The 448,727-nt window shown below is 69.4% G+C and carries 401 protein-coding genes, 1 tRNA gene, 36 pseudogenes and 1 riboswitch (2 of these 439 cut by a window edge); of the genes and pseudogenes, 216 read left to right on the forward strand and 222 right to left on the reverse strand.

What is annotated here, in order from left to right:
• From ACY0PA_RS03150 to ACY0PA_RS03160, 3 genes are all read left to right on the forward strand, one after another.
• Positions 1 to 661: the 3' portion of a maleate cis-trans isomerase family protein gene (locus ACY0PA_RS03150; protein WP_473083214.1), read on the forward strand. The gene continues 227 nt to the left of window position 1, outside the view; 661 of the gene's 888 nt are visible here — the last part of the coding sequence; its start codon lies off the left edge, out of view; the stop codon is at positions 659 to 661.
• Between the two features lie 141 nt (positions 662 to 802).
• Positions 803 to 1,573, forward strand: coding sequence for a maleate cis-trans isomerase family protein (locus tag ACY0PA_RS03155; RefSeq protein WP_473083215.1), 771 nt, complete (start codon positions 803 to 805; stop codon positions 1,571 to 1,573).
• Between the two features lie 37 nt (positions 1,574 to 1,610).
• Positions 1,611 to 2,312, forward strand: a complete 702-nt coding sequence (locus tag ACY0PA_RS03160; protein ID WP_473083216.1) for a GntR family transcriptional regulator — start codon at positions 1,611 to 1,613, stop codon at positions 2,310 to 2,312.
• A gap of 265 nt (positions 2,313 to 2,577) precedes the next feature.
• On the opposite strand, the gene ACY0PA_RS03165 is transcribed toward ACY0PA_RS03160, so the two are convergent.
• Together ACY0PA_RS03165 and ACY0PA_RS03170 are read right to left on the reverse strand one after the other, a co-directional pair.
• Positions 2,578 to 2,790, reverse strand: coding sequence for a hypothetical protein (locus tag ACY0PA_RS03165; RefSeq protein WP_473083217.1), 213 nt, complete (start codon positions 2,788 to 2,790; stop codon positions 2,578 to 2,580).
• A gap of 428 nt (positions 2,791 to 3,218) precedes the next feature.
• Positions 3,219 to 4,601 (reverse strand): NAD(P)-binding domain-containing protein, encoded by a 1,383-nt coding sequence (locus tag ACY0PA_RS03170; protein ID WP_473083218.1) that lies wholly within the window; start codon positions 4,599 to 4,601, stop codon positions 3,219 to 3,221.
• A gap of 192 nt (positions 4,602 to 4,793) precedes the next feature.
• Here ACY0PA_RS03170 and ACY0PA_RS03175 point away from each other — a divergent pair, with 192 nt between their 5' ends.
• Positions 4,794 to 5,165 (forward strand): ArsR/SmtB family transcription factor, encoded by a 372-nt coding sequence (locus tag ACY0PA_RS03175; RefSeq protein ID WP_473083219.1) that lies wholly within the window; start codon positions 4,794 to 4,796, stop codon positions 5,163 to 5,165.
• Between the two features lie 165 nt (positions 5,166 to 5,330).
• Here the strand turns inward: ACY0PA_RS03175 and arsB are convergent, their stop codons facing one another.
• Complete coding sequence (arsB, locus tag ACY0PA_RS03180; RefSeq protein ID WP_473083220.1) at positions 5,331 to 6,455, reverse strand: ACR3 family arsenite efflux transporter; 1,125 nt, start codon at positions 6,453 to 6,455, stop codon at positions 5,331 to 5,333.
• Complete coding sequence (locus tag ACY0PA_RS03185; RefSeq protein ID WP_473083221.1) at positions 6,456 to 6,767, reverse strand: ArsR/SmtB family transcription factor; 312 nt, start codon at positions 6,765 to 6,767, stop codon at positions 6,456 to 6,458. It lies immediately after the preceding gene.
• Between the two features lie 134 nt (positions 6,768 to 6,901).
• Between ACY0PA_RS03185 and ACY0PA_RS03190 the strand changes: the two genes are divergently transcribed.
• From ACY0PA_RS03190 to ACY0PA_RS03205, 4 genes are all read left to right on the forward strand, one after another.
• Positions 6,902 to 7,237 (forward strand): three-helix bundle dimerization domain-containing protein, encoded by a 336-nt coding sequence (locus ACY0PA_RS03190; protein WP_473083222.1) that lies wholly within the window; start codon positions 6,902 to 6,904, stop codon positions 7,235 to 7,237.
• Positions 7,234 to 7,545 (forward strand): arsenate-mycothiol transferase ArsC, encoded by a 312-nt coding sequence (locus tag ACY0PA_RS03195; RefSeq protein WP_473083223.1) that lies wholly within the window; start codon positions 7,234 to 7,236, stop codon positions 7,543 to 7,545. Before ACY0PA_RS03190 ends, ACY0PA_RS03195 begins: the two co-directional genes overlap by 4 nt.
• A 47-nt stretch (positions 7,546 to 7,592) precedes the next feature.
• A complete protein-coding gene (locus tag ACY0PA_RS03200; protein WP_473083224.1) occupies positions 7,593 to 8,009 on the forward strand; it encodes an arsenate reductase ArsC in 417 nt (138 codons plus the stop codon).
• A gap of 405 nt (positions 8,010 to 8,414) precedes the next feature.
• Positions 8,415 to 9,629, forward strand: coding sequence for a Gfo/Idh/MocA family protein (locus ACY0PA_RS03205; RefSeq protein WP_473083225.1), 1,215 nt, complete (start codon positions 8,415 to 8,417; stop codon positions 9,627 to 9,629).
• 49 nt (positions 9,630 to 9,678) lie between these two features.
• Here ACY0PA_RS03205 and ACY0PA_RS03210 read toward each other — a convergent pair whose 3' ends face one another.
• The 6 genes from ACY0PA_RS03210 to ACY0PA_RS03235 all read right to left on the reverse strand — a co-directional run bounded on the left by ACY0PA_RS03210 (position 9,679) and on the right by ACY0PA_RS03235 (position 15,962).
• Positions 9,679 to 11,034, reverse strand: a complete 1,356-nt coding sequence (locus ACY0PA_RS03210; protein WP_473083226.1) for a Gfo/Idh/MocA family protein — start codon at positions 11,032 to 11,034, stop codon at positions 9,679 to 9,681.
• 2 nt (positions 11,035 to 11,036) lie between these two features.
• Positions 11,037 to 12,038, reverse strand: coding sequence for a LacI family DNA-binding transcriptional regulator (locus ACY0PA_RS03215; protein ID WP_473083227.1), 1,002 nt, complete (start codon positions 12,036 to 12,038; stop codon positions 11,037 to 11,039).
• Positions 12,035 to 12,724 carry a DUF624 domain-containing protein gene (locus ACY0PA_RS03220; protein WP_473083228.1) on the reverse strand — a complete coding sequence of 230 codons (690 nt, stop codon included), beginning with the start codon at positions 12,722 to 12,724 and terminating at the stop codon, positions 12,035 to 12,037. Before ACY0PA_RS03220 ends, ACY0PA_RS03215 begins: the two co-directional genes overlap by 4 nt.
• 66 nt (positions 12,725 to 12,790) lie before the next feature.
• Complete coding sequence (locus ACY0PA_RS03225) at positions 12,791 to 13,669, reverse strand: carbohydrate ABC transporter permease (protein WP_473083229.1); 879 nt, start codon at positions 13,667 to 13,669, stop codon at positions 12,791 to 12,793.
• Between the two features lie 2 nt (positions 13,670 to 13,671).
• Complete coding sequence (locus tag ACY0PA_RS03230) at positions 13,672 to 14,640, reverse strand: carbohydrate ABC transporter permease (RefSeq protein ID WP_473083230.1); 969 nt, start codon at positions 14,638 to 14,640, stop codon at positions 13,672 to 13,674.
• A 41-nt stretch (positions 14,641 to 14,681) separates the two neighbouring features.
• The gene (locus tag ACY0PA_RS03235; protein ID WP_473083231.1) at positions 14,682 to 15,962 is read right to left on the reverse strand and encodes an ABC transporter substrate-binding protein; all 1,281 of its coding nucleotides are present in this window, start codon (positions 15,960 to 15,962) and stop codon (positions 14,682 to 14,684) included.
• Between the two features lie 340 nt (positions 15,963 to 16,302).
• On the opposite strand from ACY0PA_RS03235, the pseudogene ACY0PA_RS03240 reads away from it, so the two are divergent.
• Both ACY0PA_RS03240 and ACY0PA_RS03245 read left to right on the forward strand, forming a co-directional pair.
• A pseudogene (locus tag ACY0PA_RS03240) lies at positions 16,303 to 16,578 on the forward strand (IS3-like element IS987 family transposase); the annotation flags it as partial.
• Between the two features lie 213 nt (positions 16,579 to 16,791).
• Positions 16,792 to 18,066 carry an IS701 family transposase gene (locus ACY0PA_RS03245; protein WP_473086221.1) on the forward strand — a complete coding sequence of 425 codons (1,275 nt, stop codon included), beginning with the start codon at positions 16,792 to 16,794 and terminating at the stop codon, positions 18,064 to 18,066.
• 216 nt (positions 18,067 to 18,282) lie between these two features.
• Here the strand turns inward: ACY0PA_RS03245 and ACY0PA_RS03250 are convergent, their stop codons facing one another.
• From ACY0PA_RS03250 to ACY0PA_RS03270, 5 genes are all read right to left on the reverse strand, one after another.
• Complete coding sequence (locus ACY0PA_RS03250) at positions 18,283 to 19,476, reverse strand: N(5)-(carboxyethyl)ornithine synthase (protein WP_473086222.1); 1,194 nt, start codon at positions 19,474 to 19,476, stop codon at positions 18,283 to 18,285.
• A gap of 83 nt (positions 19,477 to 19,559) precedes the next feature.
• Positions 19,560 to 19,832, reverse strand: a complete 273-nt coding sequence (locus ACY0PA_RS03255; RefSeq protein WP_473083232.1) for a hypothetical protein — start codon at positions 19,830 to 19,832, stop codon at positions 19,560 to 19,562.
• A 981-nt stretch (positions 19,833 to 20,813) separates the two neighbouring features.
• Positions 20,814 to 22,223 carry an alpha/beta hydrolase family protein gene (locus ACY0PA_RS03260; protein WP_473083233.1) on the reverse strand — a complete coding sequence of 470 codons (1,410 nt, stop codon included), beginning with the start codon at positions 22,221 to 22,223 and terminating at the stop codon, positions 20,814 to 20,816.
• A gap of 76 nt (positions 22,224 to 22,299) precedes the next feature.
• Complete coding sequence (locus tag ACY0PA_RS03265; protein ID WP_473083234.1) at positions 22,300 to 22,908, reverse strand: TMEM175 family protein; 609 nt, start codon at positions 22,906 to 22,908, stop codon at positions 22,300 to 22,302.
• A gap of 756 nt (positions 22,909 to 23,664) precedes the next feature.
• Complete coding sequence (locus tag ACY0PA_RS03270; RefSeq protein WP_473083235.1) at positions 23,665 to 23,817, reverse strand: hypothetical protein; 153 nt, start codon at positions 23,815 to 23,817, stop codon at positions 23,665 to 23,667.
• 168 nt (positions 23,818 to 23,985) lie between these two features.
• On the opposite strand from ACY0PA_RS03270, the gene ACY0PA_RS03275 reads away from it, so the two are divergent.
• The gene (locus ACY0PA_RS03275) at positions 23,986 to 25,203 is read left to right on the forward strand and encodes an MFS transporter (RefSeq protein WP_473083236.1); all 1,218 of its coding nucleotides are present in this window, start codon (positions 23,986 to 23,988) and stop codon (positions 25,201 to 25,203) included.
• 653 nt (positions 25,204 to 25,856) lie between these two features.
• Here the strand turns inward: ACY0PA_RS03275 and ACY0PA_RS03280 are convergent.
• The gene (locus tag ACY0PA_RS03280; protein ID WP_473083237.1) at positions 25,857 to 26,408 is read right to left on the reverse strand and encodes a TetR/AcrR family transcriptional regulator; all 552 of its coding nucleotides are present in this window, start codon (positions 26,406 to 26,408) and stop codon (positions 25,857 to 25,859) included.
• A 118-nt stretch (positions 26,409 to 26,526) separates the two neighbouring features.
• On the opposite strand from ACY0PA_RS03280, the pseudogene ACY0PA_RS03285 reads away from it, so the two are divergent.
• From ACY0PA_RS03285 to ACY0PA_RS03295, 3 genes and pseudogenes are all read left to right on the forward strand, one after another.
• Positions 26,527 to 27,210 (forward strand): annotated as a pseudogene (locus ACY0PA_RS03285) (SDR family oxidoreductase).
• A gap of 90 nt (positions 27,211 to 27,300) precedes the next feature.
• Entirely contained in the window at positions 27,301 to 28,323 is a 1,023-nt protein-coding gene (locus ACY0PA_RS03290; protein ID WP_473086223.1) for an aldo/keto reductase, read from the forward strand.
• 308 nt (positions 28,324 to 28,631) lie between these two features.
• A complete protein-coding gene (locus tag ACY0PA_RS03295; protein ID WP_473083238.1) occupies positions 28,632 to 28,820 on the forward strand; it encodes a DUF6381 family protein in 189 nt (62 codons plus the stop codon).
• A gap of 143 nt (positions 28,821 to 28,963) precedes the next feature.
• Here ACY0PA_RS03295 and ACY0PA_RS03300 read toward each other — a convergent pair whose 3' ends face one another.
• From ACY0PA_RS03300 to ACY0PA_RS03310, 3 genes are all read right to left on the reverse strand, one after another.
• A complete protein-coding gene (locus ACY0PA_RS03300; protein ID WP_473083239.1) occupies positions 28,964 to 31,507 on the reverse strand; it encodes a helicase associated domain-containing protein in 2,544 nt (847 codons plus the stop codon).
• Between the two features lie 337 nt (positions 31,508 to 31,844).
• Positions 31,845 to 32,129, reverse strand: coding sequence for a hypothetical protein (locus ACY0PA_RS03305; RefSeq protein WP_473083240.1), 285 nt, complete (start codon positions 32,127 to 32,129; stop codon positions 31,845 to 31,847).
• A 122-nt stretch (positions 32,130 to 32,251) separates the two neighbouring features.
• A complete protein-coding gene (locus tag ACY0PA_RS03310) occupies positions 32,252 to 33,253 on the reverse strand; it encodes a DUF389 domain-containing protein (protein ID WP_473083241.1) in 1,002 nt (333 codons plus the stop codon).
• Positions 33,254 to 33,715: 462 nt separating this feature from the next.
• On the opposite strand from ACY0PA_RS03310, the pseudogene ACY0PA_RS03315 reads away from it, so the two are divergent.
• A pseudogene (locus ACY0PA_RS03315) lies at positions 33,716 to 33,946 on the forward strand (IS256 family transposase); the annotation flags it as partial.
• Positions 33,947 to 34,129: 183 nt separating this feature from the next.
• A complete protein-coding gene (locus ACY0PA_RS03320; protein ID WP_473086224.1) occupies positions 34,130 to 34,636 on the forward strand; it encodes an extracellular solute-binding protein in 507 nt (168 codons plus the stop codon).
• A gap of 320 nt (positions 34,637 to 34,956) precedes the next feature.
• On the opposite strand, the gene ACY0PA_RS03325 is transcribed toward ACY0PA_RS03320, so the two are convergent.
• Together ACY0PA_RS03325 and ACY0PA_RS03330 are read right to left on the reverse strand one after the other, a co-directional pair.
• Positions 34,957 to 35,790, reverse strand: a complete 834-nt coding sequence (locus ACY0PA_RS03325) for a PIG-L family deacetylase (RefSeq protein ID WP_473083242.1) — start codon at positions 35,788 to 35,790, stop codon at positions 34,957 to 34,959.
• 285 nt (positions 35,791 to 36,075) lie between these two features.
• A complete protein-coding gene (locus ACY0PA_RS03330) occupies positions 36,076 to 36,456 on the reverse strand; it encodes a MerR family transcriptional regulator (RefSeq protein WP_473083243.1) in 381 nt (126 codons plus the stop codon).
• A gap of 210 nt (positions 36,457 to 36,666) precedes the next feature.
• Between ACY0PA_RS03330 and ACY0PA_RS03335 the strand changes: the two genes are divergently transcribed.
• Positions 36,667 to 37,608, forward strand: a complete 942-nt coding sequence (locus ACY0PA_RS03335; protein WP_473083244.1) for an alpha/beta hydrolase family protein — start codon at positions 36,667 to 36,669, stop codon at positions 37,606 to 37,608.
• Positions 37,609 to 37,720: 112 nt separating this feature from the next.
• Here the strand turns inward: ACY0PA_RS03335 and ACY0PA_RS03340 are convergent.
• A pseudogene (locus ACY0PA_RS03340) lies at positions 37,721 to 37,891 on the reverse strand (site-specific integrase); the annotation flags it as partial.
• 833 nt (positions 37,892 to 38,724) lie between these two features.
• On the opposite strand from ACY0PA_RS03340, the gene ACY0PA_RS03345 reads away from it, so the two are divergent.
• The 3 genes from ACY0PA_RS03345 to ACY0PA_RS03355 all read left to right on the forward strand — a co-directional run bounded on the left by ACY0PA_RS03345 (position 38,725) and on the right by ACY0PA_RS03355 (position 43,293).
• A complete protein-coding gene (locus tag ACY0PA_RS03345) occupies positions 38,725 to 39,192 on the forward strand; it encodes a VOC family protein (protein WP_473083245.1) in 468 nt (155 codons plus the stop codon).
• A 436-nt stretch (positions 39,193 to 39,628) separates the two neighbouring features.
• Entirely contained in the window at positions 39,629 to 40,744 is a 1,116-nt protein-coding gene (locus ACY0PA_RS03350; RefSeq protein ID WP_473083246.1) for a LacI family DNA-binding transcriptional regulator, read from the forward strand.
• A 119-nt stretch (positions 40,745 to 40,863) separates the two neighbouring features.
• Positions 40,864 to 43,293, forward strand: coding sequence for a polysaccharide lyase 8 family protein (locus ACY0PA_RS03355; protein ID WP_473083247.1), 2,430 nt, complete (start codon positions 40,864 to 40,866; stop codon positions 43,291 to 43,293).
• 49 nt (positions 43,294 to 43,342) lie between these two features.
• On the opposite strand, the pseudogene ACY0PA_RS03360 reads toward ACY0PA_RS03355, so the two are convergent.
• Together ACY0PA_RS03360 and ACY0PA_RS03365 are read right to left on the reverse strand one after the other, a co-directional pair.
• Positions 43,343 to 43,789: pseudogene (locus ACY0PA_RS03360) on the reverse strand (FAD-dependent monooxygenase); the annotation flags it as partial.
• Between the two features lie 594 nt (positions 43,790 to 44,383).
• The gene (locus ACY0PA_RS03365) at positions 44,384 to 45,556 is read right to left on the reverse strand and encodes a PucR family transcriptional regulator (RefSeq protein WP_473083248.1); all 1,173 of its coding nucleotides are present in this window, start codon (positions 45,554 to 45,556) and stop codon (positions 44,384 to 44,386) included.
• Between the two features lie 4 nt (positions 45,557 to 45,560).
• Between ACY0PA_RS03365 and ACY0PA_RS03370 the strand changes: the two genes are divergently transcribed.
• The 7 genes from ACY0PA_RS03370 (at position 45,561) to ACY0PA_RS03400 (ending at position 54,182) form a co-directional block, all read left to right on the forward strand.
• Positions 45,561 to 45,836 carry an AMP-binding enzyme gene (locus ACY0PA_RS03370; protein ID WP_473083249.1) on the forward strand — a complete coding sequence of 92 codons (276 nt, stop codon included), beginning with the start codon at positions 45,561 to 45,563 and terminating at the stop codon, positions 45,834 to 45,836.
• Between the two features lie 560 nt (positions 45,837 to 46,396).
• The gene (locus ACY0PA_RS03375) at positions 46,397 to 47,923 is read left to right on the forward strand and encodes a gluconokinase, GntK/IdnK-type (RefSeq protein ID WP_473083250.1); all 1,527 of its coding nucleotides are present in this window, start codon (positions 46,397 to 46,399) and stop codon (positions 47,921 to 47,923) included.
• A gap of 32 nt (positions 47,924 to 47,955) precedes the next feature.
• Complete coding sequence (locus ACY0PA_RS03380) at positions 47,956 to 48,873, forward strand: cyclase family protein (protein WP_473083251.1); 918 nt, start codon at positions 47,956 to 47,958, stop codon at positions 48,871 to 48,873.
• Positions 48,874 to 48,998: 125 nt separating this feature from the next.
• On the forward strand, positions 48,999 to 50,603 hold the full coding sequence (locus ACY0PA_RS03385) for a GMC oxidoreductase (RefSeq protein WP_473083252.1): 1,605 nt from the start codon (positions 48,999 to 49,001) through the stop codon (positions 50,601 to 50,603).
• A gap of 163 nt (positions 50,604 to 50,766) precedes the next feature.
• On the forward strand, positions 50,767 to 51,606 hold the full coding sequence (locus tag ACY0PA_RS03390; protein WP_473083253.1) for an SDR family oxidoreductase: 840 nt from the start codon (positions 50,767 to 50,769) through the stop codon (positions 51,604 to 51,606).
• Between the two features lie 42 nt (positions 51,607 to 51,648).
• Positions 51,649 to 53,127: a cytochrome ubiquinol oxidase subunit I gene (locus tag ACY0PA_RS03395; RefSeq protein WP_473083254.1), complete on the forward strand. Its 1,479-nt coding sequence runs from the start codon at positions 51,649 to 51,651 to the stop codon at positions 53,125 to 53,127.
• The gene (locus ACY0PA_RS03400; RefSeq protein WP_473083255.1) at positions 53,124 to 54,182 is read left to right on the forward strand and encodes a cytochrome d ubiquinol oxidase subunit II; all 1,059 of its coding nucleotides are present in this window, start codon (positions 53,124 to 53,126) and stop codon (positions 54,180 to 54,182) included. Before ACY0PA_RS03395 ends, ACY0PA_RS03400 begins: the two co-directional genes overlap by 4 nt.
• 112 nt (positions 54,183 to 54,294) lie before the next feature.
• Here ACY0PA_RS03400 and ACY0PA_RS03405 read toward each other — a convergent pair whose 3' ends face one another.
• Positions 54,295 to 56,139, reverse strand: a complete 1,845-nt coding sequence (locus tag ACY0PA_RS03405) for a glycoside hydrolase family 15 protein (protein WP_473083256.1) — start codon at positions 56,137 to 56,139, stop codon at positions 54,295 to 54,297.
• A 384-nt stretch (positions 56,140 to 56,523) separates the two neighbouring features.
• Positions 56,524 to 56,736, reverse strand: a complete 213-nt coding sequence (locus ACY0PA_RS03410; protein WP_473083257.1) for a hypothetical protein — start codon at positions 56,734 to 56,736, stop codon at positions 56,524 to 56,526.
• A 603-nt stretch (positions 56,737 to 57,339) separates the two neighbouring features.
• On the opposite strand from ACY0PA_RS03410, the gene ACY0PA_RS03415 reads away from it, so the two are divergent.
• The 3 genes from ACY0PA_RS03415 (at position 57,340) to ACY0PA_RS03425 (ending at position 63,560) form a co-directional block, all read left to right on the forward strand.
• Positions 57,340 to 58,467, forward strand: coding sequence for an AI-2E family transporter (locus ACY0PA_RS03415; protein ID WP_473083258.1), 1,128 nt, complete (start codon positions 57,340 to 57,342; stop codon positions 58,465 to 58,467).
• A gap of 1,006 nt (positions 58,468 to 59,473) precedes the next feature.
• Entirely contained in the window at positions 59,474 to 61,711 is a 2,238-nt protein-coding gene (locus ACY0PA_RS03420) for a SpoIIE family protein phosphatase (RefSeq protein WP_473083259.1), read from the forward strand.
• A 412-nt stretch (positions 61,712 to 62,123) separates the two neighbouring features.
• Positions 62,124 to 63,560, forward strand: a complete 1,437-nt coding sequence (locus ACY0PA_RS03425) for a carboxylesterase family protein (RefSeq protein WP_473083260.1) — start codon at positions 62,124 to 62,126, stop codon at positions 63,558 to 63,560.
• Between the two features lie 128 nt (positions 63,561 to 63,688).
• Here the strand turns inward: ACY0PA_RS03425 and ACY0PA_RS03430 are convergent, their stop codons facing one another.
• Together ACY0PA_RS03430 and ACY0PA_RS03435 are read right to left on the reverse strand one after the other, a co-directional pair.
• Positions 63,689 to 64,279 (reverse strand): TetR/AcrR family transcriptional regulator, encoded by a 591-nt coding sequence (locus tag ACY0PA_RS03430; RefSeq protein ID WP_473083261.1) that lies wholly within the window; start codon positions 64,277 to 64,279, stop codon positions 63,689 to 63,691.
• A 70-nt stretch (positions 64,280 to 64,349) separates the two neighbouring features.
• Positions 64,350 to 64,451 (reverse strand): annotated as a pseudogene (locus tag ACY0PA_RS03435) (MmcQ/YjbR family DNA-binding protein); the annotation flags it as partial.
• A 47-nt stretch (positions 64,452 to 64,498) separates the two neighbouring features.
• On the opposite strand from ACY0PA_RS03435, the gene ACY0PA_RS03440 reads away from it, so the two are divergent.
• The 6 genes and pseudogenes from ACY0PA_RS03440 to ACY0PA_RS03465 all read left to right on the forward strand — a co-directional run bounded on the left by ACY0PA_RS03440 (position 64,499) and on the right by ACY0PA_RS03465 (position 69,054).
• Positions 64,499 to 64,867 carry an MmcQ/YjbR family DNA-binding protein gene (locus ACY0PA_RS03440; RefSeq protein WP_473083262.1) on the forward strand — a complete coding sequence of 123 codons (369 nt, stop codon included), beginning with the start codon at positions 64,499 to 64,501 and terminating at the stop codon, positions 64,865 to 64,867.
• A gap of 101 nt (positions 64,868 to 64,968) precedes the next feature.
• Complete coding sequence (locus tag ACY0PA_RS03445; RefSeq protein WP_473083263.1) at positions 64,969 to 66,279, forward strand: replication-associated recombination protein A; 1,311 nt, start codon at positions 64,969 to 64,971, stop codon at positions 66,277 to 66,279.
• Positions 66,280 to 66,445: 166 nt separating this feature from the next.
• Positions 66,446 to 66,942, forward strand: a pseudogene (locus ACY0PA_RS03450) (LLM class oxidoreductase); the annotation flags it as partial.
• 158 nt (positions 66,943 to 67,100) lie between these two features.
• A pseudogene (locus ACY0PA_RS03455) lies at positions 67,101 to 67,232 on the forward strand (plasmid stabilization protein); the annotation flags it as partial.
• 132 nt (positions 67,233 to 67,364) lie between these two features.
• Complete coding sequence (locus tag ACY0PA_RS03460) at positions 67,365 to 67,586, forward strand: hypothetical protein (protein WP_473086225.1); 222 nt, start codon at positions 67,365 to 67,367, stop codon at positions 67,584 to 67,586.
• 622 nt (positions 67,587 to 68,208) lie between these two features.
• Positions 68,209 to 69,054 (forward strand): SigB/SigF/SigG family RNA polymerase sigma factor, encoded by an 846-nt coding sequence (locus ACY0PA_RS03465; protein ID WP_473083264.1) that lies wholly within the window; start codon positions 68,209 to 68,211, stop codon positions 69,052 to 69,054.
• A 218-nt stretch (positions 69,055 to 69,272) separates the two neighbouring features.
• On the opposite strand, the gene ACY0PA_RS03470 is transcribed toward ACY0PA_RS03465, so the two are convergent.
• From ACY0PA_RS03470 to ACY0PA_RS03480, 3 genes are all read right to left on the reverse strand, one after another.
• The gene (locus tag ACY0PA_RS03470; protein WP_473083265.1) at positions 69,273 to 69,464 is read right to left on the reverse strand and encodes a CsbD family protein; all 192 of its coding nucleotides are present in this window, start codon (positions 69,462 to 69,464) and stop codon (positions 69,273 to 69,275) included.
• Between the two features lie 384 nt (positions 69,465 to 69,848).
• Positions 69,849 to 70,013, reverse strand: coding sequence for a CsbD family protein (locus tag ACY0PA_RS03475; RefSeq protein WP_473083266.1), 165 nt, complete (start codon positions 70,011 to 70,013; stop codon positions 69,849 to 69,851).
• 39 nt (positions 70,014 to 70,052) lie between these two features.
• Entirely contained in the window at positions 70,053 to 70,469 is a 417-nt protein-coding gene (locus ACY0PA_RS03480) for a CBS domain-containing protein (RefSeq protein WP_473086226.1), read from the reverse strand.
• 589 nt (positions 70,470 to 71,058) lie between these two features.
• Here ACY0PA_RS03480 and ACY0PA_RS03485 point away from each other — a divergent pair.
• The 3 genes and pseudogenes from ACY0PA_RS03485 to ACY0PA_RS03495 all read left to right on the forward strand — a co-directional run.
• Positions 71,059 to 71,721 (forward strand): annotated as a pseudogene (locus ACY0PA_RS03485) (DNA polymerase ligase N-terminal domain-containing protein); the annotation flags it as partial.
• 184 nt (positions 71,722 to 71,905) lie between these two features.
• On the forward strand, positions 71,906 to 72,322 hold the full coding sequence (locus tag ACY0PA_RS03490; protein ID WP_473083267.1) for an SseB family protein: 417 nt from the start codon (positions 71,906 to 71,908) through the stop codon (positions 72,320 to 72,322).
• Between the two features lie 740 nt (positions 72,323 to 73,062).
• Positions 73,063 to 74,124: a cation diffusion facilitator family transporter gene (locus tag ACY0PA_RS03495; protein WP_473083268.1), complete on the forward strand. Its 1,062-nt coding sequence runs from the start codon at positions 73,063 to 73,065 to the stop codon at positions 74,122 to 74,124.
• A gap of 409 nt (positions 74,125 to 74,533) precedes the next feature.
• Here the strand turns inward: ACY0PA_RS03495 and ACY0PA_RS03500 are convergent, their stop codons facing one another.
• Together ACY0PA_RS03500 and ACY0PA_RS03505 are read right to left on the reverse strand one after the other, a co-directional pair.
• Positions 74,534 to 75,259, reverse strand: a complete 726-nt coding sequence (locus tag ACY0PA_RS03500; protein WP_473083269.1) for a class I SAM-dependent methyltransferase — start codon at positions 75,257 to 75,259, stop codon at positions 74,534 to 74,536.
• Between the two features lies 1 nt (position 75,260).
• Positions 75,261 to 75,965, reverse strand: a complete 705-nt coding sequence (locus ACY0PA_RS03505; protein ID WP_473083270.1) for an HAD family hydrolase — start codon at positions 75,963 to 75,965, stop codon at positions 75,261 to 75,263.
• A 633-nt stretch (positions 75,966 to 76,598) separates the two neighbouring features.
• Here ACY0PA_RS03505 and ACY0PA_RS03510 point away from each other — a divergent pair.
• Complete coding sequence (locus ACY0PA_RS03510) at positions 76,599 to 76,940, forward strand: Rieske 2Fe-2S domain-containing protein (protein WP_473083271.1); 342 nt, start codon at positions 76,599 to 76,601, stop codon at positions 76,938 to 76,940.
• A 182-nt stretch (positions 76,941 to 77,122) separates the two neighbouring features.
• On the opposite strand, the gene ACY0PA_RS03515 is transcribed toward ACY0PA_RS03510, so the two are convergent.
• The 3 genes from ACY0PA_RS03515 to ACY0PA_RS03525 form a co-directional block, all read right to left on the reverse strand.
• Positions 77,123 to 79,243: a SpoIIE family protein phosphatase gene (locus ACY0PA_RS03515; RefSeq protein WP_473083272.1), complete on the reverse strand. Its 2,121-nt coding sequence runs from the start codon at positions 79,241 to 79,243 to the stop codon at positions 77,123 to 77,125.
• Between the two features lie 414 nt (positions 79,244 to 79,657).
• Positions 79,658 to 81,496 (reverse strand): glycoside hydrolase family 15 protein, encoded by a 1,839-nt coding sequence (locus tag ACY0PA_RS03520; protein ID WP_473083273.1) that lies wholly within the window; start codon positions 81,494 to 81,496, stop codon positions 79,658 to 79,660.
• Positions 81,497 to 81,977: 481 nt separating this feature from the next.
• Entirely contained in the window at positions 81,978 to 82,808 is an 831-nt protein-coding gene (locus tag ACY0PA_RS03525; RefSeq protein WP_473083274.1) for a hypothetical protein, read from the reverse strand.
• 579 nt (positions 82,809 to 83,387) lie between these two features.
• On the opposite strand from ACY0PA_RS03525, the gene ACY0PA_RS03530 reads away from it, so the two are divergent.
• On the forward strand, positions 83,388 to 83,606 hold the full coding sequence (locus tag ACY0PA_RS03530) for a hypothetical protein (RefSeq protein WP_473083275.1): 219 nt from the start codon (positions 83,388 to 83,390) through the stop codon (positions 83,604 to 83,606).
• 58 nt (positions 83,607 to 83,664) lie between these two features.
• On the opposite strand, the gene ACY0PA_RS03535 is transcribed toward ACY0PA_RS03530, so the two are convergent.
• The 3 genes from ACY0PA_RS03535 to ACY0PA_RS03545 form a co-directional block, all read right to left on the reverse strand.
• Positions 83,665 to 85,059, reverse strand: a complete 1,395-nt coding sequence (locus ACY0PA_RS03535) for an MFS transporter (RefSeq protein ID WP_473083276.1) — start codon at positions 85,057 to 85,059, stop codon at positions 83,665 to 83,667.
• A gap of 144 nt (positions 85,060 to 85,203) precedes the next feature.
• Complete coding sequence (locus tag ACY0PA_RS03540; RefSeq protein WP_473083277.1) at positions 85,204 to 86,496, reverse strand: glucarate dehydratase family protein; 1,293 nt, start codon at positions 86,494 to 86,496, stop codon at positions 85,204 to 85,206.
• A complete protein-coding gene (locus ACY0PA_RS03545) occupies positions 86,493 to 87,440 on the reverse strand; it encodes a 5-dehydro-4-deoxyglucarate dehydratase (protein ID WP_473083278.1) in 948 nt (315 codons plus the stop codon). The genes ACY0PA_RS03540 and ACY0PA_RS03545 overlap by 4 nt, the downstream gene beginning before the upstream one ends.
• Positions 87,441 to 87,583: 143 nt before the next feature.
• On the opposite strand from ACY0PA_RS03545, the gene ACY0PA_RS03550 reads away from it, so the two are divergent.
• Positions 87,584 to 88,405, forward strand: a complete 822-nt coding sequence (locus tag ACY0PA_RS03550) for an IclR family transcriptional regulator (protein WP_473083279.1) — start codon at positions 87,584 to 87,586, stop codon at positions 88,403 to 88,405.
• Between the two features lie 383 nt (positions 88,406 to 88,788).
• Positions 88,789 to 90,360 carry an amino acid permease gene (locus ACY0PA_RS03555; RefSeq protein WP_473083280.1) on the forward strand — a complete coding sequence of 524 codons (1,572 nt, stop codon included), beginning with the start codon at positions 88,789 to 88,791 and terminating at the stop codon, positions 90,358 to 90,360.
• 27 nt (positions 90,361 to 90,387) lie between these two features.
• Here ACY0PA_RS03555 and ACY0PA_RS03560 read toward each other — a convergent pair whose 3' ends face one another.
• On the reverse strand, positions 90,388 to 91,071 hold the full coding sequence (locus ACY0PA_RS03560; RefSeq protein WP_473083281.1) for a TetR/AcrR family transcriptional regulator: 684 nt from the start codon (positions 91,069 to 91,071) through the stop codon (positions 90,388 to 90,390).
• 238 nt (positions 91,072 to 91,309) lie between these two features.
• Here ACY0PA_RS03560 and ACY0PA_RS03565 point away from each other — a divergent pair, with 238 nt between their 5' ends.
• Genes ACY0PA_RS03565 through atzF form a run of 4 tightly spaced genes read left to right on the forward strand, consistent with a single transcriptional unit; the run spans position 91,310 to position 97,963 of the window.
• Complete coding sequence (locus tag ACY0PA_RS03565) at positions 91,310 to 92,071, forward strand: urea amidolyase associated protein UAAP1 (RefSeq protein ID WP_473083282.1); 762 nt, start codon at positions 91,310 to 91,312, stop codon at positions 92,069 to 92,071.
• A complete protein-coding gene (locus ACY0PA_RS03570; RefSeq protein ID WP_473083283.1) occupies positions 92,068 to 92,706 on the forward strand; it encodes an urea amidolyase associated protein UAAP2 in 639 nt (212 codons plus the stop codon). The genes ACY0PA_RS03565 and ACY0PA_RS03570 overlap by 4 nt, the downstream gene beginning before the upstream one ends.
• A 5-nt stretch (positions 92,707 to 92,711) precedes the next feature.
• Positions 92,712 to 96,299 (forward strand): urea carboxylase, encoded by a 3,588-nt coding sequence (uca, locus tag ACY0PA_RS03575; RefSeq protein WP_473083284.1) that lies wholly within the window; start codon positions 92,712 to 92,714, stop codon positions 96,297 to 96,299.
• Positions 96,296 to 97,963 (forward strand): allophanate hydrolase, encoded by a 1,668-nt coding sequence (gene atzF, locus ACY0PA_RS03580; protein ID WP_473083285.1) that lies wholly within the window; start codon positions 96,296 to 96,298, stop codon positions 97,961 to 97,963. Before uca ends, atzF begins: the two co-directional genes overlap by 4 nt.
• A gap of 226 nt (positions 97,964 to 98,189) precedes the next feature.
• Here the strand turns inward: atzF and ACY0PA_RS03585 are convergent, their stop codons facing one another.
• The 3 genes from ACY0PA_RS03585 to ACY0PA_RS03595 form a co-directional block, all read right to left on the reverse strand.
• Complete coding sequence (locus ACY0PA_RS03585) at positions 98,190 to 98,405, reverse strand: hypothetical protein (protein WP_473083286.1); 216 nt, start codon at positions 98,403 to 98,405, stop codon at positions 98,190 to 98,192.
• 125 nt (positions 98,406 to 98,530) lie between these two features.
• The gene (locus ACY0PA_RS03590; protein WP_473083287.1) at positions 98,531 to 99,589 is read right to left on the reverse strand and encodes a LacI family DNA-binding transcriptional regulator; all 1,059 of its coding nucleotides are present in this window, start codon (positions 99,587 to 99,589) and stop codon (positions 98,531 to 98,533) included.
• A gap of 132 nt (positions 99,590 to 99,721) precedes the next feature.
• Positions 99,722 to 100,720 carry an acetylxylan esterase gene (locus tag ACY0PA_RS03595; protein WP_473086227.1) on the reverse strand — a complete coding sequence of 333 codons (999 nt, stop codon included), beginning with the start codon at positions 100,718 to 100,720 and terminating at the stop codon, positions 99,722 to 99,724.
• Positions 100,721 to 100,893: 173 nt separating this feature from the next.
• On the opposite strand from ACY0PA_RS03595, the gene ACY0PA_RS03600 reads away from it, so the two are divergent.
• The 6 genes from ACY0PA_RS03600 to ACY0PA_RS03625 all read left to right on the forward strand — a co-directional run bounded on the left by ACY0PA_RS03600 (position 100,894) and on the right by ACY0PA_RS03625 (position 108,741).
• Positions 100,894 to 101,880 (forward strand): ABC transporter permease, encoded by a 987-nt coding sequence (locus tag ACY0PA_RS03600; RefSeq protein WP_473083288.1) that lies wholly within the window; start codon positions 100,894 to 100,896, stop codon positions 101,878 to 101,880.
• Positions 101,881 to 101,912: 32 nt separating this feature from the next.
• The gene (locus tag ACY0PA_RS03605; protein WP_473083289.1) at positions 101,913 to 102,785 is read left to right on the forward strand and encodes a carbohydrate ABC transporter permease; all 873 of its coding nucleotides are present in this window, start codon (positions 101,913 to 101,915) and stop codon (positions 102,783 to 102,785) included.
• A gap of 64 nt (positions 102,786 to 102,849) precedes the next feature.
• Positions 102,850 to 104,505, forward strand: a complete 1,656-nt coding sequence (locus ACY0PA_RS03610) for an ABC transporter substrate-binding protein (RefSeq protein ID WP_473083290.1) — start codon at positions 102,850 to 102,852, stop codon at positions 104,503 to 104,505.
• The gene (locus ACY0PA_RS03615; RefSeq protein WP_473083291.1) at positions 104,502 to 106,004 is read left to right on the forward strand and encodes a GH39 family glycosyl hydrolase; all 1,503 of its coding nucleotides are present in this window, start codon (positions 104,502 to 104,504) and stop codon (positions 106,002 to 106,004) included. The genes ACY0PA_RS03610 and ACY0PA_RS03615 overlap by 4 nt, the downstream gene beginning before the upstream one ends.
• Positions 106,001 to 106,717, forward strand: coding sequence for a hypothetical protein (locus tag ACY0PA_RS03620; RefSeq protein WP_473083292.1), 717 nt, complete (start codon positions 106,001 to 106,003; stop codon positions 106,715 to 106,717). The genes ACY0PA_RS03615 and ACY0PA_RS03620 overlap by 4 nt, the downstream gene beginning before the upstream one ends.
• Positions 106,714 to 108,741, forward strand: coding sequence for a beta-galactosidase (locus ACY0PA_RS03625; protein WP_473083293.1), 2,028 nt, complete (start codon positions 106,714 to 106,716; stop codon positions 108,739 to 108,741). The genes ACY0PA_RS03620 and ACY0PA_RS03625 overlap by 4 nt, the downstream gene beginning before the upstream one ends.
• Before the next feature lie 4 nt (positions 108,742 to 108,745).
• Here ACY0PA_RS03625 and ACY0PA_RS03630 read toward each other — a convergent pair whose 3' ends face one another.
• Together ACY0PA_RS03630 and ACY0PA_RS03635 are read right to left on the reverse strand one after the other, a co-directional pair.
• Positions 108,746 to 110,713 carry an alpha-glucuronidase gene (locus ACY0PA_RS03630; protein ID WP_473083294.1) on the reverse strand — a complete coding sequence of 656 codons (1,968 nt, stop codon included), beginning with the start codon at positions 110,711 to 110,713 and terminating at the stop codon, positions 108,746 to 108,748.
• Positions 110,710 to 113,835 carry a glycoside hydrolase family 2 TIM barrel-domain containing protein gene (locus ACY0PA_RS03635; RefSeq protein WP_473083295.1) on the reverse strand — a complete coding sequence of 1,042 codons (3,126 nt, stop codon included), beginning with the start codon at positions 113,833 to 113,835 and terminating at the stop codon, positions 110,710 to 110,712. The genes ACY0PA_RS03630 and ACY0PA_RS03635 overlap by 4 nt, the downstream gene beginning before the upstream one ends.
• A 437-nt stretch (positions 113,836 to 114,272) precedes the next feature.
• On the opposite strand from ACY0PA_RS03635, the gene ACY0PA_RS03640 reads away from it, so the two are divergent.
• The gene (locus tag ACY0PA_RS03640) at positions 114,273 to 115,007 is read left to right on the forward strand and encodes a type 1 glutamine amidotransferase (protein WP_473083296.1); all 735 of its coding nucleotides are present in this window, start codon (positions 114,273 to 114,275) and stop codon (positions 115,005 to 115,007) included.
• Here the strand turns inward: ACY0PA_RS03640 and ACY0PA_RS03645 are convergent.
• Positions 114,967 to 116,220 (reverse strand): benzoate/H(+) symporter BenE family transporter, encoded by a 1,254-nt coding sequence (locus ACY0PA_RS03645; protein ID WP_473083297.1) that lies wholly within the window; start codon positions 116,218 to 116,220, stop codon positions 114,967 to 114,969. The two genes, ACY0PA_RS03640 and ACY0PA_RS03645, sit on opposite strands and share 41 nt — an antisense overlap.
• Positions 116,221 to 116,362: 142 nt before the next feature.
• On the opposite strand from ACY0PA_RS03645, the gene ACY0PA_RS03650 reads away from it, so the two are divergent.
• Together ACY0PA_RS03650 and ACY0PA_RS03655 are read left to right on the forward strand one after the other, a co-directional pair.
• Positions 116,363 to 116,920: a helix-turn-helix domain-containing protein gene (locus ACY0PA_RS03650; RefSeq protein WP_473083298.1), complete on the forward strand. Its 558-nt coding sequence runs from the start codon at positions 116,363 to 116,365 to the stop codon at positions 116,918 to 116,920.
• Between the two features lie 141 nt (positions 116,921 to 117,061).
• On the forward strand, positions 117,062 to 117,241 hold the full coding sequence (locus ACY0PA_RS03655) for a glycoside hydrolase domain-containing protein (RefSeq protein WP_473083299.1): 180 nt from the start codon (positions 117,062 to 117,064) through the stop codon (positions 117,239 to 117,241).
• 93 nt (positions 117,242 to 117,334) lie between these two features.
• On the opposite strand, the gene ACY0PA_RS03660 is transcribed toward ACY0PA_RS03655, so the two are convergent.
• On the reverse strand, positions 117,335 to 117,541 hold the full coding sequence (locus ACY0PA_RS03660; protein ID WP_473083300.1) for a DUF5988 family protein: 207 nt from the start codon (positions 117,539 to 117,541) through the stop codon (positions 117,335 to 117,337).
• A gap of 72 nt (positions 117,542 to 117,613) precedes the next feature.
• On the opposite strand from ACY0PA_RS03660, the gene ACY0PA_RS03665 reads away from it, so the two are divergent.
• Positions 117,614 to 117,799, forward strand: coding sequence for a hypothetical protein (locus ACY0PA_RS03665; RefSeq protein WP_473083301.1), 186 nt, complete (start codon positions 117,614 to 117,616; stop codon positions 117,797 to 117,799).
• Between the two features lie 80 nt (positions 117,800 to 117,879).
• On the opposite strand, the gene ACY0PA_RS03670 is transcribed toward ACY0PA_RS03665, so the two are convergent.
• Together ACY0PA_RS03670 and ACY0PA_RS03675 are read right to left on the reverse strand one after the other, a co-directional pair.
• Positions 117,880 to 118,116, reverse strand: a complete 237-nt coding sequence (locus ACY0PA_RS03670) for a hypothetical protein (protein ID WP_473083302.1) — start codon at positions 118,114 to 118,116, stop codon at positions 117,880 to 117,882.
• Positions 118,117 to 118,232: 116 nt separating this feature from the next.
• The gene (locus ACY0PA_RS03675; protein ID WP_473083303.1) at positions 118,233 to 120,998 is read right to left on the reverse strand and encodes a SpoIIE family protein phosphatase; all 2,766 of its coding nucleotides are present in this window, start codon (positions 120,996 to 120,998) and stop codon (positions 118,233 to 118,235) included.
• 468 nt (positions 120,999 to 121,466) lie between these two features.
• Here ACY0PA_RS03675 and ACY0PA_RS03680 point away from each other — a divergent pair, with 468 nt between their 5' ends.
• Together ACY0PA_RS03680 and ACY0PA_RS03685 are read left to right on the forward strand one after the other, a co-directional pair.
• Complete coding sequence (locus ACY0PA_RS03680) at positions 121,467 to 122,021, forward strand: hypothetical protein (RefSeq protein ID WP_473083304.1); 555 nt, start codon at positions 121,467 to 121,469, stop codon at positions 122,019 to 122,021.
• 177 nt (positions 122,022 to 122,198) lie between these two features.
• Positions 122,199 to 122,426: pseudogene (locus ACY0PA_RS03685) on the forward strand (hypothetical protein); the annotation flags it as partial.
• Positions 122,427 to 122,486: 60 nt separating this feature from the next.
• Here ACY0PA_RS03685 and ACY0PA_RS03690 read toward each other — a convergent pair.
• Positions 122,487 to 123,236 carry a hypothetical protein gene (locus ACY0PA_RS03690; RefSeq protein WP_473083305.1) on the reverse strand — a complete coding sequence of 250 codons (750 nt, stop codon included), beginning with the start codon at positions 123,234 to 123,236 and terminating at the stop codon, positions 122,487 to 122,489.
• 424 nt (positions 123,237 to 123,660) lie between these two features.
• Between ACY0PA_RS03690 and ACY0PA_RS03695 the strand changes: the two genes are divergently transcribed.
• The 6 genes and pseudogenes from ACY0PA_RS03695 (at position 123,661) to ACY0PA_RS03720 (ending at position 129,793) form a co-directional block, all read left to right on the forward strand.
• Positions 123,661 to 123,906 carry a nuclear transport factor 2 family protein gene (locus tag ACY0PA_RS03695; protein ID WP_473083306.1) on the forward strand — a complete coding sequence of 82 codons (246 nt, stop codon included), beginning with the start codon at positions 123,661 to 123,663 and terminating at the stop codon, positions 123,904 to 123,906.
• 409 nt (positions 123,907 to 124,315) lie between these two features.
• A complete protein-coding gene (locus ACY0PA_RS03700; protein ID WP_473083307.1) occupies positions 124,316 to 125,053 on the forward strand; it encodes a flavodoxin family protein in 738 nt (245 codons plus the stop codon).
• 1,433 nt (positions 125,054 to 126,486) lie between these two features.
• A riboswitch (cyclic di-AMP (ydaO/yuaA leader) is annotated at positions 126,487 to 126,643 on the forward strand.
• Between the two features lie 2 nt (positions 126,644 to 126,645).
• On the forward strand, positions 126,646 to 127,386 hold the full coding sequence (locus tag ACY0PA_RS03705) for a transglycosylase SLT domain-containing protein (RefSeq protein WP_473083308.1): 741 nt from the start codon (positions 126,646 to 126,648) through the stop codon (positions 127,384 to 127,386).
• Positions 127,387 to 127,653: 267 nt separating this feature from the next.
• Positions 127,654 to 129,131 (forward strand): annotated as a pseudogene (locus ACY0PA_RS03710) (glycoside hydrolase family 43 protein).
• Positions 129,132 to 129,194: 63 nt separating this feature from the next.
• Positions 129,195 to 129,458 (forward strand): hypothetical protein, encoded by a 264-nt coding sequence (locus tag ACY0PA_RS03715; protein ID WP_473083309.1) that lies wholly within the window; start codon positions 129,195 to 129,197, stop codon positions 129,456 to 129,458.
• Positions 129,455 to 129,793: a hypothetical protein gene (locus ACY0PA_RS03720; protein WP_473083310.1), complete on the forward strand. Its 339-nt coding sequence runs from the start codon at positions 129,455 to 129,457 to the stop codon at positions 129,791 to 129,793. The genes ACY0PA_RS03715 and ACY0PA_RS03720 overlap by 4 nt, the downstream gene beginning before the upstream one ends.
• Positions 129,794 to 129,811: 18 nt before the next feature.
• Here ACY0PA_RS03720 and yicI read toward each other — a convergent pair whose 3' ends face one another.
• Together yicI and ACY0PA_RS03730 are read right to left on the reverse strand one after the other, a co-directional pair.
• Complete coding sequence (gene yicI / locus ACY0PA_RS03725) at positions 129,812 to 132,037, reverse strand: alpha-xylosidase (protein ID WP_473083311.1); 2,226 nt, start codon at positions 132,035 to 132,037, stop codon at positions 129,812 to 129,814.
• Positions 132,034 to 134,790 carry a glycoside hydrolase family 3 C-terminal domain-containing protein gene (locus ACY0PA_RS03730; protein WP_473086228.1) on the reverse strand — a complete coding sequence of 919 codons (2,757 nt, stop codon included), beginning with the start codon at positions 134,788 to 134,790 and terminating at the stop codon, positions 132,034 to 132,036. Before ACY0PA_RS03730 ends, yicI begins: the two co-directional genes overlap by 4 nt.
• Before the next feature lie 298 nt (positions 134,791 to 135,088).
• Here ACY0PA_RS03730 and ACY0PA_RS03735 point away from each other — a divergent pair, with 298 nt between their 5' ends.
• The 6 genes from ACY0PA_RS03735 to ACY0PA_RS03760 are packed head-to-tail and all read left to right on the forward strand — an operon-like array spanning position 135,089 to position 143,688.
• Positions 135,089 to 136,765, forward strand: coding sequence for an extracellular solute-binding protein (locus ACY0PA_RS03735; protein WP_473083312.1), 1,677 nt, complete (start codon positions 135,089 to 135,091; stop codon positions 136,763 to 136,765).
• Positions 136,765 to 137,805, forward strand: coding sequence for an ABC transporter permease (locus ACY0PA_RS03740; protein ID WP_473083313.1), 1,041 nt, complete (start codon positions 136,765 to 136,767; stop codon positions 137,803 to 137,805). The genes ACY0PA_RS03735 and ACY0PA_RS03740 overlap by 1 nt, the downstream gene beginning before the upstream one ends.
• Entirely contained in the window at positions 137,802 to 138,728 is a 927-nt protein-coding gene (locus ACY0PA_RS03745) for a carbohydrate ABC transporter permease (protein ID WP_473083314.1), read from the forward strand. The genes ACY0PA_RS03740 and ACY0PA_RS03745 overlap by 4 nt, the downstream gene beginning before the upstream one ends.
• Positions 138,725 to 140,722, forward strand: coding sequence for a beta-galactosidase (locus ACY0PA_RS03750; RefSeq protein WP_473083315.1), 1,998 nt, complete (start codon positions 138,725 to 138,727; stop codon positions 140,720 to 140,722). Before ACY0PA_RS03745 ends, ACY0PA_RS03750 begins: the two co-directional genes overlap by 4 nt.
• A complete protein-coding gene (locus ACY0PA_RS03755; protein WP_473083316.1) occupies positions 140,712 to 142,919 on the forward strand; it encodes a glycosyl hydrolase family 95 catalytic domain-containing protein in 2,208 nt (735 codons plus the stop codon). The genes ACY0PA_RS03750 and ACY0PA_RS03755 overlap by 11 nt, the downstream gene beginning before the upstream one ends.
• A 49-nt stretch (positions 142,920 to 142,968) precedes the next feature.
• Positions 142,969 to 143,688 (forward strand): GH12 family glycosyl hydrolase domain-containing protein, encoded by a 720-nt coding sequence (locus ACY0PA_RS03760; protein WP_473083317.1) that lies wholly within the window; start codon positions 142,969 to 142,971, stop codon positions 143,686 to 143,688.
• A gap of 25 nt (positions 143,689 to 143,713) precedes the next feature.
• Here ACY0PA_RS03760 and ACY0PA_RS03765 read toward each other — a convergent pair whose 3' ends face one another.
• The 3 genes and pseudogenes from ACY0PA_RS03765 to ACY0PA_RS03775 all read right to left on the reverse strand — a co-directional run bounded on the left by ACY0PA_RS03765 (position 143,714) and on the right by ACY0PA_RS03775 (position 146,314).
• Positions 143,714 to 144,730, reverse strand: coding sequence for a LacI family DNA-binding transcriptional regulator (locus ACY0PA_RS03765; RefSeq protein WP_473083318.1), 1,017 nt, complete (start codon positions 144,728 to 144,730; stop codon positions 143,714 to 143,716).
• 206 nt (positions 144,731 to 144,936) lie between these two features.
• Positions 144,937 to 145,286, reverse strand: a pseudogene (locus ACY0PA_RS03770) (LLM class flavin-dependent oxidoreductase); the annotation flags it as partial.
• A 149-nt stretch (positions 145,287 to 145,435) separates the two neighbouring features.
• Entirely contained in the window at positions 145,436 to 146,314 is an 879-nt protein-coding gene (locus tag ACY0PA_RS03775) for a universal stress protein (RefSeq protein ID WP_473083319.1), read from the reverse strand.
• Between the two features lie 279 nt (positions 146,315 to 146,593).
• Between ACY0PA_RS03775 and ltnD the strand changes: the two genes are divergently transcribed.
• The 7 genes from ltnD to ACY0PA_RS03810 are packed head-to-tail and all read left to right on the forward strand — an operon-like array spanning position 146,594 to position 153,515.
• On the forward strand, positions 146,594 to 147,550 hold the full coding sequence (gene ltnD / locus ACY0PA_RS03780) for an L-threonate dehydrogenase (protein WP_473083320.1): 957 nt from the start codon (positions 146,594 to 146,596) through the stop codon (positions 147,548 to 147,550).
• A gap of 1 nt (position 147,551) precedes the next feature.
• The gene (gene otnK / locus ACY0PA_RS03785) at positions 147,552 to 148,844 is read left to right on the forward strand and encodes a 3-oxo-tetronate kinase (RefSeq protein WP_473083321.1); all 1,293 of its coding nucleotides are present in this window, start codon (positions 147,552 to 147,554) and stop codon (positions 148,842 to 148,844) included.
• A complete protein-coding gene (locus ACY0PA_RS03790) occupies positions 148,841 to 149,524 on the forward strand; it encodes a class II aldolase/adducin family protein (protein WP_473083322.1) in 684 nt (227 codons plus the stop codon). Before otnK ends, ACY0PA_RS03790 begins: the two co-directional genes overlap by 4 nt.
• Positions 149,525 to 149,583: 59 nt before the next feature.
• Positions 149,584 to 150,891 (forward strand): MFS transporter, encoded by a 1,308-nt coding sequence (locus ACY0PA_RS03795; protein ID WP_473083323.1) that lies wholly within the window; start codon positions 149,584 to 149,586, stop codon positions 150,889 to 150,891.
• 31 nt (positions 150,892 to 150,922) lie between these two features.
• The gene (gene otnI, locus ACY0PA_RS03800) at positions 150,923 to 151,717 is read left to right on the forward strand and encodes a 2-oxo-tetronate isomerase (RefSeq protein ID WP_473083324.1); all 795 of its coding nucleotides are present in this window, start codon (positions 150,923 to 150,925) and stop codon (positions 151,715 to 151,717) included.
• Positions 151,714 to 152,748: a D-erythronate dehydrogenase gene (gene denD / locus ACY0PA_RS03805; RefSeq protein WP_473083325.1), complete on the forward strand. Its 1,035-nt coding sequence runs from the start codon at positions 151,714 to 151,716 to the stop codon at positions 152,746 to 152,748. Before otnI ends, denD begins: the two co-directional genes overlap by 4 nt.
• 5 nt (positions 152,749 to 152,753) lie before the next feature.
• Entirely contained in the window at positions 152,754 to 153,515 is a 762-nt protein-coding gene (locus tag ACY0PA_RS03810; protein WP_473083326.1) for a FadR/GntR family transcriptional regulator, read from the forward strand.
• A 427-nt stretch (positions 153,516 to 153,942) separates the two neighbouring features.
• Here the strand turns inward: ACY0PA_RS03810 and ACY0PA_RS03815 are convergent, their stop codons facing one another.
• Both ACY0PA_RS03815 and ACY0PA_RS03820 read right to left on the reverse strand, forming a co-directional pair.
• Positions 153,943 to 154,164, reverse strand: a complete 222-nt coding sequence (locus ACY0PA_RS03815; protein ID WP_473083327.1) for a helix-turn-helix domain-containing protein — start codon at positions 154,162 to 154,164, stop codon at positions 153,943 to 153,945.
• The gene (locus ACY0PA_RS03820; protein ID WP_473083328.1) at positions 154,164 to 154,655 is read right to left on the reverse strand and encodes a DUF2975 domain-containing protein; all 492 of its coding nucleotides are present in this window, start codon (positions 154,653 to 154,655) and stop codon (positions 154,164 to 154,166) included. The genes ACY0PA_RS03815 and ACY0PA_RS03820 overlap by 1 nt, the downstream gene beginning before the upstream one ends.
• 767 nt (positions 154,656 to 155,422) lie before the next feature.
• On the opposite strand from ACY0PA_RS03820, the gene ACY0PA_RS03825 reads away from it, so the two are divergent.
• Both ACY0PA_RS03825 and ACY0PA_RS03830 read left to right on the forward strand, forming a co-directional pair.
• The gene (locus ACY0PA_RS03825; protein WP_473083329.1) at positions 155,423 to 155,632 is read left to right on the forward strand and encodes a ferredoxin; all 210 of its coding nucleotides are present in this window, start codon (positions 155,423 to 155,425) and stop codon (positions 155,630 to 155,632) included.
• Entirely contained in the window at positions 155,622 to 156,989 is a 1,368-nt protein-coding gene (locus ACY0PA_RS03830) for an NAD(P)/FAD-dependent oxidoreductase (protein WP_473083330.1), read from the forward strand. Before ACY0PA_RS03825 ends, ACY0PA_RS03830 begins: the two co-directional genes overlap by 11 nt.
• A gap of 540 nt (positions 156,990 to 157,529) precedes the next feature.
• Here ACY0PA_RS03830 and ACY0PA_RS03835 read toward each other — a convergent pair.
• The 6 genes and pseudogenes from ACY0PA_RS03835 to ACY0PA_RS03860 form a co-directional block, all read right to left on the reverse strand.
• Positions 157,530 to 158,582 carry a type III polyketide synthase gene (locus ACY0PA_RS03835; protein WP_473083331.1) on the reverse strand — a complete coding sequence of 351 codons (1,053 nt, stop codon included), beginning with the start codon at positions 158,580 to 158,582 and terminating at the stop codon, positions 157,530 to 157,532.
• A 441-nt stretch (positions 158,583 to 159,023) separates the two neighbouring features.
• Positions 159,024 to 160,229 (reverse strand): cytochrome P450, encoded by a 1,206-nt coding sequence (locus ACY0PA_RS03840; protein ID WP_473083332.1) that lies wholly within the window; start codon positions 160,227 to 160,229, stop codon positions 159,024 to 159,026.
• A 254-nt stretch (positions 160,230 to 160,483) separates the two neighbouring features.
• Positions 160,484 to 161,935 carry an FG-GAP repeat protein gene (locus ACY0PA_RS03845; protein WP_473083333.1) on the reverse strand — a complete coding sequence of 484 codons (1,452 nt, stop codon included), beginning with the start codon at positions 161,933 to 161,935 and terminating at the stop codon, positions 160,484 to 160,486.
• A 349-nt stretch (positions 161,936 to 162,284) separates the two neighbouring features.
• Positions 162,285 to 164,045 (reverse strand): MOSC domain-containing protein, encoded by a 1,761-nt coding sequence (locus ACY0PA_RS03850; protein ID WP_473083334.1) that lies wholly within the window; start codon positions 164,043 to 164,045, stop codon positions 162,285 to 162,287.
• Positions 164,046 to 164,440: 395 nt separating this feature from the next.
• Complete coding sequence (locus tag ACY0PA_RS03855) at positions 164,441 to 165,169, reverse strand: SDR family oxidoreductase (protein WP_473083335.1); 729 nt, start codon at positions 165,167 to 165,169, stop codon at positions 164,441 to 164,443.
• Positions 165,170 to 165,605: 436 nt separating this feature from the next.
• A pseudogene (locus ACY0PA_RS03860) lies at positions 165,606 to 165,832 on the reverse strand (FCD domain-containing protein); the annotation flags it as partial.
• A 110-nt stretch (positions 165,833 to 165,942) separates the two neighbouring features.
• On the opposite strand from ACY0PA_RS03860, the gene ACY0PA_RS03865 reads away from it, so the two are divergent.
• A complete protein-coding gene (locus ACY0PA_RS03865; RefSeq protein WP_473083336.1) occupies positions 165,943 to 166,746 on the forward strand; it encodes an SAM-dependent methyltransferase in 804 nt (267 codons plus the stop codon).
• Between the two features lie 796 nt (positions 166,747 to 167,542).
• Here the strand turns inward: ACY0PA_RS03865 and ACY0PA_RS03870 are convergent.
• From ACY0PA_RS03870 to ACY0PA_RS03885, 4 genes and pseudogenes are all read right to left on the reverse strand, one after another.
• Positions 167,543 to 168,007, reverse strand: a pseudogene (locus ACY0PA_RS03870) (monooxygenase); the annotation flags it as partial.
• 393 nt (positions 168,008 to 168,400) lie between these two features.
• A complete protein-coding gene (locus ACY0PA_RS03875) occupies positions 168,401 to 170,506 on the reverse strand; it encodes an ATP-binding SpoIIE family protein phosphatase (protein ID WP_473083337.1) in 2,106 nt (701 codons plus the stop codon).
• Positions 170,507 to 170,530: 24 nt separating this feature from the next.
• A complete protein-coding gene (locus tag ACY0PA_RS03880; RefSeq protein WP_473083338.1) occupies positions 170,531 to 170,974 on the reverse strand; it encodes a DUF1254 domain-containing protein in 444 nt (147 codons plus the stop codon).
• A 280-nt stretch (positions 170,975 to 171,254) separates the two neighbouring features.
• Positions 171,255 to 172,706 (reverse strand): amidase, encoded by a 1,452-nt coding sequence (locus ACY0PA_RS03885; protein ID WP_473083339.1) that lies wholly within the window; start codon positions 172,704 to 172,706, stop codon positions 171,255 to 171,257.
• Between the two features lie 347 nt (positions 172,707 to 173,053).
• Between ACY0PA_RS03885 and ACY0PA_RS03890 the strand changes: the two genes are divergently transcribed.
• The 3 genes and pseudogenes from ACY0PA_RS03890 to ACY0PA_RS03900 all read left to right on the forward strand — a co-directional run.
• On the forward strand, positions 173,054 to 173,755 hold the full coding sequence (locus tag ACY0PA_RS03890) for a 2-phosphosulfolactate phosphatase (protein WP_473083340.1): 702 nt from the start codon (positions 173,054 to 173,056) through the stop codon (positions 173,753 to 173,755).
• Between the two features lie 507 nt (positions 173,756 to 174,262).
• Complete coding sequence (locus ACY0PA_RS03895) at positions 174,263 to 174,919, forward strand: YceI family protein (RefSeq protein ID WP_473083341.1); 657 nt, start codon at positions 174,263 to 174,265, stop codon at positions 174,917 to 174,919.
• A gap of 14 nt (positions 174,920 to 174,933) precedes the next feature.
• Positions 174,934 to 175,143 (forward strand): annotated as a pseudogene (locus ACY0PA_RS03900) (NAD(P)-dependent alcohol dehydrogenase); the annotation flags it as partial.
• An 82-nt stretch (positions 175,144 to 175,225) separates the two neighbouring features.
• Here ACY0PA_RS03900 and ACY0PA_RS03905 read toward each other — a convergent pair.
• Positions 175,226 to 175,969 (reverse strand): class I SAM-dependent DNA methyltransferase, encoded by a 744-nt coding sequence (locus ACY0PA_RS03905; RefSeq protein ID WP_473083342.1) that lies wholly within the window; start codon positions 175,967 to 175,969, stop codon positions 175,226 to 175,228.
• Positions 175,970 to 176,227: 258 nt separating this feature from the next.
• On the opposite strand from ACY0PA_RS03905, the pseudogene ACY0PA_RS03910 reads away from it, so the two are divergent.
• Positions 176,228 to 176,638 (forward strand): annotated as a pseudogene (locus ACY0PA_RS03910) (GNAT family N-acetyltransferase); the annotation flags it as partial.
• An 83-nt stretch (positions 176,639 to 176,721) separates the two neighbouring features.
• Here ACY0PA_RS03910 and ACY0PA_RS03915 read toward each other — a convergent pair.
• From ACY0PA_RS03915 to ACY0PA_RS03950, 8 genes and pseudogenes are all read right to left on the reverse strand, one after another.
• Positions 176,722 to 177,688, reverse strand: a pseudogene (locus ACY0PA_RS03915) (SDR family NAD(P)-dependent oxidoreductase).
• Between the two features lie 199 nt (positions 177,689 to 177,887).
• A complete protein-coding gene (locus tag ACY0PA_RS03920; RefSeq protein ID WP_473083343.1) occupies positions 177,888 to 178,322 on the reverse strand; it encodes a VOC family protein in 435 nt (144 codons plus the stop codon).
• A gap of 157 nt (positions 178,323 to 178,479) precedes the next feature.
• Positions 178,480 to 178,671: pseudogene (locus ACY0PA_RS03925) on the reverse strand (response regulator transcription factor); the annotation flags it as partial.
• Between the two features lie 48 nt (positions 178,672 to 178,719).
• Positions 178,720 to 179,580: an ABC-2 transporter permease gene (locus ACY0PA_RS03930; protein ID WP_473083344.1), complete on the reverse strand. Its 861-nt coding sequence runs from the start codon at positions 179,578 to 179,580 to the stop codon at positions 178,720 to 178,722.
• Complete coding sequence (locus ACY0PA_RS03935; RefSeq protein ID WP_473083345.1) at positions 179,577 to 180,515, reverse strand: ATP-binding cassette domain-containing protein; 939 nt, start codon at positions 180,513 to 180,515, stop codon at positions 179,577 to 179,579. The genes ACY0PA_RS03930 and ACY0PA_RS03935 overlap by 4 nt, the downstream gene beginning before the upstream one ends.
• Positions 180,516 to 180,706: 191 nt before the next feature.
• Complete coding sequence (locus ACY0PA_RS03940; RefSeq protein ID WP_473086229.1) at positions 180,707 to 181,786, reverse strand: bile acid:sodium symporter family protein; 1,080 nt, start codon at positions 181,784 to 181,786, stop codon at positions 180,707 to 180,709.
• 218 nt (positions 181,787 to 182,004) lie between these two features.
• The gene (locus ACY0PA_RS03945; RefSeq protein ID WP_473083346.1) at positions 182,005 to 182,841 is read right to left on the reverse strand and encodes an undecaprenyl-diphosphate phosphatase; all 837 of its coding nucleotides are present in this window, start codon (positions 182,839 to 182,841) and stop codon (positions 182,005 to 182,007) included.
• Positions 182,838 to 183,533 carry a phosphatase PAP2 family protein gene (locus tag ACY0PA_RS03950; RefSeq protein ID WP_473083347.1) on the reverse strand — a complete coding sequence of 232 codons (696 nt, stop codon included), beginning with the start codon at positions 183,531 to 183,533 and terminating at the stop codon, positions 182,838 to 182,840. Before ACY0PA_RS03950 ends, ACY0PA_RS03945 begins: the two co-directional genes overlap by 4 nt.
• Before the next feature lie 122 nt (positions 183,534 to 183,655).
• On the opposite strand from ACY0PA_RS03950, the gene ACY0PA_RS03955 reads away from it, so the two are divergent.
• Genes ACY0PA_RS03955 through ACY0PA_RS03965 form a run of 3 tightly spaced genes read left to right on the forward strand, consistent with a single transcriptional unit; the run spans position 183,656 to position 185,233 of the window.
• Positions 183,656 to 184,042, forward strand: coding sequence for a BlaI/MecI/CopY family transcriptional regulator (locus ACY0PA_RS03955; RefSeq protein ID WP_473083348.1), 387 nt, complete (start codon positions 183,656 to 183,658; stop codon positions 184,040 to 184,042).
• 15 nt (positions 184,043 to 184,057) lie between these two features.
• Positions 184,058 to 184,987, forward strand: coding sequence for a M56 family metallopeptidase (locus ACY0PA_RS03960; RefSeq protein WP_473083349.1), 930 nt, complete (start codon positions 184,058 to 184,060; stop codon positions 184,985 to 184,987).
• Positions 184,988 to 185,002: 15 nt separating this feature from the next.
• The gene (locus ACY0PA_RS03965) at positions 185,003 to 185,233 is read left to right on the forward strand and encodes a hypothetical protein (protein ID WP_473083350.1); all 231 of its coding nucleotides are present in this window, start codon (positions 185,003 to 185,005) and stop codon (positions 185,231 to 185,233) included.
• A gap of 2 nt (positions 185,234 to 185,235) precedes the next feature.
• On the opposite strand, the gene ACY0PA_RS03970 is transcribed toward ACY0PA_RS03965, so the two are convergent.
• Positions 185,236 to 186,021 (reverse strand): ABC transporter permease, encoded by a 786-nt coding sequence (locus ACY0PA_RS03970; protein ID WP_473083351.1) that lies wholly within the window; start codon positions 186,019 to 186,021, stop codon positions 185,236 to 185,238.
• A 157-nt stretch (positions 186,022 to 186,178) separates the two neighbouring features.
• Between ACY0PA_RS03970 and ACY0PA_RS03975 the strand changes: the two genes are divergently transcribed.
• The gene (locus ACY0PA_RS03975) at positions 186,179 to 186,841 is read left to right on the forward strand and encodes a response regulator transcription factor (protein WP_473083352.1); all 663 of its coding nucleotides are present in this window, start codon (positions 186,179 to 186,181) and stop codon (positions 186,839 to 186,841) included.
• On the forward strand, positions 186,838 to 188,214 hold the full coding sequence (locus ACY0PA_RS03980; protein ID WP_473083353.1) for a sensor histidine kinase: 1,377 nt from the start codon (positions 186,838 to 186,840) through the stop codon (positions 188,212 to 188,214). The genes ACY0PA_RS03975 and ACY0PA_RS03980 overlap by 4 nt, the downstream gene beginning before the upstream one ends.
• Before the next feature lie 217 nt (positions 188,215 to 188,431).
• Here the strand turns inward: ACY0PA_RS03980 and ACY0PA_RS03985 are convergent, their stop codons facing one another.
• Entirely contained in the window at positions 188,432 to 189,010 is a 579-nt protein-coding gene (locus ACY0PA_RS03985; protein WP_473083354.1) for a dihydrofolate reductase family protein, read from the reverse strand.
• Between the two features lie 395 nt (positions 189,011 to 189,405).
• Between ACY0PA_RS03985 and ACY0PA_RS03990 the strand changes: the two genes are divergently transcribed.
• The gene (locus ACY0PA_RS03990) at positions 189,406 to 190,818 is read left to right on the forward strand and encodes an MFS transporter (protein ID WP_473083355.1); all 1,413 of its coding nucleotides are present in this window, start codon (positions 189,406 to 189,408) and stop codon (positions 190,816 to 190,818) included.
• 78 nt (positions 190,819 to 190,896) lie between these two features.
• On the opposite strand, the pseudogene ACY0PA_RS03995 reads toward ACY0PA_RS03990, so the two are convergent.
• The 4 genes and pseudogenes from ACY0PA_RS03995 to ACY0PA_RS04010 form a co-directional block, all read right to left on the reverse strand.
• Positions 190,897 to 191,220: pseudogene (locus ACY0PA_RS03995) on the reverse strand (nucleotidyltransferase domain-containing protein); the annotation flags it as partial.
• Between the two features lie 222 nt (positions 191,221 to 191,442).
• A complete protein-coding gene (locus ACY0PA_RS04000) occupies positions 191,443 to 191,892 on the reverse strand; it encodes a hypothetical protein (RefSeq protein ID WP_473083356.1) in 450 nt (149 codons plus the stop codon).
• Positions 191,893 to 192,452: 560 nt separating this feature from the next.
• Positions 192,453 to 192,650: a hypothetical protein gene (locus tag ACY0PA_RS04005; protein ID WP_473083357.1), complete on the reverse strand. Its 198-nt coding sequence runs from the start codon at positions 192,648 to 192,650 to the stop codon at positions 192,453 to 192,455.
• A 4-nt stretch (positions 192,651 to 192,654) separates the two neighbouring features.
• Entirely contained in the window at positions 192,655 to 193,266 is a 612-nt protein-coding gene (locus ACY0PA_RS04010) for a helix-turn-helix domain-containing protein (protein WP_473083358.1), read from the reverse strand.
• A 100-nt stretch (positions 193,267 to 193,366) separates the two neighbouring features.
• On the opposite strand from ACY0PA_RS04010, the pseudogene ACY0PA_RS04015 reads away from it, so the two are divergent.
• Positions 193,367 to 193,528: pseudogene (locus tag ACY0PA_RS04015) on the forward strand (FAD-binding protein); the annotation flags it as partial.
• Between the two features lie 101 nt (positions 193,529 to 193,629).
• Positions 193,630 to 194,115 (forward strand): nucleoside deaminase, encoded by a 486-nt coding sequence (locus ACY0PA_RS04020; RefSeq protein WP_473083359.1) that lies wholly within the window; start codon positions 193,630 to 193,632, stop codon positions 194,113 to 194,115.
• 205 nt (positions 194,116 to 194,320) lie between these two features.
• Here ACY0PA_RS04020 and ACY0PA_RS04025 read toward each other — a convergent pair whose 3' ends face one another.
• From ACY0PA_RS04025 to ACY0PA_RS04045, 5 genes and pseudogenes are all read right to left on the reverse strand, one after another.
• Positions 194,321 to 195,580: an RNA-guided endonuclease InsQ/TnpB family protein gene (locus tag ACY0PA_RS04025; RefSeq protein WP_473083360.1), complete on the reverse strand. Its 1,260-nt coding sequence runs from the start codon at positions 195,578 to 195,580 to the stop codon at positions 194,321 to 194,323.
• Complete coding sequence (gene tnpA / locus ACY0PA_RS04030) at positions 195,577 to 196,005, reverse strand: IS200/IS605 family transposase (protein WP_473086230.1); 429 nt, start codon at positions 196,003 to 196,005, stop codon at positions 195,577 to 195,579. The genes ACY0PA_RS04025 and tnpA (ACY0PA_RS04030) overlap by 4 nt, the downstream gene beginning before the upstream one ends.
• Positions 196,006 to 196,165: 160 nt before the next feature.
• Positions 196,166 to 196,663, reverse strand: coding sequence for a GNAT family N-acetyltransferase (locus tag ACY0PA_RS04035; RefSeq protein ID WP_473083361.1), 498 nt, complete (start codon positions 196,661 to 196,663; stop codon positions 196,166 to 196,168).
• Positions 196,664 to 196,776: 113 nt separating this feature from the next.
• Positions 196,777 to 197,369: pseudogene (locus tag ACY0PA_RS04040) on the reverse strand (GNAT family N-acetyltransferase); the annotation flags it as partial.
• A 2-nt stretch (positions 197,370 to 197,371) separates the two neighbouring features.
• Complete coding sequence (locus ACY0PA_RS04045) at positions 197,372 to 197,566, reverse strand: hypothetical protein (protein WP_473086644.1); 195 nt, start codon at positions 197,564 to 197,566, stop codon at positions 197,372 to 197,374.
• A 269-nt stretch (positions 197,567 to 197,835) separates the two neighbouring features.
• On the opposite strand from ACY0PA_RS04045, the gene ACY0PA_RS04050 reads away from it, so the two are divergent.
• Together ACY0PA_RS04050 and ACY0PA_RS04055 are read left to right on the forward strand one after the other, a co-directional pair.
• Positions 197,836 to 198,150 (forward strand): hypothetical protein, encoded by a 315-nt coding sequence (locus tag ACY0PA_RS04050; RefSeq protein WP_473083362.1) that lies wholly within the window; start codon positions 197,836 to 197,838, stop codon positions 198,148 to 198,150.
• A 397-nt stretch (positions 198,151 to 198,547) separates the two neighbouring features.
• Positions 198,548 to 199,042 carry a YidB family protein gene (locus tag ACY0PA_RS04055; RefSeq protein WP_473083363.1) on the forward strand — a complete coding sequence of 165 codons (495 nt, stop codon included), beginning with the start codon at positions 198,548 to 198,550 and terminating at the stop codon, positions 199,040 to 199,042.
• A gap of 90 nt (positions 199,043 to 199,132) precedes the next feature.
• On the opposite strand, the gene ACY0PA_RS04060 is transcribed toward ACY0PA_RS04055, so the two are convergent.
• From ACY0PA_RS04060 to vdcB, 5 genes are all read right to left on the reverse strand, one after another.
• Positions 199,133 to 199,633 carry a hypothetical protein gene (locus ACY0PA_RS04060; protein WP_473083364.1) on the reverse strand — a complete coding sequence of 167 codons (501 nt, stop codon included), beginning with the start codon at positions 199,631 to 199,633 and terminating at the stop codon, positions 199,133 to 199,135.
• Between the two features lie 132 nt (positions 199,634 to 199,765).
• Positions 199,766 to 200,995 (reverse strand): MalY/PatB family protein, encoded by a 1,230-nt coding sequence (locus ACY0PA_RS04065; RefSeq protein WP_473083365.1) that lies wholly within the window; start codon positions 200,993 to 200,995, stop codon positions 199,766 to 199,768.
• 608 nt (positions 200,996 to 201,603) lie between these two features.
• Entirely contained in the window at positions 201,604 to 201,843 is a 240-nt protein-coding gene (vdcD, locus tag ACY0PA_RS04070) for a non-oxidative vanillic acid decarboxylases subunit D (protein ID WP_473083366.1), read from the reverse strand.
• 32 nt (positions 201,844 to 201,875) lie between these two features.
• The gene (gene vdcC, locus ACY0PA_RS04075; RefSeq protein ID WP_473083367.1) at positions 201,876 to 203,303 is read right to left on the reverse strand and encodes a non-oxidative vanillic acid decarboxylases subunit C; all 1,428 of its coding nucleotides are present in this window, start codon (positions 203,301 to 203,303) and stop codon (positions 201,876 to 201,878) included.
• Positions 203,304 to 203,331: 28 nt separating this feature from the next.
• Positions 203,332 to 203,934, reverse strand: a complete 603-nt coding sequence (vdcB, locus tag ACY0PA_RS04080) for a non-oxidative vanillic acid decarboxylases subunit B (RefSeq protein ID WP_473083368.1) — start codon at positions 203,932 to 203,934, stop codon at positions 203,332 to 203,334.
• A 147-nt stretch (positions 203,935 to 204,081) separates the two neighbouring features.
• Between vdcB and ACY0PA_RS04085 the strand changes: the two genes are divergently transcribed.
• A complete protein-coding gene (locus tag ACY0PA_RS04085; RefSeq protein ID WP_473083369.1) occupies positions 204,082 to 204,903 on the forward strand; it encodes a helix-turn-helix transcriptional regulator in 822 nt (273 codons plus the stop codon).
• 88 nt (positions 204,904 to 204,991) lie between these two features.
• Here ACY0PA_RS04085 and ACY0PA_RS04090 read toward each other — a convergent pair whose 3' ends face one another.
• Genes ACY0PA_RS04090 through ACY0PA_RS04100 form a run of 3 tightly spaced genes read right to left on the reverse strand, consistent with a single transcriptional unit; the run spans position 204,992 to position 207,666 of the window.
• Complete coding sequence (locus ACY0PA_RS04090) at positions 204,992 to 205,567, reverse strand: hypothetical protein (protein ID WP_473083370.1); 576 nt, start codon at positions 205,565 to 205,567, stop codon at positions 204,992 to 204,994.
• Positions 205,568 to 205,576: 9 nt separating this feature from the next.
• The gene (locus ACY0PA_RS04095; protein WP_473083371.1) at positions 205,577 to 206,656 is read right to left on the reverse strand and encodes a maleylacetate reductase; all 1,080 of its coding nucleotides are present in this window, start codon (positions 206,654 to 206,656) and stop codon (positions 205,577 to 205,579) included.
• Positions 206,657 to 206,712: 56 nt separating this feature from the next.
• Positions 206,713 to 207,666, reverse strand: a complete 954-nt coding sequence (locus ACY0PA_RS04100) for a dioxygenase family protein (RefSeq protein WP_473083372.1) — start codon at positions 207,664 to 207,666, stop codon at positions 206,713 to 206,715.
• Between ACY0PA_RS04100 and ACY0PA_RS04105 the strand changes: the two genes are divergently transcribed.
• The gene (locus ACY0PA_RS04105; protein WP_473083373.1) at positions 207,665 to 208,786 is read left to right on the forward strand and encodes an alpha/beta fold hydrolase; all 1,122 of its coding nucleotides are present in this window, start codon (positions 207,665 to 207,667) and stop codon (positions 208,784 to 208,786) included. The two genes, ACY0PA_RS04100 and ACY0PA_RS04105, sit on opposite strands and share 2 nt — an antisense overlap.
• 219 nt (positions 208,787 to 209,005) lie before the next feature.
• A complete protein-coding gene (locus tag ACY0PA_RS04110) occupies positions 209,006 to 210,919 on the forward strand; it encodes a multicopper oxidase family protein (protein WP_473083374.1) in 1,914 nt (637 codons plus the stop codon).
• 229 nt (positions 210,920 to 211,148) lie between these two features.
• Here ACY0PA_RS04110 and ACY0PA_RS04115 read toward each other — a convergent pair whose 3' ends face one another.
• Entirely contained in the window at positions 211,149 to 212,348 is a 1,200-nt protein-coding gene (locus ACY0PA_RS04115; protein ID WP_473083375.1) for an RNA-guided endonuclease InsQ/TnpB family protein, read from the reverse strand.
• A 152-nt stretch (positions 212,349 to 212,500) separates the two neighbouring features.
• Between ACY0PA_RS04115 and ACY0PA_RS04120 the strand changes: the two genes are divergently transcribed.
• Both ACY0PA_RS04120 and ACY0PA_RS04125 read left to right on the forward strand, forming a co-directional pair.
• Positions 212,501 to 213,613 (forward strand): ABC transporter substrate-binding protein, encoded by a 1,113-nt coding sequence (locus ACY0PA_RS04120; RefSeq protein WP_473083376.1) that lies wholly within the window; start codon positions 212,501 to 212,503, stop codon positions 213,611 to 213,613.
• A gap of 13 nt (positions 213,614 to 213,626) precedes the next feature.
• Positions 213,627 to 213,782 (forward strand): hypothetical protein, encoded by a 156-nt coding sequence (locus ACY0PA_RS04125; protein ID WP_473083377.1) that lies wholly within the window; start codon positions 213,627 to 213,629, stop codon positions 213,780 to 213,782.
• A gap of 231 nt (positions 213,783 to 214,013) precedes the next feature.
• On the opposite strand, the gene ACY0PA_RS04130 is transcribed toward ACY0PA_RS04125, so the two are convergent.
• Together ACY0PA_RS04130 and ACY0PA_RS04135 are read right to left on the reverse strand one after the other, a co-directional pair.
• Entirely contained in the window at positions 214,014 to 215,264 is a 1,251-nt protein-coding gene (locus ACY0PA_RS04130; RefSeq protein ID WP_473083378.1) for an MFS transporter, read from the reverse strand.
• Positions 215,265 to 215,397: 133 nt separating this feature from the next.
• The gene (locus ACY0PA_RS04135) at positions 215,398 to 216,681 is read right to left on the reverse strand and encodes a low temperature requirement protein A (protein ID WP_473083379.1); all 1,284 of its coding nucleotides are present in this window, start codon (positions 216,679 to 216,681) and stop codon (positions 215,398 to 215,400) included.
• A gap of 37 nt (positions 216,682 to 216,718) precedes the next feature.
• Here ACY0PA_RS04135 and ACY0PA_RS04140 point away from each other — a divergent pair.
• The 7 genes and pseudogenes from ACY0PA_RS04140 to ACY0PA_RS04170 all read left to right on the forward strand — a co-directional run.
• Positions 216,719 to 216,904 (forward strand): annotated as a pseudogene (locus ACY0PA_RS04140) (glycosyltransferase); the annotation flags it as partial.
• 313 nt (positions 216,905 to 217,217) lie between these two features.
• A complete protein-coding gene (locus ACY0PA_RS04145; protein WP_473083380.1) occupies positions 217,218 to 218,042 on the forward strand; it encodes a methyltransferase domain-containing protein in 825 nt (274 codons plus the stop codon).
• A 224-nt stretch (positions 218,043 to 218,266) separates the two neighbouring features.
• Positions 218,267 to 218,433 (forward strand): annotated as a pseudogene (locus ACY0PA_RS04150) (AraC family transcriptional regulator); the annotation flags it as partial.
• A pseudogene (locus ACY0PA_RS04155) lies at positions 218,421 to 218,600 on the forward strand (short-chain dehydrogenase/reductase); the annotation flags it as partial. The pseudogenes ACY0PA_RS04150 and ACY0PA_RS04155, both read left to right, overlap by 13 nt.
• 332 nt (positions 218,601 to 218,932) lie before the next feature.
• Positions 218,933 to 220,300, forward strand: coding sequence for an NADP-specific glutamate dehydrogenase (gene gdhA / locus ACY0PA_RS04160; protein ID WP_473083381.1), 1,368 nt, complete (start codon positions 218,933 to 218,935; stop codon positions 220,298 to 220,300).
• A gap of 194 nt (positions 220,301 to 220,494) precedes the next feature.
• Positions 220,495 to 221,240, forward strand: a pseudogene (locus ACY0PA_RS04165) (dienelactone hydrolase family protein).
• 239 nt (positions 221,241 to 221,479) lie between these two features.
• The gene (locus ACY0PA_RS04170) at positions 221,480 to 221,944 is read left to right on the forward strand and encodes an SAM-dependent methyltransferase (RefSeq protein ID WP_473083382.1); all 465 of its coding nucleotides are present in this window, start codon (positions 221,480 to 221,482) and stop codon (positions 221,942 to 221,944) included.
• 113 nt (positions 221,945 to 222,057) lie between these two features.
• Here ACY0PA_RS04170 and ACY0PA_RS04175 read toward each other — a convergent pair whose 3' ends face one another.
• From ACY0PA_RS04175 to ACY0PA_RS04190, 4 genes are read right to left on the reverse strand one after another with little or no spacing between them, the layout of a single operon-like run.
• Complete coding sequence (locus ACY0PA_RS04175; protein WP_473083383.1) at positions 222,058 to 222,573, reverse strand: GNAT family N-acetyltransferase; 516 nt, start codon at positions 222,571 to 222,573, stop codon at positions 222,058 to 222,060.
• Complete coding sequence (locus ACY0PA_RS04180; protein ID WP_473083384.1) at positions 222,570 to 223,826, reverse strand: IS256 family transposase; 1,257 nt, start codon at positions 223,824 to 223,826, stop codon at positions 222,570 to 222,572. Before ACY0PA_RS04180 ends, ACY0PA_RS04175 begins: the two co-directional genes overlap by 4 nt.
• Before the next feature lie 48 nt (positions 223,827 to 223,874).
• Positions 223,875 to 224,243, reverse strand: coding sequence for a branched-chain amino acid transporter permease (locus tag ACY0PA_RS04185; RefSeq protein WP_473083385.1), 369 nt, complete (start codon positions 224,241 to 224,243; stop codon positions 223,875 to 223,877).
• Positions 224,236 to 224,880 (reverse strand): AzlC family ABC transporter permease, encoded by a 645-nt coding sequence (locus tag ACY0PA_RS04190; protein ID WP_473083386.1) that lies wholly within the window; start codon positions 224,878 to 224,880, stop codon positions 224,236 to 224,238. The genes ACY0PA_RS04185 and ACY0PA_RS04190 overlap by 8 nt, the downstream gene beginning before the upstream one ends.
• Positions 224,881 to 225,098: 218 nt before the next feature.
• Between ACY0PA_RS04190 and ACY0PA_RS04195 the strand changes: the two genes are divergently transcribed.
• Positions 225,099 to 225,545, forward strand: a complete 447-nt coding sequence (locus tag ACY0PA_RS04195) for an Lrp/AsnC family transcriptional regulator (protein ID WP_473083387.1) — start codon at positions 225,099 to 225,101, stop codon at positions 225,543 to 225,545.
• Here the strand turns inward: ACY0PA_RS04195 and ACY0PA_RS04200 are convergent.
• Positions 225,529 to 226,071 carry a GNAT family N-acetyltransferase gene (locus ACY0PA_RS04200; RefSeq protein ID WP_473083388.1) on the reverse strand — a complete coding sequence of 181 codons (543 nt, stop codon included), beginning with the start codon at positions 226,069 to 226,071 and terminating at the stop codon, positions 225,529 to 225,531. The two genes, ACY0PA_RS04195 and ACY0PA_RS04200, sit on opposite strands and share 17 nt — an antisense overlap.
• A gap of 29 nt (positions 226,072 to 226,100) precedes the next feature.
• On the opposite strand from ACY0PA_RS04200, the gene ACY0PA_RS04205 reads away from it, so the two are divergent.
• A complete protein-coding gene (locus ACY0PA_RS04205; RefSeq protein WP_473083389.1) occupies positions 226,101 to 226,679 on the forward strand; it encodes a TetR/AcrR family transcriptional regulator in 579 nt (192 codons plus the stop codon).
• Between the two features lie 192 nt (positions 226,680 to 226,871).
• On the opposite strand, the gene ACY0PA_RS04210 is transcribed toward ACY0PA_RS04205, so the two are convergent.
• Together ACY0PA_RS04210 and ACY0PA_RS04215 are read right to left on the reverse strand one after the other, a co-directional pair.
• Positions 226,872 to 228,005: an IS630 family transposase gene (locus ACY0PA_RS04210; RefSeq protein WP_473082576.1), complete on the reverse strand. Its 1,134-nt coding sequence runs from the start codon at positions 228,003 to 228,005 to the stop codon at positions 226,872 to 226,874.
• 88 nt (positions 228,006 to 228,093) lie between these two features.
• Positions 228,094 to 229,296 carry an erythromycin esterase family protein gene (locus ACY0PA_RS04215; RefSeq protein ID WP_473083390.1) on the reverse strand — a complete coding sequence of 401 codons (1,203 nt, stop codon included), beginning with the start codon at positions 229,294 to 229,296 and terminating at the stop codon, positions 228,094 to 228,096.
• A 68-nt stretch (positions 229,297 to 229,364) separates the two neighbouring features.
• Between ACY0PA_RS04215 and ACY0PA_RS04220 the strand changes: the two genes are divergently transcribed.
• Positions 229,365 to 230,111: a TioE family transcriptional regulator gene (locus ACY0PA_RS04220; protein WP_473083391.1), complete on the forward strand. Its 747-nt coding sequence runs from the start codon at positions 229,365 to 229,367 to the stop codon at positions 230,109 to 230,111.
• Between the two features lie 266 nt (positions 230,112 to 230,377).
• On the opposite strand, the gene ACY0PA_RS04225 is transcribed toward ACY0PA_RS04220, so the two are convergent.
• The 3 genes from ACY0PA_RS04225 to ACY0PA_RS04235 form a co-directional block, all read right to left on the reverse strand.
• Positions 230,378 to 231,160 (reverse strand): hypothetical protein, encoded by a 783-nt coding sequence (locus ACY0PA_RS04225; RefSeq protein WP_473083392.1) that lies wholly within the window; start codon positions 231,158 to 231,160, stop codon positions 230,378 to 230,380.
• 187 nt (positions 231,161 to 231,347) lie between these two features.
• On the reverse strand, positions 231,348 to 231,542 hold the full coding sequence (locus ACY0PA_RS04230; protein ID WP_473083393.1) for a hypothetical protein: 195 nt from the start codon (positions 231,540 to 231,542) through the stop codon (positions 231,348 to 231,350).
• A 379-nt stretch (positions 231,543 to 231,921) separates the two neighbouring features.
• Positions 231,922 to 232,209 (reverse strand): hypothetical protein, encoded by a 288-nt coding sequence (locus ACY0PA_RS04235; protein WP_473083394.1) that lies wholly within the window; start codon positions 232,207 to 232,209, stop codon positions 231,922 to 231,924.
• Positions 232,210 to 232,215: 6 nt separating this feature from the next.
• On the opposite strand from ACY0PA_RS04235, the gene hutH reads away from it, so the two are divergent.
• Positions 232,216 to 233,754, forward strand: a complete 1,539-nt coding sequence (gene hutH, locus ACY0PA_RS04240) for a histidine ammonia-lyase (RefSeq protein WP_473083395.1) — start codon at positions 232,216 to 232,218, stop codon at positions 233,752 to 233,754.
• 92 nt (positions 233,755 to 233,846) lie between these two features.
• Here hutH and ACY0PA_RS04245 read toward each other — a convergent pair whose 3' ends face one another.
• On the reverse strand, positions 233,847 to 234,647 hold the full coding sequence (locus ACY0PA_RS04245; protein ID WP_473083396.1) for an IclR family transcriptional regulator: 801 nt from the start codon (positions 234,645 to 234,647) through the stop codon (positions 233,847 to 233,849).
• A 137-nt stretch (positions 234,648 to 234,784) separates the two neighbouring features.
• Between ACY0PA_RS04245 and ACY0PA_RS04250 the strand changes: the two genes are divergently transcribed.
• Both ACY0PA_RS04250 and ACY0PA_RS04255 read left to right on the forward strand, forming a co-directional pair.
• Positions 234,785 to 234,961, forward strand: coding sequence for a hypothetical protein (locus tag ACY0PA_RS04250; protein WP_473083397.1), 177 nt, complete (start codon positions 234,785 to 234,787; stop codon positions 234,959 to 234,961).
• A 218-nt stretch (positions 234,962 to 235,179) separates the two neighbouring features.
• Positions 235,180 to 236,733, forward strand: a complete 1,554-nt coding sequence (locus tag ACY0PA_RS04255) for an acetolactate synthase large subunit (RefSeq protein ID WP_473083398.1) — start codon at positions 235,180 to 235,182, stop codon at positions 236,731 to 236,733.
• A 71-nt stretch (positions 236,734 to 236,804) separates the two neighbouring features.
• Here the strand turns inward: ACY0PA_RS04255 and ACY0PA_RS04260 are convergent, their stop codons facing one another.
• Positions 236,805 to 237,476 carry a GntR family transcriptional regulator gene (locus tag ACY0PA_RS04260; RefSeq protein ID WP_473083399.1) on the reverse strand — a complete coding sequence of 224 codons (672 nt, stop codon included), beginning with the start codon at positions 237,474 to 237,476 and terminating at the stop codon, positions 236,805 to 236,807.
• A 95-nt stretch (positions 237,477 to 237,571) separates the two neighbouring features.
• Here ACY0PA_RS04260 and glyA point away from each other — a divergent pair, with 95 nt between their 5' ends.
• From glyA to purU, 6 genes are all read left to right on the forward strand, one after another.
• Positions 237,572 to 238,927 (forward strand): serine hydroxymethyltransferase, encoded by a 1,356-nt coding sequence (glyA, locus tag ACY0PA_RS04265; protein WP_473083400.1) that lies wholly within the window; start codon positions 237,572 to 237,574, stop codon positions 238,925 to 238,927.
• On the forward strand, positions 238,924 to 240,153 hold the full coding sequence (locus ACY0PA_RS04270) for a sarcosine oxidase subunit beta family protein (RefSeq protein ID WP_473083401.1): 1,230 nt from the start codon (positions 238,924 to 238,926) through the stop codon (positions 240,151 to 240,153). The genes glyA and ACY0PA_RS04270 overlap by 4 nt, the downstream gene beginning before the upstream one ends.
• 15 nt (positions 240,154 to 240,168) lie before the next feature.
• Positions 240,169 to 240,474 (forward strand): sarcosine oxidase subunit delta, encoded by a 306-nt coding sequence (locus tag ACY0PA_RS04275; RefSeq protein WP_100596798.1) that lies wholly within the window; start codon positions 240,169 to 240,171, stop codon positions 240,472 to 240,474.
• The gene (locus tag ACY0PA_RS04280; RefSeq protein ID WP_473083402.1) at positions 240,471 to 243,341 is read left to right on the forward strand and encodes a sarcosine oxidase subunit alpha family protein; all 2,871 of its coding nucleotides are present in this window, start codon (positions 240,471 to 240,473) and stop codon (positions 243,339 to 243,341) included. Before ACY0PA_RS04275 ends, ACY0PA_RS04280 begins: the two co-directional genes overlap by 4 nt.
• Positions 243,334 to 243,963: a sarcosine oxidase subunit gamma gene (locus ACY0PA_RS04285; protein WP_473083403.1), complete on the forward strand. Its 630-nt coding sequence runs from the start codon at positions 243,334 to 243,336 to the stop codon at positions 243,961 to 243,963. Before ACY0PA_RS04280 ends, ACY0PA_RS04285 begins: the two co-directional genes overlap by 8 nt.
• A gap of 302 nt (positions 243,964 to 244,265) precedes the next feature.
• On the forward strand, positions 244,266 to 245,201 hold the full coding sequence (gene purU, locus ACY0PA_RS04290; RefSeq protein WP_473083404.1) for a formyltetrahydrofolate deformylase: 936 nt from the start codon (positions 244,266 to 244,268) through the stop codon (positions 245,199 to 245,201).
• 74 nt (positions 245,202 to 245,275) lie between these two features.
• Here the strand turns inward: purU and ACY0PA_RS04295 are convergent, their stop codons facing one another.
• Complete coding sequence (locus ACY0PA_RS04295) at positions 245,276 to 246,433, reverse strand: RNA-guided endonuclease InsQ/TnpB family protein (RefSeq protein WP_473083405.1); 1,158 nt, start codon at positions 246,431 to 246,433, stop codon at positions 245,276 to 245,278.
• 23 nt (positions 246,434 to 246,456) lie between these two features.
• Between ACY0PA_RS04295 and tnpA (ACY0PA_RS04300) the strand changes: the two genes are divergently transcribed.
• On the forward strand, positions 246,457 to 246,885 hold the full coding sequence (gene tnpA / locus ACY0PA_RS04300; protein ID WP_473083406.1) for an IS200/IS605 family transposase: 429 nt from the start codon (positions 246,457 to 246,459) through the stop codon (positions 246,883 to 246,885).
• A gap of 123 nt (positions 246,886 to 247,008) precedes the next feature.
• On the opposite strand, the pseudogene ACY0PA_RS04305 reads toward tnpA (ACY0PA_RS04300), so the two are convergent.
• The 10 genes and pseudogenes from ACY0PA_RS04305 to ACY0PA_RS04350 form a co-directional block, all read right to left on the reverse strand.
• Positions 247,009 to 247,959 (reverse strand): annotated as a pseudogene (locus ACY0PA_RS04305) (LysR family transcriptional regulator).
• Between the two features lie 197 nt (positions 247,960 to 248,156).
• Complete coding sequence (locus ACY0PA_RS04310) at positions 248,157 to 248,579, reverse strand: MmcQ/YjbR family DNA-binding protein (protein WP_473083407.1); 423 nt, start codon at positions 248,577 to 248,579, stop codon at positions 248,157 to 248,159.
• Positions 248,580 to 248,699: 120 nt separating this feature from the next.
• A complete protein-coding gene (locus tag ACY0PA_RS04315; protein WP_473083408.1) occupies positions 248,700 to 249,209 on the reverse strand; it encodes a hypothetical protein in 510 nt (169 codons plus the stop codon).
• Between the two features lie 363 nt (positions 249,210 to 249,572).
• Positions 249,573 to 251,231: an acyl-CoA dehydrogenase family protein gene (locus ACY0PA_RS04320; protein WP_473083409.1), complete on the reverse strand. Its 1,659-nt coding sequence runs from the start codon at positions 251,229 to 251,231 to the stop codon at positions 249,573 to 249,575.
• Positions 251,232 to 251,313: 82 nt separating this feature from the next.
• Complete coding sequence (locus tag ACY0PA_RS04325) at positions 251,314 to 251,925, reverse strand: TetR/AcrR family transcriptional regulator (RefSeq protein ID WP_473083410.1); 612 nt, start codon at positions 251,923 to 251,925, stop codon at positions 251,314 to 251,316.
• A 200-nt stretch (positions 251,926 to 252,125) separates the two neighbouring features.
• Positions 252,126 to 253,304, reverse strand: coding sequence for an RNA polymerase sigma factor (locus ACY0PA_RS04330; RefSeq protein ID WP_473083411.1), 1,179 nt, complete (start codon positions 253,302 to 253,304; stop codon positions 252,126 to 252,128).
• An 8-nt stretch (positions 253,305 to 253,312) separates the two neighbouring features.
• Positions 253,313 to 253,723 (reverse strand): YciI family protein, encoded by a 411-nt coding sequence (locus ACY0PA_RS04335; RefSeq protein WP_473086231.1) that lies wholly within the window; start codon positions 253,721 to 253,723, stop codon positions 253,313 to 253,315.
• 178 nt (positions 253,724 to 253,901) lie between these two features.
• Positions 253,902 to 254,471, reverse strand: a complete 570-nt coding sequence (locus ACY0PA_RS04340; RefSeq protein WP_473083412.1) for a rhodanese-like domain-containing protein — start codon at positions 254,469 to 254,471, stop codon at positions 253,902 to 253,904.
• Positions 254,472 to 254,505: 34 nt separating this feature from the next.
• Entirely contained in the window at positions 254,506 to 255,249 is a 744-nt protein-coding gene (locus ACY0PA_RS04345; protein ID WP_473083413.1) for a sulfite exporter TauE/SafE family protein, read from the reverse strand.
• A 310-nt stretch (positions 255,250 to 255,559) separates the two neighbouring features.
• On the reverse strand, positions 255,560 to 256,930 hold the full coding sequence (locus ACY0PA_RS04350) for a rhodanese-like domain-containing protein (protein WP_473083414.1): 1,371 nt from the start codon (positions 256,928 to 256,930) through the stop codon (positions 255,560 to 255,562).
• 191 nt (positions 256,931 to 257,121) lie between these two features.
• Between ACY0PA_RS04350 and ACY0PA_RS04355 the strand changes: the two genes are divergently transcribed.
• The 3 genes from ACY0PA_RS04355 to ACY0PA_RS04365 all read left to right on the forward strand — a co-directional run bounded on the left by ACY0PA_RS04355 (position 257,122) and on the right by ACY0PA_RS04365 (position 259,782).
• Complete coding sequence (locus ACY0PA_RS04355; RefSeq protein ID WP_473083415.1) at positions 257,122 to 257,439, forward strand: metal-sensitive transcriptional regulator; 318 nt, start codon at positions 257,122 to 257,124, stop codon at positions 257,437 to 257,439.
• Positions 257,440 to 257,823: 384 nt separating this feature from the next.
• A complete protein-coding gene (locus tag ACY0PA_RS04360) occupies positions 257,824 to 259,035 on the forward strand; it encodes an MFS transporter (RefSeq protein WP_473083416.1) in 1,212 nt (403 codons plus the stop codon).
• Positions 259,036 to 259,101: 66 nt separating this feature from the next.
• Positions 259,102 to 259,782: a hypothetical protein gene (locus ACY0PA_RS04365; protein ID WP_473083417.1), complete on the forward strand. Its 681-nt coding sequence runs from the start codon at positions 259,102 to 259,104 to the stop codon at positions 259,780 to 259,782.
• Between the two features lie 20 nt (positions 259,783 to 259,802).
• On the opposite strand, the gene ACY0PA_RS04370 is transcribed toward ACY0PA_RS04365, so the two are convergent.
• Together ACY0PA_RS04370 and ACY0PA_RS04375 are read right to left on the reverse strand one after the other, a co-directional pair.
• A complete protein-coding gene (locus ACY0PA_RS04370; protein WP_473083418.1) occupies positions 259,803 to 260,003 on the reverse strand; it encodes a hypothetical protein in 201 nt (66 codons plus the stop codon).
• A gap of 124 nt (positions 260,004 to 260,127) precedes the next feature.
• Positions 260,128 to 260,502: a hypothetical protein gene (locus ACY0PA_RS04375; RefSeq protein WP_473083419.1), complete on the reverse strand. Its 375-nt coding sequence runs from the start codon at positions 260,500 to 260,502 to the stop codon at positions 260,128 to 260,130.
• Between the two features lie 634 nt (positions 260,503 to 261,136).
• Between ACY0PA_RS04375 and ACY0PA_RS04380 the strand changes: the two genes are divergently transcribed.
• On the forward strand, positions 261,137 to 264,511 hold the full coding sequence (locus ACY0PA_RS04380; RefSeq protein ID WP_473083420.1) for a pyruvate carboxylase: 3,375 nt from the start codon (positions 261,137 to 261,139) through the stop codon (positions 264,509 to 264,511).
• A gap of 240 nt (positions 264,512 to 264,751) precedes the next feature.
• Positions 264,752 to 265,309 carry a DinB family protein gene (locus ACY0PA_RS04385; RefSeq protein WP_473083421.1) on the forward strand — a complete coding sequence of 186 codons (558 nt, stop codon included), beginning with the start codon at positions 264,752 to 264,754 and terminating at the stop codon, positions 265,307 to 265,309.
• Here the strand turns inward: ACY0PA_RS04385 and ACY0PA_RS04390 are convergent.
• Entirely contained in the window at positions 265,246 to 265,821 is a 576-nt protein-coding gene (locus tag ACY0PA_RS04390) for a phosphotriesterase family protein (RefSeq protein WP_473083422.1), read from the reverse strand. The genes ACY0PA_RS04385 and ACY0PA_RS04390 overlap by 64 nt on opposite strands.
• 57 nt (positions 265,822 to 265,878) lie before the next feature.
• On the reverse strand, positions 265,879 to 267,120 hold the full coding sequence (locus ACY0PA_RS04395) for a 4-hydroxybenzoate 3-monooxygenase (RefSeq protein ID WP_473083423.1): 1,242 nt from the start codon (positions 267,118 to 267,120) through the stop codon (positions 265,879 to 265,881).
• A gap of 241 nt (positions 267,121 to 267,361) precedes the next feature.
• Between ACY0PA_RS04395 and ACY0PA_RS04400 the strand changes: the two genes are divergently transcribed.
• Positions 267,362 to 268,195, forward strand: coding sequence for an HAD-IIA family hydrolase (locus tag ACY0PA_RS04400; RefSeq protein ID WP_473083424.1), 834 nt, complete (start codon positions 267,362 to 267,364; stop codon positions 268,193 to 268,195).
• A 118-nt stretch (positions 268,196 to 268,313) separates the two neighbouring features.
• Here the strand turns inward: ACY0PA_RS04400 and ACY0PA_RS04405 are convergent, their stop codons facing one another.
• On the reverse strand, positions 268,314 to 269,129 hold the full coding sequence (locus tag ACY0PA_RS04405) for a DUF899 domain-containing protein (protein WP_473083425.1): 816 nt from the start codon (positions 269,127 to 269,129) through the stop codon (positions 268,314 to 268,316).
• Between the two features lie 423 nt (positions 269,130 to 269,552).
• Here ACY0PA_RS04405 and ACY0PA_RS04410 point away from each other — a divergent pair, with 423 nt between their 5' ends.
• On the forward strand, positions 269,553 to 269,678 hold the full coding sequence (locus ACY0PA_RS04410) for a hypothetical protein (protein WP_473083426.1): 126 nt from the start codon (positions 269,553 to 269,555) through the stop codon (positions 269,676 to 269,678).
• Positions 269,679 to 269,690: 12 nt separating this feature from the next.
• Here ACY0PA_RS04410 and ACY0PA_RS04415 read toward each other — a convergent pair whose 3' ends face one another.
• Together ACY0PA_RS04415 and ACY0PA_RS04420 are read right to left on the reverse strand one after the other, a co-directional pair.
• The gene (locus ACY0PA_RS04415; RefSeq protein ID WP_473083427.1) at positions 269,691 to 270,995 is read right to left on the reverse strand and encodes an alpha/beta hydrolase family protein; all 1,305 of its coding nucleotides are present in this window, start codon (positions 270,993 to 270,995) and stop codon (positions 269,691 to 269,693) included.
• An 89-nt stretch (positions 270,996 to 271,084) separates the two neighbouring features.
• A complete protein-coding gene (locus tag ACY0PA_RS04420; protein WP_473083428.1) occupies positions 271,085 to 271,771 on the reverse strand; it encodes a TetR/AcrR family transcriptional regulator in 687 nt (228 codons plus the stop codon).
• A gap of 121 nt (positions 271,772 to 271,892) precedes the next feature.
• On the opposite strand from ACY0PA_RS04420, the gene ACY0PA_RS04425 reads away from it, so the two are divergent.
• From ACY0PA_RS04425 to ACY0PA_RS04445, 5 genes are all read left to right on the forward strand, one after another.
• The gene (locus tag ACY0PA_RS04425) at positions 271,893 to 273,479 is read left to right on the forward strand and encodes an acyl-CoA mutase large subunit family protein (RefSeq protein WP_473083429.1); all 1,587 of its coding nucleotides are present in this window, start codon (positions 271,893 to 271,895) and stop codon (positions 273,477 to 273,479) included.
• 91 nt (positions 273,480 to 273,570) lie between these two features.
• Positions 273,571 to 275,151 carry an acyl-CoA carboxylase subunit beta gene (locus ACY0PA_RS04430; protein ID WP_473083430.1) on the forward strand — a complete coding sequence of 527 codons (1,581 nt, stop codon included), beginning with the start codon at positions 273,571 to 273,573 and terminating at the stop codon, positions 275,149 to 275,151.
• Between the two features lie 59 nt (positions 275,152 to 275,210).
• Positions 275,211 to 275,414 (forward strand): acyl-CoA carboxylase epsilon subunit, encoded by a 204-nt coding sequence (locus ACY0PA_RS04435; RefSeq protein ID WP_473083431.1) that lies wholly within the window; start codon positions 275,211 to 275,213, stop codon positions 275,412 to 275,414.
• A gap of 24 nt (positions 275,415 to 275,438) precedes the next feature.
• Entirely contained in the window at positions 275,439 to 275,930 is a 492-nt protein-coding gene (locus tag ACY0PA_RS04440; RefSeq protein ID WP_473083432.1) for a cobalamin B12-binding domain-containing protein, read from the forward strand.
• The gene (locus ACY0PA_RS04445; RefSeq protein WP_473086232.1) at positions 275,927 to 277,681 is read left to right on the forward strand and encodes an acetyl/propionyl/methylcrotonyl-CoA carboxylase subunit alpha; all 1,755 of its coding nucleotides are present in this window, start codon (positions 275,927 to 275,929) and stop codon (positions 277,679 to 277,681) included. Before ACY0PA_RS04440 ends, ACY0PA_RS04445 begins: the two co-directional genes overlap by 4 nt.
• A 118-nt stretch (positions 277,682 to 277,799) precedes the next feature.
• Here the strand turns inward: ACY0PA_RS04445 and ACY0PA_RS04450 are convergent, their stop codons facing one another.
• Positions 277,800 to 278,339 carry a YbhB/YbcL family Raf kinase inhibitor-like protein gene (locus ACY0PA_RS04450; protein ID WP_473083433.1) on the reverse strand — a complete coding sequence of 180 codons (540 nt, stop codon included), beginning with the start codon at positions 278,337 to 278,339 and terminating at the stop codon, positions 277,800 to 277,802.
• Between the two features lie 230 nt (positions 278,340 to 278,569).
• Between ACY0PA_RS04450 and ACY0PA_RS04455 the strand changes: the two genes are divergently transcribed.
• Both ACY0PA_RS04455 and ACY0PA_RS04460 read left to right on the forward strand, forming a co-directional pair.
• Complete coding sequence (locus ACY0PA_RS04455) at positions 278,570 to 279,043, forward strand: MarR family transcriptional regulator (protein WP_473083434.1); 474 nt, start codon at positions 278,570 to 278,572, stop codon at positions 279,041 to 279,043.
• 80 nt (positions 279,044 to 279,123) lie between these two features.
• The gene (locus ACY0PA_RS04460; RefSeq protein ID WP_473083435.1) at positions 279,124 to 280,848 is read left to right on the forward strand and encodes an MFS transporter; all 1,725 of its coding nucleotides are present in this window, start codon (positions 279,124 to 279,126) and stop codon (positions 280,846 to 280,848) included.
• A gap of 80 nt (positions 280,849 to 280,928) precedes the next feature.
• Here ACY0PA_RS04460 and ACY0PA_RS04465 read toward each other — a convergent pair whose 3' ends face one another.
• A complete protein-coding gene (locus ACY0PA_RS04465; RefSeq protein WP_473083436.1) occupies positions 280,929 to 281,786 on the reverse strand; it encodes a hypothetical protein in 858 nt (285 codons plus the stop codon).
• A gap of 146 nt (positions 281,787 to 281,932) precedes the next feature.
• On the opposite strand from ACY0PA_RS04465, the gene ACY0PA_RS04470 reads away from it, so the two are divergent.
• Entirely contained in the window at positions 281,933 to 282,520 is a 588-nt protein-coding gene (locus ACY0PA_RS04470; protein WP_473083437.1) for a TerD family protein, read from the forward strand.
• A 27-nt stretch (positions 282,521 to 282,547) separates the two neighbouring features.
• Here ACY0PA_RS04470 and ACY0PA_RS04475 read toward each other — a convergent pair whose 3' ends face one another.
• The gene (locus ACY0PA_RS04475) at positions 282,548 to 283,891 is read right to left on the reverse strand and encodes a phosphoribosyltransferase family protein (RefSeq protein ID WP_473083438.1); all 1,344 of its coding nucleotides are present in this window, start codon (positions 283,889 to 283,891) and stop codon (positions 282,548 to 282,550) included.
• A gap of 184 nt (positions 283,892 to 284,075) precedes the next feature.
• Here ACY0PA_RS04475 and ACY0PA_RS04480 point away from each other — a divergent pair, with 184 nt between their 5' ends.
• Positions 284,076 to 284,879 (forward strand): PP2C family protein-serine/threonine phosphatase, encoded by an 804-nt coding sequence (locus tag ACY0PA_RS04480; RefSeq protein ID WP_473083439.1) that lies wholly within the window; start codon positions 284,076 to 284,078, stop codon positions 284,877 to 284,879.
• Between the two features lie 47 nt (positions 284,880 to 284,926).
• Here the strand turns inward: ACY0PA_RS04480 and ACY0PA_RS04485 are convergent, their stop codons facing one another.
• The 3 genes from ACY0PA_RS04485 to ACY0PA_RS04495 form a co-directional block, all read right to left on the reverse strand.
• Positions 284,927 to 285,490 (reverse strand): dihydrofolate reductase family protein, encoded by a 564-nt coding sequence (locus tag ACY0PA_RS04485; protein ID WP_473083440.1) that lies wholly within the window; start codon positions 285,488 to 285,490, stop codon positions 284,927 to 284,929.
• A gap of 172 nt (positions 285,491 to 285,662) precedes the next feature.
• Positions 285,663 to 286,085 carry an SRPBCC family protein gene (locus ACY0PA_RS04490; RefSeq protein WP_473083441.1) on the reverse strand — a complete coding sequence of 141 codons (423 nt, stop codon included), beginning with the start codon at positions 286,083 to 286,085 and terminating at the stop codon, positions 285,663 to 285,665.
• Between the two features lie 33 nt (positions 286,086 to 286,118).
• Positions 286,119 to 287,129, reverse strand: coding sequence for an aldo/keto reductase (locus ACY0PA_RS04495; RefSeq protein WP_473083442.1), 1,011 nt, complete (start codon positions 287,127 to 287,129; stop codon positions 286,119 to 286,121).
• Between the two features lie 144 nt (positions 287,130 to 287,273).
• Between ACY0PA_RS04495 and ACY0PA_RS04500 the strand changes: the two genes are divergently transcribed.
• Positions 287,274 to 288,188, forward strand: coding sequence for a LysR substrate-binding domain-containing protein (locus ACY0PA_RS04500; RefSeq protein WP_473083443.1), 915 nt, complete (start codon positions 287,274 to 287,276; stop codon positions 288,186 to 288,188).
• Here the strand turns inward: ACY0PA_RS04500 and ACY0PA_RS04505 are convergent.
• Together ACY0PA_RS04505 and ACY0PA_RS04510 are read right to left on the reverse strand one after the other, a co-directional pair.
• A complete protein-coding gene (locus tag ACY0PA_RS04505; protein WP_473083444.1) occupies positions 288,181 to 289,428 on the reverse strand; it encodes an MFS transporter in 1,248 nt (415 codons plus the stop codon). The two genes, ACY0PA_RS04500 and ACY0PA_RS04505, sit on opposite strands and share 8 nt — an antisense overlap.
• Before the next feature lie 290 nt (positions 289,429 to 289,718).
• Complete coding sequence (locus ACY0PA_RS04510) at positions 289,719 to 290,267, reverse strand: DUF1062 domain-containing protein (protein ID WP_473083445.1); 549 nt, start codon at positions 290,265 to 290,267, stop codon at positions 289,719 to 289,721.
• 390 nt (positions 290,268 to 290,657) lie between these two features.
• On the opposite strand from ACY0PA_RS04510, the gene ACY0PA_RS04515 reads away from it, so the two are divergent.
• Positions 290,658 to 291,617, forward strand: coding sequence for an NAD(P)H-dependent flavin oxidoreductase (locus ACY0PA_RS04515; protein ID WP_473083446.1), 960 nt, complete (start codon positions 290,658 to 290,660; stop codon positions 291,615 to 291,617).
• Between the two features lie 245 nt (positions 291,618 to 291,862).
• On the opposite strand, the pseudogene ACY0PA_RS04520 reads toward ACY0PA_RS04515, so the two are convergent.
• From ACY0PA_RS04520 to ACY0PA_RS04545, 6 genes and pseudogenes are all read right to left on the reverse strand, one after another.
• Positions 291,863 to 292,033, reverse strand: a pseudogene (locus ACY0PA_RS04520) (SAM-dependent methyltransferase); the annotation flags it as partial.
• A gap of 167 nt (positions 292,034 to 292,200) precedes the next feature.
• Positions 292,201 to 292,827: a glyoxalase gene (locus ACY0PA_RS04525; RefSeq protein ID WP_473083447.1), complete on the reverse strand. Its 627-nt coding sequence runs from the start codon at positions 292,825 to 292,827 to the stop codon at positions 292,201 to 292,203.
• A gap of 5 nt (positions 292,828 to 292,832) precedes the next feature.
• Positions 292,833 to 293,279: a helix-turn-helix transcriptional regulator gene (locus ACY0PA_RS04530; protein ID WP_473083448.1), complete on the reverse strand. Its 447-nt coding sequence runs from the start codon at positions 293,277 to 293,279 to the stop codon at positions 292,833 to 292,835.
• Between the two features lie 67 nt (positions 293,280 to 293,346).
• Entirely contained in the window at positions 293,347 to 293,757 is a 411-nt protein-coding gene (locus ACY0PA_RS04535; RefSeq protein ID WP_100594364.1) for a VOC family protein, read from the reverse strand.
• A 118-nt stretch (positions 293,758 to 293,875) separates the two neighbouring features.
• Entirely contained in the window at positions 293,876 to 294,931 is a 1,056-nt protein-coding gene (locus ACY0PA_RS04540) for a chitinase (RefSeq protein WP_473083449.1), read from the reverse strand.
• A gap of 150 nt (positions 294,932 to 295,081) precedes the next feature.
• Positions 295,082 to 295,654, reverse strand: a complete 573-nt coding sequence (locus ACY0PA_RS04545) for a hypothetical protein (RefSeq protein ID WP_473083450.1) — start codon at positions 295,652 to 295,654, stop codon at positions 295,082 to 295,084.
• Here ACY0PA_RS04545 and ACY0PA_RS04550 point away from each other — a divergent pair.
• Positions 295,653 to 295,982 (forward strand): hypothetical protein, encoded by a 330-nt coding sequence (locus tag ACY0PA_RS04550; protein WP_473083451.1) that lies wholly within the window; start codon positions 295,653 to 295,655, stop codon positions 295,980 to 295,982. The two genes, ACY0PA_RS04545 and ACY0PA_RS04550, sit on opposite strands and share 2 nt — an antisense overlap.
• A gap of 72 nt (positions 295,983 to 296,054) precedes the next feature.
• On the opposite strand, the gene ACY0PA_RS04555 is transcribed toward ACY0PA_RS04550, so the two are convergent.
• The 6 genes from ACY0PA_RS04555 to ACY0PA_RS04580 form a co-directional block, all read right to left on the reverse strand.
• Positions 296,055 to 296,783: a DUF899 family protein gene (locus tag ACY0PA_RS04555; protein WP_473083452.1), complete on the reverse strand. Its 729-nt coding sequence runs from the start codon at positions 296,781 to 296,783 to the stop codon at positions 296,055 to 296,057.
• A 135-nt stretch (positions 296,784 to 296,918) separates the two neighbouring features.
• Positions 296,919 to 298,166 (reverse strand): RNA polymerase sigma factor, encoded by a 1,248-nt coding sequence (locus ACY0PA_RS04560; protein WP_473083453.1) that lies wholly within the window; start codon positions 298,164 to 298,166, stop codon positions 296,919 to 296,921.
• Entirely contained in the window at positions 298,163 to 298,498 is a 336-nt protein-coding gene (locus ACY0PA_RS04565; protein ID WP_473083454.1) for a YciI family protein, read from the reverse strand. Before ACY0PA_RS04565 ends, ACY0PA_RS04560 begins: the two co-directional genes overlap by 4 nt.
• A 189-nt stretch (positions 298,499 to 298,687) precedes the next feature.
• Positions 298,688 to 299,587 (reverse strand): calcium-binding protein, encoded by a 900-nt coding sequence (locus ACY0PA_RS04570; RefSeq protein ID WP_473083455.1) that lies wholly within the window; start codon positions 299,585 to 299,587, stop codon positions 298,688 to 298,690.
• Positions 299,588 to 299,817: 230 nt separating this feature from the next.
• Positions 299,818 to 301,122 (reverse strand): MFS transporter, encoded by a 1,305-nt coding sequence (locus tag ACY0PA_RS04575; RefSeq protein WP_473083456.1) that lies wholly within the window; start codon positions 301,120 to 301,122, stop codon positions 299,818 to 299,820.
• Positions 301,119 to 301,607 (reverse strand): MarR family winged helix-turn-helix transcriptional regulator, encoded by a 489-nt coding sequence (locus ACY0PA_RS04580; RefSeq protein WP_473083457.1) that lies wholly within the window; start codon positions 301,605 to 301,607, stop codon positions 301,119 to 301,121. Before ACY0PA_RS04580 ends, ACY0PA_RS04575 begins: the two co-directional genes overlap by 4 nt.
• A gap of 387 nt (positions 301,608 to 301,994) precedes the next feature.
• Between ACY0PA_RS04580 and ACY0PA_RS04585 the strand changes: the two genes are divergently transcribed.
• The 4 genes from ACY0PA_RS04585 to ACY0PA_RS04600 all read left to right on the forward strand — a co-directional run bounded on the left by ACY0PA_RS04585 (position 301,995) and on the right by ACY0PA_RS04600 (position 303,738).
• Positions 301,995 to 302,144 (forward strand): hypothetical protein, encoded by a 150-nt coding sequence (locus ACY0PA_RS04585; protein WP_473083458.1) that lies wholly within the window; start codon positions 301,995 to 301,997, stop codon positions 302,142 to 302,144.
• 32 nt (positions 302,145 to 302,176) lie between these two features.
• On the forward strand, positions 302,177 to 302,491 hold the full coding sequence (locus tag ACY0PA_RS04590) for an ArsR/SmtB family transcription factor (RefSeq protein WP_473083459.1): 315 nt from the start codon (positions 302,177 to 302,179) through the stop codon (positions 302,489 to 302,491).
• Complete coding sequence (locus ACY0PA_RS04595; protein WP_473083460.1) at positions 302,488 to 302,880, forward strand: VOC family protein; 393 nt, start codon at positions 302,488 to 302,490, stop codon at positions 302,878 to 302,880. Before ACY0PA_RS04590 ends, ACY0PA_RS04595 begins: the two co-directional genes overlap by 4 nt.
• Positions 302,881 to 303,036: 156 nt before the next feature.
• A complete protein-coding gene (locus tag ACY0PA_RS04600) occupies positions 303,037 to 303,738 on the forward strand; it encodes a haloacid dehalogenase type II (RefSeq protein WP_473083461.1) in 702 nt (233 codons plus the stop codon).
• A 350-nt stretch (positions 303,739 to 304,088) separates the two neighbouring features.
• On the opposite strand, the gene ACY0PA_RS04605 is transcribed toward ACY0PA_RS04600, so the two are convergent.
• The 5 genes from ACY0PA_RS04605 to ACY0PA_RS04625 form a co-directional block, all read right to left on the reverse strand.
• On the reverse strand, positions 304,089 to 304,697 hold the full coding sequence (locus ACY0PA_RS04605) for an MBL fold metallo-hydrolase (protein ID WP_473083462.1): 609 nt from the start codon (positions 304,695 to 304,697) through the stop codon (positions 304,089 to 304,091).
• 299 nt (positions 304,698 to 304,996) lie between these two features.
• The gene (locus ACY0PA_RS04610) at positions 304,997 to 305,686 is read right to left on the reverse strand and encodes an HAD family hydrolase (protein WP_473083463.1); all 690 of its coding nucleotides are present in this window, start codon (positions 305,684 to 305,686) and stop codon (positions 304,997 to 304,999) included.
• 78 nt (positions 305,687 to 305,764) lie between these two features.
• Positions 305,765 to 306,646, reverse strand: a complete 882-nt coding sequence (locus tag ACY0PA_RS04615; protein ID WP_473083464.1) for a hypothetical protein — start codon at positions 306,644 to 306,646, stop codon at positions 305,765 to 305,767.
• 176 nt (positions 306,647 to 306,822) lie between these two features.
• Positions 306,823 to 307,371, reverse strand: a complete 549-nt coding sequence (locus tag ACY0PA_RS04620; protein ID WP_473086233.1) for a YciI family protein — start codon at positions 307,369 to 307,371, stop codon at positions 306,823 to 306,825.
• A 160-nt stretch (positions 307,372 to 307,531) separates the two neighbouring features.
• Positions 307,532 to 308,005 (reverse strand): carboxymuconolactone decarboxylase family protein, encoded by a 474-nt coding sequence (locus tag ACY0PA_RS04625; protein ID WP_100594389.1) that lies wholly within the window; start codon positions 308,003 to 308,005, stop codon positions 307,532 to 307,534.
• A 179-nt stretch (positions 308,006 to 308,184) separates the two neighbouring features.
• Between ACY0PA_RS04625 and ACY0PA_RS04630 the strand changes: the two genes are divergently transcribed.
• Complete coding sequence (locus ACY0PA_RS04630) at positions 308,185 to 309,000, forward strand: hypothetical protein (RefSeq protein ID WP_473083465.1); 816 nt, start codon at positions 308,185 to 308,187, stop codon at positions 308,998 to 309,000.
• A 262-nt stretch (positions 309,001 to 309,262) separates the two neighbouring features.
• Positions 309,263 to 309,607 carry a VOC family protein gene (locus ACY0PA_RS04635; protein ID WP_473083466.1) on the forward strand — a complete coding sequence of 115 codons (345 nt, stop codon included), beginning with the start codon at positions 309,263 to 309,265 and terminating at the stop codon, positions 309,605 to 309,607.
• Positions 309,608 to 309,637: 30 nt separating this feature from the next.
• Here ACY0PA_RS04635 and ACY0PA_RS04640 read toward each other — a convergent pair whose 3' ends face one another.
• Both ACY0PA_RS04640 and ACY0PA_RS04645 read right to left on the reverse strand, forming a co-directional pair.
• On the reverse strand, positions 309,638 to 310,201 hold the full coding sequence (locus tag ACY0PA_RS04640; protein ID WP_473083467.1) for a dihydrofolate reductase family protein: 564 nt from the start codon (positions 310,199 to 310,201) through the stop codon (positions 309,638 to 309,640).
• Positions 310,202 to 310,370: 169 nt separating this feature from the next.
• Positions 310,371 to 311,336 (reverse strand): methyltransferase, encoded by a 966-nt coding sequence (locus tag ACY0PA_RS04645; protein ID WP_473083468.1) that lies wholly within the window; start codon positions 311,334 to 311,336, stop codon positions 310,371 to 310,373.
• A 342-nt stretch (positions 311,337 to 311,678) separates the two neighbouring features.
• Here ACY0PA_RS04645 and ACY0PA_RS04650 point away from each other — a divergent pair, with 342 nt between their 5' ends.
• Entirely contained in the window at positions 311,679 to 312,188 is a 510-nt protein-coding gene (locus ACY0PA_RS04650) for a hypothetical protein (RefSeq protein WP_473083469.1), read from the forward strand.
• Positions 312,189 to 312,262: 74 nt separating this feature from the next.
• Here ACY0PA_RS04650 and ACY0PA_RS04655 read toward each other — a convergent pair whose 3' ends face one another.
• Positions 312,263 to 312,523: a hypothetical protein gene (locus ACY0PA_RS04655; protein WP_473083470.1), complete on the reverse strand. Its 261-nt coding sequence runs from the start codon at positions 312,521 to 312,523 to the stop codon at positions 312,263 to 312,265.
• 126 nt (positions 312,524 to 312,649) lie between these two features.
• Here ACY0PA_RS04655 and ACY0PA_RS04660 point away from each other — a divergent pair, with 126 nt between their 5' ends.
• A complete protein-coding gene (locus ACY0PA_RS04660) occupies positions 312,650 to 313,066 on the forward strand; it encodes a cytidine/deoxycytidylate deaminase family protein (protein WP_473083471.1) in 417 nt (138 codons plus the stop codon).
• Here ACY0PA_RS04660 and ACY0PA_RS04665 read toward each other — a convergent pair.
• Positions 313,063 to 313,416, reverse strand: a complete 354-nt coding sequence (locus ACY0PA_RS04665) for a VOC family protein (protein ID WP_356290808.1) — start codon at positions 313,414 to 313,416, stop codon at positions 313,063 to 313,065. The two genes, ACY0PA_RS04660 and ACY0PA_RS04665, sit on opposite strands and share 4 nt — an antisense overlap.
• A 327-nt stretch (positions 313,417 to 313,743) precedes the next feature.
• Here ACY0PA_RS04665 and ACY0PA_RS04670 point away from each other — a divergent pair, with 327 nt between their 5' ends.
• From ACY0PA_RS04670 to ACY0PA_RS04685, 4 genes are all read left to right on the forward strand, one after another.
• Entirely contained in the window at positions 313,744 to 314,910 is a 1,167-nt protein-coding gene (locus ACY0PA_RS04670; protein ID WP_473083472.1) for an alpha/beta hydrolase, read from the forward strand.
• A gap of 173 nt (positions 314,911 to 315,083) precedes the next feature.
• A complete protein-coding gene (locus tag ACY0PA_RS04675; RefSeq protein WP_473083473.1) occupies positions 315,084 to 315,767 on the forward strand; it encodes an ABC transporter permease in 684 nt (227 codons plus the stop codon).
• A gap of 75 nt (positions 315,768 to 315,842) precedes the next feature.
• On the forward strand, positions 315,843 to 317,216 hold the full coding sequence (locus ACY0PA_RS04680) for a sensor histidine kinase (protein ID WP_473083474.1): 1,374 nt from the start codon (positions 315,843 to 315,845) through the stop codon (positions 317,214 to 317,216).
• Positions 317,217 to 317,317: 101 nt separating this feature from the next.
• Positions 317,318 to 317,962 (forward strand): response regulator, encoded by a 645-nt coding sequence (locus tag ACY0PA_RS04685; protein ID WP_473083475.1) that lies wholly within the window; start codon positions 317,318 to 317,320, stop codon positions 317,960 to 317,962.
• A 113-nt stretch (positions 317,963 to 318,075) separates the two neighbouring features.
• Here ACY0PA_RS04685 and ACY0PA_RS04690 read toward each other — a convergent pair whose 3' ends face one another.
• From ACY0PA_RS04690 to ACY0PA_RS04715, 6 genes are all read right to left on the reverse strand, one after another.
• The gene (locus tag ACY0PA_RS04690) at positions 318,076 to 318,453 is read right to left on the reverse strand and encodes a hypothetical protein (RefSeq protein ID WP_473083476.1); all 378 of its coding nucleotides are present in this window, start codon (positions 318,451 to 318,453) and stop codon (positions 318,076 to 318,078) included.
• Positions 318,450 to 319,106 carry a QcrA and Rieske domain-containing protein gene (locus ACY0PA_RS04695; protein WP_473083477.1) on the reverse strand — a complete coding sequence of 219 codons (657 nt, stop codon included), beginning with the start codon at positions 319,104 to 319,106 and terminating at the stop codon, positions 318,450 to 318,452. The genes ACY0PA_RS04690 and ACY0PA_RS04695 overlap by 4 nt, the downstream gene beginning before the upstream one ends.
• On the reverse strand, positions 319,103 to 319,705 hold the full coding sequence (locus ACY0PA_RS04700; RefSeq protein WP_100594407.1) for a 4Fe-4S dicluster domain-containing protein: 603 nt from the start codon (positions 319,703 to 319,705) through the stop codon (positions 319,103 to 319,105). The genes ACY0PA_RS04695 and ACY0PA_RS04700 overlap by 4 nt, the downstream gene beginning before the upstream one ends.
• Before the next feature lie 9 nt (positions 319,706 to 319,714).
• Complete coding sequence (locus tag ACY0PA_RS04705; protein ID WP_473083478.1) at positions 319,715 to 322,015, reverse strand: molybdopterin oxidoreductase family protein; 2,301 nt, start codon at positions 322,013 to 322,015, stop codon at positions 319,715 to 319,717.
• On the reverse strand, positions 322,012 to 323,127 hold the full coding sequence (locus ACY0PA_RS04710; protein WP_473083479.1) for an MFS transporter: 1,116 nt from the start codon (positions 323,125 to 323,127) through the stop codon (positions 322,012 to 322,014). The genes ACY0PA_RS04705 and ACY0PA_RS04710 overlap by 4 nt, the downstream gene beginning before the upstream one ends.
• A gap of 129 nt (positions 323,128 to 323,256) precedes the next feature.
• Positions 323,257 to 324,465 carry an MFS transporter gene (locus ACY0PA_RS04715; protein ID WP_473083480.1) on the reverse strand — a complete coding sequence of 403 codons (1,209 nt, stop codon included), beginning with the start codon at positions 324,463 to 324,465 and terminating at the stop codon, positions 323,257 to 323,259.
• Between the two features lie 122 nt (positions 324,466 to 324,587).
• Here ACY0PA_RS04715 and ACY0PA_RS04720 point away from each other — a divergent pair, with 122 nt between their 5' ends.
• Positions 324,588 to 324,809: a helix-turn-helix domain-containing protein gene (locus ACY0PA_RS04720; protein ID WP_100594665.1), complete on the forward strand. Its 222-nt coding sequence runs from the start codon at positions 324,588 to 324,590 to the stop codon at positions 324,807 to 324,809.
• Positions 324,806 to 325,522: a Clp protease N-terminal domain-containing protein gene (locus ACY0PA_RS04725; protein WP_473083481.1), complete on the forward strand. Its 717-nt coding sequence runs from the start codon at positions 324,806 to 324,808 to the stop codon at positions 325,520 to 325,522. Before ACY0PA_RS04720 ends, ACY0PA_RS04725 begins: the two co-directional genes overlap by 4 nt.
• A 3-nt stretch (positions 325,523 to 325,525) precedes the next feature.
• Here the strand turns inward: ACY0PA_RS04725 and ACY0PA_RS04730 are convergent, their stop codons facing one another.
• Entirely contained in the window at positions 325,526 to 325,699 is a 174-nt protein-coding gene (locus ACY0PA_RS04730) for a hypothetical protein (RefSeq protein ID WP_473083482.1), read from the reverse strand.
• Positions 325,700 to 326,061: 362 nt separating this feature from the next.
• Between ACY0PA_RS04730 and ACY0PA_RS04735 the strand changes: the two genes are divergently transcribed.
• The 3 genes from ACY0PA_RS04735 to ACY0PA_RS04745 all read left to right on the forward strand — a co-directional run bounded on the left by ACY0PA_RS04735 (position 326,062) and on the right by ACY0PA_RS04745 (position 327,960).
• Positions 326,062 to 326,460 (forward strand): response regulator, encoded by a 399-nt coding sequence (locus tag ACY0PA_RS04735; RefSeq protein ID WP_473083483.1) that lies wholly within the window; start codon positions 326,062 to 326,064, stop codon positions 326,458 to 326,460.
• On the forward strand, positions 326,453 to 327,532 hold the full coding sequence (locus ACY0PA_RS04740) for a sensor histidine kinase (RefSeq protein ID WP_473083484.1): 1,080 nt from the start codon (positions 326,453 to 326,455) through the stop codon (positions 327,530 to 327,532). Before ACY0PA_RS04735 ends, ACY0PA_RS04740 begins: the two co-directional genes overlap by 8 nt.
• Positions 327,533 to 327,711: 179 nt before the next feature.
• Complete coding sequence (locus ACY0PA_RS04745; protein ID WP_473083485.1) at positions 327,712 to 327,960, forward strand: DUF6332 family protein; 249 nt, start codon at positions 327,712 to 327,714, stop codon at positions 327,958 to 327,960.
• A 137-nt stretch (positions 327,961 to 328,097) separates the two neighbouring features.
• Here ACY0PA_RS04745 and ACY0PA_RS04750 read toward each other — a convergent pair whose 3' ends face one another.
• Positions 328,098 to 328,625, reverse strand: a complete 528-nt coding sequence (locus ACY0PA_RS04750; protein WP_473083486.1) for a hypothetical protein — start codon at positions 328,623 to 328,625, stop codon at positions 328,098 to 328,100.
• 464 nt (positions 328,626 to 329,089) lie between these two features.
• On the opposite strand from ACY0PA_RS04750, the gene helR reads away from it, so the two are divergent.
• Positions 329,090 to 331,294, forward strand: a complete 2,205-nt coding sequence (gene helR / locus ACY0PA_RS04755) for an RNA polymerase recycling motor ATPase HelR (RefSeq protein WP_473083487.1) — start codon at positions 329,090 to 329,092, stop codon at positions 331,292 to 331,294.
• A 141-nt stretch (positions 331,295 to 331,435) separates the two neighbouring features.
• On the opposite strand, the gene ACY0PA_RS04760 is transcribed toward helR, so the two are convergent.
• Positions 331,436 to 331,870: a DUF6299 family protein gene (locus tag ACY0PA_RS04760; protein WP_473083488.1), complete on the reverse strand. Its 435-nt coding sequence runs from the start codon at positions 331,868 to 331,870 to the stop codon at positions 331,436 to 331,438.
• Positions 331,871 to 332,119: 249 nt separating this feature from the next.
• Between ACY0PA_RS04760 and ACY0PA_RS04765 the strand changes: the two genes are divergently transcribed.
• The 3 genes from ACY0PA_RS04765 to ACY0PA_RS04775 all read left to right on the forward strand — a co-directional run bounded on the left by ACY0PA_RS04765 (position 332,120) and on the right by ACY0PA_RS04775 (position 335,758).
• Positions 332,120 to 332,968: an aldo/keto reductase gene (locus tag ACY0PA_RS04765; RefSeq protein ID WP_473083489.1), complete on the forward strand. Its 849-nt coding sequence runs from the start codon at positions 332,120 to 332,122 to the stop codon at positions 332,966 to 332,968.
• A gap of 88 nt (positions 332,969 to 333,056) precedes the next feature.
• A complete protein-coding gene (locus ACY0PA_RS04770) occupies positions 333,057 to 333,221 on the forward strand; it encodes a hypothetical protein (protein ID WP_473083490.1) in 165 nt (54 codons plus the stop codon).
• Positions 333,222 to 333,511: 290 nt separating this feature from the next.
• Positions 333,512 to 335,758 (forward strand): MMPL family transporter, encoded by a 2,247-nt coding sequence (locus ACY0PA_RS04775; protein ID WP_473083491.1) that lies wholly within the window; start codon positions 333,512 to 333,514, stop codon positions 335,756 to 335,758.
• Between the two features lie 137 nt (positions 335,759 to 335,895).
• Here ACY0PA_RS04775 and ACY0PA_RS04780 read toward each other — a convergent pair whose 3' ends face one another.
• The 6 genes from ACY0PA_RS04780 to ACY0PA_RS04805 all read right to left on the reverse strand — a co-directional run bounded on the left by ACY0PA_RS04780 (position 335,896) and on the right by ACY0PA_RS04805 (position 340,625).
• Positions 335,896 to 336,687: an inositol monophosphatase family protein gene (locus ACY0PA_RS04780; protein ID WP_473083492.1), complete on the reverse strand. Its 792-nt coding sequence runs from the start codon at positions 336,685 to 336,687 to the stop codon at positions 335,896 to 335,898.
• Positions 336,688 to 336,777: 90 nt separating this feature from the next.
• Positions 336,778 to 338,151 (reverse strand): NtaA/DmoA family FMN-dependent monooxygenase, encoded by a 1,374-nt coding sequence (locus tag ACY0PA_RS04785; protein WP_473083493.1) that lies wholly within the window; start codon positions 338,149 to 338,151, stop codon positions 336,778 to 336,780.
• 19 nt (positions 338,152 to 338,170) lie between these two features.
• Positions 338,171 to 339,379 (reverse strand): LLM class flavin-dependent oxidoreductase, encoded by a 1,209-nt coding sequence (locus ACY0PA_RS04790; protein ID WP_473083494.1) that lies wholly within the window; start codon positions 339,377 to 339,379, stop codon positions 338,171 to 338,173.
• A gap of 92 nt (positions 339,380 to 339,471) precedes the next feature.
• Complete coding sequence (locus ACY0PA_RS04795; RefSeq protein WP_473083495.1) at positions 339,472 to 339,588, reverse strand: putative leader peptide; 117 nt, start codon at positions 339,586 to 339,588, stop codon at positions 339,472 to 339,474.
• Positions 339,589 to 339,733: 145 nt separating this feature from the next.
• Positions 339,734 to 339,958 carry a hypothetical protein gene (locus ACY0PA_RS04800; RefSeq protein WP_473083496.1) on the reverse strand — a complete coding sequence of 75 codons (225 nt, stop codon included), beginning with the start codon at positions 339,956 to 339,958 and terminating at the stop codon, positions 339,734 to 339,736.
• A 100-nt stretch (positions 339,959 to 340,058) separates the two neighbouring features.
• On the reverse strand, positions 340,059 to 340,625 hold the full coding sequence (locus tag ACY0PA_RS04805; RefSeq protein WP_473083497.1) for a cysteine hydrolase family protein: 567 nt from the start codon (positions 340,623 to 340,625) through the stop codon (positions 340,059 to 340,061).
• A gap of 339 nt (positions 340,626 to 340,964) precedes the next feature.
• Here ACY0PA_RS04805 and ACY0PA_RS04810 point away from each other — a divergent pair, with 339 nt between their 5' ends.
• Positions 340,965 to 342,062, forward strand: a complete 1,098-nt coding sequence (locus ACY0PA_RS04810) for a hypothetical protein (protein ID WP_473083498.1) — start codon at positions 340,965 to 340,967, stop codon at positions 342,060 to 342,062.
• A gap of 3 nt (positions 342,063 to 342,065) precedes the next feature.
• Positions 342,066 to 342,371: pseudogene (locus tag ACY0PA_RS04815) on the forward strand (endonuclease/exonuclease/phosphatase family protein); the annotation flags it as partial.
• Positions 342,372 to 342,423: 52 nt separating this feature from the next.
• Here the strand turns inward: ACY0PA_RS04815 and ACY0PA_RS04820 are convergent.
• Together ACY0PA_RS04820 and ACY0PA_RS04825 are read right to left on the reverse strand one after the other, a co-directional pair.
• Complete coding sequence (locus tag ACY0PA_RS04820) at positions 342,424 to 342,720, reverse strand: YciI family protein (RefSeq protein ID WP_473083499.1); 297 nt, start codon at positions 342,718 to 342,720, stop codon at positions 342,424 to 342,426.
• A 282-nt stretch (positions 342,721 to 343,002) separates the two neighbouring features.
• Positions 343,003 to 344,088, reverse strand: coding sequence for an IS630 family transposase (locus ACY0PA_RS04825; protein ID WP_473079638.1), 1,086 nt, complete (start codon positions 344,086 to 344,088; stop codon positions 343,003 to 343,005).
• 196 nt (positions 344,089 to 344,284) lie between these two features.
• On the opposite strand from ACY0PA_RS04825, the gene ACY0PA_RS04830 reads away from it, so the two are divergent.
• Complete coding sequence (locus ACY0PA_RS04830) at positions 344,285 to 344,755, forward strand: helix-turn-helix domain-containing protein (RefSeq protein ID WP_331719947.1); 471 nt, start codon at positions 344,285 to 344,287, stop codon at positions 344,753 to 344,755.
• Entirely contained in the window at positions 344,644 to 345,426 is a 783-nt protein-coding gene (locus ACY0PA_RS04835; RefSeq protein ID WP_473082046.1) for an IS630 family transposase, read from the forward strand. Before ACY0PA_RS04830 ends, ACY0PA_RS04835 begins: the two co-directional genes overlap by 112 nt.
• Before the next feature lie 39 nt (positions 345,427 to 345,465).
• Here ACY0PA_RS04835 and ACY0PA_RS04840 read toward each other — a convergent pair whose 3' ends face one another.
• Entirely contained in the window at positions 345,466 to 346,368 is a 903-nt protein-coding gene (locus tag ACY0PA_RS04840; protein ID WP_473083500.1) for a hypothetical protein, read from the reverse strand.
• Between the two features lie 171 nt (positions 346,369 to 346,539).
• Here ACY0PA_RS04840 and ACY0PA_RS04845 point away from each other — a divergent pair.
• Both ACY0PA_RS04845 and ACY0PA_RS04850 read left to right on the forward strand, forming a co-directional pair.
• Positions 346,540 to 346,842 (forward strand): annotated as a pseudogene (locus ACY0PA_RS04845) (maleylpyruvate isomerase N-terminal domain-containing protein); the annotation flags it as partial.
• A 130-nt stretch (positions 346,843 to 346,972) separates the two neighbouring features.
• Entirely contained in the window at positions 346,973 to 347,581 is a 609-nt protein-coding gene (locus tag ACY0PA_RS04850) for an IS630 family transposase (protein ID WP_473083501.1), read from the forward strand.
• A gap of 390 nt (positions 347,582 to 347,971) precedes the next feature.
• On the opposite strand, the gene ACY0PA_RS04855 is transcribed toward ACY0PA_RS04850, so the two are convergent.
• Positions 347,972 to 349,168, reverse strand: a complete 1,197-nt coding sequence (locus ACY0PA_RS04855; protein ID WP_473083502.1) for a cytochrome P450 family protein — start codon at positions 349,166 to 349,168, stop codon at positions 347,972 to 347,974.
• A gap of 5 nt (positions 349,169 to 349,173) precedes the next feature.
• On the reverse strand, positions 349,174 to 350,052 hold the full coding sequence (locus ACY0PA_RS04860; protein ID WP_473083503.1) for a patatin-like phospholipase family protein: 879 nt from the start codon (positions 350,050 to 350,052) through the stop codon (positions 349,174 to 349,176).
• A 106-nt stretch (positions 350,053 to 350,158) separates the two neighbouring features.
• On the opposite strand from ACY0PA_RS04860, the gene ACY0PA_RS04865 reads away from it, so the two are divergent.
• The 3 genes from ACY0PA_RS04865 (at position 350,159) to ACY0PA_RS04875 (ending at position 352,731) form a co-directional block, all read left to right on the forward strand.
• Positions 350,159 to 350,914 carry a TetR/AcrR family transcriptional regulator gene (locus ACY0PA_RS04865; protein ID WP_473083504.1) on the forward strand — a complete coding sequence of 252 codons (756 nt, stop codon included), beginning with the start codon at positions 350,159 to 350,161 and terminating at the stop codon, positions 350,912 to 350,914.
• A gap of 107 nt (positions 350,915 to 351,021) precedes the next feature.
• Positions 351,022 to 351,801, forward strand: a complete 780-nt coding sequence (locus tag ACY0PA_RS04870; protein ID WP_473083505.1) for a class I SAM-dependent methyltransferase — start codon at positions 351,022 to 351,024, stop codon at positions 351,799 to 351,801.
• A 114-nt stretch (positions 351,802 to 351,915) separates the two neighbouring features.
• Complete coding sequence (locus tag ACY0PA_RS04875; RefSeq protein WP_473083506.1) at positions 351,916 to 352,731, forward strand: SAM-dependent methyltransferase; 816 nt, start codon at positions 351,916 to 351,918, stop codon at positions 352,729 to 352,731.
• Positions 352,732 to 352,759: 28 nt separating this feature from the next.
• Here the strand turns inward: ACY0PA_RS04875 and ACY0PA_RS04880 are convergent, their stop codons facing one another.
• Positions 352,760 to 352,987, reverse strand: coding sequence for a hypothetical protein (locus ACY0PA_RS04880; RefSeq protein WP_473083507.1), 228 nt, complete (start codon positions 352,985 to 352,987; stop codon positions 352,760 to 352,762).
• Between the two features lie 193 nt (positions 352,988 to 353,180).
• Between ACY0PA_RS04880 and ACY0PA_RS04885 the strand changes: the two genes are divergently transcribed.
• The 7 genes from ACY0PA_RS04885 to ACY0PA_RS04915 all read left to right on the forward strand — a co-directional run bounded on the left by ACY0PA_RS04885 (position 353,181) and on the right by ACY0PA_RS04915 (position 362,014).
• Positions 353,181 to 354,338, forward strand: a complete 1,158-nt coding sequence (locus tag ACY0PA_RS04885; protein WP_473083508.1) for a D-alanyl-D-alanine carboxypeptidase family protein — start codon at positions 353,181 to 353,183, stop codon at positions 354,336 to 354,338.
• 138 nt (positions 354,339 to 354,476) lie between these two features.
• The gene (locus ACY0PA_RS04890; protein WP_473083509.1) at positions 354,477 to 356,558 is read left to right on the forward strand and encodes a SpoIIE family protein phosphatase; all 2,082 of its coding nucleotides are present in this window, start codon (positions 354,477 to 354,479) and stop codon (positions 356,556 to 356,558) included.
• Between the two features lie 91 nt (positions 356,559 to 356,649).
• Positions 356,650 to 357,120, forward strand: a complete 471-nt coding sequence (locus tag ACY0PA_RS04895; RefSeq protein ID WP_331719947.1) for a helix-turn-helix domain-containing protein — start codon at positions 356,650 to 356,652, stop codon at positions 357,118 to 357,120.
• Complete coding sequence (locus ACY0PA_RS04900) at positions 357,009 to 357,791, forward strand: IS630 family transposase (RefSeq protein WP_473082046.1); 783 nt, start codon at positions 357,009 to 357,011, stop codon at positions 357,789 to 357,791. The genes ACY0PA_RS04895 and ACY0PA_RS04900 overlap by 112 nt, the downstream gene beginning before the upstream one ends.
• A 105-nt stretch (positions 357,792 to 357,896) precedes the next feature.
• Positions 357,897 to 359,030, forward strand: a complete 1,134-nt coding sequence (locus ACY0PA_RS04905; RefSeq protein ID WP_473081193.1) for an IS630 family transposase — start codon at positions 357,897 to 357,899, stop codon at positions 359,028 to 359,030.
• Positions 359,031 to 359,389: 359 nt separating this feature from the next.
• On the forward strand, positions 359,390 to 361,426 hold the full coding sequence (locus tag ACY0PA_RS04910; RefSeq protein ID WP_473086234.1) for an APC family permease: 2,037 nt from the start codon (positions 359,390 to 359,392) through the stop codon (positions 361,424 to 361,426).
• A gap of 111 nt (positions 361,427 to 361,537) precedes the next feature.
• Positions 361,538 to 362,014: a F0F1 ATP synthase subunit B family protein gene (locus tag ACY0PA_RS04915; protein ID WP_473083510.1), complete on the forward strand. Its 477-nt coding sequence runs from the start codon at positions 361,538 to 361,540 to the stop codon at positions 362,012 to 362,014.
• Between the two features lie 84 nt (positions 362,015 to 362,098).
• Here ACY0PA_RS04915 and ACY0PA_RS04920 read toward each other — a convergent pair.
• Both ACY0PA_RS04920 and ACY0PA_RS04925 read right to left on the reverse strand, forming a co-directional pair.
• A tRNA-Met gene (locus ACY0PA_RS04920) sits at positions 362,099 to 362,172 on the reverse strand.
• Positions 362,173 to 362,255: 83 nt separating this feature from the next.
• On the reverse strand, positions 362,256 to 363,620 hold the full coding sequence (locus ACY0PA_RS04925; RefSeq protein ID WP_473083511.1) for an FAD-dependent oxidoreductase: 1,365 nt from the start codon (positions 363,618 to 363,620) through the stop codon (positions 362,256 to 362,258).
• A gap of 301 nt (positions 363,621 to 363,921) precedes the next feature.
• On the opposite strand from ACY0PA_RS04925, the gene ACY0PA_RS04930 reads away from it, so the two are divergent.
• A complete protein-coding gene (locus ACY0PA_RS04930; protein ID WP_473083512.1) occupies positions 363,922 to 364,782 on the forward strand; it encodes an alpha/beta fold hydrolase in 861 nt (286 codons plus the stop codon).
• A 47-nt stretch (positions 364,783 to 364,829) separates the two neighbouring features.
• On the opposite strand, the gene ACY0PA_RS04935 is transcribed toward ACY0PA_RS04930, so the two are convergent.
• Together ACY0PA_RS04935 and ACY0PA_RS04940 are read right to left on the reverse strand one after the other, a co-directional pair.
• The gene (locus tag ACY0PA_RS04935) at positions 364,830 to 365,219 is read right to left on the reverse strand and encodes a hypothetical protein (protein ID WP_473083513.1); all 390 of its coding nucleotides are present in this window, start codon (positions 365,217 to 365,219) and stop codon (positions 364,830 to 364,832) included.
• A 141-nt stretch (positions 365,220 to 365,360) separates the two neighbouring features.
• A complete protein-coding gene (locus ACY0PA_RS04940; protein ID WP_473083514.1) occupies positions 365,361 to 365,816 on the reverse strand; it encodes a MarR family winged helix-turn-helix transcriptional regulator in 456 nt (151 codons plus the stop codon).
• A gap of 201 nt (positions 365,817 to 366,017) precedes the next feature.
• On the opposite strand from ACY0PA_RS04940, the gene ACY0PA_RS04945 reads away from it, so the two are divergent.
• From ACY0PA_RS04945 to ACY0PA_RS04965, 5 genes and pseudogenes are all read left to right on the forward strand, one after another.
• Positions 366,018 to 367,466, forward strand: coding sequence for an MFS transporter (locus tag ACY0PA_RS04945; RefSeq protein ID WP_473083515.1), 1,449 nt, complete (start codon positions 366,018 to 366,020; stop codon positions 367,464 to 367,466).
• 154 nt (positions 367,467 to 367,620) lie between these two features.
• Positions 367,621 to 368,391 (forward strand): SDR family NAD(P)-dependent oxidoreductase, encoded by a 771-nt coding sequence (locus tag ACY0PA_RS04950; protein ID WP_473083516.1) that lies wholly within the window; start codon positions 367,621 to 367,623, stop codon positions 368,389 to 368,391.
• A gap of 132 nt (positions 368,392 to 368,523) precedes the next feature.
• Entirely contained in the window at positions 368,524 to 369,150 is a 627-nt protein-coding gene (locus ACY0PA_RS04955) for a pyridoxamine 5'-phosphate oxidase family protein (RefSeq protein WP_473083517.1), read from the forward strand.
• Positions 369,151 to 369,251: 101 nt separating this feature from the next.
• Complete coding sequence (locus ACY0PA_RS04960) at positions 369,252 to 370,145, forward strand: RNA polymerase sigma factor SigF (protein ID WP_473083518.1); 894 nt, start codon at positions 369,252 to 369,254, stop codon at positions 370,143 to 370,145.
• A 17-nt stretch (positions 370,146 to 370,162) separates the two neighbouring features.
• Positions 370,163 to 370,473 (forward strand): annotated as a pseudogene (locus tag ACY0PA_RS04965) (hypothetical protein).
• Positions 370,474 to 370,479: 6 nt separating this feature from the next.
• Here the strand turns inward: ACY0PA_RS04965 and ACY0PA_RS04970 are convergent.
• A pseudogene (locus ACY0PA_RS04970) lies at positions 370,480 to 370,671 on the reverse strand (LacI family transcriptional regulator); the annotation flags it as partial.
• A 231-nt stretch (positions 370,672 to 370,902) separates the two neighbouring features.
• Between ACY0PA_RS04970 and ACY0PA_RS04975 the strand changes: the two are divergent.
• On the forward strand, positions 370,903 to 372,675 hold the full coding sequence (locus ACY0PA_RS04975) for a coagulation factor 5/8 type domain-containing protein (protein ID WP_473083519.1): 1,773 nt from the start codon (positions 370,903 to 370,905) through the stop codon (positions 372,673 to 372,675).
• Between the two features lie 49 nt (positions 372,676 to 372,724).
• On the opposite strand, the gene ACY0PA_RS04980 is transcribed toward ACY0PA_RS04975, so the two are convergent.
• The 5 genes from ACY0PA_RS04980 to ACY0PA_RS05000 all read right to left on the reverse strand — a co-directional run bounded on the left by ACY0PA_RS04980 (position 372,725) and on the right by ACY0PA_RS05000 (position 379,077).
• Positions 372,725 to 374,332, reverse strand: a complete 1,608-nt coding sequence (locus ACY0PA_RS04980) for a molybdopterin-dependent oxidoreductase (protein WP_473086235.1) — start codon at positions 374,330 to 374,332, stop codon at positions 372,725 to 372,727.
• Between the two features lie 129 nt (positions 374,333 to 374,461).
• Positions 374,462 to 375,835 carry a GH1 family beta-glucosidase gene (locus ACY0PA_RS04985; RefSeq protein ID WP_473083520.1) on the reverse strand — a complete coding sequence of 458 codons (1,374 nt, stop codon included), beginning with the start codon at positions 375,833 to 375,835 and terminating at the stop codon, positions 374,462 to 374,464.
• A 47-nt stretch (positions 375,836 to 375,882) separates the two neighbouring features.
• Positions 375,883 to 376,764 (reverse strand): carbohydrate ABC transporter permease, encoded by an 882-nt coding sequence (locus ACY0PA_RS04990; RefSeq protein ID WP_473083521.1) that lies wholly within the window; start codon positions 376,762 to 376,764, stop codon positions 375,883 to 375,885.
• The gene (locus ACY0PA_RS04995) at positions 376,757 to 377,752 is read right to left on the reverse strand and encodes a carbohydrate ABC transporter permease (protein WP_473083522.1); all 996 of its coding nucleotides are present in this window, start codon (positions 377,750 to 377,752) and stop codon (positions 376,757 to 376,759) included. Before ACY0PA_RS04995 ends, ACY0PA_RS04990 begins: the two co-directional genes overlap by 8 nt.
• Before the next feature lie 11 nt (positions 377,753 to 377,763).
• Entirely contained in the window at positions 377,764 to 379,077 is a 1,314-nt protein-coding gene (locus tag ACY0PA_RS05000) for an ABC transporter substrate-binding protein (protein WP_473083523.1), read from the reverse strand.
• A 189-nt stretch (positions 379,078 to 379,266) separates the two neighbouring features.
• Between ACY0PA_RS05000 and ACY0PA_RS05005 the strand changes: the two genes are divergently transcribed.
• Positions 379,267 to 380,550, forward strand: coding sequence for an ROK family protein (locus ACY0PA_RS05005; protein ID WP_473083524.1), 1,284 nt, complete (start codon positions 379,267 to 379,269; stop codon positions 380,548 to 380,550).
• Between the two features lie 15 nt (positions 380,551 to 380,565).
• On the opposite strand, the gene ACY0PA_RS05010 is transcribed toward ACY0PA_RS05005, so the two are convergent.
• The gene (locus ACY0PA_RS05010; RefSeq protein ID WP_473083525.1) at positions 380,566 to 380,970 is read right to left on the reverse strand and encodes an ACT domain-containing protein; all 405 of its coding nucleotides are present in this window, start codon (positions 380,968 to 380,970) and stop codon (positions 380,566 to 380,568) included.
• Between the two features lie 164 nt (positions 380,971 to 381,134).
• Positions 381,135 to 382,409, reverse strand: a complete 1,275-nt coding sequence (lysA, locus tag ACY0PA_RS05015) for a diaminopimelate decarboxylase (protein ID WP_473083526.1) — start codon at positions 382,407 to 382,409, stop codon at positions 381,135 to 381,137.
• A gap of 93 nt (positions 382,410 to 382,502) precedes the next feature.
• On the opposite strand from lysA, the gene ACY0PA_RS05020 reads away from it, so the two are divergent.
• On the forward strand, positions 382,503 to 384,158 hold the full coding sequence (locus ACY0PA_RS05020) for a PucR family transcriptional regulator (RefSeq protein ID WP_473083527.1): 1,656 nt from the start codon (positions 382,503 to 382,505) through the stop codon (positions 384,156 to 384,158).
• On the opposite strand, the gene ACY0PA_RS05025 is transcribed toward ACY0PA_RS05020, so the two are convergent.
• Positions 384,065 to 384,535, reverse strand: coding sequence for an amino acid permease (locus ACY0PA_RS05025; protein ID WP_473083528.1), 471 nt, complete (start codon positions 384,533 to 384,535; stop codon positions 384,065 to 384,067). The genes ACY0PA_RS05020 and ACY0PA_RS05025 overlap by 94 nt on opposite strands.
• A 359-nt stretch (positions 384,536 to 384,894) precedes the next feature.
• On the opposite strand from ACY0PA_RS05025, the gene ACY0PA_RS05030 reads away from it, so the two are divergent.
• Positions 384,895 to 385,185 (forward strand): hypothetical protein, encoded by a 291-nt coding sequence (locus tag ACY0PA_RS05030; protein ID WP_473083529.1) that lies wholly within the window; start codon positions 384,895 to 384,897, stop codon positions 385,183 to 385,185.
• Positions 385,186 to 385,221: 36 nt separating this feature from the next.
• On the opposite strand, the gene ACY0PA_RS05035 is transcribed toward ACY0PA_RS05030, so the two are convergent.
• The 3 genes from ACY0PA_RS05035 to ACY0PA_RS05045 form a co-directional block, all read right to left on the reverse strand.
• On the reverse strand, positions 385,222 to 385,698 hold the full coding sequence (locus ACY0PA_RS05035) for a GNAT family N-acetyltransferase (protein WP_473083530.1): 477 nt from the start codon (positions 385,696 to 385,698) through the stop codon (positions 385,222 to 385,224).
• Between the two features lie 130 nt (positions 385,699 to 385,828).
• Positions 385,829 to 386,011, reverse strand: a complete 183-nt coding sequence (locus ACY0PA_RS05040) for a hypothetical protein (protein ID WP_100594486.1) — start codon at positions 386,009 to 386,011, stop codon at positions 385,829 to 385,831.
• A 130-nt stretch (positions 386,012 to 386,141) separates the two neighbouring features.
• Positions 386,142 to 387,098 carry a class I SAM-dependent methyltransferase gene (locus tag ACY0PA_RS05045; protein WP_473083531.1) on the reverse strand — a complete coding sequence of 319 codons (957 nt, stop codon included), beginning with the start codon at positions 387,096 to 387,098 and terminating at the stop codon, positions 386,142 to 386,144.
• Positions 387,099 to 387,211: 113 nt separating this feature from the next.
• Between ACY0PA_RS05045 and ACY0PA_RS05050 the strand changes: the two genes are divergently transcribed.
• Positions 387,212 to 387,805, forward strand: a complete 594-nt coding sequence (locus ACY0PA_RS05050) for a helix-turn-helix domain-containing protein (RefSeq protein ID WP_473086236.1) — start codon at positions 387,212 to 387,214, stop codon at positions 387,803 to 387,805.
• Between the two features lie 648 nt (positions 387,806 to 388,453).
• Positions 388,454 to 389,653, forward strand: coding sequence for an acyl-CoA dehydrogenase family protein (locus ACY0PA_RS05055; RefSeq protein ID WP_473083532.1), 1,200 nt, complete (start codon positions 388,454 to 388,456; stop codon positions 389,651 to 389,653).
• A 5-nt stretch (positions 389,654 to 389,658) separates the two neighbouring features.
• On the opposite strand, the gene ACY0PA_RS05060 is transcribed toward ACY0PA_RS05055, so the two are convergent.
• From ACY0PA_RS05060 to ACY0PA_RS05100, 9 genes are all read right to left on the reverse strand, one after another.
• Positions 389,659 to 390,234 (reverse strand): GAF domain-containing protein, encoded by a 576-nt coding sequence (locus tag ACY0PA_RS05060; RefSeq protein ID WP_473083533.1) that lies wholly within the window; start codon positions 390,232 to 390,234, stop codon positions 389,659 to 389,661.
• On the reverse strand, positions 390,224 to 390,898 hold the full coding sequence (locus tag ACY0PA_RS05065) for a GTP-binding protein (RefSeq protein ID WP_473083534.1): 675 nt from the start codon (positions 390,896 to 390,898) through the stop codon (positions 390,224 to 390,226). Before ACY0PA_RS05065 ends, ACY0PA_RS05060 begins: the two co-directional genes overlap by 11 nt.
• Positions 390,876 to 391,253, reverse strand: a complete 378-nt coding sequence (locus ACY0PA_RS05070) for a DUF742 domain-containing protein (protein WP_473083535.1) — start codon at positions 391,251 to 391,253, stop codon at positions 390,876 to 390,878. The genes ACY0PA_RS05065 and ACY0PA_RS05070 overlap by 23 nt, the downstream gene beginning before the upstream one ends.
• Positions 391,254 to 391,255: 2 nt before the next feature.
• Positions 391,256 to 391,681 (reverse strand): roadblock/LC7 domain-containing protein, encoded by a 426-nt coding sequence (locus ACY0PA_RS05075; RefSeq protein WP_383884237.1) that lies wholly within the window; start codon positions 391,679 to 391,681, stop codon positions 391,256 to 391,258.
• Positions 391,678 to 393,348 carry a sensor histidine kinase gene (locus tag ACY0PA_RS05080; RefSeq protein WP_473083536.1) on the reverse strand — a complete coding sequence of 557 codons (1,671 nt, stop codon included), beginning with the start codon at positions 393,346 to 393,348 and terminating at the stop codon, positions 391,678 to 391,680. Before ACY0PA_RS05080 ends, ACY0PA_RS05075 begins: the two co-directional genes overlap by 4 nt.
• A 406-nt stretch (positions 393,349 to 393,754) precedes the next feature.
• Complete coding sequence (locus ACY0PA_RS05085; protein WP_473083537.1) at positions 393,755 to 395,233, reverse strand: hypothetical protein; 1,479 nt, start codon at positions 395,231 to 395,233, stop codon at positions 393,755 to 393,757.
• A 247-nt stretch (positions 395,234 to 395,480) separates the two neighbouring features.
• On the reverse strand, positions 395,481 to 395,681 hold the full coding sequence (locus tag ACY0PA_RS05090; RefSeq protein WP_473083538.1) for a hypothetical protein: 201 nt from the start codon (positions 395,679 to 395,681) through the stop codon (positions 395,481 to 395,483).
• Positions 395,682 to 395,915: 234 nt separating this feature from the next.
• Positions 395,916 to 397,103, reverse strand: coding sequence for a GDSL-type esterase/lipase family protein (locus ACY0PA_RS05095; RefSeq protein ID WP_473083539.1), 1,188 nt, complete (start codon positions 397,101 to 397,103; stop codon positions 395,916 to 395,918).
• 80 nt (positions 397,104 to 397,183) lie between these two features.
• Positions 397,184 to 397,753: a TetR/AcrR family transcriptional regulator gene (locus ACY0PA_RS05100; RefSeq protein WP_473083540.1), complete on the reverse strand. Its 570-nt coding sequence runs from the start codon at positions 397,751 to 397,753 to the stop codon at positions 397,184 to 397,186.
• A 205-nt stretch (positions 397,754 to 397,958) separates the two neighbouring features.
• On the opposite strand from ACY0PA_RS05100, the gene ACY0PA_RS05105 reads away from it, so the two are divergent.
• Together ACY0PA_RS05105 and ACY0PA_RS05110 are read left to right on the forward strand one after the other, a co-directional pair.
• Positions 397,959 to 398,102 (forward strand): 50S ribosomal protein bL37, encoded by a 144-nt coding sequence (locus ACY0PA_RS05105; protein ID WP_473083541.1) that lies wholly within the window; start codon positions 397,959 to 397,961, stop codon positions 398,100 to 398,102.
• Between the two features lie 137 nt (positions 398,103 to 398,239).
• Complete coding sequence (locus ACY0PA_RS05110) at positions 398,240 to 398,512, forward strand: hypothetical protein (RefSeq protein ID WP_473083542.1); 273 nt, start codon at positions 398,240 to 398,242, stop codon at positions 398,510 to 398,512.
• Positions 398,513 to 398,517: 5 nt separating this feature from the next.
• Here the strand turns inward: ACY0PA_RS05110 and ACY0PA_RS05115 are convergent, their stop codons facing one another.
• The gene (locus tag ACY0PA_RS05115; RefSeq protein WP_473083543.1) at positions 398,518 to 398,949 is read right to left on the reverse strand and encodes a VOC family protein; all 432 of its coding nucleotides are present in this window, start codon (positions 398,947 to 398,949) and stop codon (positions 398,518 to 398,520) included.
• Between the two features lie 121 nt (positions 398,950 to 399,070).
• Positions 399,071 to 400,300: an MFS transporter gene (locus ACY0PA_RS05120; protein WP_473083544.1), complete on the reverse strand. Its 1,230-nt coding sequence runs from the start codon at positions 400,298 to 400,300 to the stop codon at positions 399,071 to 399,073.
• Between the two features lie 113 nt (positions 400,301 to 400,413).
• Here ACY0PA_RS05120 and ACY0PA_RS05125 point away from each other — a divergent pair, with 113 nt between their 5' ends.
• Positions 400,414 to 400,746, forward strand: a complete 333-nt coding sequence (locus ACY0PA_RS05125; protein WP_473083545.1) for a DUF6233 domain-containing protein — start codon at positions 400,414 to 400,416, stop codon at positions 400,744 to 400,746.
• A gap of 385 nt (positions 400,747 to 401,131) precedes the next feature.
• A complete protein-coding gene (locus tag ACY0PA_RS05130) occupies positions 401,132 to 401,344 on the forward strand; it encodes a hypothetical protein (protein WP_473083546.1) in 213 nt (70 codons plus the stop codon).
• Positions 401,345 to 401,928: 584 nt separating this feature from the next.
• On the opposite strand, the gene ACY0PA_RS05135 is transcribed toward ACY0PA_RS05130, so the two are convergent.
• Positions 401,929 to 402,725 (reverse strand): IS5 family transposase gene (locus ACY0PA_RS05135; RefSeq protein WP_376692667.1). Its coding sequence is split into 2 segments (ribosomal slippage): positions 401,929 to 402,390 and positions 402,393 to 402,725, totalling 795 coding nucleotides; the frame shifts between segments, so codons are not numbered across the junction.
• A gap of 47 nt (positions 402,726 to 402,772) precedes the next feature.
• Positions 402,773 to 404,011, reverse strand: coding sequence for an RNA-guided endonuclease InsQ/TnpB family protein (locus tag ACY0PA_RS05140; protein WP_473083547.1), 1,239 nt, complete (start codon positions 404,009 to 404,011; stop codon positions 402,773 to 402,775).
• Positions 404,012 to 404,555: 544 nt separating this feature from the next.
• On the opposite strand from ACY0PA_RS05140, the pseudogene ACY0PA_RS05145 reads away from it, so the two are divergent.
• The 8 genes and pseudogenes from ACY0PA_RS05145 to ACY0PA_RS05180 all read left to right on the forward strand — a co-directional run bounded on the left by ACY0PA_RS05145 (position 404,556) and on the right by ACY0PA_RS05180 (position 417,309).
• A pseudogene (locus ACY0PA_RS05145) lies at positions 404,556 to 407,158 on the forward strand (PA14 domain-containing protein).
• Positions 407,159 to 407,307: 149 nt separating this feature from the next.
• Complete coding sequence (locus ACY0PA_RS05150; protein ID WP_473083548.1) at positions 407,308 to 409,707, forward strand: beta-L-arabinofuranosidase domain-containing protein; 2,400 nt, start codon at positions 407,308 to 407,310, stop codon at positions 409,705 to 409,707.
• Positions 409,708 to 409,960: 253 nt separating this feature from the next.
• A complete protein-coding gene (locus tag ACY0PA_RS05155; RefSeq protein ID WP_473083549.1) occupies positions 409,961 to 410,971 on the forward strand; it encodes a LacI family DNA-binding transcriptional regulator in 1,011 nt (336 codons plus the stop codon).
• 275 nt (positions 410,972 to 411,246) lie between these two features.
• On the forward strand, positions 411,247 to 412,362 hold the full coding sequence (locus ACY0PA_RS05160) for an aldose epimerase family protein (RefSeq protein WP_473083550.1): 1,116 nt from the start codon (positions 411,247 to 411,249) through the stop codon (positions 412,360 to 412,362).
• A gap of 193 nt (positions 412,363 to 412,555) precedes the next feature.
• A complete protein-coding gene (locus ACY0PA_RS05165; RefSeq protein WP_473083551.1) occupies positions 412,556 to 413,653 on the forward strand; it encodes an ABC transporter substrate-binding protein in 1,098 nt (365 codons plus the stop codon).
• A gap of 110 nt (positions 413,654 to 413,763) precedes the next feature.
• Entirely contained in the window at positions 413,764 to 415,317 is a 1,554-nt protein-coding gene (locus ACY0PA_RS05170) for a sugar ABC transporter ATP-binding protein (protein ID WP_473083552.1), read from the forward strand.
• Positions 415,310 to 416,272, forward strand: a complete 963-nt coding sequence (locus tag ACY0PA_RS05175) for an ABC transporter permease (RefSeq protein ID WP_473083553.1) — start codon at positions 415,310 to 415,312, stop codon at positions 416,270 to 416,272. The genes ACY0PA_RS05170 and ACY0PA_RS05175 overlap by 8 nt, the downstream gene beginning before the upstream one ends.
• The gene (locus tag ACY0PA_RS05180) at positions 416,269 to 417,309 is read left to right on the forward strand and encodes an ABC transporter permease (protein WP_473083554.1); all 1,041 of its coding nucleotides are present in this window, start codon (positions 416,269 to 416,271) and stop codon (positions 417,307 to 417,309) included. Before ACY0PA_RS05175 ends, ACY0PA_RS05180 begins: the two co-directional genes overlap by 4 nt.
• Before the next feature lie 22 nt (positions 417,310 to 417,331).
• Here ACY0PA_RS05180 and ACY0PA_RS05185 read toward each other — a convergent pair whose 3' ends face one another.
• The gene (locus ACY0PA_RS05185; protein ID WP_473083555.1) at positions 417,332 to 419,419 is read right to left on the reverse strand and encodes a SpoIIE family protein phosphatase; all 2,088 of its coding nucleotides are present in this window, start codon (positions 419,417 to 419,419) and stop codon (positions 417,332 to 417,334) included.
• A gap of 191 nt (positions 419,420 to 419,610) precedes the next feature.
• Positions 419,611 to 420,093 carry an NUDIX domain-containing protein gene (locus tag ACY0PA_RS05190; RefSeq protein ID WP_473083556.1) on the reverse strand — a complete coding sequence of 161 codons (483 nt, stop codon included), beginning with the start codon at positions 420,091 to 420,093 and terminating at the stop codon, positions 419,611 to 419,613.
• A gap of 393 nt (positions 420,094 to 420,486) precedes the next feature.
• Between ACY0PA_RS05190 and ACY0PA_RS05195 the strand changes: the two are divergent.
• Positions 420,487 to 420,813 (forward strand): annotated as a pseudogene (locus ACY0PA_RS05195) (YncE family protein); the annotation flags it as partial.
• A 33-nt stretch (positions 420,814 to 420,846) separates the two neighbouring features.
• Here ACY0PA_RS05195 and ACY0PA_RS05200 read toward each other — a convergent pair.
• Both ACY0PA_RS05200 and ACY0PA_RS05205 read right to left on the reverse strand, forming a co-directional pair.
• Entirely contained in the window at positions 420,847 to 422,079 is a 1,233-nt protein-coding gene (locus ACY0PA_RS05200) for a cytochrome P450 (protein ID WP_473083557.1), read from the reverse strand.
• 120 nt (positions 422,080 to 422,199) lie between these two features.
• Positions 422,200 to 423,078, reverse strand: a complete 879-nt coding sequence (locus tag ACY0PA_RS05205; protein WP_473083558.1) for a hypothetical protein — start codon at positions 423,076 to 423,078, stop codon at positions 422,200 to 422,202.
• A gap of 43 nt (positions 423,079 to 423,121) precedes the next feature.
• Here ACY0PA_RS05205 and ACY0PA_RS05210 point away from each other — a divergent pair.
• Positions 423,122 to 423,364 (forward strand): annotated as a pseudogene (locus ACY0PA_RS05210) (hypothetical protein); the annotation flags it as partial.
• 44 nt (positions 423,365 to 423,408) lie between these two features.
• Here ACY0PA_RS05210 and ACY0PA_RS05215 read toward each other — a convergent pair.
• Positions 423,409 to 424,548 (reverse strand): PP2C family protein-serine/threonine phosphatase, encoded by a 1,140-nt coding sequence (locus ACY0PA_RS05215; RefSeq protein ID WP_473083559.1) that lies wholly within the window; start codon positions 424,546 to 424,548, stop codon positions 423,409 to 423,411.
• Positions 424,549 to 425,059: 511 nt separating this feature from the next.
• On the opposite strand from ACY0PA_RS05215, the gene ACY0PA_RS05220 reads away from it, so the two are divergent.
• Both ACY0PA_RS05220 and ACY0PA_RS05225 read left to right on the forward strand, forming a co-directional pair.
• Positions 425,060 to 426,397 carry an MFS transporter gene (locus tag ACY0PA_RS05220; protein ID WP_473086237.1) on the forward strand — a complete coding sequence of 446 codons (1,338 nt, stop codon included), beginning with the start codon at positions 425,060 to 425,062 and terminating at the stop codon, positions 426,395 to 426,397.
• A gap of 27 nt (positions 426,398 to 426,424) precedes the next feature.
• On the forward strand, positions 426,425 to 426,913 hold the full coding sequence (locus ACY0PA_RS05225; protein ID WP_473083560.1) for a MaoC family dehydratase: 489 nt from the start codon (positions 426,425 to 426,427) through the stop codon (positions 426,911 to 426,913).
• Positions 426,914 to 426,970: 57 nt separating this feature from the next.
• Here the strand turns inward: ACY0PA_RS05225 and ACY0PA_RS05230 are convergent, their stop codons facing one another.
• Entirely contained in the window at positions 426,971 to 427,804 is an 834-nt protein-coding gene (locus tag ACY0PA_RS05230) for a VOC family protein (RefSeq protein WP_473083561.1), read from the reverse strand.
• Positions 427,805 to 428,085: 281 nt separating this feature from the next.
• On the opposite strand from ACY0PA_RS05230, the gene ACY0PA_RS05235 reads away from it, so the two are divergent.
• The 3 genes from ACY0PA_RS05235 to ACY0PA_RS05245 all read left to right on the forward strand — a co-directional run bounded on the left by ACY0PA_RS05235 (position 428,086) and on the right by ACY0PA_RS05245 (position 431,264).
• Positions 428,086 to 428,928: a SigB/SigF/SigG family RNA polymerase sigma factor gene (locus tag ACY0PA_RS05235; protein WP_473083562.1), complete on the forward strand. Its 843-nt coding sequence runs from the start codon at positions 428,086 to 428,088 to the stop codon at positions 428,926 to 428,928.
• Positions 428,929 to 429,287: 359 nt separating this feature from the next.
• Entirely contained in the window at positions 429,288 to 430,829 is a 1,542-nt protein-coding gene (locus tag ACY0PA_RS05240; protein ID WP_473086238.1) for an FAD-dependent oxidoreductase, read from the forward strand.
• A gap of 39 nt (positions 430,830 to 430,868) precedes the next feature.
• Positions 430,869 to 431,264 carry a hypothetical protein gene (locus ACY0PA_RS05245; RefSeq protein ID WP_473083563.1) on the forward strand — a complete coding sequence of 132 codons (396 nt, stop codon included), beginning with the start codon at positions 430,869 to 430,871 and terminating at the stop codon, positions 431,262 to 431,264.
• Positions 431,265 to 431,640: 376 nt separating this feature from the next.
• On the opposite strand, the gene ACY0PA_RS05250 is transcribed toward ACY0PA_RS05245, so the two are convergent.
• Positions 431,641 to 433,812, reverse strand: a complete 2,172-nt coding sequence (locus ACY0PA_RS05250; protein ID WP_473083564.1) for an ATP-binding protein — start codon at positions 433,810 to 433,812, stop codon at positions 431,641 to 431,643.
• Positions 433,813 to 434,165: 353 nt separating this feature from the next.
• Between ACY0PA_RS05250 and ACY0PA_RS05255 the strand changes: the two genes are divergently transcribed.
• The 4 genes and pseudogenes from ACY0PA_RS05255 to ACY0PA_RS05270 all read left to right on the forward strand — a co-directional run bounded on the left by ACY0PA_RS05255 (position 434,166) and on the right by ACY0PA_RS05270 (position 438,030).
• A complete protein-coding gene (locus ACY0PA_RS05255; RefSeq protein WP_100594530.1) occupies positions 434,166 to 434,516 on the forward strand; it encodes a VOC family protein in 351 nt (116 codons plus the stop codon).
• Between the two features lie 169 nt (positions 434,517 to 434,685).
• Positions 434,686 to 437,076: an ATP-binding cassette domain-containing protein gene (locus ACY0PA_RS05260; RefSeq protein ID WP_473083565.1), complete on the forward strand. Its 2,391-nt coding sequence runs from the start codon at positions 434,686 to 434,688 to the stop codon at positions 437,074 to 437,076.
• 49 nt (positions 437,077 to 437,125) lie between these two features.
• Positions 437,126 to 437,764, forward strand: a pseudogene (locus ACY0PA_RS05265) (flavin-dependent monooxygenase); the annotation flags it as partial.
• Between the two features lie 74 nt (positions 437,765 to 437,838).
• Positions 437,839 to 438,030 carry a CsbD family protein gene (locus ACY0PA_RS05270; protein WP_473083566.1) on the forward strand — a complete coding sequence of 64 codons (192 nt, stop codon included), beginning with the start codon at positions 437,839 to 437,841 and terminating at the stop codon, positions 438,028 to 438,030.
• 54 nt (positions 438,031 to 438,084) lie between these two features.
• On the opposite strand, the gene ACY0PA_RS05275 is transcribed toward ACY0PA_RS05270, so the two are convergent.
• Together ACY0PA_RS05275 and ACY0PA_RS05280 are read right to left on the reverse strand one after the other, a co-directional pair.
• On the reverse strand, positions 438,085 to 438,729 hold the full coding sequence (locus ACY0PA_RS05275) for a formylglycine-generating enzyme family protein (protein WP_473086239.1): 645 nt from the start codon (positions 438,727 to 438,729) through the stop codon (positions 438,085 to 438,087).
• A 68-nt stretch (positions 438,730 to 438,797) separates the two neighbouring features.
• Positions 438,798 to 438,938: pseudogene (locus ACY0PA_RS05280) on the reverse strand (aldo/keto reductase); the annotation flags it as partial.
• Positions 438,939 to 439,054: 116 nt separating this feature from the next.
• Between ACY0PA_RS05280 and ACY0PA_RS05285 the strand changes: the two are divergent.
• On the forward strand, positions 439,055 to 439,255 hold the full coding sequence (locus ACY0PA_RS05285) for a hypothetical protein (RefSeq protein ID WP_326714630.1): 201 nt from the start codon (positions 439,055 to 439,057) through the stop codon (positions 439,253 to 439,255).
• A 91-nt stretch (positions 439,256 to 439,346) separates the two neighbouring features.
• Here the strand turns inward: ACY0PA_RS05285 and ACY0PA_RS05290 are convergent, their stop codons facing one another.
• Genes ACY0PA_RS05290 through ACY0PA_RS05310 form a run of 5 tightly spaced genes read right to left on the reverse strand, consistent with a single transcriptional unit; the run spans position 439,347 to position 444,152 of the window.
• Positions 439,347 to 440,015, reverse strand: coding sequence for a potassium-transporting ATPase subunit C (locus ACY0PA_RS05290; protein WP_473086240.1), 669 nt, complete (start codon positions 440,013 to 440,015; stop codon positions 439,347 to 439,349).
• A gap of 24 nt (positions 440,016 to 440,039) precedes the next feature.
• Positions 440,040 to 442,133 carry a potassium-transporting ATPase subunit KdpB gene (gene kdpB, locus ACY0PA_RS05295; RefSeq protein ID WP_473086241.1) on the reverse strand — a complete coding sequence of 698 codons (2,094 nt, stop codon included), beginning with the start codon at positions 442,131 to 442,133 and terminating at the stop codon, positions 440,040 to 440,042.
• Positions 442,134 to 442,177: 44 nt separating this feature from the next.
• Positions 442,178 to 443,842, reverse strand: coding sequence for a potassium-transporting ATPase subunit KdpA (kdpA, locus tag ACY0PA_RS05300; RefSeq protein WP_473083567.1), 1,665 nt, complete (start codon positions 443,840 to 443,842; stop codon positions 442,178 to 442,180).
• Between the two features lie 8 nt (positions 443,843 to 443,850).
• Complete coding sequence (kdpF, locus tag ACY0PA_RS05305; RefSeq protein WP_018536030.1) at positions 443,851 to 443,940, reverse strand: K(+)-transporting ATPase subunit F; 90 nt, start codon at positions 443,938 to 443,940, stop codon at positions 443,851 to 443,853.
• Positions 443,937 to 444,152, reverse strand: coding sequence for a hypothetical protein (locus ACY0PA_RS05310; protein WP_473083568.1), 216 nt, complete (start codon positions 444,150 to 444,152; stop codon positions 443,937 to 443,939). The genes kdpF and ACY0PA_RS05310 overlap by 4 nt, the downstream gene beginning before the upstream one ends.
• A 283-nt stretch (positions 444,153 to 444,435) precedes the next feature.
• On the opposite strand from ACY0PA_RS05310, the gene ACY0PA_RS05315 reads away from it, so the two are divergent.
• Positions 444,436 to 445,326, forward strand: coding sequence for a glycoside hydrolase family 19 protein (locus tag ACY0PA_RS05315; RefSeq protein ID WP_473083569.1), 891 nt, complete (start codon positions 444,436 to 444,438; stop codon positions 445,324 to 445,326).
• A gap of 409 nt (positions 445,327 to 445,735) precedes the next feature.
• Positions 445,736 to 446,563 (forward strand): LolA-like protein, encoded by an 828-nt coding sequence (locus tag ACY0PA_RS05320; RefSeq protein ID WP_473083570.1) that lies wholly within the window; start codon positions 445,736 to 445,738, stop codon positions 446,561 to 446,563.
• Between the two features lie 284 nt (positions 446,564 to 446,847).
• On the opposite strand, the gene ACY0PA_RS05325 is transcribed toward ACY0PA_RS05320, so the two are convergent.
• Positions 446,848 to 447,669: a LysR family substrate-binding domain-containing protein gene (locus tag ACY0PA_RS05325; RefSeq protein ID WP_473083571.1), complete on the reverse strand. Its 822-nt coding sequence runs from the start codon at positions 447,667 to 447,669 to the stop codon at positions 446,848 to 446,850.
• Between the two features lie 58 nt (positions 447,670 to 447,727).
• Between ACY0PA_RS05325 and ACY0PA_RS05330 the strand changes: the two genes are divergently transcribed.
• Both ACY0PA_RS05330 and ACY0PA_RS05335 read left to right on the forward strand, forming a co-directional pair.
• A complete protein-coding gene (locus ACY0PA_RS05330; protein WP_356275146.1) occupies positions 447,728 to 448,132 on the forward strand; it encodes a DUF5997 family protein in 405 nt (134 codons plus the stop codon).
• 471 nt (positions 448,133 to 448,603) lie between these two features.
• Positions 448,604 to 448,727, forward strand: partial view of an RNA polymerase sigma factor gene (locus ACY0PA_RS05335; protein WP_473083572.1) — the start only. 494 nt of this gene lie beyond the right edge of the window; the window shows 124 of its 618 coding nt (coding positions 1–124); the start codon lies at positions 448,604 to 448,606; its stop codon lies off the right edge, out of view.

The raw sequence follows: 448,727 nt of genomic DNA on the forward strand, positions 1-448,727 counted from the left end.
TCCGGTCTCGTTCGCGTACGCCTGCACCTCCGGCAGCTTCGTCGGCGGCATCGCCTACGAGCGCGCCATGTGCGCCTCCATGAGCGGCTCCGGCCGCGGCATGCCCTCTGTCACCACCTCCGGCGCCCTGCTGGAGGCGCTGCAGGAGCTGGGGGCACGCCGGGTCAGCGTGATCACCCCGTACACGCAGTCACTGACGGACGCCCTGGCGGACTACCTGGCCGAGGCGGACATCGATGTCGTCGGCCGCGAGTACATGGGCCTGACCGGAGAGATCTGGCAGGTCGGCTACCGGGACGTCGTGGAGCTGGCCAGGTCCGCGGACCTCACGGACGCCGACTGCCTCTTCATCAGCTGCACCAACCTGGCCACATACGACGTGATCCCGCAGCTGGAGGCCGAGCTGCGGATCCCGGTGATCTCCGCCAACCAGGTCACCATGTGGTCGGCGCTGCGCCACGCGGGCGCGCGGCCGGCGGGCGACTACCAGTCTCTGATCGACCCCGCGGCCCGCGCCGCCCTGGCCCCGTACCGCAAGACGAGCATGAGGCCCTCCCCCGCGGCGACGGCCGCCGTCGAGCGGGGGCCGCTCGACGCCGCCCCCGAGCCCGCGGCTCCGACGCCGACGGACGAGACGGCGACAGGCCTGGATCTCGGCTGACACTCGACCGCACCGGCGGCCTCCACGCACGAGGCCGCCGGTGCGCACACTCTTCGCACGTACCGACAGCCGACCGACTGTCAACAATCTACAACCGGCCGTTTCCGCAGTAGACTGCCGGCACGAAAGGACGACTGAAGCATGAGCGAGAAGACGGCCCGCGTCGGGTTCCTCTACCCCGGCTACTCCGCCGAGGACGACTACCCGCGCCTGGAGCAGCTGATCGGCGGCGACGTCCGGCTGACCCTCGTCCACACGGACATCGGCACGGACGCCCACCGGGTGGACGACCTCCTGGAGATGGGTGCCACGCACCGCCTCAAGGCGTCCCTCGGCGAGCTCCTCGCGCAGCCGCAGGACGTGGTCATCTGGGCGTGCACCAGCGCCAGCTTCATCTTCGGCCCCGAGGGCGCCCGCAAGCAGGTCGCCGAACTCGCCGAGGCCGCAGGTCTGCCCGTGGAGCGCACCTCCTCCACCTCGTTCGCCTTCGCTCACGCCGTGCAGGCGCTCGGCGTGCGCCGCCTGGCCGTCGCCGCGACCTACCCGGACGACGTGGCCGGCTACTTCGTGCGGTTCCTGGAGCACCACGGCGCCGAGGTCGTACAGGTTTCCGGCCGCGGCATCATCACCGCCGCCGAGGTCGGTACGCTGGGCCGCGAACAGGTACTTGAGCTGGCCAGGAGCAACGACCACCCGGACGCCGAGGCGATCCTGCTCCCTGACACCGCGCTGCACAGCGCCGCCTGGCTCGACGAACTCGAAGAGGCCGTCGGCAAGCCGGTCCTGACGGCCAACCAGGTCACCGCCTGGGAAGGGCTGCGTCTCGCGGGCGACACGGAGCCGCGCGAGGGACTCGGCTCGCTCTTCCGCCTGACCCGACAGCCTGATTCACCCACCCCCGCGGCCGTGTGAGCCGACGGCCGCCCCGATCCGAGGAAACGAACTGAATATGGCCACTGCGAAACCCCTGCGACCGGTCAAGCGGGAGCCCGCGGCGACCGTCATCGCCGCCCAGCTGACCGAAGCGATCATGGACGGCAGCCTCGCCCCCGGCACCCAGCTGGGCGAGGCCGAACTGGCGGGCCAGCTCGGCGTGAGCCGGGGACCGCTGCGCGAGGCACTGCAACGCCTCGTGCAGCAGGGCATCGCCATCAGCTCCCCGCACCGCGGCGTCTTCGTGACACGGCTCGACGAGCACGATGTCCGCGACATCTACCTCGCCCGCACCGCCATGGAATCCGCCGCCTGCCGCCTCGTACTGCAGGGGAATCCGCAGCGTACGGCGGACCGCCTCGCCAGGGTCCACCGCACCATGCAGACGGCGGCCCGCCGCCGCAACTACGCGGCCTTGAGCGCGGCCGACATGGACTTCCACCAGGCCCTCGTCGAGGAGTCCGGCAGCCCGCGCCTGCAGCGGATCGCGCAGACCCTCTTCGTGGAGACCCGGATGTGTCTGTCGGCCCTCACCGAGGACCACCCGGATCCCGACGCCCTGGTCGAGGAGCACGCGGGCCTCATCGAGGCACTCCGCGACCAGGACGAGTCCCGGCTCCTCGCCCTGCTCGACGACCACATGCAGGACGCGGTCCACCGACTGACGGGCCCGGCCCTCGCGCCGGAGCCCGCCGCCTCGGACGCGGCGGCAGGCTGACACACGAGGAGGCCCCTATACGGCGGTGCCGGGGGGACCGGCACCGGGGGTCGATTCGGTCGTCTGGTACGCGGAGCGCGTCGCGCAGATGGTGGGTCTGCCAGTGGATCGGGTGAAGCCGCTTCTCGACTGCGGTAGCCGACCTCAGGTGTGGCGCAAGCACTCCGGGAAGAATCAGCAGTGGCTGGTGGTGATGTCGTTCTCGCCGTTGCCGGACTCGTGAGGCTCGTCGTCCGATTCCAGGGCGGCGGACCGCTTTTGTGCGTCACGGGGCGTCGTCGGCCGGCGGCCAGCTCCTCACGACGCGGGAGTCGTCAGCCTCGTCGGTGAGGACGATCCGGGAGTTGGGTATGCCGCTGTAGCTGCCGATCCACGAGGTGAATCTCTGCTGCGCGGCCTCGAGGTCGCCCCACCTTCCCTGCATGAGGATGGCGTCGTCGCTCGTGAGGGTGAGCCGGTACCGCTGGAGATGATCCACGGCGGTCACTCTGTCACGACGGGCGGGTGCACGGCCGGATGTGCCTTCCATCGCATCCTTGGCGGAATTGCTGGATCTCTTCTGACACGTTCCTGCACGGTTGACACGGCCCTGCACGGTTTCCTGCGCACTGCTGGGCGGCGGCCACGGTGCTGTCGGCAGAGCGTCGGTCAACCGTCGCGGACCAGCCCGGTGCCCGCGAGGCAGCCGTCGATCCACAACTCAACTACCAGGCCACCGTAGAAGCCGATTCGACGATGTGCCCACCGAGACTGAGACACCCCGCCAATTGCCCGGACTTGTTTGAGACGGCGGCTCAGGTGCGGGAGATCTTTGAGACTGCCTGGACCTACCTGAGACAGAACACCTGCCTGCGCCACTTCGGCCACTGCGACTTTTCGGGGCGTGAAGGGCCGTCATCGTGTGGGTCAGCAGCCGCCGGAGGCCGGCGCCTGGACGGTGTCGGCAGCGCCGAGCTGGATCAGAGCTGAGGTCGGGGCGCAGCAGCCGCCGTCCTGGGCCTGCTCGGCTTCGGGTGTGTCGAAGAGGCCGGCACCGCCGCAGACTCCGGTCTCGGGCAGCGTCAGTTCCACCCGGTCGGCCGCCTCCTGGTCTCCGGCCAGGGCGGCAGCGATGGAGCGGACCTGCTCGTAGCCGGTCATCGCGAGGAAGGTGGGGGCGCGGCCGTAGGACTTCATGCCGGCCAGGTAGACGTCCTGCTCCGGGTGGGAGAGCTCCTTGGCGCCGTGCGGGTAGACGGTGCCGCAGGAGTGCTGGTTGGGGTCGATGAGCGGGGCCAGTTCGACCGGCGCCTGGAGGCGCCCGTCCAGGTCCAGGCGGATCTCGGAGAGGAAGGACAGGTCGGGGCGGAAGCCGGTGAGGACGATGACCTCGTCGACCGGGTCGAGGCGGCGGCCGTCCTCGCTGACCAGGACCAGGTGCCCGCCTTCGGTGCGCTCGACGGCTTCGGTGCGGAAGCCGGTGACCGCGTCGGCGTGGCCGTCGTCGACGGCGGCCTTGGCCGCAAGGCCGAGCGCGCCGCGGGCAGGCAGCTCGTCGGCCTCGCCGCCGCCGAAGGTGGAGCCGGAGATGCCCCGGCGCAGGATCCACAGGCTCTTCGTGCCCGCGCCGTCGTCGGCCTTGGCCAGGTCGGCGAGCCCGGCGAGAGCGGTGAAGGCGGAAGCGCCGGAGCCGATCACGGCGGTGCGCTTGCCCGCGTAACGGGCACGTACGGCCGGGTCCTTGAGGTCCGGTACGCGGTAGGAGATCCGGCTGGCTGCAGCCTTCTCACCGAGTGCGGGCAGGCCGCTGCCACCGGCCGGGGAGGGCGTGGTCCAGGTGCCTGAGGCGTCGATCACGGCGCGGGCGAACAGGCGTTCCTCGCGGCCGTCAGCGTAGGTGACGTGGACGACGAAGGGCTGGGCCTCGCGGTCGGCGTCGACGATGCGGTCGCGGCCCGTGCGGGAGACACCGGTGACTGTGGCGCCGGTGCGGACCTTGTCACCGAGAACGTTGGCCAGCGGCTTCAGGTACTGCTCGGCCCAGTCGCCTCCGCTCGGGTAGGCGGCGCTGTCCGGCCGGGCCCAGCCGGTGGGCGCGAGGAGCTTCTCGGCCGCCGGGTCGACGACTTCGCCCCAGGGGGAGAACAGCCGCACATGCGCCCACTCCCGCACGGCCGCCCCGGCCTGCGCTCCGGCTTCAAGGACCAACGGTTCCAGGCCGCGCTCGACCAGGTGAGCGGCAGCGGCCAGACCAATGGGACCGGCACCGATCACGACGACGGGCAGGCGGTCGGTGGCAGTGGCGTTCACGAAGACTCCCCTTTGCTTCGACGGTTGTCGATGGCTTGCGTAGCCAGCATTACACCTGCTTCGACAAGCGTCAACATAGACATGCATCGAATCAACAAGCTCGCGGCGTGCACCTGCGAGGCGGCTTCGACCCGGGTCGGCGGAGTCGATATCGCCCCTCGCGACTGCTTCGACATGTGTCAACATAGACGTATGTCGAATGCGAAGGTGTTGCCGCTCATCGAGACCGCCGGCCCGACCACTGCGCCGTGCTGCCCGCCACTGACCGAGCGGCCGTTCACCGCCGACGAGGCCGAGACCGCCGCGCGGATGTTCAAGGCGCTCGGCGACCCCGTCCGGCTGCGCCTGTTCTCGCTCGTCGCCTCCCACGAAGGTGGGGAAGCCTGCGTCTGTGACATCTCCGACGTCGGGGTCTCCCAGCCGACCGTCTCCCACCACCTGAAGAAGCTCAAGGACGCCGGGCTGCTCACCTCCGAGCGGCGCGGCACCTGGGTCTACTACCGGGTCGAGCCGTCCGTGCTGGCCGCGATGGGGCAATTGCTGACCCTGCACCCCGCGGCCTGACCCGACTGATTGCGGTCGAGGGCGACGAAGCCCCGCCGGCGGCGGCGCAGGTAGTGGCCGGCGGAGCGCCCCGCCTGGCCGCCGCAGACCACCACCGCGCTCACGTGGCCGCCGGAGGGTCGGCCGGCCTGCGCACCTGCCGTGCGCCCACGCACAGGCGGTGCGTCAGGCGTCCTTCCCTGTGGTGACCAGTGCGGCGGGAGCGAACCCTTTGCGCCAGGCCAGGGCCACGTAGACGAGCCCGATCAGGACCGGCACCTCGATGAGCGGGCCGACGACACCCGCGAGGGCCTGGCCGCTGGTGACGCCGAAGGTCGCGATGGCGACCGCGATGGCCAGCTCGAAGTTGTTACCGGCCGCAGTGAAGGCGAGCGTCGCCGTCCGGTCGTACGCCATGCCGAGCGCCTTGCCGAGCAGGAAGCTCCCGAAGAACATCACGGCGAAGTAGACCAGCAGCGGCAGTGCGATCCGGATGACGTCGACCGGCTCGGAGGTGATCGCATCCCCCTGCAGGGCGAAGAGGATGACGATGGTGAAGAGCAGGCCGTACAGGGCCCACGGGCCGATCTTCGGCAGGAAATCGGACTCGTACCTCGCACGGCCCATCTTCTTCTCGCCGATGCGGCGCGTGAGGAATCCGGCGGCGAGCGGGATACCGAGGAAGACGATCACGTTGAGCGCGATGTGCCACACGGACACGTCCAGGCCCTGTCCGTCGCCGAGACCCAGCCACTGCGGGAGCAGGTCGAGATAGAACCAGCCGAGCAAGCTGAACGCGATGACCTGGAACACCGAGTTGAGCGCGACGAGAACAGCGGCGGCCTCGCGGTCGCCGCAGGCCAGGTCGTTCCAGATGATCACCATCGCGATACAGCGGGCCAGGCCCACGATGATCAGGCCGGTGCGGTACTCGGGCAGGTCCGGCAGGAAGATCCAGGCGAGCGCGAACATCACCGCCGGGCCGACGACCCAGTTGATGACGAGCGACGACACCATCAGCTTCCTGTCGCCGGTGACCCTGTCCAGCTTGTCGTAGCGGACCTTGGCCAGGACCGGATACATCATCACCAGCAGGCCGATCGCGATCGGCAGCGAGATGCCTCCTGTCTCGACCTTGGCGAGGGCGTCGTCCATGCCGGGGATCAGGCGGCCGAGCCCGAGGCCGACGGCCATGGCGAGCAGGATCCACACGGCGAGGTAGCGGTCGAGCGTGGAGAGTTTGGCAACGATCGAGGCGTCGTCGGCTGCGGGCGCCGCCGGGGCCTTGGTGCCGGGTTCCGTCGAGGTCATTCAGCAGGCTCGCTTCCGGCCGGTCTCGGCGGTGGTACGGGCGGTCTCGGCGAGCTCGGTGAACTGGCCGGCCAGGGCGGCGATGACGTCGGGCCGCAGGCGGTAGTAGGTGAACCGCCCGCACGGCTCGGTCTCCACGACCCCGGCCTCCCGCAGCACCTTCAGGTGGTTGGAGAGGTTGGTCTGCCTGGCTCCGGTCTCCTCGACCAGATGCGTGGTGCACAGGGTCTCGTGGGCGAGCAGGTTCACGATTTTGAGCCTGAGCGGGTCAGCCAGCACCCGGATCAGGTCAGTGTCGGCTGACGTCATCATGGGCTGATACTCTCACATCACTCTCGGCTGATACCAGTCCGGGCTGACCGGCCGGTCGGCGCGAGCGCACACGCCCCGCCGCCCAAGCCATCCCTCCTCCCATCGGATCCCGGCGGCCCGTCGAAGGGGTTCTCATGACCACGTCCCCGCCCACACCACCCGTGCTGCCCGACGAGCGCCTCGCCGCCGGCACGGCCCGCCTCGCCACCCGGCACCGCGGCCGCTTCTGCGCCGAAACCGTGCAACGCGTCATTACCGACTCCTGCGCGCGGCTCGCGGAGCACGCCCGCGTCCACACGCACCTCGTCGTGCTCGCCGAACGGTTCGCCGCCGAGTGCCTGTACGCCCTGGCCCACGTCGAGGGCGCGCCGGGCAGCGGCCTGCCGCGCGTGCTGTTCGTGTGCAACCACAACGCCGGGCGCTCCCAGATGGCGCGGCCCTGCTCGCGCGCCGTGCCCAGGGCGGCGTGACGGTGTCCTCCGCCGGGACGCAACGGGCCCAGGCGGTCGAGCCGACCGTCGCGCATGCGCCGACCGAAGTCGGGGTGAGCATCGCCGACGCGTTCCCCGAACCGCTGACCGACGAGGTCGTCCAGGCCGCCGACCTCGTGGTCACGATGGGCTGCGGCGACGCCTGCCCCGTCATGCCCGGGCGCCGCCACCTGGACTGGCCCATCACGGACCCGGAAGGCGCACCCATCGCTGTCGTGCGCACCATCCGCGACGCCATCGATGCCCACATCGGTGAACTGCTCGGCACCCTGACGCCCGGCACCTGAACTCCCCGCACGGCCAACCTGCTTGCCCACCCGCGAAGGAAGAACCCATGCCCACCACACCGCTCGCGTCCGTGCTCTTCGTCTGCGTCCACAACGCGGGCCGCTCACAGATGGCCGCCGGATTCCTCGGCCACCTCGCAGGCGACCGCATCGAGGTCCGCTCCGCCGGCTCGATCCCCGGCGATCAGGTCAATCCTGCGGCCGTCGAGGCGATGAAGGAAGTCGGCGTCGACATCTCGGCCGCCCAGCCCAAGGTGCTGACCACCGAGGCCGTCCAGGCGTCCGACTACGTCATCACCATGGGGTGCGGCGACGCCTGCCCGATCTTCCCGGGCAAGAAGTACCTCGACTGGGCTCTCGAAGACCCGGCCGGCAAGGGCGTCGACGCCGTCCGACCGATCCGCGACGAGATCAAGACCCGCATCGAGGCACTCATCGCCGAAATCGACGCTGCGCAGGCATAACCGATCACTCGAACCGACAGGGCGGGGCTGTTGCGCCCGCCCTGTCGCCGCGGTGCCAACCAGCTCGACCAAGTGTCATCAATCTCGAAAAGTCACAGCTGTGGTCGTTGTAGGTGGCACCGCTCGCCAAGTGGCGTGCTCAGCCTGCAGCGCATCGCCGCGGCATACGATCAGCCAGTCAGGCAGGGGGAAGGCGTGAGTTGGCTACCGTGGGCGATCAGCACGGGACAGGTTCCGGCCAGGTGGCCAACTGCCGGGTCACGTATGGAAGGCTGCGGCTGCAGGCCCCTTACACCAGCCGTAGGCCCGTTCCACACCTGCTCACCGTGCAGGCCGGCCTACTGGACGGCCGACTAGGAGACACATGAACGCGTTGACGTCGGACTGCAACACCGATCAAAGCCCGTGCACCCGGACGGCGATCGTCCGCCGCGCCGCACGGTGACGGCGCAGCCCGTCGCCGTCGTCCTCGTCGGCGGCCGCGGCTTCGGCCGTATCCACCGTGCGAACCTGCGACGGCTCACCGGACAAGGGCACGTCCAGGTCGTCGGAGTCTGCGACCAAAGCCCCCTCGACGCACAAGAGTTGGACGGGCTCGGACCCTTCGCGTCCATCTCGCAGTCCACGGACCTCGAGGCACTCCTGGAGCGCACCCGCCCCTCGGTGACCATCATCAGCACACCCCTGCATACGCACGTCCCACTCGCGCTGACCGCCGTACGGGCGGGATCGCACGTACTGCTCGAGAAGCCGCCCGCGTCCTCGCTGGCCGGATTTCAGCAGCTCGCCGACGAACTGCACCGGTCGGGTCGCGTGTGTCAGGTCGGATTCCAGTCCTTCGGCTCCGCGTCCGTGGCATCCGTTCGGCAATGGGTGGCGGACGGCGCAATCGGGCGGCCCGTGGGCATCGGTGCCGCCGGAGCGTGGGTGCGCGAAGCCCGGTACTACGCCCGCTCCCCGTGGGCCGGCCGCCGCCGCGTTGCCGCCGGACCCGGGGCCCAGCACACAGTGGACGTCGTGGACGGCGTACTCACCAATCCCCTCGCCCACGCCCTGGCCACCGCGTTGCGCGTGGACGGCAGCGATCGCCAGGACGACGTGGCCACCGTGGAGTTGGAGCTCTACCGGGCCCATGACATCGAGGCCGACGACACCTCGTGCGTCCGTGTGACGAGTACACACGACACGACCATCACGCTCGCCGCGACCCTGTGCGCCGAGCAGAACGCCGCACCCTACATCGTCGTGCACGGCGAACAGGGCCGCATCACTCTGCACTACACCGAGGACCGTGTACTTCTGGAACGAGGGGGTCAGGCACCCCAGGAGTACGAGCACCCACGTACGGACCTCCTGGAGAACCTGATCGCCCATCTCCGTGACGGCGACGAGCTGTTGAGCCCGCTGGAACGCAGCGGCGCCTTCACCCGGGTGGTGGAGGCCGTGCGCACTGCGCCCGAGCCCGTGCGCCTGCCCCCGGGCGTCTGGCACCCACTCGGCGAGGGTGCAGAGCAGCGTCGGTTGATCCCTGGTATCGACGCCCTGACCGCATCGAGTGCCGGTCGCCTCGCGCTGTTCTCCGAACTCGGCGCGCCCTGGGCGAAGGCGACGGAGGCCTGACCTCCCGCCTCCGCCCCGGGGCTGCTGCCGTCGAAGCTGCAGCTTGCCGTCAGCGTTTCGTCGTGTGGCGCTCCCCGAACAGGCCCGTCGTGTCCACGGGACGCCCCGTCGCAAGGGACTCGTTGCCGGCGATGCCCACCGCCAGTGCGAACGCGCCGTCGCGGGCCGTGGCACCCTTGCCCGCTGCCGGAGCCGCCCCCTCGTCGGAGCCGTCGCCGAGGGGGCCGAAGAGTTCCTTGAGCATGCGCAGATCTCCACCGCCGTGCGAGCCGGCCGCCACCTCGAAGGTCACCTCGCGCGGCTCCTCCCACAGGGGGCGCAGCAGGATGCGGGTACGGCCCGGATTGGCCATCAGCACACCGCCATGCGCAGCCTCTCCCCCAGGGGCCGCGGTACGCGGGGGCTGCCACGTGTTCTCCTCCACCTCAAGTTCCAGGCGGCCCGCGGTGCCGTTGAACATGACGCGGTAGCCCTCCCAGGGCGAGTAGGCCGTCAGGTGGTACGTCATGGTGGCGCCGGTGTCGTAGCGGACAAGGACCGCAAGGTCGTCCTCGATGTCGATGCCGTCACCGAAGACGTTGCGGTCGCGCACATAGGTGTCGCCTGCGGCCTCTGCGTCGAGGTACAGAGCGGTGAGACTTGGGTCGTCCGCCAGGTGGATCGCGTACGGGTCGTCGGCCGCCGCCGCGTCGCCGTGCGCACGCTCGTAGTCGCGGCGCAGTCCGGTCGCCTCGCCGTTGCCGTAACCGTAGAAGACGAGCCCGCCCTCGGCGTGAACGCGTGAAGGGGTCGCGTTCAACCACCAGTTGACGAGGTCGAAGTGGTGGCCCGACTTGTGCACGAGGAGGCCGCCGCTGTGCCGCTTCTCGCGGTGCCAGCGGCGGAAGTAGTCGGCGCCGTGCCGTACGTCGAGGAGCCACTCGAAGTGCACCGACCGCACCTCGCCTATCGCGCCGTCGGCGAGCAGCTGCCAGACCTTTTCGTGGGCCGGGTTGTAGCGGTAGTTGAAGCCGACCGACAGGTCGCCGCCGGTGCGCTCCAACGCGTCGAGGATCGCGCGGCACTTGGCGGCGTCGGTCGTCAGGGGCTTCTCCGTGACGACGCGGCAGCCTGCCTCCAGGGCGGTGATGATGTAGTGATCGTGGGTGGCGTCGATGGTGGTGACGACGACCTCGTCGATCCGTTCGCGCCGCAGCAGGTCCGCGAAGTCGTCGGGCGCGGTGGCGGTTGCCTCCGGGCAGCCGAGGCCGGTGAGCAGCCGGTTGTGGTGGGCGATTCGGGTGGGGCTGGGGTCGGCGAGCGCCACCACGTCGTAGTGGGCGCGGGCGCCGAGGGCCCTGGTGTACATCTGGGCACGGTGTCCGGTGCCGACGATGGCGGCGCGCCGGGTGGTGAGGGCGGTCATGGTCAGGGTTCCTTCCGTGGGGCGGGGCCGGTGGAACGGCGGACGATCAACTCGCTGTCGAGGACGACCTGCTGGGGGTCGGCCGACTGCGGTTCGCCGCCCTCGATGCGGCCCAAGAGCAGATTCACGGACTGCTCACCCAGCGCGTCGAGCGGCAGGCGCACCGAGGTGAGCGCCGGGGTGGAGGTCGCGGCGAGGAGTATGTCGTCCACGCCGACGAGGCTGAGGTCCTCGGGCACACGCACGCCGCGCTCACTCAGCCGGGACAGGATCCCCAAGGCCAGCAGGTCGTTGTGCGCCACGACGGCAGTGGCACCGGAGGCAAGGGCGAGGTCGGCGACCTGCGCGCCGGTGTGGAACTTCGGTTCGTGCGGGCCGAACTCGCTGATCTTCAGCCCCAGTTCCTCGCACGCCGCGCGCACGGCGTGACCGCGCTGCTCGCTCGACCAGGAGTGGCGGGCGCCCAGGACGAGGGCGAGGTGACGGTGCCCGAGGGCATGCAGATGCGCCACTGCCTGACGCGACCCGTCGGCTGTGGGCATGACGACCGTCGGCACTCCCGGCACGGGCCGGTTGGCAATGACGCTGGGCACCTGCTGGATGATCTCGTCGAGGCGCTCGGAGTCCATGCGCGGCGCGACGAGGAGCAGTCCGTCGACCTGGCGGGCGAGGGTGAGGGCCAACTCGTATTCGTCGTCGGGGTCTTCGTCTGTGTCGGCCAGGAACACCGCATAGTCCTTGCGGCGGGCGCGGGCCTGTACTGCCTTGGCGACCACCGCGAAGAAGGGGTTGGCGATGTCGGGCACGATCAGGCCGAGGGTCCGGGTACGGCCGAGGGCGAGCGAGCGGGCGACGCGGCTGGGTGTGTAGCCGAGCCGGGCCGCCGCTGCGAGGACCCGCTCACGGGTCTCCGGTCTCACCTGCTCCGGCGAGGCGAAGCAGCGGGAGACGGTGGAGGGGGACACCCCCGCCTCCGCGGCCACGTCCTCGGCACTTGCGGTCATGAACTCGCCCCGTCGGAAGAGCTCGACTGTGTTGTGCGCCGGACCGCCCCACCGTGACGGCGATGCTCTGTTCGTACGGCCTTCTCCTGGCGGCCGCGTCGCTCCACCGCCACCGCCGCGAGAGCGAGGACGCCCGAAACCAGCGGAAGGAGGAGCAGCAACTGCCAGGCGCAGACTGCCGTCGCGCACACCGCGGCGGCGAGTATCGCCGAGCCCACCAGATCGTCGCGGGAGCGTGCCAGGGCGACGCGCCGCCACCCGGCGAAGCCGATGGCGGGGCCCGCAAGGCCGTCATCGCCCGGCCCGCTCCAGGCGGCAGCCGCGCGCAGCTGCACGACGACGACAGCGACGGCGGCCGCAGCACACACCACGACGAGCAGGACGTGGCCGGGCAGATCGCCCGCCACGGCGGCGATCCGCAGGTCGGCCGCGAGGAATGCGAGGGCCGCGAGCCCCGCCGCACCGCGCAGGGTTCCGCCGCGCAGTGCGCGGCGCCAGTCGGCGGCGAAGCGACGCGCCGTACCCACGCTCGGCCCGTCGGGTACGCAACGGCGCACCGCCGCGCAGCCCGCCGCCATCGCTGCGGGCCAGGTCACCAGGGGCAGGGAGGCCAGCGTCACGAGCACGCCGATCCACAGGACTTCGGCGAAGAGGGTGAAGCGTTCACCGAACGGGGTCTCGCGCACTCGCCTGTCCCGGCGCCGGGAATCGCGCCCGGTCGTCATCGCGTACGTCATGACCGTGACCGCCGTTCAGCCCTTGAGCCCGGAGGTGGCTGCGCCCTCGATGAGCAGGCGCTGGAACGCGGTGAAGAAGGCGATCACCGGAAGCAGGGAGAGGACCGACATGCCCAGCATCGCGCCGTAGTCGGTGGCGCTGGAGGAGTCGACGAACAGGCGCAGGGCCAGCGGCAGCGGATAGTTCTCCGGCGACTGGAGGTAGATCAGCGGGGCGAAGAAGTCGTTCCACGACCAGATGAACGTGAAGATCGCCGTGGTGATCAGTGCGGGCCGGAGCAGCGGCAGCACGATGTGCCAGAAGATCCGGAAGTGGCCGCAGCCGTCGATCAGGGCGGCCTCGTCGAGGCTCTGCGGCAGATTGCGGATGAACTGCACCATCAGGAACACGAAGAACGCGTCGGTGGCGAGGAACTTGCCGAGCAGCAGCGGCACGAAGGTGTCGACCAGGCCGGCCCGCTGGAACATCGTGTACTGCGGGATGAGCAGCAGGTGGTGCGGGAGCAGAATCGTACCGATCATCGCGGTGAACATGACGCCGCGGCCACGGAAGCGCAGCCGTGCGAACGCATACGCCGCGATCGAGCACGACAGCACGTTGCCGATCACCGAACCCACCGAGAGAATCAGCGAGTTGGAGAAGAAGCGCCAGCTCGGCACGTCCGCGATGCCTTCGAGAGCGGTACGGAAACCGTCCCACGTGGGCCGAGAGGGAAGCAGGTCGAAACTGGAGAGGATCTCCTGGGGCGGCTTGACCGACGAGGTGAACACCCACACCACGGGGTAGAGAAGGGCGAGCAGCAGCACGGCGGCGCCACCGTGCCAGAGCAGGGCGCCCCGGTCGAAGGGCCTGCGGCGAGCCCCTTGGGCTCGGGGGATGGTCGGGGTCGTCATGGTCACTTCTCCTCGCCCGCGTAGTGGACCCAGCGGCCCGACGTCTTGAACAGGACCGCGGTCACGACGCCGATGACGATCAGCAGCACCCAGGTCAGGGCGGCCGCGTAGCCCATCCGGAAGTCGTTGAAGCCGAGTTCGTACAGGTACATCGAGTAGACGTACGTGGAGCCCGCCGGGCCGCCGGTGCCGTTGGAGAGCACGAAAGCCGAATTGAACATCTGGAAGGCGTGCACCATCTCCAGGACCAGATTGAAGAAGATCACCGGAGTGAGCATCGGCACGGTCACGGAGACGAAGCGGCGGATCGGCCCGGCGCCGTCCACCTCGGCCGCCTCGTACAGGTCCCGCGGGATCTGTTGCAGCGCGGCCAGGAAGATGACCATGGGCGCGCCGAACTGCCAGACGGAGAGGGCGACCAGGGACATCATCGACCAGTCGGGGTTGGACACCCAGCCGCCGGTGTCCAGGCCGAAGAGGGCGGCGGCTCGGTCGACGACGCTGCCGGTGGAGAAGAGCAACCGCCAGACGATGGCCGCGCCGACGCTGGCGCCGATGAGCGAGGGCAGATAGAAGGCGGCCCGGTAGAAATTGCGGCCTCTGCGTTTGGTGTGCAGGAGAAGCGCCACGCCCAGGGCCACGGCAAGTTTGAGCGGAGTGGCGATCAGTACGTACTGGAGCGTGACGAGGACCGAGTCGCGCACCTGCGGATCGTCGAAGAGGATGCGTCGGTAGTTGTCGAGGCCGATCCAGTTCGGGGTGTCGAAGAGGTTGTAGTCCGTGAAGGACATGAACAGCGAGTAGAACATCGGAGCGAGGGTCAGCAGACCCGCGCCGATCATCCAGGGAGTCAGGAAGACATAGGCCGCGCGGTCGTTGCCCCGGCGGCGCTTGCCCGGGGCGACGCCGCGGGTGTGGGGGGCTCGGCGGGCCGCCGGTATGGCGGCCTCGGTCGTCGTCGTACCGGCCATGGGTTCTCCATAGGTCGTGGGGGTTCTCGGGCCGGCAGTCGTCAGGAGAGGACGACCTTCGCCTGGTCGAAGTAGAGGTCGACGGCCTCGTCCACGGAGATGACGCCGTAGCCGAGCTTCTCGGCGATGCGCTCCAGGCGGACGTTCAGGGTGGAGCCGCCGACTCCGGGGGCGGGCGGTGTTGCCGCTGCCACGCCGGCGATCCGCTTCTCGTAGCCCTGGGTCAGGCGCACGAACGGGTCGTCGGTACTGGCCGCGCCCTCCTGGCGGGTGGTGGGCGCCATGCCGATGTTGGTGCCGAGGATCTTCGCGACGCGCCGGTCGTTGATCATGAAGTTGATGAACTGCGCGGCCTCACTGCGATACGGCGTCGCGGCCGAGGCGCTGAGCAGCATGCCGGGCTTGGCGTAGAGACCACTTGTGCCGGTGTCGGTCGGCGGGGTGGTCAGCTTCAGGCTGGTCCCGCGCGCCTCGCTGCGGCTGCCGACCTGGTTGTCCCACTCGAACATCGAGGCCGCACGGCGTGCGGTGACCGGAGCGCCCGGCTTCGCCTCCAGAATGACCCGGGCACCCGCGATGCCGCCGGCGTCCCGCCAGCGCTCGATGAATGACAGGTAGTCCTGCAAGTCGTCAGGTGTGAAGCCCAGTTGACCGGTCTCGGTCCACGCCGTCTTGCCGTGCTGCATCATCCACATCTCGACGCCCATGTAGTTCTGGCCGGGGTTGTCGACACCGACCTGTGCGCCCTTGGTGAACTTGGAGATCCTGGCGGTCTGTTCGACGAACGTGTCCCAACCCGTCTTCAGATCCGGCGGCGTGGCCCCCGCCTCGGCATAGAGCCCGGCGTCGTACATGAGCGCGATGCTGTTGCGCGACAGCGGAACGCCGACGCGGCGACCTTCGATCAGGCCGGCGGTCCGCAGCGCGGGCACGACGGTGCTCGCGTCGATCTCCTTGCCGGCACCGGTGAGTTCGGCGAGATCGGCGAGGAGGTCGTGGTGGGCGAAGGTGCGCAGCCAGGCATAGTCGACGTGCAGCAGGTCGGGCGGATTGCCGCCGGCGAGGGCGGTGGTCACCTTCTGCCAGTACGCGTCGAAGCCTACGAAGCTGGTCTTGATCCGGATACGGCGGTAATCGCGTTCGAATACCGCGATGCACTGGTTGATGAGTTCGGCCCGGCCGGCATCTCCCCAGAAGAAGTAGCGCAGCGTGGCCGTGCCGCCAGAGGCGACCGAACGCGCGCCGCTGCTGCAGCCCGTAGCGAGTGCCGCGGACAGCAGGGCTGCCAGGGCGGTACGGCGGGAGGGGGCGTCATTGCCCATGCGGCTCCTCCGCGAGGTAGGTCAACTGCGTTGCGTCAATTTCTTGTTGAGGCGCGACTCTTGCAGGCGCTCGCAGAGCCGTCAATGCTTCCAGCAAGCGCTTTCTCAGAAGAGCTGCAACGGGGTGGGCAGGGGACCTGCAGCCGCATCCGCTCTACGGATCGGTACTCTCGGCAACTCCTGCGAGCGCTCGCAGAGCAGGGTCGCCGCAAAGGCACAGGCTTAACGTCGCGGCCGCCCGGGCGCCCAACCTGGGCACAGGAGCGGTGCCGCGATGCCGGGTCGCCGCAGCAGGGAACGCGTTCTCCAGCACATGGAGCTTGCTGTCGAAGAAGCCACCGTGACCATTGCCCGCAAGTGGACTCCTTCTTCGACCGCCCAGCTCGCCGAGATTCGCACCAACTACCCCGCGGAGTGGGCTGCGATGAAGGCGGGCGCCGCGAAGCTGGACATCGGCGCCGCAGAGACCGTGCGGACCTGGGTCCGCACGGCCGAAGTCGACGCCGGCCAGCAGCCTGGCGTCACCTCGGACGAGGCTGCAGAGATCAAGCGACTCAAAGCGGAGAACGCCGGACTACGGCGGGCGAACGAGATCCTCAAGGCGGCCTCGACCTTCTTCGCGGCCGCAAGGTTTCTCGGACCTCCGGATGTGAGTGAGGTGTTGGGGTCCGGTTGGATGTATGAGCCGTGGGGATCTGACGAATGCGGAGCGTCACGGCAGGCGGCAGGCAGGCAGATCAACGTGCCCGCCTGCGACCTCGATTCGCTGTGTCCTAGTAGGACTCCGTTACGTCTTCCTCTCGGTCGTGTTCGGGAGCATGTTGGAGGGGTGGACGCACATGAAGTGAACCGTGCTCGGGCCAAGTTGGCGTTATTCGTGGCTGACGTGTTCGCGTCGGTGCCGCGCAAGGATCAGCGGGCGAAGGGTGACTGCTATCTGCGGGGACTGATGCTGGACGGGCGCCGCAAGTCCGTTCAGGCCATGGCGGAGCGGCTGCCGGACGGCAATGAGCAGAACCTGCAGCAGTTCGTGAACCAGTCGACCTGGGATCCGGGGCTGGTGCGGCGGCGGATTGCGGAGCGGATGGTGCCGCAGATCGGCCCGGACGCGTGGGCGGTCGATGACGTGTCGTTTCCCAAGGACGGGAAGATGTCGGTCGCCGTCGCGCCTCAGTACTGCGGAGCTTTGGGCAAGCAGGCCAACTGCCAGGTCGCGGTGAGTGTGCATGCTGTCTCCGACACCGCGTCCTGTCCGTTGCAGTGGCGGTTGTTCGTGCCCCAGGAGTGGGCGGACGATGCCGTCCGTCGGCGCAAGACGGGGGTCCCTGAGGAGATCGGGCACCGGGAGAAGTGGCGCCTGGCGTTGGACACCCTTGATGAGCTGGCCGGATGGGGCCTCGTTCCGCCGGTGCTGGTGGCCGACGCCGGGTACGGGCAGAACGCCGACTTCCGCGACGGGCTGGAGCGTCGGAGCATCGGCTACGTGGTGGCGGTCCGCTCGGATGTGACCGTCCACCCGCATGATGCGGTGCCCACTGCCCCGCCCTGGTCGGGCAACGGCCGCAAGCCCCAACCCCGCTACCGCGACACCCCGTCCTCGGTGGCCGCGCTCGCGGCCGGCCACGGTCGGCAGGCCTTCACCGAGGTGACCTGGCGGGCAGGCTCCCGCGGACCGATGCACTCGCACTTCCTGACACTGCGAGTGCGGCCAGCCGGGACCAAATCTCGCCGCCTCGCCCAGGCCGCCGCCCCAGACCCAGACAGCTGGGACGGTGTCCTGCCCGACGTCATGCTGCTGGTCGAATGGCCCGCCGGCGCCGAAGCACCCACCGACTACTGGCTGTCCAACCTGCCCGCCGATACCCCGCTGGCCGAACTGGTCCGCCTCGCCAAGATCCGCTGGCGCATCGAGCACGACTACCGGGAACTCAAACGCGGCCTCGGCCTGGACCACTTCGAGGGACGCTCCTGGATGGGCTGGCACCACCACGTCACCCTGGTCACCGCCGCCCACGCGTTCCTCACCGAACAGCGCCTGGCCCCAAAAGCCGATACAGCGGACTCACCCTCTACCAGATCCTCGACACCATCCAAGACCTGCTGAACTGCTGGACCGGGACCTGCACCACCTGCCACCGCCCCCTGCCCAGAACATCCCCCATCAGCCAGAACCCAAGAACCAGAGCGACCTAACGGAGTCCTACTAGTGCAGCGCCGCGAAGAGCGTCGACCACTCGGCACAGAAGCACTTCGCGGAGCTCAGGGATGACCGGTCAGTGACGCCCCGCAGGGGAAGTGACAGCCCGTGTTGTGGGATGGGTCAGGCCGGCGGCGTGGCGGAGGGCAGCACCGGAGTGGGGGCGGGCGCCGGGGCCTCGGGAGGGTGAGGGTAGGCGGCTGACCGGTTCTGGAAGGAGAGGATCTTCGGGTTCTGGACGACGCCGTCGCGGATCTCGATGGCCTTTCTGAGCGTGACGTCGGTGTCCCATGCCCTGGGGCCGCTTATGACCTTGCGCAGGTAGGGAAGGAGCGCCTCGCTGATTTCCCAGGTGGCGGAGTTCCACAGGTGGGACGGGCTGTGATCCACCGCGTAGTAGTGGCAGCCCGATCCCACCGCGGGCATGGGCTCGCCGAAGGTGGTCGGGCTGGCCCATTCGAAGCCCATGCCCTCGTCGCAGGCGACGTCGATGAAGAAGGTTCCCGGCCGGAAAAGGGCGAGTTCCTCTTCGGTGACGAACGTCAGTGGCGCGTCGGTGTCCTGCAGGACGCAGTTGACGATGATGTCGAACCCGGCGAGGTACTCGGCGAGCGGAACGGCTCCGGTCGGGGTGATGGCCCGCAGGCGCGACGGATCGTCCTCCTGCTGCGCGAAGTGGCCCATCACGACCGAGGGCATGGGCGAGGCCACCGCTGCGGCGGCGCGCTGCGTGAGCACTGTGACGTCGGAAACCCCCATGGCGCCCAGTCCCGTGACCGCTCCGCGCGCGGTCGCGCCGAAGCTGATGACCACCGCGCGCAGACGCCGTCCGTAGCTTCCGGTGAGCCCGCCGAGCTGCAGGGCGTGCAGCACCGAGCAGTAGCCGGCGAGCTCGTTGTTCTTGTGGAACACATGGACGCTGAAGGTGCCCGTGGAGGTCCAGTGGTTCATGGCCTCCCAGGCGATGAGGGTCAGGCGTCGGTCGATGGCGAGCTGGGTCAGCTTCTCGTCTTGCACGCAGTGCGGCCATCCCCACAGCACTTGGCCCTCACGCAGCGCGGCGACGTCGTCGTGCATGGGTTTGGGCATCAGCAACACGTCGCACTCGGCGATGAGCTGCTCGCGGGAGCGCAAGCCCGCCACGAGCGGTTCGAGCGCGTCGTCCGCGACGCCGAACCGTTGGCCGTAGCCCCGTTCGAGGAAGATCCTCTCGCGTATGTCAGGGGCGATCCGGTCGAGGTGAGCGGGGTGCAGTGGCAGGCGGAACTCGTTCTCCTTGCGCGAGGAGGCGAGAACTCCGAGACTCATCAGGCTCATACGCTTCCTCATCATTTCGTTCGCGGCGTTCGCGGCGTGCTCGGCGTGCTCGGCGTGCTCGGTGTGGCTGCCCGATATCCGGGTCACGAGCCGCCGGCCTGGTGTCTGCGGACACGCTCGGCCAGCGGGAGGGGTGTTTCGTCCAGGCCGTTGACCGACCCGCTCGCCATGCGTGCGCACGTCCCGTGGCAGGCGAGGAGCTGCTTGTCGTCGCGGTGGGAAACCACCACTGCCTCCGGGTCGGGTGCGTTGCGGTAGTCGGTGCCGCAGATGAGGCAGGTCAGTCCGGAGAGCGTCTCCGCCGTCGGTTCGGGACGGCCGCGGCGGCGGCCAGAGATCGAGTCCTGTGAATACATGCGTCCCGCATCCTCTTGATCGGTTCAGAGCTGTGCTGATCGGTCCAGGGCCGTGCGCGAGATGAAAGGGACGCCTCGGGGGCATCCTGAAAGCCGGGACCTGCGCTACCGCGCTGCGCGGGAACGGATCCGGTATGCGGCGTGGAAGTTCGAGCCAGGAGGCACGATGCGGCTCATTTCCGGCCGAGTCCGATGACGCCGGCCCGTGCCGTTGCCCGAGGGCGACGCCGAAACGGATGACGGCGTGCGAGGTGCGCTCGGTGCCGCAACCGTACTCCCTTCCGGGCCCCGCACGTGCCGGATGCCGACGGGCATGCAGGCCGACCAGGTCCGCCCGCTGCGGGGTACGCCGCCTCGGCGCCGGGCATAGCCGCGGTGAGGCGGCGGGACGAAGACGCCGTGGACCAGGGGCAAATGCTGTCAGATATGTTTCTGACAGAAATGTTCATCTCTCTTCGGGGGATTTAGTCGCCAAGCAGGCCGCCATTGCTGTGCTGCGGACGAACCCTGAGCGCGCGACTGCGTTCGCAGCCAAGTCGTGGTAAGCAGGTCGCCGAGCTCGGATGGTTTGTGGTTTCGGCCTGCCGGAGGATGTGTGCGGCACCGTTCTGACGTTGGCTATGAGGCCCTGCTGTTCGTCGAGTTGGGCCGGGGCCTTGTGCGCGACCTGTACTGGGGTAGACGCTTGGCGCCCGCATAGCCTTCAACGCCGGCGACAACGACCGGGCGAACAGCATCGTGGCAGGACGCGTCCCCGGCCGTTCACCCCGCAGATCGTGAACTTCGTATGGGGGCCGCGATATTGGTGACGTGCACGACCAGCTGGAAGCTTCGGCCCCCGCGCGGCCGCACAGTGACGGCATCGTAGTGCCAAGTGGTGTAGCCCAGGCCGTGGTCGAGTGGCCAGACGCGCCCCAACGACGCCCGTCGTCTGCCTGATCTCGCCGATCACCCGTTCGGCAAGCGGCTGGAACCTGGCTATCAGCGTCCCGGCAGTGTCTCCTGCAGCCAGTCGAAGACGACGTCGCAGTGCTGCTGCGGGGCCATCGGGGAACAGTGCAGTTGTGCGCCGGTGGCCGCGGTGAGCTTCACGTAGTCCTTGGGGGACGTCAGCTTGTCGAACATCGTCCGTGGCTGTCCTGGATAGAACTGCTCGTCCTCGTAGTCGAGGACCAGGGTGGGCGTCGTGATGCGGCCTACCACGCTCGTGATGGTCAGTGACTCGATGCTTTTGGCGGGGGTGTAGAAGTCCGTGAAGACCTTACCCTCGCGGGCAGCGAGCATCGCCGGGACGGAGAAGGGCTCGAAGCGCTTCTCCATCGTCGCGGCAGCGGCCGCAGGCAGCTCAGGGACGACCTCTTTGTTCCAGATGTCGTTGGTCTGCGCCTTGTTCGGGGTGAGGATCTTCCGCATCTCCGGCGGGAAGCCCAGCCACGGTTCCAGACATCCGGGCATCGCCACCAGGGCAGCGATGCGTTTCTCGAAGGCCGCGGCCCGGGGGGCCAGATTGCCCGCCATGCTCAGCCCAGTCAGGGCGATCCTGTCGGCGTCCACGTCGGAACGGGCGACCAGCCAGTCGACGAGCGGCGTGACCACCGTCTCCCAACGCGGTGTGAAAACCACCCGGTCCACAAAGAGCAATTGCCCCTGGCCTGGTCCGTCGTACACGAGGGCGTTCCAGTCACGCTCCAGGGCGGCCGAAACGCCATAGGCCCACATGTCGACGTTCTGTCCATCGCTGCCGTTCGTGAGGATCACGGTGGGGCGCTGTGTGCCGGAGTCGTCAGGGCGGAAGAACCACACCGGCAGCGGGGTCTTCCCGTAGGGGATGTCCGCCGTCACCGGCGCTGGGTCGCACAGATCACAGAACTTGTCCCAGGCGCCGCGCCCGGCCCTGTACAGCTGCTCCTCGCTCTCGGGAGTGTCGGAGCCGAGGACGTAGAACAGAGCCTGGGCGTAGTACTGCGCCGCCCGCAGAGCGCGCAGGCGCCTGGTCTGCCGGTCGGGCTTACTGCCCTCGGGCGCCCCCATCAGCTGGTCGCCGAGCTTCTTGAAGGTCTCGACGTACGTCTGCGCGGAGAGGCCGGCCTTGTTGATCGTGTTCACGGCGGTAAGCACTTCGCCCACCTCGCTGCCGCCGAACCCGGCCCCGCCGAGGGCCCAGAGGCCACTGAAGTTGAACGCCGGGTCCCGGAAGAGCGTCATCACCCCGGGCGTGGCACCCGCCGACGAGCCGGTGGCCGACGCCGTGGACCTGGGTGCGACCCCTTGTGCGGAGGTTCCGTTCGAGGAGGTGCAACCGGCAGCCAGCGCGGCCCCGGCCCCACCGACGAGCCCGGCGAGCGCGGTGCGCCGGCTCAGGTGGGATGCGTCCTGCGATTCGAGCGTCATGCCAGCTGACCGTATGGCCCGCGCCGCCTGCGCCTCCCGGCACGACACAGCTCGTTCCCCCGACTGGAACATCCGGTCAGCGACCCCGTGCCGCGATCCGGGCAGCCACCATGGAGAGAGGCACGGCGGCGGCCCAGCTGTAGATCGCAACGGCGGGCGAGACTCGTGCGATCCCCACCGAGACCAGAAACACGACGGCCTGAGCAGGGAGTGGGACGCGGCGCCAGGGCGCGCCGGCGGAGCGGCTGGTGCGCAGTTCCATCGCATAGACGAGCAATGCGGCCATGCCGATGACGGCCCCGTACAAACCGGGACCGAGGAATTGGTCGCCGTAGTCCTCAAGAACCTTGGTGGGAAAAGGAATCGACGACAACAGCAACAGGAAGATCACGTTGAGCCAGAACAGGTACGAGTCGATCGGCCCCGCGTTCCGCAGCGCCGCGTGGTGGGCCCGCCAGAACAGCGCGATCACCACCGCACTCAGCAGGAAGGCGCCCGCCTGGGACTGAACTTCCTCCAGTGCCTGGTGCAGCTCCGCGCCGCGAAGCCCCTCGGGCAGCTTGATGTCCAGCACGAGCAACGTCATGGCGATGGCCACCACGCCGTCGGTGAGAGCGAGCATCCTGCCTTTCGATACAAGGTCCGCCTCGGGTTGACCGAATGGCCGCCCTTCACTTTCGTTCATGGAGCCTGTCGTAGCACCCGCCCTCCCCAGGCGGAGGCAACCAGGCACGTGTCGTCCACTCGTCGCCCGTCGTGCACCCTGAAAACCTCTGCCGGCCCGCCCAGGATCCCCGTGATTCACTTCCTTGAATCCTTAAAGCAACTGGGGTGGCAGGAGCAGGCGTGGGGATTTCGGGGCTCTGACCGCAGTTACGGATGCTGTTGGCGATCTTCGCTCGGCGGGGTGAAACCGTTCCGACAGGCTGTTCGTGCTGGCGGTCGGTGTGCTGCTGCTGTCGAGCGGGGTGGTTCTGCCGGCCGGAGGGCCCGGGATGGCAATGGAGTGTGGTTCTGGTCGGGTGGTTCCGCCGCTGACCGTGAAGATGGCCCGGGCGCGCAATCCGCGGGGTACCGCAGCGATGCGGATGCGTGATCGCCTGGACGAGGTGTTCGTCAATGAGGACTTCTCGGCGCGGAGTTCGCTTTCTCGCCCGTTGAGTGAGGAGATCTCGGCGGGCAGAAGGCCTCGCCTTAAGGCGAAGGTCTTGAAGGACTCGCCTCCCACGACAACGACCGTGCGGACCACGGCACAAAGTGAACTCGCATTGCGGACACAGCACTTAGTGATCAACTCTGCACGGACTACGCCGCGTCGCTGTTGATCAAGAAATTGCCCCCGCGCCGGACAATGTTCTCGCGGACCTGAGCCGCGCCTTGCCCTACAGCGGCTACTCCTCGGGAGACGCGGCGCACGCGGACAACTCCCTTCCATCGACAGTCAGTTGGTGGCCGACTCCGGGGCCAGGGCGTGCTCGGTCAGGGAGATCAAGACCTCCTGGGCTGACTCCCGCTCCCGCTCGCGCACGTCGCACGGCGGGCGATAACGGGTGACGGAGGTCACTGACACGTTCTGGTCGATCTTGGAATGCACGGGTCCCTCGCACTGCTGAGCCTTGTGGGAGCACTCCTGCCCATCCCTGCTCCAAGGTGGCGCCGGACCATGGTGCTCACCACCTCAGACCACCGGGTCGGAGACCTCCCCGGTCCCCTCCACACCCATCCGCTCATGGACCACTGTCTTCGAAAGGTCTCCTGCACCATGCCGCTGGCCCTGCTGGCCCTTGCTGTTGTCGCATTTGGCATCGGCACGACCGAGTTCGCCACGATGGGGCTGCTGCCCCAGATCGCTGACGGCATCGACGTATCCGTGCCGCATGCCGGCAACCTCGTATCGGCCTACGCGCTCGGTGTCGTCGTCGGCGCCCCCGTGCTGACGGGGATCGGCGCGCGCGTTCCCCACAAGCGGCTGCTACTGCTTCTGTCCGGGCTGTTCGTGGTCGGCAACATCGCGTCCGCGCTCGCTCCCAACTTCGGACTGCTCTTCGCCGCGCGCTTTCTGGCCGGCCTGCCGCACGGAGCGCTGTTCGGTGTGGGCGCCGTCGTCGCTTCCCGGCTGGTCGCCCCCGAACGGGCTGCCCGTGCCGTCTCCAAGATGTTCCTCGGGCTCACCATTGCGAACATCATCGGTGTGCCGGCGAGTACGGCACTCGGGCAGCACCTAGGCTGGCGGTCCGCCTACTGGGCGGTCGCCGCCATCGGCCTCATCGCCCTCGCCTCGCTGGCCCTCTTCGTTCCCCACCAGCCACGCGGCCGGCAGTCCGGCATCCGGCACGAACTGCGGGCGATGGGCAACAAGCAGGTCGCGATCGGCCTGGCCACGGCCGTCGTCGGGTTCGGGGGGTTCTTCGCCGTCTACAGCTACCTGGTACCCATGCTCACGAACGTGACGGGCATCTCCGGCTCCTCCACCACAGTGGTCCTCGCGCTCTACGGCGTCGGCATGACGCTCGGCACGGTGATCGCGGGCCCGCTCACGGACCGCGCCCTGAGGCCGACGCTGTACGCGGGGCTCGCTCTGCTCGCCGCGGCGCTGGTGACGTTCTATTTCACCGTCCACAGCACCGTGCCCGCGCTGGTGACGATCGCCTTCATCGGTGCGATGGGCTCCCTCATCACCACGCCCGTCCAGATGTTGCTCATGGCCAAGGCTCAGAACGCTCCTACGATGGCGGCCGCCTCCAACCACTCCGCATTCAACCTCGCCAACGCGGGCGGTGCCTGGCTCGGTGGCCTGGCCATCTCGGCGGGCTGGGGCTGGGCCTCGCCCAACCTGGTCGGGGCAGCTCTCGCCCTGGCCGGCCTCGGCCTCGCCTTCACCGGAGGCCTCATGGACCGGAACACCCGACGCTCGGAGGTGGTCACCTCCTCCCGTGCCGAACATTCGACGGAAGCCGACCAGGTCACCGCGGCGCACTGAGCGCATGCAGCCTTGATCCCTTGGCGGCGGAACCGGTTTGCCGTCCGGGACGGGCAGGACGCGCGGCAAGGTGGCCGTCACAGCACTATTCCAGCATGTCGACGTCGGTCCACGGATCGACCCGTCGGCAGAACCGGCCGTCCACCCACAGGTGGAGGGCCACGCTTCAGTGGTGGTGCCCGCCGGGCGTGTCCCCTGCTGGCTTCCCGTGCTGCGGGTGGCCGGTGTGATCGTGGCCGGGGTCGGGTATGCACGACCTTGGGCTCCTCGCCGGCGGGCGATATCGCTCCGCGCCGAGCTCGGCGCGCGGCTACTGCAGGGATGAGCCGTAGGGGTTGAAGAAGCGGGAGATGACCCCGAGGGAATACGTACGCGCGGGTCAGGCGCGCGGGACGATCGGGAAAGACGCCGATCCGGTGGGTGCGGCAGCGGCCCTCGCCGGCATGTTGCGCGGGACGGGCCCCAGGTGCTCAATTGCCCCGGAGAGTGGCCACGAGATTCGACAAGCGTGCCTACCTCTGTACGGCACCGTCTCTGTCGCCGTGAACCGGCTCCGGCTCAGGCCGTGATCAGCCGGTCCTCAGCAAGGTGACCACGCCTCCCTCGGAAGCCAGTGGTTCCGTTCGGTGGGGCGCGCCATAGGTAGCAGTTGGTTACCTCAAGGCTGCGCGCGCGGCGGTGAGGATTTCCTCAGAGAGGGCGGAGTCCTTGGTGGCCCGGGCCAGGACGAGTGCGCCGAGCATCGTGCACAGTCGGGTGATGCCCTCCTCTTCCTGTGTGTCGAGCCATTCGGCGAAATCGCTGACCCCCCGGGCGTAGACGCGGTGGGCCTCGTGATCGCCGGATTCCCTCGCCATGTCGGTGACGAGCCCGGCGACGGGGCAGCCGTCCCCGGGGCCGTCGCGGTGCTCGACGGAGAGATAGGCGTCGATCAGCGCCTGCTGGGCGGCGTCCTGCTGCCCAGCATGGCGTTCAAGCTGCGCTGCGTGGCGCTGGGTGAGTTCGTCGAAGGCGTGGGCGGTCGCCTCGTCGATGAGCGCCTCTTTGGAAGCGAACTGCTTGTAGAAGCCTCCGTGGGTCAGGCCGGATGCCTTCATCAGGTCGGCAACGCTGACGTGCGTGCCCCGCTCCCGGAACAGCCGGGCAGCATTTTCCACGACCCGCTTGCGGTTCTCCTGTGCTTGCGCCTGCGATACGCGGCCCATGGGCCACCTCCCCGTTGGATGTCGACTGGCATCTATCCTACCGCTGTGTTTAGATTGCGTGCGTAATCTAATTTACGCACGTGAGACGTGAGCCGCCCGGGACCGCTGGGAGCAGAGCATGGAGTTGAAGGATTCGGCAGCAGTGGTCACTGGCGCCAACCGGGGGCTGGGGCGCCATCTGGCCACGCAGCTTCTCCAGCGCGGAGCGAAGGTGTACGCGGCGGCCCGCCGCTCCGAGACGGTGGACCTGCCAGGTGCAACCCCGCTCCGGCTCGATGTAACGGACGAGGAGTCGATACGGGCCGCTGCCCGCACCGCGTCCGACGCGACGCTACTGGTGAACAATGCGGGCATCGCCACCGCCACGCCGCTGATCACGGGCGGTCTGGACGCGGTGCGCCTGGAGATGGAGACGAACTTCTTCGGTCCGCTCGCCGTGACACGGGCCTTCGCCCCGGTGATCTAGGGCACCGGTGGCGGCGGCGTACTCAACGTCCTGTCCGTGCGGTCGCTGCACCCCGCCGGCCTCGGGTCCTACGCGGCGGCGAAGGCCGCGGCATGGGCGCTGACCGACGCGGCCCGGGAGGAGCTGGCGCCGCGCCGTATCACCTTCTCGGCCCTGCATGTCGGCTGGATGGACACCGACATGGCCGCCGGCGTTCCCGCCGAACAGAAGACAGACCCCGCCGATGTCGCGGCCCAAGCCCTGTACGGCATCGAGACGGGCCTGCCCGAGATCCTCGCCGACGAGAGCACCCGGTTCGTCAAGCGAAGCCTGGCCGCTTCGCCGAAAGTGGCGTGAGGTGCGTCCCGCCACGCCCCTGCGTTTCCCCCTGTTGATTCTCGAGTAAGGAGATCTCATGCGTTACACGACCTTCGGACACGGACCGGCCTGCGTGTTTCCGAGTACGCGCTCGGTACGGCGAATTTCGGCACCCGCTGGGGTGCCGGCGCTGAGCCGGACGAGGCGCGCCGGATCTTCGACCGGTTCGCCGAAGCCGGCGGTACCTTCCTGGACACCGCGGACACCTATCAGTTCGGCGAGTCGGAGGAATTGACGGGGAAGTTCGTCTCCGCCGACCGGGACCACTTCGTCCTGGCGACCAAGTTCACCCTCGGGGCCGCGCCGCAGCCGAGCATTTCCAAGACGGGCAACAGTCGCAAGAACATGGTCGCCTCGGTCGAGGCCAGCCTGAAGCGCCTGGGTACCGACTACATCGACCGGCTGTGGCTGCACTTCCCCGACGAGCTGACCCCCATGGAGGAAATCCTGCGCGGGCTCGACGACCTGGTGAGCTCCGGCAAGATCCACCACGCGGCCCTGTCCAACTTCCCCGCCTGGCGCGTCTCGCGCGCCGTGACCCTGGCGGACCTCAAGAACTGGGCGCCCATCGTGGGCATCCAGAACGAGTACAGCCTCGTCGAGCGGAGCGCCGACCGTGAGCTGCTGCCGATGGCCGAGAGCCTCGGACTCGGCGCCGCCCTGTGGTCCCCGCTCGGCGGCGGACTGCTCACCGGAAAGTACCGCCGCAGCACTGAGGGGCGCCTCAGCGACCTGGGGGCGGTCATCCACACGGAGCGCACCGACCAGAAGACCGCCGTCGTCGACACCGTCCTGGCCATCGCCGAGGAATCCGGCGTGACGGCAGCCCAGGTGTCGGTGGCCTGGGTGCGTGAACGCGCCGCCCGGGCCGCGACCTCACTCGTCCCGATCATCGGGCCGCGCAACCTCACCCAGCTCGACAGCTACCTGGGCGCCCTTGACGTCCAGCTCACCCCCGAGCAGTTCGCGCGCTTGTCCGACATCAGCGCAGTGCCGCTCGGAGTTCCCCACGAAGCGATCGCCGCGTCCCTGGGCGCCGTCCAGGCAGGCGAGCCCAGCCGCATCATCGCCCCGGCCGTACCCGTGGCATGACGCCCGGCGCCACGCCGGCGTCGAAGAACAGCGGCCCCGGCCGACGTCGGCCATCTCGTATCCGACCTTGTGGGACCGGGTCGCCATTGAGCGCGGTCCGCTACGGCCGGGGTACCTGATGCAGGGCGCAGGAGCCACGCACACAGCATCTTCAGGTGGCTGGTCGACATTCCCTGGGCGGTGCCGTCGTTGTGCGAGTGCTCTCCAACTGCGTGGATAGCAGTGGGTGACCGCTCGAGATGCAGAGAGTGGCGGGGCCTGTTTCGCTGTTGTGGCCCGCTCTTCCCCCCATCACCCAAGGAGTGATCATGAGCGCTGCAGGTGAGTCCGGTCGTGCCCAGCAGATGCGTGCTCAGGCTAAGGACCTGGAACAGGCCGCGGAACGTGCCACTGACCCGCAGGAGCGTCAGCGTCTGAAGGACAAGGCCCGCCAGCTCAAGGAGCAGAGCGAGCACGTAGGCGGTACGGGCAAGCAGGACATCGACCCGACGATGTAGCCCCGGCAGTTCCGAGCACAGACACCGGCCGGTGGCCGGCCTGCGTGGCTTTCCGGCACGCGAGAGGCCCCGGCCGGTCACTGCTGTCTCCGCTGAGTCACCCGCGCCCCGGCAGGCACGCCGGCGGACATCCAGACACGCCCCTACCAGCGCATGTCGAGGGCTTCGAGGTCGGCCCGGCGTTGTGGGGTGAGTTTGTCGGCTCGCCGCCGTGTGTTGGCGAGGAACATGCCGAGCGCGACTGGCACGTTGTCTCCCTCAATTGCCGCGCTGTGCGCGCCGCGTCCGGCCTCCGCCACCGGTACGTACTCGGTGTGTTTCCTGGGTACGTTCAGGTGTCCTTCACGGGCGTGGAAGCGGCGTGCGGCAGTCAGGTTGAGCATCCACTTGTCGTCCTGTGTGCGGCGTACCGGCCGCTCGTCTTCCCCCGCCTCCTCGATCCCGAGCACGCTCTCCAATAGCCACTGCTGTGCCGGCCCGAGCTTGTCCCATCCCAGCCGCTGCGCCTGCACCCACGCGCCGAGGTCTTCGGACTGCACGACCAGGACGCCGGGCTTGAGAGGGAGCGTGCCGCCGGCATCGATGTGGCTTTTAGTGAGGCGGAAGCAGCGTTGCCACGCGGTGTCCCACGCCGGGCACCAGCCCGGGTCGATGGCGTCCAGCGCGTCCAGACGGCTTTGGGAGAGTCCCCACCCTCCCGGTGGGACCGACTGGCCCTGTTCGTGCGCGAGCGCAGCCTCCATGGCCTGCCGGGCGGCAGCCCGCTGGTTCTTGAGCCACACTCCGACCGGGAACCCGCCCTCACTCACGGCGCTGACCGGCGCCAGCAGATGCCCGTACTCTTGCGCCCAAGCCCGGGCGACGGCGAGGCCTTCGTCGAAGGCGTTCTCGTGCACGTTCCAGACCATGCCGAGCTTGTCCAACTGCCGCACCCGCTCGGCCTCGAGCAGCTCCGCGTTGTAGTACTTACGCTGGTCCGCCAGCCACACCCCCAGCGGGAACGCGGCAGGGGACCAGTCGTCCGGGGTCACGTACCGGTACGGCACCTGCAGAGCCTGCGCGCCGGTCTCCTTCAAGTACTGGATCGCAGCCTGGATGCCGCGCCGCCAGTAGGCGTTCTCCGGATCGATGATCCGCAGGCGGATGAACTGCGCGATCAACGCCGGATCCCGCGGCGTACTGAACTTCAGCAACTCCGCAGCCGGCCCACTCACCACCGGCTCGGCACTCTCGCCACCAGCAACATCCTGGCCGCTGTCGCCCTGCTCATCAACGGCGCCTTCGACGACGTCCTCCTGGCCCTCATCCCGCACCCAACTCCCGCTGCGCACACGGGGATCAGCGAGCGCCTCGATCGTCTCCGTGTCGTGCGCCCGCAGGGCCGCAAGAACCTTACTGAGGGTGTCGTAGGAATTCGAAACCAGCATTTCCCCACCTTCTTCGCCCGGCCCGAGAAATACCGGAACGACCAAAGTGGCGAGCTTTCCCTCACCGGGCCGGATACGCAGAGCGCGCCCAACCATTTGCACGATGTCCACCATCGAACCCCGCGCATCCATAAAAGCGACCGCATCACAGCGAGCCGTATCGACCCCTTCCCCCAGCACCTTCACGGACGCCAGAACCTGAACCGCGGCCTTCACCTCGCGACCGTGCTCGCCCGGGATGAAATCCGAGGCGAACTCCTGCAGCACGGCCTGACGGTGGCCAGGGGAATGCTCGCCGTACAGCCACTGCGCCCACACCCGCCCCGGCCTCGGGAACCGGTCGGGGTCATCGGCGTGCAACCGCCCAGCAACGGCCGGCACCCCGGCCGCCATCGCCTCCGCCTCCGCAACCCGACTGTGGAAGGTCAGGATCCTGCGCAGCTTCTCCTCCACCGCCGCCGTCAACAACCCGGTCTGCAAAGCCGCCAGACGCGCACCCCGGACATGATCAGAACCCAACGGCTCGCCCTGCAGTGCCTGGTGGACGTCCTCGTCGCGGATATCCACACAGACGACCTGGTACGGCGCCACAATCCCGCGCCGGATCGCCTCGGACAGCTTCAACTCATACGCCACCGGCCCGAAGAGCTCGCTGTCCCGGTCCATGGAAGCAACCATGCGCGGCGCCTCACCGCCCGCCTCCCACACCCGCGGCGTCGCCGTCATATACAACCGACGGTGCGCCGGAATCTGCTCCTGGTCATGCACCGCCGCCCACGGCTTACCCGCATCACCACTCGTCCGGTGCGCCTCATCGACGACCACCAGGTCCCACACCCCAACCCCGGCCGCATGAGCCCGCTGCAACGTCCGCAGACCCAACGACGCATACGTCGCAAACACCGTGACCTGATCCAGCCCCCGCAGCCACAACCTCAGCTCCTCCGCACTGGTCGTACACGGCACACCCTGACTGTCCGCAGCGCCGAGCGAGCACACGCCGACGATCGCCCCACCGCGGCCGCCGGCCCGCCACGCGGCAGCCATCTGCGTCAACAGATCGAGAGTCGGCACCAGCACCAACACACGCCGCGCTTTCAGACGGCGGGCCGCCTCCACCGCCATCAGTGTCTTACCCGAGCCGGTTGCCGAGACGACCTGGGCCCGCAGCCCCTGTGCAGGCATGAGGCCGGCAGCAGGTTCCTGAAGGGCCCTCAGAATTCCGTCGACAGCCTCGATCTGATGCGGCAAGAGATTCATTGTTGCCATTGCTGACTCCCGTGAATGGGTCTGACGGGTCTCCGATGAAGTCACCGGGGGCGCCGTCATTGTTGCGGAGTGCGACGAGCATCTGCCGACCCTGCTTCTGAAGTCCTACCAGCGCATGGCGTGTTTCCCGAAACTGGAAGACGCCTCGGAGATGGTGGTGGACTTCGTGCGGCGGACGGTGGTGGCGGCATGGACCAGGACGGCGGCACGGCGTCGCGTTCCGAAACAGCAAGATCATCGAAAACACCTCCTCCTCCAGCGCCGACGGCATCTGGGCCAGCGGCACTCTGTCCCTCACCGACAGCACTGTCACTGGCAACTCGGGCAGTTACGGTGGCGTGCAGGGTTTCGGCGCAGGCGGTGGGATGAACCTCTCACCGTCCGTCGCGTCGTTTCCCGGCGACACATCCTCGACATCCGATGCCTTCGACAGGCTCGCCGGCATCTCGGCCATCACTTCGGCCACGGTCTCCCGGGCGATCCGCAACCGCTCCAGAACCTCCTGGGCACTCTCCAACCTGTCGGCCAGCTCGGACAGTTCGGTCTCGGGCTCCTCTACCCGGTCACGGACGGCAGCCTCCCGGGCCTCCAGCTCCGCGAACCGCGAACCCATCGGGCACCCCTCCCCACCACCTAGGTAGAGACGGGCCACTCCAAATGCACCCAATCAGCGTTACCCCAGCTCAGGCACACCTTGAGAGGAATTGCACTCATCGCACTTCGAGGGCGGGGGCGTCATCCCCCGACCTTTCCCGCGGTGATCTGCCGGCCGGTGGTGGCGTCGACCACGATGGGGACGCCGTCGGGGACCTGACCTTCGAGGTCACTGAGGAGGTCATCGATCGGTGGAAGGTCGCCGGGGCTGCGGACGTGCACGTACAGGGTCCTGGACTGTGAGTCGACGCTGGTGACAGCCGCCCCGGGGGTGCCCGACAGCCAACGCTGCGCGCTGCTCCTGGTCCGCGCGGTCCAGGTTTCCAGCAGCACGGTGGTTACCGTGTTGGCGGCCAGCGGGAGCAGGATCGCGGTGAACAGCAGGCCGAGCATGACGTAGGCACGGCGGGGCGCCCGCTGACGGCGCTCTTGCGCGGCATGGGTGTATCCGAGGAATGTGAAGACCATCATGCCCGCGAAGACCAGGGCGAAGAGGTTCGACAGGAAGAGCACCAGCGCGCCCAGCGCGAGCCACCACGCCGTCTGCCCGGCGCATACGCCGGTGACCACGAGTGGAGGTACCAGAGAGATCGCAATGGCCACCCCGGGCAGGACCGCGGCGACGTCCTTGCGGGCCAGTGCCACCGCGCCGGCGAAGCCGGTTGCGAGGGCGGCGATCAGGTCGAGCAGCCCGGGGGATGTCCGGCCTGAGATCTGGCTGTTCGACAGCAGGTCGTAGGCGCGGGGCACCACCAGCGAGGCCGCCGCGCCGATGAGGATCACCAGCAGACACCCCAGGGCCACGAAGGCCGCGGCTGTGGAGCGACGGCGCTGTACGGCGCCGAGCGCGATGCCCATGATGGGTGTGGACAGTGGGGCGATGATCATCGCCCCGATGACGGTGGCGGTGGAGTCCGTCAGGATCCCGCCCGCGGCGATCACCGAGGACAGCGTGAGCATGGTCCAAAAGGCCGACTGCTTCGCCTGACTGTCCCCCGACGACAGGTCCAGGTCCTGCCGGAGATCCTCAAAGGAGCGACGCTGACGGTCCGGCAGGACCCTGTCGCGGAATAGGCGGAGCATGCGCCCAGTATCCGGACCGGCGCAGTCCCACACCGCAAAGACACGACCATGCCACCCACGCCTCGGCGGCCAGGCCTCGGTCATCCCGGCAAGGTGGCGAGGAGCGCGGGCCAGCCGGCGCGGGGACGGTCACGCGGGCGCTGCCAGCGGTGTCATGCACCATGGCGGTGCTGATCAGCGCCGGACCACAAGAAGGCGGGGCGGTGCGGCCGAGGGTGGCACGGCAGGGCGTGAGGGCCGGCGCGCCAGCCAGGGCAATGTTGCGTGAGGTTGCCGAGCAGGACACGAAAGCGGCGGCGGATCTGGAGGAAGTCGGCGCCGCGGCCGCGCCCCTCCCGCCGTCCCGCGGGAGCCGTGTTCAAGTTCTGTGGATCGGCTGGGAGAGGACGTACTTCCCGGGTGATTGATGGATAGCTCACCGAACAAGACCGGTGTGCGTGGCACCGGCCAGGAAGCACGTCCGTGATCCGCGCAGTGAATGACGACGGCACGACCGCCAACGGCTCCTCCGTGATCGACGAGATCGTCCGGGAAGGCGCGGAAGGCGCCAGGCGGATACTCACCGTCACGCTGGAGGCCGAAGTCAACGCCCGCATAGCCGAGTTGGTCGACCGTCGCGATGAGGGGGGCGCCGTCTCGTGGTCCGCAACGGCTACCACCGGCTCTGGAAGGCCACCACCGCGGCCTCCTTCTCCACCGTCCGACTGCGGCGCAACGTCACCCGCGGCGCCGGCTCCCGCACCGCCCCTCACGCCCGAACGGCCTGATCAGCTTGCTGAACTGACGCGGACTCAGCTCGGTTGACGAGGCTGCCCAGCACGGCTCCGACGTCGTGATCACACCAGCCACAGAGATCATCTCATCACCGATCAGCGGATATCGGACAACCCTTGGTCAGGCGCAGCACGACGAGGCGGTCCCGTCGATACTCCGTCCCTCACCCGTCAATCGCCAAAGCCGCCCGCCGTGCAGGCCGCTCCAGGGCGTGTCACGGCGCCTGCTGGGTACGCGGCGAACCGTGTCGTGATCTACCGCACGGACCTCTTCAGGAAGGCCGGCGTCGACGCGACGTCGATCAAGACCCGCGAGAAGTGGATCGCCGCGACGCGCAAGCTCAACAAGGGGGCACAGCAAGGCATTTACCTTCCCGGCCAGAACTGGTACGCCGTGTATCTGCCGGAGCGGCCGATGTCGATCAACTTCAACCAGTGGCTGATCGACCTGGCCGGCCAGACGAGCACGAGCCCGCGCGCGTACGACCAGCAGGTGGACTATGTGCTGCACGTGAAGGACCAGGTGCTCACCCCGGCGCAGGTGACGGCGAAGCTGGCCGCCTACCGGGCAGCCGGCACCACCTTCGAGGACACGGTGCCGTCGGCTTGACGGCGCCCTGGGGAGCCCGCGCGCCCCAGGCACGCGGGCTCCCCAGGGCGGTGCTTCCCTCCCTGGCGGCCGTTGCGGGAGCGCGCGGCCGCACCCCCCCCACACGCATCACGCCCGCAGGTCTCCCATGTGCATGGCCAGGTGGTTTGGGGACGAGCGCGGTGTCGTGTCGGCGGTGCGGGCACGCGTCGACGCCGCCGGCGAGGACCCGGCAGCGGCTGCCGGAGCCGAACTCGCGTGGACAGGCCTGCGGGTGTGGGACCCACTCGATCGCGCCGTGCGGCCGATGACCTTTCCCGGGCCCCGGTCGGACGGGCGGATCAGCGCAGTCCGGCGAAGAGATCGTTCTCGGGTACGGCCGCGCCGGTGGCGTCCTGGACACGTACGAAGGTCTCCATGCCCATCAACTCGCCGAACCTCTCCTTGCCCATCCTGAGGAAGAAGATGTTCTCGCCCTGACTGGCGTGTGCGGCCAGCGCATCGAATTTCTGACCACTGAATGCGGTGGTGTCCACCCACGTGGTGATCTCGTCGTCGGGGAGGCCGATCTCGGCCATCGCGGCGGCCTCGGCAGGATCCGGCTCCGGCATGTCCTCCTGAAACTCGTGCATGGTCTCACCGAACCGCTGCATCATCGAGCGGGGCATCGTCGTCCAGTACACCTTCGGTGTCAGCGCGGTCATCTCCAGCGCCGCCATCGTGATGCGGTGGGCCTGGATGTGGTCGGGGTGGCCGTAGAAGCCGTTCTCGTCGTAAGTGACGACCACATCAGGCCGGTAGTGCCGCATAAGTTCCGCAAGTCGGGCGGCGCCTTCCTCCACCGGGGTCCGCCAGAAGGATCCGGGAGCGTCGTTGCTCGGCCAGCCCATCATCCCGGAGTCGGCATAGTCCAGCATCTCCAGATCGCTGACCTTCAGCACCTCACAGCTCGCCTCAAGTTCCTGACGGCGCATCAAGGCGACGGCCGCCGGATCGTGCCCGGGACCTCCCGGCTTGACACCCCCCGGCCCGTCACCGCAACCGCCGTCGGTACACGTCACGAGAACCGTGCGGATGCCCTCCGCCGCGTACCGCGCGAGGACCCCTCCGGTTCCGGTGGCCTCATCGTCGGGGTGGGCGTGTACTGCCATCAGCGTCAAAGGCCGGTCAGTCATGAAACAGTCCTCCTGCAGAAATACGTCTCGGTCCAAGTGTGCGGCGGGCGTACCGCGTTCCCGGCGCCCGGATCTGCCGGGCGGACGACCTTGTGGTCTCCGCGTTCGTCCACCACCACATCAACGTGCTGGGCCGCTATTCCTTCCCGCTCCCCCGAGCTGCCTGGCGGGATGCGGCCCTTGCGGGACAAGGGCGCCGCAGACGAGGCATGATCGCGAGAACCGCCGGGGCGGTCCGGGTGCGGGCGACTCTGATGCGTCGGACAGTCAGGCGGGCCGCCTGTCCTAGGCGGTGGGCTCCTGCCGGCAGGAAGTGCCGGTGAGCATGTTGCTGGTGGCGGCGGTGATCACCGAGTCGAGCCGGTCCCGGGCGTGCATGAGATCGGTGATGCGCTGGTCGACATGCTCGCGCTCCGCCGCCAACCGCTTGAGCAGGGTGGGAGTGGCGCGGCCGTCGATGACGCACGGCATGAGCTCGACGATTGTCTTGCTGGACAGCCCGGCGGCGTACAGCTGCTGGATCAGCTGTACCCGGTCGACCGCGCTCTCGGGGTAGTGGCGCTGGCCGCTGGGGCTGCGCTCGGCGGTGAGCAGACTCTGCTCCTCGTAGTAGCGCAGGGCCCGGACACTGACGCCGGCCCGGGCGGCGAGTTCTCCCACACGCATCTCGTCTCCTGTGCACATCCATCACGCTAACTTGCCTCTGACGTCAGCGTCAGGTTTTAGCGTAACTGACGTGCGTCTCACCGGGGAGGGCTTTCTCCCGGCCATCTCCTGACGCACGAGGGCTCGAACGAGAGGAGCGCGCGACACGCATCCTCCACCTCAAGACAGCCTGACCCCACCACACGCACCACACCTGGAAGAGGCACGCGCATGACCACGTACAAGACGACCGGCCTCACGGGCCCTCCGTCCACCGCGACCTTGTCGGTCAAACCGGTCGTGCTGCCCGCACCGCAGCGCGGCGAGGACCTGCACGTACGCGTCTGTGCACCAGTCACCGGCACCAATCTGCCGATCGTGCTGTTCGCGCACGGATTCGGATCGAACCTGGACGGTTACGCACCGCTGGTCGACCACTGGGCCTGCCATGGCTTCGTGGTGATCCAGGCCACTCACCTCGACTCCAAGCGCCTCAACGTCGCCGCGGACGATCCCCGCAAGCCCCACATGTGGCGCTACCGCGTGCAGGACATGAAGCGGATCCTCGACGAACTCGACACCCTGGAGGCGTCCGTGCCCGGCCTGGCAGGCCGGGTGGATCACAGTCGCATCGTCGCGGCCGGACACTCCTTCGGCGGCCAGACCGCGGGCATCCTCGTGGGGCTGCGCGTCATGGACCCGACGACCGGAAACGCTCGGGACATGTCCGACCCCCGGGTCACGGCCAGCATCCAGCTGGCCACCGCCGGCAAGGGCGGCGACGAACTGACTCCCTTCGCCCTCGAGAACGCTCCCTGGCTGCGTGACCAGGACTTCTCCGACATCACCGCCCCCGGACTCGTCGTCGCCGGCGACCAGGACGAACTCCCGCTCTCGACCCGGGGACCGCTCTGGACGACCGACCCATACACCCTCAGCCGCAGCAACAAGAGCCTGCTGACGGTCTACGGCGGCCAGCACTCCCTCGGCGGCATCTCCGGCTACGAGGCAGCAGAGACCACCGACGAAGATCCTGCCCGCGTCGCCCTCATCAAGCAGGTGACCCTCGCCTACCTGCGCCACGTCACCGGCACCGACCACGCCGACTGGGAAACGGCACAGGCCGCCTTCGCCGGTGATTCCCACCCGCTGGGACGGCTGGAGTCGAAGTAACCACCTGCGCCGAACCGCGAGAACCGCTGCCCGAACGACGTTCGGCCCAGCGACCCAGTTGAGGTCGGGACGTTTCTCAGCGACGGATGTCGCCCCCGGGCGAGCAGACTGGTCAATTCTGTTCGGAGATCGCTTCCGGGGTGGGCTTGAAGTAGTGGCGGACGTTCTCCGGCTTCTTGTGCCGGGAAGTGGCCATCGCCATCAGCCGAGAGACGCCCTGCTCGCCCAGGTAGGTCAGAGCGGTGCCCCGCACGGTCTCCGTGATCCCTCTTCCGCGTACCGCGAGCACGGTCCCGCTCGCGGTCGCCGTGGACCGGTTCCTCGACCGCTTCCGCGACGGCCCCGGCACCCGCACCATCTACGTCGAGACTCTGGCCCGGGTCCGCGCTCGTGGGCGGCCAGTTCGCCACCGGCGACCTCAGCCGCGAGATCTACGAGGCAGTGATGGCCAGCTGGGACCAGCGGGCCGCGAACATCTGGAACAAGAACCTGTTGGCGCTGAACTCGTTCGCCGCCTACGCGCGGCAGCAGGACTCGCTCACCGCCGGCCCCGGCCGACGGCTGGAGCGGCGCAAGGTGACCCGCGACCGCGACCAGGCAGGCCCTGCGGCGGCGCCCACCCGACGCGACAACTGGGCACGCAGTCTGTCCAATACCAGTCCGGCCGGCCGAATCAGGCCGCCGAAAGAACTCACGACCCGTCACGAAAAATCGGGGTCAGTGCGTTTACGAATTCTCGACATCCGGGTGGGCCCGTGCCACCGCTTCCTACGAAGTCCAGACCCCCGGCGGTGCAGCCACGGGACGCGTCCCGGGGTTCTTCCCGAGTGCGTCGTGTACCCCATCGGTCTAACGTGGAGATGTAGGTGGCACGAGGTTGACAGTGCAGCAAGCTGCCCAAGGACGGGCACTTCGCCGCCTGGGAGCAGCCTGGGAGCAGCCGGGACTCGTCGTGGAAGAGTTGCGCACGGACTTGCGCCCCTCCGGTAGACCGTGTCCGACCGACGATGCGTGCCCTCGCGCGGCGGGGCGTCGATACCGAGCCGCTCGGCCGCCCAGAGCTGCGCTGCCACGTCGTCTTCATGGATTTCTGGGCATCGGGCGCAGGAGAACGATATGAGCACTCAAGAGCAGGGCGGCGTCAAAGAGCCGACCGTGGATATGAAGATCGAGGTCCACCTTATCCCCGTCGCTGACGTCGACCGTGCCCAGCGGTTCTACCAGAGCCTGGGATGGCGGCTCGATGCGGACTTCGAGGCCGGCCCACAATTCCGGATCGTTCAGCTGACGCCGCCTGGGTCGGAATGCTCGATCATCTTCGGCCGCGGGATCATCTCTGCGGCGCCTGGATCCGCAGAGGGCTACCTCGTGGTCTTCGACCTCGACAAAGCCCGCGCTGACCTCGTCGGCCGCGGTGTTGAGGTAAGCAAGGTCTTCCACAAGGTCTACAGCACCGGCGCTGAAGTACGCGTCGACGGCCGCGATCCAGACGGCCGGAGCTACGCCTCCTACGCCTCGTTCAGCGACCCGGACGGAAACGGGTGGGAACTGCAAGAGGTGCGGGAGCGGCTACCGGGACGGTGACTTGCCTCGTCAGACGGGCCGTGCGCCGCTGGTATCGCTCCAGGACCCCGGACACCTGTTCCCGGAAAGGTGTGGCGGCAGCCGCGATCCGCTCACCCTCGTCGGCCCTCTTACTCCCAGGGGGATAAACCCGAAAACACCGTCTCCACAAGCTCGTTGACATCGTTGACGCGAATATCAACGCGTTCGTGTGCCGCGACTCTGCTTACGGCGGTCTGCAAATTCTCCGACGACGATGACGATCCCAGCGAGGATTGTTCAGGGCGTCCAGGTGGAGCGCGTCACCGTACGAACGACCTGGACGCCATGGGTCGCGTCTGCTCTGCGGTTCCTCCCACGTCCGAATGCAACGCCCACCCATTCGGTCATTAACCGGTCATGCAAGCCACGTTCTCCGGTCTATGCTCCTCGCACCTACCGTGAGCGAGGGGGAGAGATGCGGGAGAGCGTCGAGGAGCGGCACAAGCGGCTGCTGCGGATCGTGCGGGAGCGCGAGAGTGTCCGGGTGGCCGAACTCGCCGCAGAACTGGGCGCATCGGTGGAAACGGTGCGGCGGGATGTGACGGCACTGGCCGACATCGGCCGCGTCCGCAGGCTCCACGGCTCCGTGGCCTGGCCGACCGCGCCGCTCAACGCGCGCGATTCGCGGCTCGCCCGGAAGGCCCCCAACCCCTCCCCCAGCGGGCTCCTGCTGGGAATGGTGGTCCCTACGGCCAACTACTTCTACCAGTCGGTCATCCGCGGCGCCCGCGGGGCCGCCACCGCCGTCGGCGCACGCCTGCTGGTCGGCATCACGGACTACCACCGGGACCGGGATGCCACACAGATCAGGAACATGCTCGAGGCCGGCGTGAACGGCCTGCTCCTCACGCCCAGTTGGAGTATCCACGGCCCCACCGAGACGGACGCCCTCCAACTGGCGGAGCTGCCGGTGCCGACCGTACTCGTGGAACGCCGGATCCCGCTGGGACTGCCCGGGGCGAACCTCGACAGGGCGGCCTCGGACCACGCGGGCGGCGCCTCGATGGCTGTACGGCACCTGGCCGGCCTCGGGCACCGGCGCATCGCTCTGCTCTCGCGGAACACCCACACCTGGCCCCATATCCGCCGCGGCTACCAAGCTGCGATCGACACGCTCGGCCTCCCCGACGACGACATCTCCTCGACGACCGACCCCCACGGGCACTACGGCGAGTTCGACAACCACGCCGAACGGCTGACAGCCCTCATCACCTCGGGGGAGATACGGGCCGCCCTCGTCCACGACGACACCGACGCGGCCAACCTGCTCCAGTGGCTTCTGGCTCAAGGCGTCCGCGTGCCCGAGGACTTCGCGCTCGTCTGCTACAACGACGAGATCGCGGCTCTCACCGACACACCCATGACCTCGGTCTCCCCCGCGAACCACGCGCTCGGCGAGACCTCGGTGAAGCTGCTGCTGCGCCGCATCGAGGATCCTGGCGTGGAGCACTCCGCCGTCGAATGGCTCCCCCGGCTCCTGGTGAGAAAGTCCTGCGGCGCTCCGGAGTCCGCCCAACTGCCCAGCCACTGACCGATTATTGCCCGCTTCGCCTTCCAGTCTTGACGCCGGTCAAAGCCGGAACCCAAGCTGCGCAACGACACGCCGCACTCGAGTCGGCGAGATTCCCGTCTTGCACAGATTGGTTCCCCATGGCTTCTTCCGTGCGTCGCCGTGCCTTCCTCCACGCTGCCGGAGGCACCGCTCTGGCCCTCGGGCTCTCGGGTACGGCCGCGGCCGCCCCCTCGTTCGCCGCCTCCGCCGCCGAAACCGCCCTCGGTAGCGAGGAGTTCGCCACGCTGCGGGCCAAGTGGCGGGATCTCGTCCTCGGGACCGGTTTCAGTCCCACGGCCGAACCGTTCAAGACCCTGCTCGCCAACCTCGGTACGACCGCACAGAAGCACCTCTCCACCATGGCCCCGGCGAGCGGCTCCCTGTGGCCCGACGCGGTGTGGGCGGACCCGGACCCGAACACCGACGCGGCGTCGTACGCCTTCTCGGCAAAGATGAACGACAGCTACAGCAGGCTGGGCGTCATGGCCCAGGCGTGGGCGCAGCCCGGCACCGGGCTGACGGGGGACGCCGAGGTGCTGGATGCGGTCCTGACAGGCCTCGACCACGTCAACTCCGAGGTCTTCAACACGGCCACCCAGCAGTACGGCAACTGGTGGAACTTCCAGATAGGCGCGCCTCAGGCCCTGATGGACACCTGCGTGCTGGTCCATGACCATCTCACCACCGAGCAGATCGCGAAGTTCTGCGCGGCCGTCGACCACTTCGTCCCGGACTCGGTCTTCGACCACTACTCCGGCACCAGCACCGGCGCCAACCGCGTCGACCTGTGCCGCAGTGTCATCCTGCGCGGCATCGTGGGCGAGGACGGGGCGAAGGTCGAACTCGCCGCCAGGTCCCTCGCCCCGGTCTTCCCTTACGTCACCGCCGGGGACGGCTTCTACGCCGACGGATCGTTCATCCAGCACCGTAACGTCCCCTACATCGGCGGCTACGGCGCCGTGCTCCACGATGGCGTCGGCCGCCTGCTGGCCCTGCTGCGCGGCTCCGCCTGGGAGCTGAACGACCCCAACACCCAGCTCTTCCTCGACACCGTCGACAAGGCCATCGCCCCGTTCATCTACAACGGCCTGATCATGGACAACGTGTCCTCCCGCGGCATCAGCCGCTTCGGAACCTCCGAGCACACCCGCGCGATCGGCCTCCTCGGCACCCTCGTGCTGATAGGCCAGGGGGCCGGTTTGGAGGAGAACGCCCGGTGGCGAGCCATGGTCAAGGGCTGGATGCAGCGGGACTACTACGCCCCGCCGCTGAAGAACCCCGGTCTGAGCCTGAACCGGGCGGCGCAGCTCCAGTCCGTGCTGGACGACACGACGGTCAAGCCCGCCCCCGAGCCCGTCGAGCACCGGCTCTTTCACCACATGGACCGCGTCACGCACCGCCGCCGCGGCTGGGTCGCCTCGGTCTCCATGGCCTCCAGGCGCATCGCCCACTACGAGTTCGGCAACGGCGAGCACGCACGCGGCTACCACACCGGTGCGGGCTGGCTTTCCTGGTGGGGTTCCGACTTCGGCCTGGAGCAGTACTCCGACGCCTTCTGGCCCACCGTCGACCCGTACCGCCTGCCCGGCATCACCGCCTCCCGCAAGCCGCTCGCCGACGGCCAAGGCGGCAACTGGGGCCAGCCGTGTCCGGACGTCGACTGGGTCGGCGGCACCACCGACGGCGAGTTCGGCGCCACCGGCCAGCACCTCAAGGGCCTCGAGTCCACCATGAACGCGAAGAAGTCCTGGTTCTGGCTCGACGACTCCGTCGTCTGCCTCGGCGCGGGCATCACCTCCACCGACGGGTACGCGGTGGAGACCACGGTCGACAACCGCGCCCTCGGCGCCGCCGGTGCCCCCGTGCTGACGGTCGACGGCAGGTCCCAGCCGGGGCAACAGGGTTGGAGCCGGGCCTTCGAGGACGCCGAGTGGGCACACATCGAGGGCCACGCCGGGTACGTCTTCCCGTGCGGGGCCCAGCTGAGCGCGGTCCGCGAGGAGCGCACCGGCGCCTGGAAGGACATCAACACCGGCGGCCCCGCCGACCCGATCGCCCGCCGCTACCTCACCCTCTACACCGACCACGGCACCGACCCCACCGATGCCACGTACGCCTACGTTCTCCTGCCCGGCGCCAGTGCCAGGACCACGGCCCAACGCGCCGGTGACCGGGGCTGGTTGAGGATCCTCACCAACAGCGGCGACCAGCAGGGCGTACACGTCGCCGAACTCGGCCTGACCGCGGTCAACTTCTGGGCCGCGGGCACGGTGGACAAGGTCACCGCGAGCGCCCCCGCCTCCGTCCTGATCCGCGAGCACCGCGACGGCACCGCCACGGTGGTCGTCTCCGACCCGGCCCGCCGGGCCGGGTCCCTCCAGGTCACCTGGCACAAGCGGGTGTCGAAGGTGCTCTCCAGGTCGGCCGCGGTCACCGCCGCCACCACCGGCGCCTCTCTGAAGCTCACCTTCGGTGACCTCACCGGCGCCTTCGGCGCCCCCCAGAGGATCAAGGTCAAGCTCGGCTGACCTCCCCACGCCCGGGCCCGCCGACGGCGACGGGCCCGTGGGCCAGTCCCGCGCGGACGTCGAGCAGACGCTCGACGACCGGCTGTGGGATGCCCAGCAGATAGGCGTGCGCGGAATCCAGGCCCTGGGGCGCGGGTTTGGGGATGGCGGCAAAGAAACCGCCGGCTGGACGCTGTCTTCCGTGTTCGCGCATGCGATTCAGCAGTCCGCGCATTGCCATCAGCTCGAGACTGCGAATGTGCAGACCGACGATGCGGACGAACGACACGGGCTCGGTTTCCTTCTCCAGAACGAGTACCCGCACATCGTGCAGCCGCAGTTCGGCGGCCAGCATCGCGCCGGTCGGCCCGCACCCGGCAATGATCACGTCGAACATGAGGGGCGCGCGATCGGCGCCGGAGGTCGGCGACCGGAGTCCGGGGACGTCGCTCACGGTGAAGTCGCGCTCGACCGTATCGCTCGACGACGGCTCGGCGGTGAACTGCGAAGAGTTCATAGGTGTTTGCCTTTCGGGAGTGCCTTGTTGTGGAGGCGCTCCCGGCGACACCTACGTCAATCGCCGGCCGTGACGGGAAGGGGGAGCACTCACGTCGTTACTGCGTTCATGGGTCTCACCTCCTCGGGCGTCGTCACGGTTCACTGCAAGCTACGAGACCGAGCATCACCCCGTCCAATCATTTCCCAACCACGTGATCACGACTCCATGGGCCCGTGCGGTTGCAGGGCGAATCCGGCAGGGCGGCCCGGCTGGTCCCGGTCACGGTGGACGATCTGAATCTGGCCGCCCCGAGGCGGACCGGGTCTCGGAAGGCGCTGCGCGCCGGAACCGGAGGCGCTCGACGAGCGCGAGCGGCTGCGCGAGCCCACGAGCAGAATGCCCGGCCGCCCCGCGCGGCAGCTCGCGCCAGACCAAGGCGGCCTCCGCTGGTGTGAGCAGGATCCCTCGCCCCTCGAAGGGGCTGTGTCGGGGATGGCGTACTCACAGCGCGCGGGTCACCTCGCCAGGGGCGCCGGGACGTTCTGCACTGGCCCGCCCTGGTGCGCCGAAAAGTTGCCATCACCCTGAGGAGCGCACCAGAGCCGGCACCCATCACAAGTTCTGGGCGGCCGGCAGACCTCGCAGGGTGGGGAGCAGCGCAAGGGCCACCCGTAGGTCCAGGGTATGGCTGTCGATGCCGCGCCCCAGGATCTGCTTGGCCTGCTGGACGCGGTAGGTCACCGTGTTGGGGTGGATCGTGAGCCGTTCGGCAGTCCGGCCGCGGCTGCTGTTCTCGTCGAGATAGGTCGCCAGGGTCATCGCCAGCCGGAAGGTGCTCTCTTCGTCGGCCGCGAGACGACCGAGCACCCCGGTGACGAAGGTGCGGGCCTGCTCGGGGTCGACGGTGCCGAGCGCGGCGACGGCCACGTCCCGGTAGCGGGTGACCGGCGTGGCATGGGGTTCGGCGAGCGTCACCACCCGGCGGGCGTGCGTGGCCTCGATGTGCGTACGACGGAAGCCGTCCAGCCCCTGTGCCGGGTTGCCGAGTGCAACCCGGGCCCCGGCCGGAGCGGCGAGCCGGGCGCCGTCGAGGTCGGCGTCGCCGAAGGGAGTGGTGCGGCTCAGCCATGCCGCGTGTGGCTGTGGTCCGAGCGGGTGCGTCAGCGTGGAATCCGCGCCGACGGCCTGCGCGGCTGCTGCCACCACCTGCTCGACGGCGGAGTCCGCCCGTACGTCGGACGTGGCCTCGATTCCCCAGGCGATCACACCGACGTGGTGGCGGCCCAGTTCGTAGCGCAGCCGGGCCGCGGCACGGCGCTGGTCGCGCTCGCGGCCTGCCAGGATCGCCCCGATCGCCTCCGCGCGGGCCGCCGCGGCGCTGCGCACCCGCGCCTCCCGCTCGGCCGTGTACTGCCGCTCCATCTGCGTCACCGCGGCATCGACGTACGCGAACAGCCAGCTCGACGCCAGGTCGAGGGCCGCCGCCTGGTCGGCCGCGCCGGACACCCGTGCGGTGATCCGGACGAACATCCACTGCCACAGCATCTCGTGGCCGAGCCGATAGGAGCGCAGCATCGCGGCAAGTGCGAGCTGCCGTTGCACTGCTGAACGGGTCGCCGCGACGGTCGCCGTGGGCAGGTCGATCAGGTGCGGGTCGCCACCCCGCTCGAGTGCCTGGGCGATGAGCCGGAAGTGGGCCTCGTTGCTCTTGACGTGCTCGTCGGCCGACTCGGCGTCCGGGAACCACTCGGGGGCCGCGGCCCTCAGGGCCGCGGCCGCCGTCATCGGCGTGCCCCACGAGAGCCACGGCGAGGAGGTCAAGGCCTGTGTCGTCCTCAACCCCGGCGCCGACCTCGCCGAGGAACAGCTGATCGCCTGGTGCAAGCGGGCCATGGCCACCTACAAGTACCCCCGCCTGGTGGAGTTCCTGGACACCCTGCCCATGAACGCCACAGGGAAGATCCTCAAGCGGCAGCTGAGACTCACCTCCGACGGGGAACGCCGAAGTGGATCACGCGCGTCGACCCTGCCGGCGGGCCGCGGGCCACGCAGCACCGGGCTGTGACGGATGGGCGCGGGCCCCGGCCGGGCGGGGGGGCCGTTCATCTATGCGGGCATCATTCCGATGCCGGAGCAAACCCCCGGATCAGGTCGAACCCGTACACCACTTCCCTGGACGCAACCGGCCTTGCGACCCCTTTCGCTCGGCTTGGTCTTCTTCGGCTCACCACGAGCCCGGTGGGAGTCCTGCGGTGCCGACCACGTGACACTGACAGGCGGAAGTGGCCTTCCATCCGCGCTGGAGATCGCGCGACACGGCTCTTTGCGTCTCGCCGACATGCGTCGGGGGACGACGGGGGTCAGATTGGAAGTATCCGACCCGCCGGACGGAGACGCCTCGGCGGGCAGACGACAGAAGAGGCTGTCATGACGACCCACATGAGAGCACCTGGTCGGCGAGAGGAACCACACGGCAGCGGTTCACTGGTGTTCGCCGCCGTCATCATGATCTTCAGCGGGACGCTACTCGGAGGCATATCAGCCCTCGCCATCGACGCACTCGTCATCTGGGGGATTTGCGTTGCTCCCCGGCCGATGAGGGACTGACGTCCGGGACCGGGACTCGTGGCACTCGAAACAGCGACAGGGGAGCTGCCGCACATGGTGCTCGTCGTCGGTGTCGCCGGGTCAGGCAAGTCGACAGTGGGGCGTCTCCTCGCCGAGCGACTGGGCTGGGAGTACCGGGACGCGGACGAGTTCCACTCCGAGGCCAACCACGCCAAGATGGCCGCCGGTCATGCCCTCACCGACAGCGACCGGGGGCCGTGGCTCGCAGCGATCGGGGAGTGGATGGACCGGGAGATCGCGGCCGGGCGGCAGGCCGTCGTGACCTGTTCAGCGCTCAAGCGGGACTACCGGGACAAGCTGCTGGCAGGGCGCCCCGAGGTTCTTCTGGTATACCTGCATGGCTCGCACGAGCTGCTGGAGGCCCGGCTGGCCGCGCGGCACGGTCACTTCTTCCCTGCGGACCTGTTGGACAGCCAGCTCGCGGTTCTCCAGGAGCCTGAGCCCGACGAGCACCCATTGGTGGCGGAGATCGACCAGCCTCCGGAGGAGGTCGTCGCAGCGGTGCTGTCGCTGATGCCACGGGAATCCGCTGTCGGGATACCGGCGGCCGGGGCGGGCACGGAGCGGGCCTTTCACGCCGTTGTGCCCGACGGCCCTTCCGCCTCCCCCAGCCCCACGGGCGCGTCGTGGCGGTTGGTCCGGGGAGAGCAGAGCGCGGTTGTGGTCCAGCTGGGCGGCGCCCTGCGCGATTACCTCGTGAACGGCCGACCGCTGCTCGACGGGTTCTCCACGGGGTCCGCCATCACGGGCGGGCGGGGGCAACTGCTCGTCCCCTGGCCGAACCGCGTGGGCGGCGGACACTACCGCTTCGACGGCAGGAGTCTGCAACTCCCCCTGAGCGAAGTGGAGAAGGGCAACGCGATTCACGGACTGCTTCGCTGGGCCCTGTGGAAGCTGCTCGCCCGCACCGATGTCTCGGTGTTGCTCGGCACGACGCTCTGCCCCCAGCCGGGATATCCGTTCCTCCTCGATGTCCGTGTCGAGTACCGGCTGGGCCCGGACGGGCTCAGGACCGCCGTCCACGCCACCAACACCGGTACGGAGCCCGCACCTTACGGAGTGGGGCAGCATCCCTATCTGACGGTCGGCACCGACCTCGTCGACAGCGCCGTGCTGACCGTTCCCGCCCGGTACCTGCTGCGTACCGACGACAGGGGCCTGCCCATCGGCCGGGAGCCGGTCGACGGCACCCCGTACGACTTCCGCGCCGCGCGCCCCATCGGCGATCTGCGACTGAACACCGCCTTCACCGGACTCGACCGGGGCCCTGACGGGCGGGCGATCGTGCGGCTGGCGCACCCTTGCGGACTTCAAGGCGTCGAACTCTGGCTCGGCGAGGGGACCCGCTACGTGCAGGTGTGCACGGGCGACACCCTGGCCGAACCCGAACGTCGGCGGGGGGTCGCCGTGGAAGCGATGTCCTGTCCACCGGACGCCTTCCGCAGCGGCACGGACCTCACCGTCCTGCAGCCCGGCGCGACCCACGTGCTCCAGTGGGGCCTGAGCCCGTGGGGGTTCTCGTGACACCGTCCGTGGAGCCAACCACAGCCGGCGCTATGACCGCGCACGCTTTCCGGGCGCTCTACGAGCGCCTACGGGGCCAGGCGGCGCAGCCGACGGTGGACGGCCGGTGTGGCGCACTCCGCCATCTGACTCCGGCGCGGGTGGCAGCGGCTGCCGCGCAAGTCCGCGTCGGACGCACGGTGTCGCTGGCGGCTCCGATCGAAACCGTTCAGGGCCCCGACGATCCCGAGCCGACGGTGCACCGGATGACCGGACCGGGCCCGAGCGATATCGGCTCGGCCGCGCTGCACTTCGCCACGGACCGCTTCGCCATGAACGTGCACGGCGACGCGGACAGCCATCTCGATGCCCTCTGTCACGTCATCTTCGACGGAGAGCTCTACGGCGGCTTGCCCGCGAGCACCGTGACGGCCGAGGGTGCCCGTAGGCTCTCCGTGGACCTGCTCGAAAACGGCATCGTCGGCCGGGGTGTACTGCTGGACATTCCACGGCTGCGCGGCGTGCCCTGGCTGGAACCGGGCGACCATGTGACCTCGGGCGATCTGACGGCTGCTGAGGCCACGCAGGGGGTCCGCGTCGGACCGGGCGACCTGCTGTTCGTCAGGGTGGGGCATCGTCTTCGGCGCACCGAACTCGGGCCGTGGAACGCGGCCGAGGCACGGGTGGGCCTTCACCCGACCGCCGTGGAATTCCTGGCCGAGCGACAGGTCACGGCCCTGGGCGGAGACGGCAACAACGACACCGCGCCCAGCGCGGTGGAGGACGTCGCGTTCCCCGTTCACGTCCTGGCCATCCACGCCATGGGCATCCACCTCATGGACTACCTGCGGTTCGAGGACCTCCTCCCGGCCTGCGCGCAGGGCGGCCGCTGGAGTTTCCTGTGTGTGGTCGCCCCCCTGCGGCTGACCGGAGCCACAGGGTCGCCTGTGAACCCGATCGCGGTGCTGTGAGGGCCGCTCACCGGGGACGCCGCTCCGGTCGCCGTCCATGGGGAAGGTGGATATTTTCGAGGGAGGTGGGGCCGGTGGACCCCTCGCCCAGCGGGGCGCCAGGTACCTGACACCAGGTCGGGGCCATGATCCCAAGGACGGTGGTCGCCGTGGGCGACGCCCCTCACTACGACGTCATCATCATCGGCACCGGTGCCGGCGGAGGGACGCTCGCCCATCGTCTCGCCCCGGCGGGCAAACGCGTCCTCCTCGTCGAACGCGGCGGCTACCTCCCGCGTGAGCGCGACAACTGGGACTCGAATGCCGTGTTCGTCAGAGGCAAGTACCGAGCCCCGGAGTTCTGGCTCGACAAGGACGGCACCGAGTTCCCGCCCGAGGTCAACTACTACGTCGGCGGAAACACCAAGTTCTACGGGGCAGCCCTCTTCCGGCTGCGGCCCGAGGACTTCGGCGAGCTCCGTCATCACAGCGGTATCTCTCCCGCCTGGCCGATCCGGTACGAGGATCTGGAGCCGTACTACACGCAGGCCGAGCACCTCTATCTCGTCCACGGACGGCACGGCGAGGATCCTGGTGAGGGGCCCGTGAGCGCACAGTACGCCCATCCGCCCGTGGAGCACGAGCCGCGCATCCAGCAGCTGAGCGACGACCTCGAGAAGCGTGGCCTGCACCCGTTCCACCTGCCGATCGGCGTCAATCTGAGCCAGGAGAACGGGGGTCGGCCCACCCACTCCAGTGTCTGCATCCGTTGCAACCGGGTCGACGGCTTTCCGTGTCTGGTGCGCGGGAAGTCCGACGCCGAGGTGATCTGTGTCGCGCCGGCTCTGGAACACCCCAACGTCGAGATGGTCACGCACACGCGGGTGGTGCGCCTGGAGACTGATACCCGTGGACGCAGTGTCACCACGGTCGTCGGCCGGCTCCCCGACGGCTCGGAGGTCCGGTTTACGGCGGACGTGGTGGTCGTCTCCTGCGGGGCGGTCAACTCCGCGGCGCTGCTGCTGGCTTCGGCGAACGAGCACCATCCCCGTGGTCTCGCGAACAGCTCCGACGTGGTCGGCCGGTTCTACATGCGGCACAACAACCTGGCCCTGATGGCGGTGTCCAAGGAACCCAACGACACCCAGTTCCAGAAGACGCTGGCCCTGCACGACTGGTACCTCGGCGCGGACGACTGGAACTTCCCGCTGGGCGGCATCCAGATGCTGGGCAAGTCGGACGCCGAACAGATCCACGGCGAGGCCCCCCGCTGGGCCGGTGCGGTGGCACCCGACATGCCGTTCGAGGTACTGGCACATCACGCCGTCGACTTCTGGCTCTGTGCCGAGGACCTGCCGCTGGCGGACACCCGGGTCACCCTCGACCGTGACGCCCGTATCCGGCTCACTCTCGACGAGAAGAACAACATCGAGGGCCTGAAGCGCCTGAGGCACAAACTACAGGGAATGCTCGGCCACTTGGGCATGCACGAGCACCATCTGCTGTCCCACAGCATCTACCTGCACAAAGGCATGCCGATCGGAGCGACGGCGCACCAGGCGGGCACCGTACGCTTCGGAACCGATCCCGCCGACTCCGCGCTGGACGTGAACTGCAAGGCCCACGATCTCGACAACCTGTACGTCGTCGACACGAGCTTCTTTCCGAGCATCGGCGCGGTCAACCCTTCCTTGACCGCCATCGCCAACGCCCTCCGCGTCGGCGACCACCTCTTGGCCCGGCTGGGTTGAGAACGACGCCGGCCGCTGGTCCGTCCGGACGAAGATGCTGGACCCAACGGCCTAGAGGCGATTCCGAGGAGATGCCTGCCGTCCCACCGGGTGATTGCGTGATGCCGCCCGGCACAGCTGGCGCCGGACTCAGCGCAACCGCGCAGCGAGGAGGCAGGACGGCATGAATTCCCCCGTGGGAGCGCCGCAAGGTGTGATCCCGGCGCGTTTGCTGCACGGCCAGAAGGCTCTTGTCACCGGTGCCAATTCGGGCATCGGTAAGGCCACGGCCATCGGCTTGGGGCGCGCCGGCGCCGACGTGGTCGTGAACTACGTGGCGGGTCGAGAGGCCGCCGAGGAGGTGGCCGGGGAGATCGCCTCGTTCGGGGTGCGCTCGGCGGCCTACGAGGCTGACGTGTCCCAGGAGGACCAGGTCGTCGCCATGATGGACCGAATGGTCAAGGAGTTCGGCACCATCGACGTTCTCGTGGCCAACGCGGGACTGCAACGTGACGCCCGGTTCACGGAGATGACCCTCGCTCAGTGGCAGAAGGTCCTCGACGTCAACCTCACCGGTCAGTTCCTGTGTGCACGGGAGGCAGCCAAGGAGTTCCGGCGCCGGGGCGTGGTCCCCGAGGTCTCCCGCTCCGCCGGAAAGATCATCTGCATGAGTTCCGTACACCAGATCATCCCCTGGTCGGGTCACGTGAACTACGCGTCCTCCAAGGGCGGCGTGCAGATGATGATGCAGACCCTGGCCCAGGAACTTGCTCCGGAGAAGATCCGCGTCAACGCGGTCGCCCCGGGAGCGATCAAGACGCCGATCAACCGCGCCGCCTGGGAGACGCCCGAAGCACAGAAGGACCTCCTGAGGCTCATCCCGTACGACCGGATCGGGGACCCCGACGACATCTCCCACGCCGTCGTCGCACTCGCCTCCGACCTCATGGACTACGTGGTGGGAACGACCCTGTACGTCGACGGCGGCATGACCCTCTTCCCCGGCTTCGCCACCGGCGGATGACCCTCTCCCAGCCCTTCACATCCACGAACGGCGAAGGCACGTATGCCCACCTCGCTCCACCTGCTGGCTGATGCCCCGGCCCAACTCCTGCCGGCCCGGGAACTCATGGCCTTCACTCTGGCCTCCCACATCATCCTGGTGCCGCTCGGCGTGGCCTTCCCCTTCATCACCCTGGTCATGCACTACCGCGGACTGCGCCGCAAGGACGCCACGGCACTGCTCCTGGCACGACGCTGGTCGGCTGTCATGGCGGTTCAGTTCGCCCTCGGCATCGTCACCGGCACGGTGCTGTCGTTCGAGTTCGGTCTGTTGTGGCCGGGCCTGATGGGACGCTGGGGTGACGTCTTCGGCATCGGATTCGGCGTCGAGGCGTGGGCCTTCTTCCTGGAGGCCGTGCTCATCGGCATCTACCTGTACGGATGGCGGCGGCTGAAGCCGCGGACGCACTTCCTTCTCGGGCTGCCCCTGCCCTTCGCCGCGCTGCTCGGAGCCTTCGGCATCCTGGCCGCCAATTCCTGGATGAACACGCCACACGGCTTTTCGCTCGACTCCGGGGGCAACCCGGTCGACGTGGACGTCTGGAAGGCGATCTTCACGCCGATGTTCGGACCGCAGTACTGGCACTTCGTCGTAGCGACGATTCTCACCGCGGGCTTCATCGTGGCCGGTGTCTATGCCACGGGCTGGCTGCGCGGCCGCCGGGACCACTACCATCGGCTCGGCTTCGCCGTTCCGTTCACCATCGCCGCTGTCGCCGCACCGGTGCAGTTCTTCCTCGGCGATTCCATCGCCCGGTCGGTGTTCCACAAGCAGCCGGTGAAGTTCGCCGCGATGGAGATCGTCTGGAAAACCGACACCCGCGTGCCGGAATACCTCTTCGGGCGGATGAACGAGGACGGCACCGTCTCGGGCGGCATCAAGATCCCGCTGCTCGACTCGGTGCTGGCCGGATTCAGTGCGCACACCGAGGTGGTGGGGCTCACCTCCGTCCCGGCGGACCAGCGCCCCACGGCGACGCAGGCGACCATCGCCCACTGGGCCTTCGACATCATGGTCCTCATCGGGTCCGTGCTGGTACTGCTCGCACTCTGGTACGGGCTCGTCTGGCTGCGGCACCGCCGCCTGCCCGCCTCGAAATGGTTCTACCGCTCCGCGGCCTGTGCCGGTGTCGGTTCCGTCGTGGCCGTCGAGTGCGGCTGGATCGCCACCGAGGTGGGGCGCCAGCCCTGGATCGTCTACCGGAACATGCGGGTCGCCGAGGCCGTGACCTCGACTCGCTCCACCAGCCTGTGGATCATGCTCGGTGTGGTGCTGGTGGTGTACGTGTTCCTCTTCGGCTCGTTGCTCGCCGTCGTGTTGAAGATGCGCACGCGCTGGCGGCTCGCCGACGAGCAGCAGGCCATGGCAGGTACCCACACGCCGGAGGCCGACATCCCTTACGGGCCGCGGGCTTCGCTTCCCGCGGGTGACGTGCCCGCCGCCGGCCCCGGAAACGGCCGATCCGGCGGTGACGGCCCATGACCGCCGCCCTCATCGCCGTGGTGCTGCTCCTGGCCGTTACCGCGTACGCCTGCGCGGGCGGCACGGACTACGGAGCCGGCTTCTGGGACCTGACGGCCGGAGGCACGGAACGCGGTCGGCGTCCCCGGTGGCTCATCGACCACGCCATGGCCCCCGTATGGGAGGTGAACAACGTCTGGCTGATCTTCGTTCTCGTCATCATGTGGACCGGCTTCCCCGTCCTGTTCCAGACCGTGTTCTCCGCGATGTGGCTCCCTTTGGCCCTGGCAGCTGTAGGCATGGTCCTACGTGGCGCCGGTTTCGCACTGCGTAAACCCTCCCAACGGCTCGTCGGCCGACGCTTGTACGGTGCCGTGTTCGCCTTGGCCTCGGTCATCACGCCGTTCTTCCTCGGTGCCGCCGTCGGCGGAGTCGCGTCGGAACGCGTGGCTCCCGGTACCGAGGCCTCGGCGGACGTCTGGACCAGCCCGACTTCGCTCGTGTTCGGACTGGTCGCCATCGCCACCACGGCGTTCCTCGGGGCGGTGTTCCTCACCGGGGACTCGCGCAGGTTCGACGCGCCCGATCTGGTCGGCTACTTCAGGCGGCGGGCGTTGAGCAGTCTCGCCGTGCTCACCGTCCTGGCGGTGGTCACCGGGTTGGTCACCCATGAGGACGCCCCCTACGTGTGGCACGGACTCACCCACGGCCTGGGGCTGCTCTTCGTCATCGTGGCCGGAGCGGCCGCTCTCGCAACCGCCTGGCTGCTCCGGCGGACGCCGGGAACGTGGGTGCGCGTCACGGCGGTCGCAGTCGTCGCGTCCGCCGTCATCGCCTGGGGCATGGCCCAGCGCCCCTACCTGCTCCCCACCTCCCTGACCGTGGCCGACGCCGCCGGCGCGCCCTCCACGCTGACGTGGCTGGCAGTCGTCACCCTGGTGGCCCTGGTGGTCGTCGTGCCGGCCGTCGTGCTCCTCTACTGGCTGGACACCCACGGTGAGCTGGAAGAGCTCACCGACTCCGACCTGCGCGGAGGAAGCGGCACCGGCGGCGACGGAGCAGTGGGCGACAGCTGATCGCCTGACCGTGTCCAGTCCGGACATCCCCCTTCGCGACCGGCCCTCGACGGAGTAAGCCGCTGTGACCCACGACGAGATCCTTCTCGGCCTCGCCCTGACGGTGGTACGGCTAATCCCTCCGCGCACCCTGCAGCATCGAGTCCAGGGTGATCGCCGCGTCGATCAGTGCCAGGTGCGTGAAGGCCTGCGGGAAGTTGCCCAACTGCCGCCCCGTCAGGTCGATCTCCTCGGAGTACAGGCCCAGATGGTTGGCGTACGTGAGCATCTTCTCCAACACCAACCTGGCCATGTCCGTACGTCCGGCGCGTGCCAGCGCGTCGACGTACATGAACGTGCACAGGGAGAAGGTTCCCTCGGAGCCGCGCAGCCCGTCGGGGGACGCCTGCGGGTTGTAGCGGTAGACGAGGCTGTCGCTGACCAGCTCACTTTCCATCGCGTCCAAGGTGGACTTCCACATCGGGTCGTCCGGCGTGATGAAGCCGACCGTCGGCATGCGCAGCAGCGACGAGTCGAGCACATCGTCGCCGTAGTGCTGCACGAAGGCCTGCTTCTCAGCGTCCCACCCACGGTCGAGCACTTGCGCGTAGATCTCGTCCCGCGCGTCAACCCAGCGTCCGCCGGCAGCGGGACGGCCGTCGTCGTAAGCGATCCGCACGGCACGGTCGAAGGCCACCCAGGACATCACTCGACCGTAGGTGAAGTCCTTCCGGCCGCCGCGGGTCTCCCATAGCCCTTCGCCGGGCTGGTCCCAGTGGTCGACCAGCCAGTCGAGCAGTGTGTGCAGGGCTTTCCAGCCCCCGTTGTCGAGATGCATGCCGTGCTGATGCGCGAAGTAGATACTGTCGAGCGCCTCGCCGTAGATGTCCAGCTGAAGCTGGTTCGCCGCCCCGTTGCCGATGCGGACCGGGGCGGAGCCGCGGTACCCCTCCCAGTGCTCCAGTGTCTCCTCGACCAGGTCGGCGGAGCCGTCGACCCGGTACATGATGTTCAGCGGCCCGGAGCCGTTCCCCTGGCCGGCTTCCTGCTTCACGCGTTCGTGCAGCCAGTTGATGAACGCGGCCGCCTCTTCCCTGAATCCCAGACCCAGCAGGGCGTACACCGAGAACGAGGCGTCGCGGATCCAGGTGAACCGGTAGTCCCAGTTGCGCTCTCCGCCCAGTTGCTCGGGCAGTCCCGTCGTGGGGGCGGCGACCAGGGAGCCGGTCGGCGCGTACGTCATGAGCTTGAGCGTCACAGCCGAACGTTCCACCGCCTCCCGCCAGCGGCCTGAGTAGGTGGACTGCCCCAGCCACGAACGCCAGAAACGAACTGTCTCGTCGAAGAGTCGCTCGAACTCCTCCACGCGGACCTCGTGCGGAGGCCCCCCGGGCGACGATTCCAAGACCAGGCCGCGCCGCTGCCCCGCCCGCAGGGTCAGGGAGAAGCGCAAATCGTTCTCGTCGGCCGAGAGGACGTTCAACAGCCGTTCGTCCTGCGGCTCACGGACGGCATGGACGGCGAGGTCCAGGTCCTCCGAGGTGAACAGAGCCCCGTGCTCCGTGCGGTGCAGCTCGTGCGGCTTACGGCCGTAGTCGAAGCGCGGAGCGATCTCTCCTTCGAACGTCATGCTGCCGCGGACACAGCGCAGCATGCGGACGATACGGTGCCGGTCGGTCGCGGTCTTGCCGGTCACCGGCATGAAGTCGACGACCTCCCCCGCCCCGGCCTCGGTCATGAAGCGCGTCACCAGAACGGCGGTGTCCGGATGGTAGAGCTGTTTGGTGGTGTACGTCCCCGCAGTCGGCCGCACGGTGAAGTGGCCGCCTCTGCTCCGGTCGAGCAGAGCGCCGAAGACGCTGGGTGAATCGAACCGCGGACAACAGAACCAGTCGATCGTCGCATCGGTTGTCACGAGGGCCGCGGTCTGCAGATCACCGATCAGGCCATGATCCTCGATCAGAGGATAGTCGTCCATGTGCAGACCCCTTTCAGCCCGGCCGACCACACTCAGGGCACCGTCACGCCGCGGATGAAGTGGACTGAGCGGCCCCGATCAGCGTAGGCCGCCGACGCCGAACCGTCCTGACGAGGGAGCCGCACGTGGTGACGGCGGTGCTGCCGCTGCGCCGAAGGGGGAATGGCCCTACCCGTGAGGTGAGGGCGATTCCCGTCGAGGGAGGCCGCCCTCTCGTGTTCTCAAGAGCACCTGACCCCTGTGGTGAAGGGGCGTGGCGTGGGTGTCCTGACGTCCTGGGCCCGCGAAGTAGACCAGGCATGACAGGTTCCAGGAGCGTCCTTAAAAGAACAAGATCCCTCACCACGCCTGCCGACGCCATGCAGGACGTCCGGCCTTCCGCCGTCAGTCGGCGTCCTTGCCCATCGCTCGCAGAACCGCCTGGCGGGCCTCGTAGAAGTCGACGTCCGAGACGTCCGGGTCCTCCTCCACCTCGCTCAGCCAGTCCTCCATCTCCTGCGGCTCCCACAGCTCGAAGCCCTGGGGGATGGAGAGCGTCGTGGTGCTCGCACGCAGCTGCTCGACCGCAGCGGCTTCCTGGACACTGCGAGTGCTCACCTCGGTCACCGCGCCACGTCCTTCCGGTTCATAGGGGAACGGACGGGCGACCTTGCCAGACACACGCCGGTTGTGTCCAAAACGACCCGGCGCCCCCTCCTCTTCTACGAGGCCAGGAGCCTCACCCGCCCGGTCAGCTCGGCCGAGAAGAAGTCGGCCGCCTGCCCGAGGGCCTCGGCGGACCTCCGCGCGATGACCGTGCGCTCGCCGACGACGGCGATGTCCGAGGGGCGTTACGCCGCCACGGATGGCTTCGAGGGCGCACGGCCAGGATCTCGCCCCAGTCGAAGAGTCGGAGCCGTCGGCACTCTCCCGGCTTGCGACGGCTCATTTACAGCCACACCCTGTCCATGACGCCCTTGTGTTCGCTCCGCTCCGGCCCAGTCACATGATTCCGACGGCGTTGTTCGAAGCTTCCCTTTGCGGAACAGGTAGCTGCGCAACTCGACGACGGGAGGCGGTGACACGCAAGTGGACGACGGTTCGCGTCGTTCGCAGCGGCAGCAGCCGGGCGGGCCCGGCTCGCGTCCACGCTCCGGTCGCGGTGGGCGACGGCGGCGGTATGTCGTGCTGGGGAGCCGGCCCGCCCGCGGGGTGGGGGCGATGGCGCGGGCACGTACGGCTGGGACGGCGGTACGGCGCGCCGGGGACCACGACGGCGCGGCTGTGAACCGCGGGCTGCGCGTGGCGGCGGCGTACGCATGGCGGCTGCTGCTGCTCGGGGCGGCCGTGTACGCGGCCTTCACGATCCTGGGGCGATTGCAGCTGGTCGGTGTGGCGCTCTTCCTCGCGCTGGTCGTGACCTCGGTGCTGCGTCCGCCGGCTGATCTGCTGGCGCGGCGTCTGCCGAGGGCCGCAGCAGTTGCGTTGAGCGTGGTGGGCAGCCTGGTGGTCGTGCTGGGGCTGCTGGTGCTGATCGGCGGCCTGATCGCGGGGGAATCGACACGGCTGGGGCAGGAGTTCTCCGGGGGCATCGGACGGATCCAACGGTGGCTCGAGGGCTCCCCCTTCCACGTGAGCCACGCGGTGCTCTCGGATCTGCAGGGCAAGGTGTCCACGTTCGTCTCTCAGCACCGTTCGGAACTCATCAGCAGCGTGCTCAGCGGCGCCGGGCGGCTGGTGGAAGTCCTCACCGCAGCGGCGCTTGCCCTGTTCTGTTCCTTCTTCTTCATGCATTCCGGGGACAAGTACTGGTACTGGTTCCAGCATCTATTGCCGGAGGGCGCTCGGGACACCTGGGGCCGTGCGGGACGAGCGGCGTGGCGCACCTTCGCCGGGTACACGCGGGGCATCATCATCGTGGCGGCATCCAACGCCGTACTGGTCGGGATCGCCCTGTTCGCGCTGCGCGTGCCGCTGGCCCTGCCCCTGATGCTGCTGGAGTTCTTCGCCGCCTTCGTCCCTCTCGTTGGCTCACCCATCGCCCTGGCGGTGGCCACGGTCGTCGCCCTGGCCGCGCGGGGCCCGGTCACCGCGATCGTGGTGCTCGCCCTGATCGTGATCGTCGGCCAGATCGAAGGCCACGTACTGCATCCACTGGTACTGGGCTGGGCGGTGCGGCTGCACCCCGTGGTGGTGGCTCTCTCCGTTATCACCGGCAGCATCCTGGCCGGAGTGGTCGGCGCGGTCGTGTCCGTTCCCATGGTGTCGGTCGCCTGGTCCGTGCTCTGCGAGCTCCGCATCCCGCGCGCCCGGCCCGAGCCGAACCACCCCGGGCGCTCGCCGGACTGAGACGCTGAGGGCCCAAGGGGCCAGGGTTCGCCGGGCGCCCACTGCACGTCGGCCCCGGCCCGCCCGCCGACGCGATCAAGCCGTCCCGGCCACCGGGCGGCGGGCCGCGATATCGACTCGTTTCCGCGCCCCGGCCGCCGCCGCTGTACGAGTCGAAGCCGAACAGCGGGGGCGGCTGTGACCGATCAGAGAGTGCACCATCCCGCGCGCTTCCGCACCGCGGCTTCGGAGTTCTGACTACCGAGCCGGAGTCCCTCGGGCTCGTCAGCCGTGAATTCAGCCTGCGGCTCCTGGCCCATGAACCCTTCGACGACCTGTCCGCAGACCGGAGGGGTGTCCTCCGGCGGGCCGGTGCCTCGTGCGCTGACCTGCCTTGCCGAACGAGCGGCAGCCACCACTCCCCCGGACGGCCCACTCGGCCGGCCCACACGGACCGTCTGCCACCGGGCGCGCAGCTCTGTGTGGGCGAAGCATGGGGGAAGCAGCCTCCGTCGGCCGGCGGTGGGGGTCCAGGGGTAAGAGGTGTGAGCGGTGACTTCGGCATCTCGCGCAGTGGCAATTCTCGACGTCGGTGACCCCGTTGCGGACTGGTCGCCCTACGAGCAGCCGAAGGCTCCTGAAGGGGCGCCGAACGTCGTGTACATCGGGTTGGACGATGTCGGGTTCTGCGCGATGAACCGTTACGGCGGACCGGTCGAGGCGCCGAATATCGACTACCCCGGCGCTGCCCCTGGGCCTTCACCGGTGGCACGCTGCACTACGTGGGGGTCGACGGCACCGGCGCACCGTACATCAGCCTCGAAGCCGAAGCCGGAGGCGAGGCCGAGGCCGTACTCGCCCGCGAACAGAGGTACGGCGCGGGACGGCAGGCGGCACAACCCGACGTGCCTGCTGCGGGGCCGCGCCGCGTCCGGGCTGCCGAACTCGAGGCCAGGGTGCCGCGCCGGCGCACGGAGGGGACCGGCCCGCAGACAGTGCTGCCGGCACGAACAGGTGAGGATGCCCGATGCCCGCTCACGATGAGCCTCTCCTCACTGTGGATGCTCAGGGCCAGGTCGTGGGGTGGAGCGTCGCAGCGGAACACCTCTTCTGCCGTACGGCGGCCCACGTCCTGGGCAGCAGTGTGTTCGAGGTCGTCGGCTCCCTTGCCCGCGGGCGGGCGTGGCGCATCGTGCCGCTGGTGCAGGAGCCCCGCGAACGGACCTGGGGGGTGTGGCAGGACAAGGACGAGGGCAGCGCAGGAGGCGGGGACGAGGACTTGTTGGGTCTGGGTGAGGCGATCCTGGACGCCGTGTTCACCCAGGCAGATGTCGGTCTGCACTTCCTGGACCCGCAGCTGCGGGTCCTGCGGGTCAACCCATCGTCCATCGGCATGCGTGGCATCGCCCTGGAGAACGTCATCGGACTGCCGGCCGTGGAGGCATACGCGTCCATAGGCCTGCGGATCGACGAAAGCATGCTCCGTGAGGTCCTCGTCTCGGGCCGGCCGACCCGTGATGTCCTGCTGCGGGGCCGGCCAGCCGTCGACCCGGAGCGTGAGCACGTCTTCTCGGTCTCTGTCTATCGCGTGCGCAATGGGGCGGGCCGCACTCTCGGACTGGTGGCCACGACGGTGGACGTGACCGCGCGAGAGCGCGCACAGGCCCGCCTGCGCCTCTTGCACAGGGCCCGCGCAATGATCGGGCGCACCCTCGACGTGGAACGCACGGCCCGCGAGATGGTGGACGTCACGGTGCCGGACTTCGCCGACAGTGCTGTTGTGGCACTCACCGACGCCGTCCTTCAGGGGAAGGCGCCTGAACTCGCGGCTCTCAACGGCGAGAGGCTGCTGCTCTGTGCTGCGGCGGGCAGTACCCGCGCCGACTACCCGCCACCACCGACGGGTTCGACTCTGCTGCCCGCGCTGTTCGGCCCGAAGCTGCCGTCGTCGGTCACCATCTTGCCGGTAGAGGGCGCTCACTCGGGCAGCACCCCCTATGGGCCTCGGCTTGTGGCGCCGCTGTCGGCACGGGGCCAGGTCTTCGGGGCGGTCGCCTTCGAGCGTCGGCGCGGCGGCGAGCCGTTCACTTCCGGGGACGTGGACCTGGCGAAGGGCATCACCGCGCGCACCGCGAGCGGTCTGGAGAACGCGCTGCGCTTCACCCGCGAGCACATCGTCATGACCGCGCTGCAGAGCTGGCCCATCGGGCAAGAACGGCAGACCCAGCGGGCCGCCGAGATCGCCCAGCGCCACCGCTCGGGCGGCAGCGGTGCGGGATCGTGGTTCGACGCGCTGCCCCTGCCCGGCGCCCGCGTCGCGCTGGTGGTGGGACAGGTCGAGCGTCCGGGCCTGAGCGCGGTCGCCACCATGAGCCGCCTGCGGACCGCGGTCCAGGCCCTGACCACCCTCGACCTCGACCCGCACGAACTCCTGGCCCGGCTGCATTCCACCGTCCTGCGCCTCGCCCGCGAGCAGAAGAGCGTGCAGGGAAGCATCGACGAACCCACCGTGCACTGCACCATCGCCGTCCACGACCCCGTCAGCGGACGGCTCGACGCCGCACGGGCGGGCCGCTCACTGTTCGCGATCGTCCGCCCGGACGGCACCGTGGACACCGCCCCCCTGCCTATGGGGCCACTCCTGGGAGGGGACGGCCCTCCGTTCGCCTCCACCAGCCTCGTGCTGCCTGAGGGAAGCACGGTCATCCTCGCCTCTCCCGCGGCCACCCGCGAGCAAGGCCCCACGCGCGGCAGCCTGGCCGCCGCCCTCGCGCATCCGGATCACGGACCGCAGCAGATGGCAGACGACGTCCAACACCTCCTGGCCCCGGACCGTGTCCTGCTCGTCGCACGCACCCGGCGCCTGCCCCCGGACGAGGTTGCCCAGTGGGATGTGCCGCCCGAACTCCAGTCGGCCGGACCGGCCCGGGAGCAGACACGGACACGCCTTCAGGAATGGGGCCTCGACATCGACCCTTTCACCGCCGAACTGGTCGTCAGCGAACTGGTCACCAACGCCATCCGCTACGGCACTCCCCCGATCGCCCTCCGCCTGATCAGAGGGGAGACAACTCTGACGTGCGAAATCGACGACGCCGCGCTCGCCGCCCCCTACCCCCGCCACGCCAAGGCGACGGACGAAGGCGGACGCGGACTGTATATCTGCGCAACACTCGCCCGAAGCTGGGGAGTTCGCTACCGCGAGTACGGCAAGACCGTCTGGGCCGAACTCGACTCGCAAACCACCGGACCGGATGCCGGATGAGCCACGCGCAGCGAGTCAGCACCCACACGAACCTGACTGCCGTCGGCTTCGGCCAAGCCGCCTGAGCCGGCCTCCATACCGTTCGCGCCTCCGCTGCTGATCAACCTCGGCGGCAACAGGTACATGACCCGCCTTCACCGGTGGCGCCGTGCTGTGCCTGCTCGGCGGGCTTCCCTGGCCAAGGTCCACCGGGCCCGTTGACGGCAGGACCTCAGGCCCCGCCCCAACCTGCCCGCGGCAGCCTGGGCTACGAGAAGAAGAGGAGCAGCGAAGTGTCACCTGGTGACCATTAGGTGACCGCTGTCCGCCGGACGATTTGTCGGATCCCGGGGAACGATGGGGGAGCGTCACCGCGAGAACCAGCCGCCGACACAGCGCGCGAATCACCCGAGCCGCGCCGGAAGGGCATGTCATGACCGCCACCCGTCCCAAGGCCCCGACTGCACCAGGGGTGCGGTCCTGGTGGGGAATCCCGTTCGCCACCGCTGAGCGGTACCGTCGCCCGGTGGTCGCGGACTTCGATCCGGGCCTCCCCTACGACCGCAAGGGCGTCGTCTCCGTCCAGCCCGACAGCGGTGACTGGCTCGAAGCGGACAGCGGGACGGGCGAGGACTGCCTGAACCTGAACGTGTGGGCGCCCGAGCAGCCGGCCGGCAAGGCGCTCCCGGTGACCGTGTACATCCACGGTGGCGGATTCGAGTACGGCGCGAACACGCAGATCACCTCGAACGCCGCCGGTCTCGCCGCGTCGGGGCGCGTGGTGGGTGTGTCGATCAACTACCGGCTCGGCGCGCTGGGCGCGCTCTCGCTGTCGCAGTACGGCGGCGCTCTGGCTGAGGCCAGCAACCTCTTCCTGCAGGACGTCATCGCCGCGCTCACCTGGATCCAGCGGAACATCGCCCACTTCGGCGGCGATCCCGACCAGGTCACCGTCTACGGTCACAGCGGTGGCGCCTACACCACCTTCGGGCTGCTCGGTGCCTCTTCCGCCAACGGCCTGTACCGGCGCCTGGCCGGGTTCTCCGGCGGGCCCGCTCGTAGCATTCCGGCCTGGTGGGCCGAGGATCTCGCGGAGCGGTTCGTCACCGAACTCGGCGTCGCGGACAACCCGGAGAAGCTGCTCGACCTCGACCCGGCCTCCCTGAGGGACGCCCTGCGCAAGGTCGCTCCGACGGACCTCGGAGTCCGGGGCGGGGTGGACAACAAGGCCACTGGCGTCGTCCTGGACATCGGGCAGCCCGGCGCGGTGGTGCACGCCCACCCGATGGACGTCCTGGCCTCGGGCGCGCACCGCGATGTCGATGTGCTGCTGAGCATGGCCAGTGACGATATGGGCTGGTGGGTGGCGAACGACCTCGACCGGTTCGACCCGCACACCCTCGACCGCATCGTCGACGAGGTCGCGGGGTGGCGGATTCCCCGCTCCCGCGCGAAGAGGCTCGTCGATACCTACGACCGGGGCGGCCGTACCCCGGCCGAGGTCCGTGCCGCGCTCATGGCGGACTACCTCTTTGCGCTCCCCGCGGCCCGCGGTGCCCTGGCCCATGCCGCCGCGGGCGGCAACGCGCATCTCCTGATGATCGGCCCCGCCGAGGGTGCTCCCGCCTACCACGGCACCGAGATGTACGCCCTGGTCGGCCAGGAGCAGCCGGGCCGCAGCGCGGAGCAGGCCGAGCGTGACACGCGTATCCGCGACATCGTGCTCGACTTCGCCACCGGCGAGCAGTCCCGTCTGTGGCCCGCTGTCACGGACCGGCCCACCGCGGAAAGCGTCGGCAACCCTCCCTACGAGGCCACAGGCCACTACCAGGAAGCCCTCGGCCTGTGGGAGGGCATCGACCGCCCCTGACAGCCGTCGGGCGACACAGAGACGCGGAACGGCGCAGGTCCGCCACCGGCTGACCGCCCGGGGACCTGCGCCCGGAGCCCTGGCTCCACCTTCACACCCCAGGGGGCGACCAGCGCAGGGGGCACCTGTCAGTTCGCAGTCGCGGGAAACAGACGCTCGACGGCCGCGACGATGGCGGCCCGGCGTGCCGTCAGGAACGTGGCGCGGTCCTCCCCGTGCGGGGGCAGCAGGTCAGGCTGTGCAGCCCAGGCGGTGGCGATCTGGTGGACGAAGACGAGGATGTCGACCGGGTCCCAGTCGGCGTCCAGCTGGCCGGCTTCCTGGGCCTCGCGGAGTTGCTCGAGCTTGCGGGCCACCGATTCGCGGAAGGTGTCGTGGGGCAGGGAGTCGCCGGCGTCGAGCTCGAGTTGCCCCCAGCTCATGAGCCGGAAGCGTTCGGGGTGGTCGGTGAAGTAGTCGTGGAGGCGGCCGGCGTAACCGGGCAGGTCGGTGGGGTCCATGCGGGTCGCTTCGGCCACGGCCGCCAGCTCCTGCGCGGAGACGAAACGGTAGAGGGCCACCTTGCTGGAGAAGTAGGCGTAGACGCGTTCCTTGCTGGTCTTGGCGGCCTTGGCGATGCGGTCAATACGCGCCCCGGCGATCCCGTGCTGGGAGAACTCGGCCTTGGCGGCACTCACGATGCGGTCGCGGACCGAGTCTGCGGGGGTTGAGGCGCTCATGTTTCCACGCTACCCGACCAAACCGTTTGGTTTGCCACTGGGGGATGGGTCGGCGTAGGCTAAAATCGACGGCCTTGGGCAGGTGAGCGACCACGAGTCGGTAGGACTCGGTGACGAGCTCCCTGAGGAGCGGCTCGTCGACGCCGTCCCCGCCCTCCAGCGTGATCCAGAGCGGCCCGTCGACCCGCACACCTACGGCAGCACCACGCGGGCGGCCCGGTGAGCGCAGCCGGCGACCGGCTCCAGGACACGGCCCGTCACGCGGCCCTCGCGCTGCCCGGGACGGACCACGGTTACCCGTTCACCAAGCACCTGGACGTGTACAAGGTCGCGGGCAAGGTGTTCCTGATCGTCACCGACGACCCGGACGAGCAGATCATCACGGTCAAGTGCGAACCCGAACACGCCCGCGCGCACGTGCACGGCTATGCCTCGATCACACCGGGCCGCTACCTCGACAAACGGCACTGGATCTCGCTCGGACCGGGCCCCGGCATCACCAAGCGGCTGGTCACCGACGCGGTCGAGGATTCCTACGACCTGGCCGTCGAGCGGCTGCCCCGGCGCCAGCGCCCCCGTACCCGATGAGCACCGCAAGCGCGCCCACGAACCGCTGAGCCCACTCCTGTCAGTGCCCCGTGCAAGGCTCAACCACGCCCGCACACCTCCGCCTGCGATCCGAGAGACCGATGGAACCGACCGAAGCGACCCTGCCGCTCTTCAACGAGGAGCCCGCCCGGCCACTCGCCGACCGCCTGCGCCCCACCCAGCTGGAAGACGTCGTCGGGCAGGACCACCTCCTGGCCCCGGACGCCCCGCTGGGCCGCATGGTCGCCCAGCAGCGCCTCGGCTCCGCCATCCTGTGGGGCCCGCCCGGCGTCGGGAAAACGACCATCGCCCGGCTCCTCGCGGACGGCAGCAACCTGGCCTTCGAACCGGTGTCGGCCACCTTCTCCGGCGTGGCCGAACTGCGCAAGGTCTTCGCCGCCGCACGCAGCCGGCGCACCATCGGCCAGGGCACCCTGCTGTTCGTCGACGAGATCCACCGCTTCAACCGCGCCCAGCAGGACAGCTTCCTGCCCTACGTCGAGGACGGCACGATCACCCTGATCGGCGCCACCACGGAGAACCCGAGCTTCGAACTCAACGGCGCCCTCCTCTCCCGCACCCAGGTCCTCGTCCTCAAACGCCTCGACGAAGCCGCCCTGTCCACACTCCTCGACCGCGCCGAGGACCTCACCGGCCACCGGCTGCCCCTGGACGACGACGCCCGCAGCGCCCTGATCGCCATGGCCGACGGCGACGGCCGCTACCTCCTCAACATGGCCGAACGGCTCCAGGCTCTCCCGGACACCGGCACTCCCCTGGACACCGCCGCGCTCGCCCACCACATCCAGCAGCGCGCCCCGCTGTACGACAAGGCGCAGGAGGGCCACTACAACCTGATCTCCGCGCTCCACAAGTCCATGCGCGGCTCCGACCCGGACGCGGCCCTGTACTGGCTCGCCCGCATGCTCGACGGCGGCGAGGACCCCCTGTTCGTGGCCCGCCGCCTGGTCCGCTTCGCGAACGAGGACATCGGCATCGCCGACCCGCACGCCATCCAGCAGGCCCTCGCCGCCTGGGACGTGTACGAGCGACTCGGCTCCCCCGAGGGCGAGTTGGCGATCGCACAGGCCGTCGTCTACCTCGCCACCGCCCCCAAGTCCATCGCCGTCTACCGCGGCCTCAACGCCGCACACCGCGCCGCCCACCGCACCGGCACACTCATGCCGCCCGCCCACATCCTCAATGCCCCGACCCGACTGATGAAGGACATCGGCTACGGCAAGGACTACCAGTACGACCCCGACACCACCGACGGCTTCTCCGGCGCCGACTACTTCCCCGACGACATGGACCGCGAGACGTACTACCAGCCCACCCGCAACGGCTACGAAGCCCAGATCACCGAGCGCCTACGCCACTGGGCCGCCCTGCGCGATCACAGACAACGCTAACCGGTCGTCGCCCGCGAAGAATTCGTCGCCCGGACCCTCACTCGCCCCACTGCGGAGCAGATGCCCTCGGCGCCAGCGGGCGGCTTCACGTTCCGCGTTCGCAGAAATGAGTAGCTCTGAGAGACCGGAGCCCTGCGCCGGACCTTGTCCGGTTTGCCCCTGATGACGACTGTGGGACCTTCCCGGCACCCTCCCGCCAGTCGGCATCGCGGCCTCCGGGGGCCGGTCCTGCGCAATGGCCGGCCGCCTCGCCGATCTCGTCATCGCGACCGAACCGAAGCCGGAACTCGTCCACGCCTTCGACCGGCACGGCGGCACGGGAAAGCCGCGCATCGGGCAGATGCCGGTCTGCTATGACACCGACCGAGACGCGGCGATCGCCGCGCCCACGACCAGTTCCGCTGGTCCGTCGGACGCTGGCCGCTGAACGCCGAGCTCCCGGGCCCGTCCGGCTTCGAGGGCGCCACGCAGTACGTCACCCCACAGGACATGGCACAGGCCATTCCGTGCGGCGACAACGTCGAGGAGTTCTTCAAGGTCGTGCGCCCCTATACCGAGGCGGACTTCACCGAGGTGGCAGTGGTCCAGGTCGGCGGCGAACACCAGCGGCCGTTCACCGACTGGGCAGCTAAGGAACTGTTTCCCGCACTGCGCGAGCTCTGAGGGAGTCCCGGCCGTTTGCGGGCCGCTTGGCCAGGTCGCAGGGCGGATGTCATGGGCGTCGCCCACTCACGGGACGCGGACCCAGACCAATAGCGCATGCCAAGAAGGAACGCATGCCCCGGTGATCGGATACCCAGCAGGAACGCGAGTACGAGCACATCAAGGAGAGCGCCGACGAGTGGGGCGAGAGCAAGAAGTGGGCCAAGAAGTTCGCCGCCCGCACCTTGAACAAGGAACGCGCTCGCGTCGGCGAGTCCCCTGGTGCGAGCAGGAGTTCGACGCAGGACATGTAGTCGACCAAGGCCGCCACATGGCCGCCACATTGGTTATCAAGAGACCCCCCGAATCGTGTATGCCGGCGAACGCCACGGGTACCTGAAGGCAATGTGCACCACCACCGTCCGACACTGGAGGCGAATCCCATGGGCTTAGGCGGATGCATTCTGCTCATCGGCGCGGGTGCCATTCTCACGTTCGGCACCGACTGGCAGATGCGGAGCGTCAACCTCGATGTGGTCGGCGCGATCATGATGATCGTCGGCGTCATCGGGGTGCTGGCCTTCACCAGCATCGCCAAACGCAGGCGGGTCGTCGTGCCGTCGTCCACTTCGCTCATCGACGAAGAGCGAGATCACCGTCTCTGATACGAGGAGACAGGTGACCGGAGGACACCGGCAGGCCACTGGCGACTGTCCGCACCTCCGGCGTTTCGGGCCCCAATGGGCCCACGCGCACGGCAAGTTGAGGCACTGGCAAGTAAGAGAAGAGTCCGCGGCCCGCAAACCCAGGCTGACCGTCCTGGTGAGACGCTTGGCGCCAACTCCTCATAGCCGTCGTCAACTCGGCCGCCGGGCCCCTCTCCGGCTCGCCCCCGCCGCTGTCGGAGGGGGCTCATTCCGTGGCCGCCAGCATGAACGAGGTATTCCTGGTCGCCGCCTTTCGTAACCGGCCCCTGGACGCCGGCCCGTATGCCTTCGTCTGGGTCGACGCGCTGATCCAGACCGCCCCGCACAGAACGAGATCACCGAGTGGCCGTCAATACACCACTCCAGCGGATGTGACCCGGCCGCACGGGCACGTGGGGCCCCATTTGAGGCCGGGGTCGTTTGGGGAGAGAATGAGGGGACAGGTGAACAACAACGGTGCTTCGGACCAGAGGCATCCACCGCGAGCGGCGTACCGCTCCCCGGTCGATGACGGTCCGGGTGCAGCGCTTTCTTCGCTTCTCGCGGCGGCCCCACAGCAGACCGTTGAGGAGCGAATTTCATGCTCACCCACAAACGCGTACCGGTCTCCCAGCGCGCGCCGGCCTCTCGTGTGCACGACGACAGTCCAGACACGGCGACTGCCTTCAGTCACCTCGCAGGCCTGAGCGAAGGGCCCGAGCGGGACCTGTTGTGTGAAGAGGTCGTTGAGGCGTGGCTCCCCGTGGCGCACCGTATCGCCGTCCGCTTCCACGACAAGGGCGAAAGCATCGAGGACCTCCGGCAGGTCGCGGCCATGGGTCTGCTCAAAGCGGTCAACAACTACGACCCGCAACGTGGGCGGTTCGAGCCCTACGCCGTCCCCACCATCAGGGGAGAGCTGCGCCGCCACTTCCGCGACCACATGTGGGACGTCCACGTCCCCCGGCGCGTGCAGGACCTGCGCAACACGGTCCGCCGGGCCCGCCGCGACCTCGCCCAGCAGCCCGGCGGCAACTCAGAACCCAGCGTGGCCGCCATCGCCGCCCACACTCACCTGACCGAGGACGAGGTCCGCGACGGCCTCAAAGCCATCAACGGCTTCAGCGCCCTGTCCCTGGAGGCGGGGCTCCAGCCCTCAGGCGACGACGACGCGTTCAGCCTCGCGGACGCGCTCGGCGCATCCGACGGGGCCTACGACGTGATCACCGACCGGGAAGCCGCCAAGGCCGGCCTGGAACACCTCCCCGAACGCGAACGCACCATCCTCTACATGCGGTTCTTCGAGGACATGACGCAGAGCCGGATCGCGGAGCATTTCGGGATCTCGCAGATGCATGTCTCCCGCCTCATCCACACCAGCTGCGAGCGCGTACGCGAGGAAGCCACTCGCGACGGAGAGCAGGGCGAGGACAGCCAGGCAGCCTGAAACGAAACACAACGGTCCGGCACATCGACGCGCCGAGGGTCTGGGGCGGGTTTCAGCGTCGCGCGACAGGGCACCCGCGCTCTGGGTGACCGTGGCCCCGCCGTCCCTGCCCCCCGCGGGCGTCCCTGCCTCCGCGGGAGAGCCACAAGCCTTCGCCCCTCCGTACTACTGGAGGGGCGAAGGTACGCGGTCACCGCACCAGGCGATTCACGAAGAGATCAGTTGTGGCGGCGCTTCATGGGCTCAGCAGCACCACGGGCACGGTCGTGGACCTCGCGCAGGGACTCCTCGGCCTCGCCCTTCGCCTGGTCGGCCCTGCCCTCGGCCTCCTTGCCGCGATTGCCGGTGACCTTGCCGGTCATCTGCTTGGCCTTGCCCTTGATCTTGTCCGTGCCGCCCTTACCGGCCATGACAACTCCTAGTTCTCTGTGGCGTCTTGTGTGACGCCTGCTCCTCCAACGTAGGAGAGACGAAGGAAGATCGCCCGCCGGACAGTCGCGCTGTGTCACCGGGCCTCATGGCCGGGGTTGCGCGCCGTAAAGAAGGACCGCCAGGGTGGGGGCCGGGCGGGCTTCTGAGCCGATCGTTCCGCCGCAATACCGCCTCCCCGCTCGCAGTGCTGCGCCGCCGAGGACTACGGGTTGGGGGCCTGTGGCCGGCGCGTATGTGTGCAGCAAACCACCGCTGACGGCGACTGGCGTGCCGCCCCATGTGGAGACCTCCGCCCACCAAGCGGAGGGGCAATGGTCTCCACATGTTTCGGAGTTTCGGTCATCGCCTCGCGGGCTCGAGTCCTAGCCACCGCGGCCACGGTCGTGGACCTCGCGCATGGCCTTGTTCGTCTCCGCCTTGGCCTGGTCAGCCTTGCCGTCGGCCTGCATGCGGCGGTCGTAGGCGAGCTTGCCGATCATCTGCTTCGCCTTGCCCTTGACCTTGTTCCTACCGACCTTGCCGGTCATGGTGACCCCTTCGTCGCCGGCGTCGACAGCGGGTGTTCGTCAGTCGGTGGACAGCGCCTCAAGGAGTTGTCCGACCTGCAGGTCCGGCAGGGCGCGGGCAACGTCGGCCTGCGCAACCATGCCGACCAGGATGTGCCCGTCGATGACGGGCAGCCTGCGGACCTTGTGGGCGGACATCGTGCGCAGTATTTCAACGGCGTCGTCATCGGCGCCGATGGTCACGGCCTCACCCTGGGCCAGCTCCCCCACCTCGGTGTGCGCCGGGTCCTTCCCCTCGCCCAGGACCTTCACCACGATGTCGCGGTCGGTCAGAACGCCCTTGAGCCTCTCGTTACTGCCGCAGATGGGCAGCGCTCCGACGCCGAGTCCGGTCATCTTGCGCGCCGCGTCCAGAACGCTCTCGTGCTCACCGACACACTGTGCGTCTGCGGTCATGATCTCTCGCGCGGTTGCCATCATGCAGCCCCTTCGGATGCTGGTCGTTCAGTGCTTGCGGCCGGTCAGCAGGTCGTGGTCGTGGTCGACGAGACCGGCGCCGGGACCGAGGATCTTGTTGCCGGGAGGTGCGGTGGGCGCGGAAGGCGACGTGTTCACGCATCGCCGGGTAAACGTTCTGCTCCTCGGCGACCGAGTGCCGTACCCACTCGACCGTCAGTTCATCCGCCGGCTCGCGGCGCCGGGTGTCCCGGGCCGGCTGCGCCTCGATGCGGATGAACAGCTCGTCCACCTCACGATGGCCGACTGTCAGCTCCGCGATGACGTTTCCACCGTGCCCCGTTGCGGGGCCCTCCTCTTCGATCTGTCACCGGGAACGAGCAGGCACGCCCGCCTCTGGAGCGCCCGGGTACCCGAAGGCCACGCCGCCACGCACACCGTTGCCTCGCCGGCCTGGCGCATCTGCTCCTCCGCCGACAGACCGCCGCGGCCCGGAACCACCACGAACGCATGGATTCCACGGGTCACCCACTGGCCCGCGCGTCGTGTGTCCGTGACGATCACGGGTACTCGACCGCGACGGACCCGCGGCCCGGCGGAGGGAGATGCCGTGAGCGAGAAGGACAAACTGCGGACCTATCGCGGGAAGCGGCACTTCGCCCGGACGAGTGAGCCGAGCGGCGAGCGGACGAGTGAGCCGAGCGGCGAGCGCGATAGGAAGGCCGAGGCGCCACCGGTCATGGGCGAGGAGCCCACGTTCGTGGTGCAGATCCACGACGCGAGCACGATGCACTTCGACTTCCGCCTCGAGGTCGAGGGAGTACTGAAGTCCTGGTCGGTCCCGAAGGGGCCCTCCCCCGACCCGCAGGACAAGCGACTCGCCATCCCCACCGAGGACCACCCCCTGGACTACAGGGATTTCGAGGGGTTGATCCCAGAGGGCGAGTACGGTGGCGGAACCGTCATTGTCTGGGACCGTGGTACGTACCGGCCGACCAGCCATGACAAGCGGAACCGGCCGGTGCCGTTCGGGCAGGCCCTGGAGGACGGCCACGCCACGTTCGAGCTGCACGGCAAGAAGCTGCACGGCCAGTACGCACTCACCCGGTTCCACGGCCGTGAGGAAGCGAGCGACGGGGTCGCCAAGAAGCCGACATGGCTTCTCGTTCGGACCGGTCACGGACACGGGAGCGGTGGCAGCACCCCCGATCCACGGCGGGCCCGCTCGGCCCGCAGCGGCCGAACGCTGCGCCAGGTCGCCGAGGCGCCGGACGTCTTGACTCAGATGGTCGGAGCACACACCCCTCCCCCATCGCCGGGTGACAGCCCCTTCTCGCCGGGGACACGATGGTGCCGCATAGTTGGATCACTCCTGGGTACCGGAGAGCGGAGATGGCAGACCCCCACCCGGCGATCCCACGCCGGGCGGCCCACTCGGAGCCACGAGGGGACAAACGATGTGTGACAACAGCATCCCCGAGGAACTGTTCGCGGCCGCCGCCCAGGACGCCCTACGCGACCTCCACCGAGCACCCGACGACCTGGCGGCGCTGGACACACTGGCCGCGTGCGACATTCTCGTTCCTGAACCTACCGATCTCGGCACTCACGACCACTCGGAAGACGGCGGACTGACGCTTCCCGTGATCGACGACCCACCACGCCTCCGTGCCGTCCCCGTCTTCACATCAGCAGAGCGAATGGGCCAGGCACTCCCCGACATTCTCGAAAGTCACCAGATACAACTTGGACTGCTGGCAGCCAACTGGCCCACCGACGAAGACCTGGCACTGCTCATCGACCCCGGCCACCACGACGGCGTGATCCTTACAAGTAGAGGCGTACGAGCCCTGCTCGCCCCGCCCCGGTCATGAGTGGCACGGCGCACCGCGGACTCCTCGGCCCTTGCCCTGGCGGCCGCCTTCATGCCTCAGGCCGTGTCCCCCACGAACACCGCGTCGGAAGCGTCCGTCTCCGCGAGCTCCAGCGCCCGGTGAATCGGGTGGGGGGCAGGCTTTCACTCGGGCACCTCGTCCGCGCTCGCCACCCCCGGCGGCGCGCGGCTCAGCGCCGCGCAACACCGGAAGCCAGAAAGCCGCCGCTTGGCGCACCGGCCGCCCTGCTCGCCGCCGCCCTGTCGCCCGTCCTGATCGCTGCGCCTCGCACCGCCGCCAGTCGCGCCGCCCACTCCTGCACCGACCACATTGGCTACGTTGCTGAGGTGACCCACGCCATCACCACGGCCCCGTCCACCACGCCCCTCGCCCTGGAGCACCGCCGGAGTGCTTCTCGGGCTGCTGTCCACAGGCCTCGCAGACGGGCTCGCCCGGACAGCCGTGCACCGCAGCACGTGGCACCGCGCTCGCCGGGCACTGTCCCTGCCACGACTGCACTCAGGGCGCGGCAGTGACTACTCCGCCTTCGCGGTGCCCAGTATCGCCACCATCGCCGTACTCCTCCTGCAAGCCGGAGCTCAAGAATGGGCGCGGCCCGCGACCGAACGGAAAGCCCGCCCCACTCCGAGCACCTTGTAGCCGGCCCGTCTGCTCAGGCGCGCCCCGACCCGACCTCGCTCGCGAATTGCCTCGCCCCTGCTCGCGTCCACGGTGGAACGATGGCTGACGCCCAGCTGCAGCGAAGTGATCCGGATGAGGACAAGAGGACGACTGTCACCGTCCTTGTCGCCCTCGGCGCCAATCTCGTCATCGCCCTGGCCAAACTGCTCGGTGGGCTCTTCTCGAACTCGCCCGCCCTGTTGTCCGAGGCGGCACACTCGGTGGCCGACACCCTCAATGAGGTCTTCCTGCTGGCCTCACTCAAGCGCAGCACCCGCGCCGCGGACGTCAGACATCCCTTCGGCTATGGCAAAGAACGCTACTTCTGGTCCTTGCTCGCCGCCGTCGGCATCTTCGTGATGGGCGGCTGCTTCTCCTTCTTCCAGGGGGTCGAGGCATTGCGTTCGGGCGGCTCCGAGACACGCACCGGCTACGTCGTCGGTCTCTCCGTGCTCGGCGTCGCGCTCCTCGCGGAGGGGTCCTCTCTTGTGAGGGCTCTGGTTCAGACCCGCAGCAATGCCCGGCACGCCTCGCGCGGCATGGTGCGCGAGATCCGCGCGGGCGACGACCCGGCCCTGCGGACGGTGCTCGCCGAGGACTCCACCGCCTGCCTGGGTGTCGTGCTCGCCATCGCCGGCGTGGGCCTCCATATGCTCACCGGCGACATCGCTTACGAAGCCTGGGCCTCGCTCCTCATCGGTGCCTTGCTCGTCTTCATCGCGTTCCAACTGGCAAGCCAGTCGCGCGAACAGCTGATCGGCGAGGCTGCCGACCCTGTTCTGCGCCGCGAGATCCACGAGTTTCTCGACGAGCAGCGGGAGATCGATACCGTCAGCACCCTGCTGACCATGCGCCTGGGCACCCGATCCACACTCGTCGCCGTCCGCGTCGACCTGGTCGGCGGGATGGACAGCGAGGAAGTCGAAGAGGTACTCGTCCGCATCAAGTCGCACCTGACCCACCGCTGGCCGCTCGCCGACCAGGTCTTCCTGGACGTCACGGAGGCCACCGCGAAGGACCGCGCCCGTGCCGCCGGTGAACGACGCGAGCTGGACGCGACGGTCGAGGCACAAGAGGCACGCGAGCGAGGCGAGGGCGAAGACACGGGACTGCAGGAGTGAATTGCGGGAGCACGAATACCCATGCCGGCAGAGAAGTCTGCTCCCTGGAACAGTGCGGGCACCCAGGCGTCGACGCGGTCGCCGCCCGCGTCGCCTCGCAGGACCCGGCCGACTGTCCCGCTGTACGGGACGGCTGACATCGATCCGCAGCCGGCACGGGACATTTATCGCGCGACGGCCCGCTGGAGCCGATTCCGAACTGTTGGTGACCAGCCATCCCGGGCTGCGCGGATCCCGTCCCATGGCTCGGCGATGGCAGAGGGCCGGGCACCGCCCCGGCTGTCCGAGGAGGATCGCGGTCCGGCTTCAAGCTGGGCCAGAAGCCACATCTCACGAGACATGACCATCGATGAACAGGATCAACACTCGCAACAGGTCCGAGTGCGCAGCGTTTGCCCACACGTCGCGCTCAACTCGAGGGGCGGCGCGCGGCCAGAAGATCGGGCCTTGGGGCATGCACCACTTGCAGGCCCTGTGCCTCGAGTTCTGCGCCGATCTGTGAAGCGCTGGCCGGCCACAGCTCGAATGTCTCCCGCTGCTGGCGCAATACCCGTCCGTCTCGTTCGACGTGATAGGTGAAGACCATCCGCACGACCCCCGCATCGGGTTCCCGGGTGATATCCGCGCCGTAGATGTCCGGGCCTACCCGGACCGGCCCGAGCCGTCCCACCTTCTCGCGCCCGGTCGGCAGTTCGGTGGGCGGAGGGTCGAAGAGCAGTAGCCCACCGGGCAGGAGCGCGCGGCTGACTGCCTGCCAGGTGGAGCGCCGGGTGGCGGGGTCGAGGCAGGCGATGACGTTGGAGGCGACAGCCAGGTCTGCGACCTCCTCGAGTCCCGCTCTCTCGATGGACTCGGGGTGAAGGGTGACGCGGGCACGCTGGTCAGCGCCCAGACCAGCCAGGCGGGACAGCAGGGCCGCGCGCATCGGGGCCGCCGGCTCGACAGCGTGGACCGGCGCGGCGGAGGCGGTCAGCAAGGTCTCGGTGACGATCCCGGTACCCGCACCGACATCAACGATCCCGTGCCGGGCGTGGCGGGCCGCCTCAGCGAAGCGCCGTTTCGCCAAACGGCGGTCGGTTTCGGCCTGGAGCAGATCGTAGAACTCGACAGAGACCGTGTAGTCGGCGCCGGACATCTCACTCACGGCACTGCGGCCAAACGATTTCGGGCGCGTAGCGGGCAGGGTCCGCGAGCGCACCGCCGTTGAGACAGGCGAGGAGTCCGGCAACGTCGACGTGGCCTTCCAGGCACCAGCCGCACGCAGGGCCCGCTCCTCGAGTCCGCGGGACGGCACCGCGACAAACGGCACCTTGGCCCGTGCCGCAGCCTGCACGCCCTGTGGGGCTGTCGCCGGCGAACAGCGCTTGGGCCGGCCCCACGCCCGCCTTCTTCAGAGCAACAGGCCTGCGGTCGGGGGCGGGCTTGCCCGTATCCACACTCTCCCCTCCGGTACCGGCGTCGAGCACATCATCCGCATCCATGACACCGCACATCACCGTAAGGTCCCTCGCCGAGACAAAGAAGGCGAGGACAGTCGTCCAGCCGCGCCTCTTCAGCGTCCGCAGCAGCCCAGACGCGCTGCCAAGGGCCCGCATATTGGGCCAGAGGCGGGCGAACAACGCCTGATTCGCCGTTCTGACCGCCCCGGCCCCGCCACGGTCCTCACTGTTGCCAGGCACGTTGTCCAGCAACTGGTTACCGCACCTGCCGCTCACTCCGTGGATGCGCGCCATCGCCCGACTGTGGCCGAACTGGGCAAGCGCCTCGGTCCAGGCGACCGGGTGCGAGTAGCTCATGACGGGCGGAGGCCCATCGGCATGGAGCAGCGTCACGAGCGGCATCAGCTGCCTCCCTCGCTCGAGCCTCGTCTGCCTGTTCTCGACCCTACGATCAGCCCACTCCCACGGCACGGTCCCCACGGCCGTTTGCCGACGTTGATCAGGGAAACCCGCAGCCTATGACACATCACGCAGGCGGTTGCCGCACGGTGGTGACCACCAGCACGAGCAGTGGCACTGGGTGCGTCTGCGCTGCTGCGTTCGGCGCCCGTGGCGCCCGGTTCCCGCGCTGATCGCCCCCGGCCGGATTGGCCTGAACGGAGTGGTGCGCGAGGCCGCGAGTCGGCGCCGCGAAGTGATCCTCATGGAAACTCGAACACAGCCTCGCCCGGTAGGAGCCGTGATCATGGGAACTGTGCCTGTACCAACCGACCCCGACGTCACCCCCATGCCGCCCCCCGAACCCCCGCCACGCCCTGAGCCCCCGCCACGCCCAGAGCCCCCAGACCCCGGCGAACCACCCGATGGACCGAAACCGGTCGAGCCGCCAAGCCCACCGGATTCCCCGACACCGCCCGGCTCACCCGTCCCGCCACCTGTCCCGCCACCTGAGCCGCCCGAGCCCCCCAGCCCGGATGAGCCCGACCCTCCGGAGCCGAAGCCGGGCCGGCCTCGTCCCATGGAGCCGCCGGACTGATGGACCCTGCGGGTGACGGCATTGGGCACCACGCAGCCGACCGGCCGGCACGTCCACCGAACGTGCCCACCCGCACGCGGCGGCCCGTCCACCGAGCTCGTTGCCCGACGGCCGAAGTTGCCGTGCCCGTCCCAGGCTCGCACGGACCAAGGGGACCGAAGGGCGACCCCGGTCAGCCGGCGCCCATCCACCATCTGGCAACGAGACCGAATGACAACGCCTCGCCCCGCACCCATCCCGGTGGTCCGCTGGACGAAGGAAAGACCGTTGGGGACGGGTGCATCCGATGCCCGTTGCACGGCAGCGTCTTCTGGCTGTCGGGCGGCGAGGTCGTGCGGTGACCGGCGAATCATGGTCGAGCCGAGTGTGACGTCAAGAGAGCAAGCGAGCGGGTCTTCGTACGCTCGGCGGATCAATGGTCCTTACGCTTCGGCGACTTCTGGCTGCGCACTGACGGAACTGCCATCCCCGACCGCGCGCCACAGGCAGTGAAAACAACGGCCACGGAAACGGTCTACGCGCATCAGATGAGGCCTCGGGTCAGGTGGGGTGCGGTGGGGAGACCACCGGGTGTGGCTTGCGCGATGAGGAGGGCGACGTCGTCGTGGTCGTCCGGGTCACGCAGGGTGTCAAGGAGCCACCGGCAGGTTTCGTCGAGTGGTCTGCGGGGTTCGTCCAGGGTGCGCAGGAGAGCGTTCAGGCGCTCGTCGATGGGTTGGCGGCGGGTTTCGACGAGGCCGTCGGTGTAGAGGACCAACCGGTCGCCGGGATTCAGGTCGAACGCGGTGGTGTGGAAGGGGACACCGCCGACACCGAGGGGTGCCCCAGGGGGCAGCTCGAGGAGTTGAGGGTGCCGTCCGGGTGAGGCGAGGACGGGCGGGAGGTGTCCGGCGTTCGCGATATGACACCGGTGAGTGTGCGGGTCGTAGGTGGCGTAGATGCAGGTGGCGATGTAGTGCTCGAGCCCGCAGGTGATCTTGTCGAGGTGCCGCAGGACCTCGGTGGGAGCCAGGTCGAGGTCGGCGAACGCAGATGTGGCGGTGCGCAGGCGGCCCATGGTGGCGGCGGCGTCGATGCCGTTACCCATGACGTCACCGATCACCAGTGCGGTCTTGTCGCCCGCGAGGGGGATGACGTCGTACCAGTCGCCTCCTACCTCGCTGTATGCCTGTGCGGGTTGGTAGAGGGAAGCGACGTTCAGGCCGGCGGGCTGTGGGAGTTCGCCGGGCAGGAGGCTTCGCTGGAGGGTTTCGGCGGTGTTGCGGACGCTCTGGTACAAGCGGGCGTTGTCGATGGCGACGCCGGCGCGGGCGGCCAGCTCTACGGCAAGCAGTAGGTCGTCTGCGTCGAACGGGAGCTGGTTGCGGGCCCGCAGCAGGGCAAACGCGCCGAGGACCTCGTTGCGGGCGATCAGCGGGACCGCGAGGTAGGAGTGCATGCCTGCTTGGGCGAGGATTGCCGCGTTGTCGGTGCCGAGGGCGATGCGCTCCAGATCCTTCTGTCCGGCGTGGGTGACAACGACGGGCCGTCCGGTGTGAACGCATTGGGTGATCAGCCGGTCCGCGCCGGACGGGGCGCGGTCGACGGCCTGCATGGCACCCGCGGCTGGAGTGGCATAGGCCGCGGCCACGGCAAGCGAGCGAAACAGCTCCGGACCCTTGGAGGGAGAGGAGCGGCGCAGGGCCAGAGCGGCGTCAAGGACATCGACCGACGCCACGTCGGCCAGGTCCGGCACCGCTACCCCCACCAGTTCCTGGGCGATGTGTTCAATCTCCAGGGTCGTGCCTACACGGGCGGACGCGTCGGCGATCATGGTCAGGCGGCGCCGGGCCCGGTCCGCCTCGGCAGCTGCCCGGTGGCGTTCGCTGACGTCGATGACCGAGTTCGCCACACCGATCACCCGCCCACTGGCGTCTTCGAGCCGGTAGTGCGACACCGACCAAGCGTGATCGTGGTCCGGATCGGCGCGGGTGCGGCCGACGGTGTGCTGGTCGATCAAGGGAGCGCCGGTAAGCAGCGCCCGGCGCATCGCGGACTCGATCGAGTCGACGTCGAGGGCCGTGAGGATGTCATGCGGGCGCCGGCCGAGGTGATCGGCCGCCGGTATGCCATTGATGCGCTCCAGCTCCGGGTTGACCATCACGTAGCGCAGGTCCGTGTCCAGCAGGGCGATGCCAATGGGAGCCTGCGAGATCAGGCGCTGTGACAGGGCCAGGTCAGTCTCCATCCGCTGCAAGGTGCTCTGATCGGCAGCGATGCCCAAGGCGTAGATGTCGCCGAGGTCGTCCACCAGGCGCATGTTGCGGAACTCCACCAGGCGCGTACTGCCGTCCTTGTGCCGGATCGGGAACGCGCCCGACCAGCTCTCGCCGGTCCCCATCACCTCGGCGAACAGCCTGACCACCAGGTCCCGCCGTTCCTCGTGGACCAGCAGCCTTGCCGCGTACCGGCCCAGAGCCTCCTCGGCCGTGTACCCGAACACCTCATCGGCCTGCGGGCTCCAGAACACGATCCGCCCACTGGCGTCCAGAACGACCGCAGCCACGCTGAGCAGATCGAGCAACCCTCCCGGCGGCGCCGCTCCCGCCCCGCTGTCCCCCTCCCGCTCCCCCTCCTGCCCCGGCCGCGGCTCGTGGACGTCCATCCTGGAGAGCTCCCTCCTCAGCGCAAGCCCACTCAGGACGCGTGCTGGTTGAGGCCTTCCCTTCCATGCTGCTCCCGCAACCCCGTGTCCACGATCCGACAGCATCGCGGGGCACCGCGACACCCATACGTTTCCAAGCGCCGCGAACAGGAGCGCGTAGCTGAAGGGCCGCTCGGACAGCCACCGATGAGCAGGCCGCGGCCACCAAGGGGGTGGCAGCAACCAGGGACGGAGCCAGTGTCCCAGCAGGTCGTGGCGAGGGTCGCTCCGGTACCGGGCGGCGAGGCCCTGACGAAGGCCGCTCCGGTGAGAGGCTCGGCGTCCGGGATTGAGTGGTGCCGATGAGGCGAGCCCGTCAGTCTCGAGGTGCGTGAGCGTCCGAGCGTTGCGGGCGCCGGCCGGAGTCCCCCGGCCTCAGCCGAGGGCGCGGTCGAGGTTGAAGGCCGCGCTGATCAGGGACAGGTGTGTGAATGCCTGCGGGAAGTTGCCCTGTTGCTCACCGGTGCGGCCGATCTCCTCGGCGTACAGGCCGAGATGGTTGGCGTAGGTGAGCATCTTCTCGAAGGCCAGCCGGGCCTCGTCGAGCCGGCCGGCCCGGACCAGTGCCTCGACGTACCAGAAGGAGCAGATGGAAAAGGTTCCCTCGTCGCCGCGGAGTCCGTCGGGGCTGGCCTGCGGGTCGTAGCGGTAGACGAGGGAGTCGGAGACCAGGTCCTCGGTGAGGGCGTCCAAGGTGGAAAGCCACTTCGGGTCGGTGGGCGCGATGAACTTGGCGAGCGGCATCATCAGCACGGAGGCGTCGAGCACGTCGGCGTCCTCGTACTGCACGAAGGCGCCCCGGCGCTCCGACCAGCCGTGGTCCATGATCCGTCGGTAGATGGTGTCCCGGGCCTGGCGCCAGCGGCGATGGTCGGCGGGCAGCCCGCGGTGGTTGGCGAGACGGATGGCCCGCTCGATCGCGACCCAGCACATCAGCTGCGAGTACAGGAAGTTCTTGCGGCCGCCGCGGGTCTCCCAGACGCCCTCGTCGGGCTGGTCCCAGTTGTCGCACACCCAGTCGACCAACTGGCACAGGTCGTCCCACTGCCCGCTGGAGATGGGCTGCGCCCACTTGTCGTAGAGGTAGATGGAGTCGATGAGGGCGCCGTAGATGTCGAGCTGGAGCTGGTCGGCGGCTGCGTTGCCGACCCGCACCGGCGCGGAGCCCTGATACCCCTCCAGGTGGGGCAGCGCGCGTTCGGGCAGGTCGCAGCGGCCGTCGATGCCGTACATGATCTGGAGCGGCCCGGAGCCGGCGCTGTCGCCGGGGCTGATGTGCGTCGTCAGGAAGTTCATGAAGGCCTCGGCCTCACCGCTGAAGCCGAGCCTGAGCAGGGCGTATACGGCGAAGGCGGCGTCGCGGACCCACACGTAGCGGTAGTCCCAGTTGCGCTCGCCGCCGAGCTGCTCGGGCAGGCTGGTGGTGGGTGCGGCGACGATGGCGCCGGTCGGGGCATAGGTGAGGAGCTTCAGGGTGAGAGCGGAGCGGTGCACCATCTCGCGCCAGCGGCCCCGGTAGCGCGACTCGTGCAGCCAGCGCCGCCAGTAGGAGACGGTGGCGTTGAACTCGTGCTCGGCCTCGGCGTGGGCGCAGCCGCGCGGCATCACGTGATCGCCGAGCTGGTCGAGGGCGAACACCGCCGTCTCCCCCTCGCCCAGCTTGAAGTCGGCCCACGCGTCGCCGCCGCCGCTCTCCATCGAGACGGTGGACGTGAGCGCCAGGGACCGCTCCGGCGACTCGAAGAGGATCATGCCGTCCAGGGAGCGCAGAGTGTGCCGATCGGCGCCGTAGTTGAACCGCGGGGCGATCAGGGTCCGGAACGGCACGGTGCCTCGCACACACACCACGCGCCGGATCAGCCGGTGCCGGGGCGCCTCGCCCGGATCCTCGCAGCATATGGGCATGAAGTCCTGCACCTCGCCGACGCCCTCCTCGGTGAAGAAGCGGGTGATCAGCACGTTGGTGTCGGGGAAGTAGAACTGCTTGGTGCGAGCGGGCACGGAGGCAGCCAGCTCGAAGCAGCCACCGCGCTCGGCGTCGAGGATCGCCGCGAAGACGCTCGGTGAGTCGAAGGAGGGGCAGCAGTACCAGTCGATCGTGCCGTTGGACCCCACCAGGGCCACACTGCGCAGGTCGCCGACGAGTCCGTGCTCGGCGATCGGCAGGTAGCGGGGGCTTCGGGGCAGGTGCTGCTCGAATGATGTCTCGGCCATCTGCGGCCTCCCCGGTCTGGTGTGCGGGCTGCTTCCAGCTTAGGAGCGAGTGAGGCGCCGCGGCGTGGGCAGGCGTTCCTGCAACGCCGTCCGGCGCCTCCGGACGCAGGGTGCGCCGAGGCGGGCAATGGAGTGCGAGTGCGCACCGGCCGGCGGCACCGGCACGGATGCGGTTACCCGGGCCGATGAGGAGGCAAGGCAACATGTCGACGTCAACACCCGAAGAGTCGTGGTCGGCCGACGACCGCTGCACCCCGGACGCCTAGCTCCCGCCTTTCGGCCTGCTGTCAACGGCGGCAAGAAGTCAGGCACGGCACGCTCACGGCCGCCCGTCGCCGGCGAGGGCCGGGGCTCGGCCGTGTAGTTCATCAGCGGCTCAGGGCGGTAGACGCCACAGCACGAGCAAGTGCATCACTGGTCATGACGTGGAGCCCAGTGATCGCCTTCGGCGCCTCCGGCCGGCCGGAGGCGCCGAAGGGCCTCAGACCGTGCGGGGTCGGGACCGGTACAGCTGGGTGTGGTACCGGCCCGCGGTCTCCAGCCCGATCGGGTCGTGACCCGCGAGACGAACCTGCTCGACGGCGTATCGCTGTTCCGCCGGGCCGGTGAACAGGCGCTGCGGATAGGTTCGCGCCGGGTCCGTCTCGGTGACCAGCCCGAAGGCGCTCAGCGCGGCGACCACCGGGTGATACGGCACGGTCCGCAAGACGAAGGCATACACCCAGACCGGGACCTCGGCACACTCCAGAAGCGCCTCGAAGGTGCGCCTGGTGATGTAGCCGATGCCTCCGGTGACCGTGATCAGCCCCGTGCGCCCGACGGCGCGCCGCAGGTCTGGACCGGCCGGAGCCTGCTCGAGGTTCTCGGCATACGCCTCGTCGAGCAGGCCGACGTCGAGGGCATACCGGACGGCCTGGTCCGCGGCGTCGACTCCGATGACCGGTGTCGCGTCCGGGCGGCGCCGGGAGGCGTAGAACTCCTTGTCCACCTCGATGAGTTCAGCGGTGGTGAGGGATTCTGCGTCGGGGCCGGTGTAGTGCTCGTACAGCTCGGCGAGCGTGAGGTCGTAATTGAGCAGTGCGGCGTTGATGCCGTAGGAACAGCACAGATCAAGCACCGTGACGGGGTCGTCCGTGCCGTAGGCGGCTGCCCGGTCGGCCCGGGCGCGACGGAAGACTTCCTGGCCATGCTGCGGGATCTCGTACTCCAGTGGTGCGAGCCTGTGGAAGTAGGCGCGCGGATCCGGCTGATTGTAGATGTCGTCGAACCGGGCCTTGCCGTGTGCGGTGGTGCCCGACCGTCCTGAGCTCATGCGACATACCTCCCGCGGTGGGGGGACAGGCTGGCGCTGCGCGGATCACGATCTATCGGCGCTGTGGTGGGGGCCGGTAAAGCGCGAGGGCGAAACCGGCCATGTGCCGGACCTCACCCGGCATCGCGGGCTGCGCTCCGGCCGGTGGGTTTCGGTGCCCACGGGGCACGGGGTGAACGCTCGTCCGCCGCGACATCGTCAGACACGGCAGGCCTTCGCGCCAACCGAGGAGGTCTGCTGGATGATTCATCATCGCACTGCTGCTGCCGCCACGCTCGTCGGCGTCCTGCCGTTCGTGCTCACCGTCGCCGCCCCGGCGCACCCGCCGCCCCCCTCAGGGCGGGTCGCGCCTGCAGCTCCCACGGAGTGCAGCGGGCGTGTGCGGCCTGCCGAGCCGCCCCCGCCGTCAACGGCGGGGACAGGTGAGAACCCGCTTCTGCGGGTCTCCGGTGACCGCCACGTCGCGTGACGCCGGATCGGCACCCCCTCCATCCTCACCGGCCCCTGACCGAAGCGCCCTGGCCGATCGCAGGCTCCGGTTGGCTGGCTGACCACTTCGATGACCAGGAGGGATGCATCGTGGCAACCGAGGCCGTGACCGAGTCGGAGCACCTGAAGAGTTTGATCACCAGCGCCGCGTCGGCGCTGTGGGAGGACAAGGAGGCACTGGGCACGTTCCTCAACGTCGCCCGGCGCAGCGAGACCTTCGCCCCGCTCGCCGACAGCATGGCGCAGTGCGAGGTCCGCCCCGCGAAGCCCACGTTCTACGGCGTGAAGAGCAAGGAATTCCAGGAATGAACCGAATGGTCAGGCGGAGAGTCGGGCTTCCGGGCGATGCAGCGGCCCATCCTCGCTGTCAGGCGGAAGCGGGTTTGGGATCGGCCGCCGCCGAGGCATCGGCTGACGGGTCCACCCCCCCGCCTCCTGCGCTGTCGTTCCTGCCGCCTCCTCGTACGAGAAGGACGCTGAGTGCGGCCAGTATCCCGACCACTGTCAGGCCGACCAGGCCCCCCTTGGTGGAACCCGTCGTGGTCTCCAGGATGCCGAAGGCGGTCGGGGCGACGAAGCCGCCCAGGTTGCCGATGGAGTTGATCAGCGCGATGCCCGGGGCAGCGGCGCGGGCGTCCAGGTAGTTCTGCGGAATGGTCCAGAAGATGGGGGAAGCGGGCTTGAAGCCGACCGCGGCGATGCAGAGGGCACCGAGGCCGAGCCACGGCGAGACGTAGACGGCGAGAAGTGTGCCGAGGCTGCCGATGAGCAGCAGCGTGATCAGCAGGGGGCGGCGCTTGCCCATGCGGTCGGAGATCCGGCCGGAGACCCAGACGGCGGCGATCGCGAACAGCCAGGGGACGGAGGTGAGGAGGCCGACCTGGAACTCGGAGAGGTCGCCGATGTCGTCGACGATCGAGGGGAGCCAGAACGTCACCGCGTACAGGGCGACGTTGATCGCGAAGTAGATCCAGAGGAAGAGCAGCATCTGGGGGTCGGCGAGCAGCTTCCAGCGGGAGACCTTCGCGGTGCCGCGCTTGCTTTCGCGGGCGGCCTGTTCGGCGTCGATCGTGGCTACGAGGCCCTGCTTCTCCTCGTCGGTGAGCCAGTCGGCGCTCTCGATGCTGTTGTCCAGGAAGCGGTGGACGACGAAGCCGAGAACGACCGAGAAGAGGCCCTCGATGAAGAACATCCACTGCCAGCCGGCGTGACCGAGGAGGCCGTGCATCTCCATGAGCGCGCCGGAGATCGGGCCGACGATGACGGTCGCCGTGCCGGAGCCCATGAGGAATATGGAGGTGGCGCGGCCGCGGTGGGAGTCGGGGAGCCAGCGGGAGAAGTAGTAGATGACTGCGGGGAAGAAGCCCGCTTCCGCGACGCCGAGGAGGAAGCGCAGCACGTAGAACATCTCGGCGCTGTTCACGAAGGCCATGGCGGTGGCCACGACCCCCCAGCTGATCATGATCCGGGTGAGCCAGATCCGTGCGCCGAATCGCTCCATGAGGATGTTGGAGGGCACTTCGAAGATCGCGTAAGCGATGAAGAAGATGCCCGCACCGACACCGAACGCGGCCGCCGACAGACCGGTGTCGGCGCTCAGTTCGTCCTTGGCGAAGCCGATGTTGACCCGGTCCATGTAGTTCACGACGAACATGATGAAGAACAGCGGTATGACGCGCTTGAAGATCTTCTTGATGGCGGACTCGACGGCCGGGGGGTGCTGCACGGCGCCGTTGACGGCGCTCTGGGGTACTGCGGACACGAGCGGCTCCGATCGTGAATGCGGGGTACGGCAGGGGCGGGAGTCGTCGCCGGGGAGGGGCAGGGGACCCCCGGCGGAGAACTACCGCAACGAGAACCGGGAGCCGAGACATACGAACTCCCTGCTCCCGTCAGGCAGTTGGTGTCACCAGCGGGGGAAGGCCGGGGCTTCCCAGGCGGGGGCGGCGACGCGCATCGCGGCCGCGTCGTCGCGTTCGCGCATCGTGCCGTCGTCGTCGAGCCAGCGCTGGTGCAGGACGGCGAGCCGGTCGCGGTCGAGGGTGACGCCGAGGCCCGGGGCGTCGGAGACGGTCACCTTGCCGTCCGTGAAGGTGATCCGTTCGTCCAGTACGTCCTCGGACTGCCAGGGGTAGTGCGAGTCGCAGGCGTGGTGCAGGTTCGGGACGGTGGACGCCACGTGTGTCATCGCGGCGAGCGAGATGCCCAGGTGGGTGTTGGAGTGCATCGACACTCCGACGCCGAAGGTGCGGCATATGGCGGCGAGTTCGCGGGTGTTGCGCAGGCCGCCCCAGTAGTGGTGGTCGGACAGGACGACCTGGACGGCGTCGCACATGAACGCCTCCTTGACCTCGTCGAAGGTCGTCACACACATGTTGGTGGCGAGCGGCACGTCGGTACGGGCAGCGACGGCGGCCATGTTGGGCGTACCGAGAGTGGGGTCCTCCATGTACTCCAGGACGTCCTGCAGCGCCTCGATGACCTTGATGGAGGTCTCGACGGACCAGGCGCCGTTGGGATCGAGTCGCAGCGGGCTTCCGGGGAACGCCTCGGCGAGGGCGCGTATCGCCGCGATCTCCTGCTCGGGCGCGCATACGCCGCCCTTGAGCTTGAAGGAGCGGAAACCGTAGCGCTCGGTGAACTTGCGTGCCTGGTCGACGATGCCGGCCGGGTCGACGGCCTCGCCCCAGTCGTCCCCCTCGGAGACGACGCCCTTCGGGTGCTCACCCCACTTGTAGAAGAGGTAGCCGCTGTACTCGACGGCGTCGCGCACCTTGCCGCCGAGCAGCGCGTGAACCGGCAGGCCCTGTGCCTTGCCGAGTGCGTCCAGGCAGGCGACCTCGAAGCCGCAGACGACGGACAGACGCAGCTTGTCGGCGGTCTGGACGCCTCGCAGGCCACCCACGTCCACCTGGTTCGTCACCCGCTCCTCGGCCACAGCGACCTCGTCCGCGAGGGTGAACAGGCCGTTGAGGTCGGCGACGGACCGGCCGACCAGCTTCTCGGCGTACGGGCGGGCCAGCTCCAGGTACTTGGTGTCGCCGTAGGTCTCGCCGAGGCCCGTGACCCCGTCCGCGGTGGTGACCTCGATGATCAGGCGGGGGGTGTACGGCTGGTGCACCCCCTGGGCATTGAGCAGCGGCGGGTCGGCGACGAGGATCGGGGTCAGCCGGACGTCGGTGATCGTCAGGTCGTTCATCGGGCGGCTCCAACGAGGTTCAGGCCGGTGGTAAGCAGTGTTTCGAGGTCTGCGAGGTCTGCGGGGGCCGGGTCGGTGAGGGGCGCGCGGACCGGTCCGACGGGGCGGCCGCGCAGCCGGGCGGCCGCCTTGACCAGGGACACCGCATACCCGGGCCGCCGGTCGCGCAGCTCCACGAAGGGCACGTAGAAGTCGGCGAGCAGCTTGTCGACGCGGCTGCCGTCGCCTGCCGACAGGGCCTGGAAGAAGGCGTTGGCGATCTCCGGGGCGAAGGCGTGGACGGCCGAGGAGTAGGCGGGGATGCCGACCGTGGCATAGGCGCGGGCCTGGAGCTCGGCTGTCGGGGCGCCGTTGAAGAAGAGGAAGCCGTCGGGGGCGGCGAGGGTGCTGCGCTGGAGCCGGTCGAGGTCGCTGTGGCCGTCCTTGAGGCCGATGACGCCGGGGATCGCGGCGATCCGGCGCACGGTCTCCGCGTCGTACGTCACGTGGTCGCGCTGGTAGGCGATGAGTGGCAGCCGGGTGCGGTCGGCGATCCGGCGAAGTTGCTCGACGAGCCCGTCCTGCGGGGCCTTATTGAGGTAGTGGGGCAGGACGAGGAGTGCGTCGGCTCCGGCGTCTTCGGCGATACGGGCGAAGCGCAGCGCCTGGGCGTAGCCGTAGCCGGTACCGGCCACGACCGGGACGCGGCCCGCCGTCACCTCGACGGCGGTCGCGACGACCTGGCCGTACTCGTCCTCGTCGAGCGCGCTGAACTCCCCCGTGCCGCAGGCCGGAAAGAGCGCGCCGGGGTTCGTCTCCAGTTGCCCGGCGAGATAGCTGCGAAAGCCGTCGAGGTCGAGCGATCCGTCGGCCTGGAAGCTGGTGAGCGGGAACGACAGCACGCCTTGGGCCATGCCGTCGCGCAACCGCGCCGCAGTGCCGGCGAAGGGGATCCGAGTCACCATGCTGTCTCCGTATGTAGATGACGTTCGCACACGGGGATGGACAGTAGGCTCGGGAAACCACCCCGTCAATGGGTTCGAGCAAGCGATTCGGCATCAAGTGCAGGCGTGGACACGCAGGTCGGGACGGTACGTACGATCGACCCATGTCCGAATCTGTTGAGCCCGTGGTCCGGCCGTCCGAGTCCGGCGTGCGCGAGGTGAAGTCGGCCGCTCGCACGGTCGAACTGCTCGAACTCCTCGCCGACCGCGGCGACCGGCCCGCCCGACTGCAGGAACTCGCGGCCGGGTTGGGCGTCCCTCGCAGCTCCATGTACGCGCTGCTGCAGACCCTGATCGCACGCGGCTGGGTGCGCACCGACGCCACCGGCTCGCTCTACGGAATCGGCCTGCGCACACTGCTCACCGGCACCACCTATCTGGACACCGACCCCGTGGTCCGCGTGGTGCGCCCGTACCTGGACGATGCCTCGGAGCAACTCGGCGAGACCATCCATCTGGCCCGCCTCGACGGCATGGACATCGCCTACCTCGCGACCCGCGAGTCGCACGAATATCTGCGCACCATCAGCCGAGTAGGGCGGTGGCTTCCCGCCCACGCGGGCGCACTCGGCAAGGCGCTGCTGGCCGAACACCCGGACGCGGCACTGCCCGACACACCGTACGAGGCACTGACCCCACGCACCCACACCACCCGGGCCGCGCTCGTCGCCGACCTCGCACAGGTCCGGGCCCGCGGCTACTCGATCGACCGCGAGGAGGGCGTCACCGGCATCGTCGGATTCGGCTTCGCGCTGCGCGTGAACGGCGAAGCACCGGCGCAGGACGCGATCAGCTGCTCGGTGCCGGTGGCACGGCTCACCGAGGAGCGCGAGCGGCGGATTGTGACCGTGATGCAGAAGGTGCGCGACGAGATCGAGGCAAGACTGGCCCAGGGCACGGGCGCGGGCGGGGTCGACTGGCGCTGAGCCCACGGACGGGTCCGACAAGAAACTGCTGACGGACAGCCGATGGGAGGACTCGGTGCCGCTCCACCTCCAGCAGGAGATCCTCACTCAGTGACCCTCAGCTGACCGAGTTGCCGAACGGCGGCCACACAAGCTCGCACGAGGCGGCTCACGAAGACGGGTCAATCACGTACGTGCGTGCCGGCCCGGAACCTCCCCAAACGTCATGCCTGCCTACGGCACCTGGCAGGGCGCGACTTCCCGCCTCTGAGCGGCATCCCGCACGGAGAGGAGTCACTAACGGAGCGGACATGGCGGTGACACCCGGCAGAAACGGGTGGTCCCTAATTTCTGTCGCACGACAGGAATTCCGCAGGATCACGCCTCCGCGACAGGGGACCGCCATGACCGTGACCACTGGCTCCACAACACCACCTTCCCCTCCGTCGGCCGGCGCCACGGACGACGGCACGCTGGCCGCCTTCGGCTACCGCCAGGAACTGCGGCGGCAAATGGGGCGGTACGCATCCTTCGCCGCCGGATTCTCCTTCATCTCCGTCCTGACCACGGTCTTCCAGTTCTTCTCCCTGGGCTACTCCTTCGGCGGGCCGCTGTTCTTGTGGACCTGGCCTGCCGTGCTCATCGGCCAGCTGCTGGTCGCCGCGTGCTTCGCCGAACTCGCCGCCCGTTACCCCATCTCCGGGGCGATCTTCCAGTGGTCGACCCGGTTGAGCCGCCCGGCCTTCGGCTGGTTCACAGGCTGGATCATGGTGATCGGTCAGGTGGTCGTGGTCGCCGCCGCGGCACTCGCACTGCAGGTCGTTCTGCCCCCGATCTGGTCCGGATTCCAGCTCGTCGGCGGCGACCCGGCGCCCACCACGGCGACCGGGGCGGCCAACGCCGCCCTTCTGGCTCTCGTCCTGCTGGCGCTGACCACGGCCGTCAACGTGCTCGACAACCGCGTCATGTCGGCCGTCAACCGGATCGGCGTCACCGCCGAGATCATCGGCGCGATCCTCATCGTCGTACTGCTGTTCACCCACGTCGAGCGCGGTGCCGGAGTGACCCTGAAGACAGGCGGCCAGCACGGCACGGTGGCGGCGCTGCTGGTGGGCTCGTTCACCGCGGCATACGTCCTCATCGGCTTCGACAGTGCGGGCGAGATGAGCGAGGAGACCCGTAACCCACGTCGCACCGCTCCCCGCACCATCCTCAGCGCCCTCGCCACGGCGGGTGCCCTCGGCGGCCTGCTGCTGCTCGGCGGTCTCCTCGCAGCACCCAGCCTCTCCGACGGCCGCCTCGCCACCGAGGGGTTGAGCTACGTACTCACCAGCAGTCTGGGCGACGGGGTGGGCAAGGTCCTTCTCGCGGACGTGGCGGTGGCCGTCTCCGTGGCCACGCTCGCCATCCAGACCGCCGGAAGCCGGATGCTGTTCTCGATGGCGCGCGACGGGATGCTGCCCTTCTCCGCACGACTGGCGAAGGTGTCGCCGCGCACGGGCATGCCCTTCGTCCCAGCCCTGGTGGTGGGCGGGCTGGCCGCGGCGCTCGCGCTGCTCAACCTTGCTTCCCCGGAGGCGTTCGTGGCCATCGGCACCACGTGCATCGCGATGCTGTATCTCGCGTACCTCGGGGTGACTGCGCCGATGCTGATCCGCCGGCTCAAGGGCCAGTGGCCCGCGACGGATTCCGGAGACCGTGACGAGCTGGGCAGGCCACTGTTCTCCCTCGGGCGCTGGGGTCTGCCCGTCAACGCGCTCGCGGTCGTCTACGGGCTGTTCATGACGGTCAATCTGTCCTGGCCTCGCGCGCAGGTGTACGACCCGGCAGGGGGCCACTGGTACTTCCAGTGGTTCACCGTCCTGTTCGTCGGCGCCACGGTGGCCGCCGGTGCGGTGTACCGGAGCCGCGCTGGGGCTGCCCCAGCGGCCAAGGGCCCGGGGCGCAAGGAGCCGGCCGAGGCCGTGCGTATCTGAGCGGTCACACGTCCGGCCACGTCGAAATTACTGTGCCGCGAGGAGCTGTTGCCCCTCGCGGCGCAGCCGTGCCAGGGAGCGCTGCGGCACGCCCGCAATCCGCAGTGCCGCGTCGGCCGTGGCCACGGCGAGGGCCGACGCGTCGCGGGCAGGGTCGGCACGCCGGATGAGGATCACGCTTTCGGTGAGGCCGAAGAGGAGGTCCGTCCGGAGCGCCAGCTCCTCGGAGCCGAGCGCCGCGCCCGGCTCCGTGCCCGCCAGCAACTCCCCGTAGGACGCCTTCAGTTCGGTCCGCACCTGGTGGAAGACACCCAATCGTTCCGTCTGCACCTCGGGCAGAAGGTACAGGGCCCCGAGGTTGTGCGGGCCACGGCACAGCAGCGTGACGTCGGAGTGGCACAGGGCCCACAGCCTCGCCTCGGCGGCTGCTCCCGTACGGCCCACCAGGTCGCGGGCGATCTCCAGCGAGGGACGGACGGTCCCTTCGAGCAGTGCCGCGAGGATCGCTTCCTTGCCGTCGAAGTAGTGGTAGAGCGACGCCTGTCGCAGGCCGGCCCGCTCGGCGACCGCCCGGGTGGAGGTCGCGGTGTAGCCGTGCGTGGTGAACAACTCGGCCGCGGCGGCCAGAACCTCTTCACGCGGCTCCAGCCCGCTGGCGGGACGCTCCTGGGCGCGCGGGCGGCCGACTTTTCTGGCGGTGGGCGGACTCACTCCGTGATCCTCGCACAGGCCCGCGAGATCCCCGCGGGCCGAGCTGCCGAAGTGAGATGCCGGTTACCGCGCCGAAATGCCCGGGCAATGGCCCCGACTTGGCCTGAGCCTAATTTCTGTCGCACGACAGAAATAGCGTCGAGCCGGAGGTTCAACCGTGGCGACAGCTTCAGAGACAGCGTCGGCCTATGGTGCCCGCGATCACGCCCGCGCCCAGGACGGCACACAGTGCGACACCATGCCCGTACTCCCGGCCGGCAGTTGGCCGACGCCTCCCGAGGGCATCGCAGCCGAGGATCTCGTGTGGGCCGAGACCCTGGCAGGCGGCAACTACACACACAAGATCCTTGCGCGTGGCACCGAGTTGCGCCTGAACGACCTCACCGGCGACGCGTGCGCACACGTCCTGCTGTACAGCGCCGACCGCCCCTGGGAGCGGCTGAACGCGGCCGACACGGTCAAGGTGTTCTGGAACGCCTACCTCGGCGAGGGACACCTGCTCCTGTCCGACCAGGGCCGGGTTCTCGCCTCCCTCACCGAGGACACCTCCGGCCGGCACGACGCCCTCAGCGGCACCTCCACCCTCGTCCGCAACACCGAACGGTACGGGGACGGAACTCCCCCATCGGCCAGCCCGGCCGGACGCGAGCTGTTCAAACTCGCCGCCCTCAAGAACGGCCTCGGCCCGCGGGACATCCCGCCCTCCGTCTCCTTCTTCCAGGGCGTACGGATCAGCGAGGACGGCACCGCCCGCTTCACCGGCTCCGCGGGAGCCGGCACGTCCGTCACGCTGCGCGCCGAGCAGCCGCTGACCGTACTCATCGCCAACGTCCCCCACCCACTGGACCCGCGGCCCGCGTACATCTGCGGACCGCTTGAGGTCCTCGCGTACCAGGCAAGGCCGACGGCCCCCGGCGACACGCTGTGGGACGCCACGCCCGAGGGCCGCCGCGCCTTCCTCAACACCGTCGAGCACCTCAACGCCAAGGGGATCGCATGACCGTCACCACCGCCCCTGGCGCCCGCGTCGTCTGCGACCGGACCGTCCCCGCCCGCTCCGCCTGGTCCGCCGTCGTACGCACGGGCCAGCTGCTGACCATCACCGACCTGTACGGGAACCAGGCCGCGGACTTCCTCGTCTACGACGCCCACGACACCTCCGTGCGCTACAGCGCCCCCGACACCATCCAGGCCCAGGGCAACATCTTCCTGACCACCGGCTCGGTGCTGCTGTCCAACGAGCACACCCCGCTGATGACCGTCGTCGAGGACACCTGCGGTCGGCACGACACCGTGGGCGGCGCCTGCTCCAAGGAGTCCAACACCCTCCGCTACGGACACCACACCTGGTCCCAGCACGCCTGCGTGGAGAACTTCCTCGCCGAGGGCAGCAAGCACGGACTGGACAAGCGCGACCTGGTCTCCAACATCAACTGGTACATGAACGTGCCCGTCGAGACGGACGGCACCCTCGGCATCGTCGACGGCATCTCGGCCCCGGGCCTGAAAGTCGTGCTACGCGCCGAGACCGACGTCATCGCGCTGCTGTCCAACTGCCCCCAGATCAACAACCCCTGCAACGGATTCCACCCGAGTGCCCTGCAGACGACGATCACCGAGCCGGACGAGAGCTGAAGCACATGACGTTCGACACCCTGCTGGTCGCCAACCGTGGCGAGATCGCGTCGCGCATCATCCGCACCGCTCGCCGGATCGGCCTGCGCACCGTCGCGGTCTACTCCGACCCGGACCGCGGCGCCGAGCACGTCCGGCTGGCCGACGAGGCCGTACGGCTCGGCCCGGCCCCTGCCAAGGACTCCTACCTCGACGCCGCTCTGATCCTGAAGGCCGCCAAGGACACCGGAGCCGGCGCCGTCCACCCCGGCTACGGGTTCCTGTCCGAGGACGCCGGCTTCGCCCGCCGCTGCGCCGAAGCGGGTCTGGTCTTCGTCGGCCCCACCCCCGAACAGCTGGAGCTGTTCGGCGCCAAGCACTCCGCGCGCGCCGCCGCTCATGCAGCGGGTGTGCCTCTCGCCCCGGGCACCGGGCTGCTGCCCGACACGGACGCCGCCCTCGCGGCGGCCGAGGTAATCGGCTACCCGGTCATGCTCAAGGCGACCGGCGGGGGCGGCGGTATCGGCATGCAGGCGTGCCACGACGCGGACGCCCTCGAAGACGCCTGGGAGCGGGTGCAGCGCGTGGCCGCCGCCTCCTTCTCCTCCGCCGGCGTCTTCCTGGAACGGCTCGTCGAGCGCGCCCGCCACGTCGAGGTGCAGGTCTTCGGCGACGGCGAGGGCCGCGTCGTCACCCTCGGCGACCGCGACTGCTCGCTGCAGCGCCGCAACCAGAAGGTCCTGGAGGAGGCGCCCGCCCCTGGTCTCCCGGACGCGGTACGCGAGCAACTGACAACCTCGGCACGGGACTTGTGCGCGTCCGTGAACTACCGCTCCGCCGGCACGGTCGAGTTCGTGTATGACGCCGCCCGCGAGGAGGCGTACTTCCTCGAGGTCAACACCCGCCTCCAGGTCGAACACCCGGTCACCGAGGAGATCTACGGCGTCGACCTCGTGGAGTGGATGCTGCGCCTCGCGCAGGGCGACACCACGGTCGTCAGCGTGCCTTCGACACCGCAGGGTCACGCCGTCGAGGCACGCATCTACGCCGAGGACCCCTCCCGCGACCACCGGCCGGGCGCGGGCCTGCTGACCCGCGTCGCCTTCCCCGAGGGCGTCCGCGTCGACACCTGGGTGGAGACCGGCACCGAGGTCACCACCTCCTACGACCCGCTGCTCGCCAAGGTCGTCGCGCACGGCAGCGACCGCGCCGAGGCGCTCGACCGGCTGGACGCGGCCCTCGCCGCGACCCGCCTCGACGGCATCGAGACCAACCTCGGCCTGGTGCGCGCCGCGCTCCAGGACGCCGACGTGCGCCAAGCGGCCCACTCCACCGCTTCGCTCGCCACCGTCAGCGACCCGACGCCGCGCATCGAGATCGTCACTCCCGGCACCTTGACCACCGTGCAGGACTGGCCCGGACGCACCGGCCACTGGCAGGTCGGCGTCCCTCCGTGCGGACCGATGGACGACCTCTCCTTCCGGCTCGGCAACACCGCGCTCGGCAACACCGAGGGCACACCCGGCCTCGAGTGCACCCTCCAGGGCCCGTCCCTCCGCTTCACCCACCCGACGACGGTGTGCGTCACCGGCGCCCCCGCACCGGTGACCGTCGACGGGCTCGCCGTACCGCAGTGGGAACCGGTCACCGTCGAAGCCGGGCAGACCCTGGCCGTCGGGTCACCCGACGAGCACGGCCTGCGCACCTACGTGCTGTTCGCGGGCGGCCTGGACGTACCGGAGTTCCTGGGCAGCGCGGCCACCTTCACCCTCGGCCGGTTCGGCGGACACGGCGGCCGCGCCCTGCGCGCGGGCGACGTCCTGCACGGCGGCGAGCAGCGCCTGGGGACCTCCGTCGTGCCCCTCGACCGGCGCCCGGCCTTCGCCGGCGAGTGGCACATCGGCGCGGTCGAAGGCCCTCACGCCGCCCCCGAGTTCTTCACCGACGACGACATCCGCGACTTCTACACCGCGGACTGGAAGGTGCACTTCAACTCGGCGCGCACCGGTGTGCGCCTCGTCGGCCCCAGGCCGCGGTGGGCGCGCACGGACGGCGGCGAGGCGGGCCTGCACCCGTCCAACATCCACGACACCCCGTACTCCGTCGGCGCCGTCGACTACACCGGCGACATGCCCGTCCTGCTCGGCCCCGACGGGCCCTCCCTGGGCGGCTTCGTCTGCCCGGCGACGATCGTGACCGGACAGCGCTGGAAGCTCGGCCAGCTCCGTCCCGGCGACACGGTCCGCTTCGTCCCGGTGACCACCGAGGCCGCTGCCGGGCTGCGGCGGAAACCGGCAGCGGCCCCGCGCGCCGATCGGGAGGCCGTCGTCGACGGCGGCATCCTCGCCCGCCTGCCACAGACCGGCACCCGCCCGTCGGTCACCTACCGGCGCAGCGGCGACGACAACCTCCTCATCGAGTACGGACCGATGCAGCTCGACCTGGCCCTGCGCATGCGGATCCACGCACTCGCGCAGGCGCTGGCCGGGCAGCGGCTCGACGGCGTCGAGGACCTGACTCCGGGCATCCGCTCGCTCCAGGTCCGGACAGATCCCGACGTCCTGCCTCAGGAGAAGCTCCTCGAGATCGCCCGGCGCGTTGAGGAGGAACTCCCTGCGCCCGACGAGCTGGTGGTTCCCAGCCGGATCGTCCACCTGCCGCTGTCGTGGGACGACCCGGCGACCCGCGAGGCCATCGCCCGCTACATGGCGGGCGTGCGCGACGACGCCCCGTGGTGTCCCTGGAACATCGAGTTCATCCGCCGCGTCAACGGCCTGGAGACCGTGGAGGACGTGTACCGCACCGTCTTCGACGCCGAGTACCTGGTGATGGGGCTGGGAGACGTGTACCTGGGCGCACCGGTCGCCACCCCCCTGGACCCGCGGCACCGGCTGGTCACGACCAAGTACAACCCCGCCCGCACCTGGACCGCGGAGAACTCGGTCGGTATCGGCGGCGCGTACCTGTGCGTCTACGGCATGGAGGGCCCGGGCGGCTACCAGTTCGTCGGCCGCACCACACAGGTGTGGTCGGGCTGGCAGCAGCGCGGCGCCTTCGAGCCGGGCAGGCCCTGGCTGCTGCGCTTCTTCGACCGGATCAGGTGGTACCCGGTCGAGGCGGACGAACTCCTGGAACTGCGCGCGGACATCACGTCCGGCCGGTTCGTACCGAGAATCGAGGAGGGTTCCTTCTCACTCGCCGAGTACCAGCGGTTCCTCGCCGAGAACGCGGAGTCGATCGCCCGGTTCCGGGCCGGGCAGAGCGCGGCGTTCCGCGCGGAGCGCGAAGCCTGGGAAGCGGCCGGCGAGTTCACCCGCGGGCAGGCGGCCACCGAGGCCGCCCCACAGGCCACCGACGTCAAGGTCCCCGAGGGCGGCCACCTGGTCGAAGCCGAGTTCACCGCCTCCGTCTGGCAGGTCGACGTCGAGGTCGGCGACCATGTTTCGGCCGGGCAGCCGCTCCTCGCGCTGGAAGCGATGAAAATGGAGTCACGGGTGCCGGCCCCCGCCGACGGTGTCGTCACAAAGATCCTGACCAAGCCGGGCAGCCAGGTCGAGGCGGGCACCGCCCTCGTCGTCCTCGCTCCCGTCGAAAGCGTGGAGGCAGTCGCGTGATCACCGCAGTGGAACGGGTACGGGCCGCCTACACACGCATCGCGCAGGTGGACCGGCCCGAGGTGTGGATCGGCCTGCGCCCGCAGGCCGATTCGGAGTCGGACGCCGCCGCGGTCGACGCGAAGGTCGCCGCCGGTGAGCGGCTGCCGCTGGCCGGGACGGTGCTCGCGGTCAAGGGCAACATCGACGTTGCCGGACTGCCGACCACCGCCGGCTGTCCCGCCTACGCCTACGAGCCGGACACCGACGCGCCGGCCGTGGCCCGTCTGAAGGCTGCGGGCGCCGTGGTCCTCGGCACCACGAACCTCGACCAGTTCGCGACCGGCCTGGTCGGCACCCGCAGCCCGTACGGCACGGTCCGCAACGCCCTCGCCCCGGAACGCGTATCCGGCGGTTCCTCGTCCGGATCGGCGGTCGCTGTCGCGCTCGGCATCGCCGACATCGCGCTCGGCACGGACACCGCGGGCTCGGGCCGTATCCCGGCGGCCTTCAACGGCATCGTCGGTCTCAAGCCGACCTTCGGGCTGATCCCGACCGAGGGCGTCGTCCCAGCCTGTGCCTCGCTCGACTGCGTCACGGTCTTCGCCCGCACGCTCCCGGAAGCCGAGCAGGCGCTGTCCCTCATGGCAGCGCCGTCCGGGCGGGCACTGTCGGTTCCGGCCGCGCGTCGCCCCGGACCGTGGCGGATCGCCGTTCCGGAACTCGGGCAACTGGGCCTGCTGGACACCGGCTGGACCGAGGCGTTCGAAGCGGCGGCGCGGCGGCTCGCCGACGCGGGCGCCGAGCTCCTGCCTGTCGACCTCGCACCGTTCACGGAGGCGGCGTCGATGCTGTACGAGGGCGCGTTCGTCGCCGAGCGCTACACAGCGGTCGGCGCCTTCATCGACGCGCACAAGGATTCGCCGGACCTCGACCCGACCGTGGCCGGAATCATCTCCCGGGCCAGGGACATCCCGGCCCACCAGCTCTACGCCGACCAACAAAGGCTTGCGTCTCTCCGCGTCCGGGCCCAGGCCTGCCTGGGCGACGCGGACGCACTGCTCCTGCCGACCGCACCGGGCCACCCGACCATTGCCGACGTCGCGGCGGACCCACTGGGCGTCAATGCCCGGCTCGGCCGCTTCACCAACTCCACCAACCTCTTCGACCAGGCGGCGGTCGCCGTGCCCGCAGGCGACGTGAACGGGCTGCCGTTCGGTGTCATGCTGATCGGCCCGGCCTTCACAGACGAGCGGCTCGTCTGCATCGCCGGGCTACTGACCTCCCCGCCCCTGCGACTCGTGGTGATCGGCGCGCACCTGTCAGGACAGCCCCTGAACGGCCAACTGCTCGCCGTGGGCGGGCGACTGGTGCGCACCACCACGACCGCGCCCGCCTACCGGCTGTACGCACTGAACACCCTGCCTCCGAAGCCGGGACTGGTCCGGGCAGGCGAAGGCGAAGGCGGAGGCATCATCGAGGCCGAGGTGTGGCAACTGCCCGCCGAGGGACTGGGCACGCTCCTCGCCGCCTTGCCGCGCCCGATGGCGCTCGGAAGCGTGGAACTCGCGGACGGAAGCTTCGTCACCGGCTTCCTCTGCGAGCCACAGGCCGTCGACGGTGCCCACGAGATCACCTCATACGGCAGCTGGCGCGCGTACCTGGCCGCTCTCCCCCGCCCCTGAGGCGCACACTGACCAGATGCCTCCCGATCTGATGAGAGGGGGTAACGATCGGCACGACCGGTGGCCGCACCGGCGCGCACGGCTGTGGACCAGGCGCACCATCGCTCGTCAAGGCCATCACCGTGATCGACGGCCGCCGCTCAGGCCGACTCGCGCACCACCAGACGCGGCACGATCACCCGCTCGGCGAGCGGGCCGCGGCCCTGCACGTGCGCCGCGACGGTGGTCACCGGCAGTTGGGTGTGGAGTGCGCGTTGCCGACGAAGCGACTGGCTACGGGCTCGGCGGTTCGGATGCGCCACCACTCGACGATGGTCCGGCCCGAGCCGTCCTTGGAGCCGGAGGCCGAGTCGCCGCGGGACGTCAGCACCGCGATGCCGAGGCCGGCCACGCTGACGGTGTCCCGGGCGCGGCGGCGGGACAGGGATACGGATGCTGGCATGACACACCTTCCGGAAGGGATCCGAAACTATCGGTGGATAGCCTCGGAAGCTACGGACACGCGACGGGGGTGTCAACGACCTTGACAAAAAAGGCCATTGACACCCCCGATGGGTGCCGAGCGCGTCAGACCTGCCGGGGCTCCCCCGTACTGGCCCTGACCACCAGTTCCGTAGCGAGCTCCACCCGCGATGAGGCCGGTGCGACGGACCGGGCCAGGTCGAGAACGAAGCGCGCCGCCAGCTTGCCCATCTCCGCCAACGGTTGACGGACCGTCGTGAGCGGCGGCGCCGACCAGCGCACCTCCGGGAGGTCGTCGAAGCCGAGGACACTCATGTCCTCCGGCACCCGCAGCCCGCGCCGGCGCAGCGCCTCGATCGCCCCGAGCGCCATCTGGTCACTGGAGGCGAAGATGGCGGTGGGCGGCTCGGCCAGGTCCAACAGCTGGTTGCAGCCGGTGAATCCGGACTCGTGGTAGAAGTCGCCGGGCATGATCAGCGTGTCATCCACCGGCACACCGGCCACGTCCAGCGCGGCCCGGTACCCGTCGAGCCGGGCACGCGAGCACAGCAGCCGGGGCGGGCCCTCGATGAACCCGATCCGGCGGTGACCGAGCCCCAGCAGGTGCTCCGTCGCAGCCATCCCGCCCGCCCAGTTCGTGGCACCGACGGTCGGCGCCTCGGTGGCCGGTGAACCGGCCGGGTCGACGACCACCAACGGCACGCCCAGGCGCTGCAGTTCGTCGTGCAGCCCCGGTTCGAGAACCGAGGTCACGAGGATCACCCCGTCCGACGCCCGGGCCCGCAGATTCGTCATCCACTGCCGGGCCGCGCCCGCCCGGTCGTGAATCGCGGAGACCACCGTGCCCACCCCGGCCTCGTGCGCGACCTCCTCGACGCCCCGGATGATCTCCACCGCCCAAGGGCTGTCCAGGTCGTTGAAGACCAGGTCGAGCAGGGCCGCCCGGTCGCCGGGCGCAGGCGGGCGCCGCTGGTACCCATGCCGCTGCAGCAGATCCTCGACCCGCGCCCGGGTGGCGGGCGACACGTCTGAGCGCCCGTTGACGACCCTCGAGACGGTCGGGACCGACACCCCCGCCTCCCGAGCGATCTCGGTGATCGTCACCTTGGCCGGCCCGTCCGGGCTCTGCGTGGCTGCCTTGCCTCTGCCGCCAACCCGGGCCACGTTCCCCACCTCCATCGACCTCTGCATCCTGAAAGATCTCCGGATGTCTTCCGGAAACCGTAGGACATGCCGTCGACCACGCGCCGGTCAAGCCGGATCTTTGTCCGACCCGCCGAACGCCCGGCCCCGAATCTACGCGCCCTGCGCTCCCAGCACCCCGCGCAGCCAGGACATCTGGCGGCGTACGTGGACGGCATCGCCGTGCTCGTGGCCGTTGAACGGGTAGGCGTGGATCTCCCGGACGGGGTCCGCGCCGGTGAGTTCGCCGTAGCGGTGGTACGCCGCGTACGCACCGCTGGGCGGGCAGACCTGGTCGCGCAGGCCGACTCCGAAGTGGGACGGGGCATGGGCGCGGCGGGCGAACGAGATGCCCTCGACGTAGCCCAGCGTGCGGTACGCGGCGTCCTCCGCGCCCCGGTGTACGGCGAGGTAGGCAGCGATCTCGCCGTAGGGCCCTGCGTCGGTCAGGTCGAGGCCGCGCCGGATCCCGCACAGCAGCGGCGCGGTGACCAGGGCCGCGGCGAGATCGGGGACGAGTCCGGCGACGGCGAGGGCCACTCCCCCGCCCTGACTGTTGCCCACCGCGGCGATCCGGTCCCGGTCGGCGCCGGGCAGGGCGCGCAGCGCGGCGACGGCACACACCGCGTCGGTGATCAGGCGGCGATAGTGGTAGTCGTGCGGGTCGAGCAGCCCACGCACCGCTGGTCCCGGGCCGCCGGGCGCGGCCGCGTGCGGGTCGGGGGTCGCGCCGCCGTTGCCGTACTGGTCGCCCTGGCCGCGGTTGTCCATGAGCAGATGGGCGTATCCGGCGTTCGCCCAGGTGAGGCGCTCGTGCGGGAGGCCGCGGCCGCGGCCGTAGCCCGCGAACTCGACGACTGCGGGCATGAGTTCGCGGCCGTCCGCGGGCCGGGTGTACCAGGCGCGGACGGGGTCGCCGGCGAAGCCGCGGAAGGTGACGTCCCAGCTCTCGACGAGCCGCAGGCCGCCGTCGACGGGTCGGACGCGGATCAGGGGTTCGGGGTGGGTGGCGGACTTCAGCGTGGCCTGCCAGAACGCGTCGAAGTCGGCGGGTTCGTCGGGCTCGGGTCGGTGGCGCTGGAGTTCGTCCAGGGGCAGGTCGAAGGCGGGCACAGGCACCTCACAGCCAGTCACGGAGCCAACTCCCTTTGACGCACCACCCATTGACAGGGGTCGGGAGCGGCTTTAGGTTGCGGCGACGTTACCGGAAGATTCCTGAAAGTTCTCGGTAACTCATTTCCGCACTTGTGATGACCTCTGCCTGCCCGTGTGACGAAAGGCCCTGCATGAGCTCCTCCACCATGACGGGCAGACAGCCCCGCACCGGCGCCCCGCCCGACCCGCCGCCCGACAAGGAGCTTCCGTCCGGCCGTCGTTCCTGGCGCCGATCACTGCGCCGCGACTGGCAGCTGTACTCCCTTGCGGTGCTGCCGATCCTGTTCTTCCTGGTCTTCCGCTATCTGCCGATGATCGGCAACGTGATTGCGTTCCGCCGCTTCGAGCCGGGCGGTTCGATCCTCGGCGAGGAGTGGGTGGGCCTGCGCTATGTGCAGATGTTCCTCAGCGACCCGTCGTTCTGGCAGGTCTTCCGGAACACGCTCTGGATGGGCCTGCTGACGCTGCTGTTCTGCTTCCCGGTGCCGATCGTCCTGGCCCTGCTGCTCAACGAGGTCCGGCGCACCGCACTGAAACGGTTCGTGCAGTCGATCTCGTATCTGCCGCACTTCCTGTCCATCGTGATCGTCGCGGGCATCACGGTGCAGATGCTGGCGTCGGACGGCCCGATCAACCACATGCTCACGGCATTCGGGCACGATCCGGTCCGGTTCATCCAGGAGCCCGGCTGGTTCCGGACGATCTACGTCGGTTCCGAGGTCTGGCAGACGGCCGGCTGGGGCACGATCCTCTATCTCGCCGCGTTGAGCACGATCGACGAGGACCTGTACGAGGCGGCCCGGATCGACGGCGCGAACCGCTGGCAGCAGACCTGGCATGTGACGCTCCCCGGCATCCGCCCCACCATGATGACGCTGCTGATCCTCAACATCGGCACGTTCATGGTGGTCGGCTTCGAGAAGATCCTGCTGCTCTACAACCCGCTGACGTACCCGACGGCCGACGTCATCTCCACCTATCTGTACCGCACCGGCGTCGAGTCGAACTCCTTCAGCTACGCCGCCGCCATCGGCCTGTTCGAGGCGGTCATCGGCCTCCTGCTGATCACGTCCGCGAACCGGCTGTCGCGCAAGACCGTGGGGACGAGCCTGTGGTAAGCATCCAGACCCGGCCCCGCGCCGCGACGACCGTGACCAGCCCGACCCGCGGCTACCGCGTCTTCCAGGGCGTCAACGCCGTGATCCTGACGCTGGTCGTGGTGGTCACGCTCTACCCGATCATCAACATCGTCGCCCGCTCGTTCAGCGGGGAGCACCAGATCCGGGCGGGCGAGGTGGCGCTGTGGCCCAAGGGCTTCAACCTCACCACGTACAAGGTCGTCTTCCAGGACGGGGCGTTCTGGCGCAGTTACGGGAACACCGTCCTCTATACGGTGCTCTCCACCGCTGTCGCCATGGCCCTCACCACGATCTACGCGTACGTCCTGTCGAAGAAGGATCTGCGCGGGCGTACGTTCCTCGTCGGCATCGCCGTCTTCACGATGTTCTTCTCCGGTGGTCTGATCCCCAACTACGTGCTGATCACCAGCCTCGGCCTGAAGAACTCGATCTGGGCGATCGCCCTGCCGAACGCCATCAGCGTCTTCAACCTCCTGGTGATGAAGGCGTTCTTCGAGAACATGCCCGCGGAGCTCGAGGAGGCCGCGCAGATCGACGGCCTGAGCACTTACGGGACTCTGCTGCGGATCGTGCTGCCGTTGTCGAAGGCCGTCATCGCGACCATGGTGCTCTTCTACTCGGTGTCGTTCTGGAACTCATGGTTCTCGGCGTTCCTGTACATGGACAGGGCCGATCTGATGCCGGTCACCGTCTATCTGCGCAACCTCATCTCGGGCGCCACCGAGGGCGGCAACGCGGGGGCCGCGGCCGACCAGCTCACCCAGGCCGCCGCGAACATCCAGTCCGTGACCATCGTGCTCACGGCGCTGCCGATCCTCGCCGTCTACCCGTTCGTGCAGCGGTACTTCGTCTCGGGCGTGATGCTCGGCGCGGTCAAGGGCTGAGCGCAACCACTGCACGCATGACCGCAATAACGCCTCAACAGACTTGTAGAACAAGGGAGTTCACGTGACGAACACAGGCCAGCTGTCGAGAAGGTCGCTGCTCGCCGCGGCGGGGTTCGCCGGACTCGCCGTACTCACCGGCTGCGGCAGCGGTGACGACGGCGGCGACAGCAAGGACCTGTCGAAGAAGCGGAACGGCGCCATGAAGAAGTACGACGCCGGCGAGCAGTTCAAGGCGACCAAGGCGCTGTCCTTCGCTGTCCTGCACAACGACAACCCGACGTACCCGCTGAAGAAGAACTGGCTGTTCTGGAAGGAGGTCACCAAGCGCACCGGCATCACACTGCAGCCCGTCGACGTCCCGCTGAGCGACTACGAGAAGAAGCGCAGCCTGCTGATCGGCTCGGGTGACGCCCCCTTCCTGATCCCCAAGACGTACCACCCCTCCGAGGTCGCGTTCGTGTCGTCGGGTGCGATCCTGCCGGTGAGCGAGTACGTGCACCTGATGCCCAACTTCCAGGACAAGGTGAAGCGGTGGAAGCTGGAGCCCGAGCTGGACTCCATCCGCCAGTCCGACGGAAAGTACTACCTGCTGCCCGGGCTCCACGAGAAGCCCAAGTCCGGATACTCGCTGTCCTTCCGCACCGACGTCCTCGACAAGATCGGCGTGAGCCTGCCGTCGACGTGGGACGAGGTGTACGACGTCCTCAAGGCGATCAAGGCCGAGTACCCCGACAGCTACCCCCTCTCCGACCGCTGGAGCACCAATACGGTCTTCCCGGCGGGCGCCCTGCTCAGCTATCTCGGGCAGGCCTACGGCGTCCGGGCCGGCTGGACGTACGAGAACATCACCTTCGACACGAAGGCGCAGAAGTTCGTCTTCACCGGGGCGACGGACGAGTTCCGGCAGGTCATCGAGTATCTGCACAAGCTGGTCGCCGAGAAGCTGATGGACCCGGAGAGCTTCACCCAGACCGACGACAACGCGGTGAAGAAGCTGCTGGCGGAGAAGTCCTTCGCGATCAGCGCGAACCCACAGGAGCTGGTGCAGAAGTACCGCTACAACCTGGAGCGTCAGGTGAAGGGTGCGAAGATCGAGATGATTCCGGTGCCGATCGGCCCGGCCGGTGAGGTCGTGCTCGGCGGCATCCGCCTGGAGAACGGCCTCATGATCTCCAGCAAGGCGCTCAAGAGCGACAACTTCGTCGCGCTGATGCAGTTCACGGACTGGCTCTTCTACTCGGACGAAGGCCAGGCATTCTGCAAGTGGGGCGTCGAGGGCGTCACGTACACGAAGTCCGGCGGCCAGTACAAGCTGAAGCCCGGAATCAGCCTCATGGGCTCCGACCCCAAGGCCCCCAAGGATCTGCAGAAGGACTACGGCTTCTTCAACGGCGTCTTCACCTACGGCGGCAGCTGGCAGCTGGTGTCCTCCACCTTCAGCCCGGACGAGAAGAAGTTCCAGGACGTCATGGCCAGGCGGAAGCAGATGCCGATCGCCCCAGCCCACCCGCTGCGGTCCGCGGAGCAGGAGCAGGCCTCGCTCTGGGAGACGCCGCTCACGGACCACATGAACCAGAACACCCTCAAGTTCGCCCTCGGCAAGCGGCCGCTGTCCGAGTGGGACGACTACGTCACCGAGCTCAAGGCCAAGAACATGCAGCAGCTCGTGGATCTGCACAACAAGGCCTACGAGCGGTACAAGAAGGACAACGGATGATCCCCGTCCCGGCCGAGTCGCAGAGCGTCCTCTCCGAGGCGTGGCGGGCGTGCGTCGGCACGGGCCGCCTCGAACTCGCCCTGCGCCGCGACTACCAGGACTCCCTCGCGCTGCTCCAGAAAGAGATCGGCTTCCGGCACATCCGCGGGCACGGGCTGTTCAGCGACGGGATGGGCGTGTACCGGCCGTACGAGTGGCGGGGCGCCCGACAGGTGCGTCATTCGTTCACCTACGTCGACCAGGTCGTCGACGCCTGTCTCGCACTCGGCATCCGCCCCTTCCTCGAACTCGGCTTCATGCCCCGCGAGTTGGCGTCCGGCGGGCAGACCGTCTTCTGGTGGCAGGGGAATGTGACACCGCCCTCCTCACACCGGGAATGGGCGGACCTGGTACGCGCGACACTGACCCACCTCGTGGACCGTTACGGCCTGGAGGAGGTGCGCGACTGGCCCGTCGAGGTGTGGAACGAGCCGGATCTGCCGGACTTCTGGGAGGGCGCCGACCAGGCGGCATACCACCGTCTCTACGAGGTGACGGCGCATGCGGTGAAGGACGTCGACGCGTCGCTCCAGGTCGGCGGGCCCGCCGTGTCGCCCGGCGCGGACGAGGGCTGGCTCGGGCGGTTCGCGGAGTTCGTGGAGCGGCGGGATCTGCCGGTCGACTTCGTGTCACGCCATGCGTACACTTCGGGGCCCGCGCAGCCGGTGCCGTTCGGGACGTACCAGACGCTGGCCCCGGCCGAGCGCCTGCTGGAGCAGTTCGGGGCCCCGCGGCGCGAGCTGAAAGGCACATCGCTGGCCGGCCTTCCGGTCCACATCACGGAGTTCAACTCCTCCTACCGCCCGGACAACCCGGTCCACGACACGGCCTTTCACGCCGCGTACCTGGCTCCGGTCCTGGCGGCCGGCGGGGATCTGGTGGACTCCTTCTCGTACTGGACGTTCAGCGACATGTTCGAGGAGGTGGGGGTTCCGACAGCGCTGTTCCACGGCGGTTTCGGGCTCCTGACACACCGCCAGGTCAGGAAGCCCACGTACCACCTGTACGCGTTCATGGCCCGCATGGGCCGTGATGTGCTCGCCCGTGGTGACGACCATCTCGTCACCCGGCACCCCGACGGGCGGGTCACGGTTCTGGCGTGGGCGCCGCCCGGGACAGACCTGCACACGCTGCGGCTGTCCGTCCCGGTCGGCGCCGCCGAGCGCGGCGCGGCCTTCCTGCGCCGCTCCAGCGTCGACGAGGAGCGCGGCAACGCATACACCGCGTGGCGCCGGATGGGCAGCCCGCAATCACCACGGACGCACCAGCTCGACATGCTGCACGACGCCGCGGAACCGGCCAGGTCCCATCTCCGGCTGCCCATCGAAGAGTTCAGGGTGGCCGTCGACCTCACGCTCGAGCCGCACGAGGTGACGCTGGTCGAGCTCAGCCCGGTGACCGAGGAGTCTCCCGACTGGTGGGACGAGAGCCGGATTCTCGGGGGCGGTGGTTCCGGATGAGCGCCGCACAGGCCGGCTCCCCCGGGGCGGCCCTGCCGCGCGCCTCCCGCGTCTTCGGTGACGGACCGTTGTCGCGGGCCTGCGCCCTCATCCACACGCTTGTGACCGTCGAGGGCCTGCTGCTGCTCACGCTGGCGCCCAGCCTGCTCGGGCTCCTGTTCCTCGGTGCGGACCCGGCGAACCTGCCGCTGGCCGCGTTGTGCCTCGCGCCGCTCGGCCCGGCCCTGTCCGCCGCCCTGTACGCCCTGCACCACCGCAGCCGCGACCTGACGGAACTGCGGCCGGCCCGCGCCTATCTGCGAGGGCTACGCCTCAACTCCACCGCTGCGCTGCGGATATGGGTTCCGCTGATCGCCTGGCTGACCGTCATCACGTACGGCCTCACCCACTTCGCCTCGACCGGACTGCCCGGCTGGTGGGCGGTACTGCTCGGGGTCATCGGAGTGGGCGCGCTTCTCTGGGGCGCGCACGCGCTGGTGCTCACGTCCCTGTTCACGTTCCGGGCCGTCGACACGGCGCGACTCGCCGGGTACTTCCTCCTGCGGCACGGCCGGGCGACACTCGGCGCGGCCAGTCTGCTCGTCGTCGCGACGGCGGCCACCTTGTGGTGGACCGAGGCGCTGCCTCTGCTGCTCGCTCCGGTGCTGCTCCTGTCGCTGCTGCACACCAGCCGTCCGATCATCGCCGAGACCCGGGAGGACTTCACCGCATGAACGGCGTGCCCGCCACCACTGCCATCCCCTACGGCGGTGACTACAACCCCGAGCAGTGGCCGGAGGAGGTCTGGGACGCCGACCACCGCCTGTTCGGCAAAGCCGGGATCGACACGCTGACGGTGGGCGTGTTCGCATGGTCGCTCCTCCAACCTGCCCCGGACACCTACGACTTCACGGTCCTCGACCGGATCGTGGACCGGGCGTCGGCCGCAGGGCGCCGCATCGTCCTGGCCACCGGCACAGCCGCGCTACCGCCCTGGCTCGCGAAGGCCCACCCGGAGGTGAACCGCACCGACTTCGAGGGCCGCCGGCACGGCTACGGGCAGCGGCACAACTTCTGCCCGAGCTCACCGGCGTACCGCCGCCTGTCCACGACGCTGGCGGGACGGATCGCCGAGCGGTACGCGGACCATCCGGCGCTGCTCGCCTGGCACATCAACAACGAGTACGGCGGTGCCTGTTACTGCGCTCTGTGCGCGGAGGCGTTCCGCGGCTGGCTGCGCGAGCGGTACGGCTCGCTGGACGCCCTGAACGACGCGTGGTGGACGGCCTTCTGGTCGCACCGCTACACGGACTGGTCAGAGATCGAGCCGCCCAGCGCTCTCACCGAGCACTGGCGCGGCCCGGACCACACCGCTTTCCAGGGCATCACGCTCGACTACCACCGGTTCACCACGGACGCGCTGCTCGGCTGCTTCGTCGCCGAGAAGGAGGCTGTGCGCGCCCACAGTCCGCACACCCCCGTGACCACCAACTTCATGGGGATGTACCGGCCGTTGGACTATCACCGCTGGGCCCCGCATCTCGACTTCGCGTCGTGGGACAGCTATCCGCCGCTGGACGCGCCGCCGACCTGGCCGGCCCTCGCGCACGACCTGATGCGCGGACTGAAGGGCGGCGCCCCGTTCTGGCTGATGGAGCAGACGCCGTCCACCACAGCCTGCCGCGACGTCAATCCGCTGCGCAGGCCCGGCGAGTTGCGGCTCGCGAGCTGGCAGGCGGTCGCGCACGGCGCGGACGCGGTCCTGTACTTCCAGATGCGGGCCTCGCGCGGGGCGTGCGAGAAGTACCACGGGGCGGTCATCGGCCACGCGGGCCGCGACGACACCCGCGTGTTCCGGGACGTGGCGGAACTGGGACAGGAGTTGGGCCAGGCGGGCGGGGTGACGCTGGGCGCCCGGACGCCCGCCCGGACCGCTCTGCTCTTCGACTGGGACAGCTGGTGGGCGCTGGAGATGTCGGACGGCCCGTCGCGTCTGGTGCGCTATCAGGATGTCGTGCACTCCTACTACCGGGCCGCGCGCACGGCGGGCGCGGACGTCGACGTCGTCCCCGTGACAGCGGACCTGTCGGCGTACGACGTGGTCCTCGCACCCCTGCTGCACCTGGTGAAGGGAGACCTGGCCGCACGTCTGGAGGCGGTGGCGGAGCGAGGCGGCACCGTAGTGACGACCTACCTGTCCGGGCGCGGCGACGAGCACGACCGCGCCTTCCTCACGGATGTGCCAGGCCCGCTCGGGCCGCTGATGGGTGTCCGGGTCGACGAGTGGGATTCCCGGGCGGCGGAGGTGACGAACCCGGTCGACTTCGGCGACCTGCGCTCACCGGCCCGGCTGGTCTTCGAGCTCGTCGTGCCGCAGGGCGCCGAGCCCGTCGCCACCTACACCACCGACTTCTACGCCGGAACCCCCGCCGTCACCCGAAACCGTTTCGGGGAGCGCGGCGGCGAGGGCTGGTACGTGGCAACGCAGCTCGACGATGCGGGTACGGACCGGGTGGTGCGCCAGGTGCTTTCCCGGCACGGTCTCGTCGGTCCGTACGCCGAGGTGGCCGGCGTGGAGACGGCGACCCGTGTCGCCCCCGACGGGACGCGCCTGTTGTTCCTTCTCAACCACGCTTCTGTGGAGGTGGAGTTGACGGTCCACGAGTCGGCGACGGACCTCCTGACGGGCAAGGCGTACACGCCCGGCGAGCCCCTCACGCTCGACCCGCTGGGCGTGTGCGTACTGCGCCTCGCATGAGCCGTCAGTAGATACGGCGCCCGCCCGCGTCCGGGATCCCGGACTTGCGCAGGAAGTAGCTGTTCACGTGGTCGCGCCACTCGCGGGCGCTGCGCAGCTGCTCCTCGTACAGCTCGGCCACCCGGGCGTGCCGCGCGGGCGCCACCAGATCGGCCAGCGACGCCCACACCCTCTGTGCCGCCTCGGCCTCCTCGACGCCCTCGAAATGGGTGTCGTAGATGTGCTGGATCACCGTCTTGCCGCTGTGCAGGACGTGCCCGTACGGGACGTGGTGGAAGAACAGGAGCAGCTCGTCGGGGCAGCTCTCGGGCGTCTCGTACGTCTGTGACCAGGGCTTGGCGTACTGGGCCGCGTACCCGGTGCCGGTGGCGCGGCTGCGGTCGACGCCGATGCCGTCGCGGTCGGCGAAGTGGTAGGTGCCCCAGGGGCTGTACTCGTACCCGTCGACGCTGGGCCCGTAGTGGTGCCCGGGCTGCACCATGAAGCCGACGCCCAGCGGCGCGGTGTACTTCTCGTACGTCGCCCAGGAGCCGCGCAGTACCGCACGCAGGCCGGAGCGCAGCCGCTCGGGGTCGGCGGTGCGTTGCGGCGTGAACGTCAACTCGATCCATTCATCGAGGAGTTGCTCCTGGTCGGCGTCCGGCTGCCAGGCCAGACGGCCGAACGCGTACAGGTTGAACTGGGCGAGCGGGTGCCCGGTCCAGTAGGGGTCGGCTCCGGCGTTCGAGACGGCCACCAGGCCGCCACCGCCCGCGAGTTCGCCGACGGTGGCGCCGTCCTCGCCCTCGGGCCGGAAGCCGAGCACTCCGGACCACATCGGGGCGAGCGCGCACACGTGCCGCTGCTGCCCGGTGTACTCCTGGGTGGCCTGCAGCTCGACCGCGACCCGGGTGCGGGGCAGGGCGCCGATGACCGGAGAGACGGGTTCGCGGACCTGGAAGTCCATCGGTCCATACTTGACCTGGAGCACCGCGTTGTCCTTGAACTGTCCGTCGAGCGCGGCGAAGTGGTCGTACGCGGCGCGCGCCCGGTCCGTGGTCCGGTCGCGCCAGTCCTGGGTGTGGTTGTAGACGAAGGCCCGCCAGTGGACGGTGCCGCCGTGCGGGGCGAGCGCGTCGGCGATCAGGTTCGCGCCGTCGGCGTGACTGCGGCCGTAGGCGAAGGGACCCGGCTGTCCTTCGGAGTCGGCCTTGACGACGAAGCCGCCGAAGTCGGGGATATGCGCGTACAGGTGGTCGGCGGCCGTCCGCCACCAGTCCCGTACACCGTCGTCGAGCGGGTCCGCGGTGTCGAGCCCGCCCAGGACGACGGGCGCGGCGAAGCTGACGGAGAGGTGGGTGCGGATGCCGTAGGCCCGCAACTGCCCCGCGATGGCTGCCACTTCACCGGTGCGGTCGGTGAGGAGCCGGGCCTCGGTCTCATGGACGTTGACGTTGTTGACGCAGACGGCGTTGATCGCGCAGGCCGCGAGGAGCCGTGCGTAGGCGCGGACCCGGTCAAGGTCCCCGCGCGCCCGTCCTTCCTCCCAGAACAGCGAGCCGCCCGCGTAGCCGCGCTCGACCTGGCCCATCACGGGGTGGACGTCGATGTTGTCCCAGTGGTTGAGCATGCGCCTGGAGAGAGCGGGGCGGTGGGTCTGCTCGGGGGCGTCGGTGAACGCGGCGGCGCCGAGGCGCACGACATGGAAGAAGCCGTACAGGAGGCCGGCGGGAGCGGTGGCCGTAACGGTGGTGCGCCCGCCGGACCGCGTCAGAGTGAAACCCTCGGGGCCGGTGTCGGCATCACCGTCGAGTCGGAACACGACGTCTCCGTCACCCTGCAATGCGCCGACGTTGCCCTGGGCGTACGCGACTTCGGCGCGCAGCGTGTCGACGAGCGGGCCGTCGCCCTCGATCGTGACGCGCCGTGATCCGATGCCACGCAGCGCCTCGTCGGGCAGCCAGGCGTGGTCGATCCCGCTCGGGCCGGTCATGACGCCGCCACATCGAGCGCGACGATCCCGAACGCTCGGGCGGGTTCGCCGGGCCTGCGGCTGGTCAGGTCCAGGCGGAGACGGTTGGCGTGCACCGCGTCGAAGGTGATGACGGTCGGCTCACCGGACGCCATCGCCCAGTCGATGTCGGCGTCACGCACGGCGACATAGCCCTTTCCGTCCCAGACCGACACGTCGACAGAGGCGGGCAGGGAGTGTTTCGCGTCGACCGTGAAAGAGACTTCGACCCGGCCGATCTCGCGCTCCTGCGCCCATGCAACCGACACCCAGTCGGTGGGCCGGGCGCCGTCGAAGGCGGGCAGCAGGGCGGTGGCCGCCTTGTGGAAGGAGTTGGACCACTGGGTCGCGGGGTTCCCGTCGAGCATCGCGGCGGGGAGAGTGTCGGTTGCGCCGGAGTAACTCGCGTCGGCGAGTGGGTACTCGGATGCTCCAGGTCCGGGGTCGGGGGCGAAGGGTTCGGCCCGCGTGACGGGCCCGCCCGCCGGTCCCGCCACCCGCACGGAGATCTTCCCGGCGCGCAGTCCGTCGGCGGTGGCCGTGACGGTCAGCGCGCCCGGTTCGGTGCCCGCCCGCACCATGGCGAGCGCGAGTCCGTGGAAGGCGGTGCGCGTACTGGCCTGGTACCGCTCGGCGCTCTCCTGCCGCCCGTTGTCCAGACCCGCCAGCCCACCGCCCTTCACGGCGAATTCGAGGAGGTGCTCGGCATCGGGGACGAGCACGCCGCGCGCGTCGACGACCTCGGCCGTGACGAAGACCAGCGAACGCCCGTCGGCGGCGACGGACCTGCGGTCGGCGGTGAGGCGCACACCGTGCGGCGTCCCGGCGGTGCGCAGCACGTCCGTCGCCACGACCTTGCCGCCCGCGCGGGCTACGGCCTTCAACTCGCCTGCCGCGTACGGAACCTGCCACGTCAGGTGCAGCCTGCCGGCGCTGCCGTTCGGCGACGTGTAACTGCCGGGGTAGGGACCGGAAGTGACCGTCTTGTCGTCGTGTGTCGCCTCCGTGGTCTCCAGGTAGGCGCGGCCGTCGACGGTCTTCTTCGCGTCGAAGGAACGCACGCCCAGGGAACGGCCGTTGAGGAAGAGTTCGACCTCGGCGACGTTCGCGTACGCCCATACCTCCACCTCGTGGCCGGGCTTGTGCGTCGTCCAGTCCATGGGCAGCAGGTGCACCATCGGCTCATCGGTCCACTGGCTGCGGAAGAGGTGGTACATGTCCTTGGGGAACCCGGCCGTGTCGACCGCACCGAAGAACGACGCCTTCACGGGGAACACGTCGTACGGGGTCGGCTCGCCGATGTAGTCGATGCCGGACCACAGGAACTCGCCCGCGAAGAAGCGCCGGTCGCGGTCCTTCTTCAGGCCGTACTCGCCGCTCATCGTCCACGAGGCGAGGTTGTTGTCGTAGCTGGACGTGGCGCGTCGGCCCGGGGTGTGGTTCTCACCGGTGTTGAGGTGCTCGGGCTCCTGGTACGTGCCACGGGTGGACGTCTCCGACGACGACTCGGACTCGAAGAGGAACAGGTGCGGGTAGCGGGCGTGCAGCGCGTCGACGGACGCGGCGGTGTTGTAGTTGAGGCCGAGGCCGTCCAGCCCGGCCAGGATCAGGTCCGCGGGCGACCCGGCGGCGGGCAGCGAGCGGTACTTGTCGGAGCCGATGACGATCGGCCGGGTCGTGTCGAGGGCCTTGATGTCGGAGACGAGCCGCCGCGCCATGTCCACGCCTTCGGCCCGGGTCGAGTCGGGGATCTCGTTGCCGATCGACCACATCAGGACGGCGGGCGAGTTGCGGGCGGCGCGCACCATTTCGGCGATGTCGGCGTCGCTGTGCGCGTCGAAGAACCGGCCGTAGTCGTATGGGTTCTTTCCGGTGCGCCAGCAGTCGAAGGCCTCCACGAGCATGACGATGCCGAGGTCCTCGCAGGCCTCGATCACCTCGGGGGCGGGCGGGTTGTGGGACGTGCGCAGCGCGTTCACGCCCATGGACTTCATGATGGCCAGCTGGCGGCGGACGGCGTCCGGCTGGACGGCGGCACCGAGGGCGCCGAGGTCGTGGTGGAGGTCGACGCCCTTGAGCTTGGCGTGAGTGCCGTTGAGCGAGAAGCCGTGGTCCGGGTCGAAAGTCGCGTGCCGCACGCCGAACCGGGTGCGGTAGGTGTCGACGGTACGGCCGTCCACACGCAGGTCGGTGACGAGGGTGTAGCGGTGGCCGGGGGTATCGATGGACCACAACTGCGGCTCGCGGAGGGTCATTTGGCCGTGCGCCGTGGCCGGGTCGGACCCGACGTCCTTCAGTACGGATTCGGTGCGGGCGACGCGGCGGCCCTTGGCGTCGCGGACGGTGGACACGATGGTAACGGCCGGCGCCGTCTCATCGGATTCGTTGACGACGGCCGTACGGACGTCGACCGTCGCGTATCCCTTGTCGAGGGTGGCGGCGAGGTCGGGCGTCGTCACGAAGGTGCCCCAACGCTGGACGTGCACCGGTTCGGTGATCACCAGGCGGGCGCGGCGGTAGATGCCGCTGCCCGAGTACCAGCGGCTGCTGGGCAGTCGGTTGCGGACCTCGACCGCGAGGACGTTGGGGGTGGCGCCGTCCGAGTGCAGCAGGTCGGTGATGTCGTAGGCGAAACCGGTGTAGCCGTAGGGGTGGTTGCCGACGAGCTCGCCGTTGACGTAGACGTTCGCGTCCATGTAGACGCCGTCGAACTCGACGGAGATCCGCTTGCCCGCGTAGGCGGCGGGGACGGTGAACTTCTTGCGGTACCAGCCGAGTCCGCCGGGCAGGAAGCCGGTGCCGCTGGTCGTGTTGTGCTCCGTCGTGGGGGTCTGCTCGATGCTCCAGTCGTGCGGGACGGCGACCATCCGCCAGTCTCCGTCGTCGAAGCCGGGCTGCTCGGCGTCGGCGTAGTCTCCCGTCGGGTCGCTGATGCCGTCTGGGCTGACGAGCGCGAATCGCCAGCCGTCGGCGAGGTCGACGGTGCGGCGGCCGACCGGACCGGTGCGGTCAGCGGCGGCCGCGCCCGGTGCGGGCACCGCGAACGTCCCGGCCATGGAGCCGGCCGCGCTCGCGGCCAGCACGGTTCTACGGGTGACATGCATGAACGGGTCCCCTCGAAGCCAACACGACTCACCAGAAAGCAACTTGAGCGGACTGATTCTTTCGGCTTCGGGCCGGGATTAGTCAAGGGCCTTTCCAAATATGCTTCCCGACCGCCGTCTCGCCTCGTTCCTACCGGCCGCGTTCGCCTGGCTCAGCGCCCCTGGCTCCCGCACCTACTACGACAAGAAGGTCAGCCAGGGCAAAGGCGCACCGAGGCCGGATGGGGCACACGTAGCCTCAGAGTCATGGCCTGCTTCTTGGCGGTCTTCGGGGGCATGGCTGTCATTGTTGCCGCTCTGGTGGGGGTGGGACATGCCCCCTGGGAGCCGGGCGGCCGACGGACCGTTGACGTCGCGCGTCGCGCCCTGATCTGCTGCCTTGATCAACGTGGAGATCAAGGCAGCGAACGCAGATGCCGAGCAGAGGAGCTGAGGCGATGACGCCCTCGCACGCACAGGGCCCAGGCCCACAGACCGCCGTGGTCATACAGAACACCAGCAGCGGCGGTCCCGGCCGGGTCGGGGCCTGGCTGCGCGACGCGGGACTCGGTCTCGAAGTGCTGCGTCCCTACGAGGGGGAGACCCTGCCCGAGGCGCTCGACGGCAGGCCGCTCCTCGTGCTCGGCGGCGGCTTCCTGCCCGACGACGACGAGCGCGCGCCCTGGCTCCCGGCCACGCGCCGGCTCGTCGCGCAGGCACTGGACGACGGCTCGCCCGTGCTCGGCATCTGCCTCGGTGGCCAGTTGCTCGCACAGGTCGCGGGCGGCAGCGTACGGGCGAATCATGGGCAGCCCGAGTTCGGCAGCACACAGATCCGGCTGCGCCCCGAAGCCGCCGACGATCCGCTGCTGTACGGGCTCGGCGCGACGGCGCCCGCGATCGAACGGCACGTCGACGCGATCACCGAACTCCCGCCGGGCGCCACCTGGTTGGCGTCCAGCGCGGCCTGCCCCCACCAGGCGTTCCGGGTCGGGCCGCGGGCCTGGGGTGTGCAGTTTCACCCTGAGGCGGAGGCCGACCGGATCGCCTGGTGGGACCGGGAGCTGCTGGCCCGGCAGGGCTTCGACAGGGACCGGCTGCACGCCGAGGCCGTGGCCGACGAGGGCGCGGCGGTCTCGGCGTGGTCGGTATTCACGCGGAGGTTCGCCCAGGTGTGCGCGAGGCGGCCGTGACCGGCTTCGGGGCGGGCGCGGACGCGGCGGCCCCGCGCCGCCGTCCCACCGACACGATGACGCTGGTGAGAACGCCCGCGAGCAGCCCCCAGAACGCGGATCCGATGCCGAGCAGCGTCACGCCGGAGGCCGTGGCGAGGAAGGTGACGACGGCCGCCTCCCTGGATCCGGGGTCCGACAGGGCACTTGCCAGGGAGGCCTCGATGGTGGCGAGCATGCCGACCCCCGCGACGGCCAGGACGAGCGCGTGCGGCATCGCGGTGAGCAGCGAGGCGACGGTCGCGCCGAGCAGGCCGACGCACAGGTAGAAGACGCCCGCCCACACGGCCGCGAGGTAGCGCCGCTGCCGGTCGGGGTGGGCCCCGTCGCCGGTGCAGATCGCGGCGGTCATCGCTGCCAGGTTGATACCGAACGCCCCGAACGGCGCGAGCACCGCCTGCACCGCACCCGTCCACGTCAGGACCGGCGAGACGGGCACCTCGTAGCCGGACCCGCGCAGCACGGCGACCCCCGGCAGATTCTGCGAAGCCATGGTGACGACGAACAGCGGCACGCCGACGCTCATCAGCACCTTCCAGTCGAACTCGGGAGCCGTGAACACCGGCTGCGCGAGCGACAGTCGGACCCGTTCCAGATGCCAGCCCCCGGTGAGGACGGAGGCGACGACTCCGCCGCCGAGCGCGATGAGGACCGCGTAGCGCGGCAGCAGTCGACGCCCGAGGAGATACAGCACGAACACCGGGAACGCGATGGCGAAACTGCCGCCCATCTGGGAGAAGAGCCCCGTCCCGAACTCGAGCAGCACACCGCCGAGCAGCGCCGACGCCAGCGGCACCGGGATCCGGTCCATGATCCGCGCGAACCACCCCGTCAGACCGCTCACCATGATCAGCACGGCGCTGAACACGAACGCGCCCACGGCCTTCTCCATGGACACCCCGCTCAGGCTCGTGGCGAGGAGCGCGGCTCCCGGTGTCGACCAGGAGGTGACGATCGGGACCTTGTGCCGCAGCGACAGGCCCACGCAGGTCACGGCGATCCCGACGCCGAGCGCCAGCATCCACGAGGACACCTGGCGCGCGTCCGCCCCGGCGGCCCGGGCCGCGGTGAACACGATGGCAGCGGCACTGGTCACGCCGACGGTGACCGCGATGAGCCCCGCCGCCACGGCCGAAGGCGGTGCGGTGGCGCGTATGCGGGCGAGCGGGGACATGCGGGCATCACTTCCGAAAAGGGGTGCGGGAGAGCGGTTCCGAGAGTTCCATAAACAGAACGTTCCGTTTATGGAACACTAAGGACGCAGGTGGCGGCACGTCAAAGCACCGGTGGGCGCAGAAACGGACGGAACCGGACGGATGGGGCTGAACGACGAGGTGGGCCGCAGACTGAAGCGGCTGCGGCAGGACGGCGGCCTGTCCCTGTCAGAGCTCGCGCGCCGCTCGGGCGTCGGCAAGGGCACGCTCTCGGAACTCGAGACGGGCCGGCGCAACCCCACCCTGGAAACGCTCTACGCCCTGACCACCGCGCTCGGCCGCCCGGTCAGCGCCGTCCTCGACGACCCGCCCGGCGTCGCGGCGGGCGCGGGCGGAGTCTCCGGCAGCGCCGTCACCGCGGTCCTCCTGGAGCGGTACGAGGACGAGGGCGCGGCCACCGACGTCTTCCGCGTCACCATCGCCGAGGGCGCGACGCAGGAGTCGGCCGCGCATGTCCCGCACACCACGGAGAGCCTGATGGTGCTCTCCGGAACGGCGGTCGTCGGCCTGCCGGACGCGCCGCAGACGGCCGGACCTGGCGGCCACGCCCACTGGCCGGCCGACGCCCCGCACTTCTACAGCGCACCGGACGGCGACGTCCAGGGCATCCTCTTCGTCCGGTACCCGAAGGGCGCGTCTTCGAAGGATCCTTCCTTGTAAGGCTCTTGGAGGACTCACAACGGCGTGGGACGCGGCGGTGGGTGATCGGTCAGACGGCCGGGCCCGAGAAAGTGTCGGCGCGCGCCACGAGCAGTGGCTGGAAGAAACCTGTCTCCCGCGGCATCCGCCACCCTCGGAGTCGTGGGTGAGCGGCGCGTACGACTACCACAACAACTTCGCCTTCAACCCCAAAACAACGAGCCGGACTTCCACACTCCGTGGATGTACGCGTGGACCGGCGCCCCGTGGAAGACCTCCGCGGACGACAAGCCCACGACCTGGGGCGTCAGCACCGCCCCGCCCGCCATCAACCAGAACTGACGTTGTCGGCTGCGGCCCCTCCACACAGGGGCCGCACTGCGGCTGCCCGCTGTGCAAACCGTTCTGTACGGGGCCGCACGCTGCGAGCGGAACCTACCCAGGCAGTTCCGTGCGCTCCCACCACTCGTACACCGGCAACAGGCCCTGCGAGGTCTCCTCCTGACGTGTCGTGACCTTGAAGTGCTCGTAACCCCCGCGCAAGAGAATTTTGATGTCGAGACCGGGCGTGGAGACGGAGACGATCCGCTCAGGAAGATCGTCAGGACCGCCCTCGAGTACTGCTTTCATCGCGTCGACCATGTCCCGATCTTCCCCGCAGGCCCGACCGGCTCCTTCATGACGCGCCGACACGTCTGCCACTGCCCTCATTCGGTGCCGGCTACCCCCACCGCCGTCAGGCCGGCCCTGTGCGACGGTGTGGGCTGGAAGCTCGGCGGCGTCCGGCGCGGCCAGGTCGTCGGCGACCGTATGCGCGTCGCAGACCGGCCGGGAGCCGGGCGCTCCGTCATCGACGATCCGGGCCCTCCGGGTGACCGTGAACAGGCCGCTTCCGACTGACCGGTCGCCCTCGTTCGGCTCTCCACCCCGTTCCTGACTCACCGGCCGCTCAGACCGGCGACCGGATCTCGCCGAAGTGGCTACCTCGTCTTACGACCCGTCACCTTGGCGATCCACGTGATGAAGTCGGCGGCGTCGATGTTCGCGCCGTGGCCCTCGTCCCAGTAGTAGAGGTGGCTGACGTCGTCGCCCAGGTTGTCCAGCGCTGCGGCGAGGTCGGCGGTGTTGAGCCAGGTGTCGCTGCCCTTGGTGCCGAGGCGGATCCACCAGTGCTTGGCGCGGCCCGGGCTCTTCTCTTCGCGAGGGTGCGCCGACATGGTGAGGAAGTCGTCCCAGGTGAAGGTGGCCTTGCCGGCGGACCAGGTGATGAACGGGTTGGCGGCCAGATACGTCGTGCGGTCGGCGTCGGCCGAGAGGAAGACCTAACGCAGTCCTACTCGGCGCCGTCGCCCTGAGCGCCCTCGCCCTGAGTCCCGTCCGGGTCGGGCGCCTCTTCCCCCATGGGAGCCGCCGCCGGGCCGGAGACCTCGGGAAGAGCCTGTTCGGCCCAGATCACCTTGCCCTGGGGCGTGTACCGGGTGCCCCAGCGCTCGGCGATCTGCGACACCAGGAACAGGCCGCGGCCGCCCTCGTCCATCGTCGCGGCATACCGCAGGTGCGGAGAGGTGCTGCTGCCGTCGGCGACCTCGACGATCAGCGTACGGTCGTGGATCAGCCGTACGTGGATCGGCTCGGAGGCGTAACGGATGGCGTTGGTGACCAGCTCGCTCAGGACCAGCTCCACACTGAAGGCCAGCTCGGACAGGCCCCACTCGTCGAGCTTGCCGGCCACTGTGTCGCGCATCCCCGCGACGGCGGCCGGGTCGAGCGGCACGTCCCAGTCGGCGATCCGGTCACGCGACAGCCCCCGCGTGCGGGCGATCAGCAGGGCGACGTCGTCCTTGGGACGCTCGGGCAGCAGCTCGTCGAGCACTGCCTGGCAGCTCTCCTCGGGCGACCTGTCGGGGTGGCCCGACAGCGCTTGGCGCAGCAGCTCCATGCCCACGTCCAGATCGCGCCTGCGGTCCTCGATGAGGCCATCGGTGTACAGGACGAGCTGGGCGCCCTCCGGAAGGTCCAGCTCGGCGGTCTGGAACGGCAGCCCGCCCAGACCCAAGGGCGGCCCGGTCGGCAGATCCAGGAAGGTGACGGTGCCGTCGGGGAGAACCAGGGCCGGCGCCAGGTGCCCGGCACGCGCCACGACACAGCGGCGCGTCACCGGATCGTAGATCGCGTACAGACAGGTGGCACCCACGACGCCCGTGGCGCTCTCCGTACTCGACTCGTCCTGGTCGATGCGGCCGACGAGGTCGTCCATGTGGCTCAGCAACTCGTCGGGCGGCAGATCGAGCGAGGAGAAGTTGTGCACCGCGGTCCGCAGCCGGCCCATGGTGGCGGCGGCGTGCAGGCCGTGGCCGACCACGTCGCCGACGGCCAGCGCGACCCGGCTGCCCGACAGCGGAATCACGTCGAACCAGTCGCCGCCCACACCCGACTGAGCGGGGAGGTAGCGGTAGCCGACGTCGAGGGCGCCCTGTTCGGGCAGGGCTCGCGGCAGCAGGCTGCGCTGGAGAGTCACCGCGAGGGCGTGCTCGCGGGTGTAGCGGCGGGCGTTGTCGATGCTGACCGCTGCTCGGGCCACCAGTTCCTCGGCGAGCGCCACCTCCTCCTCGTCGAAGGGCTCGTGCTGCTTGGAGCGCCAGAAGTCGGCCATGCCCAGCACGACGCCGCGAGCCTGGATCGGGGCGGCGATGAGGGTGTGAATGCCGTAGTCCATGATCCTCTTGGTGCGCTCCGGGTCCTGCGCATGCCAGCCCGTGGCGGTCGACAGGTCGACCACCAGCTGGGCGTGGCCGCTCCCGTAGCCGCGGGCCTGGGGGGTGGACGGCAGGAAGTCGATCAGCCTGCCCTCCTCGTAGAGCGGGTGGTCGTCCCTGATGCCGTACACGGCCGCACGCCGTATGTTCGTCGCGGTGTGGGCCGGTTCCTCACCGTGCAGGACAGCGTCGGCCAAGTCCACGGTGACGAAGTCGGCGAAACGGGGGACGGCGACCTGCGCCAGCTCGTCGGCGGTGCGCAGGACGTCCAGAGTGGTGCCGATGCCCAGTCCCGCGTCATACAGCAGCTTGAGCCGCTCCCGCGCGGTCTCCGCCCTGCCGGTCACCGCCCGCAACTCGGTGGAGTCGCGCAGCGTCACCACCATCCCCACGGGTCCGCCGCCGCGCTCCGTGTGCCGCTGGTTGACCGCCAGCAGCCGTTCTCCGGCGAAGTGCACCTCGTCGGTGACCTCGCGCCCGGAGGCGAGCAGCGCCGCCGTCTCGGGGTCGAGGCTCGACAGCTCCGACACGAGCTGCCCCTCGGCATCAGGGGGCAGCTCCAGCAGCCGTCTGGCCTCGTCGTTCGCCAGCAGCAGCCGCCCGCCGCCGTCGACGATCAGCACCCCTTCGCGCACGGAGTGCAACACCGTGTCGTGGTGGTCGTACATGCGGGTCATCTCGGCTGGGGCAAGGCTGTGGGTCTGCCGTCGCAGCCGTCGGCCCACCAGTGCGGTGCCCGCGGTGGCCACCACGAGCGCCCCGGCACCGGCGCCCAGGATGATCGGCAGTTGCCGGGTCACCTGACTGGCCACGTTCTTGACCTTCATCCCCGCTGAGACGAGCCCCACGACCTTGCCGTCGGCGTTGTCGATGGGGACGGTGGCCTGGACCTCCCGGCCGAGTGGGCCCTGCACACTCTCCGTATACACCTTCCCCGCGAGCGACGGCCCGATGGTGCCCACGAAGTGCTTTCCGATCAGGTTCGGCAGGGGGTGGGTGTAGCGGATGCCCTTGGTATCCAGGACCACGATGAAGTCGACGCCCGCGGCCTTGCGCGCCGCCTCCGTGAGCGGCTGGAGAATCTTGCTCGGGTCGGGGCTCTCCAGTGCGGCCACGACGCCGGGAGAGTGCGCAAACGCCTGCGCCACGGCGACGGAGCGACGCTTGGCCTCAGTGTTGCTGTCCCGGTCCGACTGGAGGACCAGGGCGAAGACGCCAGCGACCACGAGCAGCACGACCAGCGCCACCTGGAGGACGAACACCTGCCCGGCTACGCTTCGCGGGCTTCTGCTGACCAGGGACCTGAACGAAAGGCTTCTCAAGTCGGCGAACCGATTCGCCATGTGACCTTTTTAGCACTGGCGATCCTGAGCGGCCACAGGCCGCACTTCCCACGGGATGGAATCGCGGGACGCGCGGCGAGGACAGACCCGGACTCTCACAGCCTGCCCCGGGCGAGGGGGTCCGATCACACGCGAGGCGGTCTCGGCCGGGCCGGACCGTCGCTCGGCTCGTCATCGAGGGGGCCCACCTCAATGCCGAGGAAACCTTCAACCACAACCTGACCACCGTCTTGGACGGCATCACCAGCCGGCCCGGCACGTGACCGACTGCCCTGCGACCTCGCCTGGACGCGGATTGTGGCGCCATGTCAGAAAACAGCGAAATATGCACTGAACGCAGAGGCTCCACTCGATCAGCAGCCTGTTGTCACACCTTGAGTTGTCCTGAAATGACAGCTGGTGAGCCGATTATTACGTTCGTTGCATGTCGGCTGTCCAGCTGGCGTCTCCGAGACAGAGAGGATTGACATGCCCACGCGAATCTTCGCCGTATCCGCCGCCATGGTAGGCGCGGCGGTCCTTGCCACCACCGGCATCACCTATGCCGCGCAATCCGAATCGACCCAGGCCGCCCCGTCGGCCAAACAAGCCGCACCGTCGGCAAAGCGGGCCGCCCCGCCCGTCAAACAGGCCGCCCCCGCGGCGGCTCCCCGCGGTACGGACAGCACTGACGGCAGGGGGGACGAGGGCCGTGACCACGAGGACCGAGGTCACAGCGGCAAGCGGGAGGGAAAAATCCAATTCAACGAACGGACGTACTCCGCCCGCACGGAGGGCTGCATCCCCGCTGCCAGTGGGCTGGGCTCAACCAGCTTCAGCATCGACAACGACAGCGACAGGACCGTTGAGGTCTACCGCGGGTTCAACTGCGACAACGGTTCTCCGGTGGCCACGGTCGGCCCCTACGGCTCTACCTATGGTGTCGCTCCCCAGACCGGCCACGGGAGCGGCCAGGGAGGCGTCTTCGTCGAGGACGCGGTCGTGGGCAGTTTCCGGGTGATCGGCGACCACGACGAGTGGTGACACCAACATCCCGAGCGAGCGATCGCCGGCCCGTCGGAATCGGGCCGGCGATGGCGGGCTCGTCCCAGTGGCGTCGGACCGCCACTGCGGACGGGCTCCGGACGCGGGGAGCGGAGATGCTGATCCCATGGGCGAAACGCCGGCCGGCGAGATCCGTGCCGCTCCCGGGGCCGGGCGCTGGATCGCCCCCGCCGCCATGCTCCCTCCCCGACCCACCTGCCCGACGACCCGGTGCCGCCGAGCTGCTCGCCCCCCGGCACCGCGCCCGCCGATGTGGCGGCGAAGTACCCGGCCTCTTCCCTGGCCTCGACCCAGCTCGCCGACGAGCGCGCCGCCGGGTCCATCGGTGAGCAGGAGCAGTACGAGCGCTGCTCGTCGTTGCTCCGTGTCTCCTCGCCGACCGCCGACCGCCGACGAGACCCTTGGACAGCCGACGCACCCCTGCCGGGCCCTGCGGACGTACTGCTAACCCGCGCTACCGCGGGTCACGTGCACACCTGCGCCGATCGTGGCCACATGGGTGCTGCCGTAGCCGGCGCACTCTCCGTATTCCTTGACCCACTTGGTTGAACCGGACAGGGATCCGGAGGTCGGTCCGCCGAACGTGACGTCGTACCGCGGCTGCTGGTCACAGCTGGGCACGTTGTAGTACTCGATAAAACCCGCCTGGGTAGCCTTCAGGTTGCCGGAGCCGGCGGGCAGCTTGTAGGTGCCGACGGGGATCCGCTGTCCGTTGTTGGTGTCGACGACGGTGCCGGACCAGGTGTCCGTGCCGACCCGGGCGATCTCGACGCGGAAGGTGTGGCCGTACACGGCGTCGAAGTCCACTCCGCAGCTGACGCCGGCGCCGCCGTCAGCCCCGTCCGAGCAGTTGGCGTGGGTGCTTGTCGTGCCGCTGATGAAGGAGGAGAACACCCCACGCAGGCGCTGGTGCCCGTTCGCATCCGGCCGCGGCTGCAGTCCTGCGTACCCGATGTCGCTCTGTCCGGTGAACCCGTACTGCATCGCGAAGTAGGTCCCGGATACATGGGCGGTGCCGGTGTTCACGGTGATCGGGAAGTTGAGGGATGTCAGTCCCCCACTGGGAGCCCCGCTTACCGTCCACGACAGTAGTTCGTTCCCGCCGAAGGTCTGCGCCTGTGCGCCAGGTGCCGCGATGAACGGGACGAGTGCGGCGAGGGCTGCTACCGCAATGCGTGTCAACGCTCGTTTCATCTGATGCTCCTCAAGGGGGTGTTGAAGGTGAGCAGGCCGGTGAACGTCTGGGCACCGCCCTCTCGCATGAGTGCTGCAGGCGGTAACGACTGCTCCGCGGTGTCCGCGGCACGACTGAGGTGGCTCTGTCGCCCCAGCTCCTGGGCCGACGCTCACCCCTTTTCCCGGTTCTACGCGTATTCCGGGCACTGGTGCCCCAGTGCCGACTTCTCTCCCATCGACGTGGAGCGAGGGGAAGGCCACCACCGACCAGGCATCGGCATGCACCTGACAAAATCGATCCCCGCGCAGGGTGCTGTTACTTGCCCCCGAAGGGGCATTGCGGCGCAGTGCCGCACCAGTAGGCACGTTCTTCGTTCGTCAAAACTCTGCAGCCCAATTGCCTGCGGAAGACTATGGCGCCCCAACCGAGGAGTGTCAATACATGCTCGTAAACGTGCGACTCCAAGCAGAATCAATCATTGCCGCAGGCGGTCCACCGCCGGGCAGTTGGGCCCCGCATGTCGATCACGACTTGGATGCTCTGCTGTCGCACTTCGCTGACGACGTGACGTTCCGGTCGCCGGTGGCCGCTCAACTGCTCGGCAATGACGGGGTCATTCGCGGCAAGGACGCGCTCCGCGCCTACTGGGCGGAGGGCCTGCGGCGTACCGGAAGCCGTACCACGTAGCTGCACCTCGACCAGCACGGGACGGCCAGAATCCTCAGGCTCCACCAGAATCCTCAGGCTCCAGCCGAGGAGCATGTCTAAGCGGCATGCCGGAGACCAGGATCGTCCTCACCGAGCGGGGCGACGACGGCGCCGAGAGGTCCTGAAGGAGTGGCCCGAGACGCAGCGCCGTCGGGCCCGCGCGCACGAGCTGCTTGAGCCCGAGCTCGACGTCCATTCGCCGCACCTCCCCACCCCCAGCTTTCCGCTCGGCGACGAGCCGGAGGGGACATGTACTCCGACCGCATGTGCAGACCACCAGGGCCATTCGGAGGCTCCGCTGTGGCGGCTGCCGTCAGCCGGGCCCCACGCTGGGCAAAGTGGACAAGTCACCGCGCACCAGGTGGCGACAGAGCTCTGGGAGGACCGTATGACCGCTTCGTCACCCGCCACCGACGCACCTCCGGCCCGGTACGACGACCTGCGGGCGCTGGTCTTCAACTGCACTCTCAAACGCTCGCCGGAGACGAGCAACACCCAGGGCCTGATCGACCGCAGCACCGCCATCATGGAAGCCCAGGGAGTTCACGTCGACGTCGTCCGGGCCGTCGACCACGACATCGCCACGGGCGTGTGGCCCGACATGACGGAGCACAGCTGGGAGACCGACACCTGGCCGGACCTCTACCGTCAGGTCATGGCCGCCGACATCCTCGTGCTGGCCGGCCCGATCTGGCTGGGCGACAACAGCTCCGTGACGAAGCGGGTGATCGAACGCCTCTACGCCTGTTCCAGTCTTCTCAACGACGCAGGACAGTACGCCTATTACGGCCGCGTCGGCGGCTGCCTGATCACCGGCAATGAGGACGGTGTCAAACACTGCGCGATGAATGTCCTCTACAGCCTGCAACACCTGGGTTACACCATCCCTCCCCAGGCCGACGCCGGATGGATCGGTGAGGCCGGCCCCGGCCCCTCCTACCTCGACCCGGGTTCCGGCGGCCCCGAAAACGACTTCACCAACCGCAACACCACCTTCATGACCTGGAACCTGCTGCACCTGGCCCGGGCATTGAAAGATCTCGGTGGCATCCCCGCCTACGGCAACCAGCGCACCGCCTGGGACGCCGGCTGCCGCCACGACTACGAAAACCCGGAACACCGGTAGCGGCACCCGCAGGGAAACGGACCATCCCGCCCTGGCGACGGTCAGATGCCGCGCACGCCGCGAACGCCCGCACACCCCGGCACCAGCCGCCCGCGTCCCGTCAGCCCACCGCACAACCAGAGCCGAGGAAGCGGCCCGTCCCACGGCTCACCACAACGCGGCGTTTCCTGCCGGGAAGCAGGAACGAGCCGCTCCCATAAGCGCGTTCGCGCTCGCGTCCAGCACGCCTTCGCTCGGATGTAGGGCTGAAATATCCCGCTCGCGTGACTGGCGAATCAAAGGAAAAGGCGTACACCGCGCCCTGCTCACTGCACGACCTCGGCCTTGCCGAATAGAGCACCCGCCCAGCGACAGACGACCGGACCTCACGAACTCGCGGATCATGTCGGAACAGCCTTTAGTCGCGCGCCCAGCCGAGTTCCCGCTCTGTCTGCACCGGCGCCGCAACTCCGGCATTGCCGTCATGTTCCATGCGGCCGAGTAACTGCCCCTATTCCTGCGCTTCTTCGCGGCGGACCTTCGGTTCGTGTCCGCCCTGACGCAGGTGCGTGCGGAGTTCCCGTCCCTCGTCCAGTCGACCACTGAGGCCCGGGATTAACCAGGCCTCCCACGCAGAGAGATACCTGCCCGGAAAACCGGAGTCGGCAGAGGATTTCAGCAGCCTCCTCCCGGTCCAGGCCGGGGACCTTCACTGGCATACCAGTGACGATCGGCAACTGAATCCCCATCACATGCAGACCGTCTTCTGAGCTCACGCGCATCCTGAGCCGGCAAGATCTCCGGGGGCAGCATCGGAGCCCTCACCTGTCCCGCCCCCGGGTATCCCGGGAGGCCAGCAGGCCAGCGGGCCGGCGGGCCGGCGGGAAGGGCACTCCGATGATGGAGCCCGTCGACCTCACCTCAGTCGATCCCTGAGCCAAACCGCACAAGGCCACACTCAGGCGCCATCCCGATCGGCACCCGCTCATGAACCGTGCAGCGGGGACGTCCGTCGGTCCGCGCGACCGCGCCAGCATTAATGGCGATATGCCGCATACAGTACCAAAAGCGACACGACGCTATGTCCGTCTTTGCGTGAGAAGTTGCCCTTTCGCATTATTAGCGGTGTAAGCGAAGCTCTGCCTCTATCACGAGGTATTGATGCGAAATATCGCACTCTGATACACCGTCGACCGTCATTCCAACCCGCATCGGCATTCAGTGAACCGTGTCACACGGCCGGACGCGGGCCCCGAGCTCTGCTGAACCCACTTCCCTTCTACGCAAAGCGGGTTGGGCTTTTCGATCAAAGAGAGCGGCGGGTTCTGGTCGCCCGAGGCAGGGATCTCACATTCCGTTCTCGGAATTCTGGTCTTGTTCTGTCGGCTCCTTCTCGCCTAATGTCGCCGTCAATCCGGATGGAACGCCGAATCCTGCCGCTATCCGGATTCCCTCCCATCCACTCGGTTACGCACGGCAGGAGCGGGGGACCCAGGTAAGCCGCCGATCTGGTTTCCGGAACGGCTCGGGGTGAAGTCGCATTCGCAGTGCGACCGGACATCTCCCGTCCGAACCCGACAGCTCACCTCGCAGGCGACGGAGAGGAACACGACATGCCCTCAAAGGGAAAGCACCGCCGCCCCAAGTCCATCTCGTTCACCCGGGGAATCGCCGCCGCAGGCACGGGCGCAGCTGTGCTCGCTCTCCCGGTGCTCGGCGCGACCAGCGCCGGCGCAGCGCAGGCCGCCCCGGCCGCAAAGAGCGCCGCGGCCCCCACGACGTACGTCGTCGCCGCGGGCGACTCCCTCGTCAAGATCGCCCGAGAGCACTCTCTGAGCGGCGGCTGGAAGAAGCTGTACCAGGACAACCGAGCCGCCCTCGGTGACAACCCGGGGCTGATCCACCCCGGTGTCAAGCTCACGCTCGGCAAGAAGAGCCCGGCCAAGCCCGCAGCCACCAGGGCGTCCGCCGAGCGGGCCGACCGCTCCGAGAACCGGACCACGCTCGCCGCCGCCCCGGCGAAGAAGTCCTACACGAACGACCTCGACGGCTGGATCAAGGAGTCGCTCGACATCATGGCCAAGCACAACATTCCCGGCTCCTACGAGGGCATCCACCGCAACATCATGCGCGAGTCCTCCGGCAACCCGCTGGCCATCAACAACTGGGACTCCAACGCTGTCGCAGGAACCCCGTCCAAGGGGCTCCTGCAGGTCATCGACCCCACGTTCACCGCGTACCACGTGCCCGGCACGTCGATGAACAGCTACGACCCGGTCGCCAACATCACCGCCGCCTGCAACTACGCGGCCGACAAGTACGGCTCGATCGACAACGTGAACGGCGCGTACTGACAGCCGGTTCCACCATGAGGCTCGCAGTCGTCGCAGGCAGACCACGCTTGCGCGCTTGCGTGCCTTACAAGGAGGACCTCCTGGGCCCGAACGGAAGCCCGACGACTGCCAGTTGAAGCGCATCGATGATGCCATGGCCCTGAAGTCCCGTAAGCATGAAGGGACTTCAGGGCCATTTTGCGTCCTGTCCAACCCCTTGCGCGCCATCACCCCGGTGCATATCCTCCCCGCGAATCGAAGCGCTTCGACATCACGGAGAGAGACAGCATGGCAGACCCACACCCGGTCATCCCCGGGTTCCACCCGGACCCCAGCGTCTGCCGCGTCGGCGACGACTACTACCTCGCGTGCTCGAGCTTCGAGTACGTCCCCGGGGTGCCGCTCTTCCACAGTCGCGACCTGGTGCACTGGCGGCAGATCGGCAACGTCCTCGACCGGCCCGGCCAGTTGCGGCTGCCCTGGGACACACCCTCCTCCGCCGGGATCTACGCGCCGACACTGCGCCACCACGACGGCCGCTTCTGGCTGGTCGTCACCAATGTGAGCCTGGGCGGCGGCAATCTGCTCGTCTCCGCGACCGACCCGGCGGGCCGCTGGTCGGACCCGGTCCCGCTGCCCGGCGTACCGGGCATCGATCCGGATCTCGCCTGGGACGAGGACGGCGCGTGCTGGGTCACGGTCGCCGGGATCTCCCAGGTCCGTATCGACCCGTACACCGGCGAGACGTTCGGCGAGCCGCGCCCGCTGTGGTCCGGCACACCGGGCGCCAAGGCCCCGGAGGCGCCGCACCTGTACCACGTAGGTGACTACTGGTACCTGCTGATCGCCGAGGGCGGCACCGAGCGCGGGCATGCCGTCTCCGTGGCCCGCGGCCCCGCGCCCACCGGCCCCTTCGAACCTTGTCCGGCCAATCCGGTCCTGACCCACCGCAGCACCGACGAACCCGTCCAGAACACCGGGCACGCCGATCTGGTGCAGGCAGCCGACGGCACGTGGTGGATGGTGTTCCTCGGGGTGCGGCCGCGCGGCGGCACCCCCGGCTGGCACGTGCTCGGCCGCGAGACCTTCCTCGCGCCGGTGACCTGGGAAAACGGCTGGCCGGTCGTCGGCCCGCCCGCGACGGCCGGGCCCGCGCCCGCCTCCGCCGAACCCTTCACGGACGACTTCGACGACGCCGAACTGCAGCCCTCATGGATCTCACTCCGCCACCGCTCCCCGCGGCACTGCACCACGAAGGAACGGCCGGGCCGCCTGACACTGCACGCCCTCGGGGGCGGCCCCGACGCCGCCGACGTCACCTTCGTCGGCCACCGGCAGCAGCACCTCTCCTGCCGCGTCCGCGCCCACCTCGACCCGGCGGACGGCACCGGCGGCTCGCGGTCCGGCTCGACGAGCGGCACCACTACGAGATCGAGGCCGACGCCGCAGAAGTACGGGTGATCGCCCGTGTCGGACCGCTGCGCACCGTGGTGGCCTCCACGTCCCGGGCGACGGCCGAAGGGCCGCTCGTGCTCGGCGTCGACGTGACCCCCACGGACAGCCCGCGCGACGCGCGCACCGGCCCGGACACGCTCGCGTTCGGCGTCGAGGAGCCGGACGGCACGTTCACCGCCCTCGCGGCCCTCGACGGCCGCTACCTGTCGACCGAGGTGGCCGGCGGGTTCACCGGCCGCGTCATCGGCCTGTACGCCGCGACCGGTACCGCCCACTTCGACTGGTTCCGCTACGAGCCGCTCACCATCTGAACCCGACCGCTGACCGAGACCACAGCACTCAACCACCGAACTCAGCCACGGAAAGGGACCTGTATGAGACAAGCACGGAGCCGCCGACGCCGCGTCGGATGGATGGCGGGCCTCTTCCTGGCCTTACTCGCCACCGTCGGCACCGCCCAGACCGGGGCCGTGGCGGCCGCCCGCCCCGCTCCTGCCGCAACCGCCTCCGCCATGGACACCGTCGCCGCCATGCAGCCCAGTTGGAACCTGGGCAACACCCTCGACGCCATCCCCGATGAGACGTCCTGGGGCAACCCGCCGGTCACTCATCCGGGGTGCCGTGGCGGATCGACGTGACGACGTACGACCCGCCGGTCCTCGCGGGCGCGACGGGGACGACCAGCTCCTTCGCGGCCCCCGCCCGGTTCCGGGGCGACTCCCTGGCGACCATGGAGGCCACATACGCCGACGGCACCAACGCGGGTCCGGCCGACTGGACTTCGTACGAGCAGTTCGGCACGGCGTTCGCCCCGGACTACGACGGCGGAACGCTCAGGCTCACCGCCGAATTCCTGAACTCCCTCAAGGACGGTGTGCCGGTGGCTCTCACCTTCCATTTCTGGAGCGGCGCCACCGTCACGTACCAGGTGACGCGGTCAGGAGACGCGGTGACGAGCACCGCCGTCTCCTGACCATGCACGCCGGGGAGGCTACAACTCCCTTACTTCGTACGGGAGTTCCGTTCCAGTCGCCTCCACCGTGACCGCCCCGTCGTCCGCGTCCCGGCGCACCCGGTACGCGGCGGCGGGGCTCCCGTCGTGGTCCGGCACCGTCACGGTCACATCCAGCACGCCCGGCGCGACGAGCAGGGTGACGCCGTCGGTCCAGTCGCCGTCGGGGCGCCGGTCGTCCGCGCCGAGCGGCACGACCGCGCCGGGACGGACGAACAGGGGCAGGCTGTCGAAGCCGTGGGTCTCGCGCAGCCAGCGCCCGCCCTCGACCCGCTCCCCTGTCACCAGCCGTGTCCAGGTGCCCTCGGGCAGATAGAACTCGACGTCGCCGTCCGCCGAGAACACCGGCGCGACGAGCAGGTCGGGGCCGAGCATGTACTGGCGGTCAAGGACCCGGCACGTGGGGTCGTCCGGGAAGTCGAGGAGCATCGGACGCATCACGGGGACGCCCGTGCGGTGCGCCTCGACCGCCGCCCCGTACAGGTACGGCATGAGGCGGTGCTTGAGCAGGGTGAACCTGCGTGCCACGTCCACCGCTTCCTCGCCGAATGCCCACGGCACCCGGTACGAGACATTGCCGTGCAGGCGGCTGTGCGAAGAGAGCAGGCCGAAGGCGAGCCAGCGCTTGAAGACGGCCGGGTCGGGGGTGCCTTCGAAGCCGCCGATGTCGTGCGACCAGAAGCCGAAGCCCGACAGGGACAGGGAGAGGCCGCCGCGCAGCGACTCCGCCATCGCCGTGAACGAGGCGAAGCAGTCACCGCCCCAGTGCACCGGGAACTGCTGGCCGCCGGCCGTCGCCGACCGGGCGAAGACGACTGCCTCGTTGCTGCCGCGCTCCTTCTCCAGCAGCTCGAAGACGGTGCGGTTGTAGAGGTGCGCGTAGTAGTTGTGCATGCGCTCGGGGTCGGAGCCGTCGTGCCAGACGACGTCGGTCGGAACGCGCTCGCCGAAGTCCGTCTTGAAGCTGTCGACGCCCATGTCGAGCAGGCCGCGCAGCTTGCCCGCGTACCAGTCGCGCGCGCCCGGATCGGTGAAGTCGACGAGCGCCATGCCGGGCTGCCACAGGTCCCACTGCCACACGTCGCCGTTCGGCTTGCGGACCAGGTAACCCAACTCCCGCCCCTCGTCGAAGAGTGGGGACTTCTGGGCGATGTAGGGGTTGATCCACATGCTGATGCGCAGGCCGCGCGCCTTGAGGCGGCGCAGCATGCCGACCGGGTCGGGGAAGACGTCCGGGTCCCAGGTGAAGTCGGACCACTGGTACTCGCGCATCCAGAAGCAGTCGAAGTGGAAGACGGTGAGCGGGATGTCGCGCTCGGCCATGCCGTCGACGAACGACGTGACCGTCTCCTCGTCGTACTCGGTGCAGAAGGAGGTGGTGAGCCACAGGCCGAACGACCAGGCCGGCGGGAGGGCGGGGCGGCCGGTGAGCGCGGTGTAGCGGCGCAGCACGTCTTTCGGGGTCGGGCCCGCGACGACGTAGAACTCGATCGACTGGTCCTCGACGCTGAACTGGAGCTGGCCGACGGACTCCGTGCCGATCTCGTAGCCGACCTTCCCGGGGTGGTTGACGAGGACGCCGTAGCCGCGCGAGGAGAGGTGGAACGGGACGTTCTTGTAGGCCTGTTCGCTGCTGGTGCCGCCGTCGGCCTGCCAGATGTCCACCGTCTGGCCGTTCTTGACGAACGGGGTGAAGCGTTCGCCGAGGCCGTAGATGTGCTCTCCGATGCCGAGCGCGAGCTGGGCGACCATGTGGTGGGCGCCGTCGGGGGTGGTGGCGAAGGCGGTGCCCTTTCCTTCAACAGCCGTCAGGCGGCGACCGGTTGAGGAGTCGAGGAATTCCAGGCCCCACTCCCCTGCCGTGTCCAGGCGGACGGTGAGCGGGCCCGTCGTCAGCTCGGTGACCGTGCCCTCGCGGGTCACCTGTGCGCCGGCGCCGCCTTCGGAGGGCAGCAGCTCGAAGTCGGGGCCCCGGTGCCGCTTGCCCGCGTGGTGGGTGAAGCGGACGCCGATGACGCCCTCGGCGGGGGCGAAGCAGTCGACCGTGATCAGAGGCTGGTTGAGGGTGTCGCCGCGGTCGCGGACGTGCCGGACGGCGGCGTAGGCGGTGAACCGGTCGTCGGCGGCCAGGATCTGGCGGACCTCGGTGGCGTACGCGGCGTGGACCCCTTCGCGCATCAGCCAGAAGCCGTCGGTGAACTTCATACGGTGGTCCCCCGTGGGATGAAGGTGAGCCGGGCCAGACGGACCTCGCCGCCGAGGCGCACGCGCAGGTCACGTACTCCGCGGGCGGTGAAGTCGGCGTCCAGGGTTACGTAGTCGTACGGGCCGCCGGTTGCCGGGACGGTGACCGTGCCGCCGTCCCCGATCGCGACGGTGCCCGCGCCCGCGACCGTCAAGCGCACTGCGCGGACTCCGTCGGTGCCCAGGTCGCAGGCGCTGTAGAGGAGTTCGGCGTCGGGCCCGGTCGCAGTGACGGCGTCGCCGGAGGTCTTCGTGCGGTCGACGATCGCCGTGCCGCGCTGTTCGTCGTACGCCGCCGCGTCCAGGCCGTCGACGAGCACTGGACGGGGCGCGGGCTCGTCGCCGTCGAGGGTCAGGCGCGTGGTGAGGCGGATGTCCTCGCTGGAGGCGCCGACGAGGAGTTCGTACGTGCCCGAGGTGACGCTCCAGCGGCCGCGGGCGACGTCCCAGTGGCCGAGGTCGGCGACAGGCACGGAGAAGGTGACGCGTTCCGACGCCCCCGGCGCGAGGGCGATGCGGCGGTGCGCGAGGAGCTGGCGGCGCGGGCGCGGCACGGGCATGCCGAGCGGGCGGACGTACAGCTGCGGGACCTCGTCGGCCGGGGTGGTGCCGGTGTTGGTGACGGTGAAGGTGCACTCAAGAGTGTCCGCGCCGCGGTGCACGAAGAGTCCGTCGTAGTCGAACGAGGCGTAGGACAGGCCGTGTCCGAACGGGTACAGCGGTGTGCCCTCGAAGTAGAGGTAGGTCTGGCGGGAGCCGATGATGTCGTAGTCGAGCAGGTCCGGCAGGTCGCTGTCCCCGGCGTACCAGGTCTGCGGGAGACGTCCGGCGGGGCTGACGTCGCCCGCGAGGACCCGGGCGAGCGCACGGCCCGCGGCCTGTCCGCCGTGGGCGGTCCACAGCAGGGCGGGGAGTTCGGTGTCCGCGTCGGGCACGGCGAAGGGGTAAGCGCCGATCAAGGCCAGGGCGGTGTTCGGGTTGGCGGCGCGGGCCGCTCGCCACAGCCGGTCCTGGTGGTCGGGGAGGGCGAGCGTCGTGCGGTCCTCGGTCTCGCGGCCGTTGATGTGCGGGTCGTTGCCCGCGACGACGATCACCACGTCGGCGTCGGCGGCGGCCCGCCCCACGGCGTCCGCGCCGCGCTCCACGTACTCCACCTCGAAAACCGTGCCCTGTTCGGCAACCTTCACGCCGTCGGCGGCGACAGCGACGTACCGGCCGGTGCCCGTGTGCCTCAGGAGGTGAGCGCTTCCGTGCCGTTCCAGGGTGTACGTCTCCTGGACGACCCAGCCGCCGGGCTGCTCGGCGGACGCCCGCACGAAGCCGTCCTCGGCGACGGACAGATAGCGGCCGTCGGGTGCGCGCAGGGTGAGGACGTCGTTCCCCCAGTCGACGAGGGCGAGTTCGGTGCCCTCGTCGGTTGCGGTGGTGAGGGGCGGGAGGTCGGTGCGGCCGGCGAGGAGGGCGGGGTCGAGGGCGCCCTCGGCACCGCGCACGCTCGCCTCGGCGTCGCTCTCGGGCACGTACAGCCATCCGGCGTCGCACCGCAGCCGCACCCGGTCCGCGCCTTCCGCGAAGGTGACGTGCTCGGTGCCGAACCGCTCGCAGAGGCCGTCGAGCGGGGTGGAGCGGTGGATGAGGGTGCCGCTGTACCAGTCCGTCTTGCACTCGTCGGCGAGCAGGCCGACCACGGCGATGCGGGCGGTGCCGGGCAGCGGCAGCAGGTCGTCGTTCTTGAGCAGCACGACCGCCTGCTCGGCGGCCTCCTGCGCGAGGGCGCGGTGTTCCTCCGTGTCGAAGGCCCCGGCGCCTTCGAAGGGGTCGCGGTCCTCGAACTCGCCCAGGCGAAGCCGCACATCGAGCTGCCGGCGGACAGCGGTGTCGATGTCGGACTCGGAGATCAGGCCCTGGTCGAGGGCGCGGCGGATCCGCCCGGTGATCGTCGAGGAGTCGGTGCCGTGGTCGGTGAAGCTGTCGACGCCGGCGACGAGGGCGGCGGCGGTGGCCTCCTCGTGGGTGTCGAAGTAGTGCTCGGAGTCGACGAGGTTGCTGGGCGCGGTCGCGTCGGAGCAGACCAGGAGTTCCTGTTCCGTCCAGGTCCGCAGGTGCTCCTTCAGGTACGGGGAGACGTGGTTGGGGCGGCCGTTGACGAGGTTGTAGGCAGGCATGACCCCGGCGACGGCGCCCTCCTCGACCGGCCCGCGGAAGGCCCGGAGGTCGTACTCGTGCAGGACGCGGGGACGCACGGAGGAGTTCGACGTATCCCTGAGCGTCTCGTTGTTGTGGGCGAGCCAGTGCTTGAGGACGGGGGCGGTGCGCCAGTACGTGGGGTGGGTGCCGCGCAGGCCGCGCGTGTAGGCGGTGGCGATGGCGGCGGTGAGGTGCGGGTCCTCGGAGTAGCCCTCCTCGTTCCGGCCCCACAGCGGGTGGCGGAGCAGATTGACCGTGGGCGCCCAGACATTGAGGCCGATCCGGTCGTCGTGCTCGCGCATCGCGCGCACCTCGGCGGAGACGGCGTCGCCGATCCGCCGCACCAGGTCGTCGTTCCAGGTCGCGCCGAGCCCGACGGACTGCGGGAACACGGTGGCCGGGCCCATCCACGCAACGCCGTGCAGTGCCTCCTGCCCGGTGCGGAACGCGGCGAGGCCGACCCGCTCCACACCCGGCGTGAACTGGTGCAGCAGCGCGATGCGTTCGTCGAGCGTGAGCCGGTCCATGAGGGTGTCGACGCGCTTGCCGTCGAGGGGGGCGATCGGTGGTCTTTCGGTCACGTGCGGATCCCTTGGCTCGGCGTTCCGGTCGATGGAGCGATCGACCACGGATGGGTCGGATTGAATCTTCGAAGCGCTTCGATGCTCCGTACAGAGGCTGTCAGGTGTCAAGTGCGTTGCGTGAAAAGTGCGTTCAGGAATCTGATGCAGGCATCTTGTGACGGTCCCGGCGCTCCCTTAACCTCGCTGCAACATCGAAGCGCTTCGACAATGTGCGCGAGCGTTGTCCCGAAGGGTTGCAGCAATGACGCCGAACTCTCCCTCCACGAACCCTGGTCCCAGCCGGAGAACCTTCCTCGGCTCGACGGCCGTCGCCGCCGTCGCGGTGGCCGGCGGGGTGCCACTGCTCGCCGCGTGCGGCGGGTCGGAGAACACGAACCGGGAAGGTGCGACCTCCGCCAAGAACGCGCAGAAATTGCTGCCGTCGTTCGTCGCCAGCAAACTCGCCCAGCCCGACATCCCCGCGAAGAACGGCTCGTCCGCCGGCTACACGAAGAAGGTGGACCTCTCCGCTCTGAGCACCTCGGTGCCGGAGAAGCTGGGAACCGGCACCCCCTTCAAGATCATGTCCCCGCTCTGGGGCACCTCGCCCAAGCCGGGCTGTGACTACTACACCCAGCTCGGCAAGATCGCCGGAACCAGGATCACCTGGCAGAACCAGGACGGCAACAAGTACGGCGACAAGCTCGGCGCGGTGCTCGCCTCCAGCTCCATACCCGACATGGTCGTCGTGCCGAGCTGGAACCTGACCGGCAAGCTCCCCAGCGCGGTCTCGGCCAAGTTCATGGACCTCAGCCCCTATCTGGCCGGCGACAAGGTGAAGAAGTACCCGAACCTGGCCGCGATCCCCACCGACTCCTGGCGCATGGGCATCTTCGGCGGCGCGCTGCGCGGCATCCCGATGCCCGCCCCCACCGCCGGCTTCATCGCGCCCTTCTACCGCAAGGACATCTTCGACAAGAAGGGCTGGCAGCCGCCCACGTCGCCCGACGAGTTCTTGAGCTGGGCCAAGGAGGCGACCAGCGCGAAGGCGAAGGTGTACGCCTGCGACGACATGTGGTGGTTCGCGCAAGGCGTCTTCAGTCTCCAGCCCGCCGGACCGCTCGGCTGGACCATCGGGGACGACGGCAAGGTGACGTACCGCCTCGACCACCCCAATTACCTCGAGGCCCTGGAGTGGACGCGCAAGCTGTTCGACGCCGGTGTCGTCCACCCCGACGGCAAGGCGCGCACGGGCGACCAGGGCCAGCGGTTCACCGCGGGCCAGGTCCTCGTCTACAACAGCAACGTCGACGACTGGTACCGCAAGGTCGCCGAACAGGCCAAGTCCAACCCGGACTTCAAGATCGAGGCCTTCGACTACTTCGGCGCCGACGGCGACCCGGTGCTGTACGCCGGGCAGCCCGCGAGCATCTGGTCGTTCATCCGCAAGGGCGCCTCCGAGGACGTCATCCACAACGCGCTCGCCGCCGCGAACTTCGCGGCCGCGCCCTACGGCACCAAGGAGCGGATGCTCGTCGACTACGGCGTCGAGGGCACCCACTACACCGTCAAGGACGGCGTCCCGGTGAAGAACGAACGCGGCAACGCCGAGGTCGTCAACGCCTGGGCGATGCTGGCGCAACCCGCCCCGTTCACCGCGCACCCCGACTTCCCCGAGGTCGCCCGCAAGCAGGTCGAGTGGCAACAGCGGCAGGGCGCCTTCCTGAAGAAGACCTCGACGTTCGGCATGAACATCACCGAGCCGTCCCGGTACGCCAACCTCGGCACCCCGCTCATCCAGCTGGAGCTCGACTACATGCGCGGCCACAAGAAGCTGTCCGACGTGCAGCAGGCCATCTCCACCTGGAAGTCGTCGGGCGGCGACAAGCTGCGCGACTGGTACAAGAAGCTCCTCGACGAGAACGGAAGCGGCAACTGATGTCCATCACGGCCGGGAGCAGGCCCGATGGCACGCGGCCCCCGGCGGCGGTCGAGGAGCCGGCCGCCGCGCTCGCCGCGTCGAAGGCCACCCCCGGGAAGCGTGCGCGCACCCAGGTGCCCTGGCGCAAGCGATGGCTCCGCGACCGGGTGCTGATCCTGATGACGCTGCCCGCGATCATCCTGATCATCGTCTTCAACTACGTACCTCTGCTCGGCAACGTCGTGGCCTTCCAGGACTACGACCCCTACGTCTCCAGCAACGGCGTCGCCGCGATCTTCCACAGCCCGTGGGTGGGCGTGGAGCAGTTCAGCCGCATGGTGGGCGACCCGTTGTTCTGGGGCGCGGTCAAGAACACGCTCGTGCTCTTCGTCCTCCAGCTCGCCCTGTTCTTCCCGATTCCCATCGCCCTCGCGCTGGTCATCAACAGTGTGATCCGGCCCCGGGTGCGGGCCGTGGCACAGGCGATCATGTATCTGCCGCACTTCTTCTCGTGGGTGCTCGTCGTCACCGTCTTCCAGCAGATCTTCGGAGGGGCGGGCATCATCGCCCAGACGCTCCAGGACCACGGCTGGGGCGGCTTCGACCTGATGACCAACGGCAGTCTGTTCAAGTTCCTGGTGACGGCGCAGGCCGTGTGGAAGGACGCCGGCTGGGGGATCATCGTGTTCCTCGCCGCGCTGGCCGCCGTCCCCACGGATCTGTACGAGGCCGCCGCCATGGACGGCGCGGGCCGCTGGCGCCGCATGTGGCATGTGACCCTCCCGGCGCTGCGCCCGGTGATCGCGCTGCTCCTCGTGCTGCGGGTCGGCGATGCGCTCTCGGTCGGGTTCGAGCAGTTCCTGCTCCAGCGCGACGCGGTGGGGACGGGCGCCGCCGAGGTCCTCGACACGTACGTGTGGAGCATGGGCCTGCAGAACGGGGACTTCAGCTACGCGGCCGCGGTCGGCCTCGCCAAGGGCGCCATCGGCGTCTGTCTCGTGCTGGCGGCGAACAAGTTCGCGCATCTGCTCGGCGAGCAGGGGGTGTACCAGAAGTGAGTCTCAACACGCAGTTGATCCGTAGCCTCCAGGCGCCACCACGGCCCGTGTGGGAGGAGCGCCCGAGCAAGGCCGGGCTCACCCTGAAGAGCGGCTTCCTCGCCCTGTGCTGTCTCGGCGTGCTCGGCCCACTGTGGATCGTCATCGTCACCAGCCTCTCCCCGAGGCCGGTGATCGACCGGGTCGGCGGCCTGGTGGTGATCCCCCAGAGCATCACCTTCGTCAACTACAAGGAGCTGCTCAGCGGCGGCCAGGTCAGCCGGGCCATCATGGTCTCGGTCGGCGTGACGCTGTTCGGCACGCTGTTCTCGATGACCGTGTCCGTGCTCGCGGCCTACGGCCTTTCCCGGCGCGGCAGCCTCGGCCGCCGGTTCTTCCTGATGACGATGATGGCGACGATGTTCTTCGGCGCCGGCCTCATCCCGACGTATCTGCTGGTGCAGTCGCTCGGGCTCACCGACACCTATCTGGCGCTGATCCTGCCGAGCGCGGTGAGCGTCTTCAACATCCTGGTCCTGCGGGCCTTCTTCATGGGCATCTCGCCCGAACTCACCGAGTCGGCCCGCATCGACGGGGCGGGGGACCTGCGGATCCTGCTCACGATCATCATGCCGCTGTCCCGCGCCGTGCTCGCCGTCATCTCCCTGTTCTACGCGGTCGGGTACTGGAGCTCCTGGTTCAACGCCTCCATCTACCTCAGCGACCAGCAGATGCTGCCGCTGCAGAACGTCCTCATCCAGCTCGTGATGCGGCACACCGAGGCGCCGACCGGCCTCCAGGAAGCGGTCCGCACGGGTGAACTCTCGCCCCTGGGGCTCCAGATGGCCGTCATGATCCTCGCCCTGATCCCGGTCGCCGTCGCCTCGCCCTTCGTCCAGCGCCACTTCAAGAAGGGCATGCTCACCGGGGCGGTGAAGGGATGACGATCACCGCCGACGGGCGGCTACTGTTCGGCGGGGACTACAACCCCGAGCAGTGGCCCGAGGAGACCTGGGCCGATGACGTCCGGCTCATGAAGGAGGCCGGGGTCACCTCCGTCACCCTGGGCGTCTTCTCCTGGTCGAAGCTCGAACCCCGGCCCGACGCCCGGGAGTTCGACTGGCTCGACCGTCTGATGGACCTGATGCACGCGCATGGCATCGGGGTCGTGCTCGCCACGCCGACCGCTTCCCCGCCGGCGTGGCTGGGCCGCCTGCACCCCGAGACACTGCCGCGCGGTGAGGACGGGCAGATCGTGTGGTGGGGTTCGCGCCAGCACTTCGCGCACTCCAGCAGCGCGTACCGCCGCCACGCCGCCGCGATCACCGAGGACCTCGCGAAACGGTACGGGCGCCACCCGGCCCTGCGCATGTGGCACATCAACAACGAGTACTGCACCTTCGACCGCGGCGACGAGGCGGCCCGCGCCTTCCGCGACTGGCTGCGCGCACGATACGTGACCCTGGACGCGCTCAACGAGGCCTGGGGCACGGCCTTTTGGAGCCAGCACCTCGGCTCGTGGGAGGACGCCATCCCGCCGCGCCACACCCAGTACCTGCACAACCCCACCCAGCTCCTCGACTTCCGCCGCTTCACCTCGGTCGCCTTGATGGAGTGCTACGTCGCCGAGCGCGACCTCGTCCGCCGCCACACCCCCGACCACGTCCCGGTGACGACGAACTTCATGCCGTTCTGGATCGGGCAGGACGCGTGGGCGTGGGCGCGCGAGGAGGACGTGGTCTCCGTCGACCTGTACCCGGATCCGCGGGACCCGCTGGGCGGTCAGTACAACGCGATGATCGCCGATATGACGCGCAGCCAGGCACGTGGCCCCTGGATGGTGATGGAACAGGCGGCGGGGCCGGTCAACTGGCGGGGCGTGAACCACCCCAAGCCGCACGGCCTCAACCGGCTCTGGTCGCTGCAGACGGTGGCGCGCGGCGCCGACGCCGTCTGCTACTTCCAGTGGCGGCAGTCCCGGCAAGGCGCCGAGAAGTTCCACTCGGGGATGGTGGGGCACGCGGGCGAGGAAGGCCGTGCGTTCGCCGAGGTGAAGCAGATCGGTGCGGAACTGGCGGAACTGGGATCGCAGGTCGCGGGTACTCATCTCGCCGCCGATGTCGCCGTGCTCCACGACTGGCACTCCTGGTGGGCCGACTGCCAGGACGGCAGGCCGTCGGCACACGTCGCGTACGAGGACGTGGTACGGGCCTGGCACCGTGCCCTGTGGGAGGCACATCTCGCCACCGACTTCGCGCACCCCGAACACGACCTGTCCGCCTACAAGATGGTGGTCGTGCCGCACCTGTACCTGCTCACGGACGCGGCGATAGAGAATCTCGTGGCCTATGTACGCGGCGGTGGCACGCTCGTGTCCGGGTTCTTCACCGGGGTCGCCGACGCGGAGGACCGGGTGCGGCCCGGCGGCATGGACGCGCGGCTGCGCACGCTGTTCGGCATCCGGACGGTGCACGAGTGGTGGCCGCTTGATCCCGACGAGACCGTGGACTGCGGGCAGTTCACCGGCACCCTGTGGTCGGAGGAGCTGACGGCCGAACCCGGCACCGAGGTCAGTGCCGTGTACCACGGTGGCGAGCTCGACGGGCTGCCGGCCGCGCTGCGACGCGACCGTGCCCTGTACCTCTCGACGCTCCCCGAACCCCCGGCGCTGCGCTCACTGCTCGAGGACGTGGCGGCCGAGGCGGGCGTACGGCCTTCGCTGTCCGGCCTCCCCGCAGGTGTGGAGGCCGTACGCCGCGGCGAGCTGCTGTTCCTGCTGCACCATGGACGGGACGAGGTGACCGTCGCACTGCCGGACGACACGGCGTACCGGGATCTGCCGACGGGGGCCGCGCACTCCGGCTCGGTGACTCTCGGGCGGTTCGGTGTCGCGGTTCTCGCTTCCGGGACGACGACGCGGGGGCACAGTGCCGGCTGACCATCCGCACGGCACCTGGGAGCCGGCGCCGGCCACGCGCTGGGAGGACGCCTTCCTCAGCGGCAACGGCACCCACGGCGCTCTTGTGTTCGGTGACCCGCACGACGACCGGGTGGTCGTCACCCATCACACGCTGGTCCGCCCGGACGGCGAACCTCGCCCACGGCCACCCGCGATCGCCGCCCATCTCCCGCACATCCAGGACAGGTTGCTGGCCGGCGACGTCACGGCGGCCGAGCAGTTCACGGACGGCCGTCCGCTGCGCTGGGTGCAGGCGTTCCATCCGGCGTTCCAGGTGCGGTTCGTGCGGGACAGCGTGGTGTGGCGCGGCTACCGGCGCGCGGTCGACTTCGCGACGGGGGTGGCCGAGGCGCAGTGCAGCGGGTGGCGCGGGCGGGTGTTCGTGTCGCGCGCCGACGACGTCGTCGTGCAGTACGTCACCGGGCCCGGGCTCGACGGCGATGTGTCCCTGGACCCCCGCCTCGCCGGTGTGCCGGACGGGCTCGGGGTCGGCCGCAGCGTCGTCCTGACGCCCCAGGGTGCCCAGTTGACACTGCGCTGCCGCTACCCGGACAGCGATCTGGCGTACACCGGGGTGACGGTCGCGCTGGTGCACGGCGGGCGGCGATCGGTGAGCGCCGCGGGGCTACGAATCGAGGGCACGTCCGGACTGCTGCTGCTCACGCGGGTGCGGCGGCATCCCGGGGAGCTGGACGCGGGCGCCGAGGCGGCGGCGCTCGCCTCACTGGCGGGCCCGGACCTGGAGGAGACCTACGAGAACCTGCTCGCCCGGCACGAGGCCCTGCACCGCGCCGCCTATGAACGGGTCACGTTCACCCTCGACGCGTCCCGCTCCGAACGCGGCCTGCCCGGCTCGGAGTTGCTCCAACGATCCGACAGCCCGGCCCTGCTGGAGCGGCTGTTCGCGGCGGGCCGCTACCACCTGCTGAGCGCGTCCGGCGCACTGCCGCCGCGGCTCACCGGGCTGTGGACCGGCGAGTGGGGCACGGCCTGGTCGGGGGCGTTCACCACGGACGCCAACCTCAATCTCCAGACGGCGTCCGCGGCGGCCTGCGACCTGCCCGAGGTGACCCAGGCGCAAAGTGCCCTGATTCAAGGGCAGTTGGCTGACTGGCGGGACAACGCGCGGGAGATCTTCGGGACGCGGGGAATCGTCGCGCCCGCACACACCGACGGCGAGTCGGGCCACACGTACCACTTCCAGCGGGAGTGGCCGATGCACCTGTGGACGGCAGGCGCCGACTGGCTGCTCACCCCGCTCGTCGAGCAGGCCGAGACGACCGGGGTGCGGCCCGCGTGGCTGGCCGCCGCCCTCACCGAACTCGCCCTGTTCTACGAGGACTTCCTCACCCGCACAGGACCGGACGGCCGCCTCGTGGTCGTGCCGTCGTACTCGCCGGAGAACCGGCCCGCGAACGCGAGCTGGGGCACGCTCAACGCCACGATGGACATCGCGGCGGCCCGGCATGCCTTGCGCACCGCCGCCACCTGGCACCCGGGGCCGGAAGCCGACCGCTGGAACGCGCTCGCGGACCGGCTGCCCGGCTACCGGGTCAACTCCGTCGGCGCGCTTGCCGAATGGGCCTGGCCCGGCCTGGATGACGCCTACGACCACCGGCACCTCAGCCACCTCTACCCGGTGTGGCCGCACCACGACATCACCCCCTACGACACCCCGGAGCTGGCGAAGGCGGCGCATCGCGCACTCGAACTGCGCGGTGCCGAGAACCACTCGGCACACGGCCATCTGCACCATGCCCTGATCGCGGCCCGACTGCGCGACCCTCACCGGGTGGCCGCGGCGCTGCGCCAGGTCCTGACCGGCGACTACTTCCACCCCTCCCTGATGAGCTCGCACTACCCGGACCGCGACGTCTACAACGCCGACGCCGCGCACACCTTGCCGGCGCCGCTCACCGACGCGCTCGTGCAGTCCACACCGGACCGCCTTGTGCTGTTGCCGGCGCTGCCGCCGGCCTGGCGGCGCGGCGCCGTGCGCGGCCTGCGCACCCGGTTCGGCGCCCGCGTCGACCTGACGTGGGCGGGCGACGGCTGCACGGCCGTCGTACGCCCAGAGCGTGACGCGCACATCGCTCTCAAGACCCCGGCCGGCGGTGACGGGCTGCTACGCCTGACCGCCGGCGAGGACCGCGAACTCACCATGAGGACGCGATAGTTCCCCCCACCGGGGCCCACCGGGCTCCTCCGACCATGGAAGGGACACCATGGCACCCACCGCAAGGCACTCCCTGCGCCGCCGCACGCTCCTCGGCTCCGTCCTCGCGGGCGGCGCACTGCTCGCCCTCGCCACCTCCCCCGCACAGGCGGCGATCTGGTCCTCCTCCGACCAGTGGGGCAACTACACCACCTCGGACGGCTACACCCTCTACAACAACATCTGGGGCTCGGGCGCGGGTACACAGACGATCTGGGCCAACTCCTCGTCGAACTGGGGCGTTTGGGCGAACCACCCGAACACGGGCGGCATCAAGTCCTACCCGAACGCGAAGAAGGTCGTGAACAAGTCGATCAGTTCGCTGTCCTCCCTCACCAGCAGCTACAACGTCACGGTGCCGTCGTCGGGCGCGTACAACACGTCGTACGACATCTGGGACAGCGACTACGACTACGAGGTCATGCTGTGGGTCAACTACAACGGAGCCGTCGGCCCGCTCGGCACCTCGCAGGGCAACGTCGCCCTGGGCGGGCACACCTGGACCGTCTACAAGGGCAACAACGGGGCCAATGAGGTCTTCTCCTTCCTGCGCACCTCGGACTCGACGTCCGGCACGGTGAACGTCCTGCCGATCCTCAAGTGGATCAAGGACACCAAGGGCTGGTGGGGCGACGAGACCATCGGTGACGTGCAGTTCGGCTACGAGATCACCTCGTCGGCCGGCGGTCTGGACTTCACCACCAACAGCTTCAAGGTCTCCAGCAGCTGATCCCGCACGCGGAGGGACACGCGGCTCAGGCTCCGGCGGGCGCCTGGGCCGCGCTCTCGCGCACCGTCAACTCCGGTGCCAGCAGTACGACTTCCTCGACCGAGCCGCGCCCCTCGATCTTCGCGATGACCTGCTCCACGGCGCGCCGCCCCATCTCCTGCGCGGGCACCGCGACCGAGGTGAGCGGCACCGACGCGTGCGCGGCGACCTGCTCGGGGCACACCGCGACGACGGAGACGTCCTCGGGGACGGCGCGGCCCGACTGGCGAAGGAGGGCGAGCAGCGGGTCCGTGGCCGCCTCGTTCTGCACGACGAACGCGGTGGTGCCGGGGCGCTCGTCGAAGACCCGCGACAACGTTGCCGAGACCGAGGCGTAGCTGCCTTCGCAGGGGCGGTGGAGCAGCCGCAGGCCCAGCTCGGCACTGCGCTCCCGCAGGCCCGTCAGGGTCCGCTCGGCGAATCCGGTGTGCCGCTCGTACACGGCGGCGGCCTCGCCGATGACGGCGATCTCACGGTGCCCGAGGCCGGCGAGGTGCTCGGCGCACACTGCCCCGGCGGCGGCGAAGTCGAGGTCCACACAATTCAGTCCGGCGGTGTCGGACGGCAGACCTATGAGGACGGCGGGCCGGTTCGCGGCACGCAGCAGCGGCAGCCTCTCGTCGTCCAGCTCGACGTCCATCACGATCATGGCGTCGGCGAGCGCGCTGCCTTCTATGCGGCGCACCGCCTCGGCGCCCTCCTCGCCGGTGAGCAGCAGGATGTCGTAGCCGTGGGTGCGGGCGGCGGTGGCGACGGCCATCGCGATCTCCATCATCACCGGCACGTACATGTCGGTGCGCAGCGGCACCATCAGGGCGATGATGTTCGACCTGCTGCTGGCCAGCGCCCGGGCTCCCGCGTTCGGGTGGTACCCCAGCTTGCGGACGCTGCTCTCGACGCGCTCCCGGGTGGCCGCGGAGATGGACCGCTTGCCGCTGAGGACGTAGCTCACAGTGCTGGCGGAGACTCCGGCGTGCCGGGCGACCTCTGCGAGCGTGACCATGTCGTTCTCCTGAGCCGTGACGAGGGGACGCCGAAGCGAAGCGCTTCGACGGGCACCGGGTTGCCTGTGACCGTTCGACCTGTCGACCCTATGGAGATCGGCGGTCACCTGTCCACAAGTCTGTCGAAGCGCTTCGACGCCCGTGGAACTGCCCGAAGTCCTCCGCACAGGATAGTGACCGGATGGCGTGGTCGTGCAGGCGCTTCTCAGGCCTGTTCGCCCAGCACCTCCCAGGTGCGCAAACGGGCGTCGTCACCGTCGAGTTCGGAGACGGAGACGACGACGTCCGTGGCGCCCGCGTCGTGGTAGCGGCGCACCGTCTCGGTGAGGTCCTTCTCATCGCCGACGACGGCCAGGCGGGGTTCGGGGACCGCGTGGTGATCAGCTCGCCCTTCGCGGTCGGCGTGGTCGGCCTCCAGCAACTGCCCCAGCACGGTGAGGAATTCACGCAGCCGCGCGACGGGGCGCTCGAAGGGCAGGCGAAGGCGCCCTCGGTGAACAGTTTCGTGCCGAGCGCGAGCCCCAGGATCCAGCGCCCGCCGGTGGCGGCCTGTGCTCGAGGGATGCCTCGGCCAGGGCGAGACTCGCGCCGTCGCCGACCCGCACGCCTCGATCCGTGCCCCCACGCTCGTCATCCGCTCCCTACGCAGCCCGCCTCCGCGGCGCAGGCCCGTGGCGATGGGCCGATTCAGGGAAAGCGCGTCACTACTTGCCGCGGACGACGGCGACAGGGCAGTGAGCCTGTTGCAGCAGTGCCTGGCTGACCGATCCCAGAAGCAACCCGGTGAAGCCACCCCGCCCCCTGGCCCCGACGACCACGAGCTGGGCGGTCCTGCTCGCCTCGATCAACGCCTCGTGAGTAACGCCGAGCACCAGTTCGTGCTTGACCGGGACCTGCGGATACCTCTCCTGACGACCCGCGAGCGCCTGGGCCAACAGACGTTCCTCACTCTCGGCGACTGCGCCCGCCTGGGGCACGTCCGCCAACTGCGGCGGAGCCAGCGGCAGGGGCACATTGTCCGGCGTCCATGCGTGCAGGGCGACGATTTCAGCACCCCTCAGCGCGGCCTCGGCGAACGCGAAATCGACCGCTTCCTCGCCGGCCCGCGACCCGTCGACGCCCAGCACGATCGGCCCGGCGACGTCCGGTTCCCCGCGCACCACCATCACCGGACAGTGGCCATGGGCGGTCAGGTAAACCGCCGTCGATCCCAGCAGCATCCCGACGAAGCCTCCCCTCCCCCGGGATCCGACGACCACCAGTTCCGCGTCACGCGACTGAGCCTCCAGCACCGTCAGCGCCTCGCCGGCCACCACGTCATGGGTGATCTCCACCTGAGGTGCCACGCTGGCGGCACGATGCAGCGCCGCGGTCAGCACGCTCTCGGCCTCGTCCGGCAACACTCCGTCGGGTGGGCCGAAGGGCGCCGCGGCCATCGGCACGGGCCCGGGCGTGATCACTGGCCAGAGGGCATACACGACTCGAAGCCCGGCACGCCGCCATCGCGCTTCTCGAGCCGCCACCTCCACCGCGGCGAGGCCGGACGGCGAACCATCCACCCCCACGACGACCAGGTTGCCCACGGCGCCTCCCATGTTCGACTCGGCCCCTTGCTCCCAGCCTGACCCCGCCGACGCGTCCCTGCCACAGGACGCGCTGACGGCACGGCCCGCCTGCGGCGGCCGCACCGTCCATCGCCCACGCCGCCCCTGCCGGTGCCGACCTGCATACCGGCAGGGGCGGCGCTTTGAGTGTGACCGGCATCACTCTGTACTCCACGATGTCCGCAGGTCATCATATGACCCGATCGCTGCTTGCGACCGGAGCAGCACCAACGACACGTATGAGTCGACGAGTCAACGATGACGAGGGCGGACATGAACGACCAGCAGCGGCCGCGCGTGGGCGTGGTGGGGCTCGGGGCCATGGGCCTGGGCATGGCCCGCAGCCTGCGCACCGCCGGGTACCACGTGGGGGTCCACGACCTGCGGCCGGAGGTGGCCGCCGAGTTCGCCCGGGACGGCGGAACGGCGTTCGCCTCGCCCGCCGAGCTGGCGGCCGAGGTGGACGTCCTGATCGGCGTCGTGGTCAACGCGGCGCAGGTCGAGTCGGTCCTCTTCGGCGACGGAGCGGCGGCCGAGCGGCTGCGCCCCGGATCCGTCTACGTGATGTGCTCCACGGTCGACCCGGGCTGGTCGGCCGAACTGGAGCGGCGCCTGGGCGAGTTGGGCGTGCACTACCTGGACGCGCCCATCTCCGGCGGGGCCGTCCGCGCGGCCGCCGGCGAGCTGACGATGATGACGTCGGGTTCCGTCGCGGCGTACGCCGTCGCCGACCCGGCACTCGAAGCCATGAGCGCCACCGTGTACCGTCTCGGCGACCAGGCCGGTCTCGGCTCGAAGGTCAAGATCGTGAATCAGCTGCTCGCGGGCGTGCACATCGCCGCGGCGGCCGAGGCGATGGCTCTGGGGATCAAGGCCGGCGTTCCGGCCCAGGCGCTCTACGAGGTCATCACGCACAGCGCCGGCAACTCCTGGATGTTCGAAAACCGTATGGCACATGTGCTGGCGGGCGACTACGCGCCGCTGTCCGCCGTCGACATCTTCGTCAAGGACCTGGGGCTCGTACTGGATTCTGCCCGGCCGCAGAAGTTCCCACTCCCGCTGTCCGCCACCGCTCACCAGATGTTCCTGCAGGCGTCCGCCTCCGGGCTCGGTACTGAGGACGACAGCGCGGTCATCAAGATCTTCCCCGGCATCGACCTGCCGCAGCCCGCGCACCAGCCCCAGCCGACCGACCAGCCCAAGAAGGAGGACTGACGTGAGCGTCCGCCTCGGGTGCATCGCCGACGACTTCACCGGCGCCACCGACCTGGCCAACAACCTGGTGCGCGCGGGTATGCGCGTACTCCAGTTGATCGACGTACCGGCCGAAGGCACTGACCCCGCGACCGATCCCACGGTCGACGCGGACGCGGTGGTCATCGCCCTCAAGTCGCGTACGGTCCCGGCGGCCGAGGCCGTCGAGGCGTCCCTTCGCGCCCTGGCGTGGCTGCGCGCCGCGGGCGCCGAGCAGATCTACTTCAAGTACTGCTCCACCTTCGACTCGACGCCGGCCGGCAACATCGGCCAGGTCACCGAGGCCCTGATGGACGCCCTCGGCACCGACTTCACCGTCGCGACGCCCGCGTTCCCCGACAACGGGCGCACCGTCTTCAAGGGCCACCTCTTCGTCGGCGACGTTCTGCTCGGCGAGTCCGCCATGCGCCACCACCCGCTCACGCCGATGACCGACTCCAACCTGGTGTCCGTGCTCGGCGCGCAGACGACACGGCCGGTCGGCCTCATCGACCACAAGGTGGTGGCGGAAGGCGCTGACGCGGTCCGGGCCCGGATCACGCGACTGCGGGCGGATGGGGTCGGCGCCGCGATCGTCGACGCCGTGTCCAACGACGATCTCCTACGGCTCGGTGCGGCGGTCAAGGAGCTGCCGCTGGTGACCGCCGGTTCAGGCCTGGCGACCGGGCTGCCCGCGAACTGGGGGTTCGAACCGTCCCCGGCCGCCGCCCAGCTGCCGCCTGCATCCGGCCGGCAGGCCGTCGTCGCCGGTTCGGTGTCCGCCGCCACGAACGGCCAGGTACGGGAGTTCCTCCGCACCGGCCGCCCCGCGTTCAGCGTCGACCCTCTTCGGATCGCCGCCGGCGAGGACGTCGCCGCCGAGGCGCTCACCTTCGCCGACAAGCACCTCGCCGACGGGCCCGTGCTCGTCTACTCGACCGAGTCGCCGGACGCGGTCCGCTCCGTCCAGGGTCAGCTCGGCGCCGCCGAGGCGGGTGAGCTGGTCGAGCAAACGCTCGCCCGCGTCGCCCAGGGACTCATCCGGCGCGGCGTACGGCAACTCGTGGTCGCGGGCGGCGAGACCTCCGGCGCCGTCGTGCAGGCGCTCGGCCTCACGAGCCTGCGCATCGGCGGGCAGATCGACCCGGGTGTGCCGTGGTGCGCGGCGCCGCTGCCCGGCGGCGACACCCTCCACATCACGCTCAAGTCGGGCAACTTCGGCGGCCCGGACTTCTTCACCGCGGCCTTCGCCCTTCTGAACGAGGAGTCCAAGTGACTCATGGCCTCAAGACACAGGACCTCAAGGCGGCTCGCGCCGAGATCGTCCGCGTCGGCACCAGCCTGTTCGGCCGCGGCTACGTCCACGCCGGCGCCGGCAACATCAGCGCGAAGCTCGACGACGGCCACGGCCACCTGATCACGCCGACCGATGCGGCCCTCGGCTTCCTCGACGCCGACCGGCTCGCGCAGGTCGACGCTGCCGGCGAGCAGATCGCGGGCGACCGCGCCAGCAAGACGCTCACGCTGCACCGGCGCATCTACGCGGCCGACCCCACGGCCCGCTTCGTCATCCACACCCACTCCACGCACCTGGTCGCGCTGACGCTGGCCGGCGTGTGGCAGCAGGACGACGTGCTCCCGCCCCTCACCCCGTACTACGTGATGAAGGTGGGCCACGTCCCGCTGGTCCCCTACCACCGTCCCGGCGACCCGCGCGTCGCCGACCTGGTCACGGACCGCATCAACTCCCGTGCGGCGAACGGCACTCCGATCCGGGCCGTGCTCCTCGACCGGCTCGGCCCCGTCGTCTGGGGCCCGGACGCCGCGTCCGCCCTGGCCGTACTGGAGGAGCTGGAGGAGACCGCACGCCTCTGGCTGACGACCGGCCGCAGGCCGGAGCCGCTCCCCGACGACGCCATCGCCGAACTGAGGACCGCCTTCGGCGCCTCCTGGTAGAACCCCGCTCCCGTCCCATCCGCTCGAATACCCCTGAGCCGCACAAGGAAGTGCCCCTCATGCCTACGACCGTCCCCATGGCCGAAAGCCCCGAACTGACCCGCGAGAACGCCGTGTTCCGCAAGGTCATCCGGCGCATCGTCCCCTTCCTGATTCTCTGCTACGTCGTCTCGTACCTGGACCGGGTCAACGTCGGTTTCGCCAAGCTGCAGATGTCCGAGGACCTCGGCTTCAGCGAGGCGGCGTACGGCCTCGGCGCCGGCCTGTTCTTCATCGGCTACTTCCTGTTCGAAGTCCCCTCGAACCTGATGCTGCAAAAGGTCGGTGCCCGCACCTGGATCGCCCGGATCATGATCAGCTGGGGCGTGGTCTCGGCGCTGTTCGTCTTCGTCAACAACGAGGCGACGTTCTACGTGCTCCGGTTCCTGCTCGGCGCCGCCGAGGCCGGGTTCTACCCGGGCGTGATCCTCTACTGCACGTACTGGTTCCCGTCCGCGCGGCGGGCCCGGGTGATCGCGCTGTTCATGTCGGCCATCCCCGTGGCGGGCATCTTCGGCAACCCGCTCTCGGGCTGGATCATGGACGTCTTCCAGGGCACCGGCGGCTGGAACGGCTGGCAGTGGCTGTTCCTCATCGAGGCGCTGCCCGCCATCGCCATCGGCGTGATGACTCTGTTCTACCTGGACAACAGTGTGCGCGACGCGAAGTGGCTGAGCGACGACGAGAAGACCGTGATCGAGCGCGTGCTCGCCGAGGACACCAAGCACCACGGCGAGCACGGCAAGACGTGGGACGCGTTCCGCGACCCCAAGGTGTGGCTGATGTGCCTCATCTACTTCTTCTTCGTGATGGGCCAGTACGCGCTCACGTTCTGGATGCCGACCTTCGTCGAGTCCACCGGCATCGAGGGCGGCTTCGCGATCGGCGCGCTGAGCGCCGTGCCGTACCTGGCCGCGCTCGTCGCGATGAACCTCTTCGGCCGCTCCGCCGACAAGCGGCGCGAGCGCCGCTGGCACCTGGTCATCCCGAGCCTGATGGGCGCCGTCGGCTTCTCGCTGGCCGCGAGCTGGACCGGGTCGACCGCCCTGTCTCTGGTCGCGCTGTCGATCGCCGCCGCGGGCGTACTGACCTGCGCGCCGCTGTTCTGGTCGCTGCCGACCGCCTTCCTCAGCGGCACCGCGGCCGCCGCCGGGCTCGCCGTCATCAACTCGGTGGGCAACCTGGCCGGCTTCGTCAGCCCGTACATGATCGGCTCGCTCAAGGACACCACCGACTCGACGGCGATCCCGATGTACGTCCTGGCGCTGGGCCTGGTCATCGGCGCCGCGGCCGTCCTCGCCACCAAGAAGAGCGTCGTCAACCGCTGACCGAGCCTGCCTCACACCTTACGGAGACACCATGCCGAGGTTCGCCGCGAACCTGTCCACCCTGTATCCCGAGCACGACTTCCCCGACCGCTTCGCCGCGGCAGCGGCGGACGGCTTCGAGGCCGTCGAGTACCTCTTCCCGTACGCGTACGAGGCGACCGAGCTGCGGCGCCGCCTCGACGTGCACGGCCTGCGGCAGGTGCTGTTCAACGCGCCGCCCGGGGACTGGGACGCGGGTGAGCGCGGGATCGCGGCGCTGCCCGGGCGCGAGGTGGAGGTGCGCGACGGCGTCGAGCAGGCGCTGGAGTACGCCGCCGCGCTCGACTGCCCGCGCGTGCACATGATGGCGGGCCTGGTCCCGCAGGGCGCCGACCCGGCGCCGTACCGCGCGACGTACCTGTCGAACCTCGCGTACGCCGCCGAGCAGGCCGCGGCGGCGGGCGTCGACATCCTGATCGAGCCGATCAACGGCCGCGACATGCCGGGCTACTTCCTCAGCCGGCAGGCCGACGCCCACGCCGTCGTCCAGGAGGTGGGAGCCCTCAACCTGAAGGTCCAACTCGACCTGTACCACTGCCAGATCGTCGAGGGCGACCTCACCGCCACGCTCCGCCGCGACCTGCCCACCGGCCGCGTCGCCCACCTTCAGATCGCGGGTGTGCCCGACCGTCACGAGCCCGATGCCGGAGAACTGAACCTCCGTCATCTCATGTCCGTCGTCGACGAGTTGGGGTTCGGCGGCTGGATCGGCTGCGAGTACTTCCCCAAGGCCGGCACGAGCGAGGGTCTCGGCTGGCGACACAAGTTCCAAGGAGACACCGCATGAGGATCGTCATCACGGGTGGCTTCGGCTTCCTGGGCCGCCAGGTGGCCGAGGCCCTGCTGGAGCAGGGCACGTTCGAGGGCGCCCCCATCACCCGCCTCGTCCTCGCCGACCTCTTCGTACCGCAGGAGTCGCCGCTGGCCGCCGACCCGCTCGTGGACGTGGTCCAGGGCGACCTGACCGAGCGCCTCGGCGACCTGTTCGCGCAGCCCGTGGACGTGGTCATCCACCTCGCTGCCGCGGTCTCCGCCGAGTGCGAGGCCGACTTCGACCTCGGCATGGGCGCCAACCTGGATACGACTCGCGCCCTCCTTGAGGCGGCGCGCGCCCAGTCGGCCGCGGGTCTTTTGAAGGTACGGCTGGTCTTCGCGAGCAGCGTCGCCGTCTACGGCCCGGACGCCGCGCTGGCGCTGCCGCAGGTCGTCAGCGAGACGACGCTGCCCACGCCGCAGTCCAGCTACGGCGTCCAGAAGCGGATCTGCGAGCAGCTGATAGCCGAGTACACCCGCCGCGGCTTCCTCGACGGCCGCGTCACCCGCCTGATGACGGTCTCGGTGCGCCCCGGCAAGCCGAACGCAGCAGCCTCCGGTTTCCTGTCCGGCATCGTCCGCGAGCCGCTGGCCGGCCTCGAGGCGACCTGCCCGGTCAGCCCGGAACTGCGGGTCGCCCTCGCCTCCCCGCGCCGCACGGTCGAGGGCATTCTGCGCGTGGCCCAGGCCGAGCGCGGCGAGGGCCCCGGGCAGCTGTCCGGCGGCCTCCCGGTCAACCTCCCGGCCCTCACGGTCACGGTCGCCGAGATCCTCGACACGCTGCGTCAGGTCGCCGGGAACGCCGTCGCCGACCTGGTGAAGGTCGCGCCGGACCCGGCCGTCGAGGCCATCGTCGGCTCCTGGCCGGCCGCCTTCGACAACACCCGCGCGGCCTGGCTCGGCCTTGAGCCCGACGCGGACTTCGCGGCGGTGGTCCACCAGTACGTCGCCGACCACGCGCAGGCCGTCGCCGCCGCGGCGGCCAAACCCACGCCGATAGACTGAGGTCCATGTTTACCAAGGTGGACGGGCCCGTCCGGCTCGCGGACCGTGTCGCCGCGATGCTCGCGGACGAGATCGAGTCCGGGCGGCTGACCACGGGCGACAAACTGCCGACCGAGGTGGAGCTGGTCAAGCAGCTCGGCGTCAGCCGCACCGTGATCCGCGAGGCCGTGTCCCGGCTGGCCAACGCGGGCCTGGTCGAACCGCGCCAGGGGCGGGGCGTCTTCGTCCTGCCCCGGCGCACCCGGCCACTCGACCTCGAAGCCGACACCACCAGCACCACCGACACCAAGGCCAAGGTGCTGCAGATCGTCGAGGTCCGCCGCGCCATGGAGGGCGAGGCGGCCGAGCTCGCCGCCACCCGCGCCACCGCCGCCGACCACGCCCGGATGCGCAAGGCCCTCGATGCGATCGACGCGGCGGTCGCGGCCGGCGGCGACGGTGCCGACGAGGACCTGGCCTTCCACCGCTCCATCGCGGAGTCGACCGGCAACGCGGTCCTGGTCTCCACCGTCCGCTACCTCGGCGAGGTCTCCCGCAGCGGCATCCGCGTCACCCGCGCCAACGAGGCCCGCCGGGACGACTTCTTCGACGCGGTCCGCGAGGAGCACCACGCCATCCTGTCCGCCATCGAGCAGGGCAACGCCAAAGCGGCCCGCACGGCCGCCCGCCGCCACCTCAAACACGCGGCGGCCCGGCTCCAGAAGGCGGGCCCCGAGTTCTGGAACACGGCGCAGGACCTGGACGTGGAGCTCGACGCGGCTCCGTAATTCCCTTGGGGCCGGCCCATTGACGTCGCCCCTCGAACGCCTCCTGCCACCAGGCAGGGTCTACGTTGTGACCAGCGGCCATCGCAAGATCGTTGGTCTTCACATACCGATGATCAGCGGTGGCCGCCGCCTTGGTGCGGTCGGTCCCCCAGCAAGTACGTGCTGTACGGCTGGAGCACCAGGTCGCGCTGATACCAGGTGCCTGGCTTGCCACCGAGGTGGGCGGGGTCGGCCAGGACGGTGCGGTACAGGTCAACCGGTATCTACCCAACGGGGTCGGGACGGTGCTGCGGGTGATCGGCGATCCATGTCCATGCGGTCCAGGTGCCATGCGGTCCAGGTGCCATGCGGTCCACTTGCCATGCGGCCCACCTGCCGTGTCACGGGCCGGCGGTGCCAGGCGTATTCACGTCCGCCCCGGGGCACGTCATCCGCCCGCGGCGTCCTCGGCCTCCCAGCGCAGCAGGTCCCCCGGTTGGCACTTGAGCACCTCGCACAGCGCGGCGAGCGTCGCGAAGCGCACCGCCTTGGCGCGGCCGTTCTTGAGTACTGCCAGGTTGGCGGGCGTGATCCCTACGCGCTCCGCGAGCTCGCCCACGGACATCTTCCGCCTGGCCAGCATCACGTCGATGTCGACGACGATCGCCATCAGATCACCTCGTCCAACTCGGCCTGCATCTGCGCCGCTTCGCCGTCGCGCGCGACGGCCTGGGCGAGCAGCATCCGCAGCACGAGCACGATGAGTGCGACCCCCAGGATGGCCAGGCCAATACCGCCCATGATGACCGTGACGCCCGGGTCATCCCGCTGGCCCGGCGCATTGACGGCCGTGACCGCGAACCACAGGAGGGCAGCCGCCACGATCGCGCCGATCACACCGTCCACGTACCGGAAGGCGGCGTGGGAGAACACGGTTCCGCGTCGCACCATCGTCACCAGCCGCCATACGCAGACCAGGGCCACTTGGGCCGCCACCATGCCCAGGATCGTGATCACACGCAGCGCGGTCAGCGGGAGCGAACCGTCCTCCGGGTCACTCCCGCTGACCAGTACCCACACCATCCCTGCCTGTACGAACACGGTGCCGGCCATCACCACCACGAGCACGGCGCGCAGCGCACGCACTGTCAGCTTTCCCACGACCCATCCTTCCATCGAGTTACGATGAGAATCTATCGACTTTCGATAGATGAAGCAAGGGCCGGGACTGCGGGCGGGCGGCGCTTCGCACCGTGGCGAGGACGCCGCCGCCCTCCTATGGCATGGCGGTTGCGTGAACCGTCTTGATCTTGTCGAAGGCCGCCTCGCGGAAGCACAAATCGGTCGCCACCCGACGCCGAAACCCTGAGGGCTGCCCGGAGCTCACGCCTCAACGACCGCACCGCGCTCTCCCCGCTGCCGCGCTCCTGCCGGCGGTGAGCGACGGCGAATGCCACGGACCGTAGATCGAAGGACGCGCAGTCGCATCGGCGGGCCCACTCGTCGGTGAAGTATTCGTGGTGGCAGCGAATTTCGGCGTCGGTCCATGCGGTGCGGGGGCAACAAGCTGGCATGCAAGCACGGTAGGTGATGTCGGCCAGTCGTTGGTTCTCGATGTGCCGCCACACACCGGCGGGGCTCCGGTGAGCCAGATCGAGGTGGACTGTCCCTGCCGGCGCAGGTCGATGTCGTTCTCGCCGCGCTGCCTGATCCGCCGGCCGGTGATTCCGAAGACTTCGCCGTCGGGTTCGTGAACCGGCAGCAGCGCCCCGGAGAGGCATTCCGCCTCAGCGGCGTTCCCCGCCTCACGGATCACGGCGAGCATGCCTCCACCGGCCGATATCCGCCCCCGGGGAGGCTGGCGTGCGGGCCCTCAGGTCCGGCCCCATGCTGGAAGGAGGGGTGAGACGACCGAGGGAGTGGTGGGGATGCAGACCGTTGTGGACCTCGCACGCTGCCAGGGCTACGCACAGTGCGTCTTCCTCGCGCCGGAGGTATTCGAGCTGCACGGCGAGGAGGGGCTGCTGTACGCCACGGCCGTCCCCGACGACCAGGTCGAGCGCGTGCGCCAGGCCGCGGCGGCGTGCCCGGTGCAGGCGATCCTCCTCGGGGAAGAGGTGAGCGGCGGTGCCCGATGACCTCAAGGACGGCCGCATCGTCATCGTCGGAGCCTCGCTGGCCGGGCTCAGGGCCGCGGAGGCGCTGCGCGAGGAGGGTTTCACCGGCTCGCTGACCGTGGTCGGGGACGAGCCCCACCCGCCCTATGACCGGCCACCCCTGTCCAAGCAGGTGCTGCTCGGGCAGGCGACGGCAGACACCACCGGACTGCCGATGCGCCGGGACCCAGACGCCGAGTGGCGGCTGGGCGTGCGCGCCACCGGCGTGGACCCACTCGCGAAACAAGTGCTGCTGGAGGACGGCGAGTCGCTGCCGTACGACCGGCTGCTGATCGCCACCGGGACCCGCGCGCGGCCCTGGCCCAACCAGGAGGAAGGCGCCCTGGACGGGGTATTCACCCTGCGCACCCGCGAGGACGGCGCAGGGCTCGCCGAGCGGCTGGCCGCCGGGCCGGAGCGGGTGCTGGTGATCGGCGGCGGCTTCACCGGCTCGGAGATCGCCTCCGCCTGCCGGGAACTGGGGCTGGAGGTCACGGTCGCCGAACGCGGACCCGCGCCCCTGGTGGGCGCGCTCGGCGGCACCCTCGCGAAACTCGCGGCCGCCATGCAACGCAACCACGGCGTCGACCTGCGCACCGGGGTGACGGTCACCGCCCTGCACGGGAACGGCAGCTTCACCGGCGCCGACCTGTCCGACGGCAGCCGCGTCGACGCCGACGTCTGCGTCGTGGCGCTGGGCGCGATCCGCAACGTCGAGTGGCTGGCGGACTCCGGGCTGGCGGCGGGCCCGCGCGGGATCGCCTGCGACGCCGGCTGCCGCGCCTTCGACATGTACGGGATCGTCACCGACGACGTCTTCGCGGCCGGTGACGTCTCCCGCTTCCCGCACCCGCTGTTCGGCTACCAGATGCTCTCCCTGGAGCACTGGGGCAACGCGGTCGAGCAGGCCGAGGTGGCGGCACACAACATGGTCAATCCGGGGCCGTTGCGGCGCCCGCACCTGGCCATCCCTACGTTCTGGTCGACCCAGTTCGGGCTCAACATCAAATCGGTGGGCGTGCCCACCTACTCCGACCACGTGGTCATCGCCCAGGGCTCTCTGGAGGCGCGCCGCCTGGCAATGGTCTACGGCTACCAGGGGCGGGTCACGGCCGCGGTCACCGTCGACATGGCCAAGTCACTGGACTACTACCGGCACCTGATCGAGACGGCCGCGCCGTTCCCGCCCCCGCCCGGCGCGGCGGACCGCGCGATCGCGGCCGACGTACCGATCCCGTCCGATGTGCCGGATCCTTCCGCACTCTCCCACGGCCCCACCGTGGCGCTCACCGGATACCTGCCCGACCGCCGGCTGACCGTGGTGCAGCCCATGCGCTGACCCGCTGCCCGTCCCACGGCACGTACCACCAGGTCGCCGCCATCTGCTCCGTCGGCCGGTTGCCCTGCTCGTCGCGAGCCGCAGCGCACACCGGTGGAAACTCTCAACACGGGGAACGAGCGCGCGGTGGTCTTACGACCGAACAGCGTGCGACACAGCATCAGACCCCGGCTCTGACCCCGGCTCGCTCGCTCCCACACGGTGAGGGTCCGTCATATGCGGTGGCGACACCCGCCGAACGAGGCTGCGGCGCCGCCGCCGAACAAGGCCGCGGCGCCGCCCTGTGCCCGGCGCTGGGCGCTGGACGCTGGACGCGATGCAGGATGTCGGCCTCCAAGATCGCACGCCTCCCGGGCCCGTACGGGGCGGTCCCCACCACCCAGTACGACGGCCGACCAGGGCACACAGAAACTCGGTGTCGAGGGACGGCCGTCGTTGGTGCACCCTGTCGGCAGGCGGCCGACCAGGTGCCCGACGGGTCCAGCGCCCGCCCCGCGTGTGCCCCTCGGCTGGCTGAGGGGTCAGGCAGCAAAGCCAGCCCTAACTGTCCGTTGCCCAGGTGCCCAGGGCGATCTCGGCGGTGATGCCGGGACCGAAACCGGCTATCAGGCCTTGGTGGCCCTCGAGTGCCGACTGCTCGTCAAACATGCGGTCGAGGGCGTCGAGGACGACTGCGCTGGCGATGTTTCCGTACTCGGTGAGTGTGGCCCGACTGAAGCGGAACGCTTCGGACGGTATGTCGAGGCAGCGGCTCAGGTCGTCCAGGATGCGTGGCCCGCCGGCGTGGACGATGTAGAAGTCCAGTTTGCCGACGTTCCATTGGTGCTCTTCCGCCAGCGCGCGCAACGCGGGGCTGAGGGGCTCCATCGTCTTCGGTACCCGCTTGTCGAGCTGGAAGTGGAAACCGGTCGAGCGGACCGCGTAGGAGATCCAGTCCTCGGTGTGGGGTATGAGGTACGAGCCATTGCGCTCCAGGCGCATTCCGGTGCCGCCGTTGCCCCGGACGACAACGGCGGCGATGCCGTCACCGAACAGGCCATTGGAGAGCAGCGATCCCACACCGATGTCATCCGGCTGATAGCACAGTGAGCAGAACTCACAGGCCACGATCAGGACATTGGCGTCGGGGTATGCCGTGCAGAAGTCGTGCGCCCGGTTCACGGCCGCTCCGCCTGCAGCGCAACCGAGTTGGGCGATGGGCAGCTGTCGTGTCTGCGGTCTGAAGCCCATGGTGTTGATGAGCCACGCGGTCAGCGAGGGCATCATGAAGCCGGTGCAGGACACGTAGATGATCAAGTCGATGTCCGGGGGCTCGAGTTGAGCCTGGTCCAGTGCACGCTGCACCACCTTCGGGACGCGGGCCTTGGACTCCCTTTCGTAGATGGTGCTGCGCACATCCAGTCCCGGATGCTTGAGGACCACGTCGATGGGCTGGATCAGATGCCTCTTCTGTACCCCGGTGTTCTCGATCAGGCTCAGCGCCAGGTCGAGTTGCGGATGGTCGTGGTGCAGCCTCCGTGCGAGTTCGAGGGTTTCCTCATTGGTGATGACGTGTTCGGGTATCGCGATTGCCGGCTTGCACAGAACTGCCATGGGAGTGACTCCTTGCAGTTGGTGGCCCCGGGCGCGGCCGGGACCGGTCCTGGGGTTCAGCGCTTGGAAGGGAGCCCCTGCTGCCCTGGGCGCTCAAAGACGGCGCGCACGTGGAACACCTGAGGGGAACACGGTCGACCGGACCGTCACAAAATGCGTCCCGGCCGGGCGGCAAAGCCCGACGGAGTCGCCGCCACTGGAGTTGGCCAGCGCACACCAACGTACGCCAGACGGATCACCGCCGCACGTCGGACCGCTGCTCTCCGTAGTCGGCGAGAGCAGGGTGAAGCCGCCGTCCTCGTCGGCTGCGGACGACCGCGTGGGGCCACTGCCCCCTGGTGCGGCTCATGCCCGCCGTCGCGCCGAGCGGCGCGCGCAGTGTTACGCGCGAGAGGTGTGCCCGCTCGGTCCCGCGGGCCTGTCACGGCTTGTCACGGCCTGTCACCAGGTGACGGGCAACGCGAGTGGATAGCGCCAGATCGATGTCGCGTTCCATCGCAGTTCTTCGGCGGGCTTCGCCAGCGCGAGGCGAGGGAAGCGCTCCAAGAGCGTTCCGAGGGCGATTTCGATTTCCGCGGCGGCGAGCGGTGCGCCCAGGCAGTGATGAGCGCCCCAGCCGAAGGTCATGTGAGGCGGGCCGGAACGTTCCAGGTCTACCTCGTCCGGGTGGTCGAACTTACGTGCATCCCGGTTTGCGGTCAGGTAGGAGACGTGCACGATGTCGCCCGCCTGAATTGCCATCCCGCTCAGGACCACGTCTTCCATGGCCACCCGGGGGATACCGACCCCCTTGCGGAAGGGGATGAAGCGCAGCAGTTCGTTGATCGCCCCAGGCAGCAACTCGGGGCGCTCGCGAACGGTCGCGAGCAGATCGGGCCGGGTGAGCAACAGATAGGTCAGGTTGCCGATCTCGTACGTCGTCGTATCCTGCCCTGTGATCAGCAGGACCATGGCCATGACGGCCAACTCCTCATCGTTGAGGATCTCGTCGCCGTCGCGGGCCGTCGCCAGCACGCTGATGAGGTCGTCACCGGGATTCTTGCGGCGCTGCGCGGTCAGTGTCGCAAAGTAGGCGCGCAACTCGGCCTTCGCCCGTACCGCGGCGTCGCGGTTTCCGACCCCGACATCCATCATCGTCCGGGCGTGGGCGCGCAGCTGTGCATGGTCCCCCTCTGGGATCTCCAGAACCTCACAGATCGTGATCAGAGGCAGTGGTCCGGCGAGGTGCTCCATGATGTCGGCGGGTGTACCGTGTCCCGCCATCTGGTCGAGCAGGTCGTCGACGACATTCTGAGTGCGCAGCCTCATGCGTTCGATGTGAGCCGGGGCGAAGCCCTTCGACACAAGGCTGCGCAGGCGGCTGCCGGCTGGGGGGTCCATGAGATTGATCGCCTCGGACTGGACGATCGGCTCGGGTGTCATGCGCGGGAAGTCACGGCCGGCGACAGCATGACGGCTGAAACGCCGGTCCGTAGTCACCGTCCGGACGTCGTCGTAACCGGTGACGAGCCATGCCGTGCCCTCGCCGAAGGGCAGCCGGATCCGGGAGACAGGTCCCTCGTTCATGAGCTGTCTGAGCACCGGATCGAACTCGAGGGCCTCGGCGAAGTCGAATGGACAATGCCGCGCGTCGGAACCGAGGGTCATGCGGATCTCCAGGTGAGTTGGCATCTACTGCTGCTCTGGACCCGACAGCCGTTCCCCACCCTCCGGTCTGCCACACCCGGATACACCCGCACGCACCCGCACGCACACAACAGTTCACCCACGCCACTCACGGCAGATCTGATGCGGGCGTGACCCTCGCCGTCTGTCAGCTGGTGGCCAGGAGTACGGATCCCCCCGGATCACTCACGGCCGGGTGTACGTCGTACGCCGGCCTTCCCTCACCGACAGGGGCGTCACTGGCCGCTGAGGTACCTGCCGTACGCGAGCGCGCTCGACGGGGAGGGCAGGCCCAGCTCGGCGGGCGTGAACGCGGAGGAGCCGTTGACGCTCGCCCGGGGCAGCAGCCACACGCCGCCCGAGGCGGCGTTCTCGCCCGGAGAGCCGACCGCCACGTCCGCGCTGCCGTCGTGGTCGTAGTCGCCCGTGGCGACGGCGGCGCCGAACGCGTCGGCGGCTTCCGCGACACCCGGCACGCGCGGGGTGTCCTGCTGGAACCCGACGGAATGGCCTTCGCCCCACGCGTCGACGAGGCCGGTCGGGCCGCCGAACAGGAGGGTCGCGGCGCCCGCGCCCGAGCGGGTACCGATCGCCTCGCCGGGGGCGCCGGCGATCAGGTCGTCGCGGCCGTCGTTGTCGATGTCGGCGACGGCAAGGGCGGCGCCGAAGTGGTCACCGATCTCCGCGACGCCCGCCACGCCGACCGTGTCCTGGTTGAGGGTCTGCCGGCGGAACCCGAAGCTGCCGGGCGTTGCGTTGCCGTAGTGGACGTGGATGCCGCCGCCCTTGGCCAGTTCCTCGGGGCCGCACGGGTCGTCGATGTTCTCGTCGGCGATCTCACGGCACTCGCCGAGGGCCAGGTCGTCGTGGCCGTCGCCGTCGAAGTCGCCCGCGGCGAGGGCGGAGACGCCGGCGTTGTCGGTGTTCCAGGTGTTGGCCATGGCCTGCTCGGTCGCGTCCCAGGCCCACAGGCGTACGTGGGACTGGGTGAACGGGGTCTTCGTCCAGTACCCGACCGCGAGGTCCGCCGTGCCGTCCTCGGTGAAGTCGCCGGTGGCCAGGATGGGGGCGTGGCCGCCCATGGGGGCGGTGACGACGGTGGTGTAGACGCCGTCGGCGGTGCGCAGGACGACCTTGTCCTTGCCGCCGATCACGATGTCCCTGCTGTCGTCGCCCGTCAGATCGGCCGAGGCGACCGCCAGGCCGAACGCCGCCGACGCCGAGGGGCCGTTGAGGACGACGGAGCCCGGGCCTGGACCGCCCCTGGCCCCGCCCACCGCGGTGACCGAGCCCGCGTCCGTGCCGCGACCGGTGACGTCCTCGCCGGGGGCGCCGACGAGGAGTTCCGCGATGCCGTCGCCGCTGGTGTCCACCAGAGCCACGGAGCCCCCGAAGCGGTCGCCCGTCTCCGGTGTCCCGGGAACCTCGGGGGTGGCCTGGCTGATGCGAATGCTGCCGTGAGCGCCGATTCCCTTCGGGCCGCCCCAGACGATGTTGACGTAGCCGGCTCTCGCCTTGCTGGCGACCGTGCCGTCGGGCACGCCCACGGCAAGATCCGCGTACCCGTCCCCGTTGAAGTCGCCATCGGCCTGCGCGGGCGCAGAGGCCGAGGCCGGGAAGGGCAGCCCGGCAGCAGCCGCAGCGACAAGGGTGGCTGCTGTGGCGAACTTCCGTATCCGTGTGCGCACGTGGGCTCCAAGAGGTCCGAGGTGTCCGAGGTGTGGAGTTCACCTGTGGGACATCCGAAAGGCTCCCAGGGTTGTGCTGGTACGGACTCAAGTGAGGGTTCGGCGTGCGACCGCGGAGCGTCGTCTTCCGTGCAGCCGACCCAGCCAGTGGTCCTGACGGGCGATGTTCACCCGCTCCGGCGGGTGGCGGCCAACCTACGTCCGGCTCGGCGAAGGAGCAGGTCGAGTCGAACGTCTGCGGGGCATGCGTGGTGGCCATGGCGGCCTCCCTCGACAGGGCATGTTCGCACCTGTTCGGTCGCTCCTATGTGGTTACCGCATTCTCCGGTGACGGGCCGTTGACGGCCGATCAGAGGTCAAGGACGACTTCGGTGGTCGGTTGGCTGCAACAGACGAGGATGGTGCTGGGCTCGGGGAGTTCGAGGGGTGGGGTGGTGTAGGTGATGTCGCCTGCCACGAGGTGAGTGATGCAGGTGTGGCACACGCCGGTGCGGCAGGACCAGCGGGTGGGGACGTCGCAGGCCTCGGCGAAATCGAGGAGGGATGCGTGAGCGGGTGACCATGGAGCGGTGATGCCGCTGCGGGCGAAGGTGATGAGGGGGCCGGTGCCCGTGGGACCGGGTGGTTGGTGCGGGCGGATCGCGGCGGTGGGTGTGACGCCGGGGTTGATGGCGGGGAGAGCGCTGAACTGTTCCGTATGGATCTGCTCGGGGCGCAGACCGTGATCGCGCAGGAAGCCGCCGAGGTCGTCCATGAAGGCGGGTGGTCCGCAGAGGTAGGCGTCAGCGTCCGCGGGGATGCCCGTGGCGCTGAGTGACTGGGCGGTCGGGCGGCCCTGGCTGATGTGGGGCTCGTCGGGATGTGGGTTTTCGGCGGTGTAGTAGATGTGCTCGTGGGCGTTGGGGAGTTGGGCCAGGAGCGCCTTGGCCTCCTCCGCGAAAGCGTGGTGGGTGCGGTCGTGGGCAGTGTGGATCCACCAGATGGGGCGTGGGTCTCGTGTGGCGGCGAGTTGGTGGAGCATGGCGAGCACGGGAGTGGCACCGATCCCTGCGGAGAGGAGAACGATCGGGCGGGTGCCTTTTTCGAGTACGAAGGTTCCGCGGGGGCTGGCGATGTCCACGAGGTCACCGGGGTGGAGCGTGGCATGGATGTAGCTGCTGACTTTCCCGTGGGGCTCGCGCTTGACGCTGATGCGGTAGGTGCCGACTGTGGGCGCGCAGGACAGGGAGTAGCTGCGCACTGCGGGGGCGGCTTCGCCGACGGTGAGGCGGATGGAGAGGTACTGGCCTGGGCGTGCCTCGGGTAGGGGGGTGCCGTCGGTGGTGGTGAGGTAGATCGACGAGATGGTGGGAGTCTCGGGGACGACACGGGCGACGCGCATGGTCTTGAAGCCGGGCCATGCCGGTTCTTCTCTGGGTTGCTGGGTGCTGACGCGTTCGCCCGGCCATCCCGGTTCCTGCTGGGGCTGCTGGGCGGCGGCGAGTTCACGGAAGGACTGCTGCCAGCCGGGGCTGAGTGCGGGGATGTTCAGTGCTTTGCGCAGCTTGGCGGGGTCGCGGTCGGGGAGGTAGAGCAGTGCGTCGGTGTCGGCGACGCTGAGTTCTTCGGGGCCCTTGCGCGTCTGGGTGATGTCATCGCCGGCCTGGACGCGTCCTTCGTTGATCACGCGCAGGTAGAAGCCGGGGCGGTGGTGGGCGACCAGGAGGGAGGCCATGGTGGGTTCGCCCAGACGCATGCCGACGCGATAGCAGGTGACGCGGGGCTGGGTGACTTCGAATTCTGCTTCGCCGATCCGGTACCGGTCGCCGATGCATACTTCGTCGTCGAGCAGACCGTCGACGGTGAAGTTCTCCCCGAAGATCCCGAAGGTCAGGTCGTCGCGGCCGAGGCGCTTCTGCCAGTACTGGTAGGACTGCAGCTGGTAGACGAGGACGGCTCGAATTTCGCCGCCGTGCCCAGCCAGGTCTCCTTGACCGTCTCCGTCGACGTTCAGCCGCCGGACCATGCGGGGGCCTTGGACGGGGGCCTTCCAGGCTCCGGTGTGGACCGTCCTGCCCTGCCAGGACACGTCCTCGGGCATACCTGTGTTGACGGACAGCAGCGTCGCCATTGCGGACCTCCTGCGGGGTGGCCGCCTCGGGCAGCCCATCATGGCGCTGTGATCTGTGGCTGAGTCAGGCGACGGGGTACCGGCCCGGCTCGTGGAACAGGATTCTGCCAGGTATTGCCTGTGCCGTGGGTCGCCAGATCTCCGTGAGCGGGCGGTGGGCGCCGCCGGCCGCCCACCGGCTGGTGAAGCGTTCCATTTTATCGGGGCTGACCTGGATGTGGAGCGCCCCGACGCCATCAGGGGTCGCGTGGAGGCAGATCACGCCGACGACGCGCTCGCCGGCGTGATCAGCGGCGCGGGGCCGCCCTTGACAGCGGTGGCGTGCACCGCCGCGCTGCCACCGACCGCGGCCCGCTTGACGGTGCCGGGCCGGAACAGCCCCCGCAGGTAGCGAGTCAGGAGAGCCAGTCGGTGTAGCGGGTGGGGGCGAGGTGCGCGTTCTTGTCGGTGAGGACGTCGCCGCTGACGACGGCGAACATGCCGGCGGTGGGGTCGGTGACGACGGTACGGCTGTCGCCCTTGTGGGACAGAGTGATCCGGCCCAGCTCGTCCAGGTTGAAGATCTCGGGGCCGCCGATGTTGCGGATGCCGTTCAGCGGGGCGCCCGCGGCGACCTCCGCCACCGCAGCGGCCACGTCCTTCGAGGCGATCGGCTGGATCGGCGTGGCGGGCAGCCGGACGATGTCGCCGTCGGTGGTCCAGGACATGACGGCGTCCATGAACTCCATGAACTGCGTCGCCCGGACGATCGAGAAGGGGACCGGTCCGTTCGCGAGGATGTGCTCCTGGAGCGTCTTGGCCCGGTAGTAGTCCAGCTCCGGCACCTGGTCCGTGCCGACGATCGAGAGAATGACGAAGTGGCCGACGCCGCCCTTGTCGGCCGCGGCCAGAAGGTTGTCCATGGAGGTCTGGAAGAAGGCCGGGGAGGCTTCGTCGAAGGTCGGGGAGTTCGTCAGGTTGACGACGACGTCGGCTCCGGCCACCGCCTCGTCGAGTCCCTGGCCGGTGATGACGTCGACTCCGGTGGACTTCGAGTGCGGTACCGCCTGGTGCCCGGCGGCGTTCAGATCCTTGACGACCTGCGAACCGATCAGTCCGGTACCACCGATGACTGCGAACTTCATTACAACCCTTTCGTTGGGGGCATGTGCGCAATATGACATAAGAACAGCCATTTGGGACCGGCATCGAACATGGGCTGCACCGGCTGAGGGTGTGCGATGTCGGCAGCCGTGGTGTGGAACGCCCGCCCCAGTGCCGCGAAACCGCGGTCCTCGCGGGTGGGGTGCACGCAGCTGGTCGGAGGGACGGCGTACCGACCCGCTTCAGGGGCGATCCACAGGCTCGTGCTGGTTAATCCCGTATGGCCGCGCGGGACGGTGGTGCGAGCCTCCGCCAGGACGATGCCAGTCGCCGTGGGGCCGGTCTCAGTGGGCGACGGAGTTCGGATCGTCGAGTTCGTGCAGACCGGCTGGCCCGGACCAGCCGGTCCCGAACGCCGACGCCACCCAGACCGCCAACGTCCGCTCGGGGTTCCACGTAGACCGCGGGGCCGTCCGCTCAGTCCAGGCCGGGGCCGTGCCCGCCCCGGACCTTGGCCAGGTCCCGGACGGCCTGATCGAGCAGGGTGCGCATGGCCGACTCGGCCGCGTCGGGATCCTGCGCCCTGACGGCGTCGAGCACGGCGCGGTGGCTGGGGACCGGGCCCTCCGGACGGTCGGAGCGTGGACGAGGCGACCGCGGACGGCCAGGCCGCTGGATATGACCAGCTCCATGCGTTCGAGCTTGTGGGAACGCAGTATGCGACGCATGGTGCGACGACCAGAGCAACTACCGTCAGCTGCACGGCGGTTGATATGGCAGGCTGGGGGATCATCGAGGCCGGGAGGGGCTCAGCGTGAGACAGGACGGCTTCCACGCCGGGAAGATCGACACCAGCACACCGCATCCCGCCCGGATCTACGACTACTTGCTCGGCGGCAAGGACCACTACGAGGTGGACCAGCGGGCCGGTGACGAACTCGCCGCCGCCGCGCCCGAGGTGCGCATCGGCCTGCGGGCCAACCGCGCCTTCCTGGGGCGCGCCGTCCGGCACGTCGTGGGCAGCGGCGTCCGCCAGATCCTCGACATCGGCACGGGCCTGCCCACGTCGCCGACCGTGCACGAGACCGCGCACGCCGTCGCGCCCGACGTGCGGGTCGCGTACGTCGACAACGATCCGATCGTGAGCGCGCACGCGGGCGCCCTGCTGAGTGGCTCCAGCGCCACCGGCATCGCCCTGGCCGACCTCCGCGACCCGCGCTCCGTCGTCGACCACCCGGACGTCCGTCAGGTCATCGACTTCGACGAGCCGGTCGCCCTGCTTCTCGTCGCCGTCCTGCACTTCCTCACCGACGCGGACGAGCCCGAGCGGATCGTCGCCACCTTGCGCGACGCCCTGGCACCCGGCAGCTTCCTCGTCCTCTCCCACGCCACGGGCGACTTCGCCGACCGCAGTGCGGCTCAGGCCGTCTACAGCAAGGCCACGGCCACCTTGAACCTGCGGTCCCGCGCCGCGGTCGAGCGCTTCTTCACCGGCTTCGAACTGGTCGAACCCGGCCTGGCCCAGGCCCCGTTCTGGCGCCCGGACATCCCACCGCCCGCCGGGTCCGAGGGGATCGGGTTCTACGGGGGCGTGGGCCGCAAGACCGGCTCCCGGTGAGCGGTCGCCTCAGTCCCCGCTTCCAGGTTCGGCAACACACCACCGCGGCCCCGGCGTGTGGTTCCGGACGACAAACGCCCATCCGACCCCAAGCTCGTCGGTGACGCCTCTTCGGCCACCGGTCGTCGGCTGCTCAGGCCGAGTTCTCCCCGGGGACTGGAAGCGGCTGCCGCCAAGGCGTGGATGTGTCGATCTCTGGTGCCTTTCCGCAGATCGACTGTGCTGTGTCGGTGGCTTCCGCGGGGGTGGGAACAGAGACGCCGAGGAGGCTGAAGGGAGAAGGGGAAGAGGTCCGCAGTTCGACACACACGACCGGCCTGCCGGACCGTATGGCCACGAAATCCATCCCGGCTTGGTGGCTGCGCGTGCCGATACACCAGGTCCCTGGGATCCATACGCCTCTATGGGGGACACCGCGCAGAGCCCTCCACCAGTCGGGTTCGACGGTCACCCGGATCACCGCGGTCAGCGGCGTGCGCACATTGCCGTGGCGGGCGGCTGCCCTTTCCCGCCATGACAGATGCACGACCAAGTCATCGCCATCAACGAAAATCCGCGCCATCGTTTGAATTCTCCTCCCCATCCTGGGTTACGGAGGCCTTGGATACCGCCTGGCATGGCCTCCTCACCGGAATCGGGGAGCACCACGTACGCCGCCGGGCGACTCTCTGTCTCACCATCCTTCACGTGCACCCCGAGTACCCGGCCTTCCCACCGCCAACCACTACACAGGCAAGGCCAAAACCCACCCTGCAGAACCCGGCAATAGGGGTGCCGCCGCCTACCGGTCGACGCATCAGATCGAGGCGGTGGCCTTGGCCTGGAGGGCCTCGGTGATGTTCTGCTCACGCCAGCGGCGCAGGAGGTCATGGAAAGCGACGGCTCCGTGCGGGTAGGCCGTGGGACCGTTGGGGCGCCCGCGGCCCTCGCGGTTGTAGTAGCCGGGGGTGCACTCGGCGTGGAACCACTCATGGTCGGGGGCGCCCTTGGCGCAGACGTCGATCCACGCGGCCCCGGCATCGGGGGTCGGCTCCACGACGGCGCTCTTCTCCTGCGCGGCGTTGACCAGGGCGGCGGCGTGCACGGCCTGTTCGTCCAGGATGTGCGTGAAGTTCACGCTGCTGGCGTTCTGCAGCGAGCCCATCTGGATCAGGTTCGGGAACCCGTTGCTGGTGAAGCCGTGCAGAGTACGTGGGCCCTGCTGAGCCCACGCGTGCAGAAGCTGAACCCCGCCCCGGCCGGTCACGGGCAGGTTCCCTGACACGTCCACGACCGCCTCGCAGGGCCGCAATGGCCCCACCTCGACGCCGAGCAGTTGCCAAGCCGCAAGGGCGACGCGCTCTCGTTCCGCCGGGGTGGGGCCGGCGACGGCGCCGGAGACCATCGCGACGGCGAGCATGACGTCGGCGGACAGACGATGCCCGGCGGGCAGGCACCGGGCCAGGACCGTGCGGACGCGCTCGGCCAGCGCGCGGGCCTGCTCGCCGTCCCCCCCCGCACGCGCAGCAGGTCGACGAATGCCGTCGAGCGGGTCAGGTGCCAAGTGACCACGCCCAGAACGCCGTTGAGGCTCGCGCCCGGCTCGGCGCCGGCCCGCTCGACCTGCCGGACGTTCTCGTCCAGGCCGTGCGGCGCTGCATGGCGGTCGGCTGCTTCACTGTGTCGATCGAGCGCCGTCGTCGGTCCGGGCGGGAAGGGTTTGCTGCGCCCAGACCGTCTTGCCTCGTGCGGCGTAGCGCGTGCCCCAGCGGTGGCTCATGGTCATCACGAGATACAGCCCGCGACCGCCCTCGTCGGTGGCGTGGGCACGGCGCATGTGAGGCGAGGTACTGGCTCCGTCGGTGACCTCGCACGTCAGGTGCCGGTCACGGATGAGCCGAAGACGCACCGGGCCCTCGCCGTACCGGATGGCGTTCGTCACCAGTTCGCTGATGATCAGTTCGGTTTCGAACGCGATGTCCTCCAGCCCCCAGGCAGCCAGCTGCCGTTCGGCCAGGGACCTCGCCGTGGCGACCACCGACGGGTCGGACGGCAGGTCCCACTGAGCCACCTGGTCATCGGCGAGACCGTGGGCGCGTGCGAGGAGCAGCATGGCGTCGTCCTCGGCCTGCTCGTCGGCCAGGGCGTAGGCGATCGCGTCGGCCGTCTCGGGCAGCGCACGGTCCTGGTGGGCGAGAACCCGCCGGAGCATGTCCGCCGCCTCGTCACTGCCCGCGAGCAGTCCGTCGGTGTACATGCAGAGGACGGCGCCGTCGTCGAGGTCGTACGTGGCTGTCTCGTACGTGCTGTGGGCCGTGCCGAGCGCGGCGCCGGCGTCGGCCTCCACAGTGGTGACCTCTCCGGCCGGCGAGACGATCAGCGGGGCGGGGTGCCCGGCGGAGGCGAGGGTCAGACGGCGCTTCACCGGGTCGTATACGGCGTACACGCAGGTGGCGACCCGTCCGCCGGTAGAGATGCCGTCATCGTGGCCCAACCTGTTGACGTCGCCGTTCTCACTGGCGAGCCGGGCAGCGATCTCGTCGAGATGGGTCAGCAACTCGTCCGGCTCCAGGTCGAGTTCGGCGAGCGTGCGCAGGGCGGTACGGAGGCGCCCCATCATGGCCGCGACCTCGATCCCGTGTCCGACGACGTCGCCGACGACGAGTCCGACCCGCGCTCCGGACAGTTCGATCACGTCGAACCAGTCCCCGCCCGCCCTCACGGGCAGGTACAGATGCGCCGTCTCGACGGTTGTCAGCTCCGGCGTACGGCTCGGCAGCAAATGCCGCTGGAGGGCCGTTGCCGTGTTCCGCTCCCGTGCGTAGCTCGACGCGTGGTCGACGCCGAGGGCAGCCCGGGAGGCGACCTGCACCGCCAGATCGAGATCCTGCCGTGTGTACGGCTGGGGTCGCTCCGAGCGGTAGAGCGTGACGACACCGAGCACAGCATGCGGTACGACGAGGGGCACGGCCATCAACGAGTGGACGCCCGCGGCGGCAAGTGCGTGGGCGTGCTCGGACAGCTCGGGTGACCAGACCCCCTCGGCGTCCAGGTGCGTGATCAGGCGGGGCTTGGCGTCCTCGAGGCTCCGTGTGAGGGGGGAGGCCAGGGGCAGCGTCCCAAGGATCGTGTCCCTTTCGTCGGCGTGTGTGCCGGGCCCGTTCAGGAACGCCGCCCGGCTCAGAGGCTGTCCGGTGTCGACCGGTCCCCGACGGCGAGGCTCACCGCGCAGTACCGCATCCAGGATGTGCACGGTCGCGGCGTCGGCGAGGGCCGGCACCAGCGCGCTCGCCAGTTCGCGGGCGGTCGTCGTCGCATCAAGCGTCGTGCCGACGGTCCGGCGAGAGTCGTACAGGAGATCGAGCCGCGCTCGGGCCGCCTCACGTTCGGTCACGTCCTCGACCACTAGGAGCACACCGGGCTGCCCGTCGGCCGCGTCGTCCACCTGGTACACGGACACCGAGACCGTCAAGTCCTCGTCCGGTCGGGTGGCCGACGTGCCCTTCAGGGTGTGCCGTAGCACGGACTGACCCGTGCGGAGGGTTTCCCGAGCGAGGACGGCGAGCTCCGTGGTGTCGAGGCCCGAACTGACCTCTCCGAACGTCCGCCCCATTACCCGCTCGGTGGAGATGCCACGCAGGCCACGGGGCGATGTGTTGTAGCGACGCACCCGCAGCTGTTCGTCGAGAAGGAAGAGGCCGAGCGGTGCCTGGGTGAACAATGCTTCCAGCACGGCCGAGTCCGATGCTGCCGTGCCGAGGTGGGGGTCGGCGTCAACCACGTACGTCCCTCCTGTCCGACTGTTTCAGGCGGGTTGAGCGGTGTTGAGAGGCGGCAGGGTGCACGTGCCGTCGAGGGCTTCCGGGCGCGGTGGGTACTCACGCGGGATGGGCAGGAAGGTGCCTGCTCCGGTTCCGGTGACACGGTGGCCGAGGTAGGCGAAGTTGTCGGTCCAGGTGTCGACGAACTGCATCACGTGGTAACGCCCGGCCGTGTCACGGAGCCGCAGCAGCGGCGGACCGCCGCTGAGGTCCAGCTGTGCCGAGGAGTAGATCGTGTCGTTGTTGACGCTGACGAAGGCGTCCCACGGTCCGGCCGGCGCGATGGCGTGGCTGAAGGCATTGAACGGGGCGGCGGGCGGCGCCGAGATCCCCTCGCGGGTGGTCCGCGCGACCTGCTCCAGGCAGAAGAACACCGGGAAGCCGTAGAGGTACGCCGCAGCCACCGGCCCACCGGCTTCTTCCGCCATGCGCACACCGCCTTCCTGGGACTCCCTTCGGCGCCATCCTCACCCCACCTGCCTCGCCCCGCCACCTGCGTCCGGCCCCTCACGACACGGTCGAGCGTGGGGCATCCGGCAGTAAGCCGATGGCGGCCGGGTTCCGGGAGCATGTGTGGTGCAGCTTCAACCGAAGGCCCCAACGCCAGACCCCCTTCACCAGACCGGGCTCGAAGCCGCTTGTGTGCGCATGCGGAGAATCTCGTCGTGATCCGCAACGCGCCCTCGACGGACGCCCTGGCAATACGCCCTATGCCGGTGTCTGGAAGCCGCCTATCTGCTGCTCGAGCAGTTCGGCCAGTCGCAGCGGGGTGCGGTCCTCGTACATCGGACCGATGAGCTGCACTCCCACCGGGAGACCCTCGGGAGACCGGCCCGCCGGTATGGCGGTGGCGGGTAGACCGGGCATGGTGGGCAGACCGGCCCAGACGAGTTGGTCGAAGTACGGATACTCGACGCCGTCGATGTCGATCCGGCGTTCTCTCGGATCGGGGTTGTGGTCGTGCGGGAACGCGGGAGTCGGCGTGATGGGACACACCACGGCGTCGAACCCGGCGAAGAGCTGCCGCCAGCCGTGGCGGTGGAGCTCGCGACGGCTGTTCACCTCGATCCAGTCGCGGTGGCTGAGCACCATGCCGCGCAGCCGCGCCGCTTCAAGACTCTGGTCGTCTGCGCTCAGTCCGGCGGCGCGGGTCCGCAGCTGCTCGTACCCTTCGACGGGAAAACGTGCAACGGAGCTCGAGAACAGCAACTGCGTGTACAGCATCGCGGCTTCGGTCAGATCGGGAAGCAGCGGACTGTGCCGTTCGACGCGGGCACCGCCGTCGACCAGCGCGGCGGCCACCCGGTTCACGCCCGCCCGCACAGCGGACCCGGTCGGTATGAGTGGATGATTGTCGAGGATCAGGACCCGGAAGTCGCAGAGCCGCTCGTGGCGCGCGGGCGGCAGGGCCAAGTCGTGCGCCACACCGAGCGTCAGCGGGTCCGGTCCGGCCATGACGTCGAGCAGGAGGGCGAGGTCGCGGGCCGTGCGCGCCATCGGACCGACGACGGCGAGGTCAAGGTCGGCCGGCAATGCCGGCGCGGACGGCGGGACCATACCGCGGTTCGCCGCCAGCCCGAGCGTCGGCTTGTGCGCGTAGACACCGCAGAAATGTGCGGGGGTACGCAACGAACCGGCGAGGTCGGAGCCGATGGACAGCGCGCCGAATCCGGACGCCAGGGCCGCCGCTGATCCGCCGGAGGATCCACCCGGCGTGCGAGCGTGATCCCACGGGTTGTTGGTGGTGCCGTGGATCTCGTTGAAGCTCTGCACATCTTGCAGTCCCAAGGGCACGTTGGTCTTACCGAGCACGACCGCGCCCGCGGACTTGAGCCGCGACACCTGCACCGCTTCCTCGGCCGGCATGTAGTCCCTGTGCAGCGGCATGCCCCAAGTCGTGGGCAGCCCGGCCATGTTGTAGGACTCTTTGACCGTCACCGGGATGCCGAGCAGCGGCCGGTCCTCACCGCGGGCGCGCGCCTGGTCGGCACCGCGCGCGGCGGCCCGCGCACGGTCGAAGTCCGGCACACAGATTGCGTTGATCGCCTTGTCGTCCCGCTCGATACGGGTGATCGCCTCGTCGGTCAGTTCCACCGAGGTCACTTCACCGGCACGCAAGGCAGCCGCAAGTTTTTCGGCTGACTGAGAATTCCACTCCATGAATCCGACCGTGTCGGCCACTTGAAAGGGTCACGAAATACCGTCTCGCGCAACGGGTTTGACGTCTTAATACTCAGCAAGACTCAGGGCTGCAGGAGCCTCTCCCCTCCTCTATGGCGGCAGAGGAGATGGCGTTGCACGGATGCGTCGCGTGTGGATCTCCGGCGGGTGGTGACGGGCATGCCCGATGGGGCGGCCCTGGTGACGAGTCAGGGCTCGGTGGGGCCCATGTCGTTGCGCACTGCTTTCGCGACGCGGGCAGCCGGAGTTGTCGCTTTCCGAGACCGTGGACGAGATGCGCATCACTGCCCGAGCGCTTCGGGTCGGGCGTACGCGATCATGACTGGATGGACGCTCACTTCCTTGGCACCTCTGAGCTGGTCGAAGCACCGTCCGTGGCGGTCGTGGTCGACGTCATGCGCGCTTTCACGGTGGCTGCCTGGGCCTTTGCCCGGGGAGCGGAAAAGATCGTTCTTGCCGAGTCACTGGAGGAAGCCCTGGCGCTCAAGGCTCGCCACCCGGATTGGGTGGCGAGCAAAGACGGTCCGTCCGCGCCCGGGTTCGACACCGTCAACTCGCCGGGCCTGCTGCGGTCTATTGACCTCGGCGGACGGACCGTTGTGCAGAAGACCACGGCAGGGACCGTCGGCGCCCTTGCGGTCAAGGAGGCGTCGCTGGTGCTGTGCGCAAGCTTCGTGGTGGCGGAGGCAACGGCCCGGCTCTTGCGGATACGCGAGTGTGACGGCGTCACGTTCGTGGTCACGGGCGAGGATGGGCAGGCCGATGAAGATCTGGCGTGCGCTCAATACATCGCTCGGAGGGCCACCGAGGCTGGGACGGATGCAGCTGAGTTCCTCCGCCGCGCCGGCGAGTCGCGCGCCGCCGCCGAACTGGCGGAGGGCGTGCGTCAGGGAGTCCATCCTGATGACGTGGCACTCTGCCTCCAGCTCGACCGGTTCCCCTTTGCCATGGTGGCGACCTTGGAAGACTCGCTCATGATCCTCCGTCCGTGCGCGGTGCCGTCGCTGACCGACGAAACTTCGGCCTGATCCCTCTCGCGCACCACGTGGTCGCCCACGCCACGCCCACGCCACCAGGTGGCGGAGAGCCCTTCCCACCAGCGACCGTCCACTGATCAGCGACCGCGCCTCAGCCGATCGACCCAATGGCCGACACCCCGTCGCGACCCACGGCCGCACTCATCGCCCGCCCGCGAGACCCCGGCGACGAATACGCATCAGTTGCGTGGCCAGGCGGGCGGACCACTCCGCCCCTGCCCTACAGGAGACCGCCCCTGTTCACGCGTTCGGGCTGCGAGGGCGGTCACCGCGTTCGCCACGAACGCCGACCTCGCCACCCCACCGAACCGCGCAGTGACTTTACGTGACGACGTATCGTCGGACAGTACCTCCACACTTATGACGATCCTGGGTTGATCCTGTGCATCTTTGCAGGCCGCGGCAGAGATATCGGACGAGGCCACCCATCTCCCCGCCCACCCCCTCCCCACACCGTGATAACACGGAGTAATCAAAATCGAGGAGGGCTACGACCGCATGGGTATCTTCAGCCGTCGCCAGAGCGCGACCACCGACCCGACACCTGCCGCCGGCCCCCGTACACCCTTCCCCAACGCCGCCGCCGGCCCCGCGCTCGACCCCGCCCTTCGCGCACTGACCGGGCAATGGACCATCGACCGCCCCCACAGCCGCATCGGCTTCTCCGTACGCCACGCCATGGTCACCACCGTCCGCGGCGCCTTCACCGACTACGACAGCACCCTGTACTTCGACGGAGCCCGCCCCGCCCAGTCCCGGGCCGACATCACCATCCGCGTCGCCAGCGTCGACACCGGCGTCGAACAACGCGACGCCCACCTCATCGGCACCGACTTCTTCGACGCCCGCCGCCACCCGGAGATGACCTTCCGCAGCACCGCCACCACCCACGAAGGCGCAGAGACCTTCCGCATGACGGGCGACCTCACCATCCGCGGCGTCACCCAGCCCGTCGAGTTGCAACTCGACTACCTCGGCTCCGTCCTCGACCCCTTCGGCTACGAACGAGCCGGCTTCGACGCCACCACCACCATCGACCGCACCCAATGGGGCCTCGTCTACAACCAACGCCTCGAGGCAGGCGGCACCATGGTCAGCGAAAAAGTCCGGCTGCAGTTCGACATCTCCGCCATCCGCTCCACACCCATCGCATAGCCGCACCACCCTGCATGGACCTCCTTGTGGGGCGCAAGAAACTCAGCTCCGCAGGCAGCGGCGGGCGTCCTGCGACCGCCGCCATGCTGGACTTCTGTGCGGACATGGGCATCGGCGCCGACATCGAACTGCTCCCCTCGGCACAGGTGAACGAGGCCCTCGACCGCCTTCGCCGAAACGACGTCCGCTACCGCTTCGTACTCGACATGTCCGACCTGAGCTGATCGGACAGGACGCAGCGCCTCATCCGACGCGCTGCATGCCTCGGCCTTGGAAGTCGCCCACACACGAAACCCCCCACCCCAGCTACGACGTTGGTGGAATGCGGTAGACGGAGACGTGAGAGGGCGACTCGGCGGTGAAGGCGCCGCCCGCCCAGTCCGCATGCCTGCTTTCCAGCTCGAATCCAGCCAGCTGGGCCATGAGGTCGAGTTCCCCCGGCCAGATGTAGCGGTGAGGGCTGCGGAACAATTGAGCCTGCGTGGTCTCGTCGAACCGGAAGTGGTGTGAAACGACGTGCTGACGCAGCACGTCATAGGTGTCCAGACCGATGTAGCCGACATCGGTCTGGCAGACCATGGCTGTCTGGCCCGGCGGGAGCTTGCGCAGCTCAGGTACCCAGAGCTCGATCACGAACCGACCACCGGGATCGAGGTGTCGGGCCGCATTTCGGAAGCACTCGACCTGCTCAGCCTGGGTGAGCAGGTTGGAGATCGTGTTGTAGACGAGATAGACCACGGTGTATTTCCCCGGGACGACGGTGGTCGCCATGTCACCCGTGATCACCGGGATCGTTGCTTCGTCCGCCTTGGTGCGCAGTTGCTCCACCATCGGCAATGACAATTCGATGCCGGTGACAGGAATCCCTCGCTCGGCGAGCGGGACGGCTACGCGGCCGGTCCCGATGGCGAACTCAAGCGCGGCTCCGTCCCCTGCGAGCTCGGCGAGGCGGTCCACGGTCGGACCCAGGATCTCTTGCGCGAACATGCCGGACCCCGGCGTGTCGTAGCGCTTGGCAACATCCGCATCCCAGATTTTCGCCTGCTCCATACCGCTCACGCTCGCCGCTGGCCTACGCGATGTCCAGCGAATTTCTGACAGTGCCATCGCACGCGTGCCGGCCCCGTGCCTTTCCGGCAGCAGCCCCAGGGCCGTGGCGTCACCCGCCTGCTCGGCACGCGTGAGCGCGCGTCCTCTATAGCAAGGCTCGCGCCAACTCCGGCTCATACAGCCCCCATTCCGGCGCCTCCCGTCCAGTGTGACCGTCCTGTGCCGCAGCCAGGCACCCTGCCGGACCCCGTGCTCGGCGGTGGTGCCGAGCATGGGCGGAACGTCAGGCGGGCTCCGCGAAATGCGTTGGGCGAGGTGGACTACCTGGCTGTATGCACTCCCGAGGACCTGCCGGTGGCGATCGGCGGCATCGACTTCCGGGTCTCCGAGGAGTCCGGATTCCTGTGGCAGCTCACCGTGCACCCGGCACTGCAGTCCCGCGGCCTGGGAACGCTGCTCGTGCGCGCTGCCGAACAGCGGATCCGGGACCGCGGGCTGCGCAGGGCCGAACCAGCGGTGGAGGAAAGCAACCCCCGGGCCCGCGCCCTGTACGAACGCCTGGGCTATGTCGCGTATGGGCGCAAACCGGAGGCCTGGGACGAGGAAGGGCCCGACGGGTCGATCCGTAGCCACGAGACGATGTGCGTTCTCATGCGAAGGGGCCTTTGAGCCGCGGTCAGTGGCACAGGTTCAACGGGCGTTGCAGCGGGGTTGGTCCTGACTTCGCTCGCGTCATGGTGCGACGGCATCTCTCAGGCGGCGAACGCGTCCACGCCTGTCAGTTCGGCGGACAGTGCCCACAGGCGGGCCGCTTGCTCCGGGTCCGTGGCCCACTCCTTGACGCCGACCCGGGAGCCGTCCGCCGGGGCGGGCTCGGCGATGTCGCAGTCCTCCAGGTAGACGCCGCCCATGCCGTCCAGCTGGGGGGAGGTCGCCGCCCAGACCTGCGTGGCCGCGCCCTGCTGCGGCGTCTTGAACGCCTCCGGGTGGAGCAGGTTGCCGTCCTCGTCGATCCAGCCCCGCTCGACCATCTCCTGCCTCGGCAGATGCCGCTGAAGGGGCGTCAAGATGCCACCGGGGTGCAGGGAGAAGGCCCGCACGCCCAAACCCCGGCCGCGGCGGTCGAGTTCCACGGCGAACAGCCGCCGTCTTGGCCTGGCCGTACGCCTCCCACTTGTCGTAGCCGTGGCGCCAGTGAACGTCGTCCCAGCGGATACCGGAGGCGTGGTGGCCGGTCGAGGAGACCGAGACAACGCGGGCGCCACCCGGCTCCAGCGCCGGCCGAAGACGGTTGATGAGGGCGAAGTGGCCCAGGTGGTTGGTGGCGAACTGGGCCTCCCAGCCCGGCCCGACGCGGGTCTCGGGGCAGGCCATGATCCCTGCGCTGTCGATGGCGATGTCCAGGGGCCGGCCCGTGGCAAGGAAACGTTCGGCGAAGGCGCGCACGCTGTCCAGGTCACCGAGGTCCATTTCTTCCACCTCGACACCGTCGATGCCGGCCAGGTTCTCCTGTGCCGCGCCGACCCGGCGGGCCGGGACCACGACCCGGGCGCCGGCCTTCGCGAGTGCGCGGGTGGTCTCGGCGCCGATGCCCGAGTATCCGCCCGTCACCAGGGCGAGCCGACCCGTGAGATCGATACCCGCGAGGACATCGTCGGCGGAGCTCCGGGCGCCGAAACCCGAACCGATCTTGTGCTGCGGTGTGCTGCTGTCGCTCATGGGGGCACGGTACGAATTCGAGTGCTCTCGAAGTCAAGCCCACCCCGCGGCCGCGGTCTGAACAGGCTCGAACGGGGAAGCAGCCCCGACCGGACGGGCGAATCATGCCTCCACACACGATGCCGCTGCACCGAGTGGCCCTCCCCCGCCGAACGACCACCGCCCTGAGCGGGCCAACTACAGCAGTCGGTTCAGGTCACTACGGGGATCCGAAGGCCGGGATGGTCAGCGTGCCGTCTTCGGCCAGGGGGAAGCCCGGGTTGTGGGCGATCTCCCACAGGTGTCCGTCAGGGTCGGCGAAGCACCCCGCGTAGCCGCCGTAGGGCGTTGCCTGGGCCGGCTTGGTGATGGTGCCTCCGACTTGTTGTGCCGCGGTGAGGAGCGCGTCCACATCCTTCGGGGAGCGCATGTTGTGCGCCAGGACGATGCCGCCGAAGCCTGTCCCGTCAGTGCTGTCGAGGCCACAGTCGAGTGCGAGCTTGTCGCGGCCCCACAGGACGAGCCCGAGGCCACCTGCCTGGAAGAAGACGGTCTCTTCGACCTCTTGTCCCCGCCAGCCGAGGCTCTCGTAGAACGCCCGGGAGCGCCCGAGGTCGGCAACAGCCAGGGTGATCAGACTGACGCGTTGTTCCATGCGCGGAAGCTAGCACGCGCTCCGACGCACGCCCGGGAGCCTCCATGGCCGCCTGGCACTGACCGCGGGCCGTCTACCCCGGTCCGGACGAGCACCTCAACTGCGGGGGCAGCACAGTCGACGCTGACGGGGCGGACGGCATCGCCGGCCCATCGGCTCAGCCCCCATGGGGCCGGGCCAGGCCGTGGTCGTAGGCGAAGATCACCGCCTGGATGCAGTCGCGAGCGCCGATCTTGGACAGAACGCGGCCGACATGGGTCTTGACCGTGGACTCCGACAGGACGAAGCGGGTGGCGATCTCGCCGTTGGTCCAGCCCTTGCCGATGGCTACGAGGATCTCGCGTTCGCGGGGTCCGGGCCTTGATGCGGGTCCGGCCCATGATTCGAAGGCAATGGCTCAGACGTCGCTGCGCACCAGCCGGTACGCCGCCCCGGCCAGTGCCAGGGCCGTCCAGCCGAGGAAGACCAGGAGCCCAGCGGTCGGCGACAGGGTGCTGGAGTCGTGCGCCAGGGCGAACGTCGCCTCGCCTGCGTTGCTCGGGAGGTACGGGTCGATGTCGCCCTGCCACGAACTGGGCAGCAGGGAGATCAGCCCTGGGACGAGCATGAGGGTGGCGACCAGGACCGAGATGCCGCCCGCCACCGACCGCAGCAGCGCGCCCAGGGCGGTGCCGATCACACCGACCAGACCGAGGTAGAGCCCGGCGCCCAGCAGGCTGCGTACGACGCCGGCGCGGCCGAGGCCCATGGCAGCGGGCGTGCCGGAGACGATCTGGCTTCCGACGAGGAAGGCGACGAACGCGCCGACCGTGGCGATCACGAGCGCGACCAGCCCGTACACCACCGCCTTGGACCACAGCACGGGGAGCCGGCGCGGCACCGCGGCCAGGGTCGAGCGGATCACGCCGGTGGAGTACTCGCCCGCCGTGACCAGCACACCGAGTACGCCGAGGGCCAGCTGGGCGAAGTTCGTGCCGAAGAGGGACAGGCTCACGGCCGTAGCGGAGCCGAAGTCACGTTCCATTGGACGGCCGGAGCCGATCTCGGTCTTGTAGTGGCTCGCGGCGATGACGCCGAAGGCGACGAGGAACAGCAGGCCCAGACCGAGAGTGATCCAGGTCGAGCGCACGGACCAGAGCTTGGCCCACTCCGAGGACAGCACACGCCGTCCGGTCACCCGGTAGACGGGCCCGCCGCGAGTGGCCTGGGCGGTTCCGGGGGTCTCGGGGGTCTCGGGGGTTGCCGTGAGGGTGCTCATGCTGTGCTCCCGAAGGTGTCGGCGCCGGTCGTGGAACCGTGGTACTCCACGGCGTCCTTGGTCAGTTCCATGAAGGCTTCCTCCAGCGACACCGCCTTCGCAGTCAGCTCGAACAGGGGGATTCCGTGCTCGGCCGCCTTCATCCCGATCTCTCGGGCGGTCATTCCGGTCACCTGCAGTTCCTCGGATCCGACGCGGCCGGTGACCTCCACGCCGGGCCCGGACAGCACGTCCCGCAGCGTGGTCGGGTCCTGCGTCGCGACCTTTACGGTGTCACCCCCCGCCTCGCGGACGAGGTCCCGTACGGTCGTGTCGGCCAGCAGCCGTCCCCTGCCGACGATGATCAGGTGGTCAGCCACCAGGGCGACCTCACTCATCAGGTGCGAGGAGACGAAGACCGTCCGGCCCTCCGCCGCGAGCGATGTCAGCAGATTGCGGATCCAGAGCACTCCCTCGGGATCCAGACCGTTGACGGGCTCGTCCAGCATCACCGTCTGCGGATCGCCCAGCAGCGCGGCGGCGATGCCGAGCCGCTGCCCCATGCCGAGAGAGAAGGCACCGGCCCGCTTCTTCGCGACGGTGCCGAGCCCGGCGAGTTCGATGACCTCGTCGACGCGGCGGCGCGGAATGCCGTGGGTGAGCGCGAGCGCCCGGAGGTGGTTGCGTGCCGAACGGCCCGGGTGGATCGACTTGGCCTCCAGAAGCGCTCCGACCTCCTGCAGAGGTGCCTGGTGGCGGGCGTAGCGTTGCCCGTTCACCGTCACGGAGCCCCTCGTCGGCGCGTCGAGCCCGACGACCATGCGCATGGTCGTGGACTTGCCCGCTCCGTTGGGTCCCAGGAAGCCGGTCACCGTGCCCGGCTTCACGGTGAACTCCAGACCGTCGACGGCTGTCTTCTCCCCGTACCTCTTGGTGAGCTGCTGTGCGTCGATCATTCGCTTCTCTCTCTTTTTCGGGCTGAGGCGCTGGACACGCCTGACGCCTCCTCCGCAACGCTAAGACCGCGATGTCCCCGATCCGGTGGTACCGGGGGCTGAAGGGGCCCAGGCGAGTGGTACCGGGGTACTACGCCCCGGCACTGTGCGCGCCCGGCGACTCTGCGGTTGCTGTCCCGGCCGACCGCTGGTCAGGAGCTGTGAGCCATGGGGTGCGTGCCGTCGGCGCGTATCCGCTGTCTGCGGACGACCCGGCCGGCGGCTGTCTTCTGCAGCAGTCCGTAGGCCAGGACCGGCAGGAGCAGGTGCGGTTTGTCGGGAAGCGTCGTGGTGATCAGGACCGCGCTCGCGCTGCTGTTGTTCATGCCGCACGCGAGCGTGAGTGACGATGCCGCGGGAGCGTCGAGTCCCAGCAGACGTGCGGCTCCGCGGCCGACCATGAACGACAGCAGGCAGACGCCGGCCGCCACGGCCAGCGCGGCGGCCAGCAGCAGCGGACGCGGGTGGGCCAGGAACGAGCCGAGGGCGCCGCAGGCGTTGACGTAGGTGAGGAGGAGTGAGCCGACCAGGGCAACGGGTACGCCGATACCGACGACCCGGCGCAGCCACGGCGCCGGCAGTGCCAGGCGGCACAGGATGCCTGCTGCGCACGGCAGGACCACGCCGGCCAGAGCGAATCCGCCGTCGCCGGCGTGCAGGGCCCTGGTGAGTCTGTCGGCGTAGCCGCCTCCCAGCAGCGGCACCAGGGCGCTGGTGACCAGAGGAATGGTGAGCGGGCTGAGGAGGGTGGACGCGAGGACGAGCCCGACCATGGTCGGCTGGTCGCCGCCTCCCTTGCCGGTCCACACGGTCGACCCGGCGGCGACGGGCATGGCAACGATCAGGATCATCGCGGTGACCAGGCCGCTGCCGCCGTCGGTGTCGGGCGTCCGGCGCAGCAGGAACGCGATGGCGGGGATGGCCAGCAGCGGAATCGCCAGGTGCAGAACGAGTCCGGCCAGCAGCGCGATCGGACGGCGCAACAGGGTCCCCAGCGTGCGTACCGGAACCTGGAGTCCGGCCGAGAAGAGCACCAGAGAGAGCAGCAGCGGTGCGGTGGCCAAGGACAGCCGGCCTGCCGCGCCGAGGGGCAGGGGGTGAGCTCGGCGCAGCCACAGTCCGGGGCCCGGCAGGAGCAGGGCAACTGCGTAGGACAGGACGACTCCGCGGCCGAGCCGGCTTCGCAGCCAGTCGGTCGTCCTGTCGGTCCGGGCAGCGCTTCGGGGGTTCAGGGCGGCATTCTTCCGTCGCAGGAGCAGGGGCGGGAAGGAACGCCGATATGCGCCGGGCCGGACAACTGTTCATTCCGCCCATAGTGCTCCCGCGAATCGAGTGGCGCGCGTTGCGCCGCACGGCAGTCAGGATGCGTTCAGGTGCTCTTTGGCGCGGGCGGTGCCAGGACCTCGGTCCGCAGGACGGCCACGGCGGCTGCGCCGTCGCCGTGGCCTGCTCAGGCGTTGAGGGCTCCGGTGCCGAGGAGGGCGAACAGGAGGGCGCCGATGATGACCCGGTAGATGACGAAGGCGTTGAAGCTGTGCCGCGCGACGTACTTCAGCAGCCAGGCGATGGATGCGTACGCGACGATGAAAGAGACCACGGTCCCCGCGACGAGGGGCGCAGTGTCCGCGCCGGCTCCGACGGCGTCCTTGAGTTCGTACAGGCCGGCGCCGGTGAGTGCGGGGATGCCGAGGAAGAAGGACAGGCGCGTGGCGGCGACGCGGTCCAGGTCGAGGATGAGCCCGGTGGACATGGTGGCGCCGGACCGCGAGAAGCCGGGGAAGAGGAGGGCCAGGATCTGGGAGGAGCCGACGAGCATGGCGTCCTTCAGGCTGGTGTCGTCCTCGCCGCGCTTGTGCCGGCCCATCTGGTCGGCGGCCCACATCAGTCCACTGCCGACGATCAACGATCCGGCCACGACCCAGAGCGAGGCGAGCGGGCCCTCGATCAGCGGTTTGGCGGCCAGTCCGACGATGACGACGGGAATGGTGGCGTAGATGACCCACCAGGCGAATTTGTAGTCGTGGTGATAGCGCTGGTCGCGGTGGCGCAGGCCGCGTCCCCATGCGCCCAGGATCCGGACGATGTCCTTGAAGAAGTAGAGCAGTACTGCGGCGATGGCGCCGACCTGGATCACCGCGGTGAACGCGACGACTGACTTGTCGTCCACGGGGATGTTCATCAGCCCCTCGGTGATCTTCAGGTGGCCGGTGGAGGAGACGGGCAGAAACTCCGTCACTCCCTCCACCACGCCGAGGATCACGGCCTGTCCGATGCTGATGGCGCTCACGTGTGCTGCCTTTCCATCGAGAGTGCGTGGCCGGCCCGGCGCCGCCACAGAAGAACAAGGAGTGTTGCCGACGCGGCCCAGCAGCCGGCCAGTAGCCACCCGGCCGCGACATCGGTCGGCCAGTGCATGCCTAGGTAGATGCGAGTGAGGCCCACGGTAGTTGCCCAGATCCCGGGGACAGCGAGCAGGAACGGCCGCCCCCGGCCATGCACCCTGCGGTGTACGGCGAGGGTGAACAAGAGGGCGACCACCATGGACGTCGTGGTGTGCCCGGAAGGCATGGACCATCCGCCGGCTTTCGCCGCCCAGTCCGCGGACGGTGGTCTGGGCCTTGCCAGTGCCGAGGCCAACGCCATACGTAGAAGTTGCGCCGAGGCCAGAGCGAGTACTCCAGCGAGTGCGCCTCGCCAGTACGCGGTGCGCTGCGCGAGCGTTCCAGCAAGCGCCGCCAGCGCGTAGGCCGGCGCTCCACTGCCCGTATCGGTCACGATGATGGCCAACTGCCGTGCCCAGGCCGGACGGTGGCCAAGCATCCACGCGTGCAGGGCCGTGTCCAGGGCGAAGGGCGACGCCCGCGTCGCGACCGCGGCAACCAGGGTCCCGAGCAGAACACCGCATACCGCCAGGACGGACACGGCAGGCCAGAACGGCATGCTCTCGCGCCGAGGGCTGTGGGCAGGCGAAGGAGGCATCAGGCATCCTGTGAGCAGGGTCCACCGCACCTGGGACGTGACGGCGGGCTGGGGACACATTATCTTCTATTCGCGAATAGAAGATACGGCTGACTGTAGACCACGAAAGCAGGAGGACGGCCTTGGATGCTCAGGAACAGGCATCTGGGACCGGTGGCAGGCGCCGGGCCAACGGCGCGCTGGAGACCGAGATCCTCACCTTGCTGCACTCGGCCGGACGCGCCCTGACGCCCGGGGACGTGGCTGAACTCCTGACGGCGTCCCCCGCGCACACCACCGTGGCCACCACGCTCGCCCGTCTGCACAGCCGTGGGGTACTCGAACGAACGCCGCTGGGCCGCAGTTACGCCTATGAACCCGTCTTTGACGAGTCGGGGCTGACGGCCAGGCACATGCACCAGGTGATGGAGGCAGGCACCGACCGCGCCTCGGTTCTGACCCATTTCGTGGACGAGCTGTCCGACGACGACGAAGACCTGCTGCGCCGCCTGTTGGGCAGCGACGGGTAGCGGAGAAACGTACCGATGCACCTGGCCGTCTACTTGCCGCTGCTGCTGCCCGCGCTGGCCGGCTTGAGCGCGGGCCCACTGGCCCGCCGCCTCGAACCGCGGCTGGCGACATGGCTGCTGACAGCAGCCGGACTGATCCTGGCCGTGTCCAGCACCGTGGTCCTCGGCCTGTTGGCCGTGGCGGGATCGGTGCGTCTCCCGCTGATCGCGGCGCTCGAGGGGTACTCGCCCACAGTGATCGCCCGCGACGACCCGGCAGCCTGGCCCGCGGCCCTTGCAGGAGCCGTTCTGCTCACGCTCGCCGTTGCGGCCACCGTCCGCCTCACCGTGCGCCGGGCCGGGGCGCTGTGGGCAGCCGCTCTCGAAGCGGCCTGCCTCCCCGGGAGGGAGTCGGTCGTCGTCACCGACGACCTGCACGCCGACGCGTACACCATGCCAGGACTGCCCGGCCGGATCGTGATCTCCCACGGCATGCTCGACGCTCTTGAGCCCACCGGTCACGACATCATCCTGGCCCATGAGCGGGCACACCTGAAGCACCATCACTATGCGTTCGTCACGCTCGCCCAGATCTCAGCCGCCGCCAACCCGCTGCTCCGCCCGCTGGCCGCCTCCGTCGCCTACACCGTCGAGCGGTGGGCCGATGAGTACGCCGCACTCCACACCGGCGACCGGCGCGCAGTCGCCGAAACCGTGGCCAGAGCGGCCGTGGCCACCAAACGAACCCGCGCGCTACGCCTGCCCTCAGCGGCCCTGGGGGTCCTCGGCCGCAGCCCGGCCCCGGGCATCATCCCCCGCCGAGTCGCAGCCCTGCTCGAACCTCCCCCGCGCAGACCGGCACACCTCCTCGCCGCAGCCGGAGCGCTGGTAGGAGTAAGCAGCGTCTGTGTGCTGGAAGCCGCTCATGACTTGCACGAGTTTCTGGAACTCGCGCACCTACGTTGATGACCGCGCTCCGACGTGGGCGAGCACACAGAGCACACCCTGCATGCCCGCGCTCTCACCGCCAGCCCTGACTTGCCGCTCTGCGACGAGATCACCTCGGCGCTGGATCCTGACATCGCCATCGCCATCGCCATGGCCGTCGCCGTCGCTGTCGCCGTCATGAAGCTCCCGCAACGCCTGCGTGCCGAGCGCAACATGGCCCTCACCATCGTGAGGCACGAGACCCAGATTCCTGAAGTCGCGTAATTTCAGGGGCTCTTCGTGTCAGGGCGGAACAGGCGCCGTCGAGCAATGAGTTCGACGGTTACGGCGACCGCGATGGCCTGCACGGCCATGAGGGCGATCAGTACAAACAGCTGCACCGCCCCGGCCATCACCGGACTCGCACCGCCCAACAGCATGCCCACGAACGCCCCGGGGAGCGTGACCAGGCCGACCGTACGCGTCTGGTCCAGGCCCGGAAGCAGGGCGTCCGATGCCGCGGGCCGGGCGATCTCCATGCGCGCATCCCGGTCGAGGAAGCCCAGCGCCATCGCCGCCTCGACCTCGCCTCGGCGCTGTTCCAGCTCGTCCAGGGCGCGGCGCCCGGAGAGCACCGTCACCGTCAGGGCGCCGCCGATGAGAATGCCGGTGATCGGAACAAGGGCGAGTCCCTTGAGGGGAACCAGTCCCGTGAGCAGCAATGCGGCCACCGTGGGGACGACACCGGCGGCAATGGGCGCGGCGGTCAGCCACCCGGTGCGGTTGGTGGTCAGCCTTCGGCCTGCCGTGCCTACGGCGACGGTGAACATCACGGCCAGGAACGCGACCAGGCCGGCCGCCGTGGTGACTGCCCAGGTGATGACCACGGACACCGCAGCGAGCTGAGCCGCCGCGCGCACCCCCGCGACCAGGATCTCCCTCGGCCTCCGGGCCGATGAGTCGGGAGACAGACGAAACCAGTAGGCAACCCCCGCCGCCACCGCGAGAAGCACGATCAGCAGCACGCCTAACGTGATGTTGACCGGGAGAAGAGATCCTGCGCTCAGCGTCACATGTCTCACCGTAGACGCCGCGTACTGCAGGTACGGCAGTCAGCTCGGCGCGCTGGTTTTGGGAACGATCCTCGCCACACTATCGTCTACATGACTGTAGACGATACCTTTCGCGTCCGCATAGGAGGCGTCGCGTGAAGGCAGGTGAGGGAGAGGCATGAGGCATCGAATCCTGGTCGTCGAGGACGATCACGCACTGCGTGATGTGCTGCTACGGAGTCTGCGGGACGAGGATTTCGACGCCGTGCCCGCGCAGGACGGCGCGACCGCCCTGCGCCTGGCGGGGGACGCCGTCGACGCTGCCGTGCTCGACGTCGGGCTGCCCGACGCGGACGGCCGGGACGTCTGCCAGGCGATCAGGGCCAGTGGCTTCGTCTTTCCCGTCATCTTCCTGACCGCCCATCATCGGCTCACCGACCGCCTGGCAGGCTTCTCGGCAGGTGGCGACGACTATCTGCCCAAGCCGTTCCACACGATGGAGCTGGCCGCACGGCTGAGGGCGGCCCTCAAACGCAACGGTTCGTCGCAGTCCGCGACCTGCGGTGATGTGCTCCTGGACCCGGTCGGGCACAGCCTGACGGTGCGGGGGACGCGCGTCGCCCTCACTCCCACCGAGTTCCGGCTGCTGGCAGCTCTCATGGCCGCGTCCGGCGACATCGTCCGCAGGCGGGAGCTCATCCGGGCCGGCTGGCCCGAGGGGGCCCACGTCAGTGACAACACGCTGGACCAGTATCTGACCCGGCTACGACGCAAGCTCCGCGACGCCGGCAGCGCGCTGACCGTCACCACCGCGCGCGGCATCGGACACCGCCTGTCATGAGGCCGTACGTCTCATGGTTCTGGCCGCGAACCCTGCGCGGGCGCCTGGCCCTGGTAGCGCTGACCACCGCCACGCTGCTGATGGTGATCCTCACCGCGGCGTTCAATACCGTCGTCCGCAACCGCCTCCGGCACCAGGCCGACGACGAGCTCCACACGCGGGCCGCCGCCGTTGCCGCCACCGTCGACACCAGCGGACCCAGGGTGCGCGTCCTGGAGACACCCGGTGAGGAACTGCTGGACACGAACGTGTGGATCTACGACGGAGGACGGCTGCTCGAAAAGCCCCCGTCCGCCGCTGCCGGGCCACTGACCCGCGCCGCCGACCAATTGGCCACGAGAACCGGCCGACATTGCGTCACCGAGCAGGCCCATGGGCCGGTCCGTCTGTGCTCGCTGCCGGTGCCCGACGGCAAAAAGGACGCCTCAGTGGTCACCGCGCTGGACCTGTCCCCCTACAGCAGTTCTGCCGATGCCCTGCTCTACGCCTCGCTCGCGCTCGACGCCGTCATGCTGGCCTGCACCTACGCACTGACCCGGCTGGCGGTGGGGCGTGCGCTGCGACCGGTGCGCACCATGACCGAGCATGCCGCGCAGTGGAGCGCAATAGCCTCCGAGGAACGCTTCGAGAGCGTGGAGCGCCCCACCGAACTCACGCAACTGGGCGGGTCGTTGGACTCGCTGCTCGACCGTATTCGCGCACTGCTGCGGCACGAGCAACAGCTCACGCGGGAGCTGTCGCACGAGCTGCGCAACCCGCTCGCCCGGATCATCGCCGAGCTGGACTGGTGGCAGGCCCGCCCCCGCTCCGCCGCCGACACCCGGACCACGCACGACGCCATCGCGGACGCCGCGCGATCCATGCGCATGATCTGCGACACCCTCCTCGACGACGCCCGCGACAGCGCGGCCACCACACGGGGCGTCAGTGACGTGCCCGTGATGCTGCGCGGCCTCGCCGATCGCGCCGATCGCGCCGATCGCACCGATTCAGCCGGGAACGTGGAGATCGTCGTCACGGTCCGGGACCCCGGCCTGTCAGCCGGGGTCCCGGGCGCACTCCTGGAGCGCATTGCAAGCCCGCTGCTCGACAATGCGCTGCGACACGCACGCTCCCGGGTGGAGATCCGGGCGTGCGCACGTGCGGGCGGCGTCCTCGTCGATGTCACGGACGACGGCCCGGGCGTGCCGGAGTCGTTCGCGGCGCAGCTCTTCCAGCCGGGGCGCCGCGCCCGGCCCGGGGACGGACACGACGGAGCGGGCCTGGGGCTGCCGTTGTCCCGACGCCTGGCCCGCTCAGTCGGCGGCGAGGTGCACCACGACGAGAAGCACACCCCGGGCGCGAGCTTCGTGATCAGCCTTCCCGCGGGGTGAGCGGCGCGGACTCTTCGACGTCAGTTCCTGGATCGCCTACATCCTCACCCGTCCCCTCGGCGCTCGCCGTCGCGCGCTTCGCGCTCGGCCTGAACGCCGTGTTCCAGTGCCGGCCAACGGCTCGACGCACAGCACCGGCCGACGTCCCACGTCGTCTCGTTCGCGTCGACCTCCTCATCCTCTTCGTGCAGTACCGGTGCAGGTGCGGGGTATGGGCTCAGACATGCAGGGTGGGCCGGTAGATGAGTTCTTGGATGTCGGCGTCGAGGGTCCGGTGCTCGATCAGCTCGAGGTCGAAGTCGGCCGCGCCCTGGAAGATCGGGTCCAACCCGGTCTGACCTGTGATCACGGGGAAGAGCGTCACCTGGACGCGGTCGACCAGGCCGGCGGCCATCAGCGCCCGGTTCATCGACAGACTGCCGTGCGAACGCAACGGCACCTTGGACTCCTTCTTGAGCCGAGCGACGACATCGACGGCGTCACCGGCGGCGACGTTCGCATCCGGCCAGTCGAGGGGCCCTTCCAGCGTGGTCGACACCACCGTCGCCGGCAGGCTCCTCATCCGGGTGACCCATGGGTCACGCACCTCGGACTCCTCGGTGCTCGAGGCCAGCATCTGCGCGAACGCCCGATACGTATTGGCCCCGAAGACCATCCGCTGCTCGTCGTCGTACAGGGCGAGACGGTGCCCGAGGAGCTCGGGACCTTGCTTACCCCAGTAGCCGGTCCAGTTTCCGCTGGCGGCGCCGAAGCCGTCGAGGCTGGAGAAGACGTCGAATGTGTAGGTGGCGGTCATGATGCTCTCCTCGAGTACGGTTGATCGCGTGTCGGGTGTACAGACCGGGAACCGCGGCAAGACTCATCGCCCGTGCCCTCCCGGAGTCCGGCCGCCCCCGATCCGCGCCAGCCGATCCACGGGGCTTAACCATGGCTTAACCGTCCCTCCCCACGTGCGGCCACGCCCGACAGGGGCCCTGGAAATCCTCGCCGCCCGAGGTCGCAGCAAGCGGATCCGCAACGCCGCCCGCATCAATCTGCAGCAGCAGAGTCAAGGCTGATCGCAGTCCCCAGGTGGGTGACACACCCAAGGCCTGGAACATTGCTCGCCGTTCGATGCGGGCAGCGGTCCGTAAAGGCTTGACACGGCGCAGGTCTGCCGAGGGAGGCGTGTTCCTGATCTACGGTGCTGCCATGGTGCGTGCCCGTGGTCCCCAGACCCATGGACCGGACACGTCTGCGGCTTCGGGCCGCTCCCTGGCCCCGCTGCTCGCTGTCTGCACGGGCTACTTCATGGTCATCCTGGACGTGACCGTCATCAACGTCGCCGTTCCGGTGATGGGGCGGGAACTGTCGGCCTCGCTGACAGGGATTCAGTGGATCACCAACAGCTACACCCTGATCTTCGCCGGCCTCCTGCTCACCGGCGGCGCGCTGGGAGACCGGTTGGGCAATCGCCGGATCTTCTGCACCGGGGTGGTGGTGTTCACCGTCGCGTCGGCCGGCTGCGGACTGGCCCAGAGCACCGGGAATCTGATCGCCGCCCGGCTGCTCGAAGGGGTCGGCGCGGCACTCATCGTGCCCGCCTCCCTCGCTCTCCTCCAACAGGCATATCCCTCCCCCATCGAGCGCTCCCGGGCCTTCGGCCTGTGGGGCTCCATGGCCGGCATCGCCGCCTCGGCCGGGCCCCTCCTCGGCGGCCTCCTCGTCACGACCGTGGGCTGGCGCTGGGTGTTCTTCATCAACCTGCCCGTCGGATGCGTCTGCCTGCTGCTCACGCTGCGCCGCGTGCCCCCTTCGGCCCGGCGCACGAACCGCCCCGTGGACTGGCCCGCCCAGTGCGCGATCATCGCGATGGTGGCGCTGCTGACCGCCGTACTGAACGAGGCCGGACGACGCGGCTGGACGGACCCACTGATCCTGACGGGGGCCGGCCTGTGCCTGCTGGCAGCAGCCGCGTTCGGCCTGCGGGAGCACCTGGCCCGCACCCCCGTGCTGCCCCTGCGGCTGCTGCGCTCCCGCGCGATGAGCGGAGGAGCGATCATCGGCCTGCTGTTCAACTTCGCCTTCTACGGGATGATCTTCACCGCCAGCCTGTACTTCCAGCATCAGCGCGGGCTGACCGCGTTGCGCACCGGGTTCGCCCTTTTCCCGGCAGTGGCCATGACGATGTTCGCCTCCGTCCTGTCCGGACGGCTGGCATGCCGCACCGGACACCGCCCGCTTGTGGTCACCGGCTTGCTTCTTGGAGGGGCAGGCCTGGCCGGCTGGGCCGCGGCCGGACCGAACCCGAGCTACGCACTGCTCGTGGCGCCGATGATGGCGGCGGGCTTCGGTACGTCCTTCGCCCTCACCGGGTCAACGACCACCGTGATGGCGGCCGCCCCTGACACGTACTCCGGCACCGCCTCCGCCCTGTTCAACACCACCCGCCAGGTCGGCAGTGCCACAGGCGTCGCGCTGGGAGGCTCCCTCCTGGCCGCCACAGGCAACTTCACCATCGGGCTGCGGACCAGCATGGCCATCGGTTCGGCCGCTTACCTGACGGCCGCCGTCCTTGCGCTCTTCTGCATCCCGCGGAAGACACCCCGCCACGCCACCGACTGAAGGGCGGCGAGGCGGCGAGCCAGGGCATGGCAATTACGCCGATGAGCCGGCCGGTGTGCGAAAGCCACCGCGTCGTCTGAAAGGGCGCTGCGGTTCGGGAGATGCCTGCACTGCTGAGCCGTCGTCGGCAAAGACCAGCGGGTGAAGGTCGATCTCCCGTCCGTCCGCAGCTGCCATGACGAATCGGATGGGCCTCCAATCCCCACTCTCCACGAAGCCCGCCTCACCAAGGGCTCCCAGCGCGGCGGCTTCCTGGTCTTGCCGGTGCATCAAGTCCAGGTCGCGGTGGTCTCGGGTCTGCTCGCCGAGCAGAGCATCGATTCCCCACCCTCCACCGATCCAGACGTCAACGTACGCCCGTCGCAAAAGAGTTAGAACGCACAGCACGTCGTCAGCTGTCATCACCCGACGCAGAGTAGAAGCATCCGCCTGTGGCAGCGAACGAATTCCGTGTCCCCCACTACGTCGTAGTCACACACACCCGGCCCTTACCGGGTGTGTGTGACTACGACACCCCCGCGGATGCCGCACTCTCACTGTGTGGGCAAGTTTGGGAGTAAACGCAGCAGTGTGCGGCCCCGGCGCTGGCCGGGCCCGCACACCGCGCTCTCAGCAGGCAGACAGTCAACGTCCGCCGCCACCGCCGCCGCCGTAGCCACCGCCACCGCCACCGCCGCCGCCGTAGCCGCCACCACCGCCGCCGTAGCCACCGCCACCGCCGCCGTAGTCGCCGCCGCCGTAGCCGCCGCCGTAGTCACCACGGCCGTAGTCGTTGTAGCCACCGCGACCGTAGTCGTTGTAACCACGGCGACCGTAGTCGTTGTAGTTGTAGTAGCCACGGTCGTAGCCACCGTATCGGTGGTGGTGACGACCGTTGTAGCGGCAGTCGTCGTCGTTCCACTTCCAGTTGTGCCGGCCCCAGTCGCGGTCGTAGCAGTCGCTGTAGCCGGAGTTGTGGTGGTTCGAGCCCGTGTTGGCCGAGGCCGTCCCCGCTGTGCCGATCGCGGCGCCACCCGCCATCAGAACTCCGGTGGCGGTCACCGCGAAGAGGCGCTTCACGCGAAGTGCTCGCATGAGAATTTTCTCCCTTCCATCGTCTCGCGCACCCGAACGCGAGATTGATGGCCGCGCACGCAAGAAGGATTCGGGGCGCGCGGTCGAAATGTCACCGCTCTGGAAATTGAAAGACCCGCCGTAGCCATCCACCGGCCGTGCCGGCCGTGTACGGCTCCTCGTGCGAAACCCCGCAGCAGCAGTCGAGCTGTCCACCGCGAGAAGACTTCGCCGATGTGGCGCGTCCCGGGTTGCGGTCTCAGTGATAAACGCTACTCCCAATCCGCTCCACGTCATCTTGAGCGGCCACTCATCTCGGCACCGAACCCGGTCGACCGGGTTCGACCGGCGCCTCACGGCGGGCAAATCCGCTGGTGACACAGCCTTCTGAGCACTCACCTGATATTCCGGCCGCCACAGCGGCACAGCCTCACGCCAGCGGACCTGAAGGGAATGAACTGCCCCGACCGGTCCTACCAGTTGCTGCCTCCGCGGAGCCCGGGCACCGCTTCCCTGCAATCCCTGCCCCACATCAGTGACCCAGGAGGTGCACGCGCTGCCAGTCAGTCACCAAACCCGCGTCAGGCGTCGCCATGTGTCGTCGCCGGCCGTGGCGACACCGAGTGCTGCGGGCCGGCGATGGCGGTGAAGCGCGCGGTGAGTACCTCCGCGTCCAGGTCAAAGGTGTCTGCCTGACTGCCGGTGTCGGCGGCATTCTGCTGGGCGGGTGTGTCGGCGGGCGGGTGTGCGGGTGTGCGGCAGAACTTCTGCCGCGGCATGAGCTCAGGAGCAGCGGCCGCCCGGTTCGAAGTCGCCGCCGGCGCCTTTGCTGCCGCTGTCGCGCTGGTGGCCGCGGCGGGCGTCGCGGTCGAAGATGCCCATGATTTCGCAGGGGCCGCCCTCGGCGCCGATGGCGTGCGGGAGCATGGTGGGAAACTCCGCGGCCTGGTTGGTCTCGACGCGGAACCTGCGGTGGCCCAGCATGAGAATCGCGGTGCCGGACAGGACGACGAGCCATTCCCGGCCAGGGTGCGCACGCATGCGTGAGGGGTTGTCCGGCGGTGGGTCGGTCATGCGCTGGCGCACGACGCTCATGCCGGGGTCGCCCTTGACGGGCCAGCGCATCATGCCGTGGGCCGCGTCGATCATGGGACTCGTGATGACGTCGTCGGAGGCGTTCTCCACGAGCTGGTCGAGGGATGTGTCGAGAGCGCGGGCGAGGGTGACCAGCTGGTCCAGGGCGAGGCGGCGCTGGCCGTTCTCGATGCGGGAGAGCGTTGACTGGCTGACGTTGGCGCGGGTGGCCAGTTCCTCCAGGGACCAGCCCTGTGCCACGCGCAGGGCACGGATCCGTTTGCGTACGAGGCTGTCCAGCTCGCCATCATTTTGCGTCATAGGCAAGATCGTATGCCCGTCATGCAAGTGGGGGTTACGTTCGCTTACGAGGTCACCCGGAAAAGGCTGGGGTCACGCCCGAGCGAAAGGGTGCGAGGACATGACTGTGACGGCATCCGCGTACGCGACCGACGCACTGACCCACGGGATCGTCGACACCGTGGTGATCGGCGGCGGTGCCGCCGGCCTGAACGGTGCGCTGGTGCTCGCCCGCTCCCGCCGCTCGGTCGTCGTGAACGACAGCGGCACGCCCCGCAACGCGCGCTGCCGCAGACCCGCCGACTACAGCACCGATGCGGGACTCGGCCCGAGGCCTGTGTGAGCATGGCGTGCGCATCAGTTTCGAGCGCCGGAGGGGCTTTGATGGACACCCACGACTTGGACCATCTGCGACGGTGCGTCGAGCTGGCGGCCGAAGCGCTGGAAGCCGGGGACGAGCCCTTCGGCTCGGTACTTGTGGACGATGCCGGAGTCGTCCGCGCCGAGGACCGCAACCGGGTGGCCGACGGCGACGCCACCCGCCACCCCGAGTTCGAACTCGCCCGCTGGGCGGCTGCGAACCTCACCCCTCAGGAACGGGCCGCCGCCACCGTCTACACCTCCGGTGAGCACTGCCCGATGTGCTCGGCCGCACACGCCTGGGTCGGGCTGGGTCGCATCGTGTACGTGGCCTCTGCGGACCAGTTGTCCGGGTGGCTCGCCGATTGGGGCCGCCCCCAGGCGCCCGTGCGCAGCCTGACCATCCAGGAGGTCGCTCCCTCGATCGAGGTCGAGGGCCCCGTCGATGAACTCGTCCCCGCGGTCAACGAGTTGCACCGGCGCCTGGCACAACGGGCATGGAACGCCTGACGAACCACACCTGCCCTCTCAGCCGCCTGACCGGCGCCGGGGCCCACCCGCACCACCCGGCGTAACCGGACTGCGCCGCGACGAGCGCCGCACGCTCTGCGCCGACCGCTCTGGGCGCGGTTTCCCGGCCGGTCCACGCACGCGGCTGATGTCCAACAGAGTGACTCCACCCACGACTAAAGTCGCGGGCTTCCTGCGTCGGTGGCTAAGCCTCCGCGCAGAGGGCCAGCCCGGCCCTGTGCTCGACGTTCAGTGCGCCCACGATGTCGGCGTTCTCTACGAACCCGCACTTGACGCACTCGAACTTCGCTTGGGTGACGCGGTTCTCGTTGGCGACGTTCCCGCATCCTCCGGCGGAGGGTGGGCAGGTGCGGGAGGTGTTGCGGGCGTCCACCGGGATCACTCGGCGACCGGCACTCTCAGCCTTGTTCGCCAGGATTGCGAGGAACAGCCCCCAACTCGCGTCGAGGATGCTCTTGTTCAGTCCGGCCTTCGCGGCGGCACCGTTCGGGAGGAACGCGCCGCCTTGGTCTGGGTCGGGCTTGGGTGCGGGCGTCTTGGTCATGCCCGCCGTGTTCAGCGCCTCGTGCCCGATCACATCGTTGTCACGGACCAGGTCGAGGGCGCGCTTGTGGTGGTGGTCGAGACGCTGCCGCCGGATCTTCGCGTGGATCTTCGCCACCCGCCGGGCGGCGGCCCGGTGCTTCTTCGTGCGGCGTCCGGTCTTCTTCGGGAAGGTTTCCAGGACGCGTTGAGCGGCTGCCAGCTCATCGGCGGACGCCCGCAGGAAGCGCGGGTTGGGAACGTGCTCGCCCTGCGACGTGGTCAGGAAGTGGGTGATGCCCATGTCGATACCGACGATCGCCCCGGTGGCCGGGAGCGGTTCGGCGGGGACCTGGTCGCAGGTGATGACCACGTACCAGTTACGTCCCTCGCGCTTGACGCTGAGCGTCTTCACCCGGCCCCGTACGGGGCGGTGCTGGTGCACGCGGACATGCCCGACGCCTTGCAGCCGTACGCGGGTCTGGGTGTCGTCAGGGGTGGAATCCCACCGGCAGCCGTCGCCGTCCTTGGGGAACGTGACGGTGTCGAAGTGCCCGACGCCCTTGAAGCGCGGGTACCCGGCCTTCGGTGCCAGGTCCTTCGGCACCCCACGGGCAAGCGCGGCCTTGCGCTGGTGCGCCCGCTTGAAGAACGCGACGAACGCCACGTTCAACCGGCGCAAGGTGGACTGCTGGCTGGAGAACGACCAGCGTCCCTGACGCTCCGGGTCGAACGTGCGGATGTCCTTGAGCTGCGCCGACTGGTCCCCGTACTTGATCTTCGTCTGGGACGAGTGCGCGTAGGCGTCGCGGCGCTCCTGGAGCGCGCCGTTGCAGAGGCAACAGTGGGCGGCGAGCATCGCGCGCAACGACGCTTCCTGACCGGCCGTGGGGCGAAGAAGGAACTTGTACGCCCGTATCACGAGGCGTCCTCCTTCTCCTTCTTCCAGGGGCGCTCCCACTGGGTGTTGATGTATTTCTCCACCGTTGCCGCCGATACCGCGCCGGCCGAGGCTGCGAAGTACGACGACGACCACAGCGTGGGCATCCGCGACTTCAGGTGCGCGAACTCCGAGCGAAGGATGCGGGAGGTGAAGCCCTTGAACTGGTTCGCGACGTACGAGGCCGACGATTTGGGGTCGTGCTTGACGAACAGGTGCACGTGGTCGGGCATCACCTCAAGAGCGATGATCTCCCACCCGCGCTCGTCTGCCTTCTGCCGGATCAGCTCGTCCAGGCGTTCCGCGACCCTGCCGCCGAGGACCGGACGGCGGTACTTCGGGCACCACACCACGTGGAGCCCGAGGTCGTACACGCCGCCGGAGAATCGGCGAACCTTCCTGGTCACAGTCACACGATCAATATACAGGTGCCGCAGGTCTAGTGCGGCAGGAAAGACGGTTCAGGTGGACAGAGCAGATCCGTGCACACAGTTAAGGACAGAACAGGGCTCAGAAGCCATTCCCCACCCCGCTAAAGCGGGGCGTCCCCTGGCTAGGTTCTGATGGTCAATCGGCGGGCGGCAGCGACAGCCACTCCTGCCAGGTGATGTCCCGGCCCAGATAACGAGGCTGCCGGAAGGGCCAGTCGGCGGCGATCCACTCGGGCACCAGCGCGTCGAGCGCGCGCTCCGCCTCGCTGCCGACGAGGTCGTCCACCACCCACCAGGAGATCTCGCCGTCGGAGCCGGTGCGCTCGGGCGGATCGATGTAGACGCAGCCGAGGACCGCTGTCTCTTCCTCGTCCAGCAACGCGTAGTTGAAGGACTGGTGCGCGGCTATCTCCTTCTCGTGGCGCAGTAGGTCGATGCGGTCCTGTTCGTAGGTCATCGTCTTCTTGGGCCATTCCCAGGCCGGACCGAAGATCTCCCACAGGCGTTCCTGGGAGCCCATCACAGCCGGGTAGTCGAGCGCGGTGTCCGCCTCGCGGATCGGCCGCAGGTGCAGCGCGGTGTGAGGTACGGGCACATGGACGGGGTGGACGAAGTCATCCGGGAGCCAGTTCATGAGACGGAGGCTACAACCGGCCGCCGGGCAGGCGGTCCACACGGCGCAGATGCGCCCGCTCCACCAGACATGTTCGACATCCGGCACGCAGACCACCAGGCCGTCGACGCTCCTCATTCCGACCGTCGTGTGGTGATCCGCTTCTCGAACCAATGGTGGGCGTACGGCTCGTCGTTGATGGCGGCGACCTCCTGGAATCCGCAGGAGTGGTACAGGCTGATCGCGGTGGTGAGCGCCTTGTTGGTGTCCAGGCGCAGTTCGTCGCAGCCGTACCGGGCGGCCCGCGCCTCCAGCTCGACCGGGAACCGGCGACCGAGACCGAGGCCCCGGGTGCGGGGATCGACCCACATGCGTTTGATCTCGGCCTGGGCGCCGGGCGGCAGCTTCAGACCGGCGCAGCCGACAGGCTCGCCGTGCAGCCGGGCGACCAGGAACAGGCCGTGCGGTGGGCGGAGTTCACCCGCGTCGGGCAGCAGACTCCGCGCCGGGATCGAATCCGGTCTCGAAGCGTTCCTGCATTTCCGCGAAGTAGGACCGCAGGCAGTGCTCGGGCGTCCGGGCGTTCCGGATCAACCACGTCCAACGTGACCGTCGCGGCCGTCAGCAGCCGGTTGACTTCGGCCATGGCGGCGACGAGCCGGGCGCGCTGGTCGGCGTTGCTGTTACTCGCTGCCGCACCTACGCGGCGATCCGCCACCGCCCGCTCGGTCAGCGGCCCTCCCGCGCCTGTCGCCGCAGCTCCGCCTTCTGCCCGGGACTCAGCCGCTCTCCGGCCAGCACCCGGGACAGGTGCAGCAGGCGGCGACGCAGGGCTGTGCGGCCGGGCTGCACAGCCAACTGCCGATAGGTCGCGTCCCACTCCCGCTGTGTCTCTACGAGGTCCTCGGTGATCGCGTTCCGCATAAGACCAATTAGATCGCATGTTCGATTCTTTGGGCAAGCAGCGCGGCGCGGGGAGTGCCGGTCACAAGGAGTGCTGGTCATCAAGCCGACGGTGGGGAACTGGCAGGCGTGGCCGCCCGAGGATGTGTTGCGCCGCATCCCGCGGCAGTCAGGCAGCGTCCTCTGGCGCCCACTCGTCGTGGGTCGTACGCCGACATACCCAGCCTTCGCGCGCTCGCGTACGAAACGCCCCCCGCGTGCGGGGCGCCGCTTCCTTCTACGCTCTGCACATGACCGAGAACGAGATCGAGCTCAAGGCCATCGCAGCGCTCACGGCCCTACGCGGTGGTGTCGGCGCAGACTACGTATCCGACCTGCTCGGCGAGGTCATTCCGACTCAATTCCTCGTCCCCGACACCGAAGATGCGGCAGAGGTGGGTCTTGCCGTGCTGAACCAGCTCTCCGCACCACTGAGCGCCTTGATCAAGGGCTTCGTGCTGGCTTTCGAGACGATTGCGGACGCGTACGACCAGACAGACCCCGAGACGTCCACTGAGGCCATCCTGCAGGCGCTCGCGCTGGGGATCGCACGCGATTCCGACTGACCGGCCGCGATCAGTATCGGCTCACCGTGACAGAGCCGTGCCCAGGGGCGGATGTGGTCCCGCTCGTGCTCGCCCTGCCGCGTTCGCGCGCCCGGCAACAGGCCCCCACCCGCCACTGTTCCCGGTCGGGTAGAGGCAGCTCTCACCGATGACGAGGAGCCCCGGGAAGGAGGCACCCTGATGTCGCAGATAGGCGGGTGCGGTAAGGCTCGACCTGGTGGCGACAAGGCGTGGGCCCTGCCGACGCTCGATCGGCTGTCGCCGCCCCCGGGGCATGGAGCCCGACCGGCCATCGTCAAGGTGCAGGAGTGAATGAGCATTGCTTAGCTGATACGGGCTGCGTCGCAAGCCCGTAGTGCAAGTGATCATGCGCGGGTCCAGCGAGCGCATCCCGCACATGCGCTACGACTTTGCGCCAGCTCCAGACCGCCGTCCTCACGATGGATCCGATCGCACGGCCGGCACGCAAGCCCAGACGACGAAAGGGACAGAAATGGCGGGTACAGATCTGGGGAGTCTGCTGGGATCGCTGCTGGGAAGAGGCACGTCCAGCGGCACCGGGAACATGCTCAGTACCTTGCTCAGTTCCGTCGGCAGCGACAGCAGCGGCAGCCCGATCGACGGGCTGCTCACCCAGCTCAAGGACGGCGGTCTGGGTGCAAAGTCCGACTCATGGATCAGTGACGCAGAGAATGACCCGGTCAGCGGCGCGGAGATCGCCCAGGCACTTCCTCCGGGCCTGCTCGCAGCAGCCGCTCAGGCAGGTGGGCTCAGCGAGATCGAAGCCGCAGACCAAATCGCCGAAACGCTGCCCGTGGCGATCGACAAATTGACTCCCGAGGGGAGGGTCCCCGAGGGCTCCATCGAGGATGTGATCGCACAGCAGCTTTGAAGCTCCTCTGTGTGCAACGCGTCGCTCCGAAACCGTGTGCCGAGTCCGCGCGGCCGCCATGATGCTGGGCCTGCTCGGCATTGCTCCTGCTCAGGCCGATGCACCACCAACGCTGGTCGACCCCGCGTGGGGGTCCAGCCCCTCGGCAGCACGGCACGCGCGGCACAAGGACTCGTGTTCAGCGCCGAGTTCACCGGAACCTCCCTCGACACCTGCAAGCGGACAGCCCGCGACCAGGAACGCACCGCGTCCTCCCGCACCGACGGCATCCGCCGGCGGTACAAGCCCGGCAACGTCCGCGTCACCACAGACAACGGCGGCAACCTCACCATCAACCTCACCAAGCGCGCCGACCATCAGTACGCGGACGCGGCGGCGCGCCTCGGTGTCGGGAGCGGGTGCGTACCCCGGCATGGCCAACGGGGCGGCGTCGTCGGCCTGGTGGGCGAGACTGCCCAGGACGTCGAGCAGGGCGACCGTGGCCGCCGCGCTGTCGTGCAGTTCCGGCAGGCCGGTGAGCCGAGCACGCACGGCGTCGGAGGTCCCGGTGAACAGGAGGCCGCGAGCGGATCGCTCCAGCAGCGTGCGCACTGCGCGGAATTGTGGCGGGGCGAAGAAGTCAGGTCATCAGCACGAGTTCGTACTCGGCGTGATAGTGCCAGCCGAAGTCGAAGGCGCTCTCGCGCCGGATGAAGCGTGTGTGGCGGAGCTTGTCCCGGCTGGTCAGGAGGCTTCGAGGCCGGACACCGCGGCGGCCATGCGGTCCACCGCTTCGCGAAGGATCGCCGAAGAGGTGGCGTAGTTGATCCGTACGAACCCGGCGCCCCCGCTGCCGAACGCGTGCCCTGAGCTCAACGCGACCCGCGCCTGGTCGAGGAACAGCCGGGCGGGGCCGGCGATGTCACTGACCACCGGAGTGGCAGTGGTCGACGATGTCGTACGGAGGCCGAGGGTGCGGCAGTCGAGCCAGGCGAGATAGGTCGCCTCCGGCCACATCAGGGCGAGCCCGGGAAGTCGCTCGGCGATGAGGTCCGCGAGTAGCGCCCGGTTCGCATCGAGACCACGCAGCAGCGCGTCCAGCCAGGGCCGTCCCTCCTCGAAGGCGGCGGTGTGGGCGAGGATGCCGACGTGGCTGGGACCATGGCTGACCTCCTCCGGAAGCCGGTGCAGGTCGTCGACGGCGTTCGGCCCGGCTACCAGCAGTGCCGCCTTCAGGCCGGCGAGATTCCAGGCCTTCGACGCGGAGTGCAGGGCGAACGCGTCGCCGGCGCCGGGGATGGTCAGGTAGGGGACGAACTCGGCACCGGGCAGGACCAAGGGTGCGTGGATCTCGTCCGAGACGACTCGCACTCCGAAGGACCTGGCCAGAGCAGCAACCGCGACCAGTTCGGCCCTGGTGTGCACGGTTCCGGTGGGGTTGTGGGGGTTGGCCAGCAGCAGGACGGTCCGTGCCGCAACGCGCTGGGCCGAGGCGAACGCTGACCTGAGCGTCTCCATGTCGAGTCGGCCACCGGGGCTGAGCGGTGCTTCGATCACTCTCCTGTCGGAGTGGGTGACGAAGGCGTAGAACGGCGGGTAGACGGGCGGACACACCACCACTGCATCGCCCGAGGACGTGATCAGCCGCAGCGCCTCGACGATGCCCATCATCACGTCGGGGACGATCTCGGTCTGCTCGGCCTCGAAGCCCCGCCAGCCCCAGCGGTCCGCGGCGAACGACTGAAGGGCACAGGCGTAGGCCCGGCCGCTCGGGTAGCCGGTGTCCCCGGCCGCGATGGCCTCGTGCACCCTGTCCGCGACCGGCTGGGCGAGGAGCACGTCCATCTCGGCCACCCAGAGCGGCAGGACGTCGGCCGGAAAGGTCGTCCACTTCATGCTGGTCCGGGCCCGCAGCTGGTCGATCGTCAACTGTTCGAGCGGGTTCGTGATCGACGGATCCATGTCGGATGGCATGGTCGCGATGCTAGCCAGGCCCGAAGGTCCCGTCGATGACGGCGCGGCAGCCAGGGACAGCTCCGCTGGGCACAAGGACGGGACGCCTTGTCAGTCCTTCGTCTGATCGACAGGACTGTCCGCGTGGCAGATCAACGAAACTTCGCGCGTAACGTCCTGGCGATCTCCTCGGCCGTCGTCGCCTGCTGCGCGGTGGCGGTGACGGTCAAGGTGATGGCCGCGGACGTCATATCCGTCGAACCGCCTCGGGTGCTGAACCAGGACGCGCTGGAGCGGCAGGTGGCCGAGGATGTCCGCGGCTGGAAGCAGGCGTCCGTTCAGGGGGTGACCTGCCCGGGTCTCCGTCGAGATGAGGGTGGGCAACAAGGTCGACTGCCGGATCTGGGACGGCTCCAATCCGAAGGATGTCGAGGTCAAGGTGATCAGCGACCAGGGTGAGCTCTCGCTGGAATCTCTTCGCTGACGAGTCCGGCATGGCACATGCTCCAACTCAGGGGCAGCGCCGACAAGTTGGCTCAGGGAGCGGCTGGCCGTCCGGCCTGAGAGGCGTCGCAGGCTCCTGTCCGTCGGCTCTTACTTCTGGGGCACTGACAGGCATGCCAGGGACGTCACTTGAGCAGTGGCGGTACGGCCGGCACCTCGATCGCGTTCTCGATGTCCTCCGCCGTCAGCTTGAAGGTGTCGGGGTAGGCGTCGCGCTGGGTGCGGCGCGCGGGTTCGATGGTGCGCCAGGTGTAGAGGCAGCGGCCGCACTGGACCACGTCCCACACGCCTGGGACGGGGGACGTGGCCAGCAGGGAGATCTCCGCAAAGGCGCAGCGAGGGCATTCAACAGGCAGGTGGTTCAAGGGGGTTGTCCTTTCGGTGAGGATCGGTGGGGTCAGCCGCGGGCCGCGATGAGGCGCTGCAGGCGGGCGGCCCACTCGGCGGTCTCGGGCAGGTCCTTGGCCGGAGTGGAGAAGTTGCCACGGACGTCGGGGGCGACCGGCGTCGTCGCATCGATGATCATCTTGCTGGTGATGCCGGCGGGCTGTGCGGCTGGGGCGAGTTCCAGGACCGACAGGTTAGGGATGACGACGACGTCGTCCTTCGGGTTGACCTTGGCGGACATGGCCCACATGACCTGCGGCAGGTTGAACGGGTCGACGTCCTCGTCGACGAGGATCACCTGGGCCACGTAGCCGAGCCCGTGCGGCGTGGTCATCGCACGCATGCCGACGGCCTTGGCGAAGCCTCCGTACCGCTTCTTCGTCGAGATGATCACCATCAGGCCGTGCGTGTACATGGCGTTGACGGCCTGCACCTCGGGGAACTCGGCGCGCAGCTGCTTGAGCAGCGGCACGCACGTGTTGGGTCCGACGAGGTAGTCGCACTCGGTCCACGGCATGCCGAGGTAGAGGGACTCGAAGACCGGGTTCGTGCGGTACGAGACGCGGTCCACGCGGATGACGGGCATACGGCGGCCCCCCGAGTAGTGACCGGTGAACTCGCCGAAGGGGCCCTCGATCTGGCGCTTGCGGGACTCGATGACGCCCTCGATGACGACCTCGCTCCCCCAGGGCACGTCGAAGCCGGTGAGCGGCGCGGTGGCGATCGGCGCGGGCGCGCCGCGCAGGGCGCCCGCCATCTCGTACTCGCTCTGGTCGTACGCCATCGGCATCCCGGCCACGATCGCCATCACGGGGTCGTTGCCGAGGGTGATGGCGATGGGCAGGTCTTCACCCTTCTCCTCGGCCTTGCGCAGGTGCTGGGCCACGTCGTGCATGGGCACGGGCTGGAAGGCGAGCCGGTTGGTGCCGATGACCTGGATGCGGTACGTGCCGACGTTCTGCTTGCCGAAGTCGTCGGGGTCCTCCGGGTCGCGGGAGACGACGGCGGCCTTGTCGAGATAGAAGCCACCGTCTCCGTCGTTGAGGCGGAAGAGGGGAAGCACCGAGAACAGGTCGACGTCCTCGCCCTCCTGGGTGTTCTCGCGCCAGGGGGCGTCCTCGCGGCGTTCGGGCGCGACGGGGAAGGCGTCCCAGCGCCGCGCGAACTCCTCCACCTGCTCCTTGACCGGCGTGTTCTTCGGCAGCCCGAGCGCGAGCGCGTGGTTGGCCCAGGAGCCGTGCACGTTCATCGCGATCCGGACGTCGGTGAAGCCCTTGACGTTGTCGAAGTGGAGGGCGGGGGCGTTCTCGCCGATGCGACCCGTCGCGTTGGCGGCGGCCGCGAGATCCGGCTCGGGCAGCACCTCGTCGGTGATGCGCAGCAGCTGCCCCTCCTTCTCCAAGGTGTCGAGGAAGCTGCGCAAGTCGTCATAGGCCATGGTGAACTCCTTTACGGGGAAGGGGACTTCAGGCGGCGTCGCCGAAGGACCGGGAAGCGGCGCGGGCGGCGCGCATCCCGGCCCAGCGCCGGGCGGCGGGCGCGGGCAGGTCGAACTGGTCGAGGATGCGGGCCACTACGTGGTCGACGATGTCGTCGACGGTCTGCGGGTTGTTGTAGAAGGCGGGCATGGGCGGCACCAGTTGCACGCCCATGCGGGCGAGTTCGAGCATGTTCTGGAGGTGGATCTCGCTCAGCGGTGTCTCGCGCGGGACGAGGACGAGCCTGCGTCGCTCCTTGAGAACCACGTCGGCGGCCCGGGCGACGAGCCCTTCGGCGTATCCGGTCCTGATCCCGGCGAGGGTCTTCATGGAGCACGGCACGATCACCATGCCGTCGGTGTGGAACGAACCGGAGGAGATGGTGGCGCCCTGGTCCTCGGGATGGTGCGTGACGTCCGCGAGGGCGGACACCTCGGCCACGGACAGGCCCGTCTCCAGCTCGATGGTGGTGCGCGCCCAGCGGGACAGGACGAGATGTGTCTCCACGTCCGGCAGCTCGTGCAGATTCTCCAGCAGGCGGACACCGAAAGGGGCACCCGTCGCCCCGGTCATTCCCACGACCAACCGCATAGGACCACCTCAAACATTTCGCTGACCTGTGCTTTCACGCTACGGAGCGATCTGGACGCGGCAGCGGTACTCTCGGGACCATCGATGGGGAAAAGCGGACACCCTGCAGGGCGCCCCGATGTCAGGGACCTGGAGTACACCCCGGCCGTGGGCGCACCGGCCGGGGTCGAGGTGATGGAACTCGCCGACCTGCTCGAACGCTCGCGGCGCCACGGCAATGACCCGTACGCGCCCCTGCGCCCCGCCTTCCACCAGCTGATCGGTGCCCGCGAACGGCCGCTGCGCATGTGGGTGGACTTCGTCGAGCACGAGCTGAGGCCCGGGTCGTGGCTGTGGATCCGGCCGGGTCAGGTGCAGCGGTTCGGGCCCGACCTGGTGTCGGCGGACGGGGTGATCGTGCTGTTCCAGCCCGGCTTCCTGCCGCCGGCGACCGTTTCGGCGGCACACATGGATCCCCCGTACGAACAGCGCCCGTCACTCCTCGAGGGCCCGGACGCGGAAGGCGTTCGCCGGGCGCTCGACCATCTCGTGTACGAGTACGGGGCGATGGCCTCGCTCCCCCTCCAGGCACACACCGAGGTGCTGCGCGCACTGCTGTCCGTGCTCGTGGTGCGGCTCGCACAGGCGCGTGGCCCGGCGCCGCGGCCGACCCCCGCGTCGGAGACGTTCCGTCGCTTTCATGCGGCCGTCGAGCGTGACCACGCGGTGACCCGGCGCGTCGAGGACTACGCAGCGGCACTCGGCTACAGCCCGCGCACGCTGACCCGGGCCACGCTCGCCGCGACGGGACGTACGGCCAAGCAGTACGTCGACGACCGGGTCCTTCTGGAGGCCAAGCGCCTGTTGCAGCACAGCGGCCTGACAGCGAAGGAGGTCACCGACCGGCTCGGGTTCACGGACGCGAGCGATTTCACCAAGTTCTTCCGCCTGCGGACGGGCATGACGCCGGGAGCGTTCCGCGGAAAGTAGACGGGCAACGGACGCATAGGCGACAACGCTCGCCTGCCATCTTGCCGGCGCGGCGACCGGGCGGACGAACACCACACCATCGCCGGCTTCACCTCCGGGCGGGACTTACCTCTGATTCCCCGGGCTGCTCATTGCGGGCGTTGTGTACGTCCTGGGCCAACTCCCCGGCGGACTCGGGGGCGAGGCGGTAGAACCCTTGGAGGCTGATCGCGCGTTCGAGACGGCCGTCCACCACGTGTTTGAGGTTGCGGGTCTGCCCGCGGCGGTTGCGCCACGTGAGCGTCGTGAGAAGTTCGCCCGGGATCGGCATATCGAAGCGGACGGGCGTCGCGTCCACGTGCACCGCGGAGGCACCACAGCCGCCCGCTCCGAGCGCGGACCAGTCGCCGTGCCCGGGAAACGCCGGATCCTGCCACGTCGCGGGGGCCGTGCCGCAGCAGGCGCTCCGCTCCATGTCGAGCACCTTCATTCGGCTTACCACGAACACCTCGCCGCGATTGACATGCAGCGCGAACACCTCGTCCCCAGCACGGGCAGCCGACCAGGAGGGGAGGGAGGTATGGATGCCGCTGAACGCGACCGGCGGCCGCTCGCCCACGCGGTTGGCCTTGCGCAGGGCGCGGCAGGTGTCATGGGTCCACAGGACAGTGAAGGCGTCAGGCATGCGGTGATCCTACGAACGGGGACTGACACCCGGCATCGACGGATCCGCCCCCTCCCACGCCGCGCGCAGCAACCCTCGTACGCCGTCGGCCGTGACCGGACGCGGATTGTCCGCCGGGGCCGCCTCCAGGATCGCCGGCACCGCGTCGTCGATGTCCCGCTCGGCGAGGCCGTAGTCGCGTAGCGCGGTCGGCGCGTCCACCGCCCGGCGCAGCCACTGCAGCCCCTCGATCGCCGAGCCCGTGCCGAACGCCTCCGCGATCCTGCGCTCGGCGTGCGGTGCGGCGGGGGCGTTGAAGGCCAGCACGTACGGCAGGACGACGGCGTGCGTCTGGGCGTGCGGCAGGTCGAAGCGGCCGCCCAGTACATGGCAGATCTTGTGGTGCAGGCCCGACCCCGCCGACGAGAACGCGACCGCCGACAGGTACGCCCCGTACAGCATCTGCTCGCGGCCCTCGATGCCGGAGGGATCGGCGACGACTGCGGGCAGTGCGGCAGCGAGCGCGCGGATGCCCTCCCCGGCCATTGCCTGGTCGACCGGGTCGGTGCGCGGTGCCCACATCGAATCGACGCAGTGGGCAAGGGCGTTGAGGCCGGAGGCGACACTCATCCGCACGGGGAGCGTGAGGGTGAGCATCGCGTCGTAGACGATCGCGCGCGGCAGGACGCGGGCGTCCACGCCGGTCGTCTTGCGGCCGTCCTCGGTGAGGCCCCAGACGCTGGTCGCCTCCGACCCCGCGTACGTGGTCGGGACGGCCACGATCGGCAGCCCCGTCGTGAGCGCGACGGCCTTGGCCAGGCCGGTCGTAGAGCCACCGCCGACGCACACCAGCACGTCCGCATCGTGCCGGGCCGCTGCCGCCCGAGCCCGTTCGGCCGTGGCGAATGGGACGTGCATCGCCACGTCGTCGTGGTGCACGACCACCGGGGCGTCGGCGGTGACGGACTTGGCCCGTTCGGCTTCGCGGACCGTCGCGATGACCATCACGCGGGCGCCACCGAGCCGTTCGACCTCGGCGTGCACGGCTGCGCGTGCGTCGCCGGAGGCGAAGTGAACGCGCTGCGGCAGCGTCTCGTGCTCGAATCGCATGGATCGTTCTCCTTCTCGCTCCGATTCCTGCGCCGGTTCCTGCTCCGACGGTCGCGTCACGCGCGCCGCAGCACTATGTCGAAGCGGACGCGGGTCCAGCTCAAGTCGGTGAGGGTACGGCCGTCGGGGGCCGGTGTGCCGGGTGCCTGCCGGTCGAACCCCTTGACGAGGGAGTCCTTGACGCCGAACACAGCGTCCTGCGTGAGGAGTTGATCGCCTTCGACGAAGATGTGAGTGATCACGGCGCGGTGGCCGGGGGCGGTCGCCTTGAAGTGCAGATGGGAGGCGCGCAGCGGGGAGCGTCCGGTCTTCTCCAGGAGTTCACCGACCGGCCCGTCGTGCGGGATCGCGTACGGGGTGGGGGTGAGTCCCCAGAACGCGTAACGTCCCTGGTCATCGGTGAAGAGATGCCCCCGGCCCGCCGTGCGGTCCGGCCCGTACTGCACGTCGTAGAGGCCGTCCTCGTCGGCTTCCCATACGTCGAGCCGGGCTCCGGCGACCGGGTTTCCGTCGGTGTCGGTGACTGTGCCCTCGACCCAGCAGGGCTCTCCTGGGGCTCCCCCCGCCAGGTCGCCGCCGATGGGAATCTCCGGGGAGCCCTCCACGAAGAACGGTCCGACCACTGTCGCTTCGGTTGCGTGCCCGGCGGCGTCATGGTTGATGTTGATGGTCTGCATGGAGGCCCCGAGCACGTCGGACAGGAGCACGAACTCCTGACGCCGGTCGGTGGTGATGTGCCCGGCCGCGGTGAGGAAGTCAACGGCCTGCTGCCACTCCGCCTCGGTCAGTCGTACGTCACGGATGAACCCGTGCAGGTGCCTGACCAGTGACTGCATCAGCTCTTTGAGGCGCGGGTCCGTGGTGTCACGGAACGAGGCCAGGACTGTTTCGACCAACTCCGCTTCCACCTGACGCTGTTGCTCCGGCAGCGCGCCGCGCTTCTCGGACCGGCCATCGGGTCGGGCCGGCGGAGGCCCTGCGGGACGTGCTGCGTTCTGAGGCGCGGACATGGAGCGGCTCCTCCTGCTCGTTCGGCGTTGCTTCGTTCACACGGTGGCAGACTTCTCGGCGTCGGCGGAAAACATTCCACTCGATGTCCGGGACGCCAACCCGAGCTCAGACCCTCGGCTTCGGCGGGCCCAAGAGCGACACCAGCAATCCGGTGAACTCCGGTGCTGCCCACGGCAGTCGTCGACCCAGCATGGTCTGCACTTGCGCCTCGCGTCGGCGGAAGACCGGGTGGTCTACGCGTACACCTCGTCCACGCCGCCCGCACCGTGCTGGTCACCATGCTCCACACGGCCAACTGGCCACTCTCGTGCAGTCGCACCGCTCCTCCGCTGGGACCTTCCGGTGCACGGGGGTTCGCTTGCGGACCTCCTTCCGCACGACGGCACGGCGAGCCTCGCCGCATTGGCGACACAGGTGTTGAGGCTCACGGACGCGCAGGGCTGGGAGTCGTTCGCGCACGCCGGTATCTCGCTGGGCGGCGCGGTCGGGGCCCATCTCGCGGTCCACCACCCGGAACGTGTCGCCTCGCTGGGGCTGGTCTGCTCCTCCACCCACTTCGGGCCATCGGAGCCTTGGCAGGAGCGTGCCGCCCTGGTGCGGCGCGACGGGGCCGGGCCCGTGGTGGTGACCAGCCCGGGCCGCTGGTTCGGCGATCCGAAGACCGCCGAAACCCCTCTCGGGCCCGCTCTGTTGCGGGACCTCGCCGAAAACGAACCGGTCGGCTACGCGGCCTGCTGGGACGCACTCGCCGTCTACGACCTGCGACCCGGTCTGCCCCGCATCACCGCTCCCACTCTCGTCGTCGGCGGCTCCCTCGACACCGCCACCCCTCTCGAGCACGCGCGGGAGCTCGCGGACGGGATCGCCGATGCCACCCTGGAGGCATGCGCCATCGGGCATCTCGCGGTCGAGCAGCCGGAGGCTGTCGGCGCGGCGCTGAGCACTCATCTCCGCGGCAGGCTCCCGGCACGGACACATGGACCCCGGCATGCCCCAGGTATCGCGTTCTGCCGGTATCCCGATAGGGCAGCAGCATTGAATGGGGCACAAATTGGGCAACTGAGGCACAGAAGAACGGCGACGACTCGGACCAACAGCCCGCCCCACAGCCGAATATGACGCATCAGCAGAGTGCTCAGCACACGAGCTCAGGGTGGCGGTAATAATTCGATTCCAATCCCGATACCTTCCGAATTCCTGCCGAGATCGGCTCAATGAGTGGCATTCTCAGCCCGGACCGACGCGCTCCGGCAACGCTCCGAACCAGCCCTGTATCTATTCATCGTCACGCGAGGCGACGAAAGGCTGGAGACGATGGTTGGGCGACGGAGATTCCTCATGGCCGGTGCCATGGGTGGTGCGGCCATGCTTCCACGGGGGGCAGGAGGGCAGGCGTCTGCAGCGGACGGTCACGGTCACGGATCGGCGGCTGGGGACCCGTCGATTCCGCACACCCCGAAGCTGGAGAAGTACGTTGACCCGCTGCCCATCCCGAGGGCAGCCATCTCGGATCCCTCCGTCTATCCGGGCGCCGACTTCTACGACATCACGATGCGGCCAGGCAGGTGGCGCTTCCACCGGGATCTCGGGCGGGCCAAGGTGTGGGGCTACTGGGCCGCGAACCCGCACGACCCTCGTAAGCCGATCGGCATGGGCTACCTGGGGCCGACCCTCAACGTGACCAGGGACCACCCGACGCTCGTCAAGTGGCGCAACCACCTCCCGACCACCCACCTGTTCCAGTTCGTGATCGATAAGATTCGCTCGGGGGACCCCCAACTCACCCCGACCCCTCCGCCCCCCTACAAGCCGATGCAGCCGTTCCCCAAGAACGTCAACGTGTGGAACGTCGTACACCAGCACGGCGGTTTCACGGCGCCGCAGTCCGACGGCCTGCCGCTCCAGTCGTTCAGCCCGGACGGCATCCACGCCGAGTCCTACACCACCCTGGACCCGAAGCGGGTCGCACCCAACGAGGCGATCTGCGGCTACACCAACCACGACCGTTCCTGCATGCTCTGGTATCACGACCACGGCATGGGGATGACCAGCGTCAACGTCTACGCGGGCCTTGCCGGTCTCTACTTCATCCATGACCCCGCCGACGATCGGCTCGGACTGCCGCAAGGCGAATTCGAGGTCCCCCTCATCCTGCAGGACCGGACCTTCCACCCGGACGGCTCGCTCGCCTACACCATGACCTTGCAGCAGGGCGAGGACACCCCGGTCGTCAACGGGAAGGCATACCCCTTCCTGGAGGTCGAGCGACGACGCTACCGGCTGCGCGTTCTCAACGCTTCGAACGAGCGCTTCTGGCGGCTGAGGTTCGACGTTCCCGAGGACGTACTGCCTCAGCCCGTCCTGCCGTTCTGGCTGATCGGCACCGACGGCGGTCTCCGCACCCCGTTGCGCATGCTGAACTTCCTGATCTCGCCGGCCGAGCGGTACGACCTGATCGTCGACTTCAGCAAGCTGCCCATGGGCACGAAGGTCACGCTGACGAACTACAACGCGCCCGTGCACTTCCCCGGCGGCGACGGACCGGAAATCTCGGAAATCATGGAATTCCGTGTCACCAAACCGTTGTCCGGAGGCGGAGACAGGACAACGCCGCCCATGAAGCTCGAGCTGCCGAAGGCCGCACCCATCGAGGTGACGGCGCATACCCGCCGGCGGGAATGGGTCCTCTACCAGCACCAGCTATTCGGCACCATGACGTTCAACGCGGTGCCGTTCATGGAGCCGTCCGAGGACTTCATCAAGGCGGGATCGACCGAGATCTGGGAGTACGTCAATCCCAACCACGACGGCCACCCGATGCATGTCCACCTCGTCAACTTCCAGGTGTTGAACAGGCAGCCGATCGACGCGGCCGGCTACCAGGACCAATACGAAAAGTGGATCGACGGTGGCCGCAAACCAGAGGACAAGCCGGTGTTGGCGAACTATCTCACCGGTCCGCCGATTCCGCCGGACCCGGACGAAGCACTGTCCCGCAAGGACACGTTCAAGTCCTATCCGGAAACAGTGACCAGAATCGCCATCAATGAATTCGACCCCCCGACGGAAAGGATCGCCGGGCTGCCGGGAAGCGGCACCGAGCTGCCGGCGACGTACGTCCAGCACTGCCACATCCTCGAACACGAAGACGACGACCTGATGCGCCCGTGGACGATCGTCGGCCGCGACGACCACGGCGCGCACGACCAGGCCGGTGGCGACCACGACGGCGGACACGGCGACGACCACTGACAGGATCGATCGACCGACGCTTGCCGCCCCGGGCCCTGACCGCGGGGCGGCGAACGCGCGTTGGAGGTCGCGCACCGGATGGGTCGCCGAAGCCGGCCGTTCTCGGCTCGGCTACTCTCAGCGCCACTGACGTGCACTCTGCGATCCGGTCCGGACAAAGTGCCACCGGATCGTCACTCAGGAGGCGCCAACTCTTGACTTTCTCCCCCTCGTGAACGAGAGGGGATTCCTACGGCTCGCGCCGTGGGGTTTCCTGCTTCGTCGCCGATCGCCCGCCCGGAGTTCTCCGTTGAGGTCTTACACCAGCTCCACAGGCTGTCACCGCCAGTCCGGCGGCCAGCAGGTTGTTCGCTGCGTTCGTGTCCCGGTCGTGGGTCGTTCCGCAGCTGTCGCAGGTCCAGGTTCGAACATGCAGCGGCATGTTCTTTGCGAGGGTGCCGCAGTGGGAGCACAACTTGGAGGAGGGGAAGAAGCGGTCGACAGCGCTCACTTCCCGCCCGTACCAGGCGGCCTTGTACTCCAGCAGGCCCCGGAAGTCCGACCACGCGGCATCGCTGATGGCGCGGGCAAGGCTCCGGTTTTTGACCATGTTGCGTACGGTCAGGTCCTCGATCACGAGCGTTTGGTTTTCGCGCACGAGCCGAGTGGTCAGTTTGTGCAGGTGATCGCGGCGCCGGTCGGCGATGCGGGCGTGGATCCTGGCGACCTTTCGCCGGGCCTTGGCCCGGTTGGCGCCGTCGCCCTTGGCCTTTCGGGAGAGGTTCTGCTGGGCCTTGGCCAGGCGGGCGCGGTCCTTGCGTTCGTGCCGGGGGTTGGCGATCTTCTCGCCGGTGGACAGGGTCAGGAGATGGTCAAGACCCACGTCGATGCCGACTGCCTGATCGCTTGCCGGGAGCGGCGACACGGACGGGTCCTCGCACAGCAGGGAGACGAACCAGCGTCCCGCCGCATCCTGCGAAACGGTCACCGTGGACGGCTTCGCTCCCGGGGGGAGCGGGCGCGACCACACGAGGTCGAGCGGCTCGTTCATCTTCGCCAGTGTCAGGCCACCGTCACGGAAGCGGAAGCCGCTGGTGGTGTACTCGGCGGACTTGCGGGACTTCTTCCGCGACTTGAAGCGCGGATACCTTGCCCGCTTGGCGAAGAAGTGAGTGAACGCCGTTTGCAAGTGCCGCAACGTCTGCTGCAACGGCACCGACGACACGTCGTTGAGGAACGCCAGTTCCTCGGTCCTCTTCCATGCGGTCAGCATGGCCGAGGTGGCGTTGTAGTTGACCCGCTCCTGGCGCGCCCACGCTTCGGTGCGGGCGGCAAGCGCGAGGTTGTAGACCTTGCGCACGCATCCGAATGTGCGCGACAGCTCGGCCGCCTGCGCATCGGTCGGATAGAAGCGGTACTTGAACGCCCGCTTCACACACGTCGTGGTCACGCTCACAAACTATGGCGACGGCGACTCAACACCAAATCTGCCGGTCACCGCACTGCGATCCGCCCTGACGGCGCATCACAGCCCTTTACCCAGCTCCCCAGGAGCCCGTTTCCTCTCCGCCCTGAAGCGCGGAGTATCCACGGAGGAACCCGATGAATACGCCGGCACCGGCGCCTGGAGCGGAGCGGACTGACGGATCAGCGGTCCGGATCGGCGCTCTCGTTCCGCTGACTCCGCCCGGCTGGGTCGAGGCAGGCCAACACCTCCTCGCTGGACTCGAGTTGGCCGTTCGCGAAGTCAATGACGGCGGGGGAATCGTCGGAAGGCCTCTCGAGCTGGTGGTCCGAGACACGGCCGCTGATCCGCAGAAGGCCGCGGCGGCAGTGGATGAATTGGCTCGCATGGGCGTTGCGGCATTGGCGGGCGAATATCACAGCGTCGTCGCTCGCGCCGCTGCTGCCAGGGCCGACGCCCTCGGCATGCCCTACCTCTGCTCGTCAGCGGTTCTCGACGCGCTCACCGATCAGCCGACTGAATGGGTCGCGCGCCTCGCGCCGGCGCAGTCCCACGGGTGGCAGATATACGCGGACTTCCTCCTCGGCGCGGGCCACAGCCGAATCGCCGTGGCAGCCCAGCCGAGTGTCTACTGGGCATCCGGGGCCCGCATTCTGCGGGATTACCTCGCTCCACGCGGCGGCGCCGTCATCGAACTCGACATGCGCGAGTTCGACCCCGCGGCGCTGTGCGACGAACTCGTCGAAAATCACGCAACAGCCCTGCTTCTTCTGGTCGGCCATCCGGAGCCGGCAGTGTCGATCGTCAAGTCCGTACGCCACGACCAGCGCCTCGCCGAGATGCTGATCGGTGCTCCGGCGGGGCAACCGGAGTGCGCAGAATGGGCGAAGCTGCTGGGCGACGACGGCGCCGGGATCCCGTTCCTGCGCTACCTGCCGGAGCACCTCACCCCCCTCGGTGTACGAGTCGAGACGGCACTCCGTGAGCGGCTGGGCGAAGCGCCCTCCTTCGTCGCCTTCGAGGGCTACGACACGATCGCTGTCCTCGCCGATGTGCTGCGTGCGCACGGCGCGGACCGGTCGCGCATTGCCGAATCCTGGCCGCGCGTTGCAGTCGAAGGCACCCGCGGGCAGATCAAGTTCTCCCGCACGCCTGGCATCAGCGTGTGGCAATGGGCCTGGACGTCGGTCCAAGTGGTTGACCAGGATCCGGCGGAACCCGATCGCTTTCGGATCCTCCACACCGGCTGACCGAGCACGGAGGATGGTTCAGGCACGGCAGCCCAGCGTCTCCAGCGGCGGCTTCGCAAGGAGGCCCCCCGACTCGCCGCAGTACGCGCCGCTCCAGGACCCGACGATCGAGCTGGGCGTACGGGCCCTGCTGGGCGCCGCCCGCACCTGGCTCGCCGATGGGGAGTAATGACGAGCCGGTGCTGACCGGCCACGGGTGAAGGGCGGGCGCGCCTCACCTGTGGCCGGTCCACCCCGCTTCGTCCTGTACGCGGCCACGCCGTCCACCCGGATTCACCGGCTCGGCGGGCCACGGTCGTGGCAGAAAGCCTTCTCCGCCGTGTCGGGGCCGCCGTACTGGCACATGGCAGCGCCTTCGTCGACGCATGCGCAGACGCGAGCTGGCCCCGGGCTTTCTTGGTCACGTGCAGGCCCCTGCTGGGAATTCGAGTTCGTCGGTGATGCGGGCCCTGCGGGTACGAGAGACCGTCAGCGCGAGCGCCTGGGCGACTGCTCCGGACAGTCCGGTCCACAGGGCGAAGCGATAGCTGACCTGGTCGGCGAGTACTCCACCGAGCGGTGCCCCCACGGCTACCATTCCCCAGTTCATCGAGCGGATCGTCGCGTTCATGCGCCCGCGCAGCCGGTCGGGTGTCACCGCTTGCCGATAGCTCATCTCCACCGGGCTCTCGATGCCGATGGCCAGGGACACGATGAAGAAGGCGAGCGACACGGAGGCAAGCGCCCACGGTCCACGTCCGGCCAGGACCAGGGGCAGCCAGCCGATCGCGGCGAACAGGCGGAAGGCGATCAGAGTGGGGCCGACGTCCAGCCTGCCGGCCACGCGTGCGGAGAACGCGCCGCCGAGCACCGCTCCGACACTCGCGAAGGCGTAGGTGACCGCCAGGCCGAATTCGCCGATCTTGAGATCGTTCAGGGCGAAGACCACGAAGACGGTGCTGACCATGCTGTTGAAAAGCAGCATCGCGTGTGAGGTCAGGGCGATGGATGCCAGCGTGCGATGCCGGTAGACCCACGCCACCCCTTCGCGCAGCTCGCTGCCGAGGCCGCGCCGTGCGCCGCCGTCGGGGACGGGGTCGGGTGCCTTCACCGAGGCGAGCAACAAGGCCGACATCAGATAGGTGACGGCGTCCACCAGCACGGCCAGCGGCGCCCCCATGATTTTGATCAGTACCCCGCCGATCAGAGGGCCCGTCGAGCCGGCCACCGCGCCCGCCTGCTCCACACGGGCGTACCCAGCGTTGAGCAGTTCTTTTGGTACCAGCTGTGGCACGTACGACTGGTTCGCCGCGTCGAACAGCAGTGACAGCACCCCGAACGCGAAGACGAACAAGCACAGCGTGGGGATAGTGAGCCGGTCCAGCGCATACAGCACGGGTATCGCGCCGAGCAGGACCGCCCTTCCGAGGTCCGTGGTGACCATCATCGGCTTGCGTCGGCGGCGGTCCACCACTACCCCGGCCACGAGTCCGAAGAGCAGATACGGAACCCAGCGGGCGGCGTTGACGATGCCGACCTCAGTGGCGGAGGCGCTCAGCGCCACGGCGGTGAGGATCTGCAAGGCCAGCCCCGTGACCTGAGAACCGAAAGCGGATACCGCCGAAGCGGTCCAGAAGCGTACGTACCCAGGAACTTCCACCAGGCGCGGCATGGCTGGACAGTACCAGCGAGGGATCACCGGCAGACCGAGCCGGACTCGTGGGAAGCCGGAAGGGGCGAAGGCCAACGGGCGGGCCACCAGAGCCTGCACCTGTGCCCAACGCTCCTGTATCCGTGGGCAGTTGTCACTGGTTCTGCGAGTCGAGTCCTTCCAGCATCCGGCGCTGGTGGCGGTGGCCGATCGTCTCGTAGCCGACCACGGTGACGAAGGGGGCCAGCATCACGATGAGGAGGCACGCCGCGATGGCGACGCCGGCCACAGACAGGAGCACCGCCACGAGCAGTACCGCCAGCGTGAGCGAGATCAGCAGCACGTGGAACGGGTCGGCCGTGGACAGCAGCAACGTGTGGAGGAGATACACCATGAGCAGGTAGAGGCCGACCGGGACGGCCAGGGACAGCACCACGGCGACGTCACTGATCTCCGCGTGGTGCTCCAGGTGCAGTCCCGCCACGTGGAGGCCGGCTCCGGCGCCGGCCACGCCGGCGAAGAGCGGGATGTGCCCGTAGCCGAAGAGGTATCCGCGGCTGCGTCGGTGCACGAGGATGTCGCCGAAGGGGGTGGAGAAGTACACCCACCACATGCCGAAGGTCAGTCCGACGCCGGCGACGACCACGGCGATCGCGTTGCCGCTCCAATGGGTTCCGTCCACACCGCCGAGAAGCTCGCCCGAGGACGCGACGGTCCCGACGACGCCCTCCCCGAGAACGATGATGGCGAACAGGCCGTACCGCTCCGCGACATGGTGAGGGTGCCACGGAGTTCCGCCCGCACCGCCCTGGGTGAGGAGAGGCAATGTCAGTTCGAGCGCACCGAGGACGATGAAGGCGACGAACACCGCGTTGAGTGGCAGATGCATGAACGCGACGACGACCCAGCCGACTTGGACGATCACCGTCCAGCGGATGTTCGCCATTCCGACGTCCCGGAATGTGGGGGACTCCCGGACGGCACGCCACCACTGCAGCACCATCGCGATCCGCATCACGACATACCCGAGCACCATCACCCTCAGGTCGAGGTGTTCGCCCTCGTCGACCGAGTGGAACATGGCGGGCAGGCCGAGCGAGAACACGACGACGCCGATCATCTGCACCATCGTCAGCGCGCGGTAGAGCCAGTCATCCGTGCCGAACGCCGACGCGAACCAGCTGAAGCTGATCCACGCGACACTGATCGCGAACATCGCCAGCACAAACGCGGTGACCGCGTCTCCGGGATGCCCCTCGGCGACCATCTCGGCGAATTGGGAGGAGGCGGTTCCTACCGCGACCACAAATGTCAGGTCGAACAACAGCTCCAGCGGTGAAGAGACCCGTCCGGGTTCTTGGGGATCGCGGCCGGTCATCGGCACCCGGCTGTGCGCCAGATTGCCGCCGGCACCTTGAGGGTGGGGAGAGTCGCTCATGCGGAGCATGATGCCGCATGGGTGCCCGTCGAACTGAGTGATGCGGGACAGGCGCCCGAGGTGCGTCGGTCACGGTCTCGCTCTCGAAGCAGGCATCATCGAGATCACCGTCGTGGACGACGGCTCCACCGACGGCACGAAGGAGATCGCCGAGTCCCTTGGCCTGCCCAACGTGCGAGTGATCCGTCAGGAGAACGCAGGCAAGCCCGCGGCGCTCAACAACCGGCGAAGCGACGGCCTCGGCTGCTGCCCTGAGGTGGTCGGTCGCTGGAAGCACACCTTGAGCCATGCTTCCGGCGACGCCGGCACGGCTCTAAGTCGTCCGGGTAGCGGCCCGGCGCGCCTCGGCGGGGCCGGCGGCCGCCGGTAGAAGATCGGTGGGGCGGCGACCTCGGGAGGGGCCGCCGCCGCACCGACCCACAGATGAAGAGGTCCGCCTTGAAACTGCTCTACGACCCGCCGTTCCAGCGCCTTGCCGACCGGGCACTGGTGCTCATCAATGACGACGCCCACGGCGTCTCGGGCACGGCCACGGCGTGACCGCCGCTCCGCACGGGGACGTGCCAGGCAGCGACCGCTATGGCGAGGCCGTCTTCCGTCCTGAACAGGCCGGTGAGGCCGAGCGCATCGACTTCGGCGCCCTCGCCTACGACGACATCACCATGGCGCGGCTGCGGGAACTCGGCGTCGGCCCGGAGTGGCACTGCCTCGACGTGGGCGCCGGCACGGGCACGGTTTCGCGCCGGCTGCTGGGCGAGGCCGGAGTGTCACGTGTGCTCGCCGTGGACCGCGACACACGTTTCCTCAGCGCACGGCTCATGCCCGGGCTCGACGTGCTGGAAGCCGACGTCACTGGCCCGGACTTCGCCCCCGGCCGCTTCCGGCTCGTCCACGCGCGCTTCGTGCTGATGCACCTGTCCGAGCGCGAACGCCTGATCACGGCCTTGGCCGAACTCGTCGCGCCCGGCGGTGTGCTGGTACTCAGTGACGCCGTCGACCTGACGAGCGACCGGACGCCAGACACGCCGTACACCGTGATGATGCGCGCGATGTGGCAGGGGCTGCGGGCCACCATCGGCACCGATGTCTCCTGGGTTCCGTCGTACCCGCGGCTGCTGCGCGGGGCGGGGCTCGTGTCCGTGGCTGCCGAGATCCATGTGCCGCCGCTGCTGCCGGCCAGCCCCATCAGCCGCTTCTGGGCGGACACATGGGAGCGCAGCAGGGCGGCGATGCTCGCCACCGGCCTGATCGACGACGCGGCCGTCGACGCGGCGGTCCGGTACCTGGACTCCGACGAATGCGCCGCGCTGTCGGCCGGCATGCTCACCGCATGGGGATGGAAAACCGTGGAGGGCCCTTGATGGCCGGACCGACGCCAGGCAGTGAGTAGCCCGCCGCTCTCCGCCTGCGAGAAGACGCGTCGACGAGCCAGGGCCCGATGAGGGCGTCGGGCGGCGCGTACTCCGCCCCGGACAAGACCGGCGGGCCCACAACAGCCCGGCCGGCGGCAGCTCCGTACCCGCCCCTGGGCCAAGAGCCCCGTACGCTCGGGAACTCTGCTGCCGCACGGTGCTGCAATGGACGCATGCACCTCGAAAAAAGGCTCCGCACTCTGCCGGCCCGGCACGGCCGCCCGGACTGGACCACTGCCATCGACGGCGTGCTGATCTCGAAGGTCGACCAGGCGGACCCACCTCGCCCTCGATGTCCGGCACGCTGCTCGTGGTCATCACTCAAGGCGCGTCCCGGCTCCGTACGCGCCATGGGCGAGGAAGGCCGTGCGCGACCTCACGGGCCAGGACGTGTTCACCAAGGAGAGCGACGTCGCCGAGACGGTGTGGCGCGCGGTGCACGACACGACCGGCCAACTGCGCTTCCCGGCCGGTCCCGACGCGGTCCGACTGGCCGAGGCGAAGTGATCGCCCCGCAACCGCGCTGACGCCAGGAGCCGGCCCCCCACCCACACACGGGACCGGCTCGCCCGGATCGGCTGGTGGCGACGGTGGCGTTTCCCCTGCTGTTCATCGCCCCTCAACGACAGCGCCGTGCGGCCCAATTGCCGTACTGTCGATCTGGATCAACGCTGATGAGTCGCCCGTCGGCTCATCCCAGCGCCACGCAATCCCGTCCAAGTGGGCCGCATGGCACTGCGTACTACTTCTACTTCCGCCCCTTCCCCCCTTGGCCAGACGCAACGTAACCGTGCCGTCCGATTCCTCCCCTACCAAGTCCGCTCACCCGCCAGAGGAAGATGATGACCACCGTTTCGCCCTCAGCCGTTCCCTCTCATCTGGACGACGTCCTCGACGCGGTCCAGCGTCGCAGCCCAGGCGAAGTCGTCTTTCAACAGGCCGTCGAGGAGGTCCTGCACACGCTCGGCCCGGTTCTCGACCGGCATCCCGAGTACGCAGACGCGCACATCCTCGAGCGCCTCTGCGAACCCGAACGGCAAATCATGTTCCGGGTGCCCTGGGTCGACGACCGCGGCCGGATTCAGGTGAACCGCGGCTACCGCGTGGAATTCTCCAGCGCGCTCGGTCCGTACAAGGGCGGCCTGCGCTTCCACCCGACCGTCGATCTGTCGGTCATCAAGTTCCTCGGCTTCGAGCAGATCTTCAAGAACGCGCTCACCGGCCAGGGCATCGGGGCCGGCAAGGGCGGCGCGGACTTCGACCCCGCCGGACGCAGTGACGCCGAAGTCATGCGCTTCTGCCAGTCGTTCATCACCGAGCTGTACCGGCACCTGGGAGAGCACACGGATGTGCCGGCCGGTGACATCGGCGTGGGTGGCCGTGAGATCGGCTACATGTTCGGCCAGTACAAGCGGATCGTGAACCGCCACGAGGCGGGGGTGCTGACGGGGAAGGGCGTCGGATGGGGCGGCTCGCAGGGCCGCACCGAAGCGACCGGGTACGGCACCGTGTTCTTCGCCCGGGACATGCTCGCCACCCGCGGGCAGGACCTTTCAGGCCGCACCGTCGTGGTGTCCGGTTCGGGCAATGTGGCGATCTATGCGATCGAGCAGGCCCACCGCCTCGGCGCGAAGGTCGTCGCCTGCTCGGACTCCGCCGGCCACGTCGTGGATCCGGACGGCATCGACGTCGCCCTCCTGCGTGAGATCAAGGAGGTGCGGCGGGAACGGCTGAGCGCCTACGCCGCCGAGCGGCCGTCCGCCGGACACCACGCATACGGTTCGGTCTACGACATGCCCTGTGATGTGGTGCTTCCCTGCGCCACGCAGAACGAGTTGGGCGAGGACCACGCCGCCGCGCTGATCCGCAACGGCGTGCTGGCGGTCGCGGAGGGCGCCAACATGCCCTGCACCCCTGGTGCGGTGGCCCGCTTCCGCGAGGCCGGGGTACTGTTCGGCCCCGGCAAGGCCGCGAACGCGGGCGGGGTCGCGACCTCGGCGCTGGAGATGAGCCAGAACGCCGCGCGGGCGGCGTGGAGCCGGGACGAGGTGACGGACCGGCTCGAGAGCATCATGAGCGACATCCACGCCCACAGTCGCGCAACCGCCAACGCGTACACCGGCGACCCGGACGACTACGTCGCCGGAGCGTCCATCGCGGGATTCATCCGCGTCGCCGACGCGATGCTGGCCCAGGGCATCGTCTGATCCGTACGGTAACCGGGCACGTCGCCGTCTCCACGAGAGGCGGCGACGCGCCGTGCGGCGGCCTCCGGGCTCGGCCTTTCGCGGGATCGGGACCCCGCATGCGCCCAGGGAGCACCACCTGATGGTGCCGTCGGGTCAAGTGCTCTCCTGGTACGTCAAGTTGACGAAGGAACACTTAGTAAGGAAGATCCGCTATTCCCACCAAAACACTGCAGATTCCCACCGCTGACGGCCAGGCCGACGCTTTCGCCGCCTTTCCCGACGATGGCGTGCCGCACCCGGGGGTGCTGCTGTACTCGGACGCCTTCGGCCTGCGGCCCGAGTTGGAGGACAAGGCCCGCGAACTGGCCGGGCACGGCTACTACGCGCTCGTCCCCAACCTCTACTACCGGCAGGCCCGGCACCGGTGGGGGAACTTCCCGAGTACATCGCAGAAGAGGTCCGGCCCGCGGTCATCGCGCAGCTGATGCCCTTGCTCGAGGCGCACACCACCGAACATGCCCGGCGCGACGCCGACGCCTACCTCCGGTTCCTCACCATCCGGCCCGAGGTCAGCGCCGGACCGGTTGCCGTGATCGGCTACTGCATCGGCACCCTCTTCGCGATGCGCACAGCAGCGGCCCACCCCGACCAGGTGGCCGCCGTCGCCGGATTCCACCCCGGCTTCGTGGTCACCGAAACACCCGACAGCCCGCACCGCCTCATCCCCGAGCTCACCGCCGAGGTCCATCTCGGCCTCGCCGACGACTTGCCGTCCGAGGCGGTCAGCGAGCTCAACGAGGCTCTGGATGCCGCAGGTCTCGGTCACACCGCCGAGATCTACCCCGGCACCGTCCACGGCTTCACCATGTCCGACACCGAAGCCTTCAACGCTTCCGGGCTGCAGCGCTACTGGGACCGCCTGCTCCCTCTCCTCGCCCGCACCTTGGGCAACAGCTGAGGCTCGGGGGCGGCGTCGGAAGGCCAGGGCTCAGAACTAGGGTCTGTCAGGCGGGTCATGAACCGGGGCGGAGGCTGATCGCCCTCGTCGGTACCTGCGCGCGGACCACGGCCGGAAAGCACGTCAGGGGCTGCATCTGATTTCGCCGGGATGGCAGACTGCCGCTGAGGTCTGCCCCGACCACACCAAGGGCATAGCTGGGCATGGTGGCGTCACGGTTCCGGCGAGGGAGGCGCGCGATGAGCACCTTTGAGATCACCCCGATCGGCACTGTCAGCAACGTCCGCACCAATGTCCAGGACACCGACAACTGGGGCGCCGTACAGAGCACCATCACGGTCGATCCACGCTTCGGTGACGACTGCATGCAGGGCCTGGAGGGCTTCTCCCACGTCGAGGTTCTCTTCGTCTTCGACCAGTTCCCAGAGCCGGACGAGTACCGGCCGTTGCCCCCGCGCGGCCGGTCCGACCTGCCCGCCGTCGGCGTGTTCGCCGCGCGCGGTCCGCGTCGCCCCAAGCGCATCGGTGTCACCTGCTGCCGCATCACGGCCGTGCGCGGACGGGACCTGGAAGTTGTCGGTCTTGACGCGGTCTCCGGTACTCCCGTGATCGATCTGAAACCCGCGATGTCCGCGTTCCAGCCGCGCGCCCTGCAAGAGCCCGAGTGGGTCGCGGAGTTCATGGGCGACTACTTCAAGCCCTAGCTCTAATACTGAGGATCATCGTTGACACCTGAGTCTCCGGTCAATGCGCGAAGACGGTGCTCGCGAGAATCACGTGGACCGGAGTAATAGTCAAGACCTGTGGATCGTTGAAGTTATCGCCTGATGCTCCGGTGCCATCGGATCTCGCCTTCGTGCCATTCGTCGGTGGGTGTGAGCCCGGCGGCAGTGGCGACGGCGGCGGATGCCCGGTGTTCGGGGTGGATGTGGGCGATGACGGTCTGCACCGGCTGCCGGCTGAGCCAGTCGACGAGTCCTCGGGCCGCTTCGCTGGCGATGCCTCTTCCCTGCCACGGGGTCCCCACCACCCAGGCGATCTCGGCGATGAGTCCGTGGCCGGAGGGGCTGACCGTCGCCTGGACGGTGCCCGTCAGGCAGGACTCGTCACGGAGCCGGATCACCCAGTTCAGCCAGGAGACGGCCGGGTCGGGAGAGCCTGCGGTCATGCGCTGGTAGCGCGAGCGCAGGGCTTGCGGGGTGTCCGGAGTGCCGCCGATGAAGGTGTGCAGGGCCGGGTCGGACAGCACGGCGGCCATCTCCTCGGCGTGCTCGACGTGCAGCGGCAGCAGGTCCAGCCGCCGGGTGCTGATGGCCTGGGCCAGGGGGCTCACGCTGCGACCTCCTCGGAGCGTTCGACGAGCTGGCCGCGTTCGAAGCGGGCTCCGGCACGGACGAGGGCGACGAGGTGGGGCGCGTTCACCGCCCGCCACCGCTGCTGGGCGGACTCGACGAGTTTGAAGACCATGGCCAGGGTGGCGGTGCGGGAGCCGGCGCCGCGGGTGACCTTGGTCCGCAGCCGGACGGTGGAGAACGTGGACTCGATGGGGTTGGTGGTCCGCAGATGGATCCAGTGCTCGGCCGGGTAGTCGTAGAACGCCAGCAGCTCCTGCTGGTCATCGGTGATCTTCTTGACCGCCTTGGGGAACTTCGCGCCGTAGAGCTGGGCGAACGTCTTGATCGCCGCCTCGGCGTGGTCGCGGTCCTCGGCGTTGTAGATGTCCTGGATGGCCTTCTTCGCGCCGGGCTGCGCGGACTTCGGCATGGCGTCGAGGACGTTTGCGGTTTTGTGAACCCAGCACCTTTGCTCACGGGTGTCGGGGAACACCTCGGCCAGGGCCTTCCAGAAGCCCAGGGCGCCGTCGCCGACCGCGAGGATGGGGGCGCGCATGCCCCGGCGGGCGCAGTCCCGCAGCAGGTCGGCCCACGACTCGCCCGATTCGCGGTAGCCGTCCTTGAGGGCGACCAGTTCCTTGGAGCCGTCGGCCCGCACTCCGATCAGGACCAGCACGCACGCCTTGGCCTCCTCCAGGCGGACGTTGAGGTGGATGCCGTCAGCCCACACGTACACGTAGTCGACCTCCGCGAGGTCGCGGTCCATGAAAGCGGCGTGGTCGGCCTGCCACTGCGTCGTCAGCCGGGTGACCGTCGCCGCCGAGAGCCCGGCGGAGGAGCCGAGGAACTGCTCCAAGGCAGGAACGAAGTCGCCCGAGGACAGGCCGTGCAGGTAGAGAAGTGGCAGCACTTCGCTGATCTTCGGTGACTTGCGGCACCACGGTGGCAGGATCGCGGACGAGAACCGCTTGCGCTCGCCCGTGGCCTCGTCGACGCGCTTGTCGTTCACCCGCGGCGCTTTCACCTCGACCGCGCCGGCCGCCGTGGTGACCTTCCGGGGCTGGTGATAGCCGTTGCGGACCACCAGGCGGCGCCCCGTGTCGTCGCGCTCATCGGCCAACTCAGCTATGTAGGCGTTGACTTCGGCCTCAAGCGCGGCGGCCAGCATCCGCCGTGCGCCTTCCCGAACGATCTCATCCAGCAGCGAACTGCCGCTTGGCGTGGTGCCGTCCTCGTTGACTACCGTAAGCACGGGCGTACCTTCCCGACCGACGCGGCAACGTCGGCCTTGCTCGATGACCTATCGATCGATCCATCGGGAAGGTACGCCTCCTTCCGTCAGGAGTGATCCACAGGTACTGAGCATTGCTCCGTGGACCGTGGTGCCGCCGAGAATGCTCAGCAGGGCGTTACGTCGCCACAGGTGCAGGCCGATGGTGACCGTCAGGGCTGCGAGTGGGGCGACGGCGCGTGACTGGGGCAGGGGGAGGTCGCGTAGGCAGTAGGCGAGCAGGATGACCATGACGCCGGCCGGCATGCGGGTGCTGAGGTACTGAACGGTGGCGCTGGCGCGCAGGGGGGCCAGGGCTGCGAAGGGCAGGGCGCGCAGGGCCCAGGTGATGGCGGTGGAGACGGCGACCGTGGCGAGCAGGCAGGGGGTGTCAGGCATGGCTGGTCCTCGTGCGGGCGGTGAGATGCCGGGCCAGGAGGCCGACCGTGAAGAAGGCGAACGCGGCCGGCAGCATTTCGGCGGGGAAGAGAAGACGGGCGGCAAGCGCGCTGAGCAGAGCCAGGACGGGCGTCGGCAGGTCATCGTGCCGGTCGCGGATCGCGTCGAGGGCCAGGACGGTGAACAGGGCGGTCAGAGCGAAGTCCAGGCCGGTGACGCTGTCAGGGATGAGTGAGCCGAGCAGTCCGCCCGCGGTGGCACCGCCGACCCAGTACAGATGCATGAACAGTTGGAGCCACAGGATGCGTCGGCCTGACCAGGATCGGGCGTGTTCGCCAGTCGTCAGGGCGTATGCCTCGTCCGTCAGGGCGAAGGTGCTGTAGGTCTTCGCGAGGCGCCCGTTCACACGGTGCAATGGGAAGGACAGCGTGTAGAAGACGTGGCGGATGTTGACCAGGAAGGCCGTCAGGGCGATGGTCCCCAGGGGTGCGACCGCGGCGACCAGGCCGACGAGCACGAATTCAAATGACCCGGCGTAGATGAGCGCCGTGAACGCGCTCGCCCACCACCACGCCAAGCCGGACTGGGTGACGACAACCCCGAAGGCGACGCCCAGCGGCACCAGCCCCAGGCCCACGGAGGCGGAATCCTTGAACGCGGCCGGCGCCGCAGCTTTCCGAGGCGGAACCGGCAGCGATGAAGGGGACGGGTGCGCACCGGAGACCAGGGTTCCGGTGGCAGGCCGAAAGGCATCGTCGACAGCAGACGGAGGTATTCCCATGCGGAAATATTAGGACAGGAATGACCTAATATGGTTGCCGATAATGGCTCAGAGCTTTAGCAGAGGGCAATCAAATGCATGTTGATCGCATCGATCGTGAAATTTTGTTTCATCTGAGTCGGGACGGGCGCCTCACCAACGTCGAACTCGCCCAACGAGTCGGCCTGACCCCACCCCCGTGCCTGCGCCGGGTCAAGCGACTGGAGGAGGCCGGCGTCATGAGCGGATACCGGGCCGTCGTCAACCCCGTAGCACTCGGCCGCGGGCTGGAAGTCCTCATCGACGTAGAGGTCAGCGCCACCGACCGCAAGACGTTTGAGGAGTTCGAGAAGACCGTCTCGTCCTACGAGGAAGTCATCGAGTTCCGGCGCATGTTCGGCCGCCCCGACTACTTCATCCGCGTCGCCGTCGCCGATCACGCCGCCTACGAAGCCTTCCTCACCGGCAAGCTCAGCGGCCTGCCTTGCGTTCTCCGGCTCGAATCCCACCTCACCATGAAGAACGTCAAGACCAACCCCTGACGCCCTCCTGCACACTGCGCTGCCAGGTCTGCCCGACCAGGTCCTGGCCGAAGCTGTGGTGGGGTTCTTCGGCGACGAGTTCGAAGCCGTGCTTCTGGTAGACGCGCCGGGCCGAACCGAGCACATCGTTGGTCCACAAGGTGATCGCCTCGTACCCGGCTTCCCGCGCGAAGCTCAGGCACTCCTCGACCAGGCGGGCTCCCAGGCCCAGGCCGCGCGCGTTCGGGTCGACGAGCAGGAGGCGCAGCTTCGCCGTCCGGTCGTCGTGGCGGACGCAGAAGACGCAGCCGGCCCGCGCTCCGTCGATCTCGGCGATCCAGGCCGCCTGCGGACCGGGGTCCGTCCCCTCGGCGTAGTCGGCGACGATCCGGCTGACCAACGTCTCGAAGCCGGTGTCCCAGCCGAATTCCCGGTCGTAGAACTCACCGTGCGCCATCACCACCCAGCCCAGGTCGCCGGGCCGGCCCAACGGCCGGACGACCGCTTCACGCTCTGCCACGTCGACCTTGACTCCCGCTTCACTCACTGAAACGACTGTTTCAGTAGACTAACGCGGTGAGCCGATCCGAACCAACCCCCTCACCGCGGCGGCAGGAACTGCTGGAAGCGGCCTACGCCTATGCCTTGCGCAGCGGCCTGGGCGAGCTGTCCCTGCGCCCGCTGGCCGAGGAGATCCACTCCAGCCCGCGCGTGCTGCTCTACCTGTTCGGCAGCAAGGACGGCCTGATCCGCGCCCTGCTCGCGCGGGCCAGAGCCGACGAACTGGCACACATGCAGCAGGTCGCCGAGGCGCAGGACCGGGGCGAGGGACTGCAGCCTGTCGCCCGGGAGTTGTGGCGATGGCTTTCCGACGAGGCTCACCGCGGGCTGCTGACGCTGTGGGTCGAGAGCTATGCCCGTTCCCTCATCGAACCCGACGGGCCGTGGGCCGGGTTCGCCCGCGACACGGTCGGCGACTGGCTGGCGCTGCTCGCCGCCGGCCAGAGCGCCGCGCTACGCGACACCGAGGCCGCTCTCACCCAGCGCACCCTCGTACTCGCAGTCCTGCGGGGCGCGATGCTGGACCTGCTCGCCACGGGCGAAACCGCGCGCACCACCGCCGCGGTGCATCATCATCTGGCCGCTCTGGGGTGACGCGACGCGTGCCCGTCTCGATCACGTTGAGGGCCGCGGTGGCCTTGCCTTCAGGGCTACGTGGTCTGGGCGCCGTCACCGACCGTGCAGACAGGTCGAGTTCGGACCGGCTGTTCATGTCGAGCGCGGACCGGGCGAACCCGCCTTTCGCACGGCCGCATCCATCGGGTCGTCGCGCACGCTAGTGCCGCATCAGGCAACGTTGGCCCTGTCGACGACGGCGCGTAGGCGCCGGTCGTCGGCGTGGCGGTTTCGCCAGATGATGTAGCGGCGGATCATGCTGCCCTGCTCTTTGTGGGAGGCGTGGTCGGTGCCATCGAGGGTGAAGTACCGCAGGGCGGTGAACTGCGCCTCGATCCGGTTCATCCAGGAGGAGTTCGTCGGCGTGTAGGCGATCTCGACGTTGTTGGCCGCGGCCCAGGTGCCGACCCGCTGGCAGCGTTTCGTGGTCAGGTGCGGGGAGAAGTTGTCGCAGATGATCGCAATGCGGGTGTCCGGCGGATAGAGAGTGCGCAGGTAGCGGCAGAACTCCAGGAACTGCGTCCGCCTCTTGACCGGCTTGATGTGGCCGTACAGCTTGTCCTTGGCCAGGTCCAGGGCGGCAAACAGGTGCCGAACTCCGCCGTAGCGGTTGTAGGTGGCCCGGCGCCTGCGGCGTGGTTCGCGAGCGGGGTCTTTGTGCCTGCCGCCGCGTTCGGCCCATTGCCGTCCGGGGTGCGGCATCAGGTTGAGCGGACCGAACTCGTCCATGCAGAAGACGACATCGGGTTCGCCGTCCTCGGGTATGACCTCACCGTCGGCGATTGCATAAAGGTGCTCGACACGGGCCTTCTTGGCCGCGTAGTCGGGGTCGCGGGAGGTCTTCCAGGTCTTCAGGCGTTGAAAGGAGACGCCTTCCTCGCGGAGCAGGATGCGCAGGCCCTCGTGGCTGATGTCGTCGACCACCCCCTCGGCGACCAGGAAGTCCGCCAGCTTGGCCAGGCTCCAGGTCGAGAATGGAAGGTCGTGCTCGGTGGGCTTGGACTTGGCGATCTTCTTGATCTCGCGGCGCTCGGGCAGCGTGAACGTCTTCGGGCGGCCGCCTTTGTACTTCGGATACAGCGAGTCGAAACCGTCGGTGTTGAAGTTGTGGATCACATCGCGGACCCGGTCGTCGCTGGTGAACGACACCTCGGCGATCTTCGCTGCCGGCATGCCCTGCGCGGAGAGCAGGACCATCTGAGCCCGGCGCCAGGTCACCACCGACCCGGTGCCTCTGCGGATGATCCGCAGAAGCCGCCGTCCCTCGTCATCGTCGATCTCTCGGACTCGTACTCGCTCTGCCACTCGGACAGGGTGTCGGAGACGCGCCGCCCGGCACAGCATCCGGACGGCGCGTCACATCACAACAGGGCCAACGTTGCCTGATGCGGCACTAGCTCCGCGGGACATCCTTGACGAACACGATCCCGTCGTACCGGTCCAGGTGGGCCGGATCGAGTGGGGCGTAGCCGTAGTAGGGGGACATGCGGGCGGTCGGCTGCGTATCGCCGAGGGCGGCGGCCAGGCCGTGGGCATCGACGACGTAGCGGTCCTCCGGGAAGGCGTACAGGAGTCCCTCGACGGTGTCCGGCGGCGGGGTGTCCACTCCCTGGTGCCGGATCGTGCCGAGGGCCGTGGCCAGGAAGGCGTACCCCTCGCCCAGTTGGGAGTTCACGAGCGCGCCGGCGCTCCACCACTCCAGCAACTGACCGCCCATCCTCATCGTGCTCTTGTCCCGCTGGAGATGGCCGTTGTGGGCGTGGACCAGCGCCGGGTCCCGTTCGGCGAGGGCGAGGAGGTTTGCGGCCATCATCGAATCCCGCAGGCCGACCAGCCGCGTCATGCGGCTCGGTGAGGTGTCGGCCATCCAGAAGTGGTAGCGCAGCAGGCCCGTTGCGGTACGCCCGTACAGGCGCGCCCGGTCCCAGTCGTCCCGCGATGTCGCTGCGATCAGGTGCGGTGTCTGCTCGTCGAACAACGCCACCAGATCGTCGGCGAGCAGCCGCAGCTCCCTCGCCTCGGCCGACTGCCCCACGGACTCGGCCGGGTCCGTCATCGCGGCGGGATTGGTCCACGGGTCGTCGGCGCCGAGCAGACCGTCGAGTGTCTGCGCGGTGCATGGAAGCAGGATCGCGTCCACCCGGGCCGAGAGATAGCCGTGAAGTGCGGTGAGGGCCTGCCGAGGGCTCGCGGCGCCGGTGATCTCCAGCGGGCCGTCGAACCCGGCGAAGTGGACCCGCTCGGACCCGGGCCGACCCTCGTTGTGGGCACGCATCCAACGTACGAGCTCGCGGTTGGCCGCAGACTCTCCCCAGCCGTGGCTGAATCCGTGCGCCATGACTGCGTCGAGGGTGCCCGTGCCCGTGGTGACGTAGTCGTCCACGACCAGGCCCCTCATGCAGTCGCTCTCGATCGCGATCGTGCGGTAGCCGTCCTGCTCGACGAGTTGCCGGAAGAGCTCATTGCGCACGTCGAGCAGAGCGTCCTCGCCATGAGTGGGCTCCCCCAGAGCGAGCAGCCGCGGCGGGGCCGGGAGCAGCCTCGTGACGGCGGCGGCTTCGACAGCGTGGGCGGTGTCCTTGATGTCAGTAGCCATGCCTTAAACGCTATCGTTGAACCTTCGTTGGAAACTTTTCCGTGACAACGGCGGGATTCGGCAGGCCCATGGGACCAGACCTTCAAAGCAGGGTGCGGCTCAGGCCGGTTGATCTGGCGCGCGAGCACGGCCTGTCGACCCAGGCGGTGAGGAACTACGAGGAGGCCGGCATCCTTCCGGCGTCCCGTCGCACAGCTCACGGCTACCGCACCTACACCTCGCTGCACGCGGGAGCCCTGCGCGCGTTCCTCGCGCTGCTGCCCGGCCACGGCCACCAGAAGGCGACATCGATCATGCGGGCGGTGAACGAGGGCGCGGCCGAGGAGGTGTTCCGTCTCATCGACGAGAGCCACGTCCAGCTCCTCGACGACCGCCGGACCCTTCAGGCCGTGGAGAACGCCCTTGTCGACCTGGAGCCCACCACCGCGCCCGAGCCCGGTTCGGGGTCCGGGCCGGCTGCCGTGACCGGGCCCGGCGGCATGTTCATCGGGCCGCTGGCAGCCAAGCTCGGAATCCGGCCCGCGACCCTGCGCAAGTGGGAGGCCGCCGGCCTGATGCACCCGCGCCGCGACCCGCGGACCGGGTACCGGGTCTACGACGACGCCGACGTACGGGACGCCCGGCTCGCCCATCAACTCAGGCGGGGCGGCTACCTGCTGGAGCAGATCGCCCCGCTGATCGCCCAGGTACGGGCGGCCGGCGGCCTTGAGCTGGAGGCCGCACTGGGCGACTGGCGGGGCCGGCTGTCCGCACGCGGGCGGGCGATGCTGACCGGGGCCGCGGAGCTGGACGCATATCTCCGCGAGCGCGGCTGAGCCTTCGGTCGGACTCGGCGGCGCAGGTCCACCTTCAGGAGTTGCCCGGCCGAGGACTCTCTCGTCGGAGGACGGCGGATCTACGCGGCCAGCTTCTGGAGGAAGGCCCAGGACTGCCGGTCGAACCCGAGGACGTGCATCACGACGTCCGGGTGGACGTAGCTCCCAGGACGCCGGCAGGTCGCGCAGACCGTAGCTCGCGTAGAACGCCTTCACGATGCGCTTCGTCGTACTGCCACTCGTGGCGGAGGGCGGGGTCGCCTCTGTCATCCGCTGGATTTCCTCAGGCGGCGCCGACGCCAGTGCCACACTGCGCCGACCGCGACGGAGCCAGTGAACAGGAGGATGCCCACGCCCGGCCAACTGCTGCCTGCGATCCGCACGCCCGTGACGAGGGTGGCCGCGACCAGGGCGACCGGCACCAGAAGAGAGAGGAGGGTTCGGGCGGCACCGACGATCACGGCAGGGTCGAGGTGCGACCGCCGCCGGGAGACAAGCGCGGAATCGGTGAAGTAGAAGGCTGTGGCGCGGTCCGTCAGCCGGGTGGTGGCCTGGTGGTACGACATCGCCATGTAGGGCAGCCAGACCAGAGGGGCGACGATCCCCACCACGAACACCAGCCCCAACAGAACCCATCGGCCTGCCTGCACGAGCCTGTGTGACCAGCCGGTGCGGTCGGGCGCGGTGAGCAGTCCCAGCACCCGGGCCATGCGCAGGGTCAGGTTCCACAGCACGACGGGATGCCGAAGCGCGGACCGATTGCCGGTGGCCGGCTGTTCCCCGTGGCAGACCGTGAGAGCCTCCCGGGCGCGGCCGGGGTTCTCGTGCACGCCCTGGAGGACGAGGAGTTCGGCGGCGCGGTCGTCGGCGGTCGGATCGCCGCCCTTCAGCGCGGCCAACTCCAGGACGGTACGGGCCTGGCTGAGCAGCGCAGCGCAGAACGCGACGGGCACCAAAAGCAGGAACGGGCCACCGACGAAGGCGCCCTCGGACACCGTGGCACGCCGCCCCCTGGCCATCACCAGTGCATGGAGCCCTGCCGGATCCATATCCGGGTGGTCCTTCCTGATACGGGCGACCGAGCGGGCAGCGGCTGGGCCGAGCCGCCGCACCGCGAAGGCGGCCAGGGTCTCTGGGAGGCACTGGGGATCGTCGACTGCAACCCGGAGGAGCCACCGTGTGGGCGACAGCCCCGGAGGAGTGTCAGGGAGTTCCGATCGCGAGCCTGGCACGGGGTCACCACGCTTCTGTGGCCGCGGTGGGGCCCGGCAGTAGCTGCGCTGTGCGCCGACGCGTCGCCCAGACGGCGACGTAGGCAAGGGCCGCATCGGACAGCACACTCGGAGAGGTCAGGACGATCGCCCGGGTGAAGGTGGTGACCATGAGGACCATGCGGGCGGTGAGCGAGCCCGAAACGGTCAGCGTGGCCACGCTCGTCCTCCAGCGATCAGCCCGTCCTGGGGCAGTTTGCATCAGCTAACGTCGATGGATCAAAAGGCGCATCTTGGGTATATCGAGATTGTTGCAGCCGTCGGCAACTCAGCGCCGCAACGCCGTGCCCACCCACCTGCGGCCCCGCCTTCCGGACAGCTCGCGAGTACTCCGGGCGGTGGCCGTGCCGGTCTTGGTGTCCGGCGTGCGTGCCCGGTATCCGTATCCGGCCGAGGTCAGGCCGTCCGGGGCCGAGGGGATCGCGGCGAAAAGGACCGTGACCTCCCCCGGAAAGGATGACCTGGCCGTCGAGGCAGGTCAGGGCGAGTTCCGTCCCGCAGCGCGGTTGAACGCCTGAACCATCAGGCATCACTCAGGCCTACGCAGCCGGTTCTGCGTTGAGACGCTGGAGCAGGTCGAGCAGGGTCGCGCGATCCGGGTCGGGCAAGGCGGAGAAGCAAGTGGCGAGAACCTCGTCGGCGACTTTGTGGCCGGCTGCCAGGAGTTGCTCGCCGGCGGGCGTGAGGTGGTGTTGCTGTGTGGTGCCGAGACCACCCGCGCAGCTGTGATCGGCGCGAAATCCCGGACGAGCATGCGCAACTGTCTGGGATCCCAGACAGTAACCGTCCGCAGCCACTGACGAAGAGGTTCCGTTTTCGGGCTTCATGGAGTCATGAACGAAACCTTCGTAGGGGTCGGCCCCCTCTCCGTCGCCGATGTCGTGTCCGTCGCCCGGCACGGGGCCCGCGTGACCCTCACCCACGAAGCCCTGGGCGAGATAGCCCAGAGCCGCAAGGTGGTCGAGAACCTCGCCAACGACGTCGTGCCCCACTACGGCGTCTCGACCGGCTTCGGCGCCCTGGCCACCCGTCACATCCCGCTCGAACTGCGCGCCCAGCTCCAGCGCAGCCTCGTGCGCTCGCACGCCGCCGGCTCCGGCGCCGAGGTCGAGCGCGAGGTCGTCCGCGCCCTCATGCTGCTGCGCCTGTCGACGCTCGCCACCGGCCGCACCGGTGTGCGCCCCGACACCGCCCAGGCCTACGCCGACCTGCTCAACGCCGGCATCACGCCGGTCGTCCACGAGTACGGCTCGCTCGGCTGCTCCGGCGACCTCGCCCCGCTCGCCCACTGCGCCCTCGCCGTCATGGGCGAAGGCCAGGTGCGTGACGCGAAGGGCGATCTGATGTCCGCCGCGGACGCGCTCGCCGCCGCCGGTCTCTCCCCCGTCACGCTGCACGAGAAGGAGGGCCTGGCCCTCATCAACGGCACCGACGGCATGCTCGGCCAGCTCGTCATGGCCGCACACGACTTGCAGATGCTGCTGCGCACCGCCGACATCGCCGCCGCCATGAGCGTCGAGGGACAGCTCGGCACCGACGCCGTGTTCGCCGCCGACCTCCAGGCCCTGCGCCCGCACCCGGGCCAGGGTTCGAGCGCCGCCAACCTCACCGCTCTCCTCAAGGGCTCGGAGATCGTCGCGAGCCACCGCGGACCCGAGTGCACCCGGGTCCAGGACGCGTACTCACTGCGCTGCACCCCGCAGGTCCACGGCGCCGCCCGCGACACGCTGGCGCACGCCGAGACGGTCGCCTCGCGTGAGCTGGCCAGCGCCATCGACAACCCCGTCGTCACGCCCGACGGGCGCGTCGAGTCCAACGGCAACTTCCACGGCGCGCCCGTGGCCTGCGTCCTGGACTTCCTGGCCATCTCCGTCGCCGACGTCGCCTCCATCAGCGAACGCCGCACCGACCGCTTCCTCGACGTCGCGCGCAACCACGGCCTGAACGCCTTCCTCGCCGACGACCCGGGCGTGGACTCCGGCCACATGATCGCCCAGTACACCCAGGCGGGCATCGTGTCCGAGCTCAAGCGCCTCGCCGCGCCCGCCTCGGTCGACTCCATCCCCTCCAGCGCCATGCAGGAGGACCACGTCTCCATGGGGTGGGCCGCGGCCCGCAAGCTGCGCCGCGCCATCGACGGCCTGACCCGTGTGGTGGCGGTCGAGATCCTCACCGCGGCCCGCGCGCTCGACCTTCGTGGCCCCCTGGCCCCCGCGCCCGCCACGGCGGCCGTCCTGGCCGGACTGCGCCGCGATGTCGAGGGCCCCGGCACCGACCGCTACCTCGCTCCCGAGATCGAGGCCGCCGTCCAGTTCGTGGCGACCGGCGGTGCGCTCGCGGCCGCCGAGTCGGTGACCGGTCCGCTGGGCTGAACCACTCGGACCTGGTTCCAGTCACCGCCCGGGCCTGGTCCAAGCAGCCCGGACTCCCGCCGCCGGCCCGTCCGGCGGCGGGAGTCCGGCTTCTACGTGAGGTGTCCCGCCACCTGCGTACGAGCGGTCGCGTCGGCCACCCCGCCGATGCGCCGGCTCAGTTGGTTCGCCGTACGGGTCACCTGCGCGGCGATCCTCCGCTGTTCCTCGGCCCCGACCTCGTCGCCGCGAAAGGTGACCGCCACCCCGGCGACGGGGTGTGCGCCGTGGTCGAGGACCGCGGCCGCCACGGACGCGAAGCCCGGTGTCACCTCGCCGTCCTCCGTGGCGTACCCCCTTCGGCGTGCCTCCACGAGGAGTTGGCGCAGCGCGGTCAGCGAACCGGGACCCGACTCGTTGCGCAGGACGAAGGCCGACGCGTCGGGGAACAGGGCCCGCACCTGTGCCTGCGGCAGCCGGGCCAGGACCGCCCGGCCGCTGGCGGTGAGGTGGGCCGGCAGCCGCACACCCACCTCGGTCACCAAGGGCGCACGCCCCGGCGCCCGTTCCTCGATCACGTAGATGACCTCACGGCCGTGCAGTACGGCCAGGTGCGCGTTGTGGCCCGTGCTGTCGACGAGCTTCGCCAGCGGCACCCGCGCCAGGCGCTGGAAGGGCGCCTGCCTGCTGTATCCGGAGGCGAGTTCGAAGGCGCTGACGCCCAGTCCGTAGCGTCGCTCCTCAAGCAGGTGCACGACGAAGCCCTCGCGCGCCAGAGTGTCGAGCAGGTGGTACGTCGTCGAGCGGGGAAGCCCGACATCACGGCTGATCGCCGCGGCGGGGACGGGCCCTGCCTGGCCTGCGAGATAGCGGAGGATGGCCAGCACCTGGGCGGCGGCGGGAACGGGAGACATACCGGGAGGTTACGTCCGCGCGCCGGCGCCGCCGCGGACCACCGGTGCGAAGTCTGGGATACGAGACGCATTGCGGGCAGGGCCCTGGCACTGCCCCGGGGCCTGGCGCTTCATGGAAGCCCCGGTGCGGACGCGCGATGGAACGCCGTCCGCGCCAGGGCACTCACTCATCCGCTGCCCGGCCGCGTGCCCGGATCGAGCCGCGCCGTCAGGACCCGACCGCAGCAACCGGGTACCGGGTGTTCACCGAGCAGGCGCTGAAGGAGCAGCAGACGCTCCTCGAGTCCGGCAACGGCCCCTGGGCCGTTGCCTGACCGGTCCGGTCCCGTGCCGGAGCGCCCTTCTCGTCCGGCTTCGACGAGACCGGCGCAGGCACGGGACCAGGGTCAATGCCTCGACACAGGAATTACCGACCGCTTAGTATCCGCAAGGCAGGTCACCCACCCCCTCGTATCCCACAACAGACAGTCGCCGGCGTCAGCCCTGGCAGACAGCACAGACAGCGCAGACAGCCGCGATGGAGAGGCCGCCCATGAACGGCGCGCAGTCGCTGATCCGTACTCTCGTCGGTGCCGGTGTCGAAGTGTGCTTCGCCAACCCCGGCACATCGGAGATGCACTTCGTCGCTGCGCTCGACTCCGTACCCGAAATGCGCGGCGTGCTCGGCCTGTTCGAGGGTGCCGTCACCGGTGCCGCCGACGGATACGCGCGTATCGCCGGCAAGCCGGCCGCCACCCTGCTCCACCTGGGCCCCGGCCTCGGCAACGGGCTGGCCAATCTCCACAACGCGCGCCGGGCCCACACCCCCGTCGTGAATGTCGTGGGCGACCACGCCACCCACCACAAGAAGTACGACGCTCCTCTGGAGTCCGACATCGAGCCGGTGGCCGGTTCGGTGAGCGGCTGGGTGCGGCGCAGCGACCAGGTCGCGGAGGTCGGGGCCGACGCCGCTGCTGCGGTGGCGGCGTCGATGGGGGCGCCGGGACAGGTCGCGACGGTGATCCTGCCCGCCGACGCGTCCTGGGACGAGGGCGGTCAGGTCGCCGAACCGCAGCCCTCGCGCACTCCCGCGGCTCCCGATCCGCAGACGGTGTCATCCATCGCCGACATCCTGCGCAGTGGCGAACCCGCCGCGCTGCTGATCGGCGGCGCGGCCTGCCGTGAGCCCGGCCTCGTCGCGACCAGTCGAATCGCGAACGCCACCGGCGTGCGTGCACTGGCGGAAACCTTCCCCGCACGGCTGGAGCGCGGCGCGGGCCTGCCCGCCATCGAGCGCCTCCGCTACCTCGCCGAGCAGGCCGTCCGCCAACTCGACGGCGTCAAGCACCTGATCGTGGCGGGCACACGCTCGCCGGTGTCGTTCTTCGCCTACCCCGGCAAGCCGAGCGACCTGGTACCGGAGGGCGCCCAGGTGCACACCCTCGCCGATCCGACCCAGGACGTGGTCGCCGCTCTGGAAGCACTGGCCCAGCAAGTGGCAGCGGGCACCCTGCCGACCCTGGCCGAGCGGTCCGCCCCGACGCTGCCGATCGGCCCCCTCACCGCGAACAACTGGGCCGAAGTCGTCGGCGCCCTGCTCCCCGCTGACGCGATCATCTCGGACGAGGCGAACACGTCCGGCGCAGCCCTGCCTGCGGCGACGGCCGGCGCTCCCCGGCACGACGTCCTCACGCTGACCGGCGGCGCGATCGAGCAGGGCATCCCGGTCGCCACCGGGGCGGCGATCGCGGCACCGGACCGGCCGGTCATCAATCTGGAGGCCGACGGCAGTGCGATGTACACGATCTCGGCCCTGTGGACCCAGGCCCGCGAGAACCTCAACGTCACGACCGTCATCCTGAACAACAGCGCCTACGCTGTACTCCGCCTCGAAATGCTGCGGGTCGGCGCCGACCTCTCGGGCCCAGCCGCGAAGACGCTGCTCGATCTCTCCTCGCCCGACCTGAACTTCGCCAAGATCGCCGAAGGCATGGGCGTCCCGTCGTCCCGGGCGACCACCTGCGAGGAACTCACCGAGCAGCTCCGCCACGCACTCGCAGAACCGGGCCCCCACCTGATCGACGCCGTGGTCCCGGCTCACCTGTAGGGCGCCGCTCCGTAGGATCCCGCCGGACGGGCCGCACTGCACGCCAAGGCAGCCGAGGCCACGAGCCACGGTCAGATCGCGTCGCGCACAGCCCGCTCGAAACCCTCGACATGCGCACGGGCGATCTGGGCCGCCGCGTCCGCCTCACCGGCGACGATCGCGTCGATCAGCGGTCCGTGCTCCTCGACGTGGCCGGCCATGTCGGCGAGCCGGTCGATGAACAGGCACCAGATGCGCGTGGCCAGGTTGTCGTGGCGGACGAGGGTGTCTTCCAGGTACGGGTTGTGTGTGGCGGCGTAGACGGCACGGTGGACCTTGAGGTCCAGGTGCATCAGCTCGGCCGCGTTGCCCTGCCGGGGGTCCACGCCTGCCAGCTCGCGCCGTACGGCCGTCAGGGCCGCACGGTCCTCGGCCGTGGCCCGCCGCGCCGCGCGGGCGGCGGCCAAGGGCTCAAGCTCCAGGCGGACTTCGGAGATATGGGCCAGGTCGGTGATGTTGACGTCGGTGGCGAAGGTGCCACGCCTGGGGTACGTCGCGACGAGGCGCTCGTACTGGAGCCGTTTGAGGGCCTCGCGCACCGGAGTGCGGCCGACTCCGAGGGACTGGGCGAGCTGGTCCTCGTTGATGGGCGCGCCGGGACGGATGTCGAGCATGACGAGCTGGTCGCGGATGGAGCGGTAGGCGCGCTCGGCGAGGGACAGCTCCTCGCCACCGACCGCCGGCTCGCTCGCCACGTGCTGCATGAGGCCCCCTTGACCTGTCCCATCGAGGTCCCATACCTTACCGGACAGACTGATATATCAGTTGCTCATTAGTCGGCTCTTAGAATGGTGCGCAGATGGCAACCGACGCCCAGTCGATCACCACGACCACGACTCCCGCCTCACTCCAGGCCCTCCCGCTCAGCGAGCTCGACCCGGACGTCGCCGCCGCGGTCGACGCCGAGCTGCACCGCCAGCAGTCGACGCTGGAAATGATCGCGTCGGAGAACTTCGCCCCGGCCGCCGTCATGGAGGCCCAGGGCTCGGTCCTCACCAACAAGTACGCCGAGGGCTACCCGGGGCGCCGCTACTACGGCGGCTGTGAACACGTCGACGTCATCGAGCAGTTGGCCATCGACCGGGTCAAGGACCTGTTCGGCGCCGAAGCCGCGAACGTGCAGCCGCACTCGGGTGCCCAGGCCAACGCCGCAGCGATGTTCGCGCTCCTGAGCCCGGGCGACACGATCCTCGGCCTCGACCTGGCGCACGGCGGCCATCTGACCCACGGCATGCGCATCAACTTCTCCGGCAAGCTCTACAACGTCGTGCCGTACCACGTAGGCGAGTCCGACCTGCGCATCGACATGGACGAGGTCGAGCGGCTCGCGCGCGAGCACCGGCCGAAGCTGATCGTCGCCGGCTGGTCGGCCTACCCTCGCCGCCTCGACTTCGCCGCGTTCCGGCGCATTGCCGACGAGGTGGGCGCCTACCTCATGGTGGACATGGCGCACTTCGCCGGGCTCGTCGCGGCCGGACTGCACCCAAGTCCCGTTCCGTACGTGGACGTTGTCACGACCACAACCCATAAGACTCTCGGCGGTCCGCGCGGCGGGGTGATTCTCAGCCGGGCCGGTCTCGCCAAGAAGATCAACTCGGCGGTCTTCCCCGGGCAGCAGGGCGGGCCCCTTGAGCACGTCATCGCGGCGAAGGCGGTGGCCTTCAAGGTGGCGGCGAGCGAGGAGTTCAAGGAGCGACAGCAGCGCACCCTGGACGGCGCCCGCATCCTGGCCGGGCGCCTGCTCAGCGACGATGTGGCCGAGGCCGGGATCACCGTGCTCACCGGCGGCACCGAGGTCCACCTGGTCCTCGTCGACCTGCGTAGCTCCGCGCTCGACGGGCAGCAGGCCGAGGACCGCCTGCACCGCGTCGGCATCACCGTCAACCGCAACGCGGTGCCGTTCGACCCGCGCCCGCCGATGGTCTCGTCCGGTCTGCGCATCGGCACGCCGGCGCTGGCCACGCGCGGCTTCGGCGCCGAGGAGTTCCGTGAGGTCGCCGACATCATCGCGGGGGCGCTCAAGCCCGAGCACCTCGGCGAGGAGCAGGCGGGCCTGCTGCGCGACCGGGTCGAGAAGCTCGCCCACGCCTTTCCCCTATATCCGCACCTGGCCCACCTGCCCCGCCTGCCCCGCCTGAACGGAGACGCGGCATGACCGCCCAGCCGCAGCCGAAGCTGCCGGAACACCCGGACTTCCTCTGGCGCAATCCCGAGCCGCGCTCCTCGTACGACGTCATCATCGTCGGCGCGGGCGGCCACGGCCTCGCCACCGCCTACTACCTCGCGAAGGAACACGGCATCACCAATGTCGCGGTCCTGGAGAAGGGCTGGCTGGCCGGCGGCAACATGGCCCGCAACACCACCATCATCCGTTCCAACTACCTGTGGGACGAGAGCGCGGCGATCTACGAGCACGCGCTCAAGCTGTGGGAAGGGCTCCCGGAGGAGCTGGACTACGACTTCCTGTTCAGCCAGCGCGGGGTCCTCAACCTCGCGCACACGCTCCAGGACGTCCGCGAGGGCATGCGCCGCGCCAACGCCAACCGACTCAACGGAGTCGACGCCGAATGGCTCGGCCCGGACCAGGTCGCCGAGGTCTGCCCCATCCTCAACGTCTCGCCGGACACCCGGTACCCGGTGCTCGGCGGCACCTTCCAGCCTCGCGCGGGAATCGCCAAGCACGACCACGTCGCCTGGGCGCTCGCCCGCCGCGCCGACGAGATGGGCGTCGACCTGATCCAGGGCTGCGAGGTCACCGGCTTCGTCAAGGACGGCGAGAAGGTCGTGGGTGTCGAGACCAACCTCGGCCGCATCAACGCCGGCCGGGTCGGGCTCGCGGCCGCCGGGCACAGCAGCGTGCTCGCCGAGCGGGCCGGAATCCGCCTCCCCGTCCAGTCCCACCCCCTCCAGGCGCTCGTCTCCGAGCTGCACGAGCCGGTCCACCCCACCGTCGTCATGTCCAACCACGTCCACGTCTACGTCTCCCAGGCACACAAGGGCGAACTCGTGATGGGCGCGGGCGTCGACGCGTACAACGGCTACGGGCAGCGCGGTTCCTTCCACGTGATCGAGGAGCAGATGGCCGCAGCCGTCGAACTGTTCCCGATCTTCGCGCGGGCGCATGTGCTGCGGACCTGGGGCGGCATCGTCGACGTCACCCCGGACGCCTCGCCGATCATCAGCGCCACTCCCGTGGAGAACCTCTTCGTCAACTGCGGCTGGGGCACGGGTGGTTTCAAGGCCACCCCGGCCGCCGGCTGGACCTTCGCGCACACCATCGCAACGGGTGAGGCGCACCCGTTGAACGCCCCCTTCGCCCTGGACCGCTTCACGACGGGCGCACTGATCGACGAACACGGCGCCGCGGCCGTGGCCCACTGAGAGGACGCTGCTGCGATGCTGCTGATCAACTGCCCATGGTGCGGTCCCCACAACGAGAGCGAATACCACTACGGGGGCCAGGCCCACGTTCCGTACCCCGAGAACCCCGCCGACCTCGACGACGGGCAGTGGGCCGAGTACGTCTTCTACCGCGACAACCCGAAGGGCCCCTTCGCCGAGCGGTGGATGCACAGCCACGGCTGCCGCCGCTGGTTCAACGCCCTGCGCGACACCGTGAGTTACGAGGTGCTCGCCACCTACCGGCTCGACGAGCCGCGCCCCGAACCCCACGTCACCGACCCGGCCGGAGAGCAGCGATGACCGACCAGCAGTTCCGGCTCGGCGACGCAGGCCGCGTCGACCGCACCACCTTCCTCCACTTCACCCTCGACGGACGGGAGCTGACCGGCCACCCGGGCGACACCCTCGCCTCCGCCATGCTCGCGAACGGCATCGTGGAAGCCGCCCCGTCGCTCTACCTCGGCCGTCCCCGCGGCATCGTCTCGGCGGGTGTCGAGGAGCCCAACGCCCTGGTGCAGCTCGACGGTTCATGTTCGGAGGGCATGCTCCCCGCGACGACGGTGGAGTTGTACGACGGCCTGTCCGCGACGACGCTGTCCGGGATGGGGCGGCTCGACCCGACCCCCGACCCCGCCGTCTACGACAAGAAGTACGTCCACACCGACGTCCTGGTGGTCGGCGCGGGTCCGGCCGGGCTCTCGGCCGCCTCTGCCGCCGCCGAATCCGGCGCGAGGGTGATCCTGGTGGACGACCAGCCCGAGCTCGGTGGTGCGCTGCTGTCCGGACGCACACAACTGGAGTGGGTTGCCGAGGTCCGCGCGGCGCTCGATGCCGCGCCCGAGGTCACCGTCCTGACGCGCACCGTCGCGTTCGGGTCGTACGACGACAACTACGTCCTCGCCCTGGAGCGGCGCACCGACCACCTCGGAGCCGACGCCCCCGACCCGTCCTCGGGCGTCTCGCGCCAGCGGCTGTGGCACATCCGCGCCCGACGGATCGTCCTGGCGACCGGTGCGCACGAGCGCCCGCTGATCTTCGCCGGCAACGACCGTCCCGGCGTGATGCTGGCCGCGTCCGTACGCACGTATGTCAACCGGTACGGCGTGACTCCGGGCAGGCGAGCCGTGGTCGGCACCACCAACGACAGCGCGTACGACACGGTCGCCGATCTGCACGCGGCCGGGATCGAGGTCGCCGCCGTCGTGGACGCGCGCCCCGAACTGTCACAGCGGGCCGCCGAGATCGCGGCGGCGACCGGGGTCCGGGTGCTCACGGGCAGCGCGGTGGTCGACACCGCGGGCGAGTCCCGGCTCACCGGCGTCACCGTCCAGGCCCTCGATGCCGATGGCCGACTCGTCGGCGAGGCCGAAGAGTTCGACTGCGACCTGCTCGCCGTCTCGGGCGGCTGGAGCCCTGTCGTCCACCTGCACAGCCAGCGCCAGGGAAAGCTGCGCTGGGACGACGACCTGGTCGCGTTCGTACCCGACGGCACGGTTCGGCACCAGCAGATCGTCGGCGCGGCGCAGGGGACGCACGGCCTCGACGGGACGCTGGCCGAAGGAGCACGGGCCGGTGCGCTGGCCGCGACCGAGGCAGGGTTCCCCGTCCCGGTACCCCCGGCGCCGTCCGAGGACGCACGCCCCGACGTCCGCGCCCTGTGGCTGGTGCCGTCCCCCGCAGGCGAACCCGGCACCTGGGACACCCACTTCGTCGACCTCCAGCGCGACGTCACTGTCGCCGATGTCTGGCGGTCCACCGGCGCCGGCATGCGCGGTGTCGAGCACGTCAAGCGCTACACCTCCCTCGGCACCGCGAACGACCAGGGCAAGACGTCCGGCGTCAACGCGATCGGAGTGATCGCCGAAGCCCTCGGCGCGGGCGCGTCACCCGGCGAGATCGGCACCACCGCCTATCGGGCGCCGTACACCCCGGTGGCCTTCGCGGCCCTGGCCGGGCGTGAGCGCGGGGACCTCTTCGACCCGGAGCGCACCACGTCCATCCACGGCTGGCACGTCGCCCACGGCGCCGAGTTCGAGGACGTCGGGCAGTGGAAACGGCCCTGGTACTACCCCCGGCCCGGCGAGGACATGGACACGGCCGTCGCCCGCGAGTGCCGCGCGGCCCGTGAAGGCGTGGCGTTCATGGACGCCACCACCCTCGGCAAGATCGAGATCTGGGGCGCGGACGCGGGCGAGTTCCTCAACCGCGTCTACACCAACGCCTTCAAGAAGCTGAAGCCCGGCATGGCCCGCTACGGCGTGATGTGCAAGCCGGACGGCATGATCTTCGACGACGGCGTGACGCTGCGCCTCGACGAGAACCGCTACTTCATGACCACCACGACCGGCGGCGCCGCCGGGGTCCTGGACTGGCTGGAGGAGTGGCTGCAGACCGAGTGGCCCGAACTCGACGTCCACTGCACCTCGGTGACCGAACAGTGGGCGACGGTCGCCGTCGTCGGCCCGAAGTCACGCGACGTCATCGCGAAGCTGGCTCCCGAACTCGACATATCCGCCGAGGCGTTCCCCTTCATGGCCTTCCGCGAGACGACCCTGGCCTCCGGCATCCCGGCCCGAGTCTGCCGGATCTCCTTCTCCGGTGAGCTCGCCTTCGAGATCAACGTCTCCGCGTGGTACGGCCGGGCCGTCTGGGAGCAGGTGTACGAGGCCGGACAGCCGTACGACATCACCCCGTACGGCACCGAGACGATGCACGTCCTGCGCGCCGAGAAGGGGTTCATCATCGTCGGCCAGGACACCGACGGCACCGTCACCCCGCAGGACGCGAACATGGACTGGGTGGTCTCCCAGCGCAAGGACTTCATCGGGAACCGGTCCTACTCCCGCGCCGACACCACTCGCGCCGACCGAAAGCAGCTGGTCGGCCTGCTGCCCACCGACCGCACGACGCGGCTGCCCGAAGGATCCCAACTCATCGCGCAGGACACGCCGTTGACCCCCGAGGCCGGGCCGGTTCCCATGCTCGGCCACGTCACCTCCAGCTACCACAGCGCCGCCCTCGGCCGCCCCTTCGCCCTCGCCCTCGTCGCCGGCGGGCGGGCCAGGATCGGCTCGACCCTGCTCGCCCCGGTGGGCGACGACCTGGTGCCCGTCGAAGTCACCGACTCCGTCCTCTACGACCCCGAAGGGACCAAGCGCGATGGCTGAGCCCACGAACGAGGTACGCACACGCCTGTCGGCACTGCGCGTGAGCCCCCTGGCGCATCTCGCGGAGCGGATGCGGGACGCTGCCGTCACCGGGGCCCGCGGCGTCACGCTGACCGAGTGGCCCTTCGTCAGCATGGTGAATCTGCGCGTCAACCCCGCGTCCGCGGCGGCGATCCGCGTCGAGAAGACATTGGGGGCACCACTCCCCCGCGAGCACGGCGAGACCACCTCATCCGGCGCCCACACGGCGTTCTGGCTCGGTCCTGACGAGTGGCTCGTGCTGTCCCAGGCCGAAGAGGGCGTTACGGCCGCCGAGTTGAGGGAAGCACTCGCTGCGGATCCGGGCTCCGTCGTCGACGTCTCGGCGAACCGCACCACCCTCGAACTGAGCGGCCCGGCCGCGCGGCAGGTGCTGGAGAAGGGCTGCCCGCTGGACCTGCATCCTCGGGCCTTCGGTCCGGGCCGGGCGGTGCCGACCACGGTGGGGCCGATCGCGGTCCTGCTCTGGCAGGTGGACGACGGGCCCACGTACCGGCTGCTGCCGCGTTCGTCCTTCGCCGACTACCTGGCGCGCTGGTTCATCGACGCCATGAACGAATACCGCGGCCCCGAGCTGCCTTGATCGCGTCGCGGGCACATCGGCCCGCACCCGGTCCGCGTCGACCCCGCCTCCCGCGCGGTGGGGCCGATGCGACCAGGCTCCGCAATTCCGACCACGCGGCATCGCTGATGGCGCGGGCAAGGCTCCGGTTCTTGACCATGTTGCGTACGGTCAGCTCCTCGATCACGAGCGCGACTCAACACCAAATCTGCCGGTCACAACACCGCGATCTGCCCTGACGGCGCATCACAGCCCCTTACCCAGCTCCGCAGGAGCCCGTTTCCTCTCCGCCCTGAAGCGCAGAGTATCCACGGAGGAACCCGATGACTGATTCCCCGGCTTCCGCAGCGTCCCCCGCCCCCTCGCCGGCTGGCCCCTTGCCGACCGGCTCCGCCACGGCACCGGTCGAGCATGTCCTCACCCTCGACTGCCCCGAGGCGCCCGGCATCGTCCACGCCGTCTCGCGGTTCCTCGTCGAGCACGGCAGCGACATCATCGACAACCAGCAGTTCGGCGACCGCCGGGACGGCCACTTCTTCATGCGGGTGCACTTCGCCGCCACCGGCGGCGAGAACACCACGCAGGCCATGCGGGACGACTTCGCCGCCGTGGCCGCCCCCTTCGCCATGCGGTGGCACATCGAACCGGTCAGCACCCGCCGGCGCGTCCTGATCATGGTGTCCCGCTACGACCACTGCCTCAACGACCTGCTCTTCCGCACCCGCAGCGGCGATCTGCCCATCGACGTGGCCGCGGTCGTATCCAACCACCGCGACCACGAGGCACTCGTCGCCTGGCACGGCATCCCGTTCTTCCACGTGCCGGTGACCGCCTCGACGAAGCCCGAAGCCGAGGCCCAACTCCTGGAGCTCATCGACTCGTTCGACGTCGACCTGATCGTCCTCGCCCGCTACATGCAGGTGCTCTCCGACGGCCTGTGCGCTCAGCTGCCCGGCCGGCTGATCAACATCCACCACTCGTTCCTGCCGAGCTTCAAGGGCGCCAAGCCCTACCACCAGGCCCACGACCGCGGCGTCAAACTCGTGGGCGCGACGGCCCACTACGTCACCGCCGACCTCGACGAAGGCCCGATCATCGCCCAGGAGGTCATCAGCGCCGACCACAGCCACACCCCCGAGGACCTGGCCGCCATCGGCCGCGACGCGGAATCGGCAGCCCTGGCCCGGGCCGTCCGCTGGCACTGCGAAGGCCGTGTCTTCGTCCAGGGAAGGCGCACGGTGGTGCTCCGGTCAACTTGACCCGGCCCTAAAGGACCGGGCTTGGAGGTAGTGCCCGCCTGGCTGCTGGGTTGGCTCCTCCGTCCAGACACCCGTTATGGGGTGGCAGGGACGCGTGACTCACGCCCCGCAGTCCACACAGCAGCACCACGTGCGGCGATGTTGTGGGAAGCGTTCCGGTCTGCGTGGGCAACGACCCCGCAGTTACGGCAGATGAAGAGACCTTGATCGACACGGTTGCGCTTGTCGGTGTGGCCGCACTCGCAGCACATCTGCGAGGTGTACGCGGGATCGACGTACACCAGCGGCACACCGGCGCGCCGGGCCTTGTAGACGATGAAGTCTCCGAGCTGGGAGAAGGCCCAGGAATGGAGCGTGACCCGTTGCGGCTTGCGGAGCCGTACCCTCTGCCGGATGCCTGTGAGTTCTTCCAGGGCGATACCGGCCGAGGTGCGTTCAGCCTCGGTCACAATCGTCTTCGCGATGACGTGGTTGGTGTTCTTGGCGTGCCGCTGCTCGCGGCGTGAGCGTTCCTTGAGCCTGCGCTTGGCCGACTTGGTTCGCTTCTTCTGGAGTTTGGCCCGCAGCGTGAGCTGCCGCTTGCGGTACCGGTTCAGGCCGCGCCCGACGGCCTGGTAGCCGGTGGACGTGGTGGCGATGTTGGCGATGCCGAGATCTACGCCGACGAAACCGTCCGGCTCGTACACGTCGGGCTCGGGTATCTCGCACGTGGCGATCAGGTAGAACACGCCGTCACGTTCGATCAGGTCGGCTTCGCCCTTGCGGAACTCGCGGAGTGTCTTGAGCGACTCCGCCGAGCACACGAACCGCACACCTTTGAGCCGACCGACCGTCGTCCAGATGCTCACGGTCTGGGCGTCGTACTGCCACGAAAGGCACCGGTCGTCGTACGGCTGTGCCGCGTTCGGCCGGAACGTGATCGGCTTCGACTCGGCCTTGATCCGGCGCTTACTGCCGGTCTTGCCGAGGTTCCCGGCGCGGATGTTCGCCTTCAACGTGGTGTAGGCGTCACGCGTTTTCTTGATCACGTGTTGTGCCGCCTGAGCGCCGAGCCCGAGTTCCTTGAGCTGCGCATAGGTGTGCTTGCGCAGCTCGTACTCACGCGGAATGCCGCGCTTGAACGCCACCCGCGACACCCAGCACGCGGCCTCGTTAACGGTGCGCAGGGTCACCGACAGCGCGGCGGCCTGGTCGGCCTCCGGTATCAGCTTCACCTGCGTCACGATCTTCACAAGGCGGATCGTAGCATTGATCTATGTCACCTCGATGGGAACCAAACCCCAACATCCGCAGGGGCCGAAGCGTCGTCCACACCCTTCACGCCCACTTGGTCTTCACCCCCAAATACAGGCGCGGACCCTTCACAGACGAGATCCTCACGCGCTGCGAAGAGGTCATGCGCGCCGTCTGCGCCGACTTCGAAACCGAACTCGTCGAGTTCAACGGCGAACGCGATCACGTACACCTCCTCGTGCGCTACCCACCGAAGGTGGCCGTGTCCCGGCTGGTCGGATCCCTCAAGGGAGTCTCTGCGCGCCGACTCCGGCAGGAGTTCCCGGCCCACATCCGCAGGTACCTATGGGGCGCGCACTTCTGGTCGCCCTCCTACTTCGCCGCGTCGTGCGGGGGCGCTCCGTTGTCGATCATCAAGGAGTACATCGAGAACCAGAAGCATCCCGGCTGAGGCCGACAGCGCAGACCCGTCACCAGCGCGGGTCAGAGCAGCCCAGAGAAGCGATTCCTCCCGGGCGTGAACGCCCAGGGTTCCTCGCTAGAACAAGCTGAAGGGCGGACACTGCCTTGGGTCTCACGACCTTCTGGCGGTCCGCTGTCTCCACGTCGGTTCCCAGACATCGGGGTGCGGGCTCTGCACTCGGGTCGCCTCCAGGTGGGCGCGGAACGCGTCGAGCGCCGGGTGCCGGTTGTCGCCGCGCCAGATCAGGGACATCGGGTAGACCGGGGTCGGGTTCCGCACCGGAATGCGCCGCAGGTCATAACTGTCGGGCCAGAGATAGCGTGATCCTTGGCCCACGAGGGTCGCGAGGTCGGCGGAGTCGGCGATCTCGTCCAGCAGCGCCTCGTTCCCGAAAACGGGCCCGACGACATCGATCGTGAGCCCAAACGCGGCGGCGAACTCGTCGTAGTAGTCGGCCCACTCGGTGCCGGGCGCCATGCCGGGCATCCAGATGCGGTGTCCGGCGAGTTGTGCGGGCGTGACGCTGTCGGCATCGGCCAGCGGATGGGAGGGCCCGACGAGAAGCTCGTGCGGGTCGTCGATCACTCAGGTGCTCTTGATCGGGGCCGGCAGGTGATGCTCGGCGACGGTGATCGCGTGGAACGTGGCATCGATCGTCCCGGCTTCGACGGCGGCGATCGCGGTGTCGACGTCGGCGTTCAGGGTCACGACGTCGAGCTCGATGTCAGGACGCGTGCGATAGAAGTCCTGGAGAAGCACCGCAGGAGCGATCCGCCGGTTGATCACGTCGACGCGCAGGGCGCGCCGGCCGGGGCGCACGGAGGCATCGGCCCGGTCCTCCGCCCGGAGGAGTTCGCGGGCGTGGGGCAGGAACGCCTGGCCGTCGATGGTGAGCTCGGCGCCACGCGGTGTGCGGGTGAACAGCCGTACTCCCAGGTCCTTTTCCAGCACGGCGATGCGCTTGGAGACGGCTTGCTGGGTGATCGACAGGGCTGCGGCGGCTTCCTGGAACTGGCCGGCGTCCGCGGCCGCGACAAAGGTGCGCACAGCGTTGAGATCCACTCGCCCACTCTATTCACACCGCGCCCGGTGGTCGTGACGGACCGGAGGGCGGTGCGCTGCTGCCGTGCCCACGGCCACGGCGTTCGCGGCGACGATCACGGCGATGGCCGTCCACGATGCCGGGTCGAGGTGCTGGCCGAGTATCACGAGGCCCACCAGTGCCGCGCACACCGGCACGCCGGCCACGGGTCAGCCGGTCATTGCTCTCCTCGGGCCTTGAGCCAGTTGGCGGCCCTGGTGGCCGACGCTTGGGACAGCCATGCGTCCTGAACGACTTCGGTCAGTTCCGTCAGGGTGAGTTCGCCGATCCGGCCGGCCCGGAGAAGTACCGACAGATGGCCGTCGAAATGCGCCGTGGTGAAGAAGGGGGACGCTTGGTCCTGCACCAGAGCCTGCTTGTCGGACGCGGACGGCACCCAGAAGACGATCACGTCCGCGTAGCGTTCACCGGTCCCGGGATCGAAGGCGTCAGGGCGGGGAGTACGGAAGAAGACGAATGACTTGTGTCCCACCTGGTAAACCGGGTTGCCGGCGGAGCCGTGGACAACCGTGACATGAGGCATCCCCAATGCCAGTTCGTGCACGTCCTCAACCCGCGCCCGGCGCGATCCAGCCGACATGGCAGCAGGACACAAGGGGCACTCGGTGTGTTTCGGTCCCATTGGGCCGGGGTTTCTTCGGCGGGGTGCGCTGTTCCGGCGCCGCGCGAACCGCCGCCTCACCGGTGAAAGGAAGCGGCTTCATTCACTGTCACCGCGGACCACGGCGGCGTAGCGGTCCCCCAGCGTGGTGCGAAGGTTCCTCAACTGCTGGGCGGCGACGGCCGCGACGTGCGATGAGGCGGGCTGTACCGCGGAAGTGATCCACCAGCTCACGTCGGGCCGGCCATCGCGCATGCTTGAACGGAGCAGGGCGTCGATCTCCGTCACGTGTCGCGCGAAGGCAGTAGCCCACTCCTGCTCATCGGGGCGCAGGAACGGCGAGCGCCTGAGCAGGAGCAGGTTGACCTGCGTCAGCCGGCCAGTCACCTCCTGGTCGTCGTACTCGGTCGCCATGATGGATGACCGCTGCGACTCCTCCAGGTCAGAGAGTGCTTCCCACACCTCTTTGAGCGCTTCCACTCTCTGCACGCGGAACTCGGCGCGCTGTTCGCGCGCTTGGACGCGTCGCCACTGCCACAGGCCCGTGAGGGTGGCCAAGGCGGTTCCTGTGAAGGTGAGACCGCCTACCGCGACCGCGTCGGAAACCATACGGCGACGCTACCGGGGTCCCTCCTCGGGGAACCGGCCTTCGGCAAGGTCGCAGTCGATCCGGGGCTGAACCAGGCCGGTTCGGCCTGCCGACCCCGCAACGAACAGCTCTCCTGCGGCTGGGCCGACCTCGCCGAGTCGGGTATCGGCGCCGCACACGACGGTCCGACGCCGACCCGCCGGGTCCCTCCCGGCCGCGCTGGGCACGGTCCTCGCCCCTGAGAACCCGCACACGGGTGCGGGCCGTAGCCGCCTCGATCCGTACCGACGGGGCGACGGCGGCCGCGAGACTGCTGATCGACGCGGCCGCCCCGTGAAGACCTCCGTGCGTCGGCACCGCAGAGGCCCAGCTCAACGCGAACGTCAGGCAGGCAGTCGCTCCAGCAGCGCCGTGAAATCGGTCCCCGGCGGCAGCGTCCCGAAGGCGAGTCCGCGGTCTCCGGCGAGCCGCGACGCGCAGAACGCGTCCGCCACGGCGGTCGGCGCGTGCCGGACCAGGAGCGCACCCTGCAGCACGAGGGCCGCGCGCTCGATGACCCGGCGGGCCCGCAGCGGCGCGTCCTCGGTGAGGACGAGTTCGCCCTGCAACTGCTGCCAGGCCGCGTCGAGCCGCTGGTCGCCGCCCGCGGCCGCCTCGATCTCCGTACGGAACGCCGCCAGGGACTCGGGCTCACGGGCCAGCGCCCGCAGCATGTCCAGGGCGTTGACGTTGCCGGAGCCCTCCCAGATGCCGTTGAGCGGGGCATCGCGGTACAGCCGCGGCATGCCTGACGCTTCGTCATATCCGTTGCCGCCGAGGCATTCCAGGGCCTCGGCCACCGCTACGGGCTGCCGCTTGCACACCCAGTACTTGCCGACCGCCGTCGCCAGGCGCAGGAAGGCGCGCTCCCCCTCGTCGCCGCGCTGGGCGCGGTCGGCGGCGCCGGCCAGGCGCAGCGCGAGCGTGGTGGCGGCCTCGGACTCCACGGCGAGGTCGGCCAGTACGTTGCGCATCAGTGGCTGGTCGATGAGCTTGGCGCCGAACACCGAGCGGTGGCGGGCGTGGTGGGCGGCCTGGGCCAGTGCGGCGCGGGTGCCGGCGGCGGAGCCGAGGACGCAGTCGAGCCGCGTCATCGTCACCATGTCGATGATGGTGCGGACGCCCTTGCCCTCGGTGCCGACTAGCCAGGCCACGGTGTCGTCGAACTCGGGCTCGCTGGACGCGTTGGAGCGGTTGCCGAGCTTGTCCTTGAGCCGCTGGATGCGGAAGGTGTTGCGGCTGCCGTCGGGCAGGACGCGCGGGACCAGGAAGCAGGACAGGCCGCCGGGCGCCTGCGCGAGCACAAGGAAGAGGTCGTTCATCGGGGCGCTGGTGAACCACTTGTGACCGCGCAACCGCCAGGTCCCGTCGGCCTGTTCGATGGCGGAGGTGGTGTTGGCGCGCACGTCGGTGCCGCCCTGCTTCTCCGTCATCCCCATGCCGGCGAGCAGGCCCCGCTTGCCGCCCGGGGTGTGCAGACCGGGTTCGTAGACACGGCTGGTGAGCAGGGGCTCGTAGATCTTGGCCAGGTCGGGCGCGTGGCGCAGGGCGGGGACGACGGCGTACGTCATGGAGACGGGGCAGCCGTGCCCGGCCTCGGTGCTGCTCCACACCATGAAGGCGGCGGCCCGCGCCACATGCGCGCCGGGCCGTTCGTCCGCCCAGGCGCTGCCGGCCAGACCCTCGCCCACCGCCACGTCCATCAGGGCGTGGTACGAGGGGTGGAAGTCGACCTCGTCGATGCGGTTGCCGTAGCGGTCGTGGGTGCGCAGCACCGGCTCGTAGCGGTTGGCCTCGTCGGCCCAGCGCTGCACCTCCTCGCTGCCCGCGCGGCGGCCGATCCGGTGGAGGTCGTCGAGTGACCATGCGGCGCCCTCGCGGCGCACGCCCTCGAGGAGGACCGGGTCGTCGGCGATGTCGTGGCCGGTCAACGGCGGTACCTGGTTGGTCACTTCGTGCGTCACGGCGGTGGGGTTGCTGGGCGGTGCGCCGGTCGTGGCCATCGGATCTCCTCATGGATACGAGATGCGGAATACGGGATCGGGTTCAGGTTCGGGGATGTGTGCGGCCCGGCGGGACAGTGGTTCAGGTCCCCGGCGTCGCGCCCGCGCAGCGCAGGGCCATGGCGGTGAGTTCGCTGATGAGCCGGTCCGCGTTGTGCGCGGCCGGGGTGCCCAGCGGGTACACGAGGACCTCGCCGATGGCACCGGTGAGCGCGGCTGCGGTGACGTCCACGTCCTGCTCGGGCAGCAGTCCGACGGCCATGCCGTCCTGGATCACCGCGCCGAACAGCGCCCGGTAGCGGCGCCGGAACGCAAGACGCTCCGCACCGACCGCCGGCTCGGCGGGGGCCGCGAGGAGGGCGTAGGCCAGGCCGTGGTTCTCCAGGGCGCGCCGGGCGAACACCTCGACGCCGCGCCGCAGTCGCTCGGCCGGGTCCCCGTCGCCCTCCAACACCTTGCCCAGCACGTCCACCTCACGCTGCGCGGCCCGCCGGAACACCTCGACGGCGAGCGCGGATTTGGACGCGAAGTGCTGGTAGACGGAGCCGGCGGCGATCCCGGCGGCGTCGGCGACGGCGGTCACGGACGCCTGGACCCAGCCGACCTCGGCCACGACCTCGGTGGCTCGGTCGACCAGATGCTGTCGTGTGGCTTCGAGCCGACGAATTTCGGCTGGGGTCTTGCGGTAGGCCATGAAAGAAGTGAACCACCATTCAGAGTTTCCCGCCATGGCCGGTTCCCGCCGGCTCGGCTCGTCAGGAGAACCGGTGGTGGTACGAGCCCGCGACAGCCCGTAGGGACCAGGCCGCTGCGCACCGGCCTCCCGTGAGCGGGGATCGCCGGACGGCCGCGAGGTGCAGGGCAGCCCTGAGGTGCCCAACTTGCCCCGGACCGCTACATGTTCTCCTCCAGACGGTTCAGCCGAGACGTGTTGAGCCTGGCCGCCTGGCGCGTCAGATGGTCGCGCTCGGCGAGGTTGGGTGCCTTGTCGGCCGCCTCCGCGTACAGCTGTGCCGCCGTCGCCAGGTCGCCGGCACGCTCGTGGAGATACGCCGCCACCGCGGTGTGGCGGGGCAGCGAGTCGGTCAGCTCCGCGAGCGCCGCCAGGCCGGCGCGTGGTCCGTCGGCCTCACCGACGGCGACTGCGCGGTTGAGCCGGACGACTGGGCTGTCGGTCAGGCGCGTGAGCTCGTCGTACCACTCCACGATCTGCACCCAGTCGGTCTCCTCGGCGGCGGGCGCGTCGGCGTGGAGGGCCGCGATGGCGGCCTGGGCCTGGAACTCGCCCAGGCGGTCGCGGGCGAGGGCCGCCTGGAGGATCTCGACACCCTCGGCGATCAGCTCGGTGTCCCACCGGCCGCGGTCCTGCTCGGCGAGCGGCACCAGACTGCCGTCGGGTGCGGTGCGGGCGGCGCGGCGGGCGTGATGGAGAAGCATGAGGGCCAGCAGTCCCCTCACCTCGCCGTAGAAGATGTGGCGAGCGTCGATCGCGGCCGCGAGCTGCCGGGTGAGGCGGATGGCCTCGGCGGCGAGGTCTATGTCGCCGGAGTAGCCCTCGTTGAAGACCAGGTAGAGGACGCGCAGCACGGTGGCGACGTCGCCGTGCCGGTCGAACCGCACGTCGGCGACGGTGCGCTTGGCCCGGCTGATGCGCTGCGCCATGGTCGCCTCGGGCACCAGGTAGGCCTGGGCGATCTGGCGGGTGGTGAGCCCGCCGACGGCGCGCAGGGTGAGCGCGACCGCGGAGGACGGCGTCAGCGACGGGTGAGCGCACAGGAAGTAGAGCTGGAGCGTGTCGTCCGCCGCGGGTGCGGGTCCGGGTGCCGGTTCGTCGTCGACGAGGTCCTCACGCCGCCGCCGGGCGGCGTCCGACCGGGTGGCGTCGAGGAACTTGCGCCAGGCCACGGTGACCAGCCAGCCCTTCGCGTCCCGCGGAGGGTCGGCCGGCCAGACGCGGACCGCCTCGACCAGCGCGTCCTGCACGGCATCCTCGGCCGCCGCGAAGTCGGCTCCGCGGCGGACGAGGACGGCGAGCACGCTCGGCGTGAGGCTCCGGATCAGGGCCTCGTTCATCGATGAGGTCACTCCGTGATGCAACTGGCATGCGAGCCGAGGAACGGGCGCAGCTCGAGCCATTCGTGGATCGGCTTGCCGCCCGCCCCGGGTTCGGCCGACAGCTCGCCGGCCAGCTCGACGGCGCGCTCGTAGCTGTCGACGTCGATCACCATCCAGCCCGCGATGAGGTCCTTGGTCTCGGCGAACGGGCCGTCGGTGACCGGCGGGCGGCCCTCACCGTCGTACCGGACCCACGTCCCTTCGGGGGCGAGCGCCTGGCTGTCGACGAACTCGCCGGTCTTCTCGAGCCGGTCCTTGAAGTCCTGCATGTACTGCACGTGTGCCGAGATTTCCTCGGGCGTCCACTGCGCCATGGGGACGTCGTTGACCGGAGCCGGAGCGCCCCGGTAGTGCTTCAGCAGCAGGTACTTGGCCATCGTGTTCTCCTCGGTGCTGGTACGACCCATTGTGGTCGTTTTCACCTCGGGGACGGAGCCGACCACGGGTTCTCGACATCGCCGTGCACACCTTTTTTGGGCCTCGTGTCGGGCCTCGTGGATGAGGCTGGTGAACGACGTCGCCGGTGCCCGCAGGGCTGATCGCACGTGGTCGGGGTCAGTTGTGTCGCAGGGCGGCGAGGGTGCTGTTCAGGTCGGTGCGGTCCGTGCGGTTGTAGGGGAGTTTTCCGAGCAGCTTGGCCATGGCGCAGCTGTTGGAGAGGGCGGAGTAGACGAGGCCGGCGGCGATGCCCGCGGAGAGCAGCTGGAAGGCGGGGTGGACCACCAGGCCGAGGAGGAGTCCGAGCAGGACGACGGAGCCTGCGGTCAGGCGGACTTGGCGGTCCATGGCCCACTTGGGTGCAGGGGTGGTTGCCGGCCGGTGCAGGTCTCCTCCCGCGGAGGCCCATGCGGCGGTTCCGCCTTCGAGGCCGGCGGCGGGGATGCCGTTTCGGGACAGGGTGGCAGTCGCGTTCTGCGAGCGGTTACCTGAAGCGCAGACCACGAGCAGCTCCTTGGCACCGGCCGCCTCACGGAGGGTGGGTATCGCGTGCTCGAGGTCGTCGAGAGGGATGTTGTGGGCGCCGGGCAGGTGTCCGTCGGCGTACTCGCCGGGGGTGCGAACGTCGATGACGATCAGGGTGTGCAGGCGTTCACGGACGGCGCTGGTGGTGAGGGTCGTGTTCATGGGTTTTCTGTCCTTCTGTTGTGGTGGGGCCGGGTCAGATGATGCTGTCGAGGAGCATGAAGGCGGCCACGGCCAGCAGGACGTAGGCGAAGACGTGCTGCAGACGGTCGCCGGAGATCTTCGCGGCGAGGCGTTTGCCGTCCCAGGCGCCGAGGACCGCGGCTGCGGTGAAGGGGGCGATGACGGCCCAGTCGAGGGCGTCGGCGGTGCCGGTGCGGGTGGCCAGTGCGGCGAGCGAGTCGATGACGATGACCAGGAGGCTGGTGCCGACGGCGGCCTTCATGCGCAGGCCGAGGACGCCGACGAGGGCGGGTACGGCGAGGAACCCTCCGCCGACGCCGAGCACGCCGGTGACGGCGCCGAGCCCGGCTCCGGCCCCTGCGGCTCTGAGCGGCCGCACCGGTCTGTCTTGTACAAGACGGCTTGGACTGAGCATTCGCCAGGCGGCGAGCGCGGCGATCACCGAGAAGGCGATGGTCAGTGCGGCGGCGGGGATGTGGCCTGCTGCGAGGCCGCCGAGCATGGCGGGGCCGGTGCCCGCGGCGGCGAACAGCAGTCCGGACCGCCAGCGAACGTTGCCGTCCCGGGCGTGAGCGACCAGCGAGCTGATCGATGTCACGGTGACGATGATCAGGCTCGCGGTGGTGGCGGCGACGGGGGTGAAGCCGAGCAGGTAGATCAGTGCGGGCACGGCCAGGACGCTGCCGCCCCCACCGAGCCCGCCCAGCGCCAGGCCGACCGCCGCGCCTGCCACCAGGGCAAGGATGAGCACGCTCATATGACGGTTCCCGCGGCACCGGCACTTTCGGCGTCCAGGACGGGCAGTCCTTGGCGGGCCCATGCCCGCATACCGCCGATGACGTCGACGGCGTACAACCCCTGTTCACGCAGAGGACGGGCAGCATGCCGGGACCGCCGCCCGGCGCGGCAGATCAGTAGCAGAACGGCGGTGCCTTCCTGAAGCGTGTGGTGCGCTTCCACGACGCCGACGCGACGGGGACCTGTATCGGGGCCGGAACCGGGAGCGGGACCGGGACGGAATGTGGGCATGGCGGGGCTGGGACTCCTCTCGGTGTCGATCAGGGGGCTCAGGCAGCGGAGCGGATGGTCAGACCGGCCTCTGCCGCCCGGTCGAAGCCGTCGTCGACGGCGACAACGTCCCGCCCGGCCGCGTCCAGCAGCGAGGCCGCGATCCCGGCCCGCATGCCGCCGGCGCAGTGCACCCACACCTGCCCGGCAGGCACTTCGTCGACCCGCTGGTGCAGTGCGTGTACGGGAATGTGGACCGATCCCTCGACGTACCCGCCGGCCCGCTCGGAGTCGCGGCGCACATCCAGGACCACCGGCGGCACCTCTGCCCGGGAGAGCTCGGCGGCCAGGTCGGCGAAGGCCGCCCGGCGGAACGAGGCAGGAACCCGGCCGGGGCGCAGCCAGTCGGACGGGCCGCCGGTGGCGGCGGCTGCGGGGCGGTCGATCCCGACGCGGACCAGTTCGCGCTGAGCGTCGGCGAGCTGCTGGGGCGTTTCGGCGAGCAGGGTGACGGGCTTGCCCCAGGGGATCATCCACGCGAGATAGGTGGCGATCTTGCCGTCGGCCTCGAAGTTGAACGAGCCCGCGACATGGCCCTCGGCGAACGCGACGCGGTGACGCAGGTCCACCACCCACTCACCTGCTGCGAGCCGCACGCTGATCTCCTCGGCGTCCGCGCGCCGGGGGGCGGTCAGGTCGACGGGGTCCGGGCCGGCGGAGTTGGCCGGGCCCATGTGCGCGTAATAGGCGGGGACGTCCTCCAGGCCGGCCAGCAGACCGGCGACGAAGGAGTCGACGTCCTGGACCAGGGCGGCGTTCACGGCCTTCTCGCGGCCGATGGTGCTCGCCTCGCCCGCGGCCTGTCCGGAGGAACAGAAGCTGCCGAAGCCGTGGGTCGGCAGGATCGAGGTGTCGTCGGGCAGCTCGGCGGCGAGGCGGTGTGCGGAGGCGTGCTGGGCGCGGGCCAGGTTCGCCGTGAGGCGCGGTTCGACCAGGTCGGGGCGGCCCACGGTGCCCATCAGCAGGGAACCGCCGGTGAACGCGGCGGCCGGCGTTCCGGCTTCCTCCAGGACGTATGCGGTGTGGTGCGGGGTGTGACCGGGGGTCGCCATGGCCCGCACGGACAGTCCCCGGTCGATCTCGATCACATCGCCGTCGTGGACGGCGACGCGGGCGAAGGAGACCTGCGCGGCGGCCGGCACCAGGTAGGCGGCGCCGGTGACACGGGCCAGTGCCAGGCCGCCCGTGACGTAGTCGTTGTGGATGTGCGTCTCCACCACGTGCGTGATGCGCACGCCGCGGCGCGCGGCCGCCGCGATCACCTGGTCGATGTCACGCGGCGGGTCCACTGCCACGGCGGCCCGGGCACCCCCGGCCAGGTAGTGCCGGTTTCCCAGACCCTCGGTCTCGATGGTGTCGACGAAGAACACGTGCGGCCCACTTCCTCTTGGATACCCCCCCGGGTATTAATTTCACCGTAGCAGATTACCCCCGGGGGTATAGTCGGAGGAGATTCGCCCCGTTCATCCGGACTCGGGGGCACAGACACCGTGACCGGCCGGAACGAGGCAGCGGGCAGACTGGACCACGCGCTCGTCCAACTCACCAAGGAGCCCAACGGATGACCCCGACCGTGCCGAACCCGGCCGCCCAAGGCACTGCGGCCACCACCGCCCACGACGAAGCCTCCGCCCGCGCAGTGCTCAACCGCCTGCGGCGGGCTCAGGGGCAGCTGGCAGGAGTCATCACGATGGTCGAAGAAGGCCGCGACTGCCGGGACGTCGTCACGCAGCTCGCAGCCGTCAGCCGTGCGCTGGACCGCGCCGGCTTCAAAATCATCGCGAGCCGCATGCGCGAGTGCCTGACCGCCACCGAGGACGGTGGCACCCCCGCCATGAACGAGGCAGAGCTCGAAAAGCTCTTCCTCACGCTGGCCTGACTCACGTCCCGCCTGGGGGCGCGTCATCGCCGCTGACACGGCCTCAGGGCTTCCCGTGCTGGAAGACCTCGCCCCGCGTGGCCCTGGACCGGCTGATCCGACGCGACGGTGCGGCACCCCACAGCGAACGCCTGGCTGCCTGCGCCCGTGCCCGTGCCCGTGCCCGTGCCCGGGGCGAGCTGGGCGCAGCCATCGCCGGACAGGGCGACATGTACTGCTCTCGCCTCGCCAGGCTGGGCTCCATTGATCCCGCGGCAGACCGGACGGGCCGACACGCCTCGCACCGGGACGCCGGAATTGCACATGCCGTAGCACTGGGGGGCACCCGTACGTGGGCCACGCCGTACCTGTGCCGGGCGGGCCGGCGGAACTACTGTCGACGCCATGGACGGTGATCGCCGAACATGGCGTATGTGTTCCCTCGCCGGCGCGGTATTCGCCGTGTGTATGGCCGGCACCACCCTGCCGACCCCGCTCTATGGGCTCTACCAGGACAAGTTCGGGTTCTCCGAGCTGACGGTGACCGTCGTTTATGCCGTGTATGCCTTCGGGGTCATCGGTGTGCTGTTGCTGGCGGGCAACGCATCGGACGCTTTGGGCAGGCGACCGGTGCTGTTGTGGGGGCTGGGTTTCGCGGCGGCCAGCGCCGTCTGCTTCCTGAGTGCCACCGGGCTGGGCTGGCTGTATGCGGGGCGGCTGTTCTCCGGGCTTGCCGCCGGGCTGTTCACCGGGGCAGCCACCGTGTACGTCATCGAGTTGGCGCCGCACGGCGGTGGCTCCCGCGCCACGTTCGTGGCGACCGCCGCCAACATGGGCGGGCTCGGGTGCGGTCCGCTGCTCGCCGGTCTGCTCGCCCAGTACGCCGACTGGCCGCTGTACCTGCCCTTCGCCGTACATCTCGCACTGGTGGCCGCCTCGGCCGCCGTCCTGCTGTGGCTGCCGGAGACCGTGGCCGAGCGGCGGCCGCTGAGCACCGTACGGCCGCAGCGGCCGAGCCTGCCCCCGCAGGTGCGGCCGGTGTTCGGACCCGCCGCGATCGCCTCGTTCGTGGGGTTCGCGTTGTTCGGCGTGTTCACCTCGGTCAGTCCGGCGTTCCTCGCCGAGTCCCTCGACATGGACAACCACGCCGTGAGCGGCCTGGTCGTCGCACTCGCCTTCTTCGCCTCGACCGCGGGCCAACTCGCGGTCACCCGGGTCGGGATGGAGCGATCCCTGCCGCTGGGCTGCGCCGGGCTCCTTGCCGGACTCGCCCTGCTCGCCGGCGCGCTGCGGTGGGACCTGCTGGTACTGGTCATGCTGAGCGCGCTGGTCGGCGGCACGGGGCAGGGACTGGCGTTTCGTGCGGCGCTTGGCGCCGTGGCCGAGGCGTCTCCCGCGGACCATCGCGCGTCAGTGGTCTCCACGCTGTTCGTGGTGGCGTACGCGGGCATCTCCGTACCGGTCATCGGCGTCGGAGTCCTGACGGGCCCGATCGGCCTGGAAGGTGCCGGGCTGGTGTTCATCGCGGTCATGGCGGTGCTGGTGTCGACCGCGGGTGTCTATCTCGTCCGGCGGCTACGCCGTACGACACCTGAGCATGCACACCCTGGCCCGTAGAGTCCGCGACACCGGGTGATCGCGTAACTGCCGCAACGAGGCCCGGCCCCCGTCGTTGACCAACCCATGAAGATCACCATCGTGCGGCGGCAGCTGCGTCTCATGGCCGCAACCGTCGTCGCCCTGGCACTGGGACTCACGGGCGCCGGAAGCTCGCCGGCCGCGAGCTCCGCCGCCACTGATTGCCCAACGGCGGAACTCTTCGCCACCAACAACACCGCGGTCATCACGGACCCGGACGACCCCAGGCTCCACACCCGTCTCACACACTTCGACCACGAAGTACGCGGGATCATCCGCGCCAACGGGGCCACGCCCGCCGCCTCGAAGCTCCTGGAGGGAGTCTTCTGGTCCGGCGACCTCAAGCAGGCCACCTATGAGCGCTCACGCGAGTTCGACATCAACAGGGTCGGCCGTGACGGGCTCCACCACATCGCCGGCGTCATCGCCAAGACCTACCACCAGGAGTCCGTGCTCACCTTCCGCTGTCTGCCGCCCACCTCGCCGGAGACCGACGCACTCGAAATCGAGGCGGCCGGCGTCAGCGCGAGCCGGCTGCATGACGAGCTGGTCGCGGATCCGGTGGCCCGCGACAGACTCGGCGGCGGCTCGGTCACCGTCGACGGCAGGCTCATCCTCATCGCCCCGCTCGCCGACCTGCCACTGGCCCGGGAGTTCACGGCCAGGCTAGGTATCAACTGGCAGACGGCCCAAGTGCACTACGGCGACCGGGAGTTCGTGAGCTGAATCAGGAGCCCGCCGACACCCTAAGGCCTGTCGTTCTGCCCGGGGTGTCCGGCCGGATCGGGCGTCGTCGGCCGGACCCCACCATGACCGTTGAGCGCGTAGGCCATCTGGTGTTGCGCCTCCTGGGCCACCAGGCGGGCCTCCGCCACGACGTCACCGCGTTCGCGTACCAGGCTCTCGTAGACCGGCAGATGGTCGTTTCCCGTTGAGCTGAGATTCACAGGACTGGTCCTTCTCGGTATCTGTCGTACTCATGGTCCGTTCGGCTCCCGAAAGGCTCGGAGCCGAACGAGGCGGGGCCGACAGTTCACTCGGAGCCGGCCGGTAATGCGAGATTGATCGCGGTCACACGCGGTTGAGCCGCGCGGCGATCCCGTGCCCGACCAGCAGGTAAATCACCGCCGGCAGACCGTAATTGAGGAGAACGCGAAGGCCTTCTGTGTCCATGGTGAAAACATCCTGTGACCACCAGGCCAGCCAGTCGGCCGTTCCGTGCACGAACTCGACAAAGACGTTGTCCTGGTTGGCTTCGAGCAGGTAGAGCAGAATCCACAGACCCAGGAACACCGCGGCAATGTCAGCGATGGTGTGGATGACCAGCCCCGCCCGTCGAGCACCGCCCTCGCGCCGCTCAGGGCGCTGTGGGCGCTGTGGAGGCTGTGGGGGCTGCTGGTACTGGTCGTAGGGGTGGTGTCCGGCCATCGGGTCGGTATTGCTCACGGGAATCCAATCTGACGCGTCACTTTGCAGGCCGAGGCAGGAGCGCACATCGCCTCTGGTTCCCTCAGGCAATCGCCTGCCGCACCACACATACAAGGCGTCGCGCGGGCCCGTACAACTCTGCGTCACGCAACCGCCGTGGCGTTACACGGCCATCGGAATATCCCAAATATGGCCAGGTAATCGGCAACTTGCCCAAATGTGCGAGCGCGGGATCCATTTCACCGTCGAACACCTCACATCAGTGTGCCCATTGCGTGCGCTCTTCGTGATGCCTTCATGTGAATGGCTCACTTACCGTTCATGTTGCGGCGGACGGCGAGTACCCGCATCCCCGGAGGTGCGGCGTGACGGAGATTCCACAGGTTCATCAGCATCGTGCCGAATTCGGCGAGTTGGGGCTCTCCTGTCGGCGTCCGGAGCTGCCCGGTCCGGAGCGCGGCTCGGGGCGGCCACACGTCCGGGCACTACGTCGGTAAGCGGGAGGGCAAACCGGTCGGCGCATCGTCACCCGGCGCTGCAGCATGTGACGTAGTGCACCTGGATGTCTTGACTGCAGAGGTGGCATGATCCGGGAGCGTGACGCCCCGCAACCCGACAGTTCGCCCATTCCGGGCGACGGAAGGACATGCGCATGTTCCGTAAGGTGCTCGTCGCCAACCGCGGAGAGATCGCGATCCGGGCGTTCCGCGCCGGCTTTGAGCTAGGGGCTCGAACGGTCGCGGTGTTCCCTCACGAGGACCGCAACTCACTGCACCGGATGAAGGCGGACGAAGCCTACGAGATCGGCGAGGCCGGGCACCCCGTACGGGCCTATCTCTCCGTCGAGGAGATCATCCGTGCGGCGCGCAGGGCGGGCGCCGACGCCATCTATCCCGGATACGGCTTCCTGTCCGAGAACCCCGAGCTGGCGCTCGCGTGCGAGCGTTCCGGGATCACGTTCGTCGGGCCGAGCGCGGAGACGCTCGAACTGACGGGGAACAAGGCGCGCGCCGTGGCCGCGGCCCGCGCGGCCGGTGTCCCGGTTCTTGGCTCCTCGCAGCCCTCGACCGACGTCGACGAGCTGGTCCGGGCGGCCGACGATCTCGGATTCCCGGTCTTCGTCAAGGCCGTGGCCGGTGGCGGCGGGCGCGGCATGCGGCGCGTGGAGGACCCGGCGACGCTGCGCGAGTCGATCGAGGCGGCGGCCCGCGAGGCCGAGTCGGCGTTCGGCGACCCGACCGTCTTCCTGGAGAAGGCCGTCGTCGAGCCCCGGCACATCGAGGTGCAGATCCTCGCCGACGGCGAGGGCCGCGTCATCCATCTCTTCGAGCGCGACTGCTCCTTGCAGCGCCGCCACCAGAAGGTGATCGAGCTGGCGCCCGCGCCGAATCTCGATCCTGAGGTACGCGAGCGGATCTGCGCCGACGCCGTGAAGTTCGCCCGGCAGATCGGCTACCGCAACGCGGGCACCGTGGAATTCCTCCTCGACCCCGCCGGACAGCACGTCTTCATCGAGATGAACCCGCGGATCCAGGTCGAGCACACGGTGACCGAGGAGGTCACCGATGTGGACCTCGTCCAGGCGCAGCTGCGGATCGCCGCCGGCGAGACGCTGGACGACCTCGGCCTGTCCCAGGACACCGTCCGCCTCCACGGCGCCGCGCTGCAGTGCCGGATCACCACCGAGGACCCGGCCAACGGCTTCCGCCCCGACACCGGCAAGATCAGCGCCTACCGTTCCCCGGGCGGCTCCGGCATCCGGCTGGACGGCGGCACCACCCATGCCGGTACGGAGATCAGCGCCCACTTCGACTCGATGCTGGTCAAACTGACCTGCCGGGGACGGGACTTCGAGACCGCGGTCGGCCGGGCCCGGCGTGCCGTAGCCGAGTTCCGTATCCGCGGGGTGTCGACGAACATTCCCTTCCTCCAGGCCGTTCTCGACGATCCCGACTTCGCCGCCGGACGCGTCACCACGTCGTTCATCGAGAAGCGGCCGCATCTGCTGACGGCACGTCACTCGGCCGACCGCGGCTCGAAGTTGCTCACCTACCTCGCCGACGTCACGGTCAACAAGCCGCACGGCGAGCGGCCCCCGCTGATCGACGCCACCACCAAGCTGCCGCGGCTGCCCGAAGGCGAACCGCCCGCGGGCTCCAAGCAGAAGCTGACCGAGCTCGGACCCGAGGGCTTCGCCCGGTGGCTGCGCGCCTCACCCACCATCGGCGTCACCGACACCACGTTCCGCGACGCGCATCAGTCGCTGCTCGCCACCCGTGTCCGTACCAAGGACCTCCTCGCCGCGGCGCCGGCCGTGGCGCGGACGGTGCCTCAACTCCTTTCGCTGGAGTGCTGGGGCGGCGCGACCTACGACGTCGCGCTGCGCTTCCTCGCCGAGGACCCGTGGGACCGGCTCGCCGAACTGCGCGCGGCCGTACCCAACATCTGCCTGCAGATGCTGCTGCGCGGCCGCAACACGGTCGGCTACACGCCGTACCCCACGGAGGTGACCCACGCCTTCGTGGAAGAGGCCGCCGCGACCGGTATCGACATCTTCCGTATCTTCGACGCCCTCAACGACGTGGGTCAGATGCGGCCCGCGATCGACGCGGTGCGTGAGACCGGCTCGGCGGTCGCGGAGGTCGCCCTGTGCTACACCTCCGATCTGTCCGACCCGTCGGAGAAGCTCTACACGCTCGACTACTACCTGCGTCTCGCGGAGCAGATCGTGGACGCGGGCGCCCATGTGCTCGCGGTCAAGGACATGGCCGGGCTGCTGCGCGCGCCTGCGGCGGCGAAGCTGGTCTCCGCGCTGCGCAGGGAGTTCGATCTGCCCGTACACATCCACACGCACGACACCGCGGGCGGTCAGCTGGCCACCTATCTCGCGGCGATCCAGGCCGGGGCCGACGCGGTGGACGGGGCGGTGGCCTCGATGGCGGGCACCACCTCGCAGCCGTCCCTTTCGGCGATCGTCGCCGCCACCCATTACTCGGAACGGCCGACCGGCCTCGATCTGCAGGCCGTGTGCGATCTGGAGCCGTACTGGGAGAGCGTGCGCAAGATCTACGCGCCGTTCGAGGCGGGCCTGTCCTCGCCGACCGGTCGCGTCTACCACCACGAGATCCCGGGCGGCCAGCTCTCCAATCTCCGGACGCAGGCCATCGCGCTCGGGCTCGGCGACCGCTTCGAGGACATCGAGGCGATGTACGCCGCCGCCGACCGGATCCTCGGCCACCTGGTGAAGGTCACGCCCTCGTCCAAGGTCGTCGGCGACCTCGCCCTGCACCTGGTGGGGGCCGGTGTGTCGCCGCAGGACTTCGAGGCCGCGCCGGACTCGTTCGACCTCCCGGCCTCGGTCATCGGATTCCTGCACGGCGAGCTGGGCATGCCGCCCGGCGGGTGGCCGGAGCCGTTCCGCACCAAGGCGCTCCAGGGCCGCGCCGGACCAGAGCCGATGCGTGACCTGTCCGCCGAGGAGCGCGCCGGACTCGCGAAGGACCGGCGGTCGACGCTGAACCAGCTGCTGTTCCCCGGGCCGACCAAGGACTTCGAGAGCCACCGGCAGGCGTTCGGCGACACCAGCGTGCTGGCCAGCAAGGACTTCTTCTACGGCATCAGCCCCGGGCGCGAGTACTCCGTGGACCTGGAACCCGGCGTCCGGCTGCTCATCGAGCTGGAGGCCATCGGCGAGGCGGACGAGCGCGGTGTACGCACCGTGATGGCCACTCTGAACGGTCAACTGCGACCGATCCAGGTACGGGACCACTCCGTGGCGTCCGATGTCCCGGTGACCGAGAAGGCGGACAAGTCCAACTCGAACCACGTCGCGGCGCCGTTCGCCGGTGTGGTCACGCTGGCGGTGGCCGAGGGCGACACAGTGGAGGCCGGTGCGACGGTGGCCACGATCGAGGCGATGAAGATGGAGGCCTCCATCACCGCCCCGAAGGGTGGCACGGTGTCCCGGCTCGCCATCAACGCGATCCAGCAGGTGGAGGGCGGCGACCTCCTGGTCGAACTCGCCTGACGCGTGACGCCCGACGCCTGATCCCTGACCTGTGCGTCGCTGAGGAATGCCGGGGCAGTTCCCCCGCATCTCTCAAGGCCAAGGCCCCGGGCCAGTCGCACTGCGACTGCCCGGGGCTTACGCGTTGTCGGAGCGGGCGATTCGCATCACCGGGAGCGGGCCGTCTAGGACAGGACCTGACCTACATAGGCCATAGCGTGGTTGTTGTCCGACGGAGCAGAAACATGTGGAGGCGTAACCATGGCTGTCAACGAGCTGGACACCCAGGACCAGGCAGTGGCCCCGGCCGTCACCGGCGAGCGTGCCGAGTGGCTGGAGGCGCTGGACAAGCAGCGGAACTTCCTGCGCTTCACCGCCCGTGACCTCACCGACGAGCAGGCCGGGAAGCAGACCACCGCGAGCGCGCTGTGCGTGGGCGGTCTCATCAAGCACGTCACCGAGGTCGAGCGGACCTGGGTGGACTTCATCCTCAACGGCCCTTCCACCACGGTCGACTTCATGTCCATGACCGAGGCCGACTGGGCCCGTCGGGAAGAAGGGTTCCGGATGCTGCCCGGTGAGACCCTGGACGGTGTGCTGGCGGCCTACGCGGAGGAGGCCCGCCGGACCGACGATGTGGTCGCCACTCTGCCCGACCTGGATGTCACGTGGCCGCTGCCACAGGCCCCGTGGTCCGAGCCGGGCGGGCGGTGGTCGGCCCGCCGGGTGCTGATGCACCTCGTCGCCGAGACCGCTCAGCACTGCGGCCACGCCGACATCATCCGCGAATCGTTCGACGGGGCCAAGACGATGGGCTGACCCGCTGCGTGCCAGCCCTTCGCGCCGGCCTCGAAGTAGCGGCGGGGGACGTCGACGAGCATGGTGTCGATCTGCTCCTTGGCGACCCCGCGCCGTTCGAGGTAGGGCAGCACCTCGTCCGCGATGCGCAGGTAATGCCACTGCGGGAGCAAGGGCATGACCGCGGGGTCGATCCAGTCGATGTAGCAGGAAGCGTCCTGCGAGAGCACCATCCGGTCGGCGTACCCCCGTCGGCACATCTCCACCGCCGTCTCGGCCCGGGCCTCGAAGGTGGTCTCGAGGTTGATCCCGAACCGGTCCATCCCGAGCACGAACCCGGCTTCGGCCGGTTCCCTGAGGTGGTCCACATCGGCGGTGTCCCCGCTGTGACCGAGCACGACCCGGCTCGGGTCCACGCCCTCCTCGTCGCACAGCACGCGCTTGACCTCCGAACCCGTGCGCGCCCCTGGGTGGGTGTGCACGGTGACAGGGGTGCCGGTGCGGAGATGTGCCGTGGCCACCGCACGCATCACCCGCTCCGCATCAGCCGAGTACGCATACTCAGGCGCAGCCGTCCTCCCGCATGCTGATCAGTAGCGCTCGGCCGTGCCGAGGTACTGCTCGGCGAAGGCGGCTGCCGCGACCGGCGAGGTGAACAAGCGTCGCAACCGGGCGAGCGTGGTGCCCGTCCGGAACGGCGCCCCCGTGGCGGACCCGTGATAGACGTCGGACAGCCACTGCGAGAACTCCTGGTAGTCCCATACGCGACGCAGGCAAGCCTCCGAGTAGCCCTGCAGACCGCTGTCGCGGCCGGCGCTGTCGCTACTGGCGTCCTGCGTGAGGTGCGCGACCAGCGCGTCGCCGAGAAGGAAGGCGTCGTGCAGGGCGAGGTTCATGCCCTTCGCCGCGATCGGCGCCACGAGGTGGGCCGCGTCGCCGGCCAGGAACAGCCGCCCGGACGCCATCGGCTCGACGACGTAGTCGTGCATGTCGAGCATCCGCTTCTCGATCAGCCGCCCCTCGACCAACTCCGGGGCTCCCTCAGCAACGAGCCGTCGGCGCAGCTCAGCCCATACGCGCTCGTGGGACCAGTTCGCCGGGTCGTCGCCGGGCGGGCACTGGAGGTAGTAACGGGTCACCTCGGGACTGCGAGGCATCTGTCCGGCGAATCCGTCCTCATGGATCCCGAAGAGCACACAGTCGGAGGAAGGCGGCGCCTCGGCCAGCAGGGACAGCCAGCCTATTCCGTAGTCGTGCCGCGCGACCCGGAACTCGTCGTCGGGCAGTGTGCGCCGCGTCACGCCACGCGCACCGTCACACCCTGCGACGAAGTCGCAGTGAAGCACGTGCCGTTGACCGGACTGGGGGCAGGTGTACGACACCGATGGCCGGTCGGTGTCGACGTCGTGCACCTGCACGTCCCGGACGCCGAACCTGATGTCGCCGCCCCGTACGTCGGCGTACTCACGCACCAGATCCGTGACGAGCAAGGGCTGCGGGTACACGAAGTGATGACGTCCCGTCACCTCTCCGTAATCGAAGCGGTGTCGGCGGCCATCGAACCGGAATTCGCACGCGGTGTGGCGCTGCGCCTTCTGCAGCAGGTTCTCGCCGAGGCCCCGCTGCTCCAGGGCGCGAACCGCCCACTCCTCGATGACCCCGGCGCGCGGCCGCTGCTCGATGAACTCCCGCGTCTCGGCCTCGAGAACCACGCAGTCGACTCCGTCGCGTCTCAGGATGTTCCCGACGGTCAGCCCGGCGGGGCCGGCGCCCACCACGACTACCGAAACACGTTGTGGAGCAGGGGCATGGGGACGCTGAAGAGGGTTCACGCGGACATTATTCTGCACGGGGCGAAGCCCGGTCACGCCGGTGGTCCCACCCCTGCGCGACCTCAACCCCACCCACACCTTCGTGGGCGGCGTCATCGTCACACCTGCCGGGGTGCAGTGACCGCCGCCGTTCGCGGGCTGCGTGGGTTCCTCCGTTCCTCCCCTTTTGCCGGGAGGGACCGCCGCGCGACTCGGACGGCTTGCACCCCGGATTCGGCTCGGCGGCGACTACCGTCGCCCTATGGAGCGAGAGCGAACCAGCGCGATCCGCGCAGTCCTCATCGACATCGACGGCGTCCTCACGGTGTCCTGGGAGCCCCTCCCCGGTGCCGTCGAGGCCATGGAGCGGCTGCGCGCCGCGGGGCTCCCCCTCGCGCTGGTCACCAACACGACCTCGCGTACACGCGCCTCGATCTGCGCACGCCTTATGGAGGCGGGGTTCCCCGTCACGTCCGACGACATCCTCACAGCTCCTGCCGTCACTGCCGCCTACCTTCGGGAGCACCACCCGGGCGCGCGCTGTCTACTCCTCAACTCCGGTGATATCCAGGACGATCTGACGAGCGTGACGCTGGTCGGTGAGCCGGAAGAACGCGCAGGCCCAGAGCCGGACGTGGACGTCATCGTGGTCGGGGGCGCAGGAGACGAGTTCGACTACACGGCCCTCAACCGCATCTTCCACCACCTGCAGCGCGGAGCACACCTCGTAGCCATGCACCGGAACCTCTACTGGCGCACGGCCGACGGGCTCGACCTCGACACGGGCGCCTTCCTCCTCGGCCTCGAGCGGGCTTCCCGGGTCGAGGCGAAGATCACCGGCAAACCGTCCGAGGCGTTTTTCGCCGCCGCGCTCGCCCACCTGGGCGCCGATCCGTCCGCGTCGCTCATGGTGGGCGACGACATCGAGTCCGACGTGCTCGCCGCCCAGCGCGGCGGCGTCACCGGCGTCCTCGTCAAGACCGGCAAATACCGTCCGGAGACCCACCGTTCGGCCGACGGCACACCCGACCACGTGATCGACTCCTTCGCCGCGCTCCCCGACCTCCTCGAACGCCTGGCCTCGGACTCTCGTTGAGCCGCAGCAGGCCCTGCTTGTTGCTCTTCCAGAGGGTCAGCGTGGTGCCGTGGTCAGGCATGTCGCTGGACACGGGGTGATGGCCCTGCGGGTCGGCCACCCCGTCGGCGCAGGCGCGTCAGTGGTGCCGGTCCTGACGCCCGAGCGTCTCCACGGGGGTCGCGTCGGGGCGGGTCCACTGCGGCACGGGGCGGCTGGTCGGGCCCCAGGTGGCGTTGCCCTCCGCGTCCGAGCGCCAGTACCAGCAGATCGGCACGCCATGTCCACCCACCGGCGAGCCGGCCTCAGCGGCCTCGGGCCAGCCCTCGGGGTTGTCCTCCCACCCCTCGCGGCGGCCGTAGGGCGTCATGTCGAGCAGGCCGAGGGACCCGTTGACCCGCTCGTTGCCACGGCCCGTCGTGGAGTAGGTGAGGAACACGCGGTCGCCGTCGCGCAGGAAGCAGGTGATGTAACCCATCGCGCCGCCGACCGGCTCGTCCACGCCGCGCACCGAGTACCAGGGCTGGGTGTAGCCCATGAACTCGACGAAGGAGGCCACCTCATCCCACGGGCCCGTGGTCAGGATGGCGAACGAGACGCCGCGGGCGTTGAGGTAGACGGCGTCCTGCATGGACCAGGCCGTGGTGGTGCAGCCCTCGCACTGCCCCTGCGGCGGCGCGCCGTCGTACCACATGTGCTTGTAGACCACGAGCTCGTCGCGACCCTGGAAGAGGTCCAGGAACGGGACCGGGCCGTCGGGTCCGACGACCTCGACCTTCCCGTCGAGCTCCACCATCGGCAGCCGGCGGCGGGCCGCGGCGATGGCGTCGCCCTCGCGGGTGTGGGCCTTCTCGCGGACCAGCAGCTCGTCACGGGCGGCCTGCCAGGTGGCCAGGTCGACGATGGGCGGCCGGCCGGGCAGCACGTTGGTCGGGTCACTCGGCGAGGTCGTCATGGTGTCCTCCGTGGTGTCTCTTGCCGGGCTGCGTCGTACCGCGTCCCGCGACGGTCACCAGAACAGACTCGTGACGCGGCCGGAACTCATCGCGGCAGGGGCATCCTCTGCCGAGCCTGCACGGACCCCGTCGGGCCGGCAAGTTCACACTCGCACCCAGGACGCACCGCGCCCGGGTCCGTCGAAGCGTCGCCGACACCACATCCCCTGAGGTTCTGACCCGCGGAAGCCCCGTCACCTCCCCCGCACGTACCGGCTCACCCCGAGCCGCTCTCCCCCTCACCGTGTCAAGCACTCAACGGGCGCACCTGGCCGGGGGGATCTTCGCGCGCCCAGCCGGCCCTGATCGTGCCCGGCAGCGACGCTGGTTCGCTGTGGATGTCGACGGAGCCGCACGGCCGGGTCCGCAGCCCGAAGTAGCTCGTGGTCGTCGAGGGCGGCACGCACATGGACTTCTACTACATCCCGAAGTACGCCGACCGCGCCGTCGGGAAGGCCACGTCCCTTTCCCGGGAGCGCCTCACGGCCGACGGGGTCGACGGGAGCTGAGGCCCCGGACGGCTAGACGAACCGCACCTCTGGATACCTTGACGAGGGGCCGTCCAGGAAGTGGCCGTCGGCGCGACCGCGGAGCCGGCGGTCGAAGAACGCGGTCACATACGCCCGCTGCGCGGCGATCGCCCGCGCGGCCGGCACCGTCCCCACCAACCCGGTCACCGTCTCCTTCGGCAGCCCCAACTGCCGTGCGATCTGCGGAATCAGCGACGTGGCATCGGTGTACGTCGCATGCTGCGCGCCGCGCAGCACCAGGTCCCGATGCCAGCCGTCGCTGTGCTCCCACAGCGCGCGCCAGGACGGCACGTTCGTACGGTCGTTGCCGTCCATGCCCATCAGGAGGAACGGCCCGTCCAACCCGTCGCGGGCCACCGAGGACAGCTCTCCCTCGTCATGGTCGTTCGATACGTAGGCGATCACCCCGTCCAGATTCGCCGCCGCCGCGATCCGCCCGTCGTCGTGCATCGTCTGCAGCGCCGCGAAGCCGCCCGCCGACTGCCCGAACATGCCGACGGGCGCGCGCTCCAGGCGGCCGGTGGCGAACGCCCGCTCCACCTCGTCCAGTACGAACCGCGTGTCGGCCACCCGGACCGCGCTCGTCTTCTTCATCAGAGCGACGACCGCCTCGGGCCCCTCTTTCAGCGCCCGTTCGAACTCCTGTGGAAGCAGGGTTGTTTCGACCCGCCCACCAGGGAACTCCACCGCCGACGCGTCATAGGTGTGGTCGATCGCCACTACTACGTACCCATGCGACGCCAGTTCGTCCGTCAGGGTCGTACCCAGGGTGCGCGGGTCACCCACTCCCGGCGAGTACAGCACCACCGGCCGCGGGCCGCGCCGGTCCGGCGGCGCGCCGAGGTGGGCGAAGGTCTGTGTCGCGCTCCAGTCGATACGGCCCTTCGGCAGGTCGCCGAAGTTGTTCACACGGTCGAAGCCGGCCGCCTCGCCCTTCGTCATCTGCGGCACGCGCGGGTGCGCGGCGACGGAGCCGGCCGGGTACCGCACATCGACCATCAGCTCACGCCTGCGGCCGGGAACCCACGGATCCGCGCGTTCCCGGTCCACCAGCCGCAGCGCCACGGTCCCCACGCCGTACGGCCCCGTCGGCGCGGGCAGCCTCATTCGTGCCATGCGGGGCGTACTGGCCGCTGCCGTCGCGGTCGCCGTCGCGCCGGGTCCGCCCGTTGCCGCCCAGCCGAGGGCGAGCGCGGACGCGGCGGCCAGTAGGCGGCGCCTGCTCGTCATAGTGGCGTCGATATCGGTGTTGTTGTCGGCGCTGATGTCGGCCTTGGTGCCGGCGTTGGAGTCCATGCCGCAAGCTTCACCGGAGGCCCGCCCACGTCACCATCCGGCGGGCCGGACCATCCAGTTGGGGGAAATCCCCCACACGCCGCGAACGCTCAGCGCCCCGCGCCGCCCTCGACGAGACGCCTCAGCGAGGGGAGCAGCGCATCGAGGTCCTGTCCGGTCCGGAAGGCCACGAGGGTGGTGCCGCCGTGGCCGGATTCGCCGGTTCCGGAAGGTGCGGGGAAGAGGGCGAGCACTTCGCGCATGGCCTCGTCCATCTCCGCCACCGGGTCGGAGGTCTCGCCCCGGAGCCAGCGGCGCAGTACGTGGTTGTGGGCTGCGACAACGGAGGCCGCCATGAGTTCGGCGCGCAGTGACGCCGACTCGGTGGGGTCACCCATCCAGTCCGCGATGAACTCGCGGAACAGCCGCTGGTACCTGGCCACACTGGCGATCTCCCGGTCCCGCAGGACCGCCACCTTGCTGGTCAGTGTGTACCGCCGCCGCGCGAGGTCGCCCTCGTCGATGTAGTGCAGCAGCACCAGGCGGACCGCGTCGGAGACGGCGATCAGGCCGGTGCTGTGGCTGGAGGTGGCCAGCCTGTCCTTGATCAGCGCGAGCAGCCGGTCATGGTCGGGGAAGATCACGTCTTCCTTCGACCGGTAGTGCCGGAAGAACGTCGTGCGGCCCACTCCGGCCCGCTCGGCGATCTCGTCGACGGTGGTCTGCTCGTATCCGCGCTCGTCGAAGAGCGCGAAGGCAGCGTCCGCGAGTCGGATCCGCGCGGCTGGCTTACTCATGACCATCCATCCTCACTCATGACCGCCCATCCTTCCCTGTCCCGGTGCTCGGAAGCCACTTGCCGGAGTCAACGGTACTGAGTACCGTTGATATGACATCGAGTACCAAAGGAGGTCCGGCGTGGGTTCCGAGGCACAGAGCGAGTCCGGTCTGCCCATCCAGCCGCTCTACGACGGCTGGTCGCTGACGGATTTCGACGCGGACGCCAAGCTCGGCGCCCCGGGCAAGTTCCCGTACACGCGGGGCGTGTATCCGTCGATGTACACCGGCCGGCCGTGGACGATGCGGCAGTACGCCGGATTCGGCACGGCGAAGGAGTCCAACGAGCGCTACCACGAGCTGGTCGGCGCCGGAACGGGCGGCCTGAGCGTCGCCTTCGACCTGCCGACGCAGATGGGCTACGACTCGGACGAGTCGATCGCCCGCGGCGAGGTGGGCAAGGTCGGCGTGGCGATCGACTCGATCGAGGACATGCGCACACTGTTCGAGGGCCTGCCCCTGGACAAGGTGTCCACGTCGATGACGATCAACGCCCCCGGCTCGACACTGCTCCTGCTCTACCAGCTCGTCGCGGCCGAGCAGGGCATCTCCGGTGACCAGCTGACCGGCACCATCCAGAACGACGTGCTCAAGGAGTACATCGCCCGGGGCACGTACATCTTCCCGCCGAAGCAGTCCCTGCGGCTGATCAGCGACATCTTCGCGTACTGCCACAAGGAGCTGCCCCGCTGGAACACGATCTCCATCTCGGGGTACCACATGGCCGAGGCCGGGGCCACGCCCGCGCAGGAGATCGCCTTCACCCTCGCCAACGCGAAGGAGTACGTGCGCGCCGCGCTCGCCGCCGGCCTCGACGTCGACGACTTTGCACCGCGCCTGTCGTTCTTCTTCGTCGCCCGGACGACGCTGCTCGAAGAGATCGCCAAGTTCCGCGCCGCCCGCCGCATCTGGGCCCGCATCATGCGCGACGAGTTCAAGGCCAAGAACCCCAAGTCGCAGATGCTGCGCTTCCACACCCAGACCGCCGGGGTCCAGCTGACCGCGCAGCAGCCCGAGGTCAACCTCGTACGGGTCGCCCTTCAGGGCCTCGGCGCGGTCCTCGGCGGAACGCAGTCACTGCACACCAACTCCTACGACGAGGCCATCGCCCTTCCCACGCAGAAGGCGGCGCGGCTCGCCCTGCGCACACAGCAGGTCATCGCCTACGAGACCGACGTGACCAAGACCGTCGACCCGTTCGCCGGGTCCTACGTCATGGAGTCGATGACGGACGATGTCGAGGCGGCGGCCCTTGAGCTGATCCAGGCCGTCGAGGACCGCGGCGGCGCGGTGGCGGCGATCGAGCAGGGCTTCCAGAAGTCCGAGATCGAGAAGTCCGCGTACCGGATCGCGCTGGAGATCGACCACCAGGAACGCACCGTGGTCGGCGTCAACAAGTACGCCCTCGACGAGGAAGAGCCGTACGAGCCGCTGCGGGTCGACCCCCAGATCGAGATCGACCAGTGCGAACGCCTCGCGGCCCTGCGCAAGGAACGCGACAACGAAGCCGTCGAGCGAGCCCTCGAAGCGCTGCGCGACGCGGCGCGCGGCACCGACAACGTCCTGCCCCCGATGCGCGAGGCGCTGCGCCTGCGCGCCACGGTCGGCGAGGTCTCCCACGCCCTGCGCGACGTGTGGGGCGTGCACGTCCCCCACGACACGTTCTGATCCTCCCTGTTCCCTTCGATCCGTCCGATCCTTGTGATCCAGCCGATACTTCCGATCCTTCCGATGACCAGTGAGCCCGGTGGAGCATTCAGTGAACGACATCGACATCCACACGACCGCGGGAAAGCTCGCGGACCTGCAGCGCCGGATCGAAGAGGCCACACACGCCGGCTCCGCGCGCGCGGTGGAGAAGCAGCACGCGAAGGGCAAACTGACGGCCCGTGAACGCATCGAACTACTCCTGGACGAAGGCTCGTTCGTAGAACTCGACGAATTCGCCCGCCACCGCTCCACCGCCTTCGGCCTGGACGACAACAAGCCCTACGGCGACGGCGTCGTCACCGGCTACGGCACCGTCGAAAACCGCCCGGTAGCCGTCTTCTCCCAGGACTTCACCGTCTTCGGCGGAGCCCTCGGCGAGGTCTACGGCCAGAAAATCATCAAGGTGATGGACTTCGCCCTCAAAACCGGCTGCCCCGTCATCGGCATCAACGACTCCGGCGGCGCCCGCATCCAGGAAGGCGTCATGGCACTGGGCATGTACGGCGAGATCTTCCGCCGCAACACCCACGCCTCCGGCGTCATCCCCCAGATCAGCCTCGTCGTCGGCCCCTGCGCCGGCGGCGCCGTCTACTCCCCCGCCATCACCGACTTCACCGTCATGGTCGACCAGACCAGCCACATGTTCATCACCGGCCCCGACGTCATCAAAACCGTCACCGGCGAGGACGTCGGCTTCGAGGAACTCGGCGGAGCCCGCACCCACAACACCACCTCCGGCGTCGCGCACCACATGGCAGGCGACGAAAAAGACGCCATCGAATACGTCAAAACCCTCCTGTCCTACCTCCCCTCCAACAACCTGTCCGAGCCGCCGGCCTTCCCCGAGGAAGCCGACCTGGCCCGCACCCCCGAGGACGACGAACTCGACACCCTCGTCCCCGACAGCGCCAACCAGCCCTACGACATGCACACCGTCATCGAGCACGTCCTGGACGACGCCGAGTTCTTCGAGACACAGCCGCTGTTCGCACCGAACATCCTCACCGGATACGGCCGCGTCGAGGGCCGCCCCGTCGGCATCGTCGCCAACCAGCCCCTGCAGTTCGCCGGCTGCCTGGACATCGACGCCTCCGAAAAAGCAGCACGCTTCGTACGCACCTGCGACGCGTTCAACGTCCCCGTGATCACCTTCGTCGACGTCCCCGGCTTCCTGCCCGGCGTCGACCAGGAACACACCGGCATCATCCGCCGCGGCGCCAAACTCATCTACGCCTACGCCGAAGCCACCGTCCCCCTCATCACCGTGATCACCCGCAAGGCGTTCGGCGGCGCCTACGACGTCATGGGCTCCAAACACCTGGGCGCCGACCTCAACCTGGCCTGGCCCACCTCCCAGATCGCGGTCATGGGCGCCCAGGGAGCGGTCAACATCCTGCACCGCCGCACCATCGCCGCCGCCCCCGAAACCGAGCAGGAAGCAACCCGCCACCGCCTCATCCAGGAATACGAGGACACCCTCCTCAACCCCTACACCGCGGCCGAACGCGGCTACATCGACGCCGTCATCATGCCCGCCGACACCCGCGCCCACATCGTCCGCGGCCTGCGCCAGCTCCGCACCAAACGCGAAACCCTCCCGCCCAAGAAGCACGGCAACATCCCGCTCTAGCCCCAGGACCCAGCCGCCAAGAAGAGCCGCCGAAAGAGCCGCCCGAAAGGACCCGACCAATGATGATCAAGGTCGTCAGGGGCAACCCCACCCCCGAGGAGCTGGCCGCCGCACTGGCGGTGGTCCAGGCCCGCGCCGCGGCGGCGACCACCACCCCGCCCGGCGCGACAGCCACCCGCGACGCATGGGCCGACCCCTCACGCATCAACTCCCTGCCTCAGCACGGGCCCGCGGCCTGGGCGCGCACCTACTGGCCGCGCTGAACCAACCACCCGATCGGAGAGTTCATGAACACCGTGCAACAGGGCGCGCGTCGCGCCGGTCACGCACCGGCCCCGCGCGCTCGCGTGGTGATCGCCAAGCCCGGCCTCGACGGCCACGACCGTGGCGCCAAGGTGATCGCCCGGGCGCTGCGCGACGCGGGCTACGAGGTGATCTACACCGGCCTGCACCAGACCCCGGAGCAGATCGTGGCGACCGTCATCGCCGAGGACGCGCCGCTCCTCGGGCTCTCCGTTCTCTCGGGTGCCCATCTGACGATCGTCGCGAAGGTGATCCAGTTGCTGGCCGAAGAGGATGCCGGCGACGTCCGCCTCCTGGTCGGCGGCATCATTCCCGACGCCGATGTCACGGCCCTCGAAGCACTGGGCGTCCACGCCGTGTTCACTCCCGGCGCGGGCATCGGCGGCATCGTCGAGACCGTCGACCGCCTGCTCGCCACCACCGACACGACCGCCACCACCGACACCCCGGAACCCGCGCTGGAGCAGGCATGCTGAAGAGAGTCCTCATCGCCAACCGTGGCGAAATCGCTGTCCGCGTGGCCCGGGCGTGCCGGGATGCCGGTATCGCGAGCGTTGCCGTTTACGCGGAACCGGACCGGGACGCTTCGCATGTCCGGGCGGCGGACGAGGCGTTCGCGTTGGGCGGTGACACCCCGGCCACCAGCTATCTCGACATGGCGAAGGTGCTGCAGGCCGCCAAGGACTCCGGCGCGGACGCCATCCACCCCGGCTACGGATTCCTGTCGGAGAACGCGGAGTTCGCCCAGGCCGTCCTGGACGCCGGCCTGATCTGGATCGGCCCGCCCCCGCAGGCCATTCGCGACCTCGGCGACAAGGTCGCCGCCCGGCACATCGCCCAGCGCGCCGGCGCCCCCCTGGTCGCCGGCACCCCGGACCCCGTGTCCGGCTCCGACGAAGTCCTCGCGTTCGCCCGCGAACACGGCCTGCCCATCGCCATCAAGGCCGCCTTCGGCGGCGGCGGCCGCGGCCTCAAGGTCGCCCGCACCCTCGAAGAGGTCCCCGAGCTCTACGACTCCGCCGTACGCGAAGCCGTCGCAGCCTTCGGCCGCGGCGAATGCTTCGTCGAGCGCTACCTCGACAAACCCCGCCACGTCGAGACCCAGTGCCTGGCCGACACCCACGGCAACGTGGTCGTCGTCTCCACCCGCGACTGCTCACTGCAGCGCCGCCACCAAAAACTCGTCGAGGAAGCCCCCGCCCCCTTCCTCACCCAGGCCCAGAACGAGCAGCTCTACACCGCCTCCAAAGCCATCCTCAAGGAAGCCGGCTACGTCGGCGCCGGCACCGTCGAATTCCTCGTCGGCATGGACGGCACCATCTCCTTCCTCGAGGTCAACACCCGCCTCCAGGTCGAACACCCCGTCACCGAAGAAGTCGCCGGCATCGACCTCGTACGCGAGATGTTCCGCATCGCCGACGGCGAAGCACTCGGCTACGACGACCCCGCCCTGCGCGGCCACTCCTTCGAGTTCCGCATCAACGGCGAAGACCCCGGCCGCGGCTTCCTGCCCGCCCCCGGCACCGTCACCCGCTTCGCACCCCCCACCGGCCCCGGCATCCGCCTCGACGCCGGCGTCGAGACCGGCAGCGTGATCGGCCCCGCCTGGGACTCCCTCCTCGCCAAACTGATCGTCACCGGCGCCACCCGCGAACAGGCCCTGCAACGCGCCGCCCGCGCCCTGGCCGAGTTCGAGGTCGAGGGCATGGCCACCGCCATCCCCTTCCACCGCGCCGTCGTCACCGACCCGGCCTTCACCAGCGACCCCTTCACCATCCACACCCGCTGGATCGAGACCGAGTTCGTCAACGAGATCAAGCCCTTCGCCGCCACCCCCGACACCGACCACGACGAGGAAACCGGCCGCGAGACCGTCGTCGTCGAGGTCGGCGGCAAACGCCTCGAGGTCTCCCTGCCCTCCTCGCTCGGCATGTCCCTGGCCCGCACCGGCCTCGCCGCCGGCGCCAAACCCAAACGGCGCGCCGCCAAGAAGTCCGGCCCCGCCGCCTCCGGCGACACCCTCGCCTCCCCCATGCAGGGCACCATCGTCAAGATCGCCGTCGAAGAAGGCCAGGAAGTCAAGGAAGGCGACCTCGTCGTCGTCCTCGAAGCCATGAAAATGGAACAGCCCCTCAACGCCCACCGCACCGGCACCATCAAGGGCCTCAGCGCCGAGATCGGCGCCTCCATCACCTCCGGCGCCACCATCTGCGAGATCAAGGACTGAGCGCCGCCCCTCCCCCGACAATCCGAACCCGAGAGCCCGGGAGGACGACCTCCTGGGCTCTCGGCGTTCCTGGCCTGCGCGGCCACTCCTGAGCTTCCGCGCTGTCAGTCGTAGGTGCTCAGGCCGGATTCTCGAAAATCGGGGTGATCACGGCCCGCGCCACCGTGTGGCTGAAGAGCTGGAAGCCCAGCCAGGCCGGGGAAGCCGCCGCCGGCACATCCAGCTCGGGCGTGTCCACCGCATGGACGGCGTACATGTAACGGTGAGGGCCGTGCCCGGGAGGGGGCACCGCGCCGAGGAAGCTCTGCCCGCCCGCGTCGTTGGCCAGCATCTTCGCGCCGACGGGAAGGTACTTCCCGCCCGGCGCCCCGGCACCGGCCTCCAGTTCGTGCACCGACGCGGGGATGTCGTACACCGCCCAGTGCCAGAAGCCACTCACCGTCGGCGCGTCCGGGTCGAAGCAGGTCACCGCGAAGCTCTGCGTGTCGGCCGGGAAGCCCTCCCAGGACAGCTGTGGAGAGCGGTCCTCGCCCGGGCCTCCGAAGAGACTGCTGCACTGTGCGACATCGAGGGGCTTCCCGTCCGCGATGTCCGTGCTGTGCAAGCCGAACTCCGGCACTGAGGGCAGGACGCTGTACGGATCGAAGGAGTGGGGCATGTGCTTCTCCTCTGGTCAGGCGGTCAGGTGCGCACGGAAGCGGTCGGTGGCCGACCCGCCCTGATCGACCACACCCCCGACACTCGCACGACACCCACAGGCCCCGCACGCCGCAAATGGGCGACTTCTGTCCGGATGGCGTCCAACCATGTCGATATACGTCCCGGAAAAGCGCGGCCACCGGACACGAAACACCCCGCCCACGCGGTATTGATTCATACTGCAAGTAGATGCATAATGCGCTTATGGATAAGCGGGTTATGGAAGTCGACCCTCGGGCCGAAGGCCTGATGATCGCCGTGGAGCAGATGGTCCGCTACGTGCGACAGAGCGCCGTCGCCGGCGGCCTGAGCGCGGCGGCCTCGTCCGCGATCGGCCGGCTGGGCCGCGAAGGCCCGTATCGACTGAGCGAGCTGGCCAGGGCCGAACGTGTCTCCCAGCCGAACATGACCCAGCTCGTCACCCGCATGGAACGCGCGGGCCTGGTACGCCGAGTGGCTGACCACAACGACGGCCGGGCCGTCCTCGTGGAAGCCACCGAGAGCGGCCGCGAGGTGTTCCGGCAGCGGCGCGCCGAGCGGACCCAGGCCTTCGATCTGCTCATCGGGGAGCTGACCGAGCCGGAGCAGGAGGCGGTGCGGACCGCGTTGCCCGCCCTGGCCCGCGCCATCCAGGACCGCCAGACCCGTACGGCCCACGACTGACCCATCCCGCCACAACCTGTCCGCTCCCCCGCACCCCCTCCTCCCCACCCCTCTTCTCGACACTTTGGAGAGAACCGCGCATGAGTGCACCGCATGGAAAGGCCGCCAGTCCCTTCAAGCAGCCGAAAGCCGTCTGGGCCGTGGCGTTCGCCTGCGTGATCTCGTTCATGGGCATCGGCCTGGTCGACCCGATCCTCCCCGCCCTGGCCGAGAACCTGCACGCCTCACCCAGCCAGGTCTCCCTGCTCTTCAGCAGCTACCTGATCGTGACCGCGGTCGCCATGCTCTTCGTCGGCTGGATATCCAGCCGTATCGGCGCCAAGCGCACCCTGGTCGTGGGCCTGGTCGTCATCGTCGTCTTCGCCGCACTCGCCGGCACGGCCGGTTCCGTCAACGGCATCGTCGGCATGCGCGCCGGCTGGGGCCTGGGCAACGCGATGTTCATCGCCACCTCCCTCGCCGTCATCGTCGCCTCTGCGAGCGGCGGTTTCGGCGGCGCGATCATCCTGTACGAGGCCGCGCTCGGCCTCGGGATCGCCGTCGGCCCGCTGCTGGGCGGGGAGTTGGGCGGCATCAGCTGGCGCGGCCCGTTCTTCGGCGTCGCCGTGCTGATGGCCATCGCGCTGGTCGCGACCCTCGCCTTCGTGCCCTCACTGCCCAAGCCGAAGCGGCCCACCTCGCCGATCGCGCCGCTCAAGGCGCTGCGCCACCGCGGTCTGCTGACCATGGGCATCATGGCCCTGCTGTACAACTGGGGCTTCTTCACGATGCTCGGCTACGCGCCGTACCCGATGAAGCTGAGCGCGCACGAGCTCGGTCTGGTCTTCACGGGCTGGGGACTGCTGGTGGCCGCCTTCAGCGTCTTCTTCGCCCCGCGTCTTCAGGCCCGCTTCGGCACGGCTCCCGTCCTGTACGCCAACCTGCTCGGCCTCGGCATCGTGATGGCGCTCATCGCCGCCGGCGTCGACAACCCCACGGTCGTCATCGTGGCCGTCATCGTCAGCGGCGCCTTCATCGGCATCAACAACACCCTGACCACCCAGGCCGTCATGCTCGTCTCCCCCGTCGAGCGCCCCGTGGCCTCATCCGCCTACGGGTTCCTGCGCTTCATCGGCGGTGGCCTCGCCCCCTTCGTCGCGGGCAAGCTCGCCGACGCCACGGACCTGAGCGTGCCCTTCTATCTGGGCGCCGCCACCTTCCTCCTGGCCATCCCCGTACTGGCCAGCGGCCATGGTCTGCTGCGCAAGGCCGAGGCCGACCCGGTCGAGAGTGAACCCGTCAGCCCGTCGCTCACGCCTGTCGGCAAGACAGCCGCCGCGACCGACGCGCCGCCCGTCATCGTCGCCGTAGGCGCCCACGACAAGGCCGCCCGCATCGTCGACGCCGCGGCGCGGCTCGCTCGCGACACGGGCAGCCCGCTGGAGGTCGTCCACGTCCAGCAGACCGCGGTCGTCGAGGAACAGGCCGTCGACACCGAGACGGACGAACGGGCCCGCGCCGCCCTGACCGCCCACCTCGACCGCCTCAGCGCCGACGGCATCGCTGCCACCGGCCAGATCCTGACGAGCGTCGGCGACCACGCCGCGGCAGGCCGCGCCCTCGCCCACCACGCGGCGGACGTACACGCCCGCGCCGTGGCCATCGGACACTCACCGCGCGGCCCCCTCGCCCAGTTCGCCGACGGCAGTCTCACCACCGCACTCACCCACTCCGCCACGTGCACGGTCGTCCTCGTCGACACCGACAGCACGCCCCGCCACCTGACCAAGGACAGCCTCGCGGAGCTGCGCAACAGCGTGGCCTGAGCGATTACCCTCCGGGCTGTGGTGCCTTTCTGCGCCGCAGCCCGGAGCCGTCTCCACCCACGAAGGCCGCTCAGACGTCATCAGGCGCGTCTGAACGTGCGTTTCGCGAGCAGTCTCTCCAGGACACCGTTGCGGTCGCTGTCCTGGGGAAGCCGTGAAAGGCACTCCTTGAGCCCCAGCAGATTCTCCAGGCGCATGGTCCCCCCACCGGCCTCATCGACGACCGCCGCGATTGCTTGGAAGCCCCAGTACTGACTGAACGGAAGGTGCTCGTCCACGAGGACCGCCTCCGTCAGCAGGTTCAGGAAGTCGCCGTCGGGTCGCGCGTACAGGCGGGCATAACCGGCGAGCCGCGTCCCGGGATCGCTCGACGCGAGCGCGGCCTCCACGTCGAACTCGCCCATGCGTCCGGCAGCGGAGACCAGGCTCGCGAAGATCCGCTCCATGCGCGAGGTTCGCCCGGGGCCCGACTCCTCGTTCTCGCGAACCCACGTGTATTCGCGGGCCAGTTGCTGTGTGGCCGCCAGCATCTCGGCATCGGCCGGTTCGCCCGTGTCCGGGACGCGCGTCATCACGAGCGCGATGCGGGCCGTGCGCGACGCGTCGTCCGCCGCGCGACCGCTCTGCAACGCGTTTTCCTCGGTCGCCTCGATGCGGTCGACGAGTTGCTTGTACTGGAGCTTGGCTCCCCCGGGCAGTTCGATGCTCTCGAAGAGGTCTCCCAGCCACGGCACGACAGCCACCGCGAGCAGCACTACAACGGTTCCGTCGATCCTGATCCCGGGCCGGACCATATGAACGACGCCGGTCGCGAGTGCCGCGCACGTGATGGCCGCGGCCACCACATCCCGTCGCCGGCCTCGGCCGCGCCGGCCGGTCGACCGGTCCCGCCTCGGGTTCTCCTCCGCCATGGCGTCCACCTTGGCAGAGGCTGTCATGCTCGCGCCGGGGAATCCCCCGCCGAAGGCGCCTGCTCGGTCCATGACGCAGGACCGACCGACACCAATTTCGGACCTGGTGTATCAAGTGACCAGTGATATCGGCAGAATTCATGCATCGCACTCCACCATCACGAGGAATTCACATGATCACGCTCACCAAGGAAGACGGACCGGCAGATCTCGACGGTGTGACCCACCTGTCGATCGGCGTGTCCTGGGACCCCACCGCCGGAAGCAGCGGCGGGCTGATGGGCAAGCTCCGCCGGAACGTCGGCACGGACCTCGACCTCATCGCCGTCGCGCTGCAGGGCGCGGACCCGGTACGGCTCGCAGGCCTCGACTCCCTGGACCCGCTGGGCAACGGCTCCTTGGTGCACAGCGGCGACAACCAGACGGGGCGCGGCGACGGGGACGACGAGACAGTGACCGTGGAGTTCGGCCGCGTCCCGGCCAACATCACGTCGATCGTCTTCGTGGCCGCCGCCTACAAGAAGTCCAGCTCCTTCACGAGGGCGCGGAACATCAGCTTCAAGGTGTACGACGCAACCGGCGGCACCTCCCAGCAGGTCGCCGACATCTGGCCGAGCCTGCTCACCAACGACAACGGCTGCCGTGTCGCCAAGGCGGTCCGGGTCAACGGCAGTTGGAAGCTCGAGGTGCTGAACGAGACGGGGAAGATCAAGCAGGGCGACGAGCGGGCGCTGATGCGTTTCGCGGTGAGCAACCGGTAGGCCCTCCGGCGCCCGGTCCCGAACCGGTCAGTGATGCGGCTGCCGGCGCGCCGACGTCGAAGGGTCGCTGCCTGCCGTCAGGTGCGTGGTGAACCACGACCTCGCGAGGTCGGCGACCCGGTCGAGCGCTCCGGGTTCCTCGAAGAGGTGCGTTGCTCCGGGCACGATCTCCAGCCGGTTCTCGCAACGGAGTTGAGCCTGGGCGGCACGGTTGAGGTCGAGCACCATCATGTCGGCCCCGCCGACGATGAGCAGGGTCGGCGCTCGTACGTCGTCGAGGCGGGGTCCGGCCAGGTCGGGCCGTCCGCCGCGGGACACTACTGCGCCGATGTCCGGGTCGTCGGCGGCCGCCCGGAGCGCCGCCGCGGCCCCGGTGCTGGCACCGAAGTATCCGATAGGCGCCGACTCGCGGTCGCGCAGCCAGCGGGTGGCTGCGGCCAGCCTGCCGGCCAGCGTGCCGATGTCGAAGACGTTGTCCCGGTCGGCTTCCTCGGCGGGCGTGAGCAGGTCGAACAGCAGCGTGCCGAGGCCCGCTTCCTGCAACACCTCCGCCACCGCACGATTACGCGGGCTGTGCCGGCTGCTGCCGGAGCCATGGGCGAACATCACCAGGCCCGCGGCCCCTTCCGGCCGTGCGAGGTCTCCGGCCAGCCGGACTCCGGCGGCCTCCACCTCCACGCCGGTCGTCACCGGTGCCTGCCGGACGCGTGCGGGGTCCGCCACGGCCCGTGCCAGACACGCGGCCACTTCCTCGTCCGTGGTCTGCGAGAAGTCGCTGTACCACTCACCGACGGCACCGAACAGGGGTGGTACGGACAGGCACACCACGTCGTCGGCCACCACGCTCAGTCTGCGCACCGCGTCCGGCGGCGCGACCGGCACGGCGAGGACCACGCGGGCCGCTCCCTGTGCCCGTACGACCTGGCATGCCGCCGCCGCCGTGGCGCCGGTGGCAATCCCGTCGTCCACGACGATCACGGTGCGGGCCTCGCCGGTCCTCGTGCGGAACTCGTCGGTTGCCGGAGGTCGCCCGCCGCGGTACTTCCGTGCCCGCCGCTCCAGCTCCTGTCGCTCCACGCGCTCGACGGCGGCGATGCCGTCCGGTTCGATCCCGCAGTGGCGCACGACGTCGTCGTTGAGGACCCGCACGCCGCCCTCGCCGATCGCGCCGAACGCCAGTTCCGGCTGGTAGGGGACGCCGAGCTTGCGGACCACGATCACGTCGAGCGGGGCGCCGAGCGCACGCGCCACTTCGAAAGCCACCGGAACCCCGCCACGGGGCAGCCCGAGGACGACCGGCTCCTCGTCACGCAGATGTTGGACCGCTGCGGCCAGCCGCCGCCCGGCATCAGTACGATCCGTGAACCGCACAGCGCTCGCCCCTCTCAGAGGCCCCCGGAGGTAAGGGCAGACGCCTCCTGCCCCTACCTCCGGGCTAACCCCGTTCGCGGCGCCGCGCAACTCGGGGCGTGCGCACCGCGCGACCTGGGCCGCTCTGCGGCGCGACAATGGTGGTGCGGATGATGCGCTCCTTCGCGGAAGGGCGGCACCCCCTATGGCGTACATATCGGTCACCGCACTGAGCCACCCCGGACTCAGGCGCGAGCACAACGAGGACAGCCTGGTCGTCGGCCCATGGACGCTGTGCGGATCGGTGACGGAGAATCCGCAGACGATGGCGTTCCCGCTCGGCCATCCCCTCGTGGTCGCTGTCGCCGACGGCATGGGCGGGCAGCCGGCCGGCGAGGTCGCCAGCAGCCTCGTCGTCCGCCGGCTCGCCTTGTTCGGGCCTGCGCTGGACGGCGAGGAAGCCGTTCGTGACGCGCTGGGGTTGTGCAATCACGCCGTGTACGCGGCAGCCGACCGCGCCCCGGAACTCTCCACGATGGGGACGACCGTCGCAGGTGTCGTGATCCTCGAACAGGAACTGCTCGTATTCAACGTCGGCGACAGCAGGGTGATCGAGGTGGGCCCGGCCGGTGACGGCATCGATGCCAGTGCCGACGGCGGCCTCACCGATGCGCGGGCCGTCACGGACGACACGCTCCACCAGGTGAGCGTGGACGACAGCCCACCGCCTCCGCAGGGCCGGCGCACCACGTCGATCGTCACGCAGGCGCTCGGTGGCGCACCGACGTTCAGCGCGATCACGCCGCATGTCAGCAGGTCCACGCTCACGCCAGGTACGCGCATGCTGGTGTGCAGTGACGGCTTGACCGATCCCGTACTCGAGAGCGAGATCGACGATGTGCTTCGGGCACACGACGGCGGCCGGGCCGTCTTCGAGCTGTGGAAAGCCGCCATGGCCGCGGGCGGTCCCGACAACGTCACGATCGCGCTCGTCTCCGTGACCGGCTGACCTGGCAACGGCCGACAGGCCCCAGCCATGTGCACCCGCCGGCCCCGTCAGGCCGGGACATAGCGCAGCAGCACGATCCCGCTCCGGAAGGACTTCGAGTCCACGAGCCGCAGTCGCGGAACCTCGTACCCGTCGGGGAAGAGGCGCCTGCCGCGGCCCTGGACGACGGGGTACACGAAGAGGCGGTACTCGTCGACGAGGCCCGCCTCGATCAACGTGTGGGCAAGGCTGATGCTGCCGGTGAGCACGATGTCCTTGCCGCCGTCCAGCGCCTTCAGGGCGGTGACCTCCTTGACCGCGTCGCCGGACAGGACGACCGAGTTCTCCCACTGCGGGTCCTCGATCGAGCCGGACACGACGTACTTCCGCACCTGGTTGAGGTAGTCGGAGATGCCCGTGGTGTCGTCGGTCAGCCCGGGCCAGTAGCCGCGGAAGTCCTCGAAGGTTCGCCGGCCCAAGAGCAGCGCATCTGCCTCGCTGTCCTGACGGTGGCCCTCCTCCAGCACATCGGCCATGTCCGCGTTGCCCTGGGCCTGCGGTTCGAACCAATCGGTGAGCATCTCGACGCAACCGTCGATGGTGATGTTCTGGGTGATCGCCAGAGTCCGCATACCGCGCCTCCTCCTGAGCCGTGGTTGGTCCACCCTTCCTGACCGCGCCCGCCCCGGAAAATCATCGGCGGCCCTCATCCGGCCGGCGCCGTGATGAGGCACCTGGGGCGCCGGCAGTGTCACAAGTCGGCACCCGGAGCACGGCGTGACCGGTCCAACACCGGTGTCGCCCTCAGGCGTTGAGGGTCTTGAGCAGTGCGGCGAGACCGTCCGCGTAGATGCCGTGGAAGAGCTCCTCGACATCGGCCTCGCTGACGCCGACGGGCGTGAACGAGCCCGTCCATTCCACCTGCGACGTTCCGGGTGCGCCGGGTATGTCGCGCACCGTCAGCGTGGAGAGGTAGTCGGTGACAGGGAAGGGCGCCTGCTCGATGGCGTAGGAGTAGGTGCGTTTGTCGTGGTCGAAGGCCTTGAGGCGTTCGACGATGACGCCGCCGTCCTGGTTGGTCAGGCGGCGGACGCGGCCGCCTTCGCTCAGCTCGCTCTTGGGGATGTACGGGAGCCAGTCGGGCAGGGAGTCGAAGCCGCCGATGAGCTGCCAGACGTCGTCGGCGGATCGTGGGAGGTCGATGGTGGCGGTGGCGGTGGCGGCCATGTACTGCTCCTTGTGTGTGCCGTGGAATCGGGGTCAGGCAGTGAGGGTGGGGGCGTCGGCGGCGATGAGCTGCTCGTCGCGGAGCGCGGTCCACAAGGCGGCCGGGACGTTCTCGTTGAGGGCGGCGACGTCTTCGGCGATGCGGCTGGGCCGGGTCGCGCCGGGGACGACGGCGGCCGTCGCCGGGTGCGCCAGGGCGAACTGCAGGGCAGCGGCCTTGATGCTGACGCCGTGCGCGGCGGTGAGCGCCTTGATCCGCTCGACCTTGGCGATGATGTCGGCCGGGGCCTTCTGGTACTCGAAGTGCTGGCCGCCGGCGAGGATGCCGGAGCTGTAGGGTCCGCCGACGACCATGTCGACGTTCTGCACGGTGGCGGCGGGCAGCAGGCGCTGCAGGGACCGGTTGTGGTCGAGCAGGGTGTAGCGGCCGGCCAGGAGGAACGCGTCGGGCTTGGGCTCGTCCAGGTCGAGGGTGAGCTCGATCGGCTCCACGCGGTTGACGCCCAGGCCCCATGCCTTGATGACGCCCTCGTCGCGGAGGTTCTGCAGGACGCGGAAGGCGCCGGTGCGCGCCGTCTCGTAGACGGCGAGCCAGTCGTCGCCGTGGAAGTCCTGGGCGACGTCGTGCACCCAGACGATGTCGAGTCGGTCCGTCTGCAGGCGCTTGAGGCTGTCCTCGATGGAGCGCAGGGTGGCGTCCGCGGTGTAGAGGTCGACCATCTTGTTCGCGCGGCCGTGCTCGAACAGGCCGCCCTTCTCGCCCAGGTCGCGGTCGGCGGGGTCCTCCAGCTCGTCGAGGATGACGCGGCCGACCTTGGTGCTGAGCACGTACTCGTCGCGCGGTCGGCCGGACAGCACCTCGCCCAGGCGCAGCTCGGACAGGCCCGCGCCGTAGAAGGGCGCGGTGTCGAAGTAGCGAATGCCCTGGTTCCAGGCGGCTTCGACGGTGGCCGCGGCTTCCTCGTCCGGGATGCTGCGGAACATGTTGCCGAGCGGGGCGGTACCGAAGCCGAGGGAGCCCGGCAGGAGGGACTTGATGCCCATGATGGGAGACTTTCTGTTCGATGCGTAATGCGGCGATCAGGACGTTTTGTTCTGCTCCGCGGCTCTTGCTCTGTCGAGGTTAGGATCTAGGGGTCAGACTGTCCAAGACTTGCTTGGACACACTTGAGCCCTCCGAGGTCTTACATGCTTGACCTGCGACAACTTCGCTATTTCGTGGCCGTGGCCGAGGAGGAACACGTCGGCCGCGCCGCCGATCGCCTGCACATTTCCCAGTCACCGCTGAGCCGGCAGATCGCCCAGCTGGAGAAGAACCTGGGCCTCACCCTGTTCGAGCGCAGCCAGCAGCGCCTCCGCCTCACCTCCGACGGCCGCGTCTTCCTCACGGAGGCCACGGCCCTGCTGCGGCACGCGGACCGGCTCGAGAATCTCGGCCGCCGCATGGGCCGCGGCGAGGAAGGCGGCCTGTGCGTGGGCTACGTCGGCGATGCCATGCACACCGGGATCCTGCCCCAGGCGCTGCGCGCCCTGCACGACGAGCGTCCCGGCATCCACGTTGCCCTCTACGACCTCACCGCGGCCCAGCAGTTCGAGGGCCTGCGCCAACGCAGCCTGGACATCGCCCTCGTGCCGGAGGCACCCCCCGAGACGGACCCCGACCTGCGCAGCGCTCTCCTCCTCGAAGACCCCCTGCTCCTGGCCATGCCGAGCAGCCACGCACTGGCGGGGCGGGCGGAAATCCTGCCCGAAGACCTCGACGATCAGCCGTGGATCGCCATCGAGAACAGCCAACAGCCCGCCTGGCGCGACGACTTCGTCGCCTCCTGCGCGGCGGCCGGGTTCACGCCGGACATCCGGCTCGAAGCCCCCGGGCCTCTCACCGCTCTCGGCCTGGCCGCGTCCGGCCTCGGCATGACGCTCGTCCAGGAGAGCATGCTGCGAGGCGACACCCCAGGGGTCACCGTCCGTGAACTCCCCTGGTTCCAAAGGTCAGTACGCCTCTGGGCAGCGTGGCACCAGATCGATCTGCGCCCGGTCGTCACGTCCTTCCGCGCGACCGTACTCAACACCAAGGACACCGCGGATGAACCCGTCAGGTGAGGCCGGCGGCGGCCTGCTCCCCCGTGCTCCGGGGCGCCTTCTCGCGGCGCGGGAGCAGCAGCGGGGTGGCCAGGAGCACGACTCCGGCGAGCGCGATCGCGATGCGCGGGCCGGTGACGGCGGCGACGACACCCCACACAGCCGTCAGAGCCGCGATCGAGAGGCTGCTGCTGACCGACCACGCGGACAGCGTGCGGGCGACCCGGTCCGGGTCGGCGTGTTCGAGCCGGTAGGTGGCAAGCACCGGATTGAACAGACCGCAGCAGGTCACCAGGCCGAGCTGGACGGCGATGACGAGCACGATTCCGGGGACTCCGGGCTGGACGAACGCCAGTCCGATGGGCCAGCACGCACGCAGCGCCCCGACGATGAGCATCACCTTGTGCTGCCCCAGCCGTGCCACGAGCGGGTGCGCCACGCGTGAGCCGATGAGTCCACCGATGCACGGGGCCGCGAACGCGAGACCGTACTGCCAAGGTGCGAAGCCGAGTCGGCCCAGCATGAGCACGGCGATCAGCGGCTCGGAGGCCATGATGAGGCCGTTGACAACGATCGAGTTGAGGAACAGCGGGCGCAGCGTGCGGTGGCCGAGGATGTAGCGCCAGCCTTCGAGCAGATCACCGGCGCGCAGCCGCGGTGCGGCGGCCCGCGCGGGGCGCGTTTCCGGCCCTCCGATGGCGCGGATGCCGAGCGCCGAGAGCAGGTAGCTGACCGCGTCGGCAACCACGGTCGTCACGGGGCCGAACATCCCGATCGCGGCCCCGCCGAGCGGCGGCCCGACCACGATCGAGGTCCATGTCGTGGACTCGAACCGGCCGTTCGCGACGAGCAGGTCCTCCGGCGGCACGAGCGACTTCAGATACGCGCCGCCGGCCGCCTTGAAGGCGATGTCGGCCGCGGCGACGACGACGGAGACGACGAGGAGCTGGGCGAAGCTGAGCCGGCCGAACGCGAACGCGGCGGGGACGCTCATCAGCGCCGCGAACCGGATCAGGTCCATCGCGATCATGACGGGCCGCTTACGCCGGAACTCCATCCACGGCCCGAGCGGCACCACGACCACGGCCCCCACGGCCCGCCCCGCGGCGGCCAGCGCCGCCACCTGGGTCGGCCCGGAGTGCAGCACGAGGATCGCGATCAAGGGAAACGCGCCGAACCCGAACCCCGTGCCGTACGAGCTGACCGCGAACGCCGCCCACAACCACCCGAACCGCCGCCCCAGCGCCCGCCTGCCCTTCACGCCCACCGCACCTCTCGCCGCCCCGATCAACCACACGCTGACCACCGACATCAAAGCGAGGAGCATACGACGAGATCAAACAACCGATCCGCCATGAGAACACAACCCGTCGTTGTACCCGGGACGAGGCCTTGCACCCGGCATGCCGAGAGCACGCACCAAACGCCGCGGCGCCGCCCTTCGGGCGACGGCGGGAGTTTGAAGACATTGCCTGGGACGTCACTACTGGCCTGGTCGCTTCCCCCACTCCAAGGAGCGGGGGAAGCGACCTGACCTGTCGGGAGGAGGCCTCAGCGCTTGAGCGTGAAGGTGAAGTCACCGGAGAGCTTGGCGCTCAGCCGGACTGCCGAAACGAGCTTTCCCTCCTCGATCAGTCTCTCGACCTCGGTCCGCGACAGACCGCAGCCTTCAGCGATCAGTCGCGCCGGCCGGACAGGGATCCGCGCCGCAAAGCGGACCAGGACGTCGATCACCTCGCGGTCCAGGTGATCCGATCCGCCGGTGTCGAGGCGCCACGCGTTGTCCCAGTCGAGGGCGATGCGATTACGGCGCCGCACGACCGGATCCTGGAGCAACTCAGCTGCCAGGCCAGGGTCGTTGTCATGCATCCGGTCCAGCAGATCGGGCCGTACGGAGCGCACGTTCATCCGCTTCAGGACCGTGAGCTTTGTGGTTTCCCCGCAAGCGGTACAGAGCGCGAGGAGCCAGGCGTCGATGAGCTTGTGGTTGGCGTTGACGCGGAATTTACCGTTTGCCCGGAAGCGGTCCGACGCGCACGCATGGCAACGGCGGAGAACGAGCGGCAGGCAGGTGGGCATGACCACCCAGCTATTGAGCACAGAAGTACACCGGTTTCAGTGAGAAGTCCGCAGCAAAAAGGAGCGCGGCGCAATTGCGCGACGCGCGACAAATCAGCGCTTGGGAGGTCTCACAGGGTGTACAACGGCACGTCCTTGCCTGGGCGACTTGGTTCGGCAGCACGGTAATGGCCCGCTGCGGCGCTGTTCCAGTGGTTTTCGGATCCCGCCGGCTCACTCTCCGGTCCACCGGACAGGCTCTGGAGCACTAGACGGCCGTACGGCTGCCGTCCACAGGCACGACGGCACCGTGCATGAAGCCGGCGCTGTCGGTGGCGAGACAGTCGATGGCGGAGGCCGCATCCCCGCAGACGGCGCACTGCCTGCCGCATTTGTGTGCCCGCCCGTTGGGCGAGGAGTGATGATGTGACCATGGCGTTCTCGACGGCGTTCACAGAGATGTTCGACGTGCGGTACCCGATCGCACTCGCGCCGATGGGTGGGTCGGCCGGCGGCGCACTGGCCGCGGCTGTCTCGCGCGGCGGTGGATTCGGGATCCTCGGCGGCGGGTTCGGGGACCCGGAGTGGCTGGCACGCGAGGTGCCCATCGTGGCGGGCACGGGAAGTCCATGGGGCGTCGGATTCCTGACCTGGGGAATCGACGTCGGCGTGGTGGAGCGTGCGCTGGAGTACGGGCCGAGGGCTGTGATGCTGTCGTTCGGCGATCCGAGCCCCTATGCGGAGCCTGTCCGCCGGGCCGGAGCTCTGTTGATCCTTCAGGTCACCGATCTGGACGAGGCCAGGCAGGCCGCGGACCTGGGCGCCGACGTGATCGTGGCCCAGGGAACCGAGAGCGGGGGGCACGGAGCCGCGCGCGGGCGCTCCACGTTGCCGTTCGTGCCAGCGGTCGTGGATCTCGTGGATCCGGTGCCGGTACTGGCGGCCGGCGGGATCGCCGATGGCCGTGGCGTGGCGGCCGCACTCGTGCTGGGCGCTGCCGGAGCGCTCATCGGAACCCGCTTCCAGGCCACCGCAGAGTCCCTGGTCGACCCCTCGATCGCCAAGGCGATCGTCGAAGGACGCGGGCAGGACACCGAGCGGAGCACGCTACTGGACATTGCCCGCGGCTCCCGATGGCCCGCAAAGTATCCCGCCCGAACCCTCGGCCACCCCTACCTCGACACCTGGCGCGGCCGGGAGGCCGAACTCGCCGCCGACCCCCAAGCCCGTCAGGACTACCAGGACGACATGACCCGCGGCACCATCCCCCCGCTGCCGGTCTGGGCCGGCGAAGCTGTCGACCTCATCACCGACCTCCCCTCGGCAGCCGACCTCGTCACCACCCTGGCCACGCAGGCCGAGGAGGCGCTGGCCCGCGCGTACCCCCGCTGACATACCAACTGCCCACGCGGCTAAGGCTCATGGGCCGAGCATGCTGGGCGTGGCCGGCCGGCGACTACGGCGAGGGGCTGCTTCTTCCACGCACCTTGAGCCACTCCTCCAGCAGAGGGATGACGACTCGGATGTCCTCACCCTCCGCACTTTTCGCGTCGACAGCGGCAACCTGAGGGTTGGTCAGCCTTCCGGCCGCGTAGTCGGCCTCGGAAGGACTCGAGGTCGTCAGCACAAGATTGCCCCTACCCCTTCCGCCCGACCCCGCCGAACATCGCCACTTCATCAGGCACCGCGGCGATGGCACCCTCCGGCCGCCAGCGTGAGCAGGAGACCAGGCCCGGGTCAAGCAGTTCCAGGCCGTCGAAGAACCGGGCGACCTGCTCCGGGGTGCGCTGGTTCAGCTTTTCAGAGCCGCCGGGGCGTGCGTCGCTTGTCACGGGTCCCTCTCCTGAGCATCCGCCGATCGTGATCTCGCCGCTCACCCTAGATGCTCCCGGCGACGGCGGGAGCGATCACACATAGATCAACTGCCGTACAGATAAGGACGATTGGCGGTGAGCGGGAAGGGAGCGGTATCAGGTCAGACCGCGGAGGCGACCGTGGTGGCCTGCCAGGCGAAGTCGTCCGGGTCGGTGAAGGTCCCGGCGTCGCCGCCGAGTACGAGCCGGTGCGATCCGCTGCCGTCGACGGGGACACCGACATCCTTGGCAAGCGCGCGGCGCCCGTAGAGAGCCAGCTTGACCGGGCTCGACGGTGTTTCGAACTCGACGTACTTGCGGCCGAAGCTCTTCGCCACGGCGAGACCGCGGGCGACGTAGAACTGCCTGCTCGCGGCCACATCCGCGACGCCCAGCAGGAGCACGATGGTGTCGATCTGCCGGGTCGCCGGGCCTTTGTCCTTCCGCGCGGACGTGGCGACCTTCCAGATCGTCCCGTCCGGTGCCTGTACGACGCCGCCGTATCCCCACAGGGACTTCGTGACGGGCTTGAGCGGTGTGGCGCCGGCGTCGAGGGCCGTGCCGATGAGTGCCTTGACGTCGGCCGGCTGGGACACCGTGAGCGACAGCGAGAAACCACGGAAGCCGGTCGTCGGCGCCTCGGAGGCGCTCAGTCCGACCTGAGTGTCCAGGCCGAACGCGTCGGTGTAGAAGCGCTGCGCGGCCGTGGGATCGGCCACCTGGAGGGTGATGGATTCGATGGAGGTCATGGCCATCACGCTAGTTCTGGCACGGTGAGGAATGCTTCTCCATTCCTGACCGGTATCGACGGCGACGCCCTCGTCGCCACAACCGTCGCCCCGCGTTGGTACGAGCTGGGCGTCATCCCGGCCAGCTCGGTGAAGCGGGTACGGAAGACGCCCTGCGACGCGTAACCGACCAGGAAGCCGACCTCGGTGACCGTGAGGTCGCCACCGCGCAGCAACGCCTTCGCCCGCTCGACACGACGCGTCATCAAAAAGGCGTACGGCGACAGGCCGTACGCGAGCCGGAACTGCCGGCTGAGATGCCCGGCCGGCCAGTCAACTCCGCGGGCGAGCGCCACCACGTTCAGCGGCTGCGCGCACTCCCGGTCGATCCGGTCACGGACCCGGCGCAGTCGCACCAGGTCCTTCAGACGCTGCTCCTGGGCAAGCGCGCGCCCCCAGGCGGGATGACACATACGACACCTACCTTCCTGGCAACCCGCGAGCACCGGGGGCCGCAAGGGCCACCTGGCGCGGCTGGGCTCAGCGAAGCTCCTGGATGCGGACCATGTTGCCCGCGGGGTCACGGAAGGCGCAGTCGCGGATGCCGTACGGCTGCTCGGTCGGCTCCTGGACGACCTCGGCGTCGGCCGCCTGCACCTTCTCGAATGTGCCGTCGAGGTCCCGGGTGGCCAGCAGGATCCAGCCGTAGGTGCCCTTGGCCATCATCTCGGCGATGGTGCGGCGCTCGTCCTCGCTGATGCTGGGATCCGCGGCCGGCGGCGCGAGCAGGATGGACGTGCCGGGCTGGCCGACGGGGCCGACCGTGATCCAGCGCATCTTGCCCTGGCCGACGTCGCTGCGGACCTCGAAACCGAGGACGTCGCGGTAGAAGGCCAGGGAAGCGTCCGGGTCGTCGTGCGGAAGCGCGGTGGTGTGAATGGTGATGTCCATGGCCCCACGTTAGTAGCGGTCCGGCGATCTGCGCTTCTCCGATCCTGACCGGTCGGGCCGGCTGTTCACTCATCCGCTCACCCCAGTGGGGTGACGCGCCACCCACGACTCGGTGCGGCTACTGCTCCAGGCTCTTCACGTTGTCCCCGAACGTCCATCCCTTCGACCCGTCCCAGTTGATCGACCAGGTCATCAGCCCCTTGAGGCCACCGCCGTACGTGTTCCATGCCTGCGACACCAGACTCGGTGCCATGTAGCCTCCGCCCGCGCCGGGCTGGGCGGGCAGGCCGGGAACCTGCTTGTCGTAGGGGACCTTGATGGTGGTGCCCTGGACTACGAGCCCCTTGTTCAGGCAGTCGGTCTGGGCAGTGAAGCCCTGGACGGTGCCGGCCTCGTAGGAGTCGCCGGAGCAGCCGTACATGCTGCCGTTGTAGTACTGCATGTTGAGCCACCACAGGCGGCCGTTGTCGGCGTACTTCTTGATGACCGGGAGGTACGCGCCCCAGATCGAGCCGTATGTGACGCTGCCGCCGGTGACATACGCCGTCTCGGGGGCCATCGTCAGGCCGAATCCGGCGGGCATCTGGGCGAGGATGCCGTCGATGATACGAATCAAGTTGGCCTGGGATACGGAGAGTTGGCTGATGTTTCCGCTTCCGGTGAGGCCCGTCTCGATGTCGATGTCGATGCCGTCGAAGTTGTACTTCTTCAGGATCGGGACGATCGTCTCGACGAAGTGGTCCGCGACGGCGGTCGAGTTGAGGTCGATGCCCGCTGCCGCGCCGCCGATGGACATCAGGATGGTCTGACCCGAGGCCTTGGCCTGACACATCTCGGCCGGCGTCGCGACCTTCACGTTCGTGTCCATGCCGTCCTCCCACAGCGCGGTGCCGTCGGAGCGGATCACCGGGAAGGCCGCGTTGATGACGTTGTAGCCGTGCTGCGCCATCTCGGGGTTGGTGATGGGGGTCCAGCCGAACGGCGGGTGCACGCCGTTGGACGCACCGTCCCAGTTCTCCCAGTAGCCCTGGAGGACCTTGCCGGCCGGTCGCGGCTTGGTCGCGCAGGTGTCGGCGGCGGGGGCGGCGGGTGCCGCGACCAGGACGGTGGAGAGGGACGCGGCCGCCGCGAGGACGGCGCCGAGGAGACGGGACGTACGACTGCGACGGGACATGGGGGGCCTCCGCAGGATCACCGGGCGAGTGGGGGTTGGCGTGAGCACGACGCACGGTAGAGAGGTCCAGACCTTACGTCAATGGGTATGGACCAATGGGGAGTTGGGGTCGAGTTGGGGTCGATTCGCGATCGGGCCGACCGATCGGAGCTAGTAGGTCGCGCGCCGTGGCTGTGGCCGGGCCGCGCTTCCGTCGGCGATGTCGGGGCGGTCCTCGGGCGCCGAGCGCCCGGCCTGGGTCCGCAGTGCGGCGAACCCCGCGAGGACCGCGCTGCGCTTGGCGGCCGAGGTCATCCAGTCGGGCAGCCTCGGGATCATCGCCAAGGACGACGACGGACTCCCCCGCTGCCTCAGACGCGCGCCGACGTACGCGGTGAGCGCGTCGACGGGCTCGATGTCGTACGCCCACAGCAGCCGGCCCGCGCAGCGCGTCTGCAGCCACAGCGGCCTGCCGAAGAACGGCTCGGCCGGACCGCCCAGCGTCGCGCCGATGCGGGCGTTGCCGCGCCGCTCCGGCTCCCATTCGGCCGTGACCCCGCATCGCGCACAGGCCAGCCGCCTGGGCAGGAACAACAGGTCTACCGAATAGCTGAGTTGGGGCCCACCCTGGCGCGGAACGACCACGGCACGCCCGGAGCAGCGGGGGCACACCACGAGGATGCGGGCAGCGAAACGGGCCGGCATGACGCCCGCGTCGGCGTGCCGGTGCCCGGCGGCATCCATGAGGCCTCCCCTGTCTGAACGGCTTGACCTCACCGGCACGGCCCTGCTCACGGCGGCACTCGCGAGCCTCGTCCACGCTCTGACCGACGTGCCGGGGCGCGGGTGGACCGCTGGGTCTACTCTGCTTGAACTCACCAGCGGCCTGGCCTTGTTGGCGCTGCTCGTTCTGCACGAGCGCCGTGCCGCACACCCGATCCTGCCACATGCCGTGGCCCGGTCGGTTCCGCTGACCGCCCGCCAGTTGGGCTGGTCGGTACGGACGATGCGGCGCCGGAACAGCCGCCTCCACGAAGAGCTGGGCGCCGCAAACCGCTTCCAGGCGGGGTGATCGCGGCGCGCCGGGGGTGGACCTGAATTCCCGTCAGCGTAAGCCGGTTGAACGACTGGGGCCGGACACCCCCTACCTCCCGGCGGCTTCGAGGTCGTCGGAGTGTCCGGCCTGCAGGCGGGGCCACTGGGCGGTGGGGCGTCCGTCGGTGCGCATGTAGTTACCGCTGATCTGCGGCCAGCCGGCGGGCGAGTCCTCCCACGGCTCCTGCCGCCCGTACGCCGTCCGGTCCAGCAGGCTGTACGTCTGATCCATGGCCTCGACGCCGCGGCCTGTGGTCCAGTACGTCTCGAACACGCGGTCTCCCTGGCGCAGATAACACGCCAGCATGAACGGGCCACGCCCCGCCATCAGCGTGTCGATCGACTCCTCGGCCGAGTACCAGGGCACGTCCCAGCCCATGAAGTCGCGGTAGCGGACGCTCGCCTCGTACGGGCCCTGGCACAGCGTCGCGTAGGTGACGTCACGGGAGTGCAGGTAGGACAGCTCGCGGACCTGACTGTTGAAGAACGTGCAGCCCTCGCACTGGTCGGCGGCCGGGTGGCCGGCGTGCCACATCTGGAAGTACGCGATGAGCTGCGTGCGGCCCTCGAACGCGTCCAGCAGCGTGATCCGACCGGACGGGCCGGTCAGCGGGGCGCCGGCGTCCACTTCCACCATGGGCAGCCGGCGGCGGGCCGCCGCGATCGCGTCGCCTTCACGGGTGTACGCCTTCTCCCGGATCCGCAGCGCGTCCAGTTCCGCCTGGTAGGCGGCTCGGTCGACGGCCTTGGGTGCGGGTGCGCTCGTTTCGGTGCTCATGGGAACTCATCCCTTCATGTCTTTGTCCGGAGGGCTTCCGCCTCGCTCCAGAGCGTCTGTCACCCCACCGACGAAGACGGACCCCCCGGATCGACACCGGCAGAGAAAAAGTTCGCTGGATGTGCACGACGTTAGTCACAGCTCGCCGTTTCCGCTGGTCAGCTCCCGGATCCGGCGTGTCAGATAGCGGCGCCCGGCCTCCGTCGGCGCCAGTTTCACCGCTTCCTCGTACGCGTGCCTGGCCTCGGCCCTCCGGCCGGAGCGGCGGAGCAGGTCGGCCCGGGTCGCGGGCAGCAGGTGGTAGCCGTCGAGCCGCCCGGATGCGGCCAGCTCGTCGACCAGCGCCAGGCCCGCCGGGATGCCGTCCGCCATCGCGATCGCCACCGCCCGGTTCAGCTCGACCACCGGGGACGGGGCCAACCGGGCCAGCTCCGCGTACAGCCCCGCGATCTGCGGCCAGTCCGTGCTCTGTGCGTCGGGCGCGGTGGCATGACAGGCGGCGATCGCGGCCTGTACCTGGTACGGCCCACTGCGCCTCGTGGCCAGCGCCTCGTCAAGGGTCTCCACCCCCTCGGCGATCAGCGCCTGATCCCACCGGCTCCGGTCCTGCTTCTCCAGTGTGACGAGCACGCCGTCGGACGTACGGGTCGTGCGCCGCGCCTCGTGCAGCAGCATCAGGGCGAGCAGCCCGCGCGGCTCGGATTCGCCGGGCATCAGCCGGATCAGGACCCGGGACAGCCGGATCGCTTCGGCGGTCAGCGCCCGGCGGTCGTCCGCGCCCTCGTCGTCGTACCCCTCGTTGAAGATCAGGTAGAGCACAGCGAGGACGGCGGCGAGACGCTGCGGGAGCAGGTCGGCGGGTGGCACGCGGTACGGGATGCCGGCCTCGGCGATCTTGCGTTTGGCGCGGACCAGGCGCTGCGCCATCGTCGGCTCGGCCGTCAGGAAGGCGCGGGCGATCTCGGCGGTGCTCAGCCCGGCCAGCGTACGAAGGGTGAGCGCGACCCGTGCGGGGAAGGGCAGCGCCGGATGGCAGCAGGTGAAGATCAGCCGCAACCGCTCGTCCGGAATGTCCTCCACCGGCGGTTCATCGGGGTCGCGGGTGATCACGGCGAGCTGGCGCAGCTTGGCCGCACCCGCGGCGTCGCGCCGCAGCCGGTCGGTGGCGCGGTTGCGGGCGGTGGTGGTGAGCCATGCGCCGGGGCGGCGCGGCACGCCGTCGCGCGCCCAGGTCGTCAGCGCTGCGGCGAACGCGTCCTGCGCGCAGTCCTCGGCCAGGTCCCAGTCGCCCGTCGTCCCGATCAGGGTCGCGACCACCTGGCCCCACTCGTCCCGGAACGCCTCGTCGACGGCCGTCCGGACCCGGTCCTCCGGCGCGGTCATTCCCAGACCGGGCGGATCTCGACGCCGCCCCAGCGCGCGTACGGATGGCCCTCGGCGATCGCGATCGCCTCGTCCAGGTCGGCGCACTCGACGATCACGAAGCCGCCCACGAAGTCTTTGGTCTCCGCGAACGGACCGTCCGACACCAGGGTTTCGCCGTTCCGGACCCGGACCGTGGTCGCGTCCACCACCGGACGCAGCCGCGCGCCGACGAGCATGCCGCCACGCCGGTCGAGGTCCGCGAGCCAGGCCTGGTGTGTCGGGTCCGCCTCGAGCTCCTCGTTACTGGGCGAAACCTTCTCGTCGTCGCAGATAAGCAGCACGTATTTCACCCTGTTCATTCTGCCCCCGCTGCCCCCGTCGTGAGAGCTTCGCATCACGACGCAGGTACGCAGGATCAGCCCGGGCCCCAGGCTGCACGAACAGGTTCGCCGACTTCAGATCCCTGTGGCGGAGTCACGTCAGTGAGGGCAGCCGACCCGGCCCGGGCGCTGGCGGTTCCCCGGCCGGCGGATGGGATGTCAGTCCTGGTGAACGACGTTCGTGCCGGGTCCGCCGGAGAGGATGTCCGTGCCGGCTCCCCCGTACAGCTTGTCGTTGCCGCTGTTCCCGTAGATCGTGTCGTCGCCGGCTTCGCCGTACAGAACGTCGTCGCCCTTGCCGCCGTACAGGTAGTCGCTCCCGTCACCGCCGCGGATCGTGTCGTTGCCGTCACCGCCGGACAGGCTCTGCCGGTCCGCACCGCCGTAGATCATGTCGCGGCCGGCACCGCCGTCGACGGAGCTGTCCTCGCCCCTGGAGTGAATGGTGTCGTTGCCGATGCCGCCCTGCGCGACGGTGCCGTCGGCAGCGTCGATCCTGTCGTTGCCGTCACCGCCGAGCACCACCGTGACGGGCCCCACCGAGAGGTTGTCGTCACCTGCTCCACCGTCGACGCCGTTGCCCTGAACGCCGCCGGTCTCGGTCAGGGTGTCCTGGCCGTCGCCCATGTCGATCGAGGCGAAGTTGTACGTCTCGTCGGTCTGGTTCTCGTAGGCGAGGACATCGTTGCCATCACCGAGGGACAACTCAAGGGAGGCGTACGGGTCCTGGCTGTCCACCGTCGTCATCGTGCAGGTGACCTCGGTCTGGTCCGTGCTGCTCGGGTACGTGCAGCCGTCGCCCGCGCTGATCGTGACCGCGTCGTCGATGACGTACGTGATGTCAGCTCCGTTCTTCGACGCTGTGACGGTCACGTTGTTGGTCTGACCGGGGGCGGCGGTGTAGGCGACCGCACGGCCGTCGATCGCGGCGGTGGCCGTCGACGTCGCGGCAACGGCCGTACCGGCCAGCAGGACGGGACCGGTAAGCCCCGCACCGAAAGCCAGCATCACCGCCGACGCGGCGCACAGCGTATGGCGGTTTATGGGACGAGAGTGCATTGCATTGCCTCCATGAGGAGTATGTGCCTCTGACAACTACATGTGACTCCCGTGCTATTAGCTTGGTTGCGTTGCAGGTTGGCAGGAAATGCGTCTCACAGGTTCGGCAATGACGTCGGAGACGGCTATGAACTGCGGTTACCGGTAAGACGATCGGCAATTGGTCAATTCTTTCTTCAGTGGCGATCCAACTCGGGTTCACTCATTGGTCTCATCGTGTTTCTGAGCCGTCATACTTCAGCGGCGTCTGCAGTTTCGGACGACGGGCCTCCGTAAGGCTCCTCGCTCTGGCGATTGTTGGGGGTGCGCGGTGTGCGGTAGGCGCGGAGGGTGGCGTTCGTGGCTGCCACCGCCGCGACCGCCAGCGTGGCGGACAGGCCGCCGGTGACCAGGGCGAAGGGGGCGGAGGTCGCCGATGCCATCAACCCGCCCCGGAAATTGCCGAGTTCGGGGCCCGCAACGCCGATGACATGTTCCACGGAGGAGACCCTCCCCCGGTACGCGTCCGGGGTCTCCAACTGAACCAGCGCACTGCGGGTGACGACCGAGACGGTGTCGGCGGCACCGGCCACGGCCAGGCAGCCGAGGGCCGGCCACAGCGGTCCGGAGATGCCGAAGCCGGCCAGCGCCAGGCTCCAGACGGCAGCCCCGCCCAGCTGGACCAGGCCGCCGCGGCGCCAGCGGGTCACCGTGCCGGAGAGAAGGCCGGCCGTGATGCCGCCGACCGCGATGGCGGAGAGGAACAGGCCGAGGGTCTGCGGGTTCCCGCCGAAGCGGACCTCGTTCACCAGCGGGAACAGCGCGATCGGCATGGCGAGGAGCGTCGCGGACAGGTCGGTGACCATCGAGCCCCACAGTGTCGGGCGACGCAGGACGATCCGCCAACCGCCGTGCTGCGGGCGCCGCTTGGCGACAGCTGCATCCGCGCCCTCGGGCCTCATGGCCGGAAGGCGGATCACCGCGAGCATCGAGACCACCGTGGCCACCGCCTGGGCGGCGTACGCGGCAGGGAGGTCCCAGCGGGCGATGATCAGCCCGGCCAACGCGGGCCCGGCCAGCATCGCCACCTGGAAGGAGACGTTGGTCAGCGCGAGACCAGCCGCGACCTGGTCGGCCGGCAGCAGCCGGACCGGGAACGTGCGCCGGGCCGGGGCACCCAGCGCGCCACAGGCGGTCGCGGCAGCAACCAGGGCGAGCAGGAGGAACACGTTCCGGTTGCCCGCCAGGGCCTGAGTCGACAGCCCTGCGGCGACCAGCAGTTGGCCTGCCGTAGTGGCCCGCACCAGCGCCCGGCGGTCGACACTGTCGGCCAGCGTCCCGCCGATCAGCCCGAACAGCACCATCGGCAGGCCGGTGGCGAGCCCGATGGCGCCGGTGCCCACCGTGCTGCCGGTCAGGTCCCAGACCTGGGCGAGCACCGCCACGGTCGTTATCTGGCCGCCGAGTTGGGAGGCCGAGGTGCCGATCCACAAGTCGCGGAACGGTCGGCTGCGACGCAGCGGACGGGTGTCGAGGAACCGGACCCGCCCCTTCATTCCGGAGGCCCGGCGAGGTGGTGAAGGATTCGCTCCCGCATCGACCGTTGTTCCAGGGCCCGCCGCACCTCCTCGACGACGGCGGTCATCGCGTGCGGGATCTCGCCGTCCAGCTCGGCGACCGTCGCGTGCGTGGCGCGCCACTCGGCCTCCAGGAACGGCACCAGCGAACGCCCGCGCTCGGTCAGGCTGATCCGCCGGGTGCGGGCGTCGGGCCCCGGTTCGGAGGTGACCAGATCCTCCTTGCGCATGGCGGCGATGGTCTGGCTGATCGCGGAGTGCGAGCGGTTCAGGGACTCCGCGAGCTCGCGGATGGTGAGCGGTCCGGTGTGGGCCAGCCGGATCAGCGGGTACGCGAACCGCGGCCGCACCCCCTTGATGCCACGCTCGACGTAGACCTGCTCGATGTCGGCATCCATGGCCGCCAGCAGCTCGTGCAGCGAGTGCCAGGGGTCGGGCAGCGCGGTGGGGTCAGAAGATGTCACAGCACTAATATAACAGCGCTGATATAACAGCGCTCGGACGGTTGGACCGCACTGGCCCCTCAACAACGAGAGGTCCCCCGTGAACCGCGCCGCGCCTCACGTCGGCGCTTTCGTCTTCGACCTTTTCGGCGTGATCACCTCTCGTGAGGAGGCTGTCCGAGAGCCACCGTCTCGTGCTGTTGTCGAACGTCGACCACTACTACTGACAGGTCGTGTACTACTGGCAGGTCGTGTACTACTGGCAGGTCGTGCGGGCGAGCACCCGGAACTCGGGTTCTTCTCGGAGTTATTGACGTCCTGCGGCCCCGGCCTCGGCGTCGCCAAGCCGGGCGCCGAGGCCTTCCGGACCACGCGAGCGAAGCGGCCTGCACGAACCCGGAACGGTGCTTGTTCGTCGATGACACGCTGTCGAACATCGAGGCGGCCGGGGCTCTGGGCTTCCAGGCCCAGTGGTTCCCTGATCATTCCGGCCGACACGAGACCCTGCGCCATCGCACCGTCGGCCGGACGGAGCCGGGGCCGGACGCCTCGACTTGATAGGCAAGTGAGGAGTTGCCTATCATGCGGTCATGGCCGACGATCTCTTCAAAGCCTTGGCCGACCCCACCCGCCGCACCATCCTCGACGAGCTCACGGAGAAGTCCGGACAGACACTGTTCGAGATCTGCGGGCGGCTGAGCATGAAGCATCAGCTCGGCATCTCGCGCCAGGGTGTCTCCCAGCACCTCGCCGTTCTGGAGGCCGCCGGACTCGTCGAGACCAGGCGAGAGAGCCGATACAAGTTCCACGACCTGAACACGGAGCCGCTGCGGCAGATCACCGAGCGATGGCCCGTGCGCACGCCCGCACCCCACACATCAGGACCGGAGGAGAGCACCTCATGAAGATCCACCTGACCAGCGTCTTCGTCGACGACCAGGCCAAAGCCGAGCACTTCTACACCGAGATCCTCGGCTTCGTGAAGAAGCACGACGTCCCGGTCGGCCCGGAGGCCCGGTGGCTGACCGTCGTCTCGCCCGACGAACCCGGCGGCACCGAACTCCTCCTGGAGCCCGCCGGCCACCCGGCCGTCAAGCCCTACCGCGACACGCTCGTCGCGGACGGCATCCCCCTCGCCCAGTTCGCCGTCGAGGACGTACAGGCCGAGTACGAGCGCCTGAGCGGCCTCGGAGTGCCCTTCACCCAGGAGCCCCTGGAAATGGGCCCGGTCACCACGGCAGTCTTCGACGACACGTGCGGCAACCTGATCCAGATCGCAACAAATCCGGAGTAGGCGCCGGACGGCGGCGCGGGCCTGCCGCCGAACTCCCCGAAACCCTCGCCGCTGTCGCCGCTCAGACGTTAGCCCCGAACGCAACTTGCGCCCTTTGCGACCCTCCCGCTACGTTCGATCATCCGGCGCTTCGCCCCTTGCATGGAGACCTCTCCGATGTCAGAGCTGCAGATCGATGCCCTCGTCTTCGACGTACTCGGCACGCTCGTCGACGAGCCCGCCGGTATCCGCACCGGCATTCGTGAACTTGACCCGTCGCTCGCCAGCCCGGCGCAGCTCGAAGAGCTGCTTGCGATCTGGCAGCAGCACATCGACCGCGAGCAGCGGCGCATCCTCGACGGCGGGCGGCCCTACGTCACGAGCGACGCGCTCGACCTGGAAGCCGCCCGGCTCGTCGCCGACGCCGCCGGGGTCGACGACCCGACGGCTGTAGCGGCGCTGGCCCTGTCAGGTCGTCGGCTCCCGCCATGGCCCGACACTGCGTCAGGTCTCGCCCGACTCGCGGAACAGCACCCGCTGATCGGCCTCTCCAACGCGAGCCGGACGGCGCTGCTCGAAGTCAACGCCCACGCCGGCCTGCGCTGGCACCAGGCACTGTCGGCCGAGGACGCGCGGACGTACAAGCCGGATCCAGCGGTCTACCAACTGGCTGTCACCGTCTCCGGACGACCGCCGGAGCGACTGCTGATGGTCGCCACCCACGCCTGGGACCTGCGCGCGGCACAGAACGCGGGCCTGCGCACCGCCTACGTCACCCGCCCGGTCGGCGACCCGCCCACCGCGGGGGATCAATTCGATCTGTACGCCAAGGACTTGAGCGACCTGGCCGACCAAATCGACTCCGACCGCGGGAAGTGACCGTCGTCGTCACATGACGCTCGTGCGAGGGCTCACGACCGACTCCGGGTCCCCCGACGTCCATACCGTGTCGCAGGAAGTGCAGGCGAACCTGTTGGACAGGCCGTCGGTATGGCAACCGCAGCTGGGGCACTGTTCCGTCGTGAAGTAGGCGTTCACGACATCCGAGCGTGGTCGCGAAAGCCGTTGGGGCTGCCGGCAGTGCGTTCGCTTCATGGCGTCGGACGACTCCGTTGCGCACCAGTTCGATCCCGAACTCCGCGGTGATCTCGCCCGGCACGGGGCATAACTCCGGTCCCTGGCCCCGACGTTGCGTGTTCCACAGCGTGATCCTGGGTCACTCTCAACTTCTACGATCCGTCATCCCGCACGAAACGCAGATAGCGATCCGCGGAACGCCGGACCGCGGCCGCCCCGTCGGTGCTGACCACGCGCCCCCAGAAGGCTCCGTAGATGCGCTCGAAAGCGAAGGGTTCGACCAGCGCGAGCGCGCGGCGGATCGTGCTCGGGCGCTCCGGAATGAAGTTGGGGATGCTGTACATGAAGCTGACCCAGCGCCGGTCCATCACGACCATGAAGATGTCGCCGCTGAACAGCGCGCCGGCGCCCTCCGGATCGTCGGCCCAGTGCAGCACCGTGCCTCCGGCGAAGTGCGTGCCCGCATTGACCAGCGTCATGCCGGGCGCGATTTCGTGGGTGTCGCCGGTCCAGTACTCGATCACCGGATCGGGCCGCCCTACCCACTCACGGTCCGCGGCATGGACGTACACCGGCGCGTCGAAGACCTTTCCCCACTCGGTCATCACGCCGTAGAAGTGCGGATGGCTGACGGCGATCGCGTTGATCCCGCCCAAATCCTCGATCTCGGCGACGAGTTCGTCGTCGAGGTAGCCCCCGCAATCCCACAACACGTTCCCGTGCGGCGATCGGATCAGCAGTGCACGCTGGCCGACAGCCACCGACGGCTCCGCGCCCACTCCGATGACACCGGGCCCTTCCTCGACGAGCCGCCCGCGTCGGCCACCGGCGCGCAACTCACCGAGTGATGTCCACCGCTGGCCCTCCCAGCCCACGTACTGCCGCTCGTCCAGACAGACCGGGCAGTCAGCGCGCTGTGCCCCGTACTGCACACCGCACGTGCAACAGATCGGGAGTCGCAACCCCGCAACCGCCGCGACCCTCTTCGAAGAAGACACCACAACTCCCCTCTGCACATGCACGATCTACAGGAGCGATATGAGCCAGAGGAGCTCAGGAGCTAGACGAGGTCAAGCACCGCCCGCAGTGCGTTCGGGCGTCGGTCGACGGGCAGGTGGTCGACCAGATGAACGGGACACCCGAGCACCGCAGCCCCGGCGTCCGCGATGCGATCGTCGCCGACCATGAGGACCTCGCCGGGCGGCAGTCCGAGCTTGTCGCAGGCCGCTTGGAAGAGCACCGGATCCGGCTTCTGCACGCCGTGCTCGAAGGAGAGGGCGTACGCGTCGACGAGGCCGTCGACACCGTGGTCGCGGAAGACGGGCCTCAGGTCCCAGCCGATATTGCTCACCACAGCGACCGAGACGCCCCGCTCACGCAGAGCACGAAGAGTCGCCTCGGTGTCGGGATAGGGGCGCCATGCGGCGGAAGCACGGTGCCGGTCATACAGAGATTCGGCCAGCTCCGCCGACGGGAGGGCCGCCTCGCGGGCGAGAGCGGTATACGCGGCTCGGTGTTGCTCGGCGCTGAGGTCCCGTGCACGCCACAGCCCCTCGAGGTGCGACGGCAGCGCGCGAGGCGGAGCCCCTCCGGGCAGAGCCCCCGCCTCGGTCAACCGACCGGCACACGCGGCGAGTTCTTCGTCATCCATATCGAGTCCGGCCTCGGCGACAACCGCGCCCAGCCATTCCGAAACGGACTCGATACGGAAGAGGGTCCCGGAAAAGTCGAACATCACACCTTTGACCATGCCGGCGATCCTCGCCTCCCCCATCACCAGTACGCAAGCCCGGGAGCGGGCAAGGAGACGGACGACGCCGCGCCTGCGTCACGACTTCCGGTACGTCACCAGTGGCGTGGCGTCACCAAGGTTCCTGAGCTCCATCGGCCCGTCGGCAGTCGCCACCACGTACTCGGAATTGAACTCCTCGGGTGGGCAGTACGTGGTTTTCCCGCCTCCCAGGACCTTGGCTCCCCTGGGCTGTACCCGGTCCTCCCAGATGTTGATCAGGTCCATGCGGACCCTGCACGTGGGGCCCTTGAGCATCTCGACGGTGGCCGACGCGGGCACGTTGAGCTTGCTCTGCCGGAAGGTCACCTGGTGGCTGCCGTCCTCGGCGCGCCAGGTGCCGAGGAACCGCTCACCGAGCCTCTTGTACGTGGTCGCGACCTCGCCGAAGCCCTTGCCGACGCGCCAGGCGAGCGTCGTCGTGCCGGCCGATGACTTGGACGAGAACGTCGCCGACTTCCCGTCGCGGGCGATGTCGACCCGGTCCCAGCCGTCCCAGTTCTTGGCCATGTGGGTGTCCCACTTCCCCAGTCCACCGGTGCCGACGGCGGCGACGCTCTCCGTCGGAGGCTCGCCGTCCCGGCAGTACTGTCCGAAGTCGGCGCGCACGGTGACGGTGGCGCGGTATGCCTTCAGGTCGATGCCCCGGCAGGGGTCGGTCTTGGTGGCGTAGACGGTCTTCGACCCGGACCAGGGCTTGCCGACGGCGCTCCGGTGCCGTTCGAGCAGGCCCGTACCGGCCTGGTAGCGCAGGGAGACCCGGCGTCCGTCGGACAGTTCGATGACCGCCTCGTCATCGGTGTCCTTGACGACCCGCGCCGCGCCGGACGGCGCGGCCGAGGCGTCGCCCTGACAGGCCGTGATGCCGGTTGTGGCCAACAGCACGGCCCCGGCGATCCCGAAGTCACACACGCGTTGCATTTACGTCCCTCGGGCATCGAAGTAAACTCTCGGATAACTGACGCACAGCGGGCCGAAATCGTTGCACGGCTCGCTCATCTTCCGCCCCTATCTCGCTCATCTTCCGCCCCTATCTCGCTCGTCTTCCGCCCCTATCTCGCTCGTCTGCCGCCCTTGTGGCGGGGTGACGGCCGTCATCACCGCCTGCCGCCGAACTGCCAGTTGTGGACCTCGATCTCGGCGTAGAGACCCACGGTCAGAACGGCACATGCCGTGTCCGGGTCCGGCGCCCGGACCAGCGCCGCCGTACCCAGCCAGGTGGCACCGTCGTCGGACAGCAGAGGCCCGTACGCGATCAGGTCGTCCTGATCGGCGGGCACATCGAGGTCGGCAGTGTGCCCCGCGCCAAGGCCGAGCACCAGGTACCGGTTCCCTTCGGTGGGACCACCGGGGTAGTCCCACATGGTGCGCCCGAGCTTGTTGTGCCAACGGCGCAGCATCACGTCCCGGTACACGCCGGCCTGATAGCCGGGTTCGTCGAACGCGAACGCGCGTGCCGCGGCGGTGTCCGGCAGGTCGACGATGTGCACACTCCCCGTCGGCTCCTCACCGTCGCTGCTGAGCGTCGGGCCGCGAGCGATCAGCTCTTTGCCGTACTGGTCCATGTAGGACCAGTGCTCTTCCAGCAACTCACGGCGTAGCGCCAGGGAGTCGAGACGATCGCGGTGGTAGCAGAAGAACTCCATGCGCACACTCTCTACCACCACGTCCTGCGTCATCTCGCAGATGTCCTCATTCGGCCTGCGAGCACGGCCATCGGAACGGGCAGGCCGGCCGCGGCCCGGCGGTCGCCCGGACAGCACCGCCGGGCCAGGCACAGCTCGTCGTCTGTCCGTCCGGTACGCGTTATCCGAACTGGCCGGGCTGGTAGTCGCCGGCCGGCGTCTGGATGATGACGTTCCCGCGGTTGAACGCGTTGATGAGTGCGATCTGCGAGACCAGAGCCGCGAGCTGATCCTCGTCGTAGTACTTGGCGGCATTCGCCCAGACCTCGTCCGAGACACCACCGGCCGCGTCGGCAAGTCGGGTGCCCTGTTCCGTCAGCTCCAGCGCCGCGCGCTCGGCCTCGGTGTAGACCGTGGCCTCCCTCCACGCCGCAACGAGGTTGAGGCGCGTAGAGGTCTCACCGGCGGCAGCGGCGTCCTTGGTGTGCATGTCGAGGCAGCCGCCGCACCCGTTGATCTGGCTGGCGCGGATCTTCACCAGCTCCAGCGTCGCGTGCGGCACCGACGACTCGGCGAGCACCTGGTTCGCCGCGATGATGTGCTTCCAGACCTTCATGGCCGTCGGGTTGCCGAACATGTTCAAACGGGCGTTCATCGTGAACTCCTCCGTCGTTGCCGATGCCTACATCCCTATGACGAAACGGCTCCGCGCGCTGTGACATGGCCCCATGTGACGTGCGTCTCCACGTCCGGCATTGCGGGAGCGGTCACCGCCGCCGCGCTACTGTCACGATCGATCAGCAAATCGGCGGGGGACGAAGGGGGGTGGTGACGATGGACAGCGTGCTGTTCAACGTGACCACGGCGGCACTGATGGTGCTCATGTTCAAAGGTGGTCTGGCTCTGGTCGGTGAGACCACACTGGGCGGGCGGCGGATTCCCTGGGCGGCATCGGGCCTGACCGGGATCGCGCTCGCCGGGGTCGTCCTCCAGCTCTGCTGGCCGGGGGCGACGGGGGCGCTCGACGCTGACCCGGCGAAGTCCGGCTGGTGGCGCGTGGTCACCTCGGTCTTCATGCAGAACGGGGGCTTCGGCGGGGCGGCATGGAACCTCGCGACCCTCGCCGCCGTCGCGGGCTTCGCCGAGTGGTTCTGGGGAGCGCCACTGACGCTCTGCCTGTTCACCGCGGGCATCCTGCTGCCCGAGCGGATCGACGCGCTGTGGGGCCAGACCTCCCACAGCATCGATCCGCGCAATTTCGCGGGCAGTTCGGGCGCGACCTACTTCCTGAGGGCGACGCTGGCCGCAGCGCTGCTACTGCACGGCGGGGCTGGTCAGGCGCCCGACAAGGATTCCCAAGGGGTGGCCTCCGACGGCGCCGAGGCCTCAGCCGACGAGCGCTCACCCAGTAACGCCGTCCGCAAGAACCGCCTGCTCGCGCTCGCGGTACCCGTGCTCGGCCTGGCGATGTGGTTCACGCAGGAGAACGGCCACGGGCTGGTCGCCTGCTACGGGTTCGTCGTCGGAGCATTCGCCTGGGTCGCGTTCCGCACGGTCCTGCGCCCGGACCGCGACCTGCGGCAGCCGCCGCGCACGACGATGTCCTCGCTGACCGGGCTCGTCGGTCGCCGGCCCCGAAGCGCCGCGTAGCCGGAAAGCCTGGCCCACCTCGGTCAGCGGCGCCCGGTCGACGGGTTCCTGAACCCAGCCCGTGCCGTCGATCGCAGAATGTGTCCTCGGATCCACCAGCACCGCGAACGCTCTCGCGGCGGACACGGCGACAGCCAGAGGGGCGCTCACGTAGTCGTCAGCCATGGCGTTCACGCTCCTCGTCATCTCATGTCGCCAGGCCACTGCCTCGGACACGGCGTCATATCCGGGCTCCGCCCCCAGCGGTCAGTACCCTGCACGCATGATTAGCGGCGCTCACGTCATCATCTACAGCCACGACGCGGAGGCGGATCGCGCCTTCTTCAGGGACGTTCTGGAGTATCCGCACATCGATGCCGGCGACGGCTGGCTCATCTTCAAGCTGCCTCCGGCCGAGGTGGCGGTCCACCCCGCCGACGCACCATCACACGAGTTGTACCTGATGTGCGACGACGTCAACGCGACGGTCGACGAGCTCTCGGCCAAGGGGGTCGTGTGCACCCCGGTCACGAACGCCGGCTGGGGTCTCAAGACCGGGATCCGGCTGCCGGGCGGTGGCGAGCTGGGGCTCTACCAGCCACGCCACGAAACGGCGCACAACCTCTGACGGCCTCCCCAGGCGCCGGGTGCCCAGCTCTCAGGCCTGCGGAATCGCGCGTCCTGTGGGCCGGTACTCGATCACCAGCACCCTGTTGTCCAGATCGTGATGGGCGACCAGCTCCAGTTCTGTCGAGTCCACACCGGCGAAGAACGGCTCGCGGCCCGACTCCCCCACGAGCAGCGGAAAGGTCATCAGCCTCAGCCGGTCCACGAGGCCCGCCCCGAGGAGCTGCCGGCCCAGGGACAGACTGCCCATGGTCCGCAGCGGCACATGACCTTCGCTCTTGAGCCGGGTGACCTCGGCGATCAGGTCGTCATGGCACACGCGCGTGTTCTGCCATGCAACCGTCTTCAGCGTCGACGAGAAGACGACCTTGTCCACACCGGGCATCGGGTCCGCACCGGGGCCACCCGACTCTCCGGGGAGGCCTGCGAGGGCCTCGTAGGTGCGCCGCCCCATGAGCACCAGCTGCGGCCCTGCCATCTCCTCGTGGATCCACTCGTCGAGCATGGGCCCGAAGTAGCCGAAGTAGGCGGGCGATGTCGCGCTGCCGGCATACCCGTCAACCGAGACGAACACATCGACGGTGAGTGTCTGCATGGCAATTCCTCCGAATGTCTCGCACCTGCTGTGCCCTGTCCGCTCCATGGGGCATGGAGCCTTCCAGTAGAGACGTCGGAGCGGCACCGCGTGAATCGACACCCTCAGCCAACCATCGCGTCAGCCCCTCGGCCGGTCACTCCTCGGCCGGTCACTCCTCGGCCGGTCGCTACGAGCCGCTGTCCGTGGGGCGGCGTGCGATCCAGAGCTGGCGCGCGGAGCGCACCACCAGGTCGTCACGGTGGCGTACGTCCGCCGGGCCGCCGTTCACGAGCGTGTCGAGCGCTTCCAGGTCGGCCGGGTCGATGCGGCCGTCCACGGCGCCGCGGATGCGGCTGAGCGTGCCGTGCGCGTAGAGCCCGGCGCTGCCGCCCGACGGCGGGCGCAGTTCGAGATTCTCTGTACGTTCATCCTCAAGGGTGAAGCCGGCCGATGCCAGCAGTGCGCCCCAGTCGGCTCCCATGTGGGGTACCTCTTCGGCGTGCAACGTCGTGAGTGCCTCGCGGATGCGGCCTTCAAGCCCGGGGCGCTCCGGCACCGCGTCGTCGGCGAGGAATCGCGGCATCCCGTCCAGTTCGGCGACGGCCAGGAGCCCGCCCGGGCGCAGGGCCTTGAAGATGATGCCGAGGGTCGCGGCGGGGTCGTCCATGTGGTGCATGGACGCCGAGGCCCAGACGAGGTCCGCGTCAGTGACGCCCGGCAGGCCCGTACCGGCGTCCGCTTCCAGCAGGTGGACGCGCGCGTCCAGGTTCTTGGCGGCAGCGGTTCGGGCCAGCTGTTCCAGCATGCGAGAGGAGCTGTCCACGGCCGTCACCTGCGCTGAGGGGAACTGCTTGAGCAGGGCGAACGTTCCTGTGCCGCTTCCGGCACCAAGGTCCACGATCCGCTCGACATCGCCCCCGGCCAGCTCCGCGATGGAACGCATCGCGGCGGCGAGCTGAGGCGCGAACAGGTCGGCATCGAGGTCGAGCAGCTCCGCCAGGCCGTCCTGCTCATGCGTATGCGTATGTGTATGTGTGCCGTGGCTGTGGGCGTCGTGGGCGCCATGGCCGGCTTCATGGGACCCATGTCCGTGCAGCTGGGAGTGTGCGGGAGAACCGTGCGGTGCAGGCGTCTGGTGCGTGGGGTACGTCATGACATCGACCGTAGGCGCCATTTCGTTCAGCGCATAAGCTCTTGCCTATGACGCAAGAAGATCCCTCACTTGATGGCCTCGTGCGCAAGGGGCCACGACCTTGCGCGGCGCGCACGCCGGGTCACCCGGCGGCCTGGCCTCCCCCAGCCACCTGACACACCGCCACCGCACCACACGACACCCACTGCGGCCCTCTGCGGCATGGCGACGGTGGCAAGGGGGAAGACTGGCTGCCGAACACCGAACCACGCACGCTGGAACACGGGGGACGTCATGGCCGCGACTGAATCGGCATGGAGGCTGCGAGAAAGGCGTTCGCAGCATCGGCGGGTAGCGGGCGTCGTGCTCGCCGCGCTGGTCGCGCTGGTCGCGCTGACGGTGGGTGGCTGCGGAAGCACGGACAAGGCCGACCATGAGTCTTCACCCAGTCGTCAGACCTCGAAAGCCCCTTCCTCGAAGGACCCGTCCCCGCGGCCCTCGTCCGGGCAGCCGTCCGCCCCGGCGGCGGACAGGCGTGATGTCGGCGCCTGCGCGGACGGCAACTGCGAGATCGCGGTAACCGGCCCGGTGACGATCCGTTTCAAGGGACCGGCCGGTCCGGCAACGCTGTCCGTCACCGAGGTCGGCAAGAACAAGGTCGAGTACACGGTCAAGTCGGGCAACGGCCAGTCCAAGGGCGGCGCGACCGGCCCGGGCCAAGGGTGCATCACGGTCCTGCGCAGCAACGGCGGAGGCAACTCCTGTGGTGGTCTGGGCGACGCCACCCGGCCGAGCCCTCAGCCCGATGCGGTGGTGATCCAGGCGGCCACCGGCGAGGACGGCACGGCTCTCCTCCACATCGTGTCCGACTGACGGCACGAAGTCTTGGAGCCGTCGCCCACCGCGCCTCCTCGCACGCCGGCGGCCGCAGCGGGTGCTCTATCGGTTCAGAGCTGCTGCAACAGCACGGTGACAGTGAGGGCCAGGCCGCCACCTGGGACACCCTGGGCCACATCGCCCGGCACACCGGAAGAACCGAACGCGCCCTCCACTCCTACGGTGAGGCCCTCACGCACTTCCAGTCCATCGGCAACGCCAACCGAGAAGCCGACACCTGGTCCAAGCTCGGAGACATCCACGCCGAGCGCGGCGAAGATGCTCGTGCCCGCGACGCCTGGACCACCGCACAGGCCCTCCACCGCGAGCAAGGCCGCCGCGCCGCGGCTCCCGCATGACGACGAACCTGGCAACCGGCGGTCCCGGCTGACTCCCGACCGACTTCCAACTGACTCGCTGACGGCGCTATGGTCCAACACCTCACGAAGGCAGGACAGATGACCACGCAGACCGATCACGTCGACCACGAACTCATCGAGGCCGCGGCCCATGTCGCGCGCACCCGCTGCCGGGGCGACAACCACACCATGGCGGCCGCGGCCCGCGACCGGGACGGCCGGATCGTCACCGCGGTGAACGCCTACCACTTCACCGGAGGCCCCTGTGCCGAGCTGGTCGTCATCGGCGCGGCAGCCGGCCAGGGCGCCTACGAGCTGGACACCATCGTCGCCGTGGGCGACCGCGACCGCGGAGTCGTCCCCCCGTGCGGCCGGTGCCGCCAGGTCCTCCTCGACTACTTCCCGGACCTCAAGGTCATCGTCGGTGCGGGCGACCGCCTCCGGACCGTCCCCGTCGCCGACCTGCTCCCCGAAACCTACGTGTGGGCCGACCACCAGCTCGACACGGAAAGCTAGTAGAACTGGGACAGGCAGAACTCGTGCCCCTCGGGGTCGGCCATCACGACGACCACGCCCTCGTCGTAGTCGTGCCGCTCACCGGTGAACCGGCCGCCAAGGCCGATGACCTGGGCGATGCCCTGATCGATGTCGTCGACCGAGACGTCCAGGTGCAGGCGCACTTTTCCGGCCCTCGGCTCGGCCACGGGCTGGAAGACCAGGCGCGGCTGCGGGTCGTCGCGATGGCCGAGATAGACCCAGCCGGGCTCGGACGGTCCCGGTGGGCGGTCCAGCAGCACGCTCCAGAACGCTGACACCCGCTCGACGTCGATGCAGTCCACGGTCACTCCGACCCAACGGTTCGTCATGCAGTGAGCATGGCTCCGTCGTGGGTCCTGCGTCCGGTGGGCCGGGGAATTCCCCCGGCCCACCGCGCCACTCGGCCTCGAACACGTCCTACGAGCGAGTCGCCTCGCATTCGGGGACAGCGGGGGCCGGGGCGGCCGGATCCGACCCTAGAGACAGCCGCGGTCGGACCCTTCCCAGGGGTAACCCCCTTACTGAAACGGGGGGTTGCCCCAATGTGGCGCGTGGGGCGGGAGCGGCAGAGTGCAGGCATGACCTTCACCCGGTTACACGGAAGATTCATTGCGTCCGGCGCACTCGCCCTGGTGTGCGCTGCGACCGTATCGGCAATGACAGGGCACGCGGAAACTCAGCACTTCCCCTCGCCCGCCGTTGTCGGCGCCTCCCAACAGAGCGCGGGTCGCGGCTCGTTGGTCACCTCGGCCCTCGTCGCGGGCCTGGACGCCGAACAGGTCAAGGCCCGACTGGAGAAGGCAGGTATCGACGCGACGCAGGTCCGCTACGGCGTACGCGCCCACCGGATCGTGTACCGCACCATCGACACGGAGGGACGGCCCACGACGGCCAGCGCACTGGTCGCGATACCCAAGAACCACAAGCAGCACCTTCGGGTCGTGTCCTGGCTGCACGGCACCGAGGTGTACCGGGGTGAAGTCGCCTCCGTCAACGACCGGTCCCCGGACCGCGCCACCGCGTTGCTGTTCGCCTCGAGCGGCCTCGCCGTGTCGGCCCCGGACTATCTCGGCCTGGGCGAAGGCCCGGGCATCCACCCGTACGGTGACCCCAAAGCAACCGTCACCGCACCCCTGGACGCGCTCCGGGCGACCCGTGCATTCGTTCAGGAAACCGGCCGTGACATCGGCCGAAAGGTACTCGTCAGCGGATTCTCCCAGGGCGGACCCGCCACCATGCTGCTCGGGCGGGCCCTGCACCAAGGCGCCGACGCGTACTTCCGCCTGGGTGCGCTCGCCCCCATCGCCGGCCCGTTCGATCTGAGCGGATTCGAGGCCGCCGCAGCGGACGACAAGCTCGATCGGTCGCCCCTGTACCTCGCCTACCTCATCACTGCGTGGAACCGGATGTACCGCCTGTACGACTCCCCCGGCGAGGCATTCCGAGCCCCGTACGACAAGAAGGTGGTGAAGCTCTTCGACGGCAACCACACGGGCGGCGAGATCGCCGACGCGCTGCCGGCCACATCCAAGGAGCTGTTCACCGACGAGTTCCTGAACAGGGTGCGCAACCCCGAGGGAGAACTACGGCGCCGACTTCACGCGATGGACACCACGTGCGACTGGCGCCCGGCCGTCCCCGTGCACCTCTTCCACGCCACAGGCGACAAGGACGTACCCTTCACCAACTCCCTATACTGCGAAGGTCAGTTGGCTGACAACGGAGCCGACTTCGAGCTGACCGACGTCGGGGATGTCGACCACAGCACGACCGTCCTCAAGGCCCTGCCTCACGTCGCGCACGAGTTCAAGACCACACGCTGACGTCGTGCCGCTCCGGTGTCCCCTGAGCCATTCAGGACAGGGGGACACCGGAGGTGAGAGGCGCGGTCGCTGAACGGCCCAGTCGCCGCCCCCCAGGACCCAGCCGCCCATACGGTGGAGCCCGGACCTCTCCGATCAAACTGCGCAGCCTGCGCTCCACGCTGTGGGCGCTCGTGGCCACCATCGTCGGGATGCTCGTCATCGGCGTCGTGACCATGGCCAACACTCATGCCCCCAGCCCGAACAAGGCCGACACGTTCGACCCGGTGAACAACGTGCTCGCCGGGATCGCCCTCGGCCAGCTCATCGTCGGCGTACTCGGCGTGCTCGTGGTCACCGGCGAGTACTCCTCCGGTGCGATGCGCTCCACGCTCGCCGTGATCCCCAACCGGCCGCTGCTGCTCGCCGCCAAGGCGGGCGTCTTCGGCGCGGTGACGTTGGCCGTCGGTGAAGTGGTCGCGTTCGCGACGTTCTTCGCCGGGCGGCTCGCGCTCGGAGAAAGAGTGCCGGTGCCCGCCCTCGGCGATCCGGGTGTGCTGCGCGCGGTGGTCCTTTCGGGCGCGTATCTCGCCATGGTCGGGCTGCTCGGCATCGCGCTGGGCGCCGTCGTGCGGCACACGGCCGCGGCTGTCGGGGCACTGGTCGGGCTGCTGTACGTGCTGCCCGCGGCACTGTCCGGGCTCACCGGGGTCACGGTGGCGAAGTACTTCCCGACCATGATCGCGGGGAACTCGCTCGCCGTCTCCAAGCCGGTGGCCGACGTCCTCTCACCGTGGGCCGGCTTCGGGATGCTGTGCCTGTACGTGGTGGCGGCGCTCGGCGCGGGCGGCTGGCTGCTGACGCGCCGGGACGCCTGAGGGGACACCCTCTAATCGCCTCACGGCAGACGACAGATACCTACAGCAGATGCGTACGTACAGGAGACTTGAGCCATGCACGAGTCAGCCGGAGACCGGCCACCGGAAGGCGCGCGGGCCGAGCCCTCACGTCAGGTCTCCCCGGGCGCCGTCCTGCGTGCCCCGTTCACGGCTCGTGCCTGGGCCGAGACCACGTACTGCCTGTCCGGCTTCCCCCTGGCCGTCGTCGGGGCCGTTCTCCTCCTCGTCGTGCTCGCCCTCGGCACCGGTCTCACCGCCTCCCTCGTCGGCGCTGTCCTCGGCCTCGCGCTGGTCGTCGGGGCGGTCGGCCTCGCGCGCGGCTGCGCCGCCGTGCATCGCCGGCTCGCCCAGGGGTTGCTGGGCGAGCGGGTGGAGGCGCCGCCGCGGCTGCTGCTGACGGGCAAGGCGTTCGCGCGGCTGGACACTCGCCTGCGCGATGCGGCGGGGTGGCGTTCGGTCGCCTACGTCCTGGTGAAGCTGCCCGTCGCCGCCTTCGGCCTGTACGCCGTCGGCTGGTGGCTGACCGCCCTGCTCAATCTCTCCGCACCACTGCGCTGGGCGGCCTTCCACCAGCGCCCGGCTGCCGGCGAGGCGGGGATGCCGACGATCACGCCGATCCCCGTCGGCGGTGGCGCCCCGCACAGCACGAGTTTCGCCGGGACCTTCGTGGCGGCGGCGATCGGCGCGGTGACGCTGCTGGCGGCGCCCTGGTTCACACGTGGCGTCGTCGCAGTGGACCGCTGGCTCATCCGGGCGCTGCTCGGTCCGGGCCAACTCGCCGAACGCGTAAGGAGTCTGGAGGAGAGCCGCGCTCTCGCCGTCGACGACTCGGCTGCCCTGCTGCGCCGTCTGGAGCGCGATCTGCACGACGGGGCGCAGGTCCGGCTCGTCGCGCTGGCCATGAGCCTCGACATGGCGAAGGAGCGGCTCGGCCCGCAGGGCGAACCGATCGCCGACCCGGCGCGTGTACGGCAACTCGTGGACACCGCGCACCGCAACGCCACCGAGGCCCTCGCCGAGTTGCGTGACCTGGCACGCGGCATCCATCCCCCGGCCCTGGACGACGGCCTGCCCGACGCGCTGTCGACGCTGGCCGCGCGCAGCACCGTGCCGGTGGAGCTCTCGGTGGACGTGCCACAGCGGCCGACACCCGCGATCGAGACGATCGCGTACTTCTGCGCGGCGGAGCTCCTCACCAACGTCATCAAGCACAGCGGCGCACGCCGGGCGGTGTTGTGGGTGGCACAGGAGGACGGCGTCCTGCGGCTGCGCGTCACTGACGACGGCCGCGGCGGGGCGGCACTCGGCGCTGGGGGCGGGTTGACGGGACTTCAGCAGCGGGTGCGGACGGTGGACGGACGCCTTGACGTGTCGAGCCCGAGCGGCGGGCCGACCGCGGTGACGGTGGAACTGCCGCTCCACGCATGAGTGACACCGCAAGCAATGCGCTGAGGGACACGGCGGACGGCCCGCGCGCAGCGCATCTGCCCCCCGCCCTCGCCCGCTCGAACCCGTGAGAGCATGCCCCCATGCGCATCGTGATCGCCGAAGATGCCGCCGTGTTGCGGGAGTTGCTTGCCCAGATGCTCACCGAGCGAGGCCACGAGGTATGCGCGGCCGTGCCCGACGCCGACGCCCTCCTCGCCGCCGTCGCCGAGCACCGGCCCGACGTCACCGTCGTCGACATTCGGATGCCGCCGACACACACCGACGAGGGCCTGCGGGCCGCGATCGACATCCGGCGCGAGTACCCGGGCACGGGCGTGCTGCTGTTCTCCCAGTACATCGAGACCAAGTACGCGACCAGACTGCTCGCCGCGGGCTCAGCCGGGATCGGCTACCTGCTCAAGGACCGCGTCGCGAACGTCGCCGAGTTCACCGACGCCCTGTCCCGCGTCGCCGCCGGCGGCACCGCTCTCGACGCCGAAGTAGTCACGCAGTTGGCCGGAGCGAGCCGCCGTGGAGGCGACCTGGAGTCGCTGACGGCACGCGAGCGGGAGGTTCTGGCGCTGATGGCCGAGGGCAGGACGAACGCCGCGATCGCGCAGGCGCTGGTGGTGTCGGCGGGCACGGTCGAGAAACACGTCGCGGCCATCTTCGGCAAGCTGGGCCTGCCCGCGTCGGAGGACGTGAACCGGCGCGTGCTGGCCGTGCTGCGCTACCTGGAGTCGTAGGCGACGCCGGTCGGCTGGGGGTCCAGGCCGGATCTGTGGGCCGTGGTCGACACCGGTCCGCCGGGGTTCAGGTCGGACCTGTGGGCCGTAACTGACGCCGTCCGGACGGGAGTTCAGCGATCCTTCGGGTCGAGCAGCCACAGCCCCAGGACCACCAGGAAGGACAGGCACAGGAACCCCGCGCCCCACCAAGCCGTACCGGTTGCGCCCATCATCCACTCGTTGACCACCACGCTGAGGCCCCAGAGTTGGCCGATGACCACCGTCATCGCCAGGACGAGGCGGGCGGTGAGTTTCGAGGAGCGTTCCGGCTCCTGGTCGGTGCCGGCGCCGGGACCCGGACCCGTGTGCCGGATCCGGGGGTCGCCGTAGCCGCTGGTCGGGCGGATCTGCGGGTAGCGCTCCCGGACCGGGCGGTTGAGGCGCGGCTGGGCGCTGCCGGGGGTGTACGGGGGCCTCGGGGGGACGGCTTGGGGCTCATCGGTGCTCATGTCCGCTGGCTCCTTTCCCCGTTGGCATCGTTCGCGACGGGGCAGCCGAGCTGGGCCCGTACCTCGGGCCGCGCGTCGGCGAACTCCCTGCACACCGCGTCCTGGGCGTTCTCGCCGGAGCGGGCCGTGGCGACCGCCCAGACGCTGCCGTCGCCCTGCTCGAAGAGCAGCACCTCGGGCAGGCCGCGCGGTGGCGGGCCCGCGGTGACCTCGCCGGTGCGGGCGTCGAAGACGCCTTCGTGGCAGGGGCAGTACAACTCGCCCTCGCTGCCGCGGTCCTTGCGCCACAGCACGCCGCACGCCAGGTGCGTACAGACGGCGGAGTAGCCGACGAGGCTGCCGTCCGTGAGGCGGACGGCGACCGCGCGGTCGTCCTCGCCGGGGAAGCGGAAGGCAATGGACTCGCCGGGTGCGAGGCGGCCGGTGATCCGCTTGGGTTCCGGCGCGCCGTCGGTGTCGCCGTGCCGGTGCAGCACTCCCCCGGCGACGGCGATGCCCCCGACCGCCAGGCCGCCGGAGACGGTGGCGACGATACGGAGGTAGTCGCGGCGCGTGGTGAGGGAGTCGGCGGAGATGCGGTCCTTCAGGGCCGCCTGCGCCGCGTTGTCGTCGGTTCCTGGCTCGGGGACCGGGGGCTGCTCGGTGACGCTCATCGGGTCACGTCCTTCCCGTTGACCTGGACGATCGGCAGCCCTCCGGGCACCGGCCACTGGACCTTGTCGGCGGGGACGACCATCGCCACGCCGGTGTTGACGACGACGTCGCCGAACGTGAAGGAGTCCGCGACCTGGACGCCCGGACGTTCGGCCTGGAGATCCTCGAGCGTTCCGTAGAAGAGGGCCCCGGTGGGGCAGACCGTGGCGCACATGGGGGCGAGTCCGTAGGCGGTGCGGTCGTAGCAGAGGTTGCACTTCATCTGCAGCTTGGCCTGGAGGTCGATCTTCGGTACGCCGAAGGGGCAGGCGTTGACGCAGTTGGCGCAGCCGATGCACCGGGTGGTGTCGGCCTGCTGCACGACACCGTCGGCGGTCACCAGGATCGCGTCGGCGGGACACACCTCGGCGCACGGCGCGACCGGGTCCTCGCAGTGCATGCAGACCGTGGGCAGGGACGCGACGGAGTGGCCCTCGTCGGGGTAGTCGAGGTGGATCATGGACTTGCCCCGGTGCGAGTCGCACTCCCGGCAGGCGGACACGCACGCCTGGCAGCCGATGCACCGGCCCGGGTCGATGAAGATCGTTCTGCCCATCATGGCGTGACCTCAGCTCCTCTCGGCGGTGCCACGGCCCTGCGGGGCCGTGGGCGGCAGCGGGTCGGTACGGGACACCTGGGCTTCCGGGTACGCGACCTGGCCGGGCGCGGTCGGCGGCGCGGGCACCTCGTCGATCTGTTCGGCGTGCTCGATGCGGCAGGCGCAGACCTTGTACTCGGGGATCTTGGAACGGGGGTCGAGGGCGTCGATGGTGAGGGCGTTGGCGGCCGTGGGGACCGGCCAGTGGTACGGCACGAAGACGGTGTCGGGGCGGATCGCCTCGGTGACCAGAGCGGGGAAGACCTCGCTGCCCCGGCGCGTCACGACGCGTACCGGATCGCCGTTCCTGAAGCCGTGCGAGGGGTGGACCTCCGCCCATGGGCGCGGGGTCTGCTCGACCAGGGCGCCGAGCCGGCGCGTCTGGTTGCCGGACAGGAAGTGGGCGACGGTGCGGCCGGTGGTGAGCGACATGGGGTGGTCGTCGTCGTACGGGTCCATCGGCGGATGCCACTGAACGACCTGGAGGTGGATCTTGCCGTCGGGGTGGTACGACTTGCCGTCCTCGAACAAGCGGGGGGTGCCGGGGTGGTCGGTGGAGGGGCACGGCCAGGCGATGCCGCCGGTCTCCTCGAGACGGTCGTAGGTGATTCCGTAGTAGTCGATGACCGTGCCGGCCGACGCGACGCGCAGCTCCTCGAAGACTTCGCGGGAACCCGGATAGTCGAACTTGTCTCCCACGCCGAGGCGTCGGGCCAGCTCGCACATCACCCAGGTGTCGGTACGCACGCCCTCCGGCGGCTCCTGCGCCTTGTTGTGCTTGATCACCCGGGCCTCGGCGTTGGCCATCACGCCCTCGTCCTCGGCCCAGGTGGTGACGGGGAAGACGACGTGGGCGTTGTCCGCCGTCTCGGAGAGGAAGAAGTCGAACTGGGCGTGGAACTCGAGGGTGTCGTAACCGTCCTTGACCGTCGCGTAGTTGGGGAGGGAGACGAACGGGTTGTTGCAGATGCCGATGAGACCGCGGATCTCCTGGCGCTGCATCTGCCAGACCATTTCCATCATCGACGTGCCGGCGGCGGGGAGTTCGGACTCCTCGATGCCCCAGATCTCGCAGATCTGCCGCCGGTGGTCCGGGTTCAGGATGGAGCGCCCGCCGGGCAGCAGGTCGGACTTCTGGCCGTGCTCGCGGCCGCCCTGGCCGTTGCCCTGACCGGTGAGGGTGCCGTAGCCGGCGCCCGGCTTGCCGATGTTGCCGGTGGCCACGCAGAGGTTGATGACGGTGAGGCAGTTCTCGACGCCCTGCGAGTGGTGCTCGATGCCCCGGGCGTGCCAGGCCATGGCGTTGTCAGCACCCGCGAAGGCTCTGGCGACCTGGACGACCTGTGCGGCGGGGATCCCGCAGATCTCGGCGGCCCGTTCGGGGGTGTACGTGGCGACGGTGGCCCGGACCTCGTCCCAGCCGGTGGTGTGGGCGGCCACGTACTCCTCGTCGACGAGGTTCTCGCGGATGACGACGTTCAGTACGGCGTTGAAGAAGGCGGAGTCGGTGCCCGGCTTGAGGGCGACGTGGATGTCGGCCGTGCGGGCGATGGACGTCTCGCGCGGGTCGACGACGATGAGGACGGCGCCCCGGTCGCGGGCGCCCCACACGTACTGGGTCATCACCGGGAAGCACTCCCCCACGTTCGACCCGGCGATCAGCAGGCAGTCGGAGAGGAGGATGTCGGAGAAGGGGTTGCCGGCCCGGTCGATGCCGAAGCACAGCTTGTTGGCTCCGGCGGCGGAGACCATGCACAGGCGGCCGTTGTAGTCGACGTGCTTCGTCTTGAGGGCGACGCGCGCGAACTTGCCGACCAGGTACGTCTTTTCGGAGAACAGGCTCGCTCCGCCGAGCAGCCCGAACGCGTCGTTGCCGTGGGCAGACTGGATGCGGCGGATCTCGGAGACGGTGAAGTCCAGGGCCTCCTCCCAGGTCGCCTCGCGGAAGGGTTCGTCGCGGGAGCGGCGCATGAGGGGGGCGGTCAGCCGGTCCGGGTGGTTGATCTGCTGGTAGGCGTTGATGCCCTTGGGGCAGAGCCGCATCCGGTTGATGTCGTGGTTGCGGGGCTCGACACCGAACACCTTGCCGCCCTTGTCGACGCGCAGATACATCCCGCACTGCACGCCGCAGAAGCAGCAGTGGGTGGGGACGAGCGTCTCGCCGTGCTGGTCGGCGTGCCACTGGTCGGCCGGAATGCCGCCCGCGTCACGGAAGTTGCGGGTGCCGGGCGGTGTGATGGAGGGGTCAAGCGGGATGTACTGCTGGGTCACTTGAAGCCCTTCTTCACGTCGCTGAGGTATGCGGTACCGCGCAGCACCCGCTTGCAGCGGGGGCAGTACTCGGTCCAGGTGTCGAAGTCGAGCTTGAGGTCGCGCATGGTGCCCTGGAGGTTCTCGACGTACGGAGCGGTGTCGATCAGCTGACCGCAGCGCTTGCAGTGGAAGAGCTGTTCGTCCTTGCGGGCCGTGTACTTGAACAGCTGCATGCCGACGGCGGCCGGCCGCTGGACGATGTGGAAGAACTTCCCGAAGGGGATGTAGATGAGGGTGAAGACCACCGACACCATGTGCAGGATCGCCAGGAACTCGTAGCCGCCGCCGTGCAGGAAGATCGACGAGAAGGTCAGGAGCAGGCCGGTCACCGAGATGACGATCAGGGCGATCAGCGGGACCAGGTCGTAGGCGAAGCGCTGGCCGGTCATGGCGCCGCGGTCCTTCATGCGCCGCCACAGGAAGTACGAGGCACCGGGGATCACCAGGACGGCGGCGATGTCCAGGCCGTGGAACATCAGCCAGCCGACGATGTTCAGCGAGTCGAAGCCGAGGATCTTCAGGCCCCAGATCCGCATCTCGTAGCCGGGCCCCGCGCTGGACGAGGCGGTGAACGTGAACCAGCCCCAGGTCAGCGGGAAGGTGATCAGGGCGGCCAGGATGCAGCCCCAGAAGATCAGCTGGTGGGCGGCCCAGCGGGCCTGCGAGCGGGCCCCGAGGAACTTCTGGAAGCCGAGGTAGGTGGCGATCATCTTCGGCAGCGCGGTGGGCGCCTTGCGGAAGTTGTCGGACGAGAACAGGCTGCGCCAGCCCTGCTGGAACAGACGGCGTGCGCCCGGGGCGGAGATCCACACGGTGTAGCGGTAGGCGACACCGAAGGCGAGGAACACGGTCGCGACGGCGTACGGGAGGAGAGCCGAGTCGAAGTCCTTGAGCATCCGGCTGCCGAACACGATGGCCAGGATCAGCAGTACGGACACGATGGTGCCGGCGAGCGTGGCCCGCCCTGCGACCGAACGCGGTCCGGGCCCGCCGACCGCGCCGGTGGGCGGTGGCGCGTCCGGGGCGGTGGCCACGTCCGAGGCGGCGGGCGGTGCGGGTGGCTCAGTCACCCGGCTCACGATAGGGAGTTTTGTACGTGTTTCGCCCGTTCTCGAAGGCGCCCGAGTGACGTGTCGGTCGGCGGCGGCGCTCAACGGGGCACGCACACGCCCGGCCAGTGATGAGGCCGCAAACATGCCCTATGGCCGCTCCGCCCCGATGTTCCGCATGCGGCCGTACGCATAGACGCAGCCGGCGAGAGCCAGGTCGGACAGGAGCATGAAGCCGATGGAGTACGAGTTCTTGGCACTGTAGACCGCGCCCATGACGAGCGGTGGCACGAAGCCGCCGAGGCCGCCCATCGCGCCGACGATGCCGGTGACGGAGCCGACCTGCGGCTGTGGAGTGACCTGGGAGACGAGCGCGAAGACGCTGCCGCTGGCCGTGCCGAGTCCTGCGGCCATCAGCAGGAAGCAGATCGTGCCCACGGGGTTCAGCTGCGGGTCGAAGGCCTGGACGATCGCGAAGAGCGCGACGACAGCCAAGGCGCAGGCGGTGACGGTCGCCGGGTGGATCCGGTCGGACAGCCAGCCGCCGATGGGCCGGAAGACGACAGTGACCAGGGCGAACCCGGCCGCCTTGGTGCCCGCGTCGGTGGGGTCGAGCTCGTACCAGGTCTTCAGATACGTGGGCAGGTAGACGCCGAACGCGACGATGCCGCCGAACCCGATCGCGTACAGCCCGGACAGCTCCCACGTCACCCTCAGCCGTCCCGCCTGCCCGAGCCGCGTGGCGAGCGGGCTGGTGGGGATCGGCCGGTCGGGGCGGTCGGCGATGAGGAGCAGAGCGAGCAGCGCGTACGCGGCCAGCGCGATGGCCACCACGAAGAAGGGGAGGTTCTCACTGTGCTTGGCCATGCGTGGCGTGAAGTAGCCGGACAGGGCCACACCACCCATGCCCATGCCGAAGATTCCGAGCGCGAACCCGCGGCGGGCGGGCGGGAACCAGGAGTTCACGAGCGGGATACCGATGGCGAACGTCGTGCCGCCGAGACCGAGCAGGAAGCCGACGCCGAGCATGGCGACGAAGGAGCCCCTGGCGGGGATGACCAGGAGCACCGGGATGATCGTCAGGGCGGAGATCAGCGGGAACATCAGCTTGGCGCCGTAGCGGTCGGTCAGCGCGCCGACGGGAACGCGGCCGAGGGAGCCCACGATGACGGGCACCGCGACAAGGAACGACTGGTTGAACGAGCTCAGGTTCAGGCGTTCCCCGAAGTCGCTGCCGAGCGGCGCGATGAGGGCCCAGGCCCAGAAAGTGAGAGCGAACCCGATGGTGGCCACGGCCAGGTTGCGGTAGGCCGTGGCGGGCGGCCGGGCGTGCGTCTGTTCCGGTGCGGGGTGTTCCACAAGCCGATGCTAGGAAGCCTGCGGTATCCCGGCCTGATCTGGTGCTCCGATCGATTCTCGAACCCCGGGATCGCGTCAGCATATGTTGACACTCATCCAGCCGTCAGCATATGCTGACGGCCATGGAGAGCACACTCGAAATCGCCGAGGGCGCCGCCAGCAGCGACCCGGACACCGGGCTCCGCGCGGTGGCCGCCCTACGAGAACTCACCGAACGCCTGGAGATCCTCCAGGTCGAGAACGCCCGGAAGCTGGGATGGTCCTGGCAGGACATCGCGGAGCGGCTCGGCGTCACCAAGCAGACCGTGCACCGCAAGTACGGCCGCCTGATAGGGAGTCGATGATGTTCGAACGCTTCACCCCGGACGCCCGCACCATCGTGGTCCACACCCAGGAACACGCCCGCCGGCTCGGACACCACCACATCGGCCCCGAGCATCTCCTGCTCGCCCTCGTCTCCACCGACCAGCCCGCGAGCGCTGTACTGCGTGAGCACGGCGTCACGCCGGACGGTGTGGAGGAGGAGATCGTCCGTCAGGTCGGACTCGGGGGCGGATCCCACCTGTTCGGCACCCTCAACCGGGACGCGCTGGCCTCCGTAGGGATCGACATCGACGCCGTACGGGCCAGGATCGAGGAGTCCTTCGGACCAAAAGCCCTCGCGCGTGCCGACAGCGCCGTCCACCGCGGGCCCCACTCGTCGAGGCGCGGCACGCGCCGCGGAGTGGCGCCGGTCCTCGCCCGCCACTGGCGCAAGCGGCGCAACGCCCGACGCCGCGCCCTCACGGCACCGACCCCTGCCCCGACCGGCCTGTACCAAGCCACCGGCGCTCACCCCGTCGGGCACATCCGGTTCTCCCCTCGCGCCAAGGAGAGCCTTGCGAACACCGTCCGCGAGGCGCAGGCCCGGCACGACAGCTACATCGGCGTCGAACACCTCACCCTCGGCCTCATCGCCCTGCCCAGCGGTCTCGTGTCTTCCGTGCTGTCATCGCTCGGCACCTCGGCCCCGGCGTTGCGCACCGCGATCAGTGAGCGCTATTGGCAGGTGAGCTGATTCCTACGGTGCCGTCGCCGTGGTCCCGTCGGGGGCGGGCGGGGCCGCCGGGTCGACGGCGATGACGAGGAACGTGGCGACGAGGGCGCCGGCCCCCGCGAGCCCGGCGGCAAGACGCCGCCGGGCCGTGTGGGTGGGGAGCGGCGTGGGGCCTGCGGGCTTGCGGTGGCGTCCCATGGGTGTCTCTCTGTCAGTGGTGTTCGGCATCTGCGCCAGGTCAGCACGTGAAGCACTCTGCGTGGATGTGGTCTTCGGGCACCCCGGCCCGCACCGGCGCCGCGGTGGCCGCGGCCGTCATGCCGGGCGGCCCGCACACGTACACGTCGTGCTCGGCGAGTTCGGGTACGAGATTGCGCAGGGCCTGCGGTGCGAGCGGGTCGAACGAGGCGTCCGACGGGCCGAGCAGATAGTGAAGGACCGCCTGCCTGCCGCGGCGATGGCCTCCAACTCTCCGCTCAGGACGAGTTGTTCGGCCGTGTCCACGTGGTACAGGACCTTTGCATACGTCGGCGATACGTTCTGCTGCTTAGGCTTCGCACATGCGCGTACTGATCGTGGAGGACGAGTCCTACCTGGCCGACGCCGTCCGTGACGGTCTACGCCTTGAGGCGATCGCCGCCGACGTCGCCGGCGACGTCGGCTCCGCCCCGGAACTCCTCAGCGTCAACTTCTACGACCTCGCGGTCCTCGACCGCGACAACCCCGGCCCCTGCGGCGACGAGGAAGCCCGGCGCATCGTGGGCTCCGGCAGCGACATCCCGATCCTCATGCCTCCGGTCCACAAGATCGCGGGCCTGCGGCTCGGCCTCTTCCGCCGGGAGGTCTTCCGCGACGAACGGCTCGGCGAACCATGGGCCATCGCCACGGTGCCCGGCGTCGGCTACCGGATCGACACCGGTCCGGACACCACCGCACCCGGCAGTACGTCGCATGGATAGGCGCCCGGGGCTCAGCGCCCGACTGAAACTCACCCTCAGTTACGCCGGATTCCTCGCCGTCGCCGGCGCTCTCCTGCTCGCCGTGGTGTGGGTGTTCCTGCTGCGCTACGTACCTGACAACCCCAAGGGCCTGCTCGGGATCTCGCCCAACCGCTACCTCCTTGTGCACACCTTCGCCCCCGCCGCGGCCGTGGCGATGGTCTTCCTGCTCGTGTTCGGCCTCGTCGGGGGATGGATCCTCGCCGGCCGGATGCTCGCACCGCTCACACAGATCACGGATGCGGCACGCATGGCCGGGAGCGGGTCGCTGTCCCACCGGATCCACATGAAGGGCCGCCAGGACGAATTTCGTGAACTCTCCGACGTGTTCGACTCGATGCTCCAACAACTCGAGTCCCACGTCGCCGAGCAGCAGAGGTTCGCTGCGAACGCCTCCCACGAACTGCGCACCCCGCTGGCGATCTCGCGGACGCTCCTCGACGTCGCCCGCAAGGACCCCACGCGGGACCAGCGCGAACTCATCGAACGCCTGCACGCCGTCAATACGCGGGCGATCGACCTCACCGAGGCCCTCCTGCTGCTCAGCCGTGGCGACCGCGGAACCTTCATCCGCGAGAGCGTCGACCTCTCCCTCATCGCCGAAGAAGCCGCCGAAACGCTGCTCCCCCTCGCCGAAAAGCGCCGCATCACGCTCGACGTCACCGGCGGGGCCGCCCGGACCAGCGGCTCCGCGGAGCTCCTGCTGCGCATGGTGACGAACCTCGTCCAGAACGCCATCGTCCACAACCTCCCCGCCGGCGGCACCGTGACGGTCCACACCGAGACGCACGGCGACACGAGCGTGCTGCGGGTCGAGAACACGGGCCGTCGGCTCCCACCGGAACTGGTACCGACCCTCACCGAACCCTTCCAGCGCGGAACGGAACGCGTACGCACCGACGAGCACGCCGGAGTCGGGCTCGGCCTGGCCATCGTCCACAGCATCGTCCGCGCTCACGACGGGACCCTCGACCTCGTCCCCCGCCCCGCCGGCGGTCTCCTCGTCACGGTCCGGCTTCCCGGCACGCCGTAGGGCATGGTTCCCGAGCATGGTTGGCGGTCGGGCATGGCGTCGTGACGCCGGAGCCGACCTGACCAGGTTCGCCCGGGCCGCCTTCGCAACCCCGGGCCGGAGGGTGAAGTTCTCCCAGAGTCCCTCTACGGGCGTGCACATACGTGGCCGGATGGCGGACCGGCTGCGATGCTGCCCTCATGGGGACAAGACTGCGACGCAGCCAGGCCGAGCGGGATGAGATCACTGTCGAGATCGGCTATGCACTGTTCAGCGCGTGCTTCCTCGGTGGCATCGTCTTCGCGACGATCGCCGGCCCCGCCTTCGTCTGGCGCCTGCCTCCCTCTGTCGAGCGCTCATTGGTGGCTACGGGGACTGTGGTCGGCGGCGTCCTGGCGGTGATGCGCGTCGTCCACGTCCTGTGGCGATTCGACTCGCAACACCGCTGACGGACAACCAGGCGCGGGCGGTCGCCGCTTCAGCACGTCCGGCGGTGAGGAACGTCAGGGATGTGAGCCATCCCCTTTCCTGTTCCGTGAGAGGGCCCGAACTGGCGCAGAGGCCCCGGATCAGCCGCGGGCCGAACTCATTGCCCGCCGAGTCGGGCCGCGCCGGCCACGTACAGGCTCGCGGATGTCGTCGTCAGCAGAAAGGCGAGAGCCGTGTGGACGACGAGCCCTCGTCCCGGGGCAAGACCCAGGTATGCCCTTGCCGCACGGCTCACACGGGGTCGGGGGACTCCTCGCGCGGCGTTCGCGTCGGACTTCTCGATCGCTCGGCGAAGCTTCCCGCGGGCTCTCTTCGTCGTGATGCCCAGGCGCACACCATGGACGTCGCACACCACCAGGGTGCGGTGCACGCTGCCGTACGAAAAGGTCGTGAGCAGGCGGACGGTGGTGATCCGGTTCAGGTCGACGGACCGTTCGCCGGTCAGGGTGTGCGCGGTCAGGCGCGACGACGAGTGTCGGAACGGAGCTCGTTCCTCGCACAGTGCGGTGAGGAGGAGGAAACCGATGATCGCGCACAGCAGACCGAGCACGATCGGTGTGCCTTCGGGGACTGCCCCGGTCCGGGCCAGTCCGTAGCCGACGAGGGGCAGCAGAAGAACAGCCACCCCCAGTCCCGATCCCACGCGCGCACGCGCCACACTGCGGGTTGTACTCGCTTCCACTGACGCCCCCGTTTCAGCCGACCGGAACCAGCATGCATGCGCGGTGGGTTGTGCCGCACTGCCTATGTCCGGCAATCTTCGGCGCGGGATCCGCCAGGAGCAGGAGCGGGACGCAGGACCGCAGGCGTCCCTGCCCGTCCCCAGAGAGCAAGAAAGGCAAGGAGGACTTCCCACTCCTTGCCACTCTCAACTTATAGCGCACTGGGGGGCTTGCGGCAAGGCCCCCACCTTGCCGCACAATCGCTGGCCGAGGCCCGAACCCTGCGGAAATGGGAGATCAACGAAGTGCAAGTGCTGTTGTCGGTTTATGGGTCGTGCGGTGGCGTCGCGCCGGTGCGGGCGCTCGGCGCCGAGGTGCCAGTGGGCGCCGTGTCGGACTTCGCGGGCGTGACCTCGGATCGGAGCTGATGACATTGACCTCCACGACCATCAGTGCGTTCGACCTTCCCGAGCGTCTTTCCTCCAAGGCCGATCCGACGCTGATCGCCGGCGATGAGCAGCACTTCGCGGCCATCGCGAGCAGCCTCGACCAGACGATCACCGAACTCTCCGACCGTCTCGACGTCCTGCGCAAGGCCCCCGGCGGCATCGGCCGCGAGGCAATGGACCGGGACTCGGAGATCCACCGGCTGACCGGCCGCCTGCGCGCCCTGCGCCGCTTCGGCCTTGACCTGTGCCTGGGCCGTGTCGTCGGCGCGGACGACGCCGAGCCCCTGTACATCGGGCGGCTCGGCCTCACCGACAGCGAGGGCCGCCGACTGCTTGTCGACTGGCGCTCCCCCGCCGCCGAGCCGTTCTTCGCGGCGACGCACGCCAACCCGATGGGCCTGGCGAGCCGCCGCCGGTACCGCTGGACCGGCGGCCGGATCAGTGACTACTGGGACGAGGTGTTCACCGCCGACGGCCTGGAACAGCGGGCGGCGCTCGACGACCAGTCCGCGTTCATCGCCAGCCTGGGCAGCAACCGTTCGGCCCGTATGCGTGACGTCCTCGGCACCATCCAGGCCGACCAGGACGCCATCATCCGCGCCGGTTCGCGCGGAGCGCTCGTCGTCGACGGCGGGCCCGGCACGGGCAAGACCGTCGTCGCCCTGCACCGTTCCGCGTACCTCCTCTACTCCGACCCGCGCCTGAGCCACCGTCGGGGCGGTGTCCTGTTCGTCGGTCCGCACCGGCCCTACCTGGACTACGTGGCCGACGTCCTGCCGAGCCTCGGAGAGGAGGGCGTGCAGACCTGCATCCTGCCGGACCTCGTCGCCGAGGGCGCGACGGCGCAGATCGAGACCGACCCGGACGTGGCCCGCCTCAAGTCCTCCGCGGACATGGTGCAGGCGATCGAGAAGGCCGTCAGGTTCTACGAGGAGCCGCCCACCAAGGGCATGACCGCCACGACTGCCTGGTCCGACATCTGGGTGAGCGCCGACGACTGGGCCGAAGCGTTCAAGGCTCCGGGTCCGGGCGCCGCGCACAACGAGGCGCGCGAGCAGGTCTGGGAGGAACTGGCCACGATCCTCATGGACAAGCAGCGTATGGACGAGGACGAGGACGGCGTCTCGCCCGATCTGTTCCTGCGGTCGCTGCGGCAGGACAGGGATCTGGTCGCGGCCCTCAACAGCGCATGGCCGCTGCTCGAGGCCGCCGACCTCGTCTCCGACCTCTGGACGGTCCCCGCCTACCTGCGGATGTGTGCCCCCTGGCTCGACCGCGACGACGTGGCGAAGCTGCAGCGCAAGGATGCCCCCCATGCCTGGACGCTGTCCGACCTGCCGCTCCTTGACGCGGCTCGGCAGCGCCTCGGTGACCCGGAGGCGGCGCGGCGCAAGCGGCAGCACGACGCCGCCGTCGCCGCCGAGCGCGAGCGCATGGCCCTCGTCATCGACGACATCATCTCGGCGGCCGACTTCAACTCGGCCGGCGACGACAGCGAGGGTGCGGTGCGGATGCTGCGTGGGAAGGACCTCCAGGACAGCCTGATCGACGAGAGCGCGCTGCCCACGGCCGACCCGGACCGGCTCGCGGGACCGTTCGCCCACATCGTCGTGGACGAGGCGCAGGAACTGACCGACGCGGAGTGGCAGATGCTGCTGCTTCGCTGTCCGTCGCGGAGTTTCACCATCGTCGGGGACCGTGCTCAGGCGAGGCACGGGTTCACGGAGTCGTGGGAGGAGCGCCTGGAGCGGGCCGGGCTCGACCGGATCAAGCAGGCCTCCCTGAGCATCAACTACCGCACGCCGGAAGAGGTCATGACGGAAGCCGAGCCGGTCATCCGGGCCGAGCTCCCCGACGCCAACGTGCCGACATCCATCCGCAGCAGCGGCGTCCCCGTCGTCCACGGACGGGTTACGGACCTGGACTCGATCCTCGGCACCTGGCTCGCCGCGCACGACGACGGGATCGCCTGCGTCATCGGCGACCCCATGTTCCGGGCGACGTCACGCGTCCGGTCCCTGACCCCGGAGCTGTCGAAGGGCCTCGAATTCGATCTGGTCGTGCTCATCGATCCGGAGGAGTTCGGCGACGGCATCGAAGGAGCGGTCGACCGCTACGTGGCGATGACCCGGGCGACGCAGCAGCTCGTCATCCTGACGAGTTCCGTCCCGATGAGTTCCTGACGAGTTCCTGACCCGGGAGGCACAGGCCGACGTGACCGCCGCTCGGTGATCGTTCGGACCGCCGCTGAAGGGTTACGGATGTGCCCGGGCCCGCCGCGTACGTGGCGGGCCCGGGCACACGGGCGTACAGGCATGCGCCTCTCAGGTGCGGTCGTCCACAAGACGGACCGGCTCCTCCTGCCCCGCCAGGGCGCGCGGCATCGGCAGTCCGCCGTCGGACTCCAGGGTCATCAGGCGCGCGTCGACGGCTGCCTGGCCTTCGTGGAAGCCGAGGTCCATCAGACCGTCCACCGGCCCGCTGCTGCTCCACTCGTGTACCTGTCCGTCGCACCGGGCCCCGGTGCTGCCGAAGCCGAGCCGCTTGTTGTCCTGGACCAGGCTGCCGGAGACGAAGACCGCGCGAGCGGACGACGACGTCTCGCACCGGTAGCTGCCGGAGAGGGTGAGGGTTCCGTCCGGCGCGATACGGGCCTGCTGGTGCGCGGAAATGCTTCCGCTGAAGGAGTCGGCTGACGCGCTCGGGCTGAGCACGACAACCGCGGTCAGGGCGGCCAGGGCCAGTGCGGGAAGGCGCATGAATTCCTCCGGTGGAAGGCTGGTCTGCGGTGAAACCGTCGAACCGCATTCTGCTGATCACGCGCACCGAACTCACTGACAGTCACCCCGATGTCGGGGTCATTGCCCCGGACGGCCGCGTGGGCACGGCCGCGCCCGCCCGTCCGGTGCCGTCCGGGCGGCACCGGGCGCCGCACTCCGGTTGCGCGCGCACCCACCGCGCCGGGGAATGGCCAAGACAGGAACACCACCCACGTAAGGAACACCCCCATGCAGAACGTCCTGCTCAACAACGGCGTCGAGATGCCGATCCTCGGATTCGGCGTCTACCAGATCCCGCCCGAGCAGACCGAGCAGGCTGTCAGCGACGCTCTCGCCGCCGGCTACCGGTCCCTCGACACCGCGGCCGCCTACGGCAACGAGGAGGCCGTCGGCCGTGCGATCAAGGCCAGCGGCATCCCGCGCGAGGACCTGTTCGTCACGACCAAGCTGTGGATCTCCAGCGCCGGCGAGGAGAACGCCAGGCACGCCTTCCACACCTCCCTGCGCAAGCTGGGCCTCGACCACCTCGATCTGTACCTGATCCACCAGCCCTTCGGGGACGTCTACGGCTCCTGGCGTGCCATGGAGCGCCTGCACCGCGAGGGCGTCGTCCGGGCCATCGGCGTCTCGAACTTCTACCCCGACCGGCTCGTCGACTTCATCGACCACAACGAGATCACGCCGGCGGTCAATCAGATCGAGACCCACCCGTTCAACCGGCGCACCCTCGACCAGGTCGTCATGCACGAGCGCGGGGTCCAGATCGAGTCGTGGGGGCCTTTCGCCGAAGGCCGCAACAACCTCTTCTCCGACCCGGTGCTCACCGAGATCGGCGCCGCACACGGCAAGTCCGTTGCCCAGGTTGTGCTGCGCTGGCTCATTCAGCGGCAGGTCGTCGTGATCCCCAAGTCGGTGCGCGCCGACCGCATGGCGGAGAACCTCGACGTCTTCGACTTCGAACTCACCGACGGCCAGACGGCGTCCATCGACGCCATGGACTCAGGCCAGTCCCTTTTCCTCGACCACCGCGACCCGGAGGTCGTCAGCCGGATCGGCAAGCTCCAGCCGACCACCTGACCCTCGCGCTTCGACCGGGCCGACGCGGCTGCCGATCGCCTGCGCACGCATCGGGCCGCACCTCTCCCCTCGGCAGCACCATGCCTCAGTGCTCACATGCACCGACATCGCCGAGGACCCGCTCGTCCTGACGCGCCGCCTGCGCCTGCGCGACGGCGCGCGAGCCGTGCTGCGCCCTCTCGTCGCCGGACATGATCCTTTCCCTCCCCCCTCCACCTACCCCACGGCCCACGTGACCTGCGCAAACACCTGAGCCCGGCACGGGCCCGAAGCCGGATGCGGACTCGTCCCCAGGTCCCCGCCTCCACCTCCCTCCTGCACCCAGGGCTCTACAAAAGGGGCCCTGCGGTCATACCGGGGGATGACCGGCCACCGAGTCCGACTACCGCAGGCGTGGGCCGGAGTCCGCCCCGGAGGCTGACATCCGGGCTCCGGAATGCGGCGACGATAGAGGAAGAAATCCGCTGACTTCCCTGACGTGCCATGGCACCGCCGGGCGGTCGCCCCTGCCTCCGCCTCCACCCGACGGGAGTCTCTTTCGCCGTGGCTACCTTCCTTTACAAACTAGGGCGCCTCTCCTTCAGGCGGCGCCGCTATGTGGCACTCCTGTGGGTGCTGCTCCTGGGCGGCATCGGATACGCGTCCTCGGCCGCGCCCGCGCCGCCCGCCGACTCGTTCTCCATGCCGGGCACGGACTCCCAGAAGGCCTTCGACCTGCTCGACGAGCGCTTCCCCGCCGCCAGCGCGGAGGGCGCGACCGCCCGCGTCGTCATCCGGGCGCCGGAGGGCGAGAAGATAACGGACCCCGCCGCGAAGGCCGAGGTCAACCAGCTCGTCACAGCGCTCGGCAAGGGTCCGCAGGTCGCCGGCGTGGCCGACCCGTACAAGGCGAACGCCGTCAGCAAGGACGGCACCACCGCGTACGCGTCCGTCACCTACAAGGTGATCTCGACGGAGCTCACGGACAAGACGCACGACGCGCTGACCGACGCCACCGGCAAGACCCGCGCCGAGGGCTTCACGGTCGAGACGGGCGGTGACGCGGTCCAGGCCGAGCAGGATATGGGCGGCTCCGCCGAACTCATCGGCATCGCCGTCTCCGCCGTCGTCCTCGTCATCACCTTCGGCTCGCTGATCGCCGCCGGCCTTCCGCTGCTGACCGCTATCATCGGCGTCGGAATCGGTGTCTCCGGCATCGCCGCCCTGGGCAGCGTCCGCAACCTCTCGGGCACGACCTCGACACTGGCGATGATGATCGGGCTCGCGGTCGGGATCGACTACGCCCTCTTCATCGTCTCCCGCTACCGCGCCGAAATAGCCGAGGGCCGGGAACCGGAGGAAGCGGCGGGCCGGGCCACCGGCACCGCGGGCTCCGCCGTGGTCTTCGCCGGACTGACCGTCATCGTGGCTCTCGCGGGTCTGTCGGTCGTCAACATCCCCATGCTCACCAAGATGGGCCTCGCAGCGGCGGCCACGGTGGCCATCGCCGTACTCATCGCGCTGACCATGATCCCCGCGCTGCTCGGTTTCGCGGGCAAGCGCGCCCTGCGCCGCAAGGACCGTAAGAACCTCGCGAAGCAGCCGGACGCCGCGCACAGTGCCAGGGATGCCAAGGACGCCAAGCCCAACCTCGGCACCCGCTGGGCGCGCCTCGTGCTGCGCCGCCCCGTCACCGTGCTCCTCATCGGTGTACTCGGCCTGGGCGCCGTCGCCGTCCCGGCGACGAGCCTGGAGCTCGGGCTGCCCGACGAGGGAACGTCGGCGCCGGACACCACGCAGCGCAAGGCGTACGACATGCTGTCCGAGTCGTTCGGGGCGGGCTTCAACGGCCCGCTGATGGTCACGGTCGACACGGGCGGAGCCAAGGACGCTGCTGCCGCCGCCAAGACGGTGGGCACGTCCCTCGCCAAGGTCGACGGCGTCGCGGCGGTCACCCCCGCCTCGGTGAACCCGGCTGGCGACACGGCGATCATCACGGTCGTCCCGACCACCGGACCGAGCGACCACAAGACCGAGGAACTCGTCAAGACGATCAGGTCCACCGCGAGCGGCCTGGAGGCGGATACTGATTCCGACGTCCTGGTCACCGGGCAGACGGCGATGACCATCGACTTCTCCCAGACCCTGAACGACGCGCTCCTGCCCTACCTGGGTCTCGTCGTCGGGCTCGCCTTCCTGCTCCTGATGCTGGTCTTCCGCTCGGTTCTCGTCCCGCTGAAGGCGGCCCTCGGCTTCCTGCTGTCGGTCGCCGCGGCACTCGGCGCAGTCGTCGCCGTGTTCCAGTGGGGCTGGCTCGCGGACATCGTCGGCGTCGACCAGCCGGGCCCCATCATGTCGATGATGCCGATCTTCATGATCGGCGTGGTGTTCGGCCTGGCGATGGACTACGAGGTGTTCCTCGTGACACGGATGCGCGAGGCGTACGTCCATGGGGCGCGCGCCCCCGAGGCGGTCGTGACCGGCTTCAAGCATGGGGGCCGGGTCGTCGGCGCGGCGGCGATCATCATGATCAGCGTCTTCTCCGGGTTCATCATGGAGAACAACGACATGATCAAGATGATGGGCTTCGGGCTCGCCATCGCGGTGTTCTTCGACGCCTTCGTCGTCCGCATGGCGATCGTCCCGGCGGTCCTCGCCCTGCTCGGCAAGTCTGCCTGGTGGCTGCCCCGCTGGCTCAACAAGATCCTGCCCAATGTGGATGTCGAGGGCGAGAAACTGCACAAGGCCCTCGCCCCGTCGTCGTCACCGGCGGCCGAGGAGGAGCGGGAGCTGGAGCCCGTACGCGGCTGATCCCACGGTCCCGCCCGATCCGGGGCCCCTCCCCACCGCGAGCCCGCCGCCCCGGTGATCACAGTCACCGGGGCGGCGGGCTTGCGGCCGTACACACAACCCCCCTGCACAGGCGGGCGGCGGTCGCCGCGGCACCTTCAGCCGCGGATCATCGACATCAGCTGCCCGTGCGTCTCGGTGTCGGCGGCCGCCACAAGTCCGCGCCCCGCAGGCCCGGTTGGGGCACCGTCGATCCCCGTGACTACGCAGCCGGCGGCCCGGCACAGTGCGATGCCCGCGGCGAAATGCACACTCCCGGTGAGGTCATCGCCATCGGTGACGTACGCGGCGCGCTTGCCGGCCGCGACCCAGGCCAGCGCCAGCGTCGTCGACACGACCCGTGGCCGGAACCGCTCGACGAACGCGGGGTGGGCCAGCAGGTCAACGGCCCGGAAACCGGGCCGGTTGATGAACGGCGGGTCCAGGTTGACGTCCACGAGCGAGGTGGCGGACGTCGGGGCCAGCGGCTCGTCCACCCCGTTACGCCGCACCCACGCGCTCGTCCCGTCCGTGAAGAACACCTCACCGCTGAACGGGTCGGCCACCGCCGCCGCCCCATCGCGCAACGCCACGTTGACGGCAACGAGCATGCTGCCGACGGCGTAGTTCAGCGTGCCGCACAACGGGTCCACCAGCCATTGGCGCACGGCATCGGCCGTACCCTGCTGCCCGCCTTCCTCACCGACCACCGCGTCGTCGGGGCGGGCGGCGCGGATGACGTCGACGATGGCCTTCTCGGCCTCCACGTCGGCGGCGGTGGCAAAGTCCCCCGCGCCCTTGTCGATGCGGGTGAGGCGTCGCCCGTACAGGCTGCGCACCACGTCGGCACCGGCACTCGCCGCGGCTGTCGCGACCACGGAATCGTCAGAACTCGCAGATGAGTTGATCACGCGGTGCAGAGTATCGGGCGGCGCCGGAGACAGCGGCGGAAAGCCCACCGCCGGCTCCGCACTGGTGCGGATCGCGTGGTGGACGGGTCGTTACGACGCCACTCGGCGGGGCCCGGCTTCCACGGCGGTCGGTTCGCTCAAGCCCAAGTGGTCGCGCAGGGTGGTGCCCTCGTACTCCGTGCGGTACACCCCGCGTTCCTGGAGCAGCGGGACGACGGTGTCGGCGAAGACGTCGAGGCCGCCGGGGGTGATGTGCGGGACGAGGATGAAGCCGTCGGCCGCGTCCGCCTGCACGAAGTCGTTGATCGTCTCGGCGACCGTGGCCGGGGAGCCCACGAACGACTGGCGGTTGCCGGTCTCGATGACGAGATCCCTGATCGACCACTTGTTGGCGGCGGCGCGCTCCCGCCACTCGCGGGCGGTGGCCAGCGGGTCGCGGTACATGCGGACCTGGGCGCGGCCGCGCGCGATGGTGTGCTCGCCGAGGTCGGGGTCGATCTCGGGGAGCGGGCCGTCCGGGTCGTAGCCGGACAGGTCACGGTTCCAGACGAACTCCAGGTGCTTGAGCGCGGTGGCGCCGCTGACCTGCTGTCGGCGTACCTCGCGGGCCAGTTCCGCCGCCTCGGCGTCACTCTCGCCGAGCACGAAGGTCGCGGCGGGCAGGATCAGGAGCTGGTCGTGCGTACGGCCGTGGCGGGCCAGGCGGCCCTTGACGTCCGTGTAGAACGCCTGGCCCTCCTTGAGGGTGCTGTACCGGCTGAAGATCGCGTCGGCGCTCGACGCGGCGAACTCCCGCCCCTCGTCGGAGTCGCCTGCCTGGAAGATCACCGGGCGGCCCTGGGGGCTGCGGGGGACGTTGAACTGCCCGCTGATGTCGAAGTGCTGTCCCTGGTGGACGAAGGCTCCGGCCTGGGCGTCGCGCAGGAAGGTGCCGCTCGCCTGATCGGCGACGATCTCGTCGCCCTGCCACGAGTCGAACAGCTCGCTCGCGGTGATCAGGAACTCCTTGGCCCGCGAGTACCGCTCGTCCTGGGGCAGGAACCCGCCGCGCCGGAAGTTCTCGCCGGTGAACGCGTCCCAGGAGGTGACGACGTTCCACGCGGCACGCCCGTCCGAGAGGTGGTCGAGGCTGGCGAACTGGCGGGCGACCTCGTAGGGCTCGTTGAAGGTGGAGTTGATGGTGCCGGTCAGGCCGAGGCGTTCGGTGACCGCGGCGAGCGCGGTGAGGATCGTGAAGGTGTCGGGCCGCCCCACGACATCCAAGTCGTAGATCTGCCCGGCCTGTTCACGCAGGCGCAGCCCTTCGGCCAGGAACAGAAAGTCGAACTTGGCCCGCTCGGCCGTCTGCGCGAAGTGGGCGAAGGAGCTGAACTCGACGTGGCTGCCGGCCTTGGGGTCGCTCCATACAGTGGTGTTGTTGACGCCCGGGAAGTGGGCCGCGAGGTGGATCTGCTTGCGAGGCATGGTCTGTGTTCCCTCCGGCTCAGACGGTGGCGGCGTAGCGGTTGGCGGGGCGCGCGAGCCCGAGGAGTCCGCGCAGGGTGTCGGCCTCGTACGCGCTCCGGAACGCTCCGCGCCACTGCAGCTCGGGGACGAGTCCCTGGGTGATCGCGGGGAGATCGTGGCCGACGACGGCGGGACGAAGGCGGAAGCCACTGAGGCCCGACTGCTGCAACTCCTGGAGCAGATCGGCGAGTTGAGCGGGTGTGCCCGTGAAGATCCGGGCGTCACTGGTGTACGTGTAGCCCGCCAGGCCGTCGAGGCGTTCGCGCCGTGCCGCCGCCGCGGCCGGGTCGTCGTCCAGGAAGACCACAAGGTCTCCGAAGACGTGGACGGGCTCGTCCGAGCGTCCGGCCGCGGCCTGTGCCGTACGGATCTCGTCGACGATGGCACGCGCCTGGTCCGCGTCGTGCGGGGTCACGTATCCGAGGTCGGTGGAGCGTGCGACGAGTTGGAACGGCACGCTCCGGTGGGCCAGGGCGCTGACGACCGGCTGTCCCTGGGGCGGACGCGGCGTGATCGAGGGGCCCTTGACGCTGAAGTGCCTGCCCTCGAAGTCGATGTAGTGCAGCTTGTCGCGGTCGATGAAGCGGCCGGTGGCGACGTCCCTGATCTCGGCGTCGTCCTCCCAGCTGTCCCACAGCCGGCGCACCGCTTCGACGTATTCGGAGGCCTCGTCGAAGAGGTCGCCCGTCAGCTCTTTCGCCTCCGGGCCGTCCAGCTTCTCGATGCGCAGGGCGGGGAACGTACGGCGTCCGAAGTGCGCGGCCTCGTTCCGGCGTGCCGACACCTGTACGCGCAGACCCGCGCGGCCGGAGCTCACATAGTCGAGCGTGGCGATGGCCTTGGATATGTGGAACGGCTCCGTGTGTGTGGCGACCACGGTCGGCACGAGGCCTATGTGCCGGGTCAGCGGGGCGACGCGGGCGGCGATGAGCACCGCGTCGAGGCGCCCGCGGACCTGGTCGGTGCGGGCGTCGGGTTCCGTGAAGTGCGAGGACTGGGGCCCGAGTCCGTCCTCGATCGTCACGAAGTCGAGCAGCCCGCGCTCGGCCTCCTGGACGAGGTCGGCCCAGTAGCGGGCGGTGAACAGCTCCCGGGGCCGGGACACCTGCTCGCGCCAGGCGGCCGGGTGCCAGCCTGCGCCGTCAAGGGCAACGGCGAGGTGCAGTGCGGAGGTTGAAGAGGGCACATAAGAAGACGAGGACACGAAAGGGTGCCTTCCTGATCGACCGTACGAGATGAGCGACCCTCAGGCGGAGGGCGCGACGGCGAAGAATCCGGTCAGGAACAACAGAGCGCGCCGGCCACGCGCTGGAGGTCGATATGGGCCCGGGTGTACAGGTGCACCGGGCGGTACGGGGCGAGGACCAGGGCGCGCAGACGGGACACCTGGATCACGAACGCCCCCTCCCCTTCATCGCCAGTGCACACGGCGTTGTCAGCAAGAACGGTCGGCCCCCGCCGTCTGTTCCCGCTTCGGGCCCGGATTTTCACGGAACCCTGCGTATTGATGCCGGGGATGCCTACGACTGCCCGCGCGAGGTCAGTCCTTGGCCCGGTGAAGCCGGATCTCACGGTTTACGAAGAGGTGCACGTATCCGCACTTCCAGCAGATCAGGCCCGTCGCCGTCTCGTCCGCCCACGCCAGCTTCATGAACTCCATGCCACTGCTGTTGAGCTTGATGCCCCGCTCACGGAAAAGTTCGCTGTGGCAGACCTGGCAGGTGATCCACATCTCCCCCAGCGACGCGCGTACCGGCTTGGCCATGGTCGTACTCCCCCGAGTCGTCACCCCACACCCGAACCGAGTGGGGTGATCAGCTTACATTCGGGTGCTCGTGGCCTATGAGGAAGGTGAGGGGCGCCCGTCACCGAGCGAGGGAACCGACCCAGTCCTCGACGGTGACGACCTCCGCCCACTGCGGGAACAGCCTCCCGATGAGGATCCGGTGCACCTCCGGGTCGAGGTCGAGGCAGGCGTCCGACAGGACGGTGAGGCCGAAGTCCAGGTCGTTGGCCTGGCACAGGGTGTGCAGCACCACGCCGCTGGTGGCGATGCCTGCCAGCACAAGGCTGTTGATGTCGCGTGCCCTGAGCACGGAGTCGAGGTCGCTGCCCGAGAACGCGCTCGCCCGCCTCTTGGTGACCACGATGTCGCCCGGCCGGGGCGCGACGTCGTCGTGGATTTCGGTGCCGGGAGCCCCGTCGGCGAACAGGCCCGACTGCAATACGGTGGCGAGCGTCCTGTTGCGCGGGCTGACTTCAGGCTGCCCCGGCCGTAGCCGCATGACCACGTAGATCACTGGGATACCCGCCGCGCGGGCGCCCGCGATCGCCCCTTTGAGGCGAGCCAGACAGCCGGATCCGGCGTCCGCGATGCGCACGACGTCCCGCTGGACGTCCATCACGAGCAGAGCACTGTTCTCCTTCGCCATGCTTGCCGTCCCTTCCCTCATGGAGGCCCTCGACCCGGGCCCCCATGGAATCAGAAGGAGTGAGAAAGAGGGTCCAGTGCTTTGAAGTCCGATGACGCGGTCGTCATGCGCCAGGGCCGGATCGTCGAGTCGGGACCCACCTCCCAAGTCAGCCACGCCCGTAGCGACCAGGTTCCGGTGCCGGGCCATCACCCGGCATCGGAACGTTGAGGCCCCCAGCCCCACGTGCTCACGGTTTAGGATCAGCGACGCCGAGGCGGCAACCATGCCATCGGCAAACTCGACGCGGTGAAGGTGGAGCATCGCGTCAGGCACCGCGGAAGGGGCGGGGAGCACATCGTGAGCAAGGGTGGGGCGTCCATATCGGACGAGGAGTGGGAGCGTTTCCAGAAGGAGGCCGAGGCCGGGACTCAGGGCGCGCCCGAGGAACCGTCGGCCCGGGCCCGGATGGTGACGCGACGGCTGCGGGAGGAGACCGGCCAGCCGAAGGGGTGGCGCACGCACGAACCGGCCCGGCAGCGGCGGGGCAAGGGCTGGTACGTGGTCGGTCTGCTCGTCGCCGCGGGCATGCTGTTCGTGGCGCTGGATCCCGGGCGCGTGACCGATTGGTTCGGCGGTGGAGGCAGCGGCGATACACCGCTCGCCGCGGAGTCGGAACGTCCCGGCCAGCCGCCCGCGACGGAGTCGGCGGCCCAACAGCCCACCCTCCAGCAGCCGTTCAGGGGATCGCCCGCGGCGCGGTGGGGTGACGGTACGGCGGGGATCACCGTCCCCGAGGCGCGGGCGACCGGCTGGATGAGCAAGGCGCAAGTCGCGCAGGCGCTCGACAAGTCCCGGGACTTTCTTGCCGCGTCCAATCTGAATTCCGGTGTGCTTCTCGGACGGCCGCCCGAGAAGGCGATCGCGTTGATCAATCCGGATCAGAAGGACGTCCAGGACTACCTGGCGACCGCGTTCCGCGCGCCGAGCCAGGACGACGATCCTCTGCTGCTGTTCAGCCGCTTCGCGACGGAGAAGGTCCGTCTCGTCGGGGACGTGGTCAAGACGCGCGGGCGGATCACGTACCGGGAGGGCAAGCGCGGTGCGGTCGAGGTGACCGCCGATGTCACGTACGTCTATCCGGTCGCGCACGCCGCGGAGGGAAGGGACGAGGTCGCGCGCACGATCGTGCGCCGCGAGGTGGTGATGAGCTGGGACGACCCGGCGAAGGTGATCACCGAGCCGGGGACGTTCTCCCTCGTCTCCTACAAGTCGGACACCACCAACGGCGGCTGTGACAACGACACCGGTTTCTACGTCCCGGAGTTCCCCTCCGCGCGCGCGGTAACCGGCCCGGGAGCCGGACCCGAGGTCGACCCGTACGACCGGAGCACGACTATGGACGCGCGCATGCAGGGCGCCGACGATGCGGAGTGCGGGACCGCGACACGGTCGTGAGTGGCGCGGGGCCTCGGCTCCACGTGGCGCGACGACAGCGCCCGCATGCTGGGACAGGCCGTCGCCGCCGAGAAGTTGAAGCCGGTGATCCTGCTGGGTGACCTCAACAGCACGGTCGACGACCGCGGGTTGGCCCCGCTGACCTCACGCATGAACACGGCGGAGCGCGGATTCGCGTTCAGCTTCCCCGCCGCCTTCCCGGTGGCCCGGATCGACCAGGTGATGGCCCGCTCGGCGACGGTCACCCAGATCCGCACGCTGCCCGAAACCGGCAGCCACCACCTGCCCGTGGCCGCTCGGATCGCACTGGGCCAGGGAGTGTCGCGCGGCCGCCACCGCAGGTCGGCGGCCGCACACGACGTCAGGACAGCTGGTCGGCGAGCGGTCCGAGCACCGGGGACCACTCCCGGACCGAGACATCGCTGACGAGTCCCTGCACTCGGAACGGATCCTTGTCCGTGGCTGCCAGCGCCGCCTGCTTGTCGGCCGCGCGGAACAGGAGCAGCGCGCCGGGCACCTCCCCGGCGGTGAAGGGGCCGGAGACGAGGTTTGTCCCCTGCTCGACGAGCGTTCCGAGGAACTCCCGGTGGGCCGGGTGGAGCGCGCCGCGGGCCGCCGAGTCGTCGGTGTAGGTATAGGTCACAGCGTAGATGGGCATCGGGGCGTTCTCTCCTGTGAGTCTGGGGTGAGCCGGGGTCAGTCCGAGTCCGAGGTAGGTGTGAGGTCTGAGCCCTGAGGTCAGGTCTGAGTCTGAGTCTGAGTCTGAGTCTGAGGTAGGTCGGGGCGATCGCTGTGCGATTATGCTGCCCGGTCTGTCGAAAAGATCAGTATTCCGTCCGTGGAGCCCGCATCCAGGGCGAGCCACGCCGGTGGGACGGCTTGGGGGGATTGCGCTGGTGACCTGCGACCGGGCAGGTTTCGAAATGCTGGTGGCCTCGCCCTAGTGATCTGGTTCGGAGATCCTGTCGCAGTAGCGGCAGATGCGGTCGAGGATCTGGTCGGCGGTCTTGGTCCATTTGAAGGGCCTGGCATCGTCGTTCCAGACCTTGATCCACTCTTCGAGTGCGGTCTTGAGGTCGTCGAGTGAGCAGAACACCCCGCGTGTGAGGCAGCGTCGTTCAAGCTCGGCGAACCACCGTTCGACCTGGTTGATCCAGGACGAGTAGGTCGGGGTGAAGTGGAGCTGGAAGCGGGGGTGCGCGAGCAGCCACTTGTGCACCACCGGCGCCTTGTGGGCGGAGAGGTTGTCGCAGATGACGTGGACCGCCAGGCTCTTGTCGGTCTGGCGGTCGATCTCGTCGAGGAAGTCGCGGAAGTCGACGGCCCGGTGTTGGGCGGACAGTTTCGTGATCACCTTGCCCGTGGCGGTGTTCAGTGCGGCGAACAGGTCGACGGTCCCGTGCCGGACGTAGTCGAAACTCCGCCGCTCGGGCACTCCCGGAATCATCGGCAGGACCGGTGCGGTCCGGCCAAGAGCCTGGATCTGTGGTTTCTCGTCCATCGCGAAGACGACGGCATTGGCCGGCGGGGCCAGGTAAAGGCCGACGACATCGCGGATCTTGTCGATCAGGAACGGGTCGGGTGAGATCTTGAAGGTCTCAGTCCGCCACGGCTGCAGGCCGAAGGCGTGCCAGATCCGCAGCACGCTCGCCGGCGAGATCCCCACGACCTTGGCCAGCTCCCGCTTCGACCAGTGCGTCCCGCCCTGTGGCGTCTGCTCCAGGGTGCGGACCACGACCTCTTCCACCTGGGCATCGGTGATGGTCCGCGGCACCCCGGGCCGCGGCTCGTCGGCGAGTCCGTCCAGTCGCCGGGCAAGGAACCGTGTGCGCCAGCGGCGCACGGTATCTCTGCCGACACCGAGTGGCGCGGCGACCACGGTGTTGTTCCAGCCGTTCGCGCACGCCAGCACGATGCGTGCGCGAACGGCCAGTCCCTGGGCGGTCGAGCGGCGCTTGGCCCAGCTCTCCAGCGTCAGCCGCTCGGCCTCCGACAACACGACAGGTTCCAGCCGGGTATCGCCCATCCACGCAGCACAGCGCGAGCGCGCTACCCGCCGCAGCAGAACGCCGCAAACTGAAAGAGGGGACGCCTCACGTGGCGACCCACGACCTCAAAACCAGATCACTAGTAGCGTGTCGTTGCTTAGTTCTGGGTTGTTTGGTTGGGATGGTGGGGTCCGGCAGATGTTGCTTCCCTTCTGCCGGACGGGAGTTGGGGTGATGGGTTCGCAGAAGAAGAGGCCGGTGGTGCTGACCGCGGCTGATCGTGAAGAGCTGGTTCGGGTAACCACGACGGGTATCCATCCAGCCTCGGTGATCAGGAGGGCGCGGGTGCTGCTCGCGCTCGACACCTCTGCAGGCGCGATCGGCTCGCAGGACGCGGTCGCGGCCCGGGCCGGAGTCTCGGGCGAGACACTGCGGCTGGTGGCCAAGCGGTTCGCCGAGACCGGTGGCGATGTTCACGCCACGGTCACGCGGAAGAAGCGCGAGCTGCCGCCGGTGCCCTCGCCGGTGACCGGTGAGGTCGAAGCCCGGCTGATCGCGATGGCGTGCTCACAGCCACCCCAGGGCTATACCCGGTGGTCGCTGCGCTTGCTGGAGAAGCATGTCGCGCTGGTCGAGGACATCCCGAACCTGGATCACTCCACCATCGGGCGGGTCTTAAAAAAACGGAACTGCGTCCTCATCTGAAGAAGTGCTGGACCATCCCGCCGAAGGCGAACGCGCAGTTCGCGGCCCGGATGGAAGACGTACTGGCCGTCTATGCCCGCCCCCATGACCCGGCACGTCCGGTCGTGTGCATGGACGAGAAGCCCTACCAGCTCCTGGGTCATGCCCGCGCCCCGCTCCCGGCCCTCCCTGGCCACGACGCCCGCCAGGACAGCGAGTACATCCGCTGCGGCACCTGCTCGATCTTCTGCTGGGTCGAGCCCCTGGCCGGGTGGCGCCGCGTCCAGGCCCTGCCCCGGCGCACCCGGACCGACTGGGCCGGCCAGGTCGAGCAGCTCCTGACCGTCAACTACCCCGACGCCGACACGGTGGTACTGGTGATGGACAACCTCAACACCCACACCATCGCCTCGCTCTACGAGGCATTCACCCCCGACAAAGCCTTCGCCCTGGCCCAGCGCCTCGAGATCCACCACACGCCCAAGCACGGGTCATGGCTCAACATCGCCGAAATCGAACTCTCCGCGCTGACCCGCCAATGCCTCGACCGCCGCATCAACGACCTCGACATCCTCAACACCGAACTCACAGCCTGGCAGAACGCCACCAACACCGACCAACGCCAGGTGAACTGGCAGTTCACCACCCACGACGCACGCACCAAACTACGTCACCTTTATCCCAAAAATTAGCTACGACGGTCTACTAGTACGTCCTGCGAGGCGCCGTTCCTAGCGCATCAGCAGTCCCCGCATCCCCAGCCCGTAGTGCACGCGCAGCCGGTGCAGCTCCCACAGGCCCACCGCCGTGACGGAGAGCGGGGCGCCCAGGATGAACACGTACCGGATCACCGTCGGCACGCCCTCGTGGGCGCCGGTGAACATGTCGATCAGTGCCATCTCCCACGCCAACGCCATGATCAGCAGCGGCGGCACCGTCTCGTGGATGTCCGCGGTGCGGAACACGTGCTGGACGGCGAGTCCCACGCCCCAGACGACGAACGGCGTCACCCAGAAGAGGACGAAGAGGGTGAACGCGAGGATGAGGCCCTTCGTCACGGTGAAGTGGCCCTCCACGAGGGGTTCCTGGCCCTCGAAGAACCCTGAGAGCACGATGATCGGGAAGACGGAGGCCGCCGCCATCATGGCCACGATCGCGCCGAAGCACCGCCCCGCCCGGCGCAGCAGGTCCCGTCGCGCCGCCGGAGCGGCCAGGCCGTACAGGACGCCGACGACGACCGGGAGGGTCGCCGCCAGCATGAGGGCGCTGGTCCACGACTTGTCGACCTGCTCGTCCGCCGCATCGCTGAGCTTGGGGGCGAGCTTGTAGGCGTAGGACATCCACAGGAACGCGCCCACGCCGACCAGGGTCCTGATCTTCCGCATCCGCGCCACCTCAGGATCCGAGACAATGCCCGGCCGTGACGGGGTGAAGACCCTGCGCGCGGTGTGGATGGGGCCGATCCGCCGCCGCAGCCGGGTGATCGGCCCGCCCGGCGGCGGCACCGGCGGCCCCGGGTAGGGCGGCTGGGGCTGTGGCGGCACGTAGGGCTGGGGCGGATAGGGCTGAGGTGGCTGCGGCTGGTAGGGCTGCGGCCCCTGGGGCGGCTGTCCGCCCGGGTTCCAGTTGCTCATCGTTCGTCCCCCGATATGCGAGTGTGCGCCACGATGGGCGCGATCGCCGAGTGTATTGAGCACACAGGGTCCGCGCAGCCCTCGCCCTGGGCCGTGCACCGAACGGCCACAATTATGCAAAGCATGCTTGCTTGTTTTCTTCGGCGCTGCCATGCCCGAGGGGAGCGTCCCGTGTCCGATCCGACGCCCGTGTTCGACGACCTGCGCGAGGAGAGCGAGGAACTCGACCGGCTGGTGGCCGAGTTGAGCGCCAAGCAGTGGGCGCTCGCCACCCCGGCGCCCGGCTGGAGCGTCGCCCACCAGATCGCGCATCTCGCCTGGACGGACCATTCGGCGCTGCTGGCCGCGACCGACACGGACGCCTTCCACGTCCTGGTGGAGAAGGCGCTGGTGTCGCCGGGCTCCTTCGTCGGCGACGGTGCCGAGGAGGACCGCTACGCCGGGACCTACCTCGGCAAACGCGAACTACGCGCGCTGGTCGCCAGCCCCCGCCTCCAGGTCTACGAAGACCCGAAGGCGTTCCTGACCTGCAACCACTGCAGCCCTGGCGCACGAAACTTTCAAGGTCTCTCCGGACCCGCTGCTGATCGACAAGATCCGTGACGTGGTCGGACTGTTTCTCGCCCCGTCGGCGAACACGGCCGTCTTCGCGGTCGACGAGAAGCCGCAGATCCAGGCCCTGGAACGGACAGCGCCGGTGCTGCCGATGGTGCCGGGCACCCCTGAGCGCCGCAGCTTCGACTACGTCCGGCACGGCACCGTGGACCTGTTCGCCGCCCTGAACACCGCCACCGGCAAGGTGATCGGGAAGCTGTCCGCACAGCACCGCGCGGTCGACTTCCGTGACTTCCTCGACGAGATCGACCGCCAGACCGATCCCGGCCTGGCGGTCCACGTGATCTGCGACAACCTCTCCGCCCACAAGGCGCCGGTGGTGCACAAGTGGCTGCTTGCGCATCCCCGGTTCCGCCTGCACTTCACCCCGGCCTACTCGTCCTGGATCAACCAGGTCGAGCGGTGGTTCGCGGAGCTGGAACGACGCTGCCTTGAACGCGGCGTGTTCTGCTCACTTGATGAACTGAAGACCGGGCTCGAAGAGTGGATCAAGACCTGGAACGAACAGGCTCGGCCCTTCAAGTGGACCAAGACCTCAGATCAGATCATCGACCGCATCTGCCGCTACTGCGACAGGATCTCCGGACCGGGACACTAGGGCCGCTGACACGTCGGGGAGACCTCCTCCGTCCGGGTCACGCGAGCTCTCCCGGAAGCCCTGCCGCCAGAACGGACAGCGCAGTTCCGAGCCGAGCTCGCTTGGCCTCGGCGTTGGAGAAGCCGCGTCCCTCGGTCATCATCCGCACCGCGACCTCTCCGGCCAGGCGCCGAGGCTGTCGTGATCCCCCGGGCCACGAGCTGCGGCACCAGCCGGCGCCCCACGACCCCGGTCCCACCTGCCGCGAATACCCGCACGACCAACACCCTCTCGCTTCCGATTCGGCCCCTCGCACCCGAGACGGGACGGGGTGGCACGCCGGCCATCTGTGACATGGGGAGGGTCGGCAGACGTCGCGGGACGGTGGGGCGCGACCGGCCGTCCCAGTTCTCAGGCGACGCGCAGGGGCAGTTCGGTCAGGCCTCTGAGCAGGGTGCTGCTGCGCCACGTGAGGGTGGCCGGGTCCGTCGCGAACGCGAGGGTGGGGCGGTCGTGGAGAAGCAGGCGGAGGGCGATGGTGGCTTCGGCGCGGGCCAGGGGCGCGCCCAGGCAGTGGTGGAGGCCATGGCCGAAGCCGAGGTGGCTGTTGGGCGCCCGGCGTATGTCGAACCGGTCCGGGTCGGGGAAGTGCTGTGGGTCCCGGGAAGCGGCGGCGAGGGAGATGAGTACCGCGTCGCCCGCGGGGATGCGCGCTCCGGCGATGTCGAGCGGTTCGGCGGCGAAGCGGAACGCGCTTGCGTGTACGGGTGAGTTGTAGCGGAGCGATTCCTCGATGGCCGCACCCGTCAGCTCAGGTTCGGCTCTGAGGAGATCGAGCTGATCCGGGTGGGTGAGCAGGGCGTGGAGCGTGCCGGAGATGAGATTGACGGTGGTCTCGTGGCCCGCGACAAGGAGAAGGAAGGCCATGCCGAGCAGTTCTTCGGTGGCCAGGGGGTCGTCGACGGCCGCGGTGTCGGTGGCGGCGAGGATGCTGAGCAGGCCCGAGTCCGGTGTACGGCGCTTGTGGCCGATCAACTCGGCCAGATACGTCGTCAGTTCGGTGGCTGCTGTGACCGCCTGCTCGGGGTTCGCCGGCATGACCAGCGCGTGGGACCAGGCGTGGAACACAGCGTGGTCAGACGCCGGGATGCCCAGGAGGTCGCAGATCACGGTGACCGGCAGCGGCAGTGCGTAGGCGCTGACCAGGTCGGCGGTCCCGTGGCGCGGGAGTTCGGCCAGCAGGTCGGTGGCCATGGCTTCGATCCGCGGGCGCAGGGCAGTGATGCGCCCCGGGGTGAAGTGGCCCGCGACCAGGCGGCGGAGGCGGGTGTGCTGGGGTGGATCGCTCTGGAGCATGTTGTGCCCGATGGCGTGTCCCCCGTCGTCGCGCCAGGAGGCCGAGTACCGGATGTCGTTGCGCAGGCGCGGATCGCTCAACGCGGCGCGCGCCGCGTCACGCGTGACGACCAGCCACGCCTCGCCGCTCTCCGGGACGAGGACACGGTGCACGGGACCCTTGGCCCGTAGGGCCGCGTATACGGGGAAGGGGTCGGCGGCCATGTCGTGGCCTTCCGGGGCGTGGTCGTTGAGGGTGGGTGGCTGCCGCATCCTCGTCATCCCTTCCACAGACGGGTCACCGTTTCCGCGAGCGCGGTGGCCTGGGCATGGCCGGCGCGGGCGGCGGCGGGCCTGCGCGTATCGGCGGTCATGTTGCGTCCCATGGCGCGACGGGCGGCACCGTCCGGGGACACCAGCACGATGTCGGCTCCCGCGTCCGCGAGTTCGGCCGCCTGCTGCTGGGCGCTCGGGTGCGGGCCCGGCGCGGTGGTCAACGGAGCGACGACCAGGACCCGTCGGTAGCCGCTGGCCAGATGGATGTTGGCCGTGGCGCGGCTGCCACCGTCGATCCAGCGGCGCCCTGCCACCGACGCCGGTGGCCAGACAATGGGGACGGCACAACTCGCCGCGACCGCTTCCGCGAGCGTGACCTGTCCGGCGGCATCGAACGTCTCAAGTGACCCGGTGTGCGCGTCGATTGCCGTGATCCGCAGATCGGTGTTCGCGGGCCAGTCGGTGGCCTCCCGCAGCAGGGTCGCGATGGTGCGGCGGACGTCTGATTCGGGTGCTGTCCGAGCGGCGAGCGCGGCTCGCCCAAGCCGCTGTACGGACCGCTGCGCGTCACGGGACCCCAGTGCCGCCCAGAGAAATCGCAGGGTCTGGGCGGTGGTGACCGGCAGGTCGATCTGATCGGCTCGGGCCAGCTGCCGCTCATGCAACTCGCGAGCGGATTCGCCACAGGCCAGACGGGCACCGAAGATCGCGCCCGCCGACGTGCCGATGACCAGGTCGGCACGCAGGAGGTCGATCCCCGCGTCGGCGAGCCCGGCCAGCACGCCTGTCATCCAGGCGCCGCCCACGGGTCCGCCACCGCCGAGCACCAGCGCCGTACGGTCCCCGTCGCCCTTGTCGCCCTTGTTGCCTCTGTCGCTCATGCCGCAACCCCCTCGAAGGCATAAATGGGGAGTGCTCCCCACTTCTCGCTTCGACGATAGCATCGGTACCGGGGAGCACTCCCCGGTACCGTGAAGGGCGATGAAGATGACAGACAGAACGGACCGCCCGAACGGGACCGCGGACACCGGCAGCGGCAGCGGCAGCGGCAGCGGCAGCGGCAGCGGCAGCGGCAGCGGCAGCGGCAAGGATGGTGCCGGCGCAGGCGCGCCCGTCCGCCGCCGAGACGCCCGGCGCAACAGGGACCTTCTGATCGACGCCGCCCACGAGGTGTTCACCGAACAGGGCCTGAGCGCGCCGCTGGACGTGATCGCCCGTCGCGCGGGCGTGGGAAACGCCACCCTGTACCGGCACTTTCCCCACCGCGCCGCACTGGTCGACGCGGTCTTCCGCGACCAGCTGACCGGCACGATGGACGCCGGCGAACGCGCCCGGTCCACCGACGACGCCTGGACGGGGCTGACCGGCTACCTCCGGGCCGTCTTCACTGTCCTGGCCACCGACCGCGGTACGAACGACCTCATGACGACCCACCTGGAGGGCGTCGAGTCACTGGAGGCCGTACACGCCCACAATCACCGCACCGTGGAACTCCTCCTCGAACGCGGTCGCGACCAGGGCACCGTCCGCCCCGATGTCACCACCGAGGACGTCCTGTTCGCCCTCGCCGCGCTCGGCCGCGCGGTCCCCGCGCTCACCACAGCGACCACCGCCGACGCCTGGCGTCGCCCCCTCGCGCTCCTCTGCGACGGCATCCGCGCCACACCACCGTCACCCCCACTCCCCTCCCCCGCGCTCACTCCCGTGCAACTCAACGACACGTTGCACCACTTCAACCGCTGACGGCTGAAGCAGTCCGCCAAGGGCGTCGGCGAAGGCGCTGCGCGTCCGCCGCCGTCGCAAGTCCCAAAGGGGGCACGCGGACCGGGCAGCACAGCTACGGTCATCATGTGGAACACGACGAACGGCTCCTGCACAGCTCGTCGTTCGGTGCTGCGGCGCCCGCATACGCCGAGCACCGCCCGGACTACGCGCAGGCCGCGGTGCGTTGGGCGCTCGCGCCCGCGCCAGGCCTCCGAGTGCTCGACCTCGGCGCCGGAACGGGCAAGCTGACCGCCGCGCTGGTCGCGCTCGGCGCCGAGGTCGTAGCGGTCGAACCCGACCCGGCGATGCTGACCGAGCTGGGCCGCGCGCTGCCGGCTGTCCGCGCCTTGCCGGGTAGCGCTGAGGCGGTACCGCTGCCTGACGCGTCCGTCGATGCCGTCATGGCCGGCAACGCCATGCACTGGTTCGACATGGACGTCGCGGGACCCGAGATCGCCAGAGTCCTCGCACCCGGCGGGGTGCTGGCCGGCTTGTGGAACGTCTTCGACAACCAGGTCGACTGGGTCGGTGAACTCGAGCGCGTCAGTGGGAGCGCGGCCATCGGCCCGCGGGACACACGCAGCAGTTGGCGCGCCGAGACAGCCGGCGCGCACCTTCCAAGTGCCGGCCTGATCCCCCGGTTCGGCTCCCCGGAGCGGGCCGAGTTCCCGCATGGGCAGCGCCGGACCGCCGACTCCCTCGTCGCGACGTTCGCGACCAAGGCGGGGGTCCTTGTCATGCCGGAACAGGAACGGCAGGCCACACTCGCCCCGATCCGCGCGTTCCTTACGAGCAGACCGGAGACCGCCCGCGGCGAGTTCACCCTCCCGATGCTGACCGGCGTGCTGCGCGTCCGGCGTCTGTGAGTGTCATCAACTCTCGTGGCCGATCGCGTGAACTGGTGTGCGTGCCAGGATTGTTGGGACGTAGGTTATGCCGTGGAAACAGTTCACGCCTCGGTTGGAAGACGGACGGTACCCATGACGGACGATGCGACGACGCCCGGAGCTGCGGCTCACCAGAAGATCGACACGTCGGTTCCGCATTCGGCCCGGATCTGGAACTACTGGCTGGGCGGGAAGGACAACTACCCGGTCGACGAGGAGGCGGGCGACGCGTACAGCGCCGTGTTCCCCGGGATCTCCACCATCGCCCGTAGCAGCCGCGCCTTCCTCCGCCGCAACATCTCGTACCTGGTCACCGAGGCGGGCATCCGCCAGTTCCTGGACATCGGGACCGGCCTGCCGACCGTGGACAACACCCACGAAGTCGCCCAGCGGCTCGCCCCCGAGACCAAGATCGTGTACGTCGACCACGACCCGATGGTCCTCGCGCACGCCCGCGCGCTCCTCACCTCGACCCCCGAGGGTGCGACCGCCTACGTCGACGCGAACCTGTCCGACCCCGAACGCATCCTCGCGGCGGCCGCCGAAACACTGGACTTCACCCGCCCCACGGCCCTGATCCTCAGCAACATCCTGGGCCACATGGGCGACTACGAGCAGGCGCGGACCATCGTCAAGCGGCTGATGGACGGACTGCCGTCGGGCAGCTACCTCTCCATCAACGACGGGTCGCGCGGCTTCGACGCCGGCTTCGAGCAGGCCCAGGACGGTTACAACAGCTCCGGCGCCGTCCCCTACTTCCTGCGCCCGGTCGACGAGATCACGGCGTTCTTCGACGGCCTCGAACTCCTGGAACCCGGCGTGGTCTCGGTGCCGTTCTGGCGCCCCGAACCGACCTCTGAGGCCCCGGAGCTCGTCGCCGAACACGGCGGCCTCGCCCGCAAGCCGTAATCACGTCCGGGAGCTGAGACGGATCGGTCTACGCGTCCGGGTGGTCCTGCCGCGACCACGGGCCGGCGCCGAGCCGGCGGCGGCCGGAGTCCGTGAGGTCCGCTTCGTCGGCGAGGTCCGGGTCGGGGAAGGGGTCGAGTGGTCGCGGGGCAGCGCCTGCTCGCTCCGCAGCCGTGCGGCCTCGTGCGGCGCGCGCAGGCTCAGAGGCCTGGTCGCGGCTCGGTCCGGTGCCCAAGGGGCGGCGGGAATGACTCACGCGGGAGAGTCTCGCAGGTCGCCGAGGCGCGTTGCACAACGCCCTCAGGACAGCGCTCTCATGACACGCCGACGGTCTCCGTGCTGGGAGCCTTGAGGCGGGAACCACTCCATGTCACATGGAGTGGTTCCCGCCCCCGCCGGATGGCGTAAGTGCGATGGCAGGAGGAGAACAACGATCCTAAGTTGCCGCCATGGCACGATTCGTGGGCTTTTACTCCTTTATTACCAAGTCAGTTGTCGCTTCCGTCGCCGGTGCGGCGGTCGTGGTCGGCCCGGTCGGCGGCGTCGCGGCCGCGATGCCGCGCTCCGATGGCGTGAGCAGTCAGATCCAGACTGCGCCAGGGACGCCGGACGCGCCGGAGCTGTCGGCCCTGTCCTGGACGGTGACCGACGTCGGTACCGGCGAGCTGCTGGCCGCCAAGGCGCCGCACCTTCACCTGCCGCCGGCCAGCACCCTCAAGACGCTGTTCGCGTTGGCTCTGTTGCCTAAGTTGCCCGCTGCCACCGAGCACACGGCCGTCACCGCCGACATCGACGACGTGGCTCCCGGCAGCAGTCTCGTCGGCGTGCACGAAGGAACCAGCTACACCGTCGGCGACCTGTGGCGCGGTGTGTTCCTCAGCTCCGGCAACGACGCGGTGCACACGCTCGCCAGACTGAACGGCGGACTGGATCTCACAGTCGCTCAGATGCAGGCCACCGCGAACCGGCTCGGCGCGCACGACACCTCGGTGCGCACGCCCGACGGCTTCGACACCCCGGGGCAGTACTCATCCGCGTACGACCTGTCGCTGTTCGCGAAGGCGGGATTGCGGAACCCGGACTTCCGTCGTTACTGCTCCACGAAGTGGGCCCAGTTCCCGGCCGTGGGCGGCCCCGACTCCTTCGGCATCCAGAACACCAACCGTCTGCTGGTCGGATCCCACGGCGTGGAGCCCTATCCGGGGCTGATCGGCGTGAAGAACGGATACACGTCCGAGGCCGGCAACACGCTTGTCGCCGCCGCGACCCAGGACAACCGCACGATCCTGGTGACCGTCATGAACCCGCAGGACACGTCTTCCAACGCCGTCTATGAAGAGAGCCGCGAACTCCTGGACTGGGGTTTCGAGGCCGCTCCGGGCGCCGTGAGGGCGGGCCTGGAGCGGGGGTCGGGCTCGCACGCCCCGTCGCATCGCCCGGAGTCGGCCCATCACGGTGCCGTCGCCGCGCAGACGTCCACCCCGTCCAAGGACGCGTCGTCCGGCCTCACCCGTCACCTGGGAGCGGCCGGCGCCCTCATCTGTCTCACCTGCGTGCCCTTCGTCCTCAAGGCTGTCCGGCGCAGGCGCAGGCGCCCCACCAGGTGACGGCCCGCGCGCACCGGGGCCCGGCGCCGGACAGGCGCCTGTCCACGATTCCGCGCAGAATGAGGAGGTGGCCACGCCCGGCGCAGCCGTGAACCGGCGCGCCCACGGTTACCGAGGGTGCACGGGCCAGGAGGTCTCATGGATCGCTCCTTCGAACCGAGCGGCGTGCCCGATACGCAGAGTGATCCCGAGGCCGCCGCCCACGTCGCCCTGGCGGTCAACGGCATGGGCACGTTCTCGTGGGACGTGGCCGCCAGGCTGATTCAGTATGACGACGGGGGCCTGGCCGTCATGGGGTTCCGGCCCGGCGAGTTCGACGGCCGGCTGGCCACCCTGGGTGAGCGGATGGTGTCCAGCGAGCTGCCTGCCATCGAGGAGCTGGTGGACAGGGCGCTGCGGGAGCGCTCCGGATTCAGCCTCTACTTCCGGGTGCGGCGCCCCGACGGGCGGCTGCAGTGGACACACACACAGGGACACATCGTCCGGGACGAGCACAACCGTCCGGTGCGGGTCATCGGGATCATCCGCGACGCGAGCCAGGAGCTGCGTGCGGTGGACCAGACCGAGCTGGTGCGGCAGGCCCGGGAGGAACAGCGACGGCCGTCCGACGTCGTCGTCCACGTCAGCGACGCGCTCGTGCCGACCGTCACCGTGGAGGACGTCGCGGAGGCCCTCACCGACTCGCGCCTGATGGCGCGGATAGGCGCCTCCAGCATCGTCCTCGGCCTGATCGACAACGGCCGCATGGTGCTGGTGGGCTCCAACGGCGTCCACGAGGGCCTCATCCAGGACTTTCACCTGGCACGTCTGAGCGAGCCGCTGCCGCTGACCGAGGCGGCGCGCAACCGCGAGCCGGTGTTCGTGACGAACCGGCTGGACTTCATCGCCCGCTTTCCGGCGCTGACGCCGTACATGTCGCAGTTCCCGGACGCCGCGGCAGCGGTGTATCTGCCGCTGATCGCGCAGGACACCCCGATCGGTGCCGTCGGGCTCACGTACGAGGGGCGAGCGAGTTTCCCGCCGGACGAGCGGACCGTGCTGACGGCGCTCGGCAAGGTCATCGCGCAGTCGCTCCAGCGGGCGCTGCTCTACGACCAGGAGCACGAGCTCGCCGCGGGGCTGCAGACGGCGATGCTCCCCGGGATCCTGCCGCACCTGCCCGGCGTGGACCTCGCGACCCGTTACCGGCCCACGCGCGCCCGGGGCGGCATCGGTGGCGACTGGTACGACGCGCTGACACTGCCCGACGGCCGGATCGCCGTCGTCGTCGGCGATGTGCAGGGCCACGATGTGACGGCCGCCGCAGTGATGGGGCAGCTGCGCATCGCTCTGCGTGCGTACGCAGCCGAGGGGCATCCGCCGTCCACGGCCATGGCGCGCGCCTCCGCCTTCCTCGCCGAACTCGACACCGACCGGTTCGCCACCTGTCTCATGGCCCTCGTCGATCCGCTCACGGGGATGACCTCGGTGGTGCGCGCGGGCCATCCGGAGCCCGTGCTGCGTGCCCCCGACGGAAGCTGTGCCTGGCTCGACATCCCCGGTGGCCTGCCCCTCGGCCTGAACACGCCCGGTGGCCAGCCCGCGTACCCGGTCTTCGAGACGGTCGTCGAACCCGGTTCGACTCTGGTGCTGTGCACGGACGGGCTCATCGAGTCGCGCGCCGAGGACATCGACCAGGGGCGTGAGCGGCTCCTCGACGCGCTGGAGGCAGGACCGGGGCCGCCCGACGCACTCGCCGACCATCTGCTGGACACCATGGCCCCCTTCACGGGCGAGGAGGACGACGTGGCTCTCCTGGTCCTGCACCGGACCCGGGGGAAAGCGACCCCGGCACCGCGTATGGAGGCGGTCATCTCCCCCACCGATCCCGACGGTCTGCGCAACGCGCGGATCGCGTTGCGCGAGGCGCTGCACAGCTGGTCGCTGGAGGCTCTCAGTGACACGGCGGAACTCCTCGCCTGCGAACTCGCCACCAACGCCCTGGTGCACACCGACGGCAGTGCCACGCTGACGGCCAGGCCGGTACTGCACAGTGGCCGGGGCCTGCGTCTGGCCGTCAGCGACACGTCGACCGCGTCGCCCCGCCGCCGGGCCGCGCCCGAACGTGCCACCTCCGGCCGCGGCATCATGCTCATCGAGGAGCTCGCCACCGCCTGGGGCGTCGAACCCCGCGGCAACGGCAAGACGGTGTGGTGCGAGCTGTCCCTCGATCTGATCTAGTAGCGTGTCGTTGCTTAGTTCTGGGTTGTTTGGTTGGGATGGTGGGGTCCGGCAGATGTTGCTTCCCTTCTGCCGGACGGGAGTTGGGGTGATGGGTTCGCAGAAGAAGAGGCCGGTGGTGCTGACCGCGGCTGATCGTGAAGAGCTGGTTCGGGTAACCACGACGGGTATCCATCCAGCCTCGGTGATCAGGAGGGCGCGGGTGCTGCTCGCGCTCGACACCTCTGCAGGCGCGATCGGCTCGCAGGACGCGGTCGCGGCCCGGGCCGGAGTCTCGGGCGAGACACTGCGGCTGGTGGCCAAGCGGTTCGCCGAGACCGGTGGCGATGTTCACGCCACGGTCACGCGGAAGAAGCGCGAGCTGCCGCCGGTGCCCTCGCCGGTGACCGGTGAGGTCGAAGCCCGGCTGATCGCGATGGCGTGCTCACAGCCACCCCAGGGCTATACCCGGTGGTCGCTGCGCTTGCTGGAGAAGCATGTCGCGCTGGTCGAGGACATCCCGAACCTGGATCACTCCACCATCGGGCGGGTCTTAAAAAAACGGAACTGCGTCCTCATCTGAAGAAGTGCTGGACCATCCCGCCGAAGGCGAACGCGCAGTTCGCGGCCCGGATGGAAGACGTACTGGCCGTCTATGCCCGCCCCCATGACCCGGCACGTCCGGTCGTGTGCATGGACGAGAAGCCCTACCAGCTCCTGGGTCATGCCCGCGCCCCGCTCCCGGCCCTCCCTGGCCACGACGCCCGCCAGGACAGCGAGTACATCCGCTGCGGCACCTGCTCGATCTTCTGCTGGGTCGAGCCCCTGGCCGGGTGGCGCCGCGTCCAGGCCCTGCCCCGGCGCACCCGGACCGACTGGGCCGGCCAGGTCGAGCAGCTCCTGACCGTCAACTACCCCGACGCCGACACGGTGGTACTGGTGATGGACAACCTCAACACCCACACCATCGCCTCGCTCTACGAGGCATTCACCCCCGACAAAGCCTTCGCCCTGGCCCAGCGCCTCGAGATCCACCACACGCCCAAGCACGGGTCATGGCTCAACATCGCCGAAATCGAACTCTCCGCGCTGACCCGCCAATGCCTCGACCGCCGCATCAACGACCTCGACATCCTCAACACCGAACTCACAGCCTGGCAGAACGCCACCAACACCGACCAACGCCAGGTGAACTGGCAGTTCACCACCCACGACGCACGCACCAAACTACGTCACCTTTATCCCAAAAATTAGCTACGACGGTCTACTAGTGCCGTAGCAGACAACGTTTGCCCTGTTGTGATGTGACGCGCCGTCCGGGTGCTGTGCCGGGCGGCGCGTAGCCGTCACCCTGGCTGGGTGGCGGAACGAGTACATGTACGCGAGATCGACGATGACGAGGGCAGACGGCTACTACGGATCATCCGCAGGGGCACCGGGTCGGTGGTGACCTGGCGGCGGGCCCAGATGGTGCTGCTGTCCGCGCAGGGCATGCCGGTTGCGAAGATCGCCGAGGTGTCGTTCACCAGCGACGACCGGGTCCGGGACGTGATCCACAACTTCAACGCCGACGGCTTCGAGTCGCTGTATCCGAAGTACAAGGGCGGCCGCCCCAAGACGTTCACGCTGCCCGAGCGGCGCGAGATCAAGAAGATCGCCAAGTCGAATCCGACCGAGCACGACCTGCCGTTCTCTACCTGGAGCCTGACCAAGCTGGCGGACTTCCTGGTTGCCGAGGGGGTGGTCGACGACATCAGCCACGAGGGCCTGCGCATCCTGCTCCGCGAGGAAGGCGTCTCGTTTCAACGCCTGAAGACCTGGAAGACCTCCCGCGATCCGGACTACGCGGCCAAGAAGGCCCGCGTCGAACACCTCTACGCTATCGCCGACGGCGAGGTCATACCCGAGGACGGCGAGCCTGAAGTCATCTTCTGCATGGACGAGTTCGGGCCGCTCAACCTGATGCCCCACCCGGGCCGGCAATGGGCCGAGCGCGGCGGCAAGCACAAAGTCCCCGACCGTGAACCACGCCGACGACGGCGGGCGACCTACAACCGCTACGGCGGAGTGCGGCACCTGTTCGCCGCCCTGGACCTAGCCAAGGACAAGCTCTACGGCCACATCAAACCGGTCAAGAAGCGGACGCAGTTCCTGGAGTTCTGCCGCTACCTGCGCAGCCTCCACCCGGACAACGTCCGCATCGCGATCGTCTGCGACAACTTTTCCCCGCATCTGACCACGAAGAGGTGCCAACGGGTCGGCACCTGGGCGGCGGCGAACAACGTCGAGATCGCCTACACCCCGACGAACTCCTCCTGGCTCAACCGCATCGAGGCCCAGTTCACGGCCCTGCGCTACTTCACCCTCGACGGCACCGACCATGCCGACCACAAGGAACAGGGCAGCATGATCCGCCGCTACATCATCTGGCGAAACCGCCATGCCGACGACCGGCGCCTACGCGCCGTCGTGGACAGGGCAAACGTTGCCTGATCCGGCACTAGACAGGGAACTTACGAGGCTTCTCCCCTGCTCGACTCGGGTGTGCAGCCAGCAGGCTCTCTCAGACACCGCGGTGGAGGCGGTCATCGCCGCGATCGAGCGGGCCGCCGACGGCAGTCGAGGGCATGAGCCCCGGGGTGTGGGCGGTGCGTCGACCGACGGTGAAGACCCGTGCGGCCCGGATCTTCGCCGAACCGACACTGCGCGACCGGGCCCAGGCCGTCGTCCGCGCCTACGGGACCGGGCTGGTCGTCCCCGGACCGTAGGACCATTTGTGTACCCCGGCCCGCCGACACGTCCGCAGGCTCGAACGGCGGCACGGGCCGCCATACGCTCACGCAGTGTTCAACATGCCCGCTCTGGTCAAACGCCTGGTGATCGGTCGTGCCATGCGCAGCGAGGAGCTGGGCGGGACTCTGCTGCCCAAGCGCCTCGCCCTGCCGATCTTCGCCTCCGACCCGCTCTCGTCGGTGGCGTACGCGACCCAGGAGATCCTGCTCGTCCTCACCCTGGGCGGACTCGCCTATCTGCACTTCACCCCTTGGATCGCCGGGGCGGTGGTGGCACTGATGGCGGTGGTCGTGCTCTCGTACCGCCAGGTCGTGTACGCGTATCCGAGCGGCGGCGGCTCCTACGAGGTCGCGTCCACCAATCTGGGGCCGTCGGCAGGCCTTGTGGTCGCCGCCTCGCTGCTGGTCGACTACGTGATGACGGTGGCGGTGTCCGTCGCCTCCGGCGTGGACAACATCATCTCGGCGCTCCCGGCGCTGAACGACTACCGCGTCCTGCTGGCCGTCGGCTTCGTCGCCCTTCTCACCGCGATGAACCTGCGCGGCGTCCGCGAGTCCGGCCGGGCCTTCGCCGCACCCACGTACCTCTTCATCGGCGGCGTACTGATCATGGTGATCACCGGGCTGATCCGGTACGCCCTGGGGGACGCGCCGGTAGCCGAGACCGCCGCGTACGGCATCGCTCCCCAAAAGTCCGACGCACATCTCGCGGGCCTGGCCCTGGTGATGCTCGTCCTGCGCGCCTTCTCCTCGGGGTGTACGGCGCTGACCGGTGTGGAGGCGATCTCCAACGGCGTACCGGCCTTCCGTAAACCCAAGTCGAAGAACGCCGCCGTCACGTTGGTGGCCATGGGGGTCATCGCCATCGCCATGTTCGTCGGTGTCACGAGCCTCGCGCTGATCTCCAAGGTGCACGTCACGAGCGACGCGTGCCGGCTGACGGGACTCGACGGGGACTGCGGGAGCTACACGCAGCGCACGGTCATCGCGCAGGTGGCGGCAGCCGTGTTCGGCGGTGAGCACAGCGTCGGCTTCTTCTTCATCCAGGCCGCCACCGCTCTGGTCCTGATCCTGGCCGCGAACACCGCGTTCAACGGCTTCCCGATGCTGGCCTCGATCCTCGCCAAGGACCGTTTCCTGCCGCACCAGTTGCACAACCGCGGCGACCGGCTGGCCTTCTCCAACGGCATCCTCGCGCTGGCCGTCGTCGTCGCCGCACTGCTCTGGGGCTTCAAGGCCAATGTCACCAGCCTCATCCACCTCTACATCCTCGGTGTCTTCACCTCGTTCACCCTTTCCCAGCTGGGCATGGTGCGGCACTGGAATCAGGAGCTGGCCACCGAGCACGATCCCGTGGTGCGCCGCCGCCACCATTCCACGCGGGCCGTCAACGCCCTCGGCGCGTGCGTCACCGGCCTCGTCCTGGTGATCGTGCTCGTCACGAAGTTCACCGAGGGCGCGTGGCTGGCCGTTCTCGCCGCTACGGCGCTGTGGCTGATGATGCGCGGCATCCGCCGCCACTACGACACGACGTCCGCCGAGCTGGCGGTCGAGGACCCGCACGCCGAACTCGTGTCCCCGTCAAGGGTCTTGGCGATCGTCCTGGTCTCCAGGCTGCACAAGCCCACGATGCGCGCCCTGGCCTACGCACGGGCCTCCCACCCCGACCAGCTGGAGGCGCTGACCGTGTCGGTCGACCGCGACAAAGCGGCTGCCCTGCGTGAGCGCTGGGACGAGTACGGCATCGACATACCGCTGAAGGTCATCGACTCCCCGTACCGCGAGGTGACGCGGCCCGTCGTCGAATACGTGCGCGCCATCCGCCGGGACAGCCCCCGCGACATCGTCGCCGTCTTCATCCCGGAGTACGTGGTCGGCCGCTGGTGGGAGAACCTGCTCCACAACCAGTCCGCGTTCTGGCTCAAAAGCCGCCTTCTGTTCACGCCCGGGGTGATGGTGACAAGCGTCCCCTGGCAGCTCACCTCGTCCGCACGCGCCAACCGCCCGGTCCGCCCCGCCCCCGGTTCCGTGCGCCGAGGCGAACCACAGCACCCGCGGGCCGGAGCGGGCCGTTCGCGCGGCACCGGGAACGGCTGACGAGCCGATGACGACATCGATCCCGGTGCCGCGACGCAGACGGACGGCATCCCGCCAACTCTGGCGCAAAGGGGCATTGGGTGTGCGCGCATGAGCGGGTAGGTAGGAGTCATGTATCTCCTGCCGACGAAATTCGGACCGCTCAACGCCAAAATCGACGTCCTCGTAGTCGCCCTCGTCCTCTTCGCGGTCGTCTTCCTCTGGTTCAAGCGCTTCCTGCCCCGCATCAACCAGGTGCTGGCCGAGCGCGCCGACCGTACGGAAGGCGCCCTGGAGCGCGCCGAGGCGATCCGCGCGGCAGCCTCCGCCGAGCACGCCGGCGCCCAGGCTGTGCTCGCCGAGGCCCGTCGCGATGCCGCCAGGGTCACGCAGGCGGCGCGCGAGGAGGGTGCGGCGCTGATCGCCGCCGCCCGCGAGGACGCAATGCGCGAGCGCGAGGCGATACTCGTCGACGGCCAGGCCCGCATCGAGGCCGAACGCACCGCGGCGGAGACCGAACTGCGCCTCACCGTCCCCGAACTGGCCGCCGACCTGGCGAGCCGCATCATCGGCGAACGCGTCCCGGCGACCGCGCCTTCGAACCCCTGACCCGCGCTCGCCGCGGCGGCGCGATAGGGGGCCGTAAGAACGAACCAGGGCCCGGATCCATTGGATCCGGGCCCTGGTCGGCAGTAGCGGGGACAGGATTTGAACCTGCGACCTCTGGGTTATGAGCCCAGCGAGCTACCGAGCTGCTCCACCCCGCGTCGGTAGACACCACCCTACGCCATGGAAGCAGCTACTCCTGACCACCACCTGCCAGGACGGCAGGCACAGCTACCGCCAGGGGCTACGCGCCGCTCGCCTTGAGCATGTCCTCACGCTCGACGATCTTCACGCGCTCACGGCCTTCCGGCTCGCCCAGCGCCTTCTCCGCGGCGTCAAGGCGGTACCACCCGTCCCACGTCGTGTAGCGCACGTCCCGCTCGTCGAGGAACGCGTCCACCGCCGCCGGGTCGGGCGAGGAAGGAGTGCTCAGACGGCCGTTCTCGCGGTCGTCCAGAAGGCTGGCGACCGTCTCGTTGGCGTCGCCCTTGGTGTGGCCGATCAGGCCCACGGGACCGCGCCGGATCCAGCCCGTGACGTACGTCGACCGAAGGTGCTCGCCGGACTCCTCGATCACCCGGCCACCCTTGTCCGGAACGGTGCCCGAGGCCAAGTCCCAAGGCAGCTTGGGGAGTTCGTCGGACAGGTAGCCCACGGCGCGGTAGACGGACCTGACGTCCCAGTCCTTGAACTCGCCGGTTCCCTTGACGTTGCCGGTGCCGTCGAGAGCGGTCCGCTCGGTGCGCAGGCCGGTGACTTCGCCGTTCTCGCCGAGGATCTCGGTCGGGGACTCGAAGAAGTGCAGGAACAGCTTGTGCGGCCGGGTGCCGACGTCGCGGATGGCCCAGTTCTCGAGCGTCTTGGCGACCATGTCGGCCTGCTTGTTGCCGCGCCGGGTCGCGATCGAGCCGTCGTCGTAGTCGATGTCCTCGGGGTCGACGATGACCTCGATGTTCGGGGAGTGGTCGAGCTCCCGCAGCTCCATCGGGCTGAACTTCGCCTGCGCCGGACCACGGCGGCCGAAGACGTGGACCTCCAGGGCCTTGTTCGCCTTGAGGCCGTCGTAGACGTTCGGCGGGATCTCGGTCGGCAGCAGTTCGTCCGCCGTCTTGGCCAGGATGCGGGCCACGTCGAGCGCGACGTTGCCGACACCCAGGACCGCGACCTTCTCCGCCTCGAGCGGCCAGGTCCGCGGCACGTCCGGGTGACCGTCGTACCAGGAGACGAAGTCGGCCGCGCCGTACGAGCCGTCGAGGCCGATGCCCGGTATGTCGAGCGCGCGGTCGGCCGTCGCGCCCGTGGAGAAGATCACCGCGTCGTAGAACGAGCGCAGGTCGTCCAGGCTGATGTCGCCCGGGTAGTCCACGTTGCCGAACAGGCGGATCTGCGGCTTGTCGAGGACCTGGTGCAGGGCCGTGATGATGCCCTTGATCCGCGGGTGGTCCGGTGCGACGCCGTACCGGATCAGACCGAACGGCGCAGGCATCCGCTCGAAGAGGTCGATGGACACACCGGGGTCTTCGGCCACCGCGGATTTCAGCAGCGCGTCAGCGGCGTAGATACCGGCAGGACCGGCTCCCACAACGGCTACCCGCAGAGGGCGAGGCATGATCAGGTTCCCTTCGTGGCATGGGCACTCGACGGGAAGCCTAAACTAAGGCAAACCTTAGTTGGTAGTCGGGTTGGACCTATGGACCCATAAGGCCACCTTATGGGTCTCCGCGGGGGGTCCTTATGGGTCGCCGCGGGCAGCTGCCCACTGATAGCGTCGCACGCACGTTTTCGACCGAGGAGGTGAGTCCCGTTAACGCAGTTTCAGGCAGGGTGCTCTCCTCCCGCACTGTGGTGCGGTTCACCTGACATAGGTGACTCCGGGAGTGCCCGCAGGCATTCCGAAAGGCTATGAACCTATGCGACTCCCCCACCTCGACGACGTCACCACCTTCTCCGCGCACGACGGAACCAGGCTCGCGTACCGCGCCCTCGGTGACGGAACTCCCTTGATCTGCCTGCCCGGTGGGCCGACGGACTCCGAATACCTCGGCGACCTCGGGGGGCTGAGCGCGCACCGGCAGTTGATCAGGCTCGACCTTCGGGGCACGGGCCTGTCGGCCGCACCGGAGGACCCGACGTCGTACCGCTGCGACCGCCTCGTCGACGACGTCGAGGCCCTGCGCGAGCATCTTGGCCTGGAGCGGATGGACCTGCTCGCGCACTGCGGTGGCGCGAATCTTGCCGTCCTGTACGCGGGGCGCCATCCGGAACGGGTCGGCAAGCTCGCGTTGATCACGCCGAGTGTCCGGGCGGTGAGCCTCACGATCACGGGCGACCTGCGGACCGAGACCGCGCAACTGCGCCGGGGCGAACCGTGGTTCCCGTCGGCGTTCCGGGCCTTGGAGAAGGTTGCCGCCGGCAACGCGACCGACGAGCACTGGAAGGCCATCGCCCCCTTCTCGTACGGCTGTTGGGACGAGAAGGCGCAGACGCATCAGGCTGCCGGTGACGAGCGGATGAACATGGAGGTCGTGGCCGCCTACGGCGCGCACGGCGCATTCGACCCGGATGCGACCCGCGCCGCCCTGGCGCGGTTCACGTCCCCAGTGTTCTTGCTCGCCGGCGAGGTCGACCTCGGAGCGCCTCCGCGCACCATGGCCGAGTTCGCCCAGCTGTTCCCGCACGCCGAGCTCGTCGTCCAGCCCGGAGCCGGACACTACCCGTGGCTCGACGACGCGGACCGGTTCGTTACCGCCACGGCGGGCTTCTTGGGGTAGGCGGAATGGTGCGTAGGCGCGTCCTCGGCGCTGCGAGCAGCTGAACGTCAGTTGTCGGAGTAGCTGAAGTCGCCCACCGTCCAGGCGCTCACGTCCTGGATCGCGACGCGGTACATGCCGCCCGTCTCGGGGATGCCGACGGTGCCCTGGAGGATCCGGGCCACATGGAAGTGCAGATGGGTGGGCGCGGGGCCGTCACCGGTCCCGCCCCGCCGACGTTCATCGGGCTTCCCGTCGGCGGTGAAGATCTCCGAGAAGGAGCCGAGGTGGTCTGAGTCCGTCAGGACCTCCGAGACGCGTTGCCTCCACACGGCCTCGGGGGCTAGGCGACCGGTGATCACAGCGCCGCTGGTGACCACAGTCAGGGACATCTGATTGCTCTGCCCGGACTCCACCATGACGGCGATGTCGACGAGCAGTTCGTCAGGGTTCGACATGAGAGCGGATTCTAACGGCAGACGTCTCCCGGGACGCCCCCGACGCCCCACTTCCCCAGGGAGCCCGAACTCAGTGGCTCGAGCTCACCTGCTCGGCCTCACGCGCGCCGGCTCAGCTTCTCCGGCTCGCCGGCGCACATCTCACGGCCTGGGCCACGGCCGGCCGCCCAGTCGCTCGATGTCCATGTTGAAGCGCCTCAGGTAGGTGGTGAAGGCCGCAATGTCCTCGTCCGCCCAGTCGTTCATGACGCGGTCCAGGCTGCCCACGATGTGATCGCGCTCCTCGTCGAGGACGGCCGCACCCTTGTCCGTGATGCGGAACTTGCGGGCCATGCCGCCGTCGGGATCAGGGATGCGCTCCACCAGCCCGGCGCGCATCGCGGCGGCGGTCTGCCGGTTCAGGGTGGAGGCGTCGAGCCCGAAGGCGTCGCTGAGCTCACCGATGGACATGGGCCCCTGCACGCGAATGCGGCTCAGCAGGATGTAGGCGCTGCGCTCAAGGGTGCCGTTCTCGGGGCGCCCGCCTTTGTGGTGCACGAGTCCGTGCCGACTGAGCAGCATCTGCTCGTACTCGAGCTCGTACGTGGGCCTGGCCATGCGTCTGCCGCCTCCTGCTGTCGTTCCCCGCGGCGTCCCACCGCGCGTACGTGCACACCCCCGCGCCCATCGTCGCACAGCCAAATGTAGCCACCACACAATGTGCCTCATACATTGGATGTGTACGATGCACATCGGACCGCTAACCCGGTCGAAGTCCCGCAGATTCCCGAATCCCGCAGACACACAAGGAGTCCCCTGATGGACGCCCCCCGGCCGACGGCCCGCGCCGGCGGCGTGGTCGCCACTCTGGCTTTCGCCGGCACCACCGCCGCGATCATGCAGACCCTGGTCACGCCGCTCATCGCGGAGCTGCCCAAGATCCTTCACACCACCTCGTCGAACGCCGCCTGGGTCATCACCGTGACGCTGCTGGTGGCAGCCGTATGCGTGCCGGTCACCGGCCGTCTCGGCGACCTGGTCGGCAAGCGCCGCATGCTGCTCGCGTGCTCGGTCCCGCTCATGGCGGGTTCCGTGATGTGTGCGCTGTCGTCGTCCGTAGTGCCGATGATCGTCGGCCGCGGCCTGCAGGGCATGGGGATGGGCATGGTGCCGCTGGGCATCGCCCTCCTCAGGGACGTGGTGGCGAAGGAGAAGCTCAGCTCCTCGATCGCCCTGGTCAGCGCGTCCATGGGCATCGGCGGCGGCCTCGGCCTTCCCATCGCCGCCGCGGTGGCCCAGTACGCCAACTGGCGCGTACTGTTCTGGGGTTCGGCCGTGCTCGCCATACTGATCGCCGCGCTGATCTGGTTCCTCATCCCCGACGTCCCGGCGAGCGCCAAGGGTCAGCGCTTCGACGTACCCGGCGCGCTCGGCCTCGGCGTCGGCCTGGTCTGCCTCCTCCTCGCGGTGTCCAAGGGCGCGGAGTGGGGCTGGGGCTCGGCGACGACGCTCGTACTCTTCGCCGCGGCCGTCCTCGTACTGCTGGGCTGGGGCTGGTGGGAGACGCGCACCCGGGACCCGCTGATCGACCTGCGCACCACCGCCCGGCCTCGCGTGCTGTTCACGAACGTCGCCTCGGTCTTCGTCGGTTTCGGTATGTACGCGAGCATGCTCGTGATCCCGCAGCTGCTGCAGTTCCCCGAGGCCACCGGTTACGGCCTGGGGCAGTCGATGCTCGCGGCGGGCCTGTGGATGGCGCCCGGCGGCATCATGATGATGATCGTCTCCCCGCTCGGCGGGAAGCTCACCGATGCCCGCGGCCCGAAGTTCACGCTCATCTTCGGTGTCCTGGTGATCGCTGCCGGATATGGTCTGTCGCTCGCGCTGATGGGCTCCGGCCTGGCGCTCATGGTCGTGTGCATGGTCATCAACAGCGGTGTCGGTCTCGCCTACGGTTCCATGCCGGCGCTCATCATGAGCTCGGTGCCGCTCTCGGAGACGGCTGCCGCCAACGGTTTCAACACGCTCATGCGCTCCCTCGGCACCTCGGTCGGCGCCGCGGTGATCGGCGTGATCCTTTCCCAGATGACGACCACCATGGGCGGCTACAGCTTCAGCTCCGAGGCCGGTTTCCGTACGGCGCTGATGGTCGGTGGAGGCGTCGCCCTCGTGGCCGCGCTGATCGCGGCGGTCATCCCGGCCGTACGCGCCACGCCCGTCGAAGCGGGCACCGAACCGGCTGCCGCTCCTGCGGAGGTCAAGGCGTAGGCGGGGCACCCTTGCGGAAACTGGACTTGCGGGTCCATTTTCATCGGCGCACAGTCGGTCGTGCGGTCCGGATCAACGGACCGCCGGGCCGGGTCGGGGCGGTGTTCACGACCGGCTCCGCGAGCGGGAGTACCGAGACTGAGGAGAGCCGGCCATGAGTGGACGACTGCAGGACAAGACCGCACTCGTCACTGGGTCAACCAGCAACATCGGAAAGGCGATCGCCGAGGCGTTCGCCGCCGAGGGGGCCCACGTCGTCGTATCGGGGCGCAATCCGGAGCGCGGTCGGCGCGTGGTCGAGGACATCCGTGCGGCCGGCGGGCGGGCCGACTTCGTCGAGGCCGACCTCGACGGCAGCGCGGACGCCTCCCGCCGCCTCGTGGAGCAGGCCCGTGCGGTGCTGGGCGGGCGCCTCGACATCCTGGTCAACAACGCGGGCATCTACCCGCCCGGGACCACCACCACGACGGACGAGAAGACCTTCGACCAGGTCTACGCGGTGAACGTGAAGGCGCCGTTCTTCCTGACCGCGACGGTCGCCCCCGACATGGCGCGCGACGGTGGCGGAGTCATCATCAATCTCGGCTCGTGGATCGCACGCCTGGGTATTCCTGTGGGGTCGCTGTACAGCTCCACCAAGGGAGCCGTGGAGACGCTCACGCGCGCGTGGGCGGCGGAGTTCGGTCCGCAGGGAGTGCGGGTGAACGCGATCTCGCCCGGCGTGATCGTCTCCCGGGCGACCGAGGGCGGCGAGCCGCATCCGGGCGAAATCATGATGAAGGGCACGCCGTTCGGCGCGGTCGGAACGCCCGATGCCATCGCGCACGCCGCGGTCTGGCTGGCCTCGGACGAGTCGGCGTTCGTCCACGGCACGGTCGTGGACGTCGACGGAGGCCGGGCCGGCGCCGCCGTGATCGCCGCATAGCCCCGGTCGACGCCTGTTCCTGGCGGAACCGTCGCATCCGGGAAACGCCAATGGCCTAGCGTGGCCCCACAGTTCGAGTGGGCGCCACGCTCGCTCGTTGCCCACCCCCGGCGATTGCGACGTGATCACTGCATGCACCTCCGCCCCAGCACCCCCGGCCCCGCGCCTTCCCCGGGTGAACGCGCCCTGCAGGCCCACATGGGGACGAGCGAGCGCGCCGATGACTTCTACGACCGTCAGGTCCGGCCGCATCTGACTCAGGCCATGAATGAGTTCATCGCCCGGCAGACCATGGTGTTCCTGTCCACGGCGAACGCACGTGGCCACTGCGATGCCAGCTTCCGGGCGGGCCCACCAGGGTTCGTCGCCGTTCTGGACGACCTCCACCTCGCCTACCCGGAGTACCGGGGCAACGGAGTCATGGCCAGCGCGGGCAACATCACCGAGAACCCCCATATGGGCCTGCTCTTCATCGACTTCACCCGTGATCACATAGGTCTGCATGTGAACGGATCGGCCCAACTGATGGGCGATCGGGAGCTACGGGCCATCTGCCCCACACTGCCGAGAGATTCGGCCCCGGGGCGGCAGGCCGAGATGTGGATATACGTCACCGTCCAGGAGGCCTACGTCCACTGCTCCAAGCACATCCCCCACCTGGAACCCGCGCACCAGCCGAATCGAAGGGCCCCTGGGCGGCCCAAGGACGGCGACTACTTCACCGAGCAGATGACCCACGCCTGTCTGGGACAGGGATAGGCCAAGTCCCGGCAGGTCCCGGCCGCTTCCGGCGGCGAGAGGCATGACCGGAGCGGACGGGGGCACACGCTCTGGACGGGGCCTACACGAAAGGCAGGGACATGACGGCAGCTTCGGTGCACCCTCATGAAGAGGCGCGGGCGCAGGCCACGACGGCGCACGTCGCCGACGCGGCCATCGGCGCGGATGAGCTTCCGTGGGTCGAAGACGCCGGCAAGGTCGCGCCCAAGGACGCCCGTGATCTCTCCATGGTGTTCTTCGAGCAGCTCCTGGTACTCGAAGAGGGGACCGCGGACTTCCAGTACGCCCGTAACACGCTCATCGAGATGAACCTGTCCCTGGTCCAGTTCGCTGCGTCCCGCTTCCGCCACCGTGGCAGTGGCGAGATGGAGGACATCGTGCAGGTCGGGACCATCGGCCTGATCAAGGCGATCGACCGGTTCGACCTGTCGCGCGAGGTCCAGTTCACCTCCTTCGCCGTCCCCTACATCGTCGGCGAGATCAAGCGCTTCTTCCGTGACACCAGCTGGGCCGTCCATGTGCCGCGCCGCCTCCAGGAGTTGCGCGTAGACCTGGCCAAGGGCAAGGACGAGCTGTCCACGGTCCTGGACCACGAACCGACGCCCAAGGAGCTCGCCGAGCACCTGGAGCTCAGCGAGGACGAGGTCATCGAGGGCATGGTCGCCTCGAACGGTTACACCGCGGGGTCCATCGACATGCCGAGCGAACCCGGCGAGCGCCGGACCGACGCGTCGAGGACGTTCGCCGACGTACTCGGCGAGCCCGATCCTGCCATCGAGACGGTGGAGGACCTCCACGCGCTGGCGCCGCTCCTGGAACAGCTCGACGGCCGCGAGCGCCGCATCCTCGAGATGCGGTTCGGCCAGGAGATGACCCAGTCGGAGATCGGCGCCGAGATCGGCGTGTCCCAGATGCACGTCTCCCGGCTCCTGACCCGCACCCTCACCAAGCTCAGAACAGGCATGTTCGCCTGACACAGAGGGGCTCCACCCTGATGCAGGCCGCTGATATCCGTGAGTGGCGCTCCTACGACGTCGTCGACCCGGACGGCCACAAGACCGGCATGCTCGAGGCTGTCTAGGTGAACACGAGGACGGACGAACCGGCCATGGCCACCGTCTGATCGGCCTCCCCACGCGGCACAGGCTCGTCTTCGTTCCGCACAACGACACGGACGAGTGGGCCCTGGTCTTCACCGGGCCCGACTGCGAAGGGGACTCCTGGACACTGCGTCCGCACGGCCGGCCGGCCACCGACTACCTCAAACTGCGCTCGGTGTTCCTCACCCCGGCACAGGACTGACCGGGCGTCGAAGTCGGGGCGCCGGCCGAGCAGCCGACCCATCGCGGCCGCCCCGGTGTCGAGAGTGAAGCCATCTTCGGCGATCGGCACGTAAGGGACACCGCCGCGCTCCATCCCGTCGCGGAACCCCACCAGCCGCTCCTGGCCCGCCGGAACGTCCAGCGGCCCCGCCACGGTCGCCACCCTGCGACGCCCCGCCGGCGCGAGACTGTCAAGAGACGGCCAACACCTCTTTGTTCAAAGGGTGTTGGACCCCCGAGGGCGGCGGGGCGACTCGACGCGAGCCCCAACAGCAGCACGCCCGCCCCCAATTTCAATGATTCTGGATTTAAGTCTTGACGCATCGTTCACACAGATGAAGCATTCGACCGCAAGAGAGCGCTCCCACCCCCCACATTCGTTCATTTACTGAACTAGGAGAGTCGCCCTATGCTCACACCCCCCACGAATCCCTCGCGCCGGACTGTTCTCGGCGTCATGGCGGCCACCGCGGCCACCGTTCCGGGCCTCCTCGCACTCGGGAACGCCGCCTCCGCGGCGCCCGCCGCCGACCCGCTGCCCGGCGGCGGTGACCTGGGCCCGAACGTGATCGTGTTCGACCCCTCCACCCCTGGCATCCAGGCCAGGCTGGACGAGATCTTCAAGCAGCAGGAGTCCGCACAGTTCGGCTCCGGCCGCTACGCGTTCCTCTTCAAGCCCGGCACATACAACGGGCTCAACGCCCAACTCGGCTTCTACACCTCGATCGCCGGCCTCGGCCTGTCCCCCGACGACACCTCGATCAACGGCGATGTCACGGTCGACGCCGGCTGGTTCAACGGGAACGCCACCCAGAACTTCTGGCGCTCCGCCGAGAACCTCGCCCTCACCCCCGTCAACGGCACCAATCGCTGGGCAGTCGCCCAGGCCGCGCCGTTCCGCCGTATGCACGTGAGGGGCGGCCTCAACCTCGCCCCCGACGGCTACGGCTGGGCCAGCGGCGGCTACATCGCCGACAGCCGCATCGACGGCACCGTCGGGCCGTACTCGCAGCAGCAGTGGTACACCCGCGACAGTTCCGTCGGCGGCTGGACCAACGCCGTCTGGAACATGGTGTTCTCCGGCGTCGAGGGCGCCCCCGCCCAGAGCTTCCCGGACCCGCCGTACACCACGCTCAACACCACGCCGGTGTCCCGTGAGAAGCCCTTCCTGTACCTCGACGGCTCCGACTACAAGATCTTCCTGCCCGAGAAGCGCACCGACGCGCGCGGCACCACCTGGGGCAGCGGCACACCTCGGGGCACCTCGCTCGCGCTCACCCAGTTCTACGTGGCGAAGCCCGGTGTCACCGCCGCCACCCTCAACGCGGCGCTCGACCAGGGCCTCAACCTCCTTCTCACGCCCGGGATCTACCACCTCGACGCGGCGATAGAGGTGAAGCGCGCCAACGCCGTGGTCCTCGGCCTCGGTTACGCCACCCTCATCCCGGACAACGGCGTCACGGCGGTGAAGGTCGCCGACGTCGACGGTGTGCGCCTGGCCGGGTTCCTGATCGACGCGGGCGCGGTCAACTCGCAGACGCTGCTGGAAGTCGGGGCCTCCGGAGCGTCCGCCGACCACTCGGCCAACCCCATCACCGTCCAGGACGTCTTCGTGCGGATCGGCGGCGCGGGCCCCGGCAAGGCAACCACCAGCATCGTCGTCAACAGCCGGCACACGATCATCGACCACACCTGGGTCTGGCGCGCCGACCACGGTGACGGCGTCGGCTGGGAGACCAACCGCGCCGACTACGGCGTGCGCGTCAACGGCGACGACGTGCTGGCCACCGGCCTGTTCGTCGAGCACTTCAACAAGTACGACGTGTACTGGGCCGGCCAGCGCGGCCGTACGATCTTCTTCCAGAACGAGAAGGCGTACGACGCCCCGAACCAGGCCGCCGTCCAGGACGGCAACGTCAAGGGATTCGCCGCGTACAAGGTCGCCGACTCCGTGACCACGCACGAGGGTTGGGGACTCGGCAGCTACTGCAACTACACGTCGGACAACACCATCCGCCAGGACCACGGCTTCGCGGCGCCCAACACGTCGGGGGTGAAGTTCCACGACCTGCTCGTCGTGTCCCTGGGTGGCCAGGGCCAGTACGAGCACGTCATCAACGACATCGGCGCCGCCACGTCCGGCACGTCCACGGTGCCCTCGACCGTGGTCTCGTACCCCTGATCCCACCGGTGCAGGGCGACGGACCACGGCCCGTCGCCCTGCTCCGCCGTCAGCCGATCTCCACCTGAATCGAGTGGTATCCGCTCGCCCCGTCCGGTACGGGGTCGGCGCGCTGCGCCGTCTGGGTCCGGCCTGTGCCATCGGTCGCGCGGACCGTCAGGCGGTGCCCTCCCGGGGTCGCCTGCCAGGGATAGGACCACTGGCGCCAGGTGTCGCGGGTGTCCTCCGCCGCGAGCGTGGCCCGCTCCCACGGCCCGTCGTCGACACGGACCTCGACGTTCTCGATCCCCCGATGCTGCGCCCAGGCCACCCCCGCGACCATGACCGTGCCCGCCTTGCGGTTCACGAAGGGCTTGGGGGTGTCGATGCGGGACTCCGTCTTGATGGGCGCCTGCTGGGCCCAGCTCCGCTTCACCCAGTACGCGTCGTAGTCGGCGAAGGTGGTGAGCTCGATGTCCTCGATCCACTTGCAGGCCGACACGTAGCCGTACAGACCCGGGACGAGCATGCGCACAGGGAAGCCGTGGGCGAACGGCAGGGGCTGACCGTTCATCCCCAGAGCCAGCATCGAGTCGCGCCCGTCCATGATGTCCTCTACAGGGCTGCCGATCGTCATGCCGTCGACGGAGCGGGCGACCAGCTGGTCCGCGGGGCCGCCCTTCGACGGGGGTCTGACGCCGTTGTCGGCGAGCACGTCGGCGAGGCGTACGCCGATCCAGCGGGCGTTGCCGATCAGGGCGCCGCCGACCTCGTTCGATACGCAGGCGAGGGTGATGGCACGCTCGATGAGCGGCCTTCGCAGCAGGTCGTCGAAGGTCAGGGTGACGGGGCGGGTGACACCCTTGCCGTGGATCCGCAGCCGCCATTTCATGGCGTCCACCATGGGGACCACCAGCGCGGTGTCGACCCGGTAGAAGTCCTTGTTCGGTGTGGTGAACGCGCCGATGCCGGGGATCGCCAACTGGGCGCCCGCCGGGGTGGGTTTGCCGGGTGACGCCGGAACGGGCAGCTTGACGCCGTTGCGTGAGCCCACGGCGTTCTCGTCCTGCGTGCCGCGCGAGGCCCGGGCCAGCAGTGCGGCGGCGGTGGAGACGACGGCGGCGGTCGTCGCGCGTGTGATGAACCCTCGCCGGTCCCATCCGGGTTCGGTGCTGCCCTCGGGCGGCTCCTCGGTCAGCGTGGTCCGCGCCGGGCCGGTGAGCGCGTACAGGAGCCAGGCACCCACCAGTGCGCCGACGACGGACGGCGCGGCGTCGGCCATGCTCGTCGAGTCGGGGCGCGTGGTGGCCGCGAGTGCGCCGATCACGCCGAAGATCAGGACGCCGGCCGATCCGGCGCGGCGGTGGCGGGCGGCGACGAGTCCCAGGACCACCGCGAGGAGGGCCAGCACGGCGACGATGCCGAGCTGCAGGACGAGCTTGTCACTCGTGCCGAAATTCCGGATCGCCCAGTCCTTGACGGCGGTCGGCGTGCGGTCGATCGCCGCGCCTCCCACCGCCACCACAGGGCTCGCCTGGGGACGGGTGACGGCCGCCGCCAGTTCGGCGGCGGCCAGGGCCGCGTAACCAGCCAGCAGTCCGCTCAGCGCGCCGAGGAGTGCGCGCCGTCGTGCAGCGCGCCGCCCCCAGAAATTCCGGTTCTCGCCCGCTCCAGAAATGGGGAAACCTTCCTCGCGGCCTGTGCGCCGCGCCCTCGAGCTTCGTCAGCCCGACCATGCTGTAGGCGATACCGCACGCATTCAAGCGGACATGCGTGGGCGTACGGGCGCAAAAGCCGCAGGAACGCGTCAGGCCGCATTGCCCCCGAGTCCTCTCCCCTGCCGGTGCCTGCGGACGATGTCCGCGTAGCGGTGGCCGCTGCCCTTGATGGTGCGTCGCTGCGTCTTGTAGTCGACGTGGACGAGGCCGAAGCGCTTGTCGTAGCCGTAGGCCCACTCGAAGTTGTCCAGGAGGGACCAGGCGTAGTATCCCGCGAGCGGTGCCCCCTTGCGGGCGGCGGAGGCGCAGGCCGCGAGGTGGCCCTCCAGGTACTCGGTGCGTCCGGGGTCGTCGACGGATCCGTCGGGCCGTACGACGTCGGGGAAGGCGGAGCCGTTCTCGGTGACGTAGAGCTTGCGGGCGCCGTACTCGTGGGTGAGGCGCAGGAGCAGGGTCTCGATGCCGCTCGCGTCGATCTCCCAGTCCATGCCGGTGCGCGGAACGCCGAGGCGGTGCACCTCGCGGGCGTGCGGGGCGGGTCCTGTGGGGTCGTCGGCGACGACGGCCGGCATGTAGTAGTTCAGGCCGAGCCAGTCGAGCGGGGCGGCGATTGTCTCCAAGTCCCCTGGATGTTCGGGCAGTTCGACCCCGTAGACGTCGCGCATGTCGGCGGGGAAGCCGCGGCCGTGGACGGGGTCGAGCCACCAGCGGTTGGTGTGGCCGTCCATGCGGTGGGCGGCTGCGACGTCCTCGGGCCGATCGGTGGCGGCCTTGACGGTGGAGAGGTTGTTGACGATGCCGACGCGCGCGTCGGGTGCCGCGCCGCGGATCGCCTGGGTGGCGAGGCCGTGGCCGAGCAGCAGGTGGTAGGAGGCGCGGACGGCGGCGGTGAGGTCGGTGATGCCGGGGGCCATGCGGCCTTCGAGGTGGCCGATCCAGGCCGAGCACAGAGGTTCGTTGAGGGTGGCCCACTGGGTGACGCGGTCGCCGAAGCGTTCGGCGACGACGGTGGCGTAGTCGGCGAAGTGCTTCGCCGTGTCGCGCTCGGGCCAGCCACCCCGGTCCTGCAGGGTCTGCGGGAGGTCCCAGTGGTAGAGGGTGACGGACGGCTCGATGCCGGCTTCGAGGAGGCCGTCGATCAACTGATCGTAGAAGTCGAGGCCCTTGGCGTTGACGGGGCCGTCGCCGCCGGGCACGATCCGCGGCCACGCCAGCGAGAGCCGGTAGGCGTTGGTGCCGAGTTCCTTCATCAGCGCGATGTCCTCGCGCCAGCGGTGGTAGTGGTCGCAGGCCACGTCCCCGTGGTCGTCGCCTGCCACCTTGCCGGGGGTGTGCGAGAAGGTGTCCCAGATGGAGGGTGCGCGGCCGTCCTCGGCGACGGCTCCCTCGATCTGGTAGGCGGACGTGGCCGTGCCCCAGGCGAAGTCCTTCGGGAGAGCGGCGAAGTCGATGGGCTTGGACACTGACGTCCTTTCGGGCGAGGAGCCGGCGGCGCGGTCCGGTGTACTGCTCACTTCACCGCCCCGGCGGTCAGACCGGCGACGAGGTAGCGCTGGAGCAGCAGGAATCCGGCGACCACGGGGATGCTCACGACGAGTGAGGCGGCCATGATCTGGTTCCAGTACACGTCGTTCTGGGTGGAGTAGTTCTGGAGGCCGACGGCGAGGGTGCGGGTGGCGTCGGTCGTCAGGACGGACGCGAAGAGCACTTCTCCCCAGGCGGTCATGAAGGCGTACACGGCGACCGCGACGATGCCGGGGATCGCCGCCGGGACGACGACGCGGAACAGCGCCTTGAGCGGTCCGCAGCCGTCCACCATCGCGGCCTCGTCCAGGTCCCTGGGGACCGATTCGAAGTACCCGATGAGCATCCAGATCGAGAAGGGCAGGGAGAACGTGAGATAGGTGAGGATCAGTCCGCCGCGCGAGCCGAACAGGGCGATCCCGGTGGACTGGCCGATGTTGACGTAGATGAGGAACAGCGGCAGCAGGAAGAGGATGCCGGGGAACATCTGCGTCGACAGGACCGTCACCGTGAAGACGCGCTTGCCGCGGAACTGGTAGCGGCTGACCGCGTAGGCGGCGAAGACGGCGATCACGACCGAGCAGACCGTGGCGGCGCCTGCCACGATCAGCGAGTTCCAGAAGTACTTCGCCAGCGGGACGGTCTTCCAGATGTCGAAGTAGGGCTGGATGGTGAGCCCGCTGGGCATCCAGCGGAACTTGCCCGACACGTCCTCCAGCGGTTTGAGCGAACTGGAGATCATGACGTAGACGGGCAGCAGGACGAAACCCGTGAGCAGGGACAGGAAGATCCGGCGGGACCAGATGAAGGAGCGCGGGGACGCCATCGGCGAGCGCGGAGCGCCGCGGGGGACGGTGGGGCTAGCCATGGGAGACCTTCCTCCCTCGTGAGGTGAGCACCAGGTAGATCCCCGTCACCAGGAGCAGGAACAGCAGCAGGAGTACGGACATGGCCGCGCCGGTGCCGAAGTTCCAGGTGGCGAAGGACGACTGGTAGATGTGCACGGAGATGAGGTCGGCCGCATCGGGCGCCGCCCGCCCGAACAGCACGAACGGTGTGTTGAAGTCGTTGAACGTCCACAGGAACAGGACGAGTACGAGTACCTGGTTGACCGGGCGCAGCGAGGGAAGGGTGATGCGCCGGATCTGCTGCCAGATGCCCGCGCCGTCCATGGCGGCGGCCTCGTAGAGCTCCTTGGGGATGTTCTGGAGCCCGGCCATCACGATCAGGAACGCGAACGGCCAGCCCTTCCACACCGAGACGGTCAGCAGTGCGAAGAAACTGTTGTCGCCGATGAGCCAGAAGGGATGCCCGTCGGCGAGTCCGAGCTGATCGTGGAGTACGTGGTTGACCAGGCCGTTGTCCCTTTGGAAAATGAACGCCCAGGTGATCACGGCCGCGTAGACGGGCAGCGCGTACGGCACCAGGAACAGGGTCCGCAGGAAGCCACGGCCGGTGAACGTCTCCTGCATGAAGACGGCCGCCGCCGTGCCGAGGAGCCAGCACAGGCCGACCGACATGAGCGTGAAGACGCAGGTGATCCAGAACGAGTGGAGCAGGGCCTTTCCGACGGGTTCGTTGAAGTCGACGGCCATGTCGAAGTTGCCGAGGCCGGCCCAGGGAGCGGCGCCCCAGTCCCGCAGGTAGAGCTGGGTCAGCTCCTTGAACGCCATGAAGAATCCGATGGCGATCGGCAGCAGGTGTACGAGGATCTCGAGCAGCAGCGCGGGGAGCAACAGCAGGTACGGAAGTCCCAGGCGGCGGATGCGCCCGGGGCGGCGCGGCTTGCGCGTCGCCCCGGGGGTGTCCTCACGCACCGCCGGATCCCCTTTCGGGGAGTTCACGATGGTGGTCATGGGCGCATCACTCACTGACTGGCCATCTGCTGCTGCGCCTTGGTCAGCTCGGCCTTGACGTCAGCCGTGGAGAGCTTCTTGCCGTTCGCCGCCTGGGCGAAGAGGTTCTTGACGGCGGTGCCGACCGAGGTCTCGAACTGGGACTCGTCCGACACCTGGGGCAGCGCGGTGGCGCTGGTCGCGAGGGTCTCGCGCAGCACCTTGAGCTCGGGCCGGTCGAACGCCGGGTCGCTCTGGGCGGCCTTGACCGGTGGGATGGAGCCGTAGGTCTTGCAGAGCAGCTTCTGCTCGGCGTCGCTGGTCATGAACTTCACGAACTTCATGGAGCCGTCGATGTTCTTCGTGTTCTTGAAGACGGCGAGGTTGATGCCCGCCACCATCGAGTTGGTGGCCTGGCCCGCGCCGGGCGCACCCGACTGGACCGGCACCGGGGCGACGCCCCACTCGTCGTCCTGCATGCCCTGCGACTTGAACGTGGTGGCCGCGGCCTGCCACAGGACCATGGCGGTCCTGCCCTTGGAGAAGTCGCTGAGGGACTGGTTCTTCGCGTACTCGGCGTTGCCGGGCGCGATGATCTTGTTCGTGGCCATCATGCCGACGTACTGCTTGACGGCGGCGACCGCTGCGTCGTTGGTGAAGTCGGCCTTGCCGTCCGCGGTGAAGAAGTCGCCGCCGTGCTGCTTGGCGAGGACGAACACCTGGTGGATGTTGTTGGAGAGGTTGGAGCCCTCGGCGCCGAGTCCCCACTTGCCGCCCTTGGATATCTTCGCGCCGTCCGCGGTGAGTTCGTCCCAGGTCTTCGGCGGCTCGGTGATGCCGGCTTCCTTGAACATCGCCTTGTTGTAGTACAGGGCGTACGCCATCGAGTAGAGCGGTACCGCGGCCGGGTCCTTGCCCTGCGCGCCGGTCGAGCCGAGCGCCGACTCCACGAAGCGGTCCTTGCCGCCGACCTTGTCGAAGTTCTTCTGGTCCCACGCTACGAGGGCGCCGGTCGCCTGGAGCGAGGACGACCAGGTGTTGCCGATGTTGAGGACGTCGGGGCCCTCACCCGAGGTGGTCGCCGTGAGGATGCGGGTGAGCAGGTCGGACCAGGGGACGACCTCCAGCTTGACCTTGATGCCGGTCTGCTTCTCGAACTTGTCGAGTTCGGGCTGGAGGATCTTCTTGTCCGCCTCGACGTTCGGCCCCTGGTTGGACGCCCAGTAGGTCAGGGTCTTGGGCGACTCGTTCGATCCCTCGTCGGATGAACCCCCGCCGCAGGCGGTCGCGGCGGCCAGCAGGGAGACGACGACCGCGCTGCTGGCGAGTGCTCGAATTCTTTGCATGGCTCCAGGTGTCCCTTCCTCAGGAGCGTCCAAGCCGGGGCGCGGGTCTGCAGGCCGAAGCGCTCGGCGTTCAGTTCCTGAAGTCACCCACGACTTAATTTAGGCTGTGAGTTAAGCCGCGCGGAAAGGTCGCGTCAAGGGTTTGTGCAGGGGTACCTTGCGTCTGTCGCAGGTCAGGAAGGAGCCCAGATGGATCGGCGGAGCAGACGCACGGTGAGTGACCTGCGCAGGGCCAACCGAGCAGTGATACTGCAACAGTTGTATTTCGACGGCCCGACGAGCCGCCAGGCGCTCGGCCCGCTCACGGGGCTGAGTTCAGGATCCGTCAGCAACGTGGTGGCCGAACTCGCCGCCGACGGGCTTGTGGAGGAGGCCGGCAGTCTGGATTCCGACGGCGGCCGGCCGCGCATCCTGCTCCGCGTCAGCCCGCACAGCGGCAGCCTGATAGGCATCGACGTCGGCGAGACCCGCGTCCGCGTGGAGGTCTTCGACGTGACCCTCACCGAACTCGCCCGCGTCGACATCCCGTTGACGGGCGACGGCTACGACGTCGCCGTTGTCGTGGAACACATCCGAAGCGGCATCGAGCAGGTACTCTCCGCGGCCGGCGTGCCGGCGGACGACCTTCTCGGGATCGGGATCGGCGTTCCCGGTGTCGTCGAGCGGGTCCCCGATTCCGGGGCCGTTGTCCACTGCCAGACAATCGGCTGGGACGCGGTCCCGTTGGAGGCGCTGCTACGCGCTTCCTCCCAACTCCCGTCCACAGTCCCGTACTTCATCGACAACGGCGCCAGGACGCTCGGGCAGGCGGAGATGTGGTTCGGCGCCGGGCGCGGCGCGCGCAGCGCCGCGATCGTCCTGTTCGGCACCGGGGTCGGCGCCTGCCTCTTCGCGGACGGCAGGGGGCGGGCCCTGGAGTGGGGCCATCTGACGGTGCAGGCCGACGGGCGGACGTGCCGGTGCGGCGCGCCGGGCTGCCTGGAGGCGTATGCGGGGGCCGCGTCCGTACTGGAACGGTGGCGCGAGGCCGGCGGGCAGCCGCCCCAAGGAGTCGACGAGGAGACCCAGTTGACGGCGCTGCTCGCCGCCGCGTGCCCGACGGACGGGACCGAGCCCGACCCGGTGGCCTACGAGGTGATGGCGAAGACGGCCGAGTACCTGGGCGCCGGACTGTCCGACCTGATCAACCTCTTCCAGCCTGAGCGCATCCTGATCGGCGGCTGGGCCGGGCTCCAGTTCGGCTCCCGCTTCCTCGACGACGTCCGGAAGCACACCACGAAGTACGCCCTGTCCTACCCAGCCGGAAAGGCCACCATCGAACTGGGCAAGCTGGGCCCCGACGCGGTCACCGTCGGTGCGGCGACCCTTCCCCTGGAGGACTTCTTCGCCCGCGGCGGCCGACGGGACACCCCGGCCCGGGAACCGACACCGCCCGCGTGGCGTACGGCACTTGAGGGTCGCGTTCTCGGGTGACCCGAGCCGGCTTCGTCACGCGGTGGCCGACCGGCGCGCGAGGTCTTCCAGCAGCGCCACCGCCTCTTCCGCCCGCTCATGGGGGACGAAGAGGTGGTCATGGTGGAACCCGGCCACGACGTTGCAGCTCAGGTCCGCGGCGGCGAGTTCCTGGGCGACGGCCGCGGTCAGGCCCACGGCCTCCAGCGCCGAGTGGACGCGCAGGGTGATCCACCCCGCCACGTAGTCCTGGCCGAGCCCTGCCGCGTGGGCCTCCTCCAGCGGGACCACCAGCGTCAGGGCCTCCCTCTCGGCGACGGTCACCACGGGGGTGACGCCGGGCGGAATCGCGCCGTCGACGGTGGTGAAGACGTAGCGCCCTGGGTTCAGCTCCGGTCGCATGCCGCTCAACAGGGTCCGCAGATCTCTCTCGCCACTCATGATCACCAGGTTAGGCGGCACGCACGATCGCGCACGCAACGCGGCCACGGACACCCGCATTCCTCGCGTCTTCTTGCCAGTTGATGTCGCTGATTTTCATGTCGATATCAAAATCTTGCGCACGCCTGTGGCGATCAGCCCATCGGGCGCCCCAGGGGCCGCCATCACTGGTCCCGGCGCAGCAGGTCCTCGTACGTCTCGCGGCGGACCACCGCGCGGGCCTCGCCGTCGCGGCAGAAGACGACCGGGGGGCGGCGGGCGCCGTTGTAGTTGTTGGAGATCGAGTAGCAGTACGCGCCGGTGACCGGTACCGCGATCAGGTCGCCGACGGCCGGGGCGCGCAGCGGTACATCGCGGATGAGGGTGTCGCCCGACTCGCAGTGCCGGCCGACCAGGTCGCAAGGCTCCCCGCCGCCCACGCGGGAGGTGACCGTCGCCTCGAAACGCTGGCCGTACAGCATGGGTTCGAGGTTGTCGCCCATGCCGCCGTCGACGGCGACGAGGGCGCGTGGGCGGCCCCGCTTGACGGTGACCGCGCGGTAGAGGGTGAGCGCCGACTCGGCGACCAGGGACCGTCCGGGCTCGATGATCAGCCGGGCGTTCGCGGGGAGATGGGCGCGGGCCGCTTCGGTCAGGGTCCGGACGTACTCGTCGACCGTCGGCGCCTGGTCCGCGTAGGTGTACCGGACGCCCAGGCCGCCGCCCAGGTCGTACACCGCGTGCTCGCCCAGCTCGCCGAGGGAGGCGATGGCCTCGACGGCGCGGGCGAACGGGGCGGTGTCGAGGAGCTGCGAGCCGACGTGGACGTGCACGCCGTCGAGGCGGAGCCGGTCACTGGCGCGCAGCCGGGCCGCGGCGCGCACCGCGTCGGGCACGGAGAGGCCGAACTTGGAACCCGCGTGGCCGGTGGCCATCGCCTCGTGGGTGTCGGCCTCGACGTCCGGGATGACGCGGATCAGGACGCGCTGCTCGTCCGTGACGATCTTCTCCAGGCGGTCGATGTCGTCGAAGTTGTCGATCACGATCGTGCCGGCTCCGGCGCCGACCGCCATGGCGAGTTCCTCGTCGGTCTTGGCGTTGCCGTGGACGACGAGCCGGGCCGGGTCGGCCCCCGCGGCGAGTGCGGCCACGAGTTCTCCGCCTCCGGCGACGTCCACGCCGAGCCCTTCCTCGACCATCACCCGAACGACGGCGGTGCACGGGAAGGACTTGGACGCGAAGACCACTTGTCCGTGCGGCCAATGATGCTTCAGGGCGTCCACGTACGCGCGTGCGCGGGCCCTGAGAGCACCCTCGTCGACGATGACGGCGGGGGTGCCGAAGCGCTCGGCGAGGTCGTCGAGGCGGCATCCGCCGACGACCATCTCGCCGTCCGGGGCAAGATTTGTCCCCTTCGGGAAGAGTCCGACGATATCTGAGGCAGCGGTCGTGGCGCTCATGGGCGATGGCTCCTGTCCCTGGTCGATGGGCCTATGCTGACGGCTTCCCCCGCCGCCTTCACCGGCGTCCTGACCCAGGAATCGAGGCCCCCGTTGTCTGATCAGACAATCCCCGACGGCCGGGCCGCGGGCTCCTTGCGCCTGCTCGTCGGCTCCACCGGCCCGCTCCGCGCGCTCGCCGCACCCGGTGGCCTCGACGTCCCCGTGCGCGGCACGGTCATCCACGACCCGGGCGACCCGCTGCCCGCGGCCCCCTCGGCGCTGCTGCTGCTCGTCGGCGCGGACGTGGCCGATCCGCGTACGGGTACCGTGCTGCGGCGCGCGGCGGCGGAGGGTTACGCGGGGGTGGTGGTCAAGTGCCGTGGGCAGGAGGCGGATCGGCTGACGGCCGAGGCCGAGCGGTGTTCCGTGGCGGTCCTCGCCGCCGGCGACGCTGTGCCGTGGCGGTACGTGGACGCGGAGATCGGCTGCGCCCTCGCGGCGTACGGAGTGGGTGACCTGTCCCCGTCAGCCCCTGCCGGAACCGAGGAACTCTTCGCGCTGGCCGACGCGGTGGCCGCGGTCGTGGGCGGCTCGGTCGCGGTGGAAGACCTGGACCAGCATGTCGTCGCCTACTCGAACGTCCCCGGCCAGCGCATCGACAGCCTGCGCGAACGCGGCATCCTGGAGCGGCGGGTCCCTGACGACCCCGGCCAGCGGCAGCAGTACCGCGATGTGCTGGCGGCGCAGGGCGTGGTGCGGTTCCCCCGGGCGCGCGACGAGCTGGCGCGTGGGGCGGTCGCGGTGCGTGCGGGGACCCTGCCGCTCGGGACTCTGTGGGCGATCGAGCCGGAGGGCGGCCTGTCGGAGCAGGCCGAGTCGGCGCTGCGGGACGCGGCGCGGCTGGCGGCCCCGCATCTGCTGCGCGCGCTGAACGCGACCGAGGCAGAGCAGCGCATGCGCCGGGACACCCTGCGGGCGCTCCTCGAGGGGTACGGGCCGGCGGCCGACGAGGCAGCGGGCCGGCTCGGGCTCGGCCAGGGGGAGAAGGTGTGCCTGGCCGCGTTCGCCCCGGACGAGGGCAGCGCCCTCGTCGCCCACCTGGAGTCGTCCCTGGTCCGGTACTGCGCGGCGCACCTGCCGTCGGCGACGGTGACGGCGTCGGCGCGTGCGGTGTACGTGTTGCTGACCTCGCTCTCGCCCGCCGCCGCGCGGAGGTTCGCGGACGGTGCGCTGGGGACCGTACGGGCCGCGCTGGGTACTCCGGTGCGGGCCGTGGTGACGCGGGCGTACCCGGATCTGCTGCGGGCCGGTGCGCTGCGGCGCGAGGCGGACGACATTCTCCGGGCCACCGGCGGCGGCCGGGCCGACGCGCCCACGGCCACCGCCGAGGACGTACGGCATGTGGTCCTGCTGAACCGGCTCGGCGACGAGCTGCGCCGGGAGCCGTGGCTGCGGCTGCCCGGGGTCGCCGCACTGCTGGCGCACGACGGGGAGCAGGGCACCGACTACGCGGCGACGGTCACGGCCTGGCTGGACGCGACCGGGGATGTCGCGAGCGCCGCCGCCGGTCTGCGGGTGCATCCCAACACCCTGCGCTACCGGCTGCGGCGGGTACGCGAACTCTTCGGCCTCGACCTCGACGACCGAGGTCCGGCTTGCCGCGTGGCTCGAACTCAGGCTCGCGCAGAGGTAGTTGTCACGACGGCTTCCTCCGCTGAAGCGCCCCGCACCCGCAGGGCGGAGTGGCGGCGGCCGAACGCCAGGTAGAGCACCGCCGCGAGCGACGGTGTCGAAACCGACGCAGGAGAAGAAGACGGCTCACCGAGGGACGCGTAGGTGTACGAGTACGTGCTGCCCGCCACCTGGATCGCGCCGGCCAGTTCGACGTAACACAGCGCGGCGAGTCCCGCGACCACCGCCGCGACGACGAAGGAGAGCACCACGCCCGGTCCCGCCTTGGGGACCGCCGTGCCGAGCACGAAGAAGATGCCGGTGCCGACGACGGAGCTGATCCCCAGCAGGGTCAGCTGCGTCAGCCCCATACTGCGCCGCAGACCGCCCGGCCCCGAGGCCTCGCCCTCCGCCTCATCGATCATGCTCTCCAGCGGTTTGCGGCGGCACAGTTGACGGGCCGTCACGCGCATGAGTCCTCCTGGATGTCCCACACCCCGCGGTGGATCGCGAGGCTGCGGGGGATGCTGCGGCACCCGGACCGCGCACTCAACGTCGGATCCGTACAAGAGCGGCAGGACGCTTTGGCCAATGCGACAGGTGCGCGAAGCGAACTACGTGTCGTATCGCCGGAGGTGCAGGTGGCAACGCAGGTGGCAACGCAGGTGAAAGCGCAGGTGGAAGCGCCTTCTCCGATTGGCAGTTGATGTCCGCCTTTGTACGGTGATTACGGCGTTCGGGTGCAGTGACCGGCAGGACGCAACCAACCGGTGGCCCAGCAGCCTCATGACCGACACAGACCGACACAGACCGACCGTCGTGAGGAAGTGCCATGAACTCTCCTGCCACCGTCCTGCCGACCCCCGACCTGGACGCGGGCGCCGACTTCCTGCTCCCGCTGCCAGACCCGGCACAGCGCCTGGACCTGGTTCCGCCGGCCCCCACGCGCCTGACCTCCCGCGACCGGCACCGCCTCAGCCTGAACGCCACGCTCACCACCGCCGGGATCCCGCCCCACCCCGACGACATGGAGGCCATCGACGCGCTCAGCGCCCTTGACGACACCGTCGCGCTCGCCGTCCAGAGGTGGCTGATCTCCCGCCCCGCCCCCCTGCTCGGGTGAGGTGAGGCACCGGCCCTGTCCCCGCAGAGCGGCGCCCTACAGCGGCTGGTCCATCCGCACCTGCATCGGACGCAACCCGATGGCCTGGTAGAACGGCCGTGCCGCGTCGTTGAACTCCCACACGCTCGCGACCAGCCGCCGGCATCCGGCTCGGCGCCCCACGTCACGGACGGCTTCCACCAGCGCCGCGCCGACCCCGCTCCGAGCGCTGCCGGGGTCCACGGCCAGGTGCTCCATGGAGACCACTGCGGTGGGCAGGGTGATCAGGGATCCCTCCCTCCTCTCGACGCGGCAGAACGTGTACCCCACCACGTCGCCCTCGTCGGACTCGGCGACCAGGAGGGTCGAGGCCTCGTCCCTCAGCCAGCCCCGGAAGCGCTCCGCCGTCCCTGCCTCCGACGGCTCGTCGACGAACAGGTCCGGCCGGTGCCGCGCGTGCAGCCGCTGAACCATGCCGCTCAGCCGGACCATGGCGTCGACGTCACCGGGGGAAGCCTCACGGATCCTCGTCATCGCTCCATGGTCGTGGCCGCCTCCCGCGGCCACCAGCCGGATTCCGGCCCGGTGTGTCCCCACGTGCCTCTGCCGGGTACGTCGCAACGCCCCCGCGCCGGGAGAGCGGGGGCGTTGCGACGTCGATGTGTCAGCGCTTCAGGCTCGACTCGGCGACGCGGGCGGCGATGGCGTTCACCTCGTTCTGGGGCAGGCCCGCCTCGCACACGATGGTCACCACGCGACCGTCGTCCAGCGTCGCCCGCCGCACCCCGACACCCAACGGCACGGACGGTTCCCGCCGCTGCTCCACTTCAAGTTCCTGCTCGGGCATGCGCGCTCCAACCCTCGACGAGAGGCCACGGTAAGCACAGCGGGGAACGCGGATCACGCCAGCCACACAGGCACATCACACAAACGAGCCCGCACGTTCCACGCAGACGGAGCACCCCGCCCGCCGGTCGTCACGACGCCCGGCGCACACCCGCGAAGACGGTGGTGGCCGAGAGCACGAACGCGTCGGGGCGTCGCAGGATGCTCTCCGGCGCCGAGTCGTCGAGCAGGACGTCGAGCGTCTTGCGGTCGTCGGCTTCCAGGGACTCGCTCATCACGTCGCGCAGCCGCGTCAGTTGGTTGTGCAAAAACGTGCGGGCCGTCTCGCCCAGGGGCGCCGGCAGGTCGAGCAGGTACGTGAAGCTGCCGACGTCGGTGAGCCCTGCCTCGGCGAGCATCGCGGGCCAGTCCTCGACCGTGCTGGTGCTGCCCGGCAGCTCGGAGCGCATCCGCTCGAACCAGTACTCCTGCAGGGCGTCGAGCCGCGCCTGGAGACCCGGCTTGCCGATACCGATGTCGCGGGGGAGGCAGCGCATCGGCAGTCCGCCCTCGGCGACCGCGAGCATGCCGCCGGGCCGCAGCGCGCCGGTGAGCGCGTCCAGTACCCCCTGCTGATCACCGATGTGGTGCACGGCCTTGCTGCTCCAGATCAGATCGGCCTCGCGGAGACCGCCGCCCGCGTGCCCGTCGCCGCCTTCCAGGTCGCCGGGCAGCTCCGCATGCCGGATCGTCACCCTGTCGCCGAGTCCGAGCCGCTCGGCTCGGGCCAGAGCGCGGTCGAGGAGTGCGGGCGCGCCGTCCACCGCGACGACTTCGGCGTCCGGGAATGCCTCGGCGAGCGCGCAGGTCATCACGCCCGGGCCGCTGCCGATGTCGAGGACGCGGCGGACCTGCTTGTCCGGGCCGAGCAGTTCCGCGAGCCGGGTCGCCGTCCGCCTGAGGACCGGGAGGTGCAGATCGCCGTTGTTCTCCAGCGTGTCGGCCATGGCCTCCCAGTCGATGTCGGTGCTGCCGGGACCGTGGTCATGCCCGTGACCGTGCGTGTGGTCGTGCCCGTGGCTCTGCGCGGGATTGCTGTGAGTGCTCATGGCCAGGAGAGTGCACCCGTCGCCCGTGAACGGCAATCCGTGTTGCCATTTCCGGGACAGCCGGGTGAAATGCCCGCATGGACGACGTGGATGACGTTGATGACGTTGACGATATGGACGGTGTGGACAAGCCAGCGCCCTATCAAGCGGTACTCGACGAGGTCGCCCCACGATTGAGACGACTGCGCGACCGGCATGGTCTCACCCTGGCGGCCCTCTCGGAGGTGACCGGCATCTCCAAGAGCACCCTTTCACGCCTTGAGTCCGGACACCGCCGCCCCAGCCTTGAGCTGCTGCTGCCGCTGGCCGGCGCGTACGGCGTGCCACTGGACGAGCTGGTCGGCGCTCCCGAGGTGGGCGATCCCCGGGTCCGGCTGACGCCCCGCCCGATGCCGAGCGGCGGCACGTTCGTACCCCTGACGCGCTCGCCCGGCCCTCTTCAGGCGTACAAGCTGGTCATCGCCGACCGCGGCTGCGAGCCGGATCTCCGTACGCACGAGGGCTACGAGTGGCTGTATGTGCTGGACGGCCGGCTGCGGCTCGTGCTCGCCGAGCACGATCTGGTCCTCGGCCCGGGCGAGGCCGCCGAGTTCGACACCCGGGTCCCGCACTGGTTCAGCAGCGCGGACGGCCGGCCCGTCGAACTCCTCAGCCTCTTCGGGCGCCAGGGGGAACGAATGCACGTCCGCGCCAAGCCCCACCGATGAGCCGCCTCCCCCAGAACCTCGATGCACAAAAGCGGCACCCCCTTTAGTGGACCCACGTCCGCTCCCGTCAGCGCCGTCAGAAAGCGGGGCCCCCGCGTCCGCTCGTAAAGAAACGACCCTGAAACGACCCCGGGCATGTAGTGAAAACCGGCCGCTAGATCGTCACCGTAGAGACAGGTCCTCCTCTGAGGTGCAGCGACGCACTCAGGAGCGGGACCGTCCGACTGTTTCCGGCGGCGGTCACACCCCGTGGCCTATCGAACGTGCCGGCCCGACCATGGGAGCGAAGTGAGGCGATACGTGATCCAGGTGCGCGCCGTCGACGCGAAGGTCCGCGCCCAGCGCACAGGAACGCCCCCGCCCACTCCCACCCGGTCCCTCCTGTCCTGGAGGCCCTCCGGATGAGGTGTCGGCGGCGGCTGCCCGCGATCCGCCACACACCAGCGAACGCGCAATTCACCTCCTGACCGGAGGGTCCCCGCAGGGCTTCGCCGCTTCGCGCGGCGGGCCGGACCGCGATCGGCCGTGCGCGAACAGCACGTCTTCCTGTTCCTCGTTTTCGTATGTCCACCAGATGGCCTGCCCGGCCACGTGCCCGTCGGGGCGGGACCGGGTTCCAAGCGGCCTGCGTGTAAGGAAGGGTTACAGATGGACGGCTACTTCATGACGGAGCGTCACAAAATACTGCGGGCCGAGGTCCGCGCCTTCGCCGAGGCGAAGGTGGCTCCCCGGACAGCGGACATGGAGGCATCACGGGCCGTCGAGCACGAACTGTCCCGGCTCATCGCCAAGGAGGGCTGGCTCGGTGTCACCATCGACCAGGGCTACGGCGGCATGGGCATGGGCCATCTGGCGAAGACGATCATCATCGAGGAACTGTCGCGCGTCAGCGGCGCGATGGGCGCCATGGTGCAGGCCTCGCAGCTGGGCGTCGCCAAGATCATCCACTTCGGCAGTGAACGGCAGAAGCTGAAATGGCTGCCGGCTGTCGCGGCTGGCGACTGTCTTCCGACGATCGCGGTGACCGAGCCCCAGTCCGGCGGACATGTACTCGGCATGGAGTCGACGGCGCGGCGCGAGGGCGACGAGTACGTCCTCAACGGGCGCAAGGTCTTCGTCGGCAACAGCCATGTCGGCGACCTGCACGGTGTGGTGGTGCGCACCGGCGAGGGCTCCACCGGACTGTCCGCGTTCCTCGTCGAGTCCGACCGCCCCGGATTCTCGCTGGCCCCGCACCGGCCCGCGATGGGCCTGCACGGATTCAGCTTCGGCGAGATCCGTTACGACGAGTGCCGCGTCCCCGCCGAGAACCTTCTCGGCCACGAGGGCCAGGGCCTCGACGTGGCGTACTCCTCCAGCGTGCTCTACGGCAGGCCGAACCTGACCGCCGTGTCGCTCGGCATCCATCAGGCGCTGCTGGAGGAGACGACCCGCTACACCTCCGAGCAGCTGCGCTACGGCAAGCCGCTCAGCGCGCTGCCCACGATTCGTCAGAAGCTGGGCGAGATGCAGTCACGCCTGATGACCGCCCGCCTGGCCGCCTATCACGCCGTGCATCTGCTGGACTCGGGCATCGCCTGCGACGCGGAGCTGATGAACGCCAAGTACCTCAACGTGGAGTCCGCCATCGACTCGGCGCGGGCGGCGATGGAGATCCACGCCGCGTGCGGCCTGTTCCCCGACCGGCCCGTCGAGCGGTTCGCCCGGGACGCCTCGCACATCTACGCCCCGGCCGGGACGTCCGACATCCAGCTGTACAGGCTGGCGGAGGTCGCGCTCGGCACGTCCCTCAGTGACTGGTCGAGCCGGCTCGCCGCTCCGCACGTTCCCGAAGCGGCGGCCGTGTAGCGACGTCAGAGGCGGGGCTGCCCGGCACGCTCGTAGATGCGCTGCATGGCCTGGTCGCGGAACCTCTTGATCAGGTCGAGGGAGCCGCGCGCCGTAGCCAGGGCGCGGGGCTCGGTGCCCACCGCGCAGACGGTGCCGAGCGCGATGCCGGTCTCCTCGTCGATGAGCGGCGCCCCGAGGTACACGCGGATGCCCAGTTCGTCGACCACCGGGTTGCCGGCGAACCGCGGCGCCGCGTACACGTCGGGCAGGACGAGCGGGATCCGACGGCTGATGACCTCGGGGCAGTAGCCGTGGTCGCGGGCCATCACGCGACCGACCTCGGGCCCGCTCATCGCGTCCTGCGGGCCAAGGGTGTTGGGCAGGCCCCGCGGCGTGTGCAGTCCGGCGAAGAACTGCTGGTCGGTGATGAGGTTGACCATCGCGTACGGGGTTCCCGCCGCCTCGGCGAGTTCCGAGGCGAGGGCGTCGAGGTCGGCGGCCGCGTCGCCCAGGCCGAGCTGGGCGAGGCGTCCGACGCGCGCGTCGAGTTCGGTGTCGGGGGCTGCGATGTGCAGCCCCGTCTCTGCGTCAAAGGGCACGGTGAGGGTTCCCGTCGAAGGAGGTGGGCAACGAAGGTGAAGGGGTCGGAGCGGGCGGCGCGAGTGCGGGCTCGGACGCCGGCGCGGAGCGCAGGGACAGCGTGAGCGCGTACTCGACGAGCTTGATCAGGACCTGCTGGGTGGAGAACGGAGCGCGCGCGTCGAACATGATGACGGGGACGTCCGGGTTCAGCTCGATCGCGGACTGCACCTCCTCCGCCGTGTAGCGGTGGGCGGTGTCGAACTCGTTGACGGCCACGACGAAGGGCACGCCGCGGTCCTCGAAGAACTCGACCGCGCTGAAGCAGTCGTCGAGACGGCGGGTGTCGGCGAGGACGACCGCCCCGATGGAGCCGAGGGCAAGGTCGTCCCACATGAACCAGAAGCGGTCCTGACCGGGCGTGCCGAACAGCAGGAGCTGCAACTGCTGGCGCCACAGGGTGATGCGTCCGAAGTCCATGCTCACGGTCGTGGTGGTCTTGTTCTCGACGCCGACCAGGCTGTCGGTGGCCGCGCTGGCCGTGGTGAGGATCTCCTCCGTGGTCAGCGGTTCGATCTCGCTGACCGTGGCGACCATGGTCGTCTTGCCCACGCCGAACCCGCCGGCGATGAGTATCTTCAGCGCGGTCAGGGGGATGTCGTCAGAGGCTTCGAAGGCCTTCAAGTGCCGCCTCCAGGAGGAGTGGGTCGCTTCCGTCCGCCTCTCGCGGGGGAAGCGCGGGAACGAGTACGTGGGAGTCGAGCAGATCGGACAGAAGGATCTTGGTGACCTGTACGGGGACGCCCAGCCGGCCGGCGATCTCGGCGACCGACCGCGGTTCCTGACCGCACAGTTCGAGCACCTGGGCGCTCTCGGGGCCGAGCCGGTCCAAGGTCGAGGGGGCGAGGCCGGGGGCAGCCCGCACCCGGGACACGAGTCCCAGGGCGCGGGCCGGGCGGGTCCGGCCACCGGTCAGTGCGTAGAGCCGCAGCTGAGCGGTGTCCTCGGCCAGCCAGGGCTCGTCGGTGAAGTCCGGCACCGTTAGTCGACCAGAGCGCCGGTGGGCCCCGGTGCGGTGCGCGCGGGCGTGCCGAGGTGGCCTCTGACGCTCTTCACGAGCATCGCGATCTCGTAGCCGACCACTCCGACGTCCGCGCTCTTGTCGGTCAGCACACCGAGTACGCCGTTGACGCCGGCGCGGGAGACGAACAGATAGCCGCCCTCGCCCTGCACGATGACCTGCTCGACCCCGCCGAACGCGCGCTGGATGGTGCCGAGTCCGCCGCCGAGCGAGCACATGCCGGTGGTGATGGCGCTCAGCCGGTCCGCGTCGTCGTAGCCGAGACCGTGGCTGTGGCGCATCACGCCGTCGCTTGAGGCCAGGACCGCGCCCGTCACGGCGGGCACCCTGGCGGCGAGGTCGGCGAGCAGCCAGTCCAGGTCCTGGTCGAATGATGGCTGGGTCATCGGTACTCCTGGGAGTCTTGGCGCTGAGTGGGTGCCACCGGAGATGCGGGGGTGGCCCCGTCGTCCTGCTCGGCCCGCTCCAGCCCCGCCGTGAAGCGGGCAAGCAGGCCCGCGTCGATCGACTCGCCGTCGCCGTGGTCGGCGGCCGGCCCCTGCTCGCGCAGTTGGGGGGAGAGGTGTGAGCGGCGTTCCTTGTTCCGCTGCGCCAGGACCGGGCGCCCTGTGGGGTCCTCGGCCGGCGCGGCGGGGGCGGCGGGCGCGGGAGGCACCTGCCGCTGGGGAAGAGGCGGCTGCGTGGTCACGGCCGTGGCCTCCCGGGGTGCTTGGAGCCTCGCGGGGTCCACAGCTGCGGGCAACGGCTGCGCCCGGCGGCTCGCGACCGGGGCGGGCGCGCGGGGCGGCTCCGGCTCGGCGGGGGCCTTCACCGGCGCGGACTTCTGCGCCGCCGCCTTCTTCCCGGCGCGGGACTCGCTGAGCACCGAGTGCGAAAGGACGAGTACCGCCTGGACGCCTCCGTAGAGGTTGTCCTGGAGCTGTACGGCGAGCCCGCGACGCCTTGCTATCTTCGCGACGACGAACAGCCCGGTGCGGCCGTCCTGCAACTGCTGGTCGACGTCGAAGAGTTCGGGCTGGGCGAGGAGGCGGTTCATCTCGTCCCGCACCTCGGCGGGCATGCCGAGGCCGCGGTCCTCGATCTCCACGACCATGCCGGAGGCGGCCATCTGGGCGCGGATCATCACCTGCGTGTGCGGCGGCGAGAACTTGGTGGCGTTCTCTGCCAGTTCGGCGATGAGGTGGATGATCTCGACGGCGGAGTGGCCGACGACCTCGTAACCGGACGGCGGCGGCAGCACGCGGACGCGCGGGTAGTGCTCGATCTCCGCGACGGCCTGGCGCAGCACCGTGGCGAGCGGAACCGGGGAGCTGAAGTGGCGGGGCACGGCGCCGCCGAGGACCGCGAGGCTCTCCACTGCGCGGTGCACGCGGGTGACGAGGTGGTCGATGGTGTAGAGCCGGTCGAGGTGCTCGGGGTCCTCGACGACCCGCTCGGCGTCGTCGAGCTGCTTCAGCGCACGCGTCACCAGGAGCTGCAGACGCCGGGCGATGTTGACGAAGGCGTCGACCTGCTGGCGCGTGCCCGCGTGGATCACGGCGGTCTGCGCCGTGTGCTGGAAGTGCCGCAGGTGCTGCTCCAGCACGCCGAACGCGTGCGTCGCGGCCGTCTCGGGGACGGGCGCGGGGGCGTCGGGGCGGTCGCCGCTGCGCAGTTGCTCCGCGGTCCGGGCGATGCTCTGGTGCCCTTCGGCGGCGAGCGACGTCAGATGCTTGATCCACTCGCCGACCGCCGCGTCGTTCTCGGCGCGCTGCCGGGTGAGCGCGTCGGCGGTGCTGTGCGCGGCCCGCCGTGCGACGGCGAGGACCGCCGCGCAGCACACCCCTGCCGAGACCCCCGCGCCCCACACCAGCGGTCCCGAGCCGCCCGCCGCGGAGACGGCGAACGCTCCGCCCGCGAGGACGGCCACCGTCCCGGCGGGGGCCATGCCGAGCATCGTGGTGCGCCGGCGCAGGCCACGCTCGGTCCTCAGGTCGGCCGGAGCGGCCTTGCCGGCTCTCCGGCCGCTGCGGTGGGCGCCGGATGCGGTGGCGTCCGACGAGTAGTGAGACATAGGCGTCCTCAAGACGAGCGGGGGGCAGCGCCGGCACGCCGACATCCTTGTACGTGTCGGCCGCGCCCGCGGTCGTCCGAACCTCCTTGTGACGGAGGCTCGTTGTGACTCGCGTGCATCTTGTCCAGGGTGGCTGTCGCGTGGCAAAACGGCCCCCGCGACGAACATCAACTCTGTCGGTCCGGCCCGGGCGGAGCTACGGGAAACCAGGGTCGTTCCAGGGTCGTTTCTCCCTGTCAGGTGTGAGACCGGCGCCCGACCGGCACTCCTACCGCCGGGTAGCCGGGTGAGGCGCCACTCCCCCCGGCCGCGGACTCACCCCTCAACGACCCTCAAACGACCCTGCTCGCCCCGGCGGCCAGACCGGGCCCGATCACGGGCCCGGTCCCCGGCCCCGCCGGGACCCTCACTCGCCGAACCCGCCCGCGAAGCGCAGTACTCGTTCGAGCTCCTCGACGGAGACGAGGCGGCTGCGCGGGCGCAGCATCCCGGCGATGCCGTACGCACCCAGCTCGCGGCAGCGCCGCACCAACCAGCCCCAGTCGAGGTCGAGATGGCGGGCGAGCGACCGCAGCCGCTCCTCCGAGCTGTCGCCCTTGGTGACGCTCTGGCTGCGGGCGTGGTCGACGACCTGGGCGTAGGCGCTGACATCGGCCAGACTGTCGGTGGTGTCGACGTGCCAGATACCTTCGCCGCCCAGCCAGTCGGCGGAGATGACGCGGCGTCCGGGAACCAGTACGAAGCCGTCGATGCGCTTGTACTCCGGCTCGGCGCACACCCAGATCGTCTGCCCGTCGCGTTCCATCATGGCCACGGCCAGCCACAGCAGGATCCGCTCGTAGCGCCGGCTCGCGCCGGCCTCCGCCTCGGGGATGCAGAACACCCGCTCGGGGGCGGCTTCGCCGTCGGCGAGGCGCTCCTGAAGCGCGTCGCGGAACTGCGTCCAGGACGCGAAGAACAGCCACACCGCGGCCTCCTCTCCCGTCCGCACCGGGGTCCAGAAGACCGGCGGCGAGCTGCCCTCGTCGAGGCGCCGGATGATGTGCTCGGCACAGAAGTACATGCCGAGCCAGGCGCTGCCGACGTTGGTGAGCTCCGGCACGGCCGACCGCGCGACCGCCGAACGCCGCTGCGCCCACAGGGGTTCCAGGGTCTGCTGCTCGGCGTGCAGCACATGGTCGTTGGCCAGCAGGCTGTCGTCGACATTCAGCATCGCCCACAGCAGCCCGTACGTGAGGTCGTCGATCTTGTACGGGGTCGAGATCGGCATCGTCTCGGCGGTGACCGCTAATTGCCGGCGGGCGTGGGCGGCGTCCAGCGCGTACAGGCCGTCGTCGCCGAGTGTGCCGAGGAGCAGCGCTCGGCGCGTGGCCCGCGTGAAGGCCCGTATGTGGGCGTGGTGATGGGCTCCGATGACCACACGGCCGTCCTGCTCGGCGGCTTCGTAGAGCTGGACGGCGACGGACGTGCCGTCGAAGAACCGCTGGCCGTCCAGGTGCCACACGCCCTCCATGCCGGAGGCCCGGCCCATGGGGTCCAGATAGGACGTGTCGAACATGGCGTTCAGGAGCCGCGCCGCGTCCCGCGCGGCATTGGGCGCGATCTGGGGCAGTACGACGCCGCGCTCCACCGCGGGCCGCAGCAGCGTCTCGACGTCGACACCGAGCATGAACTCAAGGACGGCACCGGCGTCACTGCGGGGTATCTGGTCGCCGGAGAGCCAGCGCTTCCAGGTGGCCTGGGAGGCGGTCACCGTCGCCAGGTCGGGCCGGTTCAGTTTCGCGGCTGCGAGCTGGGCGGACCGGGTGAACTCTTCTTCGAACGTAGCGAAGTGGCCGCAGCCCCGCTCGGTCAGCAGGGCCCGCAACAGCGTCCGGGGGCGCATCGATTAACTGTCTCCACGTCTAAGAGTCGCGAGCCCCCCGTGGCTCGCCGATTGTCCGGCCTGAGTCGGTCAGCCCCTGATCACGGATCCGGGCGAGGACACGTCCGAGCCGACAGGGCCCGGGCCGCGGAGATCAACTTCTTCATGCCGAGCATTATGCATACGGACCGTCAAACCATGGGCATTGGTCCGGGAATTGGTGTACCAACCGCCCGCCGACGCGATGGCTGAAAGGTCGCCGGCCCGGTCAGCCGTGCCTGATCCAGTTCCACCTCCGGATGACCATGATCACGGGCCCGACCAGCATGGCGAGCATCCACATGCCGACGCTGGCCGGCGAGTAGACGTAGTACTGCCACGAGGCCGGAAGCGCCGACGGCGCCAGGAGGAGCGCCGTCAGAACAACCCAGGTCACCGCCACCACAATGATCATTCGCGCAGCTGTCACTTCGCCCTCCCCCTCAGAGGCCGCCCAGCATAATCGCAGGCCACAGGGCCGGTCGCCGCCTACAGCGGCCGTTCCACATGCTGAAGCAACGCTTCCAGTGCCGCGCTCGGACGGGGTTCGCCGTCGCCCTGTCCGTCAGGCGCGTCGCGACGCGCCTGACGCGCCTGACGGACCAGAGGCTCGGCACGGCGCGCAGGGGGTGATACCACGCGACGCCTGGCAGGGACACGAGCCTCAGGAACGCTCGGTCACCGCGAACGCGAACGGACCGTCCGCGCCGAAGGCCAGGCTGTTGAAGCGGTCGCCCATGCGCCGGTGGGTGGCGGCGTCCGGGTGGAGCTGGTCGGGCAGCGGCAGCTCGGCGAAGTCCGCCTCGCCGTACAGGTCGCGGCCGTCGAGGTAGTACAGGTTCGGGTCGTCCTCAATCCGCTGCTTCACGACGCGCGCCAGCTCGTCCCGGATGACGTTGAGCGTGAGCTTCCCCGCTGCTCGCTCCGCCGGGTTGCCAGCGGCCATGAACTGCAGCCTGCCCGCACTGAGGTTGCTGAAGTCCGGGGCGCTGGGGCCCGGAGTGTCCTCGTGGATGGCGCAGTAGATCGGCGACACGACCAGCAGCGGCACGGTCGGGTGTCCCTCACGGATCGTGTCGAGGAAACCGTGCACCGCCGGGGAGAACGCGCGCAGGCGCATCAGGTCGGCATTGACAATGTTGATGCCGATCTTGACGCTGATCAAGTCCGCGAGGGTGTCCCGTAGGGCACGCGCGGTGAACGGGTCGAGCAGGGCACTGCCCCCCAGACCGAGGTTCATCAACTCCACGCCCCCGAGGGAGGCGGCCAGCGCCGGCCACGTCGTGCTGGGGCTTGCGGCGTCCGAGCCGTGGCTGATCGAACTGCCGTGATGCAGCCACACCTTGCGCCCGCTGTCCGGCATGCGCTCGACCCGGGCATCGGCGCGCAGGGCGACCAGCTCGGTGATCTCGTTGTACGGCAGCCAGATCTCGACGTCCTTCATGCGGTCGGGCAGCCCGGTGAACCGCACGGTGCCGATGGGTCCGGGCCGGGTCTCCCTGGTGCCTGTGGTCATGTCCACCATCTGTACATTGCCGCCGGTGACACCGGCCTGCGCGGCCAGGCGGCCGTCGACCAGCAGGTCGTACAGGCCGTCCGGACGGGGCGGAGCGCCCTTGTAGGCCATCTTGGTCCGCAGCGCGTCCAGTTCGATGACGGTGGCCCGGGTGCGGAACACCAGCCGTACGCCGGAGGGTTGGGCCTCGGCCATGGCCAGTTGTCCGTCGGAGCACTGCGCGCGGGCCCGCGCGGGCAGCCGGTGCGGGAGCACGCCGTGCTCGGAGCGCTCCAACTCGTACGCGCCACGCACGAGGTCCGCGGTGACGGGAGTAGTGATCCAGCTGTCGTTCATGTGTATCGCCTCAACCTGTTGATCAATATCGCCTGTGGGGCTGCTCGGGCGCACCGATACGGGTCGGCACGGGTCCGCGGTCAGGGCGCGGGCCAGTTCCGCAGCGTGGCGTCGAGGGAGTCGAGGATTCGCGACCAGCTTTCCTGCGAGTCGGGTGCGCTGTGGCTGAAGCCTCCCTGCATCTCCAGGCTGACGTAGCCGTGGAAGACGCTGCCAAGGAGCCGGACCGCGTGGGTCTGGTCCGGCTCCGTGAGGTCGTAGCCGCGCAGGATCGCCCGCATCATCTGTGCGTGCCGGACGCCGGCGCTGGCGGCCGCCGTCTCCGGGTCGAGCCGCAGCTGGGCTGCCGCGTAGCGACCGGGGTGTTCCCGGGCGTAGTCGCGGTAGACGTTCGCGAAGGCGGCGAGGGCGTCCTTGCCCGCACGCCCGGCGAGCGCCGCGGCGCCCCGGTCGGCGAGCTCCTCCAGGGCGAGCAGCGCGATCCCGGTCTTGAGTTCCTGGGAGTTCTTCAGGTGCGAGTACAGACTCGCGACCTTGACGTCGAACTGTCTCGCGAGCGCAGAGACGGTCACCTTGTCGAACCCGACCTCGTCGGCCAGCTCGGCGCCGGCTCGGATCAGGCGTTCCCTGGTCAGCCCTACACGCACCATAACCTTCACTCCAATCAACGAAATCGATTATGCAGCTACCTAAGTCTTTTAGGCAAATTCGCATTCAGTTTAGGTAACGCGCACGAGGAAGGGGGCAGCCCGCAGGACGGATCGTCACAGCGGCGCGTCGCCCGGCCAAAACGGGGGGCGGGAGTGGTGGCATGGGCCACGTCATTACCGGTCGCGCCCTTGGGTAGGCGGCCGGATGATCGTCTGGGTCAGCCCGCTCATCCAGGCAGGACCGAAGAACAGCGACACCTGGGAGGTAGCAATGTCCTCGAAGCGACGGCGCAAGAAGAAGGCTCGCCGCAAGCACGCCGCGAACCACGGCAAGCGCCCCCAGTCCTGAGGGAACTCGCCAAACGGGTCAGGGGCGGCGCCGGACGGCGCCGCCCCTGACCCGTTTCGCTCACACCCCTCCGGCATTCGTGTCACCCGCGCGAGCGCTGACCGGGATCGCCTCGACGGCGACCTAGGATCCGCTGCGTGGCACACACCTTCGACGAACTCGTCGAGAGACAGCAGGCCGCGAACGCGGCACACCACGAGGTCCTGAGACTCCGGGACGGCTACGGGCCACCGGGGCTCGAGCCGTTGAGCGAGTCGCAGACCCAGACGTACGAGACGGCCTGGCGCGCGTGGCGGGACCTGGCCCGCGACGTCCAGCAGGCCGTCACCGAGTACGCCAAGGACGAGGGACTCGCCAGGCACGACGTAGAGGCGGACGTGAAGGCGAAGGCCGGCGGCGACGCCGAATAGCGCGGTCAGGCGGCGAAGACCTGGGAGTCGTCGGCGAACGCCTTGAACTCCAGGGCGTTGCCCGCCGGATCCAGCAGGAACATCGTCCACTGCTCGCCGGGCTCGCCCGCGAAGCGTACGTAGGGCTCGATGACGAACTTCGTGTCAGCGGCGCGGAGCCGGTCGGCGAGCTCCTGGAACACAGGGATCGTGAGGATCAGACCGAAGTGCGGTACGGGCACGTCGTGTCCGTCGACGGGGTTGCGGATGTGCTCGGCGCGGGTGCGGGCGAGGTGAGTGACGAACTGGTGGCCGTGGAGATTCCAGTCCACCCATGTGTCGGCGCTGCGGCCCTGCTCAAGACCGAGCACCTCACCGTAGAAGTGCCGGGCGGCGGGCAGGTCGTCCACGGGCATGGCCAGGTGGAACCGCGGGATCGGCGAGTCGAGTTCGGTCACGGGGGCCGGTCTCCTTTCGGGAGACTGCTCGGGAGACAGGTCGGGAGACTGCGCGGCGGCGGAGCGTCAACAACGCTTGCCGCCCAGGACGCTGTGGGCCTACCCGTCCGCGGCGTCGAGATCACACCGTCGAAGCCGCAATCCGTACGGGTGCCGGATGCTGGCGCGTTTCCGCCGCCCACCGCGCCACCGGCCCCAGTGCGTACGACGCCGCCAGGACCAGGCCGCCGAGCAGCAGCCAGCCCGGCGTGCCCATCCCGAGCAGCAGCGCGGTGAGCAGCAGCGGGCCGAGCGTGCGGGCGACCGTGACGCCCGTACCGAAGAAGCCCTGGTACTCGCCGATGCGCCCGGCCGGGGCCAGGTCGAAGCCGAGCTGCCAGGATCCGGCCGACTGGAGCATCTCGGCGGCGACCAGGAGCACCGATCCTCCGACCAGGGCGGCGACCGCGGCCCAGACCGAGCCGGTGGCCGAGGCGGCGAAGATACCGCAGGCCAGGAGCATGAGCACGCCTGACCGGCGGATGGCGCGGGTCGCTGTGGGGAGGCCGGAGACCGAGCGGGCCGTGCGGACCTGGAAGAGCATCACCGCGCCGGTGTTGAGCATGAAGAGCGCGGAGACGAGCCACGTGGGGGCGTCGGTGCGCTCGTTGATCCACAGCGGGAGCCCGAGGCTGAGCAGCGGCATCCGCAGGAGAAGAACGGTGTTGAGGAGGGTCACGGCGGCGTAGGGCCGGTCTCGCAGGACTTCGAGTTTCGCCCCGCGGACGGCCGGCGCCGGCGCGACGGCCGGGAGCCGCAGCAGGACGAGCGCGCAGAGGACGAAACTGACGGCGTCGATCGCGAACACCGTCAGATACGCCGACTTCGTCCCGGCGGACAGTGCGAGGCCGCCGAGCGCCGCGCCCACCGCGAGACCCGCGTTGAGCGTCGACTGCAGGTGGGCGAGCGCACCCGTGCGGTCCTCCTTGGCCACCAGACCGGCGAGCAGCGCCTGGCGCGCGGCCGCGAGTCCCGACTGCGCGCTCGCGTAGAGGCAGGCAGCCACGAGGAAGGGAAGGAAATCGCGTACGGCCAGGAAGGAGGCGACCGCGGCGCCGGTCGCGAGGGCGAGCAGGACCGCCGTTCCACGCGGGCCCCGGCGGTCCGCGATCCGGCCGAGCGGGACCCCGACGGCTGACCCGACCGCCCAGGCGACGGTGAGGCCGAGGCCGATCCTGGCGGGCGCGAGGCCGACGACGTGAGCGAAGTAGAGCGCCGAGGTGACGTAGTACGCGCCGTCGCCCAGCGAGTTGCTCAACTGGGCCAGGGCGAGGGTGCGTTGAGGGCCGGCGGACGGCAACAAGTTCGGCATGGCAATGACGGTACGCTCGCATCGGCCCACCCATGTGGGGCAATTCCGGGCTCGACGCTTGGGCCATTCAATGGGCGTACTGCCTGGCCGGAAACCGTCGTAGAATCGAACACATGTCCGAACTGCCGCCCGACCTGCCAAGGCTCCGCACGCTGGAGACGTGGCTCGTGCTGTCTCTGGACAGGGTGCGCCGCAAGATCGCGGAGGCGGAGCGGCAGGAAGCCGAGAAACAGCGCGGCGAACGGAACCTGCCACCAGCCCCCGACTGGCTGATCGAGATGGGGCTCGGCGGGCGCGCACCTGTGTACGTGCACGTCGGCGGCTGCCACATGGCCGGCAACCGTTCGCGAGGCGTCACGGACGACCAAGCGCGCCGCGCGCTGTGGGAGCAGGTGCCGGCGTGTCCGCACTGCAACCCCGACGGGGTGCTCGGCGTGCTGGACTGACCCTCATGGCGGGAGCCGTCACAGCGCTGGTTCCGAGGCGGCCTCCGGATGATCCGCCGCCCACGACGCGAGAATGCGGCCGCGACCAGGAGCAGTGCCGCGGCGGCCCATGCCGGAACCCCCGCGAACAGCGAGGTCAGCGAGCAGGAGATCAGAAAGACCACGCCCGCCCGCCGGTACGCCCCGCTACCCGCCGCCGGTGAATACGTGCAAGAGCAAGAGCGTCAGGTGACGCCTCCGGCGGACAACCATGGCGAGAGCCCGCGCACAAGGCGAGCCCCGCCCGGCCGGGGGGGGTGGGCCGAGCGGGGCTCTGACTCTATCTTCCAGCAAAAACGCCTGGCCAGCGGATGCACGCGCCCGGCATTCGAATGACCCTGTAACTATGGACGTCGCGCCGATAGTCGTGCACCGCCCCTCGCGTACGGGTGGGCGCAGGGTGACAGCGCACGGTCAGATACTTGGCCTCGCGCACTCCGACATGGAAGTCGTCGAGTTCCTGCTCCGGGCCGGGCTGCCGGACGCGGAGACGCTGCTCGACGACCCGGCCTGGGTGAAGTGGCGCGGCGGTCGGGCCCACCACTACGAAGCGGCGTAGGCGGGCCCACCGAGAGGCCCTGGCTTTCGCGGCTTCCGGCCCGGTTCAGCAGGTCGGAGAAGACATCGCCACGGTCCGACAGGGAAGTCGTCGAGTTCGACGATCTCGAACGGGTCCCCCAGCAGCTCGCCGAGCTCCGGGACATCGCCATCGCTGGGCGTCCAGCTCCAGGCGTCGACCGCCCCGCGATGAACAGCGGTGAGTCGCCGTCCCAGCTCTTGATGCGCTTGAGCAGCCCGTCCCGGTACTCCGCCGCCTTTCCCTGCGGGAAGAAATTGCCGATCCACCCACCCGTCGGCCCCTGCACTGAACGACCCCGGCGACCACTCCGGAAACGGCCCGACGCCATTGCAAACGAGCCGACATCGGCAAGCGCCGGGCACGGGACGCGATCTCCACCCGGTTCGGCTCACCCACGGACCTGCGGCATCCACTCGATTCGACACAGCCGCACGCTTCACCCCCGTGCCGCCGGAACCCTACGCAGGAGCTCCCCTGCCGTGCACCCCTGATCCATGTCCAGAACCAGGCACAGATTGAAGCCCCGATAGTCCCTGTCAACGACCCGGGACTAAGAGATCATCTCAATTGGTGAGTCTGCGGTAGCAGATGAGGGTGCAGGCGATGCTGGTGAAGGCCAGGAAGTGGATGGCCTGCCGCTCGTAGCGACGGTGGAGACGTCGGCAGCCGGCGAGCCAGGCCATGGTGCGTTCGATGGTCCACCGGTGGCGCCCCAGCTTCTGTGACGTCTCAACTCCCTTGCGGGCGATGCGCGGTGTTATGTGGCGTAGGCGGAGCCATTGCCGCAGGTGACGGTTGTCGTAGGCTTTGTCGGCGTGAAGCTTGGCGGGGCGCCGACGGCGTGGACCGCGCCGGGATCTGATCGGTGGGATGCCGCGCACGAGCGGTTCGAGGGCCTGGCTGTCATGAAGGTTGGCGCCGGAGATGCCGACGGAAAGCGGCAGTCCGGTCCGCTCGGTGATCAAGTGGATCTTCGAGCCGTACTTGCCCCGATCTACAGGATTCGGACCCGTCAGGTCCCCTTTTTCAGGGCCCGCATGTTCACCGAGTCGATTGCGCATCGTGACCAGTCCAGCTCGCCTCGAGCCCCCAGCTCATCCAGGACCAGACGATGCAGTTTCGCCCAGACCCGTTGTCGGCTCCACTCCATGAACCGGCGGTGAGCCGTGGCCCCCGATGGCCCGAACACGGGCGGGACCTGCGACCACGTGCACCCGGTCGTGGCCACGAAGACAATCGCCGCCAACACCTCACGGTCCCCATGACGGCGCCGGCCACCACCCTGCGGCCGAGTCGGCGCCTCCGGCACCACCCGCTGGAACAACTCCCACAGCCCATCTGGGACCAGACGCTCAGTCAGCAACACAGCACCACACTACCGGCATCACCAATTGAGATGATCTCTAACTAAAGTCCCGGGCTTGCACAACGGGCGCCACTGGCTGTGGTGCTGGGTTTGCGTCCTGTCCCGTGCCCGGTGTTCGGGGGTGGGTCTGGGGCGGTTGACTGCGCCCCGCGTCGCCACAACTCTTCCGCACGGTGGCGGATGTTGCGGGAGCCGTTCCAGTCCGCGTGTGCAACGACACCGCAGGACCGGCATACGAAGCGGGCCTGACTGACCCGGTTCGCCTTGTCGATGTGCCCGCATTCGGCGCAGGTGCGGGAGGTGTACGCCGGATCGACGTGCACCACCGGCACCCCCGCCTTGCGGGCCTTATACGCGATGAACGCTCCGAGCTGGGCGAAAGCCCAACTGGTGTGGGTGGCCCGTTGGGGCTTGCGAAGCCGTACCCGTGCGCGGATGCCCGTGAGGTCTTCCAGGGCGATTCCGCGACCGGTGCGTTCTGCCTCGGCCACCACATGCTTCGCGATCTTGTGGTTGATGTCCTTCACCCGCCGCGCCTCCTTACGACGCCGCCTTTTCAGGCGCCGTTTGGCGGACGGGGTGTTCTTACGCTGGAGTTTCGTCCGCAGGGTGCGCTCGCGCAGGCGCCCGCGATTCAGCTGACGTCCGGCCATGATCTGACCGTCCGAGGTGGTCGCGATGTTCACGATCCCCAGATCGATCCCGAGGAACTCCACAACGCTGGTGTTGAGTGCGGCTTCGGGGACCTCGCAGGTGGCGGTCAGGAACCACATGCCGTCGCGGTACAGCAGATCGGACTCGCCCTTGCGACACAGAGCCAGGCGGGCCAAATGCTCGGGCGACGCGGTGAACGCCACCTGCTTCATCCGGCCCGACAGGGTCCAGATCGACACCGTGCGCTGCGTGTACTGCCAGGACAGCATCCGGTCGTCATACGGCTGCGCACCCTCCGGCCGAAAGGCGATCGGCTTCTCGACCGCCCGCCGGTAGCGCTTGGAGGAGGGCTTGCCGAGATTCCCGGCCGTCAGGTTCGCCTTGAGCGTGGTGTAGGCGTCGCAGGTCTTCTTGATGACGTGCTGGGCCGCCTGAGCTCCGAGCCCCCACCGGTCCTTGACCTGTCCGTAGGTGTGCTCGCGCAGGGCGAAGTTGCGCTTGATGCCCTTCTCGAACGCCACGGACGACACCCAGGTCGCGGCCTCGTTGCAGGCATGCAGGGTTTCCTCAAGTGCCGCCGCCTGCACGGGCGTCGGCAGGAGTTTCACCTGCACGGTCAACTTCACGACCGTGACGTTACCTGCCGCCCGACGTACCGGCATTCGAACAGCGCACATCCCTTACCGGGCACTTTGGCCCGGTCTTTTTTTGCGGGCGCTCCGCGCCCGTGTTGCCGCGGCGATGCTCCGCATCGCCGTCACCGGATGCGATTCCTTAAGGATTGAGGCGGTCCGGTAGGACCGGGTATGGCTGATGCGAGTACCGCCATCCTCGACTTCACGCCCCACCCACCGCCCCGACCTTGTCGACCGCACGCCGACCGCACGCCCCAGCAGGCCACCGCGGGCAGCGTCCGCCCGTTCGAGCCGGGGTCAGCCTGACAGAAGTTTTGAACGCGTTCAACCGAGTCGGCGAAGCCGCACTCGCCTTCTCGCCGGCAAACTTTGCAGCCCGTCGGATCGCCCCCGCGGAGTTACCGGGGGTCGTCTTGTCGTGACCCTGGACAGCGCACCAGAGGGCGTGCTGTCATGCCAACTGCCCGCTCCTTCCAACGTTGTACAAACGCAAGCGACGAGCCGCCCCCTCTTCTTCCTCAGTCAAGGAGGATTCGTGCGCACCAAACGACTCAGAGGCCGACTGGCCATGCTGCTGGCCGCGGGACTGGGCCTCGCGGCACTCACCGGGTCGCCGTCGGCGACAGCGGCCGACGACCCGGTCGAACCTCACGGCCTGAAGGGCGAGTACTACACCCAGTCCGCCCCCGGAGCCTTCGACTTCAACGAGCTCAAGGCCACCGGCTTCGACCCGAAGCTCGACTTCGACACCCTCGAGCCGCGGCTGCGGACCGCCACCGGCCAGGCCGACGACGCCAGTGTGCGCTGGACGGGCAAGGTCGTACCGGAGAAGACCGGCGCGACAACGTTTTCCATCACCGGCGACAACGGCTTCCGGCTCTGGGTCGACGGCAAGCTCGCCATCGACCACTGGGTCGACGACTGGGACAAGGAACAGACCTCCCAGCCCGTCGAGTTGACGGCCGGCAAGGCGTACGACATCAAGGTCGAGTACTTCGAGCACTTCGGCGGCTCGAACCTCCATCTGCGCTGGACCGAGCCCGGCGAGACCAAGGAAGCGATCCCCTCCTCCGCCTTCCGGCTGCCCGACGGCTGGGACTACGACGGAGCGATATCGACGACCGTCCTCAAGGACGGCCGGACTCTCAAGCTCGACTTCGCGCAGTCCCTCGCGGCCCCGCCGGCCGGACTTGCGGATCATCTCCAGGCCGTGATCGGCGGAGCCCAGTGGCCGCTGTCCACGGTCAAGGCCGACCCGGCCGACCCCCGCACCCTGCTCGTCGGGCTCAAGGAGCCGGTCGTGGGCAAGAAGGGCGGCGGCGCGTCCGGCCAGGCCGATGTCACGTATGACGGCAAGGGCGGACTGACCGGAACGGACGACAACGCCGTCGGCCAGTTCTGGAGCAGCGGCCCGAACGACTCGGAGTACGAGCTGCGCACCAAGTGGGCCGACGAGGTGGGGCCGAAGAACGCCCACCCCGAGTACCCGCGCCCGCAGCTCACCCGGGACGCCTGGCAGAACCTCAACGGCGAGTGGCAGTTCACCGCGGCGAAGTCCGGCGACAAGCCACCGGTCGGCAAGCAGCTCGGCGAGAAGATCCTCGTGCCCTACCCGGTCGAGTCACAGCTCTCCGGCATCGAGCGCCACGAGGACCGCATGTGGTACCGCCGCACCTTCACGGTCCCCGCGGGCTGGAAGGTCGGGGACGGCAAGCGCCTCCAGCTGAACTTCGGCGCCGTCGACTGGCAGTCCGAGGTGTACGTCAACGGCACCAAGGTCGCCGAACACAAGGGCGGCTACGACAAGTTCAGCGCCGACATCACGGACGCGCTGAAGCCGGGCCGCTCCCAGGAGCTGATCGTCGGCGTCTACGACCCGACGGACGCGCAGGGCGGCGAGAACCCGCCGGTCGGCAAGCAGCGCCTCGACCCGAGCGGCATCTGGTACACCCCCTCCTCCGGTGTCTGGCAGACCGTGTGGATGGAGCCGGTCGCGGCCGACCACGCCGCCGACCTCAAGATCACCCCGGACGTGAAGGCAGGCAAGGCCACCGTCGAGGCCAAGGGCGTACGGGACGGCGTGCCGGTCACGGCGACGGCGTACGACGGCAAGCGGAAGGTCGCCACGGCGAGCGGGGTCACCGGCGCACCGCTGACCCTGAAGATCGACAAGGCGCATCTGTGGTCGCCCGACGACCCGTTCCTCTACAACCTCGAGGTGAACGTCGGCAAGGACAGCGTCGGCAGCTACTTCGGGATGCGCTCCATCTCCGTCGAGAAGGTGAACGGCACACCGCGAACCCTCCTCAACGGCAAGCCCGCCTTCATGATGGCCACGCTCGACCAGGGCTTCTGGCCCGACGGGCTGCACACCGCGCCGACGGACGAGGCGCTGGCCTACGACCTGAAGATGCACAAGCAGATGGGCTTCAACTCGGTCCGCAAGCACATCAAGGTCGAGCCCGACCGCTGGTTCTACTGGGCGGACAAGCTCGGTCTGATGGTGTGGCAGGACATGCCGGCCATGAGCGCGGCGCCGGACGCGGCCGCGCGCGCCGAGTACGAGCGCGAGATGAAGACGATGATCGACCAGCACAGCAGCCACCCCTCGGTGGTCATGTGGGTCACCTTCAACGAGGGCTGGGGCCAGTACGACGTGGGCCGCATCGCCGAGCAGGCCAAGGCCTGGGACCCGACGCGGCTGGTCAACAACATGTCGGGCCTCAACCTGGGGGCGGACGGCGGAACCGGCGACATCATGGACGAGCACGGCTATCCGAGCCCTGCCCTGCCGCCGCACCCCGACGGCAAGCGCGCCCTGGTCAGCGGCGAATACGGCGGCCTCGGCCTCGCGGTGCCCGGTCACGCCTGGGCGGTGCAGCAGTCGTACGTGGAGTCGACCCGGCGAAGTACACGGACGACTACCTCGCGCGCCTCGCCGAGGTACACAAGCTGGCCTGCCAGGGCAGCAACGGCGCCGTGTACACGCAGATCTCGGACGTCGAGGGTGAGCTCAACGGCCTGCTGACGTACGACCGCAAGATCGTCAAGCCGGATGTGAAGCGGGTGAAGGCGGCGCAGGAAGCACTGATCCGCGACGCCTCGCAGGCCACCGTGGCCGGTTGCTCCGGCAGCTGAGCGCGGTCGGTCCGACATAGGCCCGGTCCCCCTTTCGCGCCTCGCGGGGCGGAAGGGGCGCCGGGCGCGGCTCGCCCTTCTTGCGCGAACGCGGCCCCTTCGCACCCTCCTCCCCCCGTACCCCCGCACCCCCGAACAGGAGCACCCGCATGCCTGTCAGCAGACGCGCTCTTCTAGGTGCCGGCGCCCTGGGCCTGGGCGCCGCGGCGCTCGGCGGCCCGTTCGCCCCGCCCGCGGCGGCGGCTTCCCGGCCGTCGGCCGGCACGCCGGCCCCGGACGCGTTCCGGAAGCTGCCCTCCGGCAGTGTCACCGCCCGTGGCTGGCTCGCCGGACAGCTGAAGCTCCAGCTCGACGGGCTGTGCGGCCGGTACGAGGACCTCTCCCACTTCCTGGACTTCGACAACACCGGCTGGGTGCATCCGGAGCGCGGGGCGTGGGAGGAAGTGCCGTACTGGCTGCGCGGCTATGTGCCTCTCGCGGTCGCCACCGGTGACGAGCAGGCCCTGGCCCGTTCGCGCGAGTGGATCGACGCGATCCTCGCCACGCAGGAGAGCGACGGCTTCTTCGGCCCGCGCGCGCTGCGGACCGCACTCAACGGCGGTCCGGACTTCTGGCCGTTCCTGCCGCTCCTGATGGCGCTGCGGACCTACGAGGAGTACTCGAGCGACCGGCGCGTCGTCCCGTTCGTCACGCGCTTCCTGCGCTTCATGAACGCCCAGGGGGCCGGAGCCTTCAACTCCAGCTGGGTTTCCTTCCGTTGGGGCGACGGACTCGACATCGTGGTGTGGCTGTACCGCCGTACCGGGGAGAAGTTCCTCCTCGATCTGGCGGGCAAGATGCACACCTTCGGGGCGGACTGGACAGGCGATACGCCCTCGCGCCACAACGTGAACATCGCCCAGGGGTTCCGTGAGCCGGCCCAGTACGCGCAGCTCACCGGCTCTGCCGAGCTGACCCGGGCCACCTACCGCGGTTACGACGCCGTGATGGGTGCGTACGGCCGGTTTCCCGGCGGTGGCATGGCCGGGGACGAGAACTACCGCCCCGGCTTCGGGGACCCGCGTCAGGGCTTCGAGACCTGCGGCATCGTCGAGTTCATGGCAAGCCATGAACTGCTCACGCGCATCACCGGTGACCCGGTGTGGGCGGACCGCTGCGAGGAACTCGCGTTCAACATGCTGCCCGCAGCACTCGACCCGCAGGGCAAGTCCCTGCACTACGTCACCAGCGCCAACTGCGTCGACCTCGACAACACCCCGAAGACACAAGGGCAGTTCCAGAACGGTTTCGCCATGCAGTCCCTGCAGCCCGGCGTCGACCAGTACCGCTGCTGCCCGCACAACTACGGTATGGGCTGGCCCTACTTCAACGAGGAGCTGTGGCTCGCGACGCCCGGTGACGGCCTCGCCGCCGCCATGTACGCCCCCTGCACGGTCCGCACGCGGGTCGACGGCGGCACCGAGGTGACCGTCGTCGAGGAGACCGGCTACCCCTTCACCGAGACGGTCGAGTTCAGGCTCTCCACCCCGAAGCCGGTGCGTTTCCCGCTCCAGCTCCGCATCCCGGGGTGGTGCCGCGGGCCCGAACTCCTCGTCAACGGCAAACGTCTGGCGGCCGAGGACGGACCGGCCTGGGCCAAGGTGGAGCGCACCTGGCACGACGGTGACGCGGTGACACTGCGCCTGCCTCAGCGCACTTCCGTACGCCACTGGCCAGACAACCACGACGCCGTCAGCGTCGACCACGGACCGCTCACCTACTCCTTGAAGATCGGCGAGCAGTACGAGCGCTACGCGGGCGACGACACGTTCCCGCACTACGAGGTGCACGCGACCTCCGCCTGGAACTACGGGCTGTCCCCCGCCCCCGGCCTCGCGTTCCGGCGCGGCAACGGGCCGGTCGGGGAGAATCCGTTCACCCATGAAACGACGCCGGTGCAGATCACCGCGCAGGCCCGTCGCATCGAGGAGTGGGTCGCGGACGACGAGCACGTCGTCGCGCCCCTGCAGAGCGGACCGGCCCGCAGCGACGCGCCCGTCGAGACCGTGACACTCGTCCCGATGGGCGCGGCCCGACTGCGGATCACGGCGTTTCCCCAGGCCTCGCCCGACGGCAGGGCGTGGACGCCGGAGCCCGCGTTCCGGCGGATCGCCAACAAGCACAGCGGCAAGGTCCTGGCCGTCGACGGCATGTCGACCGAGAACAGCGCCCGCGTCGTCCAGTTCGCCAACTCCGGTACGGGCGACCACGCGTGGCAGCTCGTCGACAAGGGCGACGGCTGGCATCTGATCCGTAACGGCCAGAGCGGCAAGGTCCTCGGGGTCGACGGGATGTCGACGGCCAACAGCGCGCACGTCGTCCAGTACGAGGACAACGGCACCGCCGACCATCTGTGGGCGCTCGTCGACAGCGGGGACGGGTGGTACCGGATCCGCAACAAGAACAGCGGCAAGGTCCTCGGCGTGGACGGGATGTCGACAGCGGACAGCGCGCAGGTCGTCCAGTTCGACGACAACGGGACGGACGACCATCTGTGGCGGCTGCTCTGAGGTCGTGACCGATCGTGGCTCGCCGGGATCCCGGCGCGCCACGGCGTCGGTGTGCGGGTGTCCGCTTCCTCGACGGTCGAGCCGCTGGTCCAGCGGCCGGTGCCGGGTATGTCCGTCCCCCTTGCCACCTTTCGCCGCGCGGACGTATAACGTTGCAAGCCCGGCTCCAGAGCCTTTGCGTCGGGGCCATGGCTCCGGCGCCGTGCGGGCACGCACCGGTCCCGGCGCCCGGAAGGTCACCGGAAGGAATGTTGTGCGGGTCAGCCTCAAGGACGTCGCCGCGCGTGCGGGCGTGTCGATCAAGACCGTCTCGAATGTGGTGAACAACTACCAGCACGTCACCCCCGCGATGCGCGAGCGGGTGCAGCAGGCCATCGACGAGCTCGGCTACCGGCCCAACCTCACCGCCCGCCACCTGCGTCAGGGGCGGACGGGCATCATCGCCCTCGCCCTGCCCGAGCTCGGCAACCCGTACTTCGCCGAGCTCGCGGCGGCGGTGATCGACGCCGCCGCCCTGCACGACTACATCGTGCTCCTGGACCACACCGGAGGCCGACGCGAGCAAGAGGTCCTGGTCAGCCAGGGGTTCCGCGCACGCGTCATCGACGGCCTGATCCTGAGCCCCATCGAACTGGAGGCGGAGGACCTTAGTGAGCGCACGGAGAACGTGCCTCTGGTCCTGCTCGGCGAGCGCCACTACGACCTGCCCTACGACCACATCGCGGTGGACAACGTCGCGGCGGCCCGCACGGCCGTCCGTCATCTGATCGACATGGGGCGCCGCGAGGTGGCGTTCATCGGCGCCCGCCGTGGCCACAGCCAACCCGCCCACCTGCGTGTTCAGGGGTGGCGCGAGGAACTCCTGTCGGCGGGCCTGTCCGTGGACGACGGGCTGATCGCGACGACCGAGGGGTGGGGGCACGCGGACGGCGCGGCGGCGATGACCCGGATCCTGGAGACCGGGCGCCGGCCCGACGCCGTGTTCGCGTACAACGACCCCATCGCCATCGGAGCGATGCGGGTGCTGTCGGAGCGTGGTCTGCGCGTGCCCGAGGACGTCGCCGTGGTGGGCTTCGACGACGTCGTGGAGGGGCACTTCGGGGCGGTCACGCTCACCTCCGTGTCGCCGGACAAGGAGGCCATCGCGCGGATGGCGGTCGAGTCGGTCCTGGCCCGGCTCGGCGGCCAGGCGGACGAGCCCCGCCGCGTCTGGGCGGACTACCGGCTCATCGCGCGCGAGAGCACGCTGGGGCGGAACACGTAGGGCGAGCTGCGGGACCAAGTGATCGTTCCTGCCGGCAAGCCCGTAAAGGACTGCCCGCCGAAATCCCCGACCCGTTGGCCACCGGACAACCGCTCGACCGCCGAATGGCCGAAAGACCCGAGCAGATACCTGTACCGACCTCTTACAACGTCGCCTTACAACGTTGTAATGTCCCAGCGTCCGCAGCTGCCGGTCCCCGGCTCCGTCCGCGCCCCGCTGGCATCGCCCGCGTCCGGCGCCGGACGAAGCCCGGCCCTCACCCCCGCGAGGAGCCCATGTCCTTCGCCGTCCCTTTCCCGGCACCCTTCGGCGCCACCCCCTCGGGTCTCCCGGTCGAGCGGTGGACTCTGCGCAGTGCGAGCGGAGTCGAGGCCGCCGTCCTGACGTACGGCGCCGTACTGCACTCTCTGCGTGTCCCAGGACCGTCCGGGAGCCGGCCGCCCGCCGAGGTGGTCCTCAGCCTCCCGGACGTGAAGCACTACGCCACCCATGGCGCGTATCTCGGCGCTGTGGTGGGGCGGTACGCCAACCGCATCGCCGCGGGCACGTTCACCCTGGACGGAACGCGGCACCACATCCCGGGCAACGACCGGGGCAACTCGCTGCACGGCGGGGCCGACGGGTTCGACCGACGGGTGTGGCGTGCCGAGTCCCGCGAGCGGCCCGACGGCGCGGCGAGTGTGCGCCTGACCCTGGACAGTCCGCACGGCGACCAGGGCTTTCCCGGTTCGCTCCAGGTGTCCGTCACCTACACCCTGGCGTCCGACGGATCCCTGACGCTCGACTATCACGCCGTCACCGACCGTCCCACGCCGGTCAATCTCACGAACCACGCCTACTTCAACCTCTCCGGGGACCCGGACCGAGGGGTACTCGACCACCTTCTGACCGTGGACGCCACCACGTATCTGCCCATCGACGAGACGGGCCTCCCGTTGCCTGACGCACCCGCACCGGTGGCCGGTTCGCCGTTCGACTTCACGCGGTCACAGCGGATCGGTGCGCGGATCGCCGAGCGCGACGAGCAGTTGAGGCGCGCCGACGGATACGACCACTGCTGGGTACTCGACGACCGTGAACGACCCTCCGAAAAGGGGCAGTTGGCCCTGCGGCGTGCGGCCCGTCTCGAGGACCCCGGCAGCGGGCGCGTGCTCGAAGTGCACACCAGCGAGCCGGGACTCCAGGTCTACGCCGGGCAGCAACTCGACGGCGGCTTCGCCGACTTGCTGGGTCGCAGGCTGGGCGCCCACTCGGGCCTGTGCCTGGAGACGCAGCACTTCCCCGACTCCCCCAACCGTCCCGACTATCCGAGCACCGTCCTGCGCCCGCACCAGGCCCTGCGCAGCCGGACCGTGCTCGGCTTCCCGCACCTCACAGCGGTCGCACGGTGACCACGACCGGACGGCCCGCCCGAATCACAGGGCGGTCACGTCCCGCACAAAGGCTTTACACCCTCCTTTCAACGATGTAAAAACTCCTGCGGGGCGGACCAGTCGAGGCTCTCGCCTCGTCGAGCCGCGCACGCGCCGCCCTCGCTGCTCCCTGCCAACCCTCCGTCGCCGCGTCACCCGGATCGGGGTCACCATGAAGCACTTCGCCCACCGCCGTCACCTCACCGCCCGCCCTGTGATCGTGGCCCTGGCCGCGGCCATGGCGCTCACCGCCTCCGGCTGCGCCAAGTCCGAGGACGACGCCTCGAACGAGTCCGACTCCTCCGCGTCCGCCGCCGACGCGGGCCAGAAGGTCGTCACGCCGAAGTCCGGCAGCAAGGGCTGCACGATCGACGCGTACGGCGGGAAGAAGCTCGACCTCAAGAACGCCACGGTCGGCTTCTCGCAGTCCGAGAAGGAGGCCAACCCCTTCCGGATCGCCGAGACGGCCTCGATCAAGGCCGAGGCGGACAAGCGCGGTCTGAAGCTGCTCACCGCCAACGCCCAGTCCCAGTTCTCCAAGCAGATCAGCGATGTGCAGGACCTCCTCGCCAAGGGCGCCGACCTGCTGGTGATCGCTCCGCTCAACTCGGACGGCTGGGAGCCGGTACTGAAGGCTGCCGCGGCCAAGAAGGTGCCGATCGTCACCATCGACCGCAAGATCAACGCCACGGCGTGCAAGGACTACGTCAGCTTCATCGCCTCGGACTTCGTCGACCAGGGCAAGCGCGCCGCCGACCAGATGATCGAGGCGACCGGAGGCAAGGGCGAGGTCGCGATCCTGCTCGGCGCCGCGGGCAACAACGTCACCACGGAGCGCACCAAGGGCTTCAAGGACCGCATCAAGGAGAAGGCCCCCGACCTCAAGGTGGTCTTCCAGCAGACCGGCGACTTCGCCCGTGAGAAGGGCCAGCAGGTCACCGAGCAGCTGATCCAGTCCAAGCCCGGCATCAAGGGGATCTACGCCGAGAACGACGAGATGGGTCTCGGCGCGGTCGCCGCGCTCAAGGGCGCCGGCAAGAAGGCCGGTGACGTGAAGATCGTGACGGTCGACGGGACGCGCAACGCGGTCCAGGGCATTGTCGACGGCTGGATCAGCGGTGTCATCGAGTCCAACCCGCGCTTCGGCCCGCTCGCCTTCCAGACCCTGGACACGTTCACCCAGGGCAAGGAAGTCCCCCAGGACGTCATCATCCAGGACGGGGCCTACGACACGAAGAACGCCAAGGCCGAGATCGGCAAGGCATTCTGACGCAGCTTCAGGCGGGTGGTGTGGGGCAGGCCCGGCGCCGGCCCCACCCCGCCCCCGACCTCCGTACTCCGCTCCCCTGCCCTAGCCGTCACCCCACCCTGGAGGCACAGGTGGCTCCCTCCGCCGAAGTCCTCACTGTCCGCGGACTCAGCAAGTCGTTCCCCGGTGTCCGGGCCCTCGACGGTGTGGACCTCGCGCTGCACGCCGGTGAGGTCCACGCCCTGATCGGCGAGAACGGCGCCGGCAAGTCGACGCTCATCAAGGTGCTCACCGGTGTGTACCGGCCCGACGCGGGAGACATCACCTTCCAGGGCCGCCCGGTCTCCTTCGCCACACCGCTGGAGGCCCAGCACGCGGGCATCTCCACGATCTACCAAGAGGTCAACCTCATCCCGCTGCTGAGCGTGGCCCGCAACCTCTTCCTGGGGCGCGAGCCGCGCAACCGGTTCGGGCTGCTCGACTTCGGCCGTATGCACCGCGACGCCGCACAGACGCTGCGCGCGTACGGGGTGCGGGTGGACGTGCGGCAGCCGCTGCGCACGCTGGGCGTCGGCGCCCAGCAGATGGTGGCCCTGGCCCGGGCCGTCGCCACCGACGCACGCGTCGTCATCATGGACGAGCCGACCTCCTCCCTCGAACCACGGGAGGTGGAAACGCTGTTCGAGGTGATCCGCCGGCTGCGCGCCGACGGGATCGCCGTCATCTACGTCAGCCACCGTCTCGACGAGCTGTACGCCGTGTGCGACACCGTGACAGTGCTGCGGGACGGCCGCCGCGTGCACACCGGACGGCTTGCGGACCTGGACCGGCTCACGCTGGTGTCCACGATGCTGGGGCGTGACATGGGTGAGGTACGCAGTGAGGGCGTCACCAAGTTCACCGGCGAAAACCATGCCGCGAGTTCCGAACCTGTGCTCAGGGCACGAGATCTGACGGTTCCTCACAAACTGCTCGGAGTCTCGCTGGACATCCGTCCCGGCGAGGTCGTCGGTCTGGGCGGGCTGCTCGGGTCGGGGCGCACGGAGACCGCCAAGGCGATCTCCGGGGCAATGCCGTCGAAGGCGGGCGGCGTCACCGTGGCCGGTGTCCCGCTGCGCTCGGGATCCACGCCCGCCGCCATCCGCGCCGGCATCAGCCTGCTGCCCGAGGACCGCAAGAGCGAGGGCATCGTCCCCGGGCTCTCCGTCCGCGAGAACATCGCGCTGGCCGCGCTGCCGAGGCTCTCCCGCTTCGGTCTGGTCTCCGAGGCCCAGGTCGACAAGATCGTGGACACCTTCGTCAAGAGGCTCCGTATCAAGGCGTCCTCGCCGGACCAGAAGGTCGGTGAGCTGTCCGGAGGCAATCAGCAGAAGGTGCTCCTGGCCCGCTGGCTGGCGATGAACCCGAAGGTGCTGCTCCTGGACGAGCCCACGCGCGGCATCGACGTGGGCGCCAAGGCCGAGGTGCAGAAACTGGTCGACGAACTGGCCGACGACGGCCTCGGTGTCCTGCTCATCTCCTCCGACCTGGAGGAACTCATCGAAGGATCCGACCGCGTGGTCGTGCTGAAGGACGGCGCGGTCGTCGGCGAACTGACCGGCGACGACGTCACGGAGGACAAGCTGATGCAGACCATCGCGACGGGCAGCCCCGGCGCCGTCGGGGAGGTGACCCGCCATGGCTGAGGCCGCGATACGCCCGGTCGCCCTCGACCGCGCACGAGTCCTGCAGTGGATGCAGACGTACGGCGTGTACGCGGGCGTGTCCGTCCTGCTCGTCGTCAACATCGCCGTGACGCCGCACTTCCTGTCCGCGGAGAACTTCCGGACGCAGGCCGTGCAGGTCGCGCCCGTGATCATCGTCGCCCTCGGCATGGCCCTGGCCATCGGCACCGAGGGAATCGACCTGTCCGTGGGCGCGGTCATGGCGCTCGCGGCCTCGGTCACTGCCCTCTATCTGGGATACGGGCTGGTGCCGGCCCTGCTCACGGTGGCCGTGTTCGCGGCTGTGGTGGGCCTGGCCAACGGAGCGCTGGTCGCCTGGGTCGGTGTGCAGCCGATCGTGGCCACCCTCGCCCTCATGGTCGGCGGCCGAGGCATCGCCCTGGTGCTGCTGCCGCAGCTCAAGGACCTGCACAACCCGGGGCTCGCATCGCTCGGTTCGGGTGACGTGCTCGGCATCCCCTACCTCATCGTCATCGCCGCCGCGCTCGCTCTGCTGGTCGCCTTCGTCATCCGGCGCACCACCTTCGGGCGGCAGTTGCTCGCCATCGGCGACAACCGGGCGGCCGCGAAGCTCGCGGGGCTCCCGGTACGCCGCGTCCTGATGCTCGTCTACGTGGCGTGCGCGCTCCTCGCCGCTGTCGCCGGTGTGCTCGCAACCGCGCGGCTGCAGGCCAGCGACCCCACGTCGCTGGGCAACCTCATGGAGCTGTCCGCGATCACCGCGGTGGTGGTCGGCGGCACCCCCCTGAGCGGCGGCAGGGTCAACATCGCCGGAACGGTGGCGGGCGCCGTCCTCATCCAGCTGCTGACCGCCACCCTCATCAAGCACGATCTGCCGCCCTCGTGGACGCAGATCGCCCAGGCCATCGTGATCGTGCTTGCGGTGTACGCGGCGCGCGGACGGGGGAAGCGATGACGGCGACCAGGACGGAAACGGAAGAGGCCGTGGCCCGTACCGAGAAGGAGCTGCTCGACGCCGCCGAGCCCGTGGGCAGCAGCCGCTCCGAGCGGCTGAGCGCGCTGGTCCAGCAGCACGGCGCGCTCGCGGTCCTCCTGATCGTGTCGGCGGTGGCGTCGCTGAGCTTCGGCTCGTTCGCCACCGGGGACAACCTGTCCAACATGGCGACGAGCTCGGCGTTCCTGGCGGTCGTCGCGCTCGGCATGACCTTCGTCATCATCACCGGCGGCATCGACCTGTCGGTCGGTTCGCTCTTCGCTCTCGGCGGTGTTCTGGCCGCGTGGGGTTCGCAGTACGGCACTTTGGCGGCGCTCCTGCTGCCGATGGTCGTCTGCGGTCTCATCGGTGTGGTCAACGGCCTGCTGATCGCCCGCTCGCGGCTCGCTCCCTTCATCGTCACGCTGGCCGCGATGCTGGGCGCGCGCGGCCTGATGCTGTCCCTGACCAACGAGGGCGCCGACACCTACCTCGTCAAGAAGGGGTCGTTCCTCGCCGAGCTCGGCCAGGGCACGACCCTCGGCGTCGGCAACCCCGTGTGGATCACTCTGGTCCTGTTCGTGGCGGGCGCGGTGGTCCTGCGCCGCAGCCGCTTCGGCCAGCATGTGTACGCGGTCGGCGGCAACGAGGATGCGGCCGCCCTCATGGGTGCTCCCGTGGCCCGCACCAAGATCATCGTCTATACGCTGTCCGGCGTCCTCGCGGGCCTGGCCGGCGCGCTCAACGCCGCCTGGCTCGCCTCCGGCGTCACGATTCTGGGCAACGGCATGGAGCTGGAGGCCATTTCCGCGGTCGTCATCGGCGGCACCCTGCTGACCGGCGGTCTGGGTTACGTCAGCGGCTCTCTGGTGGGTGTGCTGCTCCTGAAGGTGATCCAGAACGTCATCAACCAGATCGGCTCCCTCGACTCCTCCTACCAGCAGGTCGTCAGCGGCGCGTTCCTCGCGGTCGTGGTCATCGCGCAGACGTGGCTCGGCCGCAGGCGGCAGTTGTTGTAGGCGACCGGATCGCGCCGAGGCTTTACGACGTGGACCCCAGCGGGCGGGCCCGGGCGATCAGGAGGGCCACGTCGTCGCGGTCCCCCTCGTCCCGCAGTGCCACGAGGAGGTGGTCGCAGACCTCGTCCAGGGACCCCTGCGGCTCGGAGAGCAGATCGAGCAGTGTGTTGATGCGGGCGTCTATGGCGTCGGAACGCGTCTCGATCAACCCATCGGTGTAGAGCACGAGTTGGTCGCCGCTCTCCATCTTCACGGTCGTCTCCTGGAAGGCGACGTCGCCCACACCGAGGGGTGTCCCCGTGGGCAGGTCGAGGAGTTCGGGGCGCCGGCCGGGCCTGACCAGGATGGGCGGCAAGTGACCCGCGACGGCGATCCGGCACTCGCCGCGGTGCGGGTCGTACACGGTGTATATGCACGTGGCGAACGCGGGGTCGAGTTCGGCGGCGGTGTGGTCGAGGTGGCGGAGCACCTCGGCCGGCGCGAGGTCCAAGTCCGCCAACGTGCGGGTGGCGGTGCGCAGTTGGCCCATGGTGGCGGCGGCGTTGATGCCGCTGCCCATCACGTCACCGATCACGAGGGCGGTCTTGTTCCCGGCCACCGGGATGGTGTCGAACCAGTCGCCGCCGATCTCGCTGGCCGACTGGGCGGGCTGGTAGCGGTAAGCGATCTCCAGGCCGGGCCTGCGGGGCGGCCTGGGCGGGAGCAGGTGGCGCTGGAGAGTGAGGGCGGTGCGGCGTTCACTCTGGTACGAGCGGGCGTTGTCGATGCAGACCGCCGCGCGGGCGGCCAGTTCGCCGGCCAGGACGACGTCGTCCTCGTCGAACGGCAGCTCGTTCCTCGCGCGGCCCAGGTCCAGCGCGCCGAGCACCTCTCCGCGCGCGATGAGCGGCACCGCCAGATAGGAGTGCAGCCCCGCCCGGGACAGGACCCCGGCGGACTTCGGGTCGGGGGCGATGCGCTCCAGGTCCGCTTCGCTCACGTGCTCCACCAGCACCGGGCGCCCTGAGGTCACGCACTGGGTGATGTACCGGTCGGCCGCGTAGCTGGCGATCTGCCCGGGGGTGTCGGCGGCGTGGAGCGCGTTGGTGGAGTAGGCCGCCGTCACCGCCAGTGCCCGGAACAGAGCGGGTCCTCCGGCGGCCGGGGTGGTCTGGCCCCGGCCCTGGAGCACGGCGTCGAGTATGTCGACCGCCGCCAGGTCGGCCAGCTCTGGGACGACCACCGACGCCAGCTCGTGCGCGGTCTGCTCGACGTCCAAAGTGGTGCCCACGGTCCTGGACGCGTCGGCGATGAAAGCCAGGCGCCGGCGGGCCCGGGCGGCTTCCTGCGAGGCCCGGTGCTGTTCGCTCACGTCCACCACGGAGATGGCCAGGCCGAGGACCCGGCCGGCCGGGTCGTCCAGCCGGTAGTAGGACACCGACCAGGCGTGTTCCACGTCGGAGGCGCCGCCGGGGCGGCCGACGGTGAACTCGTTGAGGACCGGGGTGCCCGTGGCCATGACCTGGCGCATCGTGGCCGTGATGGCTGCAGTGTCCAGGAACGGAAGGGCCTCGCCGACGCCTCGGCCGATGTGCTGCTCGGCGGGCAGGGCGTTGATGCGTTCCAGCGCGGGGTTGACCATCACATAGCGCAGGTTCGTGTCCAGGACCGCGAGCCCGATGGGCGACTGGGCCACCAGCTGCACGGACAGCGCGAGGTCCCTCTCGACGCGGCGCAGGAGGGCCCGGTCGCTGGCGATGCCGAGGGCGTAGACGTCTCCGAGCTCGTCGTGGAGCCGCATGTTGCGGAACTCCACCAGGCGGGTGCTGCCGTCCTTGTGGCGTACGGGGAAGACGCCTGCCCAGCTCCGGCCGCTCTCCATGACCTCGGCGAACAGGCCGAGCACCAGATCCACGTTTTCCGGGGCGACCAGGAGCGGCGCGGCGTACTGCCCCAGCGCCTCCTCGGCGGTGAAGCCGAACAGTTCCTCGGCCTGCGGGCTCCACAGGCAGATCCGGCCCTGGGCGTCGATCATCACCGCGGCCACGGCCAGGGCGTCCAGAAGGCCGCCGGGCTCGGAAACCGTGCCCGCCGTCGTCAGGCCCGTCGGCGACGAACCGATCGCATCCATCCAGTCACCTCCCCAGAATCGCCGGGGTCCGAGGGACGGCTGAAGGGGATCAGCCCGGTTCGGGATGTCATCGACTCCATCGAGGACGAGTATTTTGTCAGCCGGAGCCCCGGCGTGTACTGCGGTCCAGATTCTCGGCCATGCTGCCTCCAGACTCCCCACGGCATTTTATGCCCCTTTCCCGGGGAAGGTCATGTTCGCTTCCTCCACTGGTGGGCCGCGCCCATGCGGGGCAGGCGGAATATTGAAGACAGGCCACAGCGCACACCGGTCATCGCCAAGCCGTCGACCGCCGCAGGGGACAGCTCGGACTCCCGCAAGCCGGACAGGGGCATCCAGGCGACGGCGCTGGTGGAGTCGTCCCCCTTGGTCACCACGGGAGAGCCGGGCTTGAGGTCGACACGGTAGAAGAGCCCCACCAGATGCCAGTCGATGCCGAGCCGGTGAGCGGTGTACGCCCTCGCGTCGACCAGCCGGGCGTCCAGGAGCTCCAGGCCGGTCTCCTCGTACAGCTCGCGCCCCAACGTCTCGTGCGGCTGCTCCCCCGGGTCGATCCCGCCACCGGGCAGGTGCCACAGGCCGGGCTCGAACACCGGTGAACTGTCCGCGAGTTGGGTGAGCAGCGCCTGCTCGTCCATGACAGCGACCGCATACGCCGAGACACGCGAACGCATCTGACCTCCCACGTTGCACCCCTGCGCACATCGCCGTCCCGATGACGGCCGACGCAGGGGAACAACCTATCGATCACGGGCGCCGCACGGTCGGGAATCACGGTGAACGCATGGAGCCCGCACCACGCGTCAACGTGACACGCCGATCAGCTCCGTGCGGGTGTCCCGTGCGGGTATGGCAGAACATGGCACATGTCCGCTCGTTGAGATGCCCGAGGACGTCTTCAGGTTCCTGTCGTGGCGACGGCAACCGGTGCACACCCTGAGGGCGAGCCTCCGTCAAGGCCCCCTCCGCGCCCCCCACCGGGTAGGGAGGGGGCCTTCCTCGTCGTACCGCCCCTTGGGCCGGCCGCGTCGGCATCAGCCGATCGGCTGATGCCGGTGCAAGGACGCCGTCGAACCGATGACCGCCGCACACACCAGCACGGCGCCCGGCTCACCCCCGACGGCACGCTGCTCGCCGTCGGCACGGGACCGATCAGCGCAGGCGACAACGACGCCTCGCTGACCATCCGTACCGTCGAGGGAAAGGAGCGCGTCGTCCCGCTCGACGGCCCGCACGAGGACGTCGCCGCGTCGCGCGACGGCCGCACCGCCTACGTCACCGGAGGCTTCACGCGAGACGGATTCTGGGACGGGATCACCGTCGTGGACCTGGAGAGCGGGAAGACCCACCGGCTGCCCGCGGGTCGTCGGCCATTGGGCATTGCCGTTCTGTGACGGTGCCCAGCCCCGCACGGGCCCGGCCCCGACTCAGATGCGAACCGGCAGCGCGATCGGATAGGTGCCGTCGCCCGCGAACCCGCCGCGCTCGACGGCCTCCCGCTCGACGGCCAGCTTGAGACTGTCCCGGCGCAGGAACAGCTCGTCGAGGATCACCTCGGTCTGGAGGTTGGCGAGCGCGGCGCCGATGCAGCGGTGCGCGCCGTGTCCGTACGCGATGTGCCCGGCCCCGCGTGCCACCTCGCGTGTGAGGTCGAGCCGCGTGGCGTCGTCAAAGGTTCCCGGGTCGCGGTTGGCTGCCAGCAGTCCGCTCGTCACGCCCTCGCCCTGGCGCACGAGGACGCCGCCGAGTTCCACGTCCTCGGTGGCGTACAGGGTGGCGCCGACCCGTACCGCCGACACATGGCGGAGCAACTCCTGGACGGCGCGCGGCAGCAGGTCGCGCTCGGCCCGCAGCCGGACCGCCTCCTGCGGGTGGTCGAGGAGGGTGAGGACCGCGTCGGTGATGAAGAAGGCGGGCGGCGCGATCCCCGTGTTGATCAGCAGGAAGACGAGCGCGATCATCTCCTGGCGCGTCAGGCGCTGCCCCTCGGCCGCCGTGGCGCTGGAGCGCAGCAGATCGGAGACCAGGTCCTCCTTGGGCGCCGGGCCACGGAGGTCGAGCAGCCGGCCGATGTACTCGGCGAGGTGGTCGATGCCGGGCAGGAACCGGTCCGGTTCACCGGACTCGTAGTCCCTGATCCAGCCGCTCACCTTCGGCCGGTCGGCCGCGTCCACGCCGATGATCTCGCAGATGACGTCCGTCATGACCGGGTAGGCGAAGGCTCTCAGGAGGTCGAACTGGTCCCCCTTCGCGACGAGTTCACCGGTCACGTCCTGGACGATGCGCTCGATGCGCGGCCGCAGCGCGGCGATCCGGCGCGGCGCGAAGGCCCGCATCACGTGTGTGCGCAGGCGGGTGTGCTCGGGCCCGTCGACCATGACGAGGATCTCCAGGTACTGCCGGTACTCCGGCGGCAGCCCCGCGTCGTCGAGCAGTTCCGCGCCGACACCCCCGCCCTGCGTACCGGGAACCTTCGCCGGGTCCCGTACGAAGCGGGTGTCGCCGAGCGCCGCCTTCACCACGTCGTAGCGCGTGGCCAGCCACACGGGGGTTGTGGTCCCCGGGAGTGTCACCCGCACCAGCGGGACGTCGTGGCCGTGCGACGCCTCGTCGATCTGAGCGTGGGTCAGTTGTCGTGGTGCGGCGGTCGGATCGGTCATGTCCTCACTCCGTTTCGCGAGCACGTATCCCCTGACGTGATCTCGGTCGCCAGCATCCAATGGAACTTGGGTACGGGTGGGTGGCGTGACCAGTTCGTGATGCACGGGTGAACTCCGTGCTCAGCGGCCGGAATCGCCTCCGGAGAGCCGCTCAACGGCCCGGGACGTACTCGCTGCTCTCCGCTGGGCGGCCTTCAGTTCGCGTGCGGCGTCCCGGACCCGTACGGACGCCTCGTCCGCCGCCTCGGCAGCGGTGCGCCGCTCCTCCTCGGCCTCGCTGAGCTGAACCGTCAGGAGTGCGACGCGTTCGTCCGCCGCGGACCGCCGGGCGGTGGCCCGCTCGTGCTCCTCCTCCGCACGGCGCACGTCGTCGTCGCGACGGCCCGCTTCGGCCGCGGCCTCGGTGGCTGCCTTCATCGCCTCCTTCAGGCGGGCGCGGCGCTTCTCCTCAGCGAGGTCGGGGGCCTTGCTCGCGGGGGTAGGGGTGGGCCTTTCGGCCTTCTTCGACACCTGCGCCAGAGGCGCCGTACCGGGGAAGTCGGTGGACACGGCGGGCACCTTCGTGAGCCTCCCGGCGGCCCACTGCTCGGCGACCTCCGCGTCGGCCAGCGCCGCGCGGAGGATCTGTTCGACCTCGTGCAGGACGCTCGGGCTCACCGGCTGGCCCGCCCGTCTGGCGAGCCCGCCCGCCTGTCGCGCGAGGCCCGCGATCAGCACATGCTGCTGGTGGCTGAGAGTCCGGAACTGCTCCGGGTCGAGCGTACGGTGCGCTTCCCGCAGCGCCTCCGCGAGCTCGAGGAACTGCCCCGCCTCCTCCGTCTGACGCGCCAGGAGGTTCGACACCCAGGCGGCGAGAGTCGGCTTGCGGAAGGCGGCGATCCGACGCGCGGCGGCCGCGTCCCCGGCCCGTTTCGCCTCGGCGACCTGTTCGCTGCGTGCGGCCATGAACTGTACGGGCGGCAGGCGGTAGAGATCCTCGGCGACATCATCTGCATCCACACGCCCACTCTGCCGTGCGGGCGGCGCGCGCGGCTGAGACGCGCCGGTCGCCGTGCTTCAGCAGGACTGGGGCGCCGCGCTCGGCTTCGACGCGGCTGCGCTGTGGAGCGCCTGGGCCGAGGACCTGCGGCACACCCTGGTCGCGCGCGGCCACTTCATGGCGGAGGAGGCGCCCGCCGAGGTCACGAAGGCACTTCGGGACCTGTGCAGATCTCCGTGGAGCACCCGCCCCTCAGACGTTGCCCGAGTCACTCACCGAGGCCCCTTGACAGTCACAGCAATGTGACTCGGCGAGTCGGCTCACGGTCCGTGGCCCTGGAAAGTGACCGTTCAGATCCCACGTCCGCGAGCCCTCGACGGCGGCGCTCCGTCGGGGTAAGCGTCGGCGGTCTGGTCCGTCATGGGCCGGCTGTCGAGAAGCGGGCGGAGGAGGTGCCGGCTGGGTACGCGTTCGATGACGAGGAGCGCGATGTCGTCATCGAGCTGCCCGCCGGTGTGGGCGAGCAGGTCGCGGTGAATGTGGTTCAGCAGGGAGTCTGGGCCGCCGGCGGGAAAGGACGGGAATGAGGCGACCCGCTCGGCGAGCGGGTAGAAGGCGCCGGTGGGCGAGCGGGCCTCGATGACTCCGTCGGTGTAGAGGACCAGGAAGTCACCGGCCGTGAAGGTGAAGCGGTCACTGAGGAGCGGGGGGAGGGGTAGTTCGCCCATGCCCAGGGGTGGTGCGGACTGACGTGGCGCAAGCTCGGTGACCTGGCGTTCGCGCACCAGCAGTGGGGGTGGATGGCCGCAGGTGACCATCTCGGCTCGTGGGCCGTCGTCCGGGATGTCGAGCACGAGGGTGGTGACGAAGTGCTCTCCGGCGTCGTGTTCGGTGTCGGCGACCTCCTCCAGGTTCCGGGCGACGCTGTCCTCCATGGCCGCCACCAGTTCGGGCAGCTGAGCGTGGCGGTGCGCGCCCTCGCGGAACGCCCCGAGCACGACCGACGCCTCGCCGATGGAGGCGAGGCCCTTGCCGCGTACGTCACCGATGAGTGCGCGGGTGCTGGGGTGGGCGGCGCGGGCGACCGCGAACAGGTCGCCCCCGATCTTGGCCTCGTCCCCCGCGGCCAGGTACAGCCAGGCCACGCGCAGCGGACCGACCCTGCGGGGCGGCGGTCTCAGGAGCACCCGCTGCGCCGCTTCGGACACCGACCGCACCCGGTTCAGCTCCTGTCGGCGCCGTTCCCCCGCACGGCAGAAGATCACGATCAGCACGGAGAGCAAGGTGATGGCGATGATCTGCGAGATGTGGTTGGCCGTGGTCAGGCCGCCGTGCAGCACCGCTATCAGGATCTGGGCGCCGACGGCCAGGAGTCCGACCAGGGCGGTCAGCCGGGGGCCTGCGATGGAGGCGGTCAGGGCCGGTGCGATGACGAGCAGCGGGCCGAGGTGGACGTCGGTCGGCGAGTGGATGTCCACCAGAGTGATCACAACGATCAGAACGAGCGGAACAACCACCAGACCGCGGCCCGGTGGCCGCTCCAGTAGGCGATCCATCGACCATCGCCGGAATCTCACATGGGAAATTTTATACCCGCGTGACTCCGGCGCCCTGTCGCACGGACGGCGCACCGACGCCCACCACATCCCGTGTGAGCTGGGCGAATACGATGCGCACCCGGTACGCCACTCACCCTGCGCGGGTGCGCCACTCAGGCGTTCCCACGCTGCCCGCAGGACGTGGGCCGCCACTCGGACCGCCGGACCACCACACAAAAGGGAAGCAAAACTGCTCAGTCAAACTGGACAGGTATACCTGTCAAATCTACGGTGAAGGCATGAGCAAGAACGCTGTGCCCCCGCCGCGTACCCGCCAGGGGCCGACCCGCCCATGAGTAACCCCGACATACCCGCACCGGCGGCCGAGGGCGCCCCGGCAGAGTCCGAACCCGGGCCGCGCGGCGCCCCGGCGGGTCACTTCGACCGCAGGCTGATCCCGCCGATGATCCTCGGCTCGGTCCTGAACCCGATCAACTCCACGATCATCGCCGTGGCCCTCGTCCCCATCGGGGCGGCGTTCGGGGCGCCTCCCGCGCAGACCGCGTGGCTCGTCTCGGCGCTCTATCTGGCCACCGCCCTCGGGCAGCCCGTCGTCGGACGGCTCATCGACCTCTTCGGACCGCGACGCCTCTTCCTGATCAGCACGTCTCTGGTCGGCATCGCGGGCATCGCCGGCACGCTGGCCCCCAACCTGGGCTGTCTGATCGCCGCACGCGTACTCCTCGGCTTCGGGACCTGCGCCGGCTATCCGGCCTCGATGTCCCTGCTGCGCAGCGAGGCGCAGCGGACCGGCCGCGACAGTCCCGGCGGCATCCTCACCACGCTCGCGGTGTCCGGCCAGACGATCGCCGTCATCGGCCCCTCCCTCGGCGGGCTCCTCATCGACGTGGGCGGCTGGCGCGCCACGTCCGCCCTCAACATCCCACTCGCGGCGGCCGCCCTGATCCTCGGCGCCCGCCGGCTGCCCGTACAGGCCCGCCCGCGCCGCACGGGCGGCAGGAACATCGCGTCCGAACTCGACCTCCCCGGCATGGCGCTGTTCGCCGCGCTGCTGTTCTCGCTCCTGCTGTTCCTGATGAACCTGCACGCCGACGCGTGGTACCTGCTCGCCATCGCCGCCGCCGCGGCCGCCGCGTTCGCGGTACGTGAACTGCGCGCCCCCGTACCGTTCATCGACCTCAGAGTGCTAGCCGGCAACACCCCGCTGCTCGCCACCTACGGCCGCGCTCTGGTCGCCTACGTGGTCTCGTACGCCTTCCTCTACGGCTTCACGCAGTGGGCGGAGGAGGGCCGTGGGCTCTCGCCGTCGCAGGCCGGCCTCGTGCATCTGCCGATCTTCCTCACCGGTATCGCCGTCTCCACCCTCACCGGCCGCCACAAGTCGATCCGCGGCAAGCTGCTCATCGGGGCGGTCTTCCAACTCGCCGCCTGCACACTGCTGTTGAGGCTCGGCGGCACAAGCCCCATCTGGATGCTGCTCGCCGTCGCCCTGATCTTCGGCGTGCCCCAGGGACTCAACAGCCTCGCCCTGCAGAACTCGGTGTACTACCAGGCCGATCCGGCGCGCGTGGGCACCTCGTCCGGGCTGCTCCGCACGTTCATCTACCTGGGCTCGATGGTCGCCTCCGCGGCGGGCGCGACCGCGTTCGGGCAGCACGCCGACACCGGTGGCATGCACCATCTGGCCTGGTTCATGCTCGGCGCCGGGGCGCTCTTCCTGCTCCTGACCGTGTTCGACCGGAGTCTGCGCCACGTTGCCACCCCGGGCTCCCCCGCCTGATCCAGGAGGTCGGCTACCGTGCCTTCGATGACTACTACAGCGATCGGCACGGACTTCAACACCCCTATCGAAGAACGCTACTTCGAGGACTACGTTCCCGGGTCCAGCCACGTATTCGGGAGCGTCACGGTGACCGAGGAGGAGATCCTGCGGTTCGCCGGCGAGTTCGATCCGCAGAACATCCACACAGATCCCGAGGCCGCGGAGCAGGGCCCCTTCAAGGGGCTGATCGCGAGCGGCTGGCACACCGCCTCACTGATGATGCGCATGTACGCGGACCACTACGTGAGCAAGGTGGCGAGCCTCGCCTCCCCGGGCGTCGACGCGTTGCGCTGGACCCGCCCCGCGCGCCCCGGTGACAGCCTGTCGATCCGCACGACGGTGGTGTCCGCGCGCCCCTCGCAGTCCAAACCCGACCGCGGGATCGTGCACACCGACATCGAGGTGTTCAACCAGCGCGGCGAAACCGTGCTCACGCTGTCCGCGATGAACTTCCTGCGGCGCCGGACGCAGTGACGGCGGGACCGGGTCCGACGCGGACGCCAGGGCCCTGCTCCGGACGCGAGCCGTCGGTCACCGGTGGTCGTCGGGCTCCTGCGGTCGCAGTCGGGGTGCGAAGAGCGTGAACTGGGCGCCCTCGGGGTCGAGCAGGGTCACACACTCGCCCGTCGTGTCCCCGTCGCAGCCCGTCACCGTTCCGCCGTGCTCGACAGCGGCCTGGGTACACGTGGCGACATCGCCGACGGTGAAGCGGACCTGCCAGTGCGGCCGCAACTGCGGGTCGGGGGCCGATCCCGGCGTCCCGCCGACGAGCGCGGCCACCGGCTGTCCCCCACAGACGACGACGACCTCCTCGTCCTCGTACCGCACGTCGCAGCAGCCCGGGCACGCCCACCCGAGGACTTCCCCGTAGAAGATCGCGGCGTCGAACGCGTCGCGTGTGACCAGGCGCAGCCACAGGGGCGCGCCCCGGCGCCACGCGCCGAAGTTGCGGACGAGCGCGCCGGCCCAGATCCCGAAGACCGCGCCGGCGCGGTCGGACACCAGCGCCGCCCGACCGGTCTCGAAGGCGATCGGACCGACACCCACAGTGCCGCCGCGCTCCTGTACGCGGCCGACCGTCTCGTCCGCGTCGGCCACCGCGAAATAGGGCGTCCACGCGACGGGAACCTGCAGAGCCGGAGCGACCCCTCCGATCCCCGCCACGGCCCGCCCCTGCGAGAGCGCCACCACGAACCGCTCACCCAGCGAGCCCGCCCGGAACGTCCAGCCCAGGACGGCACCGTAGAACGACTCCGCGGCCGACAGGTCGCGCGCCGCCAGGCTCACCCAGCAGGGAGATCCGAGGATCGCGTGGTGCGACGTCGCGTCGTCCGGTCCGGTCCTGGAGATCAGCTTGCTGTTCATGAAGGGCGCCCCCTCTCGGCGCACGGGGGACTCGGTCAGGGCGCTGCCGGCGACCGGGTACCCCCTGGCACCGGGTCCGACACACCAGAACTCGACGGAAACCGTCCGCCGAGCGTCCATGACCCGGCGTGACGCGGCGCCCGCCGAGTCGCACATGGGCACGTGCGGCCGGAGAATCGAAGTGCAGTCGCATGTCGATGCTTCGGGCCGGAGGCCCTTGGGGGCCTCGTATGGACCGTTCCTGCGGCCCGCGCCGGCACACCGTTGAGGAGCGAATCCCGATGCTCACTGACATCACTGCGGGCCCCGCCCACCGCCGTCGTACCTCCCGCCACGCCCATGACGACACCCCCGACACGACGGCGGCTTTCGCGCGGGTGGCCGGTCTCGCCGAGGGCCCCGAGCGGGACCTGCTGTGCGAGGAGCTCGTCGAGGCGTGGCTGCCCATGGCGCACCGCATCGCCCGCCGCTACCGCAACAAGGGCGAGAGCACGGAGGACCTGGAACAGGTCGCGGCCATGGGACTGGTCAAGGCGATCAACCACTACCGGCCCGAGCGCGGGCCCTTCCAGTGCTACGCCGTGCCCACCATCACCGGCGAGCTGCGCCGGCACTTCCGCGACCGGATGTGGGACGTGCACGTGCCCCGCCGCGTGCAGGACCTGCGCAACAAGGTCCGCTCGGCCCGCCGCGACCTCACCGACCGGCCCGGCAGCCCCGAGCCCGGCGTCGGCGCCATCGCCGCGCACGCGGGGCTGACCGAGGCGGAGGTCCTCGAAGGGCTCAGGGCGATCGAGAGCTACAGCGCGCTGTCCCTCGACGCGGAGCTCTCGCCGTCCGGCCACGACGGACAGAGCCTCGCCGACGCGCTCGGCGCACCCGACACCGCGTACGACCTCATCACCGACCGCGAAGCCGCCAAGACAGGGCTGAGCCGCCTTCCCGAGCGCGAGCGCGCCATCCTCTACCTGCGCTTCTTCGAGGGCATGACGCAGGCCCGCATCGCCGAGAAGTTCGGCATCTCGCAGATGCACGTCTCCCGCCTCATCCACCTCAGCTGCGCTCGGGTACGCGCGGAGGCGGGCCGGGAGTACGGGGCGGCCGACGGCGTGACGGCCGCCTGACATCAGCCGCTTTGTCCGGCCGGCGGGAGGACACTGGGGTCAGGGGCTGAGCTCCGCCCCCTGCCCCGGCCCCTTCGGGAGCAAGGGTGGCAGCCGGCGGGGAGCGGCCGCCGCCGGGATGACTTGGGCGACGGCCGTAGGGCGCGAGGACACAGCGTCTCCCCTCCGCGAGTCCTCGCGCCCGCCTCCCGAGGCCCTCCCCCACTCGACGAGCGTCTCACCGGTATCGCGGTCACCATGTTCGAGGGGGGTGCGGGGGTTTACGGGGCACGGCGCGGGAACCCGATCGCGGGTGACGGGAAGGAGGCCTGACCGTGGCGCCGAGACTGGAACTGCCGGGGCGGGGCGAGTCGTACTGGATGCACACCAGCGGCACGACCTCCTACCCGTCTCTCAACGAGGACGTCGAGGTCGATGTCGCGGTGATCGGCGGCGGAATCGCCGGGCTCAGCACCGCCTGGGAGCTGACGCGCGCGGGCCGGAGGGTCGCCGTCCTCGAGGCCGACCGCATCGCCGCCGGAGTCACCGGCTACACCACGGCCAAGGTGTCCGCGCTGCACACCCTCGTGTACGACCGCCTGCGCCGCACGCACGGCGAGGAGGCCGCCCGGCTGTACGCCATGTCGCAGCAGGGCGCGGTGGAGCGCGTGGCCGAGATCTGTGCCGGCGTGCCCATCGACTGCGATCTGGAGCGCGCCCCGGCCTTCACCTACTCGGTCCGCCAGGAGGGCACGGCGATGCTGCGCGCCGAGGCCGAGGCCGCCCGCGAGGCCGGTCTCCCCGCGCGGTACACCGAGGACACCGGTCTGCCCTTCGCCGTCGCGGGCGCGGTCCGGGTGGACGACCAGGCGCAGTTCCACCCCCGCAAGTACCTGCTGGCCCTGGCCGGGGATCTGATCGCCCAGGGCTGCGTGATCTTCGAGCGCTCCCGGGTGACCGAGATGCTCGGCGGCATCCCGTGCACGGTGACCACCGAGGCGCAGCACACGGTGACCGCGCACGCCGTCGTCGTCACCACCCATTACCCGATCTTCGACCGCGCGTTCCTGTTCGCCCGCCTCCAGCCCCGCCGGGAACTCGTCGTCGCCGCGCCGCTCGCCTCCGACCCCGGCCCCCTCGGCATGTTCATCACCGAGGACGAGGGCCGGCGTTCGGTGCGCACCGCTCCGTACGGCGCCGACGGGCGGCGGCTGCTCATCGTGACCGGGGAGTGCTTCACACCGGGTACGGGCGACGCGGCGGCGTCCTTCGCCCGGCTCGACTCGTGGATGCGCGAGCACTTCGCCGTGGAGGACACCGCGTACCACTGGGCAGCCCAGGACAACGACTCGGGCGACGGGATTCCCATGATCGGCCCGCTGCATCCCGGCGCCCGGCACGCGTATGTGGCGACGGGCTTCGGCGGGTGGGGCATGAGCAGCGGCGTCCTCGCCGGGCAGCTGCTGAGCGGGCTGATCACCGGCGACGAGCCGCCCTGGGCCGAGCTGTACGACCCCCGCCGCCTGTGGAGCGCGGTGCGGGAAGCGCCCGCTCTGCTGCGGCAACAGGCCGATGTCGCACGGCACTTCGTCCGCGACCGGCTGCACACCGCCCATGTCGACTCCGTCACCGAGATCCCGCCGGGATCGGGCGCGGTGGTGCGCGTCGACGGACACCGATGCGCCGTCCACCGCGCCGAGGACGGCACCGTCCGCGCGGTCTCGGCGCGCTGTACACATCTGGGCTGCATCGTGGCGTTCAACGCGGCGGAGACGACGTGGGAGTGCCCATGCCATGGCTCGCGCTTCGCCACGGACGGGTCGGTACTTCAGGGGCCGGCCATGTGGCCACTGGCGCCGGTGGAGCTGCCGGTTACATCGCTTGCGCCGGATGACGGGGAGGGAGGCCCGAGTGGGCCGTGACAGGACCACCCGTTTCCACCGAGAGACACGGAGAACGACGTGAACGGCACATCAGCTTCGACAGCCTTCCCCCCGGAGGCCCCCGCTTCCCGGGACCTGGTGGAGGTCGTGCTCGGCGACTGCTCCGCGCCGGACGCCGACGCGGTCTTCCACCTCCTGGGCGACCACTTCGAATCCGACCGCGGCGAGGCCGTCCCCCACGGCACCGAGGGGCCGCGCCCCGCCGCGTGGACGGGCAACTTCCTCGTGGAACACGCCCCCGCCGAGGTCTCCGGCGTAGCCCTTGCCGGAACGGTCACGGCCGACCTCCAGGGCTGCCCCGTGGCGGTGGAACGCCTCTGCCGGACCCTGGACGCGGCCTTCGCCGTCGAGAAGGTCGGCACCGTCGCCGGCGACCAGGAGGTCGAGGTCCAGCTCCACCTCACCAACCCGTGACCACGCACATCCCCGGTCACTCAGATGGGAGTGAGCCACCATGCCCGCGCGAAGCTCGCAGTAGCCGCGCAGCCCTTCGACCAGGGCGTGAATGGCCCAACGGGCGTAGTGCGACGCGACTGGCCGCGTCGGGGCGGGGCGTCTGCCTGGACGCCGGACGAGTTTCGCGTGCCGCACTACGTCGACGACCGCACGTACTTCGAACTCGACACCTTCCACGGCGAGTTCGCCAAGGACTGCACCGAGCGGCGCCTGCCCATGCGCCACACGCACGCGGGACAACGCCGTCGACGTGTACCGGCTGTGGCAGGAGCGCAACGGCGGCAGCCACCGCGTCCCCGGCGCGCCGACGGCCTGACGCCGTCCCGCCGCCGACTCAGCCCGGGACGATGCCGCTCCCGACCTGCGCAGGAAGCGCCACCGCGGTACACCCCCGTGGCACAGGCACCGTCGGCAGGCCGCTGCGGCTCCCCCGGTCGATGTCGGTGATCAGATCCCGCAGCGCGGCGCAGCCGTGCGGTGCCGGCAGCCGGCCGTCCAGGGCGGCGAGCGCGCGGTATGCGCGCTGCCGGGCCCTGCCGGTGCGGCCGTCGCTGTGGTCGACGAACGCCTGGGCGTAGCGGGCGACGAGGCACGCCCAGGCGTCGCCGCTGATGCCGGGCTGACTGAGGGCGCGGCGGGCGCTCCGGCGCGCCGCCCGTGGCGACCGCTGCGCCTGCGTCACGGCGAGAGCGGCCAGGCTCACTGCGGGCGGCAGTCCGCCGGGGGCGTGCGGCGGGATCGTGCCCGCCGCCTCCTGGAACTGCTCGGCGGCCCGTTCGAGGTCGCCCCCGTGGAGCGCCAGCATGCCCTGCACGTGCGCGATCCTGCCGATCGTCGCGTCGTCCCCCGCCAGGACGGCGGCGGGCCACGCGTGCTGGAGCAGCTCGTTCGCTCCGCAAGGATCGCCGTACGCCGTGAGCCAGGCCGCGAGGCACAGGCCGCGCGCGATCAGGCGGGTGTCCGAGCGGCACATCGGGAGCAGTCGCAGCAGATGGCGGCGCCCCTCGTCGGCTGCGCCGTAGACCGCCCACCAGAACCACAGGTTCAGTACGGACTCCAGGGCCGCCGCCGCGAGTTCGGGCTGCCGAGGCGCGTGCTCCAGCATCGCCCTGAGCCCCTCGGCCTCGTCAAGGACGAGCCGTACGGCCTGGGGCTGGCTCCCGAGACTCCACAGGTTCTCCGCGAGGGCGGCCACCCGGTGGAAGTGGATCGCGCGGCGCTCAGCGGCGACCTCGAACTCCCTTGCCTCACGCAGCCGTTCACCGCCGAAGTCGTGGGCGGCGGGGGCCATCCGGTAACGCGGTTCGCGGATGCCGCCGGGGTCGCGGACCGGAGTCAGGACGCCGATCGCGGCGAGGCGGGTCAGGCATGCGGGCACCCGGGCAGGGGCCAGGCCGCCACCGGCGCAGACGAACGCAGCCGTCGACTCGTCGAAGTCTCCGGCCAGAATGCTGGCGCGGGCCCACACGATCCGCTCATCGCGGTCGCACAGCACGTAGGCCGCGGCGACCGCGTCCCGCAGCGACCGGTGCCGAGGCGCGGCCATGTCCGCTGCGCTCAGCCAGCACTGGTGTTCCTTGAGCCGGGCCGCGACCTCCCCCACGCTGCTCCTGGCGGCCTGCTCCGCAGCCAATTCGACCGCGAGCGGAAGCCCGCCCACGTATCGGCAGATGTCTGCCACCGAGTTCAGCTCCGCATCGCCGGATACGAAGGCGGCGCCCGCCCGCGCCAGGAACCGCTCCAGGAACAGCTCCACGGCAGGCGCGGCCCGGTCGTCGTCCGCGGGCTCGGCGCTGAGCGGCGCGAGACGCAGCACGGCCTCGCCGCCCAGCCCGAGGGGCCGGCGCGCGGTCACGAGCACGCGCAGCGACGGTACGAACTCCAGCAGCGTCTGCACCAGGCCCACGCACTCGGCGTGGACCGGATCGACGTCGTCGAGGAAGAGCAGCACGTCAGCGGCGCGCAGCCGCTCGGCGAGGGCTCCAGCACAGGCACCGGCGTCGGCCGCGGACCCGCCGCGCCGCCCGTGGATCCCACCCGCCGCCTCCAAGACGGCCGCCGTCAGCGAGGCGGGCGCCCCCGGCCCGGCACCACCGGACCCGGCATCCGGCCCGCTCCCCGGCCAACGGACGACCATGACGCGCGGCCCGGCCCCCTGCGCGCCGACGCCGGCGACGGCGTCCGAGGCGAGCCGTCCCTTGCCCACACCAAGCACACGCTCCCCCAAGCCCCGCGCATCGACATCGGCGACCGCCTCCACGCCAACCCGGCCCTCGCCCACGCCAAGAACACGCTCCACCGACCCCCGCGCGCCGACGCCGGCGACCGCCTCCGCCGCGAGTCGGCTCTTGCCCACGCCGACCTCGCCGGCCACCGTCACCAGCCGATGGTTCTCCAGGAGCGTGCGCAGGGCCTGCGACTCCTGCTCCCGGCCCACCAGTGGACCGGGCACCTGGCCGCGGTCCTCCGCCGGCGGCGCGCTGTCGCCGCCCTTGCGTGTCCACACGCCCGCCATGCTCCGCACATTCCTGCCCCTCGTCCGTCGGCAGTCACCGCCGTCCGTAGCCCGCGCCCGTCCTTGTGCAGAACCGTCACTGCACCCGCGTCACGGCAACCCCAACGCCTGAGCGGCCCCATGGTGTCGTCACCGGACGACGGTCCACTCGTCGCGCGGAACGCTCGAACCCGTGCCCGACTCCATGGAGGGGCGGAGGGCCACCGAAAGTGAGCAGTTTTGGAGAAGCGCCGGTCTTGGGCCGCGCCTAGCCTGAACTCCGTGGACAGCGCCCCTCACGGCAGCTCTCCCGCCGTCCTGGAACCAGACGACGGCCGCCACACCCACCACCTTCAGGAGTGATCATGACCAGCTCTTCCACCCAGGGGATCAAGACCGTGCTGCACCCTGTCTCCGACCTGGAGAAGGCCAAGGCCGTATACGTCGCTCTGCTCGGCGCGGAGCCGACGGCCGACGCGCCCTACTACGTCGGCTTCGACGTCGAGGGCCAGCACATCGGGCTCGTGCCGGGCGGCGGGGGCATGACCTCGCCGGTGACGTACTGGCACGTACCGGATATCGCGGCCAAGCTGGCCGAGGTCACGGCCGCTGGTGCCGTGGTGAAGGAGGCGGCGCACGACGTCGGCGGCGGCCGCCTCGTGGCCACGTTCACCGATCCCGACGGGAACGTCCTCGGGCTCCTCCAGGACCGTTGACGGGCGGCCCGGCCTGCCGGGCCCGGGCAAAAGCTCAGAAGCCAGAAGCTCTGAAGCTCTAAAGCTCAGAAGCAGAAGAAGACCAGGCGGACGGCTCGAAGCTGGTTAGATCGAGCGGCGACGCCGACGGGGTCCGCGAGGGCGGTCCCGCGCAACAGATGGAGACACGATGAGCATGGCCAAGGGGACGCAGGCGCAGTCAGCTGCACCTCACGCTGCCGACAGCCACGATCTGATCCGCGTGCACGGTGCGCGCGTGAACAACCTCAAGGACGTCAGCGTCGAGCTCCCGAAGCGCCGGCTGACGGTGTTCACCGGTGTCTCCGGCTCGGGCAAGAGTTCCCTGGTCTTCGGCACGATCGCCGCCGAGTCGCAGCGGATGATCAACGAGACGTACAGCACGTTCGTGCAGGGCTTCATGCCGACGCTGGCCAGGCCCGAGGTCGACGTACTCGACGGTCTGACGACCGCGATCATCGTCGGCCAGGAGCGGATGGGGGGCGACGCCCGCTCCACGGTCGGCACGGCCACCGACGCCAACGCGATGCTGCGCATTCTCTTCAGCCGGCTCGGGAAGCCGCACATCGGCTCGGCGAAGGCGTTCTCCTTCAATGTCGCGTCGATCAGCGGTGCGGGCGCGGTCACCATCGAGCGCGGCGGCGAGAAGGTGAAGGAGCGGCGCAGCTTCAGCATCGTCGGCGGCATGTGTCCGCGCTGCGAGGGCCGGGGTTCGGTCACCGACTTCGACCTGACCGCGCTGTTCGACGACAGCAAGTCGCTCAACGAGGGCGCGCTCACCGTCCCCGGCTACAGCGTCGAGGGCTGGTACGGCCGTATCTACCGCGGCTGCGGCTTCTTCGACCCGGACAAGCCGATCCGCAAGTTCACCAAGAAGGAACTGCACGATCTGCTCCACCGGGAGCCGACCAAGATCAAGGTCGACGGCATCAACCTGACCTACGAGGGTCTCATCCCGAAGATCCAGAAGTCGATGCTGTCGAAGGACATCGACTCGCTGCAGCCGCACATCCGCGCCTTCGTGGAGCGGGCGATGACGTTCACATCCTGCCCCGACTGCGGCGGCACGCGGCTGAGCGAGGCGGCCCGGTCGTCGAAGATCGAGAAGATCAGCATCGCCGACGCCTGCTCGATGCAGATCAGCGACCTCGCCGAGTGGGTGCGGGGCCTGAAGGAGCCATCGGTGGCGCCGCTGCTCAAGGCGCTCGGGGACACCCTCGACTCGTTCGTGGAGATCGGGCTCGGCTACCTAGGCCTCGACCGCCCGGCGGGCACGCTCTCCGGCGGTGAGGCGCAGCGCGTCAAGATGATCCGCCACCTCGGGTCGTCCCTGACCGATGTCACGTACGTCTTCGACGAGCCGACGATCGGGCTGCACCCGCACGACATCCAGCGGATGAACAACCTGCTGCTGCGGCTGCGGGACAAGGGCAACACGGTGCTGGTCGTCGAGCACAAGCCGGAGGCGATCGCGATCGCCGACCACGTCGTCGACCTCGGCCCGCGCGCGGGCACCGAGGGCGGCGAGGTGGTGTTCGAGGGCACGGTCGAGGGGCTGCGCGCCGGCGACACGCTCACCGGGCGGCACCTGGACGACCGGGCTTCCCTCAAGCCGACCGTACGGACGCCTACGGGGAAGCTGGGGGTGCGCGGCGCGAGCACCAACAATCTCCAGGACGTCGACATCGACATCCCGCTCGGCGTACTGACCGTCGTCACCGGCGTCGCGGGTTCGGGCAAGAGCTCCCTGATCCACGGCTCGGTGGCCGGGCAGGAGGGGGTGGTCACGGTCGACCAGGCCGCGATACGCGGCTCGCGGCGCAGCAACCCGGCGACGTACACCGGACTGCTCGACCCGATCCGCAAGGCGTTCGCCAAGGCCAACGGCGTGAAGCCGGCGCTGTTCAGCGCGAACTCCGAGGGCGCCTGCCCCACGTGCAACGGCGCGGGCGTCATCTACACCGACCTGGCGATGATGGCCGGTGTCGCCTCCACCTGCGACGACTGCGAGGGCAAGCGGTTCCAGGCCTCGGTGCTCGACTACCACTTCGGCGGGCGCGACATCAGCGAGGTGCTCGCGATGTCGGTGGCCGGGGCCGAGGAGTTCTTCGGCGCCGGGGAGGCACGCACGCCGGCCGCGCAGAAGATCCTTCAGCGGATGGCCGACGTCGGACTCGGCTACCTCAGGCTGGGACAGCCGCTCACCACGCTGTCCGGCGGTGAACGCCAGCGGCTCAAGCTGGCGACGCACATGGCCGAGAAGGGCGGGGTCTACGTCCTCGACGAGCCGACGACCGGCCTCCACCTCGCCGACGTCGAGCAGCTGCTCGGCCTGCTCGACCGGCTCGTCGACTCCGGCAAGTCCGTCATCGTGATCGAGCACCACCAGGCGGTCATGGCCCACGCCGACTGGATCATCGACCTCGGCCCCGGCGCCGGTCACGACGGCGGACGGATCGTCTTCGAGGGCACCCCCGCCGAACTCGTCGCCGACCGCTCCACCCTCACCGGCGAGCACCTCGCGGCCTACGTGGGCGGCTGACCGGGGGGCGAGAGCGGGCAGTCTCTGGGCCGGACGGACGCCGGTAAGATCGACCGTGCTGCGCGCCGTCACCGAGCGTCCGGTCGACGCGGGGACGGACCTCGAGCTCACTTGGGGACGGGGCGCCGAGTTCGGGCACATCGCGTTCAACGACGGCCGGGCGCAGTGGCACGCGGTCCTCAACTCGCCCGCTGGCGTGCGCCATCCGGATCCGCCGGCAGAGATGCGGCGCCGGTTCGCCGACTGGCACGACCCGGTTCCCGCACTGCTCGACGCGACGCGGCCCGAGGCCGTACTCCACCACGACATCAACGAGTTGGTCGCCCCGCTGCCCACGTATGCGGTGGGACGCGTCGCCCTCCTCGGCGACGCTGCTCGGACAAGGCGCCTGCCAGGCACTGGAGGACGCCGCCGTGCTCGCCGCCGCCGTCGCCGGTGAACCCACCGTCGAAGCTGCGCTCGGCCGCCACGACACGGACGCCGCCCGCGCAGCCGGTCCGTCGCCCGCGCCGCGCGCCAGGCGGGCCGGATGGGCCAGCAGTTGGAGCACCCCTTGGCCGTCGCCCTGCGCAATACCGCTCTCCGCCTGGCCCCGTCCCGGGTGACAGTCCGCGCGATTCTGCGCCGTGCGGACTGGACCCCGCCCCGGCCTGACCAGCCCAGCAGCACCGAGCCTCACGGAGCGTAGTCGTCCGGCGCGCGGCTTCGGTTCCGCCGTTCTACGTTGGTCGAGCAAGAGCCGTACAAGACAAAGGAGTCGTAATGGCTGACAAGGGCGGCATCGACAAGATCAAGGGCAAGGCCAAGGAGATGACCGGCAAGACCACCGGTGATCGCCGCAAGGAGGCCTCGGGCCGCGCCGACCAGGCGAAGGGCGAGGCCAAGAAGACGATGGGCGAAGCCCGCGACCGCGCCCGCGGAGTCCAGGACTCCCTGCACCGCGACGGCTCCTGACCCGAGCCTCGAAGAAGCCCCCGCGCGTCCTGCGCGGGGGCTTCTCCCCTGCTGTCACACGGTGCGGGCCAGCCGGAAACCGAGGTCGTCGATCGCGAACGTCGGGTGGCTGCGGCGCCGCACGGAGGCCCCGCAGCCACGCTCCGACTCGGCCCAGCCACCACCGCGGAAAATGCGGTACGAGCCGTAGACCTCCTCGTCGTACAGATCCCAGCACCACTCCCAGACGTTACCCAGCATGTCGTGCAGCCCCCACGCGTTGGGGGCCTTGCCGCCGACATCGCGGACTCCGCCGCCGGAGTTGTCCGCGTACCAGGCGATGTCGTCGATCGCCCCGTACCGGTAGCCCTCCGTGCCCGCCTTGCAGGCGTACTGCCACTCGGCCTCCGTCGGCAGCCGGTAGCCGTCAGCGTTCCAGTCGCAGGTCACCTCACCGCTGCCCGCGTCGCGGGTGTAGGCAGGTGTCAGCCCGGAGCGCGCCGAGATGGCGTTGCAGATGTCGATCGTGTCGAGCCAACTGACGTTCGTCACCGGCGAAGCATCGCTCGTGGCGGGAGCCGGGTCCGCTCCGGTGGCGGAGCGGAGGAGTTCCGCCGTCACGGGATGGCGGCCGAGCAGGAAGGGGGCGATGTCCGCCGTCCAACGCGTGCCGCGCCGGTCGTCCCGTAGGTCGACGGTGCCACCGGGGATGCGCACCATCCCGTTGGAGACGGTGTCTGATACGGCGTCGGTCGCGGGGTGCACCTCGTGAAGCCTCTCTGTGGAGATCATCCGTAGAAGTTACGCTGCCGGCGGTGCCCGGCCAGCACGGCGAGTTGGTCCGCGGTCAGCGGCCGTCCGTCGCTCAGGGCAGTGTTGCGCTCGACGTTGCGTACGGTGCGCGTGCCGGGGATGACGGTGGAGACTGCGGCGCGTCCCCCGATTTGGACACTTTGCCTACGCAGGAAAGGTCACCGGTAGACTCGTTGGCTGATTCCTCCGGTGCCGGGGGCGTCGCCAGCCAAGGAAAGAGGGAAGTCTCGACGTGTGGGCCGCACAGCACGAAGCTCCGATCTACAGTCGGCTCATCCAGGAACGCGGCGACATCCCCGCCCAGGTCCGTGCCGTAGCCGAACAGACCCTGCGGGATCTGGAACGGGTGATGCCGGCGCCGCTGCCGCGCGCCATGCCGACGCAGCAGACGCACTCGCCCGCGCTCAACAGTGGCGGACAGGGCTCGCTCTAGCGCATAACGGGAGCCGGCGGCACGGGGTAGGTTTCCCGAGCCGCCGGCTTCCGTCTTGTTCCGTTCCCGATCAGCCGTGTTCCGTTCTCGGTCAGCTCTTCGCGGCCAAGTCCTTGAGCGCGATGTTGAGTTCGAGGACGTTGACGCGGGGCTCGCCCATGAAACCGAGGACGCGGCTGCTGGTGTGGTCCTTGACGAGCTTGTCCACCTGGCTGACGGACAGGCCGTTCCTCTCCGCGACACGGTGGACCTGGAGGTCCGCGTACGCCGGGGAGATGTCCGGGTCGAGGCCGGAGCCGGAGGACGTGACGGCGTCGGCGGGGACGTCGGCCTTGTCGACCTTGTAGGTGGCCGTCGTGTTGTCCTTGACGACGGCCTGCTGGGCGGCCCGCACCTGGGCGATGAGGTCCTTGTTGTCGCCGGACAGGTTGGTGGCACCGGACAGGATCAGCTTGTGCTGGGTGTTGACGCTGTTGGTGCCCAGACCGTTGGACGGACGCGGCTGGAACCACTTGAGATCCGGGTCCGCGGTCTCCTGGCCCTTCTTCAGCGGCAGGTCGTAACGCTGGCCGATGAGGGACGAGCCGACGACCTTGCCGTCCGCCTCGATCTCCGAGCCATTGGCCTTGTCGTGGAAGAGTGCCTGTGCGACACCGGTGACGGCGAGCGGGTAGATGACGCCGCAGACCAGTGTCAGCACGAGGAGGGCACGCAGGCCGGCCCCCAGCAACCGGGCGGTGTTCGTAACCGAGTTGTTCATTGCGATCAGCACGCTTTCGAGGAATTACAGCCCGGGGATGAGGGAGATGAGCACGTCGATGAGCTTGATCCCGATGAACGGCGCGATCAGACCGCCGAGCCCGTAGATCCCGAGGTTGCGGCGCAGCATGCGGTCGGCGCTCATCGGCCGGTAGCGGACTCCCTTCAGGGCGAGCGGTACGAGCGCGATGATGACGAGCGCGTTGAAGACGACCGCGGACAGGATCGCCGAGTCGGGCGAGGAAAGCTGCATGATGTTGAGCTTGTCCAGGCCCGGGTAGACCGCGGCGAACAGCGCCGGGATGATCGCGAAGTACTTCGCTACGTCGTTGGCGATGGAGAACGTCGTCAACGCGCCCCGGGTGATGAGGAGTTGCTTGCCGATCTCGACGATCTCGATGAGCTTGGTCGGGTTGGAGTCGAGGTCGACCATGTTGCCGGCCTCCTTGGCGGCCGACGTGCCCGAGTTCATCGCCACGCCGACATCGGCCTGGGCGAGGGCGGGGGCGTCGTTGGTGCCGTCGCCGGTCATCGCGACCAGCTTGCCGCCCGCCTGCTCGCGCTTGATGAGCGCCATCTTGTCCTCGGGAGTGGCCTCCGCGAGGAAGTCGTCGACGCCTGCCTCCTCGGCGATCGCCTTGGCCGTCAGCGGGTTGTCGCCGGTGATCATGACGGTCTTGATGCCCATGCGGCGCAGCTCGTCGAACCGCTCGCGCATGCCCTCCTTGACGATGTCCTTGAGGTGGATGACGCCCAGGACCCGCGCGCCGTCGGCGTCCTCGACCGCCACGAGCAGCGGCGTTCCGCCCGCCTCCGAGATGGAGTTGGCGAGGGTGTCCGCGTCCGGGGCGACCTGGCCGCCGCGCTCCCTGACCCAGGCGACGACCGAACCGGCGGCACCCTTACGGGTCTTGCGGCCCTCGACGTCCACTCCCGACATCCGGGTCTGGGCGGTGAAGGCGATCCATTCCGCGCCGGCCAGCTCGCCCTGGTGGCGTTCGCGCAGCCCGTACTTCTCCTTCGCGAGGACCACGATGGAGCGGCCCTCGGGGGTCTCGTCGGACAGCGAGGACAGCTGGGCGGCGTCGGCGAGTTCGGCCGCGGTGACGCCCTTGACGGGCGCGAACTCGGCGGCCTGCCGGTTGCCGAGCGTGATGGTGCCCGTCTTGTCGAGGAGCAGGGTCGATACGTCGCCCGCGGCCTCGACCGCTCTGCCGGACATGGCGAGGACGTTGCGCTGGACGAGGCGGTCCATGCCCGCGATTCCGATCGCCGAGAGCAGCGCGCCGATCGTCGTCGGGATGAGGCAGACGAGCAGGGCCACCAGCACGACCATGCCGAGGTGCTTGCCGGCGTAGTCCGCGAACGGCGGCAGGGTCACCACGGCGAGCAGGAACACGATGGTGAGGGACGCCAGAAGGATGTTGAGGGCGATCTCGTTGGGGGTCTTCTGGCGGGCCGCGCCCTCGACCAGGTTGATCATCCGGTCGATGAAGGTCTCGCCGGGCTTAGTCGTGATCTTGATGACGATGCGGTCGGAGAGGACCTTCGTGCCGCCGGTGACGGCGCTGCGGTCGCCGCCCGACTCCCGGATGACGGGGGCCGATTCACCGGTGATGGCCGATTCGTCGACGCTCGCGACACCCTCCACGACGTCACCGTCGCCGGGGATGATGTCGCCCGCCTCGCACACCACGAGGTCGCCGATGGTCAGCTGGGTGCCGGGCACGTGCTCTTCCGAGGAGCCGGTCAGGCGCCGGGCGACGGTGTCGGTCTTGGCCTTGCGCAGGGTGTCCGCCTGCGCCTTGCCGCGGCCCTCGGCCACCGCCTCCGCCAGGTTCGCGAAGATCACGGTGAGCCAGAGCCAGGCGCTGATCGTCCAGCCGAACCAGTCGGACGGGTCCTTGAAGGAGAACACGGTCGTCAGGACCGAGCCGACGAGCACCACGAACATCACGGGCGACTTGACCATGACGCGCGGGTCGAGCTTGCGGCAGGCGTCCGGCAGCGACTTCAGGAGCTGCTTGGGGTCGAACAGGCCTCCGCCGACCCGGCCTTCCTGTGCGTGCCCGGAGGGCACGTCGCTGTGCGGCGCCCGCGTGGGAGTGGCTGTGGACATGGCGTCCTGTGACCTCTTCGAGTCGTGCTTGCTGGTTCCGGTGGTCATGACGCCAGGCCTTCCGCGAGCGGGCCGAGGGCCAGGGCGGGGAAGTACGTCAGACCGGTGATGATGAGGATCGTGCCGACGAGGAGCCCGGTGAACAGCGGCTTCTCGGTACGCAGAGTGCCGGCCGTGGCGGGGACGGGCTTCTGCTCGGCGAGCGACCCCGCAAGAGCGAGCACGAACACCATCGGCAGGAACCGGCCGAGCAGCATCGCCAGCCCGATCGTGGTGTTGAACCACTGCGTGTCCGCACTCAGACCGGCGAACGCCGAGCCGTTGTTGTTGGCGCCGGACGTGTACGCGTAGAGGATCTCGGAGAATCCGTGCGCGCCGGAGTTGAGCATGGAGTTCGGCGGGGTGGGCAGCGCCATCGAGATCGCCGTGAAGACGAGCACGAGCGCCGGGGTGATGAGGATGTAGCAGGCCGCGAACTTGATCTCGCGGGTGCCGATCTTCTTGCCCAGGTACTCGGGCGTACGGCCGACCATCAGGCCCGCGATGAACACCGCGATGATCGCCATGATCAGCATGCCGTAGAGACCGGAACCGGTGCCGCCGGGTGCGATCTCGCCGAGCTGCATGCCGAGCATCGTGATGCCGCCGCCGAACCCGGTGAACGAGGAGTGGAACGAGTCCACCGCACCGGTCGACGTCAGCGTCGTCGACACCGCGAAGATCGACGAGGCACCGACCCCGAAGCGGTTCTCCTTGCCCTCCATCGCGCCGCCCGCGACGTCGAACGCCGGGCCACTGTGGTGGAACTCGGTCCACATCATGAGCGCGACGAACCCGACCCAGATCGCGGCCATGGTCGCGAGGATCGCGTAGCCCTGCTTGAGGGAGCCGACCATGCGGCCGAAGGTGCGGGTGATCGCGAAGGGGATGACGAGGATCAGGAAGATCTCGAAGAGGTTCGTGAAGCCGTTGGGGTTCTCGAAGGGGTGGGCGCTGTTGGCGTTGAAGTAGCCGCCGCCGTTGGTGCCCAGCTCCTTGATGGCCTCCTGCGAGGCGACCGCGCCACCGTTCCACTGCTGCGAGCCGCCCATGAACTGACCCACGGAGTGAATTCCGGAGAAGTTCTGGATCGCTCCGCACGCCACGAGGACGATCGCGCCGATCAGGGCGATCGGGATCAGGATGCGCACGACGCCGCGTACCAGATCGGACCAGAAGTTGCCGAGCTCGCCGGTGCGGGAGCGGGCGAAGCCCCGGACGAGGGCGACCGCGACGGCGATGCCGACGGCCGCGGAGACGAAGTTCTGCACGGCCAGGCCCGCGGTCTGCACCACGTGACCCATGGCCTGCTCGCCGTAGTACGACTGCCAGTTGGTGTTCGACACGAACGACGCGGCCGTGTTGAACGCCTGGTCCGGGTCGATGGACCGGAAGCCGAGCGAACCCGGCAGGCTGCCCTGGAGCCGCTGCAACAGGTACAGGAACAGCACGCTCACCGCGGAGAAGGCCAGCACGCCGCGCATGTAGGCGGGCCAGCGCATCTCCGTGTTCGGGTTGGCGCCGATGCTCTTGTAGATCCACTTCTCGACACGCAGGTGCTTGTCGGAGGAGTAGACCCTGGCCATGTAGTCGCCCAGGGGACGGTAGGCCAGGCCGAGCGCCACTATCAGTGCGAGGAGCTGGAGCACACCAGCGAGTACGGGGCTCATATCGGTGCTCAGAACCTCTCCGGGTAGATGAGGGCGAGGACCAGATAGCCAAGGAGTGCGACGGCCACGATCAGGCCGACGATGTTTTCGGCAGTCACAGCTTTGCGACCCCCTTGGCGATGAGAGCCACCAGCGCGAAGACCGCGATCGTGGTGACGACGAAGGCCACGTCGGCCATCGTGAGCTCCTGAATGAGGTTCGGAATTGAACGGACCCTTAGAGGAAACCCCCGTTCAGGACCGGAATCGCCCGCCCTTGACGCCTCCCATACGGCGGGGTGCGCGGCCTTGACGCATCCCATACGCGTCATCGCGCCAAGGTGACGTGGACCACCCCGGCGCGCCCGCGTTTCCGCCGTTCAGAAGCCCTTGGACTACCTCGTCGAGCGGGTCCCTGGGCTGCCTGTATCGCGTACATCACGTTCCTTCGGTGCGGGCTGCTCCTCGGGGGCAGCCCGGGCCGGAGCCCCGCCACCGCGGCGGCCACTTTTGGTCTAGACCTTGACAGGTTCAGACCAGGTTCGCTTGAGTGACCGGCACCCCCCATGGCGGCGCCGGGACCCCCAACTCGCGCCGCACCGAAGGAGCGTTGGCATGATCAAACGCGTCACGAGTCTTGTCGCCACCCTGGCCGCGGTCAGTGCCGTGGTCGTCATCGGCCCGGCCACCACGGCATCGGCGGCCGAGTGCGCCGCGCCCTGGAACTCCTCGTCCGTCTACACCGGCGGCGGATCGGCCTCGTACAACGGGCACAACTGGAACGCCAAGTGGTGGACCCAGAACGAGACCCCCGGCACCTCCGACGTCTGGGCGGACCAGGGCGCCTGCGGCGGTGGCGAGACGAACCCCGGCGACCCCGATCCGTCCGGCTTCGTCGTCAGCGAGGCCCAGTTCAACCAGATGTTCCCGAACAGGAATTCGTTCTACACGTACAGCGGACTGACCGCCGCCCTCAGCGCCTACCCCGGCTTCGCGAACACCGGCAGCGACACGGTCAAGCGCCAGGAGGCCGCGGCGTTCCTGGCCAACGTCAGCCATGAGACCGGCGGTCTGGTGTACATCGTCGAGCAGAACACCGCCAACTACCCGCACTACTGCGACACCAGCCAGTCCTACGGCTGCCCGGCGGGCACCGCCGCGTACTACGGCCGCGGCCCGATCCAGCTCAGCTGGAACTTCAACTACAAGGCCGCGGGCGACGCGCTCGGCATCGACCTCCTCCACAACCCGTACCTGGTGGAGCAGGACGCGGCCGTGGCCTGGAAGACGGGCCTTTGGTACTGGAACACGCAGAACGGCCCCGGCACCATGACGCCGCACAACGCCATGGTGAACGGCGCCGGCTTCGGCGAGACGATCCGCTCCATCAACGGCAGCCTGGAGTGCAACGGCGGCAACCCCGGCCAGGTCCAGAGCCGCATCGACCGGTACAAGGCGTTCGTCCAGATCCTGGGCACCACACCGGGCGACAACCTGAGCTGCTGACGCGCCACCGCGTATGGCGTGACGCGCCGCCGGGCGGGCCTGGACTCCACCAGGTCCGCCCGGCGGAGTCGTTACGGAGCGGCCGGGCGACAGCTGACCGCACCAAGTGACCGGACCGGCAGAGAAGTTGGGCCGGCCGGGTTGCCGTTGAGCAGCTTGTCGACGTCCACCCGGGGCCACTGACCCCTGGGTCACCTTCCTGCCGAGCGCGGTGCTCCCGAGCCGGCTCGCGAACGCCTCAGCGTCCGGGAAGGCGATGATCTCCCATCCGCCCACCCCGCTGATCCCGCCGCCCCCGTCCATGGGGGCGCAGCGTATGCCGCCGCGACGGCCATCGGTCCGAAATGTACAATTTGATTGCGTTCACTAGTGAGTGTCCCGTCTGCGAGGTGACGCCATGCAGCGGTGTGTGTCGAGGCATCGCAAGGCCGCGCTGATCCCGGTGAGCGCTGCCGTCGCGTGCGTGACAGCCCTCGCGGGAGTTCCGGCGCTCGCCGACGACGGGGGCGACGCGTCGAAGCTGAGCGCGCAGCAGCTCGCGGACGACGCGAAGAAGGAACTGCTCGAAGCGAAGTCCCTCCATGTGATCCTGAGGAACAACTCCACGGGTCCCGCCGACGCCCAGTCCCCCGCGGTCCTCGATCTCGCCCTGGACCAGGACGGCAACTGCGCCGGATCCCTGAAGATGGGCACGGGCGGCGCCAAGGGTGGCACCGTCGAACTCATCAAACGCGGCGACGAGTTGTGGATGAAACCCGACACCACGTTCTGGAAGTCCCAGGTCACCGGCGGCGCGGGCGAGCTCGCGGCCCAGCTCTTCAAAGGGCGCTATGTGCACGGCAACGCGAACGACGACATGCTCAGGAGCCTGGGCGACACATGCGACTTGAACGCGTTCCAGGCCCAGGTGGACAGCGGCCCCTCCGGCGCGCCCCCCGAGAAGCTGACCAAGGGCAAGGAGACCAAGGTGGACGGCACGGACGTCGTGCCGGTGAGTGGCAGGAACGACGGCAGCGACGTCGTCCTGTTCATCACCGCGAAGGATCCGCACCGGCTCGTGCGTGCCACCGAGAAGATGGGCGATCTGAACACGACGATGACACTCACGGACTACAACCGGCCGGTGCCGACCGCGACTCCGTCGAAGGAAGACTCGGTCGACGTGTCCAGGCTCCAGAACCTCTCCCCGAAGGCGACGCCGCCGCAGGCCGTGGCGCCGGTTCGGGGCGTGTGGTGAACTGCCCGACCCGCTACGCGAGTTGAGCGCACGCCCCTCGTGCGGGCCGTCAGTTACGGGCTCCGCCAGTTACGGGCTCCGCCGAATCGGGCGTGGTCGGCCAGGACTTCGTCGATCACGCGGTGATGGGACGCGGCGCTTTCCGCGTCGGTGCCGAGCGACTGGGACATGATCAACAGGGACTTCCGCAGGCCCTACCCGCGCGCTCGGACCCATGTGCCGACGTTCCTGGGCGACGGTGCGGCGGAAGGCCTCGCGGCTGTCTCCGGAGAACGTGCCGATGGCTACGGCCTGCGGCGCGGCTTCCCGCGCTTGGCGGCGCCCTTGGATCCACCCTTGGGGCCGCCCTTCGCAGTGCCCTTCGGCCCGGGTTTGGTCCCGCTCTTGGCACCGCCCTTGGCGCCGCCGCTCCGGGGGTTCTTCCCGCCGGCCGGCTTCTGCCGCGCCGTCCCGCTCTTCTCGGTACGCGCCGACTTGGGCTGCGGCGGCGTCGCCGTACGACCGCGTGAGCTGTTGACCGTCCGCCCGCGGACGATGCCGATGAACTCCTCCACCAGGTCGGTGGTCTCGTCCTCCGGCCACGACAGCGCGACCTGGGACTCCGGGGCGTCGGTCACCGGACGGTAGGTGAGGTCCTTGCGGTGGTACAGGCGGGCGAGCGACTGTGGGACCACCAGCACACCGATCCCGGCGGCCACCAGCTCGACAGCGTCCTCCGTCGTCTCCGGGCGCTCGAACGCGGGCTCGCCGGGAAGCCGCTCCCAGCCGAGGGTGTCGTCGAGGGGGTGCAGCACGGTCTCGTCGGCCAGATCGTCCAGGGACACCTCGTCGACCGCGGTCACGACGTGGTCCTTGGGGATCACGACCACGGTCGTCTCGGTGTAGAGGGGGATCGCGCTGAGCACGGTCCGGTCCACCGGCAGCCGTACGAGACCGGCGTCCGCCCCGCGATCCCGCAATACGTCGGATGCCTCGCCGGCGGGCGTCGCGATCAGGGTCAGCGGAACGCCGGGCAGCCGCTCGTTCCAGATCCGCACCCACTTGGTGGGCGTCACTCCCGGGACATAGGCGAGCCGGAACGAAGGGGATACTTCCGAGCCTGTCACCCCGCCAGGTTACCGGTCGTGGTCGGAGGTATCGCACACAGTCGATACCCTTGGCACCATGACGTCGCACCAGACCACCCAGACCATGAAGCCCGCGACCGCGGCGAAGAAGCTGGGTGTGTACCTCGAGGCCACCCCCGCCGAGTTCCAGGAGGGTGTCGTCTCGCGCAGCGAGCTCAACGCGCTGCAGGCCGATCCGCCGGAGTGGCTCCAGGAGCTGCGCCGCAACGGCCCGCACCCCCGGCCCGTCGTCGCGTCCAAGCTCGGCATCTCCATCTCCGGTCTCGCCCGGGGCGGGATCACCGAGGCGCTCACCACCGAGCAGATCGAGGCGCTGAAGACCGAGAGCCCCGAGTGGCTCCAGCAGGAGCGTGAAACCCAGGCCGCGGTCCGCAAGGAAGCCGTCCGTATCAAGGAGCGGAACGCGCAGCGCGCCGAGCAGTCCGGCGACCAGCACTCCTGACCGTCAGTGGCCGGTCACCTCTCCGGCAGCACCCCTGTACGCGTGCGTGGGCGGCAGATCCACGGTGTCCAGGGAACGCGTGAAGCTGCTGAGCGACCCGCTGCTTGTACAGCACCGCCGCCTCGGGCGAGGTCCACGGATACTCGCGCGAATGGTCGGCCAGATGCAGCCGAGTCGTGCCGACAGCTGCCCGCCCAGTCGGTGCGGGCAGCTGTCAACCGAACCCGGCCGCTCGGGCGCGCGGCGACTCTTTGCCTGCCGGCGGTGGCTGTTGCGGCAGCCTTACGCGCATCAGCCGTAGCCGTCCCCGCCGCGAGCGCGGCCGCACCCATCACCGTCAGCACCGAGCGCCGCATCGGACGGCCCATTGATGCGTCCACGACAAGTTACCCTTCTGTGGTGCAGATCACCGGAACGCCTACCGCGGTGCGGAGAGGTACCGGACGTGAAGCGCGATGAGAAGGAGTGCGGATGCGTGCACGGATCCGGGCAGGGGACCGCGAGGCGTTCGCCGACCTGTATGAGGAGTATGCGCGGGCGATCTACAACCACGCTCTGCGCCTGACCGGCGACTGGTCGCTCGCCGAAGAGATCA

Source organism: Streptomyces sp. DS1-CR2 (genome assembly GCF_055760475.1).

What these genes read in the sequence shown, in the direction of transcription:
- ACY0PA_RS03155 (WP_473083215.1), top strand. Translation starts at nt 803, where the DNA reads ATGAGCGAGAAGACGGCCCGCGTCGGGTTCCTCTACCCCGGCTACTCC.
- ACY0PA_RS03160 (WP_473083216.1), top strand. Translation starts at nt 1,611, where the DNA reads ATGGCCACTGCGAAACCCCTGCGACCGGTCAAGCGGGAGCCCGCGGCG.
- ACY0PA_RS03175 (WP_473083219.1), top strand. Translation starts at nt 4,794, where the DNA reads ATGTCGAATGCGAAGGTGTTGCCGCTCATCGAGACCGCCGGCCCGACC.
- arsB (WP_473083220.1), bottom strand. Translation starts at nt 6,455, where the DNA reads ATGACCTCGACGGAACCCGGCACCAAGGCCCCGGCGGCGCCCGCAGCC.
- ACY0PA_RS03185 (WP_473083221.1), bottom strand. Translation starts at nt 6,767, where the DNA reads ATGATGACGTCAGCCGACACTGACCTGATCCGGGTGCTGGCTGACCCG.
- ACY0PA_RS03190 (WP_473083222.1), top strand. Translation starts at nt 6,902, where the DNA reads ATGACCACGTCCCCGCCCACACCACCCGTGCTGCCCGACGAGCGCCTC.
- ACY0PA_RS03200 (WP_473083224.1), top strand. Translation starts at nt 7,593, where the DNA reads ATGCCCACCACACCGCTCGCGTCCGTGCTCTTCGTCTGCGTCCACAAC.
- ACY0PA_RS03210 (WP_473083226.1), bottom strand. Translation starts at nt 11,034, where the DNA reads ATGACCGCCCTCACCACCCGGCGCGCCGCCATCGTCGGCACCGGACAC.
- ACY0PA_RS03215 (WP_473083227.1), bottom strand. Translation starts at nt 12,038, where the DNA reads ATGACCGCAAGTGCCGAGGACGTGGCCGCGGAGGCGGGGGTGTCCCCC.
- ACY0PA_RS03225 (WP_473083229.1), bottom strand. Translation starts at nt 13,669, where the DNA reads ATGACGACCCCGACCATCCCCCGAGCCCAAGGGGCTCGCCGCAGGCCC.
- ACY0PA_RS03230 (WP_473083230.1), bottom strand. Translation starts at nt 14,640, where the DNA reads ATGGCCGGTACGACGACGACCGAGGCCGCCATACCGGCGGCCCGCCGA.
- ACY0PA_RS03235 (WP_473083231.1), bottom strand. Translation starts at nt 15,962, where the DNA reads ATGGGCAATGACGCCCCCTCCCGCCGTACCGCCCTGGCAGCCCTGCTG.
- ACY0PA_RS03250 (WP_473086222.1), bottom strand. Translation starts at nt 19,476, where the DNA reads ATGAGCCTGATGAGTCTCGGAGTTCTCGCCTCCTCGCGCAAGGAGAAC.
- ACY0PA_RS03255 (WP_473083232.1), bottom strand. Translation starts at nt 19,832, where the DNA reads ATGTATTCACAGGACTCGATCTCTGGCCGCCGCCGCGGCCGTCCCGAA.
- ACY0PA_RS03260 (WP_473083233.1), bottom strand. Translation starts at nt 22,223, where the DNA reads ATGACGCTCGAATCGCAGGACGCATCCCACCTGAGCCGGCGCACCGCG.
- ACY0PA_RS03265 (WP_473083234.1), bottom strand. Translation starts at nt 22,908, where the DNA reads ATGAACGAAAGTGAAGGGCGGCCATTCGGTCAACCCGAGGCGGACCTT.
- ACY0PA_RS03275 (WP_473083236.1), top strand. Translation starts at nt 23,986, where the DNA reads ATGCCGCTGGCCCTGCTGGCCCTTGCTGTTGTCGCATTTGGCATCGGC.
- ACY0PA_RS03280 (WP_473083237.1), bottom strand. Translation starts at nt 26,408, where the DNA reads ATGGGCCGCGTATCGCAGGCGCAAGCACAGGAGAACCGCAAGCGGGTC.
- ACY0PA_RS03295 (WP_473083238.1), top strand. Translation starts at nt 28,632, where the DNA reads ATGAGCGCTGCAGGTGAGTCCGGTCGTGCCCAGCAGATGCGTGCTCAG.
- ACY0PA_RS03300 (WP_473083239.1), bottom strand. Translation starts at nt 31,507, where the DNA reads ATGAATCTCTTGCCGCATCAGATCGAGGCTGTCGACGGAATTCTGAGG.
- ACY0PA_RS03305 (WP_473083240.1), bottom strand. Translation starts at nt 32,129, where the DNA reads ATGGGTTCGCGGTTCGCGGAGCTGGAGGCCCGGGAGGCTGCCGTCCGT.
- ACY0PA_RS03310 (WP_473083241.1), bottom strand. Translation starts at nt 33,253, where the DNA reads ATGCTCCGCCTATTCCGCGACAGGGTCCTGCCGGACCGTCAGCGTCGC.
- ACY0PA_RS03325 (WP_473083242.1), bottom strand. Translation starts at nt 35,790, where the DNA reads ATGACTGACCGGCCTTTGACGCTGATGGCAGTACACGCCCACCCCGAC.
- ACY0PA_RS03330 (WP_473083243.1), bottom strand. Translation starts at nt 36,456, where the DNA reads ATGCGTGTGGGAGAACTCGCCGCCCGGGCCGGCGTCAGTGTCCGGGCC.
- ACY0PA_RS03335 (WP_473083244.1), top strand. Translation starts at nt 36,667, where the DNA reads ATGACCACGTACAAGACGACCGGCCTCACGGGCCCTCCGTCCACCGCG.
- ACY0PA_RS03345 (WP_473083245.1), top strand. Translation starts at nt 38,725, where the DNA reads ATGAGCACTCAAGAGCAGGGCGGCGTCAAAGAGCCGACCGTGGATATG.
- ACY0PA_RS03350 (WP_473083246.1), top strand. Translation starts at nt 39,629, where the DNA reads ATGCGGGAGAGCGTCGAGGAGCGGCACAAGCGGCTGCTGCGGATCGTG.
- ACY0PA_RS03355 (WP_473083247.1), top strand. Translation starts at nt 40,864, where the DNA reads ATGGCTTCTTCCGTGCGTCGCCGTGCCTTCCTCCACGCTGCCGGAGGC.
- ACY0PA_RS03365 (WP_473083248.1), bottom strand. Translation starts at nt 45,556, where the DNA reads ATGACGGCGGCCGCGGCCCTGAGGGCCGCGGCCCCCGAGTGGTTCCCG.
- ACY0PA_RS03380 (WP_473083251.1), top strand. Translation starts at nt 47,956, where the DNA reads ATGACCGCGCACGCTTTCCGGGCGCTCTACGAGCGCCTACGGGGCCAG.
- ACY0PA_RS03385 (WP_473083252.1), top strand. Translation starts at nt 48,999, where the DNA reads ATGATCCCAAGGACGGTGGTCGCCGTGGGCGACGCCCCTCACTACGAC.
- ACY0PA_RS03390 (WP_473083253.1), top strand. Translation starts at nt 50,767, where the DNA reads ATGAATTCCCCCGTGGGAGCGCCGCAAGGTGTGATCCCGGCGCGTTTG.
- ACY0PA_RS03395 (WP_473083254.1), top strand. Translation starts at nt 51,649, where the DNA reads ATGCCCACCTCGCTCCACCTGCTGGCTGATGCCCCGGCCCAACTCCTG.
- ACY0PA_RS03400 (WP_473083255.1), top strand. Translation starts at nt 53,124, where the DNA reads ATGACCGCCGCCCTCATCGCCGTGGTGCTGCTCCTGGCCGTTACCGCG.
- ACY0PA_RS03405 (WP_473083256.1), bottom strand. Translation starts at nt 56,139, where the DNA reads ATGGACGACTATCCTCTGATCGAGGATCATGGCCTGATCGGTGATCTG.
- ACY0PA_RS03415 (WP_473083258.1), top strand. Translation starts at nt 57,340, where the DNA reads ATGGCGCGGGCACGTACGGCTGGGACGGCGGTACGGCGCGCCGGGGAC.
- ACY0PA_RS03420 (WP_473083259.1), top strand. Translation starts at nt 59,474, where the DNA reads ATGCCCGCTCACGATGAGCCTCTCCTCACTGTGGATGCTCAGGGCCAG.
- ACY0PA_RS03425 (WP_473083260.1), top strand. Translation starts at nt 62,124, where the DNA reads ATGACCGCCACCCGTCCCAAGGCCCCGACTGCACCAGGGGTGCGGTCC.
- ACY0PA_RS03430 (WP_473083261.1), bottom strand. Translation starts at nt 64,279, where the DNA reads ATGAGCGCCTCAACCCCCGCAGACTCGGTCCGCGACCGCATCGTGAGT.
- ACY0PA_RS03445 (WP_473083263.1), top strand. Translation starts at nt 64,969, where the DNA reads ATGGAACCGACCGAAGCGACCCTGCCGCTCTTCAACGAGGAGCCCGCC.
- ACY0PA_RS03460 (WP_473086225.1), top strand. Translation starts at nt 67,365, where the DNA reads ATGGGCTTAGGCGGATGCATTCTGCTCATCGGCGCGGGTGCCATTCTC.
- ACY0PA_RS03465 (WP_473083264.1), top strand. Translation starts at nt 68,209, where the DNA reads ATGCTCACCCACAAACGCGTACCGGTCTCCCAGCGCGCGCCGGCCTCT.
- ACY0PA_RS03470 (WP_473083265.1), bottom strand. Translation starts at nt 69,464, where the DNA reads ATGGCCGGTAAGGGCGGCACGGACAAGATCAAGGGCAAGGCCAAGCAG.
- ACY0PA_RS03475 (WP_473083266.1), bottom strand. Translation starts at nt 70,013, where the DNA reads ATGACCGGCAAGGTCGGTAGGAACAAGGTCAAGGGCAAGGCGAAGCAG.
- ACY0PA_RS03480 (WP_473086226.1), bottom strand. Translation starts at nt 70,469, where the DNA reads ATGGCAACCGCGCGAGAGATCATGACCGCAGACGCACAGTGTGTCGGT.
- ACY0PA_RS03490 (WP_473083267.1), top strand. Translation starts at nt 71,906, where the DNA reads ATGTGTGACAACAGCATCCCCGAGGAACTGTTCGCGGCCGCCGCCCAG.
- ACY0PA_RS03495 (WP_473083268.1), top strand. Translation starts at nt 73,063, where the DNA reads ATGGCTGACGCCCAGCTGCAGCGAAGTGATCCGGATGAGGACAAGAGG.
- ACY0PA_RS03500 (WP_473083269.1), bottom strand. Translation starts at nt 75,259, where the DNA reads ATGTCCGGCGCCGACTACACGGTCTCTGTCGAGTTCTACGATCTGCTC.
- ACY0PA_RS03505 (WP_473083270.1), bottom strand. Translation starts at nt 75,965, where the DNA reads ATGCCGCTCGTGACGCTGCTCCATGCCGATGGGCCTCCGCCCGTCATG.
- ACY0PA_RS03510 (WP_473083271.1), top strand. Translation starts at nt 76,599, where the DNA reads ATGGACCCTGCGGGTGACGGCATTGGGCACCACGCAGCCGACCGGCCG.
- ACY0PA_RS03515 (WP_473083272.1), bottom strand. Translation starts at nt 79,243, where the DNA reads ATGGACGTCCACGAGCCGCGGCCGGGGCAGGAGGGGGAGCGGGAGGGG.
- ACY0PA_RS03520 (WP_473083273.1), bottom strand. Translation starts at nt 81,496, where the DNA reads ATGGCCGAGACATCATTCGAGCAGCACCTGCCCCGAAGCCCCCGCTAC.
- ACY0PA_RS03525 (WP_473083274.1), bottom strand. Translation starts at nt 82,808, where the DNA reads ATGAGCTCAGGACGGTCGGGCACCACCGCACACGGCAAGGCCCGGTTC.
- ACY0PA_RS03540 (WP_473083277.1), bottom strand. Translation starts at nt 86,496, where the DNA reads ATGAACGACCTGACGATCACCGACGTCCGGCTGACCCCGATCCTCGTC.
- ACY0PA_RS03545 (WP_473083278.1), bottom strand. Translation starts at nt 87,440, where the DNA reads ATGGTGACTCGGATCCCCTTCGCCGGCACTGCGGCGCGGTTGCGCGAC.
- ACY0PA_RS03550 (WP_473083279.1), top strand. Translation starts at nt 87,584, where the DNA reads ATGTCCGAATCTGTTGAGCCCGTGGTCCGGCCGTCCGAGTCCGGCGTG.
- ACY0PA_RS03555 (WP_473083280.1), top strand. Translation starts at nt 88,789, where the DNA reads ATGACCGTGACCACTGGCTCCACAACACCACCTTCCCCTCCGTCGGCC.
- ACY0PA_RS03565 (WP_473083282.1), top strand. Translation starts at nt 91,310, where the DNA reads ATGCCCGTACTCCCGGCCGGCAGTTGGCCGACGCCTCCCGAGGGCATC.
- ACY0PA_RS03570 (WP_473083283.1), top strand. Translation starts at nt 92,068, where the DNA reads ATGACCGTCACCACCGCCCCTGGCGCCCGCGTCGTCTGCGACCGGACC.
- uca (WP_473083284.1), top strand. Translation starts at nt 92,712, where the DNA reads ATGACGTTCGACACCCTGCTGGTCGCCAACCGTGGCGAGATCGCGTCG.
- ACY0PA_RS03585 (WP_473083286.1), bottom strand. Translation starts at nt 98,405, where the DNA reads ATGCCAGCATCCGTATCCCTGTCCCGCCGCCGCGCCCGGGACACCGTC.
- ACY0PA_RS03600 (WP_473083288.1), top strand. Translation starts at nt 100,894, where the DNA reads ATGAGCTCCTCCACCATGACGGGCAGACAGCCCCGCACCGGCGCCCCG.
- ACY0PA_RS03615 (WP_473083291.1), top strand. Translation starts at nt 104,502, where the DNA reads ATGATCCCCGTCCCGGCCGAGTCGCAGAGCGTCCTCTCCGAGGCGTGG.
- ACY0PA_RS03620 (WP_473083292.1), top strand. Translation starts at nt 106,001, where the DNA reads ATGAGCGCCGCACAGGCCGGCTCCCCCGGGGCGGCCCTGCCGCGCGCC.
- ACY0PA_RS03625 (WP_473083293.1), top strand. Translation starts at nt 106,714, where the DNA reads ATGAACGGCGTGCCCGCCACCACTGCCATCCCCTACGGCGGTGACTAC.
- ACY0PA_RS03630 (WP_473083294.1), bottom strand. Translation starts at nt 110,713, where the DNA reads ATGACCGGCCCGAGCGGGATCGACCACGCCTGGCTGCCCGACGAGGCG.
- ACY0PA_RS03635 (WP_473083295.1), bottom strand. Translation starts at nt 113,835, where the DNA reads ATGCATGTCACCCGTAGAACCGTGCTGGCCGCGAGCGCGGCCGGCTCC.
- ACY0PA_RS03640 (WP_473083296.1), top strand. Translation starts at nt 114,273, where the DNA reads ATGACGCCCTCGCACGCACAGGGCCCAGGCCCACAGACCGCCGTGGTC.
- ACY0PA_RS03645 (WP_473083297.1), bottom strand. Translation starts at nt 116,220, where the DNA reads ATGTCCCCGCTCGCCCGCATACGCGCCACCGCACCGCCTTCGGCCGTG.
- ACY0PA_RS03650 (WP_473083298.1), top strand. Translation starts at nt 116,363, where the DNA reads ATGGGGCTGAACGACGAGGTGGGCCGCAGACTGAAGCGGCTGCGGCAG.
- ACY0PA_RS03660 (WP_473083300.1), bottom strand. Translation starts at nt 117,541, where the DNA reads ATGGTCGACGCGATGAAAGCAGTACTCGAGGGCGGTCCTGACGATCTT.
- ACY0PA_RS03670 (WP_473083302.1), bottom strand. Translation starts at nt 118,116, where the DNA reads ATGTCGGCGCACCCTCGCGAAGAGAAGAGCCCGGGCCGCGCCAAGCAC.
- ACY0PA_RS03675 (WP_473083303.1), bottom strand. Translation starts at nt 120,998, where the DNA reads ATGGCGAATCGGTTCGCCGACTTGAGAAGCCTTTCGTTCAGGTCCCTG.
- ACY0PA_RS03680 (WP_473083304.1), top strand. Translation starts at nt 121,467, where the DNA reads ATGCCCACGCGAATCTTCGCCGTATCCGCCGCCATGGTAGGCGCGGCG.
- ACY0PA_RS03690 (WP_473083305.1), bottom strand. Translation starts at nt 123,236, where the DNA reads ATGAAACGAGCGTTGACACGCATTGCGGTAGCAGCCCTCGCCGCACTC.
- ACY0PA_RS03695 (WP_473083306.1), top strand. Translation starts at nt 123,661, where the DNA reads ATGCTCGTAAACGTGCGACTCCAAGCAGAATCAATCATTGCCGCAGGC.
- ACY0PA_RS03700 (WP_473083307.1), top strand. Translation starts at nt 124,316, where the DNA reads ATGACCGCTTCGTCACCCGCCACCGACGCACCTCCGGCCCGGTACGAC.
- ACY0PA_RS03705 (WP_473083308.1), top strand. Translation starts at nt 126,646, where the DNA reads ATGCCCTCAAAGGGAAAGCACCGCCGCCCCAAGTCCATCTCGTTCACC.
- ACY0PA_RS03715 (WP_473083309.1), top strand. Translation starts at nt 129,195, where the DNA reads ATGAGACAAGCACGGAGCCGCCGACGCCGCGTCGGATGGATGGCGGGC.
- yicI (WP_473083311.1), bottom strand. Translation starts at nt 132,037, where the DNA reads ATGAAGTTCACCGACGGCTTCTGGCTGATGCGCGAAGGGGTCCACGCC.
- ACY0PA_RS03730 (WP_473086228.1), bottom strand. Translation starts at nt 134,790, where the DNA reads ATGGACCGGCTCACGCTCGACGAACGCATCGCGCTGCTGCACCAGTTC.
- ACY0PA_RS03735 (WP_473083312.1), top strand. Translation starts at nt 135,089, where the DNA reads ATGACGCCGAACTCTCCCTCCACGAACCCTGGTCCCAGCCGGAGAACC.
- ACY0PA_RS03740 (WP_473083313.1), top strand. Translation starts at nt 136,765, where the DNA reads ATGTCCATCACGGCCGGGAGCAGGCCCGATGGCACGCGGCCCCCGGCG.
- ACY0PA_RS03750 (WP_473083315.1), top strand. Translation starts at nt 138,725, where the DNA reads ATGACGATCACCGCCGACGGGCGGCTACTGTTCGGCGGGGACTACAAC.
- ACY0PA_RS03760 (WP_473083317.1), top strand. Translation starts at nt 142,969, where the DNA reads ATGGCACCCACCGCAAGGCACTCCCTGCGCCGCCGCACGCTCCTCGGC.
- ACY0PA_RS03765 (WP_473083318.1), bottom strand. Translation starts at nt 144,730, where the DNA reads ATGGTCACGCTCGCAGAGGTCGCCCGGCACGCCGGAGTCTCCGCCAGC.
- ltnD (WP_473083320.1), top strand. Translation starts at nt 146,594, where the DNA reads ATGACGAGGGCGGACATGAACGACCAGCAGCGGCCGCGCGTGGGCGTG.
- ACY0PA_RS03795 (WP_473083323.1), top strand. Translation starts at nt 149,584, where the DNA reads ATGCCTACGACCGTCCCCATGGCCGAAAGCCCCGAACTGACCCGCGAG.
- otnI (WP_473083324.1), top strand. Translation starts at nt 150,923, where the DNA reads ATGCCGAGGTTCGCCGCGAACCTGTCCACCCTGTATCCCGAGCACGAC.
- denD (WP_473083325.1), top strand. Translation starts at nt 151,714, where the DNA reads ATGAGGATCGTCATCACGGGTGGCTTCGGCTTCCTGGGCCGCCAGGTG.
- ACY0PA_RS03810 (WP_473083326.1), top strand. Translation starts at nt 152,754, where the DNA reads ATGTTTACCAAGGTGGACGGGCCCGTCCGGCTCGCGGACCGTGTCGCC.
- ACY0PA_RS03815 (WP_473083327.1), bottom strand. Translation starts at nt 154,164, where the DNA reads ATGGCGATCGTCGTCGACATCGACGTGATGCTGGCCAGGCGGAAGATG.
- ACY0PA_RS03825 (WP_473083329.1), top strand. Translation starts at nt 155,423, where the DNA reads ATGCAGACCGTTGTGGACCTCGCACGCTGCCAGGGCTACGCACAGTGC.
- ACY0PA_RS03835 (WP_473083331.1), bottom strand. Translation starts at nt 158,582, where the DNA reads ATGGCAGTTCTGTGCAAGCCGGCAATCGCGATACCCGAACACGTCATC.
- ACY0PA_RS03840 (WP_473083332.1), bottom strand. Translation starts at nt 160,229, where the DNA reads ATGACCCTCGGTTCCGACGCGCGGCATTGTCCATTCGACTTCGCCGAG.
- ACY0PA_RS03850 (WP_473083334.1), bottom strand. Translation starts at nt 164,045, where the DNA reads ATGGCGACGCTGCTGTCCGTCAACACAGGTATGCCCGAGGACGTGTCC.
- ACY0PA_RS03855 (WP_473083335.1), bottom strand. Translation starts at nt 165,169, where the DNA reads ATGAAGTTCGCAGTCATCGGTGGTACCGGACTGATCGGTTCGCAGGTC.
- ACY0PA_RS03880 (WP_473083338.1), bottom strand. Translation starts at nt 170,974, where the DNA reads ATGGCGGAAGAAGCCGGTGGGCCGGTGGCTGCGGCGTACCTCTACGGC.
- ACY0PA_RS03885 (WP_473083339.1), bottom strand. Translation starts at nt 172,706, where the DNA reads ATGGAGTGGAATTCTCAGTCAGCCGAAAAACTTGCGGCTGCCTTGCGT.
- ACY0PA_RS03890 (WP_473083340.1), top strand. Translation starts at nt 173,054, where the DNA reads ATGGACGCTCACTTCCTTGGCACCTCTGAGCTGGTCGAAGCACCGTCC.
- ACY0PA_RS03895 (WP_473083341.1), top strand. Translation starts at nt 174,263, where the DNA reads ATGGGTATCTTCAGCCGTCGCCAGAGCGCGACCACCGACCCGACACCT.
- ACY0PA_RS03905 (WP_473083342.1), bottom strand. Translation starts at nt 175,969, where the DNA reads ATGGAGCAGGCGAAAATCTGGGATGCGGATGTTGCCAAGCGCTACGAC.
- ACY0PA_RS03920 (WP_473083343.1), bottom strand. Translation starts at nt 178,322, where the DNA reads ATGGAACAACGCGTCAGTCTGATCACCCTGGCTGTTGCCGACCTCGGG.
- ACY0PA_RS03930 (WP_473083344.1), bottom strand. Translation starts at nt 179,580, where the DNA reads ATGAGCACCCTCACGGCAACCCCCGAGACCCCCGAGACCCCCGGAACC.
- ACY0PA_RS03935 (WP_473083345.1), bottom strand. Translation starts at nt 180,515, where the DNA reads ATGATCGACGCACAGCAGCTCACCAAGAGGTACGGGGAGAAGACAGCC.
- ACY0PA_RS03950 (WP_473083347.1), bottom strand. Translation starts at nt 183,533, where the DNA reads ATGCCTCCTTCGCCTGCCCACAGCCCTCGGCGCGAGAGCATGCCGTTC.
- ACY0PA_RS03960 (WP_473083349.1), top strand. Translation starts at nt 184,058, where the DNA reads ATGCACCTGGCCGTCTACTTGCCGCTGCTGCTGCCCGCGCTGGCCGGC.
- ACY0PA_RS03975 (WP_473083352.1), top strand. Translation starts at nt 186,179, where the DNA reads ATGAGGCATCGAATCCTGGTCGTCGAGGACGATCACGCACTGCGTGAT.
- ACY0PA_RS03980 (WP_473083353.1), top strand. Translation starts at nt 186,838, where the DNA reads ATGAGGCCGTACGTCTCATGGTTCTGGCCGCGAACCCTGCGCGGGCGC.
- ACY0PA_RS03985 (WP_473083354.1), bottom strand. Translation starts at nt 189,010, where the DNA reads ATGACCGCCACCTACACATTCGACGTCTTCTCCAGCCTCGACGGCTTC.
- ACY0PA_RS03990 (WP_473083355.1), top strand. Translation starts at nt 189,406, where the DNA reads ATGGTGCGTGCCCGTGGTCCCCAGACCCATGGACCGGACACGTCTGCG.
- ACY0PA_RS04000 (WP_473083356.1), bottom strand. Translation starts at nt 191,892, where the DNA reads ATGCGAGCACTTCGCGTGAAGCGCCTCTTCGCGGTGACCGCCACCGGA.
- ACY0PA_RS04005 (WP_473083357.1), bottom strand. Translation starts at nt 192,650, where the DNA reads ATGCCGCGGCAGAAGTTCTGCCGCACACCCGCACACCCGCCCGCCGAC.
- ACY0PA_RS04010 (WP_473083358.1), bottom strand. Translation starts at nt 193,266, where the DNA reads ATGACGCAAAATGATGGCGAGCTGGACAGCCTCGTACGCAAACGGATC.
- ACY0PA_RS04020 (WP_473083359.1), top strand. Translation starts at nt 193,630, where the DNA reads ATGGACACCCACGACTTGGACCATCTGCGACGGTGCGTCGAGCTGGCG.
- ACY0PA_RS04035 (WP_473083361.1), bottom strand. Translation starts at nt 196,663, where the DNA reads ATGAACTGGCTCCCGGATGACTTCGTCCACCCCGTCCATGTGCCCGTA.
- ACY0PA_RS04045 (WP_473086644.1), bottom strand. Translation starts at nt 197,566, where the DNA reads ATGCGGAACGCGATCACCGAGGACCTCGTAGAGACACAGCGGGAGTGG.
- ACY0PA_RS04050 (WP_473083362.1), top strand. Translation starts at nt 197,836, where the DNA reads ATGACCGAGAACGAGATCGAGCTCAAGGCCATCGCAGCGCTCACGGCC.
- ACY0PA_RS04055 (WP_473083363.1), top strand. Translation starts at nt 198,548, where the DNA reads ATGCGCTACGACTTTGCGCCAGCTCCAGACCGCCGTCCTCACGATGGA.
- ACY0PA_RS04065 (WP_473083365.1), bottom strand. Translation starts at nt 200,995, where the DNA reads ATGCCATCCGACATGGATCCGTCGATCACGAACCCGCTCGAACAGTTG.
- vdcC (WP_473083367.1), bottom strand. Translation starts at nt 203,303, where the DNA reads ATGGCCTATGACGACTTGCGCAGCTTCCTCGACACCTTGGAGAAGGAG.
- vdcB (WP_473083368.1), bottom strand. Translation starts at nt 203,934, where the DNA reads ATGCGGTTGGTCGTGGGAATGACCGGGGCGACGGGTGCCCCTTTCGGT.
- ACY0PA_RS04090 (WP_473083370.1), bottom strand. Translation starts at nt 205,567, where the DNA reads ATGCCTGACGCCTTCACTGTCCTGTGGACCCATGACACCTGCCGCGCC.
- ACY0PA_RS04095 (WP_473083371.1), bottom strand. Translation starts at nt 206,656, where the DNA reads ATGCGATTCGAGCACGAGACGCTGCCGCAGCGCGTTCACTTCGCCTCC.
- ACY0PA_RS04105 (WP_473083373.1), top strand. Translation starts at nt 207,665, where the DNA reads ATGGAGCGGCTCCTCCTGCTCGTTCGGCGTTGCTTCGTTCACACGGTG.
- ACY0PA_RS04100 (WP_473083372.1), bottom strand. Translation starts at nt 207,666, where the DNA reads ATGTCCGCGCCTCAGAACGCAGCACGTCCCGCAGGGCCTCCGCCGGCC.
- ACY0PA_RS04110 (WP_473083374.1), top strand. Translation starts at nt 209,006, where the DNA reads ATGGCCGGTGCCATGGGTGGTGCGGCCATGCTTCCACGGGGGGCAGGA.
- ACY0PA_RS04120 (WP_473083376.1), top strand. Translation starts at nt 212,501, where the DNA reads ATGAATACGCCGGCACCGGCGCCTGGAGCGGAGCGGACTGACGGATCA.
- ACY0PA_RS04125 (WP_473083377.1), top strand. Translation starts at nt 213,627, where the DNA reads ATGGTTCAGGCACGGCAGCCCAGCGTCTCCAGCGGCGGCTTCGCAAGG.
- ACY0PA_RS04130 (WP_473083378.1), bottom strand. Translation starts at nt 215,264, where the DNA reads ATGCCGCGCCTGGTGGAAGTTCCTGGGTACGTACGCTTCTGGACCGCT.
- ACY0PA_RS04135 (WP_473083379.1), bottom strand. Translation starts at nt 216,681, where the DNA reads ATGAGCGACTCTCCCCACCCTCAAGGTGCCGGCGGCAATCTGGCGCAC.
- gdhA (WP_473083381.1), top strand. Translation starts at nt 218,933, where the DNA reads ATGATGACCACCGTTTCGCCCTCAGCCGTTCCCTCTCATCTGGACGAC.
- ACY0PA_RS04170 (WP_473083382.1), top strand. Translation starts at nt 221,480, where the DNA reads ATGAGCACCTTTGAGATCACCCCGATCGGCACTGTCAGCAACGTCCGC.
- ACY0PA_RS04185 (WP_473083385.1), bottom strand. Translation starts at nt 224,243, where the DNA reads ATGCCTGACACCCCCTGCCTGCTCGCCACGGTCGCCGTCTCCACCGCC.
- ACY0PA_RS04195 (WP_473083387.1), top strand. Translation starts at nt 225,099, where the DNA reads ATGCATGTTGATCGCATCGATCGTGAAATTTTGTTTCATCTGAGTCGG.
- ACY0PA_RS04215 (WP_473083390.1), bottom strand. Translation starts at nt 229,296, where the DNA reads ATGGCTACTGACATCAAGGACACCGCCCACGCTGTCGAAGCCGCCGCC.
- ACY0PA_RS04220 (WP_473083391.1), top strand. Translation starts at nt 229,365, where the DNA reads ATGGGACCAGACCTTCAAAGCAGGGTGCGGCTCAGGCCGGTTGATCTG.
- ACY0PA_RS04225 (WP_473083392.1), bottom strand. Translation starts at nt 231,160, where the DNA reads ATGGATCCGGCAGGGCTCCATGCACTGGTGATGGCCAGGGGGCGGCGT.
- ACY0PA_RS04235 (WP_473083394.1), bottom strand. Translation starts at nt 232,209, where the DNA reads ATGAAGCCCGAAAACGGAACCTCTTCGTCAGTGGCTGCGGACGGTTAC.
- hutH (WP_473083395.1), top strand. Translation starts at nt 232,216, where the DNA reads ATGAACGAAACCTTCGTAGGGGTCGGCCCCCTCTCCGTCGCCGATGTC.
- ACY0PA_RS04245 (WP_473083396.1), bottom strand. Translation starts at nt 234,647, where the DNA reads ATGTCTCCCGTTCCCGCCGCCGCCCAGGTGCTGGCCATCCTCCGCTAT.
- ACY0PA_RS04250 (WP_473083397.1), top strand. Translation starts at nt 234,785, where the DNA reads ATGGAACGCCGTCCGCGCCAGGGCACTCACTCATCCGCTGCCCGGCCG.
- ACY0PA_RS04255 (WP_473083398.1), top strand. Translation starts at nt 235,180, where the DNA reads ATGAACGGCGCGCAGTCGCTGATCCGTACTCTCGTCGGTGCCGGTGTC.
- ACY0PA_RS04260 (WP_473083399.1), bottom strand. Translation starts at nt 237,476, where the DNA reads ATGCAGCACGTGGCGAGCGAGCCGGCGGTCGGTGGCGAGGAGCTGTCC.
- glyA (WP_473083400.1), top strand. Translation starts at nt 237,572, where the DNA reads ATGGCAACCGACGCCCAGTCGATCACCACGACCACGACTCCCGCCTCA.
- ACY0PA_RS04270 (WP_473083401.1), top strand. Translation starts at nt 238,924, where the DNA reads ATGACCGCCCAGCCGCAGCCGAAGCTGCCGGAACACCCGGACTTCCTC.
- ACY0PA_RS04275 (WP_100596798.1), top strand. Translation starts at nt 240,169, where the DNA reads ATGCTGCTGATCAACTGCCCATGGTGCGGTCCCCACAACGAGAGCGAA.
- ACY0PA_RS04280 (WP_473083402.1), top strand. Translation starts at nt 240,471, where the DNA reads ATGACCGACCAGCAGTTCCGGCTCGGCGACGCAGGCCGCGTCGACCGC.
- ACY0PA_RS04285 (WP_473083403.1), top strand. Translation starts at nt 243,334, where the DNA reads ATGGCTGAGCCCACGAACGAGGTACGCACACGCCTGTCGGCACTGCGC.
- purU (WP_473083404.1), top strand. Translation starts at nt 244,266, where the DNA reads ATGACTGATTCCCCGGCTTCCGCAGCGTCCCCCGCCCCCTCGCCGGCT.
- tnpA (WP_473083406.1), top strand. Translation starts at nt 246,457, where the DNA reads ATGTCACCTCGATGGGAACCAAACCCCAACATCCGCAGGGGCCGAAGC.
- ACY0PA_RS04310 (WP_473083407.1), bottom strand. Translation starts at nt 248,579, where the DNA reads ATGTCGGCTGGATCGCGCCGGGCGCGGGTTGAGGACGTGCACGAACTG.
- ACY0PA_RS04315 (WP_473083408.1), bottom strand. Translation starts at nt 249,209, where the DNA reads ATGGTTTCCGACGCGGTCGCGGTAGGCGGTCTCACCTTCACAGGAACC.
- ACY0PA_RS04320 (WP_473083409.1), bottom strand. Translation starts at nt 251,231, where the DNA reads ATGGCCACGACCGGCGCACCGCCCAGCAACCCCACCGCCGTGACGCAC.
- ACY0PA_RS04325 (WP_473083410.1), bottom strand. Translation starts at nt 251,925, where the DNA reads ATGGCCTACCGCAAGACCCCAGCCGAAATTCGTCGGCTCGAAGCCACA.
- ACY0PA_RS04330 (WP_473083411.1), bottom strand. Translation starts at nt 253,304, where the DNA reads ATGAACGAGGCCCTGATCCGGAGCCTCACGCCGAGCGTGCTCGCCGTC.
- ACY0PA_RS04335 (WP_473086231.1), bottom strand. Translation starts at nt 253,723, where the DNA reads ATGGCCAAGTACCTGCTGCTGAAGCACTACCGGGGCGCTCCGGCTCCG.
- ACY0PA_RS04340 (WP_473083412.1), bottom strand. Translation starts at nt 254,471, where the DNA reads ATGAACACGACCCTCACCACCAGCGCCGTCCGTGAACGCCTGCACACC.
- ACY0PA_RS04345 (WP_473083413.1), bottom strand. Translation starts at nt 255,249, where the DNA reads ATGAGCGTGCTCATCCTTGCCCTGGTGGCAGGCGCGGCGGTCGGCCTG.
- ACY0PA_RS04355 (WP_473083415.1), top strand. Translation starts at nt 257,122, where the DNA reads ATGACCCCGACCGTGCCGAACCCGGCCGCCCAAGGCACTGCGGCCACC.
- ACY0PA_RS04360 (WP_473083416.1), top strand. Translation starts at nt 257,824, where the DNA reads ATGGACGGTGATCGCCGAACATGGCGTATGTGTTCCCTCGCCGGCGCG.
- ACY0PA_RS04365 (WP_473083417.1), top strand. Translation starts at nt 259,102, where the DNA reads ATGAAGATCACCATCGTGCGGCGGCAGCTGCGTCTCATGGCCGCAACC.
- ACY0PA_RS04380 (WP_473083420.1), top strand. Translation starts at nt 261,137, where the DNA reads ATGTTCCGTAAGGTGCTCGTCGCCAACCGCGGAGAGATCGCGATCCGG.
- ACY0PA_RS04385 (WP_473083421.1), top strand. Translation starts at nt 264,752, where the DNA reads ATGGCTGTCAACGAGCTGGACACCCAGGACCAGGCAGTGGCCCCGGCC.
- ACY0PA_RS04400 (WP_473083424.1), top strand. Translation starts at nt 267,362, where the DNA reads ATGGAGCGAGAGCGAACCAGCGCGATCCGCGCAGTCCTCATCGACATC.
- ACY0PA_RS04405 (WP_473083425.1), bottom strand. Translation starts at nt 269,129, where the DNA reads ATGACGACCTCGCCGAGTGACCCGACCAACGTGCTGCCCGGCCGGCCG.
- ACY0PA_RS04415 (WP_473083427.1), bottom strand. Translation starts at nt 270,995, where the DNA reads ATGGACTCCAACGCCGGCACCAAGGCCGACATCAGCGCCGACAACAAC.
- ACY0PA_RS04420 (WP_473083428.1), bottom strand. Translation starts at nt 271,771, where the DNA reads ATGAGTAAGCCAGCCGCGCGGATCCGACTCGCGGACGCTGCCTTCGCG.
- ACY0PA_RS04435 (WP_473083431.1), top strand. Translation starts at nt 275,211, where the DNA reads ATGATGATCAAGGTCGTCAGGGGCAACCCCACCCCCGAGGAGCTGGCC.
- ACY0PA_RS04440 (WP_473083432.1), top strand. Translation starts at nt 275,439, where the DNA reads ATGAACACCGTGCAACAGGGCGCGCGTCGCGCCGGTCACGCACCGGCC.
- ACY0PA_RS04450 (WP_473083433.1), bottom strand. Translation starts at nt 278,339, where the DNA reads ATGCCCCACTCCTTCGATCCGTACAGCGTCCTGCCCTCAGTGCCGGAG.
- ACY0PA_RS04455 (WP_473083434.1), top strand. Translation starts at nt 278,570, where the DNA reads ATGCATAATGCGCTTATGGATAAGCGGGTTATGGAAGTCGACCCTCGG.
- ACY0PA_RS04460 (WP_473083435.1), top strand. Translation starts at nt 279,124, where the DNA reads ATGAGTGCACCGCATGGAAAGGCCGCCAGTCCCTTCAAGCAGCCGAAA.
- ACY0PA_RS04465 (WP_473083436.1), bottom strand. Translation starts at nt 281,786, where the DNA reads ATGACAGCCTCTGCCAAGGTGGACGCCATGGCGGAGGAGAACCCGAGG.
- ACY0PA_RS04470 (WP_473083437.1), top strand. Translation starts at nt 281,933, where the DNA reads ATGATCACGCTCACCAAGGAAGACGGACCGGCAGATCTCGACGGTGTG.
- ACY0PA_RS04480 (WP_473083439.1), top strand. Translation starts at nt 284,076, where the DNA reads ATGGCGTACATATCGGTCACCGCACTGAGCCACCCCGGACTCAGGCGC.
- ACY0PA_RS04485 (WP_473083440.1), bottom strand. Translation starts at nt 285,490, where the DNA reads ATGCGGACTCTGGCGATCACCCAGAACATCACCATCGACGGTTGCGTC.
- ACY0PA_RS04490 (WP_473083441.1), bottom strand. Translation starts at nt 286,085, where the DNA reads ATGGCCGCCACCGCCACCGCCACCATCGACCTCCCACGATCCGCCGAC.
- ACY0PA_RS04495 (WP_473083442.1), bottom strand. Translation starts at nt 287,129, where the DNA reads ATGGGCATCAAGTCCCTCCTGCCGGGCTCCCTCGGCTTCGGTACCGCC.
- ACY0PA_RS04500 (WP_473083443.1), top strand. Translation starts at nt 287,274, where the DNA reads ATGCTTGACCTGCGACAACTTCGCTATTTCGTGGCCGTGGCCGAGGAG.
- ACY0PA_RS04515 (WP_473083446.1), top strand. Translation starts at nt 290,658, where the DNA reads ATGGCGTTCTCGACGGCGTTCACAGAGATGTTCGACGTGCGGTACCCG.
- ACY0PA_RS04525 (WP_473083447.1), bottom strand. Translation starts at nt 292,827, where the DNA reads ATGACCTCCATCGAATCCATCACCCTCCAGGTGGCCGATCCCACGGCC.
- ACY0PA_RS04530 (WP_473083448.1), bottom strand. Translation starts at nt 293,279, where the DNA reads ATGTGTCATCCCGCCTGGGGGCGCGCGCTTGCCCAGGAGCAGCGTCTG.
- ACY0PA_RS04535 (WP_100594364.1), bottom strand. Translation starts at nt 293,757, where the DNA reads ATGGACATCACCATTCACACCACCGCGCTTCCGCACGACGACCCGGAC.
- ACY0PA_RS04540 (WP_473083449.1), bottom strand. Translation starts at nt 294,931, where the DNA reads ATGTCCCGTCGCAGTCGTACGTCCCGTCTCCTCGGCGCCGTCCTCGCG.
- ACY0PA_RS04550 (WP_473083451.1), top strand. Translation starts at nt 295,653, where the DNA reads ATGAGGCCTCCCCTGTCTGAACGGCTTGACCTCACCGGCACGGCCCTG.
- ACY0PA_RS04545 (WP_473083450.1), bottom strand. Translation starts at nt 295,654, where the DNA reads ATGGATGCCGCCGGGCACCGGCACGCCGACGCGGGCGTCATGCCGGCC.
- ACY0PA_RS04555 (WP_473083452.1), bottom strand. Translation starts at nt 296,783, where the DNA reads ATGAGCACCGAAACGAGCGCACCCGCACCCAAGGCCGTCGACCGAGCC.
- ACY0PA_RS04560 (WP_473083453.1), bottom strand. Translation starts at nt 298,166, where the DNA reads ATGACCGCGCCGGAGGACCGGGTCCGGACGGCCGTCGACGAGGCGTTC.
- ACY0PA_RS04570 (WP_473083455.1), bottom strand. Translation starts at nt 299,587, where the DNA reads ATGCACTCTCGTCCCATAAACCGCCATACGCTGTGCGCCGCGTCGGCG.
- ACY0PA_RS04575 (WP_473083456.1), bottom strand. Translation starts at nt 301,122, where the DNA reads ATGAAGGGGCGGGTCCGGTTCCTCGACACCCGTCCGCTGCGTCGCAGC.
- ACY0PA_RS04590 (WP_473083459.1), top strand. Translation starts at nt 302,177, where the DNA reads ATGGCCGACGATCTCTTCAAAGCCTTGGCCGACCCCACCCGCCGCACC.
- ACY0PA_RS04595 (WP_473083460.1), top strand. Translation starts at nt 302,488, where the DNA reads ATGAAGATCCACCTGACCAGCGTCTTCGTCGACGACCAGGCCAAAGCC.
- ACY0PA_RS04600 (WP_473083461.1), top strand. Translation starts at nt 303,037, where the DNA reads ATGTCAGAGCTGCAGATCGATGCCCTCGTCTTCGACGTACTCGGCACG.
- ACY0PA_RS04610 (WP_473083463.1), bottom strand. Translation starts at nt 305,686, where the DNA reads ATGGTCAAAGGTGTGATGTTCGACTTTTCCGGGACCCTCTTCCGTATC.
- ACY0PA_RS04615 (WP_473083464.1), bottom strand. Translation starts at nt 306,646, where the DNA reads ATGCAACGCGTGTGTGACTTCGGGATCGCCGGGGCCGTGCTGTTGGCC.
- ACY0PA_RS04620 (WP_473086233.1), bottom strand. Translation starts at nt 307,371, where the DNA reads ATGGAGTTCTTCTGCTACCACCGCGATCGTCTCGACTCCCTGGCGCTA.
- ACY0PA_RS04625 (WP_100594389.1), bottom strand. Translation starts at nt 308,005, where the DNA reads ATGAACGCCCGTTTGAACATGTTCGGCAACCCGACGGCCATGAAGGTC.
- ACY0PA_RS04630 (WP_473083465.1), top strand. Translation starts at nt 308,185, where the DNA reads ATGGACAGCGTGCTGTTCAACGTGACCACGGCGGCACTGATGGTGCTC.
- ACY0PA_RS04635 (WP_473083466.1), top strand. Translation starts at nt 309,263, where the DNA reads ATGATTAGCGGCGCTCACGTCATCATCTACAGCCACGACGCGGAGGCG.
- ACY0PA_RS04640 (WP_473083467.1), bottom strand. Translation starts at nt 310,201, where the DNA reads ATGCAGACACTCACCGTCGATGTGTTCGTCTCGGTTGACGGGTATGCC.
- ACY0PA_RS04645 (WP_473083468.1), bottom strand. Translation starts at nt 311,336, where the DNA reads ATGACGTACCCCACGCACCAGACGCCTGCACCGCACGGTTCTCCCGCA.
- ACY0PA_RS04660 (WP_473083471.1), top strand. Translation starts at nt 312,650, where the DNA reads ATGACCACGCAGACCGATCACGTCGACCACGAACTCATCGAGGCCGCG.
- ACY0PA_RS04665 (WP_356290808.1), bottom strand. Translation starts at nt 313,416, where the DNA reads ATGACGAACCGTTGGGTCGGAGTGACCGTGGACTGCATCGACGTCGAG.
- ACY0PA_RS04670 (WP_473083472.1), top strand. Translation starts at nt 313,744, where the DNA reads ATGACAGGGCACGCGGAAACTCAGCACTTCCCCTCGCCCGCCGTTGTC.
- ACY0PA_RS04680 (WP_473083474.1), top strand. Translation starts at nt 315,843, where the DNA reads ATGCACGAGTCAGCCGGAGACCGGCCACCGGAAGGCGCGCGGGCCGAG.
- ACY0PA_RS04685 (WP_473083475.1), top strand. Translation starts at nt 317,318, where the DNA reads ATGCGCATCGTGATCGCCGAAGATGCCGCCGTGTTGCGGGAGTTGCTT.
- ACY0PA_RS04690 (WP_473083476.1), bottom strand. Translation starts at nt 318,453, where the DNA reads ATGAGCACCGATGAGCCCCAAGCCGTCCCCCCGAGGCCCCCGTACACC.
- ACY0PA_RS04695 (WP_473083477.1), bottom strand. Translation starts at nt 319,106, where the DNA reads ATGAGCGTCACCGAGCAGCCCCCGGTCCCCGAGCCAGGAACCGACGAC.
- ACY0PA_RS04700 (WP_100594407.1), bottom strand. Translation starts at nt 319,705, where the DNA reads ATGATGGGCAGAACGATCTTCATCGACCCGGGCCGGTGCATCGGCTGC.
- ACY0PA_RS04720 (WP_100594665.1), top strand. Translation starts at nt 324,588, where the DNA reads ATGGAGAGCACACTCGAAATCGCCGAGGGCGCCGCCAGCAGCGACCCG.
- ACY0PA_RS04725 (WP_473083481.1), top strand. Translation starts at nt 324,806, where the DNA reads ATGATGTTCGAACGCTTCACCCCGGACGCCCGCACCATCGTGGTCCAC.
- ACY0PA_RS04730 (WP_473083482.1), bottom strand. Translation starts at nt 325,699, where the DNA reads ATGGGACGCCACCGCAAGCCCGCAGGCCCCACGCCGCTCCCCACCCAC.
- ACY0PA_RS04735 (WP_473083483.1), top strand. Translation starts at nt 326,062, where the DNA reads ATGCGCGTACTGATCGTGGAGGACGAGTCCTACCTGGCCGACGCCGTC.
- ACY0PA_RS04740 (WP_473083484.1), top strand. Translation starts at nt 326,453, where the DNA reads ATGGATAGGCGCCCGGGGCTCAGCGCCCGACTGAAACTCACCCTCAGT.
- ACY0PA_RS04745 (WP_473083485.1), top strand. Translation starts at nt 327,712, where the DNA reads ATGGGGACAAGACTGCGACGCAGCCAGGCCGAGCGGGATGAGATCACT.
- helR (WP_473083487.1), top strand. Translation starts at nt 329,090, where the DNA reads ATGACATTGACCTCCACGACCATCAGTGCGTTCGACCTTCCCGAGCGT.
- ACY0PA_RS04760 (WP_473083488.1), bottom strand. Translation starts at nt 331,870, where the DNA reads ATGCGCCTTCCCGCACTGGCCCTGGCCGCCCTGACCGCGGTTGTCGTG.
- ACY0PA_RS04765 (WP_473083489.1), top strand. Translation starts at nt 332,120, where the DNA reads ATGCAGAACGTCCTGCTCAACAACGGCGTCGAGATGCCGATCCTCGGA.
- ACY0PA_RS04785 (WP_473083493.1), bottom strand. Translation starts at nt 338,151, where the DNA reads ATGCCTCGCAAGCAGATCCACCTCGCGGCCCACTTCCCGGGCGTCAAC.
- ACY0PA_RS04800 (WP_473083496.1), bottom strand. Translation starts at nt 339,958, where the DNA reads ATGGCCAAGCCGGTACGCGCGTCGCTGGGGGAGATGTGGATCACCTGC.
- ACY0PA_RS04805 (WP_473083497.1), bottom strand. Translation starts at nt 340,625, where the DNA reads ATGGCGAAGGAGAACAGTGCTCTGCTCGTGATGGACGTCCAGCGGGAC.
- ACY0PA_RS04820 (WP_473083499.1), bottom strand. Translation starts at nt 342,720, where the DNA reads ATGCCCATCTACGCTGTGACCTATACCTACACCGACGACTCGGCGGCC.
- ACY0PA_RS04825 (WP_473079638.1), bottom strand. Translation starts at nt 344,088, where the DNA reads ATGGGCGATACCCGGCTGGAACCTGTCGTGTTGTCGGAGGCCGAGCGG.
- ACY0PA_RS04830 (WP_331719947.1), top strand. Translation starts at nt 344,285, where the DNA reads ATGGGTTCGCAGAAGAAGAGGCCGGTGGTGCTGACCGCGGCTGATCGT.
- ACY0PA_RS04840 (WP_473083500.1), bottom strand. Translation starts at nt 346,368, where the DNA reads ATGAGCAACTGGAACCCGGGCGGACAGCCGCCCCAGGGGCCGCAGCCC.
- ACY0PA_RS04855 (WP_473083502.1), bottom strand. Translation starts at nt 349,168, where the DNA reads ATGCGGCAGCCACCCACCCTCAACGACCACGCCCCGGAAGGCCACGAC.
- ACY0PA_RS04860 (WP_473083503.1), bottom strand. Translation starts at nt 350,052, where the DNA reads ATGAGCGACAGAGGCAACAAGGGCGACAAGGGCGACGGGGACCGTACG.
- ACY0PA_RS04865 (WP_473083504.1), top strand. Translation starts at nt 350,159, where the DNA reads ATGACAGACAGAACGGACCGCCCGAACGGGACCGCGGACACCGGCAGC.
- ACY0PA_RS04875 (WP_473083506.1), top strand. Translation starts at nt 351,916, where the DNA reads ATGACGGACGATGCGACGACGCCCGGAGCTGCGGCTCACCAGAAGATC.
- ACY0PA_RS04885 (WP_473083508.1), top strand. Translation starts at nt 353,181, where the DNA reads ATGGCACGATTCGTGGGCTTTTACTCCTTTATTACCAAGTCAGTTGTC.
- ACY0PA_RS04890 (WP_473083509.1), top strand. Translation starts at nt 354,477, where the DNA reads ATGGATCGCTCCTTCGAACCGAGCGGCGTGCCCGATACGCAGAGTGAT.
- ACY0PA_RS04895 (WP_331719947.1), top strand. Translation starts at nt 356,650, where the DNA reads ATGGGTTCGCAGAAGAAGAGGCCGGTGGTGCTGACCGCGGCTGATCGT.
- ACY0PA_RS04910 (WP_473086234.1), top strand. Translation starts at nt 359,390, where the DNA reads ATGCCCGCTCTGGTCAAACGCCTGGTGATCGGTCGTGCCATGCGCAGC.
- ACY0PA_RS04915 (WP_473083510.1), top strand. Translation starts at nt 361,538, where the DNA reads ATGTATCTCCTGCCGACGAAATTCGGACCGCTCAACGCCAAAATCGAC.
- ACY0PA_RS04925 (WP_473083511.1), bottom strand. Translation starts at nt 363,620, where the DNA reads ATGCCTCGCCCTCTGCGGGTAGCCGTTGTGGGAGCCGGTCCTGCCGGT.
- ACY0PA_RS04930 (WP_473083512.1), top strand. Translation starts at nt 363,922, where the DNA reads ATGCGACTCCCCCACCTCGACGACGTCACCACCTTCTCCGCGCACGAC.
- ACY0PA_RS04935 (WP_473083513.1), bottom strand. Translation starts at nt 365,219, where the DNA reads ATGTCGAACCCTGACGAACTGCTCGTCGACATCGCCGTCATGGTGGAG.
- ACY0PA_RS04940 (WP_473083514.1), bottom strand. Translation starts at nt 365,816, where the DNA reads ATGGCCAGGCCCACGTACGAGCTCGAGTACGAGCAGATGCTGCTCAGT.
- ACY0PA_RS04945 (WP_473083515.1), top strand. Translation starts at nt 366,018, where the DNA reads ATGGACGCCCCCCGGCCGACGGCCCGCGCCGGCGGCGTGGTCGCCACT.
- ACY0PA_RS04950 (WP_473083516.1), top strand. Translation starts at nt 367,621, where the DNA reads ATGAGTGGACGACTGCAGGACAAGACCGCACTCGTCACTGGGTCAACC.
- ACY0PA_RS04955 (WP_473083517.1), top strand. Translation starts at nt 368,524, where the DNA reads ATGCACCTCCGCCCCAGCACCCCCGGCCCCGCGCCTTCCCCGGGTGAA.
- ACY0PA_RS04960 (WP_473083518.1), top strand. Translation starts at nt 369,252, where the DNA reads ATGACGGCAGCTTCGGTGCACCCTCATGAAGAGGCGCGGGCGCAGGCC.
- ACY0PA_RS04975 (WP_473083519.1), top strand. Translation starts at nt 370,903, where the DNA reads ATGCTCACACCCCCCACGAATCCCTCGCGCCGGACTGTTCTCGGCGTC.
- ACY0PA_RS04990 (WP_473083521.1), bottom strand. Translation starts at nt 376,764, where the DNA reads ATGGCTAGCCCCACCGTCCCCCGCGGCGCTCCGCGCTCGCCGATGGCG.
- ACY0PA_RS04995 (WP_473083522.1), bottom strand. Translation starts at nt 377,752, where the DNA reads ATGACCACCATCGTGAACTCCCCGAAAGGGGATCCGGCGGTGCGTGAG.
- ACY0PA_RS05000 (WP_473083523.1), bottom strand. Translation starts at nt 379,077, where the DNA reads ATGCAAAGAATTCGAGCACTCGCCAGCAGCGCGGTCGTCGTCTCCCTG.
- ACY0PA_RS05005 (WP_473083524.1), top strand. Translation starts at nt 379,267, where the DNA reads ATGGATCGGCGGAGCAGACGCACGGTGAGTGACCTGCGCAGGGCCAAC.
- ACY0PA_RS05010 (WP_473083525.1), bottom strand. Translation starts at nt 380,970, where the DNA reads ATGAGTGGCGAGAGAGATCTGCGGACCCTGTTGAGCGGCATGCGACCG.
- lysA (WP_473083526.1), bottom strand. Translation starts at nt 382,409, where the DNA reads ATGAGCGCCACGACCGCTGCCTCAGATATCGTCGGACTCTTCCCGAAG.
- ACY0PA_RS05025 (WP_473083528.1), bottom strand. Translation starts at nt 384,535, where the DNA reads ATGCGCGTGACGGCCCGTCAACTGTGCCGCCGCAAACCGCTGGAGAGC.
- ACY0PA_RS05030 (WP_473083529.1), top strand. Translation starts at nt 384,895, where the DNA reads ATGAACTCTCCTGCCACCGTCCTGCCGACCCCCGACCTGGACGCGGGC.
- ACY0PA_RS05035 (WP_473083530.1), bottom strand. Translation starts at nt 385,698, where the DNA reads ATGACGAGGATCCGTGAGGCTTCCCCCGGTGACGTCGACGCCATGGTC.
- ACY0PA_RS05040 (WP_100594486.1), bottom strand. Translation starts at nt 386,011, where the DNA reads ATGCCCGAGCAGGAACTTGAAGTGGAGCAGCGGCGGGAACCGTCCGTG.
- ACY0PA_RS05045 (WP_473083531.1), bottom strand. Translation starts at nt 387,098, where the DNA reads ATGAGCACTCACAGCAATCCCGCGCAGAGCCACGGGCACGACCACACG.
- ACY0PA_RS05050 (WP_473086236.1), top strand. Translation starts at nt 387,212, where the DNA reads ATGGACGGTGTGGACAAGCCAGCGCCCTATCAAGCGGTACTCGACGAG.
- ACY0PA_RS05055 (WP_473083532.1), top strand. Translation starts at nt 388,454, where the DNA reads ATGGACGGCTACTTCATGACGGAGCGTCACAAAATACTGCGGGCCGAG.
- ACY0PA_RS05075 (WP_383884237.1), bottom strand. Translation starts at nt 391,681, where the DNA reads ATGACCCAGCCATCATTCGACCAGGACCTGGACTGGCTGCTCGCCGAC.
- ACY0PA_RS05080 (WP_473083536.1), bottom strand. Translation starts at nt 393,348, where the DNA reads ATGTCTCACTACTCGTCGGACGCCACCGCATCCGGCGCCCACCGCAGC.
- ACY0PA_RS05085 (WP_473083537.1), bottom strand. Translation starts at nt 395,233, where the DNA reads ATGCGCCCCCGGACGCTGTTGCGGGCCCTGCTGACCGAGCGGGGCTGC.
- ACY0PA_RS05095 (WP_473083539.1), bottom strand. Translation starts at nt 397,103, where the DNA reads ATGAACGACAGCTGGATCACTACTCCCGTCACCGCGGACCTCGTGCGT.
- ACY0PA_RS05100 (WP_473083540.1), bottom strand. Translation starts at nt 397,753, where the DNA reads ATGGTGCGTGTAGGGCTGACCAGGGAACGCCTGATCCGAGCCGGCGCC.
- ACY0PA_RS05105 (WP_473083541.1), top strand. Translation starts at nt 397,959, where the DNA reads ATGATCGTCTGGGTCAGCCCGCTCATCCAGGCAGGACCGAAGAACAGC.
- ACY0PA_RS05120 (WP_473083544.1), bottom strand. Translation starts at nt 400,300, where the DNA reads ATGCCGAACTTGTTGCCGTCCGCCGGCCCTCAACGCACCCTCGCCCTG.
- ACY0PA_RS05125 (WP_473083545.1), top strand. Translation starts at nt 400,414, where the DNA reads ATGTCCGAACTGCCGCCCGACCTGCCAAGGCTCCGCACGCTGGAGACG.
- ACY0PA_RS05130 (WP_473083546.1), top strand. Translation starts at nt 401,132, where the DNA reads ATGGACGTCGCGCCGATAGTCGTGCACCGCCCCTCGCGTACGGGTGGG.
- ACY0PA_RS05150 (WP_473083548.1), top strand. Translation starts at nt 407,308, where the DNA reads ATGCCTGTCAGCAGACGCGCTCTTCTAGGTGCCGGCGCCCTGGGCCTG.
- ACY0PA_RS05160 (WP_473083550.1), top strand. Translation starts at nt 411,247, where the DNA reads ATGTCCTTCGCCGTCCCTTTCCCGGCACCCTTCGGCGCCACCCCCTCG.
- ACY0PA_RS05165 (WP_473083551.1), top strand. Translation starts at nt 412,556, where the DNA reads ATGAAGCACTTCGCCCACCGCCGTCACCTCACCGCCCGCCCTGTGATC.
- ACY0PA_RS05175 (WP_473083553.1), top strand. Translation starts at nt 415,310, where the DNA reads ATGGCTGAGGCCGCGATACGCCCGGTCGCCCTCGACCGCGCACGAGTC.
- ACY0PA_RS05180 (WP_473083554.1), top strand. Translation starts at nt 416,269, where the DNA reads ATGACGGCGACCAGGACGGAAACGGAAGAGGCCGTGGCCCGTACCGAG.
- ACY0PA_RS05185 (WP_473083555.1), bottom strand. Translation starts at nt 419,419, where the DNA reads ATGGATGCGATCGGTTCGTCGCCGACGGGCCTGACGACGGCGGGCACG.
- ACY0PA_RS05190 (WP_473083556.1), bottom strand. Translation starts at nt 420,093, where the DNA reads ATGCGTTCGCGTGTCTCGGCGTATGCGGTCGCTGTCATGGACGAGCAG.
- ACY0PA_RS05200 (WP_473083557.1), bottom strand. Translation starts at nt 422,079, where the DNA reads ATGACCGATCCGACCGCCGCACCACGACAACTGACCCACGCTCAGATC.
- ACY0PA_RS05220 (WP_473086237.1), top strand. Translation starts at nt 425,060, where the DNA reads ATGATCCTCGGCTCGGTCCTGAACCCGATCAACTCCACGATCATCGCC.
- ACY0PA_RS05225 (WP_473083560.1), top strand. Translation starts at nt 426,425, where the DNA reads ATGACTACTACAGCGATCGGCACGGACTTCAACACCCCTATCGAAGAA.
- ACY0PA_RS05230 (WP_473083561.1), bottom strand. Translation starts at nt 427,804, where the DNA reads ATGAACAGCAAGCTGATCTCCAGGACCGGACCGGACGACGCGACGTCG.
- ACY0PA_RS05235 (WP_473083562.1), top strand. Translation starts at nt 428,086, where the DNA reads ATGCTCACTGACATCACTGCGGGCCCCGCCCACCGCCGTCGTACCTCC.
- ACY0PA_RS05240 (WP_473086238.1), top strand. Translation starts at nt 429,288, where the DNA reads ATGCACACCAGCGGCACGACCTCCTACCCGTCTCTCAACGAGGACGTC.
- ACY0PA_RS05255 (WP_100594530.1), top strand. Translation starts at nt 434,166, where the DNA reads ATGACCAGCTCTTCCACCCAGGGGATCAAGACCGTGCTGCACCCTGTC.
- ACY0PA_RS05260 (WP_473083565.1), top strand. Translation starts at nt 434,686, where the DNA reads ATGAGCATGGCCAAGGGGACGCAGGCGCAGTCAGCTGCACCTCACGCT.
- ACY0PA_RS05270 (WP_473083566.1), top strand. Translation starts at nt 437,839, where the DNA reads ATGGCTGACAAGGGCGGCATCGACAAGATCAAGGGCAAGGCCAAGGAG.
- ACY0PA_RS05275 (WP_473086239.1), bottom strand. Translation starts at nt 438,729, where the DNA reads ATGGTGCGCATCCCCGGTGGCACCGTCGACCTACGGGACGACCGGCGC.
- ACY0PA_RS05290 (WP_473086240.1), bottom strand. Translation starts at nt 440,015, where the DNA reads ATGAACAACTCGGTTACGAACACCGCCCGGTTGCTGGGGGCCGGCCTG.
- kdpB (WP_473086241.1), bottom strand. Translation starts at nt 442,133, where the DNA reads ATGTCCACAGCCACTCCCACGCGGGCGCCGCACAGCGACGTGCCCTCC.
- kdpA (WP_473083567.1), bottom strand. Translation starts at nt 443,842, where the DNA reads ATGAGCCCCGTACTCGCTGGTGTGCTCCAGCTCCTCGCACTGATAGTG.
- ACY0PA_RS05310 (WP_473083568.1), bottom strand. Translation starts at nt 444,152, where the DNA reads ATGACGCGTATGGGATGCGTCAAGGCCGCGCACCCCGCCGTATGGGAG.
- ACY0PA_RS05315 (WP_473083569.1), top strand. Translation starts at nt 444,436, where the DNA reads ATGATCAAACGCGTCACGAGTCTTGTCGCCACCCTGGCCGCGGTCAGT.
- ACY0PA_RS05330 (WP_356275146.1), top strand. Translation starts at nt 447,728, where the DNA reads ATGACGTCGCACCAGACCACCCAGACCATGAAGCCCGCGACCGCGGCG.